The following is a 461,373-nucleotide window of genomic DNA, read 5'->3' on the forward strand; positions in this document are numbered from 1 at the left end:
TATATTTTTCATGTATATTCACAGTGCAAAAGTAGTTATTTTTGAGTTTATGACTAAGTTAAGAAGCTACAGAAAAAGTATATTTGCTTTTGCTTATATAATGATTTAGAATAAAAAAATGGTAAATTGGTTAATACGTACAATTGAAAAGAAAGACAATCAGGTAGTTGCAAGTTTGATACGTTCTGTTTTTGATGAACTGGAAATTCCAAAAGTAGGTACAGCATACGAAGATCCTTATCTAGATTTGATGTTTGAACAATATAGCAAACCCAAATCGATCTATTTTGTTGTCGAAAATGAAGGAGAAATTGTTGGCTGCGCTGGTATTGCACCTTTGGAAAATGGTGACTCCGAAATTTGCGAATTACAGAAAATGTATTTCCTTCCAAAAACAAGAGGTTTAGGAATTGGCTCTCAAATGATGGAAAAATGTTTAGAGCAAGCTAAATCTTTTGGTTTTAAAAAATGCTATATCGAAACCATGCCATTTATGCATGCCGCACAAAAACTTTACAAAAAATCCGGTTTTGAGTATTTAGATGCTCCAATGGGATGTACTGGGCATAATTCTTGTCCTGTTTGGATGCTCAAAGTTTTGTAGCTTTAAGGTAACAAATTTAAAACAAGCAAGACTTATTGAAAGATAAATGTCAGTTTCGGCTGATGTAAAATGCTCAAAAAATAAAAATGAAAATTAAACAATATCGTACTCAGTTTATTAAAGAATTATCTCCTTTTTACGATGCGTACGAAGCAGAAAGCTTTTTTTATTTGATACTTGAAGATAAATACCAACTTCGCCAGATTGATTTAGCCTTAAATCATGAATTAGTATTTGATGAAAAGGATTTCGCGATCTGGAACGAGTTGCTAAATCAGCTGAAGAAAGAAGTTCCTATTCAGTACCTACTTGGAAAAACCAACTTTTATGGTTTGGATTTTGAAGTAAATGAGAATGTTTTAATCCCAAGGCCAGAAACAGAAGAATTAGTTGAATGGATTATTAATGAAAATGCAAGTCCAGATAAAAACAAAAAAATAAGAATTCTCGATATCGGAACAGGAACGGGCTGTATTGCGATTTCGCTTGCTAAAAATCTTCCGAATGCTGAAGTTTTTGGTGTTGATGTTTCTAAAAAAGCGATTGAAACCGCAAAAAGGAATGCCATTAGAAATGATGTAGAGGTGACTTTTATGCTGCTGAATATTTTAGAAACTGATGAATTTACCTGTCAGTTTGATATCATTGTTTCTAATCCGCCTTATGTGCGAAATCTAGAAAAAGTAGAAATAAAAAAGAATGTACTGGATTACGAACCGCATTTGGCGCTTTTTGTAGAAGATAGCGATCCGCTTATTTTTTATAGAAAGATTGCTTCTCTTGCACAAAATGGACTTCATAAAAATGGAAAGCTGTATTTTGAAATCAATCAATATCTTGGAAAAGAAATGATTGATTTGCTTGAGAATATGAGTTTCGAAAACGTTGAGCTTAGAAAAGATATTTACGACAACGATCGTATGATAAAAGGGAATATTTAAGTATTCAGTCTCGGTCTCAGTTTTCAGACAGTATTGACCGAAAATTGAGACCGAAAACTGCGACTAAAAATTATTCATATCGCAAAGCCTCAATAGGATCTAGTTTTGATGCTTTAATAGCTGGATATAAACCAGAAACCAGTGCAACGCAAAAACTTGTTGCAAAAGCGGCAAAGATCGCCATCCACGGAATCACAAAAACAAAGCTCATTGCCGTTGCAATAGCAAAACCAAGCAGAATTCCCAAAACGATTCCGACCAAACCTCCAATTTGTCCAATTAATAAAGTCTCAATAAAAAACTGAAAAGCAACTGTTGATCTTTTGGCTCCCAAAGCTTTACGAACGCCAATTTCGCGGGTACGTTCTGTAACCGAAACGATCATAATATTCATTAAAGCAATAGAAGATCCTAAAATCGTAATAACGGATATAATCCAAGCGGCCCAGCCTAAATATTTGGTAATGCCTAAAATTCGGTTTATTAAGTCATCACTGCGCCCAATGCCGAAATTATTATCTCTTACAGGACTAAGTTTACGAACCCTTCTCATGGTACTTGTAGCATTGTCGACAGCTTCGTCTAAAAGTTCTTTTTTAGAAACCATCACACTGATTGTATAGTTGATGTTTGGTGCAGAAAATAAGGATCTCGCAACCTGAATCGGAATCAAAACGCGTAAATCTTGGCTGTTCCCAAAAGTAGAGCCTTTTTCTTTTAGAACGCCAATAACCTTAAATCGTGCACCGCGAATCGAAATGATTTTATCTATCGGATTTACATCTTTTAAAAGTCCTTTTTCAAAATCAGAGCCGACAATACACGAATAAGTGTTGTTGTCAATATCAAATTGATTAAAAGAACGACCTAAAGTAGTTTCTAAGCCAGAATTGGCAATGAAATGCTCGTCGACACCAACAACTGTAATTTCAGGGTCTGTTTTGGTATCTAAATATTTTACTTCAGCTTTTGAGGTTGCAGTAAAAGAAAGGGATGTCTCTGTAAAAGGATATTTATATTTGTTTTTAAAAGCAACAGCTTCAGGATAAGAAATAATTGGATTGATAACTTCACGCTCGTTTCCGCCACGATTTCGAACCGTATTTTCGTATTGATTGATGTTGAACGTATTAGCTCCCATTGATGCAAAATTGGTAGAAATTGTATTTTCTAATGCAGAAACTACCGTAAGGATACCCACCAAAGCAGTAATACCGATAGCAATAATTAAAACAGTAAGAACGGTACGCAGAATTTGGGTTTTGATAGAACCAAAAGCAATTCGGATATTTTCTTTAAATAATTTTAGCATCATGACCAATTTGTCACGAAAATACGGTTTTTGTTACAAGTTTGTTTTCGAAGTGTTATTATTTATTTTAAAAAGTAAGATATTTGCAGACTTAAATTAAGTCGAAAGTTGGAAAGTCATAAAGTCGAAAAGCCTAAAACGCCAGCAATCAAAAAATATAAATAAAATTAATTTTAAAAGGTTTCTGAATTTAAGTTTCAAAAGAAATCTAATTTCTAAAATCAACAATCTAAAATAGAGAAGATGGCTTCAAAACCAAGTATACCAAAAGGAACAAGAGATTTTTCACCAGCAGAGGTGTCAAAACGTCAATATATTATTCAGACTATAAAAGCTAATTTCGAGAAATTCGGTTTTCAGCCAATCGAAACGCCCTCGTTTGAAAATTCAGATACCTTAATGGGGAAATATGGCGAAGAAGGAGACCGTTTGATTTTTAAAATTTTAAATTCAGGTAATTTTTTCTACAATAAAAGTAAAATTGAATTACCAGAATCAATTGAAGAATTGCAGCTGAATTCTGCTGAAAAAATAACTTTAGAGCAAAGAATCGAATTAAATAAATTCACAGGAAAAATTTCTGAGAAAGCATTGCGTTACGATTTGACAGTTCCGTTTGCAAGATACGTGGTGCAGCACCAAAGCGAAATTGAATTTCCATTCAAAAGATATCAGATTCAGCCAGTTTGGAGAGCAGATAATCCGCAGAAAGGGCGTTTTAGAGAATTTTTTCAATGTGATGCTGATGTTGTCGGTTCAAAATCACTTTGGCAGGAAGTAGAATTGGTTCAATTATACGATACTGTTTTTACATCGTTAGGTTTAGAGGGTGTTACAATTAAAATCAATAATAGAAAAATTTTATCTGGAATTGCTGAGGTTATCGGTGCTTCAGATAAATTAATTGATTTTACAGTTGCGCTTGATAAATTGGATAAAATTGGAGAAGACGGCGTTAAAAAAGAAATGATAGAAAAAGGAATTTCTGAAGAAGCGTTGGTAAAAGTGCAACCGCTTTTTAGTTTCTCAGGAACTTTTGCAGACAAAATTGCACAACTTTCGGACTTGTTGTCATCTTCTGAAGAAGGAATGAAAGGTGTGGAAGAATTGAAATTTATTTGCGACAATGTGGCCGATTTAGGTTTATCGACTGCAATTTTAGATTTGGATGTGACATTGGCACGTGGTTTAAATTATTACACCGGAGCTATTTTTGAAGTTGCGGCTCCAAAAACAGTAGCAATGGGATCTATCGGCGGTGGTGGAAGATACGACGATTTGACGGGTATTTTCGGATTGAAAAATATGAGTGGTGTCGGAATCTCTTTTGGATTGGATAGAATCTATCTAGTTCTGGAAGAATTGCAATTGTTTCCAGAAACGGTTGCGGCTACTTCTAAAGCATTATTCTTGAATTTTGGCAACAAAGAAGCTTTGTATGCTTCAAAAGCGATTCAGAAATTGAGACAGGAAAATATAAAAGTAGAATTATATCCAGACAATGTAAAAGTGGGTAAACAATTTCAATATGCAGATAAACGTTTGATTCCGTTTGCGGTATTGGTAGGAGATCAGGAGATTAATTCAAATTCGTACACGCTTAAAAATTTAGTGACAGGAGAACAGGTATCTGTAGATTTCGACGGATTGAAAAAAGCTTTACAGTCCTAAATTAAGTTATGTTTTACGCAGATTCTGCAGATTGGAGCAGGTTTAATTTGATTTAAAAACGAAATCTATTTTAATCTGCCTAAATCTTTTTAAATCTGCGTGAAATATTAAAAAATACTTTGAAAGGCTAACTGTCTGGAACAAAAGTTTTTGCTTCAGATTCCGCAGGTTCAAAGGATTTTCTTTTAAAATCTATGCCTGAAATAGTTGCTGGAGAAGAAAAAAAACTCTTAATTTGCCGACCTTAAGTTACGGGCGTAGTTCAAGGGTAGAATAGCGGTCTCCAAAACCGTTGATGGGGGTTCGAATCCCTCCGCCCGTGCAAAAGAAATAAAATGACAACCCGTCATTAAAAGTATAAAAAAAAGCTTCGTCTCTATAGGCGAAGCTTTTTTTAATATAAGGTAAACTTGAATTAATAATTATTTAGAGGCCAAAGCCAACCCTTAAATTCAATTTTTGGTGGTAATAATTGTTTTTTATTGGTCTCAAAGATAATATAAACTAAAACGTAATAGTCTTAAAATTATAATAAATTTTTTCTATGTGATTGCGTTTTTTAAATGTCTCATAATTAATAAAGTGACAATTTGACATTTTATAAGATTTGGCAGTACTTTTGCAATCCAACAAAGAAATAAAAAATGAAGTTTAAAAATATTTTTAAAAATAAAAGCAATATGACTACGGAAAATACAGAATTCGATCAGGAATTAGATGACGCAACGATAGAGACTAACGCCAATGGAGAGCAATTAATTGTTGAAGAATTAAGTGTTGAGGAGCAACTAGCTCAAGACTTAGCCAAAGAAAAAGATAAGTTTTTGAGATTATTCGCCGAATTTGAAAATTATAAAAAAAGAACTTCAAAAGAACGTCTTGAATTATTTAAAACTGCAAACCAAGAAGTTTTATTGGCAATGCTTCCAGTTTTAGATGATTTTGACAGAGCAACTGTAGAGATCAACAAATCTGAGGATGAAAATTTGAAAAAAGGAGTTGAGTTGATCCATGAAAAACTGAAAAGCACTTTAGTTTCTAAAGGTTTAGAACAAGTTGAGATTCAGGCAGGAGATGCTTTCAATGCTGATATTGCTGAAGCAATTACCCAAATTCCAGCACCATCTGATAAATTAAAAGGGAAAGTTGTAGATGTTATTGAAAAAGGATACAAATTAGGCGACAAAATTATTCGTTACCCTAAAGTTGTTGTAGGAAACTAAAAAATGCAAATAAAAATTTCAATTGTATTTTTTGGATTTTGGAATTTTAAGATTTGGAATTTAATCTGATTATGAAAAAAGATTTTTACGAAATACTAGGCATTTCAAAAAATGCTGATGCTGCCGAAATTAAAAAAGCGTATAGAAAAAGTGCTTTAAAATACCACCCTGATAAAAACCCAGGCGACAAAGAGGCAGAAGAAAACTTCAAATTGGCGGCAGAAGCTTATGAAGTTTTAAGTGATCCGCAGAAAAAAGCAAAATACGATCAGTATGGTCATCAAGCATTTGATGGTTCTGGCGGATTTGGTGGTCACGGAGGTATGAACATGGATGATATTTTCAGCCAGTTTGGTGATATTTTTGGTGGCGGATTTGGCGGTTTCGGAGGCGGAGGCGGAGGTCCTCGCCGTGCGAAAGGAAGCAATCTTCGAATTAAAGTAAAATTGACTTTAGAGGAAATTGCAAATGGAGTGGAGAAAAAAGTAAAAGTAAAACGTAAAGTTCAGGCTAAAGGCGTAACGTATAAAACTTGTACAACTTGTAATGGTCAAGGACAAGTAATGCGTGTAACCAATACCATTTTAGGAAGAATGCAATCTGCATCAACTTGCCCTACTTGTGGTGGTTCTGGTCAGATTTTAGATAAAAAACCTTCTGAGGCAGATGCTCAAGGAATGGTTCAAGAAGACGAAACAGTATCAATCAAAATTCCTGCAGGAGTTGTTGACGGAATGCAGTTGAAAGTTGCTAATAAAGGTAACGATGCACCAGGAAACAGTATTCCAGGAGATTTAATTGTAGCTATTGAAGAAATTGAGCATGAATTCTTGAAGCGTGAAGGTGAAAACGTTCACTACGATTTATATATCAGTTTCCCAGAAGCAGTTTTGGGAGCTTCTAAAGATATTGAAGCAATCAACGGAAAAGTTCGTATTAAACTGGAAGAAGGAATTCAATCTGGTAAAATCTTAAGATTGAAAGGAAAAGGAATTCCAAGTTTAAACGGCTACGGAAGCGGAGATTTATTGGTTCACGTAAATGTTTGGACTCCAAAAACATTAAATAAAGAACAAAAACAATTCTTTGAAAATGCTTTAACAGACGAGCACTTTGCTCCAAGTCCAGAAAAATCAGAGAAATCATTTTTTGAGAAAGTAAAAGATATGTTCTCATAATCTTAACTTTTTTAAAATACTATAAATAATCAAAAACCCATTCTAGCATAAAATAGAATGGGTTTTTTGCGTAATATGACACAGATTCGCTAGTAATTATTTACTTTTACAGTCGCTGAACCGTAATGGGAGAAGCAACGCAGTAAATCCTTAAAAATAACATGAGTAACTTACTAGAAGTACATAAAGTCATAAAAAAATATGGCGACTATGTAGCACTTAACGAAGTTTCATTAAATGTGCCAAAAGGCAGTATATATGGGCTATTAGGTCCGAATGGAGCAGGAAAAACTTCCCTTATCAGAATCATAAACCAGATTACAATGCCTGACAGCGGTGAAGTAATTTTGGATGGAGAAAAGTTACAGCCAAAACATGTGCAGACTATTGGCTATCTTCCAGAAGAACGAGGTTTGTACAGTTCAATGAAAGTAGGTGAGCAGTGTCTGTATCTGGCGCAAATGAAAGGACTTTCTAAAGCTGAAGCCAAAAAACAATTGGATTATTGGTTTGACCGTTTGGGAATTCAAGGTTGGTGGAATAAAAAAATTCAGGAGCTTTCTAAAGGAATGGCGCAAAAAATTCAGTTTGTGGTTTGCGTTTTGCATAAACCAAAATTGCTGATTTTAGATGAGCCATTTTCTGGATTTGATCCCGTAAATGCCAATATTATTAAAGACGAAATTTTGGCTTTAAAAGAACAAGGTTCAACCATTATTTTTTCGACTCATAGAATGGAAAGCGTAGAAGAACTTTGTGAAAATATTGCTTTAATTCATAAATCTAATAAACTGATAGAAGGAAAAGTGGTTGATGTAAAACGTCAGTTTAGAACAAACAGTTTCGAGGTTGGAATTTTGACCAATAATGTTGAAGGATTAATGTATGACATTACACAAAAATTTACTGTTTCTCCAGCTAGTTTTAAATCTTTGAATGATGATTTAAAATTAAATATTCAGATCGGAAATGCTTCTCCAAACGAATTGTTGAATGTTTTAACGCAACGCGGACAAGTAACGCACTTCGTTGAAAAAATTCCAAGCATAAACGATATTTTTATCCAAACAGTTACTGAAAACAAAGTTTAAAAATTCCAATATAGAAATTCCAAATTCCAAGCTTATAAATTGGGATTTGGAATTTAAAATTTGAAAATTAATTATTTATGAGTATTATCTCGTTGATTATAAAAAGAGAATTTATTGCTAAAGTCCGCAATAAATCTTTTGTTGTCATGACTTTCTTGAGTCCGCTTTTATTTGTGGCTATTGCTGTTTTTATTGGTTATTTAAGTACCATGAAAGCAGAAACAAAAAGAATTGCGATTCATGATGAAACTGGACTTTTTGCTTCAGATTTTTTAAAAGAAAATAAAAAAGGTGTAGAATTTAAATATCTCAATCTGTCTGAAATTGATGTAAAAGCCTTAAAGGATAGTATTACAAAAGAAAATTTCAGCGGATTAATTGTTATTCCGAAAACCGAAAATAAAAAAGATTTAGAAAGTAAAATTGAATTTATTTCTAATAACAGCCCTAGTATTTCTTTTATTGAAAACACTCAGGAAATCATTGGAAATAAAATCACAAAACTAAATCTAGAAGAAGCAAAACTAGATACTCTGGCTATTCAGAAAGCACAGTCAGATGTAAATATTCATTTAGTGAAAGCCTCTGGAGAAGAGAGTTTAAAAGGATTAAATGAAATTAAAATAGGAATTGGCGGTGCATTTGGCTATCTGATTATGATGTTTATTATCATTTATGGAAATATGGTAATGCGAAGTGTAATCGAAGAAAAAACAAACCGTATTATCGAAATCATTATTTCATCTGTAAAGCCATTCCAGTTAATGATTGGAAAAATTGTAGGGACTTCTTTAGCAGGAATTCTGCAATTTATAATTTGGGCAATTATCGGTTTAGGATTAATGTTTGCCGCTTCGGCATTCTTCGGCGTAAATGTTGGGCCAACAGCTAGAATTTCTCCAGAAATGATGCAAACGGCTCAGCATGAATTTTCGGGTTCAGCACAAATGTATATTGCCGAATTATGGAATCTGCCAATTGCAAGCATTATAATCGGATTTGTGATTTATTTTATTGGAGGATATTTTTTGTATAGCTCATTTTATGCGGCAATTGGAGCAGCCGTTGATAATCAAACCGATTCTCAGCAGTTTTTGCTTCCAATATTAATGCCTTTAATTTTAAGTGTATACATCGGATTTTTTACCGTTGTTAATGATCCGCACGGAACTGTGGCCGTTGTATTTTCAATGATTCCGCTTACTTCGCCAATTGTAATGCTAATGCGTATTCCGTTTGGCGTGCCGTGGTGGCAAATTGCAATTTCGGTATCATTATTGTTTGCAACATTTTTCCTTGTAGTCTGGTTCGCCGCCAAAATCTACCGAATCGGTATTTTAATGTACGGCAAAAAACCGACTTGGAAGGAATTGTATAAGTGGCTGAAGTACTAGTTCTTTAAAGTTGCAAAGTTACAGAGTGGCAAAGGTTCAAAGTTTTTTTGAATTTTGTATAACTTACAAAAGCGACTTTAAGATTGTGTATTGAAGCATAAAATAGATATTACTAATAACAGGTTAATAGGTAGCATAGCGACAAAGATTTTAAACTTTGTCACTCTGTAACTTTGCAACTTTGAACCTTAGAAAAAGAATGAGTAAAATACTAATTGTAGAAGACGAAGCAGCAATCAGAAGAGTTTTGGTAAAAATTTTATCAGAAGAAAATGATTCGTATCAGGTTGATGAAGCAGAAGACGGTGTTGCGGGACTTGAAAAAATAAAAAACAACGATTACGATTTGGTTTTGTGCGATATCAAAATGCCAAAAATGGACGGTGTTGAGGTTTTAGAAGAAGTAAAAAAGATAAAACCAGAAATCCCAATGGTGATGATTTCGGGTCACGGCGACATGGAAACGGCTATTCAAACCATGCGTTTAGGAGCTTTTGATTATATTTCGAAACCGCCAGATTTGAATCGTTTGCTGAATACAGTTCGTAATGCTTTAGATAAAAAACAATTAGTAGTTGAAAATAAAATTCTAAAGAAAAAAGTCAGTAAAAACTACGAAATGATTGGTGACAGCGAATCGATTAATCATATAAAATTGATGATTGATAAAGTGGCTCCAACCGAAGCCAGAGTTTTAATTACAGGTCCAAACGGAACTGGAAAAGAATTAGTGGCGCATCAATTGCACGAAAAAAGCGAGCGTTCTAGTTTTCCTTTGATTGAAGTAAACTGTGCTGCAATTCCGAGCGAATTGATCGAAAGCGAATTGTTCGGACACGTAAAAGGTGCTTTTACATCTGCTGTGAAAGATCGTGCTGGAAAGTTTGAAGCTGCTGACAAAGGAACTATTTTTTTGGATGAAATTGGAGATATGAGCCTTTCGGCGCAAGCCAAAGTTTTGCGTGCGCTTCAGGAAAATATGATTACTAGAGTTGGTGCCGATAAAGACATAAAAGTGGATGTTCGTGTCGTTGCCGCAACCAATAAAGATTTAAAAACAGAAATTGCCGAAGGCCGTTTCCGTGAAGATTTATATCATCGTTTGGCTGTAATTTTAATAAAAGTTCCGCCATTGAATGAAAGACGTGATGATATTCCAGCTTTGATTTCTCATTTTACAGAGAAAATAGCTTCGGAACAAGGAAATGCGGTTAAGTCATTTTCGGCGCAAGCCATAAAATTATTACAGGAATATGACTGGACAGGAAACATTCGTGAACTTCGAAATGTGGTAGAAAGATTAATCATTTTGGGAGGAAACGAAATTTCTGAAACAGATGTAAAAATGTTCGCTAGCAAATAAATGCTTCGCGGAATAAGCTTTAAGCTATAGGCTTTAGGCTTTTAAAAATATAATATTTTAGCTTATAGCATAAAGCATAAAGCCTAAAGCATAAAAAAATGAAATTAAAAAAGATAAACGAGAAATTACAAGACGGTTTAATTGAAAATGGTCTGACGGAAGCCAATGCTTTGCAGATGGAAACTTTTTCGACCATAAAAAGTGGCGCAGACTGTGTAATTGTTTCGCCAAAAGGAAGCGGAAAAACGACTACAATTGTATTGAATGTAATTCAGCAATTGGCGGGAAAAACAGAAGAATCGCCTCGTGCTTTGATCATTGTTGAGGATAAAGAGAAAATGACCGCTATGGTTGACCTTTTTGAGAAATTAGGAAAATATGCTAATCTCGAGGTTTACGGCGTGCACGACAAAGGAGATATGGATTATGATAAAAATTACGTTTCTACCGGAATTGATGTTTTAATTGGTACGCCAACGAAATTGAACGATATGTTCAGTACGGCGGGTTACAACGTAAATCGTCTTAAAATGTTTATTATAGACGATGCCGATCCGATTTTGAAATTGCGTCACGATGCTAAAATCACTCGTATTTCAAACAGTATTGCCAAAGTACAGCGAATTATTTTTACAGAAACTCTAACAGAACGAATTGAAATTTTGGCAGACAAAATCATGATTGAACCGTATTTGTTTGATATGGACGAAGAAGGTGAAGAGGAGCTTGATGAAGAAGAAGACGATATTGAAGAGGAATAAGATATAGTCACAGTATACAGTGGCAGTTTACAGCAAAATGTGAACTGCCACTTTTACTTAAAACTTAACTGCAAACTAATTTATGGAGATTTTAAAAACGTTCAAATTCTTGTCAATAGTACTTTTCTGTTTTTTTCTTGTTATTTACGTTTTGATAATTTCCTATGTATATTTTAATCAAGTTGAGTTAGTTTTTCATGCATCGAGATTGCCAAAAGATTATAAGTTTGATTATCAGCAGAAATTTGAAGAAATAAATATAAAATCATTTGATGGAGCTGTCTTAAATGGATTGTTGTTCAAAGCAGAAAATTCTAAAGGGCTTATTTTTTATCTTCATGGAAATGCAGGGACGTTAGAAACTTGGGGGAAGATTGCAAAAGTTTATACCTCTCAGGGCTATGATATTTTTATTTTAGATTATAGAAGTTTCGGTAAAAGTGAAGGTGAAATTGAGAATGAAGAGCAATTAACTGAAGATATATCAATTGTATATAAAAGTATTTCAAAAAGATATTCTGAGGATAAAATTATAATTGCAGGCTATTCTATAGGTTCTGGTTTTGCGACAAAATTGGCTTTAGAAAATAAAGCAAAAGCATTGATTCTTCAGGCGCCGTATTATAATTTTTTGGAATTATCAAGCTCAAGAGTTCCTTTTTTTCCTGATTTCATGAAGAAGTTTAGTTTGGAAACCAATGAATATCTTCCAAAAATAAAATGCCCAATTTATATTTTTCATGGAACTAACGATCAGTTAATCCCTGTTGAAAATTCGATAAGGTTAAAAAAGCTTTTAAAATCAAATGCTTATTTTTATCCATTAAAAAACCAAGAACACATTGGCGTTAACGAAAATGAAGATTTTCAAAGACAATTAAAAGTAATATTAGAATAAAATAAAGAATACTATGGGATTAATGAAAGTGTTTTCAGGAAGTGAAGTATTAGCAATTGCTTTGCAAGAAAGATTAGAAGAAGCAGGTGTAGAAACTGTAAAAAAAGATAATATTCAATCTGCTCGTTTGGGAGGTTTTGGACAAACAGATTTGGCAGTTGAGGTTTTTATTCAGGAAACTGATTTTGCAAAAGCAAATTCCGTTATTGAAGAATTTAGAATGAGTCTTTAAAAAAGTCGCAGTTTGCAGTCACAGTTTTCAGTATTCTAACTGTAAACTGTCACTGCGACTGAAAACTAAAATAATATGCAATACAAAATGTTAGTGCTCGACATGGATGATACCTTGTTGACAGATGATCATAGAATTTCAGATTTAAATAAAAAAGTAATATTAGAAGCACAAGCAAAAGGCGTTTATGTGGTTCTGGCTTCGGGAAGACCAACTACAGCTATGACGGCTTATGCTAAAGAGCTGGAACTCGATGTAAACGATTCGTATATGATTTCGTTTAATGGAGCAATAATTAGTCATGTTAAAGACGATTTGATTTTGTTTGAGCAGAAATTGACTGTAGAACAAATTCATGCGTTATATGATTATAGCGTAAAGAAAAATGCGCACATAATTACCTATTTGGATGACGAAATTATCAGCGAAACCGACTCTGAATTTATAGAAGTAGAAAAAGAAATTACAGGAATGGCGCATCATAAAGTGTCAAGCTTTAAAGATTATGTAGACAGACCAGCGGTTAAATGTATCTTGCTTCAAGATCCAGCGTATTTGAAAACGCTAGAAAATGATTTAAAAGAAGCTATGCCTCATTTAAGCGTTTCGATGTCAAAACCATTTTTCTTAGAAGCGGCACAACAAGGCATTGATAAAGCGGCAAGTCTGAAGTTTTTGGCTGATAAATTAGGAATTCACCAAAGCGAAATTATCGCCGTAGGTAATGCCGGAAATGACTTAACTATGATCGAATATGCCGGTTTAGGAGTTTGGGTTGATAATGTAACGCCAGAATTGCGTGACAAAGCAGATTTAATCGTAGCTTCAAATAATGATGATGGTGTTGCTGAAGTAGTAACACGTTATATTTTAAACTAAACTAAGATGAAAAAGCCTATTGAAACGGAACGCCTGATTTTACGGGAACTTGAACTTTCTGATGCAGAAGGAATGTACGAATTGGATTCTAATCCAAACGTGCATTTATTTGTAGGGAATAGACCCGTAAAACATATTGAAGAAAGCATTGAATATATCAAGTTTGTTCAAAAACAATATAAAGATCATGGAACAGGCCGATGGGCAGTTGTTTTGAAAGAAACGAACGAATTTATTGGCTGGTCTGGAATTAAGTTTATTACAGACGAAATCAATAACCACAAAAACTTTTATGAGTTAGGATATCGTTTTATCGAAAAACATTGGGGAAAAGGGTATGCAACAGAAGCAGGAAAAGCTTTTGTTGATCGTGCTTTTAACGAAATGAAAGTAGAAGTGCTTTATGCTTATGCAGATGCTGGAAACGAAAATTCTAGAAAGATTTTAGAAAAACTAGGTTTCCATTTTGTGAATTCTTTCGAATATCAAGAAGAATTAGAAGTTTGGTACGAACTTAAGAATCCAAACTCCAACTAAGAAATGTGTTCCAAATCTTTACATACTTAAAAGTCAGTAAAGATTTGGAAACAAATCAGAGTTATAATTATTTTTTAGCTACAGAAACAAAATATTTATTTCCGTCACCCATAGTTAATTTTACACGCTCGTCGCAAAGATCGATTGCAAAATTTGCACTTTCGTAACAGCTGCACGTTGTATTTTTGTCTTTAGACATTTCAGTTTTACAGTTGTTGTTTTTAAAACTTGCTAATTGTGGAGTGTATAAACTAACCAAGTCAGTAGAAGCGGTTACTAAAGAAATAATACTTGCAGAATTATTATTGGTAATTCTGTATACAATTCTATCCGTATAGTTTACATCGTTAACAGTTACTTTACGAATGTAGGTATAAGCTGTAGATCCTTCACCTGGTTCTTTAACTTCAAACTTAAACCCAACTGCACGAATAGCAACGTCAAATTGCTGTTGTGAGTTAAAGCTTGCCCAAGTCGTCAATGTACTAATAGTAGGAAATGGATTTGCATTTGCAGCAGGGGCATTAGTTTGCGCTTGCGAACTAAATAAGGTTAAGAACATCAAGCAGATTGTGGGTAAAAATGCTTTCATAAAGCGTGGTATTTGTTATTATAATTTTGCCTACTCTCTTTGGTTTTCGGCTTTCCCATTTCATTTTGTAACACAAAACAACAACATAACGAGTAAAATTCAAAATTGTTATGCCCGAATTATTATTAAATTAATTAAAGGGTACTAAAATTCTTTAATATGAATTTATTGGCAACTTGATGCATAACAATGGTAAATGTAAGAAATTTTGAATTTAAAATAGAAAAAAATGTATTTAATCGGTAAAACTTGCATTTAGTCGATTATTTTGTCATTTTATTCTTATCTGAATGTTAAAATCTAAAAAACAAAAGTCTTGTATTTTGTAAAATAAAGGTAAAAAAGATTAACTTTTGAATGTTTCTAAATTAATATTAGCGCAAATTATTGATTGGAAGTGCATTAATCGCTTTCTTTTGATGAATATTGTTTGTAAATTTGCAGCCTTAAATTTTTTGACAACGATTTCATTAATTTAAGACAAATTATGGAAAATAGAAAAAAAGTTGCCTTTTACACTCTGGGTTGTAAACTGAATTTTTCAGAAACCTCTACAATCGCCAGAAGTTTTAATGACGAGGGTTTTGACCGCGTCGATTTTGAAGATGTTGCAGATATCTATGTGATTAATACCTGCTCTGTAACAGAAAATGCCGATAAACAATTTAAACAGGTTGTCAAGAAAGCCATGAAGCTGAACGATAAAGCTTTTGTTGCTGCTGTGGGCTGTTATGCGCAATTGAAGCCAGAAGAATTGGCTGCAGTTGACGGAGTTGATTTGGTTTTGGGCGCTACAGAAAAATTCAAAATCACAGACTATATCCATGATTTGAGCAAAAATGATATGGGTGAAGTGCACTCGTGCGAAATTGCAGAAGCTGATTTCTACGTAGGAAGTTATTCTATTGGAGATCGTACTAGAGCATTTTTGAAAGTTCAAGATGGCTGCGATTATAAATGTACATATTGTACAATTCCGTTGGCAAGAGGAATTTCGAGAAGTGATGCTTTAGAAAATGTATTGAAAAATGCGAAAGAAATTTCTGCACAGAATATTCGTGAAATTGTTTTAACAGGAGTAAATATCGGTGATTACGGAAAAGGGGAGTTCGGAAACAAAAAGCACGAACATACTTTTCTAGATTTAGTTCAGGCTTTGGATAAAGTAGAAGGAATCGAACGTTTGAGAATTTCGTCTATCGAACCAAATTTATTGAAAAATGAAACAATCGAATTTGTTTCTAAAAGCCGAACTTTTGTACCGCATTTTCATATTCCGCTGCAATCAGGAAGCAATGATATTTTGAAATTAATGAAACGCCGTTATTTACGAGAAGTATACACGGAGCGCGTTGCTAAAATTCGCGAAGTAATGCCTCACGCTTGCATTGGTGTCGATGTAATTGTTGGTTTTCCTGGAGAAACAGATGAGCATTTCTTAGAAACCTATCATTTCTTAAATGATTTGGATATTTCTTATCTGCACGTTTTTACGTATTCAGAAAGAGACAATACAGAAGCGGCAGATATGGAAGGCGTAGTTCCTTCAAATGTTCGCGCTAAACGCAGTAAAATGCTTCGAGGTTTGTCAGTTAAAAAACGCCGAGCTTTTTACGAAAGCCAATTAGGAACCAATAGAACTGTTCTTTTTGAAAGTGAAAATAAAGAAGGATACATTCACGGATTTACTGAAAATTACGTAAAAGTAAAAACACCTTGGAATCCTGAATTGGTAAATACGCTTCAAGAAATCAATTTGACTAAAATTGATGAAGATGGAAGTGTTCGTATAGAGTTTTTGAACAAACTAGCGAAAGCTTAAAAAAAATAAACAGACAAAGTATTGTCATTTCGACCGAAGGGAGAAATCACACTAGTTTGTCGACAAAGATTCGAGATTTTCTGTGCGTAATTGCTAGTGCGATTTCTCCCTTCGGTCGGAATGACAAAAAAAGCCTCTATTAAGAGGCTTTTCTGTTTTATATATTATTCATTATCCTGAACAACCAATTTCAAAGAATTAATATAATCAGTGTCAAACTCAATAACTCGAATTTTTTCGGGATTAAATCCTAATTCTCCGCCAAATTGACCTCTTGTGTCTAAGAAATTAATAGTCAATTCTTCGTCATTCAATTCTATTAATTTTCCTAAATAGGCAGATTTAGATGATTTTTTGGCAATTTGAAAAATACCGTATTTCTCTGAAACGTACTTAATAATTGAAGCTAAATCTTTGATTGGGATAATATCATCAGAATTTATTTTTAATCCCTTCAAACGAATTACTTTTTCTGTAAAAGCCAGATCATGATCTCGGTTTACGGCTTCAATATTTTTATTTCTCAGGATGACAAAACCATCCAAAACAAAATCTACAGGATTATTTCGAAGCAAAATCCAATCATCAGAATAATCAATTAAAAACCCGCTGAAGATTTCTTTTTTATCCTGAAATTCTATTTCGACCAATTGTCTTAAATATTGTTCCATCATGTTTTTTTAAATTCCAATAATTAAATTCCAAACACTAAACTCCAAAAATCAAATCCCAAACTCCAAATGCTATGAGATTGGAATTTGGAATTTTATCCCGATAGCTATCGGGATGGAATTTAATTTTTAAGGATTAGTAGACCAAATACTGCTGTTTTTGATAAACACTCTTCGGTTTAATTTTAACTGTGCAATAATTAAATCTGCCATATCTTCAGACTGCATTACTTTTTCTGGGTTTCCGTCAGTTAAGTTTAAATCTTTTGCCATGTCAGTTGCCACAGTACTTGGCGTTAGAGCTGTAACACGAATATTGTGTTTTCTCATTTCCTGCATTAAAGAATCGGTTAAGCCTAAAACAGCAAACTTAGATGCGCTGTAAGCACTTGTCAATGCGTTTCCGTTTAATCCTGCAGTTGACGAAATATTGATGATATCTCCAGTTTGTCTTTCGATCATGTTTGGGATAATCGCACGGGTTGTGTAATACGTTCCCATTAAATTTACTTGAATAATTCTTTCCCAAGCTTCTGGCTCCAACTCTAAGAATTTTCCAAAAGAAGCAATTCCAGCACTATTGATTAAAATATCGATGTGTTTAAATTCAGCAATAGCTTTTTCAACGGCGGAATTGATAGAATTAATGTCAGAAACATCGGCAGACAGCGCCAACGTTTTTACGCCAAGTTTTGCGGTTTCGGCAGCAAGCTGATCAATATCATTTTGAGTTCTTGAAACCAAAATCAGGTTTACACCTTCTTTTGCCAAAGCAATGGCAACAGCTTTTCCAATTCCTTTTCCTGCGCCTGTAATAAAGGCGTTTCTATTTTTTAAGTCGGTCATGATTGTGTTTTTAGAAATGCAGAAAGCATCATTTTAAGTCTTACAAAAATAAGCTTTTGAAAACTAAAATGATGCTTTAAAAGGTATTCTTAATCTAAGTTTAACAACTTTTTTTATTCTTTTAGAACCATGTCGATACACATGACAGCTCCTAAAATTAACTGTCTCAGCGGACTGTCAGAAGCAACTGTTTCATCAATTTCAAGAACATAATTGTCGGCACTTGTAAAAAATTCTTTTCCTAATCCTGCCCATTTTTTACTTACCTGTGCCAATTGCTTGTTTTCATGTGAGAATTTGAAATCCCAACCAGTCCATTTTCCTTGAAGCGTTGCAACAGGTTTTTCATTTTTATCTAAAATTTCAAATCTTCCGCCGATTGAGAAAAATTTTTGTTTGAAAGTTCCAACTAAGCGATCTTTCTCGTCTAATACTTCAACGGTCGATCTAAAAATGGCAACGCCTCTTCTTACTGTAATTAATTTTTCTCCAGAAGCAGTTGTAATTTCAACATTAAATGGAGTTGCTCTTTTATAATCTGTAAAACGAAATACTTTTGTGAAGAATCCAAGATTGTTTTCTCGGCAGTTCATGATGATTTGATTCGTTTCTGGATGATATATATCGTAATTGTTTGCGGCTTTGAACATTCCAATATGTTCTTTTACTAAAAATAGATTTTGGCTTAAAATAGGATTCATACGTGTGTAAAATAAGTTTTGAAAATAAAGCTGCAAATGTAATACAATATTTATTAATTATACTGCTTAGAAGTTTCAACCAAACGAATAAATTCTGCTTTGTAACCTTCGCCATCGTTTGAATTTCCTTGTTTCGCTAGTTTTACAATTTCTTCAGAAGACTTGTCGGCAATTAATTTTGAATCTCTTAATTTTAATCCGAACCAAGCTACGGCAGAACTAAACTTCATGTCATCACTCGCTTTATCCAAAGCAACCGATTTATTCTCGATTACCTGAACCATTTCGATGCTTTTATCGCCATCAGGTTTTTTGTAACGGAATTTTATCGTTGCCAATTCGTTGCTGTAATTGTTTGGATTGGTTTCGGTTTTAGTATATTTTAAAGGATCAGGCTGTTCAGCTAAATAATCACTTTTTACATCAGTTGGAATAATTTCATACAAAGCCGTCACAGTATGATTGCTTCCTAATTCGCCAGCATCAATAGCATCATTTTTGAAATCTTCTGGACGTAATTTTCTGTTTTCATAACCAATCAAACGATACGCTTGAACTTGCTTCGGATTGAACTCGATCTGGATTTTTACATCTTTCGCGATAGCAAACATCGAACCCTTGAATTCTTTTCCTAAAAAACGATTCGCTTCCTGAATGTTGTCGATGTAAGCATAATTTCCGTTTCCTTTATCTGCCAAGATTTCCATTTTACTGTCTTTATAATTTCCCATTCCGTAACCCAGACAAGTCAAGAAAACACCTGTTTTTCTTTTTTCTTCAATCAATTTTTCCATATCAGAATTAGAAGAACTTCCCACATTAAAATCTCCGTCAGTTGCAAGAATCACACGATTGTTTCCACCTTTAATAAAATTTTCTGTTGCAGTTTTATAAGCCAATTCAATTCCTGCGCCTCCGGCTGTACTTCCGCCAGATTGTAATTTGTCCAAAGCGTCGATAATCGTTTTTTTCTCATCTCCAGAAGTTGGAGGCAAAACCATTCCTGCAGCGCCCGCATAAACCACAATCGCTACTTTATCTTTTGCACGTAATTCGTTTACTAAAATTTTCATTGATTGTTTTAATAAAGGCAGTTTATTCATGTCGCTCATCGAACCCGAAACATCAATCAAGAAAACAAGATTAGAAGCAGGTAAATCGTTTGTTGGAATATTCTTTCCTTGTAAGCCAATTTTAAGGATTTTATTATTCTTATTCCAAGGAGAATCGCTTACTTCTGTATTGATAGAAAACGGATGCTCATTTTTTGGCTGTGGATAAGTATATTTAAAGAAATTAACCATTTCTTCTACACGAACCGCGTCTTTTGGAACTTGCTGGCCATTGTTTAAAAAACGTCTGATATTGGTATACGAAGCATTATCAACATCTATAGAAAATGTAGAAAGAGGCGCTGTTTTTGGACTTTCAAAAGCATTTTCTACAAAAGCATCGTAATCTTCCTGAGTTGGTTCTGTCGGAATTGGCATAATATTTAATTTTTTATCCAGTTCTTTTTCAGAAAGGTTTTTATAGATTTCATTTTTAGTTGAAATAACCACAACACCGTTTGAAGCTTTGCTTCCATAAATTGAAGTCGCAGCTTGATCTTTTAAAACCGAAACATTATCAATATCATTCGGATTTATTTTTGCCATTTGATTGGCTTTTGCAGGAACTCCGTCAATAATATACATCGGTTCACTTTTTGAAGAAACTGATGCGGTACCACGAATAGCGACAGTTGGGCTCGGCATAGCAGAATATCCCATAGAATTTTGAACTTGAATTCCTGCAACTTTTCCTTTAAGTGCCTGTGCTGCATCTTTTTTCTCTCTTCTTCTTTCAGCACGAGCATAGCTTCGGTCTTCATATTCTGAACTGCTTACGCCATAACCCAAAACTACAACTTCGCTTAAGGTCTGATTATCTGGAAGTAGTTTTATATTAATCGTATTTGAGTTTTGAACCTTTTGATTTTGGTTTTTGTATCCAATATAAGAGAAAACTAGCATGTCTCCAGTTTTAGCTTGAATGCTATATTTTCCATCAAAATCAGTTGCAACATTTTTTTTTGATGTCTGATTGAAAACGGTTACACCTGGAAGTGGCTGTTTTGTTTCATCTGAAACGATTCCAGAAATAGTTCTTTCTTGTGCTATGGTTACGAAACATATAAGCATAGCAATGGCTGATGAAATAAGTTTTAGACTTTTCATGATAATAAGTTTTAGAATTAATGTTGAGATTTAACTTTGTCAAAGTTTGAAACTTTGACAAAGTTTTATTGTGGACCGATTATTTTTTCGGAGCCGGTTTTCCGTTTTTTGTAGTGATTATAACAACTCCCTTTTTACCTCTTTCGCCATATTTTTCGGTAGCTTCAAGGTCTTGCAAAATAGTTATGGTTTTAATGTCTTGTTTATCTAAAGGTGCATACGGACTAGTCGGGTTTTTGCCAAACAAATCATTTTCTGAATAGTAAATTCCATCAATAATGTACAAAGGTTCATCAAGAACAACAAGAGAATCTACATTTTCTGGATTTAGATGTGGAAGCTCATCTCGCATCATTTTATCTTTTTTTACGTCGTCGCTATGAGCCATTGCGTTTCCGTTAAGAATCACTAAAGGTGCGTTCTTTTTTGCTTTTTGCACTGGCGCTGCTGAATAGGCAACTTTTGCAGATTCTCTTTGAGGATAACTTGAATAACCCATTTCTGGAGTTACTTCTTTTTTTGAAACGAAGTTATTTTCTTCTTCATAGGATTCACTTTTAAGAGGCGCATTTGCAGAAACGACAGTTTCTGCCGCAATACTCGGAGCTGGTGCAGATAAAACAGGTTCTGATTTTGGAATCGTTATTTCTTGAACCGCAACTCGTTCTTTATTTTTAGTTTGATTGTCTAAAATTTTAACTGCTTCTTCGTTTGAAACTATTCCTGAAGAACTTACGTCATTTTGTTTTACAATTGGCTCTTCTGTTTGAGGCTGTTTTGCTTCTTTTTCTTCCAAAACTACTTTTGGAGTTTCTGTTACAGTTTCTTTATTAGAATGTAAAAACTGAAAGCCTAGAGAAAGCAATAATAGAAGAGAAGCGGCAACCGCAATTTTTTTCCATAATGCAATTGTTTTTTTATCTTCTTTTTTGTCCAGTTTTTCTTCTACGCGCGCCCAGACTTTTTCCATTCCCGGAAAGTCTTGAAACTCGGCTTTTTGCGAAGCTTCTTTTATTTTATCGAATAATTTATCTTGATTGTCCATGACTATTTTGCTTTTTGATAATACAGTTTATTAACCAGTTCTTTCAGTTTGGTCTTAGCGGCATTCAATTGTGATTTTGAGGTACCTTCAGAAATCTTCAGCATTTCGGCTATTTCTTTGTGTGAGAAACCTTCAATGACAAAAAGGTTAAACACAGTTTTACAGCCGTCAGGAATATGGTTTAATAAATTAAGTAAATCTTCTTCTTCCAATGTATTCAGTTCGTCGACAGAAGGTTGCGAAAGCAGTTTCACATCATCTAAATACATATTAAAGTTGGTTTCTTTTCTAATCGTCGCCAAACAATGATTTACAGTTATGCGTCTTGCCCAAGCTTCAAAAGCATAAGCTTCTTTTAACTGTTCTATTTTGGTGAAAATAGTAAAGAAAGAATCGGCCAAAGCTTCTTCGATTTCCTCTTCCTTTTTTAAATATCTTTTGCAAAGGCGGTACAACTTTGGCGCCATGTATTCGTACACCTGACGTTGGGCATCGCGGTGCATTTTTTTACAGTTTGCTATTTGAGTCTCGTTTATCACAATTGTTGTCTTTCTTGTATAGAGAGTAAAAAAGATAAAAAGGTTGGGACGGGGGTGAAAAAAAAGTTTTTTTAAGGTTCAAAGTTACAAAGAAACAAAGTTACAAAGGTTTTGACTGAAGACACGTACTGTAGTGTGCGTCACGTTGTGTAATTATCAGCAAACTTGTCATTCCGAGGGACGAGGAATCTTCGCAAGTAGCTCGATAAAGATTGACGAAGTTGTTTTTTCAGTTTTATAAAACAACACCATTTGTTTCAGCAATTTTTTTTAAGATTTCAAGATATTTAGTGTTGATTGCTGATTTTGATGTTTTAATAATTTCGGTGCCATCCGGAAGAATTGTTTTTGAAACATAGTCTTTTGGATTTAAAGTTCGATGATACTCAAATTGAAGTAATTCTTCAGCTTTTTTAAATTCATTAGTTTTAATGAAAATTTTAATCTTATAAATCGCTGTTGTAGTAATTTGAACAACTTCGTTTTTTAAAATAAAATCCTTTAAATGATTAAGGTCAATGACTTTTTCAAAAATTGGAATTAAAGAATTACTCAAATTATTATGTATTTCAATTTCTAAATCTTCTTTTTTTGTTTTTTGGGTTAGTTCGTACCAATAATCATTTCCATGAACAACAGATCCAATACGGAATCTGATTTGACAATCATAATCATGAATAAATTTTGGAATTTGACTTGAATTTTCTAAATAGATTTCAATATCAAAAAAGCCTATATTTATTGTAAATGACACATTGTCTTCTTGATTCCATCTGCTTTTTTGAATGTTTATTACTTGTACTAAGTTGTTTATTTTCTTATTGAAATTATTTCCTTGTTTTTTAAATCCATGTTTTTTGAAAAAAGGATTTATCAGATTTTTTAAAATTTCGTCAAATTCTAATTGAAGATTTTTTTTCATTTTAAGAAATTTCTTTTACTAAATTTATTTAATCGGCAAAGTCAATTTATAAATCTTCGTTTCTAAAACTTCTGTATCATTATCTTCGCAAAGCAAAAATTCGATTTTGTTGTTTTCTTTTTTATAGAAAGTCAGACCTTCAAATTTATTGGTTGAGGTAATTTTTTGAGTAAAATCTATTTTCATGGTTTTTACATCAATTCTTCCGATGAAACTTCCTAGAATTTCTCCGTCATCATAAGTCGATTTGGTGTCTTCGGCAGTTGAAAGGAAATAGATTTTGTCATCAACCAAAACAGCATCGGTAAAACTGGAACGAACGCCTTTTATTTTTGGCAGTTTGTAATTAACAGAAATTAGAGCAAATTCTTCTCCTAGATTTTTGGCGTGAATCGTAAAAATGGTGTTTTTGTTTGAAACGCCATTTCCGCGATTGAATAAATACCAGTTTTCGCCATCAAAAATAGCACCTTCTAGATTAAAATCTTCTGGTTTAATTTCTCCGAAATTCTGCATTACAGCATATAGATCGACTAAATTGTTTTTTTGTAAAACGGTTTTCGATTTCAAATCAAATTCAATCATTTTGTTTCGGTTTTCGGTTGAACCAGAACCAAAAACATAAAGTGTATCGTTATGATGTGTAAGTGACTCAAAATCGGGTTTTAAGTTTTTCGGAATATTCTGCGTTGGATTGTCAATTAAAGCATGCTGATTCAGTTGCTGATTTTGCATATTGTATTCGTAAAGAAATCCGCTGTTGTCGCCAATTACATAAAGCGCGTCATTATTGTAAAATAATCCCGATGCCGAGCCGATTCCGATGATTTGAAATAATATTTCTAATGTGAATTTTTCCATGAAATGTTGTTTTTTATTGCAATGAATAGCAGTTCTGATAGCTATCGGAATTCGTAAAATTACTATATTTATAAGACAAAAAATTAAAAAGATATGAAATCAATAGACCCGAAAGATTTTAAAGTTGTAGATAAAATAAAGCTCAAAGAAATTCCAACTTTATTAGATGTCAAAGCCGATGATGACGAAAAAGAAGAAAAACTAGATAAAGTTCAAGCCAAATTGAGCGATTTGCAAGATGTAATGTATGCGCATAACAAATACAGCGTTTTGATTTGTCTTCAGGGAATGGATACTTCGGGAAAAGACAGTTTGATTCGAGAAGTTTTTAAGGAATTTAATCCGCGTGGGGTTGTGGTGCATAGTTTTAAGACACCGACTTCGACAGAACTAGAACATGATTATTTATGGCGTCATTATATTGCGCTTCCAGAAAAAGGAAAATTTGCCATTTTTAATAGAACACATTATGAAAATATTCTCGTAACGCGTGTGCATCCCGAATATGTGTTGGCTGAAAACTTGCCGGGAATTGATTCTGTTGATGATATTACGCCAGACTTTTGGAAAAATAGAATCGAACAGATTAATAATTTTGAAAAACACATTTGCCAAAACGGAACAATCGTAATGAAATTCTATCTGCATTTGAGCAAAGAAGAACAACGCCAGCGTCTGTTGCGACGTTTGGAAGAGGAAAAACACAATTGGAAATTTTCGCCTGGAGATTTGAAAGAACGCGGGTATTGGGATGAATATATGAAGTATTACGAAGAAGCCATCAATAAAACATCGACACCACATGCTCCATGGTATATTGTTCCTGCTGATGATAAAGAAATGTCACGATATATTGTAGCGAAAATTATCTGGGAAGAAATGAAGAAACACACCGATATTAAAGAGCCTGAATTGGACGAGAGAACAGCAATTAATATTGAGTTGTATAAGAAAGAATTAGGAGAGAAGTAATTGCGTAATTGAGATAATTAGTCAATTAGATAATTTTTTGAACCCCGATAATTTTTTTAAACTGTCGGGGTTATTTTATATACCATTAGTCAACACAAAAACGCAGTTTGTCAAATTAATTTCAATAGCGCTTGACAATTAAGGTCCTTTGTTGTTTGTTTAAAAAATATAGAACTACTTTTGAAGTTAAATTTCTCAACAAATTATGTATAGATGATTGCAATCAATAAAAATAGGCACTGGATGTTTTTAGTCTTTTTTTGGTGTCTGTTAGGTTTTACAATTTGGGGACAGCTAATAGAAGATTACAGTTTTTGGTCTGCTTTTTCCCAGTCCGTTTTAATTTTATTTTGTTCAACCGCTTTAGCGCATTTTTTAAGTGATGTATTATTGCCTAGCGCTTTGCGAAAAAATAAAATGGCTTTGTTTGCCTTGCAAGGTATTGTGGTGGTTCTTATTCTGTCATTTTGCCTCGCAACCATATATGCCGTTTTTTCAAATCCAGAATCAAGAAGCAGGTTATATCCCGATCAAGCTGATTTGAGTACACTTCAGTTTTTATGGACGCAATTTTATGGCAGTATTCCAGCGGCAATTTTAATAAGTAGCACAGCCTGCGGACTTCGGTTTTATCAGGAACATAATGCTATCGAAAGAAGTCATGCAGAATTGAAACAAGTGCATTTAGAGGCGCAAATCAAGATTTTGCAAGATCAGATCAATCCGCATTTGATGTTTAATGTGTTAAATCATATCCATATTCTAATGCAAAGCGATGTAAAGTTAGCTTCAGATTTATTGGTTCAGTTTTCGGATATTTTGCGGTACCAATTGTATGAATGCAACAAGGAATATGTGCCTTTGCATCTTGAAATCAAATATTTAAAGGATTTAATTGCTGTTGAAGAAACTCGTTGGGGAAATGAATTGGAAGTGAAAAGCAAATGGAATATTGAAAATGGACAGCTTCAGATTGTGCCGTTGCTTTTGGTTCCGTTAATCGAAAATGCTTTTAAACATGTTTCCCGACTTCCAAATCAAAAAGGATATGTGCATTTGTCTTGCGAGCAAATAAATCATCAGCTGAATTTTACAATTGAAAACTCTTATACCGAGCAATACAAAATACCTTCAAAAAATCAAGGATTAGGTTTAGAGAATGTAAAGAAAAGACTGGAAATACAATATCCAGAAAAACACAGATTAGATATTCATAAAACTGATTCTGACTTTACAGTTGAAGTGGTTTTAGATTTAAAATAATTTTTTTGCCACGAATTGCACAAATTAGCACGAATTTTAAATCTGCAATGCTTTGTGTTCTAAGCATTATTTACAAAAATTAAAACTTTGCGAACTTTGCGATCCCGATAGCTATCGGGATTGTGTACTTTGCGGTTAAAGAAAAAATCTGCTAAATCTGTCAAATCTGCGGGAAACAAAAAACAAACCAGAAACAAAAAAACTATGAAAATGAAATGTCTCATAATCGACGATGAACCTATAGCAAGAAACGGAATAGCAGATTTTGTTTCTAAAATTGATTTTCTCGAAACCGTCGGCACTTGTGCTTCCGCTTTGGAAGCTACTTCCTATCTTCAGGAAAAAGCGATAGATTTATTATTTCTGGATATAAATATGCCTTATTTGTCTGGATTGGAATTTTTAGAATCTTTAGAAAACCCGCCATTGGTGATTTTTACAACTGCTTATTCAGAACATGCTTTAGACGGATACCGCCTTCAGGTTGTGGATTATTTATTAAAGCCCATTACTTTTCAGCGTTTTTATCAGGCTTCGTTAAAAGCAAAGCAATGGCATCAAATGTTGAATTCACCAAAACAAAATCAATTGGATCCTTTTTTATATGTGCGTCAGGAAGAAGGGTTTCAGAAAATTTCTTGGATCGATATTTTGTATATTGAAGGGATGCAAAATTATGCTAAACTTCATTTTAAAGATAAAGTGCTGATTATTCATCAAACCATGATTTCATTAGAAGAAACACTTCCAAAAGAAATTTTCTTTCGAATCCATAAATCATTTCTCGTAAATGTTACGCATATAGATTCTATTTCTGGCGGACGATTATTTATAAAAGGACAAGAACTACCTATTTCAAGAACACGCCGTGAGGAATTATTGAAAGAGGTAGTGTATAAAAACTTATTAAGCAGATAGCTCTAGAATTTCCATTTTAGAGCTATTGCTCCATAAAAAGTAGTCGTGAATCTTGGATCAGCAATATCTTTTTCCTTAAAGATTTCTTTAATTTTTCGGTTTGTTGTCGAAAAACTTCGAACAAGAGTAGTTCCGCCAGTTGGTTCTAAAATCCAATGTTTTCCAAATTTCATCTGAGGTCGTAAGCCTGCAATTATCTGCTGATATCCAAGCAGGGTCGATTTATTCCCAATTTTGGTTTCAGCTGTCATTCCACTTAATTCGGCTACCGCTTTTAAGTCAAAACTATCAGACATTCGATAGCCTATTTCAACACCTTCAGGAAAAGCAACTTTAAAATGTAGCGCTCCCGTAGATTCCCAGTTAAAATAAATTCCAGGAAGAACCATCGGAACACCAAAACTATTAGTTAAAACTGGACCAGCACCCAAAGCCAATTTAGGATTAAATTGTTTGATAAAAAGAATGCCGCCTTGAAGCAGGACATCATCTTTATTAATTTCAACCATATCTGTATAAACACCTACAGAAGCCATAATTAATAAAGACCAAGAAGAAGAAATAGAGCGCAAATGTTTGACTCCAATTTGCGTATTGAGCAATTCATTCGGGAATCCGCTTTGAAATTCTACTGGAAGATCTTGTATGTTGTAGTTTCTGTTTTCCATTTTGGCATAACTGGCATTAAAAAATACCGACCAGAGTTTTGGATGATCGTATTTATCCATTTTTAAAGATAGTGGCACTTCAAAAGCCAGCTGCGCTCTTTTAAAATTGCTTTCGGCATTTGTCTTAGTGCTGTCTATTGGCCGTACATATTTAGAAAAAGGCACATAATCGACTTTAAATTCACCTGAAATTCCTGATTGTGAGTGTGCGGCAAGACTTGCCAATAAAAAAAGAAAAAGCTGCGATAGATAAAAGATTGTTTTGCTCATAATTTGATTAATTTTTCTGCGAATTACCACGTTCTAAATCAATCCAAAAAAATCATTTGACTACCAGCACTTTTCTTTTGACCAACGGTATAAAATAAAAAATCCGACAACTATTACAAGCTGTCGGATTTTTACCAAAAACAAAATAATAAATTAAACCTATTTTTTTATAGTTTAAAACCATAAGCAACACGCAATGCTACTTGATTGGTTCTAAAGTCATGATAATCTTCGTAACGAACACTTAAATCGATGTACTTGTTGGCATAACCAATTCCTGGAGCCCATAAAAAGGTAGTTTTATCGTAACCGTTTGTTACAGCAAAACCAGCACCCAGTTCTCCTAAAACATAAAATTGATCTTTTAATACAAAAGCTTTAAAACCTGCTTTGGCTGGAATGAATCCAAGATCTTTTATGTTATTTCCAAGTTCATCTTTCCCCATAAATAAATTTGTAAATCCCGTTGTTAAGGTTAATGATGTTTTTTTAGAAAGATCGTACTGTAAACGTACATCTCCACCCAGAGACCAGTCATAATCGTTATCGGTTGGAAGACCTCCATTTAAACCGACTCCTAATCTAAAACCCTGATCGTAATTTTCGACTTCGCTGTCTTGAGCAAAAGTTGTGTTGGCAAATAAAAACGTGAACGCAGCTAGGCATAACATCTGTAATTTTTTCATGGCTTATATTTTTGAAATTTCTATGATGTAAAATTATATGGAAGCCATTTGGAGTTTGTTATACAATTTTTAAAAATCGTTACATAATATTGAGTTCGTCTTATTTTTGTCTTAAAATTGGGATATATTTTTATTGATAGGATAGAATTCGAAGCTTCTGACTATCTTTGCGCACAAAATAGATTAGAAGTGAATTTAAAGCAGTACACCAAAGAGTTTTCGTATAATTTAAGGCTGGCATATCCTGTTATTTTAGGAATGGTCGGACATACTTTAATTGGTATCGTCGATAATATAATGGTTGGTAAAATTGGAAGCACGGAATTGGCGGCAGTTTCACTTGGAAATAGCATGATTTTTATTGCAATGTCTCTAGGAATTGGATTTTCTACAGCTATTACGCCAATTGTTGCCGAAGGTGATGCGGAGAAAAATGATACTAAAATTCGATCTGCTTTTCATCATGGATTATTTCTTTGTACCATTCTAGGATTAGTGCTTTTTACGGTAATTATGTTTGCTAAACCCATTATGGAATTGCTGAAACAGCCTGCAGATGTAATCGTGCTGGCAAAACCCTATTTAGGATGGGTGGCTTTTTCTCTAATTCCATTAGTAATGTATCAGGGTTATAAACAGTTTGCAGACGGAATGTCGTTAACCAAATATTCTATGTATGCTATGGTAATGGCAAACGTTCTTCACGTTGGAATTAATTATGTTTTAATATGCGGTATTTGGTTTTTTCCAAAAATGGGAATTATCGGAGCGGCTTTAGGAACTGTAATTTCTAGAATATTTTTAGTAATGTTTATGCACATTATGCTTTCGCGAAGAGACGATTTAAAACGCTTTTTTAAAGGTTTTAGTTTTAATGAAATAAAAAAAGCAACCATAAAAAAAATTATCAGTATCGGATTTCCTTCTGCGATGCAAATGCTTTTTGAAGTAGTTTTATTTACTGCCTCGATTTGGCTTTGCGGGAATATCGGAAAGACAAGTCAGGCAGCAAATCAGATTGCACTGAGTTTGGCGTCGATGACTTTTATGTTTGCAATGGGATTAAGCGTGACTTCTATGGTTCGTGTAAGTAATCAAAGAGGGTTGATGGATTATAAAAAACTGATTGTTGTAGCACGTTCTATATTTTTGCTAGCTATTATTTTAGAAACGGTTTTTGCTATTTTCTTTATTGTTTTCCACGATTATCTTCCAAATATTTTCTTGAATATGGAGAATACTGGACAGATTTTGGATAATGAGGAAGTAATTGCCATTGCCTCAAAACTGCTTTTAATTGCAGCTGTTTTCCAAATTTCTGACGGAATCCAAGTTGTGGTTTTAGGTGCTTTGCGCGGATTGCAAGATGTAAAAGTGCCTATGTACATTACTTTTGTAGCCTATTGGGTTATCGGTTTTCCTATTTCTTATTATTTAGGAGAACACACCGAATTGAAGGCGCAAGGTGTTTGGGTCGGACTTTTGGCAGGTTTAACAGCCGCAGCGATTTGTTTGTATGTCCGTTTTCATTACTTAACCAAAAGATTGGTTAAGAATTCAGATACAGAATAATTAAATTTGAAAAAATAAAAGGCTGATTTTTATATATGAAATCAGTAGCAAACAATAAATTAATCAATTACTAAAAAAAATAAACATATGGAATTACCTAAATTTTTACTTGGAGACAACACTGATTTTCCAGATGATATTTTTATCATCCACCTAGATTATCCAAGATTTATTATCAATTTAAAAGACGATGAGGTTGAGTTTTTAGAAGAACCTGAAGATCTGGATGAAGCAGAATTAAACGCTGAAATGGAAAGTTTAATTGAAAAAGCAAATGAGTTTTATGATAGAGAAATTAACCGTTACGAAGAGTAATTGTTTTTCTGATCTTATGTTCCTATACTATTTTTAATGAAAAATTTACGTTTCTTAAAACCGATTTTCAGTTTTATATTGATCGGATTATTGATAACCACTCTAAGCCGAATCTTTTTATTTTTTCTTTTTAAAGAAAGAGTAGTGCAAACGCCAGATTTCTGGTATATTTTTCCAATCGGTCTTCGAATGGATTTGATATTACTTTGCTATTTGTCGTTTCTACCCGCATTGCTAATTACTTTTCTGCCGAATAAATGGATAAAATTCACCAACAAATTTCTGGTAATTTATAGTTTTCTATTTCTGTTTTTAATTCTTTTTGTGGAATTAGCTTCGCCAGATTTTGTAAAACAATATGACACGCGTCCAAATAAGATTTTCTTAGATTATCTTATTTATCCGAAAGAAGTGGTTGGAATGCTTTTAAAAAGCTATCTGACTTCTATCGTCGTGACATTCCTAATTTTGGGAGTTGTGATGTATTTTGCTTTCAAAAAGGGGAAAAAATATTTTCATACGACCAGCGCAGATTACAAATTCAAATTAATGGTATTTCCATTAGTGGCTTTTTTATTGTTTTTTGGAGCGCGTTCGAGTCTGACTTCAAAACGTCCTATTAATGCGAGTAATGCTGTTTTCTCGACAGATCAATTGACAAATACTTTGGGATTAAATTCATTTTATACAGTAGCTTTTGCAGCTTATTCGATCAAAAATGAAGGAAATACTAAAATGTATGGTAAAATGGATGAAGCCGAGGCAATTGCTCGTGTAAAGAAATACATGATCGCTGGACCAAACGATTTTACAGATAAAGATATCCCGTTTTTACATGTGCAGCAGCCAGATTCTGTTGTAAAGAAACCATACAATCTGGTTATCTTTTTGCAAGAAAGTTTAGGTGCAGAATATGTTGGAATTTTAGGAGGAAAACCATTAACGCCAGAATTTGATAAATTATCTAAAGAAGGAACATTATTTACCAATTTATATTGTACAGGAACCAGAAGCGTACGTGGAATTGAAGCGGTTGTGACCGGATTTTTGCCTTCGCCATCAGAAAGTGTTGTAAAGCTTGGAAACTCACAGCAAGGCTTTTTTACTTTAGCGGAAGCATTAAAACAAAAAGGTTACGATACCAGTTTTATTTATGGCGGAATGGCCAATTTTGACAACATGGCTTCTTTTTTCAACGGAAATGGTTTTACAGACATTGTAGACCAAACTGATTTTGATTCTGATGGAAATAAATATGCTTTCAAAGGAACTTGGGGCTATTCTGATGAAGATTTGGTGACCAAAGCCAATCAGTATTTTAAATCAAAAGGCGATAAACCGTTTTTCTCTTTAATGTTCTCGACTTCAAATCACGAACCTTTTGAATATCCGGCAGGAAGAATTAAACCTTATGATAAAAAGCCTAATACGGTAAACAATGCCATGAAATATGCCGATTTCTCTATTGGAAAATTCTTTGAAATGGCTAAAAAAGAACCGTATTTTAAAAATACAATTTTCATTGTAATTGCAGATCACAATACCAGAACGTACGGTAAAAATTTAGTTCCAATCAATAAATTCCATATTCCAGCATTTATCATGGGGCCAGGAGTTCCAAAAGGAGCTATTTATGATAGATTGGCAAGTCAGATTGATATTCCGCCAACATTATTAGGATATTTAGGAATGCCTTTCGAAACTCCTATGGTAGGTCGAAATCTAGCTAAACTAGATCCAAAAGTACAAGGAAGATCTATTATGCAGTTTAATGATATCAATGCATTTAGAGTAGAAAACCAAGTGGTGATCATGCAACCCAATTTGAAACCACTTCAATTTGAAATAAAAAATGATACCACTTTAGTTCCTGTAAAACTAAACGAAGATTTAGCAAAAGATGCTTTGGCGCATGTTATTACAGCAGGGAATTTGTATAAGGAAAGCAAGTATAAGCTTAGAGCTAAAAAATAGTAACAAAGTAACAGAGATCAAAGTGACAGAGTAAAAGCTTTGTTTCTTTGTTACTTTGTCTCTTTATTGAAATATATTTTCAACAAACTAGAAGCAGCTGCAAACGATGAAATTTCATTGTTTTGCACTGCTTTTTTACTTTCTTCTAATAATGATATGATTTCCGGCTGATTATAGAAATTTTGTTTTAGCTGTTCGTTAATGGTTTCCATCATCCAGAAATGGTTTTGCTCATTTCTTTTTTCTTGGAAAAACCCGGTTTCTTTCGTCATTTCAAAATAATCAGAAATAGTGTTCCAAACTTCAGGAATTCCATCTTTTGCCAACGAACTGCAAGTAGTTACTTTCGGTTGCCAGTTTGATTTTTTTGGAGGAAATAAATGCAAAGCGCGATTAAATTCTACTTTCGCCTGATTGGCTTTTTTTACATTATCGCCATCAGCTTTATTAATGACAATAGCATCTGCCATTTCCATAATGCCACGTTTAATGCCTTGAAGTTCGTCGCCAGCACCAGAAATCTTTAAAAGTAAAAAGAAATCGACCATGCTATGAACAGCAGTTTCGCTTTGGCCCACACCAACGGTTTCAATAATAATAGTATCAAAACCTGCAGCTTCACAAAGTATGATAGTTTCTCTGGTTTTTCTTGCTACACCGCCTAAAGTCTCTCCCGAAGCGCTTGGTCGGATAAATGCATTTTCGTCCTTAACCAATTCCTCCATTCTAGTTTTGTCGCCTAAAATACTTCCGTGTGAAAGAGAACTGCTTGGGTCAACTGCTAAAACTGCGACCTTTTTTCCTAATTGTGTCAGGTGTTTTCCAAAAGCCTCAATAAAAGTGCTTTTCCCGACACCCGGAACACCAGTAATTCCAATGCGAATTGATTTATTGGCATGAGACAAACAGCCTTGAATAACTTCGCCAGCTTTCTCAAAATGATCTGGATTAGTGCTTTCAATTAAAGTAATCGCGCGACTGAGAGAAGTTCTGTTTCCTTCTAAAATGCCATCAATTAGTTCTTGAGAAGTGGGCTGTTGCCTGCGTTTGCTTTTAATTTGATTGATAGCCGAAATATTGGTGATTTCGGGAGGTGAAATTCCAGCTTTTTCAGATATGTTGCCAGTTTGTTTATTAGAATTTGACAAAACGCACTTTTTAGAAATGTAAAAGTACAGAAAACAAAAACAGTTTCAAAAAGTTAGTTTGCCACGAATTACACGAATTCTCACTAATTTGTTATGCCAAAAAGTATTAAAAAAAAGTTTGCCACGAATTACACAAATTTCCTCGAATTATTCTTCTACTACTATAAAAAAAAATTAGTGAGAATTCGTGTAATTCGTGGCAAAAAAACTTAGAATCTTAGCGCCTTAGGAACTTAGCATCTTTAAAAATTAATATCCAGCTGTAAAGCGTACTTGATGATGTTTTGGAGTTTCTACTTCGTCAGCAATTACAACAGCTAAATCTTCTACAGATAAAATACTTCTTTGTTCGTCATTAAAAACAGGATTTTCTAAACCTAAACGGTATTTTCCGGTTCTTCCAGTTTTAGTTCCAGCATGCATTTCGAAAGCAGGGCTAAAGAATGCCCAATCCAAATCTTTTTCTTCTTTGATGATATTTAAATAATGTCTCGCGGCGTTGGCTCCAGGGTAAATCTCCTTTGGAAAATCTGGAGTGTCAACTGCTTGTAAATCTGGGGCAACATATAGACTTCCAGCTCCACCAATTGTAATAAAACGTTTAACACCCGATTTTTTAACCGCTTCCTGAATAGCTTGTGAACCTGCTAAAAAATCATCGTAAATATTAGGGTTAGTCCAACCGGGATTGTAAGCATTGACAACAGCATCGTGACCTTTCAAGATTTCTGCCAAAGCGTCAATATTAAAAATATCTGCAGCAATCCATTTAGCATTTGCTGTATCTTTTGGAGTTCTTGCAATAGCAGTGATTTCGTGTTTTCTGTCTGCTAATTCGTTTAAAATTGCTGAGCCAACAAATCCTGTAGCTCCAATAAGTGCGATTTTCATAATATATAAATTTATTTAGTAATAAAAAATGTTACAGTTTCGGGTAAAAAAATAGTTTTAAAATTGATTCGAAAAATCTTCCAATGAAATTCCCTCCAGCTGTCTGCTGACGTTTTGATTCATTTCGCTATATAAAGCTTCCAAATGCTGATTGATGTTTTTTCCAACAGGACAATCAGGATTCGGCTGATTCTTTGCAAAGCCTAACCCAATTGTTTCAAAGGTCATTTCGAATATTTGTTTTAAAGTTAGATCAGCAGCATTGACCGCTAATTTTGTACCGCCATTTTTTCCTTCTTTACTTTCTACAATATGATGAGCTTTTAAATTGGCAATTTCTTTTCGAACCAAAACAGGATTTAGATTAATACTTCCCGCAATAAACTCCGATGACAAATAATCATTGGGGAATTTATGGAGCAAAGTAAGAATGTGAATCGTTATGGCAAATTTACCTGAAATCATACTGTAATAAAATATGTTACAAATTTACATCTTTTTGTAACACAAAATACTAATTTAACTAAAAATTAATTCTTTACCTCAAATTTTAAATACTTATTTTTGTGATGATCTTACATATGAACAACTTTATACTAATATTTCTCTTTCTTTCGCTGGGTTTGGTTTTACAGCACGTAAAACAGTTTCCCACTCATATCTATAAGACGCTCAATAAAATTGTTATTTATTTCTGCCTTCCTGCCATTACTTTATATCATATTCCTAAAATAAAATGGAGCAGCGAATTGCTATTTCCGATAGGAGCGGGGTGGATTACTTATATTCTGGCTTTTATATTTTTTCATTTTTTAGGAAGAAGAAATGGCTGGTCCAATAAACTGATTGGCTGTTTGATTTTGACAGCAGGATTAAGCAACAGTTCTTTTTTAGGATACCCGATTATTGAGGCTTTGTTTGGAAAGAAAGGTTTGGAAACGGCTGTATTAGTTGATCAGCCGGGAACTTTTGTGGTGGTTTCAACACTTGGGGTTTTTACTGCTGCTTTTTATTCTAAAGGAAGCCCGAATGCCTTAGGAATTTTCAAAAAGATTATCACGTTTCCGCCATTTTTGATGTTTGTTTTGGCATGTCTAATGAATATTTTCGATTATAATTTAAATGAGAACTTTCAGTCAGTATTGCTAAAAATAGGAAGTTTAGTAACACCTTTAGCTTTGCTCTCTGTTGGTTTGCAATTGACTTTTGATCGAAAAAGCCAGCATTGGAAATTTTTACGACTTGGACTTTTCTTTAAATTGCTTTTGATTCCTTTTATAATTTTTGTGCTATATGTTTTTATTTTTAACCAACATTCTGAAGTCATAAAAATTACAATAATGGAAACCGCCATGGCGCCCATGATAACGGGTGCGATCTTAGCTTCAACTTATGGATTAAAACCAAAATTAAGCAGTATGATGATCGGTTTTGGAATTCCAATTTCCTTTGTTACGCTTGCTTTTTGGTATTTTGTTTTGAGTTTTATTTAGGAGTAAAATACTAATTATATCGACAAAGTAGAATTTTAACTTTTTTTAAGAAAATCAATGTTTTCTATATGCTTTTTTTGGTTAATTTTAGATGAACTAAAAAAATGAAATTATGTCAACATTAAGATTAGGCGATATAGCTCCGGACTTTCGAGCAGAAACCACGCAAGGACCAATTAATTTTCACGAATGGTTAGGAGATTCGTGGGGTGTTTTATTTTCACATCCAGCAGATTTTACGCCAGTTTGTACAACTGAATTGGGAACAGTGGCGAACTATGTGCCAGAATTCAAAAAAAGAAATACTAAAGTTATTGCTCTGAGTGTAGACGGTTTAGATTCACATAAAGAGTGGATTAAAGATATCAACGAAACTCAAAATACAGAAGTAAATTTCCCAATCATTGCCGATGAGGATAAGAAAGTAGCTAATTTATACGATATGCTTCATCCAAATGCAAGCGATAAATTTACAGTGCGTTCTGTTTTCGTTATCGGACCAGATAAAAAAATAAAATTAACTTTGACTTATCCAGCTTCAACTGGAAGAAATTTTGACGAATTACTTCGTGTAATTGACAGTTTACAATTGACTGCCAATTATAGCGTTGCCACTCCTGCAAACTGGAAAGATGGAGAAGATGTGGTAATCGCACCTGCAATTCCAGATAGCGATATTCCAGCTAAATTCCCAAAAGGACATACGCCAATCAAACCTTATTTGAGATTGACTCCGCAGCCGAATAAATAATAATCTGAGTCTCTAAGTTTCTGAGATGCTGAGATTATAAGTTTTTATATAAAGTAAAAAACAAAGGCGTTGAGATTTTCAATTTATGAAACTTCTCAACGCCTTTTTTAAACTCCGGATCTTAGAATCTTAGGATCTCAGAAACTTACTTAGCCGCCAACAAAGCATTCATTCTTTTCTTATCTCCTACAACCCAGAGAATATCATTTTTCTCTAATATCAAACTAGATTCTGGATTTAGAATACGGTTTCCGTTTCGTTCAATTCCTACGACCATTCCGTCTGTTTTGGCTCTGAACTGTCCGATGCTTTTTTGAATAAACTCATCTTGAGAAACTTCGAGCTGTCGTAAAACAATATCTGTTTCTTCTACTTTTGTAGGCGGTTCTGTTTCGTTTTGAGTTAAGAATTTTGTGAATTCTGCGATTTGTGCATCAGTTCCAATTACACATATTTCATCGCCTGGAAATAGACGTTCCGTTTTGGTAGGAATCGGAATGGTGACTTCTCCTCGTTTAATGTAGGCGATATTAATTCCTAATTGTTCACGAATTTTGAGTTCCTGTAAAGTCTGACCCACTAAATTTGATTCTTTTTTAATTTCGAAAAACGACATGTGTCCGTCCCAAGGCATTAAATTGGCATATCGTCTATCGATCTTTTTGTTTTCGCGATCGTTTAGGTTTTTCAAAAAGTGATTTTCGATTTTATGGTATTGCTCATTTAGTTTTTTAGGGAAAATTTGATAAGCTCCTATTGCAATAATCAGCGCTACGAAAGCTACTAAAGGAGAGAAGAAAATATTCAATAAAAACCCGACAAAGAATAGGCCGAGACTCATTCTTATCAAGATAAGCATTAAAAGTGCGCCACGATATTTGCGTTCTTCCCAAAGGGTTTCAACTTCATCAACTTTTACACGACGGAGCGAAAGTGCCCATAAAAATGGAGCAATTACAACCAGAGTCAATAAAGCAGCTAATGTATTTCCGAATCGTGTATCGGCAACCAATGGCGCTACAAATTTGGAAGACAATAATATAATGGCTGTAATAATAATGGTATGAAGAATAATTTGCGTAATCGAAGAACGAAGTACAATTTGCCAAGTACTGACAGATTTAATGGCTTGTGCATTCACACTATAACGGTTAATGTTTTTAACCCATCTTTTAGGCATTTTTGCCTCTAAAAAGAATGCAAAACGTTCAGAATATTTAATTAAGAAAGGTGTGGTAAATGTCGTGATTGCAGATACAGCCACAATAATTGGGTACAAGAAATCACTAGTAACTTTTAAGGACATTCCAAGAGTGGCAATAATAAATGAGAACTCTCCAATTTGTGCCAAACTCATTCCGGTTTGAACAGATTGTTTTAACGGCTGGCCAGAAATCAAAGCACCAATAGAAGAACTAAAAGCTTTTCCAAATATGGTCAATAAAGTAATTATGGCAACAGGAAGCGCATAATTTATCAATGTTACTGGGTTAATCAACATTCCGACAGATACAAAGAAAACGGCACCGAAAAAGTCTTTTACAGGCTGAATTAAATGTTCAATTTTTTCTGCCATTGTAGTTTCAGCAATAATAGATCCCATGATAAAAGCGCCTAATGCTGGAGAAAAACCAACATTTGAAGCAAAAATTACCATCATTAGACATAATGCTAATGAGATGATGAGTAGCATTTCATCTGTCATCAGATGTTTAGCTTTTTTGAAAATAGTTGGAATAATAAAGATTCCCCCTAAAAACCAGATAATTAAAAAGAAAATAAGTTTTAAAACAGATTGTAATAATGCTGTTCCCGAAACCTGATCGCTTACAGCAATAGTTGATAGCAAAACCAGCATCAGAATTGCCACAATATCTTCGACGATTAAAGCTCCGAAAACAATTCCAACGAATTTTTTCCCTTTTACGCCCAATTCATCAAAAGCTCTGATAATAATAGTTGTGGACGAAATGGAAAGTGTGGCTCCCAAGAAAATACTGTCCATTTTTCCCCAGCCCATCCATTGCCCGACTGCGTAACCAATTACGGTCATAAACAAGATCTGGGTTATGGCGGTGACAGACGAAGTCCCTCCAACCTTCATTAGTTTCTTAAAGCTGAATTCAAGTCCTAAACTAAAAAGTAAAAATATAACTCCGATTTCTGCCCAGACTTCGACACTTTTCATATCGGTGATAGATGGGAAGAAATCAAAATGGTTTCCAGCTAAAAATCCTGCAATAAGGTAACCTAAAACCAAAGGCTGTTTCATTTTTCTAAATAATAGAACAGCAATTCCGGCGGTCATCAGGATTAATCCTAAATCACTAATTAAAGGTTGTAAGTGGTGTGAAGTTTCCGCAGCGGCATTTAATGCAATCATATAAAAACGTGGTATTTTTTTAACGGCTGATCCAGCTTTTTATTTCAAATGAAATTCAATGGCTCCTATTAAAATAAAAGGAGTCTAACCTGGATTTGCCTCTGGATTTAATAAAAAAAAGCTATCTCGATAAAGATAGCTTTTTTTGGTAAAATATTTGGTATTTTTCTTAAATTCCTGTGTAATTACTAGGCGTTATAGCCAATAATTCTGCTCTAACGGCATCTGAAACTTCTAGAGTCGCAATAAAGTTATGAATCGCATTTTTGTCAATCGCTTCATTAGTTCTTGTTAATCCTTTTAAAGCTTCGTAAGGGTTTGGATACGCTTCGCGACGTAAAATAGTTTGAATAGCTTCAGCAACTACTGCCCAGTTTTTCTCTAAATCTTCAGCAAATTTACTTTCGTTTAAAAGCAATTTATTTAATCCTTTCAAAGTAGCTTCAAAAGCAATAACTGTATGTCCAAAAGGAACACCAACATTACGTAAAACAGTACTGTCAGTTAAGTCACGCTGTAATCTTGAGATTGGTAATTTTGCAGAAAGGTGTTCAAAAATAGCATTTGCAATTCCTAAGTTTCCTTCTGAGTTTTCAAAATCAATTGGATTTACTTTGTGCGGCATTGCAGACGAACCGATTTCTCCAGCTTTGATTTTTTGCTTGAAATAATCCATTGAAACGTACGTCCAGATATCGCGATCTAAATCGATGATAATCGTATTGATTCTTTTTAAAGCATCAAAGAAAGCTGCAAAATGATCGTAATGCTCAATTTGTGTGGTTGGGAAAGAATGTTTTAAACCAAGATCTGTTTCAACAAATTTATTTCCGAATTGTTTCCAGTCAATTTGTGGATATGCTACGTGGTGCGCATTGAAATTTCCTGTTGCTCCTCCAAATTTAGCAGCAAACGGAATGTTGAATAACAAACGCATTTGCTCTTCTAAACGTTCTACGAAAACCAAAATCTCTTTTCCTAAACGAGTAGGAGATGCAGGCTGTCCGTGTGTACGTGCCAGCATTGGAATGTCTTTCCACTCAACGCTTAATTCTTTTAATTTTGCAATTACAGCAATTAAAGTTGGCATATAAACTTGCTCAAACGCTTCTTTTGTAGAAAGCGGAATGGCAGTGTTATTAATATCTTGAGACGTTAATCCGAAGTGAATGAACTCTTTGTATTGAGATAAACCTAATTTCTCAAAAGCATCTTTAATAAAGTATTCAACCGCTTTTACGTCATGATTGGTTACTTTCTCTGTTTCTTTAATCCAAAGAGCATCTTCAGTTGAGAAGTTTTTGTAGATGTTTCTCAAGCTTTCAAATAGACTAGAATCAATACCTTGCAACTGAGGCAACGGAATTTGGCATAAAGCAATGAAGTATTCCACTTCAACCAAAACGCGGTATTTTATTAAAGCTTCTTCAGAGAAGAAAGGTGCTAAATTTTGAGTTTTATTTCTATATCTTCCGTCAATTGGTGATATAGCATTCAATTCGTTTAGAGTAGTCATTGTGATGTTGTTTTTTCGAAAGGTGCAAATATAAGGTATTGTTAAAACTTCTGAAAGCTATATTTGAGCTTAAATCATGGTTTTGAAAATTTTATCCCAAATGGTAAAGTAAAAACCGTAATTTTGAGACTCATTTTTATGATGATCGTTATGGAATTTAGTAGTCGAAATCCATTTTGTAAAGGAATTGCTGTACCAAAAAGATGGAAATATGTCTTTTTTTAAATGCCCGAATATTCCATAAGACAGATTTAAAACGAGATAAATAATGATGCTCAAATAATTAAACTTCAAAATCGTAATTAAAAACAGCCATATAAAGCCAAAACCCAAAGTTTCTATCGGATGAAGAACATATAAACTATAAACATTAGTTTCTACATGCGTGTGATGCAATTTATGAATTGGGTAAAGCCATTTTAAATGATGAACCAGAAAATGAAAAATGAACATGAAAAGATCCATCAGAAGAATCAATAAAAGAGTATCGAAAATGATAAGTTTAATAGAGGCTGAAAAATCTACTTTCATAATTCCGTAGCGATACAATTCAAAACCGATTAAAGTGATGAATGTGTTGCAAAGCAGCGTAGAAAGCACCCATTTTCGATCTTTATTCTTTAAAAAAGTGTTTTCGGGTTCTAGCATCTTTCCAATTAAAACCGATAAAACAACCAGCGCAGAGTTTTCAATTAAAAAGAAAACAAAGAGGCAGAATAGATTAAACGGAAATAATTGCTGTAACCAACTTTCAAAAATCATGTTGTTTTTTCTAAATTCAATAATTTCTCCCTTAAATCGGCAACTCCTTCAGAAGCAAATTTGGCAATGGTTTCAACTTTATTTTTAAGATTCGGAATCGAAATAGGTTTCGGATCAATATAAAAAACAGGAGTTGTGCTTGGCGTATAAGAAATTAATCCAGCGGCAGGATAAACTTGCAGAGAAGTCCCGATTACAGCAAAATAATCTGCGGTTTCTGTAATATCAATAGCTTCTTCGAGTGCAGGAACTTCTTCACCAAACCAAACAATGTGCGGGCGCAATTGATGTCCGTTCGCATCCAAATCTCCAGTTTGCAAATCTTCAGTCCAATCTAAAATCAGGTTTTTATTTTGAGTGCTTCGCACTTTTAGCAGTTCGCCATGCAAGTGCAAAACATTTGTGCTTCCTGCGCGTTCATGAAGATCGTCAACATTTTGAGTGATAATCTGTACGTCAAAGTCTTTTTCCAATTCAGCCAAAATGATATGACCCAAATTCGGATTTACTTCTTTTAACTGTTGGCGTCTTTTATTGTAGAAATCTAGAACCAACTCTTGATTTTTATACCAACCTTCTGGAGTGGCAACTTCCATCACATCATGTCCTTCCCATAAACCATCACTGTCGCGAAAAGTTTTAATGCCGCTTTCAGCGCTAATTCCTGCTCCTGTTAAAACAACCAGTTTCTTTTTCATTCGTAGTTATATTAAAAGATAAAAATAGTGATTTCTTTATTCAAATGTTTAGTAAATAGCGAGGAGAAACTATACTTTTTGGGATAAAAGAATGGGGGTTTATACGCTTTGTCTCTCTTTCTGAATTATTTAATTTTAATGTTCTATTTGAAAAAAGCGTTTCTAAATGATTTTAATTCAATTTACAGGGCTTTCTGGTTCAGGAAAAACGACTTTGGCAGAAAATGTCAGGCATCTGCTGCTTCAGAATAATTACGAAGCTGAAATCGTAGATGGCGATGTTTATCGGCAGACAATCTGTAAAGATTTGGGATTTTCTAAAGAAGACCGATGCGAAAATGTACGACGTCTTTTTAAGGTTGGCCGAAGTTTAATCGAGGAAAATAAAATCGTTTTGATGTCGGTTATAAATCCGTATGAAAATGTTAGAAGTGAATTAAGAGCTTTTGAATTTGTAAAAACAGTATTTCTGGATTGTTCGATTAGCAATTTGATTGAAAGAGATCCAAAAGGATTGTACAAAAGGGCTTTATTACCAGATCATGATCAAAATAAAATTAGAAGTTTTACAGGAATAAGTGATGTTTATGAAACTCCAGAAAAAGCAGATTTGGTCTTAAAAACAGATACAGAAACGGTTTCGGTTTCTACCGATAAACTCTACAATTTTATAATTAGTAATTTAAAAAATTAAGGTTTATGAATCCTTCTTCGTGCCAGCTTCCTGTTTCTTTTTCGATAGAAAAATTACAAAATGATTTATTGACTTGTGAAACCAATTTATGGACGCCGCATTTTAATACGAATCGTTACGAAGGAAAATGGACAAGTGTTTCTTTGCGGTCGCAATCTGGTTTGGAAACCGACATACTTTCTTTTGCAGATAAAGAATATAAAAATACGCCTTTATTGGATAGCTGTCCGTATTTTAAAGAAATAATGGATTGGTTTGAATGCGAAAAAGAAGCGGTGAGATTACTAAGGCTCGGTCCTAATAGTGAGATAAAAGAGCATGTTGACAATGATACGTCGTACGAAGACGGTTTTTTTAGAATTCATGTTCCTATTGTAACCAATTCTGAAGTTTATTTTTATGTAGACAAAAAACTAGTTCCAATGAAAATGGGGGAGTGCTGGTATGCCAATTTTCAATTGCCACACAGTGTTCAGAATAAGAGTTCAGAACCTAGAATTCATTTGACTTTGGATTGCATAAGAAATGATTGGTCTGATGAATTGTTTTCTAAAATAGGTTTTGATGTGAATTTCGTATATAAGAAACAATATTCAGATGAGGTAAAGCAGCAGATTATTGCAGAGCTTTCTAGAAATCCATCTGAAACCAATGCTAAGATTATTGCCGAACTTCAATCACAAATGAACCCATAAAAATGGAAAGTATACAGCATCTTATCTCAAATTGGATTCCGATTAAATTGATTGAAAAAGAAAATGAAGTCTATTTTGAATGGATTTATTTTTCCGACATTCCTTTTGCAGATCCTTTTTTTGAAGAAACAATTGCGAAATGTAGAAGCCACAACTATAATTCAAAACTGTTTAAATTAATAAGTACAGCAGAAAATCTAATTGAATGGTCTAACGAACTCGAATTTGTACCATTAAAAGGATTTGTTTTTCATATATCAAGATGTGGCTCTACTATGTTAAGTCAGTGCTTAGCGACTTCGTCTGAAAACATTGTGGTGTCTGAAGCTCCAATTGTCGATCAGATTTTAAGAAGCGACGCTTTTGACGCCGATACCAAATCGGTTTTGCTTAAATCGGTTATCAGATTGCTTGGACAGAAACGATCTCCTGAACAAAAAAATCTTATTATAAAACTAGACGCATGGAGCATTTTTGAGGCTTCTTATTTGCGATCGGTTTTCCCTAAAATTCCTTTTGCATTACTGTATCGAAATCCAGGAGAAGTTTTAAGGTCGCACCAAAAGATGGCGGGTATGCATATGATTCCAAATTTAATTCCGTCGAGTGTTTTGTTTTTGGAATTACTTCTAAAGAAGTTCAAGAGGTGAGTTTTCAGCAGTATCAAGCTTTGGTTTTAGAAAAATATTTTCAAGGTTTTCTCCATTTTTATGAAAAAGACAGCAATGTGATACTGCTAAATTATAATGATGGAATGAAAAATGTCGTAGAAAGATTTATAGCTTTCATAAATGTCAAATTTTCCGAAATTGAATTAAATGGCATGTTGGAACGACTTAAAAAACATTCTAAAAATGAAAATACTGTTTTTATTGGAGATTCTTACAAAGACGATATTTTGTCTATTAATTTGAATGAAGTTAATCTGCTTCACGAAAAGCTGAATGCCAATTTCATTGAAGATTTGGCACGTTGAAAATTTGGACGAAGCTTCTTTTTCTTTTATTTATGTATTTTTGCGCCAAACTTAAATAAAAATGATTGATTTAGATTATCTCGCATTCTTAGAAAACATATTAACTGAAAATAGAAAAGCTAATTTTTTAAAAGTACTAGAAAATAGAACAAAACATTTTACAGTTGCAGTAGAAGATGTTTATCAGATGCATAATACAAGTGCGGTAATGCGAAGCTGTGAAGTTTTTGGAATTCAGGAATTAAATGTAATTGAACAGCGCTTTGGAAAAAGAATCGATAAAGAAATTGCTTTAGGTGCGCAAAAATGGGTTGACATTAACCGGTTTGATTCGGTTTCAGGATGTCTTTCAGATTTAAGAAGCAAAGGATACCAGATTATTGCCACAACTCCACATGAAAAAGACTGTATGCTTGAAGATTTTGATATCTCAAAACCAAGCGCTTTATTCTTTGGAACAGAAAAAGAAGGATTATCAAAAGAAATTATGGATAACGCCGATGGTTTCTTAAAAATACCAATGGTAGGTTTTACAGAAAGTTTGAATATTTCTGTATCGGCTGCGATTATTATTCAAAGCTTGACCAATAGACTTAGAAGATCTGATATTAATTGGAAATTAACTGATGAAGAAATTTTAGCAAAACGTTTGGATTGGGCCAAAAATTCGATACGCGATATAAAACGAATTGAAGAGCGTTATTATCAAGATAATCCTAGATAAGTCGCAGTCAGTCTCAGTCACAGTTCGAAGTATAAACTAGAAATTTAGATAAATAAATAAAAAGAAAAGACCGATAGTTTAAACTATCGGTCTTTTTTATGGGATTTAAAGTATCAGTCTGTAAACTAAGACTGCGACTGAATACTAAAAAAATATTTAGTTAATCAAAACCCAAGTTCCAGCAGCGATTAAAGCCTCAGCTTTTTTGTACTTCATTGTTTCTGTTTTACCAGTTGCCACTTCCTGAACTGTTACAGTATCATTTCGGTTGATTTTTGGCATATCTCTAACGATAGTTTCAGTAACCTGACGCTGTTGTGTTTCTCCAGCTTCACGGTTTAAGCTTTCGCTGTTTGGAATTTCGTCTTTGCTTAGCTGTAAGTTTTCTTTTGGACGAGCTACCTCTCTTGCTTCGTGAATTTCAGGAGCGTTTTGAGCAGGTAAGTCACCTTTAAATAAGAATGAAATTACTTCTTTATTAACGTTATCCAACATTCCTCTAAACAAGTTGAAAGCTTCTAATTTGTAGATAAGCAATGGATCTTTTTGCTCGTGAACCGCCAATTGAACAGATTGTTTCAATTCGTCCATTTTGCGTAAGTGTTTTTTCCAAGCCTCATCAACAATAGAAAGTGTGATGTTTTTCTCAAAATCAGCAATCAATTGAGCTCCTTCGCTGTCATAAGCTTTTTTCAAGTCTGTTACCACATTCAAAGTTTTGATTCCGTCTGTAAATGGAACTACAATTCTTTCGAAATGATTGTTTGGCTCTTCATAAACTCCTTTAATGATTGGGAAAGCTTCTCTTGCGCTTCTTTCAGTTTTTTCTGTATAGAATGCTAAGGCTTCTTTGTAAACTTTTCCAGTAACTTCAATATCATTTAATTTTGCAAATTCAGCTTCTGAAATCGGAGATGTAATTCCGAAATAACGAATTAAATCAAATTCAAATCCTTTGAAGTCATTCGCCACTTTATTGTTGCTTACGATTAATTCGCAAGTGTCATAAAGCATATTCGCGATATCCAGTTTCAAACGCTCACCAAACAATGCGTGACGACGACGTTTGTAAACTACTTCACGTTGAGAGTTCATTACGTCATCATATTCTAATAAACGTTTACGAACTCCAAAGTTGTTTTCTTCTACTTTTTTCTGAGCACGTTCGATAGATTTAGTCATCATGGAATGCTGAATAACTTCACCCTCTTTTAATCCCATTCTGTCCATTACTTTCGCAACTCTTTCAGAACCGAATAAACGCATTAAGTTATCTTCAAGAGAGACATAAAATTGAGAACTTCCTGGATCTCCTTGACGGCCAGAACGACCGCGCAACTGTCTGTCTACACGACGAGAATCGTGACGCTCTGTACCAACGATTGCTAAACCTCCCGCAGCTTTTACTTCTGGAGATAATTTAATATCAGTACCACGACCGGCCATGTTTGTTGCAATTGTTACAACCCCAGCTTTACCAGCTTCTTCAACGATTTGTGCCTCTTGCTTGTGCATTTTAGCGTTCAATACGTTGTGTTGGATTCCTCTCATTTTAAGCATACGGCTTAATAACTCCGAAATCTCTACAGAAGTTGTTCCAATCAATACTGGTCTTCCTGCTTTTGATAATTCAGTAACATCCTCAATTACAGCGTTGAATTTTTCGCGTGTAGTTTTGTAAATGTAATCTTCTTTATCTTGTCTTGCAATCGGACGGTTTGTCGGAATTTCAACAACATCCAATTTATAGATTTGCCATAACTCACCAGCTTCTGTAACAGCAGTACCAGTCATACCTGCTAATTTGCTGTACATTCTGAAATAGTTCTGTAATGTAACTGTTGCAAAAGTTTGAGTTGCAGCTTCGATTTTTACGTTTTCTTTTGCTTCGATCGCTTGGTGAAGACCGTCTGAATAACGACGTCCGTCCATGATACGACCTGTCTGCTCATCGACAATCATAATTTTATTGTCCATGATAACGTACTCTACATCTTTTTCGAATAAAGCATATGCTTTTAAAAGCTGAGTAAGAGTATGGATACGTTCGCTTTTTACACCAAAATCTTGGAATAATCTTTCTTTGGCTTCAGCTTCCGCGTCTTTATCTAATTTTTGTTTTTCAATAGCAGCGATTTCTGTTCCGATATCTGGTAAAACGAAGAAATCCGCATCAGTATCTCCAGAAAGGTATTTGATACCGTTGTCTGTCAATTCAACTTGATTGTTTTTTTCTTCAATCACAAAATACAAAGCTTCGTCAACTTTGTGCATTTCACGATTGTTATCTTGCATATATTGATTTTCAGTTTTTTGAAGCAATTGTTTAATTCCTTCTTCACTTAAAAATTTAATTAATGCCTTATTTTTAGGTAAACTTCTGTAAGCTCTCAATAATTGAAAACCTCCATCTTTTGTATTACCTTCTTTGATTAATTTTTTAGCTTCAGCTAAGAAACCATTTGCTAACTGACGTTGTTGTGCAACTAAGTTTTCGATTTTTGGTTTCAATTCGTTGAATTCATGGCGATCTCCTTGAGGAACCGGTCCAGAAATGATAAGAGGTGTTCTAGCATCATCAATTAATACAGAGTCAACCTCGTCGACAATGGCAAAATTGTGTTTTCTCTGCACTAAATCGCTAGGCGAGTGCGCCATGTTATCTCTTAGGTAGTCAAAACCAAATTCGTTGTTGGTTCCGTAAGTAATATCCGCATCGTAAGCTTTTTTTCTAGCTTCTGTACTTGGTTGGTGATTGTCGATACAGTCAACAGATAAACCGTGGAACTCGAATAAAGGAGCTTTCCATGTGCTATCACGTTTCGCTAAGTAGTCGTTCACCGTTACTAAATGAACTCCGTTTCCTGTCAAAGCATTTAAGTAAAGTGGAAGAGTAGCTACCAAAGTTTTACCTTCTCCCGTTTGCATTTCGGCAACTTTACCTTCGTGCAATACCATACCGCCAATTAACTGAACATCGTAGTGAATCATGTCCCAAGTGATGTCTTTTCCGGCAGCATTCCATTTGTTAGCCCAAATAGCTTTATCACCATCAATAGTGATATATGATTTTGTTGCTGAAAACTCGCGATCTTTTGGAGTTGCTGTAACTTCAATGTGTGAGTTTTCTTTAAAACGGCGAGCCGTTTCTTTTACAACAGAAAAAGCTTCTGGAAGAATTTCCATTAAAGTTTTTTCTGAGATTTCATAAGCTTCTTTTTCAAGAGCATCTATTGCATCATAAATGTCTTCTCTTTTATCGATGTCTTCGATGTTTTCTACTTCGGCTTTCAGCGAAGCAATTTTAGCATCTTTTTCAGCTCTAGCTTCTTTGATTCTATCTTTAAAATAAACGGTTCTTCCTCTTAATTCGTCGTTTGTAAGACTCATTAATGGAGCTTCGAATGTTTTAATTTTATTTAAGTAAGGTTGTAAAGCTTTGACATCTTTCTGCGACTTATCGCCGACAAAGACTTTAATAATACTGTTTATGAAACTCATGATTTATTGTATTTCTTTTATTATATAATATGTATTTGAACCAAAAAAAAAGTCTCTATGATGAGACTTTTTCCTTTGGTTTATTTTTTAATATTCATCCTCATTCCAAAGATAATCTTCGTCTGTTGGATAATCAGGCCAAATTTCTTCCATTGATTCATATATCTCACCTTCATCTTCGATTGACTGAAGGTTTTCTACTACCTCTAATGGAGCACCAGCTCTAATGGCGTAGTCAATAAGTTCATCTTTGTTAGCAGGCCATGGCGCATCACTTAAATAAGATGCTAATTCTAATGTCCAATACATCTGTTATCTGTTTAGTTTGTGCAAAAATAAATTTTTTACTGAAAAAGACAAGTAAATTTTGATTTATTTTAATAAAATTTAAGAACGTCAATTGCTAAATTCCAATTTTTAAATTCCAAACCCCAAAAAAGGCAGTTATAGCGCCTAGTTTCGGAATTTTACTATGTAATTTAAATTCCTGGATTTTTACTTTTTCCTTGGAATTTGGGATTTCAAAAATTTGGAATTTCCAGAAAATTTATTTTCTGGGTATCCATTTCACTTCCTCCGCTTTTAAGTCTGAGGACAACTTTCGTGCCAAGACAAAAAGGTAGTCAGAAAGTCGGTTTAGGTACTGTATTGCTATTTCCGGAACGTGTTCATTATGACTTAAATGCACTGCTAAACGTTCTGCACGACGGCAAATACAGCGTGCTATATGACAATGTGACACGGTAGGGTGCCCGCCAGGCAAAACAAAATGAGTCATTGGAGGAAGACTCTCGTCCATTTTATCTATTTCGTTTTCGAGTAATTCAATATCTGATTCAATTATTCCGAGATTTTCCAGGCGAAGTTTTCCGTTTTTTAAAACTTCTTTCTCTTGTGGAGTTGCCAAAATGGCACCAACCGTAAAAAGGCGATCTTGGATTTCGATTAAAATGGTTTTGTAATGCGAATCCATTTCCTGATCGCGAATTAATCCAATATAAGAATTCAGCTCATCAACAGTTCCATAACTGTCAATTCTGATGTGATCTTTTGGTACGCGAGTTCCTCCAAAAAGAGCCGTTGTGCCTTTATCGCCTGTTTTGGTATATACTTTCATTTTTTTAAGATGCTAAGGTTCTGAGGTGCTGAGATGCTAAGTTTTTCTGTTGCGATTAGGCAATTAACCAATTAAACGGTTAAACAGATTTTTTCGTGTCGCTTTCAATTAAACCATCTCGTAAACGGATAATTCTGTGAGCATACGCAGCAATATCTTCTTCGTGAGTTACTAGGATTACAGTATTTCCTTGTGCATGAATATCTCCAAAAAGCTTCATAATTTCAACAGAAGTTTTACTGTCTAAGTTTCCGGTTGGTTCATCGGCCAGAATTATAGAAGGCTTATTGACCAAAGCGCGGGCAACAGCAACACGCTGGCGCTGTCCTCCAGAAAGCTGATTGGGCTGGTGATCCATTCTGTCGGCAAGATTAACCTGTTTTAAAACTTCAGTTGCGCGGGCCATTCTTTCAGATTTTCCGTAACCGGCATAAATCATTGGCAAGGCAACATTATCTAAGGCAGTTGTTCTTGGTAAAAGATTGAAGGTCTGAAAAACGAAACCAATTTCTTTGTTTCTAATTTCGGCCAATTCATCATCTTTCATTTTGCTGACATCTTTTCCATTTAAAATATAACGACCCGAAGTTGGCGTATCTAAACAGCCCAATAAATTCATTAATGTAGATTTTCCTGATCCAGAAGGTCCCATTAAAGCAACATATTCGCCTTTTTGTATTTCTAGATCTATTCCCTTTAAAACATAAACTATCTCATTTCCTAAAGTAAAATTTCGTTTGATGTCGGTTATTTTAATTAATGGTTCAGCCATTTTAGTTTACAATTTTGGATTTAAAAGTACAAAACACTTTTGAATAAGTAGTTGATAATTGGTTTTTGTTACAAATCGTTTTGGCGTACAAGAAAACTGGGATAATTATTAAATAGATTTTTTTAAACAAAAAAGGTTATATAATTCAGATTTAATTTTGCGTAATTCTCATTATTTGTGATGATTTATAGTTTTAAAATGTTTTTTATTTTAAAAATGTGATAATAATGTAATTTATTAGAATTGGTATTAAGTAAATTTGAATATATCAATTAATTAATAACTAAGATTATGAAAAACATAAAAATAACTACAGGAATTGCAGTATTAGTATTAGCATTAACATCATGTAAAGATGAAAAACAAGAAAGAGCTCAGAAAACAGTAGAAAGTTATGTAGTGTATGTTGACTCTGTTAAAAATGTTGCTGCCGCTGATTTGAAAGACAATTGGAAAAGCGTAGAAGCTGAATACGATAGAAGAACTCAAGAAGCTCAAGCCGCTTTAGCAGATATTAAAGACAATGCTGCTGCGACTGAAAAAGTAAATGCAAGTAAAATTAAATACGAAGAATTTAAAAAAGAATTGACCGCCCAATTTGCCCCTCCAGCTCCTAGTCCGAAACAGCAGTTAAGAGATGCTTTGTTTGGCGCAGGAAAAATTGGTGACGATATGAATTTTAGTTGGGTTAATGCCCAAAATATTCATAGTGTTTATCAGCAGTTTGTTCATACTGTAGAAAATAATAAAGATAAATATTCTAGAGAAGACTGGGATGAAATCAAATTAATGTATGAAGCGCTTGATAGCCGTAAAAATACAGTTGAGAAAGAAGGTTTGTCAGCCGAGGATAACAGAAAAATTGCTGGTTTGAAAATTAAGTTTGCACCAATGTATACTGTAAACAGAATGGGAGCTAAATCTGAAGAAAACAAAGAAGCAAAAAAATAGATTTGTAAATTTTGAATTAGAAAATGAAAAAGACGATCAGAAATGATCGTCTTTTTTTATGTTCGTATTATAAAATGCTCTTTCGGCTGTTCCCTTCGAAAGAACACAAAACCCCATTGAAAAGTGTCAATTGTGACTTTTACCTGAGGATGATTTTTAATCATTTCCCAAGCTTCTTCCATGTCTTCTGACCAATGGATATCATCGAAAATCCAAACAGAATCATTGTTGATTGTTGGCGATAAAAGTTCAAAATATTCTAAAGTTGCTTTTTTTGAATGATTTCCGTCGAAATATATCAGATTGTAATTTGTTGCTTGAATGTTCTCAGAAATCAAAAAAGATTCAAACTCAGAAATTACATTTTCAACATTATGGCAATCAAATTCAGTTAATTGATTCTGAGCAACATTTGCGGTGTTTGGACAGCCTTCAATCGTAATCACTTTCGCTTTTGGATTTCCTAAAGCCAAAGCCGCAGTTGCTAAACCTAAAGATGTTCCTATTTCTAGGATTTTTTCTGGTTTAAAGTAATTGGTAACTCGAAACAATAATTCGGCACGTTTTGGTGAAATTCCAGCTGTTTGCGCAATTTTAGAAATCTGTCTTCTATTGGATTTGAAAACTCTCGAACCCGCTCCAAAATCGGTCACTTCAATAAAGTTTTTATTCTCTAAAAGTGTTTTTCTATACTTTTTAAGAGTGGCATATTCTGGCTTAGATTTCTTGTCATAAAAACATTTTGTCAGCAGACTAAAAACAAATGGAGAATGAACCGCGTGTTCGTTTTTAGAATACCAAAGAAATTTTAAATAAGATTGTATTTGAAACAGCATTTAGAGATCTAAAATGAAATATTAATTTACTTTAATCAATTTCACATCAAAAATAAGAACTGATCCGGCTGGTATTCCAGGACGTGGATAACTCCCATATGCTAAATGAGAAGGGATAAGCAGAACTCCGCTTCCGCCTTCTTTAAAATACGGAATTCCTTCTGTCCAGCCTTTAATTACTTCAAAAAGTGGAAATGTAATGCCGCTCGAATTACTTTGGTCAAAAATATTTCCATTGGTGAAATAGCCTTTGTATGCCACAGTTACTTTTGAAGAAGCAGTTGGCTGCAAGCCCGTGCCAGGTTCGTTAATGATATAATATAAACCAGACTCACTTTTGGTTGCAGTTAAATTATTTTTGGTTAAATAATCTTTGATTTCTTTGTCGTTTTCTTGAGTATAATCTTTTGGAGGAGTTGCAGGTGTATCTTTCTCAGAGTTTGCACAAGAAATGAATAATGTTAAAGTAAATAGGGCGGCTAATAATTTTTTCATTTTATGATATTCTTTTTAAAAATTAAAATATAGGTAAATAGTTTTTAGTTTGGTAAAACATGAAACATGAAACATGAAACATGAAACAAAAATTAATTATCCTTCCAGTTTAGCAGAAAGTTCAAACCAGCGTTCTTCTTTCGCATCTATTTTATTGATTATATTTTGAAGTTCATTGGCTTTTTTCTCGATATCAGCATCAGCAACTTTTCCGTCAGAGAATAACTGTTCTATTTTGGCTTTTTCGATTTCTAAGTCTTTAATCTCTCGTTCGATTTTCTGATATTCTTTTTGTTCGTTAAAAGTCAGATTTCCAGATGTATTGTTTTGTTTCCAGTCTTTTTTCTCTGTTTTTGTCTCTTCTTTTGCAACAGATACATCGGCGCTGTCTTCATAAGCACGGAAATCAGAATAATTTCCTGGGAAATTTTCGATAATTCCATTTCCTCTAAAAACAAATAAATGATCTACAATTTTGTCCATAAAGTAACGGTCGTGAGAAACCACTAATAAACATCCAGGATAATCTAAAAGGAAGCTTTCCAAAACATTAAGCGTTACAATATCCAAATCGTTTGTTGGCTCATCTAGAATCAAAAAGTTTGGATTCTGAATCAAAACGGTACACAAATACAAACGTTTTAATTCGCCACCGCTCAATTTTTCGACATAATCGTATTGTTTTTTCGCATCAAAAAGAAAACGCTCTAAAAGCTGGGAAGCCGAAATAATCTTTCCTTTTGCCAGCGGAATATATTCTCCGTATTCTTTAATAACGTCGATAACGCGCTGACCTGGTTTTGGATTAATTCCAGATTGCGTATAATAACCCACTTTTATCGTGTCACCTTTTACAACGCGCCCGCTGTCTGGCGGAATTGTTCCTGTGAGCAGATTTAAGAAAGTAGATTTCCCAGTTCCGTTTTTACCGATAATTCCGATTCTTTCGCCACGCTGAAAATCAAAACTAAAATTGTCCAGAATAACTCTGTCTTTGAATTTTTTAGAAAGTTTATGAAGCTCGATAATTTTGCTTCCCATTCTTTCCATATTAATTTCAAGCTCAACTTTGTTTTCTTTTCGTCGACTTTGTGCTTTTTCTTTAATAATGTAAAAGTCATCCTGACGCGATTTAGATTTGGTAGTTCTCGCTTTCGGCTGGCGGCGCATCCATTCTAATTCTTTTACAAAAAGGTTTTTCGCTTTGTCAATACTGGCATTTTCAGAAGTGATTCTCTCTTCTTTTTTCTGAAGATAGTAAGAGTAATTTCCTCTGTATTGATATAACTTTCCGTTGTCTAATTCGATAATTTCATTACAAACACGTTCCAAAAAGAAACGGTCGTGCGTTACCATAAATAGCGTAATATTTTCTTTGGCAAAATAACTTTCAAGCCATTCGATCATTTCAAGATCTAAGTGGTTGGTTGGCTCATCTAGAATCAATAAATCTGGGCGATTGATTAGAATTATAGCCAATGAAAGACGTTTTTTTTGTCCTCCAGAAAGATTTTTTACTTTAAGTTTAAAATCTTCCAGTTTTAATTTAAATAAAATCTGTTTGTATTGTGTTTCAAAATCCCATGCATTGTGCTGATCCATCGCGTCAAAAGCTTTTTGGTAAGCTTCTTCGTCTGAAGGATTTTCTAAAGCTTTTTCATAAGCCTCGATAACTTTCAAAGTTTCATTGTCTGAGGCGAAAATACTTTCTTCAATCGTAAGTTCATCCTGAAGATTATTGTCTTGCGAAAGAAAGGCCATTCTGATTCCTTTTCTTAAAACAACTTGTCCTGTATCTGGTTCTTCAACTCCGTTAATGATGTTCATCATAGTGGTTTTTCCAGAACCATTTTTTGCAATAAAAGCGATTTTTTGGTCTTTGTTGATTCCAAAAGAAATGTTGTCAAAAAGGACTCTTTCTCCAAATGACTTTGAAATATTTTCTACAGATAAGTAATTCACTTTTGTAATTATAAGTTATAAATTATGAGTTATGAATGTTTCTAAATCACAACTTTCTGCAAAAGTAAACTATTATCTTGCATTTGCGAATTATTTATGGAGATACGAACCCAATGCAGAACTTAAATCTAAATAATGAATTTGCTGCGGATTGTTTAACACAGGTTTGCGAACCAAAGATTCATTCGTAATAAAATAATGCAATCCGTCTTTTGTTGCAATTCCTTCTACTTGATGAAAAGGAAGTTTTAAATCGATGCGTCTTTTGTTTCCAGACAAAAAATCCTGATTTTTAAAATCGTAAAGCAGATACAAAAATGGTTTTCCAACTTTGGTATAGCCGCACAAAGTAATGAGTTTTTTATCTTCCAAATAAGTACCGCCAGTAACCAAACCTTTGGTATCGAGTGTTGCCTTAAATCTTGCAATTTGTGTTCCTTCTTGTTTCGACAAAACATAAATATTGGTTTTGGACGATTTCCATTGTTTGGCAAATAGGTAAATACTGTCTTTAGAAACAATAAAAGCTTCGCAGTCAAAATCGGTTTTGTTAGGTTTTGAAGGAGAAAAATCAGTTTGATCAGAATAGGCAAACGAAATAGTTTCAATATTAGGATTGCCTTCCATAAAAGATTTTTTTTCGATTTTAAGAATTTTCAAATCCGATCGATTTCCGGCATAATTATTTCCAAAATCTCCTATATAGATGTGTGCACTGTCTTGCGAGATTTCTTCCCAATCGTGATTTACTGCCTGTTCCAAAACGATTTTCTTTTTAATTTTTCCTAAAGAATCTAATCCGTAAATTGTTTTGTCGTGATCATCATTATGTGTCCAAAGCAGATTTTCGAAGGCAATTAACCCAGAAGTTTCTTTTAACGAATCGCTTAACTGAAAAGAATACTCAGGCTTTGTTTTCAGATTTTTATAGCTGCAGCTTCCGTTGTTTAGTCCAGATGCAGCATTGTAATTTTCTGCCTGTGGATCTGTACAGCCAGGAATTTGAGAATAAACTGAAGCGGTGATGGTCAGGAAGAAAAATAGAATTTTTAGCATGAGTGCAATGTTAAGTCTGCATAAGATAAAAGTAAAGTTTTAAATAATAGAATGAAATAAGTATTCAAAAAATATAATTTAAGTGTTATTTTGCATTCACTTTAAGTGCAAAAGTCTTTTTTATTCTTTTGGATAAAACGAAGCCCCGCAATGAAAATTTTACAAAAATTATCACATTACCGAATTTCACGTTATTATAAACTTTTGTTTGTAGTAGTTGATATTGTATTATTAAATCTTGCGACTATTCTTTCTGCATTGGCTAGATTTGGCAATTTAGACAAACTTTTATCTAAAGACGAAAGAACCATTTCGCTTTTGGCTGTTTTAATATGGGTTGCTTTACTGCTCCAAAAAGATTCCAATCGAAGCGTGAGGGTAGAACCAATCGAATCGATCTTATGGAGAACAATCAAAAAGATTTCTATTCACGCGGCTTTAGTGTCGATATTTGTCGTTTACTTAAAATACGTTGATATTTCAAGACTTCGATTGGTTTATTTTTATCTGATATTTTTTGGACTGCTCATGATTTCGCGATATTGTTCAATGAAGCTTTTAAAGTACGTTCGAGCACAAGGATATAATTTTAAAACTTTTATAATTGTTGGAGCAAATGAATCTGGAGAAAAAATTCGTAAAGTGCTTGCAAAGGATTTAACTTTCGGATATCGTTTTTTGGGTTTTTTTGATGAAACAAATAATAATCAGGTAGTTGATTCCGATTTGATTGTTGGGAGATTCGATGACGTTGAAAAGTTTGTTATCGATAAAAAAATTGACGAAATGTATGTGGCGCTGCATATTGACAATATCGAAATCATTAATGAATTGACCAGAATTTGCGAGCAAAATATGATTCGTATCAAATTCATTCCCGATTTTCAGCTTTATACAAAAGCAAGCAAAGTAGAAGTTGCTTTTTATGAAAATACGCCAGTTTTAATGTTTCGTCCTGAGCCTTTAGAATTTGCTTCAAACAGACTTTTAAAAAAAGCTTTTGATGTTTGTTTTTCGAGTCTAGTCATTTTACTCGTATTTCCGTGGCTGTTCCCGATTATTATGCTCATTATAAAACTGGAGTCGCCTGGCCCTGTCTTTTTTAAGCAGGAAAGATCAGGAAGAGACAACAGGTCGTTTATGTGCATAAAATTTAGAAGTATGTATGTAAATGGTATGGCTCATAAAAAACAAGCTGAAAAAGGAGACAGCCGAATTACCAAATTTGGTGCTTTTATCCGAAAAACGAGTATAGACGAACTGCCACAATTTTTTAATGTCTTTCTTGGCGATATGTCTGTCGTAGGTCCAAGACCACATATGGTTAATCTCGCTAAAGAGTACAGTGATCTTATTAATAATTATTTGGTGCGTCAATATGCCAAACCTGGAATTACGGGCTGGGCGCAGGTAAATGGCTTTAGAGGAGAAACAAAAGTCTTAAGCGATATGGAGAACAGAGTGGAATATGATATTTGGTATATCGAAAACTGGAGTTTTCTGCTTGACATTAAAATTATTGTAAAGACTATTATCAATATTTTTAAAGGAGAAGAAAACGCCTATTAGGTTTTTAGAACTTAAAAAATTGATTATTCTTAATAACTTCTTTTAAAGGCTCAATATTTTTAATTTTTATTTTATCGTCAAAAGCTGCAATATGCTTTTTATGATGAACATCGGTTCCGCAAAAATTATACATTCCTTTTGCTAAAAGATCGTCGGCAGTTTTAGCAATCTGCGATCCATAATATTCTACTGTAGAAAGAAGATTCAGCTGAAAAACACAGCCCGCATTTTTCAATTTTTCATATTCCGAAAACCTGTTGTGGTAAAAAACATATCGTTCAGGATGTGCCAAAACGGGAATGTAACCTGCAACTTGTATCTCAAAAATGGTTTTGTAAATATTTAGCGGAGCATTTAAATATGACATTTCCACCAAAACATAATTGTCTTTTAAAGTCAGAAGTTTTTCTTCTTTAAAATGATTTTCAAACCAGCTGTCAATAAAATATTCGGCTGCAGCCTGAACGGGCATTTTAATTTTGTTTTCTTCTAATGTTTTTTGGGTTTCTTTGAGTTTAGACTGAATAATTTCAGGAGAATTATTCCAAACATAATGATTGATATGCGGCGTTGTTACCATTTGAGAAACTCCAAGTTTTTGTAAAGCCGAAACCAATTCAATTGATTTTGTCATGTTTTTTGCTCCGTCATCAATTCCAGGCAAGATATGAGAATGGATATCTACAAAACTGCCGTCAAACAGTTCTTTTAATGCGGGTTTCGATTTGAGGAATGAAAGCATGAAACAAAAATGTATAAATCAGTTTTATAACGCGCAAAATTAGTCGAGAATTTGTAACAAGACATTTTAGAATTATGTTATATTTGATTTTTAGTAAAAAAGTAAAAAATTATGAAAATAAAAGAGAATTTGTTTAATAAGCGTATTATTTCCATTGATGCTTTGCGTGGAATTACCATTTTTGTAATGATTTTTGTAAACGAATTGGCGAGTATTCAAAATGTGCCTCAATGGATGAAGCACATGCCCGCAGACGCTGATGCAATGACTTTTGTTGATTTAGTTTTTCCTGCTTTTTTATTTATCGTCGGAATGTCTATTCCGTTTGCTTTTAATGCCCGACTCATAAAAGGAGACAGTCCAAAAACAATCTGGACACACACTTTAAAAAGAGCCATTGCACTTATTATAATTGGTGTTTTTATGGTCAATGCGGAATATGGATATGATGCCGCTAAAATGATAATTACGCCTGCATTTTGGGGACTTTTGGCTTATTCAATGCCAATTCCGATTTGGAATAAATATCCAAAAGATTTTCCTCTTTGGCTAAAAAACGTATTGCAATACGGAGGAATTTTGGTTCTCATAGCACTCTACTTTATATATGTGCAAGATACTGGAGATCGCGGAATGACGCCAAAATGGTGGGGAATTCTCGGTTTGATAGGTTGGGCGTACCTTTTTACCGTCATTTTTTATTGGCTGGTTTCAGGAAATCTGTGGGCAATGATTGCGTTTTTAGTTTTTGCTGTTGTAATGAATTCTCTCAATTTAATCGAAAACTCTTTTGTTCAAAACACTTCTTGGTTGGGTTTTATAGCGGGACATCTAACGCATGTTTCGCTGACTTCGGCAGGAATTATAATTTCTTTATTGTTTTTTGATCGAAAAATCAGTTCCAAAATCAACTGGCCGGTAATTGGCTTTATTGTTTTGTTTACGGTAACAGCAGTTCTGCTTCGCCCATATTTCGGAATTTCAAAAATAAAAGGAACGCCATCTTGGACAATGTTCTCTGCAGCAATTTGCACCGCTTTGTTCTATTTTCTGTATTGGCTGATGGAAGTTAAAAAACAAACCAAATGGAGCGAATTCTTTATGCCTGCAGCGGCAAACCCATTGTTGATTTATATTTTACCAGGCGTTATTTATTATTTCTGTAAAGCTTTCAACCTTCATATTATACCAGGATATTTTAGAGAAGGAATTCCAGGAATTTTATGGTCTTTGGTGTTTTCAATAATTATGCTTTTTGTAATGAAAATTTTAAACAAATACAAAATTCAGCTGCATCTTTAAGGTTTCAAGTTTCAAGTTTCAAGTTTCAAGTTTCAAGTTTCAAGTTTCAAGTTTCAAGTTTCAAGTTTCAAGTTTCAAGTTTCAAGTTTCAAGTTTCAAGTTGATGAACTTAACCGCAAAGAGCGCAAAGCTATACGCAAGGTTCGCAAAGTTTTTTACAAAAAGCTTTGCGAACCTTGCGTTTATAATGAGTGGGATATTTAGCAAAACCTTGCGTGCTTTGCGGTTAAGTTCATCAACTTAAAACTTGAAACCTGAAATCTGAAACAAAAAGAACTAAAATATAACCGATTTAATCTTTAAAACCGAACCAGAAACAGGATTATAATTGACAAAATTGAATTTGCATATATTATGGATATTCAAAAGTTTTCCGTTAGGAAGTTCGTCTTGTCTAAAATCTGACCAAGGAATTTTTATGGTAGAAAAATGTTTTGGTGAAGCGGGAATACTTACTCTTGGGTGTGAACCTCCATGTACACAACCCGTTCCTTCGTCATTTCCCTCTCTTGCCTGTAGTTTTATTATCTGCGTTGATTGATAGGTAATTTCTGCCGCTTTAGAATCATCTGAAAGATGGTTTGGAACTCCGTCATTGGTTTCAGAAGGTGTAATCATGACATTCAATTCTATTTCTCCTTTCGGATTGTCTTTTGCTGTAACAGCAACAATTCCTCTTTCTAGTCTAATTTTGTTTATTTCCTCTTCGCTTTCTATTGCAGGCCCAGCAATAAACCATTTATTCGATTTTACAAGGTTTGGTCCATTCTTCTGATATTTTGCAGAAAAACCAAAAAGCAGCATTAATGGTAAAAAAATAAAAATTCGTAGCGTTTGCAAGTTTTTCAAAATTATAAGTTTATCATTTCAAATATAACTTTTTTGCTTCATTCAAAAATCTTTTTAATTCAGATAAAATTTTGATTTTATTCTTAATAAAATTTTAAATTTGTAAGAATGGTTTTTTAAGATATTGTGTGTGAATAGTTTACGAGTTAAATATGTCTTGGTTTTACTATTAATAGGATCGTTTTGTCACGCTCAAAATGATAGTACTGACGTAGGAACTCGAGATATTCTTGATGTTATTCATAAAATTTTTGATAAGCAGGATACGATTCGGCCAGATAGAAAGCGAAAACTAACTTTTTCTTTGTTGCCTGTCCCTGTCGGCGCTAATTCCAGCAATGGCCTGGTAGTTTCTTTTCTGACGACTTTTTATTTGGGAGATGCAGAAAAAACTAAAATGTCTCAGATCACTTTTTCGCCTTATTTCAGTTTCAACAATCAATTTGTATTTCCAATCCAATCCTATATTTACACAAGTGATAATAAATGGAATCTAATTGGAGATTATCGGTATATGATTTATCCGCAGGATACTTACGGATTGGGCGCGGACAATTCTGATAAAGAAATGTCAACTCTCGATTACAAACAGTGGCGTTTTTATCAATTTATAACAAGGCAGATTGTCGGAAATTATCGTTTGGGAGTGGGTTTTCTTTTTGACAATTATAAAAATATTTCTGAAGAATCTTATATCGATGGAGAAACCGATTATTATAAATATATGAATGGCGATTATTCTGATGAGACTTCGTTCGGATTTGCGATTCAAGGTTTGTACGACTCAAGAGAAAATATTATTAATCCAGAACAGGGTTTATATGTCGAAGCCGATTTACGGCTTAATACCAGTGGAGTAGAAGGCGACAAGTGGCAGTCTATCTATTTTGATGCCCGAAAATACCATTCTTTTAGTAAAACCAAACATCGGGTTTGGGCTTCTAGAGCATTTTTTTGGTCCACTTTTGGAGGAAAACCCCATTATCTGGATTTGCCCAGCATTGGTTGGGACCGTGAAGGAAAAACGGGCCGCGGATTTACCAAAAACAGATATCGAAGCAATGCTTTAATGTATTTTGAAACGGAATACAGAACCGATATAAGCCGAAACGGATTTTTTGGCGCTGTTTTTTTTACGAATATTTCGTCAGTTTCTAAACTTGATACGTATGAATTTAAAAAATGGAATCCCGCGGTTGGAACTGGAATTCGCATTAAATGGAATAAACGCAACGGCAGTAATTTGGCTTTGGATTACGGAATCAGTAAAAACGATTGGTCGCTGCGCTTAGGATTATCAGAAAATTTCTAACTTCGGCCAAAATCTACAGATTCAATTATTCATGCAATTATCGGTTGTTATTTTAAATTACAATGTACGTTACTTTCTCGAACTATGCCTTTTAAGCGTGCAGGAAGCAATTGCAACAATCGATGCAGAAATTATCGTGGTAGATAATAATTCATCAGACGGAAGTGTTTTGATGATGAAACAAAAATTCCCAGACGTAAAGCTTATTGAAAACAAAGAAAATTTTGGGTTTCCAAAAGGGAATAATATAGGTGTTCGTCAAGCGAAAGGAAAGTACGTTTGTATTTTAAATCCCGACACCATTGTTGCAGAAGATACTTTTACAAAGATTCTGGCTTTCGCCGAAAGGCAAAATAATCTCGGAATTATCGGCTGTAAACTGATTGATGGAACTGGAGCATTTCTGCCAGAAAGCAAAAGAGGAATTCCAACGCCTTGGGTTGCCTTCACAAAAATCTTAGGATTGTATAAAGTCTTTCCCCAAAACAGATTTTTTAATCAATATTACGCGCAACATCTCAATGAAAATGAAACAGGAAAAGTCGATATTCTCGTTGGCGCTTTTATGTTCTTAGAAAGAAAATTGTATGGAGACTTGCATGGTTTTGATGAAGATTGTTTTATGTATGCCGATGATATTGACTTGTCGTATCGCGCTTTGCAAATGCAAAAAACAAATTATTATTTCAATGAAACCACCGTTTTGCATTTTAAAGGAGAAAGCACCGTAAAAGACGAAAAATACATGAAGCGCTTTCAGGAAGCCATGAATTTCTTTTATCAGAAGCATTTTAAGAAGTCTTGGCTTTTTAGTGTTTTTATTCAAGTTGGTGCTTTTTTGTTTTCAATTGCTAAAATGTTTCAAGGAAAACCAAAAGAAAACCCATTGCCAGAAAGTTATTTTTTATACTCCGAAAATGAGAATTTCGCTAAAAAACTAGCTTCGATTTTGGAAAATAAAGTTGCTTTTTTAGATTTCAAAGGAGAAAAAATGGTAAATTCGTGCCTAATTTTAAAGGGTAAAAAGGCAGAGATCATTTTGGATAATCACTATATTTCATTCAAAAAATGTATCGAAATCATAGAAACTCTTAAAGATAAGCAGGTTACTTTTAAAATTTTTCCCAAAAAGACGGGTTTTATTATTGGAAGTAATTCAAGGAATGACAGAGGGCAAATCGTGAAAATTGAGTAAAAAATTATATTAAATGTAATTTATGTTTAAAATTTTCATTAATTTCGCAATCTGAAAATCAAAAACATCTTTTAGATTAACAATATGGCAAGATTTGAATTAAAGCTTCCTAAAATGGGAGAAAGTGTCGCTGAAGCAACCATTACAAACTGGTTGAAAGAAGTTGGAGACAAAATTGAGGCTGATGAAGCCGTACTCGAAATTGCAACAGATAAAGTTGACAGCGAAGTGCCTAGCGAAGTATCAGGAATTTTAGTTGAGCAATTGTTTGGTAAAGATGATTTAGTGCAAGTAGGACAGACTATTGCTATTATTGAAACTGAGGGCGGAGAAACAGCGAATCCAGAAGCTGTAAACGCAGTTCAAGAGATTGCTGCTCCTGCAGAAGCTGTGGAAATCGAAAAAACAATCGAATCGGTTAAAGAAACAGTAACTTCTCATGATTTTTCAGGATCAGATAAATTCTTTTCTCCTTTGGTAAAAAATATTGCGAAAGAAGAAGGTCTTTCTTTAAGTGAACTTGAAAATATTGCTGGTTCTGGAAAAGACGGACGAGTAACGAAAGAAGATATTCTAAAATATGTAGAGGCTCGTAAATCGGGTTCTGTTCAAGCGCCTCAAACAGTTGAAGCAGCTCCAAAAGTAGTTGCTGAAATTCCAAAAACTGAAGCTCCGAAAGCGGTTGAACCTGTTGTTCAAAAAAGCCAGCAAGCAGTTCCGGTTTCTGTAAATGGTGCAGACGAAATTGTTGAAATGGACAGAATGCGTAAGTTGATTTCAGGTTACATGGTGGCTTCGGTTCAGACTTCGGCTCACGTACAATCTTTTATTGAAGTTGACGTAACAAACATCGTGAAATGGAGAGATAAAGTAAAAGCAGCTTTCGAAAAAAGAGAAGGCGAGAAATTGACTTTTACTCCAATTATGATGGAAGCTGTTGCGAAAGCTTTAAAAGATTTCCCTGGAATGAATATTTCGGTTGACGGAGATTATATCATTAAAAAGAAAAATATCAATTTAGGAATGGCGGCAGCATTGCCAAACGGAAATTTAATTGTTCCTGTAATTAAAAATGCAGATCAGTTGAATTTGGTTGGAATGGCAAAAGCGGTTAACGATTTAGGAAACCGTGCAAAAGCTGGAAAACTAAAACCAGACGATACGCAAGGCGGAACTTATACCGTAACAAATGTGGGTACTTTTGGAAGTGTTTTCGGAACGCCAATTATCAATCAGCCACAAGTAGGTATTCTAGCGCTTGGAGCAATTCGTAAAGTTCCTGCGGTCATCGAAACTCCAGAAGGAGATTTTATCGGAATCCGTCAGAAAATGTTCTTGTCACACTCTTACGATCATAGAGTTGTTGATGGAGCTTTGGGAGGAAGTTTTGTGAAAAGAGTAGCAGAATACTTGGAAGCTTTTGATGTCGATAGAGATTTCTAAAATCATTTAAAAGATAGAATCAAATCCGATAGGTTTAAAAACTTGTCGGATTTTTTCTTTTGTAAGAAAAAAATTAAATCGAGATGCCTAGCCTCGCTGCAGGCTTATTTTGAAAAAGTTAAAATCGCGAATTGAAAGCTTTTTTAGGCAAAAAAACTCCAGAATAAAGGAAGATATTCCGCTTTAAAAATTACATTTGTAAACTTATAAAAATTAGAAATGGAATTAAAACTAAACAAACCAATTTGCTTTTTTGATCTCGAAACAACGGGAATTGATATCGGTAAAGATAGAATCGTAGAAATTTCAATATTCAAAGTTTTTCCTAACGGAAACAAAGAAAGTAAAACCTGGCTGGTTAATCCAACAATTCCAATTCCTCCACAAACCACTGCAGTTCACGGCATCACTGATGAGAAAGTAGCTAACGAACCAACTTTTGCGGAACTTGCTCCGCACATTCATAATATGATTAAAGATAGTGATTTGGGCGGATTCAACTCAGATCGTTTCGATATTCCGCTTTTAGCTGAAGAATTGCTTAGAGCAGGAGTCGATTTTGACATGAAAAACAAAGTTTCTGTAGATGTTCAGACTATTTTTCACAAAATGGAAGAGCGTACATTAAGTGCTGCATTTAAGTTTTATTGCGGAAAAAGTTTGGATAATGCTCACTCTGCAGAGGCTGATACAATGGCAACTTATGAAATTTTAAAAGCACAGTTAGATCGTTATCCAGAATTGGAAAATGATATCAAATCGCTATCTGAATTTACAACGCGCAAGAAAATTGCCGATTTTGCAGGAATGATTGCTTTTGATAAAGATGACGAAGAAATTTTTACTTTTGGAAAACATAAAGGAGCAAAGGTGGAGAAAGTTTTAGAAGCAGAGCCAGGATATTTCAGCTGGATTCAAAATGCTGATTTTCCGCTGTACACCAAAAAAGTTTTGACAGCAATTAAATTAAGAAAATTAAATACAAAATAAGTTATCAGTCGCAGTCTCAGTTTTCAGTTTTGACTAAGGCTATTTCTGTATTTAGGTAACTGCGACTGAAAACTGTGACTGAAAACTAAAAAGATGAAAATAGTTTGTGTCGGCAGGAATTATGCCAATCATATTGAAGAGTTAAAAAACGAACGTCCGAGCGAGCCTGTTGTTTTTATGAAACCAGATTCTGCAGTTTTGTTGAAACAGCATCCATTTGTTATTCCCGAATTTTCTGAAGATGTTCATCATGAAGTGGAAATAATCGTGAAGATTAATAAAGTCGGAAAATATATTGAGCCAAAATTTGCTCATAAATATTATGATGAAATAAGTGTCGGGATCGATTTTACGGCTCGAGATTTACAAAGTAAATTAAAAGAAAAAGGACTTCCGTGGGAAAAAGCCAAGGCATTTGACGGCTCAGCAGTTATTGGAGATTTTTTGCCAAAAACTGACTTTGTTTCTATGGAAAATCTTAATTTTGAATTAAGAAGCAATTCAGAAACAGTTCAAAAAGGAAACTCGAGTATGATGCTTTGGAAGATTGATGAATTAATCTCTCATGTATCTCAGTTTTTTACTTTAAAAATTGGAGATATTATTTTTACGGGAACTCCTGCAGGTGTTGCGGCTGTAAAACCAAATGATGTTTTAGAAGGCTTTTTAGAAGATAAAAAATTATTCAGAATACAAGTAAAATAATGGCTTTAAAGTATAACCTTTCGAAAGTATATGCGCTTTCAGATAACGATCCTGAATTTGTAAATCAAATTTTAACTTTATTTGTTACAGAAGTTCCGGAAGATTTAAAACAAATAAAAGAGGGAATTAAAAAGAAGGATCATAAATATGCCTATTCGTATGCGCACAAAATAAAGCCAACATTAGATTTAATGGGATTAAATGTCGCTTTTGAAGAAATCTTGCAGGTAGAGGCATGGACAAAAGCCGAAGGCAAGAAAAAAGATATTATCGAAACTTTTAAAAGTATTAAAGTACAGGTAAAAGAAGCGATTAAAGAAATTAAAAAAGATTTTGATCTTTAATATAAAATTTGACTTATTCCTGATTTCTTTAAATTAAGGAATAAGTCAAAATCATTTTTTAAATTTTGTAAGCGGCTTATAATTTGTAAAAGCTGTTAATACTTTCCTCCAAGACAAAATTTAAATTTTCTACTTATAAATTATAGTCTTGCTTAATGTAAGAATCAAAAATATTTCACTGATATGAAAGCAGCAATTATTACTATTGGAGATGAAATCTTAATTGGCCAAATCGTAGATACAAATTCGGCTTTTATTGCTAAATCACTCGATAGAATTGGAGTTGAGGTGGCAGAAATGCTGTCGATAAGCGATGATAAAAAACATATTTTAGACACTTTTGCTCAATTGCAGAACAAAGTAGATGTTGTTATTGTGACAGGCGGATTGGGGCCAACGAAAGACGACGTTACCAAGAAAACATTCTGTGAGTATTTTAATGATGAGTTGGTTGTAGATCAAAAAGTTTTGGCTCACGTTACAGAATTGATAGAAGGTTTCTACAAAAGGCCAATTTCTCAATTGAATAAAGATCAGGCTCTAGTTCCGTCAACTTGTACAGTATTGCATAATAAAGTGGGGACGGCGCCAGGAATGTGGATGAAAAAAGAAAATACGGTTTTTATTTCGCTTCCAGGGGTTCCTTACGAAATGAAATATTTGGTTGAAGAGGAAATAATTCCAAAAATCGTTCGTGAATACAAGCGTCCTTATATTATTCACAAAACCATTTTAACGTATGGTCAAGGCGAAAGTTTAGTGGCAGAACGTATTGAGCAATGGGAAAATAATCTTCCAGAATTTATAAAATTGGCTTATCTGCCAAATCCAGGACGAGTTCGTCTCCGTTTGACGGCCCGCGGAACCAATAAGGAAGAACTAGAAGAAGCTATAGAACGTAATGTGCAATCATTGGATGCTATAATTCATGATATAATTGTAGGTTATGAAGAAAATGAAACAATTGAAACTGTAATTGGCAAATTGCTTTCTAAGCAAAATAAAACCATCTCAACGGCAGAAAGTTGCACTGGAGGAAGAATTGCTTCTCTGCTATCATCTGTTCCGGGTTCCTCAAGCTATTTTAAAGGAAGCGTTGTGTCTTATGCGACAGAAGCTAAAGTAAATGTTTTAGGAATTTCGCAAGATTTAATAAACCAATTTTCAGTGGTTAGTGCTGAGGTTGCATCTGCTATGGCTTTGAATGTTAAAGCATTGATGAAAACCGACTATGCGCTGGCAACGACGGGCAATGCAGGGCCTTCAAAAGGTGATTCTGATGCCGAAATTGGCACTGTTTTTATCGCTTTAGCAACGCCATACGGAGTAATTGTAGAGGAATTTAACTTTGGACAACCTCGTGAAAAAGTGATAGATAGGGCATCTGTTAAGAGTTTAGAAATACTGCAGAAAGAAATTTTAAAAATTGTGCAATAATTTTTTGCTACAATGGTTTATTTTTCTTTTCTTTGCACCCTGATTTTGAATAACGATAAAAGATAAGTATAATGTCAAGAGTTTGTGACCTTACAGGTAAAAGAGCGATGGTAGGAAATAACGTTTCTCACGCTATGAACAAAACTAAGAGAAAGTTTTCTGTAAACTTAGTTAAAAAGCGTTTTTATCTTCCAGAAGAAGATAGATGGATTACTCTTAGAGTAGCAGCATCTACGATAAAAACAATTAATAAAAATGGAATCACTGCAGTTTTGAAAAAAGCGCAGTCAGAAGGATTTATCAAATAATCTTTTCCTAAATAAATATATAGCAAGATGGCAAAGAAAGGTAATAGAATCCAAGTAATTTTAGAATGTACTGAGCACAAAACTTCTGGTGTTCCAGGAACTTCTAGATATATTACAACTAAGAACAAAAAAAATACTCCAGATAGATTAGAGATTAAAAAATTTAATCCAATCTTGAAAAGAGTAACTGTTCACAAAGAAATTAAGTAATAATTAGAGATTTTGATAAAATCTCAAATGGTTTTTCATTTGAAGATTTATTGAATTCCAAAACATTTGAATCATGGCAAAGAAAACCGTAGCATCGTTACAAACATCTTCTAAGAGATTATCAAAAGCCATCAAAATGGTAAAATCTCCTAAAACTGGTGCATATACATTCGTAGAATCTATTATGGCTCCTGAAGAAGTTGATGAATTCTTGAAAAAGAAATAATTACAATTACATTATATAGAAAAGCTACTTTCATTCGGAAGTAGCTTTTTTATTACCTATATTTGTCTAAAAATTTAAAGAATCGTAACAATTGGCCTTTTTTTGAGAAACAATTGCGCTTTCTTTAAAGATTTGGATTTCTTGTCTAGAAATCGAGAAATCTAATAATCTAATAAACTACAAAAAATGAGTTTTTTTAAAAAATTATTCTCTAGCGAAAAAAAAGAAACTTTAGACAAAGGTCTTGAAAAAACAAAAACTACTTTTTTCTCAAAGTTAAGCAAAGCCGTTGCAGGAAAATCTAAAGTTGACGATGATGTTTTAGATGATCTTGAAGAAGTTCTTGTAGGTTCTGATGTTGGAGTAAACACGACATTGAAAATCATTCAAAGAATTGAAAAACGTGTTGCAGAAGATAAATATCTAGGAACAGACGAATTAAATCAGATTCTTCGTGATGAAATTGGCGCTTTGTTATCTGAGACTAATACAGGTGAAGCAACAGAATTTGAAGTTCCGAAAGATAAAAAGCCCTACGTTTTAATGGTTGTGGGAGTAAATGGAGTCGGAAAAACAACTACGATTGGTAAATTGGCTTACCAATTTAAAAAAGCGGGCCATAAAGTGGTTTTAGGTGCGGCAGATACTTTCCGTGCAGCTGCTATTGATCAGTTGCAGGTTTGGGCTGATCGTGTAAATGTGCCTATTGTAAGACAGCAAATGGGGAGCGATCCTGCTTCTGTAGCTTTTGATACTTTGCAATCTGCAGTTGCTCAAAATGCTGATGTTGTAATTATTGATACAGCTGGTCGTCTTCATAATAAAATCAACTTAATGAACGAATTGACAAAAGTAAAACGTGTAATGCAGAAAGTTGTTGCTGACGCTCCTCACGATGTACTTTTAGTTTTAGATGGTTCTACAGGTCAAAACGCTTTTGAACAAGCGAAACAATTTACAGCTGCTACTGAGGTTACTTCATTAGCTGTTACTAAATTGGACGGAACTGCAAAAGGTGGAGTTGTGATTGGAATTTCAGATCAATTTCAAATTCCTGTTAAATATATTGGTGTTGGCGAAGGAATTGAAGATTTACAAGTCTTCAATAAATATGAATTCGTTGACAGTTTTTTTAAATAATTTATAATGAAAAATATATCGGCTTTAACGTTCTATTTTGCTAGTGTAATATCTTTTGTTCTGGCAAACGTTTTAAAGGATAAAAATCTTTCAGTGTATTATATTCTACTGGTTTTAGGAATTGTTTTATTCTTTTTGGGAGTGCTTAAAAGAATAAAAACTAACCGATAAGTTTTTTATCTAAAAATATATAGCTTTTAAATAAAAGTGTTCTAATGACTTTTATTTAAAAGCTATTTTTTTATTGATATAGTGCATTAATTTTCTCCCACAACGTTTTGTCAAAATCAGAAAGCGCGAGATTTACATTATCGGCGGCATCTCCCATTCTGATTACAACCATTTTCTTGCTTGGAATTACATAAATCTTTTGGTCATTTTTGCCTAAAGCCATAAACATATCGCTTGGTCCAGTTGGGATTACACTCCCTTGAAAAGTTAACTGCGATTGCGGTAAATGATAACTTGATTTTCCGTTTAGCCACCATAAATACCCATAACCTAAATTTATGTTTTGAGAAGTTGTGGTTGCTTCATTAAAGAAAGCTTCATTCAGAATTACATTGTTTTCCCATTTTCCTTTATTCAGCATTAATAATCCAAAACGTGCCATGCTTCTTGTTGTACTTGTATAAACGCTATTTACGCCAAGTTGAACCCAAGTGCCGTTCATGCCGATTTTGTCTCTTAATTTGGTGTTGAAATAATTCTCCCAAGTTTGTCCACTTGCTTTTGCTACAACGTCCTGAAGTTTTACATATACATTATGATATGCCCATCTGGTTCCAGCATCGGCTTTATAAATTAAATCTTCTGGATTGACTTCGTCTGAGGTATCGTCAAGACCAGAAGTCATGGTTAAAAGATGTTTACAAGTTATCAAGTTTTCTTTTGCCAGAGTTTCGCTTGTCCAGCCAGTTCCAATATAATCCGACACTTTATTGTTGATGTTTACCAGCCCTTCTTGCTGAGCAATTCCTGTAACGGTTGAGGTTAATGTCTTTCCTGCACTTGCCCAATACCAATTTGATGTGGCTGTATGGTTATTGAAATAGTTTTCTAAAACAATTCGGCCATTTACTAAAATCATAAATGATTTAGAATTTTTAAGTTCTAAGTAATCCAAAAGAGGTTGGACGGCATTTTGATTCCATTTTAATTCGGCAATAGATTTTGTTTCCCAAGTAGTTCCTGTTAAGGGAGGAAAATACATTTTTTCTTCAGGAGTTGGAACGGGATCTGGTTCGGTTGAATCTTTACTGCATGCAGTTAACGACAAGAATGCCAGGATGGTGCAAATTATTCTGTTCATGTTTTTTGCTTTTGGTTTGGGGTTTGACCAAAAATATGCAAAATAGTTTAATGTGTTTTTTTATTTTTTGTTTCTTTTGATGATTATAAGACTATCTTTGTAGTCCAAGAAATTTCTTTTGAAAACGGGAGCCCTAGCCCTGATGGGAGCGGCATCCTTTTGTTTTTTTCTTTAAAAAACAAAAGATACAGCGGACAGCAGGATTAGCTCCTAAATCTTCGACTTCATTTAAAGAAAAAAGAATAAATTTTAATATTTTTATTTATGAAAAATGCTTTCATAGTTTTGTTTTGTTCGCTTTTGTTTGTGAGCTGTAAACAGGAAATACAACCTGCTGATATTGCTAAACTAAATGGCTATTGGGAAATTGAAAAAGTGGTTTTCGAGAAAGGTGAAGAGAAGGAGTATAAAATGAATGAAACTTTTGATTTTTTTCAAATCAAGAATAATAAAGGTCTTCGAACGAAAGTGATGCCGCAATTTGACGGCACTTTTTTGACAACAGATACTTTTGAAAATGTTGCAGTACGTTTTGCAGGAGATCAGGTTTTCTTGGATTATAAAACGAAATACACCAAATGGAGCGAAGAAATTATTTCGCTTTCGGATGATAAATTCGTGGTGAAAAACCCTCAAAAAATAGAATATCATTATAAAAAAGCTGGACCAGTAAATCTTTTGAACGATGGCGAAAAGACTAAATAACGAAACAACTATTGGTGCTGTTTTACAGCAAATTATTCAGGTAAATAAATTGCAGCCTGGAATGGATCAAATTGATGTTCGTGAGGCTTGGCGACAGCTTATGGGAAATGGCGTGAATACGTATACCCGAAATGTTGTTCTTAAAGGCAGTACACTGTATGTTGAGTTAGGTTCTTCTGTTTTGCGTGAAGAGTTAACTCACGGAAAATATAAAATCGTAAAAATGATCAATGAAGAATTGGGACGTGAGGTGGTGAAAGATGTGGTTTTACGATAGACTAAATTAGACTTCTTAGATTTTCAGATTATTAAAAAAAATATAGATGATAAAAAGAAACCCACTTCAATGAAGTGGGTTTCTTTTTTTATTTAATTAGAAATCTAAGTTAGTCTAAAATTCTAACCATCTAAGAAGTCAAATTAAAACTGCTCTCTAACTGCGAAGTGGAATGCACTTTCGATAGCAGCGTTTTCGTCGCTGTCAGATCCGTGAACTGCATTTTCTCCGATTGAAGTAGCGTATGCTTTACGAATAGTTCCTTCAGCAGCTTCAGCTGGGTTTGTAGCACCAATTAAAGTTCTAAAATCTTCTACTGCGTTTTCTTTTTCTAAAATAGCAGCAACAATTGGTCCACGAGACATAAATTCAACTAATTCTCCGTAGAAAGGTCTTTCTGCGTGTACTGCGTAAAATGCTTTAGCATCAGCTACAGTTAATTGAGTTAATTTTAATGAAACGATTTTGAAACCACCATTAGTAATCATTGCTAAGATATTCCCGATGTGTCCGTTTGCAACAGCATCTGGTTTAATCATTGTAAAAGTTCTATTTGTTGCCATTTTGTATTTATTAAATTTTGTGCAAAAGTATACTTTTTTTATGAATTGATTTTAATAAATTCATAATTTAAACATACTAGAATGATGTTTTGATTAAGAAAGAAGGAAGCGGTGAGTCTTGGTCAAAAAAAAGACGCACAATTGCACGTCTTTAAAATGTTTTTTATTGATTTTAAACTTTAAAAATAAGCTTGTTTCTATAGAAAATCCATAAAATAAAGGTCCATATTGCAACATAAGTTAATGCTCCAGCCAAAGAAGCAGTCATCGGATTGCTGAAAAATGGTGCAATACCAAAACGGTACAAATAATCTAAAAGATTAGTCTGCTCACTTGGAATTGATGGATTTTGAAAACGAATCATTACTAAAGCTTGCGGAATAATCTGCGAAGCAAAGAAAACAATCATAGGGTTGACTCCCCAAATAACAAATAATTTGAATCCTTTTTTATATTCGGCAATGTCAATTATGTAATACAATACAGTTAAACATATTGTCGCTAATCCTGTAGTGTATAAAACATAACTGCTTGTCCAGATGGATTTGTTTATGGGAAAAACTAAATCCCAGATTAATCCAAAAAAGATTAGCGATGTGCCAATCATTCCCATTCTTTGCGCTTTTTGGATTTTAGTTATATTAAGAAGCAGAATCTGACCAATAAATAATCCAATGATTCCGTTTACAATAGATGGAATTGTGCTTAAGATTCCTTCTGGATCCCAAGTATTGGTTTCATGATACATATGCCCTTTTAATAAGACGCTATCAACCCACGCGGCCAAATTCGTTCCTCTTTCTAAATTAGCATCTCCTATTCCAGGGACAGGAACTAATGTCATAATCGCCCAATAGCCAAAAAGTAAAACAATTCCAGTAAAAAGTTGTGTTTTACGAGATGTTTTTAAATATAATAAGGAAACTACAAAGTAAACTATTGCAATACGCTGTAAAACTCCAGGAAGTCTGACGTCTGCATAATTTTCAAAACCTCCATAAGCTAAAATGATATATATAGCTAGAATGCTAAAAGCAAAAATGTTTTTTAGCTTGTTGCTAAAATTTCCCATTAGCGCATAACCAACAGCAAAAGTAATGATCAGCCTTACTAGCAGAAGCGGAATTCCATCAAGACCAAACAATTGAATTTTTCCAAAGAAGTTAAAGAAAATCCCTAAACAGAACATTCTTAGAGAACGAATCAGGATTTTGTTGAATGTTGTTTCATCGTATTTTTTCTCCGGCATTGCAAGCGGTACAGCAACTCCCATTATGAAAATGAAAAACGGAAATACTAAATCGGTTGGCGTACAGCCATTCCAGTGTGCGTGTAAAAGCGGAGGATAAACATTTCCCCAGTCACCGGGATTGTTTACAATAGTCATCAATAGAATAGTCAGTCCGCGAAAGACATCAAGCGAAATCAGGCGTTCTCTTACCATTTGGTTAGGTCGTTTAATAGGTTATAAAAATATAATTCTATTTGGTTTGAGAGAGCAATAAGATCGGAAATGAGCTGGTTATTTGATTCCTAAATTATCGCTTTTGAATTTCTAAAGATAATTATTTTAGATTATTATGATATCAAAATTATGTTCTAAAGGTTTTAATTTCTGAATTAAAAGTGGAATCAGCTGATCTCCTTTTTCTAAATAAAATTCAGAAAAATTAGATTGGCGTTCTTGAAGACTGTAATTTGGAAACAATTCGCATTGTAAATCAGTAACGCGTTGCAATTGATCTTGAAGTTTTCTTTTTTGCGCTTTTAATAAGCGTTTTTCTAAATTTTCCAGCCCTTTCTTTTGCTTCACTTCTTGTGCTTTTACGGCTCCAGAGAAAGATTTGTCTGTCTTTTCGGCCAATTCAAAAAGATAGCCAAACTGTTTTTCAAGCGCTTCTTTTTGTTCTGTTAAATCAATAGGAAATGGAGAAAGTTTGTGTGTTATCGAATTAATTAAATTCTCTGATTTGCTGAATAAATCTTTCCAAGTCAAACCTAAATTATCCGCTTTTTTAACTTGTTTTTCTGTTGCCAAAAGAACAGAATTTCGAACCAATAATATAGGGAAAGTGATATTTACGGCTTCAAAGAATGCTTTTAATTCTAACCAATAAGCAATTTCTCCGCCTCCGCCAATATAGCAGAGATTTGGTAAAATAATTTCCTGATATAGTGGACGCATAATTACATTTGGGCTGAACTTTTCAGGATTGCTTTCTAACAATTTGAAAATTTCATCTTTTGAAAATGAGATTTTGGTATTGTTCACGAAATATTTATCATTCTCAAAAATGATTCTTTCACGCAGTTTATCTTCAATATAAAACAAATTAATCTCACGCGGATTTACCTGAACGGTATAATCAGCAAGTTCTTCAATTGATTTTTGAACTGCTTTATATGAAGTCTGATTCTGTAATTCTTCTTTTGCAAACGGAATAAAAGCATGTTTTAAATCGGCGCTGTCTGCATCTATAATAACCAAACCATAATTGGCAAAAAGAGAATTGGCCAAATAACGCGTTGCATCTGCTAGATTTTCATGTTTTAAATAAGCGTCTTCAAAAAGTTTTTTAAGCGCATTTGCATTTGTGCTTGAGCCTAATTCTTTAGAATAAACTTCAAATAAATCTTCTAAGCCATCAGTTGCAAGCCTTCCGACTGGCCCAGTGCTTTCGGCATTCCAGCGGATTTTTTTTCCTTTAAAATTAAAATAATTAATCTCTTCGAAATCATGATCTTCTGTCGCCATCCAATAAACTGGAACAAAATTATAAGAAGGATATTTTGATTTTAATTCTTTAGTTAAATTAATCGTAGAAATAATTTTATATAAAAAATACAATGGCCCGCTAAAAAGATTTAGCTGATGTCCTGTTGTAATGGTAAAAGTATTTTCGAGTGCTAATAGCGAAATATTTTGTCTCGTTAAATCAGAAACCTCAATGTTTTGATATTGCTTCTGCAAAGTGTCAACCAATACTGCTCGGTTGTTATGGTCAAAATTGGCTGATTTTTCAGCAATTTGTTTTTCGAAATTTTCTAATGTTGGAAAATTATTGTACAGCGGTTTTAATTCTGGCTTTTGATCTAAATAATCCTGCATTAGTTTAGAGAAATATCCAGAAGATTGAAAGCTGATACAGTCGGTAGGCATAATTTTAAATTTATTTTTGACAGCTGTAAATTTAATGAAAATATACAGTTAAAAACGCTATTAACAATTGCTTAAGATTTGATTTTTTTCTAATGCTTTTAAAAACGTTGTAATCAGGATTTTAAATTTTGATTATATTACATTGTAGAAAATTGAAAATTTAGATAATTTGTTAAAATTGTAAAGTAGTGGTAAAAGTAATTTGTATAAACATGAGTTTTTAATAATGAAACTTTATTTTTGCAAATAAAAAAGATATCAATTTTCATGAAAAATAGCCCGAGTAAAAAGAACTCCCTAAAACATGTTCTTTTTGGAAGCCTTATAGGCACTACAATCGAATTTTTTGATTTTTATATTTATGCCAATGCGGCTGTATTGGTTTTTCCTCAATTATTTTTCCCAAGTTCAGATTCGACGATGGCCACTCTGGAATCCTTAGCCACTTTTTCCATCGCCTTTTTATCACGTCCGTTAGGTTCTGCTTTTTTTGGGCATTATGGCGACAAAATTGGACGTAAATTTACTCTTGTTGCTGCTTTACTGACCATGGGAATTTCGACCGTTACCATTGGGTTTTTGCCAAGTTATGCCAGTATAGGTGTTGCGGCACCATTATTATTGATGTTATGCCGATTCGGACAAGGAGTTGGTTTAGGCGGAGAATGGGGAGGAGCCGTTTTGCTTGCCATTGAGAATGCTCCACCACACAAACGCGCTTGGTATGGAATGTTTCCGCAATTAGGAGCTCCAATCGGATTGTTGCTTTCAGGCGGAACTTTTCTATTGCTTACCGATTCGATGAGTAATGAAGATTTTATGAATTATGGTTGGAGAATTCCTTTTATTGCCAGCGCACTTTTGGTAATTGTTGGTTTTTATATTAGAACAAAAATTACAGAAACTCCTTCTTTTGAAGAAGCTAAAAAACACGAAGAAGAAGTTAAAGTTCCTTTTTTAGAATTGGTGAAATCATATAAAAACCAGTTAATATTTGGAACTTTTGCAGCCATTACAACATTTTTGGTTTTCTATTTGATGACGGTTTTCACTCTAAGTTGGGCAACGTCAGATTTAGGAATTGCAAAAAGAGATGGATTATTAATTCAATTATTCTCAGTATTATTTTTCGCGCTATTTATTCCAGTTTCGGCTGTCGTGGCAGATAAAATTGGCCGTCGTAAAATGCTTATTGCGGCGACAGCGGCAATTGCTGTTTTTGGATTTTTCTTTTCGTTTTTCTTAAGTTCAGGAAATATTGCTTTGGTAGCTGTTTTTGCCTGTATCGGAATGTCTCTGATGGGATTCACTTATGGACCGCTTGGGACTTTTCTTTCTGAATTGTTCCCAACAAATGTTCGTTATTCGGGAGCATCTTTGACATTTAATATGGCAGGAATTCTAGGAGCTGCTTTTGCGCCAATGATTGCAATTTGGCTAGCTAAGACTTATGATGTGAGTTATGTAGGGTTCTATTTAATTGCTGCTGCTCTTATATCTTTAATTTCGTTTTTAGTGATTAGTAAAGACGAACATAAGTTTTAAAAATATTTAAACTAAGAAACCGTAATTGCCAAATCTAAGAATAAAGCAAAACCCACAAGATTAATTTCATTCTTGTGGTTTTTCTTTTCTATTAATCTATCTTTTCAGAGTAAAATGTCCCCTATATTCTGTTCCGTTTATTCTAGTAGCAGTAAACCAATAGTCAGATGCTGGTTCCTGATTACCAAGATAAGTTCCGTTCCAAGAGGTGTTTAATGCTAATTCTTTAATTAATTTTCCGTAACGATCAAATATTCTAATAGACGAATTAGGAGCTAAATAATCTGGATCTATTGTCCAAGTGTCATTAAAACCATCACCATTTGGTGTAAAGAATTTTGGATACGGAAGTTCATTTATCAAATTAATGCAATCCTTAGAAGTTGCTTCTAAAATATTTATGGTGACTGGAATTCTATCACTTTCGCAAGTGTTTTCGGTCTGAGAAGCATAATAAGTGATTCTATTCTCGAGCAAAGTAGATTCTGATAAAATATTGGTAGAAGAAGAACTTTCATACCATTTGATATTTCGTCCATCAATTTCAATATCACTAATTTTTGCATTTTTTTGAATGCAGAATTGTTGTGGAGAATCAGCAGATGGAATTGGAGTGTCTTGTATTTTTACAGTAATTGGTAGTCTTCCGCTTTCGCAGTTGTTTAAGGTTTGAGTTACATAATACGTTCCAGTATGTAATAAATCGGTTTCTTGTAATGTATTTCCATTTGTTGCAGCATCGTACCACTTTAGAGAAGATCCTACAATTTTAAGCTCTTCAATTGTTGAAAGTTCATCAATGCAAAACTGTTGATTATTATTTCCTGTTGGTAAAGGCGTGTTATATACGCGAACAAGAATTGGTGTTCTGTCACTATCACAGCCAATTGTTTGCGAAGCATAATACGTTCGATTATCTTCTAAAAGAGTTGTATTTGGTAAAACAGAAGCAGAAAAACTAGTGTCAAACCATTTTATATTTTGCCCTGTTATTTGAATGTCATTAAGCGTTTTGTTTTCCTTTTTACAAAAAGATTGCTCCGGATTTCCCAATGGAGCTGAAGGAGTATTTACGATTGAAACTGTAACTCCAAATCTTGGGCTTTCACAACTGTTTTCTGTTTGTGATGCGTAATATGTTTTTCCATTTTGCAGATTTGTTGTTTCAGATAATAAATTACCATTTGTTAATGCATCATACCATTTTATAGAAGTTCCGTTAATTTCAAGATTGGCGATTGTTGGATTTTGTGCTGAACAAAACGGCTGGTTTGTATTTCCTGTTGGAGAAGTTGTTTCTATAACTGAAACAAATATTTTTTTTATGTTATCGCAATTGTCTATTCCGTTGATCTGACAACTGTATTCGCCACTATTAATAGTACTAGTATTTGCAATCACAGGACTTTGTTCAGTTGAAGCAAAATTGTTTGGGCCAGTCCATAAATAACTAGTTCCTCCAGATGCTTTAAGTTCTAATGCTGTCCCTTTGCATATAGGAGAGTTGCTTATAGCATTGGGAATCCCAAGTGGATTTGGTTCTTGAAATTTCATAAGAAAACCAGAAGGCCAATCTAAAGGCGCTTCCATAAAAGCTCCAGAACTTGCAATATCAGTATCTGCAAAACTTCCATTGATAATTCCACTTATAAAAATATTATTTGATCCTTCGCTCATTACTAGCGGATTATCAATCGATCCTGTTTTGCCAAAATAAGTACCCCATTGTTTTTTACAATTTCCATCTAATTTTATCATAAATCCAGAGAAAGTATAATTAACAGGATTATAGGCATTTGGACATGCTATGTCAAAACCATATACAGACTCCCCTGCAATGAAAATTTCATTGTCATTTTTTGGAAAAATTGATGTAACCTTTCCCTGTGAATAACTTAACCAAGTAAGTTTTTGAAGAGCTAAATTAAATTTTGCAAAATAAGTACTTCTATAAGATGCTTTCATTACAGGTTCAAAAGTATCAGGAGTTGAAATGTTATCGTTTTCAGTTTCCCCTGTCATATATAAATTATCTCCAAATATTTTACAAGTATAAATCCAATCACTATTTGCCTTACCAAAATATGTACTCCAGATTCGTTGTCCATTTGGATTAAATTTTACAATTATTCCATCTCCTGTTGAGGATAGATTTCCAACACTATAGTCAGGTTTATATGAACCTGATGTTGCTACATTAGTGTCACTTTGAGAGTAACCTACTAAAATTATGTTTCCATCTTTATCAATTGCAGAATCTTCAAAGGAATCATCTTTATCACCTCCAAAATAGGTTCCCCAAATTCTATTTCCGTTCGAGTCAAATTTTGCTAAAAAACCATCAAAACGATTGTTGTCTATTCTATTTTCTTTAAAAGAATTTGGAGTAGAAATATATTCGTCACTAGTAGTTGTACCCGAAAGATAAATATAGTTTTGCTCATCAGCGACAACGCTGTTGGCAAATGTCAATCCATTGTCATTTCCATAATATGAAGCCCATTGTCTAATTCCATTTGAATCTAACTTCCCTAAAAACATCTCAGAATAATATCCTGATTTTCTCTCTTTAAAAGAACCTGCCGTCGATATATTATTTGTACTGGAAGTGTTCCCGCAAAAGATAAGGTTTTTATCCGCAGATACTTTTATGGATTTAATGTTGTCATCTAGGTCTCCGCCGTAATAGGTTGCCCATAATCTATTTCCATTGCCGTCAAATTTAGCAATGTAGCCATCATATGTAATTCGACCTGGATAATTTATAAATCCAGCATTAGGTTGGTGAGAACCTGAAGTCGCTATATTTGAAGTGCTTGCTGTCTTTCCTGCAAAATAGACATTTCCAAAACTATCTTTATCCAAAGCGTTTAACTCTGTCCACTGTAAACCACCATAATAGGTCCCCCAAAGTCTCGTAGGCACAGGATCAATAACAACTGTTTTACCCGCTAAGAAGTTTGCAGAACGAAATCCATAAACATTTTTCTTTAATTTTTGATATCCAACAACAATTGCCTTTTTATGCCCTTTTTCTTCAATCCAGCTTGCAGGAAGTGTTTCTTCCATTTTTCCAAAACGAGTATTCATTTGGATTTTATTATCAGTCAAATTGGTTTCTGCTCCATTAAACTTTAATTGAATATCAGAGATTTTTCCTTTTGGATGAATGACAAAATTATATTCTACTGTTTTTTGTGGATCTTCGGGAATTGTAAAAACAACATCAATATTTGGATAAATATTTTTATATGTAATTTGTTTGTATTTGTAAACTTCAGTAACTCCTTCAGGCTTATTTGGTATATTATAGTAGTTGTCAAAATCTCTTGACTTTTGTTCTGTAATCACTTCAACTTTATAATTGGAGTTTACAAAGTCAATATCTATTCGATGAAAAGCGTATTCTAAATTAAATTCTTCCTTTTCAGGACTTAAATAGGGAAGTGTTTTTACTGTTACAGAACGAACAATTGGAGTCTTTTTTATTTCATAAACATCATAAGAAAATCCATTTTTCTTCAGTTGAACATTCAAGCCATTAGAATTCAATAAGTACTTTACAGCAATATTTAGTTTTCCATTTTGATCTATAATTTGTCCTTTATTTTCTATAAAACCAATAGATTGATTTTTGTTTTGAGAAAATGAATGTTGTGTTAGTAAGAAAAAAAGGAATAGTAATGTATGTTTCATTTGAATAATTTGGCTAGTGGCAAATGTAATTAATTGTTTACAAACTCAAATCAAAAAATGAAACGCTGAAAAGTCTCAAAATAACCCGTATTTTTGCAAAAAAATAATTCCCTTTTGAAAACGAGACTTTTTGTAATTACTCCGCCATTTACCCAACTGAATACACCGTATCCGGCAACGGCGTATATAAAAGGTTTTCTGAATACCAAAAACATCGAATCGGTTCAAGCTGATTTGGGTATTGATGTGATTTTGGAATTGTTTTCGAAAAAAGGATTGCAAGATTTGTTTCAAGTTTCAGAGTTCCAAGTTTCAGGTTCTGAAATCTCAGATAATTCGAAACGTATTTTTGCCCTTCAAGATGAATATATCAAAACGATCGATTCTGTAATTCAGTTTCTTCAAGGAAAAAATCCAACTTTGGCATTGCAGATTTGTCAGGAAGATTTTCTCCCAGAAGCTTCTCGTTTTGCGCAATTGGAAGAATTGGATTGGGCTTTCGGAACAATGGGCACTCAAGACAAAGCCAAGCATTTGGCGACTTTATATCTTGAAGATATTTCAGATTTTATTGTCGAATGTGTTGATGAAAATTTTGGTTTTAGCCGATATGCAGAACGCTTAGGTAGAAGTGCCAATTCTTTTGATGAATTGTATGAAGCCCTTCAGCAAGAACCAACTTACATCGATTCGATTTTAATTTCGCTTTTAAAAGCTAAAATTGAGGATGTAAAACCGACTTTGTTTTTAATTTCTGTTCCTTTTCCTGGAAATTTATATAGCGCGTTTCGTTCTGCACAATGGGTAAAACAAAATCATCCTGAAATTAAGATTTCAATGGGAGGCGGTTTCCCAAATACAGAATTGCGTTCACTTTCTGATAAACGCGTTTTTGAGTTTTTCGATTTTATCACTTTAGATGATGGCGAAGTTCCAATTGAGGAATTAATTTTCAATTTGGAAAATCCAAATTCTGTCACTTCGACCGAAGTAGAGAAGCGTTATAAACGAACATTTTTATTAGAAAACGGAGAAGTTGTATATAAAAATAATTCTCTAAAACACGATTATAAACAATCTCAGGTCGGAACTCCGGATTATTCAGATCTTCCTTTGGATAAATACATTTCGGTTATCGAAATTGTAAATCCAATGCACAGAATGTGGAGCGATGGAAGATGGAATAAACTGACAATGGCGCACGGCTGTTATTGGGGGAAATGTACTTTTTGTGATATTTCTTTAGATTATATTAAAGTTTACGAACCTGTTGCTGCAAGTCTTTTATGCGACAGAATCGAAGAACTAATCGAGAAAACAGGTCAAAATGGATTCCATTTTGTAGATGAAGCTGCACCGCCAGCTTTAATGCGTGCTTTAGCGCTTGAAATCTTAAAAAGAAAACTAGCTGTAACTTGGTGGACCAATATTCGTTTTGAAAAAAGCTTCTCAAAAGATTTATGTCTCTTGTTAAAAGCTTCTGGATGTATTGCAGTTTCAGGCGGTTTAGAAGTAGCTTCAGACCGTTTATTGAAATTAATTGACAAAGGCGTAACGGTTGAACAAGTTGCCAAAGTAACACGAAATTTTACCGAAGCCGGAATTATGGTTCATGCGTATTTGATGTACGGATATCCAACTCAGACGATTCAGGAAACAGTTGATAGCCTTGAAATGGTTCGCCAATTGTTTGAAGCGGGAGTTTTACAGTCAGGATTTTGGCATCAGTTTGCTTTGACGGCTCATAGTCCAGTAGGATTATATCCAGAGCAATTTGGCGTGACCAAAAAAACGGAAGTAATTGGAACTTTTGCCAATAACGATATTGAATATACCGATGCAACAGGAATCAATCACGATAAATTTAGTTTCGGATTAAAGAAATCGCTTTTTAATTTCATGCACGGAATCTGTTTTGATTATGAACTTCAAGAATGGTTCGATTTTAAAATCCCGAAAACCAAAATTCATCCTGATTTTATTTTTAATGCGTTAGAAGAACAAAACGATTTCAATACAAAACCAAATGCAAAAGTGGTTTGGCTAGGAGGAAAACCTGCAACAGAAATCTTTACAAAATCAAAAAAAGGAAGAAGCTGGGAAATGATGTCATTAACTTTTCATGACAAAAAAGAAAGTTTCAATATTCAAACCAATAAAGAAGAAGGCGAGTGGCTGACTTCAATTTTATCAAAAATTGCTGTTTCGGGTTCTAAAAACTATACTTTTCAGGAGGTTAAAAATGATTTTGAAACCGAATTGGAAGATTTCGAATTGTTCTGGTATTCTAAACCTATAAACACTTTACGAGAATTTGGGTTATTGGTACTTTAATACTCAATGCATTCTCCGTCATTTGGAATAGAAGTTTTCATTAAAAGACCATGATCTGAAAGTGCAGTTCTTAATTGCAGTCTTGTAGTTGGGCAATGATTTAATGCTTCTAAATGATTGGCGAGAACTTTTCCTGGGGCAAGTGTTACGAATTTCAGAATATCATCCATTCGCATTAACAAAGGCTGTCCGAAATCTAATCTCGCTGTACCGCAAGCCACAATAGAAATGTCAGGGTTCAATTGTGTTAGGACTTTTTCGACATGTTCTGTAAATATAGTGTCTGAACTGATATAAATAGATTTTTGATCTGCCAACTCAATAAGAAAACCCATTACATTCCCCATTAATTTGGCAACAAATCCATAGCCATGAATGGCTGGAATTCCTGTTATTTTTCCATCAAGAAATTTTTGCGGTTCCCAATATTCCAAAGTTTGAATTACGCTTAATCCTCTTTGAACAAGCGCTTTTTCATCCTTTGAACTGCAAATTACCGGAATACTTTTTCTTCTCAAAAAAACTTCGCCAGCTTTATCAATATGATCTGGGTGTAAATGTGTAATCAAACAGTGCGTTACACGACTTAAAATATCACGGCTATTTTTTGGCAATGCCACGAGTGGATTTCGTTTTGGTTTATATCTGAAAATAGTAAAAGGCGGAATTGTTTTTCTTTTACCTAACATTGGGTCAACTAAAATGACATGCTTTTCTGTTTCAATTACCAAAGAGGCATTTCGCAAATGATGTAATTTCATATCCAAGAAAATTAGATATTAAAAATACAAAGTTTTTCGAAAAAGTGATTACAGATTTTTCTTTATTTTTAACAGAATTGTGATTTACCCAATAGAAAATCTAAATCCAATTCCGTGTAGGTTTTCAATAGAAATTCCTTGTTCGTTTGCTAAGATTTTACGTAAACGCGAAATAAAAACATCCAAACTTCTTCCCATAAAATAGTCATCAGTTCCCCATAAAGAAGTTAGAATTTGTTCTCTTTTTAAAACAGAATTTTTATGATCCAAGAAAAGTTTCAATAATTCGGCTTCACGCTGTGTTAAACCCACTTTTTCGTCATCATTAAAAAGAATGAAGTTTTTGGTATCGAACTGATATTTGCCAACTTCGTAAATAGTTTTTGCAGTTGGAATATTTTTCTGTGAACGCTTTAGGAAGATTTCAATTTTGAGGAGTAATTCTTCAATACTAAAAGGTTTTACCAAATAATCATCCGCGCCTAAACGCAAACCTTTAATGCGATCTTCTTTTAAAGTTTTGGCAGAAAGAAAAATAATCGGAACGTCAAGATCAATTTTTCGAACCGCTTCAGCAAGTTCAAAACCATCCATTTTTGGCATCATAATATCAAAAATGCAAATATCAAATTCTTCTTCCTCAAAAATTTTCAGCGCCGATTTTCCATCAGAACAATGGATTACCTCATAATGGTTTTGCTCCAAATTATCTTTGGTTAAAAACGCTAAAGTTTCATCATCTTCGGCATATAGTATTTTGAAATTTCTCATTTTTTATAAGGAATTGATAAAGTTATGGTAATACCTTTTTCTTGATTATTTTCGGCTTTTATTTTCCAGTTTTGAAGACTGCAGATTTCTTTTACATAATACAAACCAAGTCCAAATCCGTTCACTTCATTGCTTTTTTCGTTCTGAACGCGGTAAAACTTATCAAAGATAAAAGATATTTTTTTAGGATTAATCCCAATTCCATTATCAATAAACTCTAATTTTAAACAGTTATTATTTTCGATAATTTTTATCGTGACTTCTGGCTTATCATTGCAGTATTTCATTGCATTATCCAGCAGATTGTACACTAAATTGGCAAAATGAAAAGTATCTGTTTCGATTAAATATTCTCTTGAAACTGTTTCAATCGCAATAGAAGCTTCAGGATATTTTAATTTGATGTTTTCTATCGCTTCTTCAATAATAGGAACAATCAATATATTTTCTTTTTTAAGTTCTAAAGGCGCATAATCTGCTTTTGCGACATTTAGAATCTTTTCGATATGTCCGTTTAGCTTATTTCCTTGATTGATGATAATGTCAGTATACGTATAGAGTTTCTTATCTTCTTTAATTGGTTTTTGTTCAATCAAATATTTGGAAGCGATTAGAATAGAAGCCAGTGGCGTTTTAAATTCGTGCGTCATATTATTGATAAAATCACGTTGCAATTCTGAATATTTTTTGTGCTGTAAAAGAGTGAAAATCGAATACACATAAATCAGCAGAATCAGAATTAATGCAGTTGAAAGGATAAACCAAAAACGCATCGAACTAAAAAGATAAGTCGTTTCGTTTGGAAAACGCACGGCAAAATAATAAACCAGATTTTTGTGCTTAGGGAAATAAACGGTTTTTTTACATTCTGCTTTTTTCTTATAAAGCGAAATATAATCGCCGTAAATCATTTCGTCGCTTTGGCAGTTATACATTGCATATTCAAAATCAGTCGTAATATTCATTTTTTTGAATTCCGTTTTCAGATAAAATTCTAAAATATCAGGCTCAAATTCGTTATCGACATTTACAATGTAATAGTCATTTGCAATTTTCTGAACGGGATTCTGAACAGGCAATTCGTGATTGGTTCCTTCATATAATTTTTTAGCCACTTCAAGTAAGGCAATATGTGCTTTCTGGCTCAGTTTTTTTTGTTCGATTGTAAAAGCCTCTTTTGTCCATAGCAATTGTGCTACCAAAATACTAATGATAGCGACTAATCCTAAGAGAATGATGCTGTTGAGTTTATTAATTTTCAAGAATAAAGAATTTTGAGAGTGTAATATTAATCAATTTTGGCTTAAAAACAGGCGGTTAACAAGTCATTAACAAACGTTTGAAACCAGTTAACAGCGACTTGAATTTGTCTGAATTACCTTTGTAATATCAAAATGAACTATAAACCATTTTAAATATATCAGTTATGAAAATGATCAAAATTTCGATGTTAGCTTTGGCTTTAGGCCTAATGTCTTTTTCAGCAATTGCTCCAGTACAATCTTTAGTTTCAGAAACTGAAATTTCAGCAACTGCAGCTTCTACAATTGTTTGGAAAGCAGAAACAATTGATGTTGGACAAATTCCGCAGGGAACTCCAAAAGCAATTGTTTACGAATTTAAAAATACAGGAAAAACGTCTGTAGTTATTACAAACGTGCAAGGATCTTGCGGATGTACAGCAACAGATTACACAAAAGAGCCAATTCAGGCTGGTAAATCTGGAAAAGTTACTGCCACTTACAATGCTGCAAATAAAGGTGCTTTTACAAAAACAGTAACAGTTACTACTAGTGCAGAAACAACACCAAAAGTACTTACTCTAAAAGGTACAGTTATTTAATTAGAATTTTAATAGGTTGGTTATATGGCGAAAGCTCCAGACATGTAAATTGTTTGGAGCTTTTTATTTTTATTAACCGCTTAAACTTCAAAAAAATAAGGTTTAAGATTTATTGCTGAGTTCTTTGTTTTAATAGATTTTTTTCTACTTTTATTCCAAAATTTTGAGTTATGAAAATCTGGTATACGCCTATTATTGCTATTGTTTTTTTTGCTGTTTTTTCGTGTAATTCGAAAGCTGATAAAAAAGAGGAAAACTCGATAAAAACAGTTGAAAAAATCCCTGAATTAAAACTTACAATTGACAGTGTTCGCATTGCAAAGTTTTATGAAAATTATCCAAAACTGGATAAATTTAAGAAGGATGTAACTGCTTTATATCAAAAAAATAAGTCGACTCAATTGTGGCAGGATAATAAAGGAATTGTCGAATTTGCCAATACGTTATTCAACCAATACAAAAATTTAGATCAAGAAGGATTAAAAGCGAATTATCCTTATAATGAGCAATTAAATTCTGTTTTTGATAATAATGCCAATACTAAGCTTTCAAAAGAAGATACCGATTTACTGCTTTCTAATTTATATTACTATTACGGTGAAAAAGTAGGCGGTTTTGACGAAAAAACAGTGGTTTCTTTAGAATGGCTTTTACCTCGTAAAAAACTGAATTACCAAGTGCTTTCAGATTCTATTTTTAAAAAATCAACCATTTTGGATGATAAGAAAAAAAAGATGTTCAGCCAGTATTACAAACTGCGCGATGCTCTGAAGGAGTATAGAGAAATTGAGAAGAATGGCGGTTGGAAAACTATTGAAACAGGTGAAGATTATAAAAACCTCAAAGTAGGAGATTCGTCTGCTGTTGTGGCGCAAATTAGAGAGAGACTTTTTATTACCAAAGACATTCAAGAGGACAATAAAAGTGCTATTTGTGATACGACTTTGATTAAAGCCATGAAAAACTACGAATTGCGTCATGGTTATACCCCAAAAAACACGATTCTTCTCGAGCATATAAATGATTTGAACATTTCTGTTTCAGATCGTATCAAGACCATTATTGTTAATATGGAGCGCTGCCGCTGGATAGATCCGGAATTAGAGAAAGGGCAGAAGTATATAGAAGTGAATATTCCTGAATTTAGATTGTATATAGTCGAAGATGGTAAAATTGCTTTTGTATCGCCAGTTGTTGTGGGTAGAGCTATGACAAAAACGGTTATTTTCAGCGGAATGATGAGCAATATTGTTTTCAGTCCGTATTGGAATGTGCCGCCAAGTATTATAAAATCGGAAATTAAGCCAGGCATGGCTAAGGATAAAAACTATCTGCAAAAGAAAAATCTAGAATGGAACAATGGTGCAGTGCGTCAGCTTCCAGGAAAAAATAATTCTTTAGGATTGGTGAAATTTTTATTCCCGAATTCAAGCAATATTTACCTGCATGATACGCCATCAAAAAGTTTGTTTGAAAGAGAAAGTAGAGCTTTTAGCCACGGATGTGTGCGTGTAGCAAAACCAAGAGAGTTGGCCATAGAGTTGTTAAAAGTAGACCCTGCATGGACTCCCGAAAGAATTGATAAAGCCATGCATGCTGGAAAAGAAAGTTGGTATACGCTTAAGAAAAAAGTTCCAGTTTATATTGGATATTTTACTGCTTGGGTAGATCGACAAGGTAATTTAAATTTCTATAAAGATATTTATGGAAGAGATGAAAGTATGATTAAACTCTTAACAGAAGAATAAAATTTTAAATTCCAATTTCAAAAATCCAAATTCCAAAACTGAATCTATTCAATAATTGGGGTGAAAAAATTAAAGCCACAGATTAAAGGATTGAAATGATTATAAAAAATCTGTGTTAATCTTTTTATCCCGATAGCTATCGGGAGTGGCAAAAATAAATTTGTGGAAATTTGTGTAATTTGTGGCAAAACTTATTTCGATAAAACATCAACACATTTATAAAAGCGTTTGGTATAATGTTCTGTATCAAGCGCTGTTATAGTTACCTGTTGTGCTTTTCCTGAGGAAGCATGAATAAATTTTGACTGCATTCCGTTGGCCTCACAAATTATTCCGAGGTGACCGACAACATTTCTGTTTTTGTAACCGTAAAAAACTAATACATCTCCCACTTTAAATTCTTCTGGTTTTAGAGCTTTGCCTATGTTTTTGTAACCGCTGGAACTTCTTGGTAATGTCAATCCGAAATTGTTAAAAACATAGCTGACAAAACCTGAACAATCAAAACCTTTTTTGGGATTACTACTGGCGTATAAATAAGGAGTTCCTAAATATTGTTTCGCGTAAGCAATAATGGAATCGCGATTTATTTCGGTCTGAATTTTAGTGTTTGAAATTAAATGTTGAGGCTCTTTCTTTTTTATTGTGAAAGAAGAAAGTAAAACAAATGGCAATAAAAAAAATAGTAGGCGCGATCTCATTTCTCTGGTCTTATATCAATTAAAACGCTAAATATAAACTGTTATTTTATTTTAAAAAGAACAAGAGCACCCTAAAAAATACAAATAAGTACTATTTAGCTCCCAAATGATGTGTTTATGTGGTGTTTTTTTATTACTTTTTGACATTTTAGTATCTTTTTAGATAAACTCTTTCCAATATATTTGTGAATCGTATTTAGATTTAACAAATAAATTATGTTTCCCAAAAAAATAGCTATTTTAATTTCGTTTTTGCTGATTTCGGCTTTTTCTAATGCCCAAACTCAAAATACGAATAAAACTTTTTTATACGAAGGCCGAGTTGATCAACTTCAAAATGATCAGGTAATTTTAATCGGAACGGCTTCTTCGGTTTCTTTTAATTTTACAGGAAATGAATGCTCAATCTCACTTCAAAGCGTTGATTCTTATGAACATCATAATTATGTGCAATTAGTTTTGGATGGAAAATATATAGGAAAGGTTAGAATTGAAAAAGGAGCGATTCAGTCATTTCCAATCAAAGTGACTTCAAATCAAAAAGAGCATCGACTAGAAATCTACAAAAATACAGAAGCCCAAAGCGGTAATATTTTGTTTGCTGGAACAACGGCAAAACGGGTTCCAATTTCATTTAAAAAGAAAAAGAAAATCGAGTTCATAGGCGATTCTATTACTTGTGGCGCGGCTAGCGATCCGACAGAAGTTCCTTGTGATAAAGGAGAATATATGGATCATCACAATGGTTACTACGCTTATGGGCCAACACTTTCAAGAGCAATTGGAGCAGATTATTTAATGAGCTGTGTTTCGGGAATCGGAATGTACAGAAATTGGAATGACGAGCATAAAGATGAAGCCATAATGCCAGATGTGTATCCAAATTTATATCTCACAAAAGATGTGTCAAAGCCAAAGTACGACTTTGCTTTTCAGCCAGATATTATAAGTATTGCTTTAGGAACAAATGATTTTTCTGGTGGAGACGGTAAGAAAGAGCGTCTACCATTCAATCCTGAAAAATATGTTTCAAATTACATCAGTTTTATAAAGATGTTGTACCTACATAATCCGAAAGTACAGATTGTCATTACAAACAGTCCAATGGTTGGCGGAGATAGAGCAGTAGTTTTTGAAGATTGCTTGAATAAAGTTAAAAATGCTTTCGCGAATGATAAAGCGCACAAACCGATTCAAATTTTCAAATTTAAACCGATGACTCCAAATGGCTGTAGCGGACATCCTGATGTTGCAGATCATAAGGTTTTGGCAAATGAATATGCACCATTTTTAAAGAAATTGCTAAATGAAAAATAATATAATTAAGTTTGTTTTCTTTCTATTGATTTCCAGTACTATGATGGCAAACGTTTCGCTTCCGAATATTTTTGGTGATAATATGGTCTTACAGCGCAATTCTGAAGTGAAAATTTGGGGTTGGGGTAATCCAAAAGAAGAAATAAAACTGGTTTCTAGCTGGAATAATCAGGAATATAAAACCGTTGCCAACAATCAGGCAAAATGGGAATTAACCATTAAAACTCCAGAAGCTGGCGGACCTTTTACCATTTCGATAAAAGGCTACAATGAAGTTGTTTTTAAAAATATTTTGATTGGAGAAGTTTGGCTTTGCTCTGGACAATCTAATATGGAAATGTCAGCGAGCTGGGGAATTGACGACGGTGAAGAAGAAATGAAAAATGCCACAAATCCTAACATTCGATTTTTTACAGTTCCGAAATTAACGGCAGAAAATCCGCAGAACAATTTACTGGGAAACTGGACGGAATCGACTCCTGAAACCATGAAATATTTTAGTGCGGTTGGTTACTTTTTTGCCAAAAGGCTGCGCGAAGATTTAAAAAATGTCCCAATCGGATTGATTTCTTCCAATTGGGGCGGAACTCCTGCTGAAATCTGGATGTCACAAGAAGTGGTAAGCAACGATCCTGTTTTATTGGAAAATGCTAAAAAACTAAATGAACAAGAATACGGGCCAAGACAACCCGGACGTGCTTACAATGCCATGATTTATCCAATTATCGGATTTAAAATTGCTGGAACGCTTTGGTATCAGGGAGAATCAAATGTTGGCTCTTTGGTTTATGATAAAACGTTAGGCGCTTTAATTACGTCTTGGAGAAAAGAATGGAAAGACGAATTTCCGTTTTATTATGTTCAGATAGCGCCATTTAAAACTGGGAAGAATAATTTTTCAAATGTAACAATTAGAGATTCTCAAAGAAAACTATTGAAAGAAGTTCCGAAAACAGGAATGGTTGTCATTAGTGATATTTCGGATACGATTGATATTCATCCAAAAAATAAAAAGTCGGTTGGAATTCGTCTGGCAAATTTAGCTTTGGCTGAAACCTATAAAACCAATAATAATTTAGTTAATGGCCCACTCTTTAAATCCATTAAAATAGATAAAAACAAAGTAATCGTTTCTTTTGACTACGGAGACGGGTTGTATTTCAAAGATAAAAAATCGAATCAGTTTGAAGTTGCGGGAACAGATGGAGTTTTTTATCCAGCCGAAGCTTCAATTGAAAATAACGAAGTGATTTTGAAAAGTAAAAAAGTGGCTTCTCCAGCAAAAGTGAGGTTTGCATGGGGAAATACAATTCAGTCAGATTTGTTTAATAAAGCGAATTTGCCGGCTTCTTGTTTTGTTTCTGAGTGAGTGTATAAAGAAGAAAGAATTAAGAAGCAAGACTTTAGATTTTTTGTCAGGCTATGCGAAGTCGGAGTCCCGCAAGAAGCTCCACAAAGCAAAGACACAAAGTTTGTCATCCTGAGAAATGAAGGATCATACTCGGGAGCCGACAAAGATTGACGAAGTTCTGTGCGGAGTTTCTAGTGTGATCCTTCTCAGGATGACAAGATAACCGAAAATACTCTTTTGAAAACGATTTGCGTGAGGGATAGATGCGGTATCCTTTTGTGAAGAGAAACGGAACAAAAGATATAGCTGAAAGCCCGACCCGCCTTTTTCGGCGGGACACGCCCAAAAAAACTTAGAATCTTAGCATCTCAGAACCTTAGAATCTTAAAGAAAAAACTAACTAAACCACATATGAAAAATAAACAAATACTAATTATTGGGGTATTTTCCCTTTTTACGATTGGAAATATGAATGCACAGAAAAAGCCGTATCTGGATAAAAATAAAACTGTTGAACAACGTATCGATTTGCTTTTACCGTTAATGACGCTTGAGGAAAAAGTAGGGCAAATGAACCAATATAATGGTTTTTGGGATGTTACGGGGCCTGCTCCGAAAGGTGGAACGGCAGAATTGAAATACGAACATTTAAGAAAAGGATTGGTCGGATCGATGCTGACGGTTCGTGGAGTGAAAGAAGTTCGTGCGGTTCAGAAAATTGCGGTTGAAGAAACGCGATTAGGGATTCCGCTAATTATTGGTTTTGATGTAATACATGGTTATAAAACGTTAAGTCCGATTCCGTTGGCAGAAGCAGCGAGTTGGGATTTAGAAGCGATTAAAAAATCGGCGGCTATTGCGGCAGATGAAGCTTCGGCATCTGGAATTAACTGGACTTTTGGACCCAATGTCGATGTTGCAAATGATGCCCGTTGGGGACGCGTGATGGAAGGCGCGGGTGAAGATCCGTATTTGGGAAGTAAAGTCGCTTATGCGCGTGTAAAAGGTTTTCAGGGCGAAACGGTTGCTGATTTGGCAAAAGTAAATACGATTGCAGCTTGTGCAAAACACTTTGCCGCCTATGGTTATGTTGAAGCGGGATTGGAATATAATATTGTAGACATAAGTAATTCGAAATTATACAATTCGGTTTTGCCTCCTTTTAAAGCAACTGTAGATGCCGGAGTTCGTACGTTTATGAATTCGTTTAATACTTTGAATGGCGTTCCAGCAACTGGAAATGCTTTTTTACAGAGAGATATTTTGAAAGGGAAATGGAAGTTTGACGGATTTGTAATTTCTGATTATGCTTCGATTCGCGAAATGATTGCGCACGGTTATGCAAAAGACGAAGCCGATGCAACGGCAAAAGCAGTTATTGCAGGTTCTGATATGGATATGGAATCGTATTTGTATGTGGCCAAATTGGTTGATTTAGTAAAATCTGGAAAAGTAAAAGAATCTTTGGTTGATGATGCTGTTCGCAGAATTCTTCGTGTGAAATTTGAATTGGGATTATTTGATGATCCGTACAGATATTGTGATGAAAAACGTGAGAAGGAAGTTGTTGGAAGTAAAGCCAATAATGAAGGCGTTTTAGACATGGCGAAGAAATCTATTGTTCTTTTGAAAAATGAAAAGAATTTGCTTCCGCTAAAGAGATCAGGACAGAAAATCGCTTTGATTGGCGCTTTGGCAAATGATAAAAACAGTCCGTTGGGAAGCTGGAGAATTGCAGCTTCTGATGATACTGCAGTTTCTGTTTTAGAAGGAATGCAGCAGTATAAAAACAATCAGCTAACTTTTGAAAAAGGTGTTGATTTGTTAAAACAAAAAGCGACTTTCTTAACTGAAACAGTTTTCAACACAACAGATAAAAGCGGATTTGAAGCGGCTAAAACAGCAGCAAAAAATGCAGATGTTGTCGTAATGGTTTTAGGTGAATATGGTTTCCAAAGCGGTGAGGGAAGAAGTAGAACTGATTTGAATTTGCCAGGTTTACAGCAAGAGTTATTAGAAGAAATTTATAAAGTAAATCCAAATGTAGTTTTGGTTTTAAATAACGGACGTCCGTTAAGTATTCCTTGGGCAGCAGAGAATGTTCCGGCAATTGTTGAAGCTTGGCATTTAGGAACTCAAGCTGGAAATGCGGTTGCTCAGGTTTTATACGGAGATTATAACCCGAGTGGAAAATTGCCAATGTCGTTTCCAAGAAATGTGGGTCAGGTACCAATTTATTACAACAAATACAGTACAGGAAGACCAACAGACAGCGATAAAAATGTTTTCTGGTCGCACTACATGGATGTGGAAAAAACGCCTCAATTTCCGTTTGGTTTTGGTTTGAGCTACACCACTTTCGATTATAAGAACCTGAAATTGAATAAAACTTCTTTTGCAAAAGGTGAAAAAGTGCAAGTGAGCGTTGAGGTTACGAACTCTGGAAATTATGATGGAAAAGAAGTGGTGCAATTATACATTCATGATGAATACGCCAGTATCGTTCGTCCAATTAAAGAACTAAAAGGTTTTGAATTGGTGAATCTGAAAAAAGGTGAAACTAAAACGGTAACTTTTACTTTAACGGACAAAGAACTTGGTTTTTACAATAATGAAGGAGCTTATTTAGTAGAACCTGGAACTTTTAAAATCTTGGTTGGAGGAAGCTCTGATAAAGGTTTGCAAAGTGGGTTTGAGATTAAAGAGTAATTCTTTTCGAGATGCAAAGGGACAAAGTAACAAAGGTTCAAAGTTTTTTGAATAGCACCTAGATTTAATTAGGGAAATAAAATTTGAATAAGAAAAGGGCTTTAGCCAAACTTTGTAGGTTTGGCTAAAGCCCTTTTGATTGTGTTTATGTTTTCATCTAGCTAAAGCTGGACACTATTGATTTGTCATGTTGCTCAAGTGTTTATATATCAGTATTTTATTACAGAAAAAGTGTTTTGGTTTATGCTTTTGTTTTATCTTTGATAGACAGCCAATTAAATATTTTTAATTGGTGATTTAAGGTAAGCTGAAAACTTTCTAGAGTAGGCAAGATTTTAAAAATAGTATTATGGAACATTCTTTATTTAAAAAAGTGAAGGCAGCAATTGATTATTGGTACATTCCGTTATTAGTGGGAATACTTTTTGTAATCATCGGATTTTGGTCTTTTGCCACACCTGTAAAGGCATATTTAACATTGGCATTTTTATTTAGTGTGTCATTTATGGTCAGCGGAATTTTTGAAATTATTTTTGCACTTTCAAACAGAAAAAAAATAGACAACTGGGGCTGGACACTGGTATCAGGGATTATAGGTTTAGGTGTTGGAATAGTATTAATTGCTAACCCGTTAGTTTCAGTAACACTTTTGCCTCTTTATGTTGGATTGGCTATTTTGTTTCGTTCTGTAATGGCTATTTTTATGGCCTTTAATTTAAAAAGCTATTCTGTTCCCGACTGGAAAAATCTTTTAGGATTAGGAATTTTGGGACTTTTGTTTTCTTTTCTGTTATTATGGAATCCTGTTTTTGCAGGACTTTCAATAGTATATTGGACTGCTTTTGCTTTCATCGCAAGCGGTATTTTTTATATTTATTTTTCTTTTAAACTTAAAAAACTGCATGATTTAGTTTGAAAAAGAATAAGATTTATTTTCTCCCGCAGGTTTAGCAGATCAAGTGGATTTTTTAATCTCCTAAATCTGCCAAATCTGCGGGAGTTTTTTTTACCTTTAAAATCTATTAAAACTTCCAACTTTTAAATTAAAACAATGAAATATAACAGATGTGGAAAAAGCGGTTTGCTGCTTCCTGAGATTTCTTTAGGATTGTGGCATAACTTCGGATCGGTAGATAATTTTGAAAATGCCGAAAGTATTGCTATTGAAGCTTTTGATAAAGGAATTACACACTTCGATTTGGCGAATAATTATGGGCCAGTTCCAGGTTCGGCTGAAGAGAATTTCGGAAAAATATTATGGCATAATTTTCAAGGAAATTTGCGTGATGAAATCGTAATTTCTACTAAAGCAGGTTATACCATGTGGAAAGGTCCTTATGGAGATTGGGGTTCTCGTAAATATCTGCTTTCAAGTTTAGACCAAAGTTTGAAACGAATGAGTATTGATTATGTAGATATTTTTTATTCGCACCGCCCAGATCCAGAAACTCCGATTGAAGAAACGATGATGGCGCTAGATCATGCTGTTAGAAGTGGAAAAGCCTTGTATGTTGGAATTAGTAATTATTCGGCAGAACAGACTCGTGTTGCAGTTGATGTTTTAAAACAATTAGGAACGCCTTGTTTGATTCATCAGGCTAAGTATTCAATGCTTGAACGTTGGGTTGAAAATGGTTTGTTGGATGTTCTCGAAGAAAAGGGAGTCGGCTGTATTGCATTTTCGCCTTTAGCACAAGGACTTTTGACTGATAAATATTTAAATGGAATTCCTGAAAACTCTAGAGCGCATAATCCAAACGGGCATTTAAGAGAAGATGAGGTGACGCAGGAAAGAATTCAGAAATTAATTCAGCTGAATGAAATTGCTCAGAACAGAAATCAGTCTTTGGCGCAAATGGCTTTGGCTTGGCTTCAGAAAGATAAACGAATTACATCAGTTTTAATTGGCGCTAGTTCTGTAAAACAATTGTGTAACAATATTGATTGTTTACAGAATACCGAATTTTCGCATGATGAATTGAATGCGATTGAGAGTATTTTATCATAATAATTAAACCTAACAGGTTTTAAAAACCTGTTAGGTTTCCTAAATCATCATTTATTTTTTAACTTCAAATTGTAATCTTTTACAATTTCTAATGTTGATTTATCTCCATTAAAAACCGAATTTAAACCTTGAGGTTCTTGTGGCGGATCTGTTGTGAACGGTTCTCCCGGATTCCATTTTCCATCTGGATGAATTGCTTTTCCTTCGCCTCCGTAACCCCAGAAATTGACAGCTCTCAACGGACCGTTATTTTTAACGCTTTCTGCAACTCTTCCAAAAATATAGCTGTAAAACTTATCTCTGTAAACAGAAGGAGCTCCAGCATTCAGATTTTCATTTTCTCTCGGAAGACCAAATTCTTCAATTATTATTGGACGGTTTAAGTTGTTGGCCACTTTGATGTGATCGTCAATATATTTTCCAGCGTTTTCAATGGTTTTCGGAAATGTTGCTTCGGCATTATCAGCTTTAAACCAATTCCAGTTTTTAGGCCAAATATGCATGGTCAAATAATCAATATTCGGATTTTGATGCGTTCTTTCGAAGATTTCCATGCTGTCGTTTGAACTGTTTTTTCCTTCAGAACCTGTAGAAACCAAATGGTTTTTGTCTAAGCTGTCAATCAAATCCACAATAGAATTTAGCCATTTCGTGAATTTTGCCTCATTTTCTACCGTAAAAAGTCTTGGTTCGTTTCCAACCTGCCACGACATAATGGTGTTATCTTCATTGTATTTCTTTTTAGAATACGCATTTGTTCTGCCAATAATAAACTTCACATGACTGTTTAAAGCTTCTATACAAGGTTCACAACTGTGAAATTGTTCTGTATACGACATGAACTGCGGCCAAGTATTCGGCGGAATATTAGGAACTGGAACCGGACCTTTGCCATTCCATTCCAAATATTGCGACATTCCGCCCGACCATTCCCAGTTGTTGGTCAAATATAAAACGGCATACATATTTCGTTTGCTCATTTCGCTAATCAGGAAATCCAGTCCGTCCAATAAATCTTCGTCGTATTTTCCCTGTTCGTATTGCAAGGCAGGACGAACCGTGAAATCGTATTTCCCACCATCTGCTCCAACCAAAATGCGCAAATTATCGATTCCGTTTTTCTTCATTAAATCCAATTCGCGCAACAGTCTTTTACGGTCTCCTATTTTCTTTGATGCCAACATGCTTCCGTACCAATAATTGGTTCCAATGTAAGCGTAAGGTTTGTCGCCTTTATAGAACTGATTTCCTTTCACAGTAATTTTTTCCTGTGCCTGACAAGCAATTGCAGTAAAAATTAAGACTAATGAAAGTGTTTTAAAAAATCTATTTTTCATAATTTATATTTTAAGGAGCTAATCCCGCTATCCGCTCTATCTTTTATGGTGAACCCCACCATAAAAGGATGCCGCTTCTATCGGGGCTAGGGCTTTACGTTCTATAAGACGTTTTGATTTTTATTTGAAATTTTAATTTTCAATTCGACGAATAAGCTCCAGACATGCACGACTGTTATGATATGGACATTTCCAGAATCCAGCTTTATCTTTTTGCATTACACTATAATCTTCGTACACTCCCCAAAACCATTCTCCGTTTTGTGGGTCTATGATTTGTTTTTTTATGAATTTCCAGTTTTTGTAAACAATATCAAGATATTCTACTTTTCCTGTCAATTGATACGCATTGTAAAAACCGATTAAAGCTTCGGCTTGTGGCCACCAATGCTTTTCTGCTATTAATTCATCTTTTTCAGCATCAAATTCATACCATAAACCGCCATCAGCATCTAAACCTTCTTTGGTTACTTCTGCAATTTGAATGGCATGTTTTTTATAGTTTTCAATCAAAGTTTCATTTCCTGAAATTTCAGCGCATTGCTGCAAAAGCCAAGCCGCTTCAATATCATGTCCATACGAAATGACATCTGGCTTCTCTTTCCAGTTTTCATCAAAAAACAAACGTAAATGTCCTGTTTCGGTATTGATGAAATATTTTTCGATAGTTTCTAATAATTCGATAATCGTTGCCAGCAAATTTTCGTCTTTCCAAACTTTGTATAAATTCGCATAAGCCTCAATAATATGAAGATGCGTATTCATGGTTTTCTTTTCGTTGGCATCCTTTGCGCTCAAACGCAAATCTTCGATGGGTTGCCAATCTCTGGTAAAAGCTTCAAAATAGCCTTTGTTTACAGGATCATAGCTGTGTTCCTGAATTTTTAAATACAAATTTTTAGCTATTTCTAAAGCTTTTTCTTCTTTTGTAATGCTGTAAAATTCAGATAATCCGTAAATCGCAAAAGCTAAAGCATAAATCTGGTTTTTGGTGTCTTTTGGAGTTTTATCCTCATTTATACTCCAAAAAAGACCTCCAAATTGTGTGTCATAAAAGTAAGTTGCGAGAAACTCAAATGCTCTTTCTGCCAGCTTTTTGTGGTTTTCGTTTTTAGTGGTTTTGTAACTGGCAGAAAACGTCCAAAGAATTCGGGCGTTTAATACCGAACCTTTTTCAGCATTGAGAATGAGTTGATCATTAAAATCAATTTGCCCGACAAAACCGCCATTTTGGTCATCAATAGTACGTTCTGACCAATAGTTAAGAATAGAATTCAGTTCTGCTGTTAATTCCGATTTTAAAAGCTTGAGTTGTAATGACACGGTATTTTAGATTGCGTTATTTTTTTCGATTTGATTGATGATAGTTTGTACTGAACCAGCAGAAACAAAAGTGTCTGCGGGTGTATTTACAACATAATCTACTAATTTGTCTACAGTTGAAACTGCCACGTGCATTCTCGTATCCGATGAAGCGTAATAAACGTAAACCGTTCCATCTTCATCTTCAATCCATCCGTTAGAGAATAAAACATTCGAAACGTCGCCCACTCTTTCAATTCCTTCAGGCCCCATAAAATGCCCAGCCGGAACGTGTATTACTTTCGAAATATCATTCAAATCAGTCATAAACATATACAAAGTATAACGCAATCCAGCAGCAGTATTACGAACTCCGTGCGCTAAATGCAGCCATCCTTTTGAAGTTTTGATTGGCGCTGGTCCTAACCCGTTTTTCAGCTCGTAAATGGTGTGATACTGTTTTCCGAAAATGATTTTCTCGTCTTTAACAACTGGGTTTTTCATGTCTTCAACATACCCTAAACCGATTCCGCCTCCAGATCCAACATCAATAAAACCATCTTGTGGACGCGTGTATAAAGCGTATTTTCCGTTTACAAATTCCGGATGCAACACTACATTTCGCTGCTGGCCAGTATTTGAAATCAAATCTGGCAATCTTTCCCAGTTTACTAAATCTTTAGATCGAACAATTCCTGCATTAGCAACGGCCGAACTTGTATCGCCTTTTGGAGCATTTGGATCTTTTCTTTCAGTACAAAAAATGCCATATACATAACCATCTTCGTGATTAATCAGACGCATGTCATACACATTTGTATCTGGATCTTCTGTTTGCGGAATTACACAAGGTTTGTCCCAAAATTTGAAATTGTCGATCCCGTTTGGACTTTCGGCAATGGCAAAAAATGATTTTCTGTCTATTCCTTCAACACGAACAGCCAAAAGATATTTTCCATTCCATTTCATTGCTCCAGCGTTGAAAGCAGCATTAATACCGATTCTTTCTTGTAAAAACGGATTTGTTTTTTCATTAAAATCAAAACGCCAGTTTAACGGAATATGAGCAGCCGTAACAACAGGATTTTTGTAACGGTCATAAATGCCATTTCCAACAATTTCCTGTGGTTCGTTTTTTTGTTCAATAAGTATTTTATGTTCTTTTTCTAATGCCGATTTTCTTTCTTTAAAATGGACTGAAGATGTTATTGTTGTCATAAATTGATTGCTTTGTCTTTGGTTTTTTATTGATTTTGATCTCTCTTTTCGTTTAAATCCTGTTCTATAATCTGTAATTTTTCTTCTGATAAAGGGTAAAATGCTATAAAAGCTACCGAGATTGCGGCCGCAATTGCTGGTAGTATGCTTAACATTAATTGAATTCCGTTTTGAGCTGTCGCAGTCTGCTCGACATTGGCCTGAAAACCAAAGTAGCCTAAAAGCCAGCCTGCTCCGGCGCCGCCAATGGTCCAGCCAAATTTTTGTGACATGGATGAAGCCGAGAATACTAGTCCTGTAGCTCTGCGTCCTTGTTTCCATTCTGAATAATCGGCGCTATCGGCGTACATTGACCAGATTAATGGAAAAATACAGCCTGCACAAATACTGATTAAAACTTGGAAACTCATGATTAAGAAAATATCTTTTTTTCCGAATAAATAGAAAATAAGGCTTAAGATTGCAGCTAAAGCCATTGCTCCAAAAAAGGTTTTCTTTTTCCCAATTTTATTCGCAATTGGCGTAGCTATAATAACTCCGATGATGTTTGCAGCTTGTCCTAAAACCAAGTAGATTGAGGTTGGTGTCATATGAAAATCGGTTCCGAAAAATGAAAAATCAAAATTGATAGAACTACTGACATAATATTTGAAATAATAAACCGCAGCTCCGTCGCGAATGGAATTAAACACCAAAGCTCCAATCCCTGCTCCGAGTAAAATCCACCAAGGCTTATTTTTTAGGAGATCTTTTAAATCTTCTTTTAGGTTATTTTGTTCGTCTGCAATAGGTTTTATTCTTTCTTTAGTGAATGCAAAACAAGCCCAAAAAAATATGGTTGTGATTAATCCGAAAACTGCGATTGTTGCCAGCCAGCCACTTTTAGAATTTAGATTTCCACCAAAGTAGTTTACCAAAGGTTCAATCAGCCAAAGTGCCAAAAGACTTCCTCCAAAAGCAAAAACCATTCGATAAGATGAAAGCGTATTTCTTTCTTTTCTATCAGAAGACATTACGCCCAAAAGTGATGCGTACGGAACATTGATTAAAGAATAAATCATCATCATTAAAGAATACGTCACATAGGCATAGATGATTTTTCCTTTTTCGTCAAAATCTGGAGTATAGAAAGTTAAAACTCCAATCACGGCAAAAGGTATGGCAACCCAAAGAAGATAAGGTCTGAATTTTCCCCATTTGCTTTTGGTTCTGTCGGCTAGAATTCCAACAATCGGGTCAAAGCAAGAGTCCCAGATTCGAGTGATTAAAAACATGGTTCCCACTACGGCAGGTGCTAATCCGAAAACGTCGGTGTAGAAAAAGAGGAGATACATGCTGAAAATTTTCCAGAACATAGATGAAGCAGCGTCTCCAAGTCCGTAACCGATTTTTTCTTTTAAACTAATTTTGTCGTGCATTGGTTATTTTTTAAGGTTGTAATTTGTTTTGGGGCAGTTATTTTAATTTTTTCGGAATGTCTTTCTCAAATATTGTCTGATCTAGATTATAAAAATCAACAAAATCTTTCTCGCTTACTTGACCAGAAAATGGAGCATAATAATGCATTTTTTGTTCTTTTTCCTGCCAGCCATGGTTTCTCCACATTAATACATAAGAAATTTTATAGTCTCCGATTGCTTTCAATAAAGTGCCTGTCCACCATTTTGAATCTGGAATGGCTTCGTAACCAGCTTCAGCCAATGCCATTGGTTTGCTTTTTTGAAGACATATTTCGTTTAAAATTTTAAATTGCTTTTGAACTTCGCTGATAAACTTCTCACCAGTCGAATCATCATTATTTTGATAAGTGTCAAAACTTAAAATATCAGCATAATCATCTCCAGGATAATTGGCCAAGAAATCGTCTTCACTGCTGAAACTGCTTGTATTATATACATAAATAAGGTTGTGAACCCCTTTTTTCTGGAGATAATCGAAAGTGAATTTCCAAGCGGTTTTAAATTCTTCTGGAGTGCAGTTTCCTTTTCCCCACCAAAACCATCCGCCCGTAAGTTCGTGAAAAGGTCTAAAAAGTATCGGGATGTTTTTTCCGTTTTTATCTTTTAATGACAAAAAGAAAGTTGCCGCTTTATCTAGCCAAGAAGTGAATTTTTTATGATTTTGAGCTCCAGGTAAAATGGTTTTTAAAGAATTAGGAATATTATTCCAAGCATCTTTTCCTGTTGCGGGATTGTCAAAATGCCAGCTGATGGTTGAAATTCCGCCACGTGCATTTGCCTGTATGATATATTGTTTCATTTTATTGAAAGGAACACCGTCAATATTATTAGGTTTATCATTTTCTAAACCTGCAATGTCCCATCCATAAACTGCTGGATAATCGCCTGCAACATCTTTTACATCGCTTCGTCCGTCTTCATATTTCCATTTTACACCATAAGCCAAATCGTCTTGATGCCCAAATAAGAATCCTTTTTGAGATAATGTATTTAAGTTTTTATAAAGTGATTGAGTTTCAGCTGTTGCTTTTTTATCTGAAAGTGACAAAATTGTATTACTGTTGCTTTTTTGCGATTCGCATGAAGTGCTTACAAAAACAGCCGTTAGAAGCATGATAAAATGTTTTTTCATTGTCGATTTATTGATAGTTAATGGCACTAACTGCTAAAGATATGATATTTATGATTTTAAAATCTGTTAGTTTTTTATTCTAAAATTCTTTAGCAATTTGTCTTTAACATTATTAAAACTATAAAAAGTTATTTGATTAAAAATGATTAATGTTTATTATTAATATTCTTTTTAAAGATATGATAATTAATTTTTTCAAAGATAAACGGATGATTAAACTGTGATTAATATTATTTTATCAATTATATATCATATTATTGCAATCAAAAAATAGAATATCACCTTTCTGAAAAATACTTTTTAATATGAGTACTACGAAAAATTTTTATAGAGAAATAGCGCCGCTTGCTGCTAGTGACAGCTTTTTGGTTTTTGATCGCGTAAAAGATAGTTTTGATTTCCCGGTGCATTATCATCCAGAATTTGAGATCAATTTTATTCTAAATGGGAAAGGAGTAAAGAGGGTTGTAGGAGATAATATTGAAGAAATTGATAATGTAGAATTGGTTCTGATTGGTCCGAATTTATATCACGGTTGGGAATTGAATAAATGTACCAATAAAAAAATACACGAGATAACGATACAATTTCATAATGATTTATTTCATGAATCTTTGCTTGCAAGACGTATTATGAATCCGATCAGGGATATGTTTAACCGATCTATTCACGGCATTTTGTTTTCGAAAAAAACAGCCGAAGAATTAACGCCAAGGCTTGTGAAGCTTTCTAAATTGGATGGTATGGATTATTTCTTAGAGATTACTTCTTTGTTATATGATCTGGCTAATTCCAGAAATCAGCGTTTACTTTCTACATATACTGTAGACTATGATACGTTTGATGATTATGATAAAATGAAATTGGTTTACGAATACGTGCAGAAAAATTTCGCTGAGAAAATTACTTTAGAAGATGCAGCGAATGTAGCCAGCATGTCCATCATTTCTTTTAATCGATTTATTAAAAAACGTACAGGAAAAACTTTCGTCAATTATATAAATGATATCCGAATTGGTTACGCAGCACGTTGGTTGGTAGAAAAAGACATGAGTGTTTCTGAGGTTGCTTTTAAATCTGGCTTTAATAACATCGCAAACTTCAATCGCAGTTTTAAAGCGACAAAAAATTGTACGCCAAGTCAATATCGTGAAGAATTTTCGGGGCTGAAACGTATTTTATAGTGATACTTTTTTATCACAAATAAATATTATTTTTAACGAAAACGTTTGATTTTTGATATTTCATTAGTTTTTATTCATTGTTTAGGTTCTTTTTGAGGATTGTTATTGCGAATAATTTAATTTTTATGCGATTTTATTTTTATATATGTTTTTTTAATCGCCTATAGTAAAAATATTATCATTAAATGATATAATATTATCGATTTGATAATTCTCGCTGTTATAGATTTGTTGAAATAATTTAAAAGTAAAAATTACCCTGGCATTTGCTTTTAAGATTATGCAATAAACAAATTTAACTAACCAAACATTATTATGAAAAAACTAATGACTCACTTTCTTCATTGGAATGCTAACCACAGAGCGGTTCCTTTGATTGTATTCTTGCTGCTGACTAGTAATTTTATTGCTGCTCAGGTTAAAATAACAGGAGTAGTGTCTGATGATAAAGGAATGACAATTCCTGGAGCCAACATTTCTGTTGTTGGATCTAAAAATACCGCATCTTCAGACTTTGACGGTAAATATAGTATTGATGCCCCTTCAAATGGGACTTTGGTAGTGTCATTTATCGGTTTTGATTCCCAAAAAATTGCCATTGCAGGCAAAACTAAAATCAATATTTCTTTAAAACCGTCTTCAGAAGACTTAAAAGAAGTTGTTGTAATTGGATATGGGACTCAGAAAAAGAAAGATGTAAATGGAGCTATTTCTTCTGTTCGATCTAAAGATATTGAAAACTTAAAACAAGTTTCTATTGATCAGATGCTTCAAGGTAAGGCCGCGGGAGTTTCGGTAACAAATAACTCTGGCCAGCCGGGTGGTGCAGCTTCTGTAAGAGTTCGAGGAACGACTTCTATTACGGGAACAAATGAGCCTTTGTACGTCATTGATGGTGTGCCAATTTCTGGAGATGCAACTGGTAAATCTACGAGCGGGCAGACCTTGGCAGGTAAGGACGGGTTTTCTGCCTCTGGAGGAAGTGGTAATACAGCTATGAGTCCGTTGTCAATGATCAATCCAAATGATATTGAATCCATGGATATTTTGAAAGATGCTTCTGCTACTGCAATTTATGGGTCTCGTGGTGCAAATGGTGTTATTATTATTACGACTAAATCGGGTAAGAAAGGCGGCGGAAAAGTGTCGTATGAGAACTACACTTCTTTTGCAACTATAAGCAATAAATTGGATGTTTTGACATTGTCAGAATACGCAACTTTAAAAACCAATTTGGCTAAATTATGGGGGTTTCAGACTCGTCAGGAGTTTTCTCATCCTGAATTGCTAGGAGCTGGCACAAATTGGCAGGATGAAGTATATAGAACGGCTATTTCTAACAGTCATCAGCTTTCATTTTCTGGTGCGAAAGATGGAACAAGCTATTATTTGTCTGGAAGTTATTTGGATAATGAAGGAACGATTATCAATTCGGGGTTAAAGAGATATACGGTTAGATTGAATTTGGATTCAAAAATTAAATCTTGGTTAAGAATTGGTGGAAATCTAACAGGAGGTATTACAAATGAAAGAATTACGGTAAACCAAAGTTATTCAGGATTAATTTCGAATACATTATTGCAATCTCCTGATATTCCGGTTAGAAATGTTGATGGCTCATTTGCAGGTCCGCCATCTTCTGAACAAAGCGTTACCTATTATAATCCAGTTGCTGAGGCGTTAACTAGGGAAAATAAATTGGTTAGAAAAAATTTCTTAGGAAATGTTTATGCTGAGGCAGATATCATCAAAGGATTGAAATATCGCATTGAAATTGCCGCAAATACGGAGTTTTCTGAGAATGATGACTTCAGACCATCGTATGCATGGGGAAGCCAGGTAAATTTATTGGCAGATTTGGACGTAAGAAGACAAAACTGGTATTCTACAAATATTAAAAATTTACTGACTTACGACAGAACTTTTGGCAAGCACAAAATAACGCTTTTGGCAGGTCAGGAAGCAAATGATTCTCATTGGGAAGGTGTGATCGCATCTGCGCAAGGCTTTAAAACAAATTCAATTCACACCATTAATTTAGCAGATGTTGACAATAATACGATAACACAATATAAAGGAAGTGCTTCACTTTCGTCTTTGTTTGCTCGTGTTATTTATGACTTTAATGATAAATATAGCATTACGGCTTCTATCAGACAGGACGTTTCTTCGAAATTTGATCCGACTACAGATAACCAAAAAGGGGTTTTTAACGCTATTTCTGGTTCATGGAAATTGTCTAACGAGTCTTTTATGGAAGGAACTCGTAAATATATAGACAATATTAAATTTAGAGTGGGTTATGGAGAAACAGGAAATCAGCAGATTCCAAATAACAGTTACTCTGCAATGTTAGGAACGCAGAATTCAGGTTTAGGAAGCGGATTCTTGCCATCAAATTATCCGAATCCAGATTTAGTTTGGGAATCTTTGAATCAGACCAACTTAGGTATTGATTTTACATTGCTGAATAACAAACTTTCTGCAAGTTTTGATGTTTATGACAAAAAATCTAAAGGTTTCTTATTTCAAGTGCCGTTACCTTTATATCTGACAGGTGGTGGAGGTCAGTACGGAGGAGTTTCTGCTCCATACTCGAATTTGGGAACTATGAGTAATAAAGGTTATGATATTACGGTTGGATACGATTTAAGATCTTCAGGAAACTTTAATTGGGATGCATCTTTGGTGGTTTCTCATTACAAAAATAATCTAGACGAAATTGCTAACGGAATTGTGTTAACTCAAGAGGTTAATACCAACGGATATCAGCCAGTAGTAGTTACCAATACTACAATTGGAAATCCGATTGGATTGTTCTACGGGTATAAAACAGACGGAATTTTCAAGGATCAAACAGTTTTGGATAATGCACCGCTTCAATTTGGTCAGGCGGTAGGAACGGGAGTAGGAGAAACAGCTTTGGGAGATGTTAAATATGTGGATGTAAATGGAGACGGAAAAATTGATGCAAATGATAAAACATTCATCGGAAATCCGCATCCAAAATTCACTTACGGATTTACAAACAATTTCAAATATAAAAACGTAGATCTTTCTATTTTTCTTCAAGGTTCGTACGGAAATGATGTTATGAATTTGACAAGAAGAGCTGGTACAACAAATGCTTCTTTATATGATAACCAATTAGTGGAGGCAATGGATTATTATTCTCCAACAAATACAGCAAGTAATAACCCAAGGCCAATTGCAGATTCTTCAAATAATAACCTTCTTATTTCAGATCGTTATGTTGAAGATGGATCGTACTTAAGAATTCAGAATATAACACTAGGGTATTCTTTGCCGCAAGATGTAATTTCAAAATATAAAATTTCAAGATTAAGATTGTACGGGTCTGCACAGAACTTGTATACGTTTACAAATTATTCAGGTTATGATCCGGAGATTGGTTCATTTAATCAGAATGTGCTTTTATCAGGAATTGACAACGGAAGATATCCCGTAGCGAGAACATTTTTAGTTGGACTTAACCTAGAATTTTAAAATTAAAGAAAATGAAAAAGAAATCTTTTTTAAATAGATATAGCCTGCTTTTTATGGCAGTGGCATTTTTGACTTTTGGATCTTGTCAGGACGATTTTACTGATAGACCTTCTGAAGATGGAATAAGTTTGGATTCGTATTACAGCACAGACGAGCAAGTGTCATCGGCAACAAATGGGATGTATAGCAGAACTTGGTTTCAAATGTATAATAAATTCTGGTGGGCGCTGGAAGTAGGATCTGGAAACATGTATTCTGGTTCTCCTGACGTGAGCGGATTAAGAACTTTCTCTTTAAACGGAAGCGATCCAGAACTAGTAAATGGTTGGTCATCTTTATGGGCAAACGTACAGCAGTCCAATATGATTATTAACTTTCTTGCGGCAAGAGTAGGACCAGGTGTTTCTCAAGATGTTTTGAATAATACTATTGGAGAAGCGTATTTTATGAGAGCTACTGCTTATTTTGATTTAGTGAGACTTTGGGGACCAGTGCCCATTATTGAAAATCCATTAGACTATACCAGTAATCCTTATGTAAATACAAATCCCGTTGAAGATATCTATAAACTAATTACATCTGATTATTTAAAGGCAATTGATTTATTGGTGGCAAAAAACAGAGGGGCTAATTATGCAAATAACGGACACGTTTCTAAAGGTTCTGCAAAAGCAATGCTGGCAAAAGTGTATTTGTATCAAAAAGACTATGCAAAAGCAAGAGCAATGGCAGAAGATGTTATCAATAGCGGTGAATTTAAACTTTTAGGAGGAGATCAGCTTCCTGGAAAAAGTTTTGGTGATTTGTTTACATATGCAAACAATAATAACGAAGAATCGATTTTTGCTCTTCAATGGAAAGGAGACGGAGCTTATGGATCTGCAAATAACTGTAATACACAATTCGGATTCCAAGATGGTACATTGTCAACCTCAAATGCATCTTATGCGGGAGTTTTTGGCCCGAGCCAAGAAGTTATGTTTTCTTTATATGATGCTGGAGATTTAAGAAAACATGAAACTGTAATGGTTGGCGGTGACACTTATCCAAATATTAAAACTACGCAAGGGATAGGATTTACAGTTCCATCAGGTAAAGATCTTGCTCAGGCGTCTGGAGGAGCAATTAAAAAATATTGTATTGGTGTAGTTAACGGAAATGTTACAGGTCAGGCAGATGCATGGGCAATGATGGATAATAATACGTATGTAATGCGTTATGCAGAATTGTTGTTAATTCATGCTGAAGCAGTTTTAGCTGGAGGAGCAAGCACTTCAGATGCATCAGCTTTAAGTTCAATAAATGCAGTAAGAAAGAGAGCAGGTTTAGCCGCTTTAACTTCAATTACTTTTGATGATATATTTTTAGAAAGAAGAAAAGAATTATGTTTTGAAGGAGATTATTGGTTTGATCTGGGGCGTATAGACAAAGCGAAAGCAATCGCTATTATGTCGGCACAAAATAGAGGAGACAGATATGGAGAGCGTTACTATACACCAGTTTATAGTGAAGATCACGCAACAAATGACTTTTATATGGACTATCCAGATAACGAAGTGGCTAAAAATCCTAAATTGTTACAGGCTCCAGTTCCGTATACTTTTAAATAATCCCTAAAAATTAGACTGATATGAAAAATATAAAAATAAAATACGTTTTGCCTTTCATTACAATGGCATTTATAGTGCTGGGCGTGTTTTCATCTTGCGACAATGATGACTCTTCTGGAAGTTCCGGAGCGCCAGTCATTACAAGTGTTGCAAAATCTGTTGAAGGTGATTTGGTTCCTGTTACAGTTGGAGATCCTAAAAATTATTATATTATTCAAGGAAAAGGACTTTCAGGTGTAACAAAAATCTACTTTAATGATTTTGATACTTATTTTAACCCTACACTAGTTACCGATACTGCAATTTTTGTTTTAATTGATGAAAAAACACCTTATGCAGATGCAAGCAATAAATTGAAATTGGTTACAAAACAAGGAACAGTTTTATACGATTTTGTTATAGCGCCTCCAACGCCTAAGTTTGGAAGTTATAACCCGATAAATGCAGCAGATGGTGATGTGGTTACCATTTTTGGAGATTATTTCCTTGATCCTATAGTTAAGGTTGGAACCACAGAGGCAGAGATAGTTTCTTCATCATTAACAGAGATTAAATTTAAAATGCCAGCAAATTCTGCAGATAAATATGTAAGTGTTACCAATATCTCAGGAACTACCACATCTGAAGAAGCAGTTGGATCAGCATTGTATGATGATGTTATTCAAGGTGATGCCGGACATTGGATGTGGAGCGGAAGTGATACTTTTGATACAAATTTTAAAGATGATGTAGTGCAGGGGCAAGCAGCGATTAAATTTGTTTTTGGCGGATGGAATGGAGCTGATATGAAATTTAATTCAAGAGATGTTTCTAAATACAAAGCCTTTAGAGTAAAAGTAAAAAGTGTTTCTACAAATGCAAATGCCAGTGTGATATTTGTTTTTGGCGGATGGGCTTATCAAATTAAAAAGCCATTAACGAACAAATGGACTACAATTGAGATTCCGTTTTCTGATATTGGAAATCCTGCAACATTTGATCAGCTGACGCTTCAGGAATCTGGAAGTTTTGGAGGAAATACCATTCTTATGGATGACATGGGATTTGTTTTAAAATAAAATCTTAGTATTGGTTTGAGTTTTGTTTCAAGTATTCCCTAATCTACTCAATTAGGGAATGCTTTTTTTAACACATTTAAATTTAATTTATGAAAAGAATAATTTTATTGTTTTCTCTGTGCTTTTCAGTTTTAAGTTTCAGTCAAGGCAACACGCATAAACAGCAAGCTGGAAAATTTGAAGGATTAGCAATGACACCTCCAATGGGATGGAATTCGTGGAATACCTTTGCGACCAATATTGATGAAAAATTAGTAAAAGAAACGGCCGATATTATGGTTTCTTCTGGTTTGGCTGCAGCGGGTTATAACTATATTGTCTTAGATGATGGCTGGATGACTCACGAGCGTGATGCAAACGGTGATTTAGTGCCGGATCCAGAAAAATTTCCAAGCGGAATGAAAGCGCTTATAGATTATGTTCATAATAAAGGCCTGAAATTCGGTTTATATAATTGTGCAGGAACAAAAACATGTGCGGGTTATCCAGGAACAAGAGGCTATGAATATCAAGATGCTAGATTTTATGCAAAACTCGGAATCGATTTTTTAAAATACGATTGGTGCAATACAGAAGGTATTACAGCAAAAGAAGCTTATACAACAATGAGCAATGCATTAAAAACTGCTGGGAGGCCAATTGTTTTTAGCCTTTGCGAATGGGGAGACAATCAGCCATGGGAATGGGGAAAACCAGTTGGAAACCTTTGGAGAATATCAGGAGATATTTATCCATGCTTTGACTGCGAATTCAAGCATCCAGAAAATTGGTCGTCTTGGGGATTCATGAAAATTGCCGATATGAGAAAAGATATCCGTAAATATTCTGGTCCCGATCATTGGAATGATTTTGATATGATGGAAGTTGGAAACGAAATGAATGATACCGAAGATAAAACGCATTTTGCAATGTGGTGCATGCTTTCGTCTCCTTTATTTACGGGTAATGATTACAGAAAAATGTCAAAAGAGACTTTGTCAATTTTGACCAATAAAGAGCTTTTGGCAGTAAATCAAGATAAACTTGGAATTCAAGGATTTAAATATGCTATTTTAGATGGGGTAGAAGTATGGGTTAAGCCGCTTTCAGATAACACTTGGGCAATGAGTTTTGTAAACAGAACTGAAACTTCAAAAAAAATTAATTTTGATTGGAAGAAAAACAATATCAAAGATGCTGATTTTGGTTATGAAGCAGATTTTAATAAAACAATCTTTAAAATAAAAGACCTTTGGAAAAACAAAGAAATCGGAAACACAAAAAAAGCTTTCAATGCTGAAATCGCTCCACATGATGTTGTTACCTTAAAACTAATTCCTTAAATCAATACATTATGAAATCAAAGTTTTGGTATGCCACCTTTTTGCTTTTGCTGTTTGTAAATGTTTCAAAAGCGCAATTTGTAAAAAAGCACGGCCAGTTAAGCGTCTTCGGAACTCAGCTAGTAGATAAAGATAACAATCCGATTGTCCTTCGTGGATTAAGTTTTGGGTGGCATAGCATGTGGCCAAGATTTTATAATGAAAAAGCAGTAAGCTGGTTAAAAAAAGATTTTAATTGTAATGTAGTTCGTGCCGCCATGGGAATCGAACTGGGTGATTACTCATATATAAAGGATCCACAGTTTTCTAAAGAGAAAATAGAAACGGTTGTAAATGGAGCTATAAAATCTGACATCTATGTCATTATAGATTGGCACAGCCATAATGTAAATCTGAGAGAAGCTAAACAGTTTTTTGAAGAAATGTCAAAAAAGTATGCCAAGTATCCTAATATTATATATGAGATATTTAACGAACCAGATTATGAAACTTGGTGGGAAGTAAAAAATTATGCAGAAGAAATAATTCAAGTAATTCGTGAAAACGATCCTAATAATATTATTCTTGTCGGCTGTCCACATTGGGATCAGGATATCGATCTTCCAGCCGAAGATCCAATAAGAGGTTATACTAATATAATGTATACTATGCATTTTTATGCGGCAACGCATGGCAAAGAATTGAGAGATAGAACAGATTTGGCTATTAAGAGAGGTTTACCAGTGTTTATTTCTGAATCTGCTGGGATGGAAGCGTCTGGAGATGGGCCTCTCAATTATAAAGCTTGGCAAGAATATATAGATTGGATGGAGTCTAAAAAACTAAGCTGGATTACTTGGTCAGTATCAGATAAGGATGAAACTTGTTCTATTCTAAAAAAATCCGCTAAATCTGATGGAAAATGGAGAGATGAAGATTTGAAAGATTCAGGAATTAAAGTCCGTGAATATTTAAGAAAATATAATAAAGAAGAATAGATCATTTAAGCCATTTATATAAAAGCCTGTTCATTTAAACGAACGGGCTTTTTTTTGGTTTTTCTATAGAGTAAAATCGCCCCCTAATCTTATGTAGAGAAGCATTTTGGAAGGATTAAATTTGTAGGAATTTATTCTTGATAAAAAATATCTTTGTTTTGATTTTTCTATAGGTTCTGTATTTCTTTGTTTTTTATAATTTTAAATTTACCCCATGTTTTTTATGGGGTGTTTTTGTTTTTAAATGTTTTAAATGATGTTTTTAGTCTAATTTTTGTAGTAATTTTTACTTTTACCCATGTGAAAATAGTGAAATTGGTCTAAAATGTGTTATTGAATTTTCAAAAACAATTATCTATAAATATCAAATCACGATTATTGGCGACTTAATTTTTGTAATCCATAATTCTTCGTCTAAAACGTCAAAAAAGCCCTTTTGAATTATTCTACTCATGCAAAAGTTAATAAATTCGCTAATGAAAATGATGATGATTTGAAGGCGCATGAAAGGTTTTAGAAATGACTTATACTATTAAATAGATATATAAAAGATTAACTAACCAGAATCAATTAATAACTAAAAACCAATTTAAAACATGAAAAAAGCATTTCACATTTTAGCCGCGATGTTAACTAGTTCTTTTGCCTTTGCCCAAGAAGAGGAAGCAGCAGCTCCGCCAGCAACCACATGGGGAGGTTCTGCAGATGCGTACTATAAATATGATTTTTCAAAACAAATGAATGGATTAACGAGCTTTACCAACTCACAGAATTCATTTGAATTAGGAATGGCATCGATCGAAGCGGGCCATACTTTTGGAAAAGCTTCTGTGTTTGTAGACTTAGGTTTCGGAAAAAGAGCAGCAGAATTTTCATATAACGAAACACCAGATAAAGATGCAAGTGCAAAATTTTTAATTAAACAATTATACTTTACGTACAATTTGACCGATAAATTTAAAGTAGTAGCGGGTAGTTTCGGAACCCATATCGGTTATGAAGTATTAGATGCGGTAGATAATAAAAACTACAGTATGTCTTATGCGTTTTCTTATGGACCGTTTTTCAATACGGGGGTAAAAGCACAATATACTTCTGGCAAATTTACAGCCATGTTAGGATTAACCAACCCAACAGACTTTAAATCGGCTATGGATGCAGGCTCTTACCAAAAAACGTTCATAGGGCAAGTAGGATATATAGGAGATACAGGAAGTGCGTATTTGAATTTTACAACAGGAAGCACTAACCCAATACCAGGAAGTACAATTCCAGTTTCTGACGAAAATAAAACGCAGTTTGATTTAACAGCTTCTAAAGCAATTTCAGATAGTTTTTCACTTGGATTAAATGCAACTTATGCTAAAACGACAAATGATTTTGACAGTAATTTAGATGGAGATTGGTTTTCATTAGTAGGATATGCTACTTATTCTTTCAATCCGGCCTTGCTTTTAGCTTACAGAATGGAATATTTTGATGCTAAAGATGCAGCTCCAAGTTTAGGGACTTTGGCAGGATCAAGTGTATTTGCTAACACAGTTTCTTTAAACTACAAAGTTGGAAAACTAACTATAATTCCTGAGCTTAGATACGATGCAGCATCTGAAGATATATTTTTAGATAAAGATGCATTGCCAACTGGCGGAAGCTTCTTTGCTCTAATTGCAACAACATACTCTTTCTAGAGATAAAGATTGATATTTTTTTTTTTTTTGGAGCTGTCGAAACATTCTAATGTTTTGGCAGCTTTTTTATTTGTTTCAGGTTTCAAGTTTCAGGTTTCAGGTTTGAAGTTTGAAGTTTGAAGTTTGAAGTTTGAAGTTTGAAGTTGAACAGGCAATAATTATTCCGTAGGAATGTTTGTCGGTAGAATTGAATTGATTGCTGCGGGGTTACACGTTCCGTAGGAACGGTTGATTGGTAGTCGAAAACAAGAAATCTTCTATAATAAACAATAAAAAAAGCGTTTCTGTATTTTTTACAGAAACGCTTTTTTTTTTATTTAACTGTTGAGGTTTTATTGAACCTGTTTTTTATAAATCGAATAAATCGTATCGATTGTTTTTCTGTCTAAAACTGAAGTTGCATCAGTTTGAATATAATGCAGTTTAAATGCCTGAATCGCTGCGGTTAGATTTTTAGTGTTGTAACCGATAATTCTTAATGCTGGTTCAATTTTAAAATCAAAAGGAGCTGGTTCTAAGACTTCGTCTGGCCAGATTCCGAATCCTTTTTCAGCTAAGGTCTTCCAAGGAAATAAAGCACTTGGATCTTGTTTTCTTCCAGGCGCAATATCGGCATGGCCTAAAAAGTTTTGTGTCGGAATATTGTAGTCCTTTTTTAACTTGGTTAATAAAGCCACCAGGCTACTGATTTGAGCTTCGGTAAACGGTTTGAAACCGTTATTGTCTAACTCAATACCGATAGAGCAAGAGTTTAAATCTGTCGTTTTTCCCCAAGTAGAATTTCCAGCATGCCAAGCTCTTAAATAATCATTCAGCATTTGCACTACTTTTCCGTTTTCAGAAATGATATAGTGTGCGCTTACTTGAGTCTTGGTTTTTGTAAACGTATTAATTGTTTGCTGAAGAGAATCTTGAGCAGTATGATGGATAATAACAAAACTTGGCTTTCTTAAATTGAAATTTACTGTACCAATCCATTCGGTGTTAATTCCGTTTTGTAAATAAGTAGAGTTTGTTTTTGATAATGTATCTTTTATAATTCTAAGCTGCTGTGCATACGAAGTGTCAATCACAACAGGCGAGACTGCTGGAATTGGTTTGGCTTCTTTGCTTGTAATCTGGTTTTCTAAATTTTTCAGCTGCTGATCGTAAGCTTTTTCAGTATTCTTGTACGGATTTGTAGAACAAGCACTGACAATAACAGCTAAAATCAGATAACAAAAATGTTTTTTTGTCATAATACGTTGTTTTATAGGTTAAAAACGATTATTCTGATATTTTCGTATCTGTGTCTTTTGCTTCTTTTGAGTCTTCTTTAGAATCTTTATCTTTTTTCTTTTTAGATTTTGATTTTTTCATGTCTTTAAAAGTATCCATGAAAGTCTTATATTTTTCAATTTGATCAGGATTTAAAAAAGCGCTGATTTTTTTATCAGTACTTTCTTTTAAAGCTTTAATCTGCTCAATTTTCTGATCTTGACTGCTGCTTTCGTTTTTCAGCAAAATACCTTGCTCTCTAATGCTTTCAGCTAAAACATTTGAAATTGCAATTGCCTGAAGCTCATCTAGATTTACTTGCGGTTTCATTTGTTCGATAATAATCGCAGCAATTTCTTCAGGTGGTGTTTCTTTTGGTTTGCTTTGCGTGCCTTGAGACGGACCAGCCATCATGCTTCTGTCCATACCCATTCCGCCACCTCTTCCGTAACCGCCATAGCCGTTGCCATAACCGTAACCATTATTGTATCCACCATATTGAGCAGATATAGTGTTGAAACAGAATAAAGTAAAAACGAAAACGATTAGGTTAAGAGTAGATTTCATAAAAGTATTTGTCTAAAATTTGCAATAGCGCAGTGTAAATTTAAGCAGGTTCTCCGTATAAATCAAATTCTGTCGCTTCAATTATCTTGATATTAACAAATTCGCCAGTTTTTACGTAATGCTTAGAAGCATCAATAAGAACTTCATTGTCAACATCTGGACTGTCAAATTCTGTACGACCAACAAAATGAGCACCTTCTTTTCTGTCAATGATGCATCTAAATACTTTGCCAACTTTCTCTTGATTCAAATCCCAAGAAATTTGAGATTGCAGTTCCATAATTTCGTTTGCTCTAGCTTGTTTTACATCATCTGGAACATCATCTTCTAATGAGTAAGCATGAGTGTTTTCTTCATGAGAATAAGCAAAACATCCCATTCTGTCAAATTTCATCTCTTGAACAAAATCTTTCAAAATTTCAAAATCTTCCTGAGTTTCGCCAGGGTAACCAACAATAAGAGTAGTTCTAATTGCCATTCCTGGAACCGCAGCGCGGAAATCTTTTAATAACTGAGTTGTTTTGGCTTGAGTTGTACCACGGCGCATTGATTTCAAAATAGAATCAGAAATGTGTTGCAACGGAATATCAATATAATTACAGATTTTTGGTTCGCGTTTCATTACTTCTAAAACATCCATAGGGAAACCAGTAGGGAAAGCATAGTGTAAACGAATCCATTCAATTCCTTCTACTTTTACCAATGCCTCAAGTAATTCAGCAAGATTTCTTTTTTTATAGAGATCAAGTCCGTAATAAGTCAAGTCTTGAGCAATTAAGATTAATTCTTTAACTCCATTTTTGGCTAAACCTTCAGCTTCTTTAACCAATTTTTCAATTGGCTGAGAAACATGAGAACCTCTCATCAATGGTATTGCGCAAAAACTGCATGGTCTATCACAACCTTCTGCGATTTTCAAATAAGCGTAATTTTTCGGAGTTGTAGTTAAACGCTCTCCAAGTAATTCGTGTTTATAGTCGGCTCCAAGCGCTTTTAATAGTTGAGGTAATTCAGTAGTTCCAAAATATTGGTCAACGTTCGGAATTTCTTTTTCTAAATCTGGTCTGTAACGTTCAGACAAACATCCTGTTACAAAAACTTTGTCAACAAGTCCTTTATCTTTTTTATCTGCATATTCCAAAATCATATTTACCGATTCTGCTTTAGCATTATCAATAAATCCGCAAGTATTGATTACAATAATGTTTCCTTCTTTTTCTGCAGGAGCTTCATGTTCAACTTCTTTTCCATTCGCGCGAAGTTGCCCCATTAGGACTTCACTATCATAAACATTTTTTGAACACCCAAGAGTGATTACGTTAATTTTGTTCTTTTTTAAAGACTTGGTTCTCATACTTTTATAAATTGGAGTGCAAAATTACACTTTTTTTATTCAAACTACGCTAGTTTGCAGTTTGTTTTAGCTGTTTTTTATGAAGTTAACTAGTTTGGTTGCTTGTGTTTTTTGATTTGAATTAAAATTAAAGGCTTCTTTTAATGGATAAAAAAAATCCGCCAAGGAAAACCTGACGGAAATTTCAATCATCTATTTTGATTTTTAATTACAATTCAAATAATAAGGTCATAGTGACATTGTTTAATTTCGAGGTAATGTTAGCTCCATCAGTGAATCCTCTTGTGAAGAAACCTTGATTTGAATCTCTTTCTAAATAAGAATAAGCCAAGTCTAGTTTTGTAGATCCGAAATTATAGCCCAAACCAACAGAATAACTGTTTAATTCGCCAACTGTAATTCCGTTTTTATAAGGGCTGCCTTCATAACGGTATCCGCCTCTTAAACTTAATTGTTTGATTTTGTATTCAGCTCCTATACGAAGTTCGCCAGCGCTAGTTAGAGTGTTGTCTATTTCATTGTTAATACCGCCAAAGCCAGCGTTAGTTGGTTTGAATTTGGCATTTCCATAGTTTCTGATGCCATAATCAATGCTTAATAAGCCAGATTTGCCAAATATGTAAGCAGCGCTAAAAGTCCATCTGTCAGGTGTTTGTAAAGTGTAAGACTCATATACATTTACAACATTTGGATTTACATTGGCATTGATAATTGGTCCACCTGCAGCTTGTCTTGTTGTGTATAAACTTTGTGAAAGCTCGTCATACAATTCATACCAAGTATTAGATTCGTATGCTATCCCAAGTCTAAAAGCCTCAGTGACTTTTCCTATTGCTCCAAGTTGGAAAGAAAATCCGTTCCCATAAGTATATAAGTCATTATTAAATCTTATGCTAGATATTGTTTCGTTTGATGTGAGTAGACCATTGTTTGTTTCGTAAAAACTTGTCGATCTTCTATAATCGGTGATATGAACATTTAAATTTGCTCCTAAATATAGTCGATCTTTGTATGATGTAGCAATATTGAAACTTACTTTGCTGTTATATCCTCTTGAGTAAATGTCGTTAGTCTGGTAATAGTTGGTGTTATTGCCTTTAGGGACGTTCGTTGAATAAGGGCTATTAGGATTGTTTACGTCATCAATGTTCACAATATATCCTTGATATCCTAATAGGGCTTGTTGTGCAGAAAAACCACTTAAGTTCGGGTATTGCCCATTTGGGAAATTAGACCCTAGATAATGGTATAAATCAGAAACCGTTTCGTTGCCTTGGGTATTAACAAGTTCGTGAGGAACAGGAGTGCCCCCATTGCTGTAATTTGCATAATCTAAGAAATATGCATCAACAGAATTCGTAGGATTCGTTCCTGCAGAAAAAACTTCATTGTTGAAATTATTTGTATTTTCGTAAGTTGCCCCAATTGCAATTTTACTCCATCCAACTCTTGGATCGTGGTTTTTAAAAACAAAAACACCGCCAGCTTGATTCAGTATAAAAGAGTTTTCCTTGTCTGAAGTCTGAGTGCCAAAGTAGTTAGAGTTGTTTTTAATATTCTGATTGCTAAATGATACTCCAACTTGATTGCTATTAAAGATCGCTGATCCGGCAGGGTTGACACTTAAGGAAGAAATGTCTCCTCCAACAGCTCCAAAAGCACCGCTCATGGCTCTGTAGCGTGCAGTTCCGGTAAGGTTTTCTTGTGAATAACGTAGAGCATCTGAAACTTCTTGAGAATATGACGCGCAGGCAGTTAGTCCCGTTATAAATAGGAAAAATATTTTTTTCATTTTGATAAGTTTTAGTTCGAATGTAAGTGTGCTGAGGAAAATTATCTTCTTCCTCCGCCACCGCCGCCAGATCTCATTCCGCCACCGCCGCCACCGCCGCTGTATGATCTAGAAGCACCACCGCCTCCCATGCTAGGAGAGTAGCTTCTTGACGAGCTACTATTGCTTGGTGTATAACTTCTAGAAGAGCCGTTATTGTAGTTAGGCGTATAGCTTCTGTTTGTTGTGGTATTTCCGCTATTGTTGTAAGATCTTCTGTTAGTGTAGTTATAATTAGAACCGTTGTTATATGTTCCTCTATTAGTAAATGTAGGACTTGTAGTTCCTCTGTTTAAAGTAGAGGTTCTTCTGAAGTCAGTATAGCTGTTTGATCTATTTGTGGTGTAATTTCTGTTTGTTGTGTAATCTCCTCTATTAGTAGAGTATCCTCTATTAGTGGTGTAGTTTCTATTGGTTGTGTAGCCTCTGTTAGTGCTATAATTTCTATTGTAAGCATAGCTTCTGTCTCCATAATAAGCTGCAGAACCTCTTCTTCCATAGTTATAAGAGTAGTTATATCCATAGCCATAATATGGGTATCCCCATCCTGGATAACCCCATCCAGGGTAGTAGCCCCATCCTGGATATCCCCATCCATAATAAGGGTAACCCCATCCCCAATAACCACCATATCCCCATCCGTAATAAGGATATCCCCATCCAAATCCAAATGACCATGTAGGGGTAGTGTAGAAGTTTACAGAAACGTCAGAACTGCTGCTTCCCCATGCAGGATAAGCTACAGAAGCAGTTTGAGTGCTGTCAGAATAATTAGTATAATTGTCAACGTCAGTGAATATTTCAGTTGGCTGATTGTCGTCTTGTAATGATCTGAAATATTCCTTGTATTGGTTGTTTGTTCCATTTGCTACATATTTAACAGATGAACCACCATAAACGCCATCGTTATCGTAATAAGAGGAGTTTTGGTAGGAACCACATGATGCTAGCAGTAAACTCAGTAATCCAATTAAGTAAAAATGATTAGAGTTTTGGCGGAGTGAAAGGTAAGTTTTCATATCTGTGGTGTTTTTTATTGTTGCACATTACAAAATTAGTTAGTTTTGTCAAACTATTTAGTTAAAATTATTTAAAACAAAATTTGTGCCAAAAAATATAATATGAGTAAGAACCTTACTACAAGATCAGAAGATTATTCGAAATGGTATAACGAACTGGTTGTAAAGGCAGATCTAGCTGAAAATTCAGGAGTTAGAGGATGTATGGTAATCAAGCCATACGGATATGCTATTTGGGAAAAAATGCAAGCCGAGTTAGATCGCATGTTCAAAGAAACTGGACATCAAAATGCGTATTTCCCTTTGTTTGTGCCGAAAAGCATGTTTGAAGCGGAGGAGAAAAATGCTGAGGGATTTGCAAAAGAATGTGCTGTTGTAACGCACTATAGATTAAAAAATGATGAGGAAAGACCAGGTAAATTAATGGTTGATCCCAATGCAAGATTAGAGGAGGAGCTTATCGTTCGTCCAACAAGTGAAGCTATTATTTGGTCTACATATAAAGGATGGGTACAGTCGTATAGAGATTTGCCTTTGTTAATTAATCAATGGGCAAATGTGGTTCGTTGGGAAATGCGTACGCGTTTGTTCTTGAGAACTGCTGAGTTTTTGTGGCAAGAAGGGCATACCGCTCACGCTACAAAAGAAGAAGCATTGGAAGAGTCTGAAAAAATGATGAATGTTTATGCTGAATTTGCTGAAAACTTTATGGCAATTCCAGTTGTAAAAGGTTTTAAAACTGAAACAGAGCGTTTTGCTGGAGCGGATGAAACATATTGTATCGAAGCATTAATGCAAGACGGAAAAGCATTGCAGGCTGGTACGTCTCATTTCTTAGGGCAAAATTTTGCAAAAGCATTTGATGTTAAGTTTGCTAATGCTGAAGGAAAGCAAGAGCATGTTTGGGGAACTTCTTGGGGAGTATCTACTCGTTTGATGGGGGCGCTAATTATGACACATTCTGATGACCAAGGATTGGTATTGCCTCCGAATTTGGCTCCGATTCAAGTGGTTATTGTTCCTATATATAAGACAGATGAACAACTGGCTCAAATTACGGAAGCAGTTAAGGACTTGACGGCTAAATTGAGAAAATTAAGAATCACGGTTAAATTCGATGACAGAACAACTCAAAAACCAGGATTTAAATTTGCAGAGTGGGAATTGAAAGGAGTTCCTGTTCGAATTGCAGTTGGTCCAAAAGATTTAGAAAACGGAACTTTTGAAGTGGCAAGACGCGATAATTTGACAAAAGAAGTTGTTGCTAGCGAAAAAATCGTTGAACATGTTAATGATCTTCTAGAACAGATTCAGAGGGACTTATTTACAAAAGCATTAGATTATCGTAACACTCATATTACGGAAGTGAATAGTTTTGAGGAATTTAAAGAAGTTTTAGAAGGAAAAGGAGGCTTTTTATCTGCTCATTGGGATGGAACCGCTGAGACAGAAGAAAAGATAAAAGAATTGACAAAAGCGACGATTCGTTGCATTCCTTTGGACGCTGTTGAAGAGGCGGGAACCTGTGTGTTTACTGGGAAACCTTCTTCTAAAAGAGTGCTTTTTGCTAAGGCATATTAAAAAAAGATATATTTTTTTGCATTAGGTGTTGCGCAAATAAAAAATAGATGTATCTTTGCATCCGCAATACAGAAGCACGGTCCGTTCGTCTATCGGTTAGGACGCCAGGTTTTCATCCTGGTAAGGGGGGTTCGATTCCCCCACGGACTACAAGTTATATTACATATTGAAAAGTTTCCAACTTAGGAGAATTGAGGTCCGTTCGTCTAGGGGTTAGGACGCCAGGTTTTCATCCTGGTAACAGGGGTTCGATTCCCCTACGGACTACAAAATTAGTTGTAAATAAGTTTTGTAAAACAAAAATTGGTGTCTCGGTTTTTGTTTTATTAGTTAAAACCAAAGTGATTGCATAGCAATTGTGGGAGGTTTTTCTTTTTTAACTAGTATTTATAATAATTATTACATCTAAAATTAAAAGAAAATGGCAAATCATAAGTCAGCATTAAAAAGAATCAGAAGTAACGAAAAGAGAAGAGTTCTTAACAGATATCAACATAAAACTACTCGTAATGCTATTAAAGCATTAAGATTAGCTACTGATAAATCTGATGCTGCTGCTAAATTATCTACTGTAATCTCTATGATTGATAAATTAGCTAAAAAGAACATCATTCATGATAATAAAGCTTCTAACTTGAAGTCTAAATTAACTAAACATGTTGCTAAATTGTAATTAAAACAATTTACTAAAGATATAAAAAGTCCTCTTTTAGAGGACTTTTTTGTTTTAACCCGAAAAGGAAATTTCAATTGAAAATCCAAATTCTAATATTTGTAATGTTGGGAATTTGGATTTTGTTGTTTTAAAAAATTGAATTATTGAATTTTAATTTTCTATGTTAAGGAATTTTGGGATTTGGTATTTAGAACATTAGAATTTTATAAATCAATTTTCCTTTTAAGATATTCCAACATTGGCTGTGTAATGGGTTTTGAAAGAAAATCTACTATAATAGGGTATTTTTTTGCCTTCGCAAGATCTTCAGGGTCTATAGTAGAAGATAATACAATTACGGGAACCATGTTGAATTCTCTATAATCTGGGGAAGTGAAATGATCTAAAAACTCCCATCCGCCCATAATTGGCATATTCAAATCTAAAAAAATTAATTCAGGCCTTTTTCTTGCTTTGTCATTTGTGTATTTTAATACATTGAAATGATGAAGGGCTTCTTCGCCGTTTTGAGCTGTAACAACTTCATGTGAAAATGAAGATTTTGAAACGACTTTTTTGCATAGCATTAACGTGATAGGGTCATCGTCAATGCATAAAATCTGCTCAAGCATAATAATTAATTTTTAAATGTTATCGTAAATGTAGTTCCTTTATTAACTTCACTATCAATGGAGATTGTACCACCCATTGTTTCTACCTGCGATTTTACAAGATATAGCCCTAAGCCTTTGCTGTCAGGATAATTATGGAATCTTTGATAAAGGCCAAATACTTTGTCGCGATTTCGTTCAAGGTCAATTCCGATCCCGTTATCTTTAAAGGTTAAGATTGTTCTTTGTTCTATTTGTTCGGCTATTATGGATATTTTCAGTTTTCTGTTCTCCGATTTGTACTTTATAGAATTGGTGAGCAGATTTAATAAAATACTTTCAATATAAGCCTTGTTTGTAATAAGTTCTGGAACTTTATCAAATTTAAGCTTAATTATGGGCTTGTGTAACTCAATTTGAAACGAAAGTTGACTGAAAACATTTTCAAAAACTTCTTTTAAAGATACTTCTTCTTTTTGCATCGAAGGATTGTCTTTAATAATGATGACTTTTACTAAATCATTGATGGTTTCATTTAGTAAATGCGTTGATTTTGTAAATCCAGCTAATATTTCTTCTAGCTCCTCATTTTCTATAGGAATGTCTTCTATTAAATTTAAAAGACCAATTAAATTAGAAAGTGGTGCTCTAAGGTTGTGGGATGTTATGTATGAGAATTGCTTTAAATCCTTATTGTTTTGGGTTAATTCTCGGATAAGATGTTCTTTTTCTGTCTCCAATTTTTTCTCGTCAGTAATATCTCTTTGTATTGAAATCCAATGCGAAATCACTCCTTCATTATTAAAAATAGGAATCATGGAAAAGCGTACCCAGTATTCTTTTTTACTTTTGGTATAAGTAATGGTTTCAATTAGGCATTCTTCTTCATTTTTTATAGCCGTTAAGAGTTTTTTCAGTTCTTCAGAATCTGATTTCGGTCCTTTAAAAATGTTTGGCGATTTTCCAATAATTTCATTCGACTGATAGCCTGACATTTGAGAAAAAGCGGGATTCACATAGACTATTTTAGGTATTTTTCTTTCAGAAGTATTAGCTTCAGTAATTAAAATAGAGTCTTTAGATTGTGTAATTACGGTTTCTAAAAGTTTTAGTCGCTGTTCTTCTTCTTTTTGTTTTGTAATATCCTGAATAGCTCCAATCATTCTGATGGCTCTTCCATTTTCATCTTTCAATAAAAAACCTCGGTCTAAAACATATTTATACGATCCGTCTGCACATCTAAAGCGGTATTGATCCTGCCATTTTTCAGTTTTCTGTTCTATGAAGGAATATAATTTTATTGACATTCGGATGCTGTCTTCCGGGTGAATTTTGTCAAACCACCATTTAGAAGTTTTACCCACTTCTTTTGGGTCATAACCAAAGACACTTTCGATTCCTTTGTTCCAATTAATACTGTCCTCTTGAATTTTCCAATCCCAGATTGTATCGCTAGTCGCCTTTGCTACAATGTCATATTTCTCATTAGATTCTTCTATTTCTTCATTGGTTTTGTTTAACTTCTCAAAGATGGTTATGTTTCTTTTTTCGTTTTTTGAAAGTATAAATCTGAAAACCAGTCCTGTAATTAGAATAAAAACAACATCTTTTATTAAAGATAAGTATAGATATTCTGAAGAAGAAAAGTAGGTTATGAGTAATTTATGACATAAGACCGCCATAATTATCGAGATGATGGTATAAATAAGAGTAATTTGGAGAGTTTTACTTTTCATCACCTCAAATATAGTTAATTTAACTATAACAGAACGTATCTTAATGTCATTTTGAAAACGATATTTTTGTGTTTTTGTATTAACTAATTGATTGTATATACGCAAACTATGTCAGAAACATTTTTTTTTAGAAAATAAAGTGTACCTTTGCGCCCATTAAAAATCACAGATGGAATCTATTAGAAACATTGCAATTATTGCCCACGTCGATCACGGTAAAACAACTTTGGTTGATAAAATTATGTATCACTGTCAGTTATTTCGTGAGAACGAAAACACAGGTGATTTAATCTTAGATAATAACGATTTAGAGCGTGAGAGAGGTATTACAATTACTTCTAAAAACGTATCGGTTCAATATAAAGGAACAAAAATCAATATTATTGACACTCCTGGCCACGCCGATTTTGGAGGTGAAGTAGAACGTGTATTGAACATGGCCGATGGTGTATGTTTGCTAGTTGATGCTTTTGAAGGACCAATGCCTCAAACTCGTTTCGTTTTGCAAAAAGCGATTGATTTAGGATTGAAACCTTGCGTGGTTATCAATAAAGTAGATAAAGAAAACTGTACTCCTGAGGAAGTTCATGAAAAAGTTTTTGACCTAATGTTCGAATTAGGAGCTACTGAAGAGCAGTTAGATTTCCCAGCAGTTTATGGTTCTGCAAAAAACAACTGGATGTCTGATGATTGGAAAGTTCAAACGCAAAACATTGAGCCATTGTTGGATATGGTTATTAAAAATGTGCCTGCTCCAAAAGTAACTGAAGGTACTCCTCAAATGTTGATTACTTCTTTAGATTTCTCTTCTTTTACAGGTCGTATCGCTATTGGTCGTCTTGAAAGAGGTACTTTAAAAGAAGGAATGCCAATTTCTTTGGTAAAGAGAGATGGTAAAATCATCAAATCTAGAATTAAAGAATTACACACTTTTGAAGGTTTAGGCCGTAGAAAAGTTGAAGAAGTTGTTGCTGGTGATATTTGTGCTGTTGTAGGTGTTGAAGGTTTTGAAATTGGTGATACTATCGCTGATTTTGAAAATCCAGAGGCTTTACAAACTATCGCTATCGATGAGCCAACAATGAGTATGTTGTTTACAATCAACGATTCACCTTTCTTTGGTAAAGAAGGTAAATTTGTTACTTCTAGACATATCCGTGAAAGATTGACAAAAGAGCTTGAGAAAAACTTAGCGATGAAAGTTGGAGAAACTGATTCAGCTGATAAATTCATGGTTTTTGGTCGTGGTGTACTTCACTTGTCTGTTCTTATCGAAACAATGAGAAGAGAAGGGTATGAGCTTCAAATTGGTCAGCCACAAGTTATCATCAAAGAAATTGATGGTGTTAAATGTGAGCCAATTGAAGAATTAACTATCGATTTGCCAGAAAACCTTTCAGGTAGAGCAGTTGAGTTCGTAACTATCCGTAAAGGAGAAATGCTTTCTATGGAAGGTAAAGGAGAGCGTATGATCATCAAATTCAACATTCCATCTCGTGGAATTATCGGTTTGAGAAACCAATTGCTTACTGCTACTGCAGGTGAGGCTATTATGGCACACCGTTTCATTGGATACGAACCATACAAAGGAGAAATTCCTGGACGTAATAACGGTTCATTAATCTCTATGGAAAATGGAAAAGCAATTCCTTACTCTATCGATAAATTACAAGATCGTGGTAAATTCTTCGTTGATCCAAACGAGGATATCTATGAAGGTCAGGTAATTGGAGAAAATACTCGTAGCGACGATATGACGGTTAACGTTACTAAAACGAAAAAACTTTCTAACGTTCGTTCTTCTGGAGCTGATGATAAAGCTAGAATTATTCCAGCTATCAAATTCTCATTAGAAGAAGCTTTAGAGTACATTCAAAAAGATGAGTATGTTGAAGTTACTCCAAAATCTTTACGTTTAAGAAAGATTTACTTGAACGAAAATGATAGAAAAAGATTTAAAATCTAATTAGATTTAAAATTCAATATAAAAAATCCCAAATTCCAATTATGGAGTTTGGGATTCTTTTTTATCTATAAAACTAATCATTTATTGGGATTTGGAATTTAAAAAAGTTGAAATTTGAAGTAGTTTTATCTTTTTAAACTAAAATGTCCTTTTACATTTTTTCCATTAACAAAAAGAAGTGTGAACCAATAATCATCTGAAGGCATTTCTCTTCCGTTAAAAATTCCGTTCCAACCAGATCCATTCTGATTCATTTGTTTTAATAATTTTCCGTAGCGATCAAAAATCGAGATGGTATAGTCTGGCATTTGGTCAATGTTTTTAATTGCCCACAAATCATTGTAACCATCTCCATTTGGAGTAAAGAATCGCGGATAATCCAAAACATATATTTGAAATACATTAGACGGGCCGCAGCCATTTTTGTCTCTGGCAATTGCATTGTAGATTCCAGGACTTATTTGTGTGAAAGTAGGATCGTCTTGAAATGTGTTTCCGTCAAGAGAAAACTCATAATTTCCAACTCCAGTGTACAGAATTTTTACAGAATTGTCTATTCCAGAAAAATCTTTTACATCTGCTCCTGTAATTGTAGCTGGCTCAGATAAAATTACTTTGAAGAGTTTGGTTTTTTTACATCCATTTACATCTGTTACCGTCACAGAGTAATCACCAGCGGTATTAACTTGGGTTGAATTTGTTGTCCTTCCGTTAGACCAAGTATAGCTGCTAAAGCCAGTAGCAACGTCTAATGTTATCTCATCACCTTTACAAAGATATTGTGTTACATCTTCAAAATTAGGCGGGTCAAAAGTATGTACAATCAATTCGATAGGAGTTATGTCATAACAGTTTGAGCCATTAGCAGCACGAGCGTAGATAGTTTGGCTATTTGGCGTAGTATTTTTAAAAATATTGGGTAGCTGATTAGTCTCTGTAACTGCATCTGAAGCTGTCAAAAAATAATTGACGATCAATCCTGGGGGCAAACCCGTTAAAACTTGAGGAGTCACTTCTGTCGCTAAATCAAATTGATATAGACCGTCTTGCGTTTCATCTTCATCACACTTGGCAATTGGAGCCTGATTTGGAATTACAGTGCTTGAAACATTTAATGTAATTTGAGGTATTGCACCACAGCCAAAAGCATTTTCAATCCTAGCAAAAACAATTTGATTCGCGGCTTTATTAGTGTAACGCTGCGGATTTGAAATTGGATTTGTTTTTGCCTGTGCATCGGCCAAAGTTTCGTAATATCCTTGATTGGTGATCTGCGGATTATTGTTTTTTACAATATTAGCAACTTTCGTTAAATCAAAAATGGTGAAACCATCGGCATCATCATCACATTGTAATAAAGAAGTGTTGGTTGATTGAATTTCAGGAGCAAACTCAATGGTAATTTCTCCTATAGAAATACATGTTGAGCCAGTCAAGTTTGCTTCGACTTTATACATTCCTGTTGTTTGTACAGGATAAGATGAAGACGTTGCTCCAGAAATCTCAACATAATTGTTGGAAGCATCTTTTTTGAACCACTTAAAAGTGTAAGCTGGTGAGCTTATATTGGTGTCTAAAACGTAATTTTCGCCAAAACAGATAGGATTGTTATTTGCTACAGTTCTATCTTCACCAAAATTTATTTTCGTTACAAAACTGCCTGCCTCAATAAAAACTGCCGAATTATACTGTCTTGTTGCATCATCAGCAATAACCAATTTTAAATGGTATTTTTTGTTTGGAATGACATCTGTATAAGCGTTCATGACTACTGTCTGGCCAGCATAATTAATAGGGCTAGAAGTTGTATTGTATCCATTAAAGTAGTTTTCATTTACAGCGGCACAGCCAATAAGTGGTTCTCCGCCAGCTCCGTTCATGTTGTCAATTTTTGGATGGACTGTTGTTGCTGAAACTGCTGTCGTAGTATTGGGTAAAACAGCGAGATTTTTATAGTTTTCAGTGCTTCCCGCTTCTTTAATCAAAAAAGCAAATCCGTCTGAATAAATACAAGGGAAATTGAGTTGATATTCATTTGAGGCAAAAATATAATTAAAGCTGATAGAGTTGGTCAACGCTGTAAAATCAAATTCTAAGACTGTTGCTTGAGTGCTGCTATTAATTCCCAGCGCCTGATTAAGATCAGTATCGCCATTCCAACCTGGCACTTGCGTGCCTTTTGACTCTTGCTGTATGTAAGGGCCTTCAGCTTTTTTGCTTGGGGAAGTGCTTAAAACAATTCCGCTAGAGAATGGAAAATTTGCACCTCCCGTAAAAGAACCATAACTCTGTTGGTTTGGAGTCGGATTCCCTGAAGCACTTACGCTTTCAGTATCTATACAAGAACTATTTATTAAAACATTCTGAATTAAATCGGCTGGTGTGGCAGTAGAATTTACAGATATAGCCTGTGCACTGATTTTGTTATAAAAACAGCACAAAAAGAATGTTAGAAATAAAATTCTTGAAGGACTCATAGTAACAAATATACTACAAATCTCTATTTTTTAATAATTTGTAAGAAAAATGTACGAATACGAAAGTCCAAATTAAAACGATAAAAACAGCAAAATAATCAACGCTAAAATCAGCATCGGTTTCAATTCCCATTTGTGTGCCAATATTTTTGACGACAGATAATCTCGGACCTGGATTGACAATTAAATTAGACATGGCTTCCAACGGGAAAAATTGCATTATTTTTTGATTAGTGTTGCTTTCGGGAAAAACTTTGAATGCCAAAATAGCTTTAATAATACCTTCAAGAATGTTCCAAACCAAAAGGAAACCCAATGCAAAAGCAGAACGTTTTACTAAGATTCCTAAAAATAAACAGAAAGAAAAGAAACCTGTCAGTTTTACAAAAAAGGCCAAAAGGTAATCTAAGTCACTAAAGATAATCCCGAACTCTGTGTAAGAAGAAAAGCATAATCCTAGAATTAAGCTCATTATAAAAACAAAAACAGTGGACGCAAAGGCAAATAAAACGACAGTTAAGAATTTCGATAGAATAAATTCTTTTTTGCTAAGACCATCAATTAAGTTTTGTTTTAAAGTTCCATAGCTATATTCATTTGCCATCATTGAAACAATAACAATTGCTAAAAAGAATTTCATCCAAGCGGCAACATAAGTGTTAAAATGCCAGATAAAAGGAAAATTAAAAATCCCCATTTCTGCCAAATGAAATTTGAAAGGTCCTATGTCGAATTTTATAGCTGCAATTAAGGCTATAAAAGAAAGTAAAATGAAATAAGTTAGAGTTAATATTTTACTGGCTTTGTTCATCCAGATTTTTTGCAATTCTATAGAAAGAAGTCTTTTCATGGTTTAGTTTTTTGAGCGATAGCGTTTTTGGTTAATTCTAAAAATTGTGCTTCCAAACTGTTTTTACGTTTTACTAAATGACTTAATACAATATTTTTAGAAAATAAAAACTGATTTAACTCTGAAGCTGATATATCTGATTTTAAGTAAACCAGAACTTTACCGTCTTCTTCAGAAACTCTATCTACAGCAGGATGCTCAATTAAAGAAGATTTTAAAAGTAGATTATCATTTGACTGAACTTCAAAGAAACCTTCGTTTGAAGACATTCCGTCAACAGAACCAGAATATAAAACTTCACCTTTTCTTAAAACAATTACTTGAGAACACACTTTTTCTACTTCGTCCAATAAATGTGAAGCCAATAAAATAGTAGTTCCTTGTGAGGCAATTTTTTTAATGATATCTCGAATCTGATGAATTCCTTGCGGATCTAATCCGTTGGTGGGTTCATCTAAAATTAAAATTTCCGGATCATTTAAAAGTGCCGACGCAATAGCCAGACGCTGTTTCATTCCTAAAGAAAAAGTGCTGAATTTGCTGTCTTTTCTCTCGCTCAAACCAACTAATTCCAGTTTTTCATTGACTTTAGAATAGTTGATGTTTTTGATTTTGCAGACCAATTTTAAGTTTTGCTCTGCCGTCATGTACGGATAGAAATTGGGTCTTTCTATAATGGCACCGACTTTTTTCAAGGCGTCATGAGTTTCAACATTGCCATCAAACCAGCGATAATTGCCAGAAGATTTATTGACAACATTCAGTACAATTCCTAAAGTAGTCGATTTTCCGCTGCCGTTTGGCCCTAGAATGCCATAAACACGACCTTTTTGTATTTGAAAAGATACATTTTTTAGAGCCTGAATACGGCCGTATCTCTTACTTAAATTCTCAATGGTTAATATGGTTTCCAAATTTTTCTGGTTTTAGTTTTTAGTATGACGAGCCAAGTTGATTTTTGTTACTTTAAATTCTAACTTTAAATCGTATTGACGTAAATTTGTAATAAAGATATTCAAAATGAGCGAGCCTTTAATGGTTTTAAAAAAACCGTCTTTTCCTTTAACACAGCCACTTTTAAGTTATTTAGAGCGATACGAACGTATTTCTAAAGTTTCTGTGTTTTATGATGACTTGCTGCGTTTTTCGGGTTCGATAAATGTTTATGATAAAAATGATACCGACACGCTTTGGATTCGGGTATATTATAGCGAATTTGAACGTAATGAAATTGATTTAAATCTGAAGAAAATATATTCGCTTCTGCATTCTGATGGTAATAGTGAAATTATTCAATATCTAAACGTCGATGCAATTGATTATTGTACGTTCGGAAATTCAAAACCTTTTAGAATTAAGGTCCGAAATATTCTCAACGATAACTATGTCCATTTTTACATTAAAAAAGCAGATGCGTCTCGTATTTACGGACTGGAATTGGAGGATATTCTTTCGCCAGATAAAATTAACTTTTTGGTTTATAAAGATACTTTGATCGAAGAGCATATTATCGGAATTCCTGGTGATGTTTTTATGGATACGCTACTAGACAAATGTAGTGAAATGGAAAAAGCACAGATTGCCAAAGAGTTTGTCAAATTTAACGAACGCTGTATGATTCGTCTTTTGGGTGATATGAGAGCGTATAATTATGTAATTGTCCCGATTCACGATTTTGATCAGGTAGTCTATAAAATTCGTCCAATCGATTTTGACCAGCAATGTTACGAAGGAAATTTTAAAGTGTATCGCCCGCAGTTTTTCAAGGAAAATTTTCCGATGATTCAATTGATCAAGGAGAAATTAGAGGAACGTTCAATCATTCAATATAAGGATGAAGAAAGAGCGATTTTGGCAAAACGTATTCATTCAGCCGAAACAAGAATAAAAAAATTGCTGAATATTATGTGCCACGATACCATCTCAACGCAGGAGCATTTACTGCAATTAAAAATGGAATTGTACCGTTATACAAACGATATGAAATTTAAAAATGCAAAATCAATGGGGCATATTATGCACGCTGCATTTGAATTTATTACCCGTAATTTTAAAAACACTAACTTAGTTTAAATCATTTCATCATATAAATTATATAAGATCAATTAAGCCAATCTTTTTAAATTATATGGTTTTAAAAAATAGTTTTATGAAAAAATCTTTTTTGGTTATCTGTTCAATAGTTTTATTAGCTTGCCAGAAACAATCTGGTTCTGATTTAAAAGAACTTTATTCGCTTCCGAAAAAATTAAAAGAAGTTTCGGGAATCGCTTATTTTCCTGAAACCAAAACCTTGTATACGTTGGAAGACAGCGGAAATAAAAATGCTATTTATGCTATCGATTCTAAAGGGGAATTAGCCAAAACCATTACGATTTCAAACGCTACAAATGTAGATTGGGAAGATATTACAAGAGATAAAACGGGAAATATCTACATTGGAGATTTTGGAAATAATGATAATGAAAGAAGAGATTTGTGCATTTATAAGCTTCCAAAAAATGAATTGAATCATGATGTAGCTAAAGCTGAATATAAAATTTCATTTTCATACCCAGAGCAAAAGGAATTTCCGCCAAAGAAAAAAGAAATGTTTTACGATGTTGAAGGTTTCTTTGAGCAAGGTGGCTATTTCTATCTTTTTACCAAAAATAGAAGCAAAGGTTTTGACGGAACAGCTTTTATATACAAAATCAGAAATGCTGCAGGAACTCAGAAAGCAGTTCGAATTGGAGAATTTAAAACTTGCAATAATTACAATCATTGTGTACTGACCAGCGCAACAATAAGTCCTGACGGAAAAAAAGTTGCTTTATTAAGCCACGATAAAGTGCTTTTGTTTAAAAACTTTAAAGGGGATTTATTCCATAAAGGAACGCAGACCGAAATAAGCCTAAATCACTTTTCACAAAAAGAAGCCATCGTTTTTAAAGACAACAACACTTTGCTTATCGCTGACGAAAAAACAAACAAAATAGGAGGTAAGGTTTATGAATTTAGACTCTAAGATTCTAGTTGCTAGATACTGAGTTTTAAAGCAAAAAAGTTAGCCACGAATTCACGAATTAAACTAAATCATTCGTGAATTCGTGGCTATTTTTTTAAACTCAGGGCTAAAAAAAAAGCTTAGAACCTTAGCATCTCAGAATCTCAGCTTCTTTTTTTAAAAACTATATGCTGCCCCAAAAATCAATCTTCCAATTTCGTCTGGAGATTTGAAATAAGAGATTCTTGCTGTAATAACATTTATCGCATTCAGCCAAAGTCCGCCGCCGTAATCTTGGTGCCACTTTTTAGAATTTTCGCCATCAAGCCAAACTCTTCCATAGTCGAAACCTCCTAAAATTCCGTACGTAAAAGGCACAATCGTTTTGCGGATTTTTCCTATGCTCAAGCGTAAATCAGAGCTTTGGGAGAAGTAAGAATTTCCTAAGAAACGCTCATTTCTAAAACCTCGTAAATCAGTATCGCCTCCCAGAGAAGCACCTTGATAGAATTCGTAATTATTGTTGAAAATGGCCTTTCCTTTAAGATAAGTAGCTAATATCAATTTTCCGTTGTGATCAATTTTATGCGTAAATCCTAAAACACTTTCAAGCGTAGGGAAATTCTTTTTTGTGTCGTCAAGATTTGTCGTCCATGTTCCTGCGATCATAAAATACATTCCTAATGTAGGTTTCGCGGCAAAATCTGAATTTTTAAAGAGATATTTTACTTTTAAACTTCCGTAATTCTGACTGTCAAATACATTTGGATTTACAATACCTGGAATGTTGATGTATCTATTTTCTGTATCTTCAACCGTCATTCTTTGGAAAATGGGTTGGATGCTAAATTCGCTTCCATATCTTCCAACATGACGAATAGCGCCCGAAGCATTAAATTTTCTAATGCGCACACGATTGTAATCCATTCCTAAATCATCGTCGTATTGCGATTCATTTCCATAACCGAAATAGTTCATGGCAAAATTTGGAGTTGTATACAATGATTCTACATCAATAACCCATTTTCCCAATAAACCAGGGAAGTGTGCGGCATAATTAAACTCTAAACCGCCAGTTGCAAAATAGTAGAAGGCATTAAAAATATGTCTTTGTGTGTACGGATTTTGTTTAAAATTGTTAACCGTATAATTGACATTAACTCCTACTTTTACACCATCATCTGGATTATAGCCAATGTTTGGAAGACCAGATACTACATTATATTTTGGCCTTTCGTAATTGTAAGCATTAACTTCGTAATCGTCTGTAAGCTGAGTTTGCGTTTTAGAATCAAGATTGTATGTGTTTACTTTAGATTTGAAATCGTAAACAATAACCTTTCTTCCGTTTTCAATGTTATAAGTGTCGTTGTTCTGACCTCCAATCAAACGAATTTTAATGCTTGATTTTTCGGTTCCTTTTACTTCAAAAACATCATTATCGTCCAGTCCGTAAATCCAAAGATTTTTGGTCTTAGCATCGGTTACGTTTTTGGTGTAAAGCAATTCATCTCCTTCTTTTTTAATTCTGAAAACCTGAATTTCAATACCTTTCTTTACATTATGATTTAAAACAAACTTGTCTTTTTTATCTGTTCCCGCAATCATAACGGTTTTATCTAACACTTCAGAATACTCGCGAGCATATTTCTGAAGATCTTTTTTTCTGCTTTTTAGTTTTGCTTTGATTTCATCAACCGTTTCGTCTTGAACTTCTTTTGGCATGTTTTTGAAAGCCACATCGATATCTGCATCTGTTAAGTTTTCCTGAATGTATTTGGCTTGTTCAACCCATTCTTTTTCTCCAGCAGTTTTTAGAAATGCCAAATCCATAGGATATGGTTCTCTTCCAAGCCATTTTACATTGATTCTATCACCTTTAAAAGTTCGCATATGACGAAGAGGAGGCATATTCATTATAAGCGAAAGCAAGGCGCCATCGTATTTTACAAATGCTTGATCACGATCTCTTGGAATTGGTCTGTAAATCACTTTACCATCTTCTTTATATTCAGCCCAACGCCATTGATCGCTATGCCTGTCCCAGTCGCCTAAAAGAATATCAAACAAACGTGCTCTGATATATTCTTTTTCATCAACAGTATATTTTTCGTCTTTATGAAGATTCAGCATCATATCATCAGTTCCGATGATGTTACTTGGTTTTCCAAAATTTTTGCCATCAAGATGATTGTCAGCAGGTCTTTCTTCAACCATATATAATTGGTCTCCAAAACTCGCATTAAATTCACCCAAACCATTTTGCTTTGGAATATAATATAAAATAGGATTCGTATGTCTTAGTCCAATTTGATCAGACATGCCTCCAATAGCGAAAGAAGAATAAGGGTGAGAAGTAGTGTAAAAATCAAACAAGAAATCTTCTGCGTATGTTTTTTCAAATTCATTAACCACATATTGATCTTTAAAAGCCACTGATTGCAAGAATACAGTCGCACTTTTTTTCATAGCACGCATGATATATTCACGCCCTTGAGGATCAGACATTCTTAATGAAACGGATTGATGTCCCCCGCCTTCGCGAATGGGTTTTAAGCCTCCTTTTAAAGTGTCAATTGTAGCAATTCTCGCTTCAATCGGTAGACTGTAATATTTTCTATAATGCTGGCCGAATAAAAATCTGTGAAATGCACTTTTTTGAGTCATTTTTGGAGAATAAATCGAAGTGGTCACAGTTTCAGGAAACTTGTTGGGAATATCAGAAGCCCAGTTAATTTCTTTGGCTTTTATAATCTCTCGCTCAAAAAGCAACTTTTCTTTGCCATTTTCATTTCCATAAAAAGAAACTTTTGCATCTCCGCTTTTAAACATAGTTAATGTTGCATAACCATTTCCGCCATATGAAAAATCATAAGGATTGATCGCTCGTGCGGCTTCCGATTTTGAGCCTGCTCCGCTGATAATCTGCTGGATATTTTCTTTGCTGATATATTGCAGATTATGATCGTGACCAGAAACTACAATCACATTTTTCTGCTTTTGCAAAAGGGTTTTAATCCTTTTAGTATAAATCGTATATTGTTTGTTCTGGATATCTTGCGGATTTATACCAGAAGTTTTTCGCAACAAATTAATGAATGAACCAATTATCGGAAGCGGAATTTTTTGCTCTAAAGGAAATAATTGTTTTTCTAATGAAAATTGCCCGCCGTGTGTTCCGTTGCTTAGTAAGGGATGATGAATAGCCAAAACAACGGTTTTTTCTTGATTTTTGTTTAAAAGGCCTTCGAGTTCTTCAAAGAAAGCTTCTCTGGTTTTAATTTCGCAATTATCATTGATTGTTGGATGATCGTTCCAGTCTTCAAGAAACCATTCACTATCAACAGCTATCAAAGTAGTCGTGCTATCTATTTTTACGTTTTCAATAGGGCAGGATTTCCTAGGAAGAAAACCTTTTTTATCATTTAAATATTTCGTAACAAAATCAGCTTGACGTTCTAGCCCTTTGATACCGCTGTACCAATCATGATTTCCAGGAATTACGATTGTTTTTCCTTTAAAACCTTCAGTTAATTTTAATTGATTGGTTAATTTAGTTTCTGCTAAAGCCTTATCCTCAGGATGCTTATCACCCGGAAATCCCTTCGGATAAATGTTGTCGCCTAAGAAAAGAAGCGTTGACTTCTTACTTGCTTTCTTAAGTTTTTTATGCAGAAGTTCAAGCGTTTGCTGCGCCTGTTCTTCGTCGGCATTTCCAGCATCTCCAACAAGGAAAAAAGTATGTGCAATTTTTATGGTGTCTGTTGCGTTTTCTGTTTCGTTGGCACTAACATTTTTTCCGTATTGCGGTTTGCGGGTGGCGCAGGCGTAAACAATGAATAGGGCAATAATTGCTAATGAATAGTTTTTAATCTTAGCAATAAAATGATTATCCAAAAACAATTTCATAATTTAGTGGTATAAAAATATTCTTTATGAATCTAATAGAACAATCCGAAGATTTCGTGAGTAATTTACTCAAAGATAAACTTTCTAATTTATATTCTTACCATAATTTTAATCATACTTTTACAGTTGTTACTGCAGTCAAAGAACTTTGCAAAAAAGAAGATGTAAGCGGTGAGGATAAGGAAGCACTTTTGGTTGCTGCATGGTTTCATGATACGGGATATATTGAAGGGTATGAAAATCATGAAAAAACAAGTACAAAAATTGCTGCTGAGTTTTTACGAGAAAAAGGAAAATCGGAAGAATTTATCGCACTTGTTTCGAGTTTGATTCTAGCTACGGTTAAAGAATATGAGCCTAGAACACACTTAGAAAAGATTATCAGAGATGCAGATTATGCTCATTTAATGGGAGCTGAATATGCGACAACTTGCGAATTACTGCGTTTGGAATTAAAAAATGCAGGAATAGTGAGTTTTTCTAATGAGGAATGGACTAGAGAAAACCTGAATTTTTTATTGAATAAACACAGATTCTACACAGATTACGCCTTGAGAAAATGGCAGCCTCTGAAAGAAAAAAATCTTTTATTAATTCAGAAAAAAATCAATAAACAGGAATTGAAAGCAGCCGCAGCACTCGAAGAAGAAAATAAAAAAAGAGAGAAGGCTGAAAAAGCTGATAAACCAGATCGTGGAATTGATACTTTATTTCGTGTCACTCTTGGAAATCATACGCGTTTAAGCGGTATTGCAGATAGCAAAGCCAATATTTTATTGTCTGTAAATGCCATTATTATTTCGATAGCTTTGTCTTCTATTATTCCAAAATTGGATAGTCCGAAAAATGCGCATTTGGTCGTGCCAACGTTTATTATGCTGATGTCGAGTGTAATTACAATTATTTTTGCGATTCTTTCTACACGCCCGAAAGTAACATCTGGATTTTTTACTCGAGATGATGTAGAAGCTAAAAAAGTGAATTTGATGTTTTTTGGAAATTTCTACAAAATGCCGCTCGAAGATTATGATTGGGCAATGAACGAAATGATGAAAGACCGTGATTATTTATACTCAACCATGATTAAAGATTTGTATTATTTGGGATTGGTTTTACAGCGAAAATATAATTTACTCCGAATTGCCTACAATTTTTTCATGTTCGGAATTATCATAACGGTAATTGCATTTGTGATTGCTTTTAAGTCTATTTAAATTAAAATTTTAAACACATAGAAACATAGATCTTTTTGTGTAAAAAAGAATAGAGAAAGAAACTTGTTTCTCACACATAGCTCAAAATTCAGAAAGCTTTGTCAAAGTTTAGACTTTGACAAAGCTTTTTTCAATATTAGGTGCGACTATGTTTTTTCAAAAAAAATGAAATGCCTTTTATCGGTTTTCAAAATCTATGTTTTTAAAAACAAAAAAAGCTCAACTATTTAGTTGAGCTCATCTAATAAATCCTGATAGGTTATTTTTTTAATTCCTGGATTCGAATTATTGTTGATTACTTTCACACGAATCGCTCTCAAACCAGAAACTCCCTGAAGATCTTCAACTTCAAATTGTTCAATAGAAGGTTCAAGAATTTTTTTATGTTGCAGGTATTTAATATATTTTAAATATTCTGCTTCTTCACTATTTTGAGAGTAAACAATTGTAATTTTCTCTTTTTCAGTAATTCTTTCGTTTGTGCCTTTGATATGAGATTTGTCAATTCGTTTTTTAACCACTTCATATCTTGCATTGTAAGTTCCATCTACATCAAAACGTTTTTCATCCATTCTGAAACGTATAGAAAGCGCAGAACTAAAAACCAGAATCAGTGACGTGACATCCAATTCATATGGTAAAGATTCTTTAAGATCATGGTGTTCTAGTTCCATTTCGCATAAAGTCTGCAATTGCCATAAACGAAGATTATGCAGATACATAATATCGAATGGTTTTGTTGGCGAAATTGAAGCTCCAATATATAAATTGTGCTCAACACCATCTGTTTTAAAACGTTCGTAGTAATGCGGATAAATCTGCTGGGCTTCAACTTGTTTTCTGTCTAAAACCGTTGCCAATCTTTTATTGATAATCGACATGGCATTGTCAAACTTCTTTCTTTCCTGATAAAACATGCCGGTTTTTTCATCCAGTTTTTCAAAATACAATTCTTCAAGCTTTTTACTTTTTGGATTGCTTTTAGTGTTTTTTAATATCGGATGAATTTCTTCTTCAATATAACGCTGTACATGCTGTTCGGTATCTGCTTTTAAAGGAAAATCCAATTCGCTTCTAAGCGATTCCAATTCAAATTTTCTTTGTTCCAACAGAACAAGATTTGAATTAGAGTCTTGATTATCAAAGATCTCTAACAGAGCTGTAAGTTGACTTTTTAAATCAATTTTAACCGTTTCGTTTCGGTGTTCAGACGAACCTTTTATATCTATTTGGCCATACAGCGGATATACATTTTTAAAAACAATTTCTTTAAAAATATAATCTTTAGTATGATTCATATTCTGAAAGTAATTTTGCGATTCTCTCTTAAACTTCCAGTATACGCTCGGGTGAATGGTAGTATATTCGCGCTGAATAATCGCTTCAATCTGATGTTGCATATCGGTATTATAGCGATCAATCGTATCAGTTAAATACGGCAGAACCAAATCGAGTTTTGTAGCATTTACACTGTTCAGATCTCTTGGATTTTCTGAAACCAGTTCCACAACGCCCAATAAATGTCCACTTTTAATGACAGGAGCAAAAATACAGCTTTGAATGCCTTGTGACAGTAAATGTTCGCCGAGTCTTTTGTTTGTAGATTCTTTGGTAAACTTGCTGACGTTAGAAATTACAAAAGGCTCTTGATTGTCTAATAGATTTTCGAAAGAACATCCAAAAAAAGCATTTTTGCAATCCACTTCCTGATCGTCAGAAAGAAGAAAGCTTTTCATCTGATTTTCGTATTTTGCCGGTCTGATAAATTTCTCTTCCTCGGAATTATAAATAATAAATCCGACTTTCAAATTTGGAAGATTAAAAATGGATTGAAAAATATTAGAAACTTCCTCGTCAGTCGTAACTGTTTTAGGGCCAGGTTTCAATAAATTGCTTTTTAAAATAGAAATAGCACTTTCTGTGGTAGCATCAAATAATGAAACAATTCCAAAACCTCTTAAAATCCAACTTCCTTTTGGAAATTTAGATTTCCATAAATTGATGTCGTTATAGTTGTCTAATAATTGATCGATATCTTCTTGAGTTAGCGGAACAGCGTTTTCAGTTGGTGTAATTTCCATGAAATCAGCATTGTATAAAATACGATAATGTTTTTCAATTCCATTTTCGTTCGGAATGTCATAGAAAAAGGGCTGATTGAAATCAACGTGCTGTTTGTAATAATTGCTGAGAATTAAACAGCAGTTATTGATATAGAATTGATGTTCGCTAAAATCACGAATTTCCATATAAAATTCATCTCCGGCATTTTTCAAGATTTTCTTAAAACGCTCCGTATAATTAAAAGAGATGTTCTGGAATGGAATCGTAACCGCTTTTATTTCATTGTGCGTCAATGCAGTTGGAAATAAATCGGTTAAGATATTCTTAATTAAAGCTTCATTGTTTTTGATAACCGAATAATCCTGGATTCCAGTCCTAAGTTCCGGAATTAATTCAATTTGTTCTAAAATCGCTTTAGCATAGTTTGATCTGTAATCAACATCTGACCGAGCAATTTCTTCAAAAGATTCAATAAGCTTATGAAATGAAATTATAGTGGTAAAAGGACTTTCTTTAAAAAATTGAATATCCATCTGAGTTATTTTTTAATGCAAAATTAAGCATAAATTAAGAATGTACGACATTTTGTAATTTCTTTCGCTTATAGTTAAATAGCTGATTGCCTTTAAAATAAACGCGTCACAAAAGTCAGTTTTAGTTTTAACAAAAAATTAACAAATATAATAACGGAACGATCGTTCCGTTATTATATCTTTGTACCATAATAATTGAATAATCAATAACTTAAAAACAAATAACAATGAAAAATTTAGAAAACAAAGTAGCAATCGTGACAGGTGGAAACAGTGGAATTGGATATGCAGCAGCGGCTGATTTAGTGGCAAAAGGTGCAAAAGTAATTGTAACAGGAAGAAACAGAGAAGCTTTAGCGAAAGCGGAAAAGGAACTAAACGTTACAGGGATCGTGGCTGACCAATCTGATTTGAAATCAATTGACGGTTTAGTTGAAGAAGTAAAAACAAAATTCGGAAAAGTAGATATTTTATTTTTAAATGCGGGAATTGCAGCTTTTGCACCAGTAGATTCAGCTTCAGAAGACCATTATGACAGTATTATGAATGTGAATGTAAAAGGAGTTTATTTTACAGTTCAAAAAGTGCTTCCAATTTTGAATGACGGTGGTTCAATTATCTTTAATACATCTGTAAATGCTCATGTCGGAATGCCAAATTCTAGCGTTTATGCAGCGAGTAAAGCAGCAGTATTATCTTTAAATAAAGTTTTTGCTGTAGAATTGGCTTCAAGAAAAATTAGAGTAAATGCGGTTTCTCCTGGTCCAATTGAAACACCTTTATATGGAAAAGTTGGCTTAGAAAAAGAAGAAGTTGAAGGTTTAGGATATGCTTTAGGAGAAAAGATTTTATTAAAACGTTTTGGACAATCTGCTGAAGTTGCAAAAACAGTTAGTTTCTTGGCCTCAGACGATGCTTCATTTATTACAGGATCAGAAATTGTGGTTGATGGTGGGCTTATCGTAAATACAGTGCTATAATTTTTTTAACTAATTCAGGAACGATTGTTCCGTATTTTTGTATCTTTGTGAAGAATTTAATTTGAATATCATGGCTAGAACGAAAGAATTTAATGAAGATCAGGCTTTAGATAAAGCAATTGAGATTTTTTGGCACAAAGGTTACAACGGAACTTCTGCGCAGGATTTGGTAAATCATTTAGGATTAAGCCGTTCTAGTTTGTATGATACTTTTGGAGATAAGCAAAAGCTTTTTGTAAAGTCATTAAAACGATATCAAAAGCAAAATTTAGATAGCCTTAATGAGCTTTTTGAAAATGCTGAAAATATAAAAACGGCATTAACAGAAATTTTCAAGCAAGCGGTTATAGAAAGTCTTCAAGATCGAATTACAAAAGGCTGTTTTATGGTGAATTCTGCAGTTGAATTGGCAATGCATGATCCAGAGATCGCAAAAATTGTTCACGATAATCAGAAAGTAGTAGAAGATGTTTTTTGCTATGCTGTAAGAAAAGGACAGGAGTTAGGCCAGATTTCAGAGAAACAAGATGCGAGATCACTTGCACGATTTATTTTCAATAATTATTCTGGAATTAGAGTTTTGGCTCGAGCCGGAGAAAAAGACAAACAAGTTTACGATGATATTTTAAAAGCGATATTTTCTTTATTTTAGAATATAAAATCTATCAAATAAAAAACGGCGGTTACATTTGTAATCGCCGTTTTTTGTATTAAATAAGTAAGTAATAGAAAATGAAAACTTCTTAGCTTTTCTCTTCTTTGTTGAAGTAAACTAAGTAGTAATACATTTGTTTTTCTTCATCCCAGCCTTTTTCAACAAATTTCTCTGCACTTTCAGGATTAATGAAATCCATTTTAATTTGAATATGAGTATCCAGATTAATTACGTTTTTAATCGATTTTCTAGCGTCAGAAACTGCTGCGTTGGCAATAGGGAATGAGGTAACATCTTCGATGCTGTATTTTTCTCCTTTATCAACTTTATAGTTTTTAAATTCAGGAATCAAATCAGGATTGTCTAGTACTTCATTCAAGAAATTCTGCTCCTCAAACTGATCGTTTTTAGCGAAATAATTCACAGATCGGTTCATAAACATTACTTCCTCTTTCTTGTCTTCTGCTGGCAATACCACGTCTTTTGCGAAGTTTTGACAGAATTTTAAATATTTTTTAGTGATGAAATTTTCATCTTCAAAAGCATCTACAGATAAAAAGTGCTCTAACCAGTAACGCGCATCATAACGGTTGCTGTCTACAGTCAGGATTTTGTATCCTTCTTCTTTTTTGTAATTGAAAATCAAACATCCTTTATCCAATTTACTCAAGTTAATTCCTTGCTGTAAAATCATTTCAAGGTTGCTTCCTTTTTCTTCAAACTGTAAAAAGTCTGCCTGTAACTCACTTTTAAAGATTCCAATTGCATCAACTACGTTATTATCAATGCTTAAGTTGGTCAAATAAGTCACATAAACCTCTCCGTTTTTAATATGTGGGTGATTTGACTGCTCAAATAAATGCTTTGTGATGTTTTTAGATACCTCATGAACATTTGACGGATTGGCAAAAATCTCAGTTGCATATTTAAACATGTCGTTGTAGTCCAAGTCCACTTCGTGTGCAAACTGATAATAGTTTTCTTCTTTTTCTCTAAAAGGCTTAAAAAAGAATTCTTTTATCAGCGGCACAATTTCGTCATTTAAATTAAACGGCTGCTCTGATAAAAAAATCGCTTCGTTACGGCTTTTGTTTCCTACGCGGTGTATTGACAGCGTGTCGATGTGGGTGTTGAATAAGTTTATCATATTTTTTTAGGTACTGAGGTTCTGAGATGCTAAGATACTAAGGTCGGGTTCTGTCTTTTATTTTTTTAATAAAAGAAACTAACATTCTTTCCACCTCTCGGCTATCCTCGTATAAATTGTTAAAATCTTCTTCTTTTAAATAAGATATATTTTTTGCGATTTCTAATTGCGTTTGCATCTCAAATAAAGAGCCAACAGAAATGTTTAAGAAGCGTAAAAGATCTTTATCACTTTCTCTGCCAAATCCTTCAGCAATATTACTTGGAATTGATATTGAACTTCGACGTATTTGTGAAGTTAATCCAAAGGTTTCTTCTTTTGGGAAAGTTCTTGTTGCTTTATAAACTTTTGTAACTAAGGAAATTGATTTCTGCCAGACCAAGATCTTTCTAAAATGACTCATTAACTTATCTTTTAAATTAAATATAAAAATAAGAAAAAACCGTCAAAATTTAAAAAACTCAGAATCTTAAAGTCTCAGCATCTTAGCAACTTACGTTAGTTCCAATTCTCCTCAAATCCATAATCTTCGAAGCTGTCATCGCCTTCGAACATGTCAAGATCGTCTTCGTCTAGATCGTCTTCAAATTCTCCGTAGATATCATTGTGCATGTCATCGGCTTCGAAGTTTTTTTCAAGAGCTTCGTCTGGCATTTCACCGTGAGAGAATAAAGTTTCTGGGTAAGTTGCTCCAACAGCTTCATCTTCAATAGCAGCCAATTCAACTAAGAAAGTCCACATGCTGATAAAATCATAAACGTAGATAATCTTTGTATTTTCTTTGTCTAAAATACTAGATAACGGATAATCGTTCATGGTTCTTATTTCGCCAGGAACATCTCCTGTATCAAAAAGCGGAATTTCATCTTCTTGATTCCATGTATCATCACAAGTATAAAATGAAGCCACTTCTGATCCGTCAAAGCCAAAAGCATTGAAGATTGCATTGTGTAAATCCTCAAGAGTATCATCTTCAAGAATTGCAATGTCTCTAAAAATATCTTCTTCGGCGTCTAGAATAACTCTAAATTTATAAACCATAATCTTTGTTTTTATTGAGAGGTCAAAGGTAAAATATAAAAAACGAAATTCGAATCTTGAATTGCGATTTGTTGAAAAGATTTTAGAAAATTGATTTTCAATTAGTTTGTCTGGCTGAAGGGAATCGAAGCCTTTTTCCAATAGGAGTGCCCTTCGACTCCGCTCTGAGAGACAAACAAGGCTCGAAAACTTTTACTTTCTTGCCAATCTTTTTCTAATTTTATGATAATGTTTGTGATAAGTACTATGACTCGGATAACTTCTGCTTGGAGTAATATTATTAAAAATCAAAGCGATTACAAATAAAATTAAAACACCAACTAAAACTGGCGAAATCACATACATATAGCCTAAACCTTTTATTTGTGCTGAACCTGTAACTGCAATTAGAGCTGTTGCACCTCCAGGCGGATGCAATGTTTTTGTAATCTGCATGAAAATAATGGAAAGCGATACCGCAAGAGGAGCAGTTATCCAGACAATATCTGGCACTAGTTTGTTTACAGTGACACCAATAAAAGCTGAAATAAGATGTCCTCCAATTAAATTTCGGGGTTGTGAAAACGGACTTTGTATGATTCCGTAAATCAAAACACTCGACGCACCAAAAGAGCCAATTAAATAAACTACATCACTGCCTGTAAATTGTGAAGATTCAAGATAGGCTAAAATTCCGATTCCGACAAACGAACCTAAAAACGACCAAAAGTGCTCTTTATAATCAATTAAAGTTTCCTTGTAAAGAATGTAACGTGTTTTGCGATAGCTTCTTTTTATTTTTTCTGTTGGCATTATTGTGGTATTATATTTTGCTCGTTATGTTTTTAAATATACTTTGATGTATGTTTTTTATCTTCAGATTATATTAGTCTGAAATTATTTAACTAAGCTTGGAGAATAACTGTAAACGGTGTACGGATAAATTGTTTTGGCTGTGTATTTTGAAATCAAGCAAACTGCCAAAATTGGGAAAAACAAAGTATAATCGTTTGTTAAACCGCAAACTAAGAAAATCGCTGTGAAAGGTGCGTGGATACTCGCACTTAAAACTGCAGCCATTCCGATAATCATGAAGTTGACCGGAATCACATTTACATGGAAAAAGCTATTTAAAATAGAAGCCAGTAACAATCCTAAAAATGCTCCGATAAATAAACTTGGTGCAAAAACACCACCGTCACCGCCAGAAGCCAATGTGATTGAAGTAACTATGGGTTTTAAAATTAAAATCCCAATAAAAGTCAAAGCTAAAGTTATAGTCAGTTGCGCTTGATGTGCATTTCCAAAAATTCCTTTAATGGCGTGATAACCTTCTCCATATAATTGCGGAAAAAAGAATAATGAAATACTTAATACTGCAGAACCAATAATGATTTTATAATAATGCTTATCGATTTTTCCAAATTGTGATTTGAAGAATAAAACGCAGCGTGTTAGGTAAACCGAATTCATTCCCGCCAAAATTCCTAAAAGAATAAAGTACGGAATCGCTTTTAAATGCCATGTTGTGATTGAAACTGCAAATAATGGTTCTTCTTTTAAAATTGTCAACAAGCCCAAAGCAATAGAAACGGCAATTAAATTTGAAATCACAAATGCTCGCGTTACTTTTCTTGAAATTACTTCGAAGGCAAATAAAACTCCCGCAATCGGACTGCTGAAAAGTGCCGTAACGCCCGCCGCAACACCCGCACAGATTAATTCGGTTTTGTATTGACGGAAAACATTTTCTTTTTCGTGAGCAACAGAACCAATAGTTGCCGTTGCTACAACTGTAGAAACTTCAATTCCTGTTGAACCTCCAAAAATAACGGTTAATAATCCGTTTATGAAATGTGATGGAATTTTATAAGATGGGAGATTTTTAGATTTTGATGCCGTGCTTTCAAAAACTTCCTTGATTCCTTTGTTTTCTTTTTTCTTGAAAAGGTATTGCCTTAAGAAATAAATTACCGACAGACCGAAAACTGGAAATACGATATAAAATATGGGATGAACTGAAACTTCGTGAAAGAAAATCTCTTCGTAATACTCTGTTATTCGTTTTAAAGATATTCCGAGAAAAGCCGAAAGAAAGCCAATTAAAATAGAAACAATAACTAATTTTCGGAGTTTAATTAATTGATGATTTTTTTTGATTTGCGCCGTTTTGTTCATCAGAAGTAAATTTGAAATCGCACTTTTTTTGTGCGGGTTACAAAATTAAGCATCAAATTCGGTTTTTTATAGGAAATCTTGAATTTAGTGTGTTAAAATGGGGATTAGTAAGAAAAGCTTTCGTGTTAAGGTTTTGCCACAAAGGCGCTAAGACGCAAAGTTTTTTATTTAAGGCAAAGACTAAACAGGTAGTTTGTCATTTCGACGAAGGAGAAATCTTCACAAGTAACTCCGCAATCAAAATCGCCAATCTTTGTAGAGCTTCTCGCGGAGATTTCTCCTTCGTCGAAATGACAAAAAATGCGAAATATCTTTGCGTCTTAGCGCCTTTGTGGCAAAAAACTATCTTTCATAAAACTCAATCGGCAATAAATCAGGATCTGCAATAAAAGTGAAACGTTTTTCAGTTGTTTCATCAATTCTTATCGATTCTGATTCTATATTTTTTGAAGTTAAAAAAGCAATCGTTTCTTCTAGATTAATTACTTCAAAAGCCAAATGACGCAAACCAACCGCTTCTGGTCTTGAAGGTCTTTGCGGCGGATTTGGAAATGAAAATAATTCGACAACATAAGTGCCATTCAAAGCCAAATCTAATTTATAAGATTGGCGTTCTTCACGATAGATTTCTCTAATGATAGTCAGGCCTAAAATCTGGGTATAAAAATATTTCGATTTTTCGTAATCGGAACATAAAATGGCAATATGATGAACTTTATTAAGGGTAAGCATTATTTTGTGGATTCAGGTTCTTGATTTAATTTTCGAATAACTTTTGCAGGATTTCCAACCGCTAGCGAATTGTCTGAAATATCTTTTGTAACGACAGAGCCAGCGCCAATGACACAGCCTTTTCCTATAGTCACACCTGGACAAATAACAGAATTTCCACCAATCCAACAATCGTCTCCAATTGTAACTGGATACGCATTTTCTAATGTTTTTCTCAATTCAGCGTCAAGCGGATGAGAAGCAGTATAAATCTGAACGTTTGGCGCGATAAACACATTCGACCCAATTGTTACAGGTGCGCAGTCCAAAATCACACAGTTCACATTAAAATAAACATTTTCGCCTGCAAAAATATTGTAACCGTAATCACAGTGAAAAGGAGGTTCAATATAAAAACCAGCTCCTGCGTTTGGAATTAATTCCTTTAAAATCTCTTTTGCTTTTTTGGTAACTCTGTATTCTTTTACATTTAAGCTATGCAAAAGGTTTTTTGCCGCTCGGCGACCTTTTACCAATTCTGGATCAAAGGCATTATAATATTCGCCAGAGATCATTTTTTCTTTTTCGGTTTTCATATTTTACATTTTCGTCTTGGCAATTTTGTCATGTATTTTTACAGTTTCCTGCAAAGCAGCGGTGCAATACCAAGGCGTTAATTCGGCTTCGAGTAAATTGGCTTTTATGGCTGGATCAGTGGCAACAAGCGCTTTGGCTTCTTCTATCGTTTCGACATTAAAGATATAAATGCCACGATAATTTCTATCATTTTTCATAAAAGGTCCAGCTACAACCAATTTTCCTTCTTTGGCCAATTTTCCAATATTTTCCATGTGGCCAGCAAAGAGTTTTTTGGTTTCTTCTTTAGAAGCCGTTGTATTACTTCCAGATTTCAAAAGACAAAAAACATATTTCTTCATTCCGTATTCGTCGGCGTGAAGTGATTTGGCCAAAGCTTCATCGTATTTCACTTCGGTTTCCTGTGAAAAACCGATGGTATTAAAAAATAAAAATGCAAGAATTAAAATTGAGGTCTTCATTTGATCAATTAATTTTAGAATTAGTCTCAATTTTGTCATTTCGACGAAGGAAAAATCTTTACAAGGAACTCCGTAAAGAAAGCCGTCAATCTTTGTCGAGCTACCAACGAAGATTTCTCCTTCGTCGAAATGACAATACTGTGCGAAAATTTTTTTTATAATTAAAGCAGTTTCTTCAAAATAACAATCTGTCCTAAATGGTACACATCATGTTGGATAATTCCGTGAATGTGCTCGTAATAAGTATGACCATTATTCACGTAAATTTTCGCTAAATCTTCATCATCAAAACTTTCAAAAAAAGCATTCCAGGAATCTTGGGATTTTGCAAGCGTTTGAAGCGATTGTTCCCAAGCAGCCTCAGAAGGATCTATTACAGGAACAAAATAATTATGGTCTGGAGTTATGATTGTTTCTCCTTGCATACGCTGTAAAATATTCCTTCTCCATTGAATCAAATGATTTACAATTTCCCAAATTGTATTAAGGTTTGGGTTTATTTTTCTGTAAGCCTGTTCAGCTGTAACGTTTTTTAAAGTATTGTCTAAATTAACTTCAAGCCAAGGATTTCCGTTGTAAATAGACTGATATAGATTCGAAATTCGTTTACTTTCTGACATAAAATAATGTTTTTGGTTTTCCTAGCTAAGATACAAATTAGTATTTTACAACTCATCCTCGAAAATCTACAATTGGGTTATTATATATTTTTTAACATGAATTGTTAAAATACATTTGCTTCATCAAAAACCAAAGATGACATGAAAACCAGATTATTTTTTACCCTTAGTTTTTTATTTTTTACAGCTTTAATTTTTGCTCAAAATACTATTTCAGGAAAAGTAGTAGATCAAAAAGGAAAACCAGTTGCAGGCGCAAATATTTACATTGACGGAACTTACGATGGAGCAACAAGTTCTGAGACTGGAGATTTTTCTTTTGAAACTACAGAAACAGGAAACAAGTTTCTAGTGGTTAGTTTTTTACTTTTTGAAACTTACAAGCAAGAAATTGATGTTACCAATTATAAAGATCAAACAGTAAAATTAAGAGAAAATGTTAATGCTCTAGATGCTGTTGTCATTACAGCGGGAACTTTAGAATCTGGGGATAAGGCGAGAGTTTCTGTTTTAAAACCTTTAGATATTGTGACCACAGCAGGTTCTGCAGGAAATATTGTGGCGGCATTGCAGACTTTGCCAGGAACGCAGACGGTTGGCGAAGACGGACGTTTGTTTGTACGTGGAGGTGAAGCGAGCGAAACTCAAACTTTTGTAGATGGAATTCGTGTAGCGCAGCCTTACGGTGCAACAACCAATAATTTACCGACTAGAAGCCGTTTTTCTCCATTCTTGTTCAGCGGAATTGCATTTTCTACTGGAGGATATTCTGCAGAATATGGTGAAGCCTTATCAAGTGTTTTACTTCTAAATACACAAGATGAAGAAGATCACGAAAAAACAGATATTGGATTAATGACCGTTGGTTTGAGTTTAGGAAATACTCAGAAATTCAAAAAAAGCTCTTTAAGTGTCAATATGATGTATGTGAATTTAGCGCCTTATCAGGCTGTTATTCCACAAAATGTAGATTGGAACAATCCCTATCAATCGCTTGGGGGTGAAACAGTTTATAGATACAATTTCACAAACGGAATATTTAAGCTGTATGCTTCATTTGATTCTGAAAAATTTGATTTGAATCAGAAAAACGTCAATTTCGAGAATCCGATTCGAACTGATATGAATAACAATAACTTCTATTTGAATTCATCTTACAAAGGAAGTTTTGGAACTGGATGGCAGATTACTTCTGGAGTTAGTTACGGTTACAGCAAAAACAAACTGAAATATGATATTACAGGAGTAAATAGCCAAGAAAATGCAGCGCAACTGAAATTGAAATTTAGCAAGAAGTTTTCAAACTACTTTAAATTATCTTTCGGATCTGATTATTTCATTACAAAATATGACGAAAATGTAGCAGATAATCTCGCTCTTGATGTTACAAATGGTTACGATTCTAACATTTTTGCAGCATACACTGAAGGCGATATTATGTTTTCTAAAAAATTAGCTTTAAAAGTCGGTTTGAGATATTCAAACAACAGTCTTTTAAATGAAAATAATATTGCGCCAAGAGCTTCATTAGGATATAAAGCCTCAAAAAGCAGCCAGTTCTCTTTTGCTTACGGAGATTATTCTCAAACGCCAGTTGTAGATTATATTAAATTTTCTAAATACCATCAGTTTGAAAGTGAGAAAGCGAGACATTATATTTTAAATTATACGTTTACAAGACCAGGGCAAACATTGAGAGCAGAAGCTTACTACAAAGATTACAGCAATTTGGTGCAGTACGATACGAGAGATATTCAATACAATTCAGTTTTCAATAACAACGGATCGGGTTATGCAAAAGGATTGGATTTATTTTGGAGAGACAGCAATTTGTATAAAAACTTAGAATATTGGATTTCATATTCGTATATAGATTCGGAAAGACAATATAAAAACTTTCCAAACATGGCAACTCCAAGTTTTATTGCCAACCATAATTTATCTGTAGTTGCAAAATATTTTATTACAGACTGGAAATCTCAGGCGAGTTTAACAAACAGTTTCAGCTCAGGACGTCCGTACAATGATCCGAACCAGACACAATTTATGAACGGAAAAACAAAATCATATAATAGTTTAAGTTTTAGCTGGGCGTATTTATTAACCACACAAAAAATCCTTTATTTCTCAGTTTCGAATGTTTTAGGAACTCAAAATATTTTCGGATACGATTACGCCAAAACACCAGACGCAAGCGGAGTATATCAAAGACAAGCCGTAGTGCCAACAGCAGACAGATTCTTCTTTATAGGTTTCTTCTGGACGATTAGCCAGAATAAAAATGAGAATCAGTTGAAAAACTTGTAGTTCGTGGTATAGATGCTAAGTTGCTAAGATTCTGAGATACTGAGAGAAAAACTTAGAATCTTAGCAACTCAGAATCTCAGAAACTTAAAAAAAAACAATTCAGTAACCAAAATCAACAACTCAGCAGCATTTAATTTTAAAAGACTAAAAACCAGCATACTTTTGAAGTGTAAATTAAGGAACAAAGAAACAAAGTGGCAAAGGTTCAAGGTTTTGAATCTTAAATAAGTTAAAAAAAGAAACCTTTGCCACTTTGCCACTTTGTTCCTCTGAACCTTAAAAAAGAGTTTTAATCATCAACAAAAAAAACTTAGAATCTCAGAACCTTAGTAACTTAGAACCTTAAAAAAAAGAAATTATGACCAAAATTATTACAATAACTATCTTATTTATCTGCAGCTTAATGTCTGCTCAAAATGCAAAATTAACTGTGACTGTTTCAGGTTTAAAAAACGACACGGGAGTGGTTAAAGTAGGATTATACAATTCAGACGGAACATTTCTTAAAACAACTTACAAAAGTCTGGCTTCAGAAATTAAAAACAACAAAGCGGTTGTAACTTTCGATAATCTTCCAGCGGGAGAATATGCAATTTCTACTTATCATGATGAAAATAGCAATGGAAAGCTTGACAGAAACGCAATGGGAATTCCATCTGAAGAGTATGCAGCTTCAAACAACGCAAAAGGATTTATGGGACCTCCGTCATATCAAGATGCTAAATTTAATGTCAGCAAAGATTCAAAAGTTGAAATTGTATTCTAAATAGACAAATAACTAATCCATATAAACAAAACCATTAAATAACTTATAAAATGAAAAAAATCATCACTTTAGTAGCACTTTTTATAGTAGTAATAAGTTCAGCTCAAACACAATTTGAACAAGGAATGAACAAAGCTTTCGGACTTTGGAAAGAAGGAAAAAATGCTGAAGCTTCTGCATTATTTGAAAGAATTGCTGCAGCTGAAAAAAACAGTTATCTGCCAAATTATTATGTAGCTTTAATCAATGCAACAGCTGTTTTTACTGAAAAAGACAAAACAAAAATCGATTTGCTATTGACAAAAGCGCAAGATGCCTTAGATATTGAATTAATAAAAGACCAAGCCAATTCAGAATTGTATGTAATGCAAGCTTTAATTTATACCGGTTATGTGGTGGCAGACCCAATGACAAACGGAATGAAATATTCTGCTAAAGTGATGGAAGCTTACGCGAAAGCTAAAGCATTAGATCCAAATAATCCAAGAGCGGTTTTTGGCGAAGCAGATTATCAAATAGGAGGAGCAAAATGGACAGGCGTTGACACTAAACCTTTATGCGCGCAAGTTGATAAATCTATTGAACTTTTTAATACTTTTAAACCAGCAACGCCTTATTCTCCAAAATGGGGATTGGATAGAGCATTAGAAATTCAGAAAACTTGTAAATAATTCACTAGTTTATAAAATATGATGATATTAAAACCTAATTTGTTAAAAGCATGCTTAGTTGGAGGAATAGTATTTTTATTCTCTTTTCTAATTCGGTTTGCTTCTTTAGGAACTGCAGTTTTTACCAAGAATCTTTACATTTATTTCTTGTACTGCATGCTTTACAGTGTGGTTTTGTATATCGTAAACGTTGTTCTTTTTGATTTTTTAGATAGGGTTTTCAGAGAAAATCCATATTCCATAAAGAGAATATTCATTGGTTTTGTAAGTTCATTTTTAGTCTCGATGATTATAATTGGAGTATTGCGTTTGTTTACAAGCGTAATAATCGAGAATAAAACTATTATAGGTTTTCTTGCCAATGAAAAAGCAGAAAATTATATCGAATCTGCAGTAATGACCTTTATTGTGCTTTTGTTTTTTCATGGACTTAATTTTTATAAACTCTATCAGGAAAATAAAGTAACACAACAGAAAATTATTGCTGGAACGGCAAATGCCAAATTCGAAAGCTTAAAAAATCAGATCGATCCGCATTTTCTTTTTAACAGCTTGAATGTTCTTAGTTCTTTAATAGAAGAAAATCCAGATAATGCGCAGCGTTTTACAACCTCTCTTTCTAAAATTTACAGATATGTTTTAGAACAGAAAGACAAAGAATTGGTTTCGGTTGAAGACGAATTGTCATTTGCAAAAACCTATATGAATCTGCTGAAAATGCGTTTCGAGAATAGTTTGTTTTACGAACTGCCAACAGAAAACATTAATCCGGAAGCCAAAGTGGTGCCACTTTCTTTACAGCTTTTATTGGAGAATACCGTAAAGCACAATGTAGTAAGCGAGCAGAAACCACTTCATATTAGAATTTTTATTGATAAAGATTATCTGGCCATTCAGAATGATCTTCAAAAAAAAGAAGTCTTGCAGGACAGACAAGGTGTAGGACTGCAGAATATTGTAAACAGATACGGAATCATAACGGATAGAAAAGTGAAAATTGAGGAAGATGAAAAGAATTTCACCGTTAAAATTCCAATTTTAACCAAACAAATTACGGTTATGGAAATGAGTGCAGATTATACAGACGAAGCAAAAGCTTATTATAGAGCCAAAAAACGAGTAGAAGAACTAAAAGGATTTTATGGAAATATAATTTCATATTGTTGTGTGATTCCGTTCTTGATTTTTATTAATCTAAAATTTTCGCCAGGATTTCAATGGTTTTGGTTTTCTGCTTTAGGATGGGGATTTGGAGTTGCCATGCATGCTTTTAAAGTTTTTGGATATAGCTCTGATTGGGAAGAAAGAAAAATTCGTGAGATTTTAGAGAAAGATAACAGACAAAAGACGTGGAAATAATGGAAAAAGATTTCACAGAAGCAGACCGCTATTATGAAGCTCAGAAAAAGGTAAAAGAAATAAGAGGGTTTTACGAACATTTGACTGTTTATGTTTTGTGCAACCCAATAGCAATTGTGGTTAACTTAATGACTTGTCCAGAATACTTATGGTTTATATGGTCTGTTTTGGGTTGGGGGGTCGCAATTATTTTACACGGATTAAAAGTTTTTAGTCTGCCGCCTTTTTTCAATAAGAAATGGGAAGAGAAAAAAATCAGAGAAATTCTAGAAAAAGAAAACCAGCAACGTTTAGAAAATAGTCATGGAAAATTTGAATAACGATCAGGAAGAAGTAATGCTGCAAGAATTAGCCAGTAAAAAAGTAATTCAGCTGAAATCTTTTTACAAGCATTTGTTCTTTTACACCATTGTATTGATAGTTTTTCTTTTAAAGGAATACACCAATCTGCCATTGCAATTTTTTCCGATTAAATACATAAATTGGGTAATTGTAATTATTTGGACCGCTGTAATTGTAGGTTCTGCAATCGATTTGTTTGCTTCTTACAAGATTTTTGGACAAGAATGGGAAGAGCGAAAACTAAGAAGCATTTTAGAAAAAAAGTATAAAAAACAAAAATGGGAATAATTATGGAAAGGAATTTAAGCGACGAGGAAAAATATATCCAAGCCAAAAAGAAAGTTGAAAGCATTAAAGGGTTTTACGGAAATCTTCTAGCATACATTTTAGTAAACGCTATTTTAATCTTTATCAATTTATATACATCGCCTCAATACTTATGGTTTTTCTGGCCATTGTTATGGTGGGGAGTAGGAGTTGTTTTTCACGGACTAAAAGTTTTTGAGGTTTTTCCAGGAATGGGCAAGGAATGGGAAGAAAGAAAAATCAAAGAATTTATGGAGAAGGAAAAACAGAATAAAAACAAGTGGAAATAATTAAAACATAGTTATGGGACGTTTTAGAAGAGAAATGTACGAAGATTACGCAAGACAGCATTTTGGAGAATATACAGACGACGAAAATTATAATGCAGCTTATAGAAGAGTAAAAAGACTTAAAAGGTTTTACTCACATTTGAAAATTTTCCTTATTGTAAATATTATCATCATTGTATCAAGTTTGACTCGCGATAATTTTAACGAAGGAATGGATTTTAGTGGTTTAACAGAATGGCATACTTATTCGACTGCATTTTTCTGGGGAATTGGTCTATTAGCGCACGCGTTATCTGTTTTCGGGACTGATTGGTTTTTTGGATCAGATTGGGAAAAAAGAAAAATCCAGAAATACATGGAAAAAGATGCTGCAAATAAAAATAAATGGGAGTAACTTTGAATGTATATTTTTGCCTGTTTGGTGAAAGCAAGCAAATTTAATTTTAACACATAGAAACATAGATTTTTATTGCTTGTGTTTAAGAGTAAAAAAAGCAAGCTTTAACACATAGTTCTATGTGTAATATTCTAAGTGAAACGCCTGTAGTAGATTCCTATAAAACTATGTTTCTATGTGTTTAAAATAATTTTACTCAACGGATTAACATTTTTCACTTTTTTACAATATAGTAAATGATTACATTAATTATAGAAGACGAAAAACCAGCTGCAAGACTGTTGCAGAGAAAACTTGAAAAGCTAGACGTAACTGTAGAAACGATGCTTCATTCAGTTGAAGAATCGGTTCAATGGTTTGAAAATAATCCGCATCCCGATTTGATTTTTTTAGACATCCAATTGTCAGATGGTTTATCGTTTGAAATCTTTGAAAAAATAGACATTAAAAGCGCTATCATTTTTACAACGGCTTATGATGAATATGCATTAAAAGCTTTCAAATTGAACAGCATCGATTATCTCCTAAAGCCAATTGACGAAGATGATTTGGAAACTGCGGTTTCAAAATTCAAATCGCGTCTTCCGAAAGCAGCTACTGAATCTTCAAATCTTCAGCTTGATTTTGAGCAGATTCGCCAAATGTTATCTAATCCTTTTGAGAAAACATATAAAAAGAGATTTACAGTTAAAATAGGACAGCATTTAAAAGTAATTACAACTGAAGAAATTGAATGTTTTTTCAGTGAAAATAAAGGAACGTACATTCATACGTATGACAATCGTGACTATCTGATCGATTCGACTTTGGAGATTTTAGAACAAGAACTAGACAAAAAGGATTTCTTTCGCGTAAGCAGAAAATTTATTGTTCCGCTAAAAGCAATCAAAGAAATTCAAGTGTATACCAATTCACGATTAAAAGTGATTTTGCCAAGTTACAAAGATGATGAGGTAATTGTAAGCCGAGAAAAAGTGCAGGATTTTAAAGCTTGGTTGGGATAAAATTATATTTTTAAAAGTAAAAAATAAGCAGATTTTAATTCAGTAAAACCCCAGCGGGGTGCAAGATTTATAGAATTATAATAAAACAAAATAAAATAAGCTCCGGAGGAGCGGCATATATTAAGACTAAAAGAATATGTCGCTCCTCCGGAGCTTTTTATATTGTAAAGATTTATCTTTTTCTATAAATATTTCGCTTCTCTAAAGCTTATAAAAAAATCTATCCTTTTGAGACAGCCTTTTTTATGTTTTAATATGTTCCGTTTTATTTGCTCAAACGGTGTAATGTATATGTCATAGCACTTAAAAGGAAAAACGCCATAATTTGGTGAATTAATCCTAAAGCCAAAGGCACACTATATAATAAAGTGAAAACGCCAAGCAAGAACTGAATGAAAACAAAAACCACTAAAGTTTTGATTCCGTTTGCTTGAGTATGCGTAAGCGTATATTTTTTGCTTTTAAAGAAAAGGAAAAGAATAATTGCAACTACAACATAAGCAAAAGTTCTGTGTACAAACTGAACCCCGCTTTTTCCTTCAATTAAATTTTTTATTAAAGAAGACTGTTCAATAAAAACCGATTCGTGAATAAATTCTCCGTCACTCATTAAAGGCCAGTGATTGTGAATTAATCCTGCGTTTAAACCTGCCACAAATCCGCCGTAAATAATCTGGATTAGTAATGCGACTAAAGCATAACGCGCAATATTTCTTAAAGGTAAAATCTTATTGATATTTCTTTCAGGATAAATTAAATCTAGCGCAACCCAAAGCGTGTAAGCGAAAGTAATGAAAGCAAAAGTCAAGTGTAATGAAAGTCTAAAGTGGCTTACATCTGGATTGTCAATTAATCCGCTTCTTACCATAAACCAACCTAAGAATCCTTGGAAAGCTCCCATTGCCAAAAGAACGATGCATTTTTAATCGTTGGAGTATCTAATTTCTTTTTTGCTAAAAAGTAAACAAACGGCACAAAGAAAACCAAACCAATAATACGTCCGATGAAACGGTGAAACCATTCCCAGAAATAAATGAACTTATAATCGGCTAATTGAAAATCGTTGTGAATGTTGATTTTCTGATATTCAGGAAACTTCTTGTATTCGTCAAAAGCAGCCTGCCATTTGGCTTCTGTTAAAGGCGGAAAGGTGTCGGTTACCAAATGCCAGTCGGTCATAGATAAACCTGAATTGGTCAAACGCGTGATACCGCCTACAACGACCATTAAAAACAATAAAACACAGCCCGATAGTAACCAAATGATTACTGATTTATTCTCTTTTTTCATTTTATTAAATAATACTTATTTCTCAACTTTTTTTAAGCCTAGTTTGGCAGCTCTTTTAATCACAAAATCATAAGCTGCTTGGTATTCATTTGGAATATCGCCTTCAAGAATTGCTTCTTTTACCGCTTCTTTCAAAATTCCGATTTCGCGTGACGGTTTTAGATCGAATATTTCCATAATTTCTTCTCCAGTAATTGGCGGCTGAAAATTACGTACATGATCTCGTTCTTCTACTTCAACGATCTTCTTGCGAACGATTTCGAAATTTTTATGATATTTCTTGAATTTTGATGGATTTTTGGTTGTGATATCCGCCTCGCACAAAGTCATTAAATTTTCAACATCTTCTCCAGCGTCAAAAACCAAACGACGAACCGCACTGTCAGTCACAATATCCTGAGCCAAAACAATCGGGCGCGAACTCATAATAACCATTTTTTGAACAAATTTCATTTTGTGGTTCAAAGGCATGTGTAAACGTTCGAAGATTTTTTTTGCCATTTTTCCGCCCAAGAATTCATGTCCGTGAAAAGTCCATCCTTGTTTTTTTGTAAAACGTTTAGTTGGCGCTTTTCCGATATCGTGCAATAAAGCCGCCCAACGCAACCAAACATCATCTGTGTTTGGACAAATGTTATCTACAACTTCAAGCGTATGGTAAAAATTGTTTTTATGCGTATGACCTTCAATTTCTTCTACCTGATTTAAAGCGGTTAATTCAGGTAAGATTAAATCTAAAAGTCCAGTTTTGTATAAAAGTAAAAATCCTGTCGAAGGTTTATCTGTTAGAAGAATTTTGTTTAATTCATCTACAATTCTTTCGCCAGAAATAATTTTAATGCGTTCTGCATTTTTTGTGATGGCGTTCAATGAATTTTCTTCAATTTCGAAATTCAATTGAGTAGCAAAACGAATGGCACGCAACATTCGCAAAGGATCATCAGAATAGGTAATATCTGGATCCAATGGTGTTTTGATTGTTTTATTTTCTAAATCTGTTAATCCATTGAATGGATCTAAAAGATCTCCGAAATTAGTTGAATTCAATGATAAAGCCAATGCGTTGATTGTAAAATCACGACGATTTTGATCGTCTTGCAAAGTTCCGTTTTCCACAATCGGATTTCGGCTATCGCGAGTGTACGATTCTTTTCGGGCGCCAACAAATTCGATATCTGTATCTTCAAAACGAAGCATAGCAGTTCCGTAAGTTTTAAAAACCTGAACTTTTGGTTTGTTCGGAAGTAAATCGGAAACTTTAAGAGCCAATTCGATGCCGCTTCCAACAGCAACTACATCAATGTCTTTTTTAGAACCTCGTTTTAAAAGCAAATCACGAACAAATCCTCCTATCACATAAGAGTCAACATTTAATTCCTGAGAAGCTTTCGAAATGATATCGAAGATTTTGTTTTGTAAAGCAGTTTTATAGTTTGTTTGTATCGCCACGAATTCCATTTTTGAATAAAAATACATTTCAAATTTCGATCGAAATAAAATGCATGCAAATTTACAACATAGAAAATGCCTATTATAATCTAGAGCCCACTTTTTTGAACAATTTCACATTTTGTAGCGTCGATTTTTATGAATTGAGAAACGGTTGCCACGAATTTCACGAATTTCCACTAATTTTTCTTTCATGCAGGTCGTAATTTTTTTCTGCCATAGATTAAAAAGATTCACACAGATTTTTTAATCTTTTTAATCCTGTAATCTGTGGCAAAAAAAAATAATTCGTGGAAATTCGTGGCGAAAAAAATATACCACAATAAAACAAATCAATTATGATAATCTGTTTTTAGAAATTCAATTTGTATTTTTGAATCATAGAAAAAAGCACACATGAAAATTGTTATATCTCCTGCGAAATCATTGAATTTCGAAAAAGAATTACCAACATCTCAATATACAGAACCTTCATTCTTAAAAGAAGCACGAGTGGTTCATAAAGTAGTAAAAACAAAAAAGCCAGCTGAATTATCTGAACTAATGTCGATTTCAGACAAACTAGCCGACTTAAACTGGAAACGCAATCAGGATTGGAAAACGCCTTTTACGCCTGAAAATGCGCGACCAGCAGTTTATACTTTTGATGGGGACGTTTACACAGGTTTGGATGCTTATACCATTCCGTTAGAGAAATTGGATGTTTTGCAAGATAAATTGAGAATTTTATCTGGGCTTTACGGTCTTTTAAAACCACTTGATTTAATGCAGGCTTATCGTTTGGAAATGGGAACCAAAATGCCAGTTGGCGAATCTAAAAACCTTCATGAATTCTGGAAACCAACAGTAACTAAAGCCTTAAACAAAGAATTGAAAAAAGATGAATTGTTTGTGAATTTAGCAAGTAACGAATATTTTTCTGCTGTTGATGTAAAAGCTTTAAAAGTGCCTGTGATTACTCCAGATTTCAAAGATTACAAAGACGGAAAACTCAAAATGATCAGTTTCTTTGCCAAAAAGGCGAGAGGCATGATGGTGCGTTATATTATTGATACCAATGCAGAAACTATAGAGGACTTAAAAGGTTTTAATTACGAAGGATATCAGTTTGATGCGAATCTTTCTAAAGGAAATCACTTGGTTTTTACAAGATGATTTTTTAAAGTTGCTAAGATTCTAAGATACTAAGGTTTTAAGTTTTTTAGTAAAAGCTTGCAAACTGAAAACTGCCACTGAAAACTGCGACTAAAAAATAAACGCCGAATTCTAAAGGATGAATTCGGCGTTTCTGCGTATTATAAAATTATTATTATTAATGCATTGCGTCGGCTGCACTAATTTTGTTCTTCCCTTTTTTGATAAAGAGAATAATCGGTATGCAACATAAAAACATAATTCCTAGGTAAAGAAAAATATCCATATAAGCCATTACGGTGCTTTGCTTCATAACTGAAAGTTCTATTGCCTGATATGCTTTTTTCAAAGCAACATCCGCACTATATCCTTTTGCCATAAAGGCGTGCTGCATTCCTGCAATACGCTGCTGCACGTCAAATTTGGCAGGGTCTAGATTATTAATTAAATCTACTCTATGTGACTGGCTGAAACGGGTAATGAAAGTAGTAATAATAGCAATACCAAAAGATCCGCCTAATTGACGCATCATTCCGGTAAAAGCAGCTCCTTCACCAATTTGTTTTCCTTTTAATGTTGAAAGCGAAAGTGTTGTTATAGGAACGAAAAGCAATCCTAAACCAATTCCTCTCAAAATTAAAGGCCAGTACATATGCTCAACTCCGGTATCTGGTGTCATACGGCTATACATCATGAAAGTGAAGAAGAAGAAAATTAAAAATCCAACTCCAACCATGTATCCCTGCGGAACACCTTTCTGAATCATGTTACCTACAAATGGCATCATAAGCGCTGTGGTGATAGATCCTGGAATCAATAACAACCCCGCATCTGTAGCGGTCCATCCTAAAATTGATTGCGTGTAAATTGGGATAATTAAAGTAGAACCATATAATCCGAAACCAAGAATGAAACACATTACAGTTCCAATTCTAAGATTTCCATCTTTTAGAACACTAAGATTTACAATCGGATACTCGTATGTAAGCTCTCTCCAAATAAAAAGAACCAACCCTAAAACAGTAACAACACTTAAGGCTACAATTGTAGAGTCATTAAACCAGTCGTCTTGCTGTCCGTGTTCTAATACGAATTGTAAAGAACCAATAAAAGCACTCAGTAAAATGATTCCCCACCAGTCAACCTGATTGGCTTTTAATTTTTCTCCATATTTCGGACTTCTAACAAAAGTTAAAGCTAAAATCGTAGCAATAATTCCCAACGGAATATTGATATAGAAAATATAAGGCCAAGAATAATTATCTACTAAATATCCTCCCAATGGCGGGCCAAGAGTTGGACCAACAATTACTCCCATTCCGTAAATAGCCTGCGCCATTCCACGTTTTGCTACGGGATAACTTTCTGTAATAATCGTTTGGGCTGTTACAAGTAATGCTCCACCGCCCATACCTTGTACGAAACGGAAAGCGACTAGTTCCCAAATATTGGTGGCATTACCACACAAAAAAGAACAGACTGTAAATATTATAATGGAAGCCACAAAATAATTACGTCTTCCAAATTGCTGCGATAGCCAGCTCGTCATCGGAATTACAATAACATTCGCAATTGCGTATGCTGTAATTACCCATGCCACATCGGTCAAGGTAGCACCAAGACTTCCGCGCATGTCTGTAAGCGCTACGTTTACAATCGTTGTATCTACAATTTCCAACAGTGCACAAAGTACTGCTGTAATCGTAATGATAACACGTCTGAAACCGTATTCTACTAAATCGTCGTCTTGTACTGCTGTTGCCATTTATTTTATTTCAAATGTACATCTACGTCAACGTTCATACCTGGTCTTAAAAGTTTTACTTTTTCAGGATCGTTAGATTCGTCTATGGTAATTTTTACTGGTAATCTTTGAATTGTTTTTACGAAGTTTCCTGTTGCATTATCAGGAGGCAATAATGAAAAACGAGATCCTGTTGCAGGAGAGAAAGAAGATACAGTTCCTTTAAACTCATAGTTTGGATAAGCATCTACTTTTAAGCTTACTTTTTGGCCCACAACCATTTTGTTCAATTGTGTTTCTTTGAAGTTAGCTACAACCCAAGCCTCATTATTGTTAATAATGTAGAATAAAGATTGTCCTGGCTGAACCAATTGTCCTGGCTGAATGTCAACTTTAGAAACTTGACCATCAATTGCAGCTGTTACTACAGTATAAGAAAGGTTTAAATGAGCCACATCAAGCATTGTTTTTGCTTTTTTGATGTTTGCTGCTGCAACTTCTGTTTGTTTGTCAGAAACTTTAGATTTTGACTGAATAACCGATTTTTGGTAAGAACTAGCTCTTTGTTGTTGTTCTAAAACACGCACCTGGTTTTCAGCTTCTTCTTTTGCAGTTAACGCTTGTTCATATTGCTGTTTTGTAATTGTATGTGTTTTGTACAAATTATTGTAACGGTTATAATCGTTTGTAAGCTGTCTCAATCTAATTTTGGCACTTTCAATAGAACCTGTTGCAGATCTCATTTGAGCATCAGAAACTGAGATGCTTGCATTTGCACTTCCGATATCTGCTTTTGCAGCTTCGTATTGTCCTTCTGCGGCTAACAATGCAGCATTAGCTTCGTCAATCTTTAATTGATAATCTCTCTTGTCGATTGTAAATAAAGTATCTCCTTTTTTTACATAATCATTATCTTTCACATAAACTTTGCTGATATATCCTGAAACTCTTGGGATAATCGGGTTCATTCTTTTCTCAATCTGAGCATCATCTGTTTCTTCGTGAGCTTGTCCGTGTAGGTATTTAGATATTCCGTAAGTTCCGCCTCCTAAAATCAGAACTGCAAGTATGATGATGAATTTTTTATTTGTTTTTTTCTTTTCCATGAGAGCTATCGATTATATTTTAGAAAGATTGAATGATTGTGATAATTGTCCTGATACTGAAAGTAATTCGTAATATTTTTGAATAATGGTTGCTTTTGCTACAGCAGTGTTAATTTTGGCGCTTAATTGTTCAACATCGGCTTCAACCAAATCATTGGTGTCAGCAAGACCGTTGTCAAATTTATCTTTAACCAATCTGTAGTTTTCGGCTGCTTGCTGAAGCGCTTCGTCATACACCACACTTTGGTTGATTGCTAAGTCATAATCTTCAATAGATTTCTGAACTTCAACTTTAATGCGGTCTGTCATGATTGCTTCAGTATTTTTTACTTCAAGAGCTTTGCTTTCGGCTTCTTTTACGTGTGCATTGTTTTTTAAGATTCCAGATAAATCATAAGATAAACCTAAACCGAAATTCATTGCATATTTTACAGTAATGATGTCTTTAAGATCCAAAGCAGTATAACCTCCAAGTAATGAAAGCGTTGGGTAATATCCAGCTTTAGCAATCTTAACATTTGCTTCAGAAGCTTTTTGCTGTAAACGGATAGCTTCAAGATCTTTTCTGTTTTCAAGAGCCAATGCATCTGTTGAAGGCGCGCCTGTTGTTTTTAAATTGAAAAAATCATCCTCATTTACCTGTATTTTCACAGATGGGTCTAATTTAAGCAATGTTGTCAGATAGAAATTGATGTTATTGATATTATTATTAGCTTCATCAATAGATAATTGTGTTTTTGAAACCAATAATTGCGCTTTCAATAAATCGTTTCTCGGAATAATTCCGTTTTTCTCTAATTCGATAAAATCAGTAACACGCTGCTTGGCGCTTTTTTGATTTTCGTTTAGAGCGTCTAAAGTTTTTTGTGCTTTGTATAAAGCTGTATAGTAAGTGATTACCTTTAATGCTACATCTTCTTTTGTCTTTGCAGCATTTGCAGTTTCAGCTTCATACATGCTATCATAAGCATCAATGCTGCTTTGGATTTTAAATCCAGCAAATATTGGCAAACTTAAGTTAGCCATTCCAATCATGGCACGGTCTGGAGATGCTAAAGAAGCACTTTGACCCTGATTTGGCAAATCAATAGAAGCTTTTGTAAGACGCTGGTATTGGCCAGAAATTTTTAAATCAGGATATTGGTTATTCTTAACCGTCTGTAATTCGTATTTTTTAGTGTTTACCTTGGTATTGGCAAGCGTAACTTCGTCACTCTTTTCCCAAGCCATTTTCACGGCTTCGCCTAAGGTTAAACTTGTTTTTTCTTGTGCATCTACTGAAGATATTCCGATAAAGAAAACTCCAAAGAGCATTAATTGACTAATTTTCATAAACAAGTAGCGCTTTTATAGTTTGTTGAATGTGCTTTGTAAGATCGTTTTTAATGTAATTGTTAAACATTTCTTCGGTTTTTAAATCAAATATTTCTTCGAAGAAAGAGCGATTCATGTGAAAGTGAAAAAAGGTTCCAATAATGGTTGGAGTGATGAGCTGGATATTGACATCTTTTCTAAAAACTCCTTGGGCTTGACCTTGTTTAATAATGCTTTCAACTGATTTTAAATTTCCTTTTTTAAGTTCAGTAAAAGCTTGAAGGCTTTTTTCTCTCTTTTTATTGTAAAGTTCAAAATGTAAAACCCTGTAAATCCCTTTGTTAAGGCAAATTCTGTTGATGTAAATTTCGATTAATTTATTGACTTTTTCAAGAGGTTCTATGTCTTCTTGCAATAAGTTTTCAAGCTGTAATTTTAAATCAACGGTTTTGTGGAAAATAAGAGCTTCCAGCAGTCTTTCTTTTGACCCAAAATAATAAGAGACCATGGCAATGTTAATTTTGGCCTCTTTGGAGATATCCCGTATCGATGTACCCTCAAATCCTTTCTCAGAAAAAAGCCTTTCTGCAACATTAAGAATCTGAATTTTTTTATCGTTCAATTCGATGTGTGACATGGTATTGTTTCTAATCGGATGCAAAATTAAACACTTGTTTAATTTAAACGCTTGTTTAATTTTATTTTAACACAATATTAACATAAAGCGTTTTCGATAATTTATGTTAAATCGTGCTTTAATTACTTAAAATAAAAAAGCCTGAAAACTGTATTTTTCAGGCTTTTTCACAATCTTGTCATTTCGACGAAGGAGAAATCTCCACAAGTAGCTCCGTAAAGTGAAATCCAATCTTTGTCGATTTTGCAACGAAGATTTCTCCTTCGTCGAAATGACAAACTAAACGGATATTATATTTTTAATCAGATTTGTTTATCGAATCCCTCCAACAAATTCTTTAATTTTTCCGCTACCTTTTTCACTTAAATGTTTAATGAAAGCACTTCCGATAATAGCTCCTTTTGCATATTTAGTAGCTTGATTAAAAGTTTCTTTATTCGAAATTCCGAAACCAACAATTTGAGGATTTTTTAAATTCAGATTAGCGATTCTTTCAAAATAACTTTCTTGTACATCACCAAATCCAGATTGAGATCCTGTAACGCTTGCAGAACTTACCATGTAAATAAATCCGTTTGAAACGCTGTCGATAAAACGAATGCGTTCGTCTGAAGTTTGAGGTGTAATCAAGAAAACATTGATCAAACCATATTTTTCGAAAATTGCTTTGTATTCATCTGCATAAACATCAACTGGAAGATCTGGAATAATTAAACCGTCAATTCCGATTTCAGCACATTTCTGGCAAAAAGCTTCAACTCCGTATTGCAGCATCGGATTAAAATACCCCATAATAATCAACGGAATTTTTACGCTTTCGCGGATATTCTTCAGCTGATCAAAAAGAATTTGAGTTGTCATTCCGTTATGAAGCGCCTGTGTTGAACTCGCCTGAATTGTCGGTCCGTCTGCCAAAGGATCACTGAAAGGAAGCCCGATTTCGATTAAATCGACTCCGTTTTTTTCTAAATCCTGAATAATCTGCACAGTATCATTTAAGTTCGGATATCCCGCAGAAAAATAAATAGAAAGGATCTTTTTATCTTCTTGTAATTTTTGAGTTATTCTGTTCATTTTTAATATTTTTTATCCTAACAGGTTTCAAAAACCTGTTAGGTATGTTTATATTTTGCTTTAGCCAAAGATTAAAAGTTTAAATCTGCGTGAAAAAAATCTTTGAGAATCTGTGTAATCTGTGGCATATTTTTTAAAACTTTAAAATCTTACTTATCCAATTATCATTTTGTTTTTCAACTAATAATAAACCAGAATCTGAGTCATTCATTTGAGCAACTAATTCGCCTTTAGTATTCCAAAAAGCACTTTGACCTGCTGAAGGCGAACCCCAAGATTCTCCGCTGAAATTGGACATCAAAACATTCATTTGATGTTTTTCAGCGTAATTTTGCAAATCTCTATACGCATTCGGAATTCCGTTTGGCGAAAAGAAAATGCTTGCGATATAGATATCTGCATTATTTTTTGAAGCATTTTCAGGATGTTTCGGGTTATCAATATCAGCACAAATAGCAAATGCAATATTTTGATCTTCAATCGTAACCATCGGATTGTTGTCAAATGAAGATTGGAAAAATTCATCTTCGCCTTCATGCAAAAACTGCTTTGTATAAATAGAAACCGAATCGTTGGGAGCAATAATAAATTGACCAATAAACAATTTATTTTCAATTAAAATCGGAGCTCCAGCAATAATGACAATATTATTGTCGGTTGCCAGATCTTTCAGATGATCTATCCTGTAATCATCTTCGGCAAAAGCCAATTCCATCGCATTTTCCCTTTCATATCCTGTAATTGACATTTCAGGAAAAGCAATTAGCTGAGCTCCATTTTGAGCTGCCAATTCAATAAGCTGATAATGATTTAATAAATTTGAAGCAATGTTTCCGCGCTTTGGTTTTGTCTGTGCCGCTGCTAAAATCATTTTTTAATTATTTATTTTCCGTATAAACCCAAGCAATTGTTCCAGATTTCAGTTTAACCTGAACTCTTCTATATGAATTAGATTCAAATAAATCGACTTTTGCTAAATCCGCATTAGAAACATTAAAAACTACACCATGAATATTTTCTTCGGTGTTTTCACTTGGTATTGCAACCACATAATCTGCCATTCCAAATTCTTCTTCAATCTGTAAGCTTTTTAGTTTATAACCCAAGAGCTGATCTGGAGTTCCAACTAATACTTTTTTAAAAATCTGCATTTGAATTTGTTTCGATCTTAATGTTCCGTATGAGAATAACTTTTCCATAATTATATTTTTCTCGTTAATAGTTGCGATTAGAGATGTGCAAATTAATACTTTTATTACAATTTAAAGTACTCAATATAATTATCTAAATCTTTGTCGCCACGTCCAGAAAGACTAATTACAACAATATCACTTGGTTTAAATTTTTTCTGATCTAAAACTGCAAATGCGTGCGCACTTTCAATCGCTGGAATAATTCCCTCCAATTTTGTAAGCTGTAAACCTGCATTCATAGCATCATCATCGGTTACAGAGAAAAATTCGCCGCGTCCTGTTTGTGCCAGATGTGCGTGTAATGGCCCAACTCCTGGATAATCTAAACCTGCTGAAATAGAATAGGGTTCTGTAATTTGACCGTCAGGAGTTTGCATTAAAAGCGTTTTACAGCCATGGATAACACCAACTTTTCCTAATTTGCTTGTTGCGGCGCTATGACCGCTGTCAACGCCTTTTCCAGCGGCCTCAACTGCAATAATTCCAACCTCTGGCTCGTGCAAAAAGTGATAGTAAGTTCCTGCGGCATTACTTCCTCCGCCAATACAAGCAACTACATAATCAGGATTTTCGCGTCCTTCTTTTTCTTTCAATTGCCATTTGATTTCTTCTGAAATAATGCTTTGAAAACGCGTCACCATGTCTGGATAAGGATGCGGACCAATTGCAGATCCGATAATATAATGTGTATCTACAGGATTATTGATCCAGTCGCGGATCGCCTCGTTCGTGGCATCTTTTAAAGTTCTTGAACCTGAAAGTGCTGGACGAACTTCTGCGCCTAACATTTTCATACGCGCAACGTTTGGTGCCTGACGGGCAATGTCGATTTCACCCATGTAAACAATGCATTCAATTCCCATTAATGCGCAAACCGTTGCAGTTGCCACACCGTGCTGTCCAGCTCCAGTTTCGGCAATAATTCTTTTTTTGCCTAGACGTTTTGCCAATAAAATCTGACCAATCGTATTATTTACTTTGTGTGCACCGGTATGGTTTAAGTCTTCTCTTTTTAGATAAACTTTGGTATTGTATTTTTCAGATAAACGTTTTGCAAAATACAACGGACTAGGACGCCCAACGTAATCTTTCAGCAATTGATTGAACTCTGCTTTAAAATCAGGTTCATCCATTATACTTAAATACTTTTGGCGTAATTCTTCTACATTCGGATATAACATTTCAGGAATATAGGCTCCTCCAAATTCTCCGTAATATCCTTTTTCGTTGACGTTAAAACTCATTTTTTTAAAGTTTAAATGTTTACAATTTCAAATTTGCGTTTGAAATTACTTAATAGATTTTTATTTTTTAGCCCTGGTTCGATTTCAAATTTGCTGTTTACGTCTACCGCATAAATTGGCAATTTGGTTTTTGAAATTTCTTCAATGGCTTTTAATTCGTTCATTCCGATGCCTCCGCTTAAAAAGAAAGGCTTTTTCGAATTATATTTTTTTAAGATGCTCCAGTCGAAAGTTGTTCCATTTCCGCCAGGCAATTTTCCTTTTGTGTCAAACAAAAATAATCGCAGACATTTTCAAAAGGCTTAATGATTTCGAAATCAAAATTTTCATCTGCAGAAAATACTTTTATGATTTCAATTTTCTTTGGCAATTGATTTTTTAATTCTGATAAAAATTCAACGGATTCGTGTCCGTGAAGCTGAACCGCTTGTAAATTGTATTTTGCAACTTTCTCCAAAATTTCTTCTTGGCTTTGATCGACAAAAACGCCCACTTTTTTAATCGTTTTTATTAATTCGGGAACATTCCCGTTACAATATCTAGCGGACTTTTCCCAGAAAATAAACCCCATATAATCGGGTAGGAGCGATCCTACTTCGAGAATGTTTTCGGGATATTTCATGCCACATATTTTGAGTTTCATTTCGTTGTGTTTTTTACCGCAAAGTGCGCTAAGTTTTTTTCTATTATATTGTGCTTTGAATGCGAAAAAGTTCGCAAAGTTTTTCCGCCACGAATTCACGAATGATGGTAAATTAAATTCGTGAATTCGTGGCTATTTTTTAAACGCCCAGATTTTTAATAAAATCCGTTGCGGCTTGTCCTGCGTTATCGGTTTTCATGAAGTTTTCTCCAATCAGGAAACCTTTGTAGCCGTAAGGTTTAAGTTCTTGGATGGCTTCAATTGATGAAATGCCGCTTTCAGAAACTTTTACAAAGTCGTTCGGGATTTGTGAAGCTAATTCTTTACTGAAATCTAAACTTACTTCAAATGTTTTTAGGTTTCTATTGTTTACACCAATCATGTCTAAACTTGGCATAATTGATTTTTCCAATTCTTCTAGATTGTGAACTTCCAGTAAAACTTCTAAACCTAAATTTTTAGCGAATTCAGATAAAGATTTAATTTCTTTGCTGGTTAAAACTGCCGCGATTAATAAAATTAAATCGGCGCCATGTGCTTTTGCTTCTAAAATCTGGTATTCATCTACAATAAATTCTTTTCGCAATAGCGGAATATTTACTGATGCTCTTGCTAAAAGTAAATCGTCAAGAGAACCACCGAAATATTTTCCGTCGGTTAAAACTGAAATGCCACAAGCACCAGCATTTTCGTAACCTTTTACTACTTCTTCAACAGTAAAATTATTGTTGATGATTGATTTTGAAGGAGAACGGCGTTTGTGTTCAGCAATAATTCCAGAATTACTTTCTTTCAATTTCTGACTAAGAGAAATAGTCTGTTTTCCAAAAAATACAGAAGCTTCCAATTGAGAAACCGGAATAATCGATTTCTTTAGAACAACTTCTCGTTTTTTGTCTATTATTATTTTATCTAAAATGTTCATGTTGTGTTGTTTCACGTTTCACGTTTCATGTTTCAAGTTGTAGAACGTTCAAAACAACCTGAAACTGTCCCGATAGCTATCGGGATGAAACAAAATTTTATTTACTTAATTCTTGTAATTTTTTTAATGCCTGATGTCCTTTTCCTGACAATAGACTTTCTTTTGCTAATTCAAAACCTTCTTTTGGAGAACATTTTGTAACTGTTGCAATTGCCATTGCAGCATTGGCACAAACCACATTATTCTGTGCCTCAGTCCCTTTTCCTGAAATAATGTTGGTAAAGATTTCTGCTGATTCTTCGATAGTTTTTCCACCTTCAATTTCAGTTTGAGATAAAAGATGAACCCCAAAATCTTCTGGATTCAACATTCCTTCCATATGGTTAGAAATTGTTTTTGTCGGCCCTGTTAAGGAAATTTCATCATATCCGTCAAGCGAATGCAGGATGGTAAAATTCACATCGGTATTTTGATATAGATAAGCGTACATTCTAGCTAATTCTAAATTGAAAACGCCAACCAATTGATTCTGTGGAAACGATGGGTTTACCATTGGTCCCAACATATTAAAGAAGGTTTTTACAGCCAGTTCTTTTCTGATCGGACCAACATTTTTCATCGCTGGGTGAAATAGGGGAGCATGTAAAACGCAAACTCCAGCTTTGTCAATACATTTCTCTAAAAATTCAGGATCGTTGCTGAATTTAATTCCCATTTTTTCCATCACGTTGCTTGACCCAGAAATAGAAGAAACGCCGTAATTTCCATGTTTTGCAATCTTTATTCCAGCTCCAGCTGATACAAAAGAAGCTAAAGTTGAAATATTGAAAGTGTCTTTTCCGTCACCACCTGTTCCGCATAAATCGATGGTATTATAGGCTGATAAATCAACACGAATGCATAAATCTAGTAAAGCTTCGCGAAATCCCGAAAGTTCTTCGATTGTAATGCTTCGCATCATAAAAACAGTCAAAAAAGCCGAAATCTGACTTGGATTATATTGACCGCTTGAAATATTAATCAATACGTTTTTTGCTTCTTCTTTAGAAAGCACTTCGTGGTTGATTAATTTGTTTAATATAGTTTTCATTGTTTTTTAAGATTCTAAGTTGCTGAGATGCTAAGGTTCTGAGTTTTTAATGTGACTGCAAACTGTGACTGAACACTGAATACTAACTGTTAATCCAATTCTCTAAAATCCTTTTTCCGTTTGGTGTTAAAACGCTTTCTGGGTGAAACTGAACGCCTCTTACATCATAATTTTTATGACGCAAAGACATGATTTGTCCGTTTTCGTCTACCGAAGTCGCTTCTAAATCTTCAGGTAAATTATTGTCTACAACCCAAGAGTGGTATCTTCCTACTTCAAATTCGTTTCCTAAACCTTCAAATAAAATTTCGTCGTCTACTAAAGTTTTTACATTTGTTGCAACGCCGTGATACACTTTATTAAGATTTGAAAGTGTTCCGCCAAAAACTTCTCCAATAGCCTGCTGTCCTAAACAAACGCCAAGAATACTTTTCGTCGGACTGTATTTTTCGATAACTGCTTTTAATAAACCGGCTTCGTCTGGAATTCCAGGCCCTGGAGAAAGTAAAATTTTCTCAAAAGATGCAATTTCATCAATATCAAATTCGTCGTTTCTGTAAACGGTAACTTCGCAATTTAAATCTTCTAAATAGTGCACTAAATTGTAAGTGAAACTATCGTAATTGTCTATAACTAAAATCTTTTTCATTTTTTTTTAAGTTGCTAAGTTGCTAAGGTTCTGAGTAACTAAGTTTTTTGCTGAAAACTGATACTGAGACTGGCAACTAAATTTTATTTATTTCTCTCGAACGTATTTTTCAATAATAATGTGATCTACTCCTAATTTTTCTACTTTTTCTATTCCTTTTTGAATTAAGGTATCGTTTTGAACTTTCACCACAAATTCAAATTTGTTGCCTTCCCAATCGCGGTTGTTGAAAAACTCTAAATGTTCTGTGTAAATACTGTCTTTCAAAGTATATTTTCCGCCTCCGCCAAAGAACAATGCTGCTGTTGAATCTTTTCCGTGTTTTAAATCATGATTAAAAAAAGCAAAATGTGTATCGTTAATAATTTTAATCATTTTTGTTTTTGGATTGAAAGTTGAAAAAGTGGAATCTTTCTCAGTTGTTTCGGCTGATATAAGACGCCAGGTTCCTTCAATCGGATTTTGCTTTTTTTCTGAATTGCAAGAAGTCATGGCAATGATTAAAACTAAAATTGATACTGCTTTTTTCATAGTTTTTAATTGTTTATGGTTTATTGTTTATAGTTAATTGTTAATTGTTTATAGTTTCAAGTTCTGAGACTGAAAACTGCGACTGAACACTAAATATTTTCCGCCATTTCTAGCGCCGTATTCAATGCTCTTAATTTATTGTAAACTTCCTGCATTTCGCTTTCTTCATCAGAACTAGCTACAATTCCGGCTCCTGCTTGACAGTGCAACTGATGATTTTTAGAAAGGAAAGTTCGAATCATAATCGCGTGATTAAAGTTTCCGTCAAAGTCCATAACACCGATTGCACCTCCGTAGAAGTTACGGTTTGTTTTCTCGCATTCTTCTATTAATTGCATTGCTCTGTGTTTTGGAGCACCGCTCAAAGTTCCTGCTGGAAAAGTGTCTGCAACCACTTGCATTGTTGTTGCTTTGTCGTGTAAATGTCCTGTCACTTTAGAAACTAAGTGAATTACGTGCGAGAAAAATTGCACTTCTCTGTATTTTTCAACATTTACATCATGTCCATTTCGGCTCAAATCATTTCTTGCCAAATCTACTAGCATTACATGTTCACTGTTTTCTTTTTTATCTTCAGAAAGTTCTTTTGCTAAAAGTGCATCGCGTTCGTCGTTTCCTGTTCTTTTGAAAGTTCCCGCAATTGGGTGAATTTCAGCTTTTCTGTTTTTTACAATAATTTGAGCTTCTGGCGAAGAACCGAATATTTTGAAATCGCCATAATCAAAGAAGAATAAATATGGAGAAGGGTTGATGCTTCTTAAAGCTCTATACACATTAAATTCATCTCCTTTGAAACCTTGTGTAAATCGGCGAGAAAGAACCAATTGGAAAACATCTCCACGGAAACAATGTTTTTTAGCTAAAGCTACATTTGCTTTAAATTCTTCATCGGTTAGATTAGAAAAACCTTCGCCTTCTTTTGTGAATTTATAAGAAGCAATATTTCTTGATTGCAGTAATTGCTCGATTTCTGCAATATTATTTTTATTGTCAACGCTGTGGCAGAAAATATATGCTTCATTTTTGAAATGGTTGATTGCAATAATATTTTGGTAAACTGCATAAAAAACATCTGGAATAGAAGTCGCATTGTCTTTTTTTGCAATTGAAACTTTTTCGAAGTAACGAACGGCATCATAAGAAATGTATCCGAATAAACCATTATTGATAAATTTAAAATCGTTTTTTTCTGATTTAAACTGACTTGAAAATTCTTGAATTACTTGCGGAATATTAGTTGAAGCATCAATAGCTATTTTCTCTGAAGTTCCGTCAGGAAAAGTTTTAGAGATAACTTCGTTTTCGATCTTTATAGTAGCAATAGGATTACAGCAGATGTACGAGAAACTGTTGTCATTTCCGTGGTAATCACTACTTTCCAGCAATAAGCTGTTTGGGAATTTATCTCTGATTTTGAAATAAATGCTCACTGGCGTAACCGTATCTGCCAGAATTTGTTTGTAATGTGTATTAAGAATAAAAGGTTTCAAAATATATAGTTTTTATGTGTTGTTAATTTATTTTCGGTTTTGATCAAAAAAAAGGGCTTGTCGTGATGACAAGCCCTTTATATTTTTATATTTCTTACAATACCATAGGAAGCTTCGTTCACGACGTCTGACGTAAATTGCTCCACCACCAAGTATTGTTTAAAATTGTTCTCATTTCTTTATTTTGATGTGACAAAGATATAAATGTAATTTTAATTAGAGTACATAAAATTTGAAAAAAAACTTTTCGAATTTGTAAAATTTGTTAAATTTTGATTCAGAATACTTTTATAACTCGTTAATTTCCACTTGCTATCGTGTTATTTACGTTTAATCTAAAATCTGGATTTCCTTTGATGTTTGGTATTGCAAATAACTCGTTAAGTTTCATTTTTGTGTATTCTATTCCGTAAGCTGGATTGCCATAATAGCTTTTTATACCTAGAATATTGCTTCCAGATTCACTTTCAATTTCACCTGTACAATTGTTTGCCACAACGTTTTTGAAACTAATTTTAGACAAATTAGCTTCACCGTTTCCGATATTTCCTTCCAATAAAATAAAAGGAGCAAAGCCTGAAACCACACTATTCGTTAAGTTGAAAAATGTATTTTCTTTGATGTAAGCAGATTCTCTAACCAAACCTTGGTTGTTTTCTTCTAAATTAACCAATGTAATGTTGCTTGCATTGATTTTAGTCATCTTTTTGGTCATGTCTGTAGAAGCAACTTTTTCATATGAATCTACCTCAAAACATCTTGAACCTGAAATATCTGAAGAAAACGGATGGCGAATTGCAATACTGTTTGAGATATTAATTTGGGCTCCTTGCGTAAAATCAAAATCATCATCAGTTGTTCTGTACGAAATTAAATTGCTTAGATTCAAATCGCCACCATAACATTCAAAAGAATCGTCATTTGAATAACTGATTTGAACATGGCTGATGGTTGTTTTTCTCCCAACACCAGCAAGAGAAAGACCGTTTAATTCTTTAGAAGCACTTAATTTTCTGCCGGCATATTCAATTCTCACATATTTCATAACCCCTGAATTGTCTTCTGAATCTTGTCCTCCGTAATGATTTAAAGTTGGATCTAAATCGAAAGGCAAAGTGTGAATGCCTCCTAGAGAGTTTATTGGAGCTTTTCCTAAAATGATAATTCCGCCCCAGTCACCGGGTTTTCTGTTGTTTATTTCATTTTCAGACGTAAAAACAATTGGATCAGTTTCAAGACCTTCTGCCATAATTTTTGCGCCATTAGTGATGACAAGAGTTCCGCAGGTTTTATCATCGCCACGGATAACGGTTCCAGGTTCGATCGTTAAGGTTGCATTATTTGTAACATACACAACGCCAACTAAATGGTAGATGTTACGTTTCGTTAATCTTGTGTCTTTATCGATTGTTCCTGCAATTATGTTTGTTGCTTCGCCATAGTCATTGCCAGCAGGTTTAAAGCTTGTCCAGTTGGTCATCCAGTTCGAAGTGCCGATGATTCCTTTTGGCTGTTGTTGTGCTTGTGCGAAAAAGCTGATAATGAAGGTTATGCATGCAATATGTAATTTTGTTTTCATAACTATGATTTTAATTTCTAGTTTTTGACTTTTTTAATTGTCCCAAAATTAGAAGCCGTATGTTAATCAAAGTCCTGATACTTATTACGAAAGAGTTACTATATTATTAAGAATGTTAAGTTTTTGAAACGCTTATAAAAGAATAAACCCCAACAGTTTTATACTGTTGGGGTTTATTGTATTTATGAATTAGTAAGCTTGAAATATTAGAATTTTAAAGCTACAGCCAATTCAAATTCGTCGTTGATAGTTTTATCTCCTAAACCGTCGAAGAAGCTACCTGAACCGTATTTAATGTCATATTTAGTTCTGTCAACTTTGAAAGCAGTTGTAGCAGTGTTTCCTTTTACAGTGATATCAAAAGTTACAGGTTTAGTAATTCCTTTGATAGTTAAGTCTGCAGTTACAGTATAAACGTCAGCAGATTTTGCACCGATAGTTTTGAAAACTAATTTTGAAGTTGGGAATTTGTCAGTTCCGAAAAAATCGTCAGCTTTTAAGTGACCGTTTAATTTTCCTTGATATTCTCCAGTTAAATCTGTAGCAGTTAATGAAGTCATATCAACTGTAAAGTTACCACCAGCTAATTTTTTTCCTTTGAAAACAAGAGCTCCTTCTTTGAAGTTTACAGTTCCAGAGTGCTCTCCAGTAACTTTTTTACCTACCCATTTAATTGTAGATGCTTTTACGTCGATTTTTTTAGTTTGAGCGTTTACTGAGATTCCAGCTGCTGCTACGAATAATGCTATTGCAATAGTTTTTAAATTTTTCATGTTTTTAAAATTAAATTTGAATTTGATTAATAATAATTATATAGTGATAAATAATTCCTCGTGTGATTTTCTAACTTTTTTCTGGTGCTGAGATTTGTCATCATCATGTCTGTAACCTACAGTTGCAATAACAGAAGCGTTTAAACCTAATTTATCGAACCCTAAGATTTCATTAAATTGATCCGCATTGAAACCTTCCATTGGAGTTGCATCAATTTTTAATTCAGCAGCCGCGTTTAATAAGTTTCCTAAAGCTAAATAGGTTTGTTTTGCGGTCCAGATATGTTTTGCATCTTCAGATAAATTTGCGATTACATTTTTCATCATATCGCTGAATCCGCCTAAAGCTTCTGTAGGAACGCCTCTCACTTCGCTGATATTGCTGATATATTTGTCAACAGAACCTGCATCAAGGTTTAAGTCGTTTGCAAAAATGAATAGGTGAGAAGCATCTGTAATTTGAGTTTGCCCCCAAGCAGCGCCTTTTAATTTTTCTCTTAATTCTGGATTTTCAACAATAACTACTTTGTAAGGTTGTAATCCGTATGACGATGCACTTAATCTAACGGCTTCTTTTAATGTATTTAAATCTGCATCAGATATCTTTTTTGAAGCATCAAATTGTTTAGTTGCGTATCTCCAATTTTGATTTTCTAAGAAATTGCTCATAGTTTTTATTATTTTATTTGTTGGTTCTATATTTTTCTAATAATTGATTTAGGAAAACTAATTCTTCAGGTTTTAAATTATTTGCAAACATTTGTTCGTGTTCATCAACTTTCGGATCTAACTCTTTTAAAACACCCAATCCTTTTTGTGTAATCGAAACTTCAATTTTTCTTCGATTATCCGGACAAACATTTCTCGTAACAAAATCCTTTAATAATAATTTGTCTACCAATCGTGTTGTGTTGCTTGTTTTAGCAAGCATTCGTTCTTGTATCACGCACATATTAGCAGGTTTCCCTTTTTGTCCTCTTAATATACGTAACACATTGTACTGTTCTCCAGATAAATCATACGGTTTCAGCAACTCGTTGAAATGATCCTGAACCACATTCTGCGTGTACATGATATTCAGAATAACTTTTTTCGCATTATCCATCTTAACCGTACTCTTAATAACCTCTTCAATTGTCATAGTCGTAAGTGTATAATTTGTATATACAAATGTATAACTTTTAATAGTTGTATATACAAGTGTTGTGTTAATTTTTTGTTAATATAAGAAAAGCAGGTTTTTCAAGGAACTAAAGAGAATGTTTTTTAGATGATAAAATTAAAATAATTTTTATTGTAAAGGTTTGATATTTTGTGAATTAATGGTTTTTTAATGTCGAATGAAATTTTGTGTATAAAATATTTCTCAACCTATTTTTGTAAGATGCGTTTAAGCCGAAAGATTCTCAGAATCAACGAGATTTTAGTGATTTATCGGAATTCTGACAAAAGAAAACCCTTCGCAATTTGTCTAAAATTGGAAATTTCTGAGTGTATCCACGCTTCATTGTGTCCTAATTCTTTGGCAAGTACTCTAGCGGTTTTCTCCGAAACTTCAATTGCAGCTCTAGCATCTAAAAATAATAAGCGAACTCGTCTGGCTAAAATATCGTCTACCGTTCGTGCCATTTCGTATCGAATAGCCCAAACGACTTCTGCCATTGTAAATTCATGATTAGGATGCAGCTTTTCTTTTAGCTCAGGTTCTCTTTCCTGTAATTCAATTATTTTCGGAATATCAGTACCATATATATAAAGGTGATTTTCTCTGTCTGCAGCATTCGTTGGCTGATTTCCATGAATTGAAAGATGCTCTGTACGGCATTCTTTCTTTTCTAATTTGCCAGTTTTGATGGCTTTATCAATAATATCCTCAGCAATTTTTCTGTAGGTTGTCCATTTTCCTCCAGTAATGGTAATAAGACCCGTTTCAGAAACTATAATTTTATGGCTTCTGGAAACTTCTTTGGTGCTTTTGCCTTCTTCTTTCGGTGCAGCTAACGGACGCAATCCAGCAAAAACAGATAATACATCTTTTCTTTCTGGCTTTTTTGCCAAGAATCTTTGTGCGGTTTCCAAAACAAATTGAATTTCGCTTTCTAAAGCAATAGGTTCTAAACTTTGTTTCTTTATTAAAGTATCGGTTGTTCCAACTACAATTCGGTTGTGCCACGGAACAGCGAATAAAACTCTTCCGTCTTTTGTTTTTGGAATCATTAAAGCATTTTCGCCTGGCAAAAAAGATTTATCAAGTACCAAATGAATTCCCTGACTTGGAACAATATATTTTTTATAAACCGTCTCATTTAATTTCATGATGGCGTTTGTAAAAACTCCAGTTGCATTTATTACAGCAGAACCTTTTATATCATAGTTAATTCCGCTTTCTTGATCTTGAACCTGAACGCCAATAATTTGGTTTTTGTCGTCTTTTAATAAATTGGTAACTTTTATATAATTTAAAAGACAAGCTCCATTTTCTACGGCCGTTTGAGCAAGATTTATAGCCAGACGAGAATCATCAAATTGACCATCATGATAAATAACGCCATTGACCAAACCTTTTTCCTCAACGTTTGGAAGCATTTCGATAGTTTTCTTTTTTGAAAGATATTTAGAACTTCCTAAACTTAAAAAGCCTGACAATAAATCATAAATTTTTAATCCGATTGTATAAAAATAACCGCTCAATAAATGATAATTCGGAATTACAAACGATTGGTTTTTCACTAAATGAGCTGCGTTTTGCGCTAATAAGCCTCGTTCTTTTAATGCTTCTCTAACTAAATGCACATCTCCTTGAGCTAAATAACGTACACCGCCATGAACCAATTTGGTGCTTCTGCTAGAAGTTCCTTTTGCAAAATCTACAGCTTCAAATAAAACGGTTTTATAACCACGACTTGCTGCATCAACTGCCGTCCCGAGACCGCTTGCACCTCCGCCAATTATTATTACGTCCCATTTTTCGGTATTGTCTAGTTTGGTTAATTGCTCGGAGCGGTTCATATATCTATGGGACTTTTTGTTTAAAGCAAACTTAACGAAATGAAATTAAAAATTGATGAAGAAAAAAACTATGGTTTTTATTTGTTTCAGGTTCCAAGTTTCAAGTTTGATTTGCTAGATCTAAAAAAAAATAACCCGACAGATTTTTAAAATGTCGGGTTATCAATTTTACGGATTGTATATTTATATCAATCGTTTTTCAAATGCTTTTCTTGCAGAGCCTCTAAAATAGACTTCTCCGCAGTACGTATATTTTAATCGGTCTAAAATTTTCAACATCGGGGTATTATCGAAGTTGGTGTCAACTTTTATGCTGTAAATATTATTTTCGACAGACAAACCTTCAATGCTTTGGAATAATTTTGTTGCAATGCCTTTTCCTTTTGCCAATTTTGAAACGGCTACACGATGCACAACAGTGTAATCGCCATCGGTAAGCCATTTGCCTTCGATATTTTCGTAAGCTGGCTCTTTGTCAAAAATAATAGCTGCATAAGCCAAAATCGATTCGTCTTCAGTAAAAACATAACCGTAACCATTTTCGATATCGCTTTTAATAGAAAGTTCGTTCGGATATCCATCCTGCCATTGTGTACTTCCGTCTAATCTTCTTTGTTCGATGGCATCTTGTAGGATTTCCCAGATTTGAGGTATTTCTGAAAGATTCGCTTTTCTAAGAGATAGCTTTTCTGTTGTATTCATTTTTAATGAGGCAATTTATCTTTAATCAAACCATAAACCCAAGTTCCAGCAATGGCACTAACCAAAGTAACCACAATTACAGTTGCTCCTGTGCCAATTTGCGCAAAAAGCGGACCTGGACAAGCTCCAGTAATGGCCCATCCAAAACCAAATAATAATCCGCCATAGATTTGGCCTTTATTGAAAGTTTTTGGCTGAATTTCGATTTTTTCGCCATCAAGAGTTTTAATATTGAATTTTTTAATCAATTGAACAGAAATTAATCCAACTGCGACAGCGCATCCAATTACGCCATACATGTGAAATGATTCCAAATTGAACATTTCCTGAATACGGAACCAGCTGATGATTTCAGCTTTTACGAATACAATTCCGAAAAAGATTCCGACGATTAAGTATTTAAGATTTGCTAATGCGCTTTCTTTTTTCTGGCTTGCGTTGATTCCTTCGCCGTCTATATTTTTATTTTCTAAACTCATTTTTGAAATTTTAAAGTGAAAGAATATAAGGTAAAATCAAAAGTGCCATTACAAAGCCACCAATCATAAAACAGATTGTAGCTACCAATGATGGCCATTGCAAGTTTGATAATCCCATAATTGCGTGTCCGCTTGTACACCCTCCAGCGTAACGAGTTCCAAAACCTACTAAGAATCCACCTACTACAATCATAATGAATCCGCGAAGAGTCAATAAACTTTCCCAAGAAAATAATTGTGCAGGAACCAAACCGCTATGATCTGTGATTCCGTAAGTGGCTAATTTCTCTGATAATTCAGGAGCAATTTCCACTGGATTTGGATTCGATAAAAAATGAGCAGCAATAAAACCTCCGAAAAATATTCCAAGAACAAAGAATAGATTCCAGCTTTCTTTTTTCCAGTCGTATTTAAAAAATGAAATATTTGCAGGAATACAAGCCGCACAAATATGACGAAGCGAAGAACTAATCCCGAAAGATTTATTTCCGATAATTAATAAAATTGGAACTGTTAATCCAATCAAAGGGCCTGCAACGTACCAAGGCCAAGGTTCTTTAATGATTTCAAGTATACTCATTTACTTTTAAAATTTAGTTTTTTATTTTAAACCATTAAGATATTAAGAGAATTAAGCCAATCTGACTTAATGAAACTTTTCAAAAGAAGGCTAAGAAAAATTAAGCATTCCAACTTAATTAACTTAATATCTTAATGATAAAATTATATTTATGCTTTCAAGACTTTACTCTGACAAACAAAATCTGATTTTGGGACATTAGTTTTCGAAATCGCTCCGAAACCGCCTTCAATTTCAGAAAAATTTCTGAAACCTCTTGCTTGAAGGATAGAAGCAGCAATCATACTTCTGTAACCTCCAGCGCAATGCAAATAAAAATGCTCATTCGGATTAATATCTTTTACCCAATCATTAATATAAGCCAAAGGTTTGCTGTAAGCGTCATCTATATGTTCTGCGGCGTATTCTGTTTCTTTACGGATATCAACCACTTTATCTTCTCCGAATTTAAATTCACTAGCAAATTGCTCAGCAGTGATTCTGTTAACGGTATCAATTTCAAAACCTGCATTTTGCCAAGCTTCAAAACCGCCTTCTAGATGTCCAATAATTGCATCAAAACCAACACGGCTTAAACGTGTTACAGTTTCTTCTTCCATTCCAGCTGCAGTAACCAATATAATTGGCTGTTTTACATCTGCAATTAAAGTTCCAACCCATGGAGCGAAATCACCGTTAATTCCAATATTGATAGACTGCGGAATAAATCCTTTACTAAAATCGGCAGCACTTCTTGTATCTAGAATTAAAGCACCAGTTTCTTCAGCTACAGCTTCAAAATCTTTTACATTTATAGCTCTCATTCCGTTGTGTAAAACAGTTTCAAAGCTTTCATAACCACCTTTGTTCATTGCGACGTTCATGCTAAAATAAGCAGGAGGAGGCAATAAACCATCGGTAACTTCCTTGATAAATTCTTCTTCGGTCATGTTAGCACGTAAAGCGTAATTGGTAGCTTTTTGATTTCCGATTGTCGAAACGGTTTCTTTGCTCATGTTTTTTCCGCAAGCACTTCCAGCACCATGCGCAGGATATACAATTACGTCATCAGCAAGCGTCATGATTTTATCTCTTAACGAATGAAATAAAATTCCAGCCAACTGGTCTTGTGTCATTCCAGCTGCTTTTTGAGCTAAATCTGGACGGCCAACATCTCCAATAAATAGAGTATCTCCAGAGAAAATAGCGTGATCTTTTCCGTTTTCGTCAATTAATAAAAAAGTAGAGCTTTCCATAGTATGACCAGGAGTGTGCAACACTTTAATAGTTACTTTTCCGATTTTAAATTCTTGTCCGTCTTTTGCAGAAATGCAGTCAAATTCGCAGGCAGCATTTGGTCCGTAAACGATTGGCGCCCCTGTTTCTTTGCTTAAATCTACGTGTCCAGAAACGAAATCGGCGTGAAAATGCGTTTCAAAAATATATTTCAGTTTCACTCCATCGCGCTCTAAACGATCCAGATAAGGCTGAATTTCTCTAAGCGGATCAATAATGGCCGCTTCGCCATTTGAAGTAATATAATATGCACCTTGAGCAAGGCATCCGGTGTAAATTTGTTCTATTTTCATGATTCAGTAATAAAAATAATGGAAGACAAAGGTAGTCTTGTTTTTTAAAAAAATAGGTGACTAATGTTACAGAAATTAGGTTTTTGTGTAAAAAAATGTGGTGTTTGACATATTCAGTTGAGATAAATTAAATTTAAAGTGGAGCAATTACGCTTTAAGCTTTAATTTTGCATATGACGAATGTCATTTCAAAACAAAAAAGAAAATGAAGACACAAGACTTATTGGATCAGATTGCTTTTATAAAAGAAATTGATAAAGTAAAATACATTCAGCGCAAGACCAAATTATTCAACAGCGACAGATGCGAGAATGATGCAGAACATAGCTGGCATTTGGCTTTAATGGCAATTGTTTTAGCAGAACATTCAAATGAACCGATTGATGTTTTGAAAGTCGTAAAAATGGTTTTGATTCATGATATTGTAGAAATAGATGCTGGCGATGTTTTTATTTACGATACCGTAAAAAATCATTCGAACACAGATGAAGAACGTCTAGCGGCAAACAGAATCTTTGGTTTACTTCCTGAAAAACAAAAAGAAGAATTTATTTCCATTTGGGAAGAATTTGAAGCTGGCGAAACCAACGAAGCCAAATTTGCAAAATCTATGGACAGACTTGAACCATTATTGCAGAACACATCTAACAACGGCGGAACTTGGAAAGAGTTTGGAGTGAAATACGATAAAGTTTACGAGAAGAAAAGCGTTATTAAAGAAGGTTCTAAATCGATATGGAATTACGCTGAAGGCTTGATTAATGAAAGTGTTGAAAAGGGAATTTTGGAAAAATAATCAATAATAACCGCGTAATCAAAATCAAACATAGCCTGCGGTTTCAACCGCAGGGACACAATGCAAACCACGGGCTATGTTTTTGATCATGTAAATCTATACGCAATCTTGTCATTTCGAGCGAAGGGAGAAATCTTCGTAAGAAGCTCGACAAAGAATGGCTTCTCGTTGCGGAGTTACTTGCGGAGATTTGCTTCGCCTATTCGCTATCGCTCGAGTCTCCTTCGTCGAAATGACAAACTTTGTGAAAATTGTAAGTGTAATTAATACTTTTAAATTGTTGAAAAGTTTAACAAATATCAAGCGATAAACTTTTTTTAAAGGGCGTTAATTCGGGTTCTAATGGTTAAATTTGTGGAACTTCATAAACAAATTACCATTATGGAAGAAATGCTCTTTTATGATCGAATGCAATTTGCCTTCACCATTACTTTTCATTATCTCTTTCCACAACTTACAATGGGCCTTTCGCTCATCATTGTTTACTTCAAGTGGAAATATCTCAAAACTCAAGACGAACAATACAATCACGCCACCCATTTCTGGATGAAAATCTTCGCCCTCAATTTTGCAATGGGCGTTGTAACAGGAATCCCGATGGAATTTCAGTTTGGAACCAATTGGGCGAAATTCTCTGAATTGACAGGAGGAATCATCGGTCAGACCTTGGCAATGGAAGGAATGTTTTCATTTTTTCTAGAATCTTCTTTCCTCGGATTATTTTTATTCGGAGAAAAGCTTCTTGGACATAAATGGCATTTTGTAACCGGATTATTAATTATGATTGGTTCATGGGCCAGCGGATTTTTAATTATTGCCACACATTCGTGGATGCAGAATCCTGTTGGTTATGAAATTCTTGAAAACGGAAAATTTGTACTGAATAACTTCCAAGCATTATTTTTAAATCCTTGGCTTTGGCCTTCTTTTCTGCACAACCAAGCGGCTTCTTTAGTGACAAGTTCTTTTGTCGTGGCTGGAATTGGAGCTTTCTATATTTTAAGTAATAAAAATGTTTCTTTCGGAAAACTATTTTTAAAAACAGGGGTAATCTTCGGATTGATTTCAAGTATTATCGTAGCTGTTCCCACAGGAGATTTATTGGCTAAAAATGTTGTGAAATATCAGCCCGTAACTTTTGCTGCGATGGAAGGGATTTTTCATACCGAGAAAAAAGGTTCTGAAATTGTTTTAATCGGTCAGCCAGACGTAAAAGATAAAAAACTGGACAATAAAATTGCCGTTCCAAATATTCTAAGTTTCCTTACGTACGGAAATTGGAATCAGGAAATTCAAGGCTTAGATCAATTTGAAGAAGATCTTCATCCAACTAATATTTCGGGATTGTATTATGCCTATCATATTATGGTTGGTCTTGGAACTGTGTTTATTGGATTAATGGTGCTTTCACTTTTTCAATTAATAAGAGGAAAATTATTTCAGACCAAATGGCTTTTATGGTCTTTAATGTTTATGATGCCATTTCCATATATTGCCAATACCACAGGCTGGTATACGGCCGAATTAGGAAGGCAGCCTTGGCTGGTTTATAATTTAATGCGAACAGCATCTGGAGCTTCACCAACAGTTTCGTCAGGAAATACCTTGTTTACATTGCTTGGGTTTATCGGTTTATACCTTTTACTGGGAATGCTGTTTTTGCTTTTGATTGGAAAAATTATCAATAAAGGACCGCGTCATGTGGAACTTTCAACAGAAAAAATATAAGTATGGAATTTTTTTGGTACGTAGTTTTAATGGGAATTTTGGCTGTTTATCTCGTTTTAGACGGCTATGATTTTGGTGCAGGAATTATTCATTTATTTTTTGCCGAAACAGAAAGAGATAAAAAAGTAATTGTCAATTCGATTGGTCCATTTTGGGATGCCAATGAAGTTTGGCTGATTGCAGCTGGAGGCGTTTTGTTTTTTGCTTTTCCAACTTTATACGCTTCATCTTTTAGCGGATTTTATTTGCCTTTAATTATGATTTTATGGCTCTTGATTTTTCGCGCCATCGGATTGGAAATGCGTGGACAGATTCATAATCATATGTGGGAAGCAATTTGGGATAAAGCTTTCGGAATTGCAAGTTTGCTTTTGGCTCTTTTCTTCGGGATTGCCCTTGGAAATATCGTTCGCGGTGTTAATTTGGGAATGGTTCAAAATGGCGTTTCAACGCAAGAAGCGCATTATTTCTTTCTGCCTTTATGGAATCCGACTTTTAGTCCGCAAGCAAATGAATTGGGAATTATCGATTGGTTTACGCTTTTCTTAGGAATTGTGAGTGTTGTCGCATTGACGATTCATGGCGCAAACTGGATTATTTATAAAACAAATTCGGCGCTAAATCCGAAATTGAAAAAAGTGGTTTTTGCCTTGAATATTGTGCTATTGGTTTTAGTTTGTATTTCGCTTCAAATTTGGCACTTTATTGAGCCGAAACCATTTCATAATTTTGTTGAAAACCCGATTCTTTGGTTTTTTCCTTTAATGACTTTTGTTGGAATTGCGGGATTATTCAAAGTTCGTTCTTTCAAAAAAGATGGTCACGGATTTCTGTTTTCAACTTTGTTTTTATTGGGAGGATTTGCTTCTACAGCGGTTTCGATTTTTCCGAATGTTTTGCCTTCAACCAATAAAGTAAATCCGTCATTAACGATTTATAATACTGCTGGTCACGAATACGGATTAAACGCTGGTTTAAGTTGGTTTTTTATCGCTTTGTTTCTGGTGATTGTTTATTTTATAATTCAATATCGAGTTTTTAGCGGTAAAATGGATGACGTTGGGTATGGGGAGCATTGATGGTTTAAGCCACTCCCAATAACTATCGGGATCACGAATTTTTATTTTGATTTGAATGGAATTCTGAATTTTGTAACTATGAAATACACGAATTTTAATTCCTTCAATATCAAATCAATTGCCTCCAGTTTTAACTGGAGGTTTTTTGTTGAATCTGAAATTGGGCTTTAGCCAAACTTTGCGGTTTTTGGCTAAAGCCTTTTTTGTATACATTTGTTTACCTTCAGTTAACACTGGAGGCAATTCAGAAAAATATCTATGAAAAAACAAATACTAACGATACTTATTTTATTATTTCTGTCTGTAAAAGCAATTGCTTGCAGTTGTGATACACCTAAACCAGTTTTAGAATTTTATTCTTCAAAATATGTTTTTAAAGGAGTAATTACGAAGAAAACTTTTAGTAAAGATTCGGCAACTTATAATATTAAATTTAAGGTGCTTGAAAGTTATAAGAATGGTAAGATTCCAAAAGAAATATCCTTCACATCTTATTATCAAAAAAAAGGTTCGTGGGATTCTTGCTATAGAGAAGCCTATCTAAATCAAGAATGGTTAGTTTTTGTAAAGGAAAAAGGTGGAAAATTATATTTTAGCCAAATTTGTACTAACTCACAGCTTCTTAATAATAAAGGAATTGATGCAAACATGCAAAAATTATTGAACAACGCGAATAATTTTAAATTACAAGATTACATCTATAATGATTATGATGATGAAAGAACTGAATTTAATTATCCAAAACCAATAACAAATTTGGATTCAATTTTTAAAACAGGAAAGATTAAAGATTATGAAAAGACTTATATGGTATTGGCATTGTATATTGATGAAAAAGGAAAATTAATTTCTAGTTTTTCAGGATTAGATATGCACTATTCAGAACCATATTTTGTTTATCACCCTGTTTTTAAATTATTAAAAAAAATAGATGTAAGAAGTAAACGTCCTTTAAACGATTTTGAGATAGAAGCCATGGATTTGTATTCAAAGGTAGATTGGGAGGTAAAGAGGCATAAAGACACTAAAATTCCTGTAAAATATATTCGTTATGTACGTGCAGAATTTGACAAAGAAACTAAAAAATGGAAACATGATATTTAGTTTGTTTTAAATTGGAATTTAAAATAAAAATTTTTAGATAATTGATTCTTGAAACAGAAATCAATTGCCTCCAGCTTTAGCTGGAGGTTTTTTGTTTGAATTTGAATTGGGCTTTAGCCAAACTTTGCGGTTTTGGCTAAAGCCTTTTTTGTGCACATTTGTTTACCTCAACCTAAAGCTGGAGGCAATTTAATTGTGTAGTGAGAAAAATATGTATTTTTACGAATCAAATAATTTCTCAAGAATTTTAAATATCTTTGAATTATGAGTACAACAGCAAAACCAAAACATATAGGAAGAAACATAAGCCGAATTAGAGAGCTTAAAGGAATGAAGCAGGAAGCTTTGGCAATTGCAATTGGTTTAAGCCAGCAAACTGTTTCAAATATCGAATCAAGTGAAACGATCGATAAAGAAAAATTGACAGAAATAGCAAAAGCACTTGGTGTTACTATCGAAGCGATTGAAAATTTCTCAGAAGAATCTGTTTTCAATTTCTTTAATAACTTTTATGATAATAGTTCAAGTCAAGGAAATAGCTTTAATCAAGGAATGTATGCGACTTTTAATCCTTTGGATAAAGTGGTAGAGCTTTACGAGCGATTAGTACAGGCTGAAAAAGAAAAAGTAGAATATTTAGAAAGGCTTCTTAAAAAGTAAAACTTTAAAATAAAAACATAAATCCGTTTGTTCTCTATGAATAAACGGATTTTTTAATTCAAGAATATTTTATTATAAAACCATAAGGCAATTTTTACAAAAGATTTAATTACAACCAACAGTTATATTCTATAAGCTGTATTGCCGAAAAAAAAAGCAGTTAATGCTTAATATTGCGTATCTAAGAATTTTTTCCCCCTAAAAGAATTTTTGGATACGATTTTTACTAAAACTTAAATCTATTTTACCTACTGAATTTATGCCTTTAACAATTTTTTCCGACGAGGTTAGGTTTTGTTATAAATCTAAAAACTGGCAGTATCAATTTGATGAAATCAAAGAGCTCGGACTGCTCAAAAAAAAGAGAAAATATTTTCTAGAAAATGGTGCTTTTATAGCTGTAACAACTGTTGCGTATTATTGCATGCTGTTTTCCAATTTAATGGACTTGTATTACATTATTCCTGCGCTTTTATGCTATGCATTTATTATAGTCGCCAGGTTTGGTAATAAAGACGAGTTTGTATATTTTGTTTTTGTTAAAGATATTTACCAGAATGAAATAAGAACTAAAATTGAGCCAGAAGACCGCGTGTTAATTGGCAAGCAGATCGATAGTTATTTAGATCTTCAATTTGAACGCAGTATACAAAGAACTGCTTAAGAAAAATCAGAGATGTTTGTATTTACTATTTCCCATTATGATGTTTTTTTCATAATGGCAGCACTGATATATGGTTATTTTATTATCAAAAAAAGAAAATTAACAAAACGCTAAGTCATAGTGTTCATTATGAAGTAGCTTAACAAATACCCAAAAATAAGTATAGTTAAGTCGTTACAAATTAACGGCTGGCTGTTTTAACTATACATGATCCCAAATCAGAATAAAATTATGGCCACAACAATTAAAAGCAAGATTAAAAACATTAGAGAGTTAAAAAATTACACTCAGGAATATATGGCGGAAAGATTAGGTGTAACCCAAGCGGGCTACAGTAAAATTGAAAAAGGAAAAACTTCTTTGAGTTATGAAAAACTGGTTGAGATAGGGAAGATTTTAGATGTAAGCGTAGAGGATATAATTAGTTTTGATTACGACAAATACTTTAATAGTTTCAATAAAATAAATGGAAATAATAACGGCAGTATTTTAATTAATGCCGATAACACTTCGATTATAAAAGAACTTTATGAAGATAAAATCCAATTATTAGAAAAACTGCTTTCTAGAACCGAAATAGAATTGGAACGTTATAAAGATAAATTCGGAGAACTCTAAAAGTTTTAGTTTCATCTTTGTCAGAGCAAAATGCTTTGACAAAGATTACTCTACAAGTGAAACTAAATAATTTTTTTGAATTGCTGTTAGAATAGGACTTCTTTAGCAATAATATAAAATCCCATTATGAGAACGAACCATCCGAAAAGAGGTTTTAATTTTGTGCCGTCTATTTTTTTAGAAAGTTGGCTCCCAATAAACATGCCTATTAAAGCCATGGCTGAAACGCTCATTAGAAAAGTATAATCTATAGGTGTTCCAATATATAAATCGCCTGCAAAACCTATTGACGAGTTTATGGTAATGATTAATAATGAAGTTCCAACGGCTTGTTTCATGGGAAGATTAGCGAAAAAAAGAAGGGCAGGAATAATCAGAAATCCGCCGCCAGCGCCTAGAAAACCAGTTACAATTCCGACTAAGAATCCAATGAAGCTAAGCTGGAAATAATTGGTTTCAACCGATTTTATTTCGGTTTGATTTTTTTTAATCATCGAAATAGCGGCAGTAATCATTAAAATTGAAAAGATAATCATAATCAGAAAATCTTTTGAAACCGTATAAGAAGCGACAGAAAACAAAGTCGATGCAATTTGCGGAAAGATTACTTCGCGGATTATCAAAATAGAAACCACTGAAGGAACCGCAAAATACAAAGCTGATTTCAGTTTTAGATTTCCCATTTTATAATGGCTGTAACTTCCAAATAACGCTGTTAATCCGACAATAAATAAGGAATAAGAAGTCGCTTGATCGGGATTGACTTTAAATAAATAAACTAAAATTGGAATTGTCAGAATAGAACCACCGCCACCAATTAAGCCAAGTGTAACTCCGATTATGATTGAGGCGAAAAATCCTAAGTATTCCATTGCATTTATTTTAATGCAAAGTTGCTTCGGAAATTAGAATTCTACAGTAACATTTATCACAGACCTAAAATAATTTTACCATTAAGAAATTAAGGAAATTAAGCAATGCTTTCTTAATGATACTTTTAAAGGTTAAGAAATATTAAGCGATCCAACTTAATTAACTTAATATCTTAATGGTTAAAATTTAGCAATTCAATCTGGTTTCTGTTCAGTTTGACCAAACCGCGCTGTTCCATTTTTTTGAGTAATCTGGAAACCACTTCGCGTGATGTATTTAATTCGGTTGCAATTTCTTGATGCGAAAGATTTACTTCAGAACAGCCACAAGCATCAGAATGTCTTTTTAAATAGAATTCTAACCTTTCGTCCATAGAACGGAAAGCGATATTGTCAACAACTTCCAAGACTTCTTCAAAACGGCTTCGGTAAGTTTCAATAACAAATTCGTACCAAGAACGGTATTCCATCATCCATTTGTCCATTAGCTGCAGCGGAATCATCATTACAGTTACATCTTCTACTACTTTTGCCATAATTTGGCTTTTTTCGCTTTTGGCAGTGCAGATCATCGAAATGGCACAGGCTTGTCCAGGCTGTAGGTAATACATTAAAAACTCTCCGCCATCTTCACCTTCGCGATATATTTTGATTTTACCTTTAATGATCAGAACGGTATTTTTAATATACTGTCCGGTACGCATTAAAATGGTTCCGGCTTTAAAATCCTGAAGGCTTCCGTTTTCTTCGATTGTAGCGATAAGTTCGTTAGAGAAATTAGGAAATATGGTTTTTAATGATTGCTGCATGTTGTGTAATAATTTTGTCACATAGAGCCAAGTCGAATTTTCTATTTTTTGGATCTAGTTTGAACCAAAAGATGTAAATCATTGTGACTAAGTTTTTATCAAAATCGAATTAAAAAATGTATTTGATTACAAAGATAATGGTTTGAAATGGGAATAATTGTCAGAAAACTAGATTTATGAGTAATTCTATGTAAATGAAGAAATCCTATTTTCTATCGATTTTGTAGGCTGAATTTTTAAAAATAGTAACTAAATTTGTAATTCACTGATTATAATACTTTCTCTAAAACGTTTTCTGAGAATAATAATCGAAATCGCATTTGGTACGTTTTTTATATAAAGAAACGTCGTAATTTTACAAAAACACATTTTACTATGAATTTATCACAAGAAGATTGGGTTGCTCAGTTACAGGCTGACGAAAATGCAGTTATACTTGATGTAAGAACTGAAGACGAATTTAATGACGGATACATTGAGAATGCTCTAAACATTGATATCAATAAAGGGCAAGCATTTATCTATGAAATAGAAGAATTAGACAAAAATAAAAATTATTACGTATACTGCCGTTCTGGGGCTAGAAGTGCAAAAGCATGCCAGATCATGAACGAATTGGGTATAGAAAACGCCTACAATCTGCTTGGAGGAATCCTAGATTGGGAAGGTGAAACAGTACATCCATAAAAAGAAGAAGAGGCAATAAAAAAGCCTCTTTTTTATTTTGAAAATAGAATTACCAGACCATTAAATAACCAAATTATGAGTTTTATACCAGAAGAATATCAGATTAATGCGCTGATAAATCAAGATACTTATCTTGTAAATGGAGAATTGAAACAATGGACAGGGCAAACCACACCTGTGTTTTCTACTATTTCTTCAACCGAAAAATATTCGCCGACTTTATTAGGTTCTATTCCTTTTATGGGAGAAAAAGAAGCAGCAGAAGTTGTCGAAGCTGCTACCAATGCATACGACATGGGACAAGGCTTATGGCCAACTATGAAAGTAGTGGATCGTATTAAATGCATGGAAAAATTTGTGAAGCAAATGAAAGAAACCCGCGAAGAAGTGGTAAAATACTTAATGTGGGAAATCGGAAAATCATTAGGTGATTCGCAAAAAGAATTCGACAGAACAGTAGAATATATTTACGATACAATTGCAAGCTACAAAGAACTAAACGGACGTAGTTCACACTTTGAAAAAGTTCAAGGAGTAAACGCCATGATTCGCCGCGGACCTCTTGGAGTAGTTTTATGTCTTGGACCTTACAATTATCCTTTAAACGAAACTTTCTCATTGCTGATTCCAGCTTTGATTATGGGAAATACTGTAATTTTCAAACCTGCTAAGCACGGTGTTTTATGTATTTCGCCATTGCTGGAAGCTTTCAGAAGCAGTTTTCCAAAAGGGGTAATTAATATCGTTTACGGAAGAGGACGTGAAGTAGCTTCTCCGATTATGAAATCTGGAAAAATTGATGTTTTGGCATTAATCGGAAACAGTAAATCGGCAATTGCTTTACAAGATCAGCACCCAAACAAAAACAGATTGCGTTTGATTTTAGGTTTAGAAGCAAAAAATCCAGCGATTATTCTTCCAGATGCCGATTTAGATTTGGCTATTCAAGAATGTATCACAGGAAGTTTATCTTTTAACGGACAGCGTTGTACGGCGCTGAAAGTCTTATACGTTCACGAATCAATTAGAGAAGAGTTCAATAAACGTTTTGCTGAGAAAGTAGATAGTTTGGTTTTTGGAAATCCGTGGGAAAAAGGAGTTTCTTTAACGCCGCTTCCAGAAACTGATAAACCAAAATATATTCAAGGTTTAATTGACGACGCTGTTCAAAAGGGCGCCAAAGTGATAAATGAAAAAGGAGGTAAACATACTGAAAACTATATTTTTCCAGCAGTTCTTTATCCAGTAAACAAAGAAATGCGTGTGTATCACGAAGAACAATTTGGACCAGTTGTTCCCGTACTTTCTTTCAAAGATATTAAAGAACCATTGAAAGATATGGCAGAATCAAACTACGGACAGCAAGTAAGTTTGTTCGGGAAAGACATAAAAACTTTGGCACCGCTTATTGATGCCTTAGTAAACTTAGTTTGCAGAGTAAACCTCAACAGTTCTTGCCAAAGAGGGCCAGACGCTTTCCCTTTTACAGGAAGAAAAGATTCTGCTGTCGGAACTTTGAGTATTCCAGATGCTTTGCGTTCATTCTCAATCCGTACGTTTGTAGCTTCAAAAGATATCGATTATAATAATGAGATTCTGCAGGAATTGCTTAACAGCAAAGAATCGAATTTTATTAATACAGATTATATTTTGTAGTCATCAAGGTTATATATTAATTGTAGATGCCGTTTGTTGCTTTTGGTGACAAACGGTTTTTTTTAAGATGCTAAGGTTCTGAGATGCTAAGTTTTTTTAATTAAAAATTAAAAATTAAAAATTAAAAAGCACCATTAACCAACAACCATCAACTACAAACCATCAACTACAAACCATTAACAATTAATAACTAAATTTGTAACATTATTTAAAAAAAGCAGTCTTAGTTATATACCAAACAATTTAAAGACCTAAGAATCATTATGAAAAAGAGATTTTTGCAATTTGCATTAATAGCATTTGTTCTTTTTGCCCAAGATACTATTGCTCAAGAGCTTTATATGCCGAGAAATATAAAAAAAGCCTACGAAAACGGAACACGTTCTAAAGACGGGAAACCTGGCGTAAACTATTGGCAGAACCGCGGAAAATATAATATGGAAATTTCTGTTGATCCTAAAACCAGATTGGTTTCAGGCACAGAAACTATTATTTACGAGAACAATAGCAAGGATACGCTAAGAAATTTAGTTATCCGTTTTGTAAATAATCTTCATAAACCCACTTCGTCTCGTGGAAGCGATGTGAGCAACGATTTTTTAAGCGACGGATTGACGATTACTTCATTAAAGATAGAAAATGAAGTCTATAAAGAAGATGCTAAAAATTGGGGAACAGTTGGAAATGTAAAATTGCAAAAACCGATTCTACCGCACTCAAAAACAACTATAAATATTGAGTGGAATTATCCTTTGTCTAAAGAGAGCGGAAGAGAAGGTCAGATTGATGAAACTACTTTCTTTGTAGCATATAGTTATCCAAGAGTTTCTGTTTTTGACGATTACAATGGTTGGGATAGATTGCCGCACACAGACCGTCAGGAATTCTATAATGACTTTAACGATTATGTTTTTTCTGTAAAAGCACCAAAAAATTATGTGGTTTACGCAACAGGCGATTTATTAAATCCGGATGAGGTTTTACAGCCTGAATTTGCATCGCGTTTGAAGAAATCTTATACAACCAATGAAATTTTGCATATCGCTAACGAGCAAGAAATGAAAAGCGGTATCGTAACCAAACAGTACGATTGGAATGTTTGGAAATTTGAAGCTAAAAATATCACAGATGTATGTTTTGGTTTAAGTGAACATTATTTATGGGATGCCAGCAGTGTAATTGTAGACAAGAAAACAAATCGACGTGCGAGTATTCAGGCAGCTTACGATATTAAAGGAACAGACTTTGTGAATTCTGTAAAAAACAATCAATATGCTTTAGATTGGTTTTCTAATAATTGGCCAGGAGTTCCTTATCCCTTTTCTAAGATGACGGCTTTTCAAGGTTTTGCCGATATGGAATATCCAATGATGTGCAACGACTCACAAATGGGAGATCCTGTTTTTGCACAGCTGGTGCAAGATCACGAAGTAGCACATACTTATTTCCCTTTTTATATGGGAATTAATGAAACACGTTATGCTTTTATGGACGAAGGATGGGCAACAACTTTTGAATATTTAATCGGGATTGCTGAGCATGGAAAAGAGGCCGCGGATAACTTTTATAAAGAATTCAGAGTAAAACATTATATAAACGATCGATCTTCAGAAGAAGATCAGCCTATTATAACAATGTCTACACAGGTTTCTGGTGCTGGTTACGGTAATAATTCTTATGGAAAAGCTTCGCTTTCTTATCTGGCACTGAAAGATTTATTGGGCGACGACTTATTCAAAAAAGCACTACACGATTACATGGATACTTGGAATGGCAAACATCCAATTCCGTGGGATTATTTTAATTCATTTAATACCTCAACAGGTAAAAATTTAAATTGGTTTTTTAATAATTGGTTCTTTACCAACAATTATTTAGATATCGCAGTAAAAGGTATTTCTGCTGACAAGAAAATGATAACAGTAGAAAACATTGGAGGTTTTGCCATTCCGTTTGACGTTGTAATTACTTACGCTGATAAATCGAAAGTAATCTTACATCAAACACCAGCAATTTGGGAAAAAAATCAGAAAACGGCTAAAATCATTTTGAAAAGCACAAAAAAAATACTGCAAATTCAGCTCGATGGGGGGATTTTTATGGATGCAACGCCAGAAAACAATGTTTTACTTGTTAAATAGATTGAGATGTTTTTAATGAATTCGTTAATAATGTTATTTTATTTTTAATAAAATAACATTATTTGTTTAGAATAATTAATAATAATCAAAAATACGGAAAACCGTAAATGAATTTCTTTAAAAAAGACTAGGTTTGTGAAATAATAAAAAACCTACAAAATTTAATGAAAAACACATTTGCACTGATTGTATTACTAAGTACATTCAAGTTCTTTGGACAGAATGACCAAAAAACAGCATTTCAAAAAAGCAAATATGAATTAGCTGTTTCTTACTACAAAAAAGCCGAGTTTGTAAAAGCGATCGACTTATTTTCTTTAGCAGCAAAGATTAAACCAGACAATGAAATTGGAAAAGATGCTGTAAATAAAGTGGATACCTTACGTAGCCTTTTGAGAAAAGAAATTTTAAGTCAAGCCATTGGAACTTGGAAGCGAACAGGGAATCAGCCAGTTTGGTCTGCAGCTACGGCAGATAATGCCAATCAATCTAGTTTTGACGAATTAATTGAGATCAAAGAAAATGAAATAGCGTTTTATGAAGTAGACAAAAAAACAAAAGTAAAGAAACTTCTAAAAACAGAAAATTTAGTTTATAATGATGCAAACTGCACTGCATCAGTATTCTCAGAAATCATCCTTTCAGACGGAACAATTTGGAACTGCAGTCTGAATGAAAAGTCAAATATTCTTCATGTCGTTAATGTTGCGGTTAAAACAAAAACAGGAATACAGAAGATAGATAATGATAATGAAGAAAGTTATTATGTTAAGATCTAAATAAAAAAGGGAATCAATAGATTCCCTTTTTTATGTTTTATACTTTATAAAAATTTAAATCCAAGTGAAAGACTGGTTATTCCAGTTTTAATTTCGCCACTAGAAGCATCTATGTCGCTGAGTCCTGCAAGATACCTTACTTCAAAAGTAAGTCTCCAGACATCTACGCCGACACCGCCAAGCACACTGTGATTGTTTCTTTCAAATGCTATATGATTTAAATTATTGCTTGGGTTTATGTCCGAATAATTCTTCCAATTGTACCCTGCAAAGACTCTTATATTTCCTATTTTTCCAAGCGGAATAATTTTAAAACCAGCTATTAAGGTCGCATCGGTTCCAGATAATTTAAATTCGGTTTCTCCTACACCGTCTTGGAAAACGCTGAAATTAGTTTGGGCATAACCAAATTCGCCCTGCGCATAAAAAACGGTAAGATTTACTCGAGCAAAAGCAGAAAAACCAACTCCTGTATTGGTATGGTCGGAACTAAAGTTTTTTGCATCAACGGAAGTAATATTGGTTGAAAACTGTGGTCCAACTTGTATTAATTGCGCAAATCCATTTACACAAAAACATAAAAATGCTACTAAAAAGAATTTTTTCATAAGGATCTTATTTGATTTTGGTACCATAAAAATAAACATAATAGATTTAAATTGAATGATTTATCTGGTTTATTTTTTATAAGGCTTTGATTGTTAGTTTTGTATCTTTCTTGTTTTTACTATATTATGTAGATTAAAATCAATTATTTTTGAAAGGATTACTAAATAACTTATGGAAATAAAAACAATCAAAGCATCTGATACTTGGCAGATCCGTCATGAAGTAATGTGGCCTGACCAGCCTTTTGAGTTTGTACAGCTAGAAGAAGACGATTTAGGATTTCATTTTGGAGTTTTTGAGGATGGTAAATTAGTTTCTATAGTTTCTTGTTTTATAGAAGGGAAAGAAATGCAGTTTAGAAAATTAGCCACTTTAGAAGAATATCAGGGAAAAGGAATGGCTTCTTATCTTCTAAAATATATATTGGAGTTTGCAAAAAGTAAAAAAATAGAAAAAGTCTGGTGTAACGCCAGAAGTAATAAGAAAACATTTTATGAAAAAATAGGATTTATAGATACTCATAAAATGTTTGTAAAAGCTGGTCAAGAATTTACAATAATGCAAATTAAAATTTAAAAATAAAATTTCATTTCGTTTTTATAAATGATTGTATTGTAGTTGTTTATGTGTATTTTTTTTGCATGAAATAATATTTTTCTTCATCTAATCTTCATGTAAAAAGCTACCGAAAACGTTTTCATTTTATCTAACTGTTAAAGCTTGTTAAAAAATCTTTTTTTGTTTTAATTCTTTTATTACTTTCGCACCGAAATGAGAAATTTAATCGTATTTTTAGTATTCATGAATATGCTTCTGTTTGGCGGAGGCCAATATTTGAATGCCAATACTTTTGGTCCTCATAATCACCATCATCTGCAAAAGCACAGAGTTAAATTTACCAATCAAGATCGAGGCAGTTCTATAATTGAAGACGTTGCTGATGTTGATATTGAAGAGGATTTTCTTGGCGGTGATGACACTAATTTACTAACGAACAAGTATTTTACTGCTTCGTATAGTTTGGTAGACGCTTTGTATCTGGCACTTTCAGATCAGTCTGCAGCGAATGATTCTAATCGTTTAAAATTTTCTACGCCTGTCTTCGGGCATTCAAATCCTATCTATATTACTCAACGAGTATTAAGAATTTGATTTTACAGTATACATCGGTTACCTGAGTTTTGATCTCTGCGTATCTTGCTGTTGTATATTTTTCTACTTCTGCTTATATGAAGGTTAAGGTCTGGACTAAGGCTGACTGATGCATTTTAACATCCAAAAGGAATTTTTATTCCAAAAGCATTCAATCGCTTAATTTCCAAACTAAATCATGAAAAAAATCATTGTGTTCACAGGCTTAATGGCCTTGGTGTGCTTAACGAGTTGTACATCTAAAAAAGAAGAAAAAGAAGAAGTTGAAAAATTTACCGTTACTAATCCGGTTAGAATCGACACTTCATTTACTAAAGAATACGTTTCACAAATAAGATCGGTTCGAAATATAGAACTTCGTGCCCAAGAAAAAGGGTTTTTACAAAATATATATGTTGACGAAGGACAGTTTGTAAAAAAAGGACAATTGTTGTTCAAAATTATGCCAAACATGTATCAGGCAGAACTATTAAAAGCGCAGTCTGAACAAAAATCGGCAGAAATCGAATTGCAAAATGCTAAATTATTGGCAGACAAGAATATCGTTTCTAAAAACGAATTGAGTGTGGCGCAAGCAAAACTGCAATCTGCAAAAGCTGAAGTATCATTAGCAAAACTTCATTTATCATTCACAGAAATCAGAGCTCCATTTGATGGAACAATCGACCGTATTCCTTTAAAACTAGGAAGTTTAATTGATGAAGGCGAATTATTGACAAGTCTCTCAGACAACAGTCAGATGTTTGCTTATTTCAATGTTTCTGAGCCAGAATACATTAGTTACGAAACGCACATTAAAGACCGTGCCGATAACAAAGTGAATTTAGTTTTGGCTAACGGAGAGCTTTTTAAAGAAAAAGGAAATGTTGAGGTTATTGAAAGTGAGTTTAACAATGAAACTGGAAATATCGCTTTCAGAGCAAGGTTCCCTAATTCTGGAAAATTACTTAGAAATGGTGAGACTGGACAAGTTCAGATGAATGTGCCACTTAAAAATGCCGTTGTAATTCCGCAAAAAGCGACTTACGAAATTCAGGACAAAAAATATGTTTTTGTAGTTGGTAAGGACAACAAAGTGAGTTCTAGAGAGATTACAATCACAGGAGAAATTCCTGATTTATACGTAATCAAAAGTGGTATTACAGAAAATGATAAAATCTTACTTGAAGGTGTTCAGAAAGTAAAAGAAAACGACAAGATTAAATTCGATTACGAATCTCCTAAAGAAGTAATCAATCATTTACGCTTAAAAGCAGAATAGTTTTTTGTTTTAATAGTTTCAAGTTTCAGGTTTCAAGTTTCGTACTGAACCAAAAACTTGAAACCTGAAACTTGAAACATTTTAAACTTCAATAAGTTTAATCATTTAAAAAATATAAAAATGTTTAATAAATTTATACAAAGACCTGTTCTGTCGATAGTAATATCGTTGATTATTGTCTTTTTAGGGGTGTTGTCGGTTTTAAATTTACCAATCACACAATTCCCTACAATTTCGCCTCCAATGGTGAACGTTACTGCAGATTATCCTGGATCTAACGGTGAATTGATGGTTAAGGCAGTTGTTATTCCTTTGGAAAGAGCCTTAAACGGGGTTCCAGGAATGAAATATATGGCTTCTGATGCAGGAAACGATGGAGAAGCTACAATCAAAGTGGTTTTTAACTTAGGAACAGATCCTAACCAAGCAGCCATTAACGTGCAGAACCGTGTGGCTTCTGTTACCAATAAACTTCCTCCTTTGGTAATTCGTGAGGGAATCAAGATTACCCGTGAGGTGCCAAGTATGTTGATGTACGTGAACCTTTACAGTACAGACAAAAATACTGACATGAAGTTCTTATATAACTATGCTGATATTAACGTACTTTCTGAGCTGAAAAGGGTAAATGGTATTGGTTCTGGAGATATCTTAGGAACACGTGAATATGCAATGCGTATCTGGCTAAAACCAGATCGTATGTTGGCCTATAAAATTTCTGCTGATGAAGTAATGGAAGCATTATCAAGTCAGAGTTTAGAGGCTTCTCCAGGTAAAACTGGAGAGAGTTCTGGTAAACGTTCTCAAGCATTTGAATATGTATTGAAATATTCTGGGCGTTTTACAACAAAAGAGCAATATGAGAATATCGTAGTAAAAGCAAATCCAAATGGAGAACTTTTACGTCTGAAAGATATTGCCAAAGTCGAATTTGGAAGCTCAATGTATGACATCTATTCTAATTTGAATGGAAGACCATCTGCTGCGATTGTATTGAAACAGTCTTTTGGAAGTAACGCGAATCAAGTTATTGAAGAAGTTAAAGCGAAACTTGAAAAAATCAAACAGAGATTTCCAAAAGGAATGGATTATGAAATTTCGTATGACGTTTCTAAATTCCTTGATGCTTCTATTGAAAAAGTAATCCATACGCTTGTTGAAGCATTCATTCTAGTAGGTTTAGTCGTTTTCCTTTTCTTGGGAGACTGGCGTTCTACGGTTATTCCGGCAATTGCAGTACCAGTATCGTTGGTCGGAACTTTTGTGTTCATGACTTTCTTTGATATTTCATTGAACTTAATTACATTATTCGCTTTGGTATTGGCAATTGGAGTCGTCGTCGATGACGCGATTGTAGTTATCGAAGCTGTTCACGCCAAGATGGAAGAGGAACATCTCTCGCCATTTAAAGCGACAAAACAAGCCATGCATGAAATCGCAGGGGCAATTATTGCAATTACCTTCTTAATGGCTGCGGTATTTATTCCAGTTGCGTTTATGTCTGGTCCTGTTGGAGTGTTCTATAGACAGTTCTCTGTAACTATGGCAACTGCGATTATTCTTTCTGGTATTGTGGCTTTGACATTGACACCTGCGCTTTGTGCAATGATGTTAAAAAACAATCATGGAAAACCTAAAAAACCAACGCCAGCCAATAGATTTATTGATGCTTTCAACGAAAAATTCAATCTAGCGCAAGGAAAATACCAAAATCTATTGGGTAAAATTGTTGATAGAAGAGTGGTTACCATTTTGGCGCTTGTAGGTTTCTGTATTGGAACATTTTTAATAAGCAGTTCAGTTCCTTCAGGATTTATTCCAAATGAGGATCAGGGAATGTTTTATGCCGTAATTCAGACTCCTCCAGGTTCATCTTTAGAAAGAACAAATAACATTGCAGAGAGAGTTCAGAAAATTGCAGAAGATATCGATGGAGTAAAATCTGTTTCTTCATTAGCAGGATATGAGATTCTTTCTGAAGGTACAGGAGCCAACTCTGGAACATGTCTGGTTAACTTGAAGGACTGGAGCGACAGAAAAGAATCTGTTTTGGAGATTATGCACGAAATGGAAGAAAAATGTAAAGATATTACGGGAGCAAATATCGAATTTTTCCAACCGCCTGCTGTACCAGGATATGGTGCTGCTGGAGGGTTTGAACTTCGTTTGTTAGATAAAACCGGTTCTGTAGATTATAAGAGAATGGAGCAGGTTAATAATGATTTCGTTGCTGAATTAAACAAACAGCCGGAATTATCAAACGTATTTAGTTTCTATAGCTCTAGTTTTCCTCAATACATGATGAAAGTCGATAACGACTTGGCACAGCAAAAAGGGGTTTCTATCGAAAATGCGATGAATACGTTATCAACTCTTGTGGGAAGTAACTACGAAATCAGTTTTATTAAATTCGGTATCAACTATAAAGTTATTGTTCAGGCTTCACCGGAATATCGTGCACAGCCAGATGACATCTTGAAATTGTATGTGAAAAACGATCGCGATGAAATGGTGCCTTATTCTGCTTTTATGAAATTAGAAAAAGTGTACGGACTTTCAGAAATTACGCGTCACAATATGTACACCTCAACTCAAATCAGTGGTTCGCCAGCTCCAGGGTATAGTTCTGGTACAGCAATTAAAGTAATTCAGAGAGTAGCTGCCGAAAAATTACCAAGAGGATATGACATTGACTGGGCGGGTATTTCTGCCGATGAGGTAGCGCAAGGTAATCAAGCTATTTGGGTATTCTTAATCTGTTTAGGATTTGTTTACTTAGTATTAGCTGCGCAATATGAAAGTTTCATTCTGCCATTATCAGTAATTCTTTCGTTACCAGCAGGTATTTTTGGAGCTTTCCTTTTATTGAAATTGACAGGATTAGAAAACAACATTTATGCACAGGTTGCCATGGTAATGTTGATTGGTTTATTAGGTAAAAATGCGGTATTGATCGTGGAGTTTGCGATACAGAGACATGCTGCAGGATTATCGGTTTTACAATCAGCTATGGAAGGAGCAAAAGCTAGGTTCCGTCCAATTTTGATGACTTCATTTGCCTTTATTGCAGGTTTATTACCGCTTGCTTTTGCAACTGGTCCAGGTAAAATTGGTAACCGAACAATTGGTACGGCAGCTGCTGGAGGTATGCTTATCGGAACCATTTGCGGGGTATTCGTAATTCCAGGCTTATACTTCATTTTTGCCAAAATTGCAGAAAAATACAAATTGGTAAAACATGAAGAAGAAAATCCATTAACAGAAGAAATTGATAACAATCATGTATAAAGTTAAATCATATCAATATAGTATTGCATTAGCTGTATGTCTAGCAGTTGCAGGGTGTAAAACCCCTGCGCCTGAGGCAGCAGTTACTACAAGTACGCCAGTTCCTGAATCGTTTGGCGCAACAGCTCAAATGCAGGATGCAAACAACAACACTGCAGCATTAAACTGGAGAGATTATTTTAAAGATCAAAATCTTATAGATTTAATAGATGTTGCGCTCAAAAATAATCAGGAACTGAATATCACTTTACAGGAAATCGAAATTGCAAAGAATGATATCCGTGTTAAAAAAGGACTTTTATTACCGACAGCAGGTTTGCGGGCGGGAGCAGGAGTAGAAAAAGTGGGTAGATATACTAGTCAAGGTGCAGGTGATGCTACAACAGAGATCAAACCGGGAGTAGAAACGCCAGACCCGCTGGGAGATTTTACCATTGCAGCTTATGCAAATTGGGAAGTAGATATCTGGAAAAAATTGCGTAATTCTAAAAAAGCAGCTTTAAACCGATACTTAGCTACAGTGGAAGGTAAAAATTTTGTAATTACCAACCTCATCGCAGAAGTTGCTGATTCTTATTATGAATTATTGGCTCTAGACAATCAATTGGATATTGTAAAACAGACCATTAAATTGCAGACTAACGCTTTAGAAATTGTAAAAGTTCAAAAGCAAGCGGCAAGAGCAACAGAATTGGGAGTTAAGAAATTTGAAGCAGAAGTTCTAACTTCACAAAGTATGGAGTTTGATATTTTGCAGCAGATAAAAGAGACTGAAAACAAGATCAACTTTTTGTTAGGTAGATATCCTCAGGAAATAAAAAGAACGACAAGCACTAACTTCTTAAGCTTATTGCCAGCTGCTGTAAGTTCTGGAATTCCTTCTCAGCTATTACAGAACCGTCCAGATATTAAGCAAGCAGAATTGGAATTGGTTGCTGCAAAATTAGATGTAAAAGTTGCTCGTGCAGAGTTTTATCCTTCTTTGGATATTACAGCAGCGATAGGAGTAAATGCTTTCAAACCTTCTTATTTGTTTACTATGCCTGAATCGCTCTTATATTCTTTAGCAGGAGATCTTGTGGCGCCGCTGATTAACAGAAACGCTATCAAAGCAGAGTTTGCTAGTGCTAATGCAAGACAGCTTCAGGCATTGTACAACTATGATCGTACAGTTTTAAATGCGTATTTAGAAGTTTCAAACCAAATGTCTAAGATTGAGAATCTGCAAAAAGGTTACGATCTTAAATCGAAACAAGTAGACGCTCTGAATACTTCAATTGATGTTTCTAACGATTTGTTTAAATCGGCTAGAGTAGATTATTTCGAAGTTTTGATGACTCAAAGAGATGCATTAGAAGCTAAACTGGAATTAATCGATACGAAAAAAGAACAATTAAATGCTGCAGTTCATGTTTACAGAGACTTGGGCGGCGGATGGAAATAATTTTGCCAATTAATTTGTAGAGGAAAAGCCTTTCGGAAGTAAAATTCTGAAAGGCTTTTTCGGTTTCAGAACAAAAAATTTTACTTCTGTATATTTGTATTTCAAAAGTTATTTTATGAAAAATCTTATTAAGCCAAAAGTACTAAAAAAGGGAGATAAAGTTGCCACAATATCGCTTTCTTGGGGAGGTGCAGGAGAATTGCCTCACCGATATGAATATGGAAAGAAACAGCTTCAGGAAGTATTCGGATTGGAAGTTGTGGAAACTAAAAATGCATTGAAATCTGCTGATTGGATTTACAATAATCCAAAAGCTCGTGCAGAAGATTTAATGCAAGCATTTCTAGACCCATCTGTTAAAGCTATTATAAGTAATATTGGTGGAGAAGAGAGTGTTCGAATTCTGCCTTTTTTAGATTTGGATGTTATGGCAAAAAATCCAAAAATATTTTTAGGTTTTTCCGATGCAACAATAACACATTTTGCTTGCTTAAAGGCAGGATTGACTTCTTTTTACGGCACTTCACTTTTGGTTGGATTTGCTGAGAATTGCGGAATGCATGATTATCAGATTCAGGATATTAAAAGAACATTGTTTGCTGCAAAACCAGTTGGAGAAATTTTGCCGAATAAGGAAGGCTGGACATCAGAATATCTGGATTGGTTTGATGCATCATTGTCAAATACAAAAAGAAAACTTACGGCATCTGATGGATGGATTTTTTTGCAGGGAAATGGGAAAGTTCAGGGAAAATTAATTGGAGGCTGTTTGGACGTTTTGGAATTTTTGAAAGGAACCGAATTTTGGCCATCTGTAGAGGAATGGAATGACTGTATTTTGTTTTTGGAAACTTCTGAAAATATGGCTGAACCAAGCACGTTAAGATATTGGCTTAGAAATTATGCAGCACAAGGAATTTTGCATCGTTTAAAAGGAATTATTTTCGGCCGTCCATACGATTCCAAATATATTAAAGAATACAATGACGAAATTTTGAAAATTATAAATGAAGAAAATTTAACTGAACTAGCCATTGTAACAGAAATGGATTTTGGACATACTTGCCCAACATTTACCCTTCCGTTTGGTGTATTAGCTGAAATAGATTCTGAAAACAAAACATTCAGTATATTAGAAAGCGGAGTTGTAGAATAGGTAAAAAAATGGGAAAAGTATATTTTTAAATTATAAAGGCTTTGTAGATTTAATTCAGAAAGGCTTTTAATTTTAATATGCGAACTTTTCTTTTACTTTAATCTGCGTTTGTTCTGGCATAGATATTTTTACTTTAAATCCTTTGTCTGGTTCTGTCTCAATATCAAATGTACCGTTAACAGCGAGAATACGGTTTGCCATGTTTTGTAGGCCATTTTTAAGAATCATACTTTTTTCGCAGCCAATCCCGTTGTCCATATAATTTACAAAAATTGATTTTTGGTCACTTTCAAATCGTATAACCACAAGACTTGCTTTGCTGTGTTTTTTCATATTTACCATTAGTTCCTGTAAAATTCGGCTGATGGTGATCTTTTTTATATCGTCAATGCCTTCCCAATTTATGTCTTCTAAATTGGTAACCATGATATTTCTTTCTCGCGTATTATAGGCAGAAAGCATTTCTTTTATACTGCGGGTAAAATTTGCACCGGTATCGATACTATTGTTTTCTCTAGATATACCTCTAACACGACTGTAAATATCGTCTAGTTTTTGCAAAAGATTCTCTTTGGTATTTTCTGCATATAACGGTTGAGATTCTGCAAAAGCGATAACCTGAAAAACATCATTAGCCAACTCATCATGGATTTTTTTAGCAATTCGGGTTTCTGTATTGTATGAGGTTTTAAATTCGATGGCCTTATTTTTATTCTTGTAATAACGTATTAAAATGAATATTAGAATGACTAAAAAGATAAAAACAATTGCAAATACGATTTTTAGGTATTTGGCTCTTTGAAGCGATAATTGATTCTCGGCCTTTTCTAAGCGAAGTTTTTCGTTTTCGTCTTTTTCCTTTTTGGCATCGTACTTAATTTTAGCGGACTTATTTTTAAAATTATTTCGAACTTTAATAATGCTGTCATTTAGAGTAAAGTACTTTTGGGTGTATTTTGCTGTATTGGGACTGTTATCATTTGAGATTAATATTTGCAGCGCTTCTAATCTTTCATCGACGCTATTGAGTTTTGTAGAAATATTATATGCTGTAAGAGCATTTTCATCTGATTTTTTTATGTCTTTCTCAGAATAATAATCGGCAAAGTGTAGATAGCTTTCGATACTTCCATAACTGTCATTGTTCTCAATTCTCATTTGTAGGCCTTCGCTCATTATGCGAAATCCTTTATTTTCCATTCCATTTTTAAAATAAGCGTAACCCAAATTATCTAGTACTATAGATTTATCCTCTGGTTTACCTTTTTCTTTTAAGCTTTTAGATTGCAAAAGGGAGTCCAAGATAGCGATTGCTTTATTATATTTTTTTTGCTGAATATAAACAGCAGCGATGTTTTCTATTGGAGCTTGTTTTGCATATGGATCAGAGTATTGTTTTGTTGCTTCCTTATAATAAAAAATGGCATCATCGAAAAGAGAAAGTTCTTTATCGGCAATGCCTAATAGATTGTTTATCGTTGCAGTATAATCACTATTTTTTTTAGTATAGGGCAATGCTTCGGTTACAGTTTCCTTGCTGCCGTAATAATCTCCATTAACTTGTTGAATACATGCTATCTGAATAAGTATATACCCAATATTTGCACTATCTTTTAAAGTTTCATATAGTTTTTTTGATTTATTGAAATCATAAAAAGCAGAATTGAAATTTTGTTTTCCATAATTTTCAATTCCTCTATTTCGTAAAATAAGGGCTACCTTTTGAATCGATTCGGTATTAGTGTCACTGCTCTTTTTTTCTTCACAAGAAAAGAGAAAAAGCAAAATAATAAAATAAAAAAACGGGGATCGTAACATTTAAATTTACTTTCCCCGAAAATAGCAATTAATTAAACACCAAAAATATTTTTTTATCATGGAGTAGGCGGAGTTGTTCCGCCACCTTTATTGTCACCAGGACCATCAGGATCAGGATCACCAGCGTATGATGGCTGGGTAGTTTTTTCAGTTTTTTTTACTGTTGGTGTCTCATACTCATCAGGAGTACAAGAAAATATCGTGAACAATAACGCAAAAGCGATAAATAGTATTAGTTTTTTCATTTTGTTTATTTTTAAGAAATTAGACATAGGTATTGCGGTCCGGAATGATCCAGAGTCTTTTGGGACAATACCAACATTGGTTTTGGGAAGTGAAGTGTGTAGAACAGTAAGACGTTATTTATACTTCCCGAATAAACTCGGTCTTACAGTTTTTTACACTCTTAATTAGAACTGGTTTTCATTATTGTTTTAGTCTGCAGACAAAACCTGAACTAATTTCTTGATGCAAAGTAAAGGAGCTTCCAGGCCTTATCTGGCAAGGGATTCCCAGAATTCCTGCGTTTTCCTGAGATTCCCAGAAATTCCCAGAAAAAAGCTTAAAAGTCTAGTTTGAATTATTTAATTTTAATACAAATCTCTATTGTAATAGATGCAATTTGTCGGTCAAAAGTTGGTTGCGAATAGCTAAAAAAAATTATATAAATAATATAGATTTGGAACAAAAATTGAATTGCTGGTAAAGATTTAATTGTAGAGATCGAAAATAAAGGCATATAAAAAGTTTTGGTTAAAAAATGAAAATAAAGAGTCAGAAGAATTTTCTAAAAAAGGCAAAATGAATAATACATTAGAAGAATATAAAAAGGCGATTAAAATTAAATACGAGATCGAAAAAGAGGGAGAGTATTTTGACTTCCTACACCATCCTTCACGCGGAAAACTACGCGATTTATGCTGGCTTATCTTTGAAGATAATCCGACTCAAGATGATTTAAAAGTTTTTAGGAATTTACTGTGCGTAGATTTTGACTATACTCAAAAGAATAAGTTTAAAAATCAAAAAGATAAGTTTAGGCCTATTGAAACTTTCTTTAAGGGCGAAACAGATCCATCAAATATTGATGCCATAAATCTTGCAGCAGTAATAGTCGATTTTCAGCCACGCCCTTTTAAAAAATTCAACGAAAAATGTAGAATTGAAGAAGCCAAACAAATTAAGAATGTCGTTGAGAATGTAACTGCTGAAATTGATGGTAGTGGCATAGAAAAAACTGTTTTGTTGAAAAATGAAAATGAAGAGTCTCAAGAAGTTCCCAAAAAGAGAAATCTTATGCTGAATTTTAAAGATCTATTTTCTAAAAAAGTGGCTCAGAAAATATATCCGCGCAAAATAATTACGATTGCAGTTGGAGCAGTTGCTGTGGTATCTTCTGCATGCTTATATTTTGTGCAGAAAAAAAATTGAGAAATATAATTTCGGAATGAAATTTAAATGCATTTTGAAAAATAAAATGCTTGAAGAGATAAAAAAGAAAATTTTTTGAAGTGTAATTTTGGCGTTTAGAAAGTTTGTTTTTAGGCATATATTTACTGTTTTTTACACAATAAATATAAGAAAAAAATATTGATAAACCTAATGAAATTCAATGAAATAACAGATTTTTTTACTCTTTTTTTGCTTTTTTTTGGATATTTTTTTTCGGACTTTTTTGAGTAATTCTATATCCCCAGAAAATTATAGAATTTGTTTTTTCAGCAGATTGAAATAAAATTATTTATATTTATAAAACTCTAAAAAACGGTTTTGATTTTTTAATAACAATCAGTTTAAAATTCCTTTATGAAAAAGCTCCTCATACTATTTATTGTTTTATGCGCTGTAAGCTGCAAAAAATACGTTGTCTCGTTTGAACAGCCAACAAATATGAAATTGGATAACTTAAAGCTTGAAGTATTTCTTGATAAAGAAAAAGTGAAAGAGATTAATTTGAAAGCAACAGAAGAACTCCCTACTTATGAAACAGTAGGATTGTCGGTATCTGGTGAAGGGAAACACTTGCTTCAGGTTAAAACAAAAGATACAACCTTTAGTTTTGATGTAAAATATCCCGAAGAGAAATTTATTAGGATTATAACTAACTTAAAAACTAATGGAAAAATCCATGTTGGAATATTAAAACAGAATTATAAATATAAGTCTTAATGCTATTTGGGTCTAGCTATTTAATCGCAAAGGCAAAAAGATAAATGCAAAGTTCGCAAAGCAATTTTACATAGCTTTGCGAACTTTGTTTTGACTGAAAGTTATTTAAAAAACTTAGCGTACTTCACGGTAAAATCAGGATAAGAAATCCTTAAACCATAATCCAGAGTTTTTTATAGTTCGTTTTTGGGTTTCAAAATCTACATGGATTAGTCCGAATCGGGCATTGTAACCTTCTGCCCACTCAAAATTATCGGTTAAAGTCCAAACAAAATAGCCGTCAACATTTATACCCTCATTTTTAGCTTTTAGAATTTGTTCTAAATTATCCTGAATAAAATGAGTTCGCTTTATATCGTGTACTTTTCCGTTTTGAACGGTGTCAGGAAAAGCGGCTCCGTTTTCGGTAATAATTATTTTTTTGATTCCGTTATACTCATTAAATTTTTTAAGGATATGATACATAGCAGGCGGATAAACTTCCCAGCCCATTTCTGTAGAAATTACATTTCTTTTTTCAGCACTTATCAGTTCAGCGCCAATGTACGGAGTTAAGATAGAAGATTTTACAACCTCTCGGGTGTAACACTGTAATCCGATGAAATCAAAATCGAAATTGAGATTGTTTAAATCGTCTTCAAGGATATAATTATTCAATTTTTTAAGAACCGGAAGATCTTTCTGCGGATAACCTAATCCTAAAATGGGTTCTATAAAAGTTCTGTTTAATAAAGTATCTACACGTTTTGCAGCTTCAACATCTTTTGAGCTTTCAGTTGCAGGTTCGATATGCGTGCATGAAAATGTAGTTCCGATATTGGCATTTGGAATTCGTTCACGAACTATTTTAGCTCCTGCTGAAGTGGACAGAGTAACATGATGCATCGCTTTAAGATAATTGGTGATTCCTTTTTTTCCAGGTGCATGAATACCTAAAAAATAGCCTGCTCCGGTAAAGACGGAAGGTTCGTTTATCACCATCCAGTTTTTAACACGATCGCCAAAATACTGTACGCAGACTTCGACATATTCTTTAAACCAAGAAACCGATTCGCGGTTTGTCCAGCCTCCTTTTACTTCAAGTTTGTGAGGTAAGTCCCAATGATAGAGTGTTATCCAAGGTTCTATTCCAGATGATAGCAGAGAATCTATAATTTTGTTGTAATAATCGATGCCGGCTTGATTTATAGGATGAATGCCTGTCGGCATAATTCTTGGCCAGCTGATAGAAAATCTAAAATTCGGAATGTTTAGTTCTTTGATTAAACTAATATCGTCTTCATAGCAGTTGTAAAAATCACAAGCTGTTAAGGCATGATGTCCGTTTTTGATTTTTCCTTTTTGAGAAGTAAAAACATCCCAGATAGAAGAACCTTTTCCGTCGGCATCATGCGCCCCTTCAATTTGGAAAGCGGCGGTAGAAACACCCCACAAGAAATCTTCACCAAATTGGTTTCTGTTCAAAAATGAGCTTTCAATTTTATTCATTCAATAGTGCTTTCCTTTATTTATAATGGTTTATTAATGCAGGAAAGAAGATTGCATTGCTCTTAAAAAAAGCCATTCTTTGAATGATACTAGGAATTTTAGATTAAAGAATTTCATAACGATTAGTTTTATATCAAATTAAAAAAACTAATGTGAAATTATTGTAAAGTGATTATTATCAAATAATTAAATGTAAAAATGGGAAGGTTTTAATCTTCCCATCCACATAGTGTCAAACCTAGGCCTTGAGCTTGTTTAAGCGATGTTTTAACTATTTCATGACTACAAGATCTTAAACCACGGCAATTTTCGTTATAATGATATTTTTTTGCGCCAGTAGAACCGCAAATAAACACTTTTGTTTCTGGAGGTCGAAAAGAAGTTGCAAAAACAAAAAGTAAAAGTAGAGTATATTTCATTCTATATATTTTTTATTTAACAATCAAATGGTATTCATTTCCTTGTTTATCAGTAGCTTTTAATTTTCCGTATGAGATCCATTCCGTATTTATTTCAACTTCAGCAACTGAATCGCTGGTTAAAATTCCTGCGCCGTATTTTCCCTGAACGTTAATATTCCCACAAACCGAATCGCCTCTGCTGTTTATTCCTTTTACATCATAATTGTACTCGTAATTTCCAGGGTTTCCTGTTCTGTATTCGTATTGATGCGTTTTATTTACATGATACGTTCTGGCTTCTTCTGGTGTAATTGTTTTTCGGTCATCTGGTGTAATGACTGGTTTGTAAAACGAATTTACTTGTGGCAATGGAGGCGGAGAAGCAGCTTTCTTGCATGAATAAAACGTAGATAATAAAAGTAAGATGAGGTAGTTTTTTTGCATAGGCGGTGTGGTATTTGGTTAGCTGCAATAAATCTACTTAGAATTAAATTCTTTAAAATGAGTACTTATACGGGATTTAATTCTGTTTCGTAAAGCGCTACAGTCTCTAATAATTCCTTTTCGTATTGGTAAATATCATCAATTGATGAAATTGCAATTTTAGCTTCGGTTTTATTATTGTTGAAGAGGCTTAAATATTTTTTACCGCCATTTAGGTGTAGTCTGCAAAGAGGTTTTCGATTATTATCATCAAGCAGTATTCCAAAGTACGATTGTGTATCGCGATATACGATTCTGGCTACTGGGAGTTTTCGTCGTAAAATGGCAACTACTATACGATAACCGTCAAGTTCTTCTTCAGTTGTAACCACTTTGCTATCATCTTCAACTGAGACAATTTCTTCGTCTTGTTGTTTGATTGTTTCTTTACTTAAAGCCGCATTTAAACGATCATTAATTTTATCATTAATAAATTGATTTACTGATTTTTGAACTAAATCTTTGAATTCATCCACAACTTTTTCTGTAAGCCTGCCTGTGTAAACTTTGTTGGCAAAAAGTTTTGTAAATTCATTTGATGGATTTTCTAATTCTGTACTTATCTGCTTTTTTATTTCCTTAATGTACTTTAATGAACTTGCATTGCTTACAATATTATTGACATCAAAATTCGCTTTATGAAATTTGGCAATTTCGTTTATCGTATTTTCTTTTAGATTGCAGATATCAAATTCTAAAAATGGCTTTTCGTCCATTTTGTTTTGATCGTCCAAATCGGTGAAAAACTGATAATGAATTCCGTTTGTTAAAAGTGCAAATCGCGTTTTAGTGACATGGAAATAGCGGAATAATTGTGAATTATGAACAGTAAGTTTTTCTTTCCAGCTTTTGCATTCTACAATAATAATTGGTTCTCCATTCTGAAAAATAGCATAATCTACTTTTTCTCCTTTTTTTAACCCAAGATCGGCTGTAAATTCAGGAACTACTTCTAGCGGATTAAAGGCATCGTAACCCAAAATGTTTATAAAAGGCAATACAAAAGCATGTTTTGTAGATTCCTCGGTTTCAATTTTACTTTTCAGCTGATTTATTTTATCTGCTAATGATTTTAGTTGAATATTCATTTCCATTGGTTTGTAGTTTTAAATTAATATTTCAAATGTAAAACCAATAAAAATCAGTGTATTATGGAAATCCGTAATCGAATGAAAATTTTGAAGGAAGTTTTTTGGAATGGATTTAAACGGAAAAAAGAGGACAATAAAGTTCCTCTTTAAAAAGCATAAATTTGATTTTTTATTCTTTTTCGGAAATAAAATCTTTTATAATTTTATCCATGTTTGAAGGCAAGTCAGCATTTTTAATTTCGAAATGTTTTATTTTCATTTCAGAAAGCCATTTTGTCCAATACGCCTTTATAACTTTTTCTTCAAACGGATTATTTTTGCTTGGATTTATTCCTAAAACCAAAACTTCAAGATTAGACAAATCGATATCAACTTTAATAAAACCAAAATTTTCTTCATCGAATTTTTTCTGCCAGTTATTTGTATTCAAGCTATTTTGTTTAATTAGCTGAGGTGTTAAATAACTCGATAAATTTTCGTCCTTAATTTGTGTTCCTTCATAAAACATATATCCGTCTGTGAGGATAATTAAGATATTTCTAAAATCTTTGTCAATGCATTGATCCTGAACTTTGCTGTCGAAAAAGTTCCAAATGTCTGAGCCAATATATTTATCATCTTTAATCGCTGATTCATATATTTTTGATGTTTTTGTAGAATAAGTAGTATTTATAGAATTCAATAATTCTTTTGAGGCATTGTCTTTATCAACCGTAATTCTTAGCTCTTTAGAAATAGAATTAATTTCAGGATTTTCGGGTTCGGGATTAAAGAACAATTGCATTTTGTCATCAATCTGCCTCATTCTTTTTGATTTCAGATGATCTGTAAAAGCTTCAGAAACCGATTTGATATATCCTAAGTCCCTTTGATAAATTTCCATTGTTGGATTTGGATTTTTTTTGAGGCTAATTCGGTCTGATAAATCTACCAAAATACTAATGTTATAATTTTCTGAAACAGAACTTTTAGTTGAGGTTTCTTTGCTTTCCGTTTTTGCTTCATTTTTGCATGAAAAGAATAAAACCAATAATAATGGCATTGAAATTTTAAGTAAAGTGTTTTTCATCTTAATTGATTTTAGAATATACTAAATGTTGAAAATCAGGATCTATTAAGTTTAGTTTACTTAAATGTTCTTCTGAATAAAGTTCACAATTTTGCAAAAGTTCTTCTTTCTCTTTGTATGGTAAAGCCAATTCAGTTCCAATTGCCTGAAACCATCCTTCTTTATATTGGTGATGATAGTGCAGATATTCTTTTACAGGAAAAACAAATCCATCAATTTTGGCTTGTAATTCTGATATTTTTCCATTGACAATAACAATTTGCTGTTTGAAATCATTGATTTTATTAACATAATCAGATTTCAGTTTTTCTAGATTTAATAAATTTTCTTTTCGCCCTCTTATAAAAGCTCGAATTTTATCAATGTTTTCAAATTCTTTCATTACAAAATCAAATACCAATCCCCAGATAATATACACCACGAAACCAGCAAATATGATCATCCAGAATTCTGGCTCACCCAAAGCGATATTTAAATTGTAAGGGGAAGATTCTGTTGTTTTATTAAACTCGTATATTTTTTTCTCAATGATGTAAGCCAAAAGACCGTCAAATAGAAATGTAATAGTAAAAAGTGCAGCAAGTCTGAAAATATTTTTGATTCCTTTTCCTTTTTGCACCATATGAATAACATAACCCAATCCCATAAAAACAAACGGAATAGTGGTAACCAAAACGCCTTCGAGCCAACTTGCCTTGAAAGCATTTGTAAATGCATCGGCATCAAAAATGGCTGCAGTTAAACTGTCATTTGAAAATTCTTTGAAAAAAGCAGAATAAGAAGCCGAAATATAAAACACCAAAACATAAAGCGTAATAGGCAATAAAAGAATCAAACCAATATAAAATTGGGCCTTAAGACCTTTTCCTTCCTCGATTCCGTATTTATCGGGATTTCGTTTTACTTCAATAATTTCGTTTTTTATCTGATCGATATTATCATTTATATCCTGTTCTTTTTTCTCATAAATGCCAATTGCGGCTTCAGATTTTTTAAGCTCAGTTCTGTTTTTTTCCTGTTCTTCGCGATACGGCTGTTTGAGTTTGTCTTGTTCCATTTTTTGTTTTCGGCACTGATCTTCAAAACTCATATATAAATTTTGAAGACATGCTTTTAAAACAATTGGTTTTCCGGTTGCCTTAACCGATGCAGCAAAACCGCTTTGATAATAGGTGATTCTAATTTGTTCTCTGTCTTCTTCATTCTCTTCCGGAATTTTAAAAGGAGAATCTTCAGATTTTTTTAAACTAAATAATTGTGCAAGTGGTTTCATAAATTAAGCGTTTAATTGACTAATAATTTCTTCTTTACCAATGTTTTTCTGAACACAATCAATCAGATAATCAGATAAATCATTGATGTTTTCTTCAACAAAATCAAATTTTCTGCAATATTTTCTAAGCATGTTTAATTCGTCGTCAGTAATTTTTCCATCCGCCCAAATAATACGGGTAAGATCATACAGGTATTCGATTTTGGTATGTAAAGATTCTGGAACAATAAAATCAGCATTAATCGGATTCAGAAAAAGTTTGTCGAGTTCTTCTTTTGGAATCCCTCTTTCGTCTGCAAAATGATACAGCATTTGAAGTTCTAATACATCAAATTGATCATCAGATAATGCCATTTGATATAATCTTAAAAAATGGCTTTTTAGTTCTAGTGTTATCATGGTTTTTATTTAGTTATTTTAAATGTTCACAAGCTTTTCCATTTCCATCTCCATCCAAATTTTTATAGCATTTTTTGTTGCTTTCAAAAGTTTTTTGAGCATCGGCTTGACTTTTGAAATCACCACAAGTTTTTGTTGGACAATTTGAATTTGAATTTGAGGACGGACTCGAAGACGAGCCTGTATTAGTTACAGTTGATTCAATTGAATCACCAGATTCTGAACATGAAACTGCAAAAGCGAAAATTGCGAGTAATGAAAGTATAACTTGAGTAATTTTTTTATGGTTCATGATATAGATAATTTAGATTTGTTTAATTAATCTTTCCGCTATTTCTTCTCGGTCAATTATGATTTGAGAAGGAAGAATCATTTGGATTTGGTCATTAATTGGATTCTTAAAAATGGAAAAATTTCCTCTGCAGTTTTTATATCGAAATTGAAATGCTTTTAAACCTTTCATAAATCCTTCTTTTTGAGTTATTTCAAAAACATAATTTGAGCAGGATTTTTTAAAAATGCATTTCCTTCTGTTAGACTGCGGAATTAAAATCCAATACAATCGAATAATTAATAAGGTTAAATATTTCATTTTTTCTGAAAAACAACCATTTGACTATTTGTTGTGTAGCCTGGTTTTGCACCGAATCCAAAACAACCATTATCAGGATGAACAAATGTGGATACACTTTCTAAGCGCACATATTCCCAACCTCGGCTTGTGTAATTTTTGATTAAACTTTCAAGTTGTTCAGCAACATGATTAGAAGTTCCTTTTTTTGGATCGATTGAAGCCACGAATGGCACTACTTTGTATTCCATAATTTTTGATTTTAATTAATTTTTAAATTGATTTACAACCCAAAAGTAAAACCAATCAAAACCAGTATTTTACGGAAATCCATAATCCGATATTATAATTCTTGAAAATAAAAAAAGCTCCCGAAGGAGCTTAAATGGGTAATAAATAGAGATTTAAATTATCCCCATATCTTTTGTAATCGAAACCAGATGAATGGTATTGTTGGCTTTGAAAAAGTCTTTTAGTTTTGCCAATCTTTTTTCCATAGCGCTTTTGCTATTTGGTTTTATATCGCTGCTTTTAAAGATTTCTATAATTTCATCCTGAGAAGTTCCAGCAGACAAATATTTTAAGATTTTAATATCTACATCGTCTATTTCATAATTGCCTTTTTCCTGAAGCGCTGAAGCAACTTCCGGCGAAATAAATCTTTGATCAGAAGACGAAATTATGGTCAACGCTTTTTTGAGTTCTTCAATACTATTTCTGCCTTTTAGCACAAAGGCATTAATTTCAGAATCTTCAAAAAGCGATTTTATTCGAACACTTTTATCTTCAATAGAGTAGGCGATGATTTTAATATCAGGCTGGAGTTCGCGGACTTTTTGAATCAGTTCATCTCCGCTGCCGATTTTTACTTCGCGATGGTCTTTTTTAAACGAAAGATCGCTAATTAATAAATCGTATGGTTCGTTATCCTGAATCGCTTTTCTAATTTTAAGAAAAGCATCATCACAATATTTAGCGTGTTGGAAATTGACAATGTTGAAATCATTCAAAGTCTGTTTGATGGCTAAATTGAATTCTTCAAAATCCTCGGCTATTATTACTTTTTTAAACATAGGCTCTTATTTAGGCATTGTTATTTTTACTTTAAAACCTTTATTCGGTTCAGTTTCAAAAGTAATAGTTCCTTTTACAGCCAGAATACGGATTTCCATATTTTGAAGACCATTTTTTATAATTTTTGATTTTTCGCAGCCTTTTCCGTTGTCACTGTAATCAATAAGCAGAGAATTTGAGTCCGTATTGAACTTTATAGACACGACAGGAGCTTCACTATGTTTTTTCATATTGACCATTAATTCGTGTAAAACTCGCTGAATGGCAATCTTCTTTAAATCATCAACCGAATCCCAATTTATTTTTTCAACACCATTTATGATAACGTTAGTCTGACTGCTATTATAAGTAGAAAGCATTGCTTTTAAATTGTTCGGAAAATTTGAACCCGTATCTATATCATTGTTTTCTCTAGAAATTCCACGAACGCGTGAGTAAATGTCATCAAGTTTCTGGAGTAAGTTTTCTTTATTGCTTTCGTTGGTTAAAGGCTGAGTTTGCGTGTAAGTAATAGCATGAAAAACATCATTTGCCAGACCGTCATGAATGTCTTTTGCAATTCGGGTTTCTGTACTGTATGCTGTTTTTATTTTCTCAATTCGATTTCGATTCTGATAAAACTTTCTCAAATAAAGCAATAGTAGAAAAAGAGATGAAATGCCTATTATGAAAAATATCTTTTGATATTTAGCTTTCTGAAGCGCAAGCAAATTCTCAGCTTTCTCTAATTTAAGTTTCTGATTTTCGTCTTTTTCTTTTTTGGAATCGTATTTAATTTTAGCGAACTTGTTTTTAAAATTATTTCGAATTGTAATGATGCTGTCGTTTAGGAGCAGAAATTTTTTTGCATATCCTTTATTTTGAGTTTCAGAATCATTAGATATCAAAAAAGATAATGCTTTTAAACGTTCATCAATACTGCGAAGTTTTGTAGCTGTTTTGTAGGCTTCAAGTGCAAACTGATTTGATTTTTTTTGATCGGTCACTGTATAATATTCAGCCAAATGTAAATTACTGCCAATACTTCCATACAAATCATTAATCTGATTACGTAATTGTAATCCTTCTGTCATAAGTGGAAGTCCTTTTTCCGGCATTCCCTTTTTTGAATAAGCAAATCCCAAATTGTCTAAAATTCGAGCTTTTTTTATAATGTACTCATCTTTAGGAAAAATATCTTTCGCAAGTATAGGTTCTAAAATTTGAATTGCCTTGTCATATTTTTTTTGCTCAATGTAGATAACAGCAATGTTGTTTAAAGGAGATTGCTTTAAAGTTTCATTTTCAGAATCTTTTAAAGCCTGATTGTAATATGTTATAGCATCTTCATACAAAGAAAGCTCTTTGTCAGCAATTCCGAAGAAATTATTAATCGAAGCGCTATATACATCTTTCTTTTTAATATAGGGTAGGGCTTCTGTCAAAGTTTCTTTACTGCCGTAAAAATCTCCATTTATTTGCTGGATAGCCGCCATCTGAATAAGATTGTAGACAATATTGGAACTATCTTTAGAGCCTTCAAATATTATTTTCGATTTATTGAAATTGTAAAAAGCATTATTGTAGTTTTTGTTTTGAAAATTTAGAATGCCTTCATCCCTAAGTCTGTAACCTTCATCTCGAGTCAGATCAGACTTAGGCGATACAACTGTTTTTTCTTTGCATGAAAAGAAAAATAGAACAATTAGCAAACAAAAAAAAGGGGATCGTAGCATAAAAGTTACTTTCCCCTAAAGTAGTAATTTATTACAAACTACAAGTCTTTAAATTATGGTTTTTTTGGTGGTGGCGGAACTGTGATCGGATCATCGTCTGGTCCAGTAGCCTGCATATCTTGCTCTTGAGTTGTTTTTTTTACCTCAGTTTTTTTACTTTCTGTTTCAAATTCATCAGCAGTACAAGAAAATAATGTAGTTGACAACAGCGCGCACGCTCCCAATAAATATAAAGTTTTCATTTTTTTTATGGATTAAAAATTAGACATGAGGATTGCTGTCTGGAGTTTTTCCTGATTGTTTTTTAATGACAACAATGCCAAATTTGTTTGGGAAGTGAAGTGCGTAGAACCGTAAGATTTTCATCTATACTTCCCGGATAAAATCCGTCTTACGGTTTTCCACACTTGGTACATGAACTAGTTTTGTACATTTGCTTTTGACCTGCAGATCAAAGCGATAACTAATTTTGTTGAGGCAAAGTTATGTTGGGTTTAGGGCTGTAAGGAGCGTAAAGTCAGGAAAGTCGAATATATTTTCTTAAAGTCGGGATAAGTTCCAGAAAGTCATAAAAAGTCGAGGAAAGTACTTTAGAAAAGTTTTAAAAAGTCCAAATGCCTATGCAAACCATTACTTTTGAAGATTATAAAAATGCTATTAAAGCAAAGTATGAAGAGGAAAAAAATGGAGAATATTCAAATAATTTAAATTCTCCTACAGCAGCAAATCTTAGAAATTTGTGCGTCAAAAGATTTGATACAAATAATAACCAAGATGACTTAATTGCCTTTAAATCTTTTTTTGATTTTCCATTTGATAGGAACAAGAAAAATTTATTTGGAGAAGATGAACTGAACAAATTAGAAGCGGTTAAGAGATTTTTTTTAGGTAAAACAGAGAATCCTGCTGAAGATACCATTCAATTGGCAGCAATATTGGTTGATCTTCAACCAAGACCTTTTAATGAGTACAGGAAACAACATAGTGAAGAAGAAAGAAAATTAATAGAAGAGTTAAGAGACACTACACTACCTAAGAAAGAAACTTCGATTAATACTTTTATTGATAAAATAGAAGACGACGATAATCCAAAAATCGAAGAAGTAGAGCAAACTCAATCTCTAGAATCTGAAATAGCACCAATCCCTATTGCAACTTTTGTTGCGACAGGAAAACCAACAAAATCTAGGATGATAATATATGCAGTAGTTACAGCTTTCTCTGCTGGATTGGCGATAATGATTTATTTTGCTTTCTTTCAAAAACAATGCATGCAATGGTCAAATGATCACTACGAAAAAGTAAGCTGTGATTTGGAAGTAAATGGTCTGGGAAGTTTTAATGTTGTAGAACCTTTTGACAAAACTGTTTTTGACTTAAAAAAAATAAAAGTATGCGATACAACACCATTTTTTAATACAAATGGAGAAGCAATTGTCTGGTATGGCAAAACGGCAAATGGAATAGATTTCTTCAATGGACATGGAAGACATCCCGAGAATAATAGTCCTTTAAGACCTGTAACTAGATATATTTTGAATAAATATGTGAAAAAGTAAAATCTAGCGAAAATGCGATTTATGTAAAATATTCGCAGAATCATGAAATTTTTTGTAAGTATATACTTTTAATTTAGCATTATTGAATTAAATTAATAAAAAACAAACAAATCATGAAAAGCAGAAAAATATTATTCGTATTAGCCTTAAGCGCGGGAATGTTCGTAACCTCTTGTAGTAACGACGATAATGAAGGAGAAACAATAGTTCCTATTCAAGGGAAGTATAATCTAAGCAAAACAGGAACAATTGTTAACGGTCAAGAAGTTTTAGTAGATGCTCCACAAAACCAAAGTGGATGCCCTGGAGATTATTTAGAGTTAAAATTAAGTAATGCTGCAGTTATTGGAGATTATGATGGAAGTAATTGTGCTTTAACAGAAACTACTGGTACTTATGTAAGATCTCATAATGATTTGACTATTACTGTTGGAAATGTAAGTTCTACTAGCGATATCATGAATCTTACCAACAAAGAGTTAAAAATTAAAGACAAAACAACAGGTATAATTACTGTTTATACTAGATAAAATTTGTTTTGAGATAATTTCAATTTCCTTTGAAATGGAAACGGAAACCGCTTACTTGCAGTTTCCGTTTTTTTTATGAATTGAAAATTTGGAATTTAGAATTTAAAAAATCTTATTCTACAGGAATATAAATGTCAAAAGAAGCTCCTTTATTTTGAATGCCCGAAGCCGTGATAATTCCGTTGTGGTTTTCAATAATTTTTTTTACAATAGCTAATCCTATTCCAGTTCCGTTGTATCGGTCTCTTCCATGAAGGCGCTGGAAAACTTCGAATATTTTTTTGTTGTACTGAGCTTCAAAACCAATACCGTTATCTGAAACTTCAATGTGACAATATTTTTTAGCGGGAATCAGTTTTTCATTTTCTAAATCTTTTCCTAATGCAATTTTGCTTTTAATTTTTATTACAATTGGAATATCAGGATTTGAAAATTTTAATGAATTACTGATGAGGTTATATAACAACTGCTTGAACTGAAACGGAATGATATTAACTTCAACGCTGTGTTCAATTTCAATTACGGCACTTTTTTGCTCTAGTTCTTCGGTTAAATCTTCCTTTACTTCATTTATAATTTGGGCAAGATCTGTTTTTATGAAAATACGTTCTTGGGCATTTGTTCTTGAATAAGCCAATAAATCATTAATTAAGGTCTGCATTCGCTGTGCTGCGTTCTGCATTCTTTTGAATTTATCTTTTCCGTTTTCTGTTAAATGTTCGGCTTCTTTTTCAATAATCTGAGACGCAAAAGTCTGTATTTTTCTGAGCGGTTCCTGTAAATCATGACTTGAGATATAAGCAAAGGACTGGAGTTCTTTGTTCATTTCTTCCAGCTCATTATTTTTCTGCTCTAGTTCAAGTGCATTCATTTTTAATTTATCATCGGCTTTTTTCTTTTCGGTTAAGTCATGCGTAACTTTTGAAAAACCGATAACGTCACCTTTTTTATTATGCACAGCTGTAATAACTACGCTTGCCCAGAATAAACTTCCGTCTTTACGCGTACGCCAGCCTTCATGAATTACTTTTCCTTTTTCGCGAGCCAACTCCAAAAGTTTCTCGGGCAATTTATTCTTCTGATCTTCATTGGTATAAAAAACAGCAAAATATTTTCCGATAATTTCCTCTGCCTTGTAGCCTTTAATCTTTTCAGCTCCAACATTCCAATTCTCCACAATGCCATTTGGATTCAAGTAGAGAATTGAATATTCTTGAACTTCTTCAACCATTAAATGGTAACGTTCTTCACTTTTTCGAAGCGACTCGTTAATTTGGATTAATTCTCTTGTTCTGGCCGTAACCTGCTGTTCAAGTTCATGCGTAAAAGCTTTTTCGGTATGAATATCGGTAAAGGCTCCCACCCATTTCACAATTTTATTGTCAGGTCCAAAAACTGGTTCGCCAATAACAGTATGCCATCTGTACGAACCATCTTTTCTTCGCATTCTTACATCACAGCGGTACATTTCTCCCGTTGCAAGCGCATGCTGCCAAATTTTTATATTTTCATCAAAATCATCTGGATGAATCATTTTCTGCCATGATCCTTCAACTCCTGGTTCAATGCCAGTATATTCAAGCCATCTTCCCGAAGTGAAAAGGGCATTTCCATCGGCATCGGTTTCCCAGATTAATTGCGGAATACTTTCGGTAAGCAGTCGGAATCTCTTCTCGCTTTCTTCGATTTTCTTTCTCGCTTCAACTTTCTCCGTAACATCAATAAGCGTCATTCTAATTCCAGAAATCGAATTATCACTTTCGCGGAGCGGTGCAAATTCAAAATCGACATAAAATGGGTTGCCGCTTTTTTCATTTTCAAAAAATAATAATGATTCTGATTCCGAATATACATTTCCAGATTCGTAAACTTTCTTTAATAAATCAGCATATTTTTGTTTTTTCAGCTCTGGAAATATTTCTAGTATCTTTTTTCCTTGAACTTCAGTTTCTTCTTTTTTCCAGATATTATTCAAAAGCACAAAATTGGCCATTTCGATTACAAAATCATTTCCTCGTAAAATGGCTTTTGGAACGGGCGACTGCATAATAAGATTGCGAAGTTTCTTTTCGCTTTCTTCAATTTTCTGCTGGTATTTTTTTTCTTCTGTAATATCTCGAATTGTTCCAATGAGTTTTTCAGGATCATGGTTTTCATCATAAAAAACTTTTCCTTTTCCTTCAATCCAGTGTATTGATTGGTCTTTCCAAATTACACGGACTTCATAATTTAAGAAACCTGTACTTAAAGCTTCCTTAAAGCCTTTATTTCTAATGTGTAAATCATCAGGATGAAGATGGGCTAATAATTCTTCGTGAGTTAATGCCACTTCTTCCGTGTAACCTCCAAGAATTTCAAGATATCTTTGCGAATAAGAAGGTATTCTGGTTTTAACATTCAATTCCCATGTCCCCAATTCGCTGGCTTCTACTACAATTTTGAGACGTTCCTCATTTAATTCAATTTTTTTTCTAGCTTCTACTTTTTCAGTGACTTCAGTAGCTGTTACTAAAATTCCAGAAATGTTCCCATTTTCTTCTTTTAATGGATGGTAAAGAAAATCAAAATAAGAAGTTTCTACTTTTCCATATCGGTTTAAAGGCACAGGAACTTCAATTCCGTGATACGGAATTCCTGTATTTAAAACACTGTCTAATAAAGTGCTAACGGTTTCTTTTACTTCTGGTAAAGAATCGTACAGTGGTCTTCCGACAAAAGTTTCTTCCTCTCGATCAACAAGTTTGAGATAAGCTTCGTTTGCCATTTCGACTACATATTCTGAGCCGCGAAGAATCGTAATGCCAACAGGAGCTTGCCTTACAGTGTCGCGGAAACGCTTGTCGCTTTCCTCTATTTTTTGTTTGGCTAAATATAAATCAGTTATTTCAACCCCGGTATTCATTACGCCATATACATTTCCATAATTGTCATAAAGTGGCGTAAAGCTGTAATCAAAATAAGAAGTTTTTACAACGTTGTCTACAATAAGATTAATTTTTGAATTTTTGGAATGAAAAGGTATTCCTGTTTTATACACCATTTCGACTTGTTTAAAAATGGGCTCATCTTTTAATTCAGGAAGAATTTCGGTGTATGTTTTTCCAATTACATCGGGACCTTTTCCCCAAACTTTAATGATGGAGTCATTTGCCAGTTCAATGCGCATTTCCTCGCCTACATAAACCGCAATCGGAAAAGGGGTATTTTCAACCAGCTGCCTTATTTTTTGCTCGCTTTCTTCTATTTTCGTACGAGCCAAAACTTGAGCTGTAACTTCTGTAGCAATTGCTGCTACACCAGAAATAGTTCCGTCGGTTTCTCTTAAGGCTTCGTAAACAAAATTGATATAAGTGTTCTCAGTTTGTCCGTTTCGATTTAATTGGACAAATAATTCGTCTGTGGTAATTTTTTTTCCGTCTGTAAAAACGTTATGAAGAATTTCATCAAAGCCTTGTTTTTTTAATCCTGGCAGAACTTCAAAAATAGGTTTATTAATTACATTTTCTGCTTTTGTGCCCCAAAGCTGCAGCATTTGCTCGTTGGCGATTTCAACTATATGATTTTTACCTCTAAAAATGCACATTGCGACAGGAGCCTGCATAATATTATTGATAAATCGTGCATTACTTTCCTGTAAAGCATCTGCAACAATTTTCTTTTCGGTAGTTTCGATAACGGTAACCAAGATTCCGCCAATAGAACCGTCTTCTATTTTTATGGGACTATACGAAAAATCAAAATAACAATCTTCTGTATAGCCATTTCGATGAAGGGAAACTTTAAAATCAGGAAAACTTACCGCTTGTCCCTGCATAACATTGGCAAACATAGGACCAATGGTGTCCCAGATTTCGGCAAATGTATCTTTAGAGCTTCCGCCCAACGCATCCGGATGTTTTGAAGCGCCAAGAATAGGACGAAAAGCATCATTATATAATTGAGTATAATTTTTCCCCCAAGCAATGTACATTCCAAACGGATTGCCTAACATCATCGCAGTCATGGTTTTAAGGCTCTGAGGCCATTTTTCGGGATCACCCAAAGGAGTTTGGCTCCAATTTGCGGAACGAATTAATTCTCCCATTTCTCCTCCTTCGGAAAGGAAATAATGTTCCTTTTTTTTATGGCTCATTTCCAAAGAGAGTTAGGGTTGCAGTATGAAATTAGCTCTTTCAGGCTGTGTGAAATTGTTTTCAGATGCAATGGTAAGGGCTTTATTTATAACAGATTTCAGTTTAGAAAATTCTCCAGGTTTCCTGATATAATAAGAAGCACCTTGTTGATATAGTCTATTTACTATCTCACTATCCAGTGAAGTAGAGAAAATAATGATGGGCAGATTTTTTAGTTTTTCGTCATTTTTTATTTCATCCAAACATTCCAAGCCATTTTTTCGGGGCATATTAAGATCCAAAAAAACAACTTCTGGAAGATTTACAATATTATTTTTTAAATAATCCATTAATTGTACGCCATCGTGAACCATTAAAAGATCATTGCTGACAGCTATTTCATCGAGAGCTTCTTTAAAGAAAAGGCAGTCGTCTTCGTCATCGTCAGCCAGTAAAAGATGGTAATGCTCCTTACTCATTTTGTAGTCTCCTTAATTTAGGGTTAAGTTTGTTCGGATAAATTTAACTTTTTTCGATAAGATTTCCTGATTTTTTATGAAGAATGTTTTTCAAAGACCTAAAAAAAGCTGTTTTAGAATCTATTTTTTTTCTCTCAAACAATTTTATTTTTAAAATGGCGTTTTATTAATTCTTATTAATTTTTCGCGAGAAAAAATAGTTTTGAGATTTCGTTTCTTTCTAAATACGAATAGCAAAATCGCAGAGAAACCCTTTGAAATCTCACTTCCTGTATTCATAATTTTCCAATTTTAGTGTGTACCGTATCCAAAAAGTGTGAAATAATTATACACTCTTTTTCGGACTTCTTTTTCTAAATAGCTCTTTATCAGTTTAAAATCGTATTGGCACGTCACTTGTAAAAAGTGTTTATGTCAAAATCTTTGATGAGTTTGTTTTTTTATTATTTCTCGAATAAGAGCCATCAATAAATGAGAAAAGAAAAGATTTTACTAAAAGCCAAATTAAGGAAATTAAAAAAGGAGTATAAGCATGAAAAGCGAAACAATTATCTCAGAACAATTTTATGCGAACGGCAGTTCAGCAATCAGCGAAAAAACATTAAACGGTTCTTTTTTCAGAACCAACGAAAGAACAAAAGTGCATGTAGAACGTCCAACGAGCCCTTTTGGATTAGCGGTTCTCGTTGCAACATTTTTATTATTAATTGCTGGATTAGTTTCAGTATTTCTTTTACAAGACGATTTTGAGCAATTTCATTTTGAAAGAATTGCTTCGACTTGGGGATTGCCATTTTTAGTGATCACTACCATTTTGTTTTTCTATCAAGCAGGAGTTTTCTTGTACAGCTCTTACTTGTATTTAAGATATAAAGCAATTCCGTCTGTATCAGATGATTTATTGCCAACCTGTACGATTATCGTTCCGGCATATAACGAAGGAAAATTAGTTTGGGATACTCTATTAAGTCTTGCAGACAGCGATTATCCAGCAGAAAAATTGCAGCTTTTAGCAATTGATGATGGAAGTAAAGATGATACTTGGTACTGGATGCAAGAAGCAAAAGCAAAATTGGGAGATCGCGTTACAATTTTCCAGCAGCCAAAAAATCAAGGGAAACGTCAGGCATTATACAGAGGATTTAAATTAGGAACAGGAGAAATATTTGTTACCGTAGACAGCGATTCTATTGTAAAAAAAGATACTTTAAGAAACTTGGTGAGTCCGTTTGTAGTAAACAAAAAATGCGGTGCAGTTGCAGGAAATGTTCAGGTTTTGAATAACAAAAAAGCAATTTTGCCAAAAATGCTAAATGTAAGTTTCGTAATGAGTTTTGAATTTCAGCGTTCTGCAGAAAGCGAGTTGGGATCTGTGTTATGTACGCCGGGAGCTTTGGCAGCGTATAGAAGAGATGCCGTTTTCAACTGTCTCCCAGAATGGATCAACCAAACTTTTATGGGCGAACCTTCAGATATTGGAGAAGACCGTGCTTTGACTAATATGATTTTGAAACAAGGTTTTGAAGTTAAATTTCAAAGAAATGCCGTTGTATTGACGAATGTTCCTGAAGAATACAAAGGTCTGTATAAAATGTTCATAAGATGGGCAAGAAGCAACGTTCGTGAAAACCTAATGATGGCAAAATATGTTTTTACAGATTTTAGAAAAGGATCAAAATTTGGCGCGAGAATGCTATTCTTAAACCAGTTTTTTAAAATTGCAATGACGTATCCTTTTATATTATTTATGTTTTACTTTATTGCGGTTCACCCAGTATTATTTTTAAGTTCAACATTGGTAGCCATTTTAATGTTTTCAACATTTTCTATGGTATTTTATGCAAAAAGATACACGCTTTCAGAATCATTCTGGGCATATTCATATAGTGTTTTTTACACTTTCAGTTTATTCTGGATCGGGCCTTATGCTATTGCAACAGCAAACAAAAAAGGCTGGTTGACAAGAGGCTTATAAAACAAGTACACTTTCATTCTATTATAAAACTCCACCCAAGAGAATTACCCGTTGTGAGCATTCGCAGCGGGTTTTTTGATTTAAAAAAAAGATAACCATTACAACCCACGTTCCGCTAGGAACATTTCATCGGTAGAATTAAAATGTGGATTGTGGTTACACGTTCCATAGGAACGTTTGATCGGTAAAAAAAGGTAACCAGTGAACCACATTCAGCTAGGAACGTCTAGTTGGTAAAAAAATGCATGACAATCAAACGTTCCTACGGAACGTAAAACAATGATGTCAATCTAATTCTAGCGATGAAATGTTCCTACGGAACAAATAATGAAACGTGAAATTGTGTCGAATTTTATATGTTTTTATTTGAATCCAAAGCAGCAATAATCTGCTTTTTCATATTAGTATTAATATAATCTAAAGCCTCAGCATACGAAATGGCATAACGTCTTTCGATGTTTTGAAAATGTTTTGGAAAACTGCTTAAAATTTTATCATAATAAACATTCAGCTGTTTTTCTAAAGGCATTTCATATTTCAGACGAAGCTGAAACCTTCTCAATAAAGCACTGTCAATTATCTCATAATGATTGGTAGCGCAAATCAATAAACTATCAGAAGGGAAATAATCAAAAAGCTGAATAATGGTATTGACCAAACGCCTCATTTCGCCTACGTCTTTATCATCGCTGTCTCGGCTTTTTCCGATCTGGTCAAATTCATCTAAAAATAAAACCGCTCTTTCTCTAATGGCTTTATCAAAAATGGCTTTTAAATTCTTAGAAGTCTCACCAATTCTAGAATCAACAACAGTGCTGAGGTTTACAATAATAATGTTTTTTCCTAACGTATTGGCAATTGCTTTTGCCGTTGTCGTTTTACCACAGCCAGAACTTCCGTGCAATAAAATTTTATTATCGACTTTAAGATTGTACTTTTTTAATTCCTCAATATATTGATGCTCTTTGATAATCTGAAGCAAAGCAGCTTTATTCTCATCACTAAAAAACAAATCGTCTAAAGCAATTTTTTCAGTATCAATTACAGTAAGATCATTCAGGTTCATCTGCTCATTTATTTGCTTCAAAATTAAGTTTTATTCTGCAATGTTTTCGTTCCAGATTTCTTTTCCTAAAAAGCGGTTTCCGAATATCGAAGTGCCAATTCGAACCATATTCGAACCTTCCGCGATAGCAAGTTCCAAATCCTGAGACATTCCCATCGAGAGTTTTAGATTTTGCAAATCGTCAATTCCTTCCGAATAAATTTCATCGCGAATAGTTCTTAAAAGCCGGAGTGACGGAATCATTTTTTCTTTTTCAACATCAAGCAAACCAATAGTCATGAGACCTTTTATATTTAATGTATCGTAAGTTTTTATTTTTTTAATGAAAGACAAAACTTCTTCTGGAGCTAGACCAAATTTGCTTTCTTCGTAAGAGGTATTGACTTGCACAAAAACATCTAATTTTCTGTTTTGGTTTTGAAGTTGTTTGTGCAATTCATCAGCCAGATTTATTCGATCTAGAGATTGAATGCAAGTCACGTATTTAAGAACATCTTTTATTTTATTGGTTTGAAGATGTCCAATAAAATGACGTTCAACTGGAAGATTTTTCAAAACATAATTTTTATCGCGCAATTCCTGCATTTTGTTTTCCCCCATTAAAGTTTCTCCAGCTTCAATTGCAATACGTATTTTTTCTGCTGGAACCGTTTTAGTTGCCAATAAAAGCTGAACATCAGCAGGGTTTCTGCCGGCAATTTTGCAGGCATTTTCGATACGCTGGTGCACTTTAATTAAATTAAAAATAATTTCGTTTTCCATATTGCAAAACTATGCCAAAACAGCAAAGTTCTGATGGACCAGTATATTTCAAAAAATGAAAAAACTGGATGATTTTCAACTTTTAAATGGAACGTAAATTTGCATCATAAAACTTAGTCCCTTAGCGACTTAGTAGCTTATAACCTTAAAAATAAAAAGATGAAAATAGCAGTTTGGGATACTTATGTAACCCGCAAAGACGGAAAAATTATGCACTTTGATATTTTGGTAGATGAAAATGTTAATGATGCAGAACAGGTATATGAATACGGTAAAAAATATCTAAAAAGTGTAGCGCAAGAAGGACAGACTTTATCTTCTAAAGAATGCCGTTTCTGTCACATTGATAAAGCGCCGATTGAAGTTGAAAATCAGATTCGGGCAAATGGGTTTTCTATTATTGAAATGGAGAATTGCAATTAAATTAATTTGCAAGACTGATAACTAGAAAGGCTTCGACTCCGCTCAGCCAGACAATCTTCATGTCACCCTGAGCGAAGTCGAAGGGCTTTTTATAGCAATTTTGAAAGTACGCTTATTCCTTCCTCCATTTGTTTTTCTGAGAGTGAAGCATATCCTAGACGAAAACCTTTGATAGTCTCATCAAAACTAAATCGGTTTGGGCTCATAATCTGAATGCCTTGCGATTTTAGCTTTTCAAAAACTTCAAGAACATCAATTTCTTCTTTTGGAACAATCCAAAATGCAAGCCCGCCTTCAGGTTTTGTAAAGGTGATTTTATCTTTCAGATATTGATTTAGCAGACTTTCAAAATAATCTCTTTTGTTTTTGTAAACCAAATTGGCTTTTTTGAGATGACGCTTTATTTTCCCTTCATTGATGAGGTTCAAAATCGCCTCTTCCATAATATTATCGCCCTGAACATCTATTATTTTTCTATGGTTTCCGATTTTCTGAATGTTTTCATGAGAACTCGCCAGATATCCAATACGAAGCGCAGGAGCAACAATTTTGCTGAAAGTGCCAATGTAAATATAGTTTTTCAAAACCGAATAACTGGAAATCGGAAGTATTGGACGCTGTCCAAAATGAAATTCATTATCGTAATCGTCTTCAATAATTGTAAAATTATATTGATTAGAAAGTTCAATCAGTTTTAATCTCTTTTTTAAAGAAAGCGTTACCGTGGTCGGAAATTGATGATGAGGTGTAACATAAATTGCTTTTATGCCTGAATGTTTTTCAAGATATTTTTCGACTTGATCGATATCCAATCCGTCCGAGTTTACATTTACGGGAAGTAATGTTGCGCCTGCATTTTCAAAAGCTTCCCAAGCAGGTTTGTACCCCGGATTTTCGACCAAAACAAAATCGCCTGATTTTAAAATGCAATGCGAGGCAAGATACATCGCCATCTGGCTTCCGCGCGTAATGCAGATTTGATCGTAAGAAATACTCATACCACGTTTAAAATTCAGCATTTGAGCAATCGATTTTCTAAACTCCAAATTTCCCAATTCGCTGCTGTAACCCATAATTTGCCAGCGCGATTTTCGGCTAAACAATTCGCGATACGCTCTTGCCAGATCATTCATTGGTGCAAGCCGGCTATCGGGAAGTCCGTCATCAAAAACTAAAAAACTTTTGGATTCCTCTATTTTAATTTTTTGGTCTTTTTTGTTTTCTGCATCATGATTGATTTGCGGAAGTGACTGCGTTACAAAAGTTCCCTTTCGGTCGATTGTCACGAGCCAGCCTTCGGCAATTAAAACATCTAAAGCTTCTACAACTGTGTTTCGGTTTACTTTCAATAATTCGGCGAGTTGTCTGCTTCCTGGTAATGCATTACCACTTACCAATTTTCCAGTTTTTATGGCATCTATTACAGCATCGGCAATTTGCAGGTAAATGGCTTTGTCTGATTTTTTATCAAGCTGAATTTCTAGTGGCCACGGTCGAAGCATCTGGACTGTTTTTGTTGGGTAAATAAATATATTTTGCTAGTCCAAAAATACAATAATTATCATTAGAGTTTTTTTAATAGTAAAGTGGCGAAAAAAATGAGCCTCAAATTCAGTACATTAAATAGCTTTTGTTATTTTTAAAAATGAAAATTTAAAACTGTAACAATGAACGATCTGCTTCGGAAATTTTTAGGACAATTCAATAGGTTTAAGCCTTCAGATATTGATCTAATTATTGAAAACACAACAATCGAATTTTTTAAAAAAGGCGATTTTGTAGTTACAGAAGGCCAGATTAGCGATAAATGTTATTTGGTTTTAAAAGGCTGTTTAAGACAATTCAAAATGATTGATGGAGTCGAAAAGACCTCGGGCTTTTTTATAGAAGAAATGCCTTTAGTGATCTATTCCAGCTACTTAGACGGAAAACCTTCTGAATTTAACATCCAATGTCTTGAAGACACCATTTTAGTGAGTGGCACTCGAGAAAAAGAATTAGAAATGCAGTTAAAAAGCCCAATATTGGAGCATATAACTTCGTTGATCATGGTTTCAGATTATAGAAAAGCAGAACGGTATATTGCTTTGCTAAACAATTACAATCCAGAAGAACGTTATCTGATATTCATGAAATCGAATCCTAATTTTTTAAATCGAATACCGCTCGTTCATATTGCCAGTTACTTAAGTATTACGCCCGAATCATTGAGCAGAATTAGAAAAAGGATAGTTCAGAAATGAGTTTGTTTTTATAGCTAAAACTTATTACAAGTAGCTATCGCGAATCTGTTTACCCGAGTTCGTTTTTAGATTTAAAATAAAATCCAGTGCAAATAATTCCGATTACAATTTCGGATATCGCCGCATTTAGAATTGTTGGACTTGGAACTCCATCAACAATTGTAGCATATAAGCGAGAAAATCCGTAAGCGAAATACAGTAAAATTGCTGTTTGCAGAGAAATTTTTGTAAATGAAGATTTGAATGCTCCCGTAACAATTACAATTCCAAATGCAATCAGCGTTCCGCCCGAAGAACGGATTTCGCTCAACAGACTAAAATCATTTTCGTTAAGATAAATACCTGCCGAAGCTTCAAAAGTTATCGGAAAAAATAAAAGCGCGATCCCAATCGAAAAACCAATAAGTCCGACAATAAAAAGTAAAATTTTAAGATAGATTGATGATTTCATAAAATGTATTTTGAGTTTTAGGTTAATAATTCTCAAAAGTAATGGCTATGAAAAAGTTAAGACCTTGACTTAAGATAAGAAAATAAGAAGAGCAATTTTTTATTTAAGAAATTTTGAGTTAAAAAAAGGAAGCCTGAAAAACTCAATTTTAGATTTAAAGAAATTGGCTACGTCATTTTTTTGAAATTTAATAAAAATACAATTTTAACGTAAAAAGAAGTTGTTTTGGAGATTTTAGAAAATTCATTTTATTTTAATTGTGAATTTTATTTATGTTTAAAAAACAAGCTGATTTTGTTGGTGAAATTAGAATTTCTTTAAACTAAATCTGCTGTTAAAATTAAGATTTATCAGAAACGCAATTCTCTGAGACTAAGAACAAATTAGGATTATTAACGGAATTTATTAAGTTTGTTGCGAATTATTCAATCTCCATAAACTTCCATCATTGCCAAATTCTATCTTAAATCAGGATCAGATTTTAATCGATCGTCTTCGCGACGGCGATGAATCGGCATTGACAGAATTGTACAATACATTTTGGCTGGCACTTTTTATGTCGGCTTATAATGTCATTAAAGACAAAGAATTGTGTGAAGATATTATTCAGGATATTTTTATGAATATCTGGCACAATCGTGAAAAAATCGAAATTCATATTTCGCTAAAAGGATATATGTACGCCTGCGCGAGATATCAGGTTTTTAATCATCTGAGAAAAAATAAAGACAAAGTTCATGTAGAACTTTTTGATGATTTAGAAAAACGTTTCTTGTCTACAACTCCAGAAACACAGTTAATGCACGACGAACTGGTGCAACAGTTGAATTTAATCATTGCAGGACTTCCTGAAAAATGTCAAGCTGTATATAAACTAAGTCGTGAAGAACAGTTGAGTCATAAAGAAATTGCCGAACGGCTTAATATTTCTACAAAAACAGTCGAAAACCACATTACCAAAGCATTGCACACCATTCGTTCTTCGATGGGCGAAAGCATGAGTATGGCGATGATTTTGTGGCTCTCAAAAAATATCTTTTAGCGGAATTAAAAATGCAGTGATTTGGGTTGATGGTGTGTGGTTTTTCTTCTTTTTTAATTCTTTTTCAAAAAAAATCAAAAAAAAGCAATTTGGACTAGGGGGTATATTCCTTTTTGGTTACTTATCTCATATACTCCCGAAATAATACAATAAAAAATGAAAAAAGAGGATTTCTTACTGTTATTAAATAGATATCTTTCCGGTGATACCAATCTCGAGGAGAATAATAAATTATTGAATTATTACGAAAGTTTCCAAACCGATAAGGATTGGGACGAAACTTTGGGCTCTAAGGAAGAACTTGAACTTAAAATGAGAACACGTCTTCAAAACGCCATTCAATCTGAAGATTCTAAAATCATATCAATTCAGCCATTTTATACCAAAACATCTTTCAAATTGATTGCCATGGCGGCATCATTATTATTGCTGATTTCAATTTCATTAATAATAAATAAAACAAATCCGCTTAAGATTGAAACGCCACAAGTGGCGCACAAAGAAATTTTAATTGGAAGCGATAAAGCCACTCTGACTCTTGAAGACGGTTCTGTTATCGAATTAGAAAAAGGAAAATCATACAGCAAAGGAAATGCTTCTAGCAATGGAGAAAAATTAATTTACAATTCAAACGGAAAATCTGCCGCAATTGCCAATAACCTTTTAACGATTCCAAGAGGCGGGCAATTTTTTGTGCAGCTGGCAGACAGTACTAAAGTCTGGCTGAATTCTGAATCGCAATTAAAATACCCAGTTGCTTTTGTTGACGGCCAGACCAGACAAGTTGAATTGGTTTATGGAGAAGCATATTTTGAAGTTTCGCCAAGTACCAAACATAAGGGTTCAAGATTTAAAGTTAAAACTCAAGAACAGAATGTTGAGGTTATCGGAACAGAATTTAATATTAAGGCTTATAGAGATGAACCTGCAATTTATACCACCTTGGTACAAGGAGTTGTTGCTGTAAGCAATGCCGCCAAAAAGCAAATTCTGACTCCAAGCCAACAATCTAAAATAACAGAATACAATGGAAATATAAGTGTTTCTGAAGTCGATGTCTACAATGAGATTTCTTGGAGAAAAGGATTGTTTGTATTCAAAGGAATGCCTTTAAAAGATATTGCGAGAGTATTGTCAAGATGGTACGATGTTGATATTGTATTTGCAGATCCAGCGCTTGGCAATGTCAAGTTTAATGGTGTTTTAAATAAGAATCAGAAATTAGAAGACATATTAACCACGATCAAGAATATCAATTTTATTAATGCCTATGAAAAGAAAGACAATAAAATTATAATCAAATAAAAAAGAAAAAGGGATTAAAGTTTAGACCTCTCACCGTACTGCGCTTTATCCCTTTCTGTGTATCAACCAGTAAGTCAGTTTTATTAACCAACCACCAATTAACATGTAAATTTATGAAATTTAAATTAACCAGTGCCTATTTCTATTTTAGAAAGCGGCTAATTATTAACATTATGAGAACTTTTATCTTCTTGTTTTGTACTACAATTTTTGGTTTTTCTCCCGTAAATCTATTTTCACAAAACACGAAAGTTGTAATTACAGCTGATAAAACAGTATCTGTTGACGAAGTTTTTGACATTATTAAAAAACAGACCAACTATACTTTTATTTATCAGGAAGATTTATTTAAAAAATTACCTAAAGTACATTTAAAAAAGGGAAAAATTAAAGTGAATGATTTATTGGAAGCCAGTTTTTCCAATAAGGATTTTGATTTTAGTTTTTCTGCTGGAAATACGATTATTGTAAAAGAGAAAAAAGCAGCCGAAAAAGTTGTAGCTCCAGAATCCAAATTTATTGAAATTAAAGGAACTGTTACCAATGATAAGGGAGAGCCTATTCCAGGAGTAAATATCAAAGTAAAAGGCACGGGTGTTGCTACCCAAACCGATTTTGATGGTAAATATACCATTACAGCTCCAGATGATGGACAAATTCTCTTTACCTATATCGGACATCGTGCGCAAGTTATTGAGGTTAATAACAGAAAAATAATTAATGTAAAACTTCAGGAAGAACGAAAAGAGCTTGAAGGAGTTGTTGTAAATACAGGGGTTACTGTTCGTAAAAAAGAATTGATAACTGGTGCTGTAACTATTTTTAAAGGTGAGGAATTAAGACAGGTGTCTACGCAAAATGCGGTTCAGGCTTTAAAATCATTAGATCCGTCTTTTATTGTTGTAAATAATAATATTGCGGGTTCAAACCCAAATATCTTGCCAACGATAGAGGTGAGAGGGCAGACGAGTTTAACGGCAAATCAGGTTGATAGTCAGTTTAGAGACGATCCGAATCAGCCTCTATTTATTTTGGACGGATTTCCAACCACATTACAGCAGGTTGTCGATTTAGATATTAATAGAATTGCGAGCATCACTTTATTAAAAGATGCGGCTTCGACTGCATTGTACGGTTCTCGTTCTGCAAATGGTGTTGTGGTTATTGAAACAAACAAACCAATACCTGGAAAATTGCAGTTTAATTATGTGTATAATTCATCTTACGAATTAGCAGATTTAAGTGTTTATCATTTAATGAATGCCGAGCAAAAACTGGAGTTTGAAAGACTTTCTGGAGCATTTATTGTTAAGGATGGAACTACTGAAACAACGCCATTAACTTGGGATAAAGAATATAACAGACGTCTTGCAGCAGTGCGTAGTGGTGTAAATACATATTGGTTAAACGAGCCAATTCAGATGGGGATTACTTCTGGCCACAGTTTGAATTTTGGCGGAGGTTCTGATGAATTTAGATTTAATATTGCTGGAAATTACAAAACGCTTACTGGAACAATGAAAGGTTCTGAGCATGATACTTGGGGCTACAACACGACTTTAACTTACAGAAAAAACAAATTAAGTCTTAACAACCAGTTTTTTGTATCTGGAGGAACGAATCAGGAATCTCCATATGGTTCATTTGAAATTTGGGCAAAAGCAAGTCCATATTATCCAAAATATAACGAGAACGGAATCATAACACGTTATATGGACGGAAGTTCATTGCCTTTAACGAGTTTGCAAACTATTGTAAACCATCCTGCAAATCCGCTTTACAATGTATTTTTAGGAAGTTTTGATAAAGGAAAAAATTTTGATTTTACCAATAACTTTGCGATCAATTACGATATAACCCCGCATATTAAAGCAACTGGAGCTTTGTCTGTTTCGAGATTAGATAGCCACAATACGGTTTTTGTTTCTCCAGACGATACACGCTTTGTAAATAATATTTCAACAGAAAAAGGATCGTACAGCAGTTACGAAGCTATTACAGATAAGTGGAATGCAAATCTTGGCGCAACTTATTCTAATGTTTTTAAAAGTGTCCACTCTTTCAACTATACCATACGAGCTCAGGCTTTAGAAACAAAAAACAACTCGTACACAACAACTTTAAGAGGGTTTCCTCTTGGCGTTGGCGGAAATCCTGCGTTTGCTTTTGGATATGAACCAAATGGAAAACCAATTGTTTTTACCGAATTGATAAGAAGCGTCGATTTAACCAATCAGATTAACTACGCTTATGACCGCAGATTTTTATTCGATTTTACTCAGACCATTTCTGGAGCAACAAACTTCGGAACAAACAAAAAATACTCGCCCTATTGGGGGATTGGTTTTGGATGGAATTTGAACAATGAGTTTAAAATGAACCAAGATATTGTCAATATTTTTAAAATACGCGCCAATATTGGTCAGACCGGAAACCAGAATTTGGTTGGTTTTGCTTCTTATGATGTATATGCTTATAATGCAAATACAAACGTTTTTGGGGCAGGATTGGGGGTTTCTCAAATTGCAAACCCAAATTTAGAGGCGCAAAGAACCAAAGATTTGTCTTTAGGATTGGATCTGGCTATGTTTAGAAACAGATTAACGATGACTTTGGGTGCGTACAAACGTAAAACGTCTCCTCAGATTGTAGCTATTGATCTTGCCGCTTCAACAGGACTTAATGGTTATCCCTTAAATGTGGGATATTTAACTACACAAGGCTTGGAGTTAAAAATGAACTACAATTTCATCTACGATTTAAGCCGAAATTTTGTTTGGGGAATTGGATTAATGGGAACTACTGGAGACAATGAATTAGGAGGTTTTGGTAATGCATTATCTTCTCTAAACTCTGAAGCGCAAAAAACAACCAGTTTAACGAGATATTATGATGGAGCAAGCAGCAATGATCTTTGGGCTGTGCCTTCATTAGGAATTGATCCTGCAACAGGTAGAGAAGTTTTCTTAAAGAAAAATGGCCAGACTACTTTTGATTTAGATAAAAAAGATGAAGTTGTAATGGGAAATTCTAGAGAAACGGCTACAGGAGTGGTTTCTACAAACTTAAATTACAAAGGATTTAGTTTCGGATTGTTTGTACGTTACAGCTTTGGGGCAGAAAGATTTAACTCTGCCTTGTACAACAAAGTAGAAAATATATCAAGAGACAATATTTTTGATAATCAAGATGTGCGAGCTTTCACAGACCGTTGGACAACTCTGGGTCAAATGGCACAATTTAAAGCAATTGGCTTAACCAATAATACGCCAATTTCATCACGTTTTATACAAAAAGACGATTATATCTCTGGAGAATCTATTCGTTTAGGCTACCGTGTTACAGATAGAGCTTGGTTAAAAAGAGCGGGTCTGACCGCATTAGGATTTAATGCTTTGGCAAACGAATTCTTCAGAGTTTCAACAATTAAAGCAGAACGTGGTATTGATTATCCTTTCTCAAGAATATATTCTTTGAGTCTTAATTTATCATTTTAATAAAGAGATTATGAACAAGTATTTATATAAAATTACCTTCCTTTTGCTTACATCTTTTACTGTGGTAAGCTGCAGTGATTTTTTGGATGTTGCACCACAAGATAAAATTTTAGAAGATCAGGCTTACAGCTCGGAAGCAGGTGTGCAGAATGTACATAACGGACTTTATCTTCAGCTTGCGACAAACAATCTTTACGGCAGACAGCTAACTATGGATGCAGTGGAGATTTTAGGGCAGCAGTATAATATGTCTGGATCACATGTTAAAAACAAAATATCGACGTATTCGTATGAAGAATCGCTTTCTAAAAATACTTTTGCTGGAATTTGGCAAAGTGCATTTACAACCGTTTTGTCTGCAAATAAATTTTTAGAGAGTATTGAGGAACACCCTGAAGTTATTTCAGCCGAAAAAGCAGCTATTTTAAAAGGAGAAGCAATCGCCATTCGTGCAATGATACATTTTGACATGTTAAGAATGTACGGGCCAATTTACAAAGTAGCGCCAGCAGATCCATCAATACCTTATTATGATGCTGCCGTAACTGTAAATAAACCGCTTTTGCCAGCTCAAGATGTTATTGCCAAAATCATAGCCGATTTAGATGCTGCAATTGTACTTTTAGCAAAAGATCCCATATTGACTACAGGAAGATATATTGGTTCTACTGAATTTGATTCTAATCCGTATTATTCTGTAAATCGCGGACAAAGAATGAATATTTTAGCTGTAAAATGTTTAAAAGCCAGAGTTCTTCTATACGCTGGAGATAAAACGGGAGCTTATGCTGTGGCAACAGAAGTTATCAATTTTGTAAAAGGACAACCTGTTATTACTTGGACTCCATTCTTAGAAGCTACTAATACTTCTAATCCAGATCGTATTTTTTCTTCAGAAAACTTCTTTGCTCTTAGCGATCAGACTTTGTATATCGAGCAAAAAGCACTTTTTGATTCAAGTTTAGATGATTTTAATATTTATGCTCCAATGTTAAGTAGAATAAATGCTGTTTTTGAATCTAATGATAACGATTATAGAAGTTTGCCAAGCTGGAAAATTCCAATTTCGGGAGGAAAAACCCAGAAGACATTTTTTAAATATGAAGATGTAACAGACAAAACGAAACTTTTCCGTTTTCAGATTCCGATGTTTAAACTTTCAGAACTGTATCTTATTGCAGCAGAAACAGCGCCAGTTCCAGCAGATGGTATTGCTTTTTTAAACACGCTTCGATTTAATAGAGGTTTGACCAATTTAGCAGCTACTGCAGTTTTAGCTACAGAAATTACAAAAGAGTATAGAAAAGAATTTATTGGCGAAGGACAATTGTTCTTCTACTACAAAAGAATCAATTCTACTGCAATTCCAAATGGTAGTGCATCTTCAGGAAATGTTACCATGAATGCAGTTAAATATGTGGTGCCATTGCCAGAAAGTGAAGTTAATTTTCAAAACTAAAAAAAGTAATCATGAAAAAAATATTGATTTTAGGTATCACTTTTCTATCGCTGTTAGGATTGACATCATGTGATAAAGAAGAAATTGAAGTTTATTCAGATACAGATAACATTTATTTCTCGCGTGCTATATTTCCAGAATATAAAAACGGACCGCTTATAGACAGTACAGGCTTTAGTTTTGGTTTGGATAAAGCAGCCGTTGTAGAAAGAATTTATCCTCTTGAGATACGTGTGCAAGGAAAAGTAAGCGATGTAGATCGTGCTGTTAAACTTACAGTTGACCCAACAAGTACAGCCGTTTTAGGCACTCATTTTATATTGCCAGAAAATATTGTAATGCATGCAGGGAAAGAATTAGACACTGTTTTTATCAGAGTGCTTAGAACCCCTGATATGAAAGATAAAGATTTGACAATGGTATTAAATCTGGAAGAAAATGAATTTTTTACCACCAACATGCAATCAAAGGTAACGAATGTTCTTACTGGTAAAACTAGAAGCTATATTCGTTTTAAATTGTCATTTAATGACAAATTATCAACACCAATTGGATGGCAACAAGGCATGTTTGGTGTGTTTACCGCTAAAAAATTCTTTTTAATGTGTGAGCTTATGAAGTTGGAACCAGAAATGTTTAATCAGACTCCAGGTTCCACAGGACTTTCAATTCCTGAAGTGCAATATTATGCAAGCTTTATGAGACGTTATCTCGCAGATCAGAAAGCCAACGGCAATACTATTTATGAGGAAGACGGAAAAGAAATGCTATTTCCATAAAAACCATTCTTTAATTTAAAATATAAAGCGATGTTTAAAAATATAAAAATACAAGCAGCTGTAATAGCACTTCTCTTTTTAGCTTACGGTTGTGTAAGTGATGAGGGAAATTACGATTACGAAAAGATAAATGAGCTTGAAGTAACTGGAATACAAAATGAATACACTGTTTACACTGGAGACTATTTTAAGATTGCACCACAAATAAATCCGACTTTAGATGACGGCTCAGATTCTGATCGTTATGAATATAAGTGGGTCGTAGTAAATCCATTAAAATTGGCCATTGAAGCTAGAACTACTATTGCTACAACAAAAAATCTTGACGGTATTTTAAAATTACCGCCAGCAAAATACGATCTATATTATTTCGTGAAGGATAAAGTAACAGGGGTAAACTGGCAACAGCCTATTATTACATTAAATGTGGTCTCTTCTATTTATGAAGGCTGGCTGGTTGTTGGAGATGTAGATGGAAAAGCTCGCTTGGATATGGTTTCGATAATTCCAGGTGTTGCACAGCCGCGAATTATCAATGATGTTTTAGATGCGGCTGGGTCTGCACTGAGATTAAGCGGAAAAGCTGTAGATGTAGATTGTTTTAGTACTCCTTTACCAGGAACTGTTATTTATGGAGTTTATGTTACGGCTTCAGAATCAGGAACGGCAAGATTGGAACCAGATTCTTTTGAATGGAATCAGACCATGAATTTAGCTTATGAAACAGTTGGTGGAGCTTTTCCAACAAACTTTGGAATAGATTTTATGAAGTCTCCTTCTTCAGGTGAGAATTTCATTTATAAAGATGGTAATATCTATTATTTTAATAGAACACAGCAAATTAGATACGGATTACCACAAAATAAAGTAGATCTCGAAACTAAGAATTTCTATGCAGCGCCTTTTATTGCTGAATACGGCTCAACAGGAACTCCAGTATTTTTTGATGTTGAGAAACATCGTTTTCTACGCTTTAGTTATTCAAAAGGAACTTGTTCTGCGATGCCTCCAGTTACGGCTTCAGCAACAGCATTAGATTGGAACAATACAAACTGTGATCTGGTCTACATGACTGCTTCAAATTTCAATTTGAATGAAAGTTTTGCAGTATTAAAAAACCTTTCAACAGGCAAATTCTATTTGCTTCGTTTTAATAGTACTGCTGTACAAACTTATTATAAAGAAATGTTGAATGCTCCAGATTTAGACAAAGCAACAAAATTTGCCGTAAGCCCAGATGCTGGATATTTGTTTTATACGGTTGGCAACAAAGTTTATGAATATGATAGCGGAACACAATCTGCAAAATTAATGTTAGATAAAGGCAGTGAAGAAATTACCTATCTAGGTTTTAGCAAAAGAGGAAAGAAAGAAATTACCAGTAAATTGATTTTAGGAACTTACAATACAACAGGAAAGTTAGAATTGTATACAGTTCCTCCTGTAAACGGAAATTTAATTCTAGAAAACAGTTATTCTGGTCTATGCAAAATTGTTGACGTTTCTTACCGAGTTAGATAATTAAAACTTAAAAACTAAATGCCGAATGAAGAATAAATCCCATTCTTCATTTGGTTTCTAAAAACCACATTTTATGAAACGATTTATTAGAATCGCAAGTGCAGTTTTGCTGCTTGCCTGTCCATCTATTGCCTTAAAAGCACAAGCGCAATCCGCCCAAGAAAGTTGGGAACAAGCTAAAAAACAAGCGCAAACAGAGAAAAAATTAATTTTTGTCGATTTGTATTTTACAGGCTGTATGCCATGCGCGCAAATGGACAAAGAAGTGTTTCCTGATCCAAAAGTAACAGCACTTTTAAACGCTGATTTTGTCATTTTCAAATCAGATATTTTGAAAGAAGAAATCGGTAAAAAGCTATGCATGAAATATGGCGTTACTGGATTTCCAACTTTTTTATTGATGAATGCCGACGGAAAAATAATTGACATTGCAGGCGGTTTTCATAACGTAGAGCAATTTACAGCTTTACTTCAAAACGCAAAAGAAGCGGCTAAAAAAGGGATTTTCAAAAAGTATAGTCCTGAAATCAATGAAAATGATTATCCTGATTTTTACAAACAAGCGTATTTAAACGGAAAAAGAAATGTTCCTTTTGAGGTTATCGATACATATTTAAAATCTAAAGATCCTTCTGATGAAATTTCTTTTGTAATTGTTACTGGATTGCGAGTTGGAAAACAATATGATGATGCATTTCTTTTCAATAGTAAAAAACTGGCGAAAGATTACGGAACATGGAATGTGACAACACACGTATTTTCCATTTTACAGCGCAAGAAAAAAGAATTCGAAAAAAAGAACGATTTAAAAGGATTTACAGAATTAGTAAATGAATCTAAAGAACTCTATACGCCAGAAGAATTCACAAAATATTCGGGCATTTTATTAAAAGATTTTGGAATAGAAAAAGTGGTAGTTAATCCGTCGGCTTCACACAAGTAATCGAAATGAAAAAGATAGTATTCTTTGTAATATTGATTTTTAGCTGTACGGTTTATGCTCAAAACAGCATTCAGAAATCTATTAAAACTTTCGAAAAAGCTTTTCAGAACAAAAGTTATGCTGAAATGAAAGATCTTCTGGCGCCGCAATTTACTGTTGGCGTTGGAGATTCTTCTTCAAACGAATTTTATTTGAACGGAATTTTCAAAGCATTTCCGGCTTTAGATTCAATTCAAGTTGGAAAATCCGTGGCGATTAAAAACGAAACTTTTGTCTTGGTAGATTTTTGTTTTAAAGGAAAAGAAAAAAAGCCGTCTCAAATTGTTTTCAATTCAGAAAATAAAATGCTGTACGTGACTTTTTTCGATTCCTTATACAAAGTTGACAGACATGCGCAAGTAAAACAAGTAGCAAGTATTCCATTTGAAATTATCGAAAACGGAATCGCCATTAAAATAAAACTAAACAAAGCCGATCGTGAGTTTTTAATGCTTTTTGACACAGGTGCAGACGGAATGGCGCTCAATCCAGACAGCGCCTACAAAGCAGGCGTTGTTGTTACCAAAAGTAAATCGGCATCTGTAGTTGGCGGAAGTCAGCAAGTGCAGTATTCTGCGGATAATACTATTTATATTGGCGATCAAGTTCTAAAGAATCAAGGTTTGGTTATTTTTCCGAAACATGGAGTTTATGACGGATTGTTTGGTGCAAACTTGTTGAGAAATTTTATCACGTCGGTCAACTTTGACACGATGACGATTGACTTGTATAATTTCGGAAATTTTAAGTATTGGGGAAAAGCAAAGCCATTGGTTTTTGATTATAAATCGGGACTTCCGGTAGTAAAAATGAATCTGACTTTTGAAGATAAAAAAACAGTCGAAGGCAGTTTCACTTTTGATACTGGGGCAGGTTACGATCTTATAGCTTACGGACCTTTCAATCATAAAAACAATCTCGAAGCAAGTCTAAAAACCGAATACAACTCTGTTAATTTCAGTTTAGGAAAACAAACCAAAATTGTCGGTGGTGCCATTCCAAATGTTGCGATCAACGGAAACAATTTTCCGAACGTAACAATTGCCTTGCAGGAATATGACGAAGCCAATAAAAGTTGGGCCTTCGCTGATGGGTCACTCGGAATTGATTTAATAAAACGTTTCAATTTTACCATTGATCTTTTGCATAAAACGGTGTATTTGGAACCGAATAAGAATTTCAAAAAAACGTCTTCTTTCTATTTAAGTGGACTTGATTTAGATTTTGATGAAAACCAAAATCTTCTGGTAAAGAGAATTATAGATCAGGAAAATGAGGATTTGAAAAAAGTCAAAATTGGTGCAAAAGTCACACAGATTAATGATTTTGAGGCAAAAGATTTATTGAAGCCTGAAAATCTGAAACAATTAAAAGAAACAAAAGAAAGCAAAGACTTCATTATTGAACAAGGCGATCAGTCTATGCGAATTTCAATTTAAGCTATCAACCAAAAAAACACAAAAATATGAAAAAACACATTTTCTATTTCATTTTAACCTTCATTACGGTTCAAATGAGCTTTGCTGCCAATCTTTCAGAATACGCAGTAATCAGAGGAACAATTGCGATTCCAGATTTCAAAGCAAAAGAGGTAACACTTTACAATGTCGAAGAAGGAAAGCCAGTCGTTGCTGCTACCGCAAAAGTCAATTCACTGGGGGAATTTGGCTTTATGACACCAGTTTCAGCTGCTGGCTTTTATTATGTTGACTATGGACAATTTAAAAGCAGAAACCAATTAATTCGTTTGTATTTAGAACCAAAATTAGATATTAATCTTTTGGTTAATAAAACGAATTATGTTTTAAGCGGAAAGAATATCGGACAAAATGCTTTGGTGCAAAAAGCAAACGAAATCTATAACGAATTTGCTCCATTTGCCCGTTTGGGTGAAAATGTATCGTATGTAGAATTTTATCCATTCATTGATAAGGGCATTGCCAAAGCAGACGAATTTTCAAAATCCATTAAAACCAAAGATACTAATTTCAATAAACTATTAAAATTGGCCGTTGCAACAGATGTTGAAGAACTGACGTATACTTTTTTCAGAATGCCAAGATCTGTGTTTCCAGACAAAGACGATCGTCCGGCAGTGATTAAAACTTGGATGACAGACAAGAAATTTACAGATCCAGATTTGTTAAAATTAGCGAATGGAGTTTCTTTGATGACCAATTATTTTTTCTATGTAAGCATTAATGGCAGTGAAAAACCAAAACGTTTAGATTTAACAGAATCAATTACTCATATTACAGATCCAGCTTTAAAAGATGCATATCTTCGTGAAGAAGTGGCAACTTCAAGAATGAAAATTGAAGAATACGAAAAAATTGCACCAAGCATTAAACCTTTTATGGTTTCTGACGCGAGTAAAGCATTTTTGCTAGAATATGAAAAAGTATTGCATAAAAATGTGGGGCAAAAAGGATTGGATTTTACTTATAAAGACATCAACGATAAACCAGTTTCGTTTTCAGATTTTAAAGGTAAATTTGTGTACATAGATTTGTGGGCAACTTGGTGCGGACCATGTAAAGCAGAGATTCCTCACATGAAAAAAATCGAGGAAGATTATCACGGAAAAAATATCGTTTTTGTAAGTCTTTCATTGGATAAACCAAAAGACGCACAAAAATGGAAAGATTTTGTTACTAAAGAACAATTAAAAGGGATTCAATTAATGGCCGATAAAGATTTTGGTTCTGATGTGGCAAAAAATTATGACGTAAATGCGATTCCAAGATTTTTATTGTTTGACACAAAAGGAAATATTATCAATGCCGATGCGCTTCGTCCGTCAAATCCAGAGTTGAGAGTGCAACTGGATAAATTATTGAAAGGTTAATTAATAGCTTTATGAAATACAGCAAAAAAATATCAGTTTTACTTCTTTTTATCGGAAGTTTAACTTTCGCGCAAGCGCAAAACTTTAAAGCAACAGATCCAATTGCGGTCAACCAGAAAATAAAAAAAGGCGTGCTGCCAAACGGAATGACGTATTATATTTATCCGACAGATGTTAATAAAAATACGGCAAGTTACTATATCATTCAGAATGTAGGTTCGATTTTGGAAAACGATCAGCAGAAAGGTCTGGCGCATTTCTTGGAACACATGGCGTTTAATGGAACGAAACATTTTGAAGGAAAAGGAATCTTGAATACGCTTCAAAAACAAGGTGCCGTTTTCGGGAAAAATATCAACGCTTACACAAGCACAGACGAAACGGTTTACAATCTAGATAATATTCCGTCAAAAGATGGCGGAGTTGTCGATACTTGTTTGCTGGTTTTGCACGACTGGTCAAATTTTTTGTCTTTAACAAATGATGAAATTGATGCCGAACGTGGTGTAATTACTGAAGAATGGCGTACAAGACAAAACGCAAGAGCGAGAATTTACAATCAGCTGGCGCCGTATTATTACAACAATTCATTGTATGCAGACCGTATGCCAATTGGTGATATGGAAATCATTAAAAACTTTAAATATCAGGTTTTAAAAGATTTTTATAAAGATTGGTATCGTCCAGATTTGCAGGCAATCGCAATTGTGGGAGATATCAATGCAGACGAAATCGAAGCAAAAATCAAGAAGCTTTTTGCAGACATTCCGACAACTGTAAATCCTAAAAAACGTTTTGAAATTGCCATTCCAGAAAGAGTAGAACCAACTTTTAAACTGGCTTTAGACAAAGAAATTTCGGCTTCAAACATAAGTTTTATGATTCGCCATACAGCCGAAAAATCGACGAATGATTATGCAGAATTAGAGAAATCGACACAAAGAAGCCTTGCTTTTTCTATCTTAAATAATCGTTTGGCAGAAATGGCGCAGAAACAAGAATGCCCTTTTAAAAGTGCATCAATCGGATATCAAAACTACACGCGTTTGAATGATATGTGGATTTTGAACGTTTCTCCGAAACCAGAAAAACAAGCTGAAGCTTTTGCGATGGTAATGAACGAATGGGTTCGTGCGTATAAATTTGGTTTTTCTAAAGGAGAAATCGAAAGAGCCATTACAGAAAATATCTCGAGTTATGAAAACTATTTAGACAAACTAAATGAGATTCCGCATAAACAAGTTATCGGAATGGTAAAAGACGATTATTTGAATCACGAAGTAATTGCCGACCCAAAAGCAGAATTTGAAATGGTAAAAAGCATTTTGAAAAATGTGGACACGAAAATTCTTCAAGAGCAAATCAGTAAATTATATACAGCGCAAAATCGTGTGGTAGCGGTTACAGGTGTAGAAAACGAAAATAATTTAACGCAAGAAAAAGCTTTTGATATTATTCAGAAAGCAGAAAACGATGCATCGTTACAGCCTTATGTGGATACTTTTGAAGGAAAAACACTTTTAGGAAATCTGAAAATCAATTCTGGAAAAATTGTTTCGGAGAAAAAAGAAGCTTCAATCGATGCAACCACTTTTGTCTTGAGCAATGGCGTTAAAGTGCATTACAAATTTGCCGATAAAAACAAAAAAGAAGTGGAGCTTAAAGCTGAAAGTTTTGGAGGAACTTCATTGTACGAACCGCAAGATCTTCCGTCAATTGGGCGTACGACAACTTTGGCGATGATGTCTGGAGTTGGCGAACTTTCGAATGTTGATTTAGATAAAGTTTTAAAGGGAAAAATTGCCAATTCTTCTGTAAGCATTAGTTCGCTTAAAGAAACCGTTTCAGGTTCTGCAAACGTAAAAGATATTGAAACGATGATGCAATTGGTTCATTTGCGTTTTGTACAGCCAAGATTTGATAATCAGATGTATGCACTGTTAAAGCAAAGATTACAAAATTCGCTTAAAAATAGAGCAAATGACATCAATGCAAAAATGGATGACAGTTTAACAGCTGTGGTTTATGGAAAAAATAACCCGAGAGTACAGCCATTCAATCAAAAATATATCGACGATTTATCTTTTGATAAAATGAAAGCTTTCTATCTGGATCGTTTTGCAGATGTTTCAAATTTTGAGTTTTATATTGTTGGAGATGTTTCGCCAGAAGTTTTAAAACCATTATTAGAAAAATATATCGCTAGTATAAATGGAATTAAACGTAAGGAAAAATTCAAAACACAAGTTCCGAAATGGACATCAAATAAAATTGATAAAGATGTTTTCATCAAAATGGAAACTCCAAAAAGTTCTGTTCGAATTGCATTTTCTAAAGAGTACGCTTTTAATCAAAAAAACAGGATTCTAACTTCTTATTTGGCCGATATATTAACCTTGCGTTATACTGAAAGTCTGCGTGAAAAAGAAGGAGGAACTTACGGCGCGCATGTAAATGCAAATGTTGATAAACTTCCAATTTCTAAAGTAAATCTTCAGGTTAATTTTGATTGCGATGCTGATAAAGTCGAACATTTGCTGCCAATTGTCTATCAGGAAATTGATAAAATCAAGAAAGGAGAAATTGCTACTGAAGATATCGAAAAGACAAGAACAAATTATTTGAAATCTAGAGAAGACAGCAAAAACTTCAACAGTTATAGCATGAACTTGATTTATAATTATTTCGAGAACAATTACGATATGAATGATCCTGCAACTTATGTTGATATTGTAAAAAGCATTACTGCAAAAGACATTCAAGAATTTGCCAATTCATTTTTGAACAAAGCAGATTCTTATGAGATCGTTTTCAAACCATTAAAATAATCTGACCCAATTTTTATTTACTAGAGTTTAATTTGTATTTCCCTATCAAATAGTATTTTGAATTAGTAAGCAATTTAGTTTGTATAGCGGATTACTTAGAGGGTTGTTTTTTGCTATTCAACCCTCTTTTTAAAGATTTTTACCCATGAAAAAGAATATTTTTTACTGGGCTTTTTCCTGCTGTTTTCCATATTCGTAAAGGCTCAGATATACAATCCCATAAAATGGAAAACCAGTGTCGAGAAAATTTCAGATACTGAATATGAATTGCAGGCAAAAGCCATTATAGAATCGGGTTGGCATTTATACAGTCAGGAAGTTTCAGACGGAGGACCGATTCCAACTCATTTTAATTTTATAAAAAGTGCAGATTTTCAGTTAACAGATCCTGTAAAAGAAGAAAAAGGAAAAACGGTTAACGACCCTGTTTTTAAAATGCAGATTAAGTTTTTTGAAAAAGAAACGACTTTTAGACAACGCATTAAAATACTTTCATCCAAACCTTTCAAAATCAAAGCCGAAGTTGAATTTATGGTTTGTAACGATGAAAACTGCCTTCCGCCAAGTTCAGATGAATTAGAATTTTCCATTAGCCCTTCCGCGAAAGCGAAGACTTTAATAGAAGCAGCAGTAAAAGAAGAAATAAAAACAGAAACAATAGATTCTTCGGTTACTGAAATAAAAGAAAAATCAGAAGAAGTTGTTCCCACAGAAATTGTAAAAACGCCTCAAAAAGAAATCAAAAAAAGTGAACCAAAAACGCAATCTAGAAGTTTGTGGACGATTTTTTTATTGTCGTTTTTTTCTGGATTTGCAGCCTTGTTAACGCCTTGCGTTTTTCCAATGATTCCGATGACGGTGAGTTTTTTTACCAAACAAAGCAAAACCAAATCGCAAGGAATTAGAAAAGCCGTTTTTTACGGAATTGCCATTATTGCGATTTATATTTTTTTGGGAGCCATTGTGACTTGGGCTTTTGGAGCAGATTCGCTCAATGCGCTTTCTACAAACGTTTGGTTTAATCTGATCTTTTTTGTGCTTTTAATGATTTTTGCGTTTTCATTTTTAGGCGCATTCGAAATTATGTTGCCTAATGCATGGGCGAACAAAGTAGATTCGCAAGCAGATAGAGGCGGAATTGTCGGAATATTATTTATGGCTTTGGCTTTGGCAATTGTTTCTTTTTCTTGTACAGGACCCATTGTAGGCACTTTATTGGTAGAAGCGGCTTCACGAGGCGGAATTGCGCCTTTTGTCGGAATGTTTGGTTTTTCTTTGGCCTTGGCTTTGCCATTTACATTATTTGCTGCTTTTCCGGGATGGCTGAATTCACTTCCAAAATCGGGCGGCTGGCTCAATTCGGTTAAAGTATTTTAGGATTTTTGGAAATGGCTTTGGCTTTTAAATTTCTTTCCAATGCCGATTTGGTTCTGCAATTGCATTGGCTTGAAAGAGAGGCTTTCCTAGCCATTTGGATTGCTATTTTTGGAACGCTGGCTTTTTATTTGTTCGGAAAAATTCAATTGCCGCATGATAGTCCAGTTTCGAATATAAGCGTTGGAAGATTAGGATTGGGCGTTTTAGTTTTGGCTTTTACCATTTATCTAATTCCAGGCATTTGGGGCGCACCTCTTAAATTGATCAGTGGTTTTCCTCCGCCAATGCATTACAGCGAAATTCCGAACGGATTGAATAATGCCGCTTCAAAAGAAATAACACAAAATCTTCCAGAAGGAGCAGAGCTTGGTCCGCATAATATTATGGCTTTTACCGATTATGATTTGGGGATGCAATATGCCAAAAAAATAGGAAAACCGGTTATGATAGACTTTACTGGTCATGCTTGTGTAAACTGCCGCAAGATGGAAGATAATGTTTGGTCTGACGAAAAGGTGCAGAAAATCTTAAAAGGTGATTTGGTTTTAATTTCGCTTTATGTAGATGATAAAAGAGAACTGAATCCGAGCGAGCAGGTCACTTCTCAGATAACAGGAAAAAAATTAAAATATATTGGTCAAAAATGGAGCGAATTCCAAACGCTGACCTACAAAACCAACGCACAGCCATTTTATGTTCTGGTAGATCATAATGGAGAGACGCTCAACGAAACTTCAGCTTATAATCCAGATATCGAAGAATATTTGAATTGGCTTAAAAAAGGCGTTTCAAATTTTGAGAAAAGTTAAAGTTCAGGGTTTGTGCTTTATTTATAATTATGTTGTTAATCAAAAAGGGAATAGTTTACGAGCTATTCCCTTTTTTGTTCTAAGAATATTAAGAAAGTACTGTGTCTGGCAGAACACTAGTTTTTTGTGTAAAATTCAAAGTTAATTGATCCAAATGGCCGTAGAAAAAAGTATCTAAAACTTCCTGAAAAACAGGATGCGCATTTTCTACCTGTACAAATAAGCTCATAGAAGAATGCAGCTTTCTGGCACCAAGTTCTCCTAAAATTCCTTCAGCAGATTTCTTTTTTAAAGTCAGAAGAAGTTTAGAAATCTCAATTAAATGTTTCGATAAAATCGGATGATTTAAAAATTCAGTTGCTTCTTTAAGGTCGGCAACGGCATAATAATCAGAAAGAGCACTTTTACCAAGTCCTTTGATCTGAGGAAAAATAAACCACATCCAATGAGTTTCTTTTTTGCCTTTTTTTATTTCAGATAATGCGGTCAGATAAAGTTTATTTTGCGCATCTAAAAATCGGGTCAAATCATTTTTTGCGTAAGTCATCTCTTGATTCTGTATTAAATGGTTTGTAAATCTAATTTGTTTAATCGGTAACACTTGTAATATATTTTTAAAGAATTGTATCAAATTTTCGAATACCAAAAGTAGAATGACCATAGCCATCTGAGTTATAGAATTGTAGTTTGTCTTTACATAATTCCGATAGGCCTGTAAGAATGCCTTGTTAATGTAATTATAAACTTTTGAATGATTCTAAATTCTAATGTTATTTTAATGTTCTGCAAAAAAAATGGCTCTAACTTGCGCCCTTAAAATAATTATAGCAAACGCCTTAAATCAGTGGGATTTCAGTTCAAATTGATTTGATTTCTTAAGCTTTACGCCATTTTAGAGTATGTTGAATAAGATTAAAAATAGCTTTTTATGTAAATGCCTTCAGGCGTTACTTGTCGGCTATTTTTTAATCAGCAGTTTAAACATCGCAAATGGTGTAAGCCGAATTATTACCGATAATGCAGAAACCTATACGGTAAAAGGCATTACATGCAACTTCTTAAAAAAAATCTTTAAGTGTGACGGAATTCCAGAAGAGCTGGATGACTACAAAACAAAAGATACCAAAACAGCCAAATTAGCAAAAGGAATTCCGTTAATGGAATATTTAGTTTCATCAGAATCCTTAATGCCTAATTTTTACTTTCTAGTAGAATCAGAAGGAAAAAAATACATCGATAATACAATCTTCTCGTTTAGTTTTCATGGTAAAATAGACATACCGCCTCCTCGGATGATTTCATAAATACTTGTTTTTTAAGGATTAGGTTCAAAATCTTAATCTGTTAATGCGGTTTTTGCCGTATATTTATTCTATGTAATAATCTTGTATTTATACTTTAAATTCATGACACCATTCAAACGATTTTACAACTTATTGCAGCTAGATAAGCGCGATGTGTATCAAATTATCTTCTATGCTGCGTTTGCAGGGTTAGTAAATCTTTCTCTGCCTTTGGGAATCCAAGCCATTATTAATTTTATTCAAAGCGGACAGCTAAGCGTATCATGGATCATTCTTGTGATTCTAGTTACGGTTGGAGTTGGTTTTGGAGGCGTACTAACGATTTTACAGCTGCGTATTGTAGAGAACCTGCAGCAGCGAATTTTTGTGCGTTCTTCATTTGAGTTTGCATACAGACTGCCTTTGATTAAATTTAAAGAAATGTACTCAGAGTATGCTCCAGAAAAGGCAAATCGCTTTTTTGATACTTTGATGGTACAGAAAGGCACGGCAAAACTTTTGCTTGATTTCTGTACAGCATTTCTTCAGGTCGGACTGGGAATTATATTATTAGTGCTTTACCATTCTTTCTTTACGGTAATTGGACTTTTATTTATTGTCATTTTATATGTCATTTTTAAGTTTTCGTACAAAGACGGTCTAGAAACCAGTTTGAACGAATCAAAATTTAAATACAAAGTAGCAGCTTGGCTTCAGGAAATTGCGAGAAACAGAGAAAGTTTTCGCAGAAAAGGAGCTTTCGAATATGCTCTGGACAGAAATGACGGCTATGTAAACAACTATGTAAATTACCGTGAAAAACACTTTCAGGTAATGAAAAAACAATATATTCAGCTTACTATTTTTAAGGTAATTGTTACTGCTGCCTTATTATCAATAGGTGGTTTTCTGGTAATTCACCACCAAATGAACATAGGGCAGTTCGTAGCAGCTGAAATCGTAATTGTATTATTAATTAACTCAGTAGAAAAAATCATCTTCGGATTGGAGTCTTTTTACGACGTTTTGACTTCTGTTGAAAAAATTGGTCAAGTGACTGATATGGAGACTTCTTGCATTCCTGAGACTTCTGATAAAACAGAAAAAGGAATTAATATTGAGACAGAGAGCATTAGTTACAATTACCCAGGACACAGCAAAAAATCGCTTAAGAATATCAATTTGAAAATCTCTCAAGGAGAAAAAATTATTCTTACGGGAACAAATGGTGCAGGAAAAAGTACTTTGTTGCGATTGCTTTCAGGTGTTTTAGAGCCAGAAAGCGGAGCTATGTATGTGACTGATAACTATATGAACCGCCTTAACGAAGATACATACAGAGCACAGGCGGGAACGTATTTGCAGGGTGATACGCTTTTTGCAGGAACTATTCGCGAGAATATTGTTTTTGGAAATGAAAAATTAAATAGCGATGATTTAAAATGGGCTTTAGATAATGTTGGATTAACACCGTACATTAAAACTTTTGAGAACGGACTGGAGAATCAAATTCATCCAGGAGGTCGTGAACTTTCTGCTTCTGATGTTCAAAAAATTCTTTTGGCAAGAAGTATTGTGGGTAAACCAAATATCTTATTCTTAGAAGATCCAGTTGATAAAATGGACGAAATTACTTCGAGTAAAATCGTTGATTTTTTACTTTCTGAAGAAAATGACTGGACTGTTATTGTGACTTCTAAAAGTGATATTTGGAAAAGCAAATGCAGTCGTATGATTACGATTGATGACGGAAAAATTATTAACGACATAAAGCTTTAATCATGCTCAACATATCTAAAGATAATAACGTACTTATAACGCCGGGCAAATACAAATCGATTACAAGCGTTGCCCGCAGGCCACATTATAAAATTTTAAACAGAGTCATCATCGGATTTCTGATATTTTCAGTATTATGCCTTTTTCTGCCTTGGACACAGAATATTTCTGGTACAGGTTCTGTTACTACTTTAAAACCAGATCAAAGGCCGCAAACGGTTCACAATGCTATTGCGGGCCGTATTGAAAAATGGTTTGTAAAGGAAGGGGATTATGTAAAAAAAGGTGATACAATACTTTACATTTCGGAGATTAAAGAAGATTATCTAGATCCTAATCTCGTTGGCAATACCAAACAACAGGTTGATGCCAAAAAAATGGCCGTAGAATCGTACAGCGACAAAGTAAATTCTCTTGATGTGCAGGCGCAGTCGCTTAGCACAGAAAGACAATTGAAACTGCAACAGGCACAAAACAAAATCCGCCAGTCACAATTGAAAATAAAAAGTGACAGTATGGATTTGGTTGCGGTAAAAACACAGCTTCGAATTGCAAAAACACAATTTGACCGTTCGACTGCATTAAATAAAGAAGGCCTAAAACCGCTTACCGATGTCGAGCAGAAAAGATTAAAACTGCAAGAAGCTGAAGCGTATGTGATTACGCAGGAAAATAAACTGTTGAGCAGCAAAAACGAATTGATAAATGCAAAAGTAGAAATCAATAGAATTACTGCTGAATATGCTGAAAAAATATCAAAATCGAGAAGTGATAAATTTACCGCTTTGAGCACGCAATACGATACAGAAGCACAGGTAAATAAGCTAGAAAACCAATATACCAATTATAGACTTAGAAATGGTTTATATTACATTACGGCGCCACAAAGCGGTTATGTAAACCGTGCTTTATTGGCAGGTCTTGGAGAAACAATCAAAGAGGGAACTCCTGTTGTAAGTATCATGCCATCTAAATACGATATTGCCGTAGAAACCTATGTAGACCCAATCGATTTGCCGCTGGTTCACCGAGGCGCAAAAGTTCGTGTTTGGTTTGATGGATGGCCTAGAATTGTATTTTCAGGATGGCCTGGATTATCTTACGGAACTTACGGCGGAAAAGTGGTAGCGATAGAAAACTTTATCAGCCCAAACGGAAAATACCGAATACTGATTTCGCCAGATGGAGAAGACCGTCATTGGCCAAAAGAATTAAGTATTGGAGCAGGAGCACAAAGTATTGCCTTGTTAGAAACCGTTTCGGTATGGTACGAGATTTGGCGAAACCTGAATGGTTTCCCTCCAAATTATTATAACTCAGGAGAAAAAGAAGCAAAAGGAAAGGAGAAAAAGTAAAATGAGAAATCTTGTAAAATTGTTTTCTTTCTTAATACTATTTTGTTTTTCTACACTGCATAGCCAGGATTTTAATCAAGAGGAGCTTACTTTTATCGAGTATTTGGGATATGTTAAAAAATACCACCCGCTCGTAAAACAAGCCAATCTTGAAGTGACCAACGCTCAGGCAAAATTGATGCTGGCACGTGGCGGATTTGACCCAAAAATTGAAGTAGATTACAATAAGAAAGAATTTAAAGGCACAGAATATTATTCGTTATTAAACAGCAGTTTCAAAATTCCGACCTGGTACGGAATTGAAGTAAAAGCTGGTTTTGATGATACAAGCGGAGAATATTACAATCCGCAGAATAAAACTCCAGAAGCAGGTTTAACGTCGCTCGGAATTAACGTTGCTTTAGGCCAAGGAATGTTCATTAACCAAAGAATGGCAGATGTTCGCGAAGGAAAACTTCAGGTAAAACTAAGCGATGCACAGCGAAAACTGAGAGCGATTGAAATTTTGTACCAAGCAAGTGAAGCTTATTTTGAATGGCGAAAAAGCTATAACGAAGCCGAACTGTATAAAAATTATCTAGGTTTTGCCAGCACTCGTTTTGAAGGTGTTAAGAAACTAATTGCAGCAGGTGACGCGCCAGCGATTGACAGTGTTGAAGCTAAAATTACGGTAAGAAACAGAGAACTGAATGTTGAAAATGGAAATTTAAAATTAGCGAAAGCAAAATTGAAACTAGCTAATTTTTTATGGATAGAAAATGTTCCGGTTGAATTGGGAGATTTGGTAAAACCAGAGCAGAATTTAATTCAGACCATAGAAGAAACTTTAAAGACAGACGCCATGATGGTCGATGTTGAGTCGTTAGACTCACATCCAAAAATTCAGTCGCTTGAAACTAAAATGGATATTTTGGAAGTCAATCGCCAGTTGAAAGCTAATGCATTGCTTCCGAAAATAAACGTAGGGTATAACTATATTTCAGAGCCTAATTATTGGAATAATTTCAATGCCGATGATTATAAGTTTAATATCGATTTCAGCTTCCCAATTTTCTTAAGAAAAGAACGCGGAAGTTTGAAAATGGCAAAACTAAAAATTCAAGACATGCAATATGACATAGGTCAGCAGCGATTAGAATTAAAAAATAAAATAAAAGCACAGCAGACCGAAATAGCTTCGTTAAGAAAACAAAAAGCCGTAATTGACAATCTCGTAAAAGATTATATGACAATGCTGGACTCAGAAGAAAAACTCTTCTCGTTTGGAGAAAGTTCAATTTTCTTGATTAATTCTAGAGAAAATAATTTGGTTAGCGCAAAATTGTCGCAAATCAGTTTAGAGAATCAGTTTTATCTCTCGAATGCCGAATTGTATAAAATACTGGCAAATCCAGATTAATAAAAAAAATATGTAGTCTGTACCTGTCTGCATTATATTAGTTTTCAGAATTTAAATTTTAAAAAGCTTTAGATATTTTTCTAAAGCTTTTTTGTTTAGGAATTAATTCAAACTTATTTAAATTTGGAACAAAGAAATAAACAAAATGAAACAAGCGATTATAAATGCTGTCGTACACACAGGAGAAGAAATAATAGAAAATGGAGTTGTAGTTGTAGAAAACGGAACTATTATTTCGGTGCAAAAAGAGATTCCAAATGATATCAAAACTATTGATTTAAAAGGAAATCATCTTTCGGCAGGATTTATAGATATTCAAATTAATGGTGGAGAAAAATATTATTTCAGCCAGACACCCAATGAAGAAACCATTCAGGATATTTACGATGCTAGTATGAAATATGGCACAACGCATGTTTTACCTTGTCTAATTTCTTCGTCAAGAGAAACCATTTTAGAGGGAATTGAGGCCGTTCGCAATTACATGCAAAAACATAAAAATGGTGTAATTGGAATGCATCTAGAAGGGCCTTTCTTGAATCCGCAGAGACGTGGAGCACATAGCATCGATCAGGTTCGAAAACCAACTGATGAAGAACTTGAAGAAATTATCAGTAAAGGAAAAGACGTTATAAAAGTCATTACCATAGCTCCAGAATGTTTTACAGAAAAACAGTTAAATATGTTGATTGAAAGTGGTATTACTATTTCAATCGGACATTCAACAATTACGCATAAAGAAGCACAGCCTTATTTCGCAAAAGGAATTAATCTTGTAACACATTTGTTTAATGCCATGACACAGTTCGGGCATCGTGAACCAGGTTTAGTGGGAGCCGTTTTTGAAAATGAAGAAGTCTTCGCTCCAATAATTCTAGATGGTGTTCACTGCGATTATGCAGCCGCAAAAATAGCGTACAAATTAAAACAAGATAAATTTTTCTTAATCAGCGATGCTACATTTTTAGGGAGAAAAGTTGCCAATTTTAAATGGGATAATTTTGATGCTCATTTGGTAGACGGTTTCTACAGAAACGATGAAGGAAATCTCGCAGGCGCTTCAATCTCAATGGCAGAAGCAGTGCAAAATGCTTATAATCATTTGAATATTTCGGCTGATGAAGCTATAAAAATGGCAACTACAAGAGTGGCAGCGGCAATCGGTATGAAAGAAAAAGTTGGAAAAATTAAGTCGGGTTTTCCAGCGAGTTTTGTTCAATTCGATTCTGATTTGGCTGTAATAAAGACATTAAATCTGGTTGAATAGCCACTTTAAAATCTAACTTTTAAGTATAGTAGGTATTTATAAAAACTTACTTTTAGTATATTTTATATTCATATTTTTCTTGCAAACAGCTTGTATATATAAAGTATATTTATAGTTTTGCACGAAGATTTAACCCCAAACCTACTTTACTTACTGATGAGAAAAAACACTCGCTTTTTTGTATTTGCCCTATTGGCAAGTACTATTTTTGGCTGTAGTGACGATGGAGATTCGTACAAGCCAAACTATCTGCCAACTATAGATGCCACAACTTTACCAGCAGAAAATAAACCAATGACGATGTTTGAAGATGACGAAAGTCCTTCAAAAATGTATGACAAAACCGATCGATGGTTTCGAGTAAACGAACCGCTTCAGGTTATTCAAAAAGGAAAAGATTCTGTACAGATTTCTTTATACTCTCCAGTCGGACTTACAAATGTGAAAATCTACGCGAAACTGCCAAATTATGATAAGCGATTTGTAATCTACAGTTTTTCTAAAATACCAGCTTTTCATCGCTCATTTCATAAAATTCCATTAACCGATCAGAAAAACGATTATTTGTTAGAAACAGGAAATGCAGTGACAATTGACAAAATTGAAGGATTTTCCTCTGGTGCCATTCAATTCACAGTAGAATCAGATGACCCTTTATTTCAAAAGTTCAAAAAAATAAAATCCAATCATTTAGTTCAGTTTCATGATGGATACCACATTAATGAATTGGGCAAATTTCTTCCTATGAATCCTGTTTTGGCAAAAGAGGCCATTACTATGATTATCAATTATTCGTATGCTTTGAGCCATCCATTGTATTACAGCACATTCACCAATTTTGACAAATACAAACAAGAACAGGCTGCGGCAGCTGGAACAGGAATAAACGGAGCCTTAAACTGGCACGGAAATGCAGATGATGTAGACGGTGTTTATGATTATTATTCTAAAGAAGAAATCGAAAAAATATATTGGAATTACTTAGACAAAAGAACCGTTTATATGGCAATGGTTGGAGGAGATTCTGCTTGGGGCGGAGGAAATCTGGCATCGCAATGGGAATCGGGTTATGTAACCGGACATTGGGTTGGAGATATGTCGGTTTGGTCGCATGAATATTCGCATCATATTGGGTTCAGCCACAGCAGCAACTTGGCAAACAGCGGAGAAGGCGGTGGACAGCAGGGAATGCTTACTGATTTTTATAAATATTTGATTTATCTAAATGATCTTCCCTTTACAGATCCAGATGTTTTAAAAACGTATACAAAAACAAAATATGTGACTGGAACTTATAAAAAACCAGTATTTGAAATTAAACCTAACAATCCATTTTTAGTAAAATATAAAGGCGAAGGAAAATGGAATTAAAATATAAACTATACATGAAACATATTCTGCCCTTGATCCTTGCGCTTTGTTTTTTTACCAATTGCAGTAAAGACGATGCGACGTCTAAAGATTATACGTATTATTATCCAACAGATGAAACATCTATTACCAACGAAAATATCCCAGGAAGCACAGAAGCATTTGACCCAAAAGGAATTGCATTGTCTAATGAAAAACTATACGTTGTAAACGGAAATGTTTTAGAGATTTTTAATGCTGTGACATTAGCACACATCAAAACAATAAAAGAATATACAAAAGGCACAACGACTATTCCGCTTACAAGCCTTACTTCGGTTTCTGTTGACAACGGCCGTATTTATTTAGGCACTACAGAATCTAGATTATTTGTTTTTGATGAAACTACAAATGCAGGAATTAGTACAGTTGGAAACGGCCAATGGTGGCAGACTTTCGTGCACGTTTTTGGTGTTGTGGCTAAAGACGGATTGGTATTTGTGAAAGAAAAAGAAAAAAGCATAAAAGTTTTTGAAACTTCCCAAATAACAGAAACAAGCGACTGGAATTTAAAGCCTATTGCCAAACTAAATACTCTTAACGGATATACTGAAATATATTCAATGGATGTTTTAGACGGAAACTTGGTTGTAGGTGGGAGAGATGCAAAAAGTTATCTGCAGTATAATATTGCTAAAATTAAAGCCAATGCCGCAAATTCGCTTACAACTCCTATTGAGCCAGAAAAAGTGCAATTTGTAGACATAAAACCAATTGCAGTATCTTTCAGTAAAGATTTTGCCGTTACTTCAGAAAATGTTGGAAGCGTGTCTTATTTAAAATTGTATCCAAAAGCAGATTTTATAAAGATGAACTACAAAGCTGTTCTAAGCGTTTCTGATATTTTAGGACAAAATGCTTTTGGTACTATTGTCGGTACAGCCCAGCTTGACGACCGTATTTTCTTATCTGATAATACAAATAAGAAAATCAGAGTTATAAAACTGAATAAATCTACAATCGCAGAACAAAACAACTAGTTTTAAATACCAATATTTTAAAAATCCAAATTCCAAACTAACTGGAGTTTGGATTTTTTTTTTGAATTGAAATAAAATTTTGTGATTTGGGGTTTTCAAAATTGGAATTTAGATTTTCAAGATTAGAATTTTAAAATAACCTATTAGATTGATAGGGAAATAAAAGTTTTAACGATTTATAGGTTAAAATTGAAAATAACTATTTAAATTTGCAGTCGCTATGAAGAAAGAGAACCAGAAAATGAATAATTATTATCGTTGCAGTATGATGTACTGTGCTGCTGTAATGGTGTTTATTGATCTGGCTTAATATATAAAATGATAAAATTTATTTCGAAAGAGCCTTTCAACTAATTTATGAAAGGCTTTCTTGTTTTTAAACCGTAAAGAATGATTGAATTAAAAAATGTAACCAAAACGTTTTATCAGAAAGACAGAATTGTTGCTGCTTTATCTGATGTCTCTTTAAAGGTTCCTGAGGGAAAAATTTTTGGTGTAATTGGAACTTCCGGAGCAGGAAAAAGTACTTTGATTCGCTGCGTGAACTTGTTGGAAAGACCAACTTCTGGCGAAATTATAGTTGATGGAAAATCTTTAATGCAATTATCAAACGCAGAATTGGCGATTGAGAGAAGACAAATCGGAATGATTTTTCAGCACTTCAATCTGCTTTCTTCAAGAACAGTTTTTGATAATGTGGCTTTTCCGTTAGAACTGGCAGGAATTTCAAAAAGCGAAATTAAAACGCGTGTTTTAGAATTATTGCAATTGGTTGGATTGGCGGAAAAAGCAAACGATTATCCGGCAAGTCTTTCTGGCGGACAAAAACAAAGAGTGGCGATTGCAAGAACTTTAGCCAATAATCCGAAAGTGCTTTTGTCTGATGAAGCTACAAGTGCGCTTGATCCTGCAACAACAAGATCGATTTTGAATTTATTGAAAGACATCAACAAACGTCTGAACATTACCGTTTTGCTGATTACGCACCAAATGGAAGTGGTAAAATCGATTTGTGATGAAGTTGCGGTTATCAGTCACGGAAAATTGATAGAGCAGGGAAGTGTGGGCGAAATCTTTGCAGATCCGAAACATGAACTGACAAAAGAATTTATTTCTTCTTCGCTTCATATCGAGATTCCGTCTGTTTATCAGGAAAAATTGCAAAAAGATGACAACGGTAATTTGAATCCATTATTGAAACTGGAAATGACAGGAAAATCAGTTAACGAGCCTGTTATTTCAGAAGTCTCAAGACTTTTTGATACCGATTTCAAAATTGTCAGCGCGCAAATGGATCAGGCTGGCGAGGTTAATTTTGGCGTGATGCTGATTGAACTTTCAGGAAAACGCGAAAATTACGATGCAGCGATTCAATATTTTAATTCAAAACACATTAAAACAGAAATTTTAGGTTATGTCTGATTCTCTTATAGATTTATTGTTAAAAGGAACATGGGAAACCATTGTTATGACTTTTGTATCGGGCTTTTTCGGTTTTTTATTAGGACTTCCAACAGGAATTTTATTGTTCTTGACTCGTAAAAATCAGATTCTGGACCAACCCGTTTTAAACAGAACATTATCAGTTATAGTAAATGTTTTTCGTTCCATTCCATTCATTATTTTGATCGTTTGGATGATTCCGTTTACACGTGCTATTGTTGGCACTTCAATTGGCGTTAGCGCGGCTTTGGTTCCGTTGAGCATTGGTGCAGCGCCATTTATTGCCCGTTTGGTAGAAAACAGTTTGTTGAGCCTTCCGTCTGGATTAATCGAAGCGGCGAGAGCATTGGGAGCAACACCTTTGCAAATTGTGTACAAAGTATTATTGCCAGAAGCTCTTCCTTCTTTAATCAATGCAGCTTCTATTACTTTAATTACCCTTGTCGGATATTCTGCAATGGGCGGAGCTGTTGGAGCAGGTGGTTTAGGACAAGTCGGTTATCAGTACGGATATATTGGTTATGATGCCGTGACCATGAATTCGGTTTTGGCATTATTGGTCATTTTGGTATTCGCGATTCAGTTTGCTGGAGACCGATTATCAAAGCGATTTGATCACAGATAATCAATTAAAAATTTAGAATTAAAAATTAAAAAATAGAACAATCATGAAATTAAATATTTTAAAAACTGCCGGGATATTTGCTTTGTCTTTTGTTTTGGTTAATTGCGGAAACAAAAAAAACAACGATCCACATTTTATAAAAGTGGGTGTGGCATCGGGACCAGAATTAAAAGTGGCTGAAGCGGCTAAAAAAGTGGCAAAAGAAAAATTCGGATTGGAAGTAGAATTGGTTTCGTTTAACGACTACGTAATTCCAAATGAAGCTTTAAGCCAAGGTGATATCGATGCAAATGCTTTTCAGCACAAACCATATTTAGACGAGCAGTCTAAACAAAGAGGCTACAAATTGGCCATTATCGGAAATACATTTGTATACCCGATTGCAGCTTATTCTAAAAAAATAAAAAGTCTTTCTGAATTGAAAAACGAAAGCACGATTATTATTCCAAATGATCCAACAAACGGCGGACGTTCTTTACTACTTTTACAGAAAAACGGATTATTGAAACTAAAAGAAGGTGTTGGTTTATTGCCAAAAGTAACAGATATCGTAAGCAATCCTAAAAATTTAAAAATTTTAGAGTTAGAAGCGCCTCAATTGCCTCGAGCTTTAGACGACCAGAATGTTTCTATCGCGATCATCAACAATACTTTTGCGTCTGCAGCTGGATTGGTTCCTTCGCGTGACGCTTTGTTTGTTGAAGATAAAGATTCACCTTATGTAAATTTGGTCGTAAGCCGTGAAGACAATAAAAACGAAGAAAAAGTAAAACAGTTTTTACAAGCTTTTCAATCTCCAGAAGTGGAAAAAGCAGCTGAACGCGAGTTTAAAGGCGGTGCTGTAAGAGGCTGGTAATTTTTTTTAAGTTATGAATTATGAGTGTGATGACACTTGTAATTCATAGCTCATTTTTTTTGTCGTATAGCATATATTCAAACATAGCCCGTGGTTTCAACCACGTGAACACATCAGTAAAAATCATAATTCAAAACTCAAAACTCATAATTTTATAAAGTAATTTTTTGATTTTGTAAGGCTTACGTTTTTTGGTTGAACTAAATTAGAGTTCAATTTTAAAGCAAAAGCCATGAGATCAATTTGGACAGGTTCGGTAAGTTTTGGATTAATTAATATTCCGATAAAAATGTTTTCGGCGGTGCAGGAAAGCAGTTTGGATATGGACATGCTTGATGCAAAAGATCACGCCAATATCAAGTTTAAGCGTGTCAATGAAGACACAGGAAAAGAAGTAGATTTTGCTAATATCGTAAAAGGGTATAATCTTGAAGGCAAATATGTTATTCTGGAAGATTCCGATTTTGAAGCTGCAGATGCCATTAAAACCAAAACAATCGATATTGAAAGTTTTGCTTTCGAAAAAGAAATTGAAAGTATTTATTACGAACAGCCATATTATCTAGAACCCGATAAAGGCGCGATGAATGCGTATGGATTGCTTCGTGATGCGCTTGAAGCTTCAGGAAAAGTTGGCGTTACGAGATTTGTTTTAAGAAACAAAGAAAGTCTGGCTATTTTAAAACCGTACAAAAATGTCATTGTTTTAAACCGAATTCGTTTTGAACAGGAAATTAGAAGTACAGATGAATTAAAGCTTCCGCCAATGTCCAAAAAGTCTACAAAAGAAATGGACATGGCCGAAAAACTAATCGATCAGCTTACCGAGAAATTTGATATTTCTGGTTTTAAAGACGAATATACCGCCAAACTTTTGGATATCATTAAAAAGAAAGCCAAAGGAAAACTCAAAAAAACTGCTCCAAAACTAAAAGTCGTACACAAACAAAGCGACGACTTAATGGAAATGCTGAAAGCCAGTTTGGAAACCAAAAAGAAAAAATCTTCTTAAACGTTTTGATTTTCTTCTAGTTTGTGAATAATCTTTTTAATATCGGCTCCTTTTGATAAAACGGGAGTCCACAAATCTCCTTTTTTCTCAAAACGTTTCAAGACATTTTTGATGGTAAATTGCGACGGATGCAGTTTTTCATTCACTTCGCTCCATTCCAAAGGCGTAGAAACTGTCGCGCCAGGTTTTGGTCGAACAGAATACGGGGCCGCTAAAGTTTGCCCACGTCGGTTTTGCAAGAAATCGATGTACAGTTTATTTTTTCTCTTTTTGATGCTTCTTTCAATTGAAGTAATATCTGGAAGTCTGGATTGCACTTCTTTTGCTATTAATTCGCCAAGAATTTTTATGGAATCATAATCATATTTCGCGCCAAGCGGAATATAGATATGCAGTCCAGAAGCACCCGAAGTTTTACATAAACATTCGGTTTCCAATTCGTCTAAAACTTCTTTCACCACCAAAGCGGTTGTTATCACAGGAGCAAAATCATTTCCTGCAGGATCCAAATCAATTACCAGCCAATCTGGATTCTGAATGTGTTTGGTTGTCGAGTTCCACGGATTCATTTCTATACAGCCCAAATTTGCCATATAAAGCAATGTTTCCTTATTATTACAGATGAGATAATCGATGTCGGCATTATTAGATTCTGAGAAGACTTTTTTGGTTTTGAGCCATTTCGGAATTTTATCTACATCAACATCTTTCTGATAGAAGCTCGGCGAATCAATTCCGTTAGGAAAACGGTTCATTGATTCTGGACGGTCTTTTAAATAAGGCAGAATCAATTCTGAAACTTCATTGTAATAATGAATAATATCGCCCTTAGTGATGCCGTCTTTTGGGAAATAGACTTTGTTTTGATTAGTAAGATGCAAAACTGTTTTTCCGACTTTTAAATCGTAATCGTTTTCTGTTTTTTCCTTTTTATTTTCTGGTGTAATTGTCATTTCATCTGAATTTAGTTGAGTTGAATCGTCTTTTGGGAATGATAAAAAAACTTCCTCTGCTTTTTTATCAATTCGAATTCCGAGGTAAACGGGATGTCTTAAATGTTGATCTTGAGTCCATTCTGAAAATTTAACCTGACACACCACTTTTGGATTTACCCACTGAATTTTATCGCGTATCGGAATTTTTTCGTCAAGCGGAGATTTGGCTGTAAATAGCGGTTCTAGTTTGGTATATAAATCTTTTAGCGTGCTTTCTGTAAAACCAGTTCCGCATTTGCCAATATATTGCAGTTTTTTGCCATCGTATTGTCCGAGTAAAAGAGCGCCAATATATTTTCTGGAATTTCGCGGTTCGGTAATGCCGATTATAATAGCTTCTTCTTCATTTGCTGTTTTTATTTTAAGCCAGTTGGTGCTTCTTCGATTTATAGTGTAAGTGCTGTCTGCTCTTTTGGCAATAATGCCTTCAGTTTTATTTTTAACGGCTTTTTCAAATTGTTTAATTCCGTCGCCAAGGGTATGTTCAGAATAAGAAACATTAGAAAAAGGATATTTATTAAAGAGAATTTTGAGCAGTTCTTTTCTTTCCAATAAAGAGAGTTCCGTAATGAGATTTCCGTCCAAATTCAATAAATCAAAAACATAATATTTTAGATTCCCGATTCCTGTTTTCATATAGTTTTGAAGCAGCTGAAAATCGGCTCTTCCAGCATCATTTTCTACTACAATTTCGCCATCCAAAACTACAGTGTGGTCAATTTGTTTTAATTCTTCGGCAATGGGTTTGAAATTAGCATTAAAAGAAAGCTCGTTTCTGCTGAACAAATCAACCTGTTGCGGATTAATAACGGCAATCGTTCTGTAGCCGTCGTATTTATTTTCAAAAATCCATTCGTCATCATCAAAAGGTTTTTCGCTTACGCTGGCAAGCATGGGTTTTAAAAATTCGGCGATGTCAGCTTTTGGGTTGGACTTTTTTTTTACTGCTTTTTTCTCAGTAGTTTTCTCTTCGCTTTTTGAAGTGAGCTTTTCAGATTTTTCAACCAATTGTTCTAGACTTCTTTTAGAAATAACCGATTTATTCTTCTCTAAAATATCTTCTTCAGAAGCATATTTATCATTTTTCTTAATTAGCAGCCAAGCATTTTCTTGTTTTCCATGAAGCTTGACTAAAGAAAATTCACCTTTCAATTTTTTGCCCTTTAAAATAAAACTCAAATGTCCTTTTGCCAGATCGCTCAATAATTTTTTTTCGTCAGAAGCCGTTTTTTCATCAGAAGTATAGGTTCCGTTATCCCATACAATTACATCTCCAGCACCGTAATTTCCTTCTGGGATGGTGCCTTCAAAATCTTTATAGCTGTACGGATGATCTTCGACCATCATAGCTAGACGTTTCACTTCAGGATCCATCGACGGGCCTTTTGGCACTGCCCAGCTTTTTAAAACACCGTCCATCTCTAACCTAAAATCGTAATGAAGATGTGACGCAGCATGTTTCTGCACGACAAAAATTAGCTCGCTTGCTGATTTTTCGATTTTTCCTTTCGGTTCACGCGTTTGTTTAAAATCTCTTTTCTGATTGTATTTAGACAGTGACATAAGCTTTTAGAAGGGTTAAAATAGTTAGTATAATAGAGTAGAGCGCGGTTGCTGTGACGGCAAAAATAATATGGGCAAAGAACAGCTGAATGTAATAACCTTTAAAATCAATTGGGGGTTGATGGTCGGTCATTTTAAATATAACGATCCAGCTTAGTATTCCAATTACACCACTGATAACGCCTAATATAAGCGCACTGAGTGGCGAAATTGGCAAAATATTCTTCACCCATACCATATGATATCCCATAACAAATAGAAAACCAATAATATAGTGTATCAGCCATCCCCACGTTTTCCGAGATTTTTCGGAAAGGGTGATGTTTGTTTTCTTTAGAGCAAAACTCAATAAAACAGGTTCTTTATACAATTCCCTGAAATTCTCCGACATCACATAACTAAACCAAGTCATAGCCGATGTCGCCCCAATAGCAACTAAAATTAATTGTATAATGATGAAAAAAATCATAAGCTTTTTTTTGAATTAAACTCTATTTCAAAGGTACTTTCGGAATGGCTTTTCCTGTTATAGGATTAACAAGTTGTAATTATATAATTATAAGTAAAGTGCTGATTTTCATTTTGATTGTGATTAGAATGTTATAATCCTTAAGCTTAATTGTATAAAGTTAAACCTAAAAAGCCTCCTAAATTTGTTGACCTATTTTAGAGAAATGTCTCACAAACCAAAGTAGAAATTTATAGTTCATTGAATGATAAATGTAAAATCAACAGAAAATGAAAAATTCAAAAAAAACAAACCAAGACAACTCGGATGGCAAACAGAATGATTTGGAATTTAATAAATCTAGTGCTCAGAATGAGTTTTTAACTACTAACCAAGGCGTTAAAATTAATGACGATAACAATTCTTTAAAGTCAGGAGAAAGAGGTCCGTCTCTTTTGGAAGATTTTATACTGCGAGAAAAAATTACCCATTTTGACCACGAGAGAATTCCAGAGCGCATCGTTCATGCGCGAGGTTCGGGAGCTCATGGTTATTTTGAATTGTACAAAACAATGGAAAAATATACCAAAGCGGGCTTCTTAAACGATACCAGTATTAAAACGCCTGTTTTTGTTCGTTTTTCTACCGTAGCAGGTTCTAGAGGTTCTACAGATTTAGCTCGAGATGTTCGCGGCTTTGCAGTCAAATTTTATACTCAGGAAGGCATTTTTGATTTGGTTGGAAATAATATACCAGTATTTTTTATTCAAGATGCAATGAAGTTTCCAGATTTAATTCATGCCGTTAAACCAGAACCTCATAATGAAATTCCTCAGGCGGCTTCGGCACATGATACTTTTTGGGATTTTATTTCACTAATGCCCGAATCAATGCACATGATTATGTGGGTGATGAGTGACAGAGCGATTCCGAGAAGTTTAAGAATGATGGAAGGTTTTGGTGTCCACACTTTTAGATTTGTAAATGAGAAAAATGAATCTCATTTTGTAAAATTTCATTGGAAACCCAAATTAGGCACGCATGGAGTTGCTTGGGATGAGGCGCAAAAAATATCAGGAAAAAATCCAGATTTTCATAAGCAAGATTTGTGGGAAACCATAGAGGCGGGAAATTTTCCAGAATGGGAATTAGGCGTTCAGATTATTCCGGAAAGTGACGAGCATAAATTTGATTTTGATTTGCTTGATCCAACAAAATTAGTTCCAGAAGAATTGGTTCCGGTAACCATTATCGGAAAAATGGTCTTAAATAAAAATCCAGATAATTTTTTTGCAGAAACCGAACAGATTGCGTTTCACCCAGGACATATTGTTCCTGGAATTGATTTTACAAATGATCCGCTGTTGCAAGGAAGATTATTTTCATATACTGATACTCAATTGTCAAGATTAGGAAGCCCGAACTTTCATGAAATTCCAATTAACAGAACCATTGCTCCAATGCACAACAATCAGCGCGACGGACATATGCGTCAGGAAATTGCGGTGGGAAAAGTAAGTTACCATCCAAATTCTTTAGGTGGAGGATGCCCGTTTCAAGCCAAAATGGATCAGGGCGGATTTGTGAGTTTTAATGAACGTGTTGATGCCCATAAGGTACGAGCAAGAAGCAAAAGTTTCTCGGACCATTTTAGCCAAGCAAAACTTTTTTATAATAGCCAGACTCCTGTAGAGCAAGATCATATTGCGAGTGCTTTATCTTTTGAATTAGGAAAAGTCGAAGCAATTTCGGTAAGAGAAAGAATGCTTGGGCTTTTAAATCAAGTTGATGCCAATTTAGCTGCAACCGTTGGAAAAAATTTAGGAATTCCAGTTCCAAAAGATATAGAAAAACCGATTAATCATGGAGTTGGAGCAGACGATAAAGGTACTCAAGAACCTAGTAAAGTAAATCAGAATATAACTCATTCAGATGCTTTGAGCATGCTTAAAAATCCGACGCTTTCGAATACCATTGCAACGCGACAAATTGCTTTTTTATGTACAGAAGGCGTAAGTGCCGATTCGGTGAAAGCGATGAAAACAGCTCTGCAAAACGCAGGCGCAAAAGCGATTATCATAGCTCCGCATTTAGGAACAATTGTTTCTGAAGAAGGTACAGAAATTTCAGTTGATCAAACCTATAAAATTGCGGCTTCCGTGCTTTTTGATGGTGTTTTTATTCCAGCTGGAAAAGGAATTGCCGATCTTTCAAAAATTAAAGAAGTTAAAGAGTTTTTAAATGACTCATATCATCACTGTAAATTTATTGCAGCTGAAGGAGAAGGAACTCAGATTATAAAAAGCAGTAGTGATATAAAAGACAAAGATCCAGGAGTTTTAATGAGTGAAAATAGAGCCGATAAAACTTTAAGTGTTTCTTTTATAAAAGCTTTAGGAAAACACCGTTTTTGGGAAAGAGAAAAAACTTTATAATAATTGCACAATTGGCTGTCGAAAAAGACAGCCATTTTTTTTAGAATAAACAGCTGTTTATGCGCATTTATATTCAAATATAGGGACATTCGGAGAGGAATTTCATTGCATTCTCATGGCTGAAACCACGGGTTATATGAAAATTATTTCGCTAAAATTATTTCCAAACTTTCACTCAAAATAGAAACTGCTTTTTCCATTTCTTCTTTTTCCAAATGTCCAAATCCTAAACGTGTAGCAGTAAGATTTTTGGTTTGGTATAAAATGGTTTTCGGCAGAAACAAGCTATTATTGGCACATTCCTTTTGAAATTGTATCAGATTAAAGTGATCTAGCCACTCAATCCAAATGGCCAATCCTCGAGGCGGAATCTTAAATTTGATTTTACCTTTTAGTTTTTCGTTTAAAAGTGAAACAAAATAATCGCGACGTTCTTTATAAGTCTTTTTATTTTTTTTGGAAAGCCGATGCACTTCACCTTCGGTAATCCATTCGGTTAAAACTTGTTCTTTTATAACATCTATTCTTGGTTCGAGAATGTTTTGATGTTTCTCTAGTTCCTTAATAAATTCTGCTGGCGCAGCCACAAAACCATAACTAAAACCTGAAGGGAGCGATTTCCCGAATGAACCGATATAAACCACTTTTTGGTTGGAATCGAAAGCGGCCAAAGGCAAAACTGGATTATTGTCGTAATGAAAATCAAAATCATAATCGTCTTCCAAAATCACAAATCCATATTGATTGGCCAATTCCAAAACTTCGATTCTCTTTTTAGCGCTAAGCGAAATGGTCGTAGGATAATGATAATTGGAGGTCAGATATAAAACCCTGATTTTTGATGTTTCGCAAATTTCCTTCAAACGCTTGGTGTCAATTCCATCCGCATTTACAGGAATAGAAATAATTTGTGCTCCCGTATTGGTTAGCGTCATATTTGACATATAATAACCTGGAGAAGCTACAACAACTTTATCTTTGGGTGCTATGAGCACTTTTGTAACCAGATACAATGCAATTTCATGACTGCTTGCCGTAAGAAGATTGGAAGTAGAAATGCGGATTCCGCGGGTTAAATTCAGATAATTAGAAAAATGAGTTTTAAAGTTCAAATGCGAACGCAATTCTATCTGTTCGTAAGTTTTGGATGTTTTTCTTCTTTTTAGTTTTGAGACATATAACCGACCTAAAACATCAGTTTGCACCAATCGTAAATCGGGCGTTCCGTCATTAAACTGATACGGCAGATTACTATTTTCTATGGGACTTTCAAGAATAGTAGAACGCTGAAAACTGAAACCGACATTATCGGACGAATTTTGTTCTTTCGAAATGGTAAATTCGGCTTTATTTTTTTGCTTTTGCTGCGATAAAATAAAAGTTCCTTTATTCGGAAGTGTTTCAATCCAACCTTGCGATTCTAAATCCTGAAAGGCTTTGATTAAAGTATTTCGGTTAACGGAAAGCACTTTACATAAAATTCTAGTGCCTGGAAGTTTGGTGCCTTCAGGAAGAAAACCCGTTTGTATGGCTTTGATAAACTCAAAAACGAGTTGCAGATAAATGGCAGTGCTCTCTTCTGGTTTTAGCTGAATAAAGCTTTTAAAAGGAATTTCAACCGGACTATCCATAATTTATAAACTAATACTTTTTATTGGTACGGCAAGATACTGCTTTTCTCAAAATTTTTAGAAAAAAGAAAAACGATCTTACAACAAGTATCAGAGCGATGACCAAATCAAACTATTACGTCCGGCTGAAATAGTATATATATTTTAATTTTAACACATAGAGACATAGTTTTTGTTTCGAAAAAAAGATGCCAAAAGAAACAAGTTTCCACACATCGCTAAGCTATGTTTATTTAAATTGAAACGCCTTTTTAAGTTTGCAAGACTATGTTTCTATGTGTTTTAAAAAAATAGTTAAACTTTAAAAATTAGTTTCTTTTTATAGAAGATCCACAAGATAAACGACCAGAAAACGGCATAAGACAATGCATAAGCAAGAGATGCATTTAACGGATTTTCAAAACAAGGTACAATTCCATGATTATAGATGTACGCCTGAAGGCCAATTTCTTCGCCAGCTTTTTCGGGATCTGCTACTTTTATAGTGCTTAAAACTCTCGGAATTATTCCAGAAAAGAAAAACACAATCATTGGGTTTACTCCCCAAATCAGGAATAATTTTGTCCATTTTTTATGCCCTTTAATATCGATTATGTAATACAATAATGTTAAACATAACGTTGCAATTCCAGCTGTATATAAAACATAAGAACTTGTCCAAAGTGATTTATTAATAGGGAAGAAGATGTTCCAAATTAACCCTCCAATTACTAAAGCAGTTCCTGCAATTGCTGTCTTTTTTACAATTTCGATTTTATCGACAGATAAGTTTAAAAGTTGGCCGATATACATTCCTAAAATTCCTGTTCCAATTGCTGGCAAGGTACTTAAGATTCCTTCTGGATCCCAAGTTTTAGACGATGCCCATAAATGACCGTTTAAAAGTGTATCGTCTATCCAAGCCGCAAGATTGGTTCCTTTGTCGAAATTGGCAGGACCAAATCCTGGAACAGGAATAAAAGCCATTACAAGCCAATATCCAACTAAAAGTCCAGCTAAAACTAAAAGCTGTGTTTTTAAATTTGTTTTTAGATATAAAATTGAAGTAAAGAAATACACAATCGCAATTCGCTGTAAAACGCCTGGAATTCTGGTGTCTTCAAAATGTTCAAGTCCGCTAAATGATAATGAGATAAGAATTAAAAATACACCAACGGCCAAAATGGTTTTGACTTTCATCGAAAAGTTTCCTAAAAGGGCGTAAGCTACTGCAAAAGCAACAATTAATCTCAAACTTAATAACGGAATTCCTTCTAAACCAAATAAATGGATTCTGCTGAAAACGCTTAAAAATAACCCTAAACAGAAAATTCGAAGCGAACGGACTAAAATTTTATTGAATACACTTCCATCAAAATGTTTTACAGGCATTGCAAATGGAATTGCGGTTCCCATTATGAATACAAAAAACGGGAAAACTAAGTCAGTAGGCGTACAACCATGCCATTCGGCGTGTTCTAGGGGCGGATAAATAGATGACCAGCTTCCCGGATTATTGACAATCGTCATTAAGAAGATAGTAAATCCTCTAAAGACATCGAGTGAGGTTAAACGTTCTTTTGTCATTGGTTTTGATAGTTTAGATTTTTTTTAAAGATGAAAGATGCAAGAAGCAAGATTTTTTATGCTCTTTGAGTTTGGAATTTGGAATTTAAAATTTGGAATTTATTTGATAATTGCATCTTGAATGATTTGTTGAATTTCTTCTCGGATTTTTCCTTTGGCTAATTTATTTTCGTCATTTACTACTTCTGGATAGGTTCTGTTAGATAAGAATACATACACGATTTCGGTTTCTGGGTCTGCCCACGCCATGTTTCCAGTAAATCCTGTGTGGCCAAAACTGGCTTCAGAAACACAATCGCAGGTTGGTCCGCCTTTGTGTACTCTTTTGTCAAATCCTAAACCTCTTAAAACGCCTTGATTTTTATAATAACAAGTATTAAAAGCATCAAAAGTTTGAGGAGAAAAGTATTGAACGCCTCCGTAATTTCCTTTTTGCAAAAACAGTTGCATCATTTTGGCAACATCCATAGCATTAGAAAAAATTCCCGCGTGACCTGCCACTCCGCCTTCCATTGCTGCGGCCATGTCGTGCACGTAACCTTGAATTGCCTGATGTCTGAAATAATTATCGATTTCAGTGGGAGCTATATTGCTTTTGTCAAATTTATCGAGCGGATTGTAAAGCGTATTCGTCATCCCTAATGTGCTAAAGAAATTTTCTTTGCTCAGATCTTCTAGCTTTTTATGTGTTTTTCTTTCTAAATATTCTTTTAAAATGATAAAAGTAAAGTCGCTGTATTTATATTCTTTTTTTAGTGCTACAGGACTTTCAGCAATGATTTTCATAATCGTGTCATGGTAATCATTTCGAATATAAAGATTGTCGGCTACTTTTGTTGTAAAACCGTTTTCGGCTACTTTTCGATAATATTTTTCAGAAGGCTGATTGTTTTTGTCTAATGTCGCTTTGTAAAACGGAATCCAAGCTTGAAGTCCTGCGTAATGGTTCAACAAATCTTTGAAAGTGATGTTTTCTTTGTTTGTTTTGGCAAAAAAAGGCAACATATCTTTCAGTTTGGTATCCAGTTCTACTTTATTTTTATCGTACAATTGCATCACATTTGGTAGTGTTGAAATTATTTTTGAAATCGAAGCAACATCATATAAATCAGAATCAGTCACTTTTTTTCCGTTATCATAAGTCTGCGTTCCGTACGATTTCTGAAAAATTACGTTTCCTTTTCTGGCAACCAAAACCTGCATTCCTGGAGCCATTTTCCCGTCAATTGCTTTTTGTGCTACGGCGTCAATTTTAGATAAAATTGCCGGATTCATTCCTGCATTTTCTGGAGCTGTAAAGGCCAGACGATTTAGTTTTTCTGTAGTTAAACCATCATTTACGTGGAAAGCATCATTGATGGAAACAGGCAATTTCCCTTTAGCTTCTATAGCACCAAAAATTAATTCTGCAGAAACGACTTGACTAATGTCTGAGTTTTGATACGAAACCACTAATCCTTCGATGTCATCAAAATTTGAAACGGATAAAAGCGAATATGGTTTTGCAAAAATGTCTAAAATTACTTTGTTATGTTTGGCAATTTCCTTCAGCCAAAGCATTTCTTGCAACGTAAATTCCTGTTTTTCCCAAGCTTTATTTACTTTATGATAACTGATAATAACCTTGTCGAATTTTTTCAATTCCTTATTCAGACTGTCAAGATTGGTGTCTTTAACTTCTGAGATTTCAGTATATTTTTTTAAGGTCGAAACAAAAGCGCTGTTCGTATCTTCACCTAATTTGATATACGCGATTTTTTCACTTAAATCTTTTATCGGAAGGATTTCTTTTTCGTTTTTTAGAACTGTAATTGCATTTTCATACAATTTATAATGTAAAGCATCATTTTGCGTCGGATTTAAATCATTGTATAAATTGTTTAAATCAATCGGCTTGTATTTGTTTAATCCTGCTTTGTATTTGTAATGCAATATTTTTTTTACTGAATGTGCCAATCGCTCTTCTGTAATTACTTTTTCGTTGTAAGCTACTTCCAATTTCTGAAAAGCAACGGGTACATTTTCTGGGCAAAGTAAAATATCATTTCCAGCCAAAATGACTGCAATTTCCAAATCTCCAGGACCTTTAAAATTGGCTGCGCCTTTCATCGCCAGACCATCAGTAAAAATCAATCCGTTGAAACCCAATTCTTTTTGCAGCAGATTGGTCACCACATTATAAGAAGCCGAAGATGGACAGTTTGGCTGTGATTCTAAACTAGGGATATTAAGATGCGCCACCATTACAGAAGCCAAACCTTCGTCGAATAATTTTTTGTATGGATATAATTCGACTAATTCTAAACGATCTTTAGAAAAATTTACGGTAGGCAAGGCGTGGTGCGAATCGGTTGAGGTGTCTCCGTGCCCCGGAAAATGTTTTCCTGTACAGAAAACGCCATTTCCTTGAATTCCTTTCATTAAAGCAATTGCTTTTTCGCTCACATTAACCTTATCTTCACCAAAAGAACGGTTTCCGATAATTGGATTTTTCGGATTAGTATTAATATCCAAAACAGGAGCAAAGTTAAAATGAACGCCGATTCGCTTGTTTTCGGCTGCCATATTTTTTCCCACATTTTCAATTAATTTTAGATCCTGAATCGCACCCAAAGTCATATTCCACGGATAACGGTATGTTGAGTCTAAACGCATGGCCAAGCCCCATTCAGCATCGATTCCGATCATCAAAGGAACTTTTGCTTTTGATTGGTATAAGTTGGTTAATTTCGCCTGACGAACTGGTCCGCCTTGGAAGAAAATAACGTTTCCTATTTTATAATCTTCAATCAGTTTGCTGATTTGGTTAACGTGTACAGAATCTTTGTTAGAATAGGCAGAAACCATAAACAGTTGCCCGATTTTTTCCTGTGCGGTCATTTTGTTATAAATGCTGTCAACCCAAGCCGTTTCCTGATCAGAATCTTTGAAAAAAGTTTTTTTCTCTGAAGTATTTTTTGGCACGTAAACAACAGTGTCTTTTAAAGGAATATCCTTTTTATCATCTGTTGCGCCATTATTTTTTTTGGATGCGCAATTGGTAATTAAAAATATAAAAGCGGCGTATAAACTAATTTTTATGAATGGATTTTTCATATCATTTTTTTTAAGAATCAATTTGAATTTAATGCTCTTACACTCAAATTGATTCATCAATAGTAATAACTGAATTAGAAACTTATTTCTTTTTCACTGCGTGAACTGGTAATAAATAATCCTAAATACGTAATTAATCCGTTTAGTATAATTAATTCATTGTCAAAAACATATCCTGCAAATAAAACTTTAGAATACTCATTGATGAAATAGGTAAACAACGGTGAAAGCAAACAGATAAAAGGAACTAGTTTGTCGTTTACATGTCTTGATTTTTGGAACAAACCAAAGGCGTATAATCCTAATAATGGACCGTAAGTGTAGGAAGCTACCTTAAAGATCATTCCCACTACAGAGCTGTCATTGATTGAGTTAAAAATTAAAATGATAAAAAAGACCAAAACAGAGAAACTGATATGTACTAAATGTCTAATTTTCACGGTGTTTTTCTTATGGCTATTTTCTGCTTTGTCCATTCCTAAAAAGTCAACACAAAAAGAAGTGGTTAAGGCTGTTAGGGCAGAATCTGTGGTTGCAAAAGTGGCAGCAATAATTCCTAGTAAAAATACAATTGCAGGAACAAGCGCTAAATGGTTTAAAGCAATTTCAGGAAAAAGTAAATCGGTTCTTGGTTTTCCTGTAATTAAATCGGTTGGAACAGCAATTCCGTTTTTGTTTGCATAGATATATAATAAGGCTCCGACACTCAAAAAGAAAATGTTGATGATAACAAAGATTCCTGTAAAAGTAAACATGTTTTTTTGTGCTTCGCCAATGTTTTTACAGCTCAAGTTCTTTTGCATTAAATCCTGATCCAGACCTGTCATGGCAATAGTTACGAACATTCCTCCCAGAATTTGTTTAACAAAATGGAATTTACTTCCCATAAAATCATCAAAGAAAAATATCTTAGAATAATTGCTGTTTTTTACTTCTTCAAATGCACTGATGGCACTCAAATCCATTCGGTCACAAATGAAATAAATGGTAAGAAAAACAGAAGTTACTAGAAAGAAAGTCTGTAAAGTATCTGTAATAATAATCGTTTTTAATCCGCCTCTGTAAGTGTAAGAGAAGATTAACAGTAGCGAAATTAAAACAGTAAACGCAAAAGGAACGTGATAAAAATCGAATACAAAACGCTGTAAAACGATTACAACCAAGTACAATCTGAATGCTGAACTGATAGTTCGGCTGATTAAGAAAATTGAAGCCGCTGTTTTATAGCTAAAAACACCCATTCGCTGCTCAATATAACCATAAATCGAAGTCAAATTCATTCGATAATATAGAGGCAGTAAAAGCTTTGTAATGACAATAAATCCAAGCGCATTTCCTAATACAAACTGAAAATACTTAAATTGTTCACCGCTTGGTGCTCCAACTTCTCCAGGAACAGATATAAACGTTACTCCTGACAATGCAGTTCCGATCATTCCGAAAGCCACTAAATACCATTTTGAATTTTTATTGGCTGTAAAAAAAGCTTCATTTCCGCTGTCTTTCTTGCTTACTCGATGTGAGATATAGAATAATGTTCCGAAATAAATGATAATAAGGAGAAGGATGGTACTTGGTGTCATTTTATAGTTTTGGTGATTTTTGGTTTTTATAAATTATTTAAAGCCGTTGGCTGCAATTATTTTAACACATAGAAACATAGTTTTTTTTAAATTTTAAAAAAGGCGTTCCATTAATTTAAGTAAACATAGGCTATACTATATGTGGAAACTAGTTTCTTTTATTTCTTTTTTTGACACAATCCTGAAATCTCAGAACTATGTTTCTATGTGTTAAATATAAACTAGAAGCTGTTTTTTAATTGACCTGACGGATTTTAGTCGGTCAGGTCGGTGTTAAAAACTCCAAAAAATGAATTTATTCAGCTTTTGAATTTGGATAAATCTATAAAAAGATTTTGATAGTGTGGTTTTTAGTTTTCCTGATTTTTGCTGTGAGCCAATAGAACAGCCCTTACACTTTTATGTTTATGCAATAATTCTTCAGCTACTTCATATTCAATTCCTAATTCTTCCATAATCATCTTAATGCCGCGTTTTACCAATTTTTCGTTAGAAAGCTGCATATCAACCATTTTGTTGCCTTTTACTTTTCCTAACTTGATCATTACCGAAGTAGAAATCATGTTCAAGGTTAGTTTTTGAGCTGTTCCTGCTTTCATTCTCGTACTTCCTGTTAAAAATTCAGGACCCACGATCAATTCAATCGGGTAATCAGCTTCTTGAGCAATTAATCCGTTGCTGATGCAAGAAATACTTCCCGTTTTAATGTTGTGTTCTTTTGCTTTTTTAAGTGCTCCTAAAACATATGGCGTGTTTCCAGAAGCAGCAATTCCGATAATCATATCAAGACTTGAAATTTCAAATTTGGCTAAATCTTTCCATGCTTGTTCGGTATCATCTTCGGCATTTTCAACTGCTTTTCTGATTGCAGTGTCTCCACCAGCTATAATTCCGATAATCATATCATGCGGGACACCAAAAGTAGGAGGGCATTCTGATGCATCTAAAATCCCGATTCTCCCAGAAGTTCCGGCTCCAATATAAAATAGTCTTCCGCCCAATTGCATTTTTTTCACAATGGCTTTAACCAGTTTTTCTATTTTAGGAATTTGCTCTTCAATAATATGCGGAACTTTTTTGTCTTCTGTATTAATGTTGGTAAGAAGTTCTTTCACGCTCATTTGATCCAAGTCTTTGTACAAAGATTCTTGTTCAGTTTCAGGATTTTTATTTTTCATTTTTCTTTTTTTTGATTTTTGAAACCGAGATTTTTCTAATATCAGGCTTCTCTATTTTACATTAATAGTTTGCTGTTTTTATCTAGAATAAAATTTAATTTTTAAACATAGAAACACAGTTCTTGATTTTTGTTTAAAAAGGTAACCAATCTTTAAAAAACAAACCAAAGAGAACTACATTTCTGCATAGCAATATATATGTGTGTGTGTTTATGCTAATCAAACGCTTTTTTGTAAGTCTATCAAAGTCTATGTTTCTATTGTTTAAAAAATTAAGTCTAAGGGAACTGAAGTATTATTTATAAATTAGATATTTTGTTCGCATTTTTTTGAAAGCTTCAAGATCTTTCTGCCAAGTTTTTCTTATTTGAGCTTCAGGAACACCACTTTCAATTTGCTGTTGCAGTTTTTTTGTTCCTGCGAGTTTGGTAAAAAATGCGTTGAAGAATTTTGTCTTGTCGCTGGTATTCTGATACGCTTTAATAAGCCATTTCAATTCTAATTGTTTCAATTTTGGATATGCGGTTAAATCTTCTCCAAAACATTCTTTTCCGTTGTATAAAGGATCTTTTGCACCAAAATTGGGCTTTGGAGTAAAGCTGAAATTGGTTTTGCTTAAATATGGAGAGCCGTAGATTTGAAATTGTTTTTCAGTTCCGCGTCCCATGCTCACATTTGTTCCTTCAAAAAGGCATAAACTGGCGTACAGATTTATAGATTGATCGTTAGGTAAATTTGGAGACGGTTTTACCAATAAACTGTATGGCATAGTTCTGTTGTAATCTATACAAGGAATGATTGTTAGTTTACATTGAGCGCCATCTTTCAGCCATTTTTCTCCATTTACCATTTGCGCATATTCGCCAATTGTCATTCCGTGAAGAAGCGGAATAGGGTGCATACCAACAAAACTGGTAAATTCTTTTTCTAAAAGAGGTCCGTCTACAATAGAACCATTTGGATTTGGACGATCAAAAACAATAAGCGGAACGTTGTTTTCTGCACAAGCTTCCATTACATAGTGTAAAGAAGAAATGTAGGTATAGAATCGTGCACCAACATCTTGCAGGTCAAAAATCATGACATCAATTCCAGATAACTGCGCAGGTTTTGGCTTTTTGTTGTCGCCGTAAAGTGAAATAATCGGCAAACCTGTTTTTGGGTCTTTTCCGTCAACAATATGTTCGCCGGCGTCGGCAGTTCCTCTAAATCCGTGTTCTGGAGCAAAAATAGTCTGAACAGCAATTTTTTTCTCCAAAAGGAAATCAACCACATGTGTTTTGTTGGATAAAATTCCTGTTTGGTTGGTTACAATTCCGACTTTTTTATCTTTTAAAAGCGGTAAGTATTTTTCGTAGTTGTCAGCTCCCGTTTTTATAACGGCATAATTGAGTTCCTCTGAATTATGGTGCTTAATTGGCAGAATCGCTGCCGAATATAAAGGCGCGCAAAACAGAAGCGCTGCAACAAAAGCACTTTTTGCTATATATTTTATCATTTTAAATACAGTTATTAGTTAAAGACGAATTGGACTAATAAAATTAATATTTTATCGGAGTATATGAATGTTTTAGGAAGATTTGGGGAATCTAAAAACTAACAAGAATAACCTGTATGAATCAGGTGTAAATTTTTATTTGGCTTTTTTATTGGTCACAACGTGTTTAAAAAGAGTATTTTAAAATACTGCCTCTAAAATTTCTCATTTCAGAGGCAGTGTATTATATGGAGGCAATTATTAAGTTTTACTATATTACCAGCCTGGATTTTGTTTTAATTCCACACCTTCTGCAGCGTATAAATTAATATCATTTGTTGGTATAGCGCTTAAGTAATTCTTTGGCGAAACAAATGTTCTTGCAACACCAGCAGCATAAGGAATTACATATCCTTCTGCGTTTACTTTTGTTTTAGAATTAGTTCCTATTAGAGCTACTATTTTAGCTCCTAAAGCAACATCAGGATTAGCATTTGTGTCTAAGTAATCTCCTTTTTTCCAACGCATTAAATCTTCTTTTCTCATGGTAGTCCAACTCATAAACTCGATTCTGCGCTCGCGACGAATCTCCCATATAATTGGATTAACAATTCCTGAAATTTGTTCTAATGCAGTTGTTCTTTGCGGGTCATCTATCTGTACTCCGTTAGCTGCTGCATTGGTGCCATCTGTAGTCAAAATTGCAATTCCTGCACGTGTACGAACTTTGTTAATTGATAGATTAAGATCGTTATTAGTAACTGTACCTAATTCTGCGCATGCTTCAGCATAATTCAAATAAACTTCGCTTAAGGTAAAAACCGGAGCATCAATCTGATTTTGTCCAATTGTGGTAACCTCTGTTCCTGTTGTCGCAGGATTATTATACAGCTGGAATACATAACCTGTTATAGAGGTTAAACCATTGTATGGCTTGTCTGAGTATGCGTAATCTGCTGTACTGAAAGCTTTAGCAAATCTTGGATCTCTATTGGCAAAAGTGTTGGCAATAGTGTTATCTCCTAAATATTGAGTATTTCCAGCTTGTTTAATTGGCAATCCGTTAGTTGTTACATAACTTTCTGCAGCAAATTTTGTCAATCCGTTTTGAACAGTAGAGGTATTGGTATAGGCTTGTATTCCATTTCCTAAAACACCTTTAATATACCTTTTTGCTAAAATTACTTCAGTATTTCCTAATAATTCAACAGAATTGTAAAGTGATTTCCAATCGGCATTTAATTTGTAAGAATTGTTATTCATTACAGCCAATGCAGCATCTTTTGCTTTTTGAAGATAAGTGCTTCCATTCTGTCCTAAATTGTATTTTCTGTAAGTACCTTCTGTTAAGCACACACGGCTTAATAATGCATAAGCAGTATATTTATTTACAGTAACATTATTGTCATCAACATTTAATAGCATTGGAATTGCTTCTTCCAAATCCTTAATTACATTGTCAATAACTTCTGCTCTTGATAAAGCGGGTTTGTATACGTTAGCATCACTTTGAGCCAAATATTGGTCTGTATAAGGCACATCGCCAAACTGCTGTGCTAAACGAAAATAAGTATGAGCTCTAAAAAACTTGGCAACACCTATATAGTGGTTTTTCTTCACTTGATCCATAGGTACATTTGGTACTCTTTCTAACATAAGATTACAACGACGGATCAAAGTGTAATATTCGTTCCAGTTAGAGTTAGTTGCATTAGGAGCCGTTAGAAAGTTAGTAAAAACGTTCATCGCCAAGTTGTCATCTATCAATCCTGTAGCGGTAGCATGAAAGTAAAAATCAGCTGTAGTACCAGCATTATTTCCGTATCCATTAAAGGTATTATAGTTTAGCCAAGAATATGTTTTTACGTTATTTTCTGATGTCCAAAAATTATCATCTGTAAATACATCTTCTGGTGGTGTATCCAAAAAATCTGAACAGCTAACAGCTAGACTTGCAAAAGTAAGCAAGGCAACTGAAAGTTTTATTCTGGAGTTTATTATAAATTTTCTCATTTTGATTCATTTTTAGTTTTTAAATACATTTTTTAAAACGCAATTTGTACACCAATTGACCATGTTTTAGAATAAGGGAAAGTTCTTCCCCAAGCTGCTTCAGTTTCATTGATTTCAGGGTCTACTGGCAATTTGCTGCTTTTCCAAGTAGCTAAATTTAGAGCAGAAATATACGGTCTAATTTTATCAATTCCGACTTTTTGTGTAATGGTTTTAGGGAAAGTATACCCAACAGTAACAGACTTTAAACGTAAATAAGACATGTCTAATAAATAACGTGTTTGTGCAACAAAGTTATTTGATCCAGGAGCATAAGTTCCAAAAGCATTACCTGCATGTCCTGGGTATGGATTAGGGAAATACGCATCTGTGTTTTCTGGTGTCCAGTAGTCATTCTGGTTCTCATACATAGCATCTGTTCTGTTGTAGAATGGTAATACTAAGTCTGAAGTTGCCCAGTATTCGCGTTTTCCAACTCCTTGAAAGAAAGCATCAATATCAAATCCGTATAAGGCACTTCCCAGACGTACTCCATATTGGTAACGAGGCGTAGTGTTTCCAATAACTTTTAAATCTCCAGGATTAGTAGCTGTTCCGTCTCCTCTTGAGATTACTCCATCTCCGTTTAAGTCTTTATACATTACATCTCCAGCACCATATTTGAACGCACCTGTTCTTAAATTTTTATAATCAACACCATTTATAATTAATCCAGTTGCATCAATTTGATCTGTTGATTGAATTAATCGGTCTGTTTCTAATCCCCAGATTTCACCTATTTTTTGACCTGCATAAAAAGAAGAAGTGCTTATTAATTTAGCAGAATTATTCCATTGAGTTACTTCTGTAGTATTGTCAGAAAGCGTAAGATCTGCATAAATGTTTACGTTTTTGTTTATCTGTTTATTGAAGTTAAGCGCTAACTCCCAACCAGTTGTTCTTAAATTTCCTGAGTTTGTATTAGCAGCCGCCTGACCAAATGAACCTGGAAGTGTTTTACCCGGAGCTAACATTCCTTTAGTATCACGTTGATAGTAATCAAAAGTCAAACCTAGCATATTAAATATTCTAATATCGATACCAATGTCTTGAGTGGTAACTTTTTCCCAAGTTAAATCTGGATCAACGTTTGATGGTTGATTAACAGAAGGAGGAACAGTTGCTCCACTGCCTATCCAGAAAGGGTTAGAGTTAGTCATGGTTGGTAAAAAGGCATTGTTAGCAATATTTTGATTTCCAATTGAACCTATAGATCCGCGGATTTTCAAATCATTTAACCAACCTCTTGTACCTTCCATAAAACTTTCTTCAGAAATTCGATATCCAACAGAAGCAGAAGGGAAGAATCCCCATTGCTCATCAGTAGGGAATTTTGATGAACCGTCATAACGTCCGTTTACTTCCAATAGATACTTTCCTTTGTAATCGTAATTCACACGTGCAAAAAATCCTGCAATGGCGTATCTTGATAAGCCTGGGTTTAAAATATCATTAGAAACAAGAGGGGAAGTAAACTGGTCGCCAATAGCTAAATTAAATTCTGGTTTGCTTTTGTCTAAAAGTGTATTTCTACGAGCATAAGTTCTTTCAAAATCATACCATTCTGTATTCAAACCTCCCAATACTTTAAAGTTGTGATTCTCTCCTAATGTTTTCGTATAATTTCCAAAAATGTTCGCTACATTTCTTATATAAGATGATTTGGCTTGTGCCACAAAATCATTTCCAACTTCCATAGAAGTAGGTTTTCCAGCAACTAAGTCAGCTGCACTAGTCCACCAGTCCCAAAGCGGTACTTGACCACCATTCATTTTTAGACTTGAAAAATTGCTATTAAAACTATATTCCCCAACTATGTTAAAGTCTTTTGTAATTTGAGCAGTAAGTCTTCCGCTTATCCTCATATCATTTGACTTGTTTTCATTCTGAGATGCATTTGCCATGTAACCTGGAGCATGTCTGAAGTAAGTGCCATTGTAAGTACCATATGGGAAATAAGACCCCCAACGCATGTAGTATCCAAAATAGCCATTACCAGCAGTATCCACACCATTATTATAATAGTTAAAAGGAGAATCGTATTCTTGGAAAGTTCCTAATACTTTAAAATCTCCAGTAAGCCAGCTTGCTAACTGTGTAGTCAAACCAAGGTTAAGATTGAATCTTTTGTTAGTTTCGTTATTGATTTTCATTACACCTTCTTGATTCGCTAAACCTAACGAAACAATAAAAGAACTTTTTTCTCCCAAAGAACCTTGTGCTGATAAGTTATGAAGCGTTTGCAACGCATTCTTTTTTAACATTTCATCATGAGGATTCCAAATTCTGTAGAAATATTCTTTTCCGCCAATCACGTCGAAATCTTCTCCTAAGATCATATTTTTGTCATTAGGATTTCTTGTTGCAGCATATTTTTCTTTCCAGTTAATGATACCAGGCAATAACGTTTTGTAGTTCATACCGAAAGACTCTGGATTAGCATTACCAGCTCTAGCTTGAGCCTCAATCATTGCTGGAAGCTCTACAGTAGGGTCATTAAATTTAACTAAAGAGATTGGGTTACTCCAGCCCGTATTGCTGCTGTAAGAGAATCTTACTTTGCCTTTTGCATTTTTACCGCTTTTAGTAGTAATTAATATAACTCCAAACGCAGCACGAGCACCATAAATAGAAGCAGAAGCGGCGTCTTTAAGTACAGACATCGATTCTACATCTTCTGCATTTAATAATGATAAATCTCCTGGAACACCATCTACCAAAATAAGCGGGGATCCTGAAACTTCGCCATTAACAATAGTTCCGGCTCCACGAATATTAACTTTTGATCCTTTGCTTATGTTTCCTGAATTGTAAGTAATGTTAAGTCCAGGAGTAGTTCCTTGAAGACCTTTTGTAATATCTGTAATAGGAATACTTCCTAAAGCTTTCTTTACATCTACTTTAGCAACTGCGCCAGTAAGATTTGCTTTTTTCTGAGAAGCGAATCCCACGACAACTACTTCATCCAATTTTGCAGCAGTCGCCGCAAGTGAAATACTAAGTTTTTGTTGCCCTTCAACTTTCACGACTTGCGTTTCAAAGCCCATGTAGCTAAAGCTAAGGCTTCGTCCTGACGCGACGCTTATGCTGAAATTTCCATCAAAATCAGTTGTAGTTCCGTTGGAAGTCCCTTGAATCATAACACTGACTCCAGGTATCGGAAATCCATCTGCTTTGTTTTTTACTGTTCCAGTAACTGTTTTTGCTTGTCCAAATGCTGTTTGAATGCACAAAACCAACACTGTAATAAAGAGTAATTTTTTCATGATTAATCTGGTTTTTTATGGTTGTTGTTGAGCAAATATATCTATTTATTGCATACAAATGCATTTTTATGTGTTTTTTTTCTAAAAATAATTTAAAAAACGCAAAATAACGCATTTTTAAATGAAAAATAAGAATTGAATTTGTTTTTAAAATCCTACTAATGCATGATTTTGCAGTTTTTGTGGCTTTTTCTAATATCGAATAAAATATTTGATATATTTGTGATGAATTTTAACTTTTATAAAAACATGCTGAAAGCCGAAAGACATAAATATATAATGACTAAACTTATTGAAGACCAAAAAGTTGTTACAACAGATTTAGCTTTGGCTCTCGATTTGTCAGAAGATACGATTAGAAGAGATTTGAACGAATTGGACAGCAAAAAGCTGTTAGAGAAAGTATACGGAGGCGCTGTTCAAGTAAAAGAAAAGTCCGATAATGTATTTGATATTGCTATTGTTGCAGAAGAACAAAAAAAGAAGATTGTAACAAAAGCATTATCTCTTCTTCATGACGATCAGGTTATTATAATGAGCGGAGGAAGTACCAATCTGGTTTTTGCAAAGTTAATTCCGGCCGATTTAAAAGCTACAATATATACTTATAGTTTACCGATCGCTATGCAGCTGTCTCAACACCCTAATATAGATTTGATTTTTATTGGCGGAAAAATGCAAAAAAACGCAATGGTGACAATAGGAATGGATGTGATTCAGGTAGTATCTAAAATTAAAGCCGACATTTGTTTCATTGGCGCCAGCAGCATTAATATCAAACAGGGACTTACAGAAGTAGGTTATGAAATATCTATTGTTAAAAAAGCTATGATAGAAGCTTCTGATAGGGTCGTGTCGATGTTTGCTTCAAATAAGTTAAATACCAAAATGCCTCACGGCGTATGTGATCTTACGCAGTTGGATACTATTGTGACAGAATTAGATCCAGAAGATGAAAGGCTGGATGAATATAGAAAATCGGGAGTCTTTATCTTATAATTTTAAACTTATGCAATATGTTTTTTGCGTTTTGTTGCGGTATTTTAATTTTATTGTGTTAAAAAACGCAAAATAATGTATTTGTATGCTTTTTGTATCTATATTTGTTAAAACTAATTTTATTAGTCAGATATATTTATAAAAATCACTCTTCGTTTACTTGCCATTTTTTCTAATGCATTTAATGAAGTTCAAGTTTCCAAATAGGAACTTTAATAAATATTGAATTCTAATAAAATTTAGAATGTATTGTTTTTGCGAATAGCTTTTAGCCAAATGCAGAAATAAAACATGTATTAAAGAACCAAAAAGCAACAGAACCAATTAAATGTCCGATTCTCTCCAATTACAAGAATTAGAAGCTTCCTTAGAAGGAAACCTTTTTTATGATGATCTTCATAAAAAAATATACGCCACAGACGCCTCTGCTTACAGAATTATGCCGCTTGCAGTGGCCATTCCGAAATCAGAAAATGATATTATTAACATTATTCGTTTTGCCTCAAAAAATAAGATTTCGATAACGCCAAGAACGGCAGGAACATCTTTAGCAGGCCAAACTGTTGGAAACGGAATCATTGTAGATGTCTCAAAACACTTTACTAAAATTGTTTCTTTTGATTCTGAAAAGAAGACCATAACTGTTCAGCCGGGAGTAATTCGCGATGAACTGAATTTATATCTAAAACCACACGGACTGTTTTTTGCTCCAACAACATCAACAACCAATAGATGTATGATTGGGGGAATGGTCGGAAACAATTCATCTGGAACGACTTCAATCCGATACGGTGTTACAAGAGATAAAATAGTAGAAATAAAAGCCGTTTTAAGTGATGGCTCTACAGCAGTATTTAGGGATTTAACTTCTGAAGAATTTATTGAGAAAACTAAAGGAGATTCTTTAGAAAGTAAAATTTATAGAACGATTTACGAAGAACTTTCGAACAAGGAAAATCAGGAAGAAATCTTAAAAGAATTTCCAAAACCAGAAATTCACAGACGAAATACAGGTTATGCAATTGATGTTTTACTGAAATCGAAACTTTTTTCAGGAACAGAAGATACCATCAATTTAGGAAAACTGCTTTGCGGAAGTGAGGGAACGTTGGCTTTTACAACAGAAATTACCTTAAAAGTGGATGATTTACCGCCAACCAACAATATTATGGTTGTGGCGCATTTTCATACCATTCAAGAAAGTTTAGAAGCTGTAGTGACTGCAATGAAACATCATTTGTACACTTGCGAAATGATGGATGATACGATTTTGGACTGCACCAAAACCAATAGGGAACAGGCTAAAAACCGATTTTTTATTGTGGGTGAGCCAAAAGCAGTTATTATGCTCGAAGTTGGATCTCACATTAGTATGGAAGATGCCGAATTGCAAGCAGATGCTTTGATTAATGATCTTCAAATTAATGGCTTCGGATACGCTTTGCCAAAAATCTATGGAGCAGATATTGATAAAGTAAACGAGGTGAGAAAGGCAGGTCTTGGGCTTTTAGGAAGCATTGTTGGAGACGACAAAGCAGCCGATTCTATTGAAGATACAGCGGTTGAATTGAGTGATCTTCCAAATTATATTGCCGATTTTGCCGCCATGATGGAAAGACACGGACAAAGTGCCATTTACTACGCGCATGCCGGAGCGGGAGAGCTGCATTTGCGTCCGAAGATAAATTTGAAGACAAAAGATGGATTGCACCAATTTAGAAATTTATCTACTGAAGTTGCGCATCTGGTTAAAAAATATAGAGGTTCATTGAGCGGTGAACATGGTGACGGAATTTTGCGAGGGGAGTTCCTGCCGTTTATGATTGGCGATAAAAACTACGAACTGCTGAAACGAATCAAAAAAGCATTTGATCCCGATACTATTTTGAATGTTGGGAAAATCGTAAATGCGTCTAAAATGGATGAAAACCTTCGTTTCGAGGCGGGAAGGGTAGAACCTGAGATAAAAACCATTCAAGATTTCTCTGATAGTTTAGGCGTTTTGCGTGCTGCAGAAAAATGCAATGGTTCGGGCGATTGCAGAAAAATGCCTTCTGCCGGAGGAACTTTATGTCCAAGTTATCGCGCGACAAGAAACGAAAAAGATACAACTCGTGCACGTGCCAACGCTTTAAGAGAATATCTAACGAATTCAGAAAAAGAAAACAAATTCGATCACGAAGAATTATATAAGGTTTTTGAGTTGTGTGTGAGCTGTAAAGCCTGCGCGAGCGAATGCCCAAGCAATGTTGATGTAGCAACTTTAAAAGCAGAATTTTTATATCAATATCAAAAAGCAAACGGATTTTCTTTCCGAAATAAAATATTTGCGTTCAATTCTAAATTGAATGAATTGGGAAGTATTGCCCCATCTATGACCAATTGGGCTTCCAATCTTTCGTTCGTTAAAAAACGTATGGGAATTGCACCTGAAAGACAAGTGCCATTATTGGCTTCAAAGACACTTAGAAAGTGGTATCAAAAGAACAAAAAGCTTTATGAAAATAATTCTTTTGAAAACGGCAGCGTTTATCTTTTCTGTGATGAATTTACCAATTATTATGATGTCTCAGTCGGAATTGATGCTTTCGAATTGCTGACTAAATTAGGTTATAACGTAATTGTAGTTGATCACGAAGAAAGCGGCAGAGCTTTTATTTCTAAAGGTTTTTTGGAAGAAGCGCAAGAAATAGCCAATAAAAATGTCAATACATTCAAAAATATAATTTCTGAAAATACGCCTTTAATCGGAATCGAACCTTCGGCAATATTGACTTTCAGAGACGAATACATCCGATTGGCTTCGGATAAGGAAAGCGCTGAGAAATTAGCCCAAAACACTTTAACGGTTGAAGAATTTTTCAAAAAAGAAATTGCCAAGGGAAAAATTCATGCGGGACAATTTTCTGAAAGAGAGAAAAATATAAAGATTCATGGGCATTGCCATCAAAAATCATTAAGCTCTGTTGAAGCTTCTTTTGCGATGCTGAATGTTCCAAAGAATAATACCGTAACCATTTACAATTCGGGCTGTTGCGGAATGGCGGGTTCATTTGGTTACGAAAAAGAGCATTATGAAATCAGTATGAAGATGGGAGAAGATACCTTGTTTCCAAAAATTAGGGCAACAGAACCATCAACCGAAATTGCAGCTGCGGGAACCAGCTGTCGTCATCAGATTTTTGATGGGACGAGTAGAAAAGCGATGCATCCCGTAACCATTTTGAAAGGTTGTTTGAAATAAGTTTTCGTATTTTACCAGTACTTTTCAAAAATATTATTTTATAAAAACATCAATTATGAAAAAAATAATTTACTCAATCGTATTACTGCTTTTAATTTTTACAGCCAGAGCAGCAAAGGTTGATACATTGCAGGTTTTTAGTGCTTCGATGCAGAAGAATATTAAAACTTGCGTAGTAGTTCCGGACCATTATAAAAAGAGTAAGAAAGCATTTCCAGTAGTTTATTTGCTTCATGGTTATAGCGGAAATTATGCTTCATGGGCAAAAGATTTTAAGGAATTAGGAAAACAAGTGGATCAATATGGTTTTATAGTGGTTGGAGTAGACGGGAATTATTCAAGCTGGTATTTTGATAGTCCGATTGATCCGAGTTTTAAATATGAAACTTATGTTGTAAAAGAATTGGTTCCATTTATTGATAAACAGTACAGAACAATTGCAGATCGTAAAGCTAGAGCGATTTCGGGTTTGAGCATGGGCGGTCACGGCGCTTTATACTTGTCATTTAAGCATCAGGATGTATTTGGAGCGGCAGGAAGTATGAGTGGTGGAGTAGATTTTCGTCCGTTTCCTGAAAATTGGGACATTAAAAAAAGGTTGGGAACCATTACGGAACATCCTGAAAACTGGGATAAAAATACGGTTACCAATATGCTCGATTTGGTGAAAGACAACAAACTAAAACTAATTATTGACTGTGGAGTTGATGATTTTTTCATGACCGTTAATAGAGAGCTTCATGCAAAAATGCTGGCTCAAAAAATAAATCATGATTATATAGAACGTCCAGGAGAACATAATCTGAAATACTGGGAGAATTCTTTAAAATATCAGCTTTTGTTTTTTCATGATTTCTTTTATGAAAATCTAAAAACAAAGTAATCCTAAAGTGTATTTCGGGTTCCACACATACCGGAATACATAAATTTTGGTTGGTTATCCTAACAGGTTTTTTTAACCTGTTAGGTATTTTTTTGCCAAAGAATTGTAACTAAGATACCATAAACGCCATTAGATTCTAAATAAATTATAGTTTAATTAAATAAAATTACCAATGAAAAATCTATTTTCCAGAATACTCTTAATTTTTGTAATCACAACGAGTTTTGCTCAAAATATAGAAAAATCAGAACAAATCAAATTTGTGCAGCTCACAGATTTACACGTTTCGGTAGGAAATGAAAATGATTTTTTATTGCAGGATATTGTAAAAGAGATCAATAATTCCGATTTTGAATTTGCGGTTGTAACTGGCGATTTGACCAATAGAGGTGCCGATGACGAGTTAAAACAAGTTCATTCAATTCTATCTAAATTGAAAATTCCGTATTACGTCATTTCAGGAAATCATGAAACCAACTGGAGCGAAAGCGCCGGCTTGACTTATAAAAAAATATTTGGCGAGGACCGTTTTGTGTTTTCAAAAGGTGATTATCTTTTCATCGGTTTTCCTTGTGGACCTTACATGAAAATGGGGGATGGTTTTGTAAAACACGAAGATGTGCTTTGGCTTGATAAGACTCTAAAAGACCATCTTAAAAATAATAATAAAAAAGTGCTGAATTTTGCTCATTATCCGTTAGATAACAGCGTGAGCAATTACAAAGAAGTCCTTTCGGTTTTAGAAAAATATCCAACCGTTGCTACCTTTTGCGGTCATGGACACACCTTACGAAAATATGATTTCTCTGGTTTGAGCGGTATAATGGGAACATCAATAACTTCTCTGGATGGAAAAACAAAAAGTTATAATCAAGTAATTATCAGCAAAGACAGTATCAGTATCTATCAAAAAGAAATAGACAAACTTGGAGTTTTTAAATTTTCGGTTCCGTCAAAACCTTCCAAAATTGTAATTCCTAAAGATAGTTTGGCAATGCAATCTTCTTATATAAAAGATATTGCCTCAATTTACAGCCTTCCGGCATTTGACAAAAAGAGTATTTATTTTACGAATTCTATAGGCGAAATAAAATCTATAAACCTTAAAAACAAATCTTTAAATTGGAAAACTGAGACAGGAAATTCAATTTATTTTTCGCCAATCATCGTAAAAAATAATTTAGTTATCGGTACAATAGAAGGAAACCTAGTAGGATTTGACACACAATCTGGCAAACAAAAATGGACAATCCCTGTTGGCGGCGTTTTGGTAGGCTCGCCAATTTCAGAAAACAATAAAATTTATACGGCGAGTTCTACAGCATTTATTTGTGCAGATGCTGTGACTGGAAAAGTAATATGGCAGAATAATTTGCCAGCGTCATATTCGCAAGGAAAACCGTTAATTCAAGGCGATAAAATAATTTTTGGAGTTTGGGATTCGTATGTGTATTGTCTGGATAAAAACACAGGAAAATTGATCTGGAAATGGAACAATGGTAATGATAAACAAATTTTATATTCGGCTGGAAATGTAAATATGGTTTCGACAAAAAACCGACTTTATTTTGTTACTCCACAACGTTTTTTGACCATTTTGGATATTGAAACAGGAAAAACACTTTTAAGAACTCAGAAATGGAAAATTAGAGAATCGATGGGAAAAAGCCAAGACGGGAAATGGTTTTATGGTAAAACAATGGACGGCTTACTTTTAAGATTGCCTCTTAACGATGATCTTGAACTTACAGAAGAAAATCTGGTGAACCAAAGCAAAGTGCTAGATTTAAAACTTGGATACGAACACAATCCAGCAGCAATATTAGAAAACAAAAACAAAATATACGTAGGAAGCAGAAAAGGAGAAGTTTTGATTGTAGATGCTTCTAAATTTGAGATTATAAAGCAAATTAACCTAGGAAGTTCAAGCGTAAATGGTTTTACAATTGATGATAAAGGACAAGTCTGGGCATCACTTATAGAAGGCGGAATTTATTTATTGGAATAATATTGAGACATTTATCCTAACAGGTTTTCAAAACCTGTTAGGTATTATATAAGAATGGAGCTCAAATTCTAATTCTAATTTTGTATAAATATCAATTAGAAACCTAACATGTTTTTAAACCTGTTAGGATGATCAACCAAAAAATACAACCTTATGAAAAGTCTAAAATTACTAATCCTAATATTGCTGATTCATTCCCAAATTTTCAGTCAGCAGTCTCCCAAAAGAGAAATGCGCGCTGCTTGGATTTCTACTGTAGAAAATATCGACTGGCCTTCTAAACCTGGTTTGTCAGACAAAGAAATGAAGAACGAAATGATTACCATTTTGGATAATTTACGTTCTTATAATTTGAATACTGTCATTTTTCAAATTCGTCCAACTGCCGATGCGTATTACAAATCGACAAAAGAACCAGCATCGCATTGGATAACAGGAACTCAAGGTGTTGCTCCAGGTTTTGATCCGCTACAGATGATGATTGATGAAGCAGGAAAACGCGGCATGAATGTGCATGTTTGGCTGAATCCGTATCGTGTTCAGAAAGATGCAGTAAGAGATGTGCTTTCAAAAAATCACTTGTACTTTAAAAGACCAGACCTTTTTCTGACGTACGGAAAAACCAGATATTTTAATCCGGGATTGCAGGAAACAAGAAATTTTGTTGCTTCTGTAGTGGGCGAAATTGTTCGTAAATATGATATTCAGGCCGTTCACATGGATGATTATTTTTATCCGTATAAAATTGAAGGTCAAGAGTTTCCTGATGAAAAAGCTTTCGCTAAAGAACCACGTCAGTTTAAAGATAAAGAGGATTGGAGAAGAGACAATGTTGATTTGATTATCAAACAAATAAGAGATACTATAATAGCCAATAAACCAGAAGTTGAATTCGGAATTTCGCCTTTTGGAGTATGGCGAAATATTGCCAAAGATTCTCAAGGTTCTAATACCAGAGCAGGTGCTACCAATTATGATGATTTGTATGCTAATATTTTAAAATGGCAAAAAGAAAACTGGATTGATTATGTAACGCCTCAAATCTATTGGCACATTGGTTTTGACAGAGCAAACTTTGAGGTTCTCGCAAAATGGTGGGCTGAACATAAATATGGTGCAAATGTTTACGTGGGGCATGGCGATTATAAAATTTCAAATACTGCGAAAGAACCAGAATGGAGAAGCTCGGATCAAATTGTGAAGCAGATTGAAATGATTCGTAAAATGCCTTTAATTGATGGTTCGATGCATTTTACAGCATCTACTTTTCTGAAAAAAGGAGATACGCTTAGAAAACCTCTCGTTGAAAAAGAATACAAGTATATCGCTTTAACTCCAGAAGCAAACAGAATTACAAGATTAAAACCAGAACCGCCAACAAATGCTGTAATTGCCAAAAAAGGCAATAATGCAATTTTAACTTGGAAAGCTGCATTTAATGACAAGAAATATGTGATTTATAGATTTCCAAAAGGGAAAATTACAGATTTCTCGAATCCTGAGAATATTTATTATGTGACAACAGCTCTAAAACTAGAAGTACCAAATGCCAATTTGGAAAACTATGTTTACGCGCTCACTGCGTTAAGTCAGACCCAGACAGAAAGTAGTCCCATTGAATTTTCAACAAAATAAAATATATAAAAAGAAATGAGAAAAAACATTCTTCTATTAGCCATATTTCTAAGTTCGTTTAGTATTATACAAGCCCAAAAACTGGATATAATTCCAAAACCTGTATCCGTTCAACAAAGCACAGGAAAATTTGTTTTGCCTTCTTCTTTAAAAATTGTCGTAGATAAGAAAGTAAAAAATAGCGCCGATTATATTGCAGCAGGTGTTTCAAAAAGTACTGGAATTAATCCGATTGTTTCCATTGGAAAAAAACACGGAAAAAATAACATTTCATTTCTAGTAGATAAGAAATTGGATCTTCCAAATGAAGGGTATCAATTGGAAATAAACCAAAGTGGCATTTTCATAAAAGGAAAAACGGATAAAGGAGTTTTAAACGGATTCCAGACTTTCCTGCAAATTTGCTCTGCAAAAGAAGTTAAAAAAGGAACTCTTCCGTTTGTAAAAATAGAAGATTATCCACGTTTTGACTGGCGAGGCATGATGCTCGATTGTTCAAGACAATTTTTTGACAAACAAACCGTAAAAAATTATATCGATTGGCTCGCGGCACATAAAATGAATGTTTTTCATTGGCATTTAACAGATGATAATGGCTGGAGAATCGAAATCAAATCGATGCCAGATTTGACTTTAAAAGGTGCTTGGAGAGGTCCTGGCGAAGTCTTATTGCCATCTTACGGTTCTGGAGACAAACGTTATGGAGGTTTTTATACGCAAGAAGACATTAAAGAAGTCGTAGCTTATGCGGCAAATCGCGGTATTTCGGTAATGCCAGAAATCGAAATTCCAGGACATTCGAGAGCAGTTACAGCGTCATATCCAGAAATTGGATGTGAAATAAGTCAGGAACTTAAAAGTGTTCAAGGAGAAGTAAAAAATGTTTGGTGTGTTGGTCGCGAGGAAAACTATGACCTTTTAGATTCAATCATTAGAGAAGCATCTGGATTGTTTCCCTTTGAATATATTCATGTTGCAGGAGATGAAGTCAATCGTGCCAATTGGGAACAATGCCCAAAATGCAAAGCTTTGATGGCAAAAGAAGGTTTTACTGATAGTTTTCAGCTTCAGAATTATTTCTTTAGAAGGGTTCAAAAAATCGTTGATAAATACCATAAAAAAACAGATGGCTGGAATGAAATCCTAAAAGGAGGAGAAATTGATCCAAACACACTGATTTCTGCTTGGCAAGGCATTAGTTACGGAATTGAATCGGCAAAAAAAGGATATAAGACCATCATGATACCAGGACAATTTTTGTATTTTGACATGGCACAATCTGAAACAGAACGTGGTCATCGTTGGGCGGCAATTACGGATACAAAAAGAGCGTATTCGTTTGAACCAATTCCAGATACCGATTTAACTCCTGAAGAACAAAAAAATATAGTTGGAGTTCAAGGTGCTTTATGGAGTGAATATTTGGATCGCCCTGCAAGAATCATGGAATACCAGAGTTATCCAAGAATAAGCGCTTTGGCTGAAATTGGCTGGTCTAAAAAAGAAGATAAAAACTGGGATGATTTTTATGGAAGATTAACCAATAGCCATTTGAAAAGATTGACTGATATGGGAATTGCTTTTAGAGATTTTCCTCCAACAGCGATTTATAAAAATGGAACAATCACAGTAACGCCGCCTTATGAAGGTGCGGTTGTTCGCTTTGACAAAGACGGAAACGAGCCTACGAGACAGTCGCCTTTGTATACCGAACCAATTCAGACAGAAAATTATGAGCAATATAGGTTTAGAGTTTTCTTTAATGAGACTTCGGCAAGTCCAGCTGTAAAAGCTGAAAAATTGCCTGTTGCCAATTGGAATACATCGAAAGTAGAAGTTTTAACGATTTCAGAAAATATCTCAGAGCATGTTGATAAAAAAGGAATCTGGTATCTGAATTTTAATCCAACAGATGATGGAGCAAACGGAACAATCAAAAGTGTTTCGCTTTTTGAAAATGATAAATTGATTCAGACTTATGCAGACGAAAAAGCGTTAAAAGCAAAACCTCGTTTGAGATTTGTAATTGGAAATTATAACGAAAAAAATACGTATCGATTAGATTTTACTGTTGAAAATAAAGAAGAGAAAAAGTCAGCGGCAAACGTAAAATTCAATTGTTCGCCATATCAAGAACCAGAAGTTAAAGTGACTTCTTCGATGGCAGAAAATCCGAAGTTTCCAATTTCGAATCTACAAGATTACAATGAAGAATCGTACTTGCGTACCGATGTTGCGTGCAAAGATGGCGATTGGATTTTGTATACCTTTACAACTCCTGTAACATCTTCTAAAATAGATGTTTTAACTGGAATTCCACATCATCCGAGATTTATAATAAATGACGGTTACGTTGAGTTTTCATACAACGGAACGGATTTCATAAAAGGCGATAATTTTGATTACGGTAATGCGTCAATTTATCCAAAACAGTCTGTAAAAGCAGTTAGAATACAAATTAAGGGAACCAATAACGAGCCTCTGATGGCAGCGCAGGACTTAAAAATTAATCCGTAGTACTATGAAAAATATTGGTGTTAAAATTATAATGATTTCCTTGATTTTTGTGGGAACAAAAAGTCATTCCCAGAAAAATGCAAAGCAGTCGTTCGATTTAAAGCGAAATGAAGTTTATATCGACTCAATGATGACAAATGCGCTCGAAAAAGGCTTTTTTCCAGGAGCGCAAATTATTGTTGGAACTAAAGATGAAGTTCTGATTTCAAAAAATTATGGATATCATGATTGTACGAAAAAGCACTTGGTGAAATCTGACGATGTTTTCGATTTGGCTTCGATGTCTAAAGTTCTTGGAGCGACGCTTGTTTCGATGCGTTTGGTTGGAGACCATAAACTAAAACTTACAGATCAAATTGGCCAAATTGTTCCAATGTATAAAAATACAGCCATTGCAGATTTAACACTTTTTGAACTTTTAACGCATACTTCTGGATTAACGCCAAGTATCACTTTTTATCAGGCATTGCTTTCTACGCCAGATAATTCGCCTTTGTTGAGCAATCAAAAATCGGAGCAATATGTTGAGCAGTTTGATAATATGTATGTGAACAAAAACATTGTTTACGACTCAAAGTATTTGGTTTTTGAACCGAAACAAAATTGGGTTCAGATTTATAAAAATATGTGGCTGAATCCAGAATTTTATCCATCAGTTTACGAAAGGATTGCGAAAGCAAATACAAATCCGAGAGGGAAATATTTGTACAGCGATTTAAACTTGCTTTTGGTGAAACAAATGATTGAAACCAAAACAGGAAAGAAACTCGATCAGTTTACCAATGAAATTTATACGGAATTAGGCATTTCAAAAATTGGCTATAATCCGTTAAAATGGACTTCGATAGATAATGTAATGCCAACTGAAGTAGATCATTTTTTTAGAAAAGATACGATTAAAGGTTATGTGCACGATGAAGCAGCGGCGATTTTTGGAGGCGTTTCTGGGAATGCAGGTTTGTTTGCCAATGCAGAATCGATTGCAGTAATCTGTAAAATGTTACTGAACAACGGAACTTATAATGGAAAACAGATTCTAAAAGCAAATGTTGTAAAAGAGTTTGCAGATTCTCCGCTTGCAAAAGAAGGAATTTATAGAGGTTTAGGTTTTGACAAAAGAAAACCGGATGAGTTTTTTACCAAAGACGATTTTGGACATACAGGTTTTACAGGAACTTTTTTCTTCATGAACAGAAATAGAAATCGATTTTTAATCATTCTGACGAATCGTGTAAATCCAACGAGGACAAACAGATTAATGTATAAAGACGATTTTAGTGCTAAAATCTGGAGGCAAATTAATAGATGATTTTTTTAGCCACGAATTCATGAATTTTCAATATTAGATTAGTGTAATTCAGTATGTTTTTTTAATACACAGATATAAAAAAATAATTCGTGAATTCGTGGCTAAAAATACAACGACATGAAAAACTAATCATAATCAGATTGAGGTAGGAATTTCGGAAGAAGAAATAAGGAACAGTTGGGAAAAAGATGGAGAGTTAAACATTTGATTTATAAGTAATATCTTTCAGGTTTATTTGAATTTTAGGAAAATAGAATAGAAATTCATCCGGACTAGTTATAATTATAAAACTGGTATACTTTATTGGTACGGTAAGAAACTACTTTTGCCCAAAAAATAATAAACCAAAATGAAAAAAATCTATTTTGCTGTCTTTACAGTAATTTGTACCAATTTTTACGCACAGACAAAGCAAGATTCCATCAACCAAATGGATGAAGTTATTATTAATGAAGGCCGTTTTAATACGCCTATTTCTAAGCAAAACAGAAATGTTTACGTTATTTCGAGCGAAACCATAAAAAAACTGCCAGGAAGAACATTGCAAGAAGTATTGCAATATGCCAACGGAGTCGATATTAGACAAAGAGGACCTTTTGGAACTCAAGCAGACATCAGTGTTGACGGCGGAAGTTTTGAGCAGACTGTTGTTCTGTTAAACGGAGCAAAAGTAATCGACTCGCAAACGGCTCATAATATGCTGAATCTACCTCTTCCGGTTGAAGCAATTGAAAGAATTGAAGTAGTTCGCGGACCAGCAGCAAGGATTTATGGGATCAACAGTTTAACTGGAGCGATTAATATCATTACCAAAAAGCCAACTGATTCTGGATTTTTAGTAAGCACTTATGCAGGTTCTAACTTCGAAAAAGATACTCAGGACACTGGCGATACATTTTACGGAACAGGCGTTCAAGCAGGAGCTGTTTTAGGCAAAGAAAAACAACAGCATTTGCTTTTTGCTTCGCACGATAAAAGTAATGGTTACCGTTATAATACAGCATTCGAAAACAATAAAATTTTCTACCAAGGAAATGTGCAGATAAATGATAAGAACGAAATTTTAGGTTCTGCAGGCTACATCAAAAACGGATTTGGAGCAAACGGATTTTACGCTGCGCCAGGAGATAAAAATTCTACTGAGATTGTTCAGACTACGTTTGCCAACATTCAGTCCAATCATCAAATTACAGATAGCTGGAAAATCATGCCGAGAGTTACGTACCGATACAATTATGATGATTACCGTTACTTAGGAAATTCAAATCTGGCTGTGGGAAGAAGTCAGCATTATACTAATTCTATTGCGGGAGAATTGAATTCTACGGTTAAATTATCAAAAGGAGAAATTGGTTTTGGAGCTGAATTCAGAAATGAAAATATTCATTCTTCAAACATTGGAGACCACGATCGCGAAAATGTTGGGCTTTATGCAGAATACAGAAGAAGCTTTACTGAAAAACTGGATGTCAATATCGGAACGTATTTAAACTACAATTCAGATTATAAATGGCAAATCTATCCAGGAATCGATGCTAGTTATGCTATTACCGACGCATTTAAAATCATTGGAAATGTAGGAACAAGCCAAAGAATTCCGTCGTTTACCGATTTGTATCTGAAGCAGACCGGAAATATCGGGAATCCAGATTTAGATTCAGAAAATGCTTTTCAGAGCGAAATTGGATTTAAATACAATAAAAGAGCTTTGAGTTTGAACGCTAATTATTTCTACAGAAAAATAGACAATTATATCGACTGGATGCGTAATGCTACAAATGTGCCTTGGCAGAGCCAGAACAAAGGAGATTTGAACACAAACGGAATTAATTTACGCGGAAATTACAGATTTGATTTCTCTAAAGATTCTAGATTAAGCATTTTGTTAGCCTATACTTATTTAGATTCTGAATTTAAGACGACACGTACAGAAACGTATTCAAAATATGCAATTTCTTCATTAAAACATCAAATTACCAATACAATAGATTATCAGTTTAAAAACCTGTCTGTAATGTTTGCAACTCGTTTCAACGAAAGAATTACAGGACCATCTTACTGGGTAAATGATTTTAGAGTAAGTCAGGCGATTAATAAATTCACTATTTTCCTAGATGGCCAGAATATTTTTAATGCCACTTATTATGAAGTAGGAGCGGTGCCATTGCCATCACGCTGGTTTACTTTGGGAGTAAAACTGGTAACTTTTTAAAAAGACTTTTTTTTTCAGATTTTAGATTGTTAAAAAACGGCCTGTAAATATTGATTTACAGGCCGTTTGATTTTACTATTAGTCAGTTATAGAAACATTTAAGCTATCTGCTTTTTTAAGTACTGCCGCTTCTTTTTTAGCGCTAGGAGAATCTTCGTCATTGCAAAGTGCGTCGCAGCTGTAATTAAAACTTATCAAAATGACGATTGCGATAATTTTAAAATATAAGTTGTTCATGTTGTTGGGGTTTAAGGATTAAATTTTTGCGCAAAATATAATGGCATCCCGTTCTCTACTTATATAATTTTAGGCAAATCTTTCATTATTCCCACTTTTTTATTTAGCAGATAATGTTTTAAAAATCAATTGTTTGAAGGGTTTAGTGTGGGAATTATGTAAAAACACACTAATAATTATATAAATGAAAGATTTTTAAAATATGAACTTTGAAAATAAGAATATTCTGAATGTCTAACCCAAAAGATTATAATCATGAATATAAAAGGAAGTATAATTGTAATAGAAGAAAACAAAGAAAATCGTCTTTTGTTTCAGGAAATTATTTCAGATTTGGAACTCAGGAATACTCTACTTTGTTTCAACACCTTTGCTGAGGCTATGTTGTATATGGCTGCTCAAAAAAATATACCTTTTTTGTTATTTTCCAATGTATTGCAATTCAATGAAGATGACAGACAATCCAGTTATAAAAAAACAATATTAAGGAAGATGAAATGTCCTTGCCTTTTTTATTCTATTTTGTTTACCAGTTCTTTTGTCATAGATACTTATGCAATACCTGCAAAGAGTTATTTTATTACGCCTTACAGCGATGAAAAATTTAAAGAAACTATACAGACCATAATAGAATACTGGTCACTGAAACATTCTGCCGAACAATACAAATCAAAATGGCGAAACAAAATAAAAACACTATAAAATAGAATCTTATAAATTTTCTCTAAAATGATATAACAAGTACTTCGCTTAATTTATTGAATTTTACTGTTTATGAAACGAGGTAATAATCATACTTTCAATTTCTGATCGTATAAAAACAGTAGAAAATGGATGCAAGAAATGAAAACAACGATTTATTCCAAGATGGCATTGATCGTACTCAAGAAGCAAATTGGGATCCTATTTTGGGGTATCACATGTATTTTCCGAATGACGAGAATAAGGATGAGGAATTAAATGAAGCCAATAGCCCAATTCAAAAACCAAATACAGGAGATTGGGGAGATGATGCTGATTACGAAGAGCTCAGACATAAAGATAATTCCATCATGAACATTCGAACTTTTCGAAATGAAGAAACAAAAACAGATTAAAGAATAAAAAGAGTGGTTTTCCACTCTTTTTTTATACAGGAAGATAAATACAAATAATAGTTCCTTTTTCTGGTTTGCTTGAAACTTGAATGAAACCGTTATGATTGGAAACGATCTTATGCACGATCGTCAAACCCAATCCGCTGCCATAATGGTCTTCGTTACTATGAAGTTTATAGAAAGGATCAAAAATTAAATTTTCAAAATCTTTCGTAAACCCCATTCCATTATCTTTAATCATGATTTTAGTATAATTTCGGCTTGAATTGGCATTTACATGTTTAATTTCCTCTGGAGATGGCTGTACTGCACTTATTTTAATCTGGGGATTTACACCTTTCTTAGTATATTTAATAGAATTGATTATTAAATGAGAAAAAAGCTGTTTCATCTGGGAAGGAATACTATAAAGAACAGGAAGCAAATCGGAAATAATTTCTGCTTTGTGCTCTTGGATCATGACTTTTAGTTCGATCATAACTTTTTTTATTACAACATTAAGATCAGTCTTCTTAAAAGATTTTTCGCTAAAATTTACTTTAGAATAATCAATTAAATCTTCAATAAGCTGATTCAGATTTACAGCTGTATTCAATAGACGATGCAAATTGTGTTTTCCTGATTCCGACAATAACTTTTCGGAGTCTAAAACCTTTTTTCCAAACATATAGATTTTTCGTCCAGGTTCAAGCAAATTATGGCTCGCTGCGTTGGTAAATGATTCTAGATGTTCACTGTAGCTTTTTAATTCAAGGTTTTTATTTTTAATAGATTCATTGCTAAACTCTAACTCTGTAATATCTTCAAGTGCAATTAAAATCATTCCTTCGGGAACAGAATGAATAATGGGAGTGGCATTTAAAATCATTGTTTTTTTTATTCCGTTTTCAAGAATAAAACTGATTTTAAAATTTTCTACCGTTTCTCCCTGATTTACTTTCTTCAAAACAGATTCTTTGAATTCTGGAATATTCCAATGGCAAGAGCCAATTTCAAAAATTGAATTTCCTTCTGTTTCTTCCTGAATGGTTTTAAAATAATTGTAAAATGAAGTATTGGCGCTTTTTATAGCAGCGTTTCGATCAATTATAAGTATTGGCTCTCGGATTGTTTTTACAATAGATTCGTAAAAGTTTCGCATAAGAGCAAGTTCATCCCTACGGTTCTGTAATTCTTCATTTAAAAAAGAAAGCTCCTTGTTATTTGACTTCAATTCTTCAGCAGAAGCCGTTAGTTTTTCGTTTATAAGCTGTAGTTCTTCAGTATTAGTCAATAATTCTACGTTGGTATTCTGCAGTTCTTCAAAATAAATCTGCTGTTCTTCGGTAACTCTTTTAAAATCGCCTCGAAGCTGATGCAATTCTTTTTCAAATTCGTTCGAAGGACTTTCGGCATTGGTAATGAGTTCTGAATGCGAAAGTGTTTTTTTGCAAAAGACAATCAATAGCAAATCAAGATTTGAAGGAAGAAAAATAACTTCGAAAGAAGTTAAAAAAGATTGCTTTTTTACAGCAATGTAGCCGCCTGAGAAGTTTTTTTTCTCGTTTCTTGCTTTTAAAATGGCATTTCTAAGTTCCAGACTAATCTCTTCTCGAACCATATTTAAGATATTAAAACTTGGTTTTCCAGATGCTGGCTGCAAAAACGGACTTGTGTCTCCGTGAAAATAGACAATTTCAAGCTGTTCGTTTATCATTACGGCCGCAGGAGAAAAATTTTCAAGAAGAATGTCAGAAGCAATTTTTTTATAATCTATTTCAGTTTCTGAGGCAACATTTTTTGTTCGATCGCTGTTTGAGCCTAAACGGATAGTTTTGGGATGTTTCGTATCATTTTTTCGAATATAGATTTTCTCTTGCTTGTCCACTATGGCAAATAAATCGGGCATATTATGGGCTGTTTCTGCTTTTCCTAAAAATAAATATCCGTTATCTCGTAGAGAATAATGAAAAGTAGTCAACACTTGATTTTGTAATTCTGTATCAAAGTAGATTAAAACATTGCGGCAGGAGATAAGATCTATTTTAGAAAATGAGGCATCTTTTGTTAAATCATGAACGGCAAATACACACATGTCCTGAATAATTTTATTGACATGAAATGTATTGTTTCTTTTTGTAAAATATTTTTCGAGTCTTTCAGTGCTAATATTTTTGACATCTTGCAAAGTGTATACTCCCGAGCGCGCTTTGACAATGCAATGATCAGATAAATCGGAGGCAAAAATTTGAATTTTTATATTATGCTTATTGTTCTGCTCTAAATATTCGTGCAGACAAATTGCCAGTGAATATGCTTCTTCTCCCGTCGAGCAGCCCGCAGACCAAATACGTAAAATCTCATTGTTTACATTTTCTATTAAAGAGGGAAAAATGGCTGTGCACAAATGATCGAAAAATGAAGCATCTCTAAAAAAGTAAGTCACAGGAATAAGAATATCATTAAACAAAGCGTCTTGTTCTGCTGTACTGTTTTTTAGAATATTCAAGTATTTTTGAGTGCTTTCCTGATGTGTAACCACCATTCTTTTTGCAATACGTCTTCGAATTGTCTGATGCTTATAATGTTGAAAATTGGTTCCAGTTCTTAGTAGTAATAAAGCAGTAATTTCTTTAAGTAGATTTTCTTCCTCTTCGTTGTTATTATTTTGATTGTCTTGGTAGGCGTGATTGACTACATAACTGTTTTGTATTTCTTTTAATTTGTCTGAAACTCGATCTTGCGGACTAAAATAATCTATAAAATTTCCAGTGTCATCGTTTTTCGGAACTCCCTTTTTGTGCAGAATTGCAATAGAAGTACCGCCCATTTCTTTGACTTTTTTAAGTCCGGCAAAACCATCTACAGCGCTTCCAGAAATAACAAGACCAATGGTATAACTTTTATAAATGCTAGCAAGAGAATCAAAAAAGAAATCGAGGCAGTTGGCAGAATTACTGCTTCTTGTTCGTGATTTAAGCACAAGCGAACCATTTTCGATTTCGAGAAAATTATTAGCTGGAATAACATAAATGTGATTTGGGTGAAGATCTACTGAGCTGACAATTTCTATAACTGGCATTTCTGAATACGATTCGAGTTCCAATGCTAGATTTTCGGTTTGTGGAAAATACAAATCTTCCATAATGAGATAAGCCATTCTAGAATCTGCAGGAAATTCTGAAATTACTTTTTTTAGAATTTCAATTTCTGATGAAGCTGAACTAATGGCAACAATCGGAAAAAAAGATTCGGCTTTTTGAGTTCTATTTAAATGCACAATATTCATGGTCGTTTGGGGTTAAGTTACCTTCATATGACGAAAGCTTTATACTAAAAACGTAGACATGCAAAAACAGATGCAATTAGTAAATGCATGTATAGCAACAAAATAGAAAATAGAAAGTATGAGATTGCTTTCACCAAATAAACGATTAAAGACAGCTATTTTTAAATTTTCAGTTTGTTTAAAAATAAGAGTCCATTAAACAATAGACTTTATTAAGTGAAGATTAAAAAGATTTTGTGTATGGTAACGCTAATATAAAAATGAAATCTGAAATTTTGTTTACATAATTTTCAGATTAAATTCTATAATTTTCAGAACAATAAAGAAAACGCCCGCACAGAAATTTGTACAGGCATTTTCAAATTAAAAAAATGAAAAAAGTGAGTATTTTATTTTTAAATGATCTGGAGATGAGGTCTTATTTGCATGCTAACAACATCGCAACGTTTGGGCTGGCAGAGACAAAATAATACACTCATGGCAATATCTTCTGCTTCAAGCATCTTCATTTCTTTTATTTTCTCTTTTTGGACTTCTTTTGGATCAGGCTGCATATTACTTGTTACCGCACCTGGCTCTACATGCGATACTTTAATTCCAAGCGGATTAATTTCTTTGCGTAAAGCTGTGCTAAAACCTCTTATGGCAGTTTTGGTGGCTACATAAATAACGCCTGTTTTTTCTTTGACTTCGGCGCTCATAGAACCAATATTTACAATATGCCCAGATTTTTGTTCTTTCATTCTATTGACTGCTTCTTTCGCAAAAGCTATATATCCTAAGATATTGGTTTCTAAAATATACTTCCAATCCTCATACTCGCCTTCAATAATGCCGCGAGCTGGCAGAGCAGCGTTGTTAATTAAAATATCTATTCCGCCAAGGATTTTGTCAACCCTTTCCCAAATTCTGGCAATATCTTCTTTTTGGGTGATATCTGCTGTTTCTCCATAGATTTCCCCTTTAGACGATTTAGCTTTAATATCATCCATAGCGTGATAAAAGTCGGTTTCATCTCTTCCAAAAATAAAGACCTTTCCGCCAAGAGAAACTAGTAAATCGGCAATAGCTTTGCCAATTCCAGTTGTACCGCCCGTTATTACAATTCGTTTCTGAGATATATTTTCAGTAAAGTAGTTTGATAAGATTTCCATGCTGTATATATTTTTATATTATTTAATGTGAAGATTGCTTAAATTGCTTTCAGCAGGACCATTCAATACTGTTCCGTCGGCTGCGAATCTGGAACCGTGGCACGGGCAATCAAAAGATTTTTCGTCTGAATTCCATTGCACAATGCAGCCCAAATGCGGACAAACAGCAGAGAAGGCGTGAAGCGTCTTGTCGTAATCTCGATAAACTGCCACTTTTCGTAATCCGAAAGATAGAATACCGCCGTCCCCAGGTTCTAAATCGGCTGTGTTGTCAAGATCAGATCCTGTAATCCAATCTAGATATTGCGAAGCCATATTTCCAGCTTCCTTCATATAATCTCCAATTGCTTTAAAAGTAATTCGCGACGGACTGTATAAATCCTGCCATTTATTATCGATCCCTTGAATCATATCAGAAATAATCATGGCTCCAATAGTAGCGTGAGTCATTCCGTTTCCAGAGTCACCAGTAATGATAAAGACATTTTGATCACCTGGATTTCTGCCCAGAAAGCCTAAAGAATCAAAAGGTTCCATAACCTGTCCAGACCATTTATAGCTGATTTCATTTAATAATGGAAAATATTTTCTAGCCCAAATCTCCAATAGCTCGTAACGCGAAAATGCAGATATTCCTTCTTCATCAGCTTGTCCTGTTTTATGATCTTCACCTCCCACAATCAGCAGATCATGTTCATCATCAAAATTTTGCAATCGCACATAATGATAAGGCTGTGCGACCCATTTGGATTCTGGATCTCCAGTATCCCACCATAAAGCATGTGGCAAATTGCCTTTCGGAATTTTTCCTCCAATAACGTAGGTTCGGTAAGCGTGCTGTTTGGTATGCATGGTCAGCACATCGTTAATAGGTGTATTAGTTGCCACAACTATATATTTGGCACAAAAATTAAAACCATTTACGGTGGCGCCTTTTTCGGTTATATTTTCGGCGTGTGCTTCAGTATAGATAGTGCCGCCTAAATCGATTATAGCTTTTGAAAGTCCTTTTACATAATGTAAAATATGAAATTGCGCCTGATTTTTAAATGCGAGGCATCTTTGATTCTGAGATTCGGCCAGCGAAGGCGTATGGTTTAAAAGAACAGTTTCTAACCCTGCGTTTTGAGTAGCTTCAAATTCTTTATCCAAATTTTTTTCCTTGTCATTCGGATGAAGAAATAAATAACCGTTTACTCTTTCAAAATCGCAATCAATCTGTAATTCATTTACAATTTTTTCTATTTCATCTATTGCGGCCGTATGGCTTTCGGCGGCAAGTCGGGCGTTTTCCTTTCCAAATGTGTTTTGAAGATAATAATATCTATCGTCTAAGGCACAAGTTAAATGTGCTGTAGTTCTTCCTGTTTCTCCGCTGCCAATAAAACCGTCTTCTACCAAAACCACTTTTTTCCCTGCTTTTAAAAGCTTATAAGCAGTTGTAAGTCCCGCAATACCGCCTCCGATAATCAGCACTTCAGTAGTAATGTCCTGAGTTGGTTTTTCGAAAGCGATTATATCGGTAGAATCGATCCAGAAAGAAACATTATCACCTGAAGTAATACTGCCTTCATTTATATTTTGATTTGAATTTTCCATTTTTTTAAACTTTTTGTTGAGGTCTAATGCATTCATATCAAAGCTACTAAGTAAAAAATACCAATGGCTTACAGTTTTAATTCTAAAAATTTATAGGATTTCCATTGTGCTTTTATATAAAAACCAATAGAAATTTTGTAAACATAAATAGTTGAATGGTAGTTTCTTAGTGCAAATTGTAAAAACGAATTATTATGAAAACATTAAAAATTTTGATTCTCATTATTCTAACAGGAATGATAGGTTCTTGTAAAAACAATAATGATGGGTACAGCGACGAAATAGAAACTAACCAAAATCCGCTGGATACTGGTGCAGCGGCAAAAGACACTGCAAGAAGCATTAATGATAATGCCGTAAATGTCGAAGATCCGCAGAGCATGGGATCTGGCAATAGCGGATCTGCAGAGCATAGCAACGCTGGAACAGGTACAGGTCCCAGTGCGAGCGCAGAAGATGGCGCAACCTACACCAGCGAATCGGGTGTGCAAAAAGATAGCGTAAGATTGAAAAAAGACAGTATAAAGAAGAAAAAGAAATAACAGCATTATATAAGAAGTTTTGAAAATTGTGTAAAGAGTACATTTATATAAAGAGCTATTTTTATAAAAATTAAAATTTGATAATGTTCATTAAAAAATATAATTATGAAAACGCAAATAATAACTAAAATGGCTTTTTTGATTCTCCTAGCAGGATTAGCATTTTCTTGTAAAAAGAATGAAAGCACCACAATAGATTCGCATGAAAATGATAGCATTCAAAACACTATGGATACTGTTGGACCAGAAGTTGATACCATAGATATGGATACGACTTCTACCGTTAAGACCGATTCTATCAAGCGATAATTGTTTTATTATGCACAAAAAACAAAAAGCTGGATCTAAAGGATTCAGCTTTTTTTGATGTTGCATCAGAAAAGACTTTTACTATGTTTTTAGTTAAAAATCATTTTAAAGATTGCTTAAAGTGAATGCGTTTTTATTTATATTTGAGAAGGAATTTAACAAAATTGAGCGTATTTTGTAAATTAAGCAGCATTAGAAATTATTTCCACTCAGTAAGATAATGGAGTTAATAAATAATTTAGACCTTTTTAAAACTGTTTTTAATGCTGCGCCAAATGGTATTGCAGTTTTAAAACCTTTGCATAGCACTAAAAATACAATCGAAGATTTTTCAGTGCTGTTGCTAAATAACTACCTTATAAATTGGATCAATATCGAAGACTACAAGGGAAAGAGATTCAGTAAAGTTTTTTCTAAAATTGAAGGAAACACGATTCTCGAAAAGTGTATTGAAACCGCAGAAACCGGAATTACAGCCTATTTTGAGCAATGGCATAATGACGAAAGAGGAAAACAGTGCTTGAAATTTACTGTTGTTATGCAAGATGATTTATTGGTAATGACAATGGAGGATATTATCGAAAAGAAACATGCCGAAACCGAACTGAATACTGCTTTAATTGATGCGGAAAAACAAAAAAGGCTTTACAACTCTATAATAAATGGGACTCCCGATTTGGTCTATGTGTTTGATCTCGATTATAAGTTTACTTATGCCAATAAAGCCTTACTGACAATGTGGGGGAAATCGGCAGAGGATGCAATTGGGCGCGGCCTTCGAGAAAATGGATATGAAGATTGGCATGCCGAAATGCACGAAAGAGAAATAGACATTGTAGTTGCTGAAAAAAAATCCATTAGAGGAACTGTTTCTTTTCCGCATGCAGAATTAGGAAGAAGGATATACGATTATATTTTTGTTCCCGTTTTTAATGAAGACGGAAAAGTGGAACTTGTAGCAGGAACGACACGAGATATTACGGAAAGCAAACAAGCTGAAGAAAAATTGCAGCAGAGTGAAAACCGTTTTCGCAAAATGATCCATCAGACACCAGCCCCAACTTTAGTGCTACGAGGAGACGACTTGGTTATTGAGCAGATAAATAAACACATGCTTCAAATGATAGGACGTGGTGAAGAAATTATTGGTATGCGATTGATTGATGTGCTGCCGGAACTTGAAGGGCAATATGTTTGGGAGCAGGTTTTAAAGGTTTATAATGAAGGAATTCCTTTTGACCAAAGCGAGGTTCTTGTACCGCACAATCGAACGGGAGAATTAAAAAACTACTATTATAACTTGACCTATCGCCCATTAATTGAAGAAGATCAGATAACAGGAATGATTCAAGTAGCGGTTGATGTTACCGAACAAGTTGAAGCTCGCCAGAAAATGGAAAAAAGTGAAAACCGTTTTCGAGCTTTGGTCAACGCTTCATCTGATCTGGTTTACCGAATGGATTCTGATTGGATGGTAATGCATAGCCTTGAAGGAGGAGGAAGGCTTTCTGGAACTGGAGGGCAAAGTATCAATTGGCTGGATAAATTTGTACATCCTGGCGATTTGGAACAAGCAGTTCATCTTATTTCTAAATCTATAGTGGAGAAAAGCATTTTTGAAATGGAACACAGAATTATAAAAGAAGATGATTCTGTAAGATGGGTTTTGTCTAGAGTGGTTCCGATATTAGATGAAAAAGAAAAAATCGTAGAATGGTTTGGCGCCGCGAGTGATATTACTTCACAAAAAGAACTTCAAAATGTTATAGCAGAAAGCGAAGAGAAATTTAGACAGCTTGCCGATCTGGTGCCTCAAATTATCTGGACTGCTCGTCCTGACGGATTTATAGATTACTACAACAGCAGATGGTATGAATACACCAGTTTTAATGAATATGAATTTGGCGATTCCAGTTGGGTTCCAGCGCTCCATCCCGATGATGTTTATGATGTTTTAAGAACTTGGTATCAAAGCGTTCAAGCGGGGTCTTCTTACCAAATGGAATTTCGTTTAAAAAATGGAAGTACAGGCGAATACCGTTGGTTTTTGAGTAAAGCACTTCCTATTAGAGATAAAGAAGGCGTTATCACCAATTGGTTTGGTACCTGCACCGATATTCATGAACAGAAGTCGATTACCGAAAAGCTGGAAATTTTGGTGGCGGACCGTACCAAAGAACTCCAGCGTTCTAATGATGATTTACAGCAATTTGCTCATGTCGCTTCTCACGATTTAAAAGAGCCTGTTAGGAAAATAAAAACATTTGTAAGCCGTTTGGAAGACCATCTTGAAAATAAGCTCGACGAATCGGCAACGAGATATATTGAAAGAATCCATGTAGCGGCAGACCGCATGTTTACTATGATTGACGGTGTACTTGCCTATTCTAAAATCAATGCCGACTCGCAGAAAGCAACAATAGTTGATCTTAACGAAGTCATCAAAAATATAGAAACCGATCTGGAAATTTCACTACAAAGAACAGGCGGAAATATTTATTATCAAGGACTTCCTGTTATTGAAGGAGCTTCTGTGCTGCTTTATCAATTGTTTTATAATCTGATAAACAATTCGATTAAATTTGCTAAAGAAAATGTTCCGCCGCAGATTGCCATTAATGCAGAAGAAAAATTTGAAGACGGTAAAAGAATAGCTGTAATTACGGTACGAGACAACGGAATCGGATTTGACCCCGATCAGACGGGACGTATTTTTGAAACTTTTACCCGATTAAATTCTAAAGACCGTTATGAAGGAACTGGCTTAGGGTTGTCGCTTTGTAAAAAAATAGCGGAACGTCACGGAGGCAGCATTACAGCAAATGGAATTGTGGATAAAGGAGCTGTTTTTACAATTATGTTGCCATTTGAACAAACAGAAAAAGACATTTAAGCATGAGTAAGAAAATAATTTTATTAGCCGATGATGACAGGGACGACGCAGAAATGTTTTGCGAAGCGTTGGCTGATATAGATGAAAGTATTATTTGTCATTGTGCAGAAAATGGGGATCAAGCATTGAAAATGCTAAATAGTCATGATAAAATACCTGAAGTTGTCTTTTTAGATTTAAATATGCCTATTATGAATGGATGGGAATGTCTGAAACGATTAAAATCGGAAGAGCGTTATAAAGATATTCCGGTAATTATGATTTCTACTTCTTCACACAAAAATGATATGGAAGCTGCTGGCAACCTTGGTGCATTCTGTTATTTTGTGAAGCCAAATAATTTCAACGATCTAAAACAAGTGTTGGGACTGATTACCTCAAATCTTGAAAACGGATTAAAAGAACCGCTTTCCAATCTGGAAAAGAACCAATACCTGCATCTTTTTCTTTAGAATTTAAAAATACTTTTCAATTCAGATTTTAAAAACGTATGAATTTCTTTTATAAATAAGAATTTCAAAACAATGTATTTGTATTTTTTAATTATTTGATTATGAGTGCTTTGTTTTCTTCTTAAAAACGCTTTTTCAATTAATTTTAAAAAAACTCAACTTAAACTTGACTAATTCGGTAGAATTAATATATATTTGTATCGAAGAAAATTTATAACATGATACTTATCCAGAAAGACTGAGGGAATAGGCCCAATGAAGTCTTAGCAACCTGTTGCCGAATAAGGTGCTAAATCCTTCCGCTACAAGCGGGCAGATAAGAAAGATTTCTCCGTAAATCTGTTTAAGATCATCTAACCAAATCTTTATTAATATGAAAGCTGAATCAATTGTATATGTCGGTTATGAGCTCTTGAATTCCATTTTTGAAGAAAACGCCTTTGCTTTTTTCTAAATGCTAAAACAATAGTTTATTCTAGATTCTCTTTGTAAAATAAAATACTGCCAATGACTTCTGACATTGGCCTGAAATTCTTTTGTCTAATCTTAAAACTAAAAAAAAATGAAAAAAATACTATTAGGTTTCGCTTTATTTCTTGGAGCTCTTCAAACTCAGGCTCAGGAAAATAATTTACAATTGAAAGGAACGGTTGCCGATACTGTAACGCAATACGTTTACTTGCAAAAGTTTCACAATAAGATGTTTACCACGATTGATTCGGCAAAAGTAAAAGACGGTAATTTCAGTTTTAAAACGAAAGTAAAAACGCCAGATTTATACGGATTAAGCGTAAATACAGAAAGCTCGCCATTGTATATTTTTCTAGAAAAAAATCCGATTACAGTAAAACTGAGTCCGAAGAAATATTACACAACATCTGTGGTTGAAGGTTCTGCTTCTCAGGATTTGTTTGAAGCCTATAAAAAGAGCAAAGATGTAGAAATCAGTAAATTCATAACAGAAAATCCAAAATCTATTGTTTCTGCTTATGTATTGTACAGAAACTGGTCTTACAGATTAACACCTGAACAGATTACACAAAATATTGCTTTGCTAGATAAAAGTCTTCAAAGTACTACTTACGTGAAAGAATTAAAAGAACTGGCTATTGTTTTAGACGGATTATCGGTAGGTAAAAAAGCCCCAGATTTTACAGCCAATGATCCAGAAGGAAAGCCAGTTCGACTTTATGATAACTTAAAAGGCTATACTTTAATTGATTTTTGGGCTTCATGGTGCGGACCTTGCCGAAGAGAGAATCCAAATATTGTTGCGGCTTACAAAGAATTTCATGACAAAGGATTCAATATTGTCGCAATTTCTTTGGATAAAAAGAAAGAAAATTGGCTTAAAGGAATTAAAGACGATAATTTAACCTGGACGCATGTTTCTGATTTGCTTTTCTGGAACAGTGCAGTTGCCAAATTATATGGTGTAAGAGCCATTCCTGGAAATTATTTGGTGGATCCTAAAGGAGTAATCGTTGCGAAAAACCTGTATGGAGAAGAATTGCAATCTACATTGAAAAGACTTTTAGAAAATAAAATTTAAAAAAGAAAAGCGCAATCTTGTCTTTCAGATGAATGATAAGATTGATAAGAAATACAAAAAATACAATATTAGTTAATTTAAAATGACAAGGATATGAATGCTATTGAGCCAACAACAAAACCAACAGAACCTGAGTGTTACTTTTCTAAATTTAGAGAAAATACAGTAGGAATTGACCATACTTTCGAATCGGTTTACGGAGAACAGAATCTAGTTTATGCAGACTGGGTTGCCAGCGGAAGGTTATACGCCCCGATCGAAGATATCATGCTCAATAAAATTGGTCCCATGATTGCCAATACGCATTCACTTTCAAGTCAGACAGGAAAAACTTCTACTTACGCCTATCAGCATGCGAGAGATATTATTAAAAAATCGGTAAATGCCAGCCCATCAGACGTTTTGGTTACTACTGGGAGCGGTATGACGGCTGCTTTATCAAAATTGCAGCGTATCATGGCGCTTCGAACAAAAGCTGAAGAAGATAAACCAGTGGTTTTCATCACACACATGGAGCATCATTCCAATCAGGTTTCTTGGTATGAAACGAATGCAGAAGTGGTTATTCTGCCACCTGATGAAAATAATTTAGTCGATCCAAAAGCTCTTTCGTCAGCAATAAGAAAATATGCCGACAGAAGCTTAAAAATCGGTTCGTTTACAGCTTGTTCAAATGTTACAGGAATTATTACGCCTTATCACGAATTGGCCAAAATCATGCATCAAAACGGCGGACTTTGTTTTGTAGATTTTGCAGCTTCGGCGCCGTATGTTAAAATTGATATGCATCCAGAAGACCCAGAAGAACAATTGGATGCGATTTTCTTTTCTCCTCATAAATTTTTAGGCGGTCCTGGAACTTGCGGTATTTTGGTTTTTAATGAAAAATTATACCAATCTGATTTTCCTGATAATCCAGGTGGAGGAAATGTAAAATGGACCAATCCGTTAGGAAAATATTGTTACAGTGATGTGATAGAAGTAAGAGAAGATGGCGGAACTCCAGGATTTCTGCAGGTTATTAGAACGGCATTGGCTTTAGAATTGAAAGAGCAAATGGGAGTGGAGAACATCAAAAAAAGAGAAAAAGAATTGCTTGACCTTTGTTTTTCGAGACTTCAAAAAATACAAGGCTTGTCTATTTTAGGAGATTTGACCACTGAGCGAATCGGCTGTGTCTCGTTTGTAATTGAAGATATTCACTACAATCTGATTGTAAGACTTTTAAACGACCGTTTCGGAATTCAGGTTCGCGGTGGCTGGTCGTGTGCTAGTACTTATGCGCATTATTTGTTCAATATCAACGAAAAGAAATCGGCAGAGATTACAAACGAATTATTACAGCGAAATCAGACCAATAAACCGGGTTGGGTACGTTTGTCATTGCATCCAATTACAACCAATGAAGAGCTTTTGTATATCTGCGATGCCATTGAAAAAGTGGCTCATAATTATAAAAAGTGGAAAAAAGATTATGTATATAATTCGGTTTCAAATGAATTTGAAAATCCCGAAATTAAAGATACCATCGCAAGAGAAGTAAATGAATGGTTTAAGTTAGATTAGTTAGTAGTAAACCTAACAGGTTTTGAGAACCTGTTAGGTTTTTAGTATAAAGTCGAGATTCCGTTTGATAAAGATTTGGAAATGATAGTCCTAAAAAGAGAGCCACACTGATTAATGCACTAAACTCATACTTTGTAATACATCATTATTATTTCTGACAAAATTAGTTTTATTCTATATGATGAATACACTTTCGCCATGCATTCAATGGGCTATTTAATGGATGCTGTAAAAATTGAGATAAAATTATACGCCGATAATTACATTTTGATTTCTCTAAAATTGCAATGATCATCTGATTGTTGCAATTTTTTTTGCTTCAAAGCCTTAAAAATTGTTCCAATTTATAAAATGAAACAATTTTGAGTGTTTGTACTCTAAAGTCTCGAATAATAATTGTTTAAATTTATATCAAAATAATTATCGCAAAAGAACAATTTCAGATTTTACGCCGTGACTTTTTTATAGAAAGATTTCAAGTTTTACCGAAAGGTTTGTTGAAGAATATTGATTACAATTCCCAAAAATTAAAAATTAAATCAATATAATCGGATGTGTTATTGGCAATTAAGAGTTTCAAATTTAAAACATTTGACTCTTGTCTTATTGTGCTGCTACAACTTTATTTTTGCTCAGCAGGACACCAGCAGTCTTGCATCTGCAAAAAAAATAAGACTCGATGAAGCAATTTTATTAGGAATTAAAAATAACCGGCAATTAAAACTGGCAAATGCTGATTTGGCTATTGCTAACGAAAATGTCGGTCAGGCAAAAATTGCAAAAGCGCCAAGAATAAGTTTGAATGGCGGATACAACTACATCGGAGATCCTAAACTCTATGAAGGATTTTATGCCAGAAATGTCACCGTAGATTATTACGATCATCAGGCTTTTGCTAATATTATTTCTTCACTTCCAATTTACGCCGGAAATGCCATTAACACCAGAATTAATCAGCAGGAATTAATTAGTCAAATGCAGGAATCTGCTGTTCGAATGACTGAAGCAGACGTTAAAAATGCCATTACAGAACAATATTTCACTCTTGAAAAATTATATCGCCAAATTGAGGTTACGAAACAGAATATCATCAATACTGACATTCGAATAAATCAGCTGAAATCGCGTGTAAAAAACGGTCAGAATCTGACAAGTGACCTTTTGAGAACCGAACTGCAACAATCTAATTTTAAGGTTTCGGTTTTTAGAAGCACCAATACCATTCAGCTTATCAGCAATTATCTGGATATATTAATCGGTTTCCCAACCAATACAATTCTGAAACCTGAAGTGACAGAAAGTATGATTCCGACAGAAAATATGAACCTGCAAGAAAGTTTGGAAGAGGCTTTTCAAAACAGAGAAGAAATAAAAAGGGCAAGTATAAGAATCAAATTATCAGAATCTTCGCTGAGTTTGACCAAAAGCGGATTTAAACCCAATTTAAATGCAAACCTCATTCTGAATACAGAATATCCGGCTCAATGGCCCAATTATGTCAATATTCTGAATTACTGGGTAGCGGGACTTTCTTTAAACTGGGATATTTCGAGTTTTTATAATCTGAAACATCGGATAAATGGTGATAAACTGGAAATTGATAAAAGCAATATCGCTCTAGAAGTGACCAAAGATCAGATTACTACAGAAGTAAAAAATGCATTTGTCAGATATGCTGAAAGCAAAGAAAACATCAAAACCTACAAAAAAGATGTCGAGCTGTCAATGAGCAATTATAAAATTGTAAAAAGCCGATATGATAACGATTTTGCTTTAATCAGCGAGATTGTAGATGCAGAATTGCAGTTAAATAACTCCAGAATTTCACTTGTAAACGCCAATTTAGATTTAATCATTCAATATTACTCACTTCAATATGCAATGGGCAAACTTTAAAATTTCTTGTTATGAGCGAAGCAGATACACAAAAAGAGGCAGTTCAGAAAAGTGAAAAAAAGAGAAACAGCATTCTTACGCTACTGTCTTTTGTTTTTTTACTTGCAGGGGGGGGGTGGATTTTAAGTTTGTTCTTTGATTTCAGCTCTTACGAAACTACTAATAATGCTCAGGTAGAAGCTTACATCAATAATGTTGCGGCAAGAGCAACTGGCCATATAAAAGAAATCCGTTTTGAAGCCAATCAGCAGGTGCATAAAGGCGATACATTGGTTGTTTTAGACGATTCAGAATATATCATCAAAGTCAAACAAGCAGAAGCTGATTTGGCTATAGCCGAAGGAAATCTGCATTCGCTACAGCAAAATATAACCACTTCGATTTCTAATCAGGCTTCGGGAAAAGAAAAGCTGGCGGGAGATTTGGCGAGTTTAGAAAAAGCACAAAAAGATTATCAGCGTTTCAAGAATATGTATGCCGATTCGGCTGTGACGAGAAATCAATATGATCAGGTTATTTCCAAATTAAAATCGGAAGAAGCTTATGTAAAGGCTGGCAGAAAAGGTCTAGATGCCAGCAGTTCGATTACCAAACAAAGTTCGATTAATCTTGAAGCTGCCACAGCAACCGTTGCGAGAAAGAAAGCAGATCTTGATGCAGCAAAATTGCAGCTGTCTTATACGGTTATATTGGCTCCCGCTGATGGTTTTGTTGGCGAACGAAATTTGTCTATTGGCGAATTAATCAATGCCAATCAAACCATTGCTACAATCGTACTGACTGAAAAATTATGGATTTCAGCGAATTTTAAAGAAACTCAAATCGAAAAGATAAAGCAAGGACAAGAAGTGATCATTACAATTGATGCCTTAGACGGAAAAGAATTTAAAGGAAAAGTTGCTGGTTTTTCTCCAGCCACAGGAGCCAAATTCTCTATGGTTGAACCTGATAATTCGACTGGAAATTTTGTGAAAATCACACAGCGTATTCCAGTGAAAATTGAATTTGAAACTCCAACAAAAGAGCTTCAGGAAGTAAGACCAGGAATGAATGTAACAGTTGAAGTAAAAAAATAAGAGATGTTTGCAGGGAAAAAAAGGAGCGTTTTTACATTGGCAGGATTGTATATCCTGACGATTCCTTTTTTTAACGGACTCAATGTCACAACTTATGATAATTCGCAGATATTAGGACATTTCGGACCTTCTACCACGGCTTTTAGCTATGCGGTTTACATCCCGATTTTTGTTATGCTGGCTTTTTTGCCTTTAGGATTAAAACTAGGAAAACAGATTAAAGTTCGAACCATGATTTTATCCGTTTCATTTTTGTCTCTGTTGTTCAATACAGCATCCTTGTTTGCACCAACTATTGCTTGGTTTGTTTTATGCCGATCTCTTTTGGCAATGGTTTCGGTTATCGGAATATTTGCTTCGATGGTGCCTATTTTATTAAAATACAATCCTGCTTTAAATATGGCTTTGATGTATGGCATTTTTCAGTTTATACAAAAAGGAAGCCAGCATTTGTACCAATATTTAGGAGCGCATTTTGTGAGTTTTCATAACTGGACGTTTGGAATTTATTTCTTGAATGTCAACTTTTTAATCTGTATTCTTTTGGCTTGGTATTTTTACAGAGCCGATGTGGCGCCTCTCAAAACCAAATTTCAATTTGATTGGAAAGGCTGGATTATACTGATTCTATTTTTTACGATTATCCTTTTTTTATGTGCCGAAGGTCAGACCAGAAATTGGTTTAATGATCCTAAAATAACATTAGCTTCAGCAGTTTTGTTTATCGTGGCAGGAATCTATTTGCTTCATGTTCGTTTTACGGAAGAACCATTAATTAATCCCGATGTTTACAAATTTAAAAATGTGATTCCCGGTGCATTTTTAATGTTTTATATCGGAATAATGAATGGGACAGGAAGCGTTGTAACGGGCTATATGACCAATGTTTTAGGTTTTGATCCTGTTTTGGGAGCGGTAACGCATCTTTCACTTTTAATTGGATTATGTATTTCAATTCCGCTTTCGACTTATCTTTTATACAAACGCATTTATCTCGCTACGATTTGGGTCATTGGTTTTGCCTGTTATGGAATGTATCACATAATACTTTTTTTCAGATTTTATCCAGGAATTGATGCGTCCGATTTTTATCTGCCATTAATTTTTAAAGGGTTAGGAATGGGATTTCTTTTTCCTGTTTCGCTGCTTTACATTTCAGAGGGAATTCCTCCGTTTCTGAGCACATCGCGCATGATGACTGGAATTATTGCTCAGGCAGTTTTTGCTTCTTTGTTGGGAAGTGCTGTTTTAGGAACTTTTATTTCGAACATGAATGTGCAGCATAAAACTGGTCTGAGCCAACAGCTGAGTCCGATAAATAAACAAGCCGAAAATCAGCTGGAAAATTCGAAAAGGCAATTTTTATACATGGGATTATCAGATGCCGAAGCGCAGAAAAAAGCTGAGAAGAGTCTTTCTAATCAAACCTCGCAAGCCTCAATATTATTGGCTTATAAAGATATTTATCTCGTCATGTCAGCAGTCTGTTTTCTGCCCATTTTCATTATACTGATTTTCAAACTTTGGCGTAGACCAATTGGAAGAGTTGAAGTAGAGCCGATTCCGATTTGAAGATGAAAGATGAAAGATGAAAGATGAAAGATGAAAGATGAAAGATGAAAGATGAAAGAAGCAAGAGTAAAGAAGTAAGAGTAAAGAAGTAAGAACATAGATTTTTTCCGAGGTTTCGGGATTGGAATTTAATATTTGAAATTAACATTATGATAGTAAAAAAAGATCGTTTTTTATACCACTTTTGGACTCAAGAAAAAGGGCTCAGGGGTATGTTGATATTGCTGTTTATCATGCATTTCATTATCATTCCTTTTTTCGGCAGTTATACACGCTTTGTGGTTGCTGTTAATATATTTTGGATGCTGTTTCTCTTTGCTGGAATTTTGGCATTATCCAAACATAAAAAACAGGCTCTAATTATTTCAATAATTCCATTTTTATTCATTGTAACACAATGGATTAATTATTTTGAACATAATATTTTTATTCTCTTTGCCGACCTTATTCTTTCTATTGCCATCATGCTTCTGCTAATTACTTTGGTTTTAATAAAAGTTCTAGAACCTGGTCCAGTCACTACTTACCGCATTGTGGGTTCGATTGTAGTTTACATGCTGTTGGTTCATTTTTGGTCAACCCTTTATTTATTTCTTTTTGAACATATTGAAGGTGCTTTTCAGATAACCGAATCGAAATTTACAAGCAATAGCGATTTGGCTAGTTTTATGTATTTCAGTTATATCTGTATCACTTCAACAGGTTTTGGGGAAATAGTGCCTCTTCATCCTTTGGCTCGATCCCTAGTTCAGATTGAAGTGCTTACGGGCGTTTTGTATCCAGTAATCTTAATTGGAAGGTTGGTTTCAGATGCCAATTTCTCTATTAATAAGACTGAGAAGTAATAAAGAATAAAGAATAAAGAAGTCAGAGTACGGATTTATAGAGAGAATTCATTCACCATTAACAATTCACAATTATAACCATTCACCATTAAAAACAATAATCATGAAAACAACTTATTCGAATAAAAAGAAAGAACTCTTTGATACTATTTTGCAGTTATTTTTCATATTTCTCCTTGTCGGGTTTTGTCTTAAATTGCTGTTGCCTTTTTTTATGCCTATCCTTTGGGCTATAATACTGTCTGTTGTATTTTATCCATTGTTTAATTCATTGCAGCGAATATTAAAAGGACGTAAAGCATTGGCATCGGTTGTCATTACTATTTTGATTATTGCCATTATGGTGGTGCCTCTTATTTATTTCCTGAAAGCGGCGACTGGCAATTTTTTGGAACTGAAGGACAGCTTTGAAGCAGGAACGCTTAAAATTAGTCCGCCAGGGCCTTCTATAAAGGAATGGCCGATAATTGGTAAGCCTCTTTACGAATTTTTGCTGACGATGTCAACAGATTTGGAACAAGGTGTTGTTAAATATCAAGATCAGATTAGAGAATTGTCATCTAAAATTATGGCAAGTATTTTGAGTTCTGGTGCTGCATTTCTTCAATTTATACTTTCGGTTATTATTGCTGGAGTTTTATTAGTATCGCCAGGAGGTAAAGCTTTCTTCATGAAATTCCTTAAAAAAATTGCAGGAAGTGAAGCTGAAGAAATTATGACAATTTCTGTTTCAACAATTTATCAAGTGGTTAAAGGCATTTTGGGTGTTGCCGTTATTCAGACTCTGATCCAGGCCATCGGATTATTTATGGCTGATATCCCTTATGCGGGAATATTGACCTTGATTTGTTTGATATTTTCTATTTTACAGATTGGACCCATTATAATTAATATTGGAGTTATTATCTATCTTTTTTCAACAGGAGATTCTGGCCATGCTGTTTTTTGGACTGTGTTTTTTATCATCAGCGGACTTTCAGATAATGTTTTAAAGCCGCTTCTATTAGGTAAAGGAGCGCTTGTGCCAATGCTTGTAATTTTTCTGGGTGTAATTGGCGGTTTCATCATGTCAGGTTTCATCGGATTATTTGTCGGACCAATTGTGTTTTCAATAGGATATAAATTATTTGTAGCATGGTTAGATGATAATCCCGAGCCCGTTGAAGAACCTGCAGACGATATTGAAATTGTCTAAATTGTTGATGGTTGATTGTTGATGGTTAGCTACGAATTGTCAATCGTTGCTATGTTTTTGCATAGCCCCTAGTTTCAACTAGGGGTTTTCGGAATCGAATATCGTTATTATTTAAACTAAAGCCTTTTTTGTGCAAATTTTGTGTATATCCCTAAAGATGGAGGCAATTGATTATTTAGAAAGTTTTACACTTGAATTAACAATTCACAATTTATAATTCACAATTAAAAGAAGTATTTTTGCAGGATTATAATTCCAGCAAATGAAACGTTCCGGCACGGCAGATCTTCCTTTACATTATGGACATGTTCCATTATGGCTTGCTGAGCGAATGTCTAAACTTGGTTTTGCCATTGTGGAAACCATTGCTATGGAATTTTCTACTGCTGAAGTTATTAGCAAATTAAGCAATCCGTTTTGGTTTCAGAGTTTTGGAGTTGTAATGGGAATGGATTGGCATTCGTCAGGAATTACAACTTCGGTGCTTGGAGCTTTGAAAAAATCGGTTAATCCGCACTCAAAAGAGTTGGGAATTTATATTTGTGGAGGAAAAGGAAAACATTCTATGGCAACGCCACAAGAACTCTTATTTGTGGGAGAAAAAACAGGCCTCGATGGAATCAATCTTGCCAGCTGCAGCCGACTTACGGCAAAAGTGGACAATACCGCCATTCAAGACGGATTTCAATTGTATCAGCATAATTTTATTGTCGATAATAAAGGACAATGGGCTGTTATCCAGCAGGGAATGAATCCGAATTCTAGAACTGCCAGAAGATATCATTGGCATTCGCAAGATTTAAAATCTTTTATCAACGAACCGCACACGTTTATTTATGGCGAAAACCAGGGTTCGATTTTAAATCTTACAGCCAATGCCGCAACAAAATCTCGCGAAGGTATTTTAGAATTGGTAAAAGAATCGCCAGTTAAAATCATAAAAGAAATGCAGCATCTTTCTATGCCCGTGCACCATGATGTGAGAATGGAAGATGTGAATATGAAAAGATTGGGCGCCATGCTTTGGGCTACGCATGAAAATAAGCCCGAAGATTTTGAAGAACTGTTGCTCTTAAAAGGAATGGGGCCGAGGGCTTTGCAATCTTTAGCTTTGGTAAGCGAAATCATTTATGGAACTCCAACACGATTTGAAGATCCAGCACGTTTTTCATTTGCTCATGGCGGAAAGGACGGACATCCGTTTCCTGTTCCCGTTAAAATCTACGATGAAACTATCGATACGTTGCAGAGAGCGATTAATCGCGCCAAAATCGGAAATAGCGATAAATTGAGTGCCATTCAAAAACTATCTGAGATTTCGCGGAAAGCAGAAGAAAGTTTTACGCCAAATTCTAATTTTGATGCTCTTATCCAGAGAGAAAGAGAGGAATCTTATAAATATGGCGGAAAAACCGTTTTTGGCGATGCAAAACCTCCTAAAAAGAAACCTATAAACCCAAACAATCAGCTGGAATTATTCTAAAAATTATAATTTTCTATCAGCCTTTAGTTATATAAAAATCCAATAATGTCACAAAACGAAAAATCAATTTATACTTTACAATTCATTTTACTTTGTTTGAGTTCTTTATTATTTTCATCAAGTTTTAATATGATGATTCCTGAACTTCCTAATTATTTAAGCAGTCTTGGAGGAGCAGAATACAAAGGGCTTATTATCTCATTGTTTACATTAACAGCTGCGATTTCGAGACCTTTCAGCGGTAAGCTTACCGATAAATGGGGGCGTGTTCCAGTTATGGCTATTGGTTCTTCTGTATGTGTGGTATGCGGATTTTTGTATCCTATTTTGAGTTCTGTTTCGGGATTTTTGTTGTTGCGTTTGGTTCATGGTTTTTCAACAGGATTTAAACCAACCTCGACATCGGCTTATGTGGCAGATATTATTCCACAGCACAGATGGGGAGAAGCTCTCGGAATGCACGGATTATGTTTTAGCATCGGAGGAGCATTGGGTCCTGCACTGGGGAGTATGATTGTGAATAATTATGGCATTAATGTGATGTTTTACACTTCGTCATTTTTGGCTTTCTTTTCAATTATAATCGTAATGAACATGAAAGAAACTCTTAAGTCGAAAGAAAAATTGAACAGATCAATGTTCATTATAGGAAGAAACGATATTGTAGATAAAAATGTGTTTCCTGCGGGAATTATTACTTTTCTTTCGTACACTGCTTTCGGACTTATTTTAACCTTAATTCCAGATTGGAGTGAGCATTTGGGAGCGACAAATAAAGGTATATTTTTTACAGCTTTTACGGTAGCTTCGGTTATGGTGCGTTTTGGGGCAGGAAAAGTTTCAGATAGACATGGCCGACCAAAAGTGATCATGGCTGGATTAATCATAACTTCGATTGCTCTTTTTATAATTAGTTCGGGAAGAGATATTGAGATGTTATTGATTGGAGCTGGAATTTATGGAGTTGGGACTGGTATTTTGTCTCCAGCAATTAGCGCATGGACCATAGATATGAGCAATCCTGAACATAGAGGGAAAGCGGTTGCCACTATGTATATTTCGATGGAACTCGGAATTGGATTAGGAGCGCTTTTGGGTGGAACTTATTATAATGATCAAATCAATCGCATACCGCAAATTATTAGATTTGATATATTGGTGCTAATTTTAGGAATTGTATATCTTACTTATTGGGCGAAAAATAGAAAGAGAATTAAAGTATGATTTTAGTTGACCTTATTCTTTTCGAATATTTAAATGCACTTTAAAATTGCCGTAATAAGGATTTTCGGCCATTAAAGAATGGCCAATTATCAAAATATGAGTTCCTTTTTGTTGAAGCGGGATTTTCAAGTCCATTCCAAAAGGGCCATCTGAAGTTTTATCAGGAAAAATAATTTGATTAAATCGGATGTTTCCTTTTCCTGCATCTGGAACAATTTGAGCGTTTAATTCACCCAAAACTTCATTTTTGAATTGAACATACACTTTTGAATTCAGAGAATCTAAATGGCCTTCAGCTGAAAACACATTTTCTTCATTTTTGAAATTCATAGCAATAGTATCGCCTATTTGTTTATTTTCCTGCTTTTCTTTTTGAACAACAGGTTTTGTAGCGTCAGCAGCAGTTTTATTATTTTCCTTCTGCTGACATGAAAAACAGAAAATTGAAATTAGAAGTATATACCAATTTTTCATAGTGCTATTTTTAGTTCATCATTTCAAAGCTTCCTGGTTTTTCTTCGTTCTCATCATATTCTCCTGCAAGATTATCATTTAAATCTTCTTCTTCTTCCCAGTCATTTTCGTCATATTCCGAGTCGAAATCATATTCAAGATTATCTTCCAATTCTCCTAGTTCTAGATTGTAGTGATTAGAAGCTGTCAGCCTATTGTTATAATCGCCTTCTAGATAATCATCATAATTTAATAATAGCTGTTCCTCGTAAGAATTCATTTCTAATCCAAATTCGTCTGACATGTAATTTTCTGATCTCATATTAAATAAGTTTTAAAGAATAATTGTATCTAATTCTGTATTAGATTATTCTAAAATTACATTCTAACACGGCTAATTGTTTTATATAATTTTCTAACAGTCTTATCAAATTTTCATTTAACCAAAAAAAGGCAAGGGCAAGAAGATTGAAAAAATACAAATTGGTTCTTTTTCCAACTATAATTCTGGCTATTCAATATTATTAAGATTAATCATATTGATATTAAAAAAAATGCTTTACGAAATCCTTTGCGCTTGTTTTAACTGCATCATCTTTTGGTTTTTAACACTAAAAATGTTTAATATTGTGTTTTTGATCCTCACTTTTTATTGTTAAATGTCTGTTTACCGCAAATATGCTGATCATATTTTATTGAATCTTCTTAAGGAAGATGATCAATTAGCGTATACAGAAATTTTTGAGAGATATTCCAGACTTTTAGTAAATCATGCTTACAAAATGATTGGGAATCAGGATGAATCAAATGACGTTGTTCAAGAAGTGTTCTTATTTATTTGGAACAAACGCCATGAGCTGGAAATTACGGGTTCTCTATCTTCTTATTTGTACAAAGCAACAAAAAACAAAATCCTTAATCATATTGCTCACGAAAAAGTAGTTTCGCGTTATGCTGATTCGATTTCGAATTTTATAGAAAGCGATTATGTTTTTGCTGATTCTAAACTCAGAGAAAAAGAATTAGAAGCAATTATTGAAAGCGAAATAGCCTTACTTCCTGAAAAAATGCGTGAAGTTTTTCTTTTAAGAAAAGTAGAAGAACTTTCGTATGATGAAATTGCCTTACAATTAAATATAACCGACAAAACAGCTAAACAGCAAGTTTATAATTCGCTGAAAATTCTTCGTGGAAAACTAAAATCGGCCCTAAATGTTTTCATTTGGTAATTTTTTCTTGTTCTTTTTGTTAAAATTTAAAACAAAATTTACTTCTAATAACCTCATTAATAAAGAGAAACTAACGTTTTGATGAATTTATTAATGATAAATTAATATTTTTTTTGATTTTCATCTATGACAAAACCCATTTCTAACTGTCTTACTATAAAACGAGACAAAATTTCGTGTTGTAATTATGAATGAAACTGAATTTCTAGAACTGCTTAAAAAATATCAAAATGGCACTTTATCTCATGAAGATAAGGACAGACTTGATGCGTGGTATTTACATAAAGCTTCAAATAGCAGGAGACAGCTTAGCGAGTACGAATTGGCAGATAGTTACGAACATTTGAAATCGAGGCTTCCGTTGGCTCAAAAAACAAAAGTGATTAATATTTGGCCGCGAGTTGCCGCTGCAGCATCAATTATTGTGCTGTTAGGCGCTGGAATATTCTATTTTGTAAAATCGGAAACGGCAGCAAAACAAGAAAATATTCAGATTGTCGAAAAGGCAAAAGAAATTGCTCCAGGTGGAAACAGAGGGATTTTGACGCTTTCTAACGGAAAACAGATTATACTTTCTGATATTTCTTCGAAAGATATCATTGCTAAAGAAGATCAAGATGAGGTAACTATAAAAATGGATGCCAATGGAGTGATTACCTATGTTATAAATCCAGATGCGGATACTTCAAAAGAAAATGGCAATTCATTTAATACACTTTCTACGCCAACTGGAGGGCAATATAATATTGTATTAGCAGACGGGACAAAGGTATTCCTGAATGCCGTTTCGTCTATCAAATATCCAACTCAGTTTAACAGAGATCAAAGAGTCGTAGAATTGGAAGGAGAAGCTTATTTTGAAGTTGCTAAAGATAAAAGCAAACCTTTTATAGTAAAATCTGATAAACAGACCATTGAGGTTTTAGGAACACATTTTAATGTTCATGCCTATAATAATGAAGCAGCTGTAAAAACTACATTATTAGAAGGAAGTGTTGCGGTTTCTTCTAAAAATCAGAAAGCAATTTTAAAACCGGGCCAGCAGTCTAATATAAGTGATAATGCTAAAATTGCTATTAGAGAAGTTGATACAGAAGCGGCAATAGCTTGGAAAAATGGCCGATTTAAATTTGATAATGCTGATTTGAAATCGGTAATGAAACAGCTGGAACGCTGGTACGGAATTAAAGTAGAATACCGCGGTGATGTCTCAGACGTGAGATTTACCGGTGGTACTTTTAGAAATAAAAATTTGTCTGAAGTATTAAAAGTGCTTGAGCTTAGCAATATAAAATTTAAGGTCGAAGGAAAAACGATTACCGTCTATCCGTAAGTCTTTTATTTAACCGATTATATTGAGTTTATAAACTAAAAAACCAGAGGCAGTTGCGATGCTTCTGGTTGTTTAAAAAGTTTATAGCCAATATAAGTTGTCCACTATTGTTTAACTATAACCAATGTAAATGTATGAAATTAAATTTACAACCAAAAAAACCTTACAAAAAACTTAAAAAAAAGATTCCAAAAGTTAGTTTTCTGGCTTTATTAAGTCTTCTGTTTACTTTGTTTTGCAGTTATAAGAGCCAAGCTCAGACTATTACTGTCAATTTTAAAGACGCATCGCTTGAGACGGTATTAAAAGAAGTGGCCAAACAAGCTAATTATGAAGTTTTTTACACTCAAAAACTGCTTAAAGATGCTAAACCTGTTACGATTAATGTAAAGAATTCTTCATTGAAGGAAACTTTAAATCGGATTTTCAGCGGTCAGAATTTAAAGTTCAATCTTGCGAACCAAACTATAGTAGTGACTGGTTCAAAGGATAAAGCCGAGAACTTGGGAAACGAACTGATCGATATACGAGGAAAAGTACTAAACAATAAAAATGAACCTTTTCCGGGAGTAACAGTTACGGTTTCTGGAACTAACAGAGTAAGCATAACCGATTTTGATGGTAGTTTTTCTTTTGATAAAGTTTCATCAAGTGCTGTTCTTGAATGTTCTGGACTAACTATTGAGAATAAATCTTTTGGGATTGCAGGACGCACAGAATTAACACTCATTGTTGAAGACAAAGTAGCTGCCATGAAAGAAGTTGTGGTAACGGGTTTTCAGACCATTGCCAGAAGTAATTTTACTGGTGCTATTGGTAAGGTTGATGAAAAGGTGTTAAACGAAAATATTAATGGCAATTTATCGAGTGCCCTTGAAGGCCGTGTCGCTGGTTTGATGTTTCAAAAAAATCCAAACGGACTTGGATCTGATCAGCCTATATTAAGAGGTATCGGTACTTTTTCTGCAGATGTGGGTTATAGTCCACTTGTAGTAATAGATGGTCTACCAACAGAATTGACATTGGATGAAATTAATCCGTATGATATTGAAAGTGTAGATGTTCTAAAAGATGCAGCAGCAGCTTCTATCTATGGTTCAAGAGCGGCAAATGGTATTATTGTATTAACTACCAAAAAAGGAAATGGTAAGTTGAAAGTGACGGTAAACTCAGATTTCTTTATTTCAGATAAACCAAATTTGAGAGATATGAACTATGCCTCAACAAGTGAATTGATTGATTTTGAGCAGGCGGTTTATAATAGAGAAAGAGCCAGATTTGCTGACACTGCAACCATGTTTAGCAGTTATGGAGATATTGGAAACAGCAGTACAAAATATTACAGTCCTCTTTATCAATTAAACAGAAATCTGGAAGAGGGAAAAATCGATAATGCCACTTATAACAGTACTCTTGCACAATGGAGAAAGAATGATTACAATAAAGATTATCGCGATAATGTTTGGCAAAATGAATTTAGACAGCGTTACAATATTGCATTTTCGGGAAGCACAAGCAAACAGAATACGTATGTGTCTCTTAATTATGATGAATCTAAAAATCGTATAAAATATAATACTGGACGTGCATTCAATCTTTACGCAAAAAGTAGTTTCCAGATAAATAATTGGTTAAATGCAACATTTGGAGTAAATGGAACCTACAGTAATGATGATGTTACAGAATATGATCTTGGCAATTACGACATTCAAAAACGATACGAACGTATTACAGATGATAACGGAAATTTAGTGCAATCTTCATTTGCATCAATTAAAGATGGATTTACCTCTAGCGGCGCTCTTAATCCGGCTATGGTTGAAAAACTTGCAGGTTTAAGCGGTTTTAAATCTTTTAATTTTAATGTTTTAGATGCGCTTAAAGAAGGTATTGAGGAGCAAAATTCATTAAGCCTAAGAACTTTCGCTAACGTAAAAGCTAAATTATGGAAAGGTCTAAGCTTTAATACACAATTTCAATATGAAGTAAGAAAAAATGATAGAGAACAATATCATGATGTCAATTCTTATAGAATGCGTTATGCTATCAATGCATTAACGGGCTATAATCCGACAACAAATGCATACACTTACGTTGATGGCTTTTCTACAGGAGGAAGATACAAACAGGCAAGCAGTCAGGCAAGTAATTATTCTTTTAGAAATCAATTAGATTTTAATCAAGAGTTTGCAGAAGGCAAGCACTCAGTTAATGCATTAGTTGGTACAGAAATGCGCGAAACTTTTGTTCCAAGAAGCATAGAACAGCTTCGATATGGGTATGATCCTGTTACGCTTACCTCTGCAGTATTAAACAATCTTGCACTTAGCCAAACGGGAGTTTCTAGTTATATTTTTGGGAGTAACAGAACACTTTCAGCGTTAGGCAGAACACAGCAAGAAATCCTTCACCGTTACTTTTCTATTTTTAGTACTGCCAGTTATACTTATTTATCAAAATACAACCTTACAGGAAGTTACCGAGTAGATAGAGCAGATTTGTTTGGAGTTGATCCAAAATATAAAAACCGTCCATTATGGTCCGTAGGTTTAGGCTGGAATATCAGCAATGAAGATTTTATGAAAGAGGTTAAATGGGTAAGTATGTTAAAATTGAGATCAACTTATGGTATAAACGGAAATGTTGATCAAAATACAACACCTTATATTACTGCTACAAGAAGAAACGATAACCTGTATCAATCTTTACAATATACAAATATTACGGCTCAGCCAAATCCGATGTTAAGATGGGAAAAAACACAAAGTACCAATATTGGTGTAGATTATAGCTTATTTAGAGCTAAATTAAACGGTACGATTGATGTTTATCACAAATACAGCAGTGATTTATTGGCAACTACAGATCTTGATCCTACTGTTGGTGCTTTGTCGAGAAAAATCAATGCAGGAGCTCTATTAAATAAAGGTATAGAATTTAGTATTGGTTCTGAATGGTATAATAACGGTAATTTCCGCATTAATTCTAATTTAGTTTTTGCCCACAACAAGACAACCGTTAAAAAAGTAACAAGAGCAGAATCGACAGCATCGGTATATGTTTCTTCGCCAACCAATTTTTTTCTAGAAAATGAATTATTTAATAGCATGTATGCTTACCAATACGGAGGAACAGTAAATGGTTATCCTTACGTTTTGGATGAAAACGGAAATCCTTCTATAACTTTTGATGAAAACGGGAATCCAGTTTCAACAAGTATAAAAACAATTACCAATGCAGATGCCTTAGTAAATGTGGGGACTTTAATGCCAACTTACACAGGTTCATTATCTCAGCGTTTTTCGTATAAACAATTCGATTTAAATTTCTTGTTTGTTTTCTCGGGAGGAAATGTAATGCGTAAAGAAACCTTAGATATGAGTTCTGATGCCGTAAATCTTTCTGGTATCACAGATCGTTATACTGACACAAATAGAAATGACAATACTCGTTTGTATGTTGATTTTGCCGAAAATATTAGAAATTATGCAGGAACAATAAGCAGCCAATGGAGAAACTCAACAGCAAATGTTGTAGATGGCGATTATATTAAATTGAGAAATATTTCTTTGGCTTATAATCTTCCTAAAGCTTTTGCAACTAAAATAAAGATGGCGTCTGCAAAATTTACTTTTCAAATGAATAATATTTGGTATTGGAGTGCAGCTGGTAATCGTATTGATCCAGAGGTTTATAGCCTAAATTCTGGTACGCGTAATTTACCATTGCCAAAAACGTATTTACTAGGTCTTAATCTTACTCTTTAAAAATGAAACAGGTTTATATACTATTATTGTCTTTGATGATGTTAACGATTTCATCATGCGAAGAATACACTGAAATAACACCCAAAGGCGCTTTGGTGATCGAAACTCCTCAACAGTTTCTTGAATTAGTTTCGCTGCCAAATAGAGGGTATCCAATCAATAACTTTCAATATTTGTCAGATGACCAATGGATGAGAGAGGCCAACGTAATAGGAAGAACGCCAAACATTGACATCATTAATTTTACTTTTGATGAAACTATAGACAGGGTTTCTTTATTCACAGCTTCAAGTTTTTATAATCAAGCTTATACTTATATTAATAGATGGAATACTGTTATTTCGTTGGTTGATGATAGTAAAGGAGATGAGAGCATAAAGCAATTGGCCAAAGCCGAAGCTAAAATTTACAGAGCATACGATCATTTCTTATTAGTAAATACGTATGCTAAGGCATATGATCCGCAAACCGCTGCGACTGATGGAGGAATTTGTATCATGGATAAATTTGATCTGGAAGCGCAGCCTTCAAAATCTACTGTTGCTCAGGTTTACGATTTCATACAGAAAGATATAGAAGATGCGTTGCCATATTTGAAGGAAAAACCAATGGATGTTTATCATCCTTCATTGGCATTTGCCTACGCATTTAAAGCTAAAGTACATTTGTTTAAACGCGAAATTGCGGCGGCACAGGCTGCGGCAGAAAAGTCATTGAGTTATAACAATCAGATATTTGATATGGTTGCTTACAGCGCAAAAGGAGGGCCAACATCAGTGGCTGTTCCAGCTGCAGACAATATTGAAGTTCTTAGTTATATGTACATGACAGGTTATAACGAAATGAATTTTGCGCAGAGCTATATTATTAGCCCTGAATTGAGAACTTTATTTGGAACAAATGATGCTCGTTTTAATTTGTTTTTCAATTCTACGAGTACAACCAATTTAGATCAGGGTTCGAATACTGCTTATTGGGGAGTTCAATATACAAGGTTTTTTTATCCAACAGTTGGCATGAAGACTACTGAAGTATATTTAATGCTAGCAGAATGTTATGCCAGAGACAATAAATTAAACGAAGCAGTAGGAGTTTTAAATACTTTAAGAGCAAAACGTATTCTATCTGGCACAGTAAATTTAACGGTTCCTGCAACTAGAAAAGAAACTATGGAATTGGTGGTGAACGAACGCAGAAAAGAACTGCTTTTAGGATTTAATAGATTTTTTGACCTAAAGCGATTAAATACAGAAGCAGAATATGCAAAAACAATAACAAGAGTATTTCCAATCGTAAACAAAACAGTTCCTCAAAAGACTTATACATTGCAGCCTAACTCAAGATTGTACATTATTCCGTTTCCTTTATCGGCACTGACAAAAAATCCAAAGCTTACTTTAAATACAGACGAAAAAGTTCCGTTTTAATTTCAATGAAAAAGTTAATTATAATACTAACCATGCTGTCTGCTTGGCAGCATGGTTTTGCTCAAACCCCAGAAAAAAAAGCCGATAGTACCAGTACACAGCCCAAAGGCATGCAGGCTTATAATAAGGTAATAACAGAAAAAGCAAAAAATAAATCAGGGCTTTTTACTGTAAGCCAGGTTGATACTAAATATTATTTTCAGATTCCAGATAGCTTGTTTAATAGATACATGCTAGTGGTAACACGATATTTATCTACTCCGGAAGGAATGGGAGCTTTTGGAGGAGAAAAAGCCAACGAACAAACCATTTATTTTGAAAAAGGAGCTAATAACACGGTTTATTTGAGATCGCTTCAATATAAGCAAGATGTGCGTTCGGCTGATTCAATGTTGGCAAAAGCATTGGCTGGAAGTAATGAAAACCCAATTGTAGGGGCTTTTCCAATAAAGACAACTAATCCAGATAACGGAAATATTGTTATTGATGTAACAGATGCATTCAAAAAAGATAATCCGATGTTTTCTTTAGAAAGCAAAGAGAAAACAGAAAAAAAACTGACTTCTCTTGCCGATGATAAATCTTTTATTGAGGCTATTGATACCTATGCAATCAATATCGAAGTGAAAACCACAAAAACGTACACAAGCAGTACTGCAAGCAGCGGAAGCATAACCATTAGATTAAATACATCTATTGTATTATTGCCTAAAACACCAATGCGCAAACGTTTTTTTGATGAAAGAGTGGGATACTTTGCCAACAAATATGTCCTTTTTGATGATGACGAACAACGCGCACAGAAGAAATTTATCATTCAGAGATATCGTTTAGAGCCAAAAGAAAAGGATATTAAAAAATATCTAAAAGGCGAATTGGTTGAACCAAAAAAGCAAATAGTTTATTATATAGATCCAGCAACGCCAAAAAAATGGAGACCATATTTAATTGCGGGAATCAACGACTGGCAGAAAGCTTTTGAGGCCGCTGGTTTTAAAAATGCGATTGTAGGGAAAGAATGGCCAGAAGACGATAAAACGATGAGTCTAGAAGATGCAAGGTATTCTGTAGTAAGATATTACGCTTCTGAAACGCCAAATGCTTATGGGCCTCGTGTGAGCGATCCAAGAAGCGGTGAAATTATAGAAAGCCATGTTGGTTGGTATCATAATGTGATGAAATTAGTGCAGCGCTGGTATATGATTCAGGCTGGACCTCTTGACGCGAGAGCAAGAAAAATGCATCTGGATGATGAATTAATGGGACAATTAATCCGTTTTGTTTCTTCGCATGAAATAGGTCACACTATTGGTTTACGCCATAATATGGGAGCAAGCAATGCTACTCCAGTCGAAAAACTTCGTGACAAAAAATGGGTAGAAGCCAATGGCCATACCGTTTCTATTATGGATTATGCCCGCTTTAATTATGTGGCGCAGCCAGAAGACAATATTAGTCCAAAAGGAATTTATCCGCGTATTGGAAGCTACGACAAATGGGCGGTTCAATGGGGTTATGGATATTATCCAAATGCGAAGGACGAGTTTGAAGAAGAAAAAATATTGGCAAAATTAACTACTGATAGTTTAGCTGCTAATCCTAAATTATGGTTTGGGGGAGAAGGTAAGGATGAAGATCCGCGCAGCCAAAGAGAAGATATCGGCGATGACGCAGTAAAGGCAAGTGATTACGGAATAAAAAATTTAAAGCGCGTTGTGCCAAATCTTATCGAATGGACCTATCAGCCTAATGATGCTTACGATAATTTATCGGATATGCACAAAGCGGTGGTGTCACAATATAGTATCTATTTGTACCATGTATTGAAATATATCGGCAATAATTATGTGACCAAAAGAACTGTAGATGAAAAAGGTGTTGTCTATCAGCAGATACCAAAAGCAAAAGTAAAAGCCGCGATTGACTATGTCGGAAGACAATTGTTTGTAGCTCCGCTATGGATGTACCCACAGGAAATTGATCAGCTTATTTCTTTAAAAACAGCTGATCAAATTTCAGATCAGCAGAATCAGGTTTTAAATATGCTTTTAAGTCCAGGCATGCTGTACAATATCAGTCTTAAATCGATCCAGTTTGAAAATGCTTATACAGTTCCTGAATTTTTAAACGATTTGCAGCAGACTGTTTGGGTAAAATTTACAGGCGATGAAAAGCAGGACTTTTACAGAAGAAGTTTACAGCGTGGTTATATTGAAAAACTAGGCATGCTTTTATTGCCAAAAGAAGCAGAACCCGGAAAAGCTTTAAATGCAGCTCAGCGAAGCGATATTAGATTGTATGGGAAACAGCATCTTTTAAAATTAAGAGATGAAATCAAAAAATTAGAAGATGCTTCTTCAGGATTCAATAAAGACCACTTCGAAAGCATTTTAATCGAAATCGATAAAATCGTTAATAAATTAGATAAAACCGCGATATGAAAAAAATATTAGTTGTAGCATTGATTTGCTTAAGTACTCTGGCTCAGGCACAATTAACGTCAAAAGAAGAAGTGACTCCAGAATTGGTGCAAAAAAGAGAAGAGCAAAAGAAAGAAATTACAAAGAGTTATTTGGCTTTAAAAAATAGCTTAATACTTTCGGATAGCCTTGTTGCCGTTAAAAGTGCTGTGGCTTTGACGAATTCTTTGAAAAATTTCAAGTTTAAGAAATTAACGTTGGAGCAAATGAACATTGCTACAATTTCAAGAAAAGAAATTATAGAATTGGCTAATCAGATTGCCGCGACAAAAAACATTAATAAACAGCGCAAGATTTTTGAGACTCTTTCAGTAAAGTACTGGGATCAGGCTTCAAAGTTTAAAGCAGCAGATGAAACATTATATTTACAAGTCTGCCCAATGACTGGCGCAGTTTGGACAAGCGATAGTAAAGAAATCAAAAATCCATATTATCCCAAAAATATGCTTACCTGTGGTGAAGTAAAAGCAACTTTATAGTTTTTTTAATTTGAATTAGTTTGATAGATGCGGTCTTCTTTGTAGGGAAGCCGTATTTGTCGTTTAGAATACTTAATGCCACCGTTATAGTTAAAACTATTGTAGGAACAATTGAAAAAAAAGCCTGTAAACATCAAGTTTACAGGCTTTTTTGTGGAGTCACGGGGATTTCATTCGAACAGCTAATTCCCATCGTAATGTTTATTGATAAACTTAAACAATATTCATTAAAATAGTATATGTGATTTAAGTTCGAGACAAAGAAGATTGCAATCATTTTACATTATGTCCAGTATTTGAAAGTAGTATTATTTGAGCTTTTATTAGGTATAATTTTTCCTTTATATTTTCTTTTTCGAGTTTTTGAAGTAATAAAGGAAACTCCGAATCAATCATCTTTAAGTGCACTAAAGAATAATTATCTGTTTTCTTTCATTATTGTATTTGTTTAAAGGATAATAATCTTTAAAAACATATATAAAAAGAATGATTATCTGATTTTAAGTATGAATAAAAATATTTAATCTTTTATTTTAAAATTTGCAGGATAAAAAACTAAATATTATCATCAAATGAAAGCGAACATAAAAGAAGAGAGGGGAATAAACGAAAAGCAGGATATTAAAAATACTCAGAATGCAATCAAGAATGATTTTGCATTCACACTAAAGAGCACTTGTTTAGATGAAAACTATCATCCCTCAAGCCAAACACGTTTGACAACCAATTTTGCAAATCTGGCTAGAGGAGATAAGCGCCAGCAAAACTTACGCAATGCCTTAAATATGATTAACAATCGATTCAATGCATTGGCTCATTTGGATAATCCAAAAGCTGATCGTTACCTTATAGAACTTGAAATCCTCACAGTAACGATGAGTATTGATGATAAAAATGGCAGTAACGATTTACCGATGATTGAAGTTTTAAAAACGAATATTATTGACCGTAAAACTGGCCAGCAAATCGAAGGGGTTGCCGGAAACAATTATTCTTCTTATGTTCGTGATTATGATTTCAGTATTTTATTGACCGAGTACAATAAAAATAAATCTACTTTTTCTATTCCTGAAAATTTTGGCGATTTGCACGGAAAACTTTATAAATGTTTTGTGAATTCGGTCACTTATAAAGAGCATTTTAAGATGTCACCGATCATTTGTTTAAGTGTATCGAGCAACAAAACGTATACCCGCACTGACTACCAGCATCCTGTTCTGGGTTTTGAGTATCTGCAGAATGAATATTCTCTCACTGATGAATATTTCTCTAAAATGGGTTTAAAAGTTCGTTTTTTCATGCCTCCGAATAGTGTGGCACCGATGGCTTTTTATCATTCTGGAGATCTGCTTGCTGATTATACTGATCTTGGATTAATCAGCTCAATCAGCACAATGGAGACTTTCCAGAAGATTTATCGTCCTGAAATTTACAATGCAAATTCAGTGGCTGGAAAAATCTATAAGCCTAGTCTTAAACACGAAGATTATTCACTGACTCGCGTGGTTTATGACCGCGAAGAGCGCAGCCGACTGGCTGTTGAGCAGGGTAAATATGCAGAAGAGCATTTTATTAAGCCTTACAAAAGTCTCTTGGAACAATGGTCTGCTAATTTTACCCTTTAATTGATTACATCGCATTAAAATTATATTATTATGAAAAAATTATTACTACCCACCTCTATTGTTGGAAGTTTACCCAAACCAGCCTGGCTTGCACCACCCGAAAAACTTTGGTCACCATGGAAATTAGAAGGAGATCAGTTACTTGAAGGGAAACAGGATGCCCTGCGCATTTCTCTGCAGGAACAGCAATTGGCAGATCTGGATATCATTTGTGACGGCGAACAAACACGCCAGCATTTTGTAACAACTTTTATCGAGCATTTAAGCGGTGTAGATTTTGAAAACCGTAAAACCGTAAAAATCCGTAACCGTTATGATGCGAGTGTTCCAGTGGTTGTAGGTGAGGTTGCACGCCAAAAAGCAGTTTTTCTTGAAGATGCTAAATTTTTACGCAAACAGACTAATAAACCTATAAAATGGGCATTGCCAGGCCCGCTGACAATGGTAGATACCTTGTACGACGACCATTATAAAAGCCGGGAAAAATTGGCGTGGGAATTTGCGAAAGCACTCAATGAAGAAGCAAGAGAACTTCAAGACGCAGGGGTAGATATTATCCAGTTTGATGAACCTGCATTTAATGTGTTCTTTGATGAAGTGAACGATTGGGGAATGGCGGCATTAGAAAGAGCCATTGAAGGTTTACATTGTCAAACTGCTGTTCATATTTGTTATGGTTATGGAATACAGGCAAATACCGATTGGAAAAAGACATTAGGTTCTGAGTGGCGACAATACGAAGAAATTTTTCCGAAAATTCAAAAATCTAAAATTGATGTGGTGTCTTTAGAATGTCACAACTCCAATGTGCCTTTAGATTTAATGGAATTGGTTCGCGGTAAAAAAGTAATGGTCGGTGCCATTGATGTGGCAACTAACACTATCGAAACGCCAGAAGAAGTAGCTGATACCCTGCGTAAAGCTCTTGAGTTTGTAGATGTCGAAAATCTTTACCCTTCTACAAACTGCGGTATGGCTCCGTTATCTCGAAACGTAGCTAGAGGCAAATTAAGTGCTTTAAGCGCAGGAGCAGAAATTATACGCAAAGAACTTGGGATTAGTCTCGATATTAATAATGGAGTCCATACTTCTATGGAGGAATAATATTTAATACACATTGAAAAAATTATTACAAGTATTAAAAAAAGCAGGTTTCGACGGTTTCCTGTTAATGATAGCCACCATGATTCTGATGGCTTATTTTTTACCAAAGCCAGGCATGGTTAAAGAACCTGTTTCGCTGGAGGAGATTGCCAATGCTGGGGTTTCCTTGATTTTCTTGTTTTATGGCATGCGACTGAGTGCTGAGAAACTAAAAGCCGGACTTTCCAACTGGAAAATGCACATTGTCGTCCAGTTGACCACCTTTTTATTTTTTCCGCTCATTGTTTTGGCATTTCGCCCGTTGTTTGTCAATAACGGGTTCGAGCTGCTGTGGTTGGGTGTATTTTTTCTGGCGGCTTTACCGTCAACAGTATCCTCTTCTGTAGTAATGGTTTCTATCGCCAAGGGAAATATTCCCGCAGCGATTTTCAATGCAAGCATTTCTAGTTTGATCGGAGTATTGGTTACGCCGCTCTGGGTTGGGCTGTTTATAGCTTCTGCGACAGGCGATTTTGATGTTACTCAAATCGTCATAAAGTTGATTCTTCAAGTCTTGCTGCCTGTCATGATTGGCATAAGCTTAAATTCCCGTTTTGGCGCCATTGCCGAAAAATACAAGAAGCAGCTCAAATATTTCGACCAGGCAGTTATTCTAACCATTATTTACACGTCGTTTTGCAAGTCATTCTCCGAACATCTTTTTGAAGGTTTCACCGCTCTGGAACTTGCCGGACTTGCTGTAGGGATGATGGCGTTGTTTTTTGTGATATTCTTTTGTGTAGGACTACTCAGCCGTCTGCTTGGTTTTTCAGATGAAGATCGTATTACGGTCTTATTCTGCGGGTCAAAAAAGTCATTGGTACATGGCACTGTTATGTCAAAAGTACTTTTTCAGCACAGTACTATCACCGGGATCGTATTGCTGCCGCTCATGCTTTACCATGCATTGCAATTGATTGCCGCCAGTATTATCGCTCAGGGTATGGCTCGGCGAAAAGAAGTGTAATTTTTGTTATATGAAATTAAGTGCAGGTTATTGTTTTTTTAATTAGTGCAAAATAAGATTTTTGTGTTGTTTCTAGTTGTATTTAAAGAATTTTATTCTAATTTAGAAATAATTAAACCTAATTTAAAGTAAAATTCTATGGAGCAGATAGATGATATTGATCTTCAGTTATTAAATATACTTCATGATAATTCTAAATATACAGTAAAAGAACTGGCAAAGATGGTAAATCTTTCCCCATCGCCAGTTTTTGAGCGTATTAAAAGATTAGAGAACAATGGTTATATTAAGAAATACATAGCGCTTCTTGATGCAGAAAAATTAAACAGGGGATTCATTGTTTTTTGTAATATCAAACTAAAACAGCACGATCGTAATATTGGGAATCAGTTTGTCAGTGATATTATGAAAATAGAAGAAGTTGTAGAATGTTATAATATCTCAGGAGATTACGATTTTTTAATGAAAGTTTCTGCCAAAGATATGAAGCATTATCAGGATTTTGTGTTTAATAAATTGGGATCAGTTGAAAGCATAGGAAGTACCCAAAGTACCTTTGTTATGTCGGAGATAAAAAATATGTATGGATAGCTCCGCGATGTTTTAAAATTATTTTGGAATTGCTATCATTTAGCATCAAAAAATTAAGATAAGCCAAAGGAGAAAAAATATCAACCCCCAAAAAAAACAAAAAGCCTGTAAACAATTTGTTTACAGGCTTTTTTGTGGAGTCGCCGGGAATCGAACCCGGGTCCAAACAAGCAACTAAAGAGCTTTCTACACGCTTATTTCCTGATTGGATTTTCGATGTTGAGCTAGGCCAGAAACAACCACCCAACACTTATCTTCTTAAATTTCGAAATCCACCCGAAGCTCATGGAAATCTAGGTTTATTTTTACGGTTCCCCTGAACGGAACGCCACAAACCAAGGCTTTCCAGGAGAATCCAGCTTCTCTACCTTGTAGAGACGTGGCGTAATCTTACTATGATTCGGATTATGCAGCTAAAGCGTAATTATTTTCGCCGTGTAAAAGTTCGAGATCTTATATTTACGAGCAAGGTCTCAATGCTCGACGTGCTTACTGTTCAATTCGACTTGCTGTCAAAACCAGTCGACCCCAAAAAATAAGTCTGCAAATTTAGAGTATTTGAAATTACTTTCTGCTAAAATTTTCAAAAAATATAAGTCCAAAGTCCAAAGTCGGAAAGTCTAAAGCCGGAAATCGAAACTTGAAAGTTATAAAGTTTTTAAAATCAAAAGCTTACTTTCTTTTGCTCCTTTTTATTGTACCTCAATTAGTATATTAAAAGACAAAGTCAAAATAGACAACAACTTTAAGACTTTGGACTTTCGACTTTGGGCTTTATGACTTTACAACTATTTTTACTCTTCGTCTTTAAAATTAAAAGGATAATCTCCAAAAATCGGAGCTAGTTTACGAACTGCATAAGTGTTTCTAGTCATCTTATTAGACAGGGCAATAATCGTTACGCCTTCTTTCATCAAAGTAATATAAGATGAGGTGTTTCCGTGCCACCATCCATTATGAAAATAAAAGTTCTGTCCCGTTTCCCAATTAATCATTCTAATGCCAAGACCGTAATTCTTAGTTCCTTTACGTTCATTGCTATAGCCAGTGTAAACTTGTTTTAATAATTCAGGTTTTAAGAAATCTGGCGATTGTCTTGCGCGATCAAATTTTAAAAGATCTCGTGCAGTCGAGAAGATATTTTTATCTCCGTAAACATTATCTAAATAATCAAAGCCAATTTCTACACCGTTGCCTTTATAAGAAGGAACAATTTTTTTTCTGTCTTTATCATCATCAAAAACATAAGTATGAGTCATTCCCAAAGGCTTAAAAATCATTTCAGACATGGCTTCTTTATAACTTAAGCCCGTAATTTTTTCTATAATAAGAGCCAGCATGGCATAATTCGTATTGCAATAACTAAAACGTGTTCCAGTTTTAGCTTCCAAACCAATATCTTTTGTAGCCAGAATATCTAAAATGTCTTTATTGGTTAATTGATTATGTCTGTCCCAAATCGATTTGTCGCGGTCTGTGAAATAAGCGTAATTACGCATTCCTGTGCGGTGATCCAATAACATTCTTATGGTACATTCTTCGTATGGGAAAGTTTTTAAAATAGTATTTACTTTTTGGTCCAAATCGATTTTACCTGCGTTAACCAATTTTAAAACCGCTGTGGCAGTTAGCACTTTGCTCACAGAAGCAATTTGTACAGGTGTTTCAGGAGTTATCTCTGTTCCTTCATTTTTATTGGCATAACCATTATATCTTTCAAATAAAATTTGTCCATTTTTGGCCACTAAGAAGCTTCCATTCATGGTATTATTTGGCCAATTTTTGTTGTAAAAGTGATTTATTCTGCCGACAACTGAGTTTTTATAAGCCTGTGAAACTTTCGGTTCAGCTCCTAACGGCTTCATTTTAGGTAAGGTATCTTCGACTGTCTGAGTTGTATCTGTGGCTGCTGTTTTGTTTTGGCCACATGAACTTAAAACCAGTATTGAAAAAAGTATTTGTGGTATCTTTGTTTTTTTAAGGAAAATCATTTGCATCGTTCTTTAAAAACAAATATATCGAATTCAATTTTGTTGTATTCTTGGTTCTGGGGCTCTATTTTGTGTTTTTTAACATTTTTTTAAGAAAACTAAATTTTACTCGGTTGTTTTTCAGCTTTTAACGGTTTTGGAACATTTTAAATAGAATTTTTGAAACAAAATTTTAACTAAATTTGTTATATTTGAAACAAATATGTTTTAAAAAGTTATATTATTAAATACTAAAAAACCAATCTAATGAAATTTGGAATCATAAAAGAGAGAAAAAACCCGCCTGACAGAAGAGTTGTTTTTTCTCCAAATGAATTGACAAGATTAAAGCAACTTTATCATGATGCCTCTGTAAAAGTCGAAAGTTCAGATATCAGAATTTTTTCTGATGATGACTATAAAAATATGGGAATTACCCTTACTGATGATGTTTCTGACTGCGATATTTTATTTGGTGTGAAAGAAGTTCCTGTAGAAAGCTTGATTCCTAATAAAGCGTATTTCTTTTTTTCTCATACAATTAAAAAACAGCCTCATAATAGAAAATTACTTCAGGCGATTTTAGAAAAAAATATTGATTTATACGATCATGAAACGATTGTAAACGAACACGATCATCGTTTAATTGGTTTTGGAAAATATGCTGGAATGGTTGGTGTTTATAACGGAATCCGCGCATTCGGAATTAAATTCGAATTGTTCAAACTTCCAAAAGCAGAAACTCTTTCAGGAAAAGAAGATTTGATAAAACACTTAAAGCGTATCACAATGCCAGCTCTGAAATTTGTAGTTACTGGAACTGGAAAGGTTGGGAGCGGAGCCAAAGAAATTTTGGATGCTATAAAAGTGAAGGAAATTACAATTGATAATTATTTGACTAAAAAATATGCTCAAGCGGTTTATGTGCAATTGGATGTTTTGGAATACAACAAAAGGAAAGACGGGCAGGTTTTGGATTTTGTAGATTTTGTTAAGCATCCAGAAGAGTATGAATCTGATTTTGAACGATTCACGAAAGTATCTGACATTTATTTTGCTGGACATTTTTATGCCAATAATGCACCGATGATTTTAACCAAAGAAATGCTGAACGCAAGCGACTGCAAATTGAAAGTGGTAGCTGATATTTCTTGTGATGTTAACGGTCCGATTGCTTGTACAATACGTTCGTCAACCATTGAAGATCCCTTATATGGGTATTTTCCGTTAGAAGATCGTGAAGTTGATCTTTTTCATCCAGCTGCAGTTGCAGTAATGGCAGTAGATAATCTGCCGTGTGAAATTCCAAAAGATGCCAGCGAAGGTTTTGGAGAACAATTTATGGAACACGTAATTCCAGCTTTCTTCAACGGTGATAAAGACGGAATCTTAAAACGCGCCAAAATCACTGAAAACGGAAAACTAACAGAAAGATTCAGTTATTTGCAGGATTATGTAGACGGTAAATAAATTATGAGTTTTGAGTTATGAATTATGAGTTAGCCGACTTTGTCTATAAAATAAAAGGAGAAACATTTATGTTTCTCCTTTTATTATTTACGTTAGAGTAATAACTCATAATTCATAACTCAAACCATATCTTCAGGTTTTACCCAAGCATCAAAATCTTCTGGAGTTACATAACCAAGTCGGACAGCTTCTTCTTTTAAAGTTGTTCCGTTTTTGTGAGCGGTTTGAGCAATTTCAGCAGCTTTATAATATCCAATTTTGGTGTTTAAAGCAGTGACTAGCATAAGCGAATTATCTACTAATTCTTTGATGCGTTTATGATTTGGTTCGATTCCCTGTGCGCAATGTTCGTCAAAAGAAACACAGGCATCACCTAATAATTGGGCAGATTGTAAAAAGTTGGCTGCCATTACAGGCTTGAAAACATTCAGTTCATAGTGCCCTTGCATACCGCCAACGGCAATTGCCATATCATTTCCAATAACTTGAGCGCAAACCATGGTTAAAGCTTCACATTGCGTTGGGTTTACTTTTCCAGGCATAATAGAAGAACCTGGTTCATTTTCAGGAATATGAATTTCGCCAATTCCAGAACGAGGACCTGAAGCCAGCATTCTAACATCGTTGGCAATTTTATTTAAAGAGACAGCCAATTGTTTTAAAGCTCCGTGTGTTTCTACAATTGCATCGTGTGCTGCAAGCGCTTCAAACTTATTTTCTGCCGTGACAAAAGGATGGTTGGTAAATTTTGCGATATATTCTGCGACTTTTACATCATATCCTTTTGGAGTGTTTAATCCTGTTCCAACAGCTGTTCCTCCAAGAGCGATTTCAGATAAATGGGATAAAGTATTTTTTAAGGCTTTTAATCCGAAGGCTAGTTGTGCTGCGTAACCTGAAATTTCCTGACCAAGAGTTAATGGTGTCGCATCCATTAAGTGCGTACGGCCGATTTTGACAACATCTTTAAATTCTGCAGCTTTTTTGGCTAGGGTAGCATGAAGTTTTTCGATACCAGGAATGGTAGTTTCTACGACCATTTTGTAAGCGGCAATATGCATTCCAGTTGGGAAAGTGTCATTTGACGATTGGGATTTGTTTACATCGTCGTTGGCTTTTATAAATTGTTCGCCTTCGCCAATTTCAAAACCTTTAAGGACTTGAGCGCGGTTGGCAATTACTTCGTTTACGTTCATATTGCTTTGCGTTCCAGAACCCGTCTGCCAGATTACAAGAGGGAATTGGTCATCTAGTTTTCCCTCAAGAATTTCGTCGCAAACTGCTGCGATTGCATCTCTTTTTTCGATTGGCAAAACGCCTAAATCGTAATTGGCATAAGCAGCGGCTTTTTTTAAGTAAGCAAAACCTTCTATGATTTCTTTTGGCATGGATGCCGCCGGCCCAATTTTGAAATTATTTCTAGATCGTTCTGTTTGTGCACCCCAATATTTGTCGGCTGGGACTTGAACTTCGCCCATGGTGTCTTTTTCTATTCTGTATTTCATTATGTTGTATGTAAAAATGTTATTTGTAAAATGTGAAATGTTTTGATGAAATTCCTCTGAACTCTTTTAGAGAAAGGGATTGTATGACCTAAAAAAGCTTATTTAAAATGAGTATAAATATACGGATAAATGTTATTTAACGAAAATTGATTTAGATTTTATTGCTGAGAAAAAATATATACCCTACATTTGTGGTAACATTCAAAAATTCCGGAAAACATGTTTGAATTTTCACAGTACTTAGGTTTTTTACTTTTCTTAACCATACTAACTATAGGGTTTTGGTTAATGTTTTTCTTGGTAGGTTTCTTATCTTATTGGGTAACAGGAGCTAGCTGGGAAATGATTAAAGAAAAAAGAGCCAGAAAAAGACAAGAAGAACAATCTATTTAATTTTAGATTGATGTCATAAAAAAAGAACCCAAAAGGTTCTTTTTTTTTGTGCCAAAAAAAAGGAAATTCCAATCCGGAAGCCTCGGGACAAATTCCAAATTCCAATTTGACAAGCTTATTTAAAGCCGATAGGTTTTTAAAAACTGTCGGGTTCCTTATAAATAGAAAATTCCAAATCCCAATGATAAAATTGGAATTTGGAATTTTTTATCCAGATTGGAATTTAAAAGATTTTATCCAGGAAAATCTCCACCGCCGTCTCCACCGCCATCATTTCTTGGCTGTGCATTTTTATCTCTTTCACCTTTTGGTTTGTTGAAACGGTATGTGAATGATAAATTGAACTGACGTTTACGGAATTGGAATTCGCTATATGAACTTACATCATCTAAATACGTGTACGATCTCATTTTTCTTGAATTGAATACGTCGCTAATGTTGAAAGCAATAGTTCCTTTGTCTTTCATGACATCTTTGCTGAAAGCAGTATTCATTCCGAATTGGCCTAAGTTTTTACCTTGAGCTGTTTTTTGTTCTCCGTTATACATTGCTGTCAACTGCCAGTCAATTTTGTACGGAAGTGTAACTTTAGAGTTTACTCTTGCAAACCAAGAATTAGCTTGATTGTCTAAATTCTGAACAATAAGATTTCCTTGTGTATCTGTATAACTATGTTCTCCTGTAGTTTTTACATTGAAGAAGTTAAAGTTACTGTTTAATTTCCACCATTTGAATGGAGTGTAATTGAACGTAAATTCGAAACCAAATTTTTGCTCTTTTCCTAAGTTAATAGGTTGGCTTTTGATTACAGGCACTCCATTAACTTCGTCTCCAGTAGGAGATCGTACAAAGCTGAAAACATCTTTTGTGTCTTCAAAATATGCCGATGTATTGAAGGTTACTTTATCCCATTTTTTGATGTAGCCAATATCATATTTGTCTGTCAAAGAAGGGTCTAAGTCTGGATTTCCTTGAAAGATGTTAACGTTACTAGCGTAGTTAACTGCTGGGTTCATGAAACGTCCTCTTGGTCTTGACAAACGTTTGCTATAGCTTGCAGAGAAATTACTTTGATCTGAGATTTCGTAACTAATAAAAGCACTTGGAAATAAGTTGTTGTATTTTTTAGTATTGAAATCGCTATTGTCTAGCAAATTAACATGGATGTCCGTGTCTTCCCATCTTAAACCAAATAAATAAGAGAATTTATTTACTTTGAAACCATACTGTGTGTAAAGCGCATTGATGTTTTCTTTGTATTCTAAAGTATTTGATAAATTAGGATCTTTTGCTCCTCCATTTTCAGTTACATAATATTCGTTGTTTAGATCTCCAAAACTTCCTTTATATCCTGCTTCAAACTGGCTTCCTTTTCCTAGCGGAAGAACATAATCTGCCTGAAATAATACTTGTTTTTGGATCTGATCGTTTAGCGTATTATTGAAATTCGGTGAGGCTGTAATAGTGCTGTAGCTATCATCTGTATTTCTTGAAATAGAAAGGTCTGCGGTAAGTTTGTGTCCCTTATCGTTGAAATTCTTAATCAAATTAGAAGTGTACTCAAAGTTTTCGCTTCCAGTATCTGCGTTGTTTAAACGATACGTTGTTCCAGTAAAATTGCGATCGGCATCGTAATTGTAATAATTGATCAAATCTCTATCGTCACCAGTATTTTTTTGGTAGTTGATAGCATTTGTCCAGAATGTAGATGGCGTTATGGTCCATTCAACACCAGCTCTTGCATTGAATCCGTTTCTGATACGTTTTGTATCGCGGTCTTCGTCTAAGAAACTTTTTGTTGTACCGTCTGGATTTAAATATTCAGAATTGGTCTGGCCAGCTCCTTCTGTAGTTCTGTAGTTGTAACCAGCAGTTGTAAAATAGTTTAACTTTTCAGTTTTGTAGTTTAAGTTAGCACTTAATCCATACGTTTCTGGTAAACCTGTTGAAGCAATAAAAGTTCCGTTGAAACCTTGATTTTTTCCTTTTTTAAGAACAATATTGATAATTCCAGAACCACCTTCAGCATCATAACGAGCTGATGGGTTTGTAATTACTTCTACTTTGTCGATTGCATCCGCTGGAAGCTGTCTTAAAGCTTCTGCAATATTTATAGCTTGCGAAGGTCTTCCGTCAATTAAAATACGAATGTTGTCGCTTCCTCTTAAACTTACATTTCCTTCTGTATCAACAGAAACAGAAGGGACGTTGTCTAAAACATCGCTAACACTTCCGCCTTTTACAATCATATCCTGACCAACGTTGTAAACTTTTTTGTCCAGTTTGATTTCTACAGTCGATTTTTCAGCGCGAACTACAACTTCGTTTAGTTGTGCAGCATCTTCAGATAGGTTTACGACACCTAAATTGGTATCGCCTTGAATGCTTTTCTGTTTAATTTCAGTCGATTTGAATGAAATGAACTCCACTTTTATATCGTAAGTTCCGGGTGCAACCGCAACTTCAAATTCTCCTTTCGGATTCGTAATACCTCCAGCAACAACTTTTGTATCATTTGGAGCAGTAAGTGAAATTGTAGCATACTCTAATGGTTGTTTGCTTACTTTCTCGAAAACTTTTCCGGTGACTTTTACTTTGGGTCTGCCTCCGGGACCTTGTTGAGAGTAATTGTAGAAACTTGTAAACATGAATACAAGCAATACAGCAAATTTGATTTTTTTCATTTTCTGGTTTTCTTTTTCTCTTTAGACGCCAAATGTAGTTTTTGGTTTAAAGAGAAGAATCACAAAAAAATGTTAATAGGGTATTTTAGAATCAATCTAAAAAAGAAGCAACAAGTTCTGGGTCTCGGCCAATTATAGCTTTTCCGTCTTTTACAACAATTGGACGCTCTATTAAAATTGGGTTTTCTACCATGGCATTTATAATCTCGTCATCGCTCAAGGTTTTTCCTTTAAAATTTTCGATCCAGATTTTTTCCTTAGTTCTAATGAGTTGGAATGGCTCTAAATTTAGTTGACCTAATAATGTTTTTAATTGGTCAAAAGATGGAGTTTCAGTTAAGTAAGGTATGATTTCAAAATCCTGATTCGATTTTTCAATAAAAGCTAGGCAATTTCTCGATTTTCCGCATCTTGGATTGTGGTAAATTTGTATCATTTTGTTATATTTAAACGTTTAATATTCGTAAAATAAAAAGGCGGTATTTTAGTGCTATCAAAAGTAAGATTAACTTATCGAATTTGAATTCTCATTTTTTAAAATTTTAAATTTATGTTTTTAGAACAAGGAATTAAGCCCGAAAATAAATTTTGGAAATATCTGTTAGGATCAGTTTTTATTATTTCGGCATCTTTTATAGGGCAAATTCCAATTACAGCAGCTGTATTTTATAAAACATTCACAGAACATATTGCTTTCCCAACTACAAATGAAGAAATAATGAAAATGTTTGAGTCTAATACAACTCTTTTTCTGATAATGATTTCTTTCATTTTTGCTTTTGCAGGAATTTATTTTGTGGTTAAATATATTCATCGCCAAACTCTATTGTCGGTGACAACTTCAAGATCTAAAGTGGATTGGAAAAGAATCTTGTTTTCTTTCTTTTTATGGTCATTTTTCTCCTTGCTCAGTTTTTTGTTCGTATATTTAAGATCTCCTGAGCAATTCGTATTGCAGTTTAAATTAGTTCCTTTTTTGACATTAGCAGTTTTAGGATGCATTTTAATTCCGATTCAGACTTCAACTGAAGAATATGTTTTTAGAGGTTATTTAATGCAGGGATTTGCCAATTTAGCTCAGAATAGATGGTTTCCGCTCTTAATGACTTCTGTGATATTTGGCTCGATGCATTGGACCAATCCTGAAGTTGAAAAAATGGGAGGTGTTATCATGATTTATTATATAGGAACGGGATTGTTTTTGGGTGTAATAACGCTGATGGATGAAGGGATGGAATTGGCACTCGGATTTCATGCTGCAAACAATCTTGTTGGAGCATTATTGGTTACTTCAGATTGGACCGTTTTTCAAACCAATTCTATATTTAAAGATCTTTCAGAACCTTCAGCAGGAATTGATGTAATTCTGCCAGTGGTTATTATTTATCCTATTCTGCTCTTTATTTTTAGTAAAAAATATGGCTGGACAAATTGGAAAGAAAAGCTAACAGGGAAAATTAGTAATGTCGAATTAAATGCTTAAGATTATGCAAAACTTAACTCAAAATAACGTTCACAATTATTTCAAATTAAATGGATATCATCTAAATGCAAAAGACTTGTGCCGTGTCGCTTATAGTTATATTAAAGAAGGAGATGCATATGAACAATCTATTGGAGAGTTCTTTTTAGACTGGTTTGATAAAAAAGATTATATCGAAATGACGACCTCTGGAACAACAGGACTTCCAAAACTGGTTAGATTAAAAAAACAAGCCATGATTCAATCGGCTTTGGCAACAGGTGATTTTTTTGGTTTGGAGCCAGGAGATAAAGCTTTATTATGTTTGCCAACGCAATTTATAGCAGGGAAGATGATGCTGGTGAGAAGTTTAATTTTAGGATTGGAATTAGATGTGGTTTCGCCAAGTCTGCATCCATTACAATTCAATACGACGACCTACGATTTTGTGGCAATGGTGCCGCTTCAGGTTCAAAACTCTATAGACGGACTCTCTAAAGTACGCAAATTAATTATTGGCGGAGCTAAATTAGATTCGGCTCTTGAGGAAAAGCTTTTGCCTTTAAAAACAGAAATCTACGAAACTTATGGAATGACCGAAACAATTACGCATATTGCGGCGAAACGTTTGGGGGATTCTGTTTTTTCAATTCTGCCAAATGTCAAAATCTCTCAGGACGATCGTCAATGCTTGGTGATTCATGTAGCTACAATTTCTGATGAGCCAATTGTCACAAATGATTTGGTAGAGTTGGTGAATGAACAGCAGTTTAAGTTTTTAGGTCGAATTGATAATGTAATCAATAGTGGAGGGGTAAAGCTGATTCCTGAACAGATTGAAGCTAAACTGACAGGAAAAATTGCTAATAGATTTTTTGTGACAGGACTTCCAGATACTACTTTAGGAGAAAAACTAGTTTTGGTTATAGAAGGAGAAAAACAAGAATTTGAACCTGATTTCTTTGATGTTTTAGGGAAATACGAGAAGCCAAAAGAAATAGTCTTCGTTTCAAAATTCAAAGAAAATGAAAACGGAAAGTTGTTGCGAAAACCTACTTTACAAGATTAAATACTAATCTTTTAAATTCGAAGTTTTCGCAATTTTGTCATTTCGACGTAAGGAGAAATCTTCGATAGAAATTCTACAAAGATTTGCTTATTGGAGCGGAGCTACTTGCGAAGATTTCTCCTTACGTCGAAATGACAAAGCTATATGGCATTAGAAAAAATAAAAAATTCCAAATTCCAAGTTTTAAGATTGGAATTTGGAATTTTAATATTGAGTATTCCGAAATAAATCGGATTTTGGAATTTATTTTTTACGTTCCATTAGCGCCATATAGAATCCATCAAAACCAGACTCTGAAGCTAACATTTTGCGGTCTTCAATAAAAGTAAATTGTTGCCCGATTTCTGTTTTTAAGAACTTTTCTACTTGTTCTTGGTTTTCTGATGGAAGAACAGAACAAGTCGCGTAAACTAATTTCCCTCCTGGTTTTACAATTTTAGAATAGCTTTCTAAAACTTCGCTCTGAACTTTACGAATGTTGTCGATAAATTCAGGTTGTAATTTCCATTTAGAATCTGGATTTCTTTTTAAAACTCCTAATCCGCTGCAAGGTGCATCAATTAAAACACGATCAGCTTTTTCGTGTAATTTTTTAATCACTTTTGTGCTGTCGATGATGCGATATTCAATATTAAAAGCACCATTTCTTTTTGCTCTTAATTTCAATTGCTTCAATTTACTTTCGTACAAGTCCATTGCAATCAATTGTCCTTTATTCTGCATTAAAGAAGCCATGTGTAATGTTTTTCCGCCCGCACCTGCGCAAGTGTCTACTACGCGCATTCCTGGTTTTACATCTAAAAAGTCTGCAACTAACTGAGAGTTGGCATCTTGAACTTCAAAAAGCCCTTGTTTAAAAGCATCTGTCAAAAATACGTTTGCTCTTTCTTTTAAAACAAGAGCATCTGGCTGGTCTTTTAAATATTCAGTTTCAATATTTAAATCCATTAAAGTATTTCTAAGACTTTCTTTTGTACCTTTTAAAGTATTAGTCCTTAGAATAACTTTTGCCGGCTGATTTTGCGCTGCAATTTCTTTTGCCCAAACTTTTTCTCCAAGTTCTTTTACGCCCAATTCATCCATCCAATCGGGAATAGATTCTTTTATGGCTCTAGTTTTAGATAATTCATCAAAGCGACCTTTGATTTTTCTTTCAGGAGTTCCTTCCAGTTGTCTCCAATCTGGAATTGGATAACCGCGTAAAACAGCCCAAACCGCAAACATTCTCCAAAGATTGTCTCTGTCGTAAGGTTCTTTTACTTCGGCAATTTCTGCATATAATCTTTTCCAGCGAACAATTTCGTATATCGTTTCAGCAACAAACTTCCTGTCAGAACTTCCCCAACGTTTGTCTTTTTTTAATGCTCTGGCTACCACTTTATCAGCATATTCTCCTTCGTTGAAAATGGCATTCAAAGAGTCAATGGTAGTATAAACTAAATTTCTGTGTAATCTCATTTCTATAATTTGAGTTGCAAAGGTACTATTAATTGATTGAAAGTTAAATTTTTAATACTGAATCTTAATCTAACTCGTATTAAAAGAAAAAAACACTCCAAATTAGAGTGTTTTTTTTGAATTATTTAAAAGCCTATTATTTTGTAATACGCGTTAATCCAATATTTTCAGGAGCGTGAAGCACCATCGGGAATTTTTCTATTTTAACAGAACTGCTGTCTAGACCAAAAGCTCTTTCCTCAGACAAACTCAGTTTTTTTATGAAGAAATAAGAGTTCATGATAATGTTTTCATGCCATCTTAAATCGTTGTCGTTTGATAAGAATTTCTCAGACAATACAAATTTAAAGTCTCCAATAATATTGTTCTTGTTTAAAGATTCGTAACGGCTGGTAATATCTACTTCACCTCGTTTTACCATGTCTTTGATAACTTCTCTAAACATCAAATTGATTTTGGTTGGTTCTCTAAATCCTAAGTTGAAATCAATTCTATAAATATCGTCTTTCGCAATTTCGGTTACTTTATACTGCGTTTTGTAAGGTTCAGTTAAAATATTAACGTGAACAAACCAATAAATATCAGCTCTTTTTGGACGTTTTTGAAGAATCGAATAAATTACTTTTTCTTCCAATTCATCAACGCGATTTGCATTGGTCATATAAACCAAATGTGTGGCATATTTCGGAATGGATAAATCTTGGCTTAACTCTACCAGAACCTGCTTGTAATCATCAACTTTGACCACTTTAGTGTAGTTTTTGTTGATTTTCTTAGCTAGATACCAGATTGTCATCACAGAAATAAGTAAACTCGCAATAATTAATGTTACGTAACCACCTTCGGCAAATTTGGTAATATTGGCAAAAAGGAAGCTGAACTCAATCAATAAATAAATTGTAATTAACGGTACCATAAAGTACAGTTTTACACGTTTCATGATTAAGTAGTAATTCAATAATATGGTTGTCATGATCATACACAAAATAATGGCAAGACCATACGCATGCTCCATGTTTCCTGATTTCTCGAAATGTAAAACGATTCCAACACAGCCAAAAAACAATAGCCAGTTGATTGACGGAATGTACAATTGACCTTTTACTTCTGTTGGATATTTGATTTTTACTTTTGGCCAGAAGTTCAGACGCATAGCCTCGTTAATTAATGTAAACGAACCAGAGATAAGCGCTTGAGATGCAATTACAGCGGCAAGAGTTGCAACTACGATTCCGAAAGGTAAAAACCAATGTGGCATAATCAAGTAAAACGGATTTCCGTTTTCACCTCCTAATTGCTGTAATGTGCTTCCTTCGTGGTGAATTAAATAAGCGGCTTGTCCAAAATAGTTTAAGACTAAAGTGGTTTTTACAAAAATCCAGCTAATCCTAATGTTTTTTCTTCCACAGTGTCCCATGTCAGAATATAAAGCCTCAGCTCCAGTTGTACATAAGAAAACAAATCCAAGAACGAAGAAACCATCAGGATGTATCGATAATAAATGATAAGCATAATAAGGATTAATCGCTTTAATTACTTCAGGATAATTCAATACCTGAATTGCTCCTAGTGTACCCAACATAGCGAACCAGATTAACATCATTGGAGCAAAGAATTTTCCAACCAATTTAGTTCCAAATTGCTGAATAGTAAATAAAACGAATAAAATGGTAATTACGATGTACACGATAGTTTGTGTCTGCATCGTTGGGTAAAATGCCCTAATTCCTTCTACAGCAGAAGAAATCGAAATAGGCGGGGTTATAATTCCGTCGGCGAGCAGGGCGCTACCACCAATAATCGCGGGTACTATAAGCCATTGAATTTTAGTTTTCTTTACCAATGCATATAAGGCAAAAATCCCTCCTTCACCGTGGTTGTCTGCACTTAAAGTAATAAGTACATATTTAATTGTAGTTTGTAATGTAAGTGTCCAAAACACACAAGAAATGCCTCCTAAAACAATATCAGCATTTATCGTATGATCACCCAAAATAGCCTTCATTACGTACAGTGGAGAAGTACCGATATCTCCATAAATAATCCCTAAAGTAATCAATAAACCCCCTATAGACAACTTACTATGTAAGTTTTTATGCGATGCGCTCATGTATAATTTTATAAAAAGACGGTTGCAAATTTACTGTTTTAAAACAAATTAGAGGCAATTAAAATTAAAAAGATAAAAAAAAGCACAATCGTAAAATTGTGCTTTCTTTTTTGAATATTATTTATTTCGAAAATTAACCTCTTCTGCCATTTCCTCTAGAACTCGAACCGTTATCTCTTTGGCTCTGTCCCCCTCTAGATTCTTGGTTTCCTCTAGAAGGTTCTTGGCTCATACGTGGTGATTCTGAACGTTGGCTTTGCTGTGGTCTAGCAGAATAGTCTCTGTTTGAATTGCTAGACTGGTTTTCAGAATAACTTCTTGAACTTCTTTCAGCTCTTGGAGCAGATGCCTCTCGATTAGAATATCCTCTTGATGTGCTAGAAGTATTTCCGTTTCCGTAATCTACTCTTGGAGTATTCTGTACTCGAGCTGCATTTTCATTTCTTTGAGAATTATAACCATTATTTGAATAACCACCACGATTTGTGCTTCTTTCTGTGCTTACACTTTCAGTACTTCTGCCTGTAGAGTTATAACCTCTAGTGGTATTGTTGCTTCTGTCTACAGATGATCTGTTTGTTGCATTTCTGTTTTCAGCATATGTTCTGTTAGAAATACCATTATCAGATGTTGTTCTTCCTGTATAATTTCTATTGGTGTTATACGTATTTCGGCTAGTTTCTCTGTTTGCTACACGTCTTTGTTCTAATTCATATCTGTTAGATGTGTTTGCGTGTCTTTCAGCAAAACTGTAGTTAGGACGCATTCTTTCGTAACCGTAACTACGTCTTGTTTCATAAATAGCAGGGGCTCTGTAGCTTCTTCTCACATTTACATAGTTGTATGTATTGTGTACGTTGATGCAAACATTGATGTTATTTCTATATCTGTAAACAGGGTAAGGTCTCCAAGCAGTATAATAAGTTGGATAATAACCCCAATACCAAGTTGAATAATACGGTCTGTAATTTGTTACCCAAAATGAAGTGTAAATAACAGGTGCCACACTATAAACAGGCTCATAAATGTAATTTGCTCCGTATAAGTAAGCGTTTCCAACAATTTGAACGCTCACTTTATTGTAATTGTCTCTTTCTACATCTATCGTAGCAACGTCTTGGTAAACATCACGGTCCAAAACTGCTTGTATTATTACAACGTGAGTTCTGTTTTCAACACTTTCGATTACACGAAGATAGTCTACTTCGTCATCTCCGTTAAGGTCAAGATTTGATATTTGATATTTCGGATCATTTAAACGTCTTTCAAAATCTTGAAGATTGGCTGATTCTCCAAACATCGAAGCAACAGCTCTTAAATCTAAGTTATCGCTTATATCTGAGTTTTTTGCATAAACAGTAGTTTGACTTTGCGCAGCGCAAGAACCAAAAACTAGGGCTGATATTGCTATTAAAAGTAAATTCGCTTTCATGGCTAATTTGTATTAAATTATTTTGTGTTATGAGATATCCAATTACTGTGCCACAAAATTTATTTAAAACAGGATGAATTTTATAATGCTGATTTTTAGTGTTTTAAATTTTTAGAATAGTAGTTTTGTGACTTTTTTATATAAAGTTCTGTAAATGAAACAATAAATAAGCTTAGCAAAAAAATAGGAAAATTAATTTTCCATGTGGGAATTAATTGTATTTTAGCGTTAACCAAATTTTAAGTTTCCTATGAAAAAACTCGCTTTATTTTGTGTTATTTTTATTTTATTGATGTCTTTTAGATCATTTAATTATAAAACTGACGTTGCTTACAATAATGGCTTTACTTCAATGACGGTAGATACATTATTTAAAGACAGAATTAGTATTAGAGCAATTCTTATTGATAAAAATAAAGTTTGGTATGGTGCCGATAATTCTCGTTTTGGGTATTATGATTTGGATAAAAAAGAAAAATTTGAAGAACATATTTATCGCGATACATTAAAATTAGAATTTAGAAGTATAGCGCAAACTTCAAAAGATATTTTTTTATTGAGTGTGGCAAATCCTGCACTTCTTTACTCTGTTTCAAAAAAGGATCGCAAAGTTAAATTGGTTTACAAAGAAGTTAATCCAAAAGTATTTTACGATAGCATGCAGTTTTGGAACGACAAGGAAGGAATTGCAATTGGTGATCCAACAGAAGATACTTTTTCAATTATAGTTACTCGTGATGGCGGAGAGACTTGGACCAAACTGCTTTCTGATAAACTGCCGACAAATAGCACAGGAGAAGCAGCTTTTGCTGCCAGTAATACAAATATTGTTATAAAAGGAAATGACACTTGGTTGGTTTCAGGCGGAAGAAAAGCGCGTGTTTTTTATTCTCCAGATAAGGCAAAAACATGGAAAGTTGTAGAAACTCCAATTGTGCAAGGAAAACAGATGACAGGAATTTTTACTGCCGATTTTTACGATTCTAAACAAGGTTTTATTGCAGGAGGAGATTATGATCTTCCTAATAATAAAGCCAATAATAAAGCTTTTACAAAAGATGGCGGCAAGACTTGGCAGCTAATTGGTCAGAATATGGGATTTGGTTATGCGTCATGTATACAATATGTTCCTGGAGGTAATGGAAGAGAAATTGTTTGTGTTGGTTCTGAAGGAATACAATATTCTCAAAATGGAGGAGAAAACTGGATGCAGCTTTCTACAGATAACAAATTTTTTACCATTCGATTTGTGAATAGAAATACTGCGATCGCAGCGGGACACAATAAGGTAGTCCGATTGAATTTTAAATAAAAAAATAAGAACCCTAAATAATAAAGTAAGTATTATTATATAGGGTTCTTATCGCTGTTGTATCGTTAAGATTTAATCCTTATTGGCTTTGTCTCGGTATTGTTGCAATAATTTTCGATTAAAGTCGTCTTCAGATTTTTTAAGTAAGAGTATTTTCTTTGCAGGAAGTACTTTTTTCAGATTGTTCATGTATTTTTCACGAAGCTGATAGATCTCTTTATCTGTACTTTCTATTTGAGATAATAACGTTACAGCTTCTTTGTCTGAAAGATTTTTAAGATTTTCATCTTTTAACTGTTTTATATAAGTCTTCATTTTTAGGTACTTCAATTCATATTGTTTATCATCATAAGCATTATAAATTGGCCAGAATTTTTCAGCTTCGGTTGAAGTTAGTTCTAATTCTGTCGTTAAAAATGACACTTTAAAAGCTTTAATCTTTTCTCGCTTTTCATCAATTTTTCCATTTTGTGCAAAAAATGAAAAACTTGTCAGAAATAGCAATAGCGGTAAAATGTTTTTTATTTTCATTGTTGAGCTAAGTTGTTGAGTTAAGTTTGATTTAATTTTGTTCTGAAATTAAGTGTTCTATGTTTGGGCTTGTAGCTAAAATATCTTCTAAAGTTTCATCTTCTAGAGTAACATCGTTACCTAAATTTTCGATATCGCTGTCATCCAGTTTTTGAATAAGATCGTATTGGCTTATATTAGAATGATAGGATAAATAATTTTCTAAAGTAGCCTCGTCAAGATCGGTTGAATTTGCTCTATAATTATTTATGGCAGGAATTAATATTGCAAAGCCCACTACTGCAGCGGCAGCCATCCAAAGTGTTTTTTTACGTTTGTAAAAAGGAATTACCTTAACTTCTTTTTCGTTTAATTGCTGCAAAACCTTTTCCGAAAAATCATCAAAATAGTTTTCTGGAGCTTTAAAGCCAGATTTTATTTTGGGTTCGTTTTCTAATTTAAATGTTTTCATAATACTTATAAGACAGTTTTAGTTACAAAAGGTTTAATTTGTTGTAACATATAATTCGATTTTTTTTACTGCGTGATGATAAGATGCTTTAAGTGCTCCAACAGATGTCCCTAAAATATCTGCAATTTCTTCATATTTTAACTCTTCAAAATATTTCATTTTGAAAACTAATTGCTGTTTCTCTGGAAGCGTTACAATTGCTTTTTGAAGTTTGATTTGAATTTCATCTCCATCAAAATAGAGATCGGCTTTTAAATTATCAATAGTTTTGTTTTGCAGATCTTCAGAAGAAATTCCACTTAATTTTGCTTTTTGCGATAAAAAAGTCAAAGCTTCATTTGTGGCAATACGATACATCCAGGAAAAAAGTTTACTTTCTCCTTTAAAGTTTTTAAGATTTTGAAAGACTTTTACAAAAGTGTTCTGTAATACATCATCAGCATCATCATGATTCAAAACAATGTTTCGAATATGAGAATACAAAGGTTTCTGATAATCAGACAAGAGTTTTTGAAACGCAGTATTTTGCGTTTCAGGGGTTAATAGTTGTTTTATAAATTCTTTCTCGTCTATCAAACTTTTTGTTTTGTAAACTTTTTTTAATAGAAGTTAGACAGAATTTAAAATAAAAGGTTTAATGCGCTTTTGAAATTATTTAAAATTCTGAATCTTCCTCTTGTGCAGGTGTTTGCGCAGGAGCTGGAGTTGGTGCAGCTGGTTTGCGTTTTACAGGTTCTGTACGAGGCTTTTCTGTAGGTTGTTCTGCTCGTGGCTCGCTTGTCATTTCGCCAGTAGTTTCTGGAGCATAGACAGGTTCTGTATCAACAGGAACTACTTTTGGTTTTATTGGAAAATAAATTTCGGTCACCAATTTAGATGAAGCTTTTACATCCAATTTGCTTAATGTCAAAATTTCAAGATGAGACCAGCTTAAATCTGGAATAATCTTTTGATTGTTTATGTAAGCCGTTGTTTTTGCAATGGCTTCATTTCTATGGGAATAATCTCCATTAAGCGTTGTTTTTACAGCATCGAAACCATTTAATTTTCCTGCTAAAATATCGCTTCCCGAACTTGTTGAAATCTCTTTATTAATAGGTAAACAGATGGAAATCTTTGCTAAACCATTTTTAGTGTCGTAAGTATGATAAATGATAAAAGGTTTTCCTGCCGCAGACAAACCATTTGTTTCGCTAAACTGAATAAGCTTCGGAATTACAATTCTAGCATTCTTGCTTACTTTGGCAATTTCGCTAGTAAAAGTCTGCTTGATATAAGGAGTTTCAGTTTTCTTAACCACTCCATCTACTTTAACAGCATAAGTTTTAGTTTCGTAATCTAAGTTTTTGTCAATATTGGCTAAGCTTTTTTCATAGATAGTTCCAATAACTCGGTCAGAACCGCCATGAAGAGCGGTGTATATTTTAAAAAGAAAACTCATAGTTCCTTTTCCTTTCCAAGTAACTTTTGTTTTGCCGTTTAAAGTATCTTTTAAGGTCCAGTTTACATCGGCTTCGGTGCCATCAAACTGCATTTTTTGATCGATGCTTTCTCCATCTTTCGTTTTAAGAATAATAGAATTTCCTTTTCCGTCTGCGCCATCCCAATAAAATGTAGCGCCATTGCCACTGGTTTTATTAGCATAGGTCATTTTAATCGTAGGATCTTCAACAGACCATGATTCAAAATCTTCGTAATTTCTAAAGTCATTCAGGTAGTTATAAACCGTTGCACGAGGCGAATTGATGACTTTACTTCTTTCTACAGAAAAATCTCCTTTCTGTGTAGCAACAAAAACAGTAAGAGCAACAAAGCTTAAAAGTGCAAAAAGAAATAAATACTTTAGAATTTTCATGGTAGATTGTTTGGTTTCGGTAAAGTTATAAATTTTATTATGAGTCTTACTAATAACCCCTAATTATTAGGTTTTATTTTATCTCGACCAGAATAATTTATCTTTTTAGAAAGATTTTAATTACGAACAAAAGGACAATGAAAAGCAGAAAGGCAAGGAGTACTTTGTAATTTCCTTTGTAGAAAACTTTGTGTAATTTCAAATCTTTTCGATAAGCAAATATCATAATGATTACAAAAGCGATAAAAAAACATACTCCAAATAGTAATTGTCCTTGACTAAACATAATTATAAAAATTTTTAGCAAATTTAGAGATTTGTAAACGATTTGCTGCTAAATTGCCTTTTCATTTCATTCAATAATTTTTCAGATTATTAGAAAGTGATTTAAATTAGCAAAAAAAAGAAAACTACTATATGAAAAAACAACTTGACGCCGTAACCGAATTTCACACTGCTTTTAAAATTGGCCACAGTTTAACTCCAATTGCCGATGTAGGAGCAGAGAAAAAATTACTTCGTTATAATTTAATGAAGGAGGAAAATGAGGAATATTACGAGGCGGTTCAAAATAATGATTTGGTTGAAATTGCAGATGCACTTGGAGATATGATGTACATCTTGTGCGGCACAATTATCGAGCACGGACTTCAGGATAAAATTGAAGCTGTTTTTGATGAAATCCAACGCAGTAATATGAGTAAATTAGGAGAAGATGGGAAGCCAATTTACCGCGAAGACGGAAAAGTAATGAAAGGCCCAAATTATTTTAAACCTGATTTTTCTAAATTATTGTAAAGAAGTTTTTTAACGCAAAGAACGCTAAGTTTTTTTTCTGCAGTTCTTAGAAAAAGGCAAGTTCGCAAAGCTTTACGTTATTTTTGTCATTTCGACGAAGGAGACCCGAGCGATAGCGAACAGGCGAAGCAAATCTTCGCAAGTAACGGCAACGAGAAGCTAAAATTTAATAATAAAGGAAAAATGAAAAACCCGATAAAACTAAATTTATCGGGTTTCTTTTTTATATGGTTTTGGATTATTGAACTTTCACTGTCCATCCAAAAGTATCTTCAGAAAGTTTGTTCTGAAGATTTGTTAATTTTTCTTTTAAGAAAGAAGCATAAGAATTTTCGATTGGAGCCATTTCAAAATACTCATCTTTATACGAGAATCCTTTGATAACGCTGATTACAGCAGCAGTTCCTGCTCCGAAGATTTCTTTCAAAGATCCGTTTTTAGCAGCTTCTACCAATTCAGAAACAATTACAGGACGAACTTCTACTTTTAATCCTTCTTTTTCAGCCATTGCAATCAAACTTTTTCTGGTCACACCATCTAAAATTCTTTCGCTTGTTGGAGCTGTTAATAAAGTATCATTAATTCTGAAGAACACGTTCATTGTTCCAGCCTCTTCTAATTTTGTATGCGTTGCATCATCTGTCCAGATAACTTGTTGGAAACCGTCTTTGTTTGCCAAGTTAGTTGGGTAAAATTGAGCAGCGTAGTTTCCTGCAGCTTTTGCAGCACCAATACCGCCGTTTGCAGCTCTACTGAAATGTTCAGCAATGATAACTTTTACTTCACCTCCGTAATATGCTTTTGCAGGAGAAAGTAAAATCATAAATTTATATTCATCAGAAGGATTTGCAATTACGCCAGGACCTGTAGCAATCATGAAAGGACGAATGTACATGCTAGCTCCGTTTCCTCTTTGAATCCAATCTTTATCTAATTTCAATAATTCATTTAAACCATCCATAAAAATAGCTTCTGGGACTTCTGGCATTGCCATCCTTACAGCAGATTTATTAAAACGTTTGAAGTTTTCATCTGGTCTAAACAACCAAACATCATTATTGTCATCCTTATAAGCTTTCATTCCTTCAAAAATCGCTTGTCCATAATGGAAGACTTTTGATGACGGATCCATTAAAATTGGAGCATAAGGCTTAATGACAGGATTTTGCCATTGCCCGTTTTTAAAATCGCATTCGAATAAATGGTCTGTAAATACAGCACCAAAACTTAAGTTGTCAAAATCTACTTCGTTTATTTTTGTAGAAGTAGCTTTAATGATTTCAATTTTGCTCGTTTGAGTTGTACTCATAGTTATGTATGTTTTTTGTGAGATATTCTTCACTCTCAGAAATCTAAAGTGATGATATCGTGTAAAATGGAATTTATCGAATGCAAAATTACGTAAAAATCTGTAAAATGCTTAGTGAAAATTCATTATTTATAGCTTTTGATTGAGATTTGTTTATCCTATAATAAACTCAAATATTTAATCGATTTTTATAAAGATTTTATGAAAAAAGTGTCGTTTTTTAAGGCTTTACGCATTTGTTTTGACTAAATTTGATTATTGAAATGGCTTGAAAATCAACAATAAGCTATTATTAAATTCTTAAAAGGTGAAAAGGGAAATAATTAAAACGCTAGATGGCTCAACTACAATTCGTTTACCTGAATGGGACGAGTGTTATCATTCAAAACACGGTGCAATTCAGGAAGCAAAACATGTTTTTATTAAAAATGGTCTTTCATTATTTGAAAATCCGATAAGTATATTAGAAATAGGTTTTGGAACTGGTTTAAATGCTTTTATCACGTATTTGGAAGCTATTAGAAAAAATCAGAGAATAGATTATGTTGGAGTAGAGGCATATCCTGTTGATGCAAATGAAATTTTGGAGATGAATTATGCCGATGAACTCGAGGCATTGGAATTTGAGAACATTTTTGAGAAAATGCATAAAAGTGAATGGAATGAAAAAATAGAAATTTGCGACCTGTTCTCGTTAACCAAAAGAAAACAATTTTTTCACGAAATAAACGATTTTGAAATTTATGATTTGATTTACTTTGACGCCTTCGGATATAGAGTACAACCGGAGCTGTGGAGCACTGAAATTTTTCAGAAAATGTACAATAGCTTAAAACCAAACGGCGTTTTGGTTACCTATGCTGCTCGAGGAGTTGTGAAGAGAAGCATGATGGAAGTTGGATTTACTGTAGAAAAATTAACAGGACCTCCAGGAAAAAGGGAAATGTTTCGAGCTTTTAAAACGGTTTAAATGAGTAATTTAGAATAATTCTATATTGATTTATTTCTTTTAAGAAAACGTATTCGTTGCTAAAGTTTTTTAAAAAATAAGTTAAAAGTAATGTTTATGTTGGTTATTTGTTTAAATTTGGTGCGAGTTTAAAAAAATAGATAACCCCCGAAAATCTTATTTTATTATGTCAAAAATGATGTTTGATTACACGAAATCAATACTTGAAAGAGTTAGTTTCGATCCGGTACTTTTCTGCAAAGAGTTAGAAAAAGCTATCAAAACACTGTTGCCTTACGAAATGGAACAATTGCAAGAGTGGTTACTGAATTTCGTTGTCGGAAAACCAGAATTAAAACAAAGTCTACAACTAATTAAAGTATAAAAAGAAAGGAGCCAAATTGGCTCCTTTTTTATTGCGCTTTCTTTTGTAATGGACTGATGATTTGAACATTCTGAAAAACAATTGCGCCTTTTACAACGCCTGCGATTGTAGATCTGAGTGCATCAATGATTTGCATCTTTAATTCGCTCTTTGGGTAAATCAAACTTACCTCTCGGGCTGGTTTTGGTTCCTTAAAGTTACGAAGTTTCAGTTTATCGGATTCTTTTAAGTCTAAGGTGTGCAAGTACGGAAGTAACGTTGTGCCAAGGCCTTCGTCTGCCAATTTAATTAAAGTTTCAAAACTTCCGCTTTGAATCTGAAAATTATTTTGATCGACGTCAGAGACGCTTTTACATAAATTCAAAATGCCATCTCTAAAACAGTGACCGTCTTGTAAAAGCAGAATTTCATTGAGATTTAAGTCGGCTACTTCAATTTCTTCTTTCTGGAAACTAGCATGATGCTCAGGAATGTAGGCTACGAATGGTTCAAAGTATAACACAATTTCCTTGATTTTTTCGTCTTCAAGCGGTGTTGCGGCAATTGCAGCGTCCAGATGCCCATTTTTTAGTTTTGTAATGATTTCCTCTGTATTCAGCTCCTCAATTAAGAGTTTTACTTTTGGATATTTCTTAATGAAATTATTCAAAAACATAGGCAGAAGTGTAGGCATAATCGTTGGAATAATTCCTAGACGAAATTCTCCGCCAATAAAACCTTTCTGCTGTTCTACGATATCTTTTATGCGATCGGCTTCGTTTACGATGTTTTTTGCCTGGGTGACAATTTTTTGTCCTATATCAGTAAGCTGAATTGGTTTTTTGCTTCTATCGAAGATTAAGATATTAAGCTCCTCTTCAATCTTTTGTATCTGCATACTTAAAGTTGGCTGTGTTACGAAGCATTTTTCAGCAGCAAGAGTGAAGTTTTTATGCTCAGCAACCGCTAACACATATTGCAATTGAGTTATAGTCATGTTGATAGTAATTTGTGATGCGAAAATAAGAAAATATAATTTTTATTTATATATATTTTAGTAAAGTTACTCTAAATTTGTAGTAAATTAGTGTAAAAAATAAGATTATGAAGACAAATATTTTAGGATTACCAGTAAAAGAATCAGAATTGTTAGTACAAGAATTGAATGTATTATTATCAAATTTTCAAGTATATTATCAAAACTTAAGAGGGATTCACTGGAATATTCGCGGAAAGCGCTTCTTTGATTTACATGTTAAGTTTGAAGAATTATATACAGATGCACAACTTAAAATAGATATGATCGCAGAAAGAGTGCTAACAATAGGAGGAACGCCTCTGCATACTTTTGAAGATTATATTCAAAATAATAAATTGACGGTTGGAAAGAATATTTCTAACGATGAAAAAGCAGTTCAATTGATTGTTCACTCCTTATCTGATTTATTAAAAATCGAAAGAGAAATATTGAACAAATCTGACGAAATTAATGATGAAGGAACCAATTCTATGATGAGCGACTTTATTGCTGAGCAGGAAAAAACAATTTGGATGATGAATGCTTGGTTAGAAGAATCGTTATAATGTATTGGTTTTTAATAAAATAGAAGCAGAATGGGATGAAAATTGCATTCTGCTTTTTTGTTTGTGTTAAATTTCTATAAAAATCTCTTTGATTTTATTTGTTTAACGCTATTTTTGCTTTGATGAAATTTATAGCCCGCATATTATTATTCATTTTTATTGCCTTCTTATCGACCCCAACAATTGTTCAGGCGTTAAAGAAAGGGAATAATACGGCTATATCTTTTAGCATTGCTGAAGAAGAAGTGCATAAAGAACTTAAAAATGTAGTTCACCCTACAATTCTTGAGCATGAAGTTTTGATTCCGGTTTATATCGAGAAAAAAACAATTATTTCTGAAAATATTGTCAAACTAGACAACATATCTCCGAGCATATTTGCTCCACCGCCAAACGTAGCATAATACTTCCGATTATTTTGATCTTTATCCGCATTTCTATTGAGATGTGGCAAATCTTTAATGAATAATTTTTTTAGTATTATATTATGACAAAAAAAATCAATCTTTTTGCTAACCTTAAATCTGATTTTGCTTCAGGTTTAGTGGTTTTCTTGGTGGCTCTTCCATTGTGTTTAGGTATTGCAATGGCTTCTGGAGCACCGTTATTTTCTGGAATTATCGCTGGTGTTGTGGGTGGTATCGTTGTAGGATATTTAAGCCAATCACATATTAGTGTATCAGGTCCAGCTGCTGGGTTAACCGCTATCATTTTAACCGCTATTACCGATTTAGGTGCGTTCGATGTATTTTTAATGTCTGTTTTTATTGCTGGACTAATTCAATTAGCATTAGGATTTTTAAAAGCGGGAAGTATATCGAATTATTTTCCAACAAACGTAATAGAGGGTATGTTAGCCGGTATCGGAATTATTATTATCTTAAAACAAATACCGCACGCTTTTGGTTATGATGCAGATTTCGAAGGAGATCAAGCTTTTATTCAAAATGATGGAAGTAATTCGTTTTCATTTTTGTTTGATGTTTTAAATCATATTCATTTAGGAGCTGTTGTGGTTTCGGCAGTTTCATTAGTAATTTTATTAGCTTGGGATAAAGTTCCTTTCTTAAAAAGAATAAAACTGGTTCCAGGAGCTCTAGTCGCTGTTATTGCTGGAGTAGTTTTAAACGAAATATTTGTATCTACAGGAAGCACTTTGGCAATTGCGAAAGAACATTTGGTTTCTTTGCCAGTTCCAAAATCTTTTGAAGACTTTAAATCAATTATAATAATGCCAGACTTCACTGCTGTTACAAATCCGCAAGTTTGGGTGGTTGCTATTACAATTGCCATTGTCGCTTCTATTGAAACTCTTTTGTGTATTGAGGCTTCTGATAGAATGGATGTGCAAAAACGTTACACTGACACCAATGTTGAGCTTAAAGCTCAGGGAATTGGAAACGTAGTTAGTTCGCTTTTAGGAGGACTTCCTATGACATCTGTTGTAGTGCGTTCGTCAGCGAATAATAATGCAGGAGCAAAATCTAAAATGTCAACCATTATTCACGGTATTCTTTTATTAATAAGTGTATTGTCTATTCCAGCAATTCTGAACAAAATTCCATTGGCAACATTGGCTACGGTTTTGATTTTGATCGGATATAAATTAGCAAAACCAGCAACCTTTATGCATTTCTGGGAAAAGGGGAAATACCAGTTTGTACCTTTCATCGCAACTTTGGTCTTTGTTGTTGCGACAGATTTGCTAAAAGGTGTTGCGTTGGGAATTATCATCAGTATCATCTTTGTTTTAAGAGGAAACTTAAAAAGAGCTTATGTATTTAAAAAAGAAGAATATGAAGATGGCGATATCATTCATATCGATTTAGCTCAGGAAGTTTCGTTTTTAAACAAAGCGGCTATCAAGCAGACTTTAAATGAAATTCCAGAAAATTCAAAGGTAATCATCAATGCTCATGATACAGAGTATATTGCACATGACGTTTTAGATTTGATTCGCGAATTTAAAGAAACCAGAGCGGTTGATGAAAACATCAAAGTGAAGCTTAAAGGATTTAAAGAAGCATACGAACTAGAAAATACGCCAGAAAATAATAATCATGTTACGATTGAACATTATTATGATGTGGCAAAAAGAGAACTAGTTAAAAGAGAAGTTGTTAGAGAAGAATAATTAAATTTAGGTGTTTTTAAGACCTAAGAAATGTCAAAATTTAGGTAACTTTACATCAAGTTCATTTTTTGAGGCTATTATAACTTAAAAATTACCACACAAAAAAATAAAGAAATGAGAAAATTTTATGAGCAGTTATTAGAAAACAATAAAAAGTGGGTTGAAACTTCATTGGCAAAAGACCCAAACTATTTTGCTGATTTGGCAAAAGGACAACAGCCACCATTATTGTGGATTGGTTGTTCTGACAGCCGTGTTCCTGCAAACGAAATTGTTGGTGCAAAACCAGGAGAAGTTTTTGTTCACCGTAACATTGCCAATATGGTAGTGCATTCTGATATGAATATGCTTAGTGTTCTAGATTATGCCGTAAATGTTTTAAAAATTAAGCATATTATTGTGTGCGGACACTACGGATGCGGTGGTGTGAAAGCTGCAATGGGACATCAATCTGTTGGAATTATCGATAACTGGTTACGTCATATTAAAGATGAATATCGTCTTCACGATAAATATTTAAACTCAATTGAAAACGAAGAAGAGCGTTTTAATGCTTTTGTTGAAATCAATACAAAAGAGCAGGTTTACAACTTAGCAAAAACATCTATTGTACAGAATGCTTGGAAAAACGGACAAGATTTAATGCTTCACGGATGGGTTTACGGATTAAATTCAGGTTTTGTAACAGACTTAAATGTAAACATTGCTTCGAATGATGAACTAGACGAAGTTTACCAATTAGATCTTTAATCGTTAAAAAATAGAAATCGCCCTTAAAAAGGGCGATTTTTTTTTATTCGTTTTCGTCTAAATTCTCATTAAATGCTGATGGAAGCATTGTTGGAATAAACTTAATCAATATCGGCAACAATAAACTTCCTCCGGGAAGTAAAAATATGGTAAGCGATGGAATGGTTTTACAAATGTCTAAAAGCTGTTTTTTTACTTTTTTCTTTTCCTTCGCATCCAAATCTCTAGTGGTAGAGTAGGCAAGTAGCACCATTAATTCCTTACTTTGAACAATTTCTTTAATCAGCCTGTTTTTATTTCGTATGATTAATTTGACTACGCTATGCGTCATTTGATCGTAAAAATGCTTAACAGGATTTGAATAATTAAAGTACGGAATTTTCTTTTTATGTGTAGTGATAAAAGTATTGGTTGTGTCCATACTTTTGGTCACAAAATCATCAGGAACTCCCATTGTTGAACCTAAAGCATATAGAAAATACGATTCTTCGTTTTCCACTACGCCATCACTCCACAAAGCCATTCCGGCCATGTCAATCAGGTAATATTGTTCAAGTCTGTTTTTAAAGTAATCAAGATTCAAAGTCTCTAAGGTCTCAACCGTTACTTTTGAAAATTTTGAATAGCGTATAGAAGCTTCAAAAAGTTTAATCAAAAGATCGTCATGCTGCGATTTTACGGTTTTGGTTTTCAAAGCCAAACCAACAATTCCAAGAACTGTTTCTTCAATTCTTTTTAAATATTTTTCAGGAATTTCTCCGTGCTCCAAATATTGTCTGAAAGCTAAAACATCAATAAACAAAAGTGCATTGGTCACCAAATGCGAAAAGTTTTTACTGATGATACTGTCATTGGTTTGAACTCTCTGATCAATAATATTTTCAAGCGATAGAGAAGGAGTATCTTTGGGCAATAAAATTTTAAACAAATTAAATCCTTCCGGGTTCATTTGCTTGTAAAACTTTAAAACTTCAGAAATAAAATTTTTAGGTTCCGAATTTCTTTTCTCTAAGCAAAAAACATGGTAGAGCGTATTAAGTAAAGCGACTTTGGAAATTTCGGTTTTAAACCACCCTTTTATCGGAATTGGAACTTGTGAATCTATAGCAATAATATGGCCGTAAATAAAACCCGTTTCTCTTACTTTATAGTAAAACAAATCCACAGTCTCAAAAGGAATAGCTTCTGAAAACTTCTGTTCACTAAAAAACTTATCGATCCAGCCTGGTGCTGATGGGTTAATCATTGACTTTATTTTGCTGATGCAAAGCTATGTCTTTTTCTTGTTTTAGAATTCATTTTAAAATGAAATAACCGCTAGATTTTGTTAAAAATAGCGGTTATTCAAATTTTTCTTATTTAATGATTCCTGCGCAAGCAACTCTTCCTCCGGCATTTCCTGTTGGCTGAGTGGTAAAATCGTCTGTTCCTGCATGTACGATTAAACCTTTTCCAAGAACATCTTTGTTAGAATCTCCACATCCAACACACCATTCGTCGGTAGTTAAAGTGATAGATCCATTCCCTTTTGCGTCGGCGGTAAAGTTTCCGATATCACCTTTATGATATTCTCCAACTCCCCATTTTCCGTGTTTTTTGAAAGTTGGATTCCAGTGTCCCCCGGCAGAACTTCCGTCTGCAGAGCTGCAGTCTGCTTTTTCGTGAATGTGTATGGCGTGAACTCCAGGCTCTAACCCTGTGATTTTTGCTGTAAAAGTTACTTTGCCATTTTTCTCAACAAAAGTAGCAGTTCCGGCTACTTTACTGTTGCTTTTTGGCTCTAGTGCAACAGTCAGAGTTTTAGCATCATTTGATTTATTATTTGTTTTACAGCCAATGATTAAGGCTGTAATTATAGCGAAAGAAACGATTAGTTTTTTCATATTTATGGGCATTTTAATTAAAGATTAAGTAAATTTAACATAAAATAACGGAACTGATTAACTCTAAAAGTTAAAAAAAAGTCAAACTATACGTTATAATTTGATATTGATTGAGTTAAAAACCGAAAATATTGTTTAAATTCGTATAGCTTTTTAACGAATAATTTCTGAAAGCCAATTATCTAATTCGCTCACATTTAATCCTTAATGTTATGATGAAAAAGATTTTTACCCTCGTTTTTTTTAGTTCGTTTTTAATTTCTTGTAAATGCGTAAAAACCGATGCAGTTTCTAAGCTTGATGGAAATTGGGAATTGAATTATATCTCGGACACACAAACCTTTGATGTCTTATATCCAAATAAAAAGCCAAGTATAAATTTTAATACGAAAGAGAATCAGGTATCCGGAAACAACAGCTGTAATTCATACACTGGAAAATTGAATGTGACTGGCAACAAAATTGATTTTACTCAACCTATGGCCGTAACCAAGATGATGTGCTTAGATGGCGGTAAAGGGGAGCAGGCTTATATGAGTACACTGCAGAAAATTACATCATATGATATAACAGATGGTGGCAAAACATTGAATTTTATTTCTGGAGATATTGCCATGATGCGTTTCACTAAAAAATAATGTTATGAAAACGAAATTATCTGTTTTGCTTTTTTTAGTTAGTATTCTAAACTTTTCGGTTTCTGCACAAGAAAAAACAAAAAAAGAACTCAAGCAAGAAAGAGAACTTAAAAAACAAAATGAAATTAAAGCGCTTATAGATAGCCAAAATTTTGTTTTTGAAGCTCAGAAAGCAACGCCTCAAGGCGGGAGATTAATCCAGTTGGACTATAATACTTATTTTTTAAAGTTTAAAGCTGACAGTACAACTTGTGATCTTCCCTTTTTCGGACGTGGTTATAATGTGGGATACAATAGTGATGGCGGAATAAAATTTGAAGGCAAACCCGAAAATATTAGAGTTGAAAGTAAAAAGAATAATACTATTCTAAAAGCGACAGTAAGAGGGAAAAGCGATGTTTATGATTTACTGTTTTCTATCTTTTATAACGGAAGCACAACACTTTCTGTCAGTAGTAATAATAGAGGCCCAATTAGCTATGATGGAATAATATATGCTCCCAAAACAGCGGAGAAACAATGATATAATTCATGGGGTAAACTTGTCACAAATTCGTCTGAATATATGGTAAGAATCTTTTTTTGGTTAGTAAAGTGGCAGTTTTCGCTTTTGGTTTTCTTTTTTGGTGTGTTGTCCCTATCTGCTCAGGATTTGGAACCTCGAGCGTATGCTAATGTTCCTAAAGATTTAAATGTAATTGCTGCAGGTTATGTTTTTATAAATGGAAATGTGCTTACAGATCCTTCTCTACCTATAAAAGATTTTACACTTCAAAGCCATAATATGGCTGTGAATTATATTAGAACGTTTGGATTGGCAAATAAATTGGCTCGTATACAGGTTGGACTGCCTTTTACTTTTATGGATGGATCTGCTGTAGTTAGTGATCAGCTGGTTACTGGCTCAAGAACTGGTTTTGCAGATATGAAAGTGCGTTTTGGAATTAATTTGCTAGGTTCTCCTGCACTTGATAAATCTGAATTCAGAAGTTTTGAGCAAAAAACAATTCTTGGAGTCAGTTTGGTTACTTCAATCCCAACAGGAAGATATTATGGAGATAAACAAGTAAACATTGGAACAAACCGATGGGCTTTCAAGCCAGAGATAGGAGTATCGAAACGGTTTGCTCATGTGTATGCTGAGGCCTATGGCGGGGTTTGGTTTTATACGGATAATAATGATTATCTAGGAAAAAAATTAGAGCAAAAACCAACCTACAGCCTTCAGGCGCATGCAAGCTATTATTTTAAAAATCAAATGTGGGTTGGTTTTAATACGACTTGGTTTTTTGGAGGCCGAACTATTACTGATGGCGTTTCGGATGATAGCCAGATTGATAACTGGCGCGTAGGAGGAACTTTTTCTACTCCAATTGCAAAAGGGCAATCCATTAGATTTCAATATCATATTGGGGCATATACCAACAACGGACTAAATTATTATGCGCTTTCAGCAGTTTACCAATATTCTTTCTTTTAAAATGTTATTTTATTTAAAGTGTTTAAAATCAGTATATTTGAGTATGCATATATTTTTAAAAACAAATTTAAAATTAAAACTATGAAAAAATTAGGACTTATTCTTATCATGGCGGCAGCCTCGTTTTCATCTTATGCACAGTCTTCTTATAAAGAAGATTTAGAAGTAGTACAAAGTGTTTATGGAAAATCTAAAGCAGATCTGGTAAAACAGTACATGAACTTATCTGATGCACAAGCCGCTGCTTTCACTAAAGTTTATGATGACTATGAAACGTCGCGAAAAGCCTTAGGACAGACAAAGTTTCAACTATTAAATGATTATGCAACTAATTATGAAACTTTAACAGATGCAAAAGCTGATGAATTGGCAAAGGCTACTTTAAAAAACCACGTTGATTACGAGAAGCTTTATTCTAAGACTTATAATCAGGCAAAAAAAGCAATTGGTTCAATAAACGCGGCAAAGTTTATTCAGCTTGAGGTTTATCTTCAAACTATAATAAGAAGTGAAATTTTAGAAGCAATTCCGTTTATTGGTGAAATGGACAAAAATAAGACTAAAATGATGTAAAATATTCGTTTATAAAAAAAGGGAATCATTTGATTCCCTTTTTTTTATTTTTCAGTTTTAACTTTGTAAATCTCATTTACCATTCCGTCGCGGAAACTGTCTAGAGTAAGTTCCCAGAACATGATGCCACCTAGTTTTTTTGCTTTTACATATTCCGCTTTAGCTCTGATAGATTTTAAATCATCTGATGTAGCAAAAGTTTTAGTTGATGCATTGTACCAATATGGCGCTTGAGCTTTTTCATCATAAAAATATTTCCAGCCGTTTGCTTCTGTGTATGTTGTAGCGTAGTTTTTAAAGTCAACACCTTGAAAGTGCTCTCCTGCTTGGTATAATCCGTTATTGATGTTTTCTACATTTTTCCATTGTCTGGTATAAAATGCGCCTCCAATTACCAATTTTTCAGCAGGAACACCTAGTTTCAATAAAAATTCAACGGCTCTATCTGTAGATTCTTCTTTGGGATTTGTGCTGTATAAAGGCGTGTGGTGACCAGTAACTTTTGAATATCCGTTTACTAAATCGTAACTCATGATATTAATGCGATTAACAAATGGAGCAACTGCTTTCCAGTCAATAGATTCATCTAAACATTTTTGGAAGCCTCCTGCAGCAAAGCTCAATTCATATTTTTTACCTAAAGTAGAACGTAATATTTTGATTAGTTCTGTAAAATTAGTTTTGTCAGCAGGTTGATATAAATGTCCTGGAAGTCCTTCAATCGATGGATATTCCCAATCCAAATCTAAACCGTCAATTTTAAAATAATCGCTTACTTCTTTTACAGACTTTGCAAATTTTAAGCGTCCTTCAGCAGTTGAAAATGCTTGAGAACAAGGTTCGCAGCCTCCCCATCCTCCAAGAGATACAATAATTTTCAACTGTGGATTTTTTGCTTTAAGAGAAACTAAATGTTTGATAGTGATAGAATCTTTGGCAGAATCAACACTTAGTTTTCCATCTTTTAAATGGCAGAAACTAAAAATAATCTGGTTTAATTTTCCAACTTCATATTTATCAATAAGTTGAGAATCGCCAGTGTAATAAGCAATAATGTCCATTTTTTTATTTTTTTGTGCGAAGACAGCTGTGAAGCAAAAGCACAATAAAAATGATGCAATTAGGTTAATTTGTTTCATTTATTTTGTTTTTATAGTTTTTAGAATGTTAAATATACTGTAATGCATTTGATGTTTAGCTATTCTGTATAAGTGTAAAAGCTAATTTTAACAAATATTTTGCAAATAACTGCAAAAATATTGCGCCGTATAAGAAATATCTTTCGATAAGCATATTAAAAAAAAATAAACCCGTGCAGTTTCGGACTTGCACGGGTTTATAACAAATTAAAAGCTAAAAACTATTTTGAAATTAGAAGCAGTATGAATTTTCTGCAACTAATTTTTCTGCAATTTTTTCTCTTAACGCTACCACGTTTGGTAGGTTAGTATATTTAGTGAAACGTTTAAGTCCCATTAACATCATGCGTTGTTCGTCACCTTCAGAGAAAGAAGCAATTCCTTCTTTTCCTCTTAAGTTTACGATATCAACCGCTTTATACAAGTATAATTTTGCCATAGCAATTTGCTCTTGAACTTTATCTTCACCTTCTTTTTTAGCTAATTTTTCCGTTCTCAAAATTGTACTTTCAGCCATGTAGATTTCGATCAAGATATCAGCAGCAGCCATTAATAACTGTTGGTGAGAATCTAATTCTGGTCCGTATTTTTGAACAGCGCTTCCAGCAACCATTAAGAAAACTTTTTTCAAGTTCGCTACTATTGCTTTTTCTTCTGAAAATAATTCAGAGTAGTCTGGAGTATCAAAAGATGGAATTCCCATTAATTCTTCCTGAACTTTCATTGCTGGTCCTAGTAAATCAACGTGTCCTTTCATAGCTTTTTTGATCAGCATACCTACAGAAAGCATTCTGTTGATTTCGTTTGTACCTTCGTAAATACGAGCGATACGAGCATCTCTCCAAGCACTTTCCATCGGAGTATCTTCAGAGAATCCCATTCCACCAAAAACCTGAATACCTTCGTCAGAACAGTTTTGAACGTCTTCAGAAACCGCTACTTTCAAGATAGAACACTCGATTGCATATTCTTCAACACCTTTCAACTCTGCTTCTTGATGAGAAGTTCCTTCTGCTTCACGAGCAGCGATTCTGTCTTCGATGTCTTTTGCAGCACGGTAAGAAGCACTTTCTCCTGCGTAAGCATTAGTTGCCATTTCAGCTAATTTAGAACGGATAGCTCCAAAAGATGAAATAGAAGTATTAAACTGAATTCTTTCGTTAGCATATTTTACAGCTCCAGAAGTAACTCTTCTTTGTGCATCTAAACAAGCTGCAGCCAATTTAATACGACCAACGTTTAAAGCATTCATCGCGATTTTGAAACCGTTTCCTCTTTCAGATAACATGTTTTCAACAGGAACTTTTGTTTCGTTGAAGAAAACCTGACGAGTAGAAGAAGCGCGGATTCCTAATTTATGCTCTTCTTCATTCATAGAAATTCCATTTGAAGGATCGTTTTCTACAATGAAACCTGTAATGTTTTTATCATCTCCGATACGAGCAAAAACGATGAATAAGCTGCAGAAACCTGCGTTTGAAATCCACATTTTTTGTCCTGTAATTAGATAATGAGTTCCGTCTTCAGATAAAACCGCTTTAGTTTTTCCTGAGTTAGCGTCAGATCCTGCGCCTGGTTCCGTTAAGCAATAAGCTCCAAACCATTCTCCAGAAGCTAATTTCGGAACGTATTTTTTCTTTTGTTCTTCAGTACCATAAAGTGTAATTGGCATAGTTCCAATTCCAGTGTGAGCACCAAAAGCAGTTGAGAAAGAACCCGTTGCTCCAGAAATGTAGTCGCAAACCAACATTGTAGAAACAAATCCCATTCCTAATCCGCCGTATTCTTCTGGAACAGCAACTCCAAGAAGTCCAAGTTCCCCAGCTTTACGCATAGAAGCTTCTGTATAAGCGTAATCTTTTTTCTCAAAACGATCTTTATGCGCCCATAATTCTTTGTCAACGAACTCTTTTACAGAGTCACGCATCATTAACTGCTCCTCAGAGAAATCTTCTGGTGTGAAGATGTCCTCGCATTTTGTTTCTTTAACTAAAAACTGACCACCACGAGTCACGTTTTTTTCGATTGTATCTGCCATTTTGTTTTTGTTTTTTATAAAAGATGAAAGAAGCAAGAAGCAAGATTTTTAACCTAACTTATTTATGAAGCCTGTGGTCATCTTTTGAAATTCAATTATTTTGTTTTCTAATTTTTCAGTTTTTTCTTTTGTTAAATAGTCGTTTTGACAAGCTATTAACAATTGTGTTTGTAATTCAAATGACGAACCTAAACTAATATTCAAATAATGCTGAAAGTGTTTATTTCCTCTGTTTGAACCTTCTGCAATATTTGAAGGCATAGAAACAGAACATCGATTCATTTGACTTGTCAAACTATAGGTTTCTGATTTTGGAAAAGTGGCGGTTAGTTTATAGATATCATTTGTAATTTCCATAGCTAAAATCCAAATTTTCAAATTCTTGAAATTGTGTTTCATGTTTTTGAGGGCAAGATAAGAAGAAAAATTAAAAGTAAGTTTTTTACTACTTTTTAAAAATCCATTTCAGACTAACTTTTCATCCCAAATAGAAAGTCTTTCCTCTTGCTTCTTTCCTCTAAAAAGTCTTATAAAACCTCGTAGATTCCAGCACTTCCTTGTCCAGTTCCCACACACATAGAAACGATTCCGTACTTATTACCTCTACGTTTCATTTCGTCAAATAACTGAACAGAAAGTTTAGCTCCCGTGCATCCAAGAGGGTGACCTAAAGAAATTGCTCCACCGTTTACGTTTACGATTTCAGGGTTAATATTCAATTCGCGAGTTACTGCTAAAGCTTGTGAAGCAAAAGCCTCGTTTAATTCAATTAACTCGATATCATTTAATGTTAAACCTGCTTGTTTTAATGCTTTCGGAATTGCTTTTACTGGGCCAATACCCATAATTCTTGGCTCAACTCCAGAAGAAGCAAAGTTTACCAAACGCGCAATTGGCTCAAGGTTTAACTCTTTTACCATTTCTTCGCTCATGATTAAAACGAAAGCAGCACCATCGCTCATTTGAGAAGAGTTACCAGCAGTTACACTTCCATCAGTAGCGAAAACTGGTTTTAAACCTGCCAAAGCTTCTTTAGAAGTTCCGGCTCTTGGCCCTTCGTCTTTATTTACAACGTATGATTTTGTTTCTTTTTTTCCATTTTCATTGATGAAAGTCTGTTCAACAGTAATCGGAGCGATTTGTTTGTCGAATTTTCCTTCTGCTTGTGCTTTCAACGCTTTCATGTGAGAGTTGTAAGCAAACTCATCCTGATCTTCTCTAGAGATTTTATATTGGTTAGCAACCGCTTCAGCAGTTAAACCCATTCCCCAGTAGTAATCTTCGTGACCTGCAGCAGCCACTTTATAATCCGGAGTTGGTTTGTAACCTCCCATCGGAATATAACTCATACTTTCTGCACCACCTGCAATGATACAATCTGCCATTCCTGATTGGATTTTAGCAGTCGCCATTCCGATAGTTTCTAATCCAGATGCACAGTAACGGTTTACTGTAACTCCAGGAACATCTTCCACTTTTAATCCCATCAAAGAGATCAAACGTCCAACGTTAAGACCTTGTTCTGCTTCCGGCATGGCATTTCCTACCATAACGTCATCAATACGTTTTTTGTCAAAATTAGGCAGTTCGTCCATCATAAACTGAATGGTTTCCGCAGCTAATTCATCAGGTCTTTTAAATCTAAAAACACCTTTTGGAGCTTTTCCAACTGCTGTTCTATATGCTTTTACTATATATGCTGTTTTCATTTGTTTTGTTTTTTAAGATTGGTAGAAGAAAGAGGCAAGAAGCAAGATTTCAAAACAGAGTTTTGTCTTTTCTCTTGCTTCTTTCTTCTTTATCTATTTTTCTAGTTACGAAGCGGTTTTCCTTTAGTCAACATGTATTGAATTCTTTCTAAAGTCTTACGCTCTGTACATAAACTCAAGAAAGCTTCACGTTCGATATCTAATAAATATTGTTCAGATACTAAAGTTGCTTCAGATAAATCACCTCCAGCCATTACGTAAGCCAGTTTGTTAGCGATTTTCTTATCGTGCTCAGAAATGTATTTTCCAGCTTGCATTTGATCTGTTCCAACTAAGAACATTCCCAAAGCTTGTTTTCCTAGAACTTTAATATCATTTCTTCTAATTGGCTGTGTATAACCCGCTTCTGCCATTAACAATGCATGTTTCTTAGCTTCAGCAATCTGACGATCTTTGTTTACTACAATAATGTCTTTTCCATGCTGAAGAAGTCCAGTGTCAAAAGCTTCGTAACCAGAAGTCGAAACTTTAGCCATTGCAATTGTCAAGAAATACTCTTGAAGAACGTTCAATTCCACATCATTTTTGCGGAATAAATCAGATGCTCTTAAAGTCATTTCTTTAGAGCCACCACCACCAGGAATAACTCCAACACCAAATTCAACTAATCCCATGTAAGTTTCTGCAGCAGCAACAACCTTATCAGCATGTAAGCTCATTTCGCATCCACCGCCAAAAGTCATTCCGTGAGGCGCAACCACAACTGGAATAGAAGAGTAACGAACACGCATCATTGTATCTTGGAACAATTTAATTGCCATATTCAATTCATCATATTCCTGCTCAACCGCCATCATAAAAATCATTCCGATATTAGCTCCAACAGAGAAATTCGCTGCTTGGTTTCCAATAACTAAACCTTGGTGTTCTTTTTCTGCTAATTCAATTGCTTTATTGATTGCCGAAAGAACGTCGCCACCAATTGTATTCATTTTAGATTGGAATTCTAAGTTTAAGATTCCGTCTCCTAAATCCTGAATAATTGCTCCACTGTTGCTCCAAACTTTTTTGCTTTCGCGAATGTTGTTCAGAATAATGAATGAATCTTGTCCAGGAACTTTTTCTTGTGATTTTGTTGGAATGTTGTAGAAATAAGTAGCGCCTTCTTTTACAGTATAAAAACTTTTGCTTCCAGAAGCCAACATTTCATTTACCCATGCAGCAGGTTCTAAACCTTCTGCTTTCATGATTTCAATTCCTTTTTCAACACCAATAGCATCCCAGATTTCGAATGGACCATTTTCCCATCCAAAACCAGCTTTCATGGCGTCGTCAATTTTGTAGAATTCATCTGTGATTTCAGGAACTCTGTTAGAAACGTAAGCGAACATTCCAGCAAAACTTTTGCGGTAGAATTCACCTGCTTTATCAGTTCCTTTTACTAAAACCTTAAAACGATTGATTGGTTTGTCGATAGTTTTAGTTAATTCTAAAGTTGCAAAATTTGCTTTTTTTGCAGCTCTATATTCTAATGTATCTAAGTCTAAAGAAAGAATATCTTTGTCTACTTTTTTGTAGAAACCTTGTCCGGTTTTGCTTCCTAACCAGTTATTTTCCATCATTTTGTTAATGAAATCAGGAAGTTTGAACAATTCGTGCTGTTCGTCGTTTGGACAGTTTTCGTAGATACCATTAGCAACGTGTACCAAAGTATCCAATCCAACAACGTCAACCGTACGGAAAGTAGCCGATTTTGGACGACCGATAACAGGTCCTGTCAATTTATCAACTTCTTCAATTGTTAATCCCATTTCTTTAACTAAATGGAATAAACTTTGGATTCCGTAAATACCAATTCTGTTTCCAATAAACGCCGGAGTATCTTTAGCAACAACCGAAGTTTTTCCTAAGAATTTAGATCCGTATTCGTTTAAGAAATCCAATACTTCTTTTGAAGTTTTTGGACCAGGAATAATTTCAAATAATTTTAAGTAACGCGCAGGGTTAAAAAAGTGAGTGCCGCAGAAGTGCTGTTGGAAATCTTCGCTTCTTCCTTCACTCATAAAGTGAATTGGAATACCAGAAGTGTTTGAAGTAACCAAAGTTCCCGGTTTACGGAATTTGTCGATTTGTTCAAAAACCAATTTTTTGATATCCAAACGCTCTACAACAACTTCGATAATCCAGTCTACATTGGCAATTTTTGCCATATCATCTGTCGTATTTCCAGTAGTGATTCGGCTAGCGAATTTTTGACTGTAAATAGGAGATGGTTTTGATTTTAATGAATTCGCCAAATGTTCGTTTACCACACGGTTGCGAACGGCTTTACTTTCAAGTGTTAATCCTTTTTTAGCTTCAGCTTCGGTCAGTTCACGCGGTACAATGTCCAGAAGTAAAACTTCGACACCAATGTTAGCAAAATGACAAGCTATACCTGAACCCATAATTCCGGATCCAATTACAGCAACTTTTTTAATTGTGCGTTTCATATTTGTTATTATTTGTTTTTTTACAGAATCAGGGCTATCAAAATTGATTACTTTTCTTCTGTGTTTTCTGTTTGATTAAATATGTTTTTATCGTGAATCAGTTCATTGATGATTTCAGAAACTTCGATAAAATGATTCAGCTTTTCTTCTGAGACATGCTTTCTAACGGTTTCATTAAACTTTAGAACTGTATTTTTAGATAAATCTCTTTTTTCTTTTCCAAATTCGGTAAGATAGATTAGAACACCTCTACCGTCACTTGGATTTTTCTTGCGAACAATCAAACCTTTTTCTTCCATAGATTTTAAGGTTCTTGTTAAGCTTGTGGCTTCCATTCCCATTCTTGGGCCAAGAGCCGTTGACGGAGTTCCTTCTTCCTTGTCCATACTTAAAAGAGCAAATCCTGTTGCCATTGTTGCATCGTATTTAGCAGCTTCTTCATTATACATTCTTGAAACAGCTTGCCATGTTGCTCTCAAAATATAATCTATCGTTTTGTCTTTCATAGGTAACTATATCGATTTCAAATATAATTAAAAAATACTATGCATGCATATAATTTTTTAATAATTTTTTGGTTAGTTATAAAATATCCCTGATTTAGAGGGTTTTGGTTGTTTATTTTAAGTGTAATATACTATTCTTTTTTTAGATTTTAACATTTTTAATGCTGTAAAAATCCTTTTTTAGTTTTTAAAACGCATTTAATTCTGTATTCTGTAAAAAATTATGCATTTATTTTAGTCGTTTCTTTTGGATCATAGCGTGAAATAGCGTCTTGAAGCATCTTTTTCATACGATTTCTAAGACCTTCTGGTCTTAAAATCTCCAAACAGCTTCCAAAACCTAATAGGAGACGTTCCATTTCATAATTGGGTATTACATATATATGTATAATAATACTGCCGTCTTCATTTTCTTTGATTAATCGCTGAGAAGTGTGCAAAGGTTTGGTAAGTACATAAGGCGCATTCGAAGCATCGACCCATAATTCAATACGTCTTGCATTTAATCCTGAATTTACGGTAACGCCAATTACATCTTTATAATAAATGTCGGCATCAAAATCTTCTTCTAAGTATGGATGATTAAAATCGTAATCAATAGAAATGATTCTGTCCAATGCTAAATTGGTAATTGGCTGTGTTGCTTTTTTCTTTCCGATTAAAAACCAGCGATTATTAAATTCTTTCAAGATAAAAGGATGAAAATGGAATTTCGTCTCTTCAGCAGATTTAAATGATTTATAGGTAATAATCAGAACCATCTTTTTGATAATTGCCTGATATATTTCATCCAAATAATGCAGTCCTTTTAGTTTTTCATTTTTATCCAGATAAATAACAGGTTTGGTATGCGACTTTTCGGCGTAGATTTTATCTTCCAATCGCTGTAAAATATCCGAGACATCATTAAAAAGGGAGAAATCCTTGAATTGCTTCAACATCGAAACGGTTTCCGTCAAAACATTCATATCGGTTTCCGTCAGTGGAATATCGGTTATCGAAAAATCTTCGTCTTCGTATTTATAATACTTTTTATCGTAAACTACGATCGGCGCATTATAACCGAGTTTTTCGCTCCGCATCAATTGAATATCCATTTGGATTGTTCGTTTACTTATTGGATTTTGGCGTCCTTCATATTCAAATAAAGCCTCAGAACATTCTTCGATTAAATCTTCGAGTGTCCATTGTCGGTATTTATTCTGAAGGCATTTGTCGATTGTTTTGTAGCGTATTAAGGCGTTTTTGTTTTGTGACATTTTTGCGTTATTTAAACGTAGAGACGCAATTCATTGCGTCTAAACATTATGGATATTCGTTTTGGATATTCATTGCGTCTAAACATTTTGGATATTCGTTTTGGATATTCATTTTGGATATTCGATGTAGATATTCGTTTTGGAAAATTATTGGCTGTGCATCTACACATTGTGGATATATTCGTTGTGTAGACGCAATGAATTGCGTCTCTACGTTAATAATGAAATCTCTTTTTCAATATTAATTCTTGCTTTTTCTTCATACAAATTCCTAAATTCATTGGTTTGAAAAATAAACTCGTTTTCCAAAAAATGCTTCAACGCTTTTGCTCGTCCGGGTTTGTAGAGAAAATCAGGATAAATGCGATACTCTTTTCTAATCTGTTCGAAATAGATTTGATAATCATCCCAATCTTTAGCGAGGATTTTCAAATCAAAATCGATTAGCCAATTTATATCTTCAATTGCATTTTGCTGATGCTGTTGTGTTGCGCAGATCGCATCAAAAACTAATTGTTTATTTATGGTGCTATTTTCAGATAGAATTGACAAAGCGTATTCAGCACTTTTAAGTTCGTTATCTTTCTTGGAAGCCGAATACACAAAATCATGATAGAAAATAGAAAATAATATTTCGTCAGGATTTTGAAGTTTGTCTTTATAAATTTCAAAACTGGCAATCATTTCTTTTAAATGCGTAAGATTGTGATAATGTCTTGATTTTTTGGAATATGCCTTTTCTAAATCCAGCCAGTTTTGCTGAATTTCATTTGCTGAAAAGCCAATATTTAAGAGTAAATCAGAATAAATTTCTTTTAAATTCATCTTGTTTTTTACTCAAATTTAAAATTCTTTTTTTACTGCGCAAAATAATTGCGTAGTAGTTTTGAAATCTTTGCTCAAGAAATAAAACAAACAATATTTCTAAAAAAATGAAACAAAAATTATACTACGCAAAATAACTGCGCACTAGTTTTAAAATCTTTGTTCAGAAATAAAAACAAACGTTCATAGAAATAAAAGAATAAAATAGGTCAAGTTTGAGTTACTTCGAAAACACTTTCCACGTACACACTTACACCATTACCTTTTTATTTTATAATCATAATTGGGGCAGTAGCTCAGCGGTTAGAGCAGGTAGTTTTGAAATTATCAATCAAAAGGTCAATCAAAATTTACTTCTTACACTTTTAATGTCCGTGTCGTGGGTTCGAATCCCACCTGCTCCACAATTAATGGTCAATTAAAACTTACTTCTTTAGGTTCGACTCCTAACTTCCGAAAGGAGGTTGCTGGTTATTAAGTTTTAAAATTATCATTAATAAAAAACGAGGGTCAAGATTAACTTACTTCTTTCGCGGTAGCCCGCTCCATTTTAGCTTAGTTAATCAATTATCGTCAAATTTCAGGTCAAGTGTTTCTTACTTCAAATCTTTTGGGTAGAACTAGAAGCACAATTATCTAAATTTTAAAAATTAAAAAAAATGAAAACAAAAGAATTATTAAAAATCAGTTTACGCCAAAATGCCATTTTCGTTCCGTCAGAAATGATTACGAATGATGTTAAAAATTTATCAGGAACAACATCCGTTTTGTTAGCCAATGTTTCTAAACTTGGATTTACATTTTCTGAATCATTGCTTCATGCTTTAAATAACGTGAGCCCAACTTATAAAATCGAGGTTTTAGAAGTTTTGAGAGAAGTTCTAGGGACAGATAAAAACTGGACGCCTTTGGTAAAAGAATGGAATGTTCCAACAAACGAATCTGTTGTAGATCACATCATCACTTTTTTCGGAAATATTTTCCAGACTAAAAACGGAACTAAATTACAATGCGGTCATATTATCCCAGACAATACTTTTCCATTAGAAAGATACAACGGTTGTCCGTTCTGCGGAACTCCGTTTGAATTCGGTAAACTGGAAAATATCGGACAAGGAAGCAAATTGAAAATGTTGGAATTATGGTCAGAAAAAGATTTAAATGATTTCTATATATCGTTATTGCAATCAAAAACCGCTTTAGACGCTACTCAGGTAGATAGTTTAAAAATGGCGATGCAATATTTGCCTTTACCAAAAACCGAAGTGGCAATGAAGGAAACTTTAATGCTAGTTATTGATCTTTTGATTGAAAATGGTAAAGAAGACGAAGCGTCTCAGTTTTTGAAAACGCCTACAGATATCTTACGATACTTGTGGTATAAAAACACAGGAATGCTTCAGATTATTGAGCCAAAAACGATTATTAAAAGAACATCAAAAAATGCACAGCATTTCTACAATGTTTTAGATACAAGCGTTCAGGCGAGAATTGCATCTCAAAAAGATCTGAAACTAAAATATTCCCGAAAAGAATGTTTAATGGTGGCAAACTGGTTGAACAATATGAACATGGATGTTGAAGCTATGTGCGAAACGATGCATCCAAAAAGAGGAATGTGGGTTCGTTTTATCCGAGCGTTACGTTTGGCAGAATACAGCAAAAGAAAAGGGTTTGAGAAATTGAACTTTTTAATGGATGTATTCTACAACCAAGTCTATGATGTTTGGCAAAGCAAAGTAGATTCGTCAAGATTGAAATTTGATGCAGATAAGACATTTGCGTTATTAAAACAGCGCCCAGGTTTATTTGCTCGTTCGTTATTTTCGAATATGCTTTGGTTTGGAGCAGAGGAAACTATTGCTCATTTTGAGGAAATCATCGATAAAGTTCCGGCTCGATTGGTGTTTACTTTGAATATGTATGCTCAAAATTATTTTGATAAAAACATGCAGAGAAGTGTGAAACCTTTGGGTGGAACAAACAAACGAATTGAAGCGAATGCTTTATTGAAGTTATATGAAGATTTTCAGTTGGAAGCGATGAAAAATCAAATCGAAGAATTATGTCTTTTGGCTATGAAAAAACGATTTGCGAAAATGGCGAACACCAACAAAACAATCTATATCGATCCGCAATTGTTTAACATTCCCGTTTCTGTAGGAGATCGAAGCGAAACTGTTCAGGATTTGCCAGTTGCTTTAATGGGAACTCGTTTCCCAGTTGAAGGAAACGAAGTGCGATTGTTTATGCAGTGGGGTAAAGATTTGCCAGCGCAACATTTAGATATGGATTTGAGCTGTCATATCGCTTACGAAGACCGTTCAGATATTTGCTCTTTTAGCCGATTGACGACTACAGGTTGTCAGCATAGTGGAGATATTCGAAGCATTCCGAATAAAATTGGAACTGCTGAATATATCAACATCAACATCGACGAATTGGCGAAAGCCAAAGCAAAATTTGTAACTTTTACTTGCAACGCGTACAGCAACGGAAGTATTACGCCAAATCTAGTGGTAGGTTGGATGAACAGCAAACATCCGATGAAAATTTCGGAGAAAACAGGTGTTGCATATGATCCGTCGTGTGTAGATCATCAGGTTCGTGTGACGCAGAATGTTGCCAAAGGTTTGGTTTTTGGAGTGTTAGATGTAGCCAAAAGAGAAATCGTTTGGTTGGAAATGACTTTCGGAGGTCAGGTTGTAGGAGGTTTGGATTTCAAAGGCGTTCAGGCGTTATTGTTAAAACTAAATAGCAAATTGAATATTGGTAATTTGTTACAGCTAAAAGCGGAAGCTCAAGGTTTAACAATCACCGAAAATGAAATTGCCGATGAAGTTTATACAGCGCAATGGGCTATGAATCCAGCGGTTGTTACACAATTGTTGGTGGATTAAGTTGCAAAGGTTCATAGTAACAAAGTGACAAAGGTTTTAATATTTCACGCAGATTTAAAAAGATTTTAGCAGATTAGCGCAGATTATTTATCAAAAAAAAACTTTTAGATCTGCTTAAATCTGCAAAATCTGCGTGAAACAAAATCTACGCAAAATAACTGCGTACTAAAATTAAACCTTTGCACCTATGAACCTCTGTCCCGATAGCTATCGGGATTGTCCCTTAAAAAAGAAAAAAAATGAAAACACAAATAAACGGTACAGATATATTAGAATTAGGATTCCCAGAAGGAAAAATGATCGGAATCGCATTAAAAATAAACAGCAAAAGAAACGGATTCACAAGAGACGAAATGATCGCTCATTACAAAAACGTCTTAGAAACTCCAGAGAATTATATTGACGATAAAATCTTCAGCAAATTGGCTGTAGCTTTGATCGAAAAATCGAATGAAAAACCAGAAGATTTCATTGCATTGAATCAAAATCCGAATGCGTATTCGGCTTACGGATTGGATCATATCGAAGATGGAGCCAGAAAGCAAATGGAAGTTGCCATGAAGCTGCCTGTTACAGTTGCGGGAGCTTTAATGCCAGACGCACACCAAGGTTACGGATTACCGATTGGCGGAGTTTTGGCCACAAAAAATGCTATTATTCCGTATGGTGTTGGAGTTGATATTGGGTGTAGAATGGCATTGTCGGTTTATGATATTCCAGAAGATTTTTATTTTGAAAATGAAGCCAAATTCAAAAAAGAATTAATCGCGAATTCTATTTTTGGAGCAGGTCACGGATTTCACGGTCAGTACAAATCAGATCATGCGGTTTTGGAGAACGAAACTTTCAATATGAATCCGTTTGTGAAGAACTTGAAAGATAAAGCTTGGTCGCAATTAGGTTCTTCGGGTGGTGGAAATCACTTTGTGGAATTCGGAATCATGGAATTTGTGCAAGACGATGCGGTTTTAAATATCCCAAAAGGAAAATACGTCGCTTTGTTAACGCATTCTGGTTCACGAGGAATGGGAGCAACCATTGCTGGACATTATACTAAAATTGCCAAAGACGAATGCAAACTTCCAGAAGTGGCAAAAAACTTGGCGTATTTAGATATGAATTCACAATTGGGTCAGGAATATTGGTTGGCGATGAATTTGGCGGGAGATTACGCTTCGGCTTGTCACGAGATTATCCACAACAAAATGGAACGCGCTTTGGGGGCAACGATTTTAGCAAAAGTCGAAAACCACCATAATTTTGCCTGGAAAGAAACCTGGAACGGCGAAGAAGTGATCGTGCATAGAAAAGGCGCAACTCCAGCCGGAAAAGGCGTTATGGGAATCATTCCGGGAAGTATGACCGCACCGGGATTTTTGGTGAGAGGAAAAGGCGAGGAGAACGCCATTAATTCGGCTTCGCATGGAGCAGGAAGACAAATGAGCAGAACCCAAGCCATAAAAAACATCACACAAACTGAAATGAAATCGATCCTGAGTGATCATGGCGTGACGCTTATCGGAGCAGGCCTTGACGAAGCCCCAATGGCGTATAAAGATATCAATCAGGTGATGGAAGCGCAGAAAGATTTAGTAGATGTGGTAGCGAAGTTTACACCAAAACTGGTTAGAATGGCGGATGATGGAAGCCGTGAAGACTAAGAAGAAGCAAGAAGCAAGAGGCAAGACTAAGGAAAAGCAAGAAGCAAGAAGAAAGATATGACTGTTTTGTCTTTTGTTTCTTTTCTGCACAAAATTTAAAAATTAAAAAAGTAGACAAATAAGAAAGAGCCAAGAGGAAAGATGAGAAAGTCTTGCCTCTTGCCTCTTTTCTCTGCAAAATCTTAAAAGAAAAAATAATCGGTTCAGAGAGAAAAAAAACTTAGCATCTTAGTATCTCAGAACCTTAGCAACTTTAAAAAAAACATGAATTATATAGACATAGGAATCAACCTAACCAACAAACAATTCCAAAACGACATAGACGATGTCGTACAAGACGCGCTCGACGCCGACGTATCGCAGATGATACTCACAGGCACCAGCGTACGAAATAGCGAAGAATCTGCGAAGATTGCGAGGCAGTATCCGGGCGTGTTGTACGCTACGGCGGGCATACATCCACATGATGCGAAGAGTTTCGATGCACAGAGTATTTCGAAACTCAGGAAATTATTAGAACTGAAACACGTCGTTTCGGTTGGCGAATGCGGACTAGATTTTGATCGTGATTTTTCGCCCCGAAACAAACAGGAAGAATGCTACAAAGCCCAGCTCGAATTGGCGATTGAAGTACAGAAACCTTTGTTTTTGCACGAAAGAAGCGCTTTCAATTCTTTTATGAATATCACAAAAGACTATTTACCGCAATTGCCAAAAGCCGTTGTGCATTGTTTTACGGGAACGTTGCAAGAAGCCAAAACCTATCTCGATAACGGATTTTATCTGGGTTTTACGGGAGCGATTTCAGATGCCAAACGTTTCAGCCATTTAAAAGAAGTCATTCAGTACGTACCGCTCGACCGAATGATGATTGAAACCGATGCGCCGTTTATGCTTCCTAAAAATGTCCCGAACAGCCTCTTGAAGAAATACCACGAACGCCGTTGCGAACCTGCTTTTCTGCCGTATGTTGCCGGAACAATTGCACAGTTTAAAGGAATTACTCTAGCTAAAGTTGCGGAGGAAACTACGAGGAATTCTAAAAGCTTTTTTGGGATTTAGTAACAAAGCGGCAAAGGTTCAAAGTGACAAAGAATAAAACTTAAAAAAACTTTGTGTCTTAGTGCCTTCGTGGCAAAAAAATGTTGACTTTTAAATCAGGGGTTTGTACTTGGTTTGAAGGCTTTTTGTTTGTATATATTTGAAGATGATATTCAATTTTATTAGCTATTACGGTAAACCGTAAAATTAATTAAAAAAAATAATTCACTTTTGATTATGTTTTAATAAAGAGTATGTGTAATGGCATGCTTTTGATAACTTGGCGATACTATTCTTGTTAATTATTATAAATTAGCAAAATTCATTTTAAATAAAAAAATAATGTCTAATACTGATGCAAGTACTAAAATACTAGGATTTGAATACCAAAAAATGGTGGCTTTAATTAAATGTCTTGAAGCAAAAAATGATGTTATTATACACTTAGAGTGCTTTGGTGATATTTCTGATGGCACTGAATCAGTTGAAACAAAGCATTCAATAAATGATAATAAGGAGTTGTATGATACACATGAAGATTTTTGGAAAACTCTCTATAATATTATTGACAATGAGGATGATTTTAAAAGTTATACTTCATTTATCTTGCATACAACTGCAAAAATAAGAGAGAAGTCAATTTTTGATGGCTGGAATTCGTTAACTGATTCACAGAAAGAAAGCAGAATTAAGTCTGTGAAGCCAACAGGAACTATAAGTTCATATATTAATAAAGTTAATTCTAGTTCTTCTGACGATTTAAAAAGTGTACTTAAACGTTTTAAAATTGAGGATAATCAAAAAAATGCAAGAGACTACTATAAAGATGTATTGATAACCCACCCTCAGATTACAACGCCTGTTCCTCAATCGCATATAGAGCCTTTTGTTTGTCTTCTTTTAGGATATATTTCAGAAAAATTGATTACTTCTTCAGATTATATTTGGAAGATTGATAAAAATGAGTTTAAAATTGACTTTCAAAGATTTTTAAAAAACTATCTTATTGACGACTTAATCTTTCCGAATATAAAAGTTGATCCTGATACTATTAGTGATAAAGGATACAGATTTATTGCAGAACTAAGAAACATAGGTTACGAAACTAAAATAGCAAATGCTTTAAACGATTATTTTAGAGCAAACTTTAATCGAATTGATATTTTGATGAAAAATAGGTCCCTTGCTGAAAGTTTAGATGATTATGATGACGAAATATTAGAAAGCCTTAATGATACGAAATTAACATTTGAAAACAGATTAAGTTCATTACTATTACCAAATTATAAGAAAGAATCAAGATTGTTTTATGATCATTATCAGGAAAACATTTCTCTGAAAAAAGATTTGAAGGGAGTGAAAACAGATACAATAAAAAACTATTATCCAAAAGGAAGAACTCACCATATGATTGAAGAATCTGAAAGTTTTTCTTGGAAATTAAATAAACCAAAATGAAATCAAAAGAATTAGAACAATTGATTTTTAATCCATTTTATACAACTAGAATTCTCCATCACTTTTTAAGTGGAGTAAAATCAAAAACTAAAAATGGAATAAAAACTGAATTAATTAATATTGTTTTACCAATAATTTATAATGAAATTTTAGTCAAGATCTTATGTCGGTTAAACGTTAAATCGAGTTTTAAATCTTTAATTTCAACAAATGAATTTAAAATTTTCTCGACGCAGATCAATCAGGAAATAAGAAATTTTCGTGCTGTAACTAATAATTCATTAATTCTTTTAGCAAATGATAGTGATTTAGTTATAGGTGAATTCACTAATATAAATATTCCACTAAGTTATCACGATGAAATAGATTCAAGCCTAAAATTAATTTATAAATCATCTTATAATCTTGGAATGATTATGTCAAAAGAAAAGTATCAATCAATATTTCTAAAATTAAAAATAACTGAATTATGAATATCACAATTAAAAAAATAGTCATTTTTGATGATAATAATCAATCTAGATTTATTGGCTTTAATGATGGTTTAAATATAATTACAGGTGATTCGAAAACAGGTAAAAGTGCAATTATTGAAATTATTGATTATTGTCTTTTTTCTTCCCGCTCAAGTATTCCAAAAGGAAAAATAACTGATTTTGCAGAATTATTTGTTGTCATTTATAAAATAAATGATTTTTATTTAGTTGTAGGTAGACCGGCACAAAAAACGGGAAATATGAATTATGCATATTTAAATGTTGAGTCTGATTATAATGAGTTAGAAAATATTGATATTTCTTATTTTGAGAATTTAAGTTTACGTTCTATAAAAAATGATATTCAAACTGAATTTGAGCAATATATAGGTCTAGCGATTAGTAATATGAATCTAGATAATGTAGTCACTAAACTTGATAATAAAGGTAAACTTTCCATCAGAGACACAGTATCTTTCTTATTTCAGCATCAGAATTTAATTGCTAATAAGCATGCTATATTTTACAGATTTGATGATATTATAAAGAGAAAAAGGGTGATAGAAGCATTTCCTGTTCTTTTAGGAGCAGTAGATGAAAACTATTATGATTTAATCAGACAAGAAAAAGAAAAATTACGTGAAATAAAGACAGAAAAAATTATAATTGATAAATTAAAATTGTCTAAAGAAAATGAGCTTTCGTTTCTTAGAAATTCTATACAAGTGTACTATTCATTAATAGATAAAACTTTGGAAGACAATTTAACTTTAGGTGAATTAAAAAGGATTGGAATAAATCTTCCTTTTCCTTCAGAAGTATTAAATGATCGATCAAAAGTTTATTTAGAAATAGATCGTTTTGAAAAAGAAAGAAACATAAAATACATAGAAAAAGAAGAGATTGAGAAAGCATTAGTAAACTTATATCAAACAAGTGATGATGGTTATGATTATGCAAAAGAATTAATGAAAATCCACGCTCATCAAAAATATAATAAAACTTCTTCTGATTTAAAATGTCCAATATGTGAAAGTACGGCCATAACACTAAAAGATGATATAGCAATTTTAGAAAGTTCAAAAGAGAAATTAGTTAATGAGTTGATAAAACTTGGTACTTTTTCTCAAGATAATACACCACTAATATCAGAATTAAAAGCAGAACAAAAGAGGATTGAGAAGGAGATATTAAGTCTGACAAAAAGTATAAATATTTTAGCAAAAGAAGACGAGGTATTTATTGAGGCTAAAAATGAAAGAGAACAAATCATATATCAAAAGGGAAAAATCGAAAGTTTAATTAAAAGTTTTTTGGACACGAATAGCAGTAAAGGAAACTCCAAAGATCTTGTGCAATTAGAGAGTGATTTAAAAATTATTAGAGAAGAACTTTCTAAATATAATCCTGATAAATTTAAAAAGGATTCAGAAGACTTTTTAAAGGAAAATATGGATAGAATTTGTGGGAAGTTAGATTTTGAAGAAGAATTAAAACCAGTTGATTTGTATTTTAATATTGAAGATTTTAGTTTTTACCACAAGCATGAAGGTGGAAAAATTAGACTTGATGAAATGGGAAGTGGGGCTAATTGGTTGGCTTCACATTTATCGATATTTTTATCTTTTCTTTATTTAAATTTAAAAAATGAAAAATCTGTCATCCCAGGATTTTTAGTTTTAGATCAACCTAGTCAAGTATATTTTCCAAGATCATCAAAAAAATCGGAATTAACAGATGAAGATGAGATATTAAAGTTTGATGATAACATTAATCAAGTAAAAAATATTTTTAAAGTGTTAAATGAAGAAATTGAATTGATAAAAAAAGAAACAGGAGTTGAGCCTCAAATTATTGTTTTAGAACATGCAAATGACGAAAGTTTTGATAAATTTATAATAAAAGATTGGGATAAATCTAAAGGACAAGGTTTAATATAATCTGTAAGTTTTTTCTTTATTTATAAGTAAAAGCATTATCTTTGCTTTGCTAAAATACCTAGGATATCATCCTAAAAACTTTATAAGTTAACATAAGCGATTCCCTCGCCATGATGTACCTGCGGAAACAATGGTAAATCTATCCTAATAGGGTATTTTAGCACATCTAAAGCGAGGGTTTCGTGTGTCTAATAATTTTCGATTATGCTAAAAGAAAATCAAAAACCAACACATCGTGATGTAGTGCCATCCGTACTTAATTTCCTTTCAGACGAAATGTTTGATGGAGATTACAAAGAACAGCCCATGTATTTGCAGGAAATCTTCGAGCTCCTCATGCATACAGAATTTGGCGACGATCAACAGTTAAGGCAAAAAATGCTAAGCTGTTTAAGAACAAGCAGAAATCTGGCAGAAACTTTAGCTCCGTTTTCAGATAAGCAAATTTATAAGGCTTGTAGTAGCAATTGTAAATTATCTCAATAAAAACTCAAATCCCGACAATGTCTATTGTCGGGATTTTTGTTATAAAAAAATATATTTTCACTATGTTTTGTTAAATTAATCTAAAATATACTACATTTGTATCTGTAATTAATAATAGAAAAAAATACATATGAAACTTTTATCAAGCCCATTTTTTGAACGTTTGGCCGGAGATTTTCCAGCTAATAGCTCAGGATGCGTATGTGTTTTTATGAAATTATGATCTAGAATTTAGAGTCAAACTCATCATAGAATAGAAAAGCGTCCTCATTTTAGGACGCTTTTTTTGTTTTAAAGCACTTCGACTTCGCTCAGTGTGACAAAAGTGAACAACAAAATGATAAAGAAAACAAACCAGAACTAAAAAAAACTAAAAAAATATTTAACCAAAATGTTTAATGATTAATAAAAATAGAAAGATATAGTCTTGGAAAGTAATCTGAGGAGTAACAGTCATTTGATACAAAAGTGAGATCTGCACCAGTTTGCGGACAGGAATTTCTTTGTTTTTATTTTGGGTTTAACTAACTGATAATCAGAAAATTATTCTTAAAAAATATTTGGAAATATGATTTTTTCCATCATATCTTTGCCAAACAAAATTGAAACAAAGCGTTTCAGAAAACAACAACAACAATTAAAAAATAAATAAAATGAGTTTTAAATTATACATACACAACCCAGGATTAGTAGCCGCGGCTTCGGACCGTGAATGCTTTTACATGTCGGTGCATCAATATAGGCAATAAGATAGTTATATCGTATTTGTTATGAAGCACCTTTAATCGGGTGCTTTTTTTGTGACTATTTGTTAGCCACGAAGGCACAAAGGCGCTAAGATTTAACAAAAGATAAAAAGAAGACTTTGTGCCTTAGTCCCGATAGCTATCGGGATAGCGGCAAAAGAAAGAAATACGCAAAATAACTGCGTAGAACGATTGTAAAATTTGTTCATGAAATAAAAATGAAGTAAAAAGTAGGAACCGTTAGTGGTAAACACTGGCAGTTTATGTTTAACAATAAAAATTTAAGGATGAATCAAGAAATAGGATTTACGTCGGACCATAGTGGTCAAACAGATAAACTCGAGACAAGTGAACTGTCGTTTGCCTCAATTAAAAAGAAAGATTTGGAACTGATTAACCTATGGAAGGAGAAGGTGAATTTTAGGGAAATTATATATATCATTTAGAGATATTTCTCTCTGGTAAAGCAAGGGTGCTTTTTAACTTTTGTGATATTGGATTTCCCAGAAAACCTTCGATTTCCTGAGATTCCCATGAATTGCAAAAAAAAAAATACCATGCAAAACAATACACTAGAAAAATACAAAAAAGCAATTAGAAAAAAATACGAAATAGAAAAAGAAGGTAAATACTTTGATTACTTGTACAAGCCTTCTCGTGGAAAACTTCGTGATTTGTGCTGGCTAATTTTCGAAAACAACCCAACAAAGGATGACTTGAACGTTTTCAGTAACCTATTGGGCTTAGATTTCGATCATAGCAAAAAGAATAAGTTTAAGGAGAAAAAGGATAAGTTCAGACCTATCGAAACTTTCTTCAAAGGAGAAACGGATCCGTCAAACATTGATGCTATAAACATGGCAGCTATTTTGGTTGATTTTGAACCACGTCCTTTCAAAAAGTTCTACGAAATGTCTAAAACTGAAGAAATAAAACCAGTTAAACGGATTGAGAAAGCTAAAGCAGTTTTTGAAAAAAAGAAATCTGGTAAAAAGGAAAAGCATGAAAAGAAGTCTAAGAAAAGAAACTTCTTTCTAGATTTCAAAAGCATGTTTTTCTAGGGAGTGCCACTAAGGCGCTAAGACACAAAGTTTTTTAGCCACAGATTATAAAGATTAAAAGGATTAAAAATCTGCTCAAATCTGGCAAAATCTGCGAGAAACTAATCTTAGCGTTCCTTTGCGTAAACCTTTGTGCTCTTTGCGGTTAAATAAAACAATTATTAAAAATTAAAAAAATGAAAACAACAGATAAAATTATTATTATCGATTTAGAAGCCACATGTTGGCAAGGCGCAGTCCCGAGGGGACAGCAGAATGAAATTATTGAAATCGGATTAGCAGTCTTAGATACTGAGACGGGAGAAATCTCGAAGAACAAGGGGATTCTGATAAAGCCACAACGTTCTCATGTTAGTCCGTTTTGTACTGAACTGACGACTATTACTCAAGATTTACTGGATAAAAATGGAGTTTCTTTTGAAGAAGCTGTTGATTTGCTAATCGACGAATACAATCCAGATTTGTACACTTGGGCAAGTTATGGGCAGTACGATTTGAATATGCTGACAAAACAGTGTAAATCGTTTGGCATTCCATATCCGATGGGAGAGGAGCACATCAATGTAAAAGAGCATTTTGCCGAGAAGTTTGGCTTGAAGAGGTCGACAGGAATGAATGGCGCTCTACAGTTGCTGAATATTCCATTGGAAGGAACGCACCATCGTGGAATTGATGATGCTAAAAACATCGCTAAAATCTTGCATTGGTGTTTGAAAAACTAGAATGGTTTAAATCCACTCTCCAGCTGCATTATAATCATCTGGAAGATAAGTGAGATATTGAACCATTCGCGGTTTTTCACCTTTATTTGGTGTCGCACAATGCGGAAGCGCTTGATGCCAAATGATAAAATCTCCTGCTTGCCCGATAATTGGTTTCGACTGCAGTGTCTGCAAAGCTTTTTCTCTCGGATTCTCGTGAGGTTTAAGTTCGTCAAGCCACTGATTAATTTGGTTATGAAAACCCGGAACACAATGAAAAGCGCCATCATTTGGTCCGCAATCGGTTAAATAAAGCAAGCCCTGAAGGCCAAAACTCAACGGCTTTTTCAAACTCATATCCCAATGAAGCGGACTTCCCAGAAAATTAAAATTCTCTGTTTCAGGCGGATTAAAACTTACCTTGTCAATCGTTTTGTAAATTTTAGTGGTTTTATAAAGCTGTTCATACGCTTTTTTTACCCTTGGAGAAAAACGGTTCCGATTTAAAGTTTCATGATCAGAAAAATTAAGCATAAGGCCTTTCAGATCTTCATGGCTTTCGTACCAGCTTTCCTTTTTATTAGGATCCATTTTTAGATATTCCCAAATAGCTTTTTGAGTGTCTTCGCAGTCTTCTTTTGAGATAGCATTTTTAACGATTACATAGCCATTTTGGTTCCAGAATTCTAAATCTTCTTCGGATAAAACATCGTCGGTTAAATCTTCGGGTTCAATTACTATATCACGTTTTCGGTTGTTGATCCAGATTTTAAAAGATTCATAATCTGGCTTTTCGAAATATAAAAATTGCAAAGCATCTTCCATACCAATACCTAGCTGATACAAGGTTTTGATTTCGTTGTTCCAGTTGGTTTGACCGAGATCAGCATTTTGAGGATCAACAGTGCGTTTCCATAATTGTTCAAGGGTATTCCAAGGCATAGCTTTTTGTTATAAAAGACAATAAGCTAAAATACAGGATTTATGGCTGGGTATTTAAAGTAAAAACACCTGTTTTCTGACACTAAAAAAGGCTGTCTGAATTGAGACAGCCTTTTCGTTTGGTTATATTATTCTGATTTATTAATTGTTTCCGTAGATTTTAGCGTAAAGATCTTTATAGATCTCTTTAATAATTTTACGTTTTAGTTTTAAAGTTGGAGTAAGTTGTCCGCCATCAATAGACCATACATCTGGAGTAAGTTCAAAACGTTTTACTTGCTCCCAGTGTCCGAATTTTTTATTGATGCTTTCCACTTCTTCATCAATGCGTTTAATTACTTCTGGATTTGCACTAATTTCTGCATCTGTATTTCCTAACGTAATTTTATGGATTTTTGCCCATTCTTTTACAAACTCAAAGTTAGGCTGAATAAAAGCTCCTGGCATTTTTTCACCTTCGCCAATAACCATAATCTGCTCAATAAAACGAGATTGTTTCATAGCATTTTCGATCATTTGCGGCGCAATATATTTACCTCCTGAAGTTTTAAACATTTCTTTTTTACGATCTGTAATTTTTAAGAAACCTTCGCTGTCAATTTCTCCAATATCTCCTGTATGGAAATAACCGTCTATAACAGCTTCTGCAGTTTTCTCAGGATCTTTATAATAGCCCAACATTACGTTCGGGCCTTTTAATAAAATTTCTCCGTCCTCGGCAATTTTAACTTCGAGATTACGAATTGGTTTTCCAACGGTTCCAATTTTAAATCCTCTGTTTCTTTGATCGTTTACGGCAATTACTGGAGACGTTTCAGTTAAACCGTAACCTTCCATAACCGGAATTTCTGCCGCAGCAAAAACTCTTGTCAAACGTGGCTGTAGAGCAGCACTTCCAGAAACCATCAAGTCTAAATTTCCGCCTAAACCTTCTTTCCACTTGCTGAAAATCAATTTGCGTGCAATTTTTAACTGAAATTCATACCAAGCACCATTTGCTCCGTATGGTTCGTATTTTAAACCTAAATCGATAGCCCAGAAGAATAGTTTTTTCTTGATTCCTGTTAATTCAGCTCCTTTAGCATAAATTTTATCGTAAACTTTCTCTAAAAGTCTTGGTACAGCTGTAATTACAGTTGGACGTACTTCTTTTAAGTTATCACTGATTTTGTCAATAGATTCTCCAAAATAAACCGAAACGCCATAATATTGATAGATGTACAAAATCATTCTTTCAAAAATATGGCAAATAGGTAAGAAGCTTAATGCAGTGCTTTTTCCTGGATCAAACGGAATTCTTGGCGAGCTGTCTAAAACATTCGACACAATATTTTTGTGCGAAAGCATAACTCCTTTTGGTCTTCCTGTTGTTCCAGAAGTATAAATAATTGTGGCTAAATCGTCAGTCTTAATGCTGTCTTTTCTGGCTTCAACTTCGCTTTGATTGCTATTCTCTTCACCTAAAACCAGTAAATCTGACCAATGTTTGCATCCCGCAATTTCATTAAAAGAATAAACCTCTTTTAAAGAAGGCACATTGGCTTTAATTGCATTTACTTTCTGTAAAACTTCTTCATCAGAAACAAAGCAATAAATACTGCCGCTGTGGTTTAAAATATATTCGTAATCTTCTTCTGCAATTGTTGGATAAATAGGAACATTCTGCGCACCAGTCTGCAAAATACCAATATCCATTATATTCCACTCAGTACGGTTATTTGAACTAATTAAAGCAATTTTATCATCTTTCTGAACGCCCATACGCAATAATGCTCTCGAAATAGCATTTGCTTTTGCAATATATTCCTCGCTAGATGTTTTTTCCCAGACTCCATTTTTTTTGGTTGCAAGAGCAACTGGAAGATTGTAAGTTTCTTGTTGATAATAGGGAAAATCAAAAAGGCGTGTGATTGAAACCATGTTTAATATATTGAATTTGATTGCAAATTAAATAAAATTTAGGTATGATTTTTTATTTAATGAAATTTTATGGGAAAATTTATAGAGACTATTAAAAATCAACGAAAACGTTTTCTTTTTGATAGGAAATTTTGTCAAAAATGAAGAAATATTTAATGGGAAGGTATCTTTTTTTATTTACTGAACGTTGTAATCTTCATATTCTTTTACTCTTTCTCCCATTAAAAACATTTTTTTCTTGGCAAAATGAATAGAAAATTGAGAATAATACCATTCTTCGCTATCATTTGGTCTATACCAGAAAGTATAAGAGGCGCTATTAAATCCTTCTTTGAAAACAGGAACGCCTTCTTCTGTGCATTCTATTCCCCAATTGATTTTTTGTTTGCTTAAATCTTCGGCTTGAATAAAACCTGTGCCATCTGGATTTAAAACTGTAATAGGCTGTTTTTGATTTAGAGGAGCATAAGTTCCCGGAACTGGATATCCGATAGTCGTAATAATATAACGTTCCTTAGAATTGTGGGTAATTTGATCTACGTGAACTTGTGAATGTGAAGTGGTAACAGCAAAGAATAAGCTGAAAGCAAAAAGTAATTTTAAAAATTTCATTCTATGTAGGTTTAAGTGTTTTTGGGCTGAAAAAAATCGAGTGGCTGATTTTTTTCTGGGCGAATATAATCCATTTTTTTTATAGAATGGAGGCTTAAAAATACAAGAATGAAACTATTTGTTTTAGGTAAGTTTTTACTCCGTAGAAAACTGATTTTCGAGTAATTTTTCTTTAAAATCTGTAGTCTGTGATAATCTTTTTAATCTGTGACAAAAAAAACGCCCGATAAAGTTCGGGCGCTTTTGGTAAAATATATTTTTAGTTTTTCTCAATCCATTTTCTGGCATTGACAAAAGCTTCGTGCCAAGGCGTAACCTCGTCATTTCTGTCTTTTGGATAATGCGCCCAGTTCCACTGGAAAGTAGAACGCTCAATGTGAGGCATCATTACTAAGTGTCTTCCTGTTTTATCACACATCATAGCTGTGTTGTAATCAGAACCATTTGGGTTTGCAGGATAACCTTCGTAAGCATATTTAGAAACAATGTTATAGTTTTCTTCTGCTAAAGGCAATTTAAATTTACCTTCTCCGTGAGAAACCCAAACTCCTAAAGTACTTCCAGCAAGAGTTGACAACATAACCGAATTGTTTTCCTGAACAGTTACAGAAGTAAAGATACTTTCGTGTTTCTGGCTCTCGTTATGAAGCATTTTTCCATGAACTTCGTGCTCTGGATTAATCACTTCCAATTCCATAAACAACTGGCATCCGTTACAGATTCCGACAGAAAGAGTATCTTCTCTTTTGAAGAAATTGTCTAAAGCAGTTTTTGCTTTTTCGTTGTATAAGAAAGCTCCAGCCCAACCTTTAGCAGAACCTAAAACGTCTGAGTTAGAGAATCCACCAACAGCTCCAATAAATTGAATATCTTCAAGCGTTTCACGACCAGAAATTAAATCCGTCATGTGAACGTCTTTTACGTCAAAACCTGCCAAGTACATAGCATTTGCCATTTCACGCTCAGAATTACTTCCTTTTTCACGGATAATAGCTGCTTTTGGTCTTGGTTTAGAATTGTCGATTTCTGGTTTCTTTCCTGTGAAATGTGCAGGGAAAGTATAATTTAAAACCTGATTTTTATAGTTTTCAAAACGTGCTTGAGCTCTTCCGTTTTTAGATTGTTTTTGATCTAATAAATAAGAAGTTTCAAACCAAACGTCTCTATAAGTTGGGATGTCCAATTTCCAATTTCCAACTTCTAAAGTAGCTGTAGAAGTTACAGAACCGATTTTGAAGAATTCGATATTGTTAGCTTTCAATTTAGCTTCAACAGTTGCATCAGATTTAGCTTGGAAAACGATTCCGATGTTTTCTGCGAAAAGGATTTTCAATAAGTCTTTTTCTGCGAAAGCGCTGAAATCAATTTTAGCTCCAAGATTTACATCAGCAAAACACAATTCTAATAAAGTTGTGATTAAACCACCGCTTCCGATATCGTGACCTGCTAAAATTTGGCTTTCGCCGATTAATTCCTGAACTGTATTAAATGCATTTTTGAAGAAAGAAGCATCTTTAATGGTACAAGTTTCGTTTCCGATTGCATTTCTTATTTGTGCAAAAGAAGAACCTCCCAATTTGAAATCGTCCTGAGACAAATTGATGTAATAGATTGAATCTCCGTTTTTCTGTAAAACTGGCTCAACCACTTTTCTGATATTGGTACAGTTTCCAGCAGCTGAAATAATAACCGTTCCTGGAGCAATTACTTCATCATTTGGATATTTTTGTTTCATTGAAAGCGAATCTTTTCCTGTCGGAATATTGATTCCCAATTCAATTGCAAAATCTGAACATCCTTGTACAGCTTCGTATAAACGAGCGTCTTCGCCTTCGTTTTTACAAGCCCACATCCAGTTTGCCGATAACGAAACTCCTTTTAGCTGATCTTTGATTGGAGCCCAGATAATATTTGATAACGATTCTGCAATAGCATTTCTAGATCCAGCAACTGGATCAACCAAAGCAGCAATAGGAGCGTGACCGATAGAAGTTGCAATACCTTCTTTGCCTAAATAATCAAGAGCCATAACTCCAACGTTATTTAAAGGCAATTGTAACGGACCTGCATTTTGCTGTTTTGCTACTTTTCCTCCAACGCAACGGTCAACTTTGTTTGTTAACCAGTCTTTTGAAGCAACAGCCTCTAAACGTAAAACGTCTTTTAAATAGCTTTCGAAATCTGCAGCGTTGTAAGCAACGTCAGCATATTTTCTATCCACAGTAGTATCAGTCATAACCGTTTTTGGAGAACTTCCGAAGAAATCTTCTAAAGCATAATCCATCGGTTTTGAACCGTTAGTTTTTGATTGGAAAGTAAAACGGTGATCTCCCGTAACATCTCCAACTTCATACATTGGAGAACGCTCTCTGTCGGCAATTCTTTGTAATGTATCGATATCTTTTTGACCAATAACCAATCCCATTCTTTCTTGAGATTCGTTACCGATAATTTCTTTTGCAGAAAGAGTAGGGTCTCCAACTGGTAATTTGTCTAAATCGATCAAACCTCCAGTTTCTTCAACCAATTCAGAAAGACAGTTTAAGTGTCCACCCGCACCGTGATCGTGAATAGAAACAATTGGGTTATTGTCGCTTTCTACCAAACCACGAATGGCATTGGCAGCACGTTTTTGCATTTCTGGGTTTGAACGCTGAATGGCATTTAATTCGATTCCTGAACCAAAAGCTCCAGTATCTGCAGAAGAAACCGCTGCTCCACCCATTCCGATTCTATAGTTTTCACCTCCAAGAATAACGATTTTATCGCCTTCTTTTGGTTTGTGTTTGATAGATTGATCTAATTTTCCGTAACCAATTCCACCTGCTTGCATGATTACTTTATCGTAACCAATTTTTCTGTTTTCTTCTTCGTGTTCGAAAGTTAAAACAGAACCTGTAATAAGCGGCTGACCGAATTTATTTCCAAAATCAGAAGCTCCGTTTGAAGCTTTGATCAAGATATCCATTGGTGTTTGGTACAACCATTTTCTTTCTTCAACTGCATTTTCCCATTTTCTATCATCGTTCAAACGAGAATATGAAGTCATGTAAACTGCAGTTCCAGCTAATGGCAATGATCCTTGACCTCCAGCTAAACGGTCACGAATTTCACCTCCAGAACCTGTTGCAGCTCCGTTGAAAGGCTCAACTGTGGTTGGGAAATTGTGTGTTTCTGCTTTTAGTGAGATTACAGAATCAAATTCTTTTATTTCGTAAAAATCAGGTTTATCAGCCGATTTTGGTGCAAATTGTTGCACTTTTGGCCCTTTTACAAAAGCAACGTTGTCTTTGTAAGCAGAAACAATATCGTTAGGGTTTTCCTGAGATGTTTTTTTGATTAATTTGAAAAGAGAAGTTTCTTTTTCTTCACCATCGATCACAAATGTTCCGTTGAAAATTTTGTGACGGCAGTGCTCTGAGTTGGCTTGAGAGAAAGCAAAAATCTCAGAATCAGTTAATTTTCTTCCTAGTTTAGTCGAAAGATTGTTTAAGTATTCTACTTCTTCTTCGCTTAAAGCTAAACCTTCAACTTTGTTGTAAGTGGCAATATCATCAATTTCCAGAATTGGTTCTGGCTGAATGTTGATAGTGAAGATTTCTTGATCTAATTCGTTGAATTTTTGAGAAAGCATTGGGTCAAAATCAGTAAAATCTTCCGTTGCAGGATGAAATTCTTCGATTCTGATAATGCCAGAAATACCCATGTTTTGAGTAATTTCTACAGCATTTGTACTCCAAGGTGTGATCATAGTGGCGCGTGGACCAACAAAAAATCCTGTCAATGCAGATTTTTCGATCTTGTTTGCGTCGGCAAAAAGCCAGTTTAATTTTGAAATGTCTTGAGCTGAAATTTCGTTTTGCGTTTGTACGGCAAAAACAGTTTTGCTTTGGTTTTCAAAGAAATGGATCATTTGTGTAGTTTGTTGTATTGAGCTGCAAATTTAATGTAAATAAATAGTAAGCGCAAATTTGAAAACCATCTCTTTTCAAAAAAAATGAAATTGCTTTTTTCTTGCATTTTTTCTACCAAAAAGACGCAATATCAAGAGGTTTCGGTCTTTCGAGAAATTTAATGTTTTAGTAAAATTTCTTTTTTGATATGTTCTGTAATATTAAACTTTTAGAAAGGAAAAAATCAAAAATAAAACGGCACAATTTTGAAGTTTGCAATTGCGCAGATTTGCAAAATTTACGAAATGCAGAAAGTGATGAAAAATACGTTTCTAAAGAAAAATCTTTCAGAGGTTATGAAAAAAGCGGCAATTTGCCGCTTTTTTGGTTGATGAAAATCTAATTTTTAATTAATAATGACCTTTTTAAAAGCTATTTTTTCTCCTTTTATAATTTTAATAATATAGATTCCAGTTGGAAGATTACGTACAGAAACTTCTGGGAAAGTTGTGTTTTGTTTTTCGAATACTTTCTGACCAGACAATGAAAAAATTTCAACTGAATAAGGATTATCTACATTGCCTGGATTAATATTGAAACTTCCATTAGAAGGATTTGGATAAATTACGATTTCGTCTGAAACAATTTCTTCTTCGATTTCAGCAGCCTGAACCATTTTGCTGGCTAAATTGTTGCAAGTGTCTTGTGAATAGGAATCCCATTGTGCGCTTAAATTGAATGTCGTGCTTGGAGAAGTCACAGTCGATTTTCTTCTTAAAGTAACATCTATCGCAAAATTGGCTGTTCCACCATTGAAAGTTCCGATAATATCAATTAAAACGCCATTTTTGAATAAACCTACAGCATCATTTCCGTTAAAAGTAAGTTCGGTTGCAGTTGTTGAAATATTGGCCGCGCTTGTAGAAAAACAGCTTGATGACATTGAACTGTTTACAATTACAAATTTACTTCCAGTTGCTAAAGTGCCGCTTAAAGCTAAACCTGTACTCCAAGAACCTGCGCCGTTTGTTTGTTTTTTAATTGTATAAGCAGACAGATTAACAGAAGCTCCAGTATTGTTTGCAATTTCTAAAGCTTTGTTGTTTCCAGAACCTTCAATATATTCAGAGAAGAGAAGGTCGGTTGCAGTTCCTGTTCCGCTGCTGTTGGTTGTAGCTGAAATCGTATTGCTCGACGCAGAAGCATTTCCAGCAGCATCTTTTGCTTTTACATAAATGGAGTAAGCCGTTGAAGCAGTCAAACCTGTAATTGTTGCAGTTGTACTAGAAACCGTTGTTTTTAAAACACTATTGGCATAAACATCATAACCCGTAACTGCTACATTATCTGTAGAAGCTGTCCACGAAAGCGTAATTGAAGTGGCTGTTTTTGATGTTGAAGCCAAGCTCGTTGGTGCAGTTGGCGCCTGAGTATCTCCAGAAGGTGTTCCGCCCCAAATTTGATTTACATATTCGGGATGATCGATAAAGGGATTTCGATTGTTTTGACGAGTATAAATGGCATTATTTCTAGCGATTTCTCTTGCACTCACAGGATCTTGTGTATGCCAAGCTAAAAGCAGATTTAAGAAAGCGGTTGTAAAAACTTGATTGCTAGTGCCATTAAACATAGCATAAGAATAACCCGCAACTGTGTTTTCGTATCGAGTTGCAAAATAGAAATACATTCTGGCAATATCGCCTTTAAAGTCATTGATTGGCTCGAAAACAGTCCCCGAATAACCCGAAACTGCACTTGATCCTAATTTGCTTCCGTTTTGAGAAGTATAGGTTGCGGAACTTACATTTCCGTGCGGATAATTGGAACGTATTCCGTTTACTTTTCCATCAGTTGGAGTTATGAAATGCGCATCGGAAACCATTGGTGACTGCTCGCTAAAAACGGATTGTGGAATAATATGTTCTCTATTATAGCAATCTCCTTCTACAGAATAATTCCCGCATCTTTGAGTGGTTCCCGTTGTGTAAGTGTAAGGATCTGTTCCTGATGGATTTTCAGAATACATGTCTAATATGGTTCCGTCGTTTTCATAGAAATTATCAACGTCAGAAGTTTGGTAAGTGGTGTACAATCCAGCATAACCGTTATCTGTATGGCCTTTTATAATATTGTACAATTGAGTTTTTAAAGTGTAGCCCGTTCCCGTTGCAGTGCTGTAATATCCTGACGGAATTTGAGCAAAACCAATTGCAGTAAACATCAATAACAGTAAAAAGTAGTTTTTCTTCATAATTAATAGTTTTAAGATTTGGTTTAGAAGATAATTTTAAAAACCTGATTATTAAGTTTTTAAAAATGTGTTGTAACAAATCTACTATTTTTATGAAAGCAATGAGTTAAGCGATGTTTAATTTTAGATATATTTTCTTACGATGTTTTTTTTGTTTGCCGCGAAGGCCTAAGGCACGAAGATTTTTTTAAGGCAATTATTGATTGCAAATCCTGTTTGTCATTTCGACGAAGGAGAAATCTTCGCAAGTAACTCCGTAACGAAAATCCAATCTTTGTCGAGCTTCTAGTGGAGATTTCTCCTTCGTCGAAATGACAAAAATGAGAAAATATCTTTGCGCCTTCGCACCTTTACGAGATTAAAAACTATTTCTTCGGGAAATCCTGACTCTGATAAGCTCCCAAATCTGGTGGAGAAGTTCTTGTAATTTCTAAAATATCTGTTGGAATTATATAGGCCTGATTCCCTTTCGCGAAAGCGGCAGAAGTTTTATCAATATTAAACTTATTCTGAGAAACATTATAAAACTTCGGATTTTCATTCAGAATAATGTTGTTATAATGTTCCGTATCAGTTTTGAACTGATAATCTGGGTTTGTTGTCGAACTGCTGAATTTTAAAAGACAATTGTTTAACTGATAAACAAATGGCGTGTTAGTATTTTTGCTCAAATTAAATTCGTTGGTATTTGAGCCGTAAATAATGCAATTGTTGAAAGTAGCCTGTGTCAACGGATTGGTTTCTGGCGTTGCTCCAGCCAAAGAATTGCTTAAGCTCACAGAAAATTGTGAAGCTGTAGGCCAACTATTGTTGAAAGTGCAATGCGTGAATTGATAGTTTCCCCCATAAACGCAAGCCAAGCTTGATAGTCCAGCATAATTAATCACTATATTTTCTCCGACAATTTGAGCATTTTGAGCCGAAATTCCGTATTCAGCACAATTGTAAATCTGCGAGTTTTTAATTTCTATTGTGTTTGAAGGACTTCTAAAATCTAAACCAATAACAGCATTTTTTAAAGTCAAATGATTAATCGAATGATCGGCGCTCCCTTTTTCAAAAATAACCGATTTCCATTGTCCTGGAATGTCAGAATAAAGCGATTCTAAACGATCGCCTTCAAAAATAACTTCGTTTTCTAATTTATCACTTGTTGAAGCTGTTCCATTTATTTCTAGAGAAGCATTTTTGCTAACATACAAACCAGAATTAGCGTGAAAATGAACTCTTGTGCCGGCTTCAAAAATCACGGTTTTATCTTCTGGAACTCCAGCATAACCATAAATAACGTACGGTTTGTCATTTGTAAAAAGAAGCTCATTTCCGTTTGTAGGATCATTTTCATTTAAATAAAATCCGTCAACATCTTTTCCGTCAATTTTGATTTTTTCTTTGGTTCCGTCAGGATTTTGATTTGGATATAAAAAAACAGCGTCTTGAATTAAAGTAACCAGCGCCACTTCTTGCAGATTGGCTCCGCTGTCAAATTGAATTTCGTCTGTATATAAAAAATCATCAGGATTTGCGTTTGTGATATCTGCCGTTGTCTCTATAAAAATGTACAAACTGTCTTTTGCTAAAAGTGTAACATTTTGAAAAATTTTCCCGTTGTTGCCCGTCATTCCATCAACAGTCATTCTATATTTAGAATTCAAACCTTTTTTAAATTGCACAATCGGAATCGAAATGTCATTTTTACTTTGGTTGTAAACTTTTAATTGATACGTGCTTGAGCCAATATTTTTAAAAACAGTATCCAAATAAACCGTGTCTTTTGAGAACTTTAAATCTCCTGTGCTGGCAACGGTATCAAAGTCAGTTCGGCAAGAACTGAAAGTTATAATTATTCCGAAAATGAAGAGTGCAAAGTATTGACGCATTTAATTTCTTTTTTAGCCACTAATTCACGAATTTTTATTTGAAATAATTCGTGAATTAGTGACGAATAAATTGTAGATAAAAAACCTTTTCAATCTGTGTATCCCGATAGCTATCGGGAATGGCAAAAAGCCAAAGATTGATTTGGATTGTTTTTGTAAAAATAGCAAAAAACTGACAAGTTCATAATTGATTTTTAATTTTAGAATCCGATTTTTCGATTTGTGTCTTATCTTTCTTTAATTTTACGTTTTTAAAGTTTATTTTAATGAATTATACAAAAGAGCAGATTTTAGCGCGCTGTAATGAGTTTTCTAAAAACACATTAATGGAAACGCTGAAAATTGAATATATCGACGCCGGAGAAGATTTTTTAACTGCAAAAATGCCTGTAAATCCAAGCGTTCACCAGCCAATGGGGTTATTGCACGGAGGTGCTTCTGTAGCTTTAGCGGAAAGTGTTGGCAGTGCAGCTTCTTTCTTTTTTATCAATCCGAAAGAGCAGGAGGTAAGAGGCATTGAAATCTCGGCAAATCATCTAAAAAGTATTCGTGAAGGTTATGTTTTCGGAACAGCCAGAATTATCCACAAAGGAAGAAGCCTTCATCTTTGGGAAATTAAGATTACCGATGAAGAAGGTAATTTGGTTTCGCTTTGCAAATTGACGAATATGGTTTTGGATAGAAAGAAAAGTGAATAGATTATGAATGCATTTTTCTTAAAAATTAAAAATCATAAAGAACAAAATTTACCCTTTGTGCTTTATTCAAAACCCAATTCAGAAAACTACATTGGGATTTTACAGCAAAACAATAATTTAAATACGGTTTCTGATTACAGCGAAAAAGGATTTGTTTTTGCTTCTTTTGATGAAAAACAATTGATCCTAATTCCAGAAAATGAATCGGAAGTTATTACTGCTAATAAAGAAGAAACCTCATTTGCTCCAATAGAAATTGATGATTTGAGTTTTGATTCTGAAGCTAAATTTCAATATGAATATTTAGTAGCTCAGGGAATTCAGGCCATCAAAAATGAAGAATTCAAAAAAGTAGTTTTATCAAGAAGTGAAGAAGTGCCTTTGGCTGAATTTGATTGTATTGAAACTTTTCAGCACTTGGTTCAGTTATATCCAGCCACTTTTTGTTATTGCTTCTTTCACCCAAAAATAGGGCTTTGGATGGGAGCCACACCAGAAAAACTGCTAAAAGCAAACGGAAATGTTTTTGAAACCATGGCTTTGGCGGGAACACAGAAAGATAATCTGCAAACGGAAATTGTTTGGCAGCAGAAAGAAAAAGACGAACAGCAATTTGTGACTGATTTTATTGTAAAACGCCTTCGAGAATTTACGGCTTCGGTTGTAGTTTCTGAACCTTATAGTTTGAAAGCAGGATCGATTTGGCATATTAAAACGGAAATTTCGGGTGTTTTAAAAGATAATTCAACTTTAGAAGAAGTTATCGATACTTTGCATCCTACGCCAGCTGTTTGCGGACTTCCTAAAAAGAAATCTAAAGCATTTATTTTGGAAAACGAAAATTACGATAGAACTTTCTATACGGGTTTCTTAGGCGAATTAAACAGCACATTTGCAGGAAATAATGCAAGTTCTGATTTATTTGTAAATTTACGATGCATGCAGATTCAGGAAGAAAAAGCAATTCTGTATATGGGTTGCGGCATCACAAAAGAAAGCGTTCCGGAAAAAGAATGGGAAGAAAGCGTCAACAAATCAATGACGATGAAAAGAGTACTGAAAAAAGAAAAAAGAGAATAGAATAAAGAAAATAGACAAAAGATCAATTTTGATTTTCAGAATTGTAATTGAAATTGAATTTTGACATTGATATTGAAAATTATGAAACTAGACATATTAGCCTTTGGCGCGCATCCAGACGATGTAGAATTGGGTTGTGCCGGAACCATTTTAAAAGAAGTATCACTTGGTAAAAAAGTAGGTATTGTAGATTTAACTCGTGGTGAGCTGGGAACTCGTGGAACTGCGGAAACTAGAGATCAGGAAGCAAAAGATGCAGCGAAAATTTTAGGAGTCGTTGTACGTGAAAATTTACGCATGCGTGATGGTTTTTTTGTAAATGACGAAAAGCATCAATTAGAGGTCATTAAAATGATTCGTAAATATAAACCTGAGATTGTTTTATGCAATGCAATTGACGATCGCCACATTGATCACGGAAGAGGAAGCAAACTCGTTTCTGATGCTTGCTTTTTGTCTGGTTTGATGAAAATCGAAACTTCGATTGATGGCGAGGCACAAGAAGCTTGGAGACCAAAAGTAGTGTATCATTATATTCAATGGAAAAACATTACCCCAGACTTCGTTGTGGATATTACAGGTTTTGAAGAAAAGAAAGTGGAAGCGATTATGGCTTACAAAACTCAATTTTATGATCCTAATTCGAATGAACCTGCAACGCCAATTACCAGTAAAAACTTTTTTGAAAGCCTAAATTATCGTGCGAAAGACCTAGGAAGACTAGTTGGGAAAGATTTTGCAGAAGGTTTTACAGTTGAAAGATGTTTGGCTGTCAATAGCTTAGAAAATTTGATTTAATTTTTATAAAAATTTTTCATTTTTTTCTTTGTAGAACTCAACCTTTGTTCTATATTTGCACTCGCTAAGCAGAAAAATGGTGGTTGTAGCTCAGCTGGTTAGAGTAGCGGTTTGTGGTGCCGCGGGTCGCCGGTTCGAACCCGGTCAGCCACCCAGATTTAAAGCCTTGAAGAAATTCAAGGCTTTTTTTGTTTTCTGACGAAAACTAAAAAAGTGAAATTCCAATTTTTGAAATTCCAAATTCCAACTCACTACAGTTTGAAATTTGGAATTTTTTATTTTGTATCTAATCTCAAAGAGTTTGGAGTTTGGGTTTTAGAATATTGGAAATTAAAAAAGCCCAACTTGCAAGTTGGGCTTTTCTTGTGGTTATTATATTTGGTTTATGTATTATCGAATTTCTTCAAATGTAGTGCCTTGTGTAATGTCACCTGTTTTATAACCTTTTTTAAACCAATACATTCTTTGTTCTGAAGTGCCGTGTGTAAAAGAATCGGGAACAACGTGTCCTTGCATTTTGCTTTGAATGGCATCGTCTCCGACAGCATTCGCGGCACTTAGAGCTTCTTCAATATCTCCAACGTCAAGATCTTTCTGGTTATCATGTGCCCAAACGCCAGCATAAAAATCAGCTTGTAATTCTAAGGCTACAGATAATTTATTGGCTTCGGCGTCGCTTTTTCCCTGCTGCATTTGACGCATTTTAGAAGACGTTCCTAATAAGGTTTGAATATGATGACCAATTTCATGCGCGATAACGTATGCAATCGCAAAATCGCCTCCTTTTGCACCAAATTTGGTTTTTAGTTCTTCAAAAAAAGCCAAGTCCATATATACTTTGCGATCAGCGGGGCAGTAAAAAGGTCCAGAGGCAGATGATGCGCCTCCACATGCAGTTTGAGTGGAGTTTTTAAATAAGACTAATTTTGGTTTTTCGTAAGTCATTCCATGTTCTGCGAAAATTTTAGTCCATGTGTCTTCATTATAAGCCAGCATAGTCTTTACAAATGCTCCCATTTCCTCATCGTCCTTGCTTAAAGGAGCTGCAGCTTCTGTCTGCTGACCTTGACCGCCTTGCATTTGTTCTAAAATAGGCGCTATTTGCTGACCCGTTTCACCGCCAAAAAGATTAAGCAGTAAAACGATGATTCCGATAACTCCACCGCCAATTATTGCTTTGCCTCCGCCGGAAATTGATCTTCTGTCTTCGACATTATCACTTTGTCTTCTGCCTTGCCACTTCATATTGAATTGTTTTTTTATTTTTTGTTTGAAACGTTGTACGAATTTATAGATTTTTTATGATAAATTTTACTATTGAAGTGTTTTGTTTAGTTTTCAGCCTCAGCAAAACGCTTAGAAACTGAAAACTGCGACACAGACTGAAAACTAAAAATTACCTAGCCATTTAATTAAGGCTTCTTCAACACTTCCTTTCATAATTGGTTTAGAAATGTAATCGTCCATTCCAGCAGAAATACATTTGTTGCGTTCTTCTTTTTCTGCACCTGCGGTAACAGCAATTATTGGAACATCTCGCCCTTTTTTAGTATTTCTGATTGCCTTGGCAGTTTCATATCCATTCATAATCGGCATCTGAATATCCATAAAAATTATGGTTGGATTAATTTGTTCAAATTGCTGAATGGCTTCATAACCGTTTTCACATTCGAAAATAAAAGCGTTGTTGTAAAGATTTTTTATAATGGTCTTAAGAAGAAGCATGTTTACTTTGTTGTCTTCAACAATTAGAAAAGTAATATTGCTGCCGTTTGTTTCAATTTCATCAGAATCAAGATTGATATTTAAACTTTTAAGTTCTGCATTGTATTTGTCATTAATGCTTTGGTTACTCGTTTTTAAATTAAGATCAAAGAAAAAAGTGCTTCCTTCATCAATTTTGCTTTCTAGCTGTAAACGGCTTTCCATTAAAGCTAATAATTGATTGGATATGGTTAAACCAAGTCCAGTTCCTCCAAATTTTCTAGTCGTAGAGCTGTCTTCCTGAGAAAAGGCTTTGAAAATCTTCTGTTGATTTTTTTCCAAAATGCCAATGCCTGTATCGATTACAGCAAAGCGAATCACGCAGTTGTTGTTGTGTTTTTTTTCTAAAACGGAAACATTTAATTTGATGGAACCTTCAATTGTAAATTTAACCGCATTAGAAAGCAGATTAATCAAAATCTGTTTCAGACGGACAATATCGGTCCAGATATATTTTGGAACTTCAGGATCAATATTCAATTCAAGTTCGAGATTCTTCTTATTGGATTCGTAGACAATTAAATCAAAAACTTGCCCTAAGATTTTTTTGAGATCATATAAATCAATAAAGAGCTCTAATTTTCCAGCTTCAATTTTTGAGAAATCTAAAATGTCATTAATAATTTCAAGAAGAGAATGAGCCGATTGGTTAATTGTCGTCATATATTTTTCTTGAATTTCCTCTAAATCTGTTTTCATTAATAGATGTGTAAAACCAATAATTCCGTTTAGAGGAGTTCTAATTTCATGCGACATATTGGCTAAAAAGTCAGATTTTGATTTGTTTGCTGCTTCGGCCAATTGTTTGGCTTTTATAGCGTCTTCGATTTCTTTTTTGCTTGTAATATCAAAATAGATTCCGCCAACAAATTCAATTTCATCATCTCGCTTAATTACGTCTCCAAATTCTTCTATCCAAATATACTCGCCACTCTTGCGCTTAATGCGGTATACATTATGCAAAGGCATTCCGTTTTGGAGATTATCGATTTGATTGTTAATTACTTCTTCTTTGTCTTCAGGATGAATTAACGATAGAAAAGACAAATTATTTTCAATAAATTCAGATTTTGAATATCCAGTAAGGTTCGAAACCTCGTCGTTTAAGAATATTTTGGTTGAGAAAGCATCAAATTTCGATAAATACACCGTTCCAGGAATGTTGTTGGCAATCAATTTGAATTTTTCTTCACTTTCGATAATTTTAGTTTCATTTCGGTTTCTTTCTAATGCAGACGAAATATTATTGGCCAAAACCTGAAAGATATTAATTTCGTCTTCAGACCATTTTCTTTCCGTCGTACAATCATCAAAACCAATGAAACCAGTAAAAATATCATTTATGTAAATCGGTAAAATTAAAATTGACTGAATTTCGTTATCGATCAGAAGCTTTTTGAAAAAACTGTCATTAAGATTTCGAGTTAGCGTATTTAGGATTTTTCTCTGTGATGCCGCATCATAAATCTCTCGCAGATTTTCTTCGGTCATGGAGCGCAATGGCGTAATCTGATGTATAACCCCTTCGCGAGACCATTTGTATTTTTGGCTTACAGTATTGTAAATGGCATCTTTTTCGTAGTAATACATATGATCTACTTTGGCTGCTTTTCCAATAATGTTGTAGGTTTCCTCAAACATCTGATGTGTGGTTTTGCTTAGCAGGAATTTTTCGGTACATAAAGAAAGTGCAGACAAAAGCTGGCTTTTAAGCTGTAATTTTCTTTCTGCTTCCAATCGCATTTGTGAAGAAATGGCAAGCGAAATTACATCTGAGATAGTTCTCGCATAATTAATGTCTTCATTATCCCATTCGCGTTTTTGTTCGGTGCTTTCAAAGCAGACCACACCTGCCAATTGTCCCGTTAGGAAAATAGGAACATCCAACATCGATTTTATGTTGTTTTTTGTAAAGTAAAGTTTTTGAAATTCAGATGTTTCTAATTTGTTGAATACATCTGGAGCATTTATAATCGCTTTGTTGTTCAGTGTTTCAAAATAAATAGGATAGGACTCTTTCTTCAAAATGCTTTTATCGTTTAAGCTTTGATTGTCAAGGCTAAAAAGATTTTTACAGGTAATGAGATCGTTGTCATATTTCCAAAAACTTACACGATTGACGTCGCTAATTGTGGCTGCTTCTTTTAGTATTAAATCAATAATGGTGTTTAATTCATTGTATTTGCTAAAGTCCGTAGTCGATAATTTTTTGGTCGAATTATTGTAAGCTTCAATTTTTTTAAGACGCTTTTTTTTCTCATTTTCGATATTCTTTTTTTCAGTAATATCTCTTGCAATGCCAGAAAAACCAGTCGTTAATCCTAAATCATTTTTACGTACAATGATCTTTTGCGAAATCCATACTTCTTCGCCATTTTTCTTCAGGACTGGAATTTCGATAATCGGATAATTATTTTCATTCAGCACTAAATTTTCATAAAAATCTACAGCACTGGTAATATAATGTTCGTGAATAAAATTGGAATAATGTTTTTTAATGATTTCATTTTCAGTGTAACCAAGAATCGAAAAACCAAATTCATTCATAAAAGTAAAATATCCTTCTGCATCAATTTCAAAAATAATATCGGTTGCGGTCTGAATTAGATTTTTGTACTGGTCTTGAACGATAATCTGCTCTGTAACATCTTGCCCAATACTAATTATTAAATCTTCTGAGAACTTTTTATCTTTCCATTGGATGTATTTGTATTCGCCAATTTTTGTTTTTAATTTTCTGATGTACAGCTTGTTTTCGTGGTTTTTAATGGGGTCTAATTTTTCTTCTGAATCTTCGGTTAGCTCCCAGAATTTTAATCCCATCACTTCATCAGGCAGATATCCTAAAATGGGAGTAATGGTTTCACTGCAAAAAAGAATTTCGCTTTTTTGATTTGAGGCTATGGTAAGCGAATTGCCTTTGTGAACTATTTCATTTGCAAACCTAAAATTGTCACGATTGTTTAATAAGACAGCATATTTAACTTGATTTATAATGAAAATTAGGATGCAGAAATTAAGCAATAAAATAGAAGACTTTATTGGGATAAGATGAAATAATAAAGTAGCAATTAAAAAGGTAAATGTTAAACCAACAAAAGACCAATAAATTTTTATGGGTTTAAGAATGTTGTACGAAAAGAAAAATGAGATCAGGAAAACAATTATAGGTACTACGTCATTTCGTAAGGTGACAATATTATAGGCGACATAACTGATATAAATAAAAAAACAGGAAATAAAAATCTGCTGGATTTTATCTCTCACCCATTTGATTTTGTTTGTTATCACGTAAATAATCAGAACAAAAATACCAATCAGGACATTTACCACTAAAAGGCTTTTGGGTCTGATTTTGAAAATTTCATTGATGATTTCGATAACAATTACCGCAATACCGAAAAATAGAATATAAAGCTGGTATTCTTTGCTTACGGTTTCCTGCTCTTTCTTTTTTTCAATGAAATATCCAATTTTAGCTTTAATTTTAAAAAACTGGTAAACTAAGAGCGAAAGAAAGGCAATAAGCGATAATCCTAAAACAACAAGTTTATGATTGTTGTAATAAATGATATCAGAATTAAACACATACCATCCGGTCATAATTGACTCAAAGGCACTTCCGCTGGCAGAAATTCCTGAGATAACCGAATTGAAAAAACTACAGTTTGCGGCCATAGAATTTGGGTATGTTGGTTAAGTAAATAGCGTTTTGAGAATTCTTAAAAAGAAGTGGTTAGGTTCTCTATAATTAAGAATTTTCTATTTTAATCTACATTGTATTTTCCGATTGAATCAATTGAATCTTCTTCTTCAGAATGTGTTCCAAAAATGGCAAAATATGTAGCATATTGCATTGAACTGTTAAAAACCGCAGTAAATATTACTCCTACACAGCATGCCACAAGTCCTACCAAAGCACCTAAAAAACCTATGATAAAAAATGCGAATATGTTTAGTGGATTTTTAGTAACTATGATAATGCTTGCTTTCAAGGATTCTATTGCTGTCAAATTCCCAAAAATAATTAGAGGGGTTGACAAATAAACAAAATAAGATATAATGTAGGGAATTGCAAATGCAATAAGTTCTCCAAATGGAATATTTAAACTTCTAATTAAATTTGAAAGCAAGTTTCCTGTAATAGCCGTGATAATAGCTGCGACGAAAATCTGTGCAAAATATTTTCCTTTGTAATAGTAGAACATCGTAGAGACATTAAATTCAATGTCTTTATCTGCAGAATCTGCCATTTTTAAAAATCCTGCACCAAAAGGAGCTATTAATGCTGCTAACAAAGAAAATCCAATAGTTTGAACTAAAAGCTCAACACCTGTGAAATTTTGATTTGTGAATTCCTTTAGATAATCTTGCTTTAGGCTCTCGATTCCAAAATAGGCGATCAATATTCCCATATATGCCATCACAATGATAATGGCTAAGACCAAAATGATAAGTCCCGAATAAAGAGCTATTTTTTTATAGTTTTCGAAAGCGTGATTGAAAACGGAAGAAAAATCAAGGGAAAAGCCATTTTTTTTAATGTCCTCAATTTGGTCAAGTGTAGATTTCATTTATATTTATAATTGTTTTATAGACTTATAACATTTTTAAAGGTATCTTGACGTAAATATAATATTTTTAATCAATACCATATAAAAATCTACAAAACATTGCGAAATGTTTTTAACTGATTTATAGCCAGTCTAAAATTCGTTTTATCGAAGCCAATTTATCTTTGTAAGGCGCATAGCGCATAGGCAAATCAAGCCAATTTCCTTTTTTCACAATTGCTTTATGATGAGAGAATGTATCGAAACTTCGTTTACCGTGATAAGCGCCAATTCCGCTATGGCCGACACCACCAAAAGGCAGTCTATTATTAGAAAAATGAACAACAGTATCGTTGATACAACCGCCTCCAAAGGAGTATTTTGAAATTAATTTCTTTGTAAATGAATTATTTTCGCTAAAAATATAAAATGAAAGAGGTTTCTCATAGCGGCTGACAACCTTTTCGATGTCATTTTCATTTTCATAAACGAGAATAGGCAGAATCGGGCCAAAGATTTCTTCTTTCATAACTGGACTGTCCAAATCTGGCTCTTCAAGAAGTGTTGGCGCAATATAAAGTTTGTTGGCATCACTTTCTCCGCCAAATAAAATATGTTCGTCTTGAATCATATTGGTGAGTCGGTACCAGTTTTTTGTATTTATAATTCGCGCAAAATCAGGAGATTTGTCAATTTTCTTGCCGTAAGCTTTGATGATTTCTTCAATTAAGTAAGAAATAAAATTAACCTTCATATTTTTCTGAATCAAAATATAATCGGGTGCAATGCAAGTCTGACCGGCATTAATGAATTTTCCCCAGACAATTCGTTTTGCGGCAAGTTTTAAGTTGGCAGTTTCATCAACAATACATGGGTTCTTACCGCCTAATTCCAAAGTAACCGGAGTTAAATTTTCTGCTGCCGCTTTTGCAACAATTTTACCTACAGCAACGCTTCCTGTGAAGAAGATATAATCCCAACGCTGTGCAAGCAGTTTATTAGAAACTTCGATTCCGCCTTCATAAACTTCGACGTGATTAACATGAAAAGTTTTTTCTATAATTTTTGCAATTATGGCCGAGGTATGAGGTGTAAGTTCAGAAGGTTTTAAAACTACTCTATTTCCTGCAGCAACTGCAGCAACCAACGGACATAAAGCAAGCTGAAAAGGATAATTCCAAGGCGCTATAATCAATACATCTCCATAAGGTTCTTTGTAAAGGTAATCGCTAGAAGGAAAATTTAAAAGTGAAGGAAAAACGCGTTCAGGTTTGGCCCATTTAGTAATGTTTTTGATAACATCTTTGAGTTCTGAAATGACATAATTAGTTTCGGTCAAAACAGCTTCGAACTCAGGTTTTTTAAAGTCATCGTATAAAGCTTTTACGATTAAATCTTCGCTTTTTTGAATATTATACAATAACTTTTTTAGAGTTTCCTTTCGATATCCGATGTTATTTTTATAATCCATTTTCCGATTAACTTGAATTTTCCCTATGCAAGTTAATTGATAAAATTTAAAAATTTAACAATTAAATCATAAAAATCATACAGCATTCCAAATTGGGTCGTCTGGTGTCGGCGCGATAATCGTTATGTTTTCTTTAGAAACAGGATGTACAAAAGTTAGTTTTCTGGCATGAAGATGAATTCCGCCATCTGGATTACTTCGGTCTGCGCCATATTTTAAATCTCCTTTTATGGGCGATCCAATGGCACTCAATTGAGCACGAATCTGATGATGACGTCCTGTATGCAAATTGATTTCGAGCGCCGTATAATTTTGAAGTTCTTTGATAATCGTATAATCTAAACTGGCTAATTTGCTATCAGGCACCTCTTTTGAATGTGCTTTTGAAGTATTGTTTTTTTCGTTTCGTTTTAAATAATGAACCAATTTTGCTGATGCTTCACGTGGTTTGTTCTTTACAACTGCCCAATAGGTTTTTTTAGTTTCACGATTGCTGAATAACTCATTCATTCGCGATAAAGCTTTACTAGTTCTTGCAAAAACCACAATTCCAGTTGTAGGCCGATCCAAACGATGAATCACACCCAAGAAAACATCACCAGGTTTATTATACTTTTCTTTAATATATTCTCTCACAACATCAGACAAAGGTTTATCGCCTGTTTTATCGCCTTGAACAATATCGCCCACACGCTTATTAACCACAATGATGTGATTGTCTTCGTGAAGTACTTGTAAATTATCTTTGGTGGAAACAATTTTCATATTAGACTTGCTTAGATTTTTAGACATACTTAGACTTCTTAGATTTTGACTGATTCTTTTAATTTTATAATAACGTCGCTCTAAATCGGGATGTCATTTTAGTGATTTCTTCCAGTAAGTTAATTAGTTCAGTTGTACTTTCTTCATTTATAAATCCTAAATCAGATGAAATTAAAAGTTGTGTTTCAACTTCATAGGCTGATCCGATAGCAATTTCTAAAAATCTAGCAAAATCCTTATTTGAATTTCTTGAAGAGCCCTCTGCAATATTTGAAGGGATTGATACAGAAGCTCTTCTTAATTGATTTATTATTCCAAATTTTTCTTCACTAGGAAATGTGGCTCTTACAGAATAAATTTTAGAACAAAATGATCTGCTTTTCTTCCAGATCAAAAGCTCTTTAAATTGATGCATGGCTTAAATTATTGATAGTTTTGGCAGAAGCTCAAGATTTCAAAAAATTAGACTTCTTAGAATTTTACGCAATTAAATGAATTTAAGTGCAATATCTAAGAAGTCTAAGTATGTCTAAAAATCTAAGCCAGTCTGATTTTAATATTGTTCACTAGCATTCGGGAAATCACTAGACTTAACATCAGCAGCATATTGGCTGATTGCTTTTGTCATTTCTTCGTAAAGATTTAAGTAACGGCGCAAGAAACGTGGACTGAATTCGTTGTTCATTCCTAGCATATCATGGATTACTAGGACCTGACCGTCAACGCCACCTCCAGCACCAATTCCGATAACAGGAATAGAAATACTGTCTGCTACTTTTTTAGCGAGAGCTGCTGGGATTTTTTCCAAAACGACAGCAAAACATCCTACTTTTTCAAGCATTTGAGCATCTTCAATTAATTTCTCTGCTTCTTCTTCTTCTTTAGCGCGAACAGTATAAGTCCCGAATTTATAGATAGATTGAGGAGTTAATCCCAAATGTCCCATAACTGGAATTCCGGCATTTAATATTTTTTTGATAGACTCTTTAATTTCTTTTCCGCCTTCCAATTTCACAGCATGCGCACCACTTTCTTTCATGATTCTGATAGAAGAACGTAAAGCTTCTTTTGAATCTGACTGATAACTTCCGAAAGGCAAGTCAACTACAACCAAACCTCTTTCTACAGCGCGAACTACAGAAGAAGCATGGTAAATCATCTGATCTAAAGTAATAGGCAGAGTAGTTTCATGACCAGCCATTACGTTTGATGCCGAATCACCAACTAAAATTACATCGACACCAGCGGTATCAACAATTTTAGCCATTGTATAATCATACGCAGTCAGCATAGAGATTTTTTCTCCATTGCTTTTCATTTCAATTAATGACTTTGTTGTGATTCTTTTATAATCTTTTTTTGCTACAGACATTTTATTGTTTTTTTGATAATGTAAAAGTATTGAATAATTGTAAAAGGGGAATCAGCAATAATAGAATATTTCGACAGAAAATAGTTTTCCGTCTTTAAATTCTAATCGGAATTGGCTGTCTTCCATGATGATACTGTAAATGTGGGGCGATTTTAGAGAAGCTTCAATATAAGTTCCATATTTTTCAATGAAAGCTTTTTCAGACAGTGTATGATCTAAAATAGCGTTTTGATTTATAATAAATTTGTTGTTTTCGTTGATGAAAACTTTAACGATTTCTCCCTGCTTTTGTTTTTCATCAACAGAAATTTCCAAATCTGGATAGTAGTAAAATAAATCACTCAAATAAATGCCGCATTCGTCTGAAATACGAGTTTTTTTGGGTGGATTTCCCATCGTTTTAATTAAATCTGCCAGCGAAATGTTAACCGATTTCGTTTTAAAACCTTTTAAAGAATAATGGGATTTTTGAGTAAAGGCAATAATCTGTTCTGATAATTTATGATTGGCCAGACCTTTGGCTAATGCCATATTCAATTCTGTTTCTGCTAATAATTTTGGGTCGTTGATTTGCTTCACGACTTCATAATATCTTTGATATGCTGGTGTAAGTTTAGCATATTCGCTGCTCCAAGCCAATTCTACAATTCTTTCGCTAACCGTTTTTCGTTCGTTAAGAGCGTTTAAGTCCAGTTTATCGAAATCTTTCAATAAAGCATCAAAGTTTGGTCTAGGGCCAAGAAATTTTCTCAGTGTATATTTAGAATATTCTTCGTTAAAACTTCCGCTGATATTTACCCATTCATCAGGATTTACAGGAAGATAGTTTACTGCAACAGGATCTCCTGTAAATAAAATTTCTCTGATTTTTGAAGTTTTATCGGGCAAGGCTCTTGCTTTTAGTCCAGCAGCAAGAACAAAAAGGTGATTGCCTCCGTAGTAAGCATCTCCGCCTTCCAAAATAGGATTTTTGGGATCTTTAATTTTTACATCTTTTGCGTTAAGGCTGTTTGCAATAAACTTTTCTTGCACATAACCTTCGTTCAAATTATCAGCTTGTATTTTGTACCAGCCATTTTGATTTTCAGATAATAAGCGAACTTCTGCTCCATATTTAAAATACCCTAAAAAATCGGCAGATGCATTCGGAGAAATAAATAATCTTGTATCAGAATTTAAAAAATAACGTTCTTGAGAATGAAGTAAAATAGAACAGAAAAAGAGTAAGAAGTAAAGTTTTTTCATGAATGTTTCTAGATTTTTTTGCCACAAATTCCACAAATTGGCACAAATTTATAAGAGAATAATTCGTGGCAATTTGTGGAATTAGTAGTAACTTAAATTTTAGCAATCAGCCATGTTTACGGCAACTGCAAGACCTCCTTCAGAAGTTTCTTTGTATTTTGAATTCATATCTTTTGCCGTTTCCCACATTGTGTTAATCACTTTGTCTAAAGGAACTTTAGCATTTTTAGAATCCGTTTCTAAGGCCAATTCAGCAGCATTTATCGCTTTAATGGCACCCATTGTATTTCTTTCGATGCAAGGAATCTGAACCAAACCGCCAATAGGATCGCAGGTTAAACCTAAATGATGTTCCATTGCGATTTCGGCTGCCATAAGAACCTGAGCAGGAGTTCCGCCCATCAATTCGCATAAAGCTCCCGCTGCCATTGCAGAAGAAACGCCAATTTCAGCCTGGCATCCGCCCATTGCCGCAGAAATAGTAGATCCTTTCTTAAAGATACTTCCGATTTCGCCCGCAACCATCAAAAATTGTTTGATTTCTTTTTCGCCAGCACTATGGTTTTCGATCACCATATAATACATTAAAACGGCCGGAATTACTCCAGAACTTCCATTGGTAGGCGCTGTAACAACACGTCCAAGGGAAGCGTTTACTTCATTCACGGCAAGTGCAAAACAGCTAACCCATTTTAGAATCTGACGAAATTTTACCTCAGTTTTTCTAATTTCTTCCAGCCAACTTTGCGGGTCGGTATAATTAGACAATCCGATTAAGTTTTGGTGCATGTCAAAAGCTCTCCTGCGCACATGAAGTCCGCCAGGAAGAATGCCTTCAGAGTGGCAGCCAATGTACATGCATTCCAGCATGGTATTCCAAATGCGCATTAATTCTGAATGCACTTCGGCTTCTGGACGCATCGAAATTTCATTTTGATATACAATTTCAGAAATTGATTTATTTTCACTAATCGTATAATTCAACAATTCAGCTGCGTTTTGAATCGGGTAAGGAAACGCACATTTTATAGCTTTTTTTTCTTTAGCATTGGTACGTTCTTCTTTTACAACGAATCCGCCTCCGATAGAATAAAAAGTAGATTCATATTCAGAATCATCAGATTTGTAAGCTGTAAATTTCAAACCATTGGCATGAAACGGAAGAAAATCTTTGTTGAAAACAATGTCTTGAAGAAAAAAGAACGGAATCACTTTTTGGTTGCCCAAATTGATTTCGTTTGTAGTTTCGATTTTTTTAATAATTCCCGCAATATCTTCAACAGGAATATATTCAGGATCTTGTCCGCTCAATCCGAGCATTACAGCAAGATCTGTTGCGTGGCCTTTTCCAGTTAAAGAAAGAGAGCCATATAAGTCGACTTTTACTCTTGTAATGTCGTCTAAAATTGCTTCGTCTTTGAGCTCTTCAAGAAAACGTTCGGCAGCGCGCCAAGGACCTAAAGTATGTGAGCTTGAAGGGCCAACGCCAATTTTAAGCATATCAAAAACAGAGATACATTCTTCCATTGTTCAATTTTTGTTAAGACAAAGATAATCGAATAATGCAATGATGATTAATTTTTGATTGTTAATCTTGCGTATTTGTTAAAAAAAATATTAAAATTTAATAATTCGGCAACGAAATAAATTTAAAGCCTTAATATGCGCTTTAAGTAAAAAGTTCACTATTTTTAGGTATTTTTGTAAAAGAACGAGTGCTAAAAAATACTCGATTCGTCAATATTAATACTTCATGGATTTTGTTTGAATTCTGAAAATGTCTTTTTACAAATTATAATGCCACAAGAAGATAAAGTTACCATATGATAGAATTTTTCAGACATCTATTACAAGAATTCGAATTACCTTTAAGCAACCCCGTATTGATTTTTTCGTTAATACTTTTTATTATTCTGCTTTCGCCGATTTTGCTTAAAAAGATTAATATTCCGGGAATTATTGGACTAATTATTTCTGGAGTTATTATCGGTCCGCACGGTTTAAATATCTTGGCAAAAAACTCTGCAGTTGATCTTTTTTCAACAATTGGACTTCTGTACATTATGTTTATCGCAGGATTAGAATTGGATATGAATGAGTTTAAAGCCAACCGAAATAAGAGTTTGCTCTTTGGTTTTTTTACCTTCATTCTGCCGCTTTCAATTGGTTTTCCAGTTTGTTTTTATTTGCTTCAATACGATTTCAATGCCAGTTTTTTAACTGCGAGCATGTTTGCGACACATACTTTGGTTGCGTATCCGATTGTGAGTAAACTGGGAATTGCCAAAAATCAAGCAGTTGCCATTACTGTTGGAGGAACAATTTTGACCGATACAGCTGTTTTGATTATTTTGGCCGTAATTATGGGAAGTGCTCAAGGAAGCTTAAATCAGGCTTTCTGGATCAAATTGACTATTTCGCTGGCAATTTTTTCAGCCATAATGTTTTTGCTTATTCCAAGAATTGCTAAATGGTTTTTCAAAAAATTAGAGAGTGAAAAACATGCGCATTACATCTTTGTGCTTTCTGTGGTTTTCTTTGCAGCCTTTTTGGCCGAAGTAGCAGGAGTAGAGCCTATCATTGGCGCGTTCGTTGCAGGTTTGGCATTGAATCCTTTAATTCCGCATTCGTCAGCATTAATGAACAGAATTGAGTTTATTGGAAATTCATTATTCATTCCGTTTTTTCTGATTTCAGTAGGAATGTTAGTTGATGTCAGCGTTATTTTAAGCGGACCAACAGCTTTAATCGTAGCCGGAACTTTGAGTGTTGTGGCAATATTTGGAAAATGGATTGCAGCATTTTTTACTCAAATTGTTTTTAAATATACCAGAACCGAAAGACAGCTTATTTTTGGGTTGAGCAGTGCGCACGCGGCAGCAACTTTAGCCGTGATTTTGGTGGGTTATAAAGCTAAAATTTTAGATGAAAATATCTTAAACGGAACCATTATTCTAATCCTGATTACTTGTATTGTGGCTTCGTTTGCAACTGAAAAAGCCGCTAAGAAAATTGCAATCTGCGAAGAAGAGTTTTCTCATGAAGATGCTGGTAGGGATCAAATTTTAGACGAACATATTCTGATTCCGCTGGCGAAAACTTCTGCCGCGGCAAGTTTATTGGATTTTGCTCTTTTGATAAAAGATAAAAAATCATCTAACCCCATTACTTTATTGACGATTGTACCGAATAATAATCAGGCAGAAAAAAATATTTTAAAGTACAGAAAAGCGGCCGATAAATTTGTTATTCAAGGTTCAGCTTCAGAAGTTAAAATCAATACCATTGCCAGAATTGACCACAATCCAGCGAGTGGAATTGCCAGAACTTCAAAAGAAATTATGTCCGATATTGTAATTGTCGGATGGCCGAGAAAAACAGGATTTATCGATAAAATTTTTGGAGAAAATGTAGATTCAATCATCAATAATGTTGATAAGAGTCTGTTTATCTGTAGATTTCAGAAGAATTTTATCGAAGAAAAAAGATTGGTTTTTATTTGTCCGCCATTTTCTGAAAGAGGTGTCGGGTTTCACTTACTGCTTCAGAAAATATGCCGTTTATCACAGGAATTGAGTATTCCGATTGTGCTTTATGCTGAATATAAAACTCACGAAACCATTCAGCAGATTGCTAATAATTTGAAATTAAATGCCAAATTAGGATTTAAAAATGTTTCTGATTGGGAAGATTTTGAAAGTATTTCAGACGAAATAAAACTAACCGATTTAGTCGTTTTCAATCTTTCTAGAAAAGGTTCTGTTTCATATCAGTCTATTTTTGATAAACTGCCGCAGAAATTCGAAAAATATTTCAACGATAACAATGTAATTTTAGTTTATCCGCAAGACGATAGAAAAGAAAGTTCAATGGATGCTTATGAAGATTTTACATCATCGCCTTTAGCAAAAGGAATCGAAGCCATAGAACAGATCGGGCGAGGTATTGGAAGTATTTTGAAGAAAGGATAACTCATTTATAGTTTTATGACAGAAGAATTAGCAGAGATTTTTAGGAAGTATGTTTTTCCAAAACGGGATGAAAATTCTTTAGTAGCAATTGAAGATATTCAGGAGCATTTAAAATTTGATCTTCCAGAAGACTATGTTTATTATGTTGAGAATTACTTGGGAATAGATCAGTTTATTGGAGTTGAGTTTATAAAACTTTGGAGTCTAGAAGAAATTATCGATGCAAATTTAGAATATCATATTTTTGAAAAACTGCCCCAAACACTCGCCATTGGCACAAATGGAAGCGGTGAGTTTATAGGAATTGAATTTGATGATGATAATTCTGTAAAAATCATTCTTTCTCCTTTTATTGATTTGAATCCGAAGTATCACGTCGAAATTGGAAAATCATTTACAGATTTTCTTGTCCGACTAGATAAGGGAATTGAATGGTTTCAAGATTAAAAAATAAATGCTATGAATCACAAAATAAAATCTATCAGACCTTTTATTGGAGCTAAGAATTTCGAAATCTCAAGAAGCTTTTACCGCGATTTAGGATTTGAAGAAACAGTTTTAGAATCTAATTTTTCAGTTTTTAAATCTGGAGAAATCGCTTTTTATCTTCAAGATTATTACGATAAAAGTTGGATTGAAAACACTATGATTTTTGTAGAAGTTGATGATGTCGAGCGATATTATGACGAGCTTTTAGCTTTAAATCTTCCCGAGAAATACGAAGGAGCAAAATTAACTCCGATAAAATATTTAGATTGGGGAAGTGAATGTTTTCTGCACGATCCAGCAGGAGTTTTATGGCATTTTGGGAAGTTCAAGTAAATGAATATTTGGTCGTACCGCGATTCGAATAATCAAATTTGCAATTCAACTCATTTCAATAATATAAATTCGCGAATTTGTGGCAAAAAAACTATCTCAATCCAAAATCACCCAAAACACGCGTTGTGCTTTTTCGCTGATACCAGTCATTATAAACCAATTCTAAATTTTTGACTTCAAATTCTCCAAAATCATAATCGCGGAATTTTTCTGCAATTTCAATCAGCTTTTTCGGATTTTGAAGTTTTTCTTGAAAACGCATTACTGTAGAATGTGCGGTAGAAATCTCATATCGACTGTCTATAGATTGCTGTAATCCTGAATTTTTGAAATTCTCTCGAAGCCTGTTTCGTAAATTATTTAAAGTTTCATCACTTGGAAATCCTTGAATCATAATGGCTGATGGAGAAGCGGTTATGCCTTTGTAATGGATTTTGATTTTCTCTACTTCAACAAGACTTCTGCATATTACCTCAATATATTCGTTTGGCGAGATCTGATTTAAAGTAAATTTATCTGAACAAGAAATAATCGACATTACCGTAATATGAATGTCTGAATCTGGATAAAAATACTGTTCTGGTTCAGCTTTTTTTAATTCGTTGATAAAAGTCTGAATGTTGGCTTTTATTTCATCATTCGGGCGAATAAGAAGCGTGATTCCAAAACGGGAATCGGATTCGTTTTTAAGTTCAGAATCAATAGAGTATTTTCCTGCCGAAATGATTTCAGAAGATGTTTTATAAAGCTTATTGTAATGTTCGGTTAAATTCATTCGGGTTACTTCTTTTTTGCTTTTTCAAGATTCTCTTTTACCCTAAACTTAACGATTTCAGCAATCAAATTATAAGGTATTGGATCTTTCAAAGGAAATTGCACAGAACCTTTTCCTGATTTATATTTTGAAAGTTCTGCAGCAAAAGCTTCATGTCCAGAAGGCAGTGCGTAAAGCCCGATATGATTTTTAAAAGCTGCAAAATAAACGACAATCCCTTTCTGCTCAAAAGCTGGCATGGAATAACTAATTTTCTCTTTAGCATCAGGAGCCGCTTTCTGAATTGTCATACGAACTTTTTCTAAAACTTCCTGAACATCATTCGGAAATCCACCAATGTATTCGTCTATATTTTCGGGTTTTTTAACTTCCATGATAGTTTTTTTGTTTCAGGTTTCAGGTTTCAAGTTGACTTTCTTTGCAGTTGTATCTTTACCGCAAAGTGCGCTAAGTTTTTTTTTAATACGAAGACTAAACAAAATCTATATTTTAAGTTCGCAAAGCTTTGTTTAGAAAATACCTTGCTAACTTTTCATTTTAAATGACTCTCAAAAAAACTTAGCGTTCTTTGCGTGCTTTGCGGTAAAAAAAGACTTTTGCGGTTAAATTTCATCAAGCAAGCCCTTTCGGAAAACGATCCAAAACCAGATTCAATCTTAAATTATGTTCTAAATAAGCTTTTGCTCCAGCTAAAACCAAAGTAAAGCCTTCAGTTGAGTTGCGAACCTGATCGATTATTTTGTCTGAATCTCCGTGAAAACCAGAATTTGTAATACTAACAAACGTTTCATTTTCGTTTAACGGACTAAAAACCCATTCGACCAATGTAATTTCGTCAGGATTTCCCCATTCGATCACAATTTTTTTATTTTCTTGAATGACAACTGTCGTAACAGAAAGAGAGAAACCATACATTTCCCAAGTCCATTCGGTTTTTTGGTTTTCTTCTAATTTTCCTGATCCTTTTGTAAACCAAAATTTACTCGTAATCTGCGGATCAATAAAAGCCTGAAAAACTTCTGAAACAGGTTTTCTAATCAGCATTTCGGCCTTTGCATATTTGTTGTTTTCTGTTTTCATGGTTGATGAGTAAGATGTGTAAGTTAAAAATGAGTTTTTTGGGACTTCTAAATTAAGAAAGAAATTCCGAAAAAAGGGAATAAAAAAAATCCATACAAGTTTTTTCCTTGTATGAATTTTATGGTTTTGAATTTAAAATATTATTCTCGTATTGTAGTTTTATCGTGTAAAGCAATTTCTGCAATTTCGTCTTTTCGTTTAAAGCTGACACCAGTGTGCTGCTGAATATATCTAATAAGTTCATACGTAGCATTTACCATTTGAGGCGTACCGCCAATACGGTCATGAAAACTAATAGACATTTGACGGCGCTGAGTTTCGCTTTCAGCATATAATTGGTCAAACTCCATTTTAACCTGTTGTAAGAACTGGTCTGCGGAAAAGTTTTTCCCTTCTATTAAAACAATATCATTGCATCGAAGCGTATATGGAACAACGGCAAAATCCTTATTTTTTACCTGAATAATGAAGGGTTCGTCTCGACTGAGGTCATCAATATGGTATTTAAAACCAAGTTCCTGTAAAATATCAAGTGTATTTTGTCCTCTACGAAGCCAATTAGCATTGTAGCCTATAGGAGTAAAACCAGTAATTTTTTTGATTGCGTCTACACCATCTTTTATGAAGTTTTTTTCTTCTTCATATGGCATTGTATATTGTGTGCTCCAGTTCATTCCGTGTGCTGCGGCTTCATGGCCTCTCTGAACAATTTCTTTTGCCAGTTCAGGATTTTTTAAAACGGCAGTTCCAACCATGTGTGAAGTTACTTTTACTCCTAATTTATCCCAATTGTCCAACATTCGGGGAATACCTTCTTTATACCCGTACTCGTACCAAGTTGCAGCAGGAAGATCAATAAAGCCTTTTTGTATATTTTGAGGAAAAGGACTTTCTGCATTTTGTGGCTGTCCTCCGGCTTCAAACTGCATGGAAATTGAAACGACTAATCTTGAACCATCTGCCCATTTCGTTTTTTTAGTAGAGAAAAGCGGAGCGTTTTTTTGAACACTAGAAACAGCTTCGATGGGGTTTATCAAGCCAGCGATTCCTATTATACTGGTTTGTTTTATGAAATTTCTTCTTGAACTCATGATGTTTATTTTTTAATTAAAGTATCAATTGCCCAGCTGTTGTAATCTGCAAAATGTAATAACAAAGCAAATAATGAAATGTGAATTAATTGTGAGGGAATAGCCTCCCAGTTTTCAATCATTGATGTTCCAAATAGCAGAGCCAGCATTACTAAGGATCCGGCAATTAAAGATGGTTTTGTAAATAAACCGAGCAATAGTAAAAAACCAATCGCAAATTCGGCTATGGGAAGCAGGTAACTGAATGGTGTTACAATTATTTTTGGCAGCAGAGAATTTTCAAAACTGCCAACCATCCAATTACTGAAAGCGGTAAGTTTTGGCAATCTGACTAAACCATGGCCAAACATGCTGATTGCAACAGCAAGTCGTAAGAATAAAAATGAGGTTGTTTCCATAATGATGTGATTTTTATACGACAAAGTTGCATATAACAGATTGTCTAAATTTGTACAATCATTGGAATAATTTGTATTTTTGAAAGATGGAAATTAGAAATTTATACCAACCTTTTGAACTTCAGTTTTTAGAAGTTTTAGAATATGAAGCAAAAGAACGCAAGAATACTTTCTTTGAGATGGTTTTTGTTTTAGAAGGAAAAGGAATTCAGATCATCAACGACCACAGATTACCTTACAGCTCAGACAAACTTTTTTTAATTTTCCCTCAGGATACGCACAGTTTTGAGGTTATGGAGAAAACGAAATTTTTCTTTATACGATTTCATGATAGTTATTTAAAGACACAAAATAGTGAAGGAATTCAGAAACTTGAATTTATTTTTCATAACCACAATCACCTGCCGGGATGCATTCTGAAAACCGTAACTGATAAACCTTTGATTAGGACAATGATTGAAGCGCTAATTATGGAAAAGGAAAATCAGTTTCCACAGCAGCAAGAAGTTATTAAACAGATTTTAAATACTATTATCACAATAGCTGCTAGAAATATTTCGCTCATTGCACCTTTAAATCTAAATCAGTCTAACATTGCTCCAAGTTTGGATTTGTTAAATTATGTCCATCAGAATATTTATCAGCCAGAACATTTGAAAACATCCAACATGGCTGCTGCCTTTAATATTTCGCCAACCTATATCAGCGAATATTTTAAAACCAAAACGGGTCAAAGTATTCAGGAATATACTATTACTTATAAAATCAAACTAATAGAAACTAGATTAAAATATACAAACATGCAGATTAATGAGATTGTATATGAGTTTGGTTTTAGTGATGCCAGTCACCTGAATCGATTGTTTAAAAAACATACGGGTTTAAATCCAAGTGATTATAAAAAGCAGTTTAAAAGTGTATAGGTAATAAGTCTATTAAACGTTCTTTTTATCAATCCATTTCCCGACAGTTGGCGCAACATAATTTTTCATTTTATCTAACAAATCATCAATATTGTCACTTACCAAAAGCATTTCTCGATTTACTTCTTTCAACAATCCTTTTTCTGTCATGGTTTGCAGTAATGCTATAAGCGAATCGTAAAAACCATTTACATTCAAAATGGCAATTGGTTTTTTATGCAAGCCTAATTGCGCCCAAGTCAGCATTTCGAAAAGTTCTTCTAGCGTTCCAAAGCCCCCAGGAAGTGCGATTACGCCATCACACAAATCATTCATTTTGGTTTTTCTTTCGTGCATGCTTTCTACCAAAATTAATTCGGTCAAGCCTAAATGAGCAATTTCTTTAGATCGTAAAAAGTTTGGCAGCACACCAATTACTTTTCCGCCTGCATGTAAAGCGCCGTCAGCAACTGCACCCATCAAGCCCACATTAGCACCTCCATAAACTAATTCTATATTTTGCTCGGCTAAAGTTCTTCCTAAAGCGATTGCCTGCTCTTCGTAAATTTTTTCAGTGCCAAAACTAGAAGCACAGAAAACGGTTATTCTTTTCATTTTTTTATTTTTTAAGAAGGGAAAGATTAAAGGTGAAAGAAGCAAGACGATGTATTAAATTCAATATCTTTTCTCTTGCCTCTTTCTTCTTTTATTTATTCTTTTTTCTTCAATTCGTATTCAAAATAAGGCACTTCTGCACCATTAACAATAAATGTCAGTTCATTGATTTTTTCTGCTCCAAGTTTCAGAACGGCTTTTTGAGAACGGAAGTTTTCAGCTCCAACATGAAAAAGTACTGAATTAACATGCTGGAAAGCGTAATCCATCATTAATTTTTTGTTTGATTTATTATATGGACCGCCCCAATATTTTCTCGTAATAAAAGTGTAACCAATTCCAACGCTCGATCTTTCGGGATTATAGTCGTAAAAACTACTTGTCCCCATTATTTCATTAGTTTGTTTATCAAGAATCAAGAACGGATTTTTTGTAATTATAATATCAAAAAAAGTTTTAAAACCTTCTTTTGTATAGCGGTCTTTTGCAGGATTCTGTTCCCAAATCAAAGGATCGGAAGCTGCTTCAAATAAGGCATCAAAATGTTTTTCTTCTAATGGAATTAATTTTGAGATTTCGTTTTCTAAGCAATCGGGTTGAAAATTGAAGTTTGATATTTCCATTTTTTTTGGTTTTTTGATTGGTTAATTTTTATTCCATTCAGTTTCTCGTTTATAATCTTTGTCGATTCGTCAGAAATCCTTTGACTTCGCTCAGGAAGACAGAATAAAATCTGTTTTAATCTGAAAAATCTGCGTGAGACAAAAAATTAGATCTGTTTAATCTGCACACAGGAAACATTTTCCATTTTAATCTGTTTTCCTACTTTTTTTAATAATCCAGTTTTAGAATCTCTTTTAAAAACAATAATATTCCCAGTTAGAACATTAGAAGCAATTAAAAATTTTCCCCTTTCGTCAATGGCAAAAATACGCGGATGCTTCCCTAAAGTTGACTGATAACCAATGTTTTTCAAGAACCCTTTTTCATCAATAGAGAAAATGGCAATATTGTTTTCTTTGCCGCGATTTGTTGCATAAAGAAATTTACCGTCAGGAGAAATGTGGATGTCAGAACTTTCAAAACCTTCTTTTATTTTTTCTGGATGTGTGGCAATGCGCTGAATTTTGTTTAAAATGCCATTTTCATAATTGTAAACGCTTATCTGTCCGACCATTTCTTCAATGCAATATCCCCATTTTTGATTGGGATGAAAGGTAATATGTCTTGGTCCAGCTTCCAAATCGGTTTTTGTAAATGGATTTTTAGTTTCGATTAAAGGTTTTTTCTGATTTTCATCAAAAGCATAACAGCGAATCTTATCGGCTCCTAAATCGGGTAAAAAGAGATAATCGCAACGTGGAGAAAATACTGCTGAGTGTACGTGAGATCTGGTTTGTCTATCTTTATTTACGCTTCCGTCCGTATATTGAAAATCCTGTGCAATCGAATCGATTTTACCGTTTTCCAAAAGCGGATAAACTGAAACGCTGCCTTCTGTATAATTGGCATTGGCAAGCCATTTTCCGTTTTTATGCACGCTGACATAAACAGGATTTTCTCCGCTGCTTCTCTGGCTGTTTAAAAAAGTCAATGTTTTTGCTGACGGATTAAATTCAAAACTGCTTACGCTCCCTGCATTTGGAGTTTTAGTATCTGTACAAGCATAAACATATTTCCCGTTTGGAGAAATCGTTAAATATGACGGATTCACAATATTTTTAACCGAAGTAAATTTGGTCAGGTTTCCACTCAAAGTGTCCAATAGATAAACCTGAATTGCTTCTGCCGTTTTATCACGATTATAAGAACCCAAAAAGACATAAGTGTTTTGAGAAAAGATGTTGGTTGTTACGAGAAATAAAAGTGCTAAAAAAAAATTGTTTTTCACGGTTTTTTAAGTTTGTTTCAGGTTTCAAGTTTTGCCTGCATTGTCAGGAGCGAAGTCTAAACCTTCGTACTAATTGGATGCCCTTCGACTCCGCTCAGGGTGACATAGCAATTAACAATTAATTAACCTCTTTCCACCATTGTTTAAATTCCTGTTTGTCATTTTTTAAATCAACTGCTTCGCCAATCATTGGTGTAATTAAAGTAATTGGATTTTCAGACAAACTATTCAATTCTGTAACTTTTTTCAAAGGTTCATCCCAAGAATGAAGCGATAATGAAAATTTAGAAGAATGCACTGGGAAAACTCTTTTGGCTTTTAGGTCTTTCATGGCTTTTATTACATCTTCTGGCATATTGTGAATGTATTTCCATTTCTCATTATATTGGCCATTATCAAGTAAAGCAATGTCAAAAGGGCCATATTTTTCACCGATTTCTGCAAAATGAGAATCGTAGCCACTGTCTCCACCCAAATACATTTTAAAATCTTTAGTTTCGAGAATAAACGAAGTCCAAAGCGTATTGCATCTTTTAAAGCTTCTGCCTGAAAAATGCCTTGATGGCGCGGTATGAAGTGTTAGATTTTCATCTAATTTGATGGTGCTGTACCAATCTTTTTCGATAATTTTATCTGACGAAAATCCCCAGAATTCCAAGTGCGAGCCGACACCAAGTGCGGTAATTATTTTTTTAGTTTTAGGTTTTAATTTTAAAATCGTATCGTAATCCAAATGATCATAATGGTCGTGCGTAATCAATAAATAATCAATTTCTGGAAGATCGTCGACCGTATAAATATCAGATCCTTTAAACGATTTTGTTGTACCAGGAATCGGAGAGGCGTTACCGCTAAAAACAGGATCAATTAAAAAACGTTTTCCTTCAAGCTGAATGAAATAGGAAGAATGCCCAAACCAAACTAAAATATCCTGATCTAAAGAAAGTTCCAATAAATTGGTTTTTATAGACGGAATCAAATCTTTCGGAGTTTTTCTTTCTACTTTTTTAAAGAAAAATTCAAATAAAACTCCCGCCATGCTTGCTCCTTCGATCAAATCTGGCGTAAAACTCTGATTTTCGAATTTCCCATTTTTATACTGAGGAGAGTTTTGAATTTGAATGAGCCTTTCGCCAGAAGGCGCTTTTCCGAATTTTGGATGGTTCAAAAATCGGTATAGAACAAGGGCTATTAGTACTAATAGAATTAAAAATGTAATCATTTATTTTGAGGGATATAATTTCTGGGTATGTGCTATAGAGAGTAAAACTATTTCTTTTAAGATTTCGATGTTGATATCAGCCAATTTTTTAATGTAAATACAGGCTTTAGAAGAGGTATGTTTTCCAAGTTGAGATAAAAGTGCTTCTCTTTTTTTTTCTGGCAGATAAAAATAAACGGTCAGTGCAGTTTTTCTTGGAGAAAAACCTGCAAGTGGCGCATCTCCTTCATGTCCGCTTTCATATTTGTAATGATAACTTCCGAAACCAATAATACTAGGTCCCCACATTTTAGGTTCAAATCCTGTTATTTCCTGCATTATTTTTAGGAGTTCGAAAGCATCATTTCTTTTGCTATCATTTTCAACAGCGTTAATAAAATCAGTAACGCTATTTTGAGTTTCTGTGGTTTTATTTTTTGCCATTTTAGCTTTACTTTTTCTTTAATAAATCGGTTTTCAAAAGCATGTTTTTGATTTTAAATTCAGAAGCATAATACAAATTAGAATCTTCAGGCATCTGATTTTCCATGACAATCAAACTCACATCACTTTCTGGGAAATACAAATTTACAGAAGAAAAACCATCTCCTAAACCTGTGTGACCAAGATATTTAACAGACTCTTTTTCTACAACTCTAATCCCGTAGCCATAACCGTCTTTTTCTTTGCCGAAGAAATTGTGCTGGGATAGAATGGTATTTTGAGTTAATAGCTGATAAGACGCTGGTTTCAAAATTTTTCCTTTATGAAGATTATTATTCCAAATCGCAAGATCTGAAACGGTTGAAATAATGCCGTCTGCTCCAAGACTTTCGTCAGTAATTTGTCTAGTTGTAATAGGTTCCAACTGATTTTTTGCATTAAAATAACCAGTTGCCAAATTTTGAGTTTTATCTGCAGAATAACAAAAAGTCTGATTCATTTTTAATTTCTTAAAAAGCGATTCGGCAACCTCTCTATAACTTTTTTTAGAGCTGAATGCTACAATTTTGGCAACCAAATTGAAACTTAGATTTCCATATTTAAATTGCGTTCCAGGTTTAAAAGCCAATGGTTTTTGTAAATCTACAATTCCGTGAGAATGATTTAAAAGCTGATGAACTGTAACAGAATCTGCCCAAGTTTGCGTGAGTTCTGGCAAGTACTTTTTGATTGGAGCATTCAAATCGACATTTCCTTTTTCAACTTCCAACAAAAGTAAGGTTGCGGCAATTAATTTGCTGTTTGACATGATTTCGAATTGTGTATCCAATTTCAAAGGTTTTTTGGTTTCAAAATTCGAAAAACCTTCGACTTTAGAGTATAGCGTTTTTCCGTTTTGCGAAATTAAAACCACACCATTAAATTTAGGATTAGACTTTTGGAGTATACTATCAATACTTTTTTTATAATCCTCTTTTTTTTGAGCTGATGAATTGAAAGAAGAAGCGAAGATTAAAACAAATAATAAGGAGATTTTGGTGATGAAGTTCATTTTGGTTATTTTTTTTCTTTTAGTTAGTTTTCAGTCTCAGTCTCAGTTTCAGTTCCAAACTGGCGACTGCCACTGTGACTGTAAACTAAAACATTCCATTTTGATTAATAGAATCTTTTGGTACAGGTTGCCCGAGATCCCAGAGTTCGACGATTTTATTATCCTTAAACTTTAAAATATGAACTACTGCAAAACCAATATCTTCCGAATTCTGCTTTAGGTGAGAATGTACAGCAACGAATTTATCATCTTCTAAAATATGGTGGATTTTGAAAATTTTATTTGGATTTGTTCTGGCAGACTCTTCCATAGCAAGCATTAATGTCTCTGCATCGCCTTTGAAGTAGGCATTATGATGCTTGAAATTTTTTCCGACATATAACCGAAAACCTTCATGAGAATGTCCTTTGGCTGCCAATTTCAGGAAGTTTTTAGCGATTTCTTTCTTAGTCATGATTCAGGATTTAAAAGTAAACTAAGATATGAAATTAAGCGCTACAAATTTTGCAGAAAAGAATTGAATAATTATAAAATTAAACTTCTTCCGATTTGATTTTGGAAAGGTCTATGCCCAATTTAGCAAATTCTTTTTCTCCCAATTCAGTGATGTAAAAGTGTTTGTCTGAAGCCTCATTTTTGGCAATCCATTTTTTGTCTGCGAATGTTTCAAAAAGCAGTTCGCCAAGTTTACCTCCAATATGGCTGTAGCATTTTTTAGCTGGTTTTATAGTGTTTTGAGTTTTCATTTTTTCTTTAGATTTTCTTTTTTGAAGCAATTTTAGAAGCCAGATATGCCATTGGAAGATAAGCTAAAACCAAATCGACAGCGCTAAACCAAATTGGAGATGGAAGTGTAAAAACCATTGTGATGCCGCCAAATAAAAAGAAAGCTCCGATAATAAAAGCCAGTTTTGTTTTGTTAGAAGCCGCAGATAATGCAGTTGTAAGCGCTCCAGCAAAAGTTCCGATGGCGTGGGCTAAAAAAGGAAATAGAAAATGCTTTGGCTCAAATAAGTGCATGCTAGCCTGTAAACCTTCTGTAGTAGTAACATCTGCGCCATTTGGTGGCGGAATTATAGAACCGCTTATCAAAATGATACTCATATTGACAATGCTTCCGACAACGAGACCTGCAATTACGGCCAAAGTATTTCTTAAAATAGGGTTCATAATTTTCGCTTTTATTGTAACGAATTTATGAAATTTATTCTTTTGTTAAATTATTAATTGAAAGATTGCCTGAACTCAATTGGAGAGACATTAGTCTTTGTTTTGAACAATTTGCTAAAGGATTGCTGATGTTCAAAACCTAATTCAAAAGCAATTTCGCTAACAGATAAATTAGTAGTCGAGAGTTTTTCTTTAGCTTTTTCGATCAGTTTATTATGAATATGCTGCTGTGTGCTTTGTCCTGTATGATGTTTCAGTAAGGCACTTAAATAATTTGGTGATAGGTTCAAGTTTTCGGCAATATAATGCACTGTCGGAAGTCCCTTTTTTGTTAAAGAATCGTTGTTGAAATAGTCTTCGAGCAATTTTTCCAATCGTGCCAGAATCTGATGATTGCTTATTTTTCGAGTAATAAACTGGCGGTTATAAAAACGCTCAGAATAGGTCAATAGCAATTCAATTTGAGCGATAATAACATCTTGACTGAATTTATCTATATTGGATTGGTATTCCTGCCGAATATTTTGAATGATGTCAATTATCAGTTTTTCCTCTTTATCAGAAAGATGAAGCGCTTCGTGAACTGCGTATCCAAAATATTCATATTGCTTGATTTTCTGTGCAAGAGGCGTATTCCATAAAAAATCAGGATGGATCAATAATGACCATCCTGTATGCTGCATTTCGGCATTTCCTTCTATAGAAAAAACCTGTCCTGGCGAAATAAAAAGTAAAACACCTTCTTTGAAATCATATTCCTGTTGCCCGTAACGCATTTTGGCATTTGCGTTTCGTTTCAGTGCAATCGAATAAAAATCGAGCATCAAGCTTTTTGGCTCGTCTTCATTCAAGTATTTTAAATCTTCAAAATTATAGACGCTCACCAAAGGGTGTTCAGGTTTTGGCAAGTTTCTAAATTCATGAAATTCGCTGATACTTTTTATTCGGACCGGTTGTAGATTTGCCATAGTCTAAAGTACTTAATTTTGATTATAAATCGAAGCAAATTCTATAGCATAATCTGACAGTTTTGTTTTTCCTAAAACTGAAGGGCGATTTTGCTCATAATCTGCGCCCAATGTATTGTTGTAAAGTGCTGCGTACATTTCTACCAAACCTTGCGCAATTTTTGGCTGCATTCCAACAGAAATTAATCCATTTAAGGTTTCTTCATCGCTAATTAACTTCCATTCTAAATTGGGTTTGCCTATTGCTTCACCCAAAATTTTTGCAGTCTGATGGCCAGAAAGTTCTTCACTCGCCACATAACGTATTTTTTTCCCGTCAAGCGGACTACTTATTTCTTCTGTGATAGCTTCTGCAATGTCATTTGGAGAAACCCATGGAATCAATGAATCAGCTCCATAATTTGCCGAAATAAAACCTTGATTTTTTATCGCAGGAATATATGCCAGCAAATTGTAGTAAAATGAAGTCGGACGCATAAAAGTAATTGAAACATCTGAAAGCTGATTCAAGACAGCTTCGATTTCATTATAACGCTGAATAATTCCAGATTTTTCTTTTAAATGTGCGCCAATACTGCTTAAGAAAACAACACGTTTCACTCCAGAAAGTTTGATGGCTTCTGCGTAATTATTTCCAATTTTTCGGGTGAAGGCATCCAAGTCAAGATTCGGATCAAAATAATTTGCACGCGGAATCATGCAATAAACGGCATCTGCTCCAGTAAAGGTTTGAGTTAAAAAACTTAAATCTTCTACAGAACCAATTGCAGCTGATGCGCCTAGTTTTTCAATTTCTTCTTGTCTGTCGTTACTGCTTGTGATTACAGTAACAGTATTTCCTTTTTGTACTAACGCCTCTGTTAATGGCTTGCTAATGTTCCCTAAAGAACCTGTAATTATTATTTTCATTTGTTCTATATTTTGATATTACAAAGTTGCGTAACATCAGAACAAATCATTTAGCCGAATCTATTGTTGTTGTAGCCTTTTTTATAGCAACCTTAGTTTTTAGATAAAGCCCTTTCGGTTTCTATTTGAGGTTTTCCAGTTGCATTAGGCTGTCCTTTTCCGGTTTCAATTAGTTTTTTCAAACTGTTCTCGATATAGTTGCTCCAGCCAGCTTTGCAAACATCAAAACATTCATATTCTGGAACCAGACCAACATGTGTAAAAGTGAGCTTTGTTTTACTGTCTTCTTGCGAAATATCAAAAACGGCCGTAGTATTGGTCCATTCTGTATCGTCTTTGGTGAAACTGAAATAATTTTCCTCAATCAGCCAAACAATTTTCTGGTTCGGAATGACTTCGATCAGTTTTATTTTGCAGCGGTGAACATCTTCATAATGGTATTTGAATTCGTCGCCTTCATTTGCTGTTTTCCCTTCAATTTCTTCTGACCACCAGCCTTTAACGTTTTGTATGGCTTTAAAAACTTCTTCGGGTGATTGATTGACAATTATTGTTGTGGTAAAATCTTGAGTATTCATAATCAATTGAATTTTAAATTAGTAAAGTAAAATTACAATCTAAAAATCAAATGATTAAGGTGTCTAGAAGACAATTTTGAGGTGTATTTCGGACAGGTTTAGATTTTAGATTTTGGATTTTAGGATTTGGAATTTTAAATTATAATATTGCTTTAATCTTTTCTGGAATTGTATTGATTATTTCAAAATGTTTTGCCATTACATTTTCAAGCTCTAATGTTCCGCCTAAAATAATCATTTCTTTATTCCTAAAACGTTTTCCAAGTCTATCCTCAAGCATAATTTTTTCCATGCTTTGAGCCATTTCAATTTCATTCAAAAAATCATTAGGATGACCAGCGGTGCAAATTACAAGTCCGTACGGAATGGTTTTCATTTTTCTTGAAGTTTCATTTTGTCCGTACGCATATCCAACAGAATAAACACGATCAAACCAGCCTTTTAGTTTTGCAGGACAATCGCTCCACCAAACTGGATACAGGAAAATAATACAATCTGCATTTTCTATTTTTTCCTGTTCTGCTAAAACATCTGCTGGAATCGGAAGCTGTGTTTTGGCAAATCCTTCGCGCTCATATTCTGCTTCAGACATATCGCTGACAAAATTTAATGCATATAGATCTGAGATTTCTACATTCCAGTTTTCATTCCCCAATGCTAATTTTAATCTTTCCAAAACCTGAAAAGTGTACGATTTTTTGCTTGGATGCGCGTAAACGATTAGAATATTCATTTTTGATTTTTTAGATTTCAAATTATTTAAAAACCACAACCGATTTGTACGAAAATACAAATTAAATCCAAAACAAAATTAATCTTCAGAAAATTCTAAAATATCTCCAGGCTGACAGTCTAAAACTTTACAGATGGCTTCGAGCGTACTGAAACGAATTGCTTTCGCTTTACCCGTTTTTAAGATAGAAAGATTGGATAATGTCAAATCTACTTTTTCTGAAAGTTCATTTAATGACATTTTTCTTTTTGCCATCATGACGTCTAAATTTACTATAATGGGCATAATTTTTTGTTTATATGGTTAAATCAATTTCAGATTGGATTTCGATTCCTCTTTTAAAAATCTGTCCTACAACAAATATTATAATGGCCATAAAGATCCAAATACTATGGCCTTCAAGATTGAGAGATTCTAGCGAAGGAAGTTTTACACCTTTAATAATTAGCCAATTGTTGAATTTGAAAGCCCAAAAAGAAAACAACCCAATTCCGAAAGCCAAGTATGAAAGGTAAGATATAAACCGCCCCATCTCAGCAGTAAAAGGCTGTTCGATATTTAATTTTTTGTCGTGAAGCATTTTTACAATCAGATAAAACATAATCGCTTTTAAGATCGCAACAATGCTAATAAAACATATTTCTTGAATGTAAAAACTTGGACTGAAATTGTACAGGTCTAGTAAATCAAGAAAACGGGCATTATAAGAATTTATAGTCATAGTGTAAATTCCATTAAAAAGATACATACCGGCTTCAACACATAAGCCAATAAAAATAATCCATGATAAGATGTTCAGGATTTTTAGAATCTGTGGTGTTCCAATTTTAAGTTCCATGCTATTCAAGATTAAAAGTTATGCTGCTAAAATAATAAAAATTTATTGATAAACAATAAATAAATAGTTTTTATCAAAAAAAAGCTTCAGCAATGAAGTCTGCTGAAGCTTTATATTTGTATGTTGAAATTCTGTAGCTTATTATTATGGATTGTCAATTATCCATTTTCCTTTTTCTTTTGCAATATCGATTACTTTCTGGCCATGTTCGGTCATTAAATTCTGCTGAATCATACGTTCGGCTCTTTCGATGTTCGGTTTGCTCCATTTACTGGTTTTTGGATTTCGGGGAGAGAAAGTGAGGTAATAGCTTTCTCCGTCTCGTTTTTTGCAGAGGCTGTCAATCCATCCAAAACAAAGCGCTTCTTCAGTAGCTTCGATTAAATTTACACTTTGTGTTTTACTTTTTTTGTGATACAAGATTAACCAAACCGATTTTTCTATTTGGCTATTTTCTTCAAGCCAATTTCGCCAATCTTGTCTAGTTGGAGCATAAACAGCCAATTTTCCGTCTTTAGTTTCCATCCTTTTTAGTTTTACTTCGTAAAGGTAAAATGACCTTGTGACAACTGCATGTCAGTAATAAAATTAAAAATAAAGTTTTGAAAAATAATACGTTATGTGTTTCAGTTTACTGCTGAATCTGTTTTCTTAAATCTAAGTTGAGATTGTATTGCTCTTCAATAGGGATAATTTTTCTTTGTACTTTATTTATATCACTTCCTTCTTCTGACCATAAAAATGGATAAAAATTGAAAACCTGATCGCCTTGTAAAGCAATCACTTCTTTTTTCCAATCTTCCCATCGACTGCCTTCGTAATATTTGTCTAGGTCATTATTAAAACAGAATTCTAAAAATTGGGAATAAGTAATATCAAGAGGCTCGAATTCTAAATTATCTGGAGCAAAATAATATATTTTTCCAAGATCTGCTCCAAATGCACCTCCATTTAGCAAATAAAAGCCACCTAAGGCATCGTCGGCAATTAAAAGATGTGAAGGCGTTTCTCCAAATTCTTTAAAAGATTTTCCTTTGTTCCAATCGGGAAGGCTGCGGTTTAGTTTTGTGCTTCCAGAACCTAATATTCTGATCCAGCCGTTATCGATTAAAATTCCGCCAGTTTTATACACAATTGCACCCATGGGCGAGCTGGTTGTTACTTGCGTATGATACAAAGCGTCTTTTGCTTTTTGCGGATCTGCGGCAAGGATTTCAACTTTGTTTTTAGCAGAAGCGGTCCATTCTTTTATTAATTTCCATCCAGAATCATTTTGATCGATAAGTTCGTTTATAGGTCGCATTTTTGTTTGTGAAAAAGTTGTTGTAGTTAAAAATGTAAAGGCGAGTAGGGGTAAAAGTTTCATTAGGTTTTTTGGGTTAATATGGTTTAGTCATTATTCGAATTAGAACTCCTTTACGTTTTACAATGTTTTTGTAATCCCATTGAATTTCTTTGCTTTTCTCGAGCCAGCGCTCCAGATCTTCTTCATTTATTTGGCTGGCGTTTGTATATCGCATTTCGGCGGCTTTAAATGAACCTTCATTTTGAAGTTTTTCTTCATCAAAAGATTGTCCACTCCAGAAAAGCAACCGAACCGAATCTTTTAATTTGCTATAACCTACAATAGGATTTCCGTCTAGAAACCAGACAGGATGTGCATGCCAGATTTTGTTTTCGGCTTCGGCTAAGTTTTTATGAATAATTGCATAAAGAAAATCGCAGATTTCTTTATTTTCTGCTGTCTGAGAATCATTGTATTCTTGAACCGTCATATCTTCAACCTTTAAGTTATTGTATCTCTTTTGTTAGTTCAAATAAAATATAAGTTCCATTGCCCGATTGTCCTCTCGATTTTTCTACAAATCCTTTTCTGAGGTAAAAATCAATTGCTTTGGTATTGCTTACAAGGCATTTAAGCGTAATTGGAAATGCTGTTTTCTGTATTGCGGCTTTTAATAATTGGGTGCCAATGTTTTTTCCTTGGTATGCATTATCAACGTAAAGATGGTGGATAAAATTGTTAGGCATCCAAATCGAAATAAACCCGACGGGAATATCATCTATAAGTGCACTCAGAATATATTCTCCCTGAGTTTGTTTGTCAAAATCTTCAAGTTTAAATTCTGATGTGTTTTGCTCTGTAAATGTTCGTTGTCGTTCTTTTAAGAAAATGGTTCTTAAAAGCGGTAAATTGACATTTTTTGCTTCTTCTACAACTACCATTTTCGAATTTACATTTAGTGTTCGTTAAGTGTAGGCAAGGTAAATAAAAAAATCCGACTTGTTTATGCAAATCGGATTTTGATGTGTTTTATGGCTGAAGCTTTTTCATGAATTCATTCGAAGCCAGTTCCAAAGCTTTATAATAATTTCCTTTTTTAAGTTCGGGAACAGAATAAGTGCTTATTATGTTTTGTGTGTCTTCTGTACTTAATTTGTATTTTATAAAATCGACACTTATAACCTGAATTTGTCTTAATTTTTTACTTAAGATTATTAAAAGAGTAGGGTCTAATCGCGGGTCTTTTGATAGAAATTTATCCAGTTCCAAAGTATATTCTTCCAAGGATTGGAATGGCGCGTAAGATGGAGTTGTAATAACGACAATTTTATAAAGATATTTTTTTTCGAAACCGTTTAGCGTAGAATTCAAAGACTGAAGTTCGGCTGGTGCCAGTATTTTTTCGAAGTCGTTGACACAGTCTGTAGATCCTGAAAAAGAGTTTTTTAACTGAGAAGCAAAATCAGTGTCATTTTTTGTTTGGGCAGATAAAAGAACTGAAGATAACAGTACGAGCGTATAGAATAATTTTTTCATTCTGTGGCAGATTAGATTTGGTGCAGCAAAAGTAGCACATTCTTTATTTTAAACAGATGAAAAATAGAATAGTTTTGGTTTTAAGTTTAAAAAATATTGTGTCTTATAAATAAAATCCGATCTGTTTTTCGCAAATCGGATTTTAAAGTTTTTTATCGCAATAAAGGCAGCAAATGATCCCATTTTAATTCTTTAGCAAAATCTAAAGCAGTTTTGCCTGTTGCGGTTTTAGCATTTTTATCTGCACCAGATTCCAATAAAACTTCAACAGAAGTCTGATTTCCAGCAATAGTTTCACGATGTAGAAAAGTATATCCTAATTCATCTTGGCTTGATACTTCTTCAGGATTATTGGTAACGAATTCTATAAGACTTTCTTTCATGTTCTTGCTCATTGGGTGTTCGATCAGATTTTCGGGTTTTTCTTTTTGCTCATTTACAATCAGAATATCATTAAAATCACCAAAATCAAGTCCCCAAGCTTCATCATGAGATGCTCTTTCATCGTCGCTCATTTCAGAACGCATTGCTTGAATGGTAAATGCCCCATAAGTTTGGCCATTAATAGCAAACAGCCAATCGCTGATTTGATTCACCGAAATTGCAATTTCATCTCCGTTATTTACATTCGTCAATTCGTTCGGATCGTTTACTAATACTCCATATATAGTTTCACCGTCAAAGTTTACATCGTTAATCCACATGTGCTCAACGACAGTTTCGTTGTCTATTTCTTGTGTAAAAGCCAATTTCACGCACGCAACGTCTAATCCAGGTACTATTCTTCTGTATTCCCAAGATAGCTCTCTCCAGAAATATTTAAAAGTTTCCTGAGCTTTTTTGTAAGCTTCAATCATTTTTGGGTTTTCCCCGTCGGCGTAGAATATTTTTGTTTCTTCCATTAGATATAATTTTAAATGATTCTTATAGAATTGAATAGTTTTAACGATAAAAAAACCGATTTGTTTCTGCAAATCGGTTTTTATCATAAGAAATAAATTTTAAAAATTCACATCGTCAGCAATATTTCCGCCCTGCTCTGCAGCAAATTTTGCGGCATATTCTTTTTGTTTTTGCTGCTGATAATCATGAAATTCTGTAATATCAGCTGAATTCCAGTTTTGGTTTTGTTCAGTCATCCATTGCATTGCTACAGATTGGAAATCGGCAAGATTAATTCCGAAATTTTCCAAAATCCATTGCGCACCATCGATTCCGTATTCGTATGCAGCTTGTCTTGCTCCAGCCAATTCTTCGTAGAAATAACGATCGCTTTTTATTCTTTCTAAATTGGCAGCGCCTTCTTCAGAAATTTCAGCTTTTAGGTTTTCCAGTTGAGGTACAGTTACATTTTCAGCATAATATTGTCCGAATAAAGTAGTAACGGTAAACGAAGTATCTTCGCCCATACGTTGTGGCCAGATTGTATTTAATTCTTCCCAAACCGCTGGCTCAAATCCCATGGCTTTGCAAACTTCTAAATAATCAATTCCTGCACTGATTTTAAGGCACATTGCCGTATAAGTTCTTAAATCAACACCGTGTACTGGCTCTAAAAACGGATTATTATCATCTGCTTTTACAAATCCAGAAGTTTGAACTCCTGTGTATTTTAATGAATTTGCATGCTCAAAACGAATCATTTGGTCAGAGTCACAGTTATTCCATTCTGTATAAACCGTTCTTCTGTAGTTAAAATAAATGTTCTGAATATCTTTTTCGTCAAGGTTTTCTCCGCTTGCGCGCTCATCTGCAATCCATGCTTCAGCTCTTTCAGCTACTTCATTATCAAAATCTTCAACACTATAATGTGTTCCGTGCAAAGTTTCTGGATCGTATTCTACTTCTTGATAATTGTCTTCATAATTATTTTCATAATTGTCATTTGACGTCTGAGTCTCGTAATTCTGGTTTTCTTGTTTGTCTCCTGTTAGAGCTCCAAAAAGTTTTTTAAACATTTTTAAATTTTTTAAGGATTAATAAATTATAGGTATTGCAATTGATTTTGATACATTTTTTCGTTGTGCTCCTTTAAATCTGGTGTGATTTTATTCAACTCGTCATACATTGCTCTTAAATATTCCTGATGAAGTTTTGGAACATTTTTAATGGCAAATTGTCTTTGTTCTTCCAAATCGTCCATTTTTAACTGAACTTCGTAAAGCACTTTTTTGTCTTTTTCATGAATAATGCTCAAACTTAATTCATGTCGCTGATGATACAAATCACGTTCTTTGTCTTTTTCGGCTTCGTAAGCTTCATAAAGATGCGCTGTTCGCTGCTCAGCGAGATTTCTTGCAATATTCTGAAGGTTTCTGCCAAGTGTGCTTGGCGCAAAGGTGTTTTGGGTCTGGCAATACGGACATGTAATATAGGTTTCGATTAAAAATATTTTCTCAATCACGATGTTTCCACCGCATTGCGTGCAGTTGAATTTGTTTTTAATGGCTTCGTATTCGTCTAATATTTTTTGATATTCGGTTTCGAGATCACGTTCTTGAGTTTTGTCGATCTGTTTTCTCCAATAGTCATATTTATTTTCAAATTCGTTGTAACGATCAGAACAAGCGCTTCTAAAATCGGAAAGCAAATCGTGATGTTTGCTCAAAACTGAAATTTGCGAATTGAGATTATAATAAACGTCGTGTACTTTTTCTTCATAAACATCTCTCGCTTTTTCTCTAATGTTATTTAACTGGCCATTTACACCCGAATATACTCTGTGAAAAGTTCTTTTATAAATATCATCATCGCTTTGCATAATTTCTTTAAGCTCTGGAATTGCTGCTGTGGCAAATTCTTCCATTTTAGCTTCTAGTTTTTCTAAAAAGGCAAACCATCTTTGTTGATTTTCTTGAAGTTCTGAATACCATTCTGGAGTAGATTCTCCATTTTGACTGTCTTTTGATTTTTTGAATAATCCGAACACGCTATCTGATTTTTAAATTGAATTATCTTCTTTTTTGATATAAACTCCGTCGGTAAGTTTTATGTTTAAAAACTCAAATCCGCAATAGGCACAATGCGTCAGTCCATCTTGTTTGGCTCTTCCAGCACCACAATTTGGACAGTCTTTGGCATTTATTTTGGCTTCTGTAATCTCCATTTCGCCTCCATAATTGGTTTGTTTTTGAGCATTTTCTTTAAGTCTGTTCAAAAACGAATTGACTTTTTTCTCTTCCATTATAATTGGCTTAATAATTCTGATTTTTTAGTTTTAAATTCATCTTCATCAATTAAACCAGCATCAAACAATGATTTTAATTTTTGAAGTTTGGAGGTTAAATCGTCTGTCGTTTCCTGTTTTGGAGTTTCTTTATTCTGCTGTAGCTTATTTAAAAAGATTCCCATGCTCAAAGCATTTTGAGTTGCATCGTGCAAAGCAGTTCCTTTATCGCCAATAGCTGCAGCGGTATTGAATTTGGTAAATTTATCCATATCGGTTACCATATTCATATTGGTGATTTTATCGTAATGCGCAGTTACTTCTTCTGGTAAGGTTACGCTTGTAATGACAAACTGAGTGAGTTCGATTCCTAACTGCTCAAAATAAGGTTTAAGATAAGGTTCTATTTTTTTGCCTAATTGTGTAATGTTTCCCGCCACATCTGTAACCGTTATATTTTCATTGGCTAAAACTTCTCCGAATTTTGGAGCAACAAAATCTCTCAGTTGGTTTTGAAGTTCAAAAATGGTAAGTTGCTCATAAGTTCCTGCATATTGGCGAAAGAATTTTGCAACATCAGAAATTTTAAGGTCGAAACTTCCGAAAGCTCGAACCCTAATTTGACCAAATTGAGGATCATTTAATAGGATAGGAGCAGGAGTTCCCCACTTGTTATTGATGAATTGATGTGTATTAAAAAAGTAAACATCGGCTTTAAAAGGACTTTCGAATCCGTATTTCCAGCCTTTTAATTTACTTAGAATTGGAATGTTTTCTGTAGATAAAGTATGAAGTCCCGGAGAAAAAACATCAGCAAGCTGTCCTTCATTTAAAAGCATTGCATGCTGGCTTTCGCGAACGGTTAGCTTTGCGCCATTTTTGATTTCTTTATCTTCATCGGGAAACTTCCACATTAATAAGTTAGGATCGCTTGTCGTGGCTTCGATAATTTCTATAAAAGGTAATTTCATCACTTGTCTTATTTAAAAAGAATAAAAATAATGATTTAGATAGTGTGACAAAATTTTCTTACGTAAAGTTTTAAACAAATTTTTGTTTGGTTTATTTTTACTAACGTTGAAATAATGAAAATAGGAGAGATGTAATTACTAGGAATAAAAAAATCCGATTTACTTTTAGTAAATCGGATTTTATAAATTGAGAATTATATATAACCGTAAAACGGTATATTTTACAAGTGAATTACTTCGCCGTAAGCATCAGCCACAGCTTCCATAACAGCCTCGCTCATTGTTGGGTGAGGGTGGATAGATTTAAGGATTTCGTGACCTGTAGTTTCTAGTTTACGAGCTACAACTGCTTCAGCAATCATATCTGTAACACCAGCACCAATCATGTGGCATCCTAACCATTCTCCGTATTTAGCATCGAAAATTACTTTTACGAATCCGTCAGCATTTCCAGCAGCTTTTGCTTTTCCAGAAGCTGAGAATGGGAATTTACCAATTTTTAATTCGTAACCTTTTTCTTTTGCTTGTTTTTCTGTTAAACCTACAGAAGCAATTTCTGGAGTTGCATAAGTACAACCAGGAACGTTTCCGTAATCGATTGGTTCTACATGAAGACCTTTGATTTTCTCCACGCAGTTGATTCCTTCAGCAGAAGCTACGTGAGCTAAAGCTTGACCTGGAGTAACGTCTCCAATTGCGTAATATCCTGGAATATTAGTTTCGTTGTAAGCGTTTACTAAGATTTTATCTCTGTCAACAGCGATTCCAACTTCTTCTAATCCGATGTTTTCAATGTTTGTTTTAATTCCAACAGCAGAAAGTACAATATCAGCTTCTAAAACTTCTTCTCCTTTTGCAGTTTTAACGAAAGCTTTAACTCCAGCTCCTGTTGTATCGATACGCTCAACAGAAGAGTTAGTCATTACTTTAATTCCTGATTTTTTCAAAGAACGCTCAAATTGTTTTGAGATATCTTCGTCTTCTACAGGAACTACGTTTGGCATAAATTCTACGATAGTTACATCAGTTCCCATTGAGTTGTAGAAGTGAGCGAATTCAACTCCGATTGCTCCAGAACCAACAATAATCATAGATTTTGGCTGGGTTGGCAAAGTCATTGCCTGACGGTATCCAATTACTTTTACACCATCTTGAGGTAAGTTTGGCAACTCGCGAGAACGAGCACCAGTTGCGATGATAATGTGATCAGCGCTGTATTCTGTAACTTTATTGTCTTTATCAGTAACGTCAAGTTTTTTTCCTGGTTTTAGTTTTCCAAAACCTTCGATAACGTCAATTTTGTTTTTTTTCATTAAGAATTGAACTCCTTTGCTCATTCCTTCCGCAACACCACGGCTGCGTTGAATAACTGCAGGGAAATCTTTATCAAATTCAGAAACTTTCAATCCGTAGTCAGAAGCGTGCTTAAGGTAATCAAAAACTTGAGCAGATTTTAAAAGCGCTTTTGTTGGGATACATCCCCAGTTAAGGCAAACTCCTCCAAGATTTTCTTTTTCTACTACAGCTGTTTTAAAGCCTAATTGTGAAGCTCTAATCGCTGTTACATATCCTCCAGGACCACTTCCTAAAACAATAACGTCGTATTTCATTTTTTTTGCTTTTAGTATTAACTATCGAAAATGAAGTTTATATTTCCGAAACTCATCTTTCGATTTCTTCTTTTGTTATTTGTGATTGCGAATTTAAGGATTTATTTTATATGAACACCTGAAATTTTGTTTTTAAAGGCAGAGATTTTGGTCTTTTCACAGAAACCGAATGAATTGTGAATTGTAAATTATGAATTCTGAGGTGATTTTTGCGATTTTGACGATAAATCTGAAAATTCACATGATTATTGAGTGTCACTCTCAGCATATTCGAAGAGCATTGTTTGTAGCTTCGACTCCGCTCAGCCTAACAGTTGTTGAATCTACTGTAAAAAAATAAGCCACAGATTATAAGGATTAAAATGATTTTTTAAAATCTGTGTAATCGATATAATCTGTGGCTTATATTTACGAGTTGTGAATTCATAATTCATAACTCCTAATTCATAACTATATTTTCACGTGTCCCCAGTTTTCTCCGCTGGCAATTCTTCTAATTTGCATTTCGCTTACGCCAAATTGTTTCGCAATCATTTTAAGACGTGTTTTCTGTTCAGGTCTTGCAAGGATTTTTTTGATTAACATCACTTTTGTTGTGGTTAATTTTCGTCCGTCTGCTTTGAGATTGTGTTCAATTAAGTTCTTTTTTGCCTGAATAACGCGCGGACTTTTACGGCTATGCGCCATCATTTCTTGTTTGGTTGCCCAACGAAGATTGCTTACATCATCATTAGCTCTGTTGTAGTCTAAGTGCAGAACATATGTTTGATCTTCAGAATCTTTTGGGATAAAATATTGAGCGACTAATTTGTATAAGAAAAGATATTTGTTTACGATTTTGTCGTCTTTTTTAACCTTAAAACGGAAAGTTGGGTATCCGTCGCTTAAGCCACCTTTTAGAATGCGTCCGTTCTCAATGTTGTCAGTAAAACTTATTAATCTTCCTCTGTTAGAAATGGCGTATCTTAATTGTAATGAGGCATTTATTTCTATTTCTTTGAATTTTTCATCGGGATAAAATCTATTTTGTGGCATTGTCTTTTACATTTGATTTCTATATTCTCAAAGATAAATAATAAACCAAAAAATTCAGCTATCTTGCTGATTGTGAAAGGGCAATTTTATGATTTCTATAACGGTAATTTAACGTTTTGACGTCTTTTTTATAGTTTTTAGTCGGATTTTAAATCACAAATTATCAAAAATGCAGTTTTTTAATTTTGATAACTATCGTAAATTCATAGCTAAATAATTATTAAATTATTGATCCAGCCAGTTTTTGAAGTTATTAATTTCCTTTTTACTGATGAAAATTGCATCAGATTCGGCTGCTGGAACGTTTAGAATCAATTCTACTTTCTGATGGGAATGTTTTATAACTTCTTTAATGCTGTTTCTACTAACGATATATTTTCGGTTTATTTTAAAGAAATTGAAGGGATCTAAACTGTTTATAATTTCGGTTAAGGTGCTATTGTACAAATAGCTGTTTCCTGATTTTACATGAATAAAAAGATGCTTTCCTGTCGCAGTAAAGTAAGTGATTTCACTTTCGTTAATAGAAATCAACTTATAACCGTGATTTACTAGAAAATGGCGCTGGATTTTATTGGTTTCAGGATTTTCTATTGCCACTAAAGATTGAAGCGTAGAATCACTGTTAAAGCTATCTTTTATTTTTTTGAATTTTTGAAGTGCTTCCAATAATTCTTCTTCTTCAAATGGTTTTAAAAGATAATCGATTGTAAAGTGCTTGAAGACCGAAATCGCATAAGAATCGTAGGCCGTGATAAAAATGACTGGACAGGCGATAATGGTTCTTTCAAAAATATCAAGACTTTTTCCGTCACCCAAATGAATATCCATAAAGGCAAGGTCTACTTTGTTTTCGCTAAAGAAAGTAACAGCTTCTTTTACCGATTTTAAAACGCAGATTTCTGCAATCCGTAAAATATCTTGCTGTTCTAAAATAGATTTTAGATAGCTAGAAGCTAGGTATTCGTCTTCGACAATGGCAATTCTCATTAATTTATTAAATTTTCGCAAAACTAGAAAAACTCATTTTAATTTAAAACTCATTGCTTTTTGTAGACAACTGATTTTTCTGTAAGAATTAATTTTTTGATTTTCAATTTATTGTTTATAAATGTAAAAATAAACTTATTTAAAATTGATATTGGATTTTGTTTTTGTGATATTTTAACTATTTTTGAATTCTATTTGTTGGATTTTTAACATTCGAAAACGGCAAAATTGTAATCCTTTGTAACTTTTAATTTTATATACCACTATGAAAAAATTTATGCCTTTTTTAGTTTTAATGCTATTTTTATCAATTATTTCTTGTGATTCTTCAAACGATGATTTAGTTGATGCAAAAAATGTAGAAAAGCTAAACAAACAAAAACAGATTTTAAATAAATTGGAAGACCTAGGTATTGATCCAAAAGATGTGACATTTACTGATGATATTGTTGGTGAGAAGATTATTGTAAAATCGATCGAAGATTTGGAAAAGATTTTTCCTAAAAGTATTAATCAGGAAAATATTGAACTGGAAGAATTTACAAATAAATCATCGTCAAAAGTTGCTAATGATAATGTAGCTCAATATACACATTTTGCATCTACCATAACAGTACCTGGACAATCGATGTCAATTTATTACGAGTTTTTTTTCTATCGCTGGGCTTTAGATTATGACTCAAGGAATGCAATTAATGGGGTTAGTGCATTTACAATAGGAGGAAATGGGGTAGATTACTATATAGATAATTATGACTTTTACAGAAATTTATTAAATTATGTAATGACTATAAACGGTAATTTACGTTATCCTATATCTATAGATGGACAAAATGCAAGTATTACGCGTCCTGCTAAAATAGTCTGTAATTTTAATCCAAATTCAAATTTTAGTTATATACCTCATCAACATTTGTTGATTTTAGGCTCTAAATAAATACGATCAATATTAATATTAGTTTCTCAAAAGAAATTTAATAAAATAAGGATTACTTTTAAATTAAATTAACCAGTCAGGTTTTCTTGGCTGTTTTTTTTTTATGTGTTTCAAGTTTTTTGATTTTTTGTGTAGTGTTTCTTTAGACTAAACAAATAACAAGTTTGGTTGCTATTGTTTTTTTGTGAGTTATCTAATCTTTAGTTATATTACTGTTAGTTTAAAGTCATGTTGTAATCACACTTGGAACGCTGATATAGAATGTCTTTTACCGTTTTCTAATAATTTAATTTAATGTTACCTTCTATTCTGGGACGAGATTGATAAACTAAAAAGGCCCAGCTTAAAAAAAAACTGGACCTTTAAAAAAAAAACAATTTAGGTAAAATTATAGATTGGGATTGTTCAATCTCGCATTTGCAGGGTAAATGATTGTATAACGAGGATCGTTTTGTATCAAAGTATAATCGTCACCACCAATAGTGTGTACGATTTGTTTTTGAGATGTTCTTCTTAAATCGAACCAACGGTGTCCTTCAACAGCAAATTCGCGGTGTCTTTCTTCTAAAATGAAGTTTGTAAGATCTGCTGCATTCATAGCGTTAATTGCAATTTCAAGATCTACATACCCTGTTGGAGTATATCTGTTTTTAACGAAAGCTAAAACAGTAGATTTTGCATCAGCAATATTATTTAACTGAACTTGTGTTTCTGCTTTTGTTAAATACAATTCAGAAGTTCTAAATGAAGATTTTTGAGCATCTTCTCCACCTTTTTTAAATCTGAAACGAGTTCCGCTTGCTGAAAAATAAGTTGAAAAACGTAAATCTGTTTGTTGGTTATAAGCAGAAGTTAAGTCTGTAGAAGCATAAGAAAGACCTTTTAATAAGTTAATTAATCCGTCTTCAAGAGCCAAAATAGATTCTGCGCCATCATATTTAGTTGCTAAAACTGGAGTAGCATTTAAATCAATCAAATTGTTTTTTATTGTTAAAGCTTTGTTTGCAGCTTCTAAAGATTTCTGCCATTGTTTTTGATATAAGTAAACACGGCTTTCCAAACTGTACAATGCAACTTTAGAAAAACGATAGTTTATCCCTTTTGTCTGAGTATTTACATTAAGTAATTTCTCTGCTTCATTTGTATCTGAGATGATTTGATTATAAATCGTTTCTACAGATTGAGGAATAAATGCTTGTTCTAAATCAATTTCCAAAGCCAACGGGACTGCTTTGTCTGTACCAGCTGTTGCAGCGTTGTAAGGTTTTCCAAAAAGATTAACCAAATCAAAATAAGCCATTGCTCTTAAAGCATAAGCTTCTCCAATTAATTGATTTCTTTCTTCAGAAACAGCTACTTTTTTCGATGCTTCATTGATTACTACATTTGTATAGAAAATTACAGAATATAGATCCTGATAGTGAAAAGATGTTGTAATTTTATCTGGATTGGCATCTTTCCAGATGTAAATATCTTTGTAATTTATTAAGTTGTCATTGAATTCATCTAAGATCAATTCATCAGTGCGAACTGCTGTTAAAGATTTGTGTTCTGGATAAGTAGCATATCCAGTTGTTAAAACTGCACGAAATTGATCTAGTGTTTCTGGAATAACTTTACCGACAGGCGTAATATCCAGATAATCGTCGCAGCTACTTACTGCAATTGCCGCAGCAAAAAGTACTATATATTTTGAGATTTTTTTCATCTTTAATTGTATTAGAAAGTTACATTACATCCAACAGTGAATGATTTAGGAACTGGCTGTGCATAAATGTTTCCGTAAGTTTCAGGATCAAAATATCCTTTATAATCAGAACTGATTACAAATAAATTTCTTGCCTCAACATTAAGTCTAATGCTTTGAATGTTGATGTGATCTGTAAATGCTTTAGGGAATGTATAACCTAAACGCATACTGCTCAATCTCATATAACTCATTTCGCTAACCCAAGTATCTAAATAATTGTTAGTTTCAATCTGATTTTGACCAGAATACCATAAATAGTTCATGTAAGAATCCCCAGTCCACGTATCTTTACCATTAATTCCAGGTAAATTTGAAGAAGTATTGGTTGGTGACCAAGCATTTTGAATATCTCCACTATAGTTTTGCCCTCTGTCAACAATCGTTCCGTTGTAAGGAGGAGTTTTAGTTACTGTTTGTTTGATATTAAACGAAGCTGCTACAGTAAAATCAAAATTACTTACTTTAAATGTGTTTGTAATACCGCCAGTAAATTTCGGATCTCTGTCTCCTAAATAAGTAAACAAATCTCTAAATTCTGCTGCAGATAAGTTCGACTGTACAATTTCCCCAGGGAAGAAATCTGCATATGGATCATATAAACCAAAGAATGTTTGAGAGTTTACAGTTTCTCCTTTTTTGTTTACAAATAAAGGATATCCGTTTGCATCCATTCCGTTTGTTTTAAATCCAAAAACAGCATTTACAGGAAGACCTTCTCTGTTAGGGAAGAACTCAGAATCACGAACTTCTATACGATCAACATTACTTTTGTTATGAGAAAAGTTAATGCTTGTATTCCATTTGAAATTTGGACGATCAATGTTTCTTGTAGACAAAGTAATTTCGTAACCTTTGTTGGTTACTTGTGCCCAGTTCATATTGCTATATTCATAACCATTTTCAAGTGGCACTGCTCGTAAACCAATTAAGTCAGTACTTTTTCTTCCGTATAAGTCTGTAATGATACTGATTCGGTTGTTGAATAAACCAAGGTCCATACCCACGTTAGTATTTGTAGTTTTTTCCCAACGTAATTTATCGTTTGGAGGACTTGTAACTACAATTGTAGGTTCTGTCTGTCCTGGTAAAATAGTAGTCGTTTTGTTTTCACCTACTACATAAGGTGACGTGTTTTTGTCAATGTTACCTTGTAGACCGTAAGAAGCACGGAGTCTTAAGTTTGAAAGAGTTAAATTTTCTTTTAAGAAATCTTCTTCAGAAACTGTCCAAGATGCAGACGTTGACCAAAGTGGCAAATATTTATACTTAGGATCTACACCAAATAAATCAGATCCATCGTATCTAACACTTCCAAAAATGTTATACTTTTTATCGTAAGTATAAGCCGCTGTTGCATAGAATGAAGCAAAAGCATTTTCATTTTGGCTTTTGTTATAAGTACTCCATTCTTTATTTTTAGCAGTATCTGTATTTGGGAAAATGATTTGCTGAGAAGTTAAGTTTTTCTCATCAAAACCAAAAGCTCTTGAGAAAATAGATGTTGTGTAATTTCTTCTGATTTCATTACCAACCATTGCTTCAATTTCGTGCTTTTCTCCAAGAGTTTTAGTATAATTCACCATTGTTTTCAAGTTGTACTGAAAAAAGTCTGTATTGGTATTTTGATTAATACCACCTTCAGGCATATAATAGATGAAATTTCCATTTGTGAAGAAACGAGATTTCTCTCTTTGTTTTCTTGTATAGTAAGTTTCTTTACCAGCGAATTTTTCACTTAAAGTATTATCTAATTGTAAACCTAATTGGCTTGTTACTTTTAGATCTTTTGTGATTTTGTACTCAGCATCCAATAAAGCTTTAATTGCTCTAGTTTTTAAATCGTAAGAAGTATTGTTTCTTTCTTCGATGATGTTGAATGGAACATAACGATCAGAATAACCAGCAATGTCTGGGTCATATTTATAACTTCCGTCTTCGTTGTATGGAGTCAAATATGGATTTACGTTTCGTGAATAGTTCGCAGGGTTTGTGAAACCATCTGTATCTGTAATGTAAGAAGAAGTTTTGTTTTCAGAACCAAAAATTCCAATACCAACTTTAAATTTGTCTGAAATTTGGTAATTGTTTTTTAAAGTTAAATTGTAACGTTTGAAACCCGTTCCAATTGTTGCTCCTTTTTCGTCATAGTACCCTAAAGAGAAATAGTAATCAGATTTCTCACCACCACCAGATAAACTTAAACCGTGTTGCGTGTTGATTGCAGTTTGATATAATAAGTTACCCCAGTTTGTATTGATATTTCTTAATTTATTAATAGATTGCTGTGTTTCAGGGCTCAAAGCAGAAAATCCTCCCGCTCTATAAGCTGCTAACTCATTTGATCCATTTAAAATACGCGCAATATCTCCACCAGTATCTCTGTAAGTTAAATCAGGACGGCTCGCCATGTTAAGTTCGAAATCAACTTTCTCGTTTGAGTTCATCAAGTTTAATTTGTCAAAATCTGGCCTTTGAGTGATAAAAGTATTGGTGTTGAAGTTAATCACCATTTTACCCGCTTTACCTTTTTTAGTAGTTACAACGATAACACCGTTTGCTGCACGAGCACCGTAAATAGCAGTTGCTGCTGCATCTTTTAAGATTGTAATGTCTTTAATATCATCTGGATTCAAACCAGCGATAGAGTAGTTGTTTAAAACGTCAATGTTGTCTTTGTCGTAGTTTTTAGGAACATCATTTCCTTCTAATGGTAAACCATCTAATACCCAAAGAGGATCTTGAGAACCAGATAGAGAAGCTGTACCTCTAATTCTAATTTTAGCTGGCGCGCCAGGTGCTCCAGATGGAGTAGAAACAGCAACCCCTGCAATTTGTCCTACCAATAATTGGTCAATACTAGAAACCCCAGTCTGCTGAATAGCCGACATATCTATTTTAGAAACGGCAGCAGTAAGTTTTCTTTTCTCAATTTTTTGGTAACCTGTTACCACAACCTCTTGAAGTTTTGCGGTTTCAGATGTTAAGTTAACAGTGTAATTTTTTTGAGCAGATAATTCCAAAGTATACGATTTGTACCCCATGAAAGTAACTCTTAGCGAAGTAACATTTTTTCCGATTTTCAAAGTGAATTTACCATCAAAATCTGAAGTAGTTCCGATTGCTTCACTGTGAATAATACCTGCCATAGCAGTTTTGTTCGAAATAGAATTATTCTCAACGAAGACTGATGCACCAGGAATTGGTGAAGAATCTGTCGCATCTTGAACGATTCCCGTAATAGTTCGGGATTCCTGCGAATATCCTGCGATGGCCAGGAACAGCAGTAAGGCATGTAAAATTTTTGTCATGTTTTTGGAATGTGTATTAAAAGGTTGTATTATTTAGGGCTTTTTCGATTCGTTGGATCAAATCGCGGTAATGGTTTTGGGTAGATTGGTCTCCTGTACTTTTTTTAGTTTTTAATAATTGAAGGATTTTATTTAGTTCTCCTTTTTTATCAGAAGTCACTTCTGTAACTCTTTTTAAAGAAGATTGATTAATATTTCTTGCCATATGAGCATAGTCTAAATAATTGCATAAATGAGGCATGTTTAAAGTCTGCTGAATGTCTAATGCTTTTTTTGCATCTGTTTTTTCAAATAATTTATTAGTCGAAACCACCAAAACATCTACATAATTCTTTTGCGTCATACGCTCTAGAATCGACAGTGATTTATTGGCAATAGTTCCTGCAAAAACACTTTGATGCATTTTTTTAAACAAGTCATTTACGGTAAAAACAGGATCTTTAGTTTTGTTGCGCTGATATAATTCATTTTCAGTCATTCGAAGCAAACGATCATCGCTAAATAAATCATACATGATACTATATTGCAATTCTCTCGAAAGTGTATACGGAGTATATTCGTATGGGCCAAGCGGAGAATCTTTCAACGGATTTGTTTTGTCCAGAATGTCATTAAAGAATAACCATTGCGGAATGGTAATCACATTTTTAGCTAAATAATCTGTTGCTCTTTTCTGCATTGTTGCAGGTACAGGTATGTAACTTTGTTTGTTATCTCCATGAACGGTTGTGTTCAAATAAACACCTCCAATATTGTTCATTACATGTCGGTTGTACATTTGCCATTGACCAATAGTTCCGATGTATAATTTTCCAGTTTCATAATACGACTGATCTTTTTCATAAGTCCAACTTAAAATATTATCTACAACACGTTTTAAGTTTTTTAGACCGTATTCGCTTGCTTTAACAGCATCATTTCCTAAATCTTCAGATTGAGAACGCGGATCTATTATATTTTCCTGCTGTTCTCCATAAAAGTAAATGGGGTCATCTTGATGTTTTGCAATTATGGCGTTTAGTTTTGTTGTTTCGTTGTCGTTAGGTGAGTACCATCTGTAACCCCATTCAATAGCATATTTATCATATTCTCCAATTTTCGGAGTAATAACCGTTACGTTGTCTTCTGGCTGTGCTACATAATTGTAACGAGCATAATCCATAATTGATGGTGCAGTTCCGCCCATTTTTGCTGTGAAATCTTTAGAACGCAATGATTCTACATCATAAGCAAAAGAAGAACCCATATTATGTTTTAAACCAAAAGTATGACCCACTTCGTGAGACGAAACAAAACGAATTGCCTCTCCCATATGTTCGTCACTAAATTTATTTCCTCTAGCTTTAGGATCAATTGGCCCCGTCTGAATACGCATCCAGCTTTGAAGAGAAGTCATTACATTATGCCACCAGATAATATCGGCTTCGATAATTTCACCGCTTCTTGGGTCAACCACAGATGGTCCCATTGCATTTGATTTTGGAGATGCAGCATACGTAATTACAGAATAGCGAACGTCATCAATGTCAAAATCTAAATCTTTTTCAGTAGGTTCTTTTGCAATAACAGCATTTTTAAATCCTGCTTTTTCAAAAGCTGCCTGCCAATCGCATACCCCATCAATAATGTACTTTCTCCATTGTTTTGGAGTAGAAGGATCAATGTAATAAACGATTGGTTTTTTCGGCTCTACTAATTCACCTTTTAAATATCGTTCTTCATCTTCTTTCTTTGGTTCCAAACGCCAGCGGGTAATCAATTCTTTTTCTAGCATTGCCTGCTGGGCATCGGCAAAATACCAATGCTTTTCAGTAAAAAAGCCAATTCGGTTATCAGAAAAACGAGGTTTCATTGGAGTTTTATCCAATAAAATAATATTGCTTGTTACGCCAAGGGTTACTGACAATGCAGGACCGCCTTCGCTTATAGAGGTTGTCAGTTGAGATTTGACAACAATGTTTTTTGGAAAAGATTTTAAACTTTCAATATACGAAAGGTCAGATTTAACAGAACCTCCAAACCCAATGCTGCTCAAAACATCATTGAAGCTTTTCTGTTTTCCGTCAAAAATCTTGTTTACTTTAATTATAACTGCTGACGAATCGTTATTTTTTGTTTCGATATCAAAAACTTCAATAATAGATTCGGCAAAATTATTTTGAACCGATTGAGTAATTGCATCTTCTTTTGGTGAAGAAACCTTCGGTACATAAGATTTTACCCAGACTTTCTTTGCGATTGTATCTTTATAAAAGCTAATAATCTTATTTTCATAATTCATTCCTTTGTTTAAACCAGCTTCGTTGACTTGAAAAGGAACTTGAGATAATTTGTTTACAACCAGAAACTCTCTCTTAAATAAACTGTCTTGAATTTCAAAATAAACGTCAGTCTTAACCTGAATGATATTGAAAAGTCCTTTTTTTACGGAACCTTTTTTTACTAGGTCGTCATATTTTTTACCTTTTTTAGAATCGGTAGTATCTTTTTTAATTTCTGTTGCTTCTTCTTTTCTGTCTTTCTTTTTCTTTTGAGATTGAACAGTAAGTGGCGATAATAATAATAGAAATATGCAAAATGTTATCAAATTATGCAGGAATGCCTTTTCCTTCATCAGATGTTAAGTTTAGGTTAATTTTGAGGCCGAAACTATTTTATTTTAGTTCAGGAAAAAAACAAAAAGGAGTGAGTGGCTTTTTTTTAGGAGTGAATGGATATTAATGGAAGAAAACAAACAAAATAGCCGTCTTTTTCTGATGTTTTAAAATCGGTTTTTGCGTAATAATGGTAAATGCTATTCAGATAGTTTAACCCGAATTTTGTACTTGGTTCAGCACTCAATTTCTTTTGAAGATTGTTGCTGATTATTACCTGGTCTTCTTGAATCAGGATTTTAGTGGTAAGTGGACTTTCCTGAGTGGCTGTATTATGCTTAATAGCATTTTCGACCACAATCTGAAAAGCAAGATAGGGGATATGTTTGCTTAAAGCGGCTTCGTTTTCAATTTCGATAGAAAAGAATAATTCTTCCTTAAAACGAGTCTGCTGTAAAAAGATATATTTTTCGATAAATAATAATTCGTCCTTCAAAAGAACAATGTTCTTTTCTGGCGGATCAATTAAATAGCGATAAATACGAGATAGGTTTAAAGTAAATTTCTGCGCAACTTTAATATCGCTTCCAATTAACATATAAAGCGAATTGAGCGAATTAAACAAAAAATGCGGATTAATCTGCTCTTTTAATTGCTGTAGCTGAATGAGAGCTTTTTCTTTGATTATTTTTTCATTTTCAACCAATAGCTTGTTTTTCTCCTTTATGACAATTCCTTTTTCTCTGTAAGCTCGTCTGTTGGCATAGGAGAAAAGATAAAAAATCAAAAGAAGCATTACAGTAGTAATTGAATAAATTAAAGTTGTATACTTTTTGATCAAAGTTACATTTTCATCTACATAAATTTTCGGAATGCTTACGCAGGCAAACCAATTTGAGTTTTTAATATTCATCTTTGTTGTAAAACGAACAACATCCATTTTTAAAAACTCAGACATGGTTGTCCTTTTTGAAAAATCTTCTTTTTTGCTGTAAATGGTATCAGACGGGCTAAAAGAAGAAATTTTAAAAATATTCTTTCCAAGAAAAGCAATTTCTGGATGGTAAACACAGGTTCCTTTTTTATCAAAAATAAAAGCATAGTTGGAAGCCGTTTTATCTATTTTAGAAATATAACTATGAAGCAATCTTAGATTAATATCATAACCGTATTTTATGGTGGTATTGTTTTTTGATACTAACTTGAAATAAATGCGCCAAATCCATTCTTTTCCTTGTGGAAGAACTAAACTGAGATCTTTTGCATTTTTATTTTGGAGAACAAATTCTTTTACATCATTTTTGATTTCGTCTGAAATAAAATTGTTTCCATAATGAATAGCATTGTCATTAATTTGAAACCAGTTGTTTACAACCAGTTTATTATTTGCTTGAAGCGAAGACAAAAGCTGTAAATTATTGTCAAGATTTGCCGAACTGCTTATTTTTAAAACGTGTTCAATTCTTTTTTCCTGCTCCCAAAACTTTGAAAATTCCTCAGACAAGAATTCCTGCTTTTTAAAGAAATTACGTGTTGCCAGATCATCATTCGATTTTTCGGTCAGATCCGTAATCAGATTACTCAGTATATAAACCGATGCAACAGTAACCAGAATGGAGACAATAACGTATATTAAAAAAGCACGTCTAGAAGTAATATTTTTTAATCTAAATTTCAAAGAATACCATTATGACTTAGTTCGCCACAGCAAACTGCGAGTCATATAAATTTTTATAGTAACCATCAGTTTTAAGTAATAATTCCTGATGCGTTCCTTGTTCAACAATCAATCCCTTGTCCATCACCACAATTTTATCTGCATTTACAATTGTTGCTAATCTATGTGCAATAATAATAGAAGTTCTTCCTTTTGTAATTGTTTCCGTTGCACGCTGAATCATTTCTTCTGAATACGTATCGATAGAAGAAGTGGCTTCATCCAAAATCAAAATACTCGGATTACTCACATACGAACGTAAAAAAGCAATAAGCTGGCGCTGACCAGAAGAAAGCATGACACCTCGCTCTTTTACATCAAAATCATAATTATCTGGAAGATTCATAATAAAATCATGAACACCAATTTTCTTTGCCGCATCAATTACCTTATCTCTAGTAATTGTTGGATTATGCAAAGTAATATTATTATAAATCGTATCGGCAAACAAAAATACATCCTGCAAAACCACAGCAATTTGTTTTCTTAAAGAAGCCAAAGTATAGTTTTCGATATTTTCTCCGTCAATGCAGATTGTACCGCTGTTGATTTCGTAAAAGCGATTCAATAAATTAATGATAGTCGATTTTCCGGCACCCGTTGAACCTACAATAGCTACAGTCTGTCCAGATGAAACCGACAAATCAATTCCTTTTATAACTTCTTCTTCGGGAATATAGCTAAAACGAACATCCTTAAATTCGATGCTTCCGTTAAAAACAGGCGCTTCGATCGTTCCTGTATCTTGAATATGATCTTGCGTATCGATAATATCAA

General features: G+C 34.0%; 394 protein-coding genes, 5 tRNA genes, 1 other RNA gene, 3 pseudogenes and 1 riboswitch (2 of these 404 running past the window's edge). Of the genes and pseudogenes, 195 read left to right on the forward strand and 208 right to left on the reverse strand.

Annotated elements, in window-relative coordinates; all coding sequences use genetic code 11:
- A protein-coding gene (ribD, locus tag BB050_RS12410; RefSeq protein WP_066033756.1) for a bifunctional diaminohydroxyphosphoribosylaminopyrimidine deaminase/5-amino-6-(5-phosphoribosylamino)uracil reductase RibD crosses the window boundary here: on the reverse strand, positions 1 to 22 show its 5' portion. 1,028 nt of this gene lie to the left of the window's left edge; only the first 22 of its 1,050 coding nucleotides appear in the window; it begins with the start codon at positions 20 to 22; its stop codon lies off the left edge, out of view.
- 96 nt (positions 23 to 118) lie between these two features.
- On the opposite strand from ribD, the gene BB050_RS12415 reads away from it, so the two are divergent.
- The gene (locus BB050_RS12415; protein WP_066033757.1) at positions 119 to 604 is read left to right on the forward strand and encodes a GNAT family N-acetyltransferase; all 486 of its coding nucleotides are present in this window, start codon (positions 119 to 121) and stop codon (positions 602 to 604) included.
- 86 nt (positions 605 to 690) lie between these two features.
- A complete protein-coding gene (prmC, locus tag BB050_RS12420) occupies positions 691 to 1,545 on the forward strand; it encodes a peptide chain release factor N(5)-glutamine methyltransferase (protein WP_066033758.1) in 855 nt (284 codons plus the stop codon).
- Between the two features lie 70 nt (positions 1,546 to 1,615).
- On the opposite strand, the gene BB050_RS12425 is transcribed toward prmC, so the two are convergent.
- A complete protein-coding gene (locus tag BB050_RS12425) occupies positions 1,616 to 2,860 on the reverse strand; it encodes an ABC transporter permease (RefSeq protein ID WP_035691969.1) in 1,245 nt (414 codons plus the stop codon).
- Between the two features lie 240 nt (positions 2,861 to 3,100).
- Between BB050_RS12425 and hisS the strand changes: the two genes are divergently transcribed.
- The 12 genes from hisS to BB050_RS12485 all read left to right on the forward strand — a co-directional run bounded on the left by hisS (position 3,101) and on the right by BB050_RS12485 (position 14,084).
- Positions 3,101 to 4,528, forward strand: a complete 1,428-nt coding sequence (gene hisS / locus BB050_RS12430; protein ID WP_008467994.1) for a histidine--tRNA ligase — start codon at positions 3,101 to 3,103, stop codon at positions 4,526 to 4,528.
- Between the two features lie 251 nt (positions 4,529 to 4,779).
- Positions 4,780 to 4,850: transfer RNA gene (locus BB050_RS12435), tRNA-Trp, on the forward strand.
- Positions 4,851 to 5,172: 322 nt separating this feature from the next.
- Positions 5,173 to 5,751, forward strand: coding sequence for a nucleotide exchange factor GrpE (locus tag BB050_RS12440; protein WP_008467996.1), 579 nt, complete (start codon positions 5,173 to 5,175; stop codon positions 5,749 to 5,751).
- A 71-nt stretch (positions 5,752 to 5,822) separates the two neighbouring features.
- Positions 5,823 to 6,929 carry a molecular chaperone DnaJ gene (dnaJ, locus tag BB050_RS12445; RefSeq protein ID WP_008467998.1) on the forward strand — a complete coding sequence of 369 codons (1,107 nt, stop codon included), beginning with the start codon at positions 5,823 to 5,825 and terminating at the stop codon, positions 6,927 to 6,929.
- Between the two features lie 161 nt (positions 6,930 to 7,090).
- The gene (locus BB050_RS12450) at positions 7,091 to 8,020 is read left to right on the forward strand and encodes an ABC transporter ATP-binding protein (protein WP_008468000.1); all 930 of its coding nucleotides are present in this window, start codon (positions 7,091 to 7,093) and stop codon (positions 8,018 to 8,020) included.
- A 77-nt stretch (positions 8,021 to 8,097) separates the two neighbouring features.
- Positions 8,098 to 9,414, forward strand: a complete 1,317-nt coding sequence (locus BB050_RS12455) for an ABC transporter permease (RefSeq protein WP_066033759.1) — start codon at positions 8,098 to 8,100, stop codon at positions 9,412 to 9,414.
- 199 nt (positions 9,415 to 9,613) lie between these two features.
- Positions 9,614 to 10,777 carry a sigma-54-dependent transcriptional regulator gene (locus BB050_RS12460; RefSeq protein ID WP_008468003.1) on the forward strand — a complete coding sequence of 388 codons (1,164 nt, stop codon included), beginning with the start codon at positions 9,614 to 9,616 and terminating at the stop codon, positions 10,775 to 10,777.
- A 98-nt stretch (positions 10,778 to 10,875) separates the two neighbouring features.
- Positions 10,876 to 11,538 carry a DEAD/DEAH box helicase gene (locus tag BB050_RS12465; RefSeq protein WP_008468005.1) on the forward strand — a complete coding sequence of 221 codons (663 nt, stop codon included), beginning with the start codon at positions 10,876 to 10,878 and terminating at the stop codon, positions 11,536 to 11,538.
- Between the two features lie 109 nt (positions 11,539 to 11,647).
- Positions 11,648 to 12,436, forward strand: a complete 789-nt coding sequence (locus tag BB050_RS12470) for an alpha/beta hydrolase (protein ID WP_236940329.1) — start codon at positions 11,648 to 11,650, stop codon at positions 12,434 to 12,436.
- Positions 12,437 to 12,449: 13 nt separating this feature from the next.
- The gene (locus BB050_RS12475; RefSeq protein ID WP_008468006.1) at positions 12,450 to 12,668 is read left to right on the forward strand and encodes a putative signal transducing protein; all 219 of its coding nucleotides are present in this window, start codon (positions 12,450 to 12,452) and stop codon (positions 12,666 to 12,668) included.
- Positions 12,669 to 12,743: 75 nt separating this feature from the next.
- The gene (locus BB050_RS12480; RefSeq protein ID WP_066033761.1) at positions 12,744 to 13,547 is read left to right on the forward strand and encodes a Cof-type HAD-IIB family hydrolase; all 804 of its coding nucleotides are present in this window, start codon (positions 12,744 to 12,746) and stop codon (positions 13,545 to 13,547) included.
- A 6-nt stretch (positions 13,548 to 13,553) separates the two neighbouring features.
- The gene (locus BB050_RS12485) at positions 13,554 to 14,084 is read left to right on the forward strand and encodes a GNAT family N-acetyltransferase (protein ID WP_066033762.1); all 531 of its coding nucleotides are present in this window, start codon (positions 13,554 to 13,556) and stop codon (positions 14,082 to 14,084) included.
- 67 nt (positions 14,085 to 14,151) lie between these two features.
- On the opposite strand, the gene BB050_RS12490 is transcribed toward BB050_RS12485, so the two are convergent.
- On the reverse strand, positions 14,152 to 14,676 hold the full coding sequence (locus BB050_RS12490) for a hypothetical protein (RefSeq protein WP_008468013.1): 525 nt from the start codon (positions 14,674 to 14,676) through the stop codon (positions 14,152 to 14,154).
- 487 nt (positions 14,677 to 15,163) lie between these two features.
- Between BB050_RS12490 and mtaB the strand changes: the two genes are divergently transcribed.
- On the forward strand, positions 15,164 to 16,498 hold the full coding sequence (gene mtaB, locus BB050_RS12495; protein WP_066033763.1) for a tRNA (N(6)-L-threonylcarbamoyladenosine(37)-C(2))-methylthiotransferase MtaB: 1,335 nt from the start codon (positions 15,164 to 15,166) through the stop codon (positions 16,496 to 16,498).
- A 164-nt stretch (positions 16,499 to 16,662) separates the two neighbouring features.
- On the opposite strand, the gene BB050_RS12500 is transcribed toward mtaB, so the two are convergent.
- The 8 genes from BB050_RS12500 to BB050_RS12535 all read right to left on the reverse strand — a co-directional run bounded on the left by BB050_RS12500 (position 16,663) and on the right by BB050_RS12535 (position 24,302).
- On the reverse strand, positions 16,663 to 17,169 hold the full coding sequence (locus BB050_RS12500) for a hypothetical protein (RefSeq protein ID WP_066033764.1): 507 nt from the start codon (positions 17,167 to 17,169) through the stop codon (positions 16,663 to 16,665).
- A 129-nt stretch (positions 17,170 to 17,298) separates the two neighbouring features.
- On the reverse strand, positions 17,299 to 18,015 hold the full coding sequence (locus tag BB050_RS12505; protein ID WP_008468019.1) for a 3-ketoacyl-ACP reductase: 717 nt from the start codon (positions 18,013 to 18,015) through the stop codon (positions 17,299 to 17,301).
- A 113-nt stretch (positions 18,016 to 18,128) separates the two neighbouring features.
- Positions 18,129 to 18,716 (reverse strand): LURP-one-related family protein, encoded by a 588-nt coding sequence (locus BB050_RS12510; protein ID WP_008468021.1) that lies wholly within the window; start codon positions 18,714 to 18,716, stop codon positions 18,129 to 18,131.
- A 53-nt stretch (positions 18,717 to 18,769) separates the two neighbouring features.
- Complete coding sequence (locus tag BB050_RS12515; RefSeq protein WP_066033765.1) at positions 18,770 to 20,935, reverse strand: vWA domain-containing protein; 2,166 nt, start codon at positions 20,933 to 20,935, stop codon at positions 18,770 to 18,772.
- A gap of 79 nt (positions 20,936 to 21,014) precedes the next feature.
- Entirely contained in the window at positions 21,015 to 21,980 is a 966-nt protein-coding gene (locus BB050_RS12520) for a hypothetical protein (RefSeq protein ID WP_066033766.1), read from the reverse strand.
- Between the two features lie 2 nt (positions 21,981 to 21,982).
- Positions 21,983 to 22,483, reverse strand: coding sequence for an RNA polymerase sigma factor (locus BB050_RS12525; RefSeq protein ID WP_066033767.1), 501 nt, complete (start codon positions 22,481 to 22,483; stop codon positions 21,983 to 21,985).
- 271 nt (positions 22,484 to 22,754) lie between these two features.
- Positions 22,755 to 23,441 carry a DUF4304 domain-containing protein gene (locus BB050_RS12530; protein WP_066033768.1) on the reverse strand — a complete coding sequence of 229 codons (687 nt, stop codon included), beginning with the start codon at positions 23,439 to 23,441 and terminating at the stop codon, positions 22,755 to 22,757.
- 24 nt (positions 23,442 to 23,465) lie between these two features.
- Positions 23,466 to 24,302: a DUF6929 family protein gene (locus tag BB050_RS12535; RefSeq protein WP_066033769.1), complete on the reverse strand. Its 837-nt coding sequence runs from the start codon at positions 24,300 to 24,302 to the stop codon at positions 23,466 to 23,468.
- Between the two features lie 93 nt (positions 24,303 to 24,395).
- Here BB050_RS12535 and BB050_RS12540 point away from each other — a divergent pair, with 93 nt between their 5' ends.
- The 3 genes from BB050_RS12540 to BB050_RS12550 all read left to right on the forward strand — a co-directional run bounded on the left by BB050_RS12540 (position 24,396) and on the right by BB050_RS12550 (position 27,455).
- Positions 24,396 to 25,274, forward strand: coding sequence for a PPK2 family polyphosphate kinase (locus BB050_RS12540; protein ID WP_008468027.1), 879 nt, complete (start codon positions 24,396 to 24,398; stop codon positions 25,272 to 25,274).
- 243 nt (positions 25,275 to 25,517) lie between these two features.
- Complete coding sequence (locus BB050_RS12545; RefSeq protein WP_236940330.1) at positions 25,518 to 26,537, forward strand: sensor histidine kinase; 1,020 nt, start codon at positions 25,518 to 25,520, stop codon at positions 26,535 to 26,537.
- Between the two features lie 204 nt (positions 26,538 to 26,741).
- The gene (locus BB050_RS12550; RefSeq protein WP_066035156.1) at positions 26,742 to 27,455 is read left to right on the forward strand and encodes a LytR/AlgR family response regulator transcription factor; all 714 of its coding nucleotides are present in this window, start codon (positions 26,742 to 26,744) and stop codon (positions 27,453 to 27,455) included.
- A gap of 2 nt (positions 27,456 to 27,457) precedes the next feature.
- Here the strand turns inward: BB050_RS12550 and BB050_RS12555 are convergent, their stop codons facing one another.
- A complete protein-coding gene (locus BB050_RS12555; RefSeq protein ID WP_066033771.1) occupies positions 27,458 to 28,393 on the reverse strand; it encodes a DUF6268 family outer membrane beta-barrel protein in 936 nt (311 codons plus the stop codon).
- A 167-nt stretch (positions 28,394 to 28,560) separates the two neighbouring features.
- On the reverse strand, positions 28,561 to 29,079 hold the full coding sequence (locus tag BB050_RS12560) for an outer membrane beta-barrel protein (RefSeq protein ID WP_008468032.1): 519 nt from the start codon (positions 29,077 to 29,079) through the stop codon (positions 28,561 to 28,563).
- A gap of 189 nt (positions 29,080 to 29,268) precedes the next feature.
- On the opposite strand from BB050_RS12560, the gene BB050_RS12565 reads away from it, so the two are divergent.
- The 3 genes from BB050_RS12565 (at position 29,269) to BB050_RS12575 (ending at position 32,940) form a co-directional block, all read left to right on the forward strand.
- Positions 29,269 to 30,651, forward strand: coding sequence for an MATE family efflux transporter (locus tag BB050_RS12565; RefSeq protein ID WP_066035157.1), 1,383 nt, complete (start codon positions 29,269 to 29,271; stop codon positions 30,649 to 30,651).
- Between the two features lie 87 nt (positions 30,652 to 30,738).
- Complete coding sequence (locus tag BB050_RS12570) at positions 30,739 to 30,966, forward strand: hypothetical protein (protein ID WP_008468034.1); 228 nt, start codon at positions 30,739 to 30,741, stop codon at positions 30,964 to 30,966.
- 36 nt (positions 30,967 to 31,002) lie between these two features.
- Positions 31,003 to 32,940, forward strand: coding sequence for an LTA synthase family protein (locus BB050_RS12575; RefSeq protein ID WP_066033772.1), 1,938 nt, complete (start codon positions 31,003 to 31,005; stop codon positions 32,938 to 32,940).
- Positions 32,941 to 32,990: 50 nt separating this feature from the next.
- Here BB050_RS12575 and meaB read toward each other — a convergent pair whose 3' ends face one another.
- From meaB to BB050_RS12590, 3 genes are all read right to left on the reverse strand, one after another.
- Positions 32,991 to 34,088: a methylmalonyl Co-A mutase-associated GTPase MeaB gene (meaB, locus tag BB050_RS12580; protein WP_066033773.1), complete on the reverse strand. Its 1,098-nt coding sequence runs from the start codon at positions 34,086 to 34,088 to the stop codon at positions 32,991 to 32,993.
- Between the two features lie 249 nt (positions 34,089 to 34,337).
- Positions 34,338 to 34,979 carry an NAD(P)-dependent oxidoreductase gene (locus BB050_RS12585; protein ID WP_066033774.1) on the reverse strand — a complete coding sequence of 214 codons (642 nt, stop codon included), beginning with the start codon at positions 34,977 to 34,979 and terminating at the stop codon, positions 34,338 to 34,340.
- Positions 34,980 to 35,036: 57 nt separating this feature from the next.
- The gene (locus tag BB050_RS12590) at positions 35,037 to 35,444 is read right to left on the reverse strand and encodes an RrF2 family transcriptional regulator (protein ID WP_008468038.1); all 408 of its coding nucleotides are present in this window, start codon (positions 35,442 to 35,444) and stop codon (positions 35,037 to 35,039) included.
- Between the two features lie 116 nt (positions 35,445 to 35,560).
- Here BB050_RS12590 and BB050_RS12595 point away from each other — a divergent pair, with 116 nt between their 5' ends.
- Positions 35,561 to 36,472: an AEC family transporter gene (locus BB050_RS12595; protein WP_035691973.1), complete on the forward strand. Its 912-nt coding sequence runs from the start codon at positions 35,561 to 35,563 to the stop codon at positions 36,470 to 36,472.
- Positions 36,473 to 36,584: 112 nt separating this feature from the next.
- Positions 36,585 to 37,223 carry a peroxiredoxin gene (locus BB050_RS12600; RefSeq protein WP_066033775.1) on the forward strand — a complete coding sequence of 213 codons (639 nt, stop codon included), beginning with the start codon at positions 36,585 to 36,587 and terminating at the stop codon, positions 37,221 to 37,223.
- 145 nt (positions 37,224 to 37,368) lie between these two features.
- Here BB050_RS12600 and BB050_RS12605 read toward each other — a convergent pair whose 3' ends face one another.
- From BB050_RS12605 to BB050_RS12620, 4 genes are all read right to left on the reverse strand, one after another.
- Entirely contained in the window at positions 37,369 to 39,606 is a 2,238-nt protein-coding gene (locus tag BB050_RS12605; RefSeq protein WP_066033776.1) for a cation:proton antiporter domain-containing protein, read from the reverse strand.
- Between the two features lie 169 nt (positions 39,607 to 39,775).
- Entirely contained in the window at positions 39,776 to 41,122 is a 1,347-nt protein-coding gene (gene purB / locus BB050_RS12610; protein ID WP_066033777.1) for an adenylosuccinate lyase, read from the reverse strand.
- A 69-nt stretch (positions 41,123 to 41,191) separates the two neighbouring features.
- Complete coding sequence (locus BB050_RS12615) at positions 41,192 to 41,884, reverse strand: sterol desaturase family protein (protein WP_066033778.1); 693 nt, start codon at positions 41,882 to 41,884, stop codon at positions 41,192 to 41,194.
- Positions 41,881 to 42,582: an SIR2 family NAD-dependent protein deacylase gene (locus BB050_RS12620; protein ID WP_066033779.1), complete on the reverse strand. Its 702-nt coding sequence runs from the start codon at positions 42,580 to 42,582 to the stop codon at positions 41,881 to 41,883. The genes BB050_RS12615 and BB050_RS12620 overlap by 4 nt, the downstream gene beginning before the upstream one ends.
- A gap of 166 nt (positions 42,583 to 42,748) precedes the next feature.
- Between BB050_RS12620 and cysC the strand changes: the two genes are divergently transcribed.
- The 5 genes from cysC (at position 42,749) to BB050_RS12640 (ending at position 45,671) form a co-directional block, all read left to right on the forward strand.
- Positions 42,749 to 43,276, forward strand: coding sequence for an adenylyl-sulfate kinase (gene cysC, locus BB050_RS12625; protein WP_066033780.1), 528 nt, complete (start codon positions 42,749 to 42,751; stop codon positions 43,274 to 43,276).
- 5 nt (positions 43,277 to 43,281) lie between these two features.
- Positions 43,282 to 43,971 (forward strand): aspartyl/asparaginyl beta-hydroxylase domain-containing protein, encoded by a 690-nt coding sequence (locus BB050_RS12630; RefSeq protein WP_066033781.1) that lies wholly within the window; start codon positions 43,282 to 43,284, stop codon positions 43,969 to 43,971.
- Positions 43,972 to 43,973: 2 nt separating this feature from the next.
- Positions 43,974 to 44,621 carry a hypothetical protein gene (locus BB050_RS12635; RefSeq protein ID WP_236940331.1) on the forward strand — a complete coding sequence of 216 codons (648 nt, stop codon included), beginning with the start codon at positions 43,974 to 43,976 and terminating at the stop codon, positions 44,619 to 44,621.
- Positions 44,618 to 44,947, forward strand: a complete 330-nt coding sequence (locus BB050_RS22065) for a hypothetical protein (protein WP_236940332.1) — start codon at positions 44,618 to 44,620, stop codon at positions 44,945 to 44,947. The genes BB050_RS12635 and BB050_RS22065 overlap by 4 nt, the downstream gene beginning before the upstream one ends.
- Before the next feature lie 61 nt (positions 44,948 to 45,008).
- Positions 45,009 to 45,671, forward strand: a complete 663-nt coding sequence (locus BB050_RS12640; RefSeq protein WP_008468050.1) for a TrmH family RNA methyltransferase — start codon at positions 45,009 to 45,011, stop codon at positions 45,669 to 45,671.
- A 156-nt stretch (positions 45,672 to 45,827) separates the two neighbouring features.
- On the opposite strand, the gene secA is transcribed toward BB050_RS12640, so the two are convergent.
- The 4 genes from secA to BB050_RS12660 all read right to left on the reverse strand — a co-directional run bounded on the left by secA (position 45,828) and on the right by BB050_RS12660 (position 51,061).
- Positions 45,828 to 49,172 (reverse strand): preprotein translocase subunit SecA, encoded by a 3,345-nt coding sequence (gene secA / locus BB050_RS12645; RefSeq protein ID WP_008468051.1) that lies wholly within the window; start codon positions 49,170 to 49,172, stop codon positions 45,828 to 45,830.
- A gap of 87 nt (positions 49,173 to 49,259) precedes the next feature.
- A complete protein-coding gene (locus BB050_RS12650) occupies positions 49,260 to 49,481 on the reverse strand; it encodes a DUF2795 domain-containing protein (RefSeq protein WP_007138072.1) in 222 nt (73 codons plus the stop codon).
- A gap of 238 nt (positions 49,482 to 49,719) precedes the next feature.
- Positions 49,720 to 50,289 (reverse strand): cob(I)yrinic acid a,c-diamide adenosyltransferase, encoded by a 570-nt coding sequence (locus BB050_RS12655; protein ID WP_066033782.1) that lies wholly within the window; start codon positions 50,287 to 50,289, stop codon positions 49,720 to 49,722.
- Between the two features lie 79 nt (positions 50,290 to 50,368).
- Positions 50,369 to 51,061: an ABC transporter ATP-binding protein gene (locus BB050_RS12660; protein WP_066033783.1), complete on the reverse strand. Its 693-nt coding sequence runs from the start codon at positions 51,059 to 51,061 to the stop codon at positions 50,369 to 50,371.
- Positions 51,062 to 51,352: 291 nt separating this feature from the next.
- On the opposite strand from BB050_RS12660, the gene BB050_RS12665 reads away from it, so the two are divergent.
- The gene (locus BB050_RS12665; RefSeq protein WP_066033784.1) at positions 51,353 to 52,012 is read left to right on the forward strand and encodes a DUF6565 domain-containing protein; all 660 of its coding nucleotides are present in this window, start codon (positions 51,353 to 51,355) and stop codon (positions 52,010 to 52,012) included.
- Positions 52,013 to 52,068: 56 nt separating this feature from the next.
- On the opposite strand, the gene BB050_RS12670 is transcribed toward BB050_RS12665, so the two are convergent.
- From BB050_RS12670 to BB050_RS12685, 4 genes are all read right to left on the reverse strand, one after another.
- Positions 52,069 to 52,848, reverse strand: a complete 780-nt coding sequence (locus BB050_RS12670) for a class I SAM-dependent methyltransferase (protein ID WP_066033785.1) — start codon at positions 52,846 to 52,848, stop codon at positions 52,069 to 52,071.
- A 21-nt stretch (positions 52,849 to 52,869) separates the two neighbouring features.
- On the reverse strand, positions 52,870 to 53,343 hold the full coding sequence (locus BB050_RS12675; protein WP_066033786.1) for an FKBP-type peptidyl-prolyl cis-trans isomerase: 474 nt from the start codon (positions 53,341 to 53,343) through the stop codon (positions 52,870 to 52,872).
- 96 nt (positions 53,344 to 53,439) lie between these two features.
- A complete protein-coding gene (locus BB050_RS12680; protein WP_008468066.1) occupies positions 53,440 to 55,305 on the reverse strand; it encodes an ABC-F family ATP-binding cassette domain-containing protein in 1,866 nt (621 codons plus the stop codon).
- Positions 55,306 to 55,395: 90 nt separating this feature from the next.
- Entirely contained in the window at positions 55,396 to 56,361 is a 966-nt protein-coding gene (locus tag BB050_RS12685; RefSeq protein ID WP_066033787.1) for a hypothetical protein, read from the reverse strand.
- Positions 56,362 to 56,511: 150 nt separating this feature from the next.
- Between BB050_RS12685 and BB050_RS12690 the strand changes: the two genes are divergently transcribed.
- Positions 56,512 to 57,930 carry an undecaprenyl-phosphate glucose phosphotransferase gene (locus BB050_RS12690; RefSeq protein ID WP_066033788.1) on the forward strand — a complete coding sequence of 473 codons (1,419 nt, stop codon included), beginning with the start codon at positions 56,512 to 56,514 and terminating at the stop codon, positions 57,928 to 57,930.
- Between the two features lie 4 nt (positions 57,931 to 57,934).
- Here BB050_RS12690 and BB050_RS12695 read toward each other — a convergent pair whose 3' ends face one another.
- Entirely contained in the window at positions 57,935 to 58,672 is a 738-nt protein-coding gene (locus BB050_RS12695) for a tyrosine-protein phosphatase (RefSeq protein WP_066033789.1), read from the reverse strand.
- A gap of 111 nt (positions 58,673 to 58,783) precedes the next feature.
- Here BB050_RS12695 and BB050_RS12700 point away from each other — a divergent pair, with 111 nt between their 5' ends.
- Positions 58,784 to 59,974: a DUF5009 domain-containing protein gene (locus BB050_RS12700; protein ID WP_066033790.1), complete on the forward strand. Its 1,191-nt coding sequence runs from the start codon at positions 58,784 to 58,786 to the stop codon at positions 59,972 to 59,974.
- 276 nt (positions 59,975 to 60,250) lie between these two features.
- Here BB050_RS12700 and BB050_RS12705 read toward each other — a convergent pair whose 3' ends face one another.
- Positions 60,251 to 60,823, reverse strand: coding sequence for a hypothetical protein (locus tag BB050_RS12705; RefSeq protein ID WP_236940333.1), 573 nt, complete (start codon positions 60,821 to 60,823; stop codon positions 60,251 to 60,253).
- 130 nt (positions 60,824 to 60,953) lie between these two features.
- Here BB050_RS12705 and BB050_RS12710 point away from each other — a divergent pair, with 130 nt between their 5' ends.
- From BB050_RS12710 to ftsY, 11 genes are all read left to right on the forward strand, one after another.
- Complete coding sequence (locus BB050_RS12710; protein ID WP_236940334.1) at positions 60,954 to 62,135, forward strand: BamA/TamA family outer membrane protein; 1,182 nt, start codon at positions 60,954 to 60,956, stop codon at positions 62,133 to 62,135.
- Between the two features lie 31 nt (positions 62,136 to 62,166).
- Positions 62,167 to 63,330, forward strand: coding sequence for a glycosyltransferase family 2 protein (locus BB050_RS12715; RefSeq protein ID WP_066033792.1), 1,164 nt, complete (start codon positions 62,167 to 62,169; stop codon positions 63,328 to 63,330).
- Positions 63,331 to 63,414: 84 nt separating this feature from the next.
- Positions 63,415 to 64,773, forward strand: a complete 1,359-nt coding sequence (locus BB050_RS12720; protein WP_066033793.1) for a dihydrolipoamide acetyltransferase family protein — start codon at positions 63,415 to 63,417, stop codon at positions 64,771 to 64,773.
- 219 nt (positions 64,774 to 64,992) lie between these two features.
- Entirely contained in the window at positions 64,993 to 65,763 is a 771-nt protein-coding gene (locus BB050_RS12725) for a 3'-5' exonuclease (RefSeq protein ID WP_008468076.1), read from the forward strand.
- Positions 65,764 to 65,856: 93 nt separating this feature from the next.
- Positions 65,857 to 66,468, forward strand: coding sequence for a fumarylacetoacetate hydrolase family protein (locus BB050_RS12730; protein WP_008468077.1), 612 nt, complete (start codon positions 65,857 to 65,859; stop codon positions 66,466 to 66,468).
- A complete protein-coding gene (locus BB050_RS12735; protein ID WP_008468078.1) occupies positions 66,468 to 66,812 on the forward strand; it encodes an Hpt domain-containing protein in 345 nt (114 codons plus the stop codon). The genes BB050_RS12730 and BB050_RS12735 overlap by 1 nt, the downstream gene beginning before the upstream one ends.
- Positions 66,813 to 66,995: 183 nt before the next feature.
- A complete protein-coding gene (locus BB050_RS12740; RefSeq protein WP_066033794.1) occupies positions 66,996 to 68,249 on the forward strand; it encodes a CinA family nicotinamide mononucleotide deamidase-related protein in 1,254 nt (417 codons plus the stop codon).
- A gap of 71 nt (positions 68,250 to 68,320) precedes the next feature.
- Positions 68,321 to 68,557 (forward strand): 50S ribosomal protein L28, encoded by a 237-nt coding sequence (rpmB, locus tag BB050_RS12745; protein WP_008468080.1) that lies wholly within the window; start codon positions 68,321 to 68,323, stop codon positions 68,555 to 68,557.
- Between the two features lie 27 nt (positions 68,558 to 68,584).
- Positions 68,585 to 68,767 carry a 50S ribosomal protein L33 gene (rpmG, locus tag BB050_RS12750; RefSeq protein WP_008253902.1) on the forward strand — a complete coding sequence of 61 codons (183 nt, stop codon included), beginning with the start codon at positions 68,585 to 68,587 and terminating at the stop codon, positions 68,765 to 68,767.
- Positions 68,768 to 68,840: 73 nt separating this feature from the next.
- Positions 68,841 to 68,993 (forward strand): DUF4295 domain-containing protein, encoded by a 153-nt coding sequence (locus BB050_RS12755; protein WP_008468081.1) that lies wholly within the window; start codon positions 68,841 to 68,843, stop codon positions 68,991 to 68,993.
- Between the two features lie 186 nt (positions 68,994 to 69,179).
- Positions 69,180 to 70,133 carry a signal recognition particle-docking protein FtsY gene (gene ftsY, locus BB050_RS12760; protein ID WP_008468083.1) on the forward strand — a complete coding sequence of 318 codons (954 nt, stop codon included), beginning with the start codon at positions 69,180 to 69,182 and terminating at the stop codon, positions 70,131 to 70,133.
- Positions 70,134 to 70,374: 241 nt separating this feature from the next.
- Here the strand turns inward: ftsY and BB050_RS12765 are convergent, their stop codons facing one another.
- The gene (locus BB050_RS12765) at positions 70,375 to 71,445 is read right to left on the reverse strand and encodes a serine hydrolase domain-containing protein (RefSeq protein WP_066033795.1); all 1,071 of its coding nucleotides are present in this window, start codon (positions 71,443 to 71,445) and stop codon (positions 70,375 to 70,377) included.
- A 264-nt stretch (positions 71,446 to 71,709) separates the two neighbouring features.
- Between BB050_RS12765 and BB050_RS12770 the strand changes: the two genes are divergently transcribed.
- Together BB050_RS12770 and BB050_RS12775 are read left to right on the forward strand one after the other, a co-directional pair.
- Entirely contained in the window at positions 71,710 to 72,150 is a 441-nt protein-coding gene (locus BB050_RS12770) for a lipocalin-like domain-containing protein (protein ID WP_008468094.1), read from the forward strand.
- Positions 72,131 to 72,427: a DciA family protein gene (locus BB050_RS12775; protein WP_008468101.1), complete on the forward strand. Its 297-nt coding sequence runs from the start codon at positions 72,131 to 72,133 to the stop codon at positions 72,425 to 72,427. Before BB050_RS12770 ends, BB050_RS12775 begins: the two co-directional genes overlap by 20 nt.
- 143 nt (positions 72,428 to 72,570) lie before the next feature.
- Here BB050_RS12775 and BB050_RS12780 read toward each other — a convergent pair whose 3' ends face one another.
- The 3 genes from BB050_RS12780 to bshC all read right to left on the reverse strand — a co-directional run bounded on the left by BB050_RS12780 (position 72,571) and on the right by bshC (position 76,150).
- Complete coding sequence (locus tag BB050_RS12780) at positions 72,571 to 72,990, reverse strand: nucleoside-diphosphate kinase (protein ID WP_008468102.1); 420 nt, start codon at positions 72,988 to 72,990, stop codon at positions 72,571 to 72,573.
- Between the two features lie 172 nt (positions 72,991 to 73,162).
- Positions 73,163 to 74,434, reverse strand: coding sequence for an acyltransferase family protein (locus tag BB050_RS12785; RefSeq protein ID WP_066033796.1), 1,272 nt, complete (start codon positions 74,432 to 74,434; stop codon positions 73,163 to 73,165).
- Positions 74,435 to 74,560: 126 nt separating this feature from the next.
- Positions 74,561 to 76,150, reverse strand: coding sequence for a bacillithiol biosynthesis cysteine-adding enzyme BshC (gene bshC, locus BB050_RS12790; RefSeq protein ID WP_066033797.1), 1,590 nt, complete (start codon positions 76,148 to 76,150; stop codon positions 74,561 to 74,563).
- Between the two features lie 267 nt (positions 76,151 to 76,417).
- Here bshC and BB050_RS12795 point away from each other — a divergent pair, with 267 nt between their 5' ends.
- A complete protein-coding gene (locus BB050_RS12795; RefSeq protein ID WP_008468105.1) occupies positions 76,418 to 77,695 on the forward strand; it encodes an MFS transporter in 1,278 nt (425 codons plus the stop codon).
- 96 nt (positions 77,696 to 77,791) lie between these two features.
- Here the strand turns inward: BB050_RS12795 and BB050_RS12800 are convergent, their stop codons facing one another.
- Complete coding sequence (locus BB050_RS12800) at positions 77,792 to 81,391, reverse strand: DUF7948 domain-containing protein (protein ID WP_066033798.1); 3,600 nt, start codon at positions 81,389 to 81,391, stop codon at positions 77,792 to 77,794.
- Between the two features lie 114 nt (positions 81,392 to 81,505).
- Between BB050_RS12800 and BB050_RS12805 the strand changes: the two genes are divergently transcribed.
- Positions 81,506 to 83,725, forward strand: coding sequence for a B12-binding domain-containing radical SAM protein (locus BB050_RS12805; RefSeq protein ID WP_066033799.1), 2,220 nt, complete (start codon positions 81,506 to 81,508; stop codon positions 83,723 to 83,725).
- Here BB050_RS12805 and BB050_RS12810 read toward each other — a convergent pair.
- The 3 genes from BB050_RS12810 to BB050_RS12820 all read right to left on the reverse strand — a co-directional run bounded on the left by BB050_RS12810 (position 83,722) and on the right by BB050_RS12820 (position 86,519).
- Positions 83,722 to 84,486, reverse strand: coding sequence for an MBL fold metallo-hydrolase (locus BB050_RS12810; RefSeq protein WP_066033800.1), 765 nt, complete (start codon positions 84,484 to 84,486; stop codon positions 83,722 to 83,724). The two genes, BB050_RS12805 and BB050_RS12810, sit on opposite strands and share 4 nt — an antisense overlap.
- An 84-nt stretch (positions 84,487 to 84,570) precedes the next feature.
- A complete protein-coding gene (locus BB050_RS12815; protein ID WP_008468109.1) occupies positions 84,571 to 85,257 on the reverse strand; it encodes a response regulator transcription factor in 687 nt (228 codons plus the stop codon).
- Positions 85,254 to 86,519 carry a sensor histidine kinase gene (locus BB050_RS12820; protein WP_066033801.1) on the reverse strand — a complete coding sequence of 422 codons (1,266 nt, stop codon included), beginning with the start codon at positions 86,517 to 86,519 and terminating at the stop codon, positions 85,254 to 85,256. Before BB050_RS12820 ends, BB050_RS12815 begins: the two co-directional genes overlap by 4 nt.
- Positions 86,520 to 86,683: 164 nt before the next feature.
- Here BB050_RS12820 and BB050_RS12825 point away from each other — a divergent pair, with 164 nt between their 5' ends.
- Positions 86,684 to 87,100, forward strand: a complete 417-nt coding sequence (locus BB050_RS12825; RefSeq protein WP_066033802.1) for a DUF1573 domain-containing protein — start codon at positions 86,684 to 86,686, stop codon at positions 87,098 to 87,100.
- A gap of 170 nt (positions 87,101 to 87,270) precedes the next feature.
- Entirely contained in the window at positions 87,271 to 88,848 is a 1,578-nt protein-coding gene (locus BB050_RS12830; protein WP_066033803.1) for a L,D-transpeptidase family protein, read from the forward strand.
- Between the two features lie 191 nt (positions 88,849 to 89,039).
- On the opposite strand, the gene BB050_RS12835 is transcribed toward BB050_RS12830, so the two are convergent.
- Positions 89,040 to 89,549 (reverse strand): C40 family peptidase, encoded by a 510-nt coding sequence (locus BB050_RS12835; RefSeq protein WP_066033804.1) that lies wholly within the window; start codon positions 89,547 to 89,549, stop codon positions 89,040 to 89,042.
- 216 nt (positions 89,550 to 89,765) lie between these two features.
- Here BB050_RS12835 and BB050_RS12840 point away from each other — a divergent pair, with 216 nt between their 5' ends.
- The 5 genes from BB050_RS12840 (at position 89,766) to mgrA (ending at position 96,934) form a co-directional block, all read left to right on the forward strand.
- The gene (locus tag BB050_RS12840; RefSeq protein WP_066033805.1) at positions 89,766 to 90,866 is read left to right on the forward strand and encodes an SGNH/GDSL hydrolase family protein; all 1,101 of its coding nucleotides are present in this window, start codon (positions 89,766 to 89,768) and stop codon (positions 90,864 to 90,866) included.
- Positions 90,856 to 92,235 (forward strand): sialate O-acetylesterase, encoded by a 1,380-nt coding sequence (locus BB050_RS12845; RefSeq protein WP_066033806.1) that lies wholly within the window; start codon positions 90,856 to 90,858, stop codon positions 92,233 to 92,235. The genes BB050_RS12840 and BB050_RS12845 overlap by 11 nt, the downstream gene beginning before the upstream one ends.
- A gap of 393 nt (positions 92,236 to 92,628) precedes the next feature.
- Positions 92,629 to 94,926, forward strand: a complete 2,298-nt coding sequence (bglX, locus tag BB050_RS12850; RefSeq protein ID WP_066033807.1) for a beta-glucosidase BglX — start codon at positions 92,629 to 92,631, stop codon at positions 94,924 to 94,926.
- Between the two features lie 349 nt (positions 94,927 to 95,275).
- Complete coding sequence (locus tag BB050_RS12855; RefSeq protein ID WP_066033808.1) at positions 95,276 to 95,842, forward strand: HdeD family acid-resistance protein; 567 nt, start codon at positions 95,276 to 95,278, stop codon at positions 95,840 to 95,842.
- 135 nt (positions 95,843 to 95,977) lie between these two features.
- Positions 95,978 to 96,934: an L-glyceraldehyde 3-phosphate reductase gene (gene mgrA / locus BB050_RS12860; RefSeq protein ID WP_066033809.1), complete on the forward strand. Its 957-nt coding sequence runs from the start codon at positions 95,978 to 95,980 to the stop codon at positions 96,932 to 96,934.
- 47 nt (positions 96,935 to 96,981) lie between these two features.
- Here mgrA and BB050_RS12865 read toward each other — a convergent pair whose 3' ends face one another.
- The 5 genes from BB050_RS12865 to BB050_RS12885 form a co-directional block, all read right to left on the reverse strand.
- A complete protein-coding gene (locus tag BB050_RS12865) occupies positions 96,982 to 98,271 on the reverse strand; it encodes a glycoside hydrolase 5 family protein (protein ID WP_066033810.1) in 1,290 nt (429 codons plus the stop codon).
- A gap of 132 nt (positions 98,272 to 98,403) precedes the next feature.
- The gene (locus tag BB050_RS12870; RefSeq protein WP_066033811.1) at positions 98,404 to 99,594 is read right to left on the reverse strand and encodes an AGE family epimerase/isomerase; all 1,191 of its coding nucleotides are present in this window, start codon (positions 99,592 to 99,594) and stop codon (positions 98,404 to 98,406) included.
- 6 nt (positions 99,595 to 99,600) lie between these two features.
- Complete coding sequence (locus tag BB050_RS12875) at positions 99,601 to 100,791, reverse strand: glycoside hydrolase family 130 protein (RefSeq protein WP_066033812.1); 1,191 nt, start codon at positions 100,789 to 100,791, stop codon at positions 99,601 to 99,603.
- A gap of 26 nt (positions 100,792 to 100,817) precedes the next feature.
- On the reverse strand, positions 100,818 to 102,209 hold the full coding sequence (locus tag BB050_RS12880; protein ID WP_066033813.1) for an MFS transporter: 1,392 nt from the start codon (positions 102,207 to 102,209) through the stop codon (positions 100,818 to 100,820).
- A gap of 37 nt (positions 102,210 to 102,246) precedes the next feature.
- Positions 102,247 to 103,383, reverse strand: coding sequence for a glycoside hydrolase family 26 protein (locus BB050_RS12885; protein ID WP_066033814.1), 1,137 nt, complete (start codon positions 103,381 to 103,383; stop codon positions 102,247 to 102,249).
- A gap of 305 nt (positions 103,384 to 103,688) precedes the next feature.
- Here BB050_RS12885 and BB050_RS12890 point away from each other — a divergent pair, with 305 nt between their 5' ends.
- The 7 genes from BB050_RS12890 to BB050_RS12920 all read left to right on the forward strand — a co-directional run bounded on the left by BB050_RS12890 (position 103,689) and on the right by BB050_RS12920 (position 114,729).
- Positions 103,689 to 104,567: an AraC family transcriptional regulator gene (locus BB050_RS12890; RefSeq protein WP_008468130.1), complete on the forward strand. Its 879-nt coding sequence runs from the start codon at positions 103,689 to 103,691 to the stop codon at positions 104,565 to 104,567.
- Positions 104,568 to 104,882: 315 nt separating this feature from the next.
- Entirely contained in the window at positions 104,883 to 108,074 is a 3,192-nt protein-coding gene (locus tag BB050_RS12895) for a SusC/RagA family TonB-linked outer membrane protein (RefSeq protein ID WP_066033815.1), read from the forward strand.
- A gap of 11 nt (positions 108,075 to 108,085) precedes the next feature.
- The gene (locus tag BB050_RS12900; RefSeq protein ID WP_008468134.1) at positions 108,086 to 109,684 is read left to right on the forward strand and encodes a RagB/SusD family nutrient uptake outer membrane protein; all 1,599 of its coding nucleotides are present in this window, start codon (positions 108,086 to 108,088) and stop codon (positions 109,682 to 109,684) included.
- A gap of 20 nt (positions 109,685 to 109,704) precedes the next feature.
- A complete protein-coding gene (locus BB050_RS12905) occupies positions 109,705 to 110,742 on the forward strand; it encodes an IPT/TIG domain-containing protein (protein ID WP_066033816.1) in 1,038 nt (345 codons plus the stop codon).
- An 89-nt stretch (positions 110,743 to 110,831) separates the two neighbouring features.
- Complete coding sequence (locus BB050_RS12910) at positions 110,832 to 112,064, forward strand: glycoside hydrolase family 27 protein (protein WP_066033817.1); 1,233 nt, start codon at positions 110,832 to 110,834, stop codon at positions 112,062 to 112,064.
- 11 nt (positions 112,065 to 112,075) lie between these two features.
- A complete protein-coding gene (locus BB050_RS12915; protein ID WP_008468143.1) occupies positions 112,076 to 113,041 on the forward strand; it encodes a glycoside hydrolase family 5 protein in 966 nt (321 codons plus the stop codon).
- 596 nt (positions 113,042 to 113,637) lie between these two features.
- A complete protein-coding gene (locus tag BB050_RS12920; protein ID WP_066033818.1) occupies positions 113,638 to 114,729 on the forward strand; it encodes an outer membrane beta-barrel protein in 1,092 nt (363 codons plus the stop codon).
- A 332-nt stretch (positions 114,730 to 115,061) separates the two neighbouring features.
- On the opposite strand, the gene BB050_RS12925 is transcribed toward BB050_RS12920, so the two are convergent.
- The 5 genes from BB050_RS12925 to BB050_RS21975 all read right to left on the reverse strand — a co-directional run bounded on the left by BB050_RS12925 (position 115,062) and on the right by BB050_RS21975 (position 120,757).
- On the reverse strand, positions 115,062 to 115,967 hold the full coding sequence (locus BB050_RS12925; RefSeq protein WP_008468146.1) for an N-acetylmuramoyl-L-alanine amidase: 906 nt from the start codon (positions 115,965 to 115,967) through the stop codon (positions 115,062 to 115,064).
- 28 nt (positions 115,968 to 115,995) lie between these two features.
- Positions 115,996 to 116,553 carry a hypothetical protein gene (locus BB050_RS12930; protein ID WP_066033819.1) on the reverse strand — a complete coding sequence of 186 codons (558 nt, stop codon included), beginning with the start codon at positions 116,551 to 116,553 and terminating at the stop codon, positions 115,996 to 115,998.
- Between the two features lie 40 nt (positions 116,554 to 116,593).
- Positions 116,594 to 117,907, reverse strand: a complete 1,314-nt coding sequence (rimO, locus tag BB050_RS12935) for a 30S ribosomal protein S12 methylthiotransferase RimO (protein ID WP_066033820.1) — start codon at positions 117,905 to 117,907, stop codon at positions 116,594 to 116,596.
- 208 nt (positions 117,908 to 118,115) lie between these two features.
- Positions 118,116 to 119,699 carry an OmpP1/FadL family transporter gene (locus tag BB050_RS12940; protein ID WP_066033821.1) on the reverse strand — a complete coding sequence of 528 codons (1,584 nt, stop codon included), beginning with the start codon at positions 119,697 to 119,699 and terminating at the stop codon, positions 118,116 to 118,118.
- A gap of 41 nt (positions 119,700 to 119,740) precedes the next feature.
- Positions 119,741 to 120,757: a hypothetical protein gene (locus BB050_RS21975; RefSeq protein WP_066033822.1), complete on the reverse strand. Its 1,017-nt coding sequence runs from the start codon at positions 120,755 to 120,757 to the stop codon at positions 119,741 to 119,743.
- Between the two features lie 102 nt (positions 120,758 to 120,859).
- Here BB050_RS21975 and proS point away from each other — a divergent pair, with 102 nt between their 5' ends.
- The 4 genes from proS (at position 120,860) to rpsT (ending at position 123,011) form a co-directional block, all read left to right on the forward strand.
- Entirely contained in the window at positions 120,860 to 122,338 is a 1,479-nt protein-coding gene (gene proS / locus BB050_RS12950; protein ID WP_066033823.1) for a proline--tRNA ligase, read from the forward strand.
- A 78-nt stretch (positions 122,339 to 122,416) separates the two neighbouring features.
- A tRNA-Glu gene (locus BB050_RS12955) sits at positions 122,417 to 122,488 on the forward strand.
- A gap of 45 nt (positions 122,489 to 122,533) precedes the next feature.
- Positions 122,534 to 122,605, forward strand: a tRNA-Glu gene (locus tag BB050_RS12960).
- A 154-nt stretch (positions 122,606 to 122,759) separates the two neighbouring features.
- Positions 122,760 to 123,011 carry a 30S ribosomal protein S20 gene (gene rpsT / locus BB050_RS12965; RefSeq protein WP_012026903.1) on the forward strand — a complete coding sequence of 84 codons (252 nt, stop codon included), beginning with the start codon at positions 122,760 to 122,762 and terminating at the stop codon, positions 123,009 to 123,011.
- 206 nt (positions 123,012 to 123,217) lie between these two features.
- On the opposite strand, the gene BB050_RS12970 is transcribed toward rpsT, so the two are convergent.
- Both BB050_RS12970 and BB050_RS12975 read right to left on the reverse strand, forming a co-directional pair.
- On the reverse strand, positions 123,218 to 123,625 hold the full coding sequence (locus tag BB050_RS12970) for a response regulator (protein ID WP_008468167.1): 408 nt from the start codon (positions 123,623 to 123,625) through the stop codon (positions 123,218 to 123,220).
- A gap of 5 nt (positions 123,626 to 123,630) precedes the next feature.
- A complete protein-coding gene (locus BB050_RS12975; protein WP_008468168.1) occupies positions 123,631 to 125,340 on the reverse strand; it encodes a PAS domain-containing sensor histidine kinase in 1,710 nt (569 codons plus the stop codon).
- 169 nt (positions 125,341 to 125,509) lie between these two features.
- On the opposite strand from BB050_RS12975, the gene typA reads away from it, so the two are divergent.
- Positions 125,510 to 127,306 (forward strand): translational GTPase TypA, encoded by a 1,797-nt coding sequence (gene typA, locus BB050_RS12980; protein WP_008468169.1) that lies wholly within the window; start codon positions 125,510 to 125,512, stop codon positions 127,304 to 127,306.
- Positions 127,307 to 127,431: 125 nt separating this feature from the next.
- On the opposite strand, the gene BB050_RS12985 is transcribed toward typA, so the two are convergent.
- The 3 genes from BB050_RS12985 to BB050_RS12995 are packed head-to-tail and all read right to left on the reverse strand — an operon-like array spanning position 127,432 to position 131,547.
- Positions 127,432 to 129,783, reverse strand: coding sequence for a T9SS type B sorting domain-containing protein (locus tag BB050_RS12985; protein WP_066033824.1), 2,352 nt, complete (start codon positions 129,781 to 129,783; stop codon positions 127,432 to 127,434).
- Positions 129,784 to 129,796: 13 nt separating this feature from the next.
- Complete coding sequence (locus tag BB050_RS12990; RefSeq protein ID WP_066033825.1) at positions 129,797 to 130,633, reverse strand: ABC transporter permease; 837 nt, start codon at positions 130,631 to 130,633, stop codon at positions 129,797 to 129,799.
- On the reverse strand, positions 130,630 to 131,547 hold the full coding sequence (locus BB050_RS12995; RefSeq protein ID WP_066033826.1) for an ABC transporter ATP-binding protein: 918 nt from the start codon (positions 131,545 to 131,547) through the stop codon (positions 130,630 to 130,632). The genes BB050_RS12990 and BB050_RS12995 overlap by 4 nt, the downstream gene beginning before the upstream one ends.
- 106 nt (positions 131,548 to 131,653) lie before the next feature.
- On the opposite strand from BB050_RS12995, the gene BB050_RS13000 reads away from it, so the two are divergent.
- Entirely contained in the window at positions 131,654 to 132,706 is a 1,053-nt protein-coding gene (locus BB050_RS13000; protein ID WP_008468177.1) for a hypothetical protein, read from the forward strand.
- A 76-nt stretch (positions 132,707 to 132,782) separates the two neighbouring features.
- On the forward strand, positions 132,783 to 133,640 hold the full coding sequence (locus BB050_RS13005; RefSeq protein ID WP_066035159.1) for an SdiA-regulated domain-containing protein: 858 nt from the start codon (positions 132,783 to 132,785) through the stop codon (positions 133,638 to 133,640).
- A 156-nt stretch (positions 133,641 to 133,796) separates the two neighbouring features.
- On the opposite strand, the gene BB050_RS13010 is transcribed toward BB050_RS13005, so the two are convergent.
- Complete coding sequence (locus BB050_RS13010) at positions 133,797 to 137,528, reverse strand: metallophosphoesterase (protein ID WP_066033827.1); 3,732 nt, start codon at positions 137,526 to 137,528, stop codon at positions 133,797 to 133,799.
- 26 nt (positions 137,529 to 137,554) lie between these two features.
- On the opposite strand from BB050_RS13010, the gene BB050_RS13015 reads away from it, so the two are divergent.
- Positions 137,555 to 138,742: a Pycsar system effector family protein gene (locus BB050_RS13015; RefSeq protein ID WP_066033828.1), complete on the forward strand. Its 1,188-nt coding sequence runs from the start codon at positions 137,555 to 137,557 to the stop codon at positions 138,740 to 138,742.
- Between the two features lie 227 nt (positions 138,743 to 138,969).
- Here the strand turns inward: BB050_RS13015 and BB050_RS13020 are convergent, their stop codons facing one another.
- On the reverse strand, positions 138,970 to 141,339 hold the full coding sequence (locus BB050_RS13020) for a GAF domain-containing protein (protein ID WP_066033829.1): 2,370 nt from the start codon (positions 141,337 to 141,339) through the stop codon (positions 138,970 to 138,972).
- 227 nt (positions 141,340 to 141,566) lie between these two features.
- On the opposite strand from BB050_RS13020, the gene BB050_RS13025 reads away from it, so the two are divergent.
- A complete protein-coding gene (locus BB050_RS13025; protein WP_066033830.1) occupies positions 141,567 to 142,319 on the forward strand; it encodes a glucose 1-dehydrogenase in 753 nt (250 codons plus the stop codon).
- 70 nt (positions 142,320 to 142,389) lie between these two features.
- On the forward strand, positions 142,390 to 142,971 hold the full coding sequence (locus BB050_RS13030; protein ID WP_066033831.1) for a TetR/AcrR family transcriptional regulator: 582 nt from the start codon (positions 142,390 to 142,392) through the stop codon (positions 142,969 to 142,971).
- Positions 142,972 to 143,062: 91 nt separating this feature from the next.
- On the opposite strand, the gene BB050_RS13035 is transcribed toward BB050_RS13030, so the two are convergent.
- The 9 genes from BB050_RS13035 to BB050_RS13080 all read right to left on the reverse strand — a co-directional run bounded on the left by BB050_RS13035 (position 143,063) and on the right by BB050_RS13080 (position 149,708).
- The gene (locus tag BB050_RS13035) at positions 143,063 to 144,121 is read right to left on the reverse strand and encodes a nucleoid-associated protein (RefSeq protein ID WP_008468195.1); all 1,059 of its coding nucleotides are present in this window, start codon (positions 144,119 to 144,121) and stop codon (positions 143,063 to 143,065) included.
- A gap of 37 nt (positions 144,122 to 144,158) precedes the next feature.
- Positions 144,159 to 144,524 carry a four helix bundle protein gene (locus BB050_RS13040; protein WP_066033832.1) on the reverse strand — a complete coding sequence of 122 codons (366 nt, stop codon included), beginning with the start codon at positions 144,522 to 144,524 and terminating at the stop codon, positions 144,159 to 144,161.
- 95 nt (positions 144,525 to 144,619) lie between these two features.
- Entirely contained in the window at positions 144,620 to 145,162 is a 543-nt protein-coding gene (locus tag BB050_RS13045) for an IS1096 element passenger TnpR family protein (protein ID WP_008468204.1), read from the reverse strand.
- Between the two features lie 192 nt (positions 145,163 to 145,354).
- Positions 145,355 to 145,954 (reverse strand): HPP family protein, encoded by a 600-nt coding sequence (locus BB050_RS13050; protein WP_066033833.1) that lies wholly within the window; start codon positions 145,952 to 145,954, stop codon positions 145,355 to 145,357.
- An 84-nt stretch (positions 145,955 to 146,038) separates the two neighbouring features.
- Positions 146,039 to 147,319 (reverse strand): chloride channel protein, encoded by a 1,281-nt coding sequence (locus BB050_RS13055; RefSeq protein WP_083219838.1) that lies wholly within the window; start codon positions 147,317 to 147,319, stop codon positions 146,039 to 146,041.
- A 342-nt stretch (positions 147,320 to 147,661) separates the two neighbouring features.
- Positions 147,662 to 148,051 (reverse strand): SMU1112c/YaeR family gloxylase I-like metalloprotein, encoded by a 390-nt coding sequence (gene gloA2 / locus BB050_RS13065; protein WP_066033835.1) that lies wholly within the window; start codon positions 148,049 to 148,051, stop codon positions 147,662 to 147,664.
- A complete protein-coding gene (locus BB050_RS13070) occupies positions 148,051 to 148,626 on the reverse strand; it encodes a sugar O-acetyltransferase (RefSeq protein WP_066033836.1) in 576 nt (191 codons plus the stop codon). The genes gloA2 and BB050_RS13070 overlap by 1 nt, the downstream gene beginning before the upstream one ends.
- Positions 148,627 to 148,629: 3 nt before the next feature.
- Positions 148,630 to 149,088 carry a YciI family protein gene (locus tag BB050_RS13075; RefSeq protein WP_066035161.1) on the reverse strand — a complete coding sequence of 153 codons (459 nt, stop codon included), beginning with the start codon at positions 149,086 to 149,088 and terminating at the stop codon, positions 148,630 to 148,632.
- A 161-nt stretch (positions 149,089 to 149,249) separates the two neighbouring features.
- Positions 149,250 to 149,708 carry a DinB family protein gene (locus BB050_RS13080; RefSeq protein WP_008468214.1) on the reverse strand — a complete coding sequence of 153 codons (459 nt, stop codon included), beginning with the start codon at positions 149,706 to 149,708 and terminating at the stop codon, positions 149,250 to 149,252.
- 141 nt (positions 149,709 to 149,849) lie between these two features.
- Between BB050_RS13080 and BB050_RS13085 the strand changes: the two genes are divergently transcribed.
- The 9 genes from BB050_RS13085 to BB050_RS13125 all read left to right on the forward strand — a co-directional run bounded on the left by BB050_RS13085 (position 149,850) and on the right by BB050_RS13125 (position 157,150).
- Positions 149,850 to 152,015, forward strand: a complete 2,166-nt coding sequence (locus BB050_RS13085) for a TonB-dependent receptor (RefSeq protein WP_066033837.1) — start codon at positions 149,850 to 149,852, stop codon at positions 152,013 to 152,015.
- A 358-nt stretch (positions 152,016 to 152,373) separates the two neighbouring features.
- Positions 152,374 to 152,781 carry a DUF2141 domain-containing protein gene (locus tag BB050_RS13090; RefSeq protein WP_206352853.1) on the forward strand — a complete coding sequence of 136 codons (408 nt, stop codon included), beginning with the start codon at positions 152,374 to 152,376 and terminating at the stop codon, positions 152,779 to 152,781.
- 50 nt (positions 152,782 to 152,831) lie between these two features.
- Positions 152,832 to 153,452, forward strand: a complete 621-nt coding sequence (locus tag BB050_RS13095) for a hypothetical protein (RefSeq protein ID WP_066033839.1) — start codon at positions 152,832 to 152,834, stop codon at positions 153,450 to 153,452.
- A 21-nt stretch (positions 153,453 to 153,473) separates the two neighbouring features.
- Positions 153,474 to 154,811 (forward strand): 2TM domain-containing protein, encoded by a 1,338-nt coding sequence (locus tag BB050_RS13100; protein ID WP_066035162.1) that lies wholly within the window; start codon positions 153,474 to 153,476, stop codon positions 154,809 to 154,811.
- Positions 154,811 to 155,131 (forward strand): 2TM domain-containing protein, encoded by a 321-nt coding sequence (locus BB050_RS13105; protein WP_066033840.1) that lies wholly within the window; start codon positions 154,811 to 154,813, stop codon positions 155,129 to 155,131. The genes BB050_RS13100 and BB050_RS13105 overlap by 1 nt, the downstream gene beginning before the upstream one ends.
- Positions 155,115 to 155,441 carry a 2TM domain-containing protein gene (locus BB050_RS13110; RefSeq protein WP_008468220.1) on the forward strand — a complete coding sequence of 109 codons (327 nt, stop codon included), beginning with the start codon at positions 155,115 to 155,117 and terminating at the stop codon, positions 155,439 to 155,441. The genes BB050_RS13105 and BB050_RS13110 overlap by 17 nt, the downstream gene beginning before the upstream one ends.
- Positions 155,432 to 155,749, forward strand: a complete 318-nt coding sequence (locus BB050_RS13115; protein WP_008468222.1) for a 2TM domain-containing protein — start codon at positions 155,432 to 155,434, stop codon at positions 155,747 to 155,749. Before BB050_RS13110 ends, BB050_RS13115 begins: the two co-directional genes overlap by 10 nt.
- A 13-nt stretch (positions 155,750 to 155,762) precedes the next feature.
- The gene (locus BB050_RS13120; protein WP_008468224.1) at positions 155,763 to 156,143 is read left to right on the forward strand and encodes a 2TM domain-containing protein; all 381 of its coding nucleotides are present in this window, start codon (positions 155,763 to 155,765) and stop codon (positions 156,141 to 156,143) included.
- Between the two features lie 239 nt (positions 156,144 to 156,382).
- Positions 156,383 to 157,150, forward strand: coding sequence for a LytR/AlgR family response regulator transcription factor (locus BB050_RS13125; protein WP_008468226.1), 768 nt, complete (start codon positions 156,383 to 156,385; stop codon positions 157,148 to 157,150).
- Positions 157,151 to 157,415: 265 nt separating this feature from the next.
- Here BB050_RS13125 and BB050_RS13130 read toward each other — a convergent pair.
- Positions 157,416 to 158,440: pseudogene (locus BB050_RS13130) on the reverse strand (COX15/CtaA family protein).
- A gap of 15 nt (positions 158,441 to 158,455) precedes the next feature.
- Positions 158,456 to 159,898, reverse strand: coding sequence for a CCA tRNA nucleotidyltransferase (locus BB050_RS13135; protein WP_066035163.1), 1,443 nt, complete (start codon positions 159,896 to 159,898; stop codon positions 158,456 to 158,458).
- Between the two features lie 387 nt (positions 159,899 to 160,285).
- Between BB050_RS13135 and yaaA the strand changes: the two genes are divergently transcribed.
- On the forward strand, positions 160,286 to 161,044 hold the full coding sequence (gene yaaA, locus BB050_RS13140; protein WP_066033841.1) for a peroxide stress protein YaaA: 759 nt from the start codon (positions 160,286 to 160,288) through the stop codon (positions 161,042 to 161,044).
- 157 nt (positions 161,045 to 161,201) lie between these two features.
- Here yaaA and BB050_RS13145 read toward each other — a convergent pair whose 3' ends face one another.
- From BB050_RS13145 to BB050_RS13255, 23 genes and pseudogenes are all read right to left on the reverse strand, one after another.
- Complete coding sequence (locus tag BB050_RS13145) at positions 161,202 to 162,788, reverse strand: MDR family MFS transporter (protein ID WP_008468230.1); 1,587 nt, start codon at positions 162,786 to 162,788, stop codon at positions 161,202 to 161,204.
- A 5-nt stretch (positions 162,789 to 162,793) separates the two neighbouring features.
- Positions 162,794 to 163,873, reverse strand: coding sequence for an HlyD family secretion protein (locus BB050_RS13150; RefSeq protein WP_008468231.1), 1,080 nt, complete (start codon positions 163,871 to 163,873; stop codon positions 162,794 to 162,796).
- Positions 163,874 to 163,885: 12 nt separating this feature from the next.
- Complete coding sequence (locus BB050_RS13155; RefSeq protein WP_066033842.1) at positions 163,886 to 165,205, reverse strand: TolC family protein; 1,320 nt, start codon at positions 165,203 to 165,205, stop codon at positions 163,886 to 163,888.
- Positions 165,195 to 165,824 carry a TetR/AcrR family transcriptional regulator gene (locus tag BB050_RS13160; RefSeq protein WP_066033843.1) on the reverse strand — a complete coding sequence of 210 codons (630 nt, stop codon included), beginning with the start codon at positions 165,822 to 165,824 and terminating at the stop codon, positions 165,195 to 165,197. The genes BB050_RS13155 and BB050_RS13160 overlap by 11 nt, the downstream gene beginning before the upstream one ends.
- Before the next feature lie 312 nt (positions 165,825 to 166,136).
- Positions 166,137 to 166,898, reverse strand: coding sequence for a tryptophan synthase subunit alpha (gene trpA, locus BB050_RS13165; protein WP_066033844.1), 762 nt, complete (start codon positions 166,896 to 166,898; stop codon positions 166,137 to 166,139).
- A 133-nt stretch (positions 166,899 to 167,031) separates the two neighbouring features.
- Positions 167,032 to 167,769 (reverse strand): carbon-nitrogen hydrolase family protein, encoded by a 738-nt coding sequence (locus tag BB050_RS13170; protein ID WP_066033845.1) that lies wholly within the window; start codon positions 167,767 to 167,769, stop codon positions 167,032 to 167,034.
- A 7-nt stretch (positions 167,770 to 167,776) separates the two neighbouring features.
- Entirely contained in the window at positions 167,777 to 168,097 is a 321-nt protein-coding gene (locus BB050_RS13175; RefSeq protein WP_008468243.1) for a gamma-glutamylcyclotransferase family protein, read from the reverse strand.
- 56 nt (positions 168,098 to 168,153) lie between these two features.
- Positions 168,154 to 169,335, reverse strand: a complete 1,182-nt coding sequence (trpB, locus tag BB050_RS13180; RefSeq protein ID WP_066033846.1) for a tryptophan synthase subunit beta — start codon at positions 169,333 to 169,335, stop codon at positions 168,154 to 168,156.
- Between the two features lie 11 nt (positions 169,336 to 169,346).
- A pseudogene (locus BB050_RS13185) lies at positions 169,347 to 169,978 on the reverse strand (phosphoribosylanthranilate isomerase).
- Between the two features lie 139 nt (positions 169,979 to 170,117).
- Positions 170,118 to 170,903, reverse strand: a complete 786-nt coding sequence (trpC, locus tag BB050_RS13190) for an indole-3-glycerol phosphate synthase TrpC (RefSeq protein ID WP_066033847.1) — start codon at positions 170,901 to 170,903, stop codon at positions 170,118 to 170,120.
- A 97-nt stretch (positions 170,904 to 171,000) separates the two neighbouring features.
- Positions 171,001 to 171,993, reverse strand: coding sequence for an anthranilate phosphoribosyltransferase (gene trpD / locus BB050_RS13195; RefSeq protein ID WP_066033848.1), 993 nt, complete (start codon positions 171,991 to 171,993; stop codon positions 171,001 to 171,003).
- An 82-nt stretch (positions 171,994 to 172,075) separates the two neighbouring features.
- Positions 172,076 to 172,642, reverse strand: coding sequence for an anthranilate synthase component II (locus BB050_RS13200; RefSeq protein ID WP_066033849.1), 567 nt, complete (start codon positions 172,640 to 172,642; stop codon positions 172,076 to 172,078).
- Positions 172,643 to 172,729: 87 nt separating this feature from the next.
- Positions 172,730 to 173,173, reverse strand: a complete 444-nt coding sequence (locus tag BB050_RS13205) for a hypothetical protein (RefSeq protein WP_066033850.1) — start codon at positions 173,171 to 173,173, stop codon at positions 172,730 to 172,732.
- 89 nt (positions 173,174 to 173,262) lie between these two features.
- On the reverse strand, positions 173,263 to 174,663 hold the full coding sequence (locus tag BB050_RS13210; RefSeq protein WP_066033851.1) for an anthranilate synthase component I family protein: 1,401 nt from the start codon (positions 174,661 to 174,663) through the stop codon (positions 173,263 to 173,265).
- Between the two features lie 298 nt (positions 174,664 to 174,961).
- Complete coding sequence (locus BB050_RS13215) at positions 174,962 to 176,242, reverse strand: hypothetical protein (RefSeq protein ID WP_066033852.1); 1,281 nt, start codon at positions 176,240 to 176,242, stop codon at positions 174,962 to 174,964.
- Positions 176,243 to 176,448: 206 nt separating this feature from the next.
- Positions 176,449 to 177,015, reverse strand: coding sequence for a YceI family protein (locus tag BB050_RS13220; protein WP_066033853.1), 567 nt, complete (start codon positions 177,013 to 177,015; stop codon positions 176,449 to 176,451).
- Between the two features lie 36 nt (positions 177,016 to 177,051).
- Complete coding sequence (locus BB050_RS13225; protein ID WP_066033854.1) at positions 177,052 to 177,684, reverse strand: NAD(P)H-dependent oxidoreductase; 633 nt, start codon at positions 177,682 to 177,684, stop codon at positions 177,052 to 177,054.
- 13 nt (positions 177,685 to 177,697) lie between these two features.
- Complete coding sequence (locus tag BB050_RS13230; RefSeq protein ID WP_008468256.1) at positions 177,698 to 178,156, reverse strand: MarR family winged helix-turn-helix transcriptional regulator; 459 nt, start codon at positions 178,154 to 178,156, stop codon at positions 177,698 to 177,700.
- Positions 178,157 to 178,446: 290 nt separating this feature from the next.
- Positions 178,447 to 180,024, reverse strand: coding sequence for a glycerol-3-phosphate dehydrogenase/oxidase (locus BB050_RS13235; protein ID WP_066033855.1), 1,578 nt, complete (start codon positions 180,022 to 180,024; stop codon positions 178,447 to 178,449).
- A 183-nt stretch (positions 180,025 to 180,207) separates the two neighbouring features.
- Positions 180,208 to 180,726, reverse strand: a complete 519-nt coding sequence (locus BB050_RS13240) for a GNAT family N-acetyltransferase (RefSeq protein ID WP_008468258.1) — start codon at positions 180,724 to 180,726, stop codon at positions 180,208 to 180,210.
- A 2-nt stretch (positions 180,727 to 180,728) separates the two neighbouring features.
- Positions 180,729 to 181,205 carry a DUF6691 family protein gene (locus BB050_RS13245; protein ID WP_066033856.1) on the reverse strand — a complete coding sequence of 159 codons (477 nt, stop codon included), beginning with the start codon at positions 181,203 to 181,205 and terminating at the stop codon, positions 180,729 to 180,731.
- Between the two features lie 10 nt (positions 181,206 to 181,215).
- Entirely contained in the window at positions 181,216 to 181,779 is a 564-nt protein-coding gene (locus tag BB050_RS13250) for a YeeE/YedE family protein (protein WP_066035164.1), read from the reverse strand.
- 155 nt (positions 181,780 to 181,934) lie between these two features.
- On the reverse strand, positions 181,935 to 183,353 hold the full coding sequence (locus BB050_RS13255; RefSeq protein WP_066033857.1) for an MBL fold metallo-hydrolase: 1,419 nt from the start codon (positions 183,351 to 183,353) through the stop codon (positions 181,935 to 181,937).
- A 205-nt stretch (positions 183,354 to 183,558) separates the two neighbouring features.
- Between BB050_RS13255 and BB050_RS13260 the strand changes: the two genes are divergently transcribed.
- The 7 genes from BB050_RS13260 to BB050_RS13290 all read left to right on the forward strand — a co-directional run bounded on the left by BB050_RS13260 (position 183,559) and on the right by BB050_RS13290 (position 190,002).
- Positions 183,559 to 184,149, forward strand: coding sequence for an HD domain-containing protein (locus BB050_RS13260; protein ID WP_066033858.1), 591 nt, complete (start codon positions 183,559 to 183,561; stop codon positions 184,147 to 184,149).
- Between the two features lie 381 nt (positions 184,150 to 184,530).
- On the forward strand, positions 184,531 to 185,877 hold the full coding sequence (locus BB050_RS13265) for a cytochrome ubiquinol oxidase subunit I (RefSeq protein ID WP_066035165.1): 1,347 nt from the start codon (positions 184,531 to 184,533) through the stop codon (positions 185,875 to 185,877).
- Between the two features lie 2 nt (positions 185,878 to 185,879).
- Positions 185,880 to 186,956 (forward strand): cytochrome d ubiquinol oxidase subunit II, encoded by a 1,077-nt coding sequence (cydB, locus tag BB050_RS13270; RefSeq protein ID WP_066033859.1) that lies wholly within the window; start codon positions 185,880 to 185,882, stop codon positions 186,954 to 186,956.
- A 258-nt stretch (positions 186,957 to 187,214) separates the two neighbouring features.
- A complete protein-coding gene (locus BB050_RS13275; protein WP_066033860.1) occupies positions 187,215 to 188,060 on the forward strand; it encodes a hypothetical protein in 846 nt (281 codons plus the stop codon).
- A gap of 264 nt (positions 188,061 to 188,324) precedes the next feature.
- Positions 188,325 to 188,720 (forward strand): helix-turn-helix domain-containing protein, encoded by a 396-nt coding sequence (locus BB050_RS13280; protein ID WP_066033861.1) that lies wholly within the window; start codon positions 188,325 to 188,327, stop codon positions 188,718 to 188,720.
- Between the two features lie 259 nt (positions 188,721 to 188,979).
- Positions 188,980 to 189,384, forward strand: a complete 405-nt coding sequence (locus BB050_RS13285; RefSeq protein WP_008468282.1) for a hypothetical protein — start codon at positions 188,980 to 188,982, stop codon at positions 189,382 to 189,384.
- Positions 189,385 to 189,615: 231 nt separating this feature from the next.
- Positions 189,616 to 190,002: a helix-turn-helix transcriptional regulator gene (locus BB050_RS13290; RefSeq protein ID WP_008468283.1), complete on the forward strand. Its 387-nt coding sequence runs from the start codon at positions 189,616 to 189,618 to the stop codon at positions 190,000 to 190,002.
- 86 nt (positions 190,003 to 190,088) lie between these two features.
- Here BB050_RS13290 and BB050_RS13295 read toward each other — a convergent pair whose 3' ends face one another.
- Both BB050_RS13295 and BB050_RS13300 read right to left on the reverse strand, forming a co-directional pair.
- Positions 190,089 to 190,874 carry a sulfite exporter TauE/SafE family protein gene (locus BB050_RS13295; RefSeq protein WP_066033862.1) on the reverse strand — a complete coding sequence of 262 codons (786 nt, stop codon included), beginning with the start codon at positions 190,872 to 190,874 and terminating at the stop codon, positions 190,089 to 190,091.
- A 173-nt stretch (positions 190,875 to 191,047) separates the two neighbouring features.
- Positions 191,048 to 191,683 (reverse strand): Crp/Fnr family transcriptional regulator, encoded by a 636-nt coding sequence (locus BB050_RS13300; RefSeq protein ID WP_066033863.1) that lies wholly within the window; start codon positions 191,681 to 191,683, stop codon positions 191,048 to 191,050.
- 375 nt (positions 191,684 to 192,058) lie between these two features.
- Between BB050_RS13300 and BB050_RS13305 the strand changes: the two genes are divergently transcribed.
- The 4 genes from BB050_RS13305 to BB050_RS13320 all read left to right on the forward strand — a co-directional run bounded on the left by BB050_RS13305 (position 192,059) and on the right by BB050_RS13320 (position 196,946).
- A complete protein-coding gene (locus tag BB050_RS13305) occupies positions 192,059 to 192,370 on the forward strand; it encodes a rhodanese-like domain-containing protein (protein ID WP_008468286.1) in 312 nt (103 codons plus the stop codon).
- Between the two features lie 75 nt (positions 192,371 to 192,445).
- Positions 192,446 to 194,026 carry an NADP-dependent glyceraldehyde-3-phosphate dehydrogenase gene (locus BB050_RS13310; RefSeq protein WP_008468287.1) on the forward strand — a complete coding sequence of 527 codons (1,581 nt, stop codon included), beginning with the start codon at positions 192,446 to 192,448 and terminating at the stop codon, positions 194,024 to 194,026.
- Between the two features lie 263 nt (positions 194,027 to 194,289).
- Positions 194,290 to 196,167 (forward strand): M1 family metallopeptidase, encoded by a 1,878-nt coding sequence (locus tag BB050_RS13315; protein ID WP_066033864.1) that lies wholly within the window; start codon positions 194,290 to 194,292, stop codon positions 196,165 to 196,167.
- 164 nt (positions 196,168 to 196,331) lie between these two features.
- Positions 196,332 to 196,946: a hypothetical protein gene (locus tag BB050_RS13320; protein WP_008468290.1), complete on the forward strand. Its 615-nt coding sequence runs from the start codon at positions 196,332 to 196,334 to the stop codon at positions 196,944 to 196,946.
- A gap of 44 nt (positions 196,947 to 196,990) precedes the next feature.
- Here BB050_RS13320 and BB050_RS13325 read toward each other — a convergent pair whose 3' ends face one another.
- Positions 196,991 to 197,554: an outer membrane beta-barrel protein gene (locus tag BB050_RS13325; protein ID WP_066033865.1), complete on the reverse strand. Its 564-nt coding sequence runs from the start codon at positions 197,552 to 197,554 to the stop codon at positions 196,991 to 196,993.
- Between the two features lie 172 nt (positions 197,555 to 197,726).
- On the opposite strand from BB050_RS13325, the gene BB050_RS13330 reads away from it, so the two are divergent.
- From BB050_RS13330 to BB050_RS13355, 6 genes are all read left to right on the forward strand, one after another.
- Complete coding sequence (locus BB050_RS13330) at positions 197,727 to 198,131, forward strand: GNAT family N-acetyltransferase (protein ID WP_066033866.1); 405 nt, start codon at positions 197,727 to 197,729, stop codon at positions 198,129 to 198,131.
- A gap of 195 nt (positions 198,132 to 198,326) precedes the next feature.
- On the forward strand, positions 198,327 to 198,707 hold the full coding sequence (locus BB050_RS13335) for a hypothetical protein (protein WP_035691999.1): 381 nt from the start codon (positions 198,327 to 198,329) through the stop codon (positions 198,705 to 198,707).
- A gap of 178 nt (positions 198,708 to 198,885) precedes the next feature.
- Positions 198,886 to 199,968 carry an efflux RND transporter periplasmic adaptor subunit gene (locus tag BB050_RS13340; RefSeq protein ID WP_066033867.1) on the forward strand — a complete coding sequence of 361 codons (1,083 nt, stop codon included), beginning with the start codon at positions 198,886 to 198,888 and terminating at the stop codon, positions 199,966 to 199,968.
- Positions 199,969 to 200,088: 120 nt separating this feature from the next.
- Positions 200,089 to 203,256, forward strand: a complete 3,168-nt coding sequence (locus BB050_RS13345; protein WP_008468297.1) for an efflux RND transporter permease subunit — start codon at positions 200,089 to 200,091, stop codon at positions 203,254 to 203,256.
- Positions 203,249 to 204,700: a TolC family protein gene (locus BB050_RS13350; protein WP_066033868.1), complete on the forward strand. Its 1,452-nt coding sequence runs from the start codon at positions 203,249 to 203,251 to the stop codon at positions 204,698 to 204,700. Before BB050_RS13345 ends, BB050_RS13350 begins: the two co-directional genes overlap by 8 nt.
- Positions 204,701 to 204,815: 115 nt before the next feature.
- Positions 204,816 to 205,856: a S66 family peptidase gene (locus tag BB050_RS13355; RefSeq protein WP_066033869.1), complete on the forward strand. Its 1,041-nt coding sequence runs from the start codon at positions 204,816 to 204,818 to the stop codon at positions 205,854 to 205,856.
- Positions 205,857 to 205,928: 72 nt separating this feature from the next.
- Here BB050_RS13355 and BB050_RS13360 read toward each other — a convergent pair whose 3' ends face one another.
- Positions 205,929 to 207,674, reverse strand: coding sequence for a tetratricopeptide repeat-containing sensor histidine kinase (locus BB050_RS13360; RefSeq protein WP_066033870.1), 1,746 nt, complete (start codon positions 207,672 to 207,674; stop codon positions 205,929 to 205,931).
- Between the two features lie 56 nt (positions 207,675 to 207,730).
- A complete protein-coding gene (locus BB050_RS13365; RefSeq protein ID WP_066035166.1) occupies positions 207,731 to 207,919 on the reverse strand; it encodes a hypothetical protein in 189 nt (62 codons plus the stop codon).
- A 556-nt stretch (positions 207,920 to 208,475) separates the two neighbouring features.
- Here BB050_RS13365 and BB050_RS13370 point away from each other — a divergent pair.
- Positions 208,476 to 209,105, forward strand: a complete 630-nt coding sequence (locus BB050_RS13370; RefSeq protein ID WP_066033871.1) for a hypothetical protein — start codon at positions 208,476 to 208,478, stop codon at positions 209,103 to 209,105.
- A 375-nt stretch (positions 209,106 to 209,480) separates the two neighbouring features.
- Positions 209,481 to 209,843, forward strand: coding sequence for a hypothetical protein (locus BB050_RS13375; protein WP_008468305.1), 363 nt, complete (start codon positions 209,481 to 209,483; stop codon positions 209,841 to 209,843).
- A gap of 135 nt (positions 209,844 to 209,978) precedes the next feature.
- Here BB050_RS13375 and BB050_RS13380 read toward each other — a convergent pair whose 3' ends face one another.
- The 13 genes from BB050_RS13380 to BB050_RS13440 all read right to left on the reverse strand — a co-directional run bounded on the left by BB050_RS13380 (position 209,979) and on the right by BB050_RS13440 (position 219,649).
- On the reverse strand, positions 209,979 to 211,331 hold the full coding sequence (locus BB050_RS13380; RefSeq protein WP_066033872.1) for a GH1 family beta-glucosidase: 1,353 nt from the start codon (positions 211,329 to 211,331) through the stop codon (positions 209,979 to 209,981).
- A 209-nt stretch (positions 211,332 to 211,540) separates the two neighbouring features.
- The gene (locus BB050_RS13385; protein WP_008468308.1) at positions 211,541 to 211,750 is read right to left on the reverse strand and encodes a hypothetical protein; all 210 of its coding nucleotides are present in this window, start codon (positions 211,748 to 211,750) and stop codon (positions 211,541 to 211,543) included.
- Positions 211,751 to 211,762: 12 nt separating this feature from the next.
- Positions 211,763 to 212,176 (reverse strand): hypothetical protein, encoded by a 414-nt coding sequence (locus BB050_RS13390; RefSeq protein ID WP_066033873.1) that lies wholly within the window; start codon positions 212,174 to 212,176, stop codon positions 211,763 to 211,765.
- Positions 212,177 to 212,241: 65 nt separating this feature from the next.
- Positions 212,242 to 213,309 carry a type I restriction endonuclease gene (locus BB050_RS13395; RefSeq protein WP_066033874.1) on the reverse strand — a complete coding sequence of 356 codons (1,068 nt, stop codon included), beginning with the start codon at positions 213,307 to 213,309 and terminating at the stop codon, positions 212,242 to 212,244.
- Between the two features lie 166 nt (positions 213,310 to 213,475).
- Entirely contained in the window at positions 213,476 to 214,375 is a 900-nt protein-coding gene (locus tag BB050_RS13400) for a hypothetical protein (protein WP_066033875.1), read from the reverse strand.
- Position 214,376: 1 nt separating this feature from the next.
- The gene (locus BB050_RS13405) at positions 214,377 to 215,648 is read right to left on the reverse strand and encodes a hypothetical protein (protein ID WP_066033876.1); all 1,272 of its coding nucleotides are present in this window, start codon (positions 215,646 to 215,648) and stop codon (positions 214,377 to 214,379) included.
- Between the two features lie 3 nt (positions 215,649 to 215,651).
- A complete protein-coding gene (locus tag BB050_RS13410) occupies positions 215,652 to 216,047 on the reverse strand; it encodes a tellurite resistance TerB family protein (RefSeq protein ID WP_066033877.1) in 396 nt (131 codons plus the stop codon).
- A 13-nt stretch (positions 216,048 to 216,060) separates the two neighbouring features.
- Positions 216,061 to 216,339, reverse strand: coding sequence for an excalibur calcium-binding domain-containing protein (locus BB050_RS13415; RefSeq protein WP_008468314.1), 279 nt, complete (start codon positions 216,337 to 216,339; stop codon positions 216,061 to 216,063).
- Between the two features lie 12 nt (positions 216,340 to 216,351).
- Complete coding sequence (yidD, locus tag BB050_RS13420; protein ID WP_008468315.1) at positions 216,352 to 216,639, reverse strand: membrane protein insertion efficiency factor YidD; 288 nt, start codon at positions 216,637 to 216,639, stop codon at positions 216,352 to 216,354.
- Positions 216,636 to 216,869, reverse strand: a complete 234-nt coding sequence (locus BB050_RS13425; protein WP_008468316.1) for a DUF4177 domain-containing protein — start codon at positions 216,867 to 216,869, stop codon at positions 216,636 to 216,638. Before BB050_RS13425 ends, yidD begins: the two co-directional genes overlap by 4 nt.
- 153 nt (positions 216,870 to 217,022) lie before the next feature.
- Complete coding sequence (locus BB050_RS13430) at positions 217,023 to 217,691, reverse strand: response regulator transcription factor (RefSeq protein ID WP_008468317.1); 669 nt, start codon at positions 217,689 to 217,691, stop codon at positions 217,023 to 217,025.
- Positions 217,692 to 217,697: 6 nt separating this feature from the next.
- A complete protein-coding gene (locus BB050_RS13435) occupies positions 217,698 to 219,407 on the reverse strand; it encodes a tetratricopeptide repeat-containing sensor histidine kinase (protein ID WP_066033878.1) in 1,710 nt (569 codons plus the stop codon).
- Between the two features lie 53 nt (positions 219,408 to 219,460).
- Positions 219,461 to 219,649 carry a hypothetical protein gene (locus BB050_RS13440; RefSeq protein ID WP_066033879.1) on the reverse strand — a complete coding sequence of 63 codons (189 nt, stop codon included), beginning with the start codon at positions 219,647 to 219,649 and terminating at the stop codon, positions 219,461 to 219,463.
- A gap of 378 nt (positions 219,650 to 220,027) precedes the next feature.
- On the opposite strand from BB050_RS13440, the gene BB050_RS13445 reads away from it, so the two are divergent.
- Together BB050_RS13445 and BB050_RS13450 are read left to right on the forward strand one after the other, a co-directional pair.
- Complete coding sequence (locus BB050_RS13445; RefSeq protein ID WP_066033880.1) at positions 220,028 to 220,966, forward strand: hypothetical protein; 939 nt, start codon at positions 220,028 to 220,030, stop codon at positions 220,964 to 220,966.
- Between the two features lie 113 nt (positions 220,967 to 221,079).
- Positions 221,080 to 221,496, forward strand: coding sequence for a lipocalin family protein (locus tag BB050_RS13450; RefSeq protein ID WP_008468325.1), 417 nt, complete (start codon positions 221,080 to 221,082; stop codon positions 221,494 to 221,496).
- A gap of 112 nt (positions 221,497 to 221,608) precedes the next feature.
- Here the strand turns inward: BB050_RS13450 and BB050_RS13455 are convergent, their stop codons facing one another.
- Positions 221,609 to 225,628 carry a PAS domain S-box protein gene (locus BB050_RS13455; protein ID WP_066033881.1) on the reverse strand — a complete coding sequence of 1,340 codons (4,020 nt, stop codon included), beginning with the start codon at positions 225,626 to 225,628 and terminating at the stop codon, positions 221,609 to 221,611.
- Positions 225,629 to 225,640: 12 nt separating this feature from the next.
- On the reverse strand, positions 225,641 to 226,087 hold the full coding sequence (locus BB050_RS13460; RefSeq protein WP_066033882.1) for a response regulator: 447 nt from the start codon (positions 226,085 to 226,087) through the stop codon (positions 225,641 to 225,643).
- Between the two features lie 532 nt (positions 226,088 to 226,619).
- Here BB050_RS13460 and BB050_RS13465 point away from each other — a divergent pair.
- Entirely contained in the window at positions 226,620 to 228,062 is a 1,443-nt protein-coding gene (locus BB050_RS13465) for a glycosyltransferase family 2 protein (protein WP_066033883.1), read from the forward strand.
- Positions 228,063 to 228,414: 352 nt separating this feature from the next.
- On the opposite strand, the gene BB050_RS13470 is transcribed toward BB050_RS13465, so the two are convergent.
- Entirely contained in the window at positions 228,415 to 229,128 is a 714-nt protein-coding gene (locus BB050_RS13470) for an AAA family ATPase (RefSeq protein ID WP_066033884.1), read from the reverse strand.
- Positions 229,129 to 229,158: 30 nt separating this feature from the next.
- Complete coding sequence (locus BB050_RS13475; RefSeq protein ID WP_066033885.1) at positions 229,159 to 229,890, reverse strand: YggS family pyridoxal phosphate-dependent enzyme; 732 nt, start codon at positions 229,888 to 229,890, stop codon at positions 229,159 to 229,161.
- Positions 229,891 to 230,049: 159 nt separating this feature from the next.
- Between BB050_RS13475 and BB050_RS13480 the strand changes: the two genes are divergently transcribed.
- Entirely contained in the window at positions 230,050 to 230,313 is a 264-nt protein-coding gene (locus tag BB050_RS13480) for a DUF2024 family protein (protein WP_008468331.1), read from the forward strand.
- An 89-nt stretch (positions 230,314 to 230,402) separates the two neighbouring features.
- Here BB050_RS13480 and pdxR read toward each other — a convergent pair whose 3' ends face one another.
- Positions 230,403 to 231,815 carry a MocR-like pyridoxine biosynthesis transcription factor PdxR gene (pdxR, locus tag BB050_RS13485; RefSeq protein WP_066033886.1) on the reverse strand — a complete coding sequence of 471 codons (1,413 nt, stop codon included), beginning with the start codon at positions 231,813 to 231,815 and terminating at the stop codon, positions 230,403 to 230,405.
- 165 nt (positions 231,816 to 231,980) lie between these two features.
- Between pdxR and BB050_RS13490 the strand changes: the two genes are divergently transcribed.
- Positions 231,981 to 232,556, forward strand: a complete 576-nt coding sequence (locus BB050_RS13490; RefSeq protein WP_066033887.1) for a Crp/Fnr family transcriptional regulator — start codon at positions 231,981 to 231,983, stop codon at positions 232,554 to 232,556.
- Between the two features lie 49 nt (positions 232,557 to 232,605).
- Here the strand turns inward: BB050_RS13490 and BB050_RS13495 are convergent, their stop codons facing one another.
- The gene (locus tag BB050_RS13495; protein WP_066033888.1) at positions 232,606 to 233,007 is read right to left on the reverse strand and encodes a DUF4345 domain-containing protein; all 402 of its coding nucleotides are present in this window, start codon (positions 233,005 to 233,007) and stop codon (positions 232,606 to 232,608) included.
- Between the two features lie 448 nt (positions 233,008 to 233,455).
- On the opposite strand from BB050_RS13495, the gene BB050_RS13500 reads away from it, so the two are divergent.
- From BB050_RS13500 to BB050_RS13550, 11 genes and pseudogenes are all read left to right on the forward strand, one after another.
- Positions 233,456 to 234,049: an RNA polymerase sigma factor gene (locus tag BB050_RS13500; RefSeq protein WP_066033889.1), complete on the forward strand. Its 594-nt coding sequence runs from the start codon at positions 233,456 to 233,458 to the stop codon at positions 234,047 to 234,049.
- 156 nt (positions 234,050 to 234,205) lie between these two features.
- Complete coding sequence (locus BB050_RS13505) at positions 234,206 to 235,354, forward strand: FecR family protein (protein ID WP_066033890.1); 1,149 nt, start codon at positions 234,206 to 234,208, stop codon at positions 235,352 to 235,354.
- 173 nt (positions 235,355 to 235,527) lie between these two features.
- Entirely contained in the window at positions 235,528 to 238,851 is a 3,324-nt protein-coding gene (locus BB050_RS13510) for a SusC/RagA family TonB-linked outer membrane protein (RefSeq protein ID WP_066033891.1), read from the forward strand.
- Positions 238,852 to 238,861: 10 nt separating this feature from the next.
- On the forward strand, positions 238,862 to 240,310 hold the full coding sequence (locus BB050_RS13515) for a RagB/SusD family nutrient uptake outer membrane protein (RefSeq protein WP_066033892.1): 1,449 nt from the start codon (positions 238,862 to 238,864) through the stop codon (positions 240,308 to 240,310).
- Between the two features lie 11 nt (positions 240,311 to 240,321).
- Positions 240,322 to 241,089: a DUF4843 domain-containing protein gene (locus BB050_RS13520; RefSeq protein ID WP_066033893.1), complete on the forward strand. Its 768-nt coding sequence runs from the start codon at positions 240,322 to 240,324 to the stop codon at positions 241,087 to 241,089.
- Between the two features lie 30 nt (positions 241,090 to 241,119).
- On the forward strand, positions 241,120 to 242,610 hold the full coding sequence (locus BB050_RS13525; RefSeq protein WP_066033894.1) for a PKD-like family lipoprotein: 1,491 nt from the start codon (positions 241,120 to 241,122) through the stop codon (positions 242,608 to 242,610).
- Between the two features lie 73 nt (positions 242,611 to 242,683).
- On the forward strand, positions 242,684 to 243,553 hold the full coding sequence (locus BB050_RS13530; RefSeq protein ID WP_066033895.1) for a thioredoxin family protein: 870 nt from the start codon (positions 242,684 to 242,686) through the stop codon (positions 243,551 to 243,553).
- A 5-nt stretch (positions 243,554 to 243,558) separates the two neighbouring features.
- Entirely contained in the window at positions 243,559 to 245,031 is a 1,473-nt protein-coding gene (locus BB050_RS13535; protein ID WP_083219841.1) for a retropepsin-like aspartic protease, read from the forward strand.
- 26 nt (positions 245,032 to 245,057) lie between these two features.
- Positions 245,058 to 246,440, forward strand: coding sequence for a TlpA family protein disulfide reductase (locus BB050_RS22070; protein WP_066033897.1), 1,383 nt, complete (start codon positions 245,058 to 245,060; stop codon positions 246,438 to 246,440).
- Positions 246,441 to 246,451: 11 nt separating this feature from the next.
- Complete coding sequence (locus tag BB050_RS13545; RefSeq protein ID WP_066033898.1) at positions 246,452 to 249,268, forward strand: M16 family metallopeptidase; 2,817 nt, start codon at positions 246,452 to 246,454, stop codon at positions 249,266 to 249,268.
- Positions 249,269 to 249,403: 135 nt separating this feature from the next.
- Positions 249,404 to 251,454 (forward strand): annotated as a pseudogene (locus BB050_RS13550) (protein-disulfide reductase DsbD family protein).
- 88 nt (positions 251,455 to 251,542) lie between these two features.
- On the opposite strand, the gene BB050_RS13555 reads toward BB050_RS13550, so the two are convergent.
- A complete protein-coding gene (locus tag BB050_RS13555) occupies positions 251,543 to 252,001 on the reverse strand; it encodes a DUF1810 domain-containing protein (RefSeq protein ID WP_066033899.1) in 459 nt (152 codons plus the stop codon).
- 352 nt (positions 252,002 to 252,353) lie between these two features.
- On the opposite strand from BB050_RS13555, the gene BB050_RS13560 reads away from it, so the two are divergent.
- From BB050_RS13560 to ku, 11 genes are all read left to right on the forward strand, one after another.
- Complete coding sequence (locus BB050_RS13560) at positions 252,354 to 252,758, forward strand: hypothetical protein (RefSeq protein ID WP_008468358.1); 405 nt, start codon at positions 252,354 to 252,356, stop codon at positions 252,756 to 252,758.
- A 102-nt stretch (positions 252,759 to 252,860) separates the two neighbouring features.
- Positions 252,861 to 254,516, forward strand: a complete 1,656-nt coding sequence (locus BB050_RS13565) for a peptidase domain-containing ABC transporter (RefSeq protein ID WP_066033900.1) — start codon at positions 252,861 to 252,863, stop codon at positions 254,514 to 254,516.
- Positions 254,517 to 254,518: 2 nt separating this feature from the next.
- A complete protein-coding gene (locus tag BB050_RS13570) occupies positions 254,519 to 255,871 on the forward strand; it encodes an HlyD family secretion protein (RefSeq protein WP_008468361.1) in 1,353 nt (450 codons plus the stop codon).
- Between the two features lies 1 nt (position 255,872).
- Positions 255,873 to 257,270, forward strand: coding sequence for a TolC family protein (locus tag BB050_RS13575; protein ID WP_066033901.1), 1,398 nt, complete (start codon positions 255,873 to 255,875; stop codon positions 257,268 to 257,270).
- A 145-nt stretch (positions 257,271 to 257,415) separates the two neighbouring features.
- Positions 257,416 to 258,537, forward strand: a complete 1,122-nt coding sequence (gene nagA / locus BB050_RS13580) for an N-acetylglucosamine-6-phosphate deacetylase (protein ID WP_066033902.1) — start codon at positions 257,416 to 257,418, stop codon at positions 258,535 to 258,537.
- Positions 258,538 to 258,693: 156 nt separating this feature from the next.
- Positions 258,694 to 259,908, forward strand: a complete 1,215-nt coding sequence (locus tag BB050_RS13585; RefSeq protein ID WP_066033903.1) for a hypothetical protein — start codon at positions 258,694 to 258,696, stop codon at positions 259,906 to 259,908.
- The gene (locus tag BB050_RS13590; RefSeq protein WP_066033904.1) at positions 259,899 to 260,927 is read left to right on the forward strand and encodes an NHL repeat-containing protein; all 1,029 of its coding nucleotides are present in this window, start codon (positions 259,899 to 259,901) and stop codon (positions 260,925 to 260,927) included. Before BB050_RS13585 ends, BB050_RS13590 begins: the two co-directional genes overlap by 10 nt.
- A gap of 390 nt (positions 260,928 to 261,317) precedes the next feature.
- Positions 261,318 to 262,349, forward strand: a complete 1,032-nt coding sequence (gene metN, locus BB050_RS13595) for a methionine ABC transporter ATP-binding protein MetN (RefSeq protein WP_066033905.1) — start codon at positions 261,318 to 261,320, stop codon at positions 262,347 to 262,349.
- Entirely contained in the window at positions 262,342 to 262,995 is a 654-nt protein-coding gene (locus tag BB050_RS13600) for a methionine ABC transporter permease MetI (protein ID WP_066033906.1), read from the forward strand. Before metN ends, BB050_RS13600 begins: the two co-directional genes overlap by 8 nt.
- 43 nt (positions 262,996 to 263,038) lie before the next feature.
- Positions 263,039 to 263,851: a methionine ABC transporter substrate-binding lipoprotein MetQ gene (gene metQ / locus BB050_RS13605; protein WP_066033907.1), complete on the forward strand. Its 813-nt coding sequence runs from the start codon at positions 263,039 to 263,041 to the stop codon at positions 263,849 to 263,851.
- 232 nt (positions 263,852 to 264,083) lie between these two features.
- Entirely contained in the window at positions 264,084 to 264,863 is a 780-nt protein-coding gene (gene ku / locus BB050_RS13610; protein WP_008468370.1) for a non-homologous end joining protein Ku, read from the forward strand.
- On the opposite strand, the gene ligD is transcribed toward ku, so the two are convergent.
- Both ligD and BB050_RS13620 read right to left on the reverse strand, forming a co-directional pair.
- Positions 264,860 to 267,421 carry a DNA ligase D gene (ligD, locus tag BB050_RS13615; protein ID WP_066033908.1) on the reverse strand — a complete coding sequence of 854 codons (2,562 nt, stop codon included), beginning with the start codon at positions 267,419 to 267,421 and terminating at the stop codon, positions 264,860 to 264,862. The genes ku and ligD overlap by 4 nt on opposite strands.
- Positions 267,408 to 267,890, reverse strand: coding sequence for a hypothetical protein (locus BB050_RS13620; protein ID WP_066033909.1), 483 nt, complete (start codon positions 267,888 to 267,890; stop codon positions 267,408 to 267,410). The genes ligD and BB050_RS13620 overlap by 14 nt, the downstream gene beginning before the upstream one ends.
- 269 nt (positions 267,891 to 268,159) lie before the next feature.
- Here BB050_RS13620 and BB050_RS13625 point away from each other — a divergent pair, with 269 nt between their 5' ends.
- Entirely contained in the window at positions 268,160 to 270,304 is a 2,145-nt protein-coding gene (locus BB050_RS13625; RefSeq protein ID WP_066033910.1) for a catalase, read from the forward strand.
- 143 nt (positions 270,305 to 270,447) lie between these two features.
- Here the strand turns inward: BB050_RS13625 and BB050_RS13630 are convergent, their stop codons facing one another.
- The 8 genes from BB050_RS13630 to BB050_RS13665 all read right to left on the reverse strand — a co-directional run bounded on the left by BB050_RS13630 (position 270,448) and on the right by BB050_RS13665 (position 286,153).
- Positions 270,448 to 271,935, reverse strand: a complete 1,488-nt coding sequence (locus BB050_RS13630) for an aminotransferase-like domain-containing protein (RefSeq protein ID WP_066033911.1) — start codon at positions 271,933 to 271,935, stop codon at positions 270,448 to 270,450.
- Positions 271,936 to 272,229: 294 nt separating this feature from the next.
- Positions 272,230 to 273,501 (reverse strand): acyltransferase family protein, encoded by a 1,272-nt coding sequence (locus tag BB050_RS13635; protein WP_066033912.1) that lies wholly within the window; start codon positions 273,499 to 273,501, stop codon positions 272,230 to 272,232.
- Between the two features lie 99 nt (positions 273,502 to 273,600).
- Complete coding sequence (locus tag BB050_RS13640) at positions 273,601 to 276,597, reverse strand: glycoside hydrolase family 3 N-terminal domain-containing protein (protein ID WP_066035167.1); 2,997 nt, start codon at positions 276,595 to 276,597, stop codon at positions 273,601 to 273,603.
- A gap of 74 nt (positions 276,598 to 276,671) precedes the next feature.
- Positions 276,672 to 278,180, reverse strand: a complete 1,509-nt coding sequence (locus BB050_RS13645) for a sodium:solute symporter (RefSeq protein ID WP_066033913.1) — start codon at positions 278,178 to 278,180, stop codon at positions 276,672 to 276,674.
- A gap of 350 nt (positions 278,181 to 278,530) precedes the next feature.
- Positions 278,531 to 279,358 carry an N-acetylmuramic acid 6-phosphate etherase gene (gene murQ, locus BB050_RS13650; RefSeq protein WP_008468383.1) on the reverse strand — a complete coding sequence of 276 codons (828 nt, stop codon included), beginning with the start codon at positions 279,356 to 279,358 and terminating at the stop codon, positions 278,531 to 278,533.
- A 295-nt stretch (positions 279,359 to 279,653) separates the two neighbouring features.
- A complete protein-coding gene (locus BB050_RS13655; RefSeq protein ID WP_066033914.1) occupies positions 279,654 to 280,856 on the reverse strand; it encodes an exo-beta-N-acetylmuramidase NamZ family protein in 1,203 nt (400 codons plus the stop codon).
- A 255-nt stretch (positions 280,857 to 281,111) separates the two neighbouring features.
- Complete coding sequence (locus BB050_RS13660) at positions 281,112 to 282,848, reverse strand: RagB/SusD family nutrient uptake outer membrane protein (protein WP_066033915.1); 1,737 nt, start codon at positions 282,846 to 282,848, stop codon at positions 281,112 to 281,114.
- A 32-nt stretch (positions 282,849 to 282,880) separates the two neighbouring features.
- Positions 282,881 to 286,153, reverse strand: coding sequence for a SusC/RagA family TonB-linked outer membrane protein (locus BB050_RS13665; protein WP_066033916.1), 3,273 nt, complete (start codon positions 286,151 to 286,153; stop codon positions 282,881 to 282,883).
- A gap of 249 nt (positions 286,154 to 286,402) precedes the next feature.
- Here BB050_RS13665 and BB050_RS13670 point away from each other — a divergent pair, with 249 nt between their 5' ends.
- The 8 genes from BB050_RS13670 (at position 286,403) to BB050_RS13705 (ending at position 300,960) form a co-directional block, all read left to right on the forward strand.
- Complete coding sequence (locus BB050_RS13670; protein WP_008468392.1) at positions 286,403 to 287,152, forward strand: DeoR/GlpR family DNA-binding transcription regulator; 750 nt, start codon at positions 286,403 to 286,405, stop codon at positions 287,150 to 287,152.
- Positions 287,153 to 287,480: 328 nt separating this feature from the next.
- Complete coding sequence (locus tag BB050_RS13675) at positions 287,481 to 290,396, forward strand: FAD-binding and (Fe-S)-binding domain-containing protein (RefSeq protein ID WP_066033917.1); 2,916 nt, start codon at positions 287,481 to 287,483, stop codon at positions 290,394 to 290,396.
- A gap of 55 nt (positions 290,397 to 290,451) precedes the next feature.
- Positions 290,452 to 291,279: an alpha/beta hydrolase gene (locus BB050_RS13680; protein ID WP_066033918.1), complete on the forward strand. Its 828-nt coding sequence runs from the start codon at positions 290,452 to 290,454 to the stop codon at positions 291,277 to 291,279.
- A 172-nt stretch (positions 291,280 to 291,451) separates the two neighbouring features.
- Positions 291,452 to 293,287 carry an outer membrane protein assembly factor BamB family protein gene (locus BB050_RS13685; protein ID WP_066033919.1) on the forward strand — a complete coding sequence of 612 codons (1,836 nt, stop codon included), beginning with the start codon at positions 291,452 to 291,454 and terminating at the stop codon, positions 293,285 to 293,287.
- 153 nt (positions 293,288 to 293,440) lie between these two features.
- Positions 293,441 to 294,922: a glycoside hydrolase family 10-like protein gene (locus BB050_RS13690; RefSeq protein WP_066033920.1), complete on the forward strand. Its 1,482-nt coding sequence runs from the start codon at positions 293,441 to 293,443 to the stop codon at positions 294,920 to 294,922.
- Positions 294,923 to 294,937: 15 nt separating this feature from the next.
- Positions 294,938 to 297,439, forward strand: a complete 2,502-nt coding sequence (locus BB050_RS13695) for a beta-N-acetylhexosaminidase (protein WP_066033921.1) — start codon at positions 294,938 to 294,940, stop codon at positions 297,437 to 297,439.
- 4 nt (positions 297,440 to 297,443) lie between these two features.
- Complete coding sequence (locus tag BB050_RS13700) at positions 297,444 to 298,748, forward strand: serine hydrolase domain-containing protein (RefSeq protein ID WP_066033922.1); 1,305 nt, start codon at positions 297,444 to 297,446, stop codon at positions 298,746 to 298,748.
- A 349-nt stretch (positions 298,749 to 299,097) separates the two neighbouring features.
- A complete protein-coding gene (locus BB050_RS13705; protein WP_066033923.1) occupies positions 299,098 to 300,960 on the forward strand; it encodes a TonB-dependent receptor plug domain-containing protein in 1,863 nt (620 codons plus the stop codon).
- Positions 300,961 to 301,038: 78 nt separating this feature from the next.
- Here the strand turns inward: BB050_RS13705 and BB050_RS21880 are convergent, their stop codons facing one another.
- Positions 301,039 to 301,197: a hypothetical protein gene (locus BB050_RS21880; protein WP_160782162.1), complete on the reverse strand. Its 159-nt coding sequence runs from the start codon at positions 301,195 to 301,197 to the stop codon at positions 301,039 to 301,041.
- 255 nt (positions 301,198 to 301,452) lie between these two features.
- Between BB050_RS21880 and BB050_RS13710 the strand changes: the two genes are divergently transcribed.
- Positions 301,453 to 301,899 (forward strand): hypothetical protein, encoded by a 447-nt coding sequence (locus tag BB050_RS13710; protein ID WP_066033924.1) that lies wholly within the window; start codon positions 301,453 to 301,455, stop codon positions 301,897 to 301,899.
- A 128-nt stretch (positions 301,900 to 302,027) separates the two neighbouring features.
- The gene (locus tag BB050_RS13715; protein ID WP_066033925.1) at positions 302,028 to 302,294 is read left to right on the forward strand and encodes a hypothetical protein; all 267 of its coding nucleotides are present in this window, start codon (positions 302,028 to 302,030) and stop codon (positions 302,292 to 302,294) included.
- A gap of 31 nt (positions 302,295 to 302,325) precedes the next feature.
- On the opposite strand, the gene BB050_RS13720 is transcribed toward BB050_RS13715, so the two are convergent.
- The 3 genes from BB050_RS13720 to BB050_RS13730 form a co-directional block, all read right to left on the reverse strand.
- Positions 302,326 to 305,562, reverse strand: coding sequence for a CheR family methyltransferase (locus BB050_RS13720; protein ID WP_066033926.1), 3,237 nt, complete (start codon positions 305,560 to 305,562; stop codon positions 302,326 to 302,328).
- A gap of 395 nt (positions 305,563 to 305,957) precedes the next feature.
- Complete coding sequence (locus BB050_RS13725) at positions 305,958 to 306,716, reverse strand: SDR family oxidoreductase (RefSeq protein WP_066033927.1); 759 nt, start codon at positions 306,714 to 306,716, stop codon at positions 305,958 to 305,960.
- Between the two features lie 18 nt (positions 306,717 to 306,734).
- On the reverse strand, positions 306,735 to 308,315 hold the full coding sequence (locus tag BB050_RS13730) for an FAD-dependent oxidoreductase (RefSeq protein ID WP_066035168.1): 1,581 nt from the start codon (positions 308,313 to 308,315) through the stop codon (positions 306,735 to 306,737).
- Positions 308,316 to 308,509: 194 nt separating this feature from the next.
- On the opposite strand from BB050_RS13730, the gene BB050_RS13735 reads away from it, so the two are divergent.
- The 13 genes from BB050_RS13735 (at position 308,510) to BB050_RS13795 (ending at position 324,920) form a co-directional block, all read left to right on the forward strand.
- On the forward strand, positions 308,510 to 308,857 hold the full coding sequence (locus BB050_RS13735) for a hypothetical protein (protein WP_066033928.1): 348 nt from the start codon (positions 308,510 to 308,512) through the stop codon (positions 308,855 to 308,857).
- 105 nt (positions 308,858 to 308,962) lie between these two features.
- A complete protein-coding gene (locus tag BB050_RS13740) occupies positions 308,963 to 309,166 on the forward strand; it encodes a hypothetical protein (RefSeq protein WP_066033929.1) in 204 nt (67 codons plus the stop codon).
- 220 nt (positions 309,167 to 309,386) lie between these two features.
- Positions 309,387 to 312,059, forward strand: coding sequence for a PAS domain-containing sensor histidine kinase (locus BB050_RS13745; protein WP_066033930.1), 2,673 nt, complete (start codon positions 309,387 to 309,389; stop codon positions 312,057 to 312,059).
- A 2-nt stretch (positions 312,060 to 312,061) separates the two neighbouring features.
- Complete coding sequence (locus BB050_RS13750; protein WP_066033931.1) at positions 312,062 to 312,511, forward strand: response regulator; 450 nt, start codon at positions 312,062 to 312,064, stop codon at positions 312,509 to 312,511.
- A gap of 222 nt (positions 312,512 to 312,733) precedes the next feature.
- Positions 312,734 to 312,834, forward strand: a riboswitch (SAM riboswitch).
- A 239-nt stretch (positions 312,835 to 313,073) separates the two neighbouring features.
- Entirely contained in the window at positions 313,074 to 314,063 is a 990-nt protein-coding gene (locus BB050_RS13755; protein WP_066033932.1) for a TlpA disulfide reductase family protein, read from the forward strand.
- A 93-nt stretch (positions 314,064 to 314,156) separates the two neighbouring features.
- Positions 314,157 to 315,629, forward strand: a complete 1,473-nt coding sequence (locus BB050_RS13760; protein ID WP_066033933.1) for an aminotransferase class V-fold PLP-dependent enzyme — start codon at positions 314,157 to 314,159, stop codon at positions 315,627 to 315,629.
- 591 nt (positions 315,630 to 316,220) lie between these two features.
- The gene (locus BB050_RS13765; protein WP_164085587.1) at positions 316,221 to 317,525 is read left to right on the forward strand and encodes a TolC family protein; all 1,305 of its coding nucleotides are present in this window, start codon (positions 316,221 to 316,223) and stop codon (positions 317,523 to 317,525) included.
- Positions 317,526 to 317,536: 11 nt separating this feature from the next.
- Positions 317,537 to 318,601: an HlyD family secretion protein gene (locus BB050_RS13770; RefSeq protein WP_066033935.1), complete on the forward strand. Its 1,065-nt coding sequence runs from the start codon at positions 317,537 to 317,539 to the stop codon at positions 318,599 to 318,601.
- Between the two features lie 3 nt (positions 318,602 to 318,604).
- The gene (locus BB050_RS13775) at positions 318,605 to 320,173 is read left to right on the forward strand and encodes an MFS transporter (protein WP_066033936.1); all 1,569 of its coding nucleotides are present in this window, start codon (positions 318,605 to 318,607) and stop codon (positions 320,171 to 320,173) included.
- A 149-nt stretch (positions 320,174 to 320,322) separates the two neighbouring features.
- Entirely contained in the window at positions 320,323 to 321,018 is a 696-nt protein-coding gene (locus BB050_RS13780) for an ion channel (RefSeq protein WP_066033937.1), read from the forward strand.
- Positions 321,019 to 321,121: 103 nt separating this feature from the next.
- Positions 321,122 to 322,213, forward strand: a complete 1,092-nt coding sequence (locus BB050_RS13785; protein ID WP_066033938.1) for an AI-2E family transporter — start codon at positions 321,122 to 321,124, stop codon at positions 322,211 to 322,213.
- Between the two features lie 262 nt (positions 322,214 to 322,475).
- Complete coding sequence (locus tag BB050_RS13790) at positions 322,476 to 323,696, forward strand: DUF763 domain-containing protein (RefSeq protein WP_066033939.1); 1,221 nt, start codon at positions 322,476 to 322,478, stop codon at positions 323,694 to 323,696.
- Between the two features lie 45 nt (positions 323,697 to 323,741).
- Positions 323,742 to 324,920 carry an MFS transporter gene (locus BB050_RS13795; RefSeq protein WP_066033940.1) on the forward strand — a complete coding sequence of 393 codons (1,179 nt, stop codon included), beginning with the start codon at positions 323,742 to 323,744 and terminating at the stop codon, positions 324,918 to 324,920.
- A 12-nt stretch (positions 324,921 to 324,932) separates the two neighbouring features.
- On the opposite strand, the gene BB050_RS13800 is transcribed toward BB050_RS13795, so the two are convergent.
- Together BB050_RS13800 and BB050_RS13805 are read right to left on the reverse strand one after the other, a co-directional pair.
- Entirely contained in the window at positions 324,933 to 325,394 is a 462-nt protein-coding gene (locus tag BB050_RS13800; RefSeq protein WP_066033941.1) for a hypothetical protein, read from the reverse strand.
- 10 nt (positions 325,395 to 325,404) lie between these two features.
- Positions 325,405 to 325,695 carry a hypothetical protein gene (locus tag BB050_RS13805; protein WP_008468434.1) on the reverse strand — a complete coding sequence of 97 codons (291 nt, stop codon included), beginning with the start codon at positions 325,693 to 325,695 and terminating at the stop codon, positions 325,405 to 325,407.
- 337 nt (positions 325,696 to 326,032) lie between these two features.
- On the opposite strand from BB050_RS13805, the gene BB050_RS13810 reads away from it, so the two are divergent.
- The 10 genes from BB050_RS13810 (at position 326,033) to BB050_RS13860 (ending at position 340,414) form a co-directional block, all read left to right on the forward strand.
- Positions 326,033 to 326,602, forward strand: coding sequence for an RNA polymerase sigma factor (locus BB050_RS13810; protein WP_066033942.1), 570 nt, complete (start codon positions 326,033 to 326,035; stop codon positions 326,600 to 326,602).
- 187 nt (positions 326,603 to 326,789) lie between these two features.
- Positions 326,790 to 327,935 (forward strand): FecR family protein, encoded by a 1,146-nt coding sequence (locus tag BB050_RS13815; protein ID WP_066033943.1) that lies wholly within the window; start codon positions 326,790 to 326,792, stop codon positions 327,933 to 327,935.
- A 134-nt stretch (positions 327,936 to 328,069) separates the two neighbouring features.
- A complete protein-coding gene (locus tag BB050_RS13820) occupies positions 328,070 to 331,702 on the forward strand; it encodes a SusC/RagA family TonB-linked outer membrane protein (RefSeq protein WP_083219843.1) in 3,633 nt (1,210 codons plus the stop codon).
- Between the two features lie 2 nt (positions 331,703 to 331,704).
- Positions 331,705 to 333,129, forward strand: coding sequence for a RagB/SusD family nutrient uptake outer membrane protein (locus tag BB050_RS13825; RefSeq protein WP_066033944.1), 1,425 nt, complete (start codon positions 331,705 to 331,707; stop codon positions 333,127 to 333,129).
- A 5-nt stretch (positions 333,130 to 333,134) separates the two neighbouring features.
- Entirely contained in the window at positions 333,135 to 335,570 is a 2,436-nt protein-coding gene (locus BB050_RS13830; protein WP_066033945.1) for a zinc-dependent metalloprotease, read from the forward strand.
- Positions 335,567 to 336,088 carry a DUF3347 domain-containing protein gene (locus BB050_RS13835; RefSeq protein WP_066033946.1) on the forward strand — a complete coding sequence of 174 codons (522 nt, stop codon included), beginning with the start codon at positions 335,567 to 335,569 and terminating at the stop codon, positions 336,086 to 336,088. The genes BB050_RS13830 and BB050_RS13835 overlap by 4 nt, the downstream gene beginning before the upstream one ends.
- Positions 336,089 to 336,660: 572 nt before the next feature.
- Entirely contained in the window at positions 336,661 to 337,713 is a 1,053-nt protein-coding gene (locus BB050_RS13845) for a DUF1852 domain-containing protein (protein ID WP_123906996.1), read from the forward strand.
- Positions 337,714 to 337,743: 30 nt separating this feature from the next.
- Entirely contained in the window at positions 337,744 to 338,817 is a 1,074-nt protein-coding gene (locus BB050_RS13850) for a methionine synthase (RefSeq protein WP_066033948.1), read from the forward strand.
- Between the two features lie 13 nt (positions 338,818 to 338,830).
- The gene (locus BB050_RS13855) at positions 338,831 to 339,823 is read left to right on the forward strand and encodes a bile acid:sodium symporter family protein (protein WP_066033949.1); all 993 of its coding nucleotides are present in this window, start codon (positions 338,831 to 338,833) and stop codon (positions 339,821 to 339,823) included.
- A 138-nt stretch (positions 339,824 to 339,961) separates the two neighbouring features.
- Positions 339,962 to 340,414, forward strand: a complete 453-nt coding sequence (locus BB050_RS13860) for an Lrp/AsnC family transcriptional regulator (protein WP_008468454.1) — start codon at positions 339,962 to 339,964, stop codon at positions 340,412 to 340,414.
- Positions 340,415 to 340,546: 132 nt separating this feature from the next.
- Here the strand turns inward: BB050_RS13860 and ssrA are convergent.
- Both ssrA and BB050_RS13870 read right to left on the reverse strand, forming a co-directional pair.
- Positions 340,547 to 340,944: a transfer-messenger RNA gene (gene ssrA, locus BB050_RS13865) on the reverse strand.
- A gap of 264 nt (positions 340,945 to 341,208) precedes the next feature.
- Entirely contained in the window at positions 341,209 to 342,411 is a 1,203-nt protein-coding gene (locus tag BB050_RS13870) for a serine hydrolase domain-containing protein (protein ID WP_008468458.1), read from the reverse strand.
- A gap of 240 nt (positions 342,412 to 342,651) precedes the next feature.
- Between BB050_RS13870 and BB050_RS13875 the strand changes: the two genes are divergently transcribed.
- Entirely contained in the window at positions 342,652 to 343,854 is a 1,203-nt protein-coding gene (locus tag BB050_RS13875; protein WP_066033950.1) for an NAD(P)-dependent oxidoreductase, read from the forward strand.
- Between the two features lie 119 nt (positions 343,855 to 343,973).
- Here the strand turns inward: BB050_RS13875 and fumC are convergent, their stop codons facing one another.
- On the reverse strand, positions 343,974 to 345,359 hold the full coding sequence (gene fumC, locus BB050_RS13880) for a class II fumarate hydratase (protein WP_066033951.1): 1,386 nt from the start codon (positions 345,357 to 345,359) through the stop codon (positions 343,974 to 343,976).
- A 219-nt stretch (positions 345,360 to 345,578) separates the two neighbouring features.
- On the opposite strand from fumC, the gene BB050_RS21885 reads away from it, so the two are divergent.
- On the forward strand, positions 345,579 to 345,752 hold the full coding sequence (locus BB050_RS21885) for a hypothetical protein (RefSeq protein ID WP_008468464.1): 174 nt from the start codon (positions 345,579 to 345,581) through the stop codon (positions 345,750 to 345,752).
- 233 nt (positions 345,753 to 345,985) lie between these two features.
- Here the strand turns inward: BB050_RS21885 and BB050_RS13885 are convergent, their stop codons facing one another.
- Together BB050_RS13885 and arsC are read right to left on the reverse strand one after the other, a co-directional pair.
- A complete protein-coding gene (locus BB050_RS13885; protein WP_066033952.1) occupies positions 345,986 to 348,436 on the reverse strand; it encodes a TonB-dependent receptor in 2,451 nt (816 codons plus the stop codon).
- Positions 348,437 to 348,527: 91 nt separating this feature from the next.
- A complete protein-coding gene (arsC, locus tag BB050_RS13890) occupies positions 348,528 to 348,872 on the reverse strand; it encodes an arsenate reductase (glutaredoxin) (RefSeq protein ID WP_066033953.1) in 345 nt (114 codons plus the stop codon).
- A 114-nt stretch (positions 348,873 to 348,986) separates the two neighbouring features.
- Here arsC and BB050_RS13895 point away from each other — a divergent pair, with 114 nt between their 5' ends.
- The gene (locus tag BB050_RS13895) at positions 348,987 to 349,919 is read left to right on the forward strand and encodes a CPBP family intramembrane glutamic endopeptidase (protein WP_066033954.1); all 933 of its coding nucleotides are present in this window, start codon (positions 348,987 to 348,989) and stop codon (positions 349,917 to 349,919) included.
- A gap of 4 nt (positions 349,920 to 349,923) precedes the next feature.
- The gene (locus tag BB050_RS13900; RefSeq protein WP_066035171.1) at positions 349,924 to 350,967 is read left to right on the forward strand and encodes an AMP-binding protein; all 1,044 of its coding nucleotides are present in this window, start codon (positions 349,924 to 349,926) and stop codon (positions 350,965 to 350,967) included.
- Positions 350,968 to 351,210: 243 nt separating this feature from the next.
- Here the strand turns inward: BB050_RS13900 and BB050_RS13905 are convergent, their stop codons facing one another.
- The 3 genes from BB050_RS13905 to BB050_RS13915 all read right to left on the reverse strand — a co-directional run bounded on the left by BB050_RS13905 (position 351,211) and on the right by BB050_RS13915 (position 355,967).
- Positions 351,211 to 352,425 (reverse strand): RsmB/NOP family class I SAM-dependent RNA methyltransferase, encoded by a 1,215-nt coding sequence (locus BB050_RS13905; protein ID WP_066033955.1) that lies wholly within the window; start codon positions 352,423 to 352,425, stop codon positions 351,211 to 351,213.
- Positions 352,426 to 352,561: 136 nt separating this feature from the next.
- Positions 352,562 to 354,535 (reverse strand): KUP/HAK/KT family potassium transporter, encoded by a 1,974-nt coding sequence (locus BB050_RS13910; protein ID WP_035692014.1) that lies wholly within the window; start codon positions 354,533 to 354,535, stop codon positions 352,562 to 352,564.
- A 133-nt stretch (positions 354,536 to 354,668) separates the two neighbouring features.
- Positions 354,669 to 355,967, reverse strand: a complete 1,299-nt coding sequence (locus tag BB050_RS13915) for a hypothetical protein (protein ID WP_066033956.1) — start codon at positions 355,965 to 355,967, stop codon at positions 354,669 to 354,671.
- 250 nt (positions 355,968 to 356,217) lie between these two features.
- Between BB050_RS13915 and BB050_RS13920 the strand changes: the two genes are divergently transcribed.
- On the forward strand, positions 356,218 to 357,279 hold the full coding sequence (locus BB050_RS13920) for a WD40/YVTN/BNR-like repeat-containing protein (RefSeq protein ID WP_008468476.1): 1,062 nt from the start codon (positions 356,218 to 356,220) through the stop codon (positions 357,277 to 357,279).
- Between the two features lie 72 nt (positions 357,280 to 357,351).
- On the opposite strand, the gene BB050_RS13925 is transcribed toward BB050_RS13920, so the two are convergent.
- From BB050_RS13925 to BB050_RS13940, 4 genes are all read right to left on the reverse strand, one after another.
- Positions 357,352 to 357,810, reverse strand: a complete 459-nt coding sequence (locus tag BB050_RS13925; RefSeq protein ID WP_008468477.1) for a hypothetical protein — start codon at positions 357,808 to 357,810, stop codon at positions 357,352 to 357,354.
- Between the two features lie 31 nt (positions 357,811 to 357,841).
- A complete protein-coding gene (locus tag BB050_RS13930) occupies positions 357,842 to 358,261 on the reverse strand; it encodes a hypothetical protein (RefSeq protein WP_066033957.1) in 420 nt (139 codons plus the stop codon).
- A gap of 33 nt (positions 358,262 to 358,294) precedes the next feature.
- Positions 358,295 to 358,837 carry an RNA polymerase sigma factor gene (locus tag BB050_RS13935; protein WP_066033958.1) on the reverse strand — a complete coding sequence of 181 codons (543 nt, stop codon included), beginning with the start codon at positions 358,835 to 358,837 and terminating at the stop codon, positions 358,295 to 358,297.
- Positions 358,838 to 358,916: 79 nt separating this feature from the next.
- Positions 358,917 to 360,116, reverse strand: coding sequence for an SRPBCC family protein (locus tag BB050_RS13940; protein ID WP_066033959.1), 1,200 nt, complete (start codon positions 360,114 to 360,116; stop codon positions 358,917 to 358,919).
- A gap of 417 nt (positions 360,117 to 360,533) precedes the next feature.
- Here BB050_RS13940 and BB050_RS13950 point away from each other — a divergent pair, with 417 nt between their 5' ends.
- On the forward strand, positions 360,534 to 360,914 hold the full coding sequence (locus BB050_RS13950) for a pyrophosphohydrolase domain-containing protein (protein WP_008468482.1): 381 nt from the start codon (positions 360,534 to 360,536) through the stop codon (positions 360,912 to 360,914).
- Positions 360,915 to 361,152: 238 nt separating this feature from the next.
- On the opposite strand, the gene BB050_RS13955 is transcribed toward BB050_RS13950, so the two are convergent.
- Complete coding sequence (locus tag BB050_RS13955; protein ID WP_008468483.1) at positions 361,153 to 362,223, reverse strand: branched-chain amino acid aminotransferase; 1,071 nt, start codon at positions 362,221 to 362,223, stop codon at positions 361,153 to 361,155.
- Between the two features lie 307 nt (positions 362,224 to 362,530).
- Here BB050_RS13955 and mnmC2 point away from each other — a divergent pair, with 307 nt between their 5' ends.
- A complete protein-coding gene (gene mnmC2, locus BB050_RS13960) occupies positions 362,531 to 363,193 on the forward strand; it encodes a tRNA (5-methylaminomethyl-2-thiouridine)(34)-methyltransferase MnmC2 (RefSeq protein ID WP_066033960.1) in 663 nt (220 codons plus the stop codon).
- A gap of 166 nt (positions 363,194 to 363,359) precedes the next feature.
- Positions 363,360 to 363,557, forward strand: a complete 198-nt coding sequence (locus BB050_RS13965) for a hypothetical protein (protein WP_008468486.1) — start codon at positions 363,360 to 363,362, stop codon at positions 363,555 to 363,557.
- Between the two features lie 28 nt (positions 363,558 to 363,585).
- Here BB050_RS13965 and BB050_RS13970 read toward each other — a convergent pair whose 3' ends face one another.
- Positions 363,586 to 364,533, reverse strand: a complete 948-nt coding sequence (locus tag BB050_RS13970) for a LysR substrate-binding domain-containing protein (protein ID WP_066033961.1) — start codon at positions 364,531 to 364,533, stop codon at positions 363,586 to 363,588.
- 107 nt (positions 364,534 to 364,640) lie between these two features.
- On the opposite strand from BB050_RS13970, the gene BB050_RS13975 reads away from it, so the two are divergent.
- The 4 genes from BB050_RS13975 (at position 364,641) to can (ending at position 368,004) form a co-directional block, all read left to right on the forward strand.
- The gene (locus BB050_RS13975; protein ID WP_008468490.1) at positions 364,641 to 365,120 is read left to right on the forward strand and encodes a Dps family protein; all 480 of its coding nucleotides are present in this window, start codon (positions 364,641 to 364,643) and stop codon (positions 365,118 to 365,120) included.
- 122 nt (positions 365,121 to 365,242) lie between these two features.
- Positions 365,243 to 365,524 carry a hypothetical protein gene (locus BB050_RS13980; RefSeq protein WP_035692090.1) on the forward strand — a complete coding sequence of 94 codons (282 nt, stop codon included), beginning with the start codon at positions 365,243 to 365,245 and terminating at the stop codon, positions 365,522 to 365,524.
- 83 nt (positions 365,525 to 365,607) lie between these two features.
- Positions 365,608 to 367,254 (forward strand): SulP family inorganic anion transporter, encoded by a 1,647-nt coding sequence (locus BB050_RS13985; RefSeq protein ID WP_066033962.1) that lies wholly within the window; start codon positions 365,608 to 365,610, stop codon positions 367,252 to 367,254.
- 114 nt (positions 367,255 to 367,368) lie between these two features.
- Entirely contained in the window at positions 367,369 to 368,004 is a 636-nt protein-coding gene (can, locus tag BB050_RS13990; protein ID WP_008468497.1) for a carbonate dehydratase, read from the forward strand.
- A gap of 43 nt (positions 368,005 to 368,047) precedes the next feature.
- Here the strand turns inward: can and BB050_RS13995 are convergent, their stop codons facing one another.
- Entirely contained in the window at positions 368,048 to 369,250 is a 1,203-nt protein-coding gene (locus BB050_RS13995) for an LETM1-related biofilm-associated protein (RefSeq protein WP_008468499.1), read from the reverse strand.
- A gap of 109 nt (positions 369,251 to 369,359) precedes the next feature.
- The gene (locus tag BB050_RS14000; protein ID WP_008468500.1) at positions 369,360 to 369,887 is read right to left on the reverse strand and encodes a superoxide dismutase family protein; all 528 of its coding nucleotides are present in this window, start codon (positions 369,885 to 369,887) and stop codon (positions 369,360 to 369,362) included.
- Between the two features lie 212 nt (positions 369,888 to 370,099).
- On the opposite strand from BB050_RS14000, the gene BB050_RS14005 reads away from it, so the two are divergent.
- The 4 genes from BB050_RS14005 to BB050_RS14020 all read left to right on the forward strand — a co-directional run bounded on the left by BB050_RS14005 (position 370,100) and on the right by BB050_RS14020 (position 372,578).
- Positions 370,100 to 370,525, forward strand: coding sequence for an META domain-containing protein (locus tag BB050_RS14005; RefSeq protein WP_066033963.1), 426 nt, complete (start codon positions 370,100 to 370,102; stop codon positions 370,523 to 370,525).
- A gap of 4 nt (positions 370,526 to 370,529) precedes the next feature.
- Positions 370,530 to 371,048 (forward strand): DUF4251 domain-containing protein, encoded by a 519-nt coding sequence (locus BB050_RS14010; protein ID WP_008468505.1) that lies wholly within the window; start codon positions 370,530 to 370,532, stop codon positions 371,046 to 371,048.
- Between the two features lie 42 nt (positions 371,049 to 371,090).
- Positions 371,091 to 372,005, forward strand: coding sequence for a transporter (locus BB050_RS14015; RefSeq protein WP_066033964.1), 915 nt, complete (start codon positions 371,091 to 371,093; stop codon positions 372,003 to 372,005).
- 81 nt (positions 372,006 to 372,086) lie between these two features.
- Positions 372,087 to 372,578, forward strand: a complete 492-nt coding sequence (locus BB050_RS14020; RefSeq protein WP_066033965.1) for a hypothetical protein — start codon at positions 372,087 to 372,089, stop codon at positions 372,576 to 372,578.
- Positions 372,579 to 372,622: 44 nt separating this feature from the next.
- Here BB050_RS14020 and BB050_RS14025 read toward each other — a convergent pair whose 3' ends face one another.
- From BB050_RS14025 to BB050_RS14060, 8 genes are all read right to left on the reverse strand, one after another.
- Positions 372,623 to 373,639, reverse strand: a complete 1,017-nt coding sequence (locus BB050_RS14025) for a glycoside hydrolase family 18 protein (RefSeq protein ID WP_236940335.1) — start codon at positions 373,637 to 373,639, stop codon at positions 372,623 to 372,625.
- A gap of 310 nt (positions 373,640 to 373,949) precedes the next feature.
- Positions 373,950 to 375,755: an acyl-CoA dehydrogenase family protein gene (locus tag BB050_RS14030; RefSeq protein WP_066033967.1), complete on the reverse strand. Its 1,806-nt coding sequence runs from the start codon at positions 375,753 to 375,755 to the stop codon at positions 373,950 to 373,952.
- A 48-nt stretch (positions 375,756 to 375,803) separates the two neighbouring features.
- Positions 375,804 to 376,154: a four helix bundle protein gene (locus BB050_RS14035; protein ID WP_066033968.1), complete on the reverse strand. Its 351-nt coding sequence runs from the start codon at positions 376,152 to 376,154 to the stop codon at positions 375,804 to 375,806.
- A gap of 128 nt (positions 376,155 to 376,282) precedes the next feature.
- The gene (locus tag BB050_RS14040; RefSeq protein ID WP_066033969.1) at positions 376,283 to 377,464 is read right to left on the reverse strand and encodes a thiolase family protein; all 1,182 of its coding nucleotides are present in this window, start codon (positions 377,462 to 377,464) and stop codon (positions 376,283 to 376,285) included.
- A gap of 101 nt (positions 377,465 to 377,565) precedes the next feature.
- Positions 377,566 to 379,956 carry a 3-hydroxyacyl-CoA dehydrogenase/enoyl-CoA hydratase family protein gene (locus tag BB050_RS14045; protein ID WP_066033970.1) on the reverse strand — a complete coding sequence of 797 codons (2,391 nt, stop codon included), beginning with the start codon at positions 379,954 to 379,956 and terminating at the stop codon, positions 377,566 to 377,568.
- Positions 379,957 to 380,003: 47 nt separating this feature from the next.
- Entirely contained in the window at positions 380,004 to 380,462 is a 459-nt protein-coding gene (locus BB050_RS14050; protein WP_008468520.1) for a MarR family winged helix-turn-helix transcriptional regulator, read from the reverse strand.
- A gap of 221 nt (positions 380,463 to 380,683) precedes the next feature.
- A complete protein-coding gene (locus BB050_RS14055; protein WP_066033971.1) occupies positions 380,684 to 381,721 on the reverse strand; it encodes a helix-turn-helix transcriptional regulator in 1,038 nt (345 codons plus the stop codon).
- 210 nt (positions 381,722 to 381,931) lie between these two features.
- Positions 381,932 to 382,546 carry an HD domain-containing protein gene (locus tag BB050_RS14060; protein WP_066033972.1) on the reverse strand — a complete coding sequence of 205 codons (615 nt, stop codon included), beginning with the start codon at positions 382,544 to 382,546 and terminating at the stop codon, positions 381,932 to 381,934.
- Positions 382,547 to 382,831: 285 nt separating this feature from the next.
- On the opposite strand from BB050_RS14060, the gene BB050_RS21890 reads away from it, so the two are divergent.
- From BB050_RS21890 to BB050_RS14110, 10 genes are all read left to right on the forward strand, one after another.
- A tRNA-OTHER gene (locus BB050_RS21890) sits at positions 382,832 to 382,950 on the forward strand.
- Positions 382,951 to 383,205: 255 nt separating this feature from the next.
- Positions 383,206 to 385,446 (forward strand): hypothetical protein, encoded by a 2,241-nt coding sequence (locus BB050_RS14065; RefSeq protein ID WP_066033973.1) that lies wholly within the window; start codon positions 383,206 to 383,208, stop codon positions 385,444 to 385,446.
- Positions 385,447 to 385,685: 239 nt separating this feature from the next.
- The gene (locus tag BB050_RS14070; protein ID WP_066033974.1) at positions 385,686 to 387,107 is read left to right on the forward strand and encodes an RtcB family protein; all 1,422 of its coding nucleotides are present in this window, start codon (positions 385,686 to 385,688) and stop codon (positions 387,105 to 387,107) included.
- 264 nt (positions 387,108 to 387,371) lie between these two features.
- Entirely contained in the window at positions 387,372 to 388,169 is a 798-nt protein-coding gene (locus BB050_RS14075) for a TatD family hydrolase (RefSeq protein ID WP_066033975.1), read from the forward strand.
- Positions 388,170 to 388,490: 321 nt separating this feature from the next.
- Positions 388,491 to 389,606, forward strand: a complete 1,116-nt coding sequence (locus BB050_RS14080; RefSeq protein WP_066033976.1) for a hypothetical protein — start codon at positions 388,491 to 388,493, stop codon at positions 389,604 to 389,606.
- The gene (locus BB050_RS14085; protein WP_066033977.1) at positions 389,603 to 390,079 is read left to right on the forward strand and encodes a three component ABC system middle component; all 477 of its coding nucleotides are present in this window, start codon (positions 389,603 to 389,605) and stop codon (positions 390,077 to 390,079) included. The genes BB050_RS14080 and BB050_RS14085 overlap by 4 nt, the downstream gene beginning before the upstream one ends.
- Positions 390,076 to 392,022, forward strand: coding sequence for a DUF3732 domain-containing protein (locus tag BB050_RS14090; protein ID WP_066033978.1), 1,947 nt, complete (start codon positions 390,076 to 390,078; stop codon positions 392,020 to 392,022). The genes BB050_RS14085 and BB050_RS14090 overlap by 4 nt, the downstream gene beginning before the upstream one ends.
- Before the next feature lie 204 nt (positions 392,023 to 392,226).
- Positions 392,227 to 392,508: a hypothetical protein gene (locus BB050_RS14095; protein WP_066033979.1), complete on the forward strand. Its 282-nt coding sequence runs from the start codon at positions 392,227 to 392,229 to the stop codon at positions 392,506 to 392,508.
- Positions 392,509 to 393,811: 1,303 nt separating this feature from the next.
- Entirely contained in the window at positions 393,812 to 394,315 is a 504-nt protein-coding gene (locus BB050_RS14105; RefSeq protein ID WP_066035172.1) for a hypothetical protein, read from the forward strand.
- A gap of 176 nt (positions 394,316 to 394,491) precedes the next feature.
- On the forward strand, positions 394,492 to 395,037 hold the full coding sequence (locus tag BB050_RS14110; protein ID WP_066033981.1) for a 3'-5' exonuclease: 546 nt from the start codon (positions 394,492 to 394,494) through the stop codon (positions 395,035 to 395,037).
- Positions 395,038 to 395,043: 6 nt separating this feature from the next.
- Here the strand turns inward: BB050_RS14110 and BB050_RS14115 are convergent, their stop codons facing one another.
- From BB050_RS14115 to BB050_RS14145, 6 genes are all read right to left on the reverse strand, one after another.
- Positions 395,044 to 395,958: a phytanoyl-CoA dioxygenase family protein gene (locus tag BB050_RS14115; protein ID WP_066033982.1), complete on the reverse strand. Its 915-nt coding sequence runs from the start codon at positions 395,956 to 395,958 to the stop codon at positions 395,044 to 395,046.
- Between the two features lie 141 nt (positions 395,959 to 396,099).
- Positions 396,100 to 397,878: an AMP-dependent synthetase/ligase gene (locus BB050_RS14120; RefSeq protein WP_066033983.1), complete on the reverse strand. Its 1,779-nt coding sequence runs from the start codon at positions 397,876 to 397,878 to the stop codon at positions 396,100 to 396,102.
- A 177-nt stretch (positions 397,879 to 398,055) separates the two neighbouring features.
- Positions 398,056 to 398,490, reverse strand: coding sequence for a hypothetical protein (locus tag BB050_RS14125; protein ID WP_066033984.1), 435 nt, complete (start codon positions 398,488 to 398,490; stop codon positions 398,056 to 398,058).
- Between the two features lie 259 nt (positions 398,491 to 398,749).
- Positions 398,750 to 402,403 carry a phosphoribosylformylglycinamidine synthase gene (gene purL / locus BB050_RS14130; protein ID WP_066033985.1) on the reverse strand — a complete coding sequence of 1,218 codons (3,654 nt, stop codon included), beginning with the start codon at positions 402,401 to 402,403 and terminating at the stop codon, positions 398,750 to 398,752.
- 386 nt (positions 402,404 to 402,789) lie between these two features.
- Positions 402,790 to 404,634 (reverse strand): endonuclease, encoded by a 1,845-nt coding sequence (locus tag BB050_RS14140; RefSeq protein WP_066033987.1) that lies wholly within the window; start codon positions 404,632 to 404,634, stop codon positions 402,790 to 402,792.
- Positions 404,635 to 404,999: 365 nt separating this feature from the next.
- Positions 405,000 to 406,514, reverse strand: coding sequence for a hypothetical protein (locus BB050_RS14145; RefSeq protein ID WP_066033988.1), 1,515 nt, complete (start codon positions 406,512 to 406,514; stop codon positions 405,000 to 405,002).
- A gap of 266 nt (positions 406,515 to 406,780) precedes the next feature.
- Here BB050_RS14145 and BB050_RS14150 point away from each other — a divergent pair, with 266 nt between their 5' ends.
- The 4 genes from BB050_RS14150 (at position 406,781) to BB050_RS14165 (ending at position 409,243) form a co-directional block, all read left to right on the forward strand.
- Positions 406,781 to 407,212, forward strand: coding sequence for a PaaI family thioesterase (locus BB050_RS14150; RefSeq protein WP_012026684.1), 432 nt, complete (start codon positions 406,781 to 406,783; stop codon positions 407,210 to 407,212).
- A gap of 3 nt (positions 407,213 to 407,215) precedes the next feature.
- On the forward strand, positions 407,216 to 408,292 hold the full coding sequence (locus BB050_RS14155; RefSeq protein ID WP_066033989.1) for a chorismate-binding protein: 1,077 nt from the start codon (positions 407,216 to 407,218) through the stop codon (positions 408,290 to 408,292).
- Positions 408,293 to 408,373: 81 nt separating this feature from the next.
- Positions 408,374 to 409,090 carry a bacillithiol biosynthesis deacetylase BshB1 gene (bshB1, locus tag BB050_RS14160; protein WP_066033990.1) on the forward strand — a complete coding sequence of 239 codons (717 nt, stop codon included), beginning with the start codon at positions 408,374 to 408,376 and terminating at the stop codon, positions 409,088 to 409,090.
- A 79-nt stretch (positions 409,091 to 409,169) separates the two neighbouring features.
- Positions 409,170 to 409,243, forward strand: a tRNA-His gene (locus BB050_RS14165).
- A gap of 237 nt (positions 409,244 to 409,480) precedes the next feature.
- On the opposite strand, the gene ypfJ is transcribed toward BB050_RS14165, so the two are convergent.
- The 9 genes from ypfJ to BB050_RS14210 form a co-directional block, all read right to left on the reverse strand.
- On the reverse strand, positions 409,481 to 410,335 hold the full coding sequence (gene ypfJ / locus BB050_RS14170; protein ID WP_066033991.1) for a KPN_02809 family neutral zinc metallopeptidase: 855 nt from the start codon (positions 410,333 to 410,335) through the stop codon (positions 409,481 to 409,483).
- 144 nt (positions 410,336 to 410,479) lie between these two features.
- Positions 410,480 to 414,532, reverse strand: coding sequence for a PAS domain S-box protein (locus BB050_RS14175; RefSeq protein WP_066033992.1), 4,053 nt, complete (start codon positions 414,530 to 414,532; stop codon positions 410,480 to 410,482).
- Positions 414,533 to 414,621: 89 nt separating this feature from the next.
- Complete coding sequence (locus BB050_RS14180) at positions 414,622 to 415,428, reverse strand: hypothetical protein (protein WP_066033993.1); 807 nt, start codon at positions 415,426 to 415,428, stop codon at positions 414,622 to 414,624.
- A 121-nt stretch (positions 415,429 to 415,549) separates the two neighbouring features.
- Positions 415,550 to 416,878, reverse strand: a complete 1,329-nt coding sequence (locus tag BB050_RS14185; protein WP_066033994.1) for an aldehyde dehydrogenase — start codon at positions 416,876 to 416,878, stop codon at positions 415,550 to 415,552.
- 75 nt (positions 416,879 to 416,953) lie between these two features.
- Positions 416,954 to 417,643, reverse strand: a complete 690-nt coding sequence (locus BB050_RS14190) for an RluA family pseudouridine synthase (RefSeq protein WP_066033995.1) — start codon at positions 417,641 to 417,643, stop codon at positions 416,954 to 416,956.
- A 64-nt stretch (positions 417,644 to 417,707) separates the two neighbouring features.
- On the reverse strand, positions 417,708 to 418,058 hold the full coding sequence (locus tag BB050_RS14195) for a four helix bundle protein (protein ID WP_066033996.1): 351 nt from the start codon (positions 418,056 to 418,058) through the stop codon (positions 417,708 to 417,710).
- Between the two features lie 138 nt (positions 418,059 to 418,196).
- Positions 418,197 to 419,015, reverse strand: coding sequence for a 3-methyl-2-oxobutanoate hydroxymethyltransferase (gene panB, locus BB050_RS14200; RefSeq protein ID WP_066033997.1), 819 nt, complete (start codon positions 419,013 to 419,015; stop codon positions 418,197 to 418,199).
- 51 nt (positions 419,016 to 419,066) lie between these two features.
- A complete protein-coding gene (locus BB050_RS14205; RefSeq protein ID WP_066033998.1) occupies positions 419,067 to 420,260 on the reverse strand; it encodes an SH3 domain-containing protein in 1,194 nt (397 codons plus the stop codon).
- Between the two features lie 99 nt (positions 420,261 to 420,359).
- The gene (locus BB050_RS14210; protein ID WP_066033999.1) at positions 420,360 to 421,787 is read right to left on the reverse strand and encodes an L-serine ammonia-lyase; all 1,428 of its coding nucleotides are present in this window, start codon (positions 421,785 to 421,787) and stop codon (positions 420,360 to 420,362) included.
- Positions 421,788 to 422,083: 296 nt separating this feature from the next.
- Between BB050_RS14210 and BB050_RS14215 the strand changes: the two genes are divergently transcribed.
- From BB050_RS14215 to BB050_RS14225, 3 genes are read left to right on the forward strand one after another with little or no spacing between them, the layout of a single operon-like run.
- Entirely contained in the window at positions 422,084 to 424,231 is a 2,148-nt protein-coding gene (locus tag BB050_RS14215; RefSeq protein ID WP_008468587.1) for a cation:proton antiporter, read from the forward strand.
- A gap of 15 nt (positions 424,232 to 424,246) precedes the next feature.
- Positions 424,247 to 424,678, forward strand: coding sequence for an SMI1/KNR4 family protein (locus BB050_RS14220; protein ID WP_066034000.1), 432 nt, complete (start codon positions 424,247 to 424,249; stop codon positions 424,676 to 424,678).
- Positions 424,679 to 424,690: 12 nt separating this feature from the next.
- Entirely contained in the window at positions 424,691 to 425,053 is a 363-nt protein-coding gene (locus tag BB050_RS14225) for a VOC family protein (RefSeq protein ID WP_066034001.1), read from the forward strand.
- A 91-nt stretch (positions 425,054 to 425,144) separates the two neighbouring features.
- Here the strand turns inward: BB050_RS14225 and BB050_RS14230 are convergent, their stop codons facing one another.
- From BB050_RS14230 to BB050_RS14250, 5 genes are all read right to left on the reverse strand, one after another.
- Positions 425,145 to 425,828 (reverse strand): 2'-5' RNA ligase family protein, encoded by a 684-nt coding sequence (locus BB050_RS14230; RefSeq protein WP_066034002.1) that lies wholly within the window; start codon positions 425,826 to 425,828, stop codon positions 425,145 to 425,147.
- Positions 425,829 to 425,833: 5 nt separating this feature from the next.
- Positions 425,834 to 426,202, reverse strand: a complete 369-nt coding sequence (locus BB050_RS14235; RefSeq protein ID WP_066034003.1) for an iron chaperone — start codon at positions 426,200 to 426,202, stop codon at positions 425,834 to 425,836.
- Positions 426,203 to 426,440: 238 nt separating this feature from the next.
- The gene (locus BB050_RS14240; protein WP_066034004.1) at positions 426,441 to 426,908 is read right to left on the reverse strand and encodes an SRPBCC family protein; all 468 of its coding nucleotides are present in this window, start codon (positions 426,906 to 426,908) and stop codon (positions 426,441 to 426,443) included.
- A 140-nt stretch (positions 426,909 to 427,048) separates the two neighbouring features.
- Positions 427,049 to 427,999, reverse strand: a complete 951-nt coding sequence (locus BB050_RS14245; RefSeq protein ID WP_083219845.1) for a polysaccharide deacetylase family protein — start codon at positions 427,997 to 427,999, stop codon at positions 427,049 to 427,051.
- Positions 428,000 to 428,004: 5 nt separating this feature from the next.
- Positions 428,005 to 428,397 (reverse strand): DoxX family membrane protein, encoded by a 393-nt coding sequence (locus BB050_RS14250; protein ID WP_066034005.1) that lies wholly within the window; start codon positions 428,395 to 428,397, stop codon positions 428,005 to 428,007.
- 86 nt (positions 428,398 to 428,483) lie between these two features.
- Between BB050_RS14250 and BB050_RS14255 the strand changes: the two genes are divergently transcribed.
- Entirely contained in the window at positions 428,484 to 429,320 is an 837-nt protein-coding gene (locus BB050_RS14255) for a helix-turn-helix domain-containing protein (RefSeq protein ID WP_066034006.1), read from the forward strand.
- Between the two features lie 12 nt (positions 429,321 to 429,332).
- Here the strand turns inward: BB050_RS14255 and BB050_RS14260 are convergent, their stop codons facing one another.
- The 28 genes from BB050_RS14260 to BB050_RS14395 all read right to left on the reverse strand — a co-directional run bounded on the left by BB050_RS14260 (position 429,333) and on the right by BB050_RS14395 (position 450,290).
- Complete coding sequence (locus BB050_RS14260) at positions 429,333 to 429,914, reverse strand: LOG family protein (RefSeq protein ID WP_066034007.1); 582 nt, start codon at positions 429,912 to 429,914, stop codon at positions 429,333 to 429,335.
- A 95-nt stretch (positions 429,915 to 430,009) separates the two neighbouring features.
- Positions 430,010 to 430,537 (reverse strand): GNAT family N-acetyltransferase, encoded by a 528-nt coding sequence (locus tag BB050_RS14265; RefSeq protein ID WP_066034008.1) that lies wholly within the window; start codon positions 430,535 to 430,537, stop codon positions 430,010 to 430,012.
- Positions 430,538 to 430,683: 146 nt separating this feature from the next.
- Positions 430,684 to 431,805 carry a lactonase family protein gene (locus tag BB050_RS14270; RefSeq protein WP_066034009.1) on the reverse strand — a complete coding sequence of 374 codons (1,122 nt, stop codon included), beginning with the start codon at positions 431,803 to 431,805 and terminating at the stop codon, positions 430,684 to 430,686.
- 118 nt (positions 431,806 to 431,923) lie between these two features.
- Entirely contained in the window at positions 431,924 to 433,027 is a 1,104-nt protein-coding gene (locus BB050_RS14275; RefSeq protein ID WP_066034010.1) for an MBL fold metallo-hydrolase, read from the reverse strand.
- The gene (locus BB050_RS14280) at positions 433,028 to 433,450 is read right to left on the reverse strand and encodes a DUF1801 domain-containing protein (protein WP_066034011.1); all 423 of its coding nucleotides are present in this window, start codon (positions 433,448 to 433,450) and stop codon (positions 433,028 to 433,030) included. It abuts the gene before it with no gap.
- 7 nt (positions 433,451 to 433,457) lie between these two features.
- Positions 433,458 to 434,501, reverse strand: a complete 1,044-nt coding sequence (locus tag BB050_RS14285) for a serine hydrolase domain-containing protein (RefSeq protein WP_066034012.1) — start codon at positions 434,499 to 434,501, stop codon at positions 433,458 to 433,460.
- Between the two features lie 85 nt (positions 434,502 to 434,586).
- Positions 434,587 to 434,955 carry a nuclear transport factor 2 family protein gene (locus tag BB050_RS14290; protein ID WP_066034013.1) on the reverse strand — a complete coding sequence of 123 codons (369 nt, stop codon included), beginning with the start codon at positions 434,953 to 434,955 and terminating at the stop codon, positions 434,587 to 434,589.
- Positions 434,956 to 435,034: 79 nt separating this feature from the next.
- Entirely contained in the window at positions 435,035 to 435,247 is a 213-nt protein-coding gene (locus BB050_RS14295; protein ID WP_035692100.1) for a hypothetical protein, read from the reverse strand.
- Positions 435,248 to 435,254: 7 nt separating this feature from the next.
- Positions 435,255 to 435,671, reverse strand: a complete 417-nt coding sequence (locus BB050_RS14300; RefSeq protein WP_066034014.1) for a hypothetical protein — start codon at positions 435,669 to 435,671, stop codon at positions 435,255 to 435,257.
- A gap of 53 nt (positions 435,672 to 435,724) precedes the next feature.
- The gene (locus BB050_RS14305) at positions 435,725 to 436,639 is read right to left on the reverse strand and encodes a helix-turn-helix domain-containing protein (RefSeq protein WP_066034015.1); all 915 of its coding nucleotides are present in this window, start codon (positions 436,637 to 436,639) and stop codon (positions 435,725 to 435,727) included.
- A 12-nt stretch (positions 436,640 to 436,651) separates the two neighbouring features.
- A complete protein-coding gene (locus BB050_RS14310) occupies positions 436,652 to 437,548 on the reverse strand; it encodes an NmrA family NAD(P)-binding protein (RefSeq protein WP_066034016.1) in 897 nt (298 codons plus the stop codon).
- Between the two features lie 92 nt (positions 437,549 to 437,640).
- A complete protein-coding gene (locus BB050_RS14315; protein ID WP_008468619.1) occupies positions 437,641 to 438,126 on the reverse strand; it encodes an SRPBCC family protein in 486 nt (161 codons plus the stop codon).
- A gap of 139 nt (positions 438,127 to 438,265) precedes the next feature.
- Positions 438,266 to 438,859 (reverse strand): NAD(P)H-dependent oxidoreductase, encoded by a 594-nt coding sequence (locus tag BB050_RS14320; protein WP_066035174.1) that lies wholly within the window; start codon positions 438,857 to 438,859, stop codon positions 438,266 to 438,268.
- A gap of 78 nt (positions 438,860 to 438,937) precedes the next feature.
- Positions 438,938 to 439,144 (reverse strand): helix-turn-helix domain-containing protein, encoded by a 207-nt coding sequence (locus tag BB050_RS14325; protein ID WP_008468622.1) that lies wholly within the window; start codon positions 439,142 to 439,144, stop codon positions 438,938 to 438,940.
- 10 nt (positions 439,145 to 439,154) lie between these two features.
- Positions 439,155 to 439,697 carry a DUF2975 domain-containing protein gene (locus BB050_RS14330; RefSeq protein ID WP_008468624.1) on the reverse strand — a complete coding sequence of 181 codons (543 nt, stop codon included), beginning with the start codon at positions 439,695 to 439,697 and terminating at the stop codon, positions 439,155 to 439,157.
- A gap of 144 nt (positions 439,698 to 439,841) precedes the next feature.
- On the reverse strand, positions 439,842 to 440,222 hold the full coding sequence (locus BB050_RS14335) for a YdeI/OmpD-associated family protein (RefSeq protein WP_008468626.1): 381 nt from the start codon (positions 440,220 to 440,222) through the stop codon (positions 439,842 to 439,844).
- Positions 440,223 to 440,328: 106 nt separating this feature from the next.
- On the reverse strand, positions 440,329 to 441,000 hold the full coding sequence (locus BB050_RS14340) for a DUF2625 domain-containing protein (RefSeq protein WP_066034017.1): 672 nt from the start codon (positions 440,998 to 441,000) through the stop codon (positions 440,329 to 440,331).
- A gap of 76 nt (positions 441,001 to 441,076) precedes the next feature.
- Complete coding sequence (locus BB050_RS14345) at positions 441,077 to 441,472, reverse strand: DUF1801 domain-containing protein (protein WP_066034018.1); 396 nt, start codon at positions 441,470 to 441,472, stop codon at positions 441,077 to 441,079.
- Positions 441,473 to 441,488: 16 nt separating this feature from the next.
- Complete coding sequence (locus BB050_RS14350) at positions 441,489 to 441,923, reverse strand: GNAT family N-acetyltransferase (protein ID WP_008468633.1); 435 nt, start codon at positions 441,921 to 441,923, stop codon at positions 441,489 to 441,491.
- Between the two features lie 88 nt (positions 441,924 to 442,011).
- Positions 442,012 to 442,518 carry a TPM domain-containing protein gene (locus BB050_RS14355; RefSeq protein ID WP_008468635.1) on the reverse strand — a complete coding sequence of 169 codons (507 nt, stop codon included), beginning with the start codon at positions 442,516 to 442,518 and terminating at the stop codon, positions 442,012 to 442,014.
- Between the two features lie 152 nt (positions 442,519 to 442,670).
- Positions 442,671 to 443,420 carry a DUF2314 domain-containing protein gene (locus tag BB050_RS14360; RefSeq protein ID WP_066035175.1) on the reverse strand — a complete coding sequence of 250 codons (750 nt, stop codon included), beginning with the start codon at positions 443,418 to 443,420 and terminating at the stop codon, positions 442,671 to 442,673.
- A 99-nt stretch (positions 443,421 to 443,519) separates the two neighbouring features.
- Entirely contained in the window at positions 443,520 to 444,476 is a 957-nt protein-coding gene (locus tag BB050_RS14365; RefSeq protein ID WP_066034019.1) for a DUF6620 family protein, read from the reverse strand.
- Positions 444,477 to 444,502: 26 nt separating this feature from the next.
- Entirely contained in the window at positions 444,503 to 445,447 is a 945-nt protein-coding gene (locus tag BB050_RS14370) for a hypothetical protein (RefSeq protein WP_066034020.1), read from the reverse strand.
- A 12-nt stretch (positions 445,448 to 445,459) separates the two neighbouring features.
- On the reverse strand, positions 445,460 to 445,702 hold the full coding sequence (locus tag BB050_RS14375) for an Rcat domain-containing protein (RefSeq protein ID WP_008468643.1): 243 nt from the start codon (positions 445,700 to 445,702) through the stop codon (positions 445,460 to 445,462).
- Positions 445,702 to 446,655: an SPFH domain-containing protein gene (locus BB050_RS14380; protein WP_066034021.1), complete on the reverse strand. Its 954-nt coding sequence runs from the start codon at positions 446,653 to 446,655 to the stop codon at positions 445,702 to 445,704. The genes BB050_RS14375 and BB050_RS14380 overlap by 1 nt, the downstream gene beginning before the upstream one ends.
- A gap of 221 nt (positions 446,656 to 446,876) precedes the next feature.
- On the reverse strand, positions 446,877 to 448,265 hold the full coding sequence (gene lpdA / locus BB050_RS14385) for a dihydrolipoyl dehydrogenase (protein WP_008468646.1): 1,389 nt from the start codon (positions 448,263 to 448,265) through the stop codon (positions 446,877 to 446,879).
- A gap of 450 nt (positions 448,266 to 448,715) precedes the next feature.
- Complete coding sequence (locus tag BB050_RS14390) at positions 448,716 to 449,300, reverse strand: NUMOD4 domain-containing protein (protein ID WP_066034022.1); 585 nt, start codon at positions 449,298 to 449,300, stop codon at positions 448,716 to 448,718.
- Between the two features lie 225 nt (positions 449,301 to 449,525).
- A complete protein-coding gene (locus BB050_RS14395; protein WP_066034023.1) occupies positions 449,526 to 450,290 on the reverse strand; it encodes a LytR/AlgR family response regulator transcription factor in 765 nt (254 codons plus the stop codon).
- A gap of 265 nt (positions 450,291 to 450,555) precedes the next feature.
- Here BB050_RS14395 and BB050_RS14400 point away from each other — a divergent pair, with 265 nt between their 5' ends.
- A complete protein-coding gene (locus BB050_RS14400) occupies positions 450,556 to 451,227 on the forward strand; it encodes a hypothetical protein (RefSeq protein ID WP_066034024.1) in 672 nt (223 codons plus the stop codon).
- Positions 451,228 to 451,615: 388 nt separating this feature from the next.
- Here BB050_RS14400 and BB050_RS14405 read toward each other — a convergent pair whose 3' ends face one another.
- The 5 genes from BB050_RS14405 to BB050_RS14425 form a co-directional block, all read right to left on the reverse strand.
- Positions 451,616 to 452,935: a RagB/SusD family nutrient uptake outer membrane protein gene (locus tag BB050_RS14405; RefSeq protein WP_066034025.1), complete on the reverse strand. Its 1,320-nt coding sequence runs from the start codon at positions 452,933 to 452,935 to the stop codon at positions 451,616 to 451,618.
- Between the two features lie 11 nt (positions 452,936 to 452,946).
- Positions 452,947 to 456,285 carry a SusC/RagA family TonB-linked outer membrane protein gene (locus BB050_RS14410; protein ID WP_066034026.1) on the reverse strand — a complete coding sequence of 1,113 codons (3,339 nt, stop codon included), beginning with the start codon at positions 456,283 to 456,285 and terminating at the stop codon, positions 452,947 to 452,949.
- A gap of 16 nt (positions 456,286 to 456,301) precedes the next feature.
- Entirely contained in the window at positions 456,302 to 458,899 is a 2,598-nt protein-coding gene (locus BB050_RS14415) for a zinc-dependent metalloprotease (protein ID WP_066034027.1), read from the reverse strand.
- Between the two features lie 86 nt (positions 458,900 to 458,985).
- Positions 458,986 to 460,557 carry a histidine kinase gene (locus tag BB050_RS14420; protein WP_083219846.1) on the reverse strand — a complete coding sequence of 524 codons (1,572 nt, stop codon included), beginning with the start codon at positions 460,555 to 460,557 and terminating at the stop codon, positions 458,986 to 458,988.
- Positions 460,558 to 460,573: 16 nt separating this feature from the next.
- A protein-coding gene (locus BB050_RS14425; RefSeq protein ID WP_066034028.1) for an ABC transporter ATP-binding protein crosses the window boundary here: on the reverse strand, positions 460,574 to 461,373 show its final stretch. It continues 955 nt past the right edge of the window; only the last 800 of its 1,755 coding nucleotides appear in the window; its start codon lies beyond the right edge, outside the window — the gene reads right to left on this strand; it ends in the stop codon at positions 460,574 to 460,576.

The organism is Flavobacterium anhuiense (assembly GCF_001705175.1).
GTDB classification, from domain to species: Bacteria; Bacteroidota; Bacteroidia; order Flavobacteriales; family Flavobacteriaceae; genus Flavobacterium; species Flavobacterium anhuiense.

Bases quoted from the DNA above. Each gene is read 5' to 3' on its own strand.
- BB050_RS14155 (WP_066033989.1), top strand. From the start codon at position 407,216: ATGAATGCATTTTTCTTAAAAATTAAAAATCATAAAGAACAAAATTTA.
- BB050_RS12560 (WP_008468032.1), bottom strand. From the start codon at position 29,079: ATGAAAAAATTACAGATGTTATGCCTAGCTGCGTTCACGTTTTTATTT.
- BB050_RS12880 (WP_066033813.1), bottom strand. From the start codon at position 102,209: ATGCACGACAAAATTAGTTTAAAAGAAAAAATCGGTTACGGACTTGGA.
- BB050_RS12940 (WP_066033821.1), bottom strand. From the start codon at position 119,699: ATGAAAAAAATATTTTTCCTATTTATAACGGGACTAACTGCCTGCGCG.
- BB050_RS13215 (WP_066033852.1), bottom strand. From the start codon at position 176,242: ATGAAAACAAAATTACATATTGCATGCATAACCTTCATTATCAGCTTT.
- BB050_RS13620 (WP_066033909.1), bottom strand. From the start codon at position 267,890: ATGATTTTTTTCATCATTATACAATTAATTTTAGTTGCTATTGGGGCG.
- pdxR (WP_066033886.1), bottom strand. From the start codon at position 231,815: ATGCTTCGACCGTGGCCACTAGAAATTCAGCTTGATAAAAAATCAGAC.
- BB050_RS13330 (WP_066033866.1), top strand. From the start codon at position 197,727: ATGGAAATAAAAACAATCAAAGCATCTGATACTTGGCAGATCCGTCAT.
- BB050_RS14355 (WP_008468635.1), bottom strand. From the start codon at position 442,518: ATGAAAAAATTATTCTATACGCTCGTACTGTTATCTTCAGTTCTTTTA.
- typA (WP_008468169.1), top strand. From the start codon at position 125,510: ATGGAATCTATTAGAAACATTGCAATTATTGCCCACGTCGATCACGGT.
- BB050_RS14015 (WP_066033964.1), top strand. From the start codon at position 371,091: ATGGTAAGAATCTTTTTTTGGTTAGTAAAGTGGCAGTTTTCGCTTTTG.
- BB050_RS14305 (WP_066034015.1), bottom strand. From the start codon at position 436,639: ATGGCAAATCTACAACCGGTCCGAATAAAAAGTATCAGCGAATTTCAT.
- BB050_RS13630 (WP_066033911.1), bottom strand. From the start codon at position 271,935: ATGGATAGTCCGGTTGAAATTCCTTTTAAAAGCTTTATTCAGCTAAAA.
- BB050_RS13370 (WP_066033871.1), top strand. From the start codon at position 208,476: ATGAATAATACATTAGAAGAATATAAAAAGGCGATTAAAATTAAATAC.
- BB050_RS21885 (WP_008468464.1), top strand. From the start codon at position 345,579: ATGTTTGAATTTTCACAGTACTTAGGTTTTTTACTTTTCTTAACCATA.
- panB (WP_066033997.1), bottom strand. From the start codon at position 419,015: ATGTCTGTAGCAAAAAAAGATTATAAAAGAATCACAACAAAGTCATTA.
- BB050_RS14410 (WP_066034026.1), bottom strand. From the start codon at position 456,285: ATGACAAAAATTTTACATGCCTTACTGCTGTTCCTGGCCATCGCAGGA.
- BB050_RS14220 (WP_066034000.1), top strand. From the start codon at position 424,247: ATGACAGAAGAATTAGCAGAGATTTTTAGGAAGTATGTTTTTCCAAAA.
- BB050_RS13015 (WP_066033828.1), top strand. From the start codon at position 137,555: ATGAATCTAATAGAACAATCCGAAGATTTCGTGAGTAATTTACTCAAA.
- murQ (WP_008468383.1), bottom strand. From the start codon at position 279,358: ATGAAAAATAAAAATCCTGAAACTGAACAAGAATCTTTGTACAAAGAC.
- BB050_RS13095 (WP_066033839.1), top strand. From the start codon at position 152,832: ATGAAAAAAATCATCACTTTAGTAGCACTTTTTATAGTAGTAATAAGT.
- BB050_RS13790 (WP_066033939.1), top strand. From the start codon at position 322,476: ATGAAACGTTCCGGCACGGCAGATCTTCCTTTACATTATGGACATGTT.
- BB050_RS12460 (WP_008468003.1), top strand. From the start codon at position 9,614: ATGAGTAAAATACTAATTGTAGAAGACGAAGCAGCAATCAGAAGAGTT.
- BB050_RS13510 (WP_066033891.1), top strand. From the start codon at position 235,528: ATGAGAACTTTTATCTTCTTGTTTTGTACTACAATTTTTGGTTTTTCT.
- BB050_RS13930 (WP_066033957.1), bottom strand. From the start codon at position 358,261: ATGAAAACATTTAAATTAGAAAACGAACCCAAAATAAAATCTGGCTTT.
- BB050_RS12595 (WP_035691973.1), top strand. From the start codon at position 35,561: ATGAACAACTTTATACTAATATTTCTCTTTCTTTCGCTGGGTTTGGTT.
- BB050_RS13920 (WP_008468476.1), top strand. From the start codon at position 356,218: ATGAAAAAACTCGCTTTATTTTGTGTTATTTTTATTTTATTGATGTCT.
- BB050_RS12905 (WP_066033816.1), top strand. From the start codon at position 109,705: ATGAAAAATATAAAAATAAAATACGTTTTGCCTTTCATTACAATGGCA.
- BB050_RS12675 (WP_066033786.1), bottom strand. From the start codon at position 53,343: ATGAAAAAATTATTAGCCGCCCTATTTACTTTAACATTATTCATTTCT.
- BB050_RS13660 (WP_066033915.1), bottom strand. From the start codon at position 282,848: ATGAGAAAATTTATAATAAACTCCAGAATAAAACTTTCAGTTGCCTTG.
- BB050_RS12925 (WP_008468146.1), bottom strand. From the start codon at position 115,967: ATGACAAAAAAACATTTTTGTTATCTGATTTTAGCTGTTATTGTCAGT.
- BB050_RS12885 (WP_066033814.1), bottom strand. From the start codon at position 103,383: ATGAAAAAACATTTTATCATGCTTCTAACGGCTGTTTTTGTAAGCACT.
- BB050_RS14215 (WP_008468587.1), top strand. From the start codon at position 422,084: ATGATAGAATTTTTCAGACATCTATTACAAGAATTCGAATTACCTTTA.
- BB050_RS12450 (WP_008468000.1), top strand. From the start codon at position 7,091: ATGAGTAACTTACTAGAAGTACATAAAGTCATAAAAAAATATGGCGAC.
- BB050_RS14225 (WP_066034001.1), top strand. From the start codon at position 424,691: ATGAATCACAAAATAAAATCTATCAGACCTTTTATTGGAGCTAAGAAT.
- BB050_RS13745 (WP_066033930.1), top strand. From the start codon at position 309,387: ATGGAGTTAATAAATAATTTAGACCTTTTTAAAACTGTTTTTAATGCT.
- BB050_RS12800 (WP_066033798.1), bottom strand. From the start codon at position 81,391: ATGAAACATACATTACTATTCCTTTTTTTCTTACTAACACAACATTCA.
- BB050_RS12990 (WP_066033825.1), bottom strand. From the start codon at position 130,633: ATGAAAAGACTTCTTTCTATAGAATTGCAAAAAATCTGGATGAACAAA.
- rpsT (WP_012026903.1), top strand. From the start codon at position 122,760: ATGGCAAATCATAAGTCAGCATTAAAAAGAATCAGAAGTAACGAAAAG.
- BB050_RS13470 (WP_066033884.1), bottom strand. From the start codon at position 229,128: ATGAACCTGAATGATCTTACTGTAATTGATACTGAAAAAATTGCTTTA.
- BB050_RS13570 (WP_008468361.1), top strand. From the start codon at position 254,519: ATGCTCAACATATCTAAAGATAATAACGTACTTATAACGCCGGGCAAA.
- BB050_RS13325 (WP_066033865.1), bottom strand. From the start codon at position 197,554: ATGAAAAAATTCTTTTTAGTAGCATTTTTATGTTTTTGTGTAAATGGA.
- BB050_RS13835 (WP_066033946.1), top strand. From the start codon at position 335,567: ATGAAAAAAATATTAGTTGTAGCATTGATTTGCTTAAGTACTCTGGCT.
- BB050_RS12785 (WP_066033796.1), bottom strand. From the start codon at position 74,434: ATGGTAAGAGAACGCCTGATTTCGCTTGATGTCTTTCGCGGACTGACT.
- BB050_RS13425 (WP_008468316.1), bottom strand. From the start codon at position 216,869: ATGGAATACAAAGTAGTGCCATTCGTGGCTTCAATCGATCCAAAAAAA.
- BB050_RS13665 (WP_066033916.1), bottom strand. From the start codon at position 286,153: ATGAAAAAATTACTCTTTATTACAGTGTTGGTTTTGTGCATTCAAACA.
- bshB1 (WP_066033990.1), top strand. From the start codon at position 408,374: ATGAAACTAGACATATTAGCCTTTGGCGCGCATCCAGACGATGTAGAA.
- cydB (WP_066033859.1), top strand. From the start codon at position 185,880: ATGGAATTTTTTTGGTACGTAGTTTTAATGGGAATTTTGGCTGTTTAT.
- BB050_RS14265 (WP_066034008.1), bottom strand. From the start codon at position 430,537: ATGGAAATATCAAACTTCAATTTTCAACCCGATTGCTTAGAAAACGAA.
- BB050_RS12480 (WP_066033761.1), top strand. From the start codon at position 12,744: ATGCAATACAAAATGTTAGTGCTCGACATGGATGATACCTTGTTGACA.
- BB050_RS13695 (WP_066033921.1), top strand. From the start codon at position 294,938: ATGAGAAAAAACATTCTTCTATTAGCCATATTTCTAAGTTCGTTTAGT.
- BB050_RS13800 (WP_066033941.1), bottom strand. From the start codon at position 325,394: ATGAAAAATTGGTATATACTTCTAATTTCAATTTTCTGTTTTTCATGT.
- BB050_RS13070 (WP_066033836.1), bottom strand. From the start codon at position 148,626: ATGAAAACCGAAAAAGAAAAAATGATCTCTGGCGAATATTATAATGCC.
- BB050_RS13815 (WP_066033943.1), top strand. From the start codon at position 326,790: ATGAATGAAACTGAATTTCTAGAACTGCTTAAAAAATATCAAAATGGC.
- BB050_RS13080 (WP_008468214.1), bottom strand. From the start codon at position 149,708: ATGTCAGAAAGTAAACGAATTTCGAATCTATATCAGTCTATTTACAAC.
- BB050_RS14140 (WP_066033987.1), bottom strand. From the start codon at position 404,634: ATGAAGAAAAACTACTTTTTACTGTTATTGATGTTTACTGCAATTGGT.
- hisS (WP_008467994.1), top strand. From the start codon at position 3,101: ATGGCTTCAAAACCAAGTATACCAAAAGGAACAAGAGATTTTTCACCA.
- BB050_RS12700 (WP_066033790.1), top strand. From the start codon at position 58,784: ATGAAAATAAAAGAGAATTTGTTTAATAAGCGTATTATTTCCATTGAT.
- BB050_RS13435 (WP_066033878.1), bottom strand. From the start codon at position 219,407: ATGCTACGATCCCCTTTTTTTTGTTTGCTAATTGTTCTATTTTTCTTT.
- BB050_RS14075 (WP_066033975.1), top strand. From the start codon at position 387,372: ATGAATTATATAGACATAGGAATCAACCTAACCAACAAACAATTCCAA.
- trpC (WP_066033847.1), bottom strand. From the start codon at position 170,903: ATGAACATTTTAGATAAAATAATAATAGACAAAAAACGAGAAGTTGTT.
- BB050_RS14255 (WP_066034006.1), top strand. From the start codon at position 428,484: ATGGAAATTAGAAATTTATACCAACCTTTTGAACTTCAGTTTTTAGAA.
- BB050_RS14125 (WP_066033984.1), bottom strand. From the start codon at position 398,490: ATGAAATTTTTAAAATTACTTTTTGCTTTCAGCTTATTCTTTGCTGTT.
- BB050_RS13995 (WP_008468499.1), bottom strand. From the start codon at position 369,250: ATGATTAACCCATCAGCACCAGGCTGGATCGATAAGTTTTTTAGTGAA.
- BB050_RS14025 (WP_236940335.1), bottom strand. From the start codon at position 373,639: ATGGACATTATTGCTTATTACACTGGCGATTCTCAACTTATTGATAAA.
- BB050_RS14405 (WP_066034025.1), bottom strand. From the start codon at position 452,935: ATGAAAAAAATCTCAAAATATATAGTACTTTTTGCTGCGGCAATTGCA.
- bshC (WP_066033797.1), bottom strand. From the start codon at position 76,150: ATGCCTACCGACTGTATCAGCTTTCAATCTTCTGGATATTTCTCTAAA.
- BB050_RS14275 (WP_066034010.1), bottom strand. From the start codon at position 433,027: ATGATTACATTTTTAATTCTATTAGTACTAATAGCCCTTGTTCTATAC.
- BB050_RS13760 (WP_066033933.1), top strand. From the start codon at position 314,157: ATGAATGCTATTGAGCCAACAACAAAACCAACAGAACCTGAGTGTTAC.
- BB050_RS12415 (WP_066033757.1), top strand. From the start codon at position 119: ATGGTAAATTGGTTAATACGTACAATTGAAAAGAAAGACAATCAGGTA.
- rpmG (WP_008253902.1), top strand. From the start codon at position 68,585: ATGGCAAAGAAAGGTAATAGAATCCAAGTAATTTTAGAATGTACTGAG.
- BB050_RS14320 (WP_066035174.1), bottom strand. From the start codon at position 438,859: ATGAATATTCTAATCGTTTACGCGCATCCAAGCAAAAAATCGTACACT.
- BB050_RS12720 (WP_066033793.1), top strand. From the start codon at position 63,415: ATGGCAAGATTTGAATTAAAGCTTCCTAAAATGGGAGAAAGTGTCGCT.
- BB050_RS13460 (WP_066033882.1), bottom strand. From the start codon at position 226,087: ATGAGTAAGGAGCATTACCATCTTTTACTGGCTGACGATGACGAAGAC.
- BB050_RS13335 (WP_035691999.1), top strand. From the start codon at position 198,327: ATGAGAAATTTAATCGTATTTTTAGTATTCATGAATATGCTTCTGTTT.
- BB050_RS14400 (WP_066034024.1), top strand. From the start codon at position 450,556: ATGAAAAAATTTATGCCTTTTTTAGTTTTAATGCTATTTTTATCAATT.
- BB050_RS13875 (WP_066033950.1), top strand. From the start codon at position 342,652: ATGAAATTTGGAATCATAAAAGAGAGAAAAAACCCGCCTGACAGAAGA.
- BB050_RS13245 (WP_066033856.1), bottom strand. From the start codon at position 181,205: ATGAGTTTAGAAAATAAAAATATAGACGGCGAAGGAATCAACGCAAGC.
- BB050_RS13255 (WP_066033857.1), bottom strand. From the start codon at position 183,353: ATGAAAATAGAACAAATTTACACCGGATGCCTTGCTCAAGGTGCATAT.
- BB050_RS13955 (WP_008468483.1), bottom strand. From the start codon at position 362,223: ATGAGTACAACTCAAACGAGCAAAATTGAAATCATTAAAGCTACTTCT.
- BB050_RS13885 (WP_066033952.1), bottom strand. From the start codon at position 348,436: ATGAAAAAAATCAAATTTGCTGTATTGCTTGTATTCATGTTTACAAGT.
- BB050_RS12725 (WP_008468076.1), top strand. From the start codon at position 64,993: ATGGAATTAAAACTAAACAAACCAATTTGCTTTTTTGATCTCGAAACA.
- BB050_RS13445 (WP_066033880.1), top strand. From the start codon at position 220,028: ATGCAAACCATTACTTTTGAAGATTATAAAAATGCTATTAAAGCAAAG.
- BB050_RS21975 (WP_066033822.1), bottom strand. From the start codon at position 120,757: ATGAAAACTTACCTTTCACTCCGCCAAAACTCTAATCATTTTTACTTA.
- BB050_RS14395 (WP_066034023.1), bottom strand. From the start codon at position 450,290: ATGAGAATTGCCATTGTCGAAGACGAATACCTAGCTTCTAGCTATCTA.
- BB050_RS13360 (WP_066033870.1), bottom strand. From the start codon at position 207,674: ATGTTACGATCCCCGTTTTTTTATTTTATTATTTTGCTTTTTCTCTTT.
- metN (WP_066033905.1), top strand. From the start codon at position 261,318: ATGATTGAATTAAAAAATGTAACCAAAACGTTTTATCAGAAAGACAGA.
- BB050_RS13770 (WP_066033935.1), top strand. From the start codon at position 317,537: ATGAGCGAAGCAGATACACAAAAAGAGGCAGTTCAGAAAAGTGAAAAA.
- BB050_RS12780 (WP_008468102.1), bottom strand. From the start codon at position 72,990: ATGGCAACAAATAGAACTTTTACAATGATTAAACCAGATGCTGTTGCA.
- BB050_RS13310 (WP_008468287.1), top strand. From the start codon at position 192,446: ATGAGTTTTATACCAGAAGAATATCAGATTAATGCGCTGATAAATCAA.
- BB050_RS13110 (WP_008468220.1), top strand. From the start codon at position 155,115: ATGGAAAATTTGAATAACGATCAGGAAGAAGTAATGCTGCAAGAATTA.
- BB050_RS12590 (WP_008468038.1), bottom strand. From the start codon at position 35,444: ATGATTTCAGGTAAATTTGCCATAACGATTCACATTCTTACTTTGCTC.
- BB050_RS14065 (WP_066033973.1), top strand. From the start codon at position 383,206: ATGAAAACAAAAGAATTATTAAAAATCAGTTTACGCCAAAATGCCATT.
- BB050_RS14010 (WP_008468505.1), top strand. From the start codon at position 370,530: ATGAAAACGAAATTATCTGTTTTGCTTTTTTTAGTTAGTATTCTAAAC.
- BB050_RS21880 (WP_160782162.1), bottom strand. From the start codon at position 301,197: ATGAACAACTTATATTTTAAAATTATCGCAATCGTCATTTTGATAAGT.
- BB050_RS12605 (WP_066033776.1), bottom strand. From the start codon at position 39,606: ATGATTGCATTAAATGCCGCTGCGGAAACTTCACACCACTTACAACCT.
- BB050_RS14030 (WP_066033967.1), bottom strand. From the start codon at position 375,755: ATGGCAGATACAATCGAAAAAAACGTGACTCGTGGTGGTCAGTTTTTA.
- BB050_RS13690 (WP_066033920.1), top strand. From the start codon at position 293,441: ATGAAAAGTCTAAAATTACTAATCCTAATATTGCTGATTCATTCCCAA.
- BB050_RS14335 (WP_008468626.1), bottom strand. From the start codon at position 440,222: ATGGAAACTAAAGACGGAAAATTGGCTGTTTATGCTCCAACTAGACAA.
- BB050_RS13970 (WP_066033961.1), bottom strand. From the start codon at position 364,533: ATGACTATAACTCAATTGCAATATGTGTTAGCGGTTGCTGAGCATAAA.
- BB050_RS13755 (WP_066033932.1), top strand. From the start codon at position 313,074: ATGAAAAAAATACTATTAGGTTTCGCTTTATTTCTTGGAGCTCTTCAA.
- BB050_RS13655 (WP_066033914.1), bottom strand. From the start codon at position 280,856: ATGATAAAATATATAGCAAAAAGTGCTTTTGTTGCAGCGCTTCTGTTT.
- arsC (WP_066033953.1), bottom strand. From the start codon at position 348,872: ATGATACAAATTTACCACAATCCAAGATGCGGAAAATCGAGAAATTGC.
- BB050_RS12775 (WP_008468101.1), top strand. From the start codon at position 72,131: ATGGCGAAAAGACTAAATAACGAAACAACTATTGGTGCTGTTTTACAG.
- BB050_RS13845 (WP_123906996.1), top strand. From the start codon at position 336,661: ATGAAAGCGAACATAAAAGAAGAGAGGGGAATAAACGAAAAGCAGGAT.
- BB050_RS13870 (WP_008468458.1), bottom strand. From the start codon at position 342,411: ATGCAAATGATTTTCCTTAAAAAAACAAAGATACCACAAATACTTTTT.
- BB050_RS13390 (WP_066033873.1), bottom strand. From the start codon at position 212,176: ATGCAAAAAAACTACCTCATCTTACTTTTATTATCTACGTTTTATTCA.
- BB050_RS13160 (WP_066033843.1), bottom strand. From the start codon at position 165,824: ATGTCACACATCGAATTGAACGATAAAAAAATTCAGATTCTTAATGTT.
- BB050_RS14080 (WP_066033976.1), top strand. From the start codon at position 388,491: ATGTCTAATACTGATGCAAGTACTAAAATACTAGGATTTGAATACCAA.
- BB050_RS14240 (WP_066034004.1), bottom strand. From the start codon at position 426,908: ATGAAAACAGAAAACAACAAATATGCAAAGGCCGAAATGCTGATTAGA.
- BB050_RS14055 (WP_066033971.1), bottom strand. From the start codon at position 381,721: ATGTCACAAAACAAAAACGCCTTAATACGCTACAAAACAATCGACAAA.
- BB050_RS14365 (WP_066034019.1), bottom strand. From the start codon at position 444,476: ATGTTTAAAAAACTTTTTGGAGCTCTAACAGGAGACAAACAAGAAAAC.
- BB050_RS12970 (WP_008468167.1), bottom strand. From the start codon at position 123,625: ATGCTTGAGCAGATTTTATGCATTGACGATGACCCTATCACGTTAATG.
- BB050_RS13795 (WP_066033940.1), top strand. From the start codon at position 323,742: ATGTCACAAAACGAAAAATCAATTTATACTTTACAATTCATTTTACTT.
- BB050_RS12695 (WP_066033789.1), bottom strand. From the start codon at position 58,672: ATGCTTTCATTCCTCAAATCGAAACCCGCATTAAAAGAACTGTTTGAC.
- BB050_RS13380 (WP_066033872.1), bottom strand. From the start codon at position 211,331: ATGAATAAAATTGAAAGCTCATTTTTGAACAGAAACCAATTTGGTGAA.
- BB050_RS12715 (WP_066033792.1), top strand. From the start codon at position 62,167: ATGCAATTATCGGTTGTTATTTTAAATTACAATGTACGTTACTTTCTC.
- BB050_RS13265 (WP_066035165.1), top strand. From the start codon at position 184,531: ATGGAAGAAATGCTCTTTTATGATCGAATGCAATTTGCCTTCACCATT.
- BB050_RS12440 (WP_008467996.1), top strand. From the start codon at position 5,173: ATGAAGTTTAAAAATATTTTTAAAAATAAAAGCAATATGACTACGGAA.
- BB050_RS13560 (WP_008468358.1), top strand. From the start codon at position 252,354: ATGTTGAATAAGATTAAAAATAGCTTTTTATGTAAATGCCTTCAGGCG.
- BB050_RS14325 (WP_008468622.1), bottom strand. From the start codon at position 439,144: ATGCCCATTATAGTAAATTTAGACGTCATGATGGCAAAAAGAAAAATG.
- BB050_RS13365 (WP_066035166.1), bottom strand. From the start codon at position 207,919: ATGAAAAAACTAATACTATTTATCGCTTTTGCGTTATTGTTCACGATA.
- rpmB (WP_008468080.1), top strand. From the start codon at position 68,321: ATGTCAAGAGTTTGTGACCTTACAGGTAAAAGAGCGATGGTAGGAAAT.
- BB050_RS13010 (WP_066033827.1), bottom strand. From the start codon at position 137,528: ATGAAATTGTTTTTGGATAATCATTTTATTGCTAAGATTAAAAACTAT.
- trpB (WP_066033846.1), bottom strand. From the start codon at position 169,335: ATGAGTTTTAACGTCAACGAAAAAGGATATTACGGAGAATTTGGAGGA.
- BB050_RS12830 (WP_066033803.1), top strand. From the start codon at position 87,271: ATGAAAATCTGGTATACGCCTATTATTGCTATTGTTTTTTTTGCTGTT.
- BB050_RS13450 (WP_008468325.1), top strand. From the start codon at position 221,080: ATGAAAAGCAGAAAAATATTATTCGTATTAGCCTTAAGCGCGGGAATG.
- BB050_RS12640 (WP_008468050.1), top strand. From the start codon at position 45,009: ATGATTGATTTAGATTATCTCGCATTCTTAGAAAACATATTAACTGAA.
- BB050_RS13915 (WP_066033956.1), bottom strand. From the start codon at position 355,967: ATGAAAGCGAATTTACTTTTAATAGCAATATCAGCCCTAGTTTTTGGT.
- BB050_RS13050 (WP_066033833.1), bottom strand. From the start codon at position 145,954: ATGCCAACAGAAAAAATAAAAAGAAGCTATCGCAAAACACGTTACATT.
- BB050_RS12865 (WP_066033810.1), bottom strand. From the start codon at position 98,271: ATGAAAAATAGATTTTTTAAAACACTTTCATTAGTCTTAATTTTTACT.
- BB050_RS14035 (WP_066033968.1), bottom strand. From the start codon at position 376,154: ATGAAACACAATTTCAAGAATTTGAAAATTTGGATTTTAGCTATGGAA.
- BB050_RS13680 (WP_066033918.1), top strand. From the start codon at position 290,452: ATGAAAAAAATAATTTACTCAATCGTATTACTGCTTTTAATTTTTACA.
- BB050_RS12515 (WP_066033765.1), bottom strand. From the start codon at position 20,935: ATGAAAAGTCTAAAACTTATTTCATCAGCCATTGCTATGCTTATATGT.
- BB050_RS13705 (WP_066033923.1), top strand. From the start codon at position 299,098: ATGAAAAAAATCTATTTTGCTGTCTTTACAGTAATTTGTACCAATTTT.
- BB050_RS13200 (WP_066033849.1), bottom strand. From the start codon at position 172,642: ATGAAAAAGATTTTAGTTATAGACAATTACGATAGTTTCACTTACAAT.
- BB050_RS12425 (WP_035691969.1), bottom strand. From the start codon at position 2,860: ATGATGCTAAAATTATTTAAAGAAAATATCCGAATTGCTTTTGGTTCT.
- BB050_RS13555 (WP_066033899.1), bottom strand. From the start codon at position 252,001: ATGACTTACGCAAAAAATGATTTGACCCGATTTTTAGATGCGCAAAAT.
- ku (WP_008468370.1), top strand. From the start codon at position 264,084: ATGAGATCAATTTGGACAGGTTCGGTAAGTTTTGGATTAATTAATATT.
- BB050_RS12685 (WP_066033787.1), bottom strand. From the start codon at position 56,361: ATGCTAAAAATTCTATTTTTCTTCCTGACCATCACCGCTTCAGTTTAT.
- BB050_RS14180 (WP_066033993.1), bottom strand. From the start codon at position 415,428: ATGAAATCTACACTTGACCAAATTGAGGACATTAAAAAAAATGGCTTT.
- BB050_RS14300 (WP_066034014.1), bottom strand. From the start codon at position 435,671: ATGAACCCTATTTTAAGAAATACTTTGGCCGTAATTGCAGGTCTCGTT.
- BB050_RS13430 (WP_008468317.1), bottom strand. From the start codon at position 217,691: ATGTTTAAAAAAGTAATAATAGCCGAGGATTTTGAAGAATTCAATTTA.
- BB050_RS13075 (WP_066035161.1), bottom strand. From the start codon at position 149,088: ATGAAGACCTCAATTTTAATTCTTGCATTTTTATTTTTTAATACCATC.
- BB050_RS13175 (WP_008468243.1), bottom strand. From the start codon at position 168,097: ATGGAAAAGTTATTCTCATACGGAACATTAAGATCGAAACAAATTCAA.
- BB050_RS12825 (WP_066033802.1), top strand. From the start codon at position 86,684: ATGAAAATGATCAAAATTTCGATGTTAGCTTTGGCTTTAGGCCTAATG.
- BB050_RS13280 (WP_066033861.1), top strand. From the start codon at position 188,325: ATGAGTACAACAGCAAAACCAAAACATATAGGAAGAAACATAAGCCGA.
- ftsY (WP_008468083.1), top strand. From the start codon at position 69,180: ATGAGTTTTTTTAAAAAATTATTCTCTAGCGAAAAAAAAGAAACTTTA.
- BB050_RS13465 (WP_066033883.1), top strand. From the start codon at position 226,620: ATGAAAAGCGAAACAATTATCTCAGAACAATTTTATGCGAACGGCAGT.
- BB050_RS13085 (WP_066033837.1), top strand. From the start codon at position 149,850: ATGAAAACCAGATTATTTTTTACCCTTAGTTTTTTATTTTTTACAGCT.
- BB050_RS12730 (WP_008468077.1), top strand. From the start codon at position 65,857: ATGAAAATAGTTTGTGTCGGCAGGAATTATGCCAATCATATTGAAGAG.
- ligD (WP_066033908.1), bottom strand. From the start codon at position 267,421: ATGTCACTGTCTAAATACAATCAGAAAAGAGATTTTAAACAAACGCGT.
- bglX (WP_066033807.1), top strand. From the start codon at position 92,629: ATGAAAAATAAACAAATACTAATTATTGGGGTATTTTCCCTTTTTACG.
- BB050_RS13260 (WP_066033858.1), top strand. From the start codon at position 183,559: ATGAAGACACAAGACTTATTGGATCAGATTGCTTTTATAAAAGAAATT.
- BB050_RS13055 (WP_083219838.1), bottom strand. From the start codon at position 147,319: ATGAACAAAACGGCGCAAATCAAAAAAAATCATCAATTAATTAAACTC.
- BB050_RS13625 (WP_066033910.1), top strand. From the start codon at position 268,160: ATGAAAAATTCAAAAAAAACAAACCAAGACAACTCGGATGGCAAACAG.
- BB050_RS14060 (WP_066033972.1), bottom strand. From the start codon at position 382,546: ATGAATTTAAAAGAAATTTATTCTGATTTACTCTTAAATATTGGCTTT.
- BB050_RS13000 (WP_008468177.1), top strand. From the start codon at position 131,654: ATGAGCGAGCCTTTAATGGTTTTAAAAAAACCGTCTTTTCCTTTAACA.
- BB050_RS13230 (WP_008468256.1), bottom strand. From the start codon at position 178,156: ATGACAATTGAAGAGGTTATTAAGAGTACGGTTAAGATGGATAATGCG.
- BB050_RS13205 (WP_066033850.1), bottom strand. From the start codon at position 173,173: ATGAAAAAAGCAGTATCAATTTTAGTTTTAATCATTGCCATGACTTCT.
- BB050_RS13440 (WP_066033879.1), bottom strand. From the start codon at position 219,649: ATGAAAACTTTATATTTATTGGGAGCGTGCGCGCTGTTGTCAACTACA.
- BB050_RS14285 (WP_066034012.1), bottom strand. From the start codon at position 434,501: ATGAACTTCATCACCAAAATCTCCTTATTATTTGTTTTAATCTTCGCT.
- BB050_RS12585 (WP_066033774.1), bottom strand. From the start codon at position 34,979: ATGAAAATCGCACTTATTGGAGCTACAGGATTTGTTGGCTCAGCAATT.
- BB050_RS13415 (WP_008468314.1), bottom strand. From the start codon at position 216,339: ATGAACCATAAAAAAATTACTCAAGTTATACTTTCATTACTCGCAATT.
- BB050_RS12500 (WP_066033764.1), bottom strand. From the start codon at position 17,169: ATGGAACAATATTTAAGACAATTGGTCGAAATAGAATTTCAGGATAAA.
- BB050_RS14110 (WP_066033981.1), top strand. From the start codon at position 394,492: ATGAAAACAACAGATAAAATTATTATTATCGATTTAGAAGCCACATGT.
- BB050_RS13475 (WP_066033885.1), bottom strand. From the start codon at position 229,890: ATGGAAAACGAAATTATTTTTAATTTAATTAAAGTGCACCAGCGTATC.
- BB050_RS13640 (WP_066035167.1), bottom strand. From the start codon at position 276,597: ATGAAAAATCCATTCATAAAAATTAGTTTATACGCCGCTTTTATATTT.
- BB050_RS12465 (WP_008468005.1), top strand. From the start codon at position 10,876: ATGAAATTAAAAAAGATAAACGAGAAATTACAAGACGGTTTAATTGAA.
- BB050_RS12545 (WP_236940330.1), top strand. From the start codon at position 25,518: ATGTTTTTAGTCTTTTTTTGGTGTCTGTTAGGTTTTACAATTTGGGGA.
- BB050_RS13590 (WP_066033904.1), top strand. From the start codon at position 259,899: ATGGAATTAAAATATAAACTATACATGAAACATATTCTGCCCTTGATC.
- BB050_RS14290 (WP_066034013.1), bottom strand. From the start codon at position 434,955: ATGACTAAGAAAGAAATCGCTAAAAACTTCCTGAAATTGGCAGCCAAA.
- BB050_RS13850 (WP_066033948.1), top strand. From the start codon at position 337,744: ATGAAAAAATTATTACTACCCACCTCTATTGTTGGAAGTTTACCCAAA.
- BB050_RS12475 (WP_008468006.1), top strand. From the start codon at position 12,450: ATGGGATTAATGAAAGTGTTTTCAGGAAGTGAAGTATTAGCAATTGCT.
- BB050_RS12845 (WP_066033806.1), top strand. From the start codon at position 90,856: ATGAAAAATAATATAATTAAGTTTGTTTTCTTTCTATTGATTTCCAGT.
- BB050_RS13925 (WP_008468477.1), bottom strand. From the start codon at position 357,810: ATGAAAATAAAAAACATTTTACCGCTATTGCTATTTCTGACAAGTTTT.
- BB050_RS13565 (WP_066033900.1), top strand. From the start codon at position 252,861: ATGACACCATTCAAACGATTTTACAACTTATTGCAGCTAGATAAGCGC.
- BB050_RS12635 (WP_236940331.1), top strand. From the start codon at position 43,974: ATGGAAAGTATACAGCATCTTATCTCAAATTGGATTCCGATTAAATTG.
- BB050_RS13670 (WP_008468392.1), top strand. From the start codon at position 286,403: ATGCTGAAAGCCGAAAGACATAAATATATAATGACTAAACTTATTGAA.
- BB050_RS12895 (WP_066033815.1), top strand. From the start codon at position 104,883: ATGAAAAAACTAATGACTCACTTTCTTCATTGGAATGCTAACCACAGA.
- BB050_RS12755 (WP_008468081.1), top strand. From the start codon at position 68,841: ATGGCAAAGAAAACCGTAGCATCGTTACAAACATCTTCTAAGAGATTA.
- BB050_RS12670 (WP_066033785.1), bottom strand. From the start codon at position 52,848: ATGCTGTTTCAAATACAATCTTATTTAAAATTTCTTTGGTATTCTAAA.
- ypfJ (WP_066033991.1), bottom strand. From the start codon at position 410,335: ATGAAGTGGCAAGGCAGAAGACAAAGTGATAATGTCGAAGACAGAAGA.
- BB050_RS13035 (WP_008468195.1), bottom strand. From the start codon at position 144,121: ATGATAAACTTATTCAACACCCACATCGACACGCTGTCAATACACCGC.
- fumC (WP_066033951.1), bottom strand. From the start codon at position 345,359: ATGAAATACAGAATAGAAAAAGACACCATGGGCGAAGTTCAAGTCCCA.
- BB050_RS12765 (WP_066033795.1), bottom strand. From the start codon at position 71,445: ATGAACAGAATAATTTGCACCATCCTGGCATTCTTGTCGTTAACTGCA.
- BB050_RS12810 (WP_066033800.1), bottom strand. From the start codon at position 84,486: ATGAAATTACATCATTTGCGAAATGCCTCTTTGGTAATTGAAACAGAA.
- metQ (WP_066033907.1), top strand. From the start codon at position 263,039: ATGAAATTAAATATTTTAAAAACTGCCGGGATATTTGCTTTGTCTTTT.
- BB050_RS13240 (WP_008468258.1), bottom strand. From the start codon at position 180,726: ATGAATACAACAGAAAAGCTATCTCTTAGAAAAGCGAATCTTTCAGAA.
- BB050_RS13575 (WP_066033901.1), top strand. From the start codon at position 255,873: ATGAGAAATCTTGTAAAATTGTTTTCTTTCTTAATACTATTTTGTTTT.
- BB050_RS13090 (WP_206352853.1), top strand. From the start codon at position 152,374: ATGACCAAAATTATTACAATAACTATCTTATTTATCTGCAGCTTAATG.
- BB050_RS13120 (WP_008468224.1), top strand. From the start codon at position 155,763: ATGGGACGTTTTAGAAGAGAAATGTACGAAGATTACGCAAGACAGCAT.
- BB050_RS12835 (WP_066033804.1), bottom strand. From the start codon at position 89,549: ATGAGATCGCGCCTACTATTTTTTTTATTGCCATTTGTTTTACTTTCT.
- BB050_RS14250 (WP_066034005.1), bottom strand. From the start codon at position 428,397: ATGGAAACAACCTCATTTTTATTCTTACGACTTGCTGTTGCAATCAGC.
- BB050_RS13495 (WP_066033888.1), bottom strand. From the start codon at position 233,007: ATGAAATCATCAATCTATCTTAAAATTTTACTTTTTATTGTCGGACTT.
- BB050_RS13910 (WP_035692014.1), bottom strand. From the start codon at position 354,535: ATGAGCGCATCGCATAAAAACTTACATAGTAAGTTGTCTATAGGGGGT.
- cysC (WP_066033780.1), top strand. From the start codon at position 42,749: ATGATTTTAATTCAATTTACAGGGCTTTCTGGTTCAGGAAAAACGACT.
- BB050_RS12900 (WP_008468134.1), top strand. From the start codon at position 108,086: ATGAAAAAGAAATCTTTTTTAAATAGATATAGCCTGCTTTTTATGGCA.
- BB050_RS13455 (WP_066033881.1), bottom strand. From the start codon at position 225,628: ATGAGCCATAAAAAAAAGGAACATTATTTCCTTTCCGAAGGAGGAGAA.
- BB050_RS13405 (WP_066033876.1), bottom strand. From the start codon at position 215,648: ATGAAACCACTTGCACAATTATTTAGTTTAAAAAAATCTGAAGATTCT.
- BB050_RS14005 (WP_066033963.1), top strand. From the start codon at position 370,100: ATGATGAAAAAGATTTTTACCCTCGTTTTTTTTAGTTCGTTTTTAATT.
- BB050_RS14105 (WP_066035172.1), top strand. From the start codon at position 393,812: ATGCAAAACAATACACTAGAAAAATACAAAAAAGCAATTAGAAAAAAA.
- BB050_RS14345 (WP_066034018.1), bottom strand. From the start codon at position 441,472: ATGACGGTTCAAGAATACAATGATTCTCAGACAGCAGAAAATAAAGAA.
- BB050_RS13170 (WP_066033845.1), bottom strand. From the start codon at position 167,769: ATGATTTTAGCAGCGGCACAGACAAAACCAAAGCGCGGAAACATTGCT.
- BB050_RS14315 (WP_008468619.1), bottom strand. From the start codon at position 438,126: ATGAATACTCAAGATTTTACCACAACAATAATTGTCAATCAATCACCC.
- BB050_RS12525 (WP_066033767.1), bottom strand. From the start codon at position 22,483: ATGCACCGCGATGCCCAACGTCAGGTGTACGAATACATGGCGCCAAAG.
- BB050_RS14120 (WP_066033983.1), bottom strand. From the start codon at position 397,878: ATGGTTTCAATCACACGCCTTTTTGATTTTCCCTATTATCAACAAGAA.
- BB050_RS14175 (WP_066033992.1), bottom strand. From the start codon at position 414,532: ATGGCCGCAAACTGTAGTTTTTTCAATTCGGTTATCTCAGGAATTTCT.
- BB050_RS13285 (WP_008468282.1), top strand. From the start codon at position 188,980: ATGCCTTTAACAATTTTTTCCGACGAGGTTAGGTTTTGTTATAAATCT.
- BB050_RS12650 (WP_007138072.1), bottom strand. From the start codon at position 49,481: ATGTATTGGACATTAGAATTAGCATCTTATTTAAGTGATGCGCCATGG.
- BB050_RS12875 (WP_066033812.1), bottom strand. From the start codon at position 100,791: ATGACAACAATAACATCTTCAGTCCATTTTAAAGAAAGAAAATCGGCA.
- BB050_RS13305 (WP_008468286.1), top strand. From the start codon at position 192,059: ATGAATTTATCACAAGAAGATTGGGTTGCTCAGTTACAGGCTGACGAA.
- BB050_RS13125 (WP_008468226.1), top strand. From the start codon at position 156,383: ATGATTACATTAATTATAGAAGACGAAAAACCAGCTGCAAGACTGTTG.
- BB050_RS14040 (WP_066033969.1), bottom strand. From the start codon at position 377,464: ATGAAAACAGCATATATAGTAAAAGCATATAGAACAGCAGTTGGAAAA.
- BB050_RS13045 (WP_008468204.1), bottom strand. From the start codon at position 145,162: ATGGTTTATAAATTTAGAGTTATTCTAGACGCCGAAGAAGATATTTTT.
- BB050_RS13410 (WP_066033877.1), bottom strand. From the start codon at position 216,047: ATGATAACACTAGAACTAAAAAGCCATTTTTTAAGATTATATCAAATG.
- BB050_RS12630 (WP_066033781.1), top strand. From the start codon at position 43,282: ATGAATCCTTCTTCGTGCCAGCTTCCTGTTTCTTTTTCGATAGAAAAA.
- BB050_RS14020 (WP_066033965.1), top strand. From the start codon at position 372,087: ATGAAAAAATTAGGACTTATTCTTATCATGGCGGCAGCCTCGTTTTCA.
- BB050_RS13710 (WP_066033924.1), top strand. From the start codon at position 301,453: ATGAATATAAAAGGAAGTATAATTGTAATAGAAGAAAACAAAGAAAAT.
- BB050_RS13685 (WP_066033919.1), top strand. From the start codon at position 291,452: ATGAAAAATCTATTTTCCAGAATACTCTTAATTTTTGTAATCACAACG.
- BB050_RS22070 (WP_066033897.1), top strand. From the start codon at position 245,058: ATGAAAAAACACATTTTCTATTTCATTTTAACCTTCATTACGGTTCAA.
- BB050_RS14280 (WP_066034011.1), bottom strand. From the start codon at position 433,450: ATGGCAAAAAATAAAACCACAGAAACTCAAAATAGCGTTACTGATTTT.
- BB050_RS13505 (WP_066033890.1), top strand. From the start codon at position 234,206: ATGAAAAAAGAGGATTTCTTACTGTTATTAAATAGATATCTTTCCGGT.
- BB050_RS12920 (WP_066033818.1), top strand. From the start codon at position 113,638: ATGAAAAAAGCATTTCACATTTTAGCCGCGATGTTAACTAGTTCTTTT.
- BB050_RS13700 (WP_066033922.1), top strand. From the start codon at position 297,444: ATGAAAAATATTGGTGTTAAAATTATAATGATTTCCTTGATTTTTGTG.
- secA (WP_008468051.1), bottom strand. From the start codon at position 49,172: ATGAGTTTCATAAACAGTATTATTAAAGTCTTTGTCGGCGATAAGTCG.
- BB050_RS13860 (WP_008468454.1), top strand. From the start codon at position 339,962: ATGGAGCAGATAGATGATATTGATCTTCAGTTATTAAATATACTTCAT.
- dnaJ (WP_008467998.1), top strand. From the start codon at position 5,823: ATGAAAAAAGATTTTTACGAAATACTAGGCATTTCAAAAAATGCTGAT.
- BB050_RS13730 (WP_066035168.1), bottom strand. From the start codon at position 308,315: ATGGAAAATTCAAATCAAAATATAAATGAAGGCAGTATTACTTCAGGT.
- BB050_RS12795 (WP_008468105.1), top strand. From the start codon at position 76,418: ATGAAAAATAGCCCGAGTAAAAAGAACTCCCTAAAACATGTTCTTTTT.
- BB050_RS12855 (WP_066033808.1), top strand. From the start codon at position 95,276: ATGGAACATTCTTTATTTAAAAAAGTGAAGGCAGCAATTGATTATTGG.
- BB050_RS14390 (WP_066034022.1), bottom strand. From the start codon at position 449,300: ATGCCACAAAATAGATTTTATCCCGATGAAAAATTCAAAGAAATAGAA.
- BB050_RS12840 (WP_066033805.1), top strand. From the start codon at position 89,766: ATGTTTCCCAAAAAAATAGCTATTTTAATTTCGTTTTTGCTGATTTCG.
- lpdA (WP_008468646.1), bottom strand. From the start codon at position 448,265: ATGAAATACGACGTTATTGTTTTAGGAAGTGGTCCTGGAGGATATGTA.
- BB050_RS13135 (WP_066035163.1), bottom strand. From the start codon at position 159,898: ATGGAATTCGTGGCGATACAAACAAACTATAAAACTGCTTTACAAAAC.
- BB050_RS14360 (WP_066035175.1), bottom strand. From the start codon at position 443,420: ATGGAAGAAACAAAAATATTCTACGCCGACGGGGAAAACCCAAAAATG.
- BB050_RS13750 (WP_066033931.1), top strand. From the start codon at position 312,062: ATGAGTAAGAAAATAATTTTATTAGCCGATGATGACAGGGACGACGCA.
- BB050_RS13030 (WP_066033831.1), top strand. From the start codon at position 142,390: ATGGCTAGAACGAAAGAATTTAATGAAGATCAGGCTTTAGATAAAGCA.
- BB050_RS13480 (WP_008468331.1), top strand. From the start codon at position 230,050: ATGAAAATAGCAGTTTGGGATACTTATGTAACCCGCAAAGACGGAAAA.
- BB050_RS14205 (WP_066033998.1), bottom strand. From the start codon at position 420,260: ATGAAAAAACTTTACTTCTTACTCTTTTTCTGTTCTATTTTACTTCAT.
- BB050_RS14070 (WP_066033974.1), top strand. From the start codon at position 385,686: ATGAAAACACAAATAAACGGTACAGATATATTAGAATTAGGATTCCCA.
- BB050_RS12890 (WP_008468130.1), top strand. From the start codon at position 103,689: ATGAGTACTACGAAAAATTTTTATAGAGAAATAGCGCCGCTTGCTGCT.
- BB050_RS14380 (WP_066034021.1), bottom strand. From the start codon at position 446,655: ATGAAATTACCTTTTATAGAAATTATCGAAGCCACGACAAGCGATCCT.
- BB050_RS13635 (WP_066033912.1), bottom strand. From the start codon at position 273,501: ATGACAAAAGAACGTTTAACCTCACTCGATGTCTTTAGAGGATTTACT.
- BB050_RS13490 (WP_066033887.1), top strand. From the start codon at position 231,981: ATGAACGATCTGCTTCGGAAATTTTTAGGACAATTCAATAGGTTTAAG.
- BB050_RS13005 (WP_066035159.1), top strand. From the start codon at position 132,783: ATGAAAAAATCTTTTTTGGTTATCTGTTCAATAGTTTTATTAGCTTGC.
- gloA2 (WP_066033835.1), bottom strand. From the start codon at position 148,051: ATGCTTACCCTTAATAAAGTTCATCATATTGCCATTTTATGTTCCGAT.
- BB050_RS13900 (WP_066035171.1), top strand. From the start codon at position 349,924: ATGCAAAACTTAACTCAAAATAACGTTCACAATTATTTCAAATTAAAT.
- BB050_RS14190 (WP_066033995.1), bottom strand. From the start codon at position 417,643: ATGAAAATTGTTTCCACCAAAGATAATTTACAAGTACTTCACGAAGAC.
- BB050_RS14045 (WP_066033970.1), bottom strand. From the start codon at position 379,956: ATGAAACGCACAATTAAAAAAGTTGCTGTAATTGGATCCGGAATTATG.
- BB050_RS14150 (WP_012026684.1), top strand. From the start codon at position 406,781: ATGAATTATACAAAAGAGCAGATTTTAGCGCGCTGTAATGAGTTTTCT.
- BB050_RS12665 (WP_066033784.1), top strand. From the start codon at position 51,353: ATGAAAAACATAAAAATAACTACAGGAATTGCAGTATTAGTATTAGCA.
- BB050_RS13820 (WP_083219843.1), top strand. From the start codon at position 328,070: ATGAAATTAAATTTACAACCAAAAAAACCTTACAAAAAACTTAAAAAA.
- BB050_RS13600 (WP_066033906.1), top strand. From the start codon at position 262,342: ATGTCTGATTCTCTTATAGATTTATTGTTAAAAGGAACATGGGAAACC.
- BB050_RS13040 (WP_066033832.1), bottom strand. From the start codon at position 144,524: ATGAGTCATTTTAGAAAGATCTTGGTCTGGCAGAAATCAATTTCCTTA.
- BB050_RS14245 (WP_083219845.1), bottom strand. From the start codon at position 427,999: ATGAGTTCAAGAAGAAATTTCATAAAACAAACCAGTATAATAGGAATC.
- BB050_RS14000 (WP_008468500.1), bottom strand. From the start codon at position 369,887: ATGAAAAAACTAATCGTTTCTTTCGCTATAATTACAGCCTTAATCATT.
- BB050_RS13515 (WP_066033892.1), top strand. From the start codon at position 238,862: ATGAACAAGTATTTATATAAAATTACCTTCCTTTTGCTTACATCTTTT.
- BB050_RS14095 (WP_066033979.1), top strand. From the start codon at position 392,227: ATGCTAAAAGAAAATCAAAAACCAACACATCGTGATGTAGTGCCATCC.
- BB050_RS13290 (WP_008468283.1), top strand. From the start codon at position 189,616: ATGGCCACAACAATTAAAAGCAAGATTAAAAACATTAGAGAGTTAAAA.
- BB050_RS13155 (WP_066033842.1), bottom strand. From the start codon at position 165,205: ATGAAAATTAGTCAATTAATGCTCTTTGGAGTTTTCTTTATCGGAATA.
- BB050_RS12615 (WP_066033778.1), bottom strand. From the start codon at position 41,884: ATGATTTTTGAAAGTTGGTTACAGCAATTATTTCCGTTTAATCTATTC.
- BB050_RS13355 (WP_066033869.1), top strand. From the start codon at position 204,816: ATGAAAAATCTTATTAAGCCAAAAGTACTAAAAAAGGGAGATAAAGTT.
- BB050_RS13785 (WP_066033938.1), top strand. From the start codon at position 321,122: ATGAAAACAACTTATTCGAATAAAAAGAAAGAACTCTTTGATACTATT.
- BB050_RS12740 (WP_066033794.1), top strand. From the start codon at position 66,996: ATGAAAGCAGCAATTATTACTATTGGAGATGAAATCTTAATTGGCCAA.
- BB050_RS13520 (WP_066033893.1), top strand. From the start codon at position 240,322: ATGAAAAAAATATTGATTTTAGGTATCACTTTTCTATCGCTGTTAGGA.
- BB050_RS13345 (WP_008468297.1), top strand. From the start codon at position 200,089: ATGTTTAATAAATTTATACAAAGACCTGTTCTGTCGATAGTAATATCG.
- BB050_RS13220 (WP_066033853.1), bottom strand. From the start codon at position 177,015: ATGAAAAATTTAAAAACTATTGCAATAGCATTATTCGTAGCAGCAGCT.
- BB050_RS13985 (WP_066033962.1), top strand. From the start codon at position 365,608: ATGACAAAAAAAATCAATCTTTTTGCTAACCTTAAATCTGATTTTGCT.
- BB050_RS13340 (WP_066033867.1), top strand. From the start codon at position 198,886: ATGAAAAAAATCATTGTGTTCACAGGCTTAATGGCCTTGGTGTGCTTA.
- yidD (WP_008468315.1), bottom strand. From the start codon at position 216,639: ATGAAATATTTAACCTTATTAATTATTCGATTGTATTGGATTTTAATT.
- BB050_RS13375 (WP_008468305.1), top strand. From the start codon at position 209,481: ATGAAAAAGCTCCTCATACTATTTATTGTTTTATGCGCTGTAAGCTGC.
- BB050_RS13395 (WP_066033874.1), bottom strand. From the start codon at position 213,309: ATGGAAATGAATATTCAACTAAAATCATTAGCAGATAAAATAAATCAG.
- BB050_RS13825 (WP_066033944.1), top strand. From the start codon at position 331,705: ATGAAACAGGTTTATATACTATTATTGTCTTTGATGATGTTAACGATT.
- BB050_RS14185 (WP_066033994.1), bottom strand. From the start codon at position 416,878: ATGGATTATAAAAATAACATCGGATATCGAAAGGAAACTCTAAAAAAG.
- nagA (WP_066033902.1), top strand. From the start codon at position 257,416: ATGAAACAAGCGATTATAAATGCTGTCGTACACACAGGAGAAGAAATA.
- BB050_RS14350 (WP_008468633.1), bottom strand. From the start codon at position 441,923: ATGGTAGTTGTAGAAGAAGCAAAAAATGTCAATTTACCGCTTTTAAGA.
- mgrA (WP_066033809.1), top strand. From the start codon at position 95,978: ATGAAATATAACAGATGTGGAAAAAGCGGTTTGCTGCTTCCTGAGATT.
- purL (WP_066033985.1), bottom strand. From the start codon at position 402,403: ATGATCCATTTCTTTGAAAACCAAAGCAAAACTGTTTTTGCCGTACAA.
- BB050_RS12535 (WP_066033769.1), bottom strand. From the start codon at position 24,302: ATGGAAAAATTCACATTAGAAATATTATTTCAAATCATCGGAATCGGC.
- BB050_RS12985 (WP_066033824.1), bottom strand. From the start codon at position 129,783: ATGAGTCCTTCAAGAATTTTATTTCTAACATTCTTTTTGTGCTGTTTT.
- BB050_RS13735 (WP_066033928.1), top strand. From the start codon at position 308,510: ATGAAAACATTAAAAATTTTGATTCTCATTATTCTAACAGGAATGATA.
- can (WP_008468497.1), top strand. From the start codon at position 367,369: ATGAGAAAATTTTATGAGCAGTTATTAGAAAACAATAAAAAGTGGGTT.
- BB050_RS13400 (WP_066033875.1), bottom strand. From the start codon at position 214,375: ATGAAAAACACTTTACTTAAAATTTCAATGCCATTATTATTGGTTTTA.
- BB050_RS13780 (WP_066033937.1), top strand. From the start codon at position 320,323: ATGATAGTAAAAAAAGATCGTTTTTTATACCACTTTTGGACTCAAGAA.
- BB050_RS14210 (WP_066033999.1), bottom strand. From the start codon at position 421,787: ATGGAAGAATGTATCTCTGTTTTTGATATGCTTAAAATTGGCGTTGGC.
- BB050_RS14195 (WP_066033996.1), bottom strand. From the start codon at position 418,058: ATGCATCAATTTAAAGAGCTTTTGATCTGGAAGAAAAGCAGATCATTT.
- BB050_RS12770 (WP_008468094.1), top strand. From the start codon at position 71,710: ATGAAAAATGCTTTCATAGTTTTGTTTTGTTCGCTTTTGTTTGTGAGC.
- trpD (WP_066033848.1), bottom strand. From the start codon at position 171,993: ATGAAAACTATATTAAACAAATTAATCAACCACGAAGTGCTTTCTAAA.
- BB050_RS12660 (WP_066033783.1), bottom strand. From the start codon at position 51,061: ATGGCTGAACCATTAATTAAAATAACCGACATCAAACGAAATTTTACT.
- BB050_RS13805 (WP_008468434.1), bottom strand. From the start codon at position 325,695: ATGAGATCAGAAAATTACATGTCAGACGAATTTGGATTAGAAATGAAT.
- BB050_RS12455 (WP_066033759.1), top strand. From the start codon at position 8,098: ATGAGTATTATCTCGTTGATTATAAAAAGAGAATTTATTGCTAAAGTC.
- BB050_RS13980 (WP_035692090.1), top strand. From the start codon at position 365,243: ATGAAATTTATAGCCCGCATATTATTATTCATTTTTATTGCCTTCTTA.
- BB050_RS12815 (WP_008468109.1), bottom strand. From the start codon at position 85,257: ATGAGAAATTTCAAAATACTATATGCCGAAGATGATGAAACTTTAGCG.
- BB050_RS14235 (WP_066034003.1), bottom strand. From the start codon at position 426,202: ATGGAAGTTAAAAAACCCGAAAATATAGACGAATACATTGGTGGATTT.
- BB050_RS13775 (WP_066033936.1), top strand. From the start codon at position 318,605: ATGTTTGCAGGGAAAAAAAGGAGCGTTTTTACATTGGCAGGATTGTAT.
- BB050_RS13300 (WP_066033863.1), bottom strand. From the start codon at position 191,683: ATGCAGCAATCATTAAAAACCATATTTCCTAATTTCTCTAACGAACTT.
- purB (WP_066033777.1), bottom strand. From the start codon at position 41,122: ATGACTACTCTAAACGAATTGAATGCTATATCACCAATTGACGGAAGA.
- BB050_RS14090 (WP_066033978.1), top strand. From the start codon at position 390,076: ATGAATATCACAATTAAAAAAATAGTCATTTTTGATGATAATAATCAA.
- BB050_RS12540 (WP_008468027.1), top strand. From the start codon at position 24,396: ATGAAATCAATAGACCCGAAAGATTTTAAAGTTGTAGATAAAATAAAG.
- BB050_RS12520 (WP_066033766.1), bottom strand. From the start codon at position 21,980: ATGGACAATCAAGATAAATTATTCGATAAAATAAAAGAAGCTTCGCAA.
- BB050_RS12490 (WP_008468013.1), bottom strand. From the start codon at position 14,676: ATGAAAGCATTTTTACCCACAATCTGCTTGATGTTCTTAACCTTATTT.
- BB050_RS13315 (WP_066033864.1), top strand. From the start codon at position 194,290: ATGAAAAAGAGATTTTTGCAATTTGCATTAATAGCATTTGTTCTTTTT.
- BB050_RS12735 (WP_008468078.1), top strand. From the start codon at position 66,468: ATGGCTTTAAAGTATAACCTTTCGAAAGTATATGCGCTTTCAGATAAC.
- BB050_RS13895 (WP_066033954.1), top strand. From the start codon at position 348,987: ATGTTTTTAGAACAAGGAATTAAGCCCGAAAATAAATTTTGGAAATAT.
- BB050_RS13810 (WP_066033942.1), top strand. From the start codon at position 326,033: ATGTCTGTTTACCGCAAATATGCTGATCATATTTTATTGAATCTTCTT.
- proS (WP_066033823.1), top strand. From the start codon at position 120,860: ATGAGTAAGAACCTTACTACAAGATCAGAAGATTATTCGAAATGGTAT.
- BB050_RS13105 (WP_066033840.1), top strand. From the start codon at position 154,811: ATGGAAAAAGATTTCACAGAAGCAGACCGCTATTATGAAGCTCAGAAA.
- BB050_RS12930 (WP_066033819.1), bottom strand. From the start codon at position 116,553: ATGAAATCTACTCTTAACCTAATCGTTTTCGTTTTTACTTTATTCTGT.
- BB050_RS12505 (WP_008468019.1), bottom strand. From the start codon at position 18,015: ATGACCGACTTAAAAAATAGAAACGCCTTTATTACAGGCGCAGGAAAA.
- BB050_RS14050 (WP_008468520.1), bottom strand. From the start codon at position 380,462: ATGAAAGACAAAACGATAGATTATATTTTGAGAGCAACATGGCAAGCT.
- BB050_RS13725 (WP_066033927.1), bottom strand. From the start codon at position 306,716: ATGGAAATCTTATCAAACTACTTTACTGAAAATATATCTCAGAAACGA.
- BB050_RS13830 (WP_066033945.1), top strand. From the start codon at position 333,135: ATGAAAAAGTTAATTATAATACTAACCATGCTGTCTGCTTGGCAGCAT.
- BB050_RS12655 (WP_066033782.1), bottom strand. From the start codon at position 50,289: ATGAAAGTATATACCAAAACAGGCGATAAAGGCACAACGGCTCTTTTT.
- BB050_RS13965 (WP_008468486.1), top strand. From the start codon at position 363,360: ATGTCAAAAATGATGTTTGATTACACGAAATCAATACTTGAAAGAGTT.
- BB050_RS14260 (WP_066034007.1), bottom strand. From the start codon at position 429,914: ATGAAAAGAATAACCGTTTTCTGTGCTTCTAGTTTTGGCACTGAAAAA.
- BB050_RS13715 (WP_066033925.1), top strand. From the start codon at position 302,028: ATGGATGCAAGAAATGAAAACAACGATTTATTCCAAGATGGCATTGAT.
- BB050_RS12910 (WP_066033817.1), top strand. From the start codon at position 110,832: ATGAAAAGAATAATTTTATTGTTTTCTCTGTGCTTTTCAGTTTTAAGT.
- prmC (WP_066033758.1), top strand. From the start codon at position 691: ATGAAAATTAAACAATATCGTACTCAGTTTATTAAAGAATTATCTCCT.
- BB050_RS12530 (WP_066033768.1), bottom strand. From the start codon at position 23,441: ATGAAAAAAAATCTTCAATTAGAATTTGACGAAATTTTAAAAAATCTG.
- BB050_RS14330 (WP_008468624.1), bottom strand. From the start codon at position 439,697: ATGGAACTTAAAATTGGAACACCACAGATTCTAAAAATCCTGAACATC.
- BB050_RS13675 (WP_066033917.1), top strand. From the start codon at position 287,481: ATGTCCGATTCTCTCCAATTACAAGAATTAGAAGCTTCCTTAGAAGGA.
- BB050_RS12570 (WP_008468034.1), top strand. From the start codon at position 30,739: ATGGAATTACCTAAATTTTTACTTGGAGACAACACTGATTTTCCAGAT.
- BB050_RS13975 (WP_008468490.1), top strand. From the start codon at position 364,641: ATGAAGACAAATATTTTAGGATTACCAGTAAAAGAATCAGAATTGTTA.
- BB050_RS13235 (WP_066033855.1), bottom strand. From the start codon at position 180,024: ATGAACCGCTCCGAGCAATTAACCAAACTAGACAATACCGAAAAATGG.
- BB050_RS13020 (WP_066033829.1), bottom strand. From the start codon at position 141,339: ATGGATATTCAATTTTTTAAAGAAAGTCCTTTTACCACTATAATTTCA.
- BB050_RS13940 (WP_066033959.1), bottom strand. From the start codon at position 360,116: ATGAAAATTCTAAAGTATTTATTTCTTTTTGCACTTTTAAGCTTTGTT.
- BB050_RS12485 (WP_066033762.1), top strand. From the start codon at position 13,554: ATGAAAAAGCCTATTGAAACGGAACGCCTGATTTTACGGGAACTTGAA.
- BB050_RS13950 (WP_008468482.1), top strand. From the start codon at position 360,534: ATGAAAAAACAACTTGACGCCGTAACCGAATTTCACACTGCTTTTAAA.
- BB050_RS14230 (WP_066034002.1), bottom strand. From the start codon at position 425,828: ATGAATTTAACCGAACATTACAATAAGCTTTATAAAACATCTTCTGAA.
- BB050_RS14310 (WP_066034016.1), bottom strand. From the start codon at position 437,548: ATGAAAATAATAATTACAGGTTCTTTAGGGAACATTAGCAAGCCATTA.
- BB050_RS13530 (WP_066033895.1), top strand. From the start codon at position 242,684: ATGAAACGATTTATTAGAATCGCAAGTGCAGTTTTGCTGCTTGCCTGT.
- BB050_RS12575 (WP_066033772.1), top strand. From the start codon at position 31,003: ATGAAAAATTTACGTTTCTTAAAACCGATTTTCAGTTTTATATTGATC.
- BB050_RS14115 (WP_066033982.1), bottom strand. From the start codon at position 395,958: ATGCCTTGGAATACCCTTGAACAATTATGGAAACGCACTGTTGATCCT.
- BB050_RS14375 (WP_008468643.1), bottom strand. From the start codon at position 445,702: ATGGAAGAGAAAAAAGTCAATTCGTTTTTGAACAGACTTAAAGAAAAT.
- BB050_RS12600 (WP_066033775.1), top strand. From the start codon at position 36,585: ATGTCAACATTAAGATTAGGCGATATAGCTCCGGACTTTCGAGCAGAA.
- BB050_RS13100 (WP_066035162.1), top strand. From the start codon at position 153,474: ATGATATTAAAACCTAATTTGTTAAAAGCATGCTTAGTTGGAGGAATA.
- BB050_RS12975 (WP_008468168.1), bottom strand. From the start codon at position 125,340: ATGAAAAGTAAAACTCTCCAAATTACTCTTATTTATACCATCATCTCG.
- BB050_RS13645 (WP_066033913.1), bottom strand. From the start codon at position 278,180: ATGACACCAAGTACCATCCTTCTCCTTATTATCATTTATTTCGGAACA.
- BB050_RS14340 (WP_066034017.1), bottom strand. From the start codon at position 441,000: ATGCGACCTATAAACGAACTTATCGATCAAAATGATTCTGGATGGAAA.
- BB050_RS13350 (WP_066033868.1), top strand. From the start codon at position 203,249: ATGTATAAAGTTAAATCATATCAATATAGTATTGCATTAGCTGTATGT.
- BB050_RS12510 (WP_008468021.1), bottom strand. From the start codon at position 18,716: ATGAATCCTATTTTAAGCCAAAATCTATTTTTAGTAAAAGAACATATT.
- BB050_RS12690 (WP_066033788.1), top strand. From the start codon at position 56,512: ATGAAAATTTTACAAAAATTATCACATTACCGAATTTCACGTTATTAT.
- yaaA (WP_066033841.1), top strand. From the start codon at position 160,286: ATGAAAATTGTTATATCTCCTGCGAAATCATTGAATTTCGAAAAAGAA.
- BB050_RS13905 (WP_066033955.1), bottom strand. From the start codon at position 352,425: ATGAGATTACACAGAAATTTAGTTTATACTACCATTGACTCTTTGAAT.
- BB050_RS14295 (WP_035692100.1), bottom strand. From the start codon at position 435,247: ATGAAAACTCAAAACACTATAAAACCAGCTAAAAAATGCTACAGCCAT.
- BB050_RS13225 (WP_066033854.1), bottom strand. From the start codon at position 177,684: ATGAGCAATTTCTTAGAAAATCAAAATTGGAGATACGCAACTAAACAA.
- mtaB (WP_066033763.1), top strand. From the start codon at position 15,164: ATGGAAAATAGAAAAAAAGTTGCCTTTTACACTCTGGGTTGTAAACTG.
- BB050_RS13275 (WP_066033860.1), top strand. From the start codon at position 187,215: ATGAAAAAACAAATACTAACGATACTTATTTTATTATTTCTGTCTGTA.
- BB050_RS13740 (WP_066033929.1), top strand. From the start codon at position 308,963: ATGAAAACGCAAATAATAACTAAAATGGCTTTTTTGATTCTCCTAGCA.
- BB050_RS14085 (WP_066033977.1), top strand. From the start codon at position 389,603: ATGAAATCAAAAGAATTAGAACAATTGATTTTTAATCCATTTTATACA.
- trpA (WP_066033844.1), bottom strand. From the start codon at position 166,898: ATGAACAGAATAACTCAAAAATTACAAGAAGATAAAAAGATCCTTTCT.
- BB050_RS13720 (WP_066033926.1), bottom strand. From the start codon at position 305,562: ATGAATATTGTGCATTTAAATAGAACTCAAAAAGCCGAATCTTTTTTT.
- BB050_RS13025 (WP_066033830.1), top strand. From the start codon at position 141,567: ATGAAAAATTTAGAAAACAAAGTAGCAATCGTGACAGGTGGAAACAGT.
- BB050_RS13385 (WP_008468308.1), bottom strand. From the start codon at position 211,750: ATGAAATATACTCTACTTTTACTTTTTGTTTTTGCAACTTCTTTTCGA.
- BB050_RS13150 (WP_008468231.1), bottom strand. From the start codon at position 163,873: ATGGAAAAGAAAAAAACAAATAAAAAATTCATCATCATACTTGCAGTT.
- BB050_RS13295 (WP_066033862.1), bottom strand. From the start codon at position 190,874: ATGGAATACTTAGGATTTTTCGCCTCAATCATAATCGGAGTTACACTT.
- BB050_RS13145 (WP_008468230.1), bottom strand. From the start codon at position 162,788: ATGGCAACAGCAGTACAAGACGACGATTTAGTAGAATACGGTTTCAGA.
- BB050_RS12915 (WP_008468143.1), top strand. From the start codon at position 112,076: ATGAAATCAAAGTTTTGGTATGCCACCTTTTTGCTTTTGCTGTTTGTA.
- BB050_RS13545 (WP_066033898.1), top strand. From the start codon at position 246,452: ATGAAATACAGCAAAAAAATATCAGTTTTACTTCTTTTTATCGGAAGT.
- BB050_RS12555 (WP_066033771.1), bottom strand. From the start codon at position 28,393: ATGAGCAAAACAATCTTTTATCTATCGCAGCTTTTTCTTTTTTTATTG.
- BB050_RS12620 (WP_066033779.1), bottom strand. From the start codon at position 42,582: ATGAAAAAGAAACTGGTTGTTTTAACAGGAGCAGGAATTAGCGCTGAA.
- BB050_RS13585 (WP_066033903.1), top strand. From the start codon at position 258,694: ATGAGAAAAAACACTCGCTTTTTTGTATTTGCCCTATTGGCAAGTACT.
- BB050_RS13115 (WP_008468222.1), top strand. From the start codon at position 155,432: ATGGGAATAATTATGGAAAGGAATTTAAGCGACGAGGAAAAATATATC.
- BB050_RS14145 (WP_066033988.1), bottom strand. From the start codon at position 406,514: ATGCGTCAATACTTTGCACTCTTCATTTTCGGAATAATTATAACTTTC.
- BB050_RS13535 (WP_083219841.1), top strand. From the start codon at position 243,559: ATGAAAAAGATAGTATTCTTTGTAATATTGATTTTTAGCTGTACGGTT.
- BB050_RS13525 (WP_066033894.1), top strand. From the start codon at position 241,120: ATGTTTAAAAATATAAAAATACAAGCAGCTGTAATAGCACTTCTCTTT.
- BB050_RS13320 (WP_008468290.1), top strand. From the start codon at position 196,332: ATGAAAAACACATTTGCACTGATTGTATTACTAAGTACATTCAAGTTC.
- BB050_RS14415 (WP_066034027.1), bottom strand. From the start codon at position 458,899: ATGAAGGAAAAGGCATTCCTGCATAATTTGATAACATTTTGCATATTT.
- rimO (WP_066033820.1), bottom strand. From the start codon at position 117,907: ATGAGAACCAAGTCTTTAAAAAAGAACAAAATTAACGTAATCACTCTT.
- BB050_RS12550 (WP_066035156.1), top strand. From the start codon at position 26,742: ATGAAAATGAAATGTCTCATAATCGACGATGAACCTATAGCAAGAAAC.